The 457,489-nt window shown below is 71.2% G+C and carries 400 protein-coding genes, 7 tRNA genes, 1 other RNA gene, 10 pseudogenes and 1 riboswitch (2 of these 419 only partly in view); of the genes and pseudogenes, 192 read left to right on the top strand and 226 right to left on the bottom strand.

Features of this window, described 5'->3' with window-relative positions:
• The 7 genes in view from IE255_RS02250 to IE255_RS39860 are tightly spaced (at most 26 nt apart) and all read left to right on the top strand, a layout consistent with a single transcriptional unit that may run on beyond the window.
• Positions 1-654 carry the 3' portion of an ABC transporter ATP-binding protein gene (locus IE255_RS02250; RefSeq protein ID WP_190048383.1) on the top strand. Its footprint begins 438 nt before the window's first position, so 654 of the gene's 1,092 nt are visible here — the last part of the coding sequence; its start codon lies beyond the left edge, outside the window; it ends in the stop codon at positions 652-654.
• The gene (locus tag IE255_RS02245; protein ID WP_190048382.1) at positions 651-1,475 is read left to right on the top strand and encodes a DeoR/GlpR family DNA-binding transcription regulator; all 825 of its coding nucleotides are present in this window, start codon (positions 651-653) and stop codon (positions 1,473-1,475) included. Before IE255_RS02250 ends, IE255_RS02245 begins: the two co-directional genes overlap by 4 nt.
• Entirely contained in the window at positions 1,453-2,532 is a 1,080-nt protein-coding gene (locus tag IE255_RS02240) for an ABC transporter ATP-binding protein (RefSeq protein ID WP_190048381.1), read from the top strand. The genes IE255_RS02245 and IE255_RS02240 overlap by 23 nt, the downstream gene beginning before the upstream one ends.
• Positions 2,529-3,560, top strand: a complete 1,032-nt coding sequence (locus IE255_RS02235; protein ID WP_190048380.1) for a 2-hydroxyacid dehydrogenase — start codon at positions 2,529-2,531, stop codon at positions 3,558-3,560. The genes IE255_RS02240 and IE255_RS02235 overlap by 4 nt, the downstream gene beginning before the upstream one ends.
• Before the next feature lie 19 nt (positions 3,561-3,579).
• Positions 3,580-5,004 carry an FGGY-family carbohydrate kinase gene (locus IE255_RS02230; RefSeq protein WP_190048379.1) on the top strand — a complete coding sequence of 475 codons (1,425 nt, stop codon included), beginning with the start codon at positions 3,580-3,582 and terminating at the stop codon, positions 5,002-5,004.
• Positions 5,005-5,030: 26 nt separating this feature from the next.
• Positions 5,031-6,062, top strand: a complete 1,032-nt coding sequence (locus tag IE255_RS02225) for a glycerophosphodiester phosphodiesterase family protein (protein ID WP_190048378.1) — start codon at positions 5,031-5,033, stop codon at positions 6,060-6,062.
• Positions 6,063-6,076: 14 nt separating this feature from the next.
• Positions 6,077-6,199 carry a hypothetical protein gene (locus IE255_RS39860; protein ID WP_267975586.1) on the top strand — a complete coding sequence of 41 codons (123 nt, stop codon included), beginning with the start codon at positions 6,077-6,079 and terminating at the stop codon, positions 6,197-6,199.
• Between the two features lie 3 nt (positions 6,200-6,202).
• On the opposite strand, the gene IE255_RS02220 is transcribed toward IE255_RS39860, so the two are convergent.
• Positions 6,203-6,841: a mycothiol-dependent nitroreductase Rv2466c family protein gene (locus tag IE255_RS02220; protein WP_190048377.1), complete on the bottom strand. Its 639-nt coding sequence runs from the start codon at positions 6,839-6,841 to the stop codon at positions 6,203-6,205.
• Positions 6,842-6,978: 137 nt separating this feature from the next.
• Here IE255_RS02220 and pepN (IE255_RS02215) point away from each other — a divergent pair, with 137 nt between their 5' ends.
• Positions 6,979-9,558 carry an aminopeptidase N gene (gene pepN, locus IE255_RS02215; RefSeq protein WP_190048376.1) on the top strand — a complete coding sequence of 860 codons (2,580 nt, stop codon included), beginning with the start codon at positions 6,979-6,981 and terminating at the stop codon, positions 9,556-9,558.
• 195 nt (positions 9,559-9,753) lie between these two features.
• On the top strand, positions 9,754-10,794 hold the full coding sequence (locus tag IE255_RS02210) for a hypothetical protein (RefSeq protein WP_190048375.1): 1,041 nt from the start codon (positions 9,754-9,756) through the stop codon (positions 10,792-10,794).
• Positions 10,795-10,878: 84 nt separating this feature from the next.
• On the opposite strand, the gene IE255_RS02205 is transcribed toward IE255_RS02210, so the two are convergent.
• Positions 10,879-12,027, bottom strand: a complete 1,149-nt coding sequence (locus IE255_RS02205) for a serine hydrolase domain-containing protein (protein WP_190048374.1) — start codon at positions 12,025-12,027, stop codon at positions 10,879-10,881.
• Positions 12,028-12,135: 108 nt separating this feature from the next.
• Between IE255_RS02205 and IE255_RS02200 the strand changes: the two genes are divergently transcribed.
• Positions 12,136-12,642, top strand: a complete 507-nt coding sequence (locus IE255_RS02200; RefSeq protein WP_190048373.1) for an RDD family protein — start codon at positions 12,136-12,138, stop codon at positions 12,640-12,642.
• Between the two features lie 29 nt (positions 12,643-12,671).
• Here IE255_RS02200 and IE255_RS02195 read toward each other — a convergent pair whose 3' ends face one another.
• Together IE255_RS02195 and IE255_RS02190 are read right to left on the bottom strand one after the other, a co-directional pair.
• Positions 12,672-14,432: a TIGR03767 family metallophosphoesterase gene (locus IE255_RS02195; protein ID WP_190048372.1), complete on the bottom strand. Its 1,761-nt coding sequence runs from the start codon at positions 14,430-14,432 to the stop codon at positions 12,672-12,674.
• A gap of 231 nt (positions 14,433-14,663) precedes the next feature.
• Positions 14,664-15,122, bottom strand: coding sequence for an NUDIX hydrolase (locus tag IE255_RS02190; protein ID WP_229906255.1), 459 nt, complete (start codon positions 15,120-15,122; stop codon positions 14,664-14,666).
• 221 nt (positions 15,123-15,343) lie between these two features.
• Here IE255_RS02190 and IE255_RS02185 point away from each other — a divergent pair, with 221 nt between their 5' ends.
• Positions 15,344-18,637, top strand: a complete 3,294-nt coding sequence (locus IE255_RS02185) for a S8 family serine peptidase (protein WP_190048371.1) — start codon at positions 15,344-15,346, stop codon at positions 18,635-18,637.
• 53 nt (positions 18,638-18,690) lie between these two features.
• Here IE255_RS02185 and IE255_RS02180 read toward each other — a convergent pair whose 3' ends face one another.
• Complete coding sequence (locus IE255_RS02180) at positions 18,691-19,572, bottom strand: hypothetical protein (protein WP_229906254.1); 882 nt, start codon at positions 19,570-19,572, stop codon at positions 18,691-18,693.
• Between the two features lies 1 nt (position 19,573).
• Complete coding sequence (locus IE255_RS02175) at positions 19,574-20,149, bottom strand: RNA polymerase sigma factor (protein WP_372487633.1); 576 nt, start codon at positions 20,147-20,149, stop codon at positions 19,574-19,576.
• 348 nt (positions 20,150-20,497) lie between these two features.
• Here IE255_RS02175 and IE255_RS02170 point away from each other — a divergent pair, with 348 nt between their 5' ends.
• Positions 20,498-21,514: an aspartate-semialdehyde dehydrogenase gene (locus IE255_RS02170; RefSeq protein WP_190048370.1), complete on the top strand. Its 1,017-nt coding sequence runs from the start codon at positions 20,498-20,500 to the stop codon at positions 21,512-21,514.
• On the opposite strand, the gene IE255_RS02165 is transcribed toward IE255_RS02170, so the two are convergent.
• Entirely contained in the window at positions 21,511-21,999 is a 489-nt protein-coding gene (locus IE255_RS02165; protein ID WP_190048369.1) for a DUF1203 domain-containing protein, read from the bottom strand. The two genes, IE255_RS02170 and IE255_RS02165, sit on opposite strands and share 4 nt — an antisense overlap.
• Positions 21,999-23,231, bottom strand: a complete 1,233-nt coding sequence (locus tag IE255_RS02160; protein ID WP_190048368.1) for an MFS transporter — start codon at positions 23,229-23,231, stop codon at positions 21,999-22,001. Before IE255_RS02160 ends, IE255_RS02165 begins: the two co-directional genes overlap by 1 nt.
• Positions 23,232-23,326: 95 nt before the next feature.
• Here IE255_RS02160 and IE255_RS02155 point away from each other — a divergent pair, with 95 nt between their 5' ends.
• On the top strand, positions 23,327-24,223 hold the full coding sequence (locus IE255_RS02155; protein WP_190048367.1) for a LysR family transcriptional regulator: 897 nt from the start codon (positions 23,327-23,329) through the stop codon (positions 24,221-24,223).
• Positions 24,224-24,278: 55 nt separating this feature from the next.
• The gene (gene pepN, locus IE255_RS02150) at positions 24,279-26,858 is read left to right on the top strand and encodes an aminopeptidase N (RefSeq protein WP_190048366.1); all 2,580 of its coding nucleotides are present in this window, start codon (positions 24,279-24,281) and stop codon (positions 26,856-26,858) included.
• A 48-nt stretch (positions 26,859-26,906) separates the two neighbouring features.
• Here the strand turns inward: pepN (IE255_RS02150) and IE255_RS02145 are convergent, their stop codons facing one another.
• Positions 26,907-27,872: an EamA family transporter gene (locus IE255_RS02145; RefSeq protein WP_190048365.1), complete on the bottom strand. Its 966-nt coding sequence runs from the start codon at positions 27,870-27,872 to the stop codon at positions 26,907-26,909.
• Between the two features lie 105 nt (positions 27,873-27,977).
• On the opposite strand from IE255_RS02145, the gene IE255_RS02140 reads away from it, so the two are divergent.
• The gene (locus tag IE255_RS02140; RefSeq protein WP_190048364.1) at positions 27,978-28,487 is read left to right on the top strand and encodes a MarR family winged helix-turn-helix transcriptional regulator; all 510 of its coding nucleotides are present in this window, start codon (positions 27,978-27,980) and stop codon (positions 28,485-28,487) included.
• 92 nt (positions 28,488-28,579) lie between these two features.
• On the opposite strand, the gene IE255_RS02135 is transcribed toward IE255_RS02140, so the two are convergent.
• Complete coding sequence (locus tag IE255_RS02135) at positions 28,580-30,022, bottom strand: FAD-dependent monooxygenase (RefSeq protein ID WP_190048363.1); 1,443 nt, start codon at positions 30,020-30,022, stop codon at positions 28,580-28,582.
• 212 nt (positions 30,023-30,234) lie between these two features.
• Here IE255_RS02135 and IE255_RS02130 point away from each other — a divergent pair, with 212 nt between their 5' ends.
• Complete coding sequence (locus tag IE255_RS02130; RefSeq protein WP_190048362.1) at positions 30,235-30,834, top strand: TetR/AcrR family transcriptional regulator; 600 nt, start codon at positions 30,235-30,237, stop codon at positions 30,832-30,834.
• 177 nt (positions 30,835-31,011) lie between these two features.
• On the opposite strand, the gene IE255_RS02125 is transcribed toward IE255_RS02130, so the two are convergent.
• The 3 genes from IE255_RS02125 to IE255_RS02115 are packed head-to-tail and all read right to left on the bottom strand — an operon-like array spanning position 31,012 to position 33,749.
• On the bottom strand, positions 31,012-31,299 hold the full coding sequence (locus tag IE255_RS02125; RefSeq protein WP_190048361.1) for a hypothetical protein: 288 nt from the start codon (positions 31,297-31,299) through the stop codon (positions 31,012-31,014).
• Positions 31,300-31,358: 59 nt separating this feature from the next.
• Positions 31,359-33,491 (bottom strand): 4-alpha-glucanotransferase, encoded by a 2,133-nt coding sequence (gene malQ / locus IE255_RS02120; RefSeq protein WP_190048360.1) that lies wholly within the window; start codon positions 33,489-33,491, stop codon positions 31,359-31,361.
• Positions 33,492-33,749 (bottom strand): hypothetical protein, encoded by a 258-nt coding sequence (locus tag IE255_RS02115; RefSeq protein WP_190048359.1) that lies wholly within the window; start codon positions 33,747-33,749, stop codon positions 33,492-33,494.
• 224 nt (positions 33,750-33,973) lie between these two features.
• On the opposite strand from IE255_RS02115, the gene IE255_RS02110 reads away from it, so the two are divergent.
• The 4 genes from IE255_RS02110 (at position 33,974) to IE255_RS02095 (ending at position 39,492) form a co-directional block, all read left to right on the top strand.
• The gene (locus IE255_RS02110; RefSeq protein WP_190048358.1) at positions 33,974-36,838 is read left to right on the top strand and encodes a glycoside hydrolase family 84 protein; all 2,865 of its coding nucleotides are present in this window, start codon (positions 33,974-33,976) and stop codon (positions 36,836-36,838) included.
• Between the two features lie 85 nt (positions 36,839-36,923).
• On the top strand, positions 36,924-37,457 hold the full coding sequence (locus IE255_RS02105; protein WP_190048357.1) for a PadR family transcriptional regulator: 534 nt from the start codon (positions 36,924-36,926) through the stop codon (positions 37,455-37,457).
• Positions 37,454-38,140 (top strand): ABC transporter ATP-binding protein, encoded by a 687-nt coding sequence (locus IE255_RS02100; protein ID WP_190048356.1) that lies wholly within the window; start codon positions 37,454-37,456, stop codon positions 38,138-38,140. Before IE255_RS02105 ends, IE255_RS02100 begins: the two co-directional genes overlap by 4 nt.
• Positions 38,137-39,492, top strand: a complete 1,356-nt coding sequence (locus IE255_RS02095) for an FtsX-like permease family protein (RefSeq protein ID WP_190048355.1) — start codon at positions 38,137-38,139, stop codon at positions 39,490-39,492. The genes IE255_RS02100 and IE255_RS02095 overlap by 4 nt, the downstream gene beginning before the upstream one ends.
• Positions 39,493-39,600: 108 nt before the next feature.
• Here IE255_RS02095 and IE255_RS02090 read toward each other — a convergent pair whose 3' ends face one another.
• Positions 39,601-40,137: an HNH endonuclease gene (locus tag IE255_RS02090; protein WP_019760491.1), complete on the bottom strand. Its 537-nt coding sequence runs from the start codon at positions 40,135-40,137 to the stop codon at positions 39,601-39,603.
• A 313-nt stretch (positions 40,138-40,450) separates the two neighbouring features.
• Between IE255_RS02090 and IE255_RS02085 the strand changes: the two genes are divergently transcribed.
• From IE255_RS02085 to IE255_RS02050, 8 genes are all read left to right on the top strand, one after another.
• Positions 40,451-41,560 carry a mechanosensitive ion channel family protein gene (locus tag IE255_RS02085; protein ID WP_190048354.1) on the top strand — a complete coding sequence of 370 codons (1,110 nt, stop codon included), beginning with the start codon at positions 40,451-40,453 and terminating at the stop codon, positions 41,558-41,560.
• Positions 41,561-42,205: 645 nt separating this feature from the next.
• Entirely contained in the window at positions 42,206-43,654 is a 1,449-nt protein-coding gene (locus IE255_RS02080; protein WP_190048353.1) for a GlnX family signal transduction membrane protein, read from the top strand.
• Between the two features lie 29 nt (positions 43,655-43,683).
• Entirely contained in the window at positions 43,684-44,712 is a 1,029-nt protein-coding gene (locus IE255_RS02075; RefSeq protein ID WP_229906253.1) for a glutamate ABC transporter substrate-binding protein, read from the top strand.
• A gap of 115 nt (positions 44,713-44,827) precedes the next feature.
• The gene (locus tag IE255_RS02070; RefSeq protein WP_190048351.1) at positions 44,828-46,162 is read left to right on the top strand and encodes a hypothetical protein; all 1,335 of its coding nucleotides are present in this window, start codon (positions 44,828-44,830) and stop codon (positions 46,160-46,162) included.
• Between the two features lie 17 nt (positions 46,163-46,179).
• Entirely contained in the window at positions 46,180-48,729 is a 2,550-nt protein-coding gene (locus tag IE255_RS02065) for a serine/threonine-protein kinase (protein WP_190049316.1), read from the top strand.
• Between the two features lie 3 nt (positions 48,730-48,732).
• Positions 48,733-50,148, top strand: a complete 1,416-nt coding sequence (locus tag IE255_RS02060; protein ID WP_190048350.1) for a PP2C family protein-serine/threonine phosphatase — start codon at positions 48,733-48,735, stop codon at positions 50,146-50,148.
• A gap of 99 nt (positions 50,149-50,247) precedes the next feature.
• On the top strand, positions 50,248-51,594 hold the full coding sequence (locus IE255_RS02055) for a vWA domain-containing protein (protein WP_190048349.1): 1,347 nt from the start codon (positions 50,248-50,250) through the stop codon (positions 51,592-51,594).
• Between the two features lie 55 nt (positions 51,595-51,649).
• Entirely contained in the window at positions 51,650-53,017 is a 1,368-nt protein-coding gene (locus tag IE255_RS02050; protein WP_190048348.1) for an FHA domain-containing protein, read from the top strand.
• Between the two features lie 18 nt (positions 53,018-53,035).
• On the opposite strand, the gene IE255_RS02045 is transcribed toward IE255_RS02050, so the two are convergent.
• Positions 53,036-54,019 (bottom strand): methyltransferase domain-containing protein, encoded by a 984-nt coding sequence (locus tag IE255_RS02045; protein ID WP_190048347.1) that lies wholly within the window; start codon positions 54,017-54,019, stop codon positions 53,036-53,038.
• 66 nt (positions 54,020-54,085) lie between these two features.
• Here IE255_RS02045 and IE255_RS02040 point away from each other — a divergent pair, with 66 nt between their 5' ends.
• A complete protein-coding gene (locus tag IE255_RS02040) occupies positions 54,086-54,499 on the top strand; it encodes a globin (RefSeq protein WP_190048346.1) in 414 nt (137 codons plus the stop codon).
• 21 nt (positions 54,500-54,520) lie between these two features.
• On the opposite strand, the gene IE255_RS02035 is transcribed toward IE255_RS02040, so the two are convergent.
• The 4 genes and pseudogenes from IE255_RS02035 to IE255_RS02020 all read right to left on the bottom strand — a co-directional run.
• Positions 54,521-55,189, bottom strand: coding sequence for a DUF8185 domain-containing protein (locus tag IE255_RS02035; protein ID WP_190048345.1), 669 nt, complete (start codon positions 55,187-55,189; stop codon positions 54,521-54,523).
• Positions 55,186-55,599, bottom strand: a complete 414-nt coding sequence (locus IE255_RS02030; RefSeq protein ID WP_190048344.1) for an acyl-CoA thioesterase — start codon at positions 55,597-55,599, stop codon at positions 55,186-55,188. Before IE255_RS02030 ends, IE255_RS02035 begins: the two co-directional genes overlap by 4 nt.
• 2 nt (positions 55,600-55,601) lie before the next feature.
• Complete coding sequence (ettA, locus tag IE255_RS02025; RefSeq protein WP_190048343.1) at positions 55,602-57,266, bottom strand: energy-dependent translational throttle protein EttA; 1,665 nt, start codon at positions 57,264-57,266, stop codon at positions 55,602-55,604.
• 226 nt (positions 57,267-57,492) lie between these two features.
• A pseudogene (locus tag IE255_RS02020) lies at positions 57,493-57,579 on the bottom strand (GntR family transcriptional regulator); the annotation flags it as partial.
• 247 nt (positions 57,580-57,826) lie between these two features.
• Here IE255_RS02020 and IE255_RS02015 point away from each other — a divergent pair.
• A complete protein-coding gene (locus IE255_RS02015; RefSeq protein ID WP_372487635.1) occupies positions 57,827-58,294 on the top strand; it encodes an SPW repeat protein in 468 nt (155 codons plus the stop codon).
• Between the two features lie 4 nt (positions 58,295-58,298).
• Here IE255_RS02015 and IE255_RS02010 read toward each other — a convergent pair whose 3' ends face one another.
• The 6 genes from IE255_RS02010 to IE255_RS01985 all read right to left on the bottom strand — a co-directional run bounded on the left by IE255_RS02010 (position 58,299) and on the right by IE255_RS01985 (position 65,986).
• Complete coding sequence (locus IE255_RS02010; protein WP_229906252.1) at positions 58,299-59,594, bottom strand: MFS transporter; 1,296 nt, start codon at positions 59,592-59,594, stop codon at positions 58,299-58,301.
• Between the two features lie 86 nt (positions 59,595-59,680).
• On the bottom strand, positions 59,681-59,944 hold the full coding sequence (locus tag IE255_RS40290) for a hypothetical protein (protein ID WP_373309562.1): 264 nt from the start codon (positions 59,942-59,944) through the stop codon (positions 59,681-59,683).
• A gap of 70 nt (positions 59,945-60,014) precedes the next feature.
• Positions 60,015-61,427, bottom strand: coding sequence for a Cys-Gln thioester bond-forming surface protein (locus IE255_RS02000; RefSeq protein ID WP_190048341.1), 1,413 nt, complete (start codon positions 61,425-61,427; stop codon positions 60,015-60,017).
• 279 nt (positions 61,428-61,706) lie between these two features.
• Positions 61,707-62,183: a single-stranded DNA-binding protein gene (locus IE255_RS01995; RefSeq protein WP_190048340.1), complete on the bottom strand. Its 477-nt coding sequence runs from the start codon at positions 62,181-62,183 to the stop codon at positions 61,707-61,709.
• A 299-nt stretch (positions 62,184-62,482) separates the two neighbouring features.
• Positions 62,483-64,375: a YfjP family GTPase gene (locus tag IE255_RS01990; protein WP_190048339.1), complete on the bottom strand. Its 1,893-nt coding sequence runs from the start codon at positions 64,373-64,375 to the stop codon at positions 62,483-62,485.
• A gap of 3 nt (positions 64,376-64,378) precedes the next feature.
• Complete coding sequence (locus tag IE255_RS01985; protein WP_190048338.1) at positions 64,379-65,986, bottom strand: dynamin family protein; 1,608 nt, start codon at positions 65,984-65,986, stop codon at positions 64,379-64,381.
• Between the two features lie 321 nt (positions 65,987-66,307).
• Between IE255_RS01985 and IE255_RS01980 the strand changes: the two genes are divergently transcribed.
• Positions 66,308-66,380: transfer RNA gene (locus tag IE255_RS01980), tRNA-Arg, on the top strand.
• A 179-nt stretch (positions 66,381-66,559) separates the two neighbouring features.
• Here IE255_RS01980 and IE255_RS01975 read toward each other — a convergent pair.
• From IE255_RS01975 to IE255_RS01945, 7 genes are all read right to left on the bottom strand, one after another.
• Positions 66,560-67,954, bottom strand: a complete 1,395-nt coding sequence (locus IE255_RS01975; protein ID WP_190048337.1) for a tyrosine-type recombinase/integrase — start codon at positions 67,952-67,954, stop codon at positions 66,560-66,562.
• Entirely contained in the window at positions 67,954-68,151 is a 198-nt protein-coding gene (locus tag IE255_RS01970) for a helix-turn-helix transcriptional regulator (RefSeq protein WP_190048336.1), read from the bottom strand. The genes IE255_RS01975 and IE255_RS01970 overlap by 1 nt, the downstream gene beginning before the upstream one ends.
• Positions 68,148-69,515: a replication initiator protein RepSA gene (repSA, locus tag IE255_RS01965; RefSeq protein WP_190049313.1), complete on the bottom strand. Its 1,368-nt coding sequence runs from the start codon at positions 69,513-69,515 to the stop codon at positions 68,148-68,150. Before repSA ends, IE255_RS01970 begins: the two co-directional genes overlap by 4 nt.
• A gap of 128 nt (positions 69,516-69,643) precedes the next feature.
• On the bottom strand, positions 69,644-69,961 hold the full coding sequence (locus IE255_RS01960) for a SpdD-like protein (RefSeq protein WP_190048335.1): 318 nt from the start codon (positions 69,959-69,961) through the stop codon (positions 69,644-69,646).
• A 24-nt stretch (positions 69,962-69,985) separates the two neighbouring features.
• Positions 69,986-70,141: a hypothetical protein gene (locus IE255_RS01955; protein WP_190048334.1), complete on the bottom strand. Its 156-nt coding sequence runs from the start codon at positions 70,139-70,141 to the stop codon at positions 69,986-69,988.
• Positions 70,142-70,153: 12 nt separating this feature from the next.
• Complete coding sequence (locus IE255_RS01950; RefSeq protein ID WP_190048333.1) at positions 70,154-70,345, bottom strand: mobile element transfer protein; 192 nt, start codon at positions 70,343-70,345, stop codon at positions 70,154-70,156.
• Between the two features lie 63 nt (positions 70,346-70,408).
• Positions 70,409-70,960, bottom strand: coding sequence for a DUF2637 domain-containing protein (locus IE255_RS01945; RefSeq protein ID WP_372487636.1), 552 nt, complete (start codon positions 70,958-70,960; stop codon positions 70,409-70,411).
• Between the two features lie 119 nt (positions 70,961-71,079).
• On the opposite strand from IE255_RS01945, the gene IE255_RS01940 reads away from it, so the two are divergent.
• Positions 71,080-72,339 carry an ATP-binding protein gene (locus IE255_RS01940; protein ID WP_229906250.1) on the top strand — a complete coding sequence of 420 codons (1,260 nt, stop codon included), beginning with the start codon at positions 71,080-71,082 and terminating at the stop codon, positions 72,337-72,339.
• A gap of 489 nt (positions 72,340-72,828) precedes the next feature.
• On the opposite strand, the gene IE255_RS01935 is transcribed toward IE255_RS01940, so the two are convergent.
• Entirely contained in the window at positions 72,829-73,644 is an 816-nt protein-coding gene (locus IE255_RS01935) for a hypothetical protein (RefSeq protein WP_190048332.1), read from the bottom strand.
• A 241-nt stretch (positions 73,645-73,885) separates the two neighbouring features.
• Positions 73,886-74,290, bottom strand: coding sequence for a hypothetical protein (locus IE255_RS01930; protein WP_190048331.1), 405 nt, complete (start codon positions 74,288-74,290; stop codon positions 73,886-73,888).
• Between the two features lie 534 nt (positions 74,291-74,824).
• On the opposite strand from IE255_RS01930, the gene IE255_RS01925 reads away from it, so the two are divergent.
• Positions 74,825-76,426 carry a restriction endonuclease gene (locus tag IE255_RS01925; protein ID WP_229906249.1) on the top strand — a complete coding sequence of 534 codons (1,602 nt, stop codon included), beginning with the start codon at positions 74,825-74,827 and terminating at the stop codon, positions 76,424-76,426.
• A gap of 177 nt (positions 76,427-76,603) precedes the next feature.
• Here IE255_RS01925 and IE255_RS01920 read toward each other — a convergent pair whose 3' ends face one another.
• Positions 76,604-76,999: a DUF5958 family protein gene (locus IE255_RS01920; protein ID WP_190048330.1), complete on the bottom strand. Its 396-nt coding sequence runs from the start codon at positions 76,997-76,999 to the stop codon at positions 76,604-76,606.
• A 307-nt stretch (positions 77,000-77,306) separates the two neighbouring features.
• Between IE255_RS01920 and IE255_RS01915 the strand changes: the two genes are divergently transcribed.
• Positions 77,307-77,858 carry a hypothetical protein gene (locus tag IE255_RS01915; RefSeq protein ID WP_229906248.1) on the top strand — a complete coding sequence of 184 codons (552 nt, stop codon included), beginning with the start codon at positions 77,307-77,309 and terminating at the stop codon, positions 77,856-77,858.
• Positions 77,859-78,311: 453 nt separating this feature from the next.
• Here the strand turns inward: IE255_RS01915 and IE255_RS38990 are convergent.
• Together IE255_RS38990 and IE255_RS01910 are read right to left on the bottom strand one after the other, a co-directional pair.
• A pseudogene (locus IE255_RS38990) lies at positions 78,312-78,513 on the bottom strand (tyrosine-type recombinase/integrase); the annotation flags it as partial.
• A 123-nt stretch (positions 78,514-78,636) separates the two neighbouring features.
• A complete protein-coding gene (locus tag IE255_RS01910; protein ID WP_190048328.1) occupies positions 78,637-79,527 on the bottom strand; it encodes a LysR family transcriptional regulator in 891 nt (296 codons plus the stop codon).
• Positions 79,528-79,684: 157 nt separating this feature from the next.
• Here IE255_RS01910 and IE255_RS01905 point away from each other — a divergent pair, with 157 nt between their 5' ends.
• The 3 genes from IE255_RS01905 (at position 79,685) to IE255_RS01895 (ending at position 81,980) form a co-directional block, all read left to right on the top strand.
• On the top strand, positions 79,685-79,870 hold the full coding sequence (locus IE255_RS01905; RefSeq protein WP_190048327.1) for a hypothetical protein: 186 nt from the start codon (positions 79,685-79,687) through the stop codon (positions 79,868-79,870).
• Positions 79,867-80,508 (top strand): hemerythrin domain-containing protein, encoded by a 642-nt coding sequence (locus tag IE255_RS01900; protein WP_190048326.1) that lies wholly within the window; start codon positions 79,867-79,869, stop codon positions 80,506-80,508. The genes IE255_RS01905 and IE255_RS01900 overlap by 4 nt, the downstream gene beginning before the upstream one ends.
• Before the next feature lie 242 nt (positions 80,509-80,750).
• Positions 80,751-81,980 carry a serine hydrolase domain-containing protein gene (locus IE255_RS01895; RefSeq protein WP_190049310.1) on the top strand — a complete coding sequence of 410 codons (1,230 nt, stop codon included), beginning with the start codon at positions 80,751-80,753 and terminating at the stop codon, positions 81,978-81,980.
• A gap of 295 nt (positions 81,981-82,275) precedes the next feature.
• On the opposite strand, the gene IE255_RS01890 is transcribed toward IE255_RS01895, so the two are convergent.
• The 4 genes from IE255_RS01890 to IE255_RS38985 all read right to left on the bottom strand — a co-directional run bounded on the left by IE255_RS01890 (position 82,276) and on the right by IE255_RS38985 (position 84,314).
• Positions 82,276-82,551: a hypothetical protein gene (locus IE255_RS01890; protein WP_190048325.1), complete on the bottom strand. Its 276-nt coding sequence runs from the start codon at positions 82,549-82,551 to the stop codon at positions 82,276-82,278.
• Entirely contained in the window at positions 82,548-83,291 is a 744-nt protein-coding gene (locus tag IE255_RS01885; protein WP_190048324.1) for a GntR family transcriptional regulator, read from the bottom strand. The genes IE255_RS01890 and IE255_RS01885 overlap by 4 nt, the downstream gene beginning before the upstream one ends.
• Positions 83,288-83,512, bottom strand: a complete 225-nt coding sequence (locus IE255_RS01880) for a hypothetical protein (protein ID WP_190048323.1) — start codon at positions 83,510-83,512, stop codon at positions 83,288-83,290. Before IE255_RS01880 ends, IE255_RS01885 begins: the two co-directional genes overlap by 4 nt.
• 523 nt (positions 83,513-84,035) lie before the next feature.
• Positions 84,036-84,314: a hypothetical protein gene (locus tag IE255_RS38985; protein WP_229906305.1), complete on the bottom strand. Its 279-nt coding sequence runs from the start codon at positions 84,312-84,314 to the stop codon at positions 84,036-84,038.
• Between the two features lie 78 nt (positions 84,315-84,392).
• Here IE255_RS38985 and IE255_RS01875 point away from each other — a divergent pair, with 78 nt between their 5' ends.
• Positions 84,393-85,151 carry a GntR family transcriptional regulator gene (locus IE255_RS01875; protein ID WP_190048322.1) on the top strand — a complete coding sequence of 253 codons (759 nt, stop codon included), beginning with the start codon at positions 84,393-84,395 and terminating at the stop codon, positions 85,149-85,151.
• 65 nt (positions 85,152-85,216) lie between these two features.
• Positions 85,217-85,316: transfer RNA gene (locus IE255_RS01870), tRNA-Arg, on the top strand.
• Positions 85,317-85,506: 190 nt separating this feature from the next.
• On the opposite strand, the gene IE255_RS01865 is transcribed toward IE255_RS01870, so the two are convergent.
• From IE255_RS01865 to IE255_RS01855, 3 genes are read right to left on the bottom strand one after another with little or no spacing between them, the layout of a single operon-like run.
• The gene (locus tag IE255_RS01865) at positions 85,507-86,361 is read right to left on the bottom strand and encodes a helix-turn-helix domain-containing protein (RefSeq protein WP_190048321.1); all 855 of its coding nucleotides are present in this window, start codon (positions 86,359-86,361) and stop codon (positions 85,507-85,509) included.
• A gap of 26 nt (positions 86,362-86,387) precedes the next feature.
• Entirely contained in the window at positions 86,388-86,915 is a 528-nt protein-coding gene (locus IE255_RS01860; protein WP_190048320.1) for a DUF6879 family protein, read from the bottom strand.
• Positions 86,887-87,147, bottom strand: a complete 261-nt coding sequence (locus IE255_RS01855) for a hypothetical protein (RefSeq protein ID WP_190048319.1) — start codon at positions 87,145-87,147, stop codon at positions 86,887-86,889. The genes IE255_RS01860 and IE255_RS01855 overlap by 29 nt, the downstream gene beginning before the upstream one ends.
• 232 nt (positions 87,148-87,379) lie before the next feature.
• Between IE255_RS01855 and IE255_RS01850 the strand changes: the two genes are divergently transcribed.
• The 3 genes from IE255_RS01850 to IE255_RS01840 all read left to right on the top strand — a co-directional run bounded on the left by IE255_RS01850 (position 87,380) and on the right by IE255_RS01840 (position 90,719).
• Positions 87,380-87,937 (top strand): DUF6415 family natural product biosynthesis protein, encoded by a 558-nt coding sequence (locus tag IE255_RS01850; protein WP_190048318.1) that lies wholly within the window; start codon positions 87,380-87,382, stop codon positions 87,935-87,937.
• A complete protein-coding gene (locus IE255_RS01845; protein WP_190048317.1) occupies positions 87,934-88,341 on the top strand; it encodes a hypothetical protein in 408 nt (135 codons plus the stop codon). The genes IE255_RS01850 and IE255_RS01845 overlap by 4 nt, the downstream gene beginning before the upstream one ends.
• A 278-nt stretch (positions 88,342-88,619) precedes the next feature.
• Complete coding sequence (locus IE255_RS01840; RefSeq protein ID WP_229906247.1) at positions 88,620-90,719, top strand: ATP-binding protein; 2,100 nt, start codon at positions 88,620-88,622, stop codon at positions 90,717-90,719.
• On the opposite strand, the gene IE255_RS01835 is transcribed toward IE255_RS01840, so the two are convergent.
• Together IE255_RS01835 and IE255_RS01830 are read right to left on the bottom strand one after the other, a co-directional pair.
• The gene (locus IE255_RS01835; protein WP_190048315.1) at positions 90,629-91,120 is read right to left on the bottom strand and encodes a transcriptional regulator; all 492 of its coding nucleotides are present in this window, start codon (positions 91,118-91,120) and stop codon (positions 90,629-90,631) included. The two genes, IE255_RS01840 and IE255_RS01835, sit on opposite strands and share 91 nt — an antisense overlap.
• Before the next feature lie 212 nt (positions 91,121-91,332).
• Positions 91,333-92,589: a hypothetical protein gene (locus IE255_RS01830; RefSeq protein WP_190048314.1), complete on the bottom strand. Its 1,257-nt coding sequence runs from the start codon at positions 92,587-92,589 to the stop codon at positions 91,333-91,335.
• 267 nt (positions 92,590-92,856) lie between these two features.
• Between IE255_RS01830 and IE255_RS01825 the strand changes: the two genes are divergently transcribed.
• The 3 genes from IE255_RS01825 (at position 92,857) to IE255_RS01815 (ending at position 98,382) form a co-directional block, all read left to right on the top strand.
• On the top strand, positions 92,857-96,153 hold the full coding sequence (locus IE255_RS01825) for an AfsR/SARP family transcriptional regulator (RefSeq protein WP_190048313.1): 3,297 nt from the start codon (positions 92,857-92,859) through the stop codon (positions 96,151-96,153).
• Positions 96,154-96,234: 81 nt separating this feature from the next.
• Positions 96,235-97,194 (top strand): D-2-hydroxyacid dehydrogenase family protein, encoded by a 960-nt coding sequence (locus IE255_RS01820; RefSeq protein WP_190048312.1) that lies wholly within the window; start codon positions 96,235-96,237, stop codon positions 97,192-97,194.
• Between the two features lie 276 nt (positions 97,195-97,470).
• The gene (locus tag IE255_RS01815) at positions 97,471-98,382 is read left to right on the top strand and encodes an alpha/beta fold hydrolase (protein ID WP_229906246.1); all 912 of its coding nucleotides are present in this window, start codon (positions 97,471-97,473) and stop codon (positions 98,380-98,382) included.
• Between the two features lie 569 nt (positions 98,383-98,951).
• Here IE255_RS01815 and IE255_RS01810 read toward each other — a convergent pair.
• From IE255_RS01810 to IE255_RS01785, 6 genes are all read right to left on the bottom strand, one after another.
• Entirely contained in the window at positions 98,952-99,212 is a 261-nt protein-coding gene (locus IE255_RS01810; protein ID WP_190048310.1) for a hypothetical protein, read from the bottom strand.
• A 150-nt stretch (positions 99,213-99,362) separates the two neighbouring features.
• Entirely contained in the window at positions 99,363-99,647 is a 285-nt protein-coding gene (locus IE255_RS01805) for a hypothetical protein (RefSeq protein WP_190049371.1), read from the bottom strand.
• Between the two features lie 324 nt (positions 99,648-99,971).
• Positions 99,972-100,838, bottom strand: coding sequence for a tyrosinase family protein (locus IE255_RS01800; RefSeq protein ID WP_190048309.1), 867 nt, complete (start codon positions 100,836-100,838; stop codon positions 99,972-99,974).
• Entirely contained in the window at positions 100,822-101,325 is a 504-nt protein-coding gene (locus IE255_RS01795) for a tyrosinase family oxidase copper chaperone (RefSeq protein ID WP_190048308.1), read from the bottom strand. Before IE255_RS01795 ends, IE255_RS01800 begins: the two co-directional genes overlap by 17 nt.
• 229 nt (positions 101,326-101,554) lie before the next feature.
• Positions 101,555-101,830 (bottom strand): hypothetical protein, encoded by a 276-nt coding sequence (locus tag IE255_RS01790; protein WP_190048307.1) that lies wholly within the window; start codon positions 101,828-101,830, stop codon positions 101,555-101,557.
• Positions 101,831-102,020: 190 nt separating this feature from the next.
• Complete coding sequence (locus IE255_RS01785; protein ID WP_190048306.1) at positions 102,021-102,695, bottom strand: hypothetical protein; 675 nt, start codon at positions 102,693-102,695, stop codon at positions 102,021-102,023.
• A gap of 527 nt (positions 102,696-103,222) precedes the next feature.
• Between IE255_RS01785 and IE255_RS01780 the strand changes: the two genes are divergently transcribed.
• Genes IE255_RS01780 through IE255_RS01750 form a run of 7 tightly spaced genes read left to right on the top strand, consistent with a single transcriptional unit; the run spans position 103,223 to position 111,518 of the window.
• Positions 103,223-104,512, top strand: a complete 1,290-nt coding sequence (locus IE255_RS01780; protein WP_190048305.1) for a glycosyltransferase family 4 protein — start codon at positions 103,223-103,225, stop codon at positions 104,510-104,512.
• Positions 104,509-105,936, top strand: a complete 1,428-nt coding sequence (locus tag IE255_RS01775; protein ID WP_190048304.1) for an exopolysaccharide biosynthesis polyprenyl glycosylphosphotransferase — start codon at positions 104,509-104,511, stop codon at positions 105,934-105,936. The genes IE255_RS01780 and IE255_RS01775 overlap by 4 nt, the downstream gene beginning before the upstream one ends.
• Positions 105,937-105,941: 5 nt before the next feature.
• Positions 105,942-107,285 carry an O-antigen ligase family protein gene (locus IE255_RS01770; RefSeq protein ID WP_190048303.1) on the top strand — a complete coding sequence of 448 codons (1,344 nt, stop codon included), beginning with the start codon at positions 105,942-105,944 and terminating at the stop codon, positions 107,283-107,285.
• On the top strand, positions 107,282-108,970 hold the full coding sequence (murJ, locus tag IE255_RS01765) for a murein biosynthesis integral membrane protein MurJ (RefSeq protein ID WP_190048302.1): 1,689 nt from the start codon (positions 107,282-107,284) through the stop codon (positions 108,968-108,970). The genes IE255_RS01770 and murJ overlap by 4 nt, the downstream gene beginning before the upstream one ends.
• Entirely contained in the window at positions 108,954-109,718 is a 765-nt protein-coding gene (locus IE255_RS01760) for a polysaccharide deacetylase family protein (protein ID WP_190048301.1), read from the top strand. The genes murJ and IE255_RS01760 overlap by 17 nt, the downstream gene beginning before the upstream one ends.
• A 1-nt stretch (position 109,719) precedes the next feature.
• Positions 109,720-110,871, top strand: coding sequence for a glycosyltransferase (locus tag IE255_RS01755; protein WP_190048300.1), 1,152 nt, complete (start codon positions 109,720-109,722; stop codon positions 110,869-110,871).
• Positions 110,868-111,518: a YveK family protein gene (locus tag IE255_RS01750; protein ID WP_190048299.1), complete on the top strand. Its 651-nt coding sequence runs from the start codon at positions 110,868-110,870 to the stop codon at positions 111,516-111,518. The genes IE255_RS01755 and IE255_RS01750 overlap by 4 nt, the downstream gene beginning before the upstream one ends.
• Before the next feature lie 47 nt (positions 111,519-111,565).
• Here IE255_RS01750 and IE255_RS01745 read toward each other — a convergent pair whose 3' ends face one another.
• The gene (locus IE255_RS01745) at positions 111,566-112,741 is read right to left on the bottom strand and encodes a glycoside hydrolase family 26 protein (protein WP_190048298.1); all 1,176 of its coding nucleotides are present in this window, start codon (positions 112,739-112,741) and stop codon (positions 111,566-111,568) included.
• A 169-nt stretch (positions 112,742-112,910) separates the two neighbouring features.
• On the opposite strand from IE255_RS01745, the gene IE255_RS01740 reads away from it, so the two are divergent.
• The gene (locus tag IE255_RS01740) at positions 112,911-114,170 is read left to right on the top strand and encodes a carboxylate--amine ligase (RefSeq protein WP_190048297.1); all 1,260 of its coding nucleotides are present in this window, start codon (positions 112,911-112,913) and stop codon (positions 114,168-114,170) included.
• 2 nt (positions 114,171-114,172) lie between these two features.
• Positions 114,173-115,438 carry an NAD(P)-binding domain-containing protein gene (locus tag IE255_RS01735; RefSeq protein WP_190048296.1) on the top strand — a complete coding sequence of 422 codons (1,266 nt, stop codon included), beginning with the start codon at positions 114,173-114,175 and terminating at the stop codon, positions 115,436-115,438.
• Between the two features lie 126 nt (positions 115,439-115,564).
• On the opposite strand, the gene IE255_RS01730 is transcribed toward IE255_RS01735, so the two are convergent.
• The 9 genes from IE255_RS01730 to iolC all read right to left on the bottom strand — a co-directional run bounded on the left by IE255_RS01730 (position 115,565) and on the right by iolC (position 128,164).
• Positions 115,565-116,416 carry a chaplin gene (locus IE255_RS01730; protein WP_229906245.1) on the bottom strand — a complete coding sequence of 284 codons (852 nt, stop codon included), beginning with the start codon at positions 116,414-116,416 and terminating at the stop codon, positions 115,565-115,567.
• 323 nt (positions 116,417-116,739) lie between these two features.
• The gene (locus IE255_RS01725) at positions 116,740-118,257 is read right to left on the bottom strand and encodes a vWA domain-containing protein (RefSeq protein ID WP_190048295.1); all 1,518 of its coding nucleotides are present in this window, start codon (positions 118,255-118,257) and stop codon (positions 116,740-116,742) included.
• Between the two features lie 145 nt (positions 118,258-118,402).
• Entirely contained in the window at positions 118,403-119,269 is an 867-nt protein-coding gene (locus tag IE255_RS01720) for an ABC transporter permease (protein WP_190048294.1), read from the bottom strand.
• Complete coding sequence (locus IE255_RS01715; RefSeq protein ID WP_190048293.1) at positions 119,266-121,920, bottom strand: CocE/NonD family hydrolase; 2,655 nt, start codon at positions 121,918-121,920, stop codon at positions 119,266-119,268. Before IE255_RS01715 ends, IE255_RS01720 begins: the two co-directional genes overlap by 4 nt.
• A gap of 192 nt (positions 121,921-122,112) precedes the next feature.
• Positions 122,113-123,615 carry a CoA-acylating methylmalonate-semialdehyde dehydrogenase gene (gene mmsA / locus IE255_RS01710; protein ID WP_190048292.1) on the bottom strand — a complete coding sequence of 501 codons (1,503 nt, stop codon included), beginning with the start codon at positions 123,613-123,615 and terminating at the stop codon, positions 122,113-122,115.
• Positions 123,616-123,629: 14 nt separating this feature from the next.
• A complete protein-coding gene (iolD, locus tag IE255_RS01705; RefSeq protein ID WP_190048291.1) occupies positions 123,630-125,507 on the bottom strand; it encodes a 3D-(3,5/4)-trihydroxycyclohexane-1,2-dione acylhydrolase (decyclizing) in 1,878 nt (625 codons plus the stop codon).
• Complete coding sequence (iolB, locus tag IE255_RS01700) at positions 125,504-126,325, bottom strand: 5-deoxy-glucuronate isomerase (RefSeq protein ID WP_190048290.1); 822 nt, start codon at positions 126,323-126,325, stop codon at positions 125,504-125,506. Before iolB ends, iolD begins: the two co-directional genes overlap by 4 nt.
• A gap of 10 nt (positions 126,326-126,335) precedes the next feature.
• Entirely contained in the window at positions 126,336-127,217 is an 882-nt protein-coding gene (locus IE255_RS01695) for a Cgl0159 family (beta/alpha)8-fold protein (RefSeq protein ID WP_190048289.1), read from the bottom strand.
• Entirely contained in the window at positions 127,214-128,164 is a 951-nt protein-coding gene (iolC, locus tag IE255_RS01690; protein ID WP_190048288.1) for a 5-dehydro-2-deoxygluconokinase, read from the bottom strand. Before iolC ends, IE255_RS01695 begins: the two co-directional genes overlap by 4 nt.
• Before the next feature lie 367 nt (positions 128,165-128,531).
• Between iolC and IE255_RS01685 the strand changes: the two genes are divergently transcribed.
• On the top strand, positions 128,532-128,732 hold the full coding sequence (locus tag IE255_RS01685) for a helix-turn-helix transcriptional regulator (protein ID WP_086603695.1): 201 nt from the start codon (positions 128,532-128,534) through the stop codon (positions 128,730-128,732).
• A 58-nt stretch (positions 128,733-128,790) separates the two neighbouring features.
• On the opposite strand, the gene IE255_RS01680 is transcribed toward IE255_RS01685, so the two are convergent.
• Entirely contained in the window at positions 128,791-129,834 is a 1,044-nt protein-coding gene (locus tag IE255_RS01680; protein ID WP_190048287.1) for a zinc-dependent alcohol dehydrogenase family protein, read from the bottom strand.
• A 153-nt stretch (positions 129,835-129,987) separates the two neighbouring features.
• Between IE255_RS01680 and IE255_RS01675 the strand changes: the two genes are divergently transcribed.
• Both IE255_RS01675 and IE255_RS01670 read left to right on the top strand, forming a co-directional pair.
• A complete protein-coding gene (locus IE255_RS01675) occupies positions 129,988-130,227 on the top strand; it encodes a heavy-metal-associated domain-containing protein (RefSeq protein ID WP_190048286.1) in 240 nt (79 codons plus the stop codon).
• A gap of 142 nt (positions 130,228-130,369) precedes the next feature.
• A complete protein-coding gene (locus IE255_RS01670; protein ID WP_190048285.1) occupies positions 130,370-132,610 on the top strand; it encodes a heavy metal translocating P-type ATPase in 2,241 nt (746 codons plus the stop codon).
• 636 nt (positions 132,611-133,246) lie between these two features.
• On the opposite strand, the gene IE255_RS01665 is transcribed toward IE255_RS01670, so the two are convergent.
• Positions 133,247-134,536 (bottom strand): citrate synthase, encoded by a 1,290-nt coding sequence (locus IE255_RS01665; protein WP_190048284.1) that lies wholly within the window; start codon positions 134,534-134,536, stop codon positions 133,247-133,249.
• 179 nt (positions 134,537-134,715) lie between these two features.
• Positions 134,716-136,995, bottom strand: coding sequence for an SF1B family DNA helicase RecD2 (gene recD2, locus IE255_RS01660; RefSeq protein WP_190048283.1), 2,280 nt, complete (start codon positions 136,993-136,995; stop codon positions 134,716-134,718).
• A gap of 533 nt (positions 136,996-137,528) precedes the next feature.
• On the opposite strand from recD2, the gene IE255_RS01655 reads away from it, so the two are divergent.
• The gene (locus IE255_RS01655) at positions 137,529-137,699 is read left to right on the top strand and encodes a hypothetical protein (RefSeq protein WP_190048282.1); all 171 of its coding nucleotides are present in this window, start codon (positions 137,529-137,531) and stop codon (positions 137,697-137,699) included.
• Here the strand turns inward: IE255_RS01655 and IE255_RS01650 are convergent.
• Entirely contained in the window at positions 137,677-137,895 is a 219-nt protein-coding gene (locus tag IE255_RS01650) for a DUF397 domain-containing protein (RefSeq protein WP_190048281.1), read from the bottom strand. The two genes, IE255_RS01655 and IE255_RS01650, sit on opposite strands and share 23 nt — an antisense overlap.
• Entirely contained in the window at positions 137,882-138,598 is a 717-nt protein-coding gene (locus IE255_RS01645) for a helix-turn-helix domain-containing protein (RefSeq protein ID WP_190048280.1), read from the bottom strand. Before IE255_RS01645 ends, IE255_RS01650 begins: the two co-directional genes overlap by 14 nt.
• Here IE255_RS01645 and IE255_RS01640 point away from each other — a divergent pair.
• From IE255_RS01640 to IE255_RS01630, 3 genes are all read left to right on the top strand, one after another.
• On the top strand, positions 138,572-138,919 hold the full coding sequence (locus IE255_RS01640; RefSeq protein WP_229906244.1) for a hypothetical protein: 348 nt from the start codon (positions 138,572-138,574) through the stop codon (positions 138,917-138,919). The genes IE255_RS01645 and IE255_RS01640 overlap by 27 nt on opposite strands.
• A gap of 33 nt (positions 138,920-138,952) precedes the next feature.
• Complete coding sequence (locus IE255_RS01635; protein ID WP_190048279.1) at positions 138,953-139,321, top strand: DUF4345 domain-containing protein; 369 nt, start codon at positions 138,953-138,955, stop codon at positions 139,319-139,321.
• 87 nt (positions 139,322-139,408) lie between these two features.
• Positions 139,409-140,233, top strand: a complete 825-nt coding sequence (locus tag IE255_RS01630) for an alpha/beta hydrolase family protein (protein ID WP_190048278.1) — start codon at positions 139,409-139,411, stop codon at positions 140,231-140,233.
• A gap of 29 nt (positions 140,234-140,262) precedes the next feature.
• Here IE255_RS01630 and IE255_RS01625 read toward each other — a convergent pair whose 3' ends face one another.
• Entirely contained in the window at positions 140,263-140,856 is a 594-nt protein-coding gene (locus IE255_RS01625) for a CGNR zinc finger domain-containing protein (protein ID WP_190048277.1), read from the bottom strand.
• A gap of 91 nt (positions 140,857-140,947) precedes the next feature.
• Between IE255_RS01625 and IE255_RS01620 the strand changes: the two genes are divergently transcribed.
• Positions 140,948-141,751 (top strand): MBL fold metallo-hydrolase, encoded by an 804-nt coding sequence (locus tag IE255_RS01620; RefSeq protein ID WP_190048276.1) that lies wholly within the window; start codon positions 140,948-140,950, stop codon positions 141,749-141,751.
• 7 nt (positions 141,752-141,758) lie between these two features.
• Here IE255_RS01620 and IE255_RS01615 read toward each other — a convergent pair whose 3' ends face one another.
• Together IE255_RS01615 and IE255_RS01610 are read right to left on the bottom strand one after the other, a co-directional pair.
• Positions 141,759-142,406, bottom strand: a complete 648-nt coding sequence (locus IE255_RS01615) for a dihydrofolate reductase family protein (RefSeq protein WP_190048275.1) — start codon at positions 142,404-142,406, stop codon at positions 141,759-141,761.
• Between the two features lie 89 nt (positions 142,407-142,495).
• Positions 142,496-142,861, bottom strand: a complete 366-nt coding sequence (locus IE255_RS01610; RefSeq protein ID WP_190048274.1) for a cupin domain-containing protein — start codon at positions 142,859-142,861, stop codon at positions 142,496-142,498.
• A gap of 185 nt (positions 142,862-143,046) precedes the next feature.
• On the opposite strand from IE255_RS01610, the gene IE255_RS01605 reads away from it, so the two are divergent.
• The 5 genes from IE255_RS01605 to rbsD all read left to right on the top strand — a co-directional run bounded on the left by IE255_RS01605 (position 143,047) and on the right by rbsD (position 148,988).
• Complete coding sequence (locus tag IE255_RS01605) at positions 143,047-144,066, top strand: LacI family DNA-binding transcriptional regulator (protein ID WP_190048273.1); 1,020 nt, start codon at positions 143,047-143,049, stop codon at positions 144,064-144,066.
• Entirely contained in the window at positions 144,063-145,589 is a 1,527-nt protein-coding gene (locus IE255_RS01600) for a sugar ABC transporter ATP-binding protein (RefSeq protein WP_190048272.1), read from the top strand. Before IE255_RS01605 ends, IE255_RS01600 begins: the two co-directional genes overlap by 4 nt.
• Positions 145,579-147,537: an ABC transporter permease/substrate-binding protein gene (locus IE255_RS01595; RefSeq protein ID WP_190048271.1), complete on the top strand. Its 1,959-nt coding sequence runs from the start codon at positions 145,579-145,581 to the stop codon at positions 147,535-147,537. The genes IE255_RS01600 and IE255_RS01595 overlap by 11 nt, the downstream gene beginning before the upstream one ends.
• Before the next feature lie 75 nt (positions 147,538-147,612).
• A complete protein-coding gene (locus tag IE255_RS01590; RefSeq protein WP_190048270.1) occupies positions 147,613-148,602 on the top strand; it encodes a ribokinase in 990 nt (329 codons plus the stop codon).
• Entirely contained in the window at positions 148,599-148,988 is a 390-nt protein-coding gene (gene rbsD / locus IE255_RS01585; RefSeq protein ID WP_190048269.1) for a D-ribose pyranase, read from the top strand. Before IE255_RS01590 ends, rbsD begins: the two co-directional genes overlap by 4 nt.
• Before the next feature lie 151 nt (positions 148,989-149,139).
• On the opposite strand, the gene IE255_RS01580 is transcribed toward rbsD, so the two are convergent.
• Together IE255_RS01580 and IE255_RS01575 are read right to left on the bottom strand one after the other, a co-directional pair.
• Positions 149,140-149,670: a GNAT family N-acetyltransferase gene (locus IE255_RS01580; protein WP_190048268.1), complete on the bottom strand. Its 531-nt coding sequence runs from the start codon at positions 149,668-149,670 to the stop codon at positions 149,140-149,142.
• Between the two features lie 59 nt (positions 149,671-149,729).
• Positions 149,730-150,137 carry a MerR family transcriptional regulator gene (locus tag IE255_RS01575; RefSeq protein WP_190048267.1) on the bottom strand — a complete coding sequence of 136 codons (408 nt, stop codon included), beginning with the start codon at positions 150,135-150,137 and terminating at the stop codon, positions 149,730-149,732.
• Between the two features lie 48 nt (positions 150,138-150,185).
• Between IE255_RS01575 and IE255_RS01570 the strand changes: the two genes are divergently transcribed.
• Both IE255_RS01570 and IE255_RS38980 read left to right on the top strand, forming a co-directional pair.
• A complete protein-coding gene (locus IE255_RS01570) occupies positions 150,186-151,076 on the top strand; it encodes an NAD(P)-dependent oxidoreductase (protein ID WP_190048266.1) in 891 nt (296 codons plus the stop codon).
• Between the two features lie 4 nt (positions 151,077-151,080).
• A pseudogene (locus IE255_RS38980) lies at positions 151,081-151,419 on the top strand (hypothetical protein); the annotation flags it as partial.
• Here IE255_RS38980 and IE255_RS01565 read toward each other — a convergent pair.
• The 3 genes from IE255_RS01565 to IE255_RS01555 are packed head-to-tail and all read right to left on the bottom strand — an operon-like array spanning position 151,340 to position 154,475.
• Positions 151,340-152,137, bottom strand: a complete 798-nt coding sequence (locus IE255_RS01565) for a sugar phosphate isomerase/epimerase family protein (protein WP_190049307.1) — start codon at positions 152,135-152,137, stop codon at positions 151,340-151,342. The pseudogene IE255_RS38980 and the gene IE255_RS01565 sit on opposite strands and share 80 nt — an antisense overlap.
• Positions 152,138-152,172: 35 nt before the next feature.
• A complete protein-coding gene (locus IE255_RS01560) occupies positions 152,173-153,327 on the bottom strand; it encodes a dihydrodipicolinate synthase family protein (protein WP_190048265.1) in 1,155 nt (384 codons plus the stop codon).
• Positions 153,324-154,475, bottom strand: coding sequence for a Gfo/Idh/MocA family protein (locus IE255_RS01555; RefSeq protein WP_190048264.1), 1,152 nt, complete (start codon positions 154,473-154,475; stop codon positions 153,324-153,326). The genes IE255_RS01560 and IE255_RS01555 overlap by 4 nt, the downstream gene beginning before the upstream one ends.
• Positions 154,476-154,776: 301 nt before the next feature.
• On the opposite strand from IE255_RS01555, the gene IE255_RS01550 reads away from it, so the two are divergent.
• Positions 154,777-155,823, top strand: a complete 1,047-nt coding sequence (locus IE255_RS01550; RefSeq protein WP_190048263.1) for a LacI family DNA-binding transcriptional regulator — start codon at positions 154,777-154,779, stop codon at positions 155,821-155,823.
• Positions 155,824-155,885: 62 nt separating this feature from the next.
• Here IE255_RS01550 and IE255_RS01545 read toward each other — a convergent pair whose 3' ends face one another.
• Both IE255_RS01545 and IE255_RS01540 read right to left on the bottom strand, forming a co-directional pair.
• Positions 155,886-157,043 carry a serine/threonine-protein kinase gene (locus IE255_RS01545; RefSeq protein WP_190048262.1) on the bottom strand — a complete coding sequence of 386 codons (1,158 nt, stop codon included), beginning with the start codon at positions 157,041-157,043 and terminating at the stop codon, positions 155,886-155,888.
• Positions 157,043-158,854: a hypothetical protein gene (locus IE255_RS01540; RefSeq protein ID WP_190048261.1), complete on the bottom strand. Its 1,812-nt coding sequence runs from the start codon at positions 158,852-158,854 to the stop codon at positions 157,043-157,045. The genes IE255_RS01545 and IE255_RS01540 overlap by 1 nt, the downstream gene beginning before the upstream one ends.
• A gap of 116 nt (positions 158,855-158,970) precedes the next feature.
• Here IE255_RS01540 and IE255_RS01535 point away from each other — a divergent pair, with 116 nt between their 5' ends.
• The 11 genes from IE255_RS01535 (at position 158,971) to IE255_RS01490 (ending at position 171,291) form a co-directional block, all read left to right on the top strand.
• Entirely contained in the window at positions 158,971-160,881 is a 1,911-nt protein-coding gene (locus IE255_RS01535) for a P-loop ATPase, Sll1717 family (protein ID WP_190048260.1), read from the top strand.
• A gap of 115 nt (positions 160,882-160,996) precedes the next feature.
• Positions 160,997-161,596, top strand: coding sequence for a dihydrofolate reductase family protein (locus tag IE255_RS01530; protein ID WP_190048259.1), 600 nt, complete (start codon positions 160,997-160,999; stop codon positions 161,594-161,596).
• Between the two features lie 74 nt (positions 161,597-161,670).
• The gene (locus tag IE255_RS01525; protein ID WP_190048258.1) at positions 161,671-162,636 is read left to right on the top strand and encodes a bifunctional helix-turn-helix transcriptional regulator/GNAT family N-acetyltransferase; all 966 of its coding nucleotides are present in this window, start codon (positions 161,671-161,673) and stop codon (positions 162,634-162,636) included.
• Between the two features lie 11 nt (positions 162,637-162,647).
• Positions 162,648-163,451 carry a sugar phosphate isomerase/epimerase family protein gene (locus tag IE255_RS01520; protein WP_190048257.1) on the top strand — a complete coding sequence of 268 codons (804 nt, stop codon included), beginning with the start codon at positions 162,648-162,650 and terminating at the stop codon, positions 163,449-163,451.
• A gap of 112 nt (positions 163,452-163,563) precedes the next feature.
• Positions 163,564-163,722 carry a keywimysin-related RiPP gene (locus IE255_RS40285; RefSeq protein WP_372487561.1) on the top strand — a complete coding sequence of 53 codons (159 nt, stop codon included), beginning with the start codon at positions 163,564-163,566 and terminating at the stop codon, positions 163,720-163,722.
• Between the two features lie 77 nt (positions 163,723-163,799).
• The gene (locus IE255_RS01515; RefSeq protein ID WP_229906242.1) at positions 163,800-165,632 is read left to right on the top strand and encodes a lasso peptide isopeptide bond-forming cyclase; all 1,833 of its coding nucleotides are present in this window, start codon (positions 163,800-163,802) and stop codon (positions 165,630-165,632) included.
• A 16-nt stretch (positions 165,633-165,648) separates the two neighbouring features.
• Positions 165,649-165,939: a lasso peptide biosynthesis PqqD family chaperone gene (locus IE255_RS01510; RefSeq protein WP_190048256.1), complete on the top strand. Its 291-nt coding sequence runs from the start codon at positions 165,649-165,651 to the stop codon at positions 165,937-165,939.
• Positions 165,936-166,427, top strand: a complete 492-nt coding sequence (locus tag IE255_RS01505) for a lasso peptide biosynthesis B2 protein (RefSeq protein WP_190048255.1) — start codon at positions 165,936-165,938, stop codon at positions 166,425-166,427. Before IE255_RS01510 ends, IE255_RS01505 begins: the two co-directional genes overlap by 4 nt.
• 50 nt (positions 166,428-166,477) lie before the next feature.
• Positions 166,478-168,256 (top strand): ABC transporter ATP-binding protein, encoded by a 1,779-nt coding sequence (locus IE255_RS01500; RefSeq protein ID WP_190048254.1) that lies wholly within the window; start codon positions 166,478-166,480, stop codon positions 168,254-168,256.
• Between the two features lie 379 nt (positions 168,257-168,635).
• Positions 168,636-170,543, top strand: a complete 1,908-nt coding sequence (locus IE255_RS01495; protein ID WP_190048253.1) for a glycoside hydrolase family 3 protein — start codon at positions 168,636-168,638, stop codon at positions 170,541-170,543.
• 91 nt (positions 170,544-170,634) lie between these two features.
• Positions 170,635-171,291: a hypothetical protein gene (locus IE255_RS01490; protein WP_190048252.1), complete on the top strand. Its 657-nt coding sequence runs from the start codon at positions 170,635-170,637 to the stop codon at positions 171,289-171,291.
• 28 nt (positions 171,292-171,319) lie between these two features.
• Here IE255_RS01490 and IE255_RS01485 read toward each other — a convergent pair whose 3' ends face one another.
• The 5 genes from IE255_RS01485 to IE255_RS01465 all read right to left on the bottom strand — a co-directional run bounded on the left by IE255_RS01485 (position 171,320) and on the right by IE255_RS01465 (position 179,078).
• The gene (locus IE255_RS01485; protein WP_190048251.1) at positions 171,320-172,750 is read right to left on the bottom strand and encodes a S28 family serine protease; all 1,431 of its coding nucleotides are present in this window, start codon (positions 172,748-172,750) and stop codon (positions 171,320-171,322) included.
• 97 nt (positions 172,751-172,847) lie between these two features.
• Entirely contained in the window at positions 172,848-173,240 is a 393-nt protein-coding gene (locus IE255_RS01480; protein ID WP_190048250.1) for a hypothetical protein, read from the bottom strand.
• Positions 173,241-173,346: 106 nt separating this feature from the next.
• Positions 173,347-177,066, bottom strand: coding sequence for an ABC transporter ATP-binding protein (locus IE255_RS01475; protein ID WP_190048249.1), 3,720 nt, complete (start codon positions 177,064-177,066; stop codon positions 173,347-173,349).
• 135 nt (positions 177,067-177,201) lie between these two features.
• Entirely contained in the window at positions 177,202-178,173 is a 972-nt protein-coding gene (locus IE255_RS01470) for an esterase-like activity of phytase family protein (protein WP_190048248.1), read from the bottom strand.
• Between the two features lie 53 nt (positions 178,174-178,226).
• Positions 178,227-179,078, bottom strand: a complete 852-nt coding sequence (locus tag IE255_RS01465) for a serine hydrolase (RefSeq protein WP_190048247.1) — start codon at positions 179,076-179,078, stop codon at positions 178,227-178,229.
• Positions 179,079-179,223: 145 nt separating this feature from the next.
• Between IE255_RS01465 and IE255_RS01460 the strand changes: the two genes are divergently transcribed.
• The 4 genes from IE255_RS01460 to IE255_RS01445 all read left to right on the top strand — a co-directional run bounded on the left by IE255_RS01460 (position 179,224) and on the right by IE255_RS01445 (position 183,447).
• Positions 179,224-181,365, top strand: coding sequence for a mannosyltransferase YkcB-related protein (locus IE255_RS01460; protein ID WP_190048246.1), 2,142 nt, complete (start codon positions 179,224-179,226; stop codon positions 181,363-181,365).
• Positions 181,366-181,485: 120 nt separating this feature from the next.
• On the top strand, positions 181,486-182,106 hold the full coding sequence (locus tag IE255_RS01455; protein ID WP_443732520.1) for a DUF7691 family protein: 621 nt from the start codon (positions 181,486-181,488) through the stop codon (positions 182,104-182,106).
• Between the two features lie 194 nt (positions 182,107-182,300).
• Positions 182,301-182,915: a hypothetical protein gene (locus IE255_RS01450; RefSeq protein ID WP_190048244.1), complete on the top strand. Its 615-nt coding sequence runs from the start codon at positions 182,301-182,303 to the stop codon at positions 182,913-182,915.
• Between the two features lie 124 nt (positions 182,916-183,039).
• Complete coding sequence (locus IE255_RS01445) at positions 183,040-183,447, top strand: ATP-binding protein (RefSeq protein ID WP_190048243.1); 408 nt, start codon at positions 183,040-183,042, stop codon at positions 183,445-183,447.
• A 19-nt stretch (positions 183,448-183,466) separates the two neighbouring features.
• Here IE255_RS01445 and ppk2 read toward each other — a convergent pair whose 3' ends face one another.
• The 5 genes from ppk2 to IE255_RS01420 form a co-directional block, all read right to left on the bottom strand.
• On the bottom strand, positions 183,467-184,423 hold the full coding sequence (ppk2, locus tag IE255_RS01440) for a polyphosphate kinase 2 (RefSeq protein ID WP_190048242.1): 957 nt from the start codon (positions 184,421-184,423) through the stop codon (positions 183,467-183,469).
• Between the two features lie 32 nt (positions 184,424-184,455).
• Positions 184,456-184,698 carry a DUF6411 family protein gene (locus tag IE255_RS01435; protein ID WP_190048241.1) on the bottom strand — a complete coding sequence of 81 codons (243 nt, stop codon included), beginning with the start codon at positions 184,696-184,698 and terminating at the stop codon, positions 184,456-184,458.
• Positions 184,699-184,798: 100 nt separating this feature from the next.
• Positions 184,799-186,484 (bottom strand): thiamine pyrophosphate-binding protein, encoded by a 1,686-nt coding sequence (locus IE255_RS01430; protein ID WP_190048240.1) that lies wholly within the window; start codon positions 186,482-186,484, stop codon positions 184,799-184,801.
• Entirely contained in the window at positions 186,481-187,461 is a 981-nt protein-coding gene (speB, locus tag IE255_RS01425; RefSeq protein ID WP_190048239.1) for an agmatinase, read from the bottom strand. The genes IE255_RS01430 and speB overlap by 4 nt, the downstream gene beginning before the upstream one ends.
• A gap of 56 nt (positions 187,462-187,517) precedes the next feature.
• Positions 187,518-188,981 (bottom strand): sodium:solute symporter family protein, encoded by a 1,464-nt coding sequence (locus tag IE255_RS01420; protein ID WP_190048238.1) that lies wholly within the window; start codon positions 188,979-188,981, stop codon positions 187,518-187,520.
• A gap of 133 nt (positions 188,982-189,114) precedes the next feature.
• Between IE255_RS01420 and IE255_RS01415 the strand changes: the two genes are divergently transcribed.
• Positions 189,115-190,593: a PucR family transcriptional regulator gene (locus IE255_RS01415; RefSeq protein ID WP_190048237.1), complete on the top strand. Its 1,479-nt coding sequence runs from the start codon at positions 189,115-189,117 to the stop codon at positions 190,591-190,593.
• A gap of 116 nt (positions 190,594-190,709) precedes the next feature.
• Positions 190,710-191,498, top strand: a complete 789-nt coding sequence (locus tag IE255_RS01410) for a phosphatase (RefSeq protein ID WP_190048236.1) — start codon at positions 190,710-190,712, stop codon at positions 191,496-191,498.
• Here the strand turns inward: IE255_RS01410 and IE255_RS01405 are convergent.
• Entirely contained in the window at positions 191,491-192,372 is an 882-nt protein-coding gene (locus IE255_RS01405) for an acyl-CoA thioesterase (protein ID WP_190048235.1), read from the bottom strand. The two genes, IE255_RS01410 and IE255_RS01405, sit on opposite strands and share 8 nt — an antisense overlap.
• 34 nt (positions 192,373-192,406) lie before the next feature.
• The gene (locus IE255_RS01400; RefSeq protein ID WP_190048234.1) at positions 192,407-193,564 is read right to left on the bottom strand and encodes an acyl-CoA dehydrogenase family protein; all 1,158 of its coding nucleotides are present in this window, start codon (positions 193,562-193,564) and stop codon (positions 192,407-192,409) included.
• 157 nt (positions 193,565-193,721) lie between these two features.
• Between IE255_RS01400 and IE255_RS01395 the strand changes: the two genes are divergently transcribed.
• Complete coding sequence (locus tag IE255_RS01395) at positions 193,722-194,450, top strand: DUF2625 family protein (protein ID WP_190048233.1); 729 nt, start codon at positions 193,722-193,724, stop codon at positions 194,448-194,450.
• Positions 194,451-194,476: 26 nt separating this feature from the next.
• Here IE255_RS01395 and IE255_RS01390 read toward each other — a convergent pair.
• A pseudogene (locus IE255_RS01390) lies at positions 194,477-194,667 on the bottom strand (IS5/IS1182 family transposase); the annotation flags it as partial.
• 296 nt (positions 194,668-194,963) lie between these two features.
• Positions 194,964-195,992, bottom strand: a complete 1,029-nt coding sequence (locus IE255_RS01385) for a DMT family transporter (RefSeq protein ID WP_190048232.1) — start codon at positions 195,990-195,992, stop codon at positions 194,964-194,966.
• Between the two features lie 147 nt (positions 195,993-196,139).
• Between IE255_RS01385 and IE255_RS01380 the strand changes: the two genes are divergently transcribed.
• A complete protein-coding gene (locus IE255_RS01380; protein WP_190048231.1) occupies positions 196,140-196,592 on the top strand; it encodes an Lrp/AsnC family transcriptional regulator in 453 nt (150 codons plus the stop codon).
• A gap of 306 nt (positions 196,593-196,898) precedes the next feature.
• A complete protein-coding gene (locus IE255_RS01375) occupies positions 196,899-197,240 on the top strand; it encodes a DUF6234 family protein (RefSeq protein ID WP_190048230.1) in 342 nt (113 codons plus the stop codon).
• 194 nt (positions 197,241-197,434) lie between these two features.
• Here IE255_RS01375 and IE255_RS01370 read toward each other — a convergent pair whose 3' ends face one another.
• The gene (locus IE255_RS01370; RefSeq protein WP_190048229.1) at positions 197,435-198,031 is read right to left on the bottom strand and encodes an SACE_7040 family transcriptional regulator; all 597 of its coding nucleotides are present in this window, start codon (positions 198,029-198,031) and stop codon (positions 197,435-197,437) included.
• Positions 198,032-198,117: 86 nt separating this feature from the next.
• On the opposite strand from IE255_RS01370, the gene IE255_RS01365 reads away from it, so the two are divergent.
• From IE255_RS01365 to IE255_RS01350, 4 genes are read left to right on the top strand one after another with little or no spacing between them, the layout of a single operon-like run.
• Positions 198,118-199,734, top strand: a complete 1,617-nt coding sequence (locus IE255_RS01365; protein ID WP_190048228.1) for a carboxyl transferase domain-containing protein — start codon at positions 198,118-198,120, stop codon at positions 199,732-199,734.
• A 14-nt stretch (positions 199,735-199,748) separates the two neighbouring features.
• Positions 199,749-201,665, top strand: coding sequence for an acetyl/propionyl/methylcrotonyl-CoA carboxylase subunit alpha (locus tag IE255_RS01360; RefSeq protein WP_190048227.1), 1,917 nt, complete (start codon positions 199,749-199,751; stop codon positions 201,663-201,665).
• Positions 201,662-202,612 (top strand): hydroxymethylglutaryl-CoA lyase, encoded by a 951-nt coding sequence (locus IE255_RS01355; RefSeq protein ID WP_190048226.1) that lies wholly within the window; start codon positions 201,662-201,664, stop codon positions 202,610-202,612. The genes IE255_RS01360 and IE255_RS01355 overlap by 4 nt, the downstream gene beginning before the upstream one ends.
• Before the next feature lie 5 nt (positions 202,613-202,617).
• Positions 202,618-203,778 carry an acyl-CoA dehydrogenase family protein gene (locus tag IE255_RS01350; RefSeq protein ID WP_190048225.1) on the top strand — a complete coding sequence of 387 codons (1,161 nt, stop codon included), beginning with the start codon at positions 202,618-202,620 and terminating at the stop codon, positions 203,776-203,778.
• 558 nt (positions 203,779-204,336) lie between these two features.
• On the opposite strand, the gene IE255_RS01345 is transcribed toward IE255_RS01350, so the two are convergent.
• The 3 genes from IE255_RS01345 to IE255_RS01335 all read right to left on the bottom strand — a co-directional run bounded on the left by IE255_RS01345 (position 204,337) and on the right by IE255_RS01335 (position 216,327).
• Positions 204,337-211,188 carry a polymorphic toxin-type HINT domain-containing protein gene (locus IE255_RS01345; RefSeq protein WP_190048224.1) on the bottom strand — a complete coding sequence of 2,284 codons (6,852 nt, stop codon included), beginning with the start codon at positions 211,186-211,188 and terminating at the stop codon, positions 204,337-204,339.
• 97 nt (positions 211,189-211,285) lie between these two features.
• Positions 211,286-214,891: a LamG-like jellyroll fold domain-containing protein gene (locus IE255_RS01340; protein WP_190048223.1), complete on the bottom strand. Its 3,606-nt coding sequence runs from the start codon at positions 214,889-214,891 to the stop codon at positions 211,286-211,288.
• A gap of 32 nt (positions 214,892-214,923) precedes the next feature.
• Entirely contained in the window at positions 214,924-216,327 is a 1,404-nt protein-coding gene (locus IE255_RS01335; RefSeq protein ID WP_229906241.1) for an integrin alpha, read from the bottom strand.
• A 484-nt stretch (positions 216,328-216,811) separates the two neighbouring features.
• Between IE255_RS01335 and IE255_RS01330 the strand changes: the two genes are divergently transcribed.
• The 7 genes from IE255_RS01330 to IE255_RS01300 all read left to right on the top strand — a co-directional run bounded on the left by IE255_RS01330 (position 216,812) and on the right by IE255_RS01300 (position 226,214).
• Complete coding sequence (locus IE255_RS01330; protein WP_190048221.1) at positions 216,812-218,803, top strand: glycosyltransferase family 2 protein; 1,992 nt, start codon at positions 216,812-216,814, stop codon at positions 218,801-218,803.
• 201 nt (positions 218,804-219,004) lie between these two features.
• The gene (locus IE255_RS01325) at positions 219,005-220,048 is read left to right on the top strand and encodes an ABC transporter substrate-binding protein (RefSeq protein ID WP_190048220.1); all 1,044 of its coding nucleotides are present in this window, start codon (positions 219,005-219,007) and stop codon (positions 220,046-220,048) included.
• 139 nt (positions 220,049-220,187) lie between these two features.
• A complete protein-coding gene (locus tag IE255_RS01320; protein ID WP_190048219.1) occupies positions 220,188-221,042 on the top strand; it encodes a siderophore-interacting protein in 855 nt (284 codons plus the stop codon).
• Between the two features lie 154 nt (positions 221,043-221,196).
• The gene (gene desA / locus IE255_RS01315) at positions 221,197-222,639 is read left to right on the top strand and encodes a lysine decarboxylase DesA (RefSeq protein WP_190048218.1); all 1,443 of its coding nucleotides are present in this window, start codon (positions 221,197-221,199) and stop codon (positions 222,637-222,639) included.
• Positions 222,623-223,909, top strand: a complete 1,287-nt coding sequence (locus IE255_RS01310; RefSeq protein WP_190048217.1) for a lysine N(6)-hydroxylase/L-ornithine N(5)-oxygenase family protein — start codon at positions 222,623-222,625, stop codon at positions 223,907-223,909. Before desA ends, IE255_RS01310 begins: the two co-directional genes overlap by 17 nt.
• A complete protein-coding gene (locus IE255_RS01305) occupies positions 223,906-224,445 on the top strand; it encodes a GNAT family N-acetyltransferase (protein ID WP_190048216.1) in 540 nt (179 codons plus the stop codon). Before IE255_RS01310 ends, IE255_RS01305 begins: the two co-directional genes overlap by 4 nt.
• On the top strand, positions 224,442-226,214 hold the full coding sequence (locus tag IE255_RS01300; protein WP_190048215.1) for an IucA/IucC family protein: 1,773 nt from the start codon (positions 224,442-224,444) through the stop codon (positions 226,212-226,214). Before IE255_RS01305 ends, IE255_RS01300 begins: the two co-directional genes overlap by 4 nt.
• 213 nt (positions 226,215-226,427) lie before the next feature.
• Here the strand turns inward: IE255_RS01300 and IE255_RS01295 are convergent, their stop codons facing one another.
• On the bottom strand, positions 226,428-228,017 hold the full coding sequence (locus tag IE255_RS01295) for a beta-N-acetylhexosaminidase (protein ID WP_190048214.1): 1,590 nt from the start codon (positions 228,015-228,017) through the stop codon (positions 226,428-226,430).
• A 118-nt stretch (positions 228,018-228,135) separates the two neighbouring features.
• Entirely contained in the window at positions 228,136-229,695 is a 1,560-nt protein-coding gene (locus IE255_RS01290) for a purple acid phosphatase family protein (RefSeq protein ID WP_190048213.1), read from the bottom strand.
• A 186-nt stretch (positions 229,696-229,881) separates the two neighbouring features.
• Between IE255_RS01290 and IE255_RS01285 the strand changes: the two genes are divergently transcribed.
• Together IE255_RS01285 and glmS are read left to right on the top strand one after the other, a co-directional pair.
• Positions 229,882-230,139: a hypothetical protein gene (locus tag IE255_RS01285; RefSeq protein WP_190048212.1), complete on the top strand. Its 258-nt coding sequence runs from the start codon at positions 229,882-229,884 to the stop codon at positions 230,137-230,139.
• A 12-nt stretch (positions 230,140-230,151) separates the two neighbouring features.
• A complete protein-coding gene (gene glmS / locus IE255_RS01280; RefSeq protein WP_190048211.1) occupies positions 230,152-231,969 on the top strand; it encodes a glutamine--fructose-6-phosphate transaminase (isomerizing) in 1,818 nt (605 codons plus the stop codon).
• Positions 231,970-232,151: 182 nt separating this feature from the next.
• Here the strand turns inward: glmS and IE255_RS01275 are convergent, their stop codons facing one another.
• On the bottom strand, positions 232,152-232,712 hold the full coding sequence (locus IE255_RS01275) for a GPR1/FUN34/YaaH family transporter (protein WP_190048210.1): 561 nt from the start codon (positions 232,710-232,712) through the stop codon (positions 232,152-232,154).
• Positions 232,713-232,840: 128 nt separating this feature from the next.
• Positions 232,841-233,368, bottom strand: a complete 528-nt coding sequence (locus IE255_RS01270) for a universal stress protein (RefSeq protein ID WP_010047889.1) — start codon at positions 233,366-233,368, stop codon at positions 232,841-232,843.
• A gap of 332 nt (positions 233,369-233,700) precedes the next feature.
• On the opposite strand from IE255_RS01270, the gene IE255_RS01265 reads away from it, so the two are divergent.
• The 4 genes from IE255_RS01265 to IE255_RS01250 all read left to right on the top strand — a co-directional run bounded on the left by IE255_RS01265 (position 233,701) and on the right by IE255_RS01250 (position 236,711).
• On the top strand, positions 233,701-234,033 hold the full coding sequence (locus tag IE255_RS01265; protein WP_190048209.1) for a hypothetical protein: 333 nt from the start codon (positions 233,701-233,703) through the stop codon (positions 234,031-234,033).
• 377 nt (positions 234,034-234,410) lie between these two features.
• Positions 234,411-235,658, top strand: coding sequence for a helix-turn-helix domain-containing protein (locus tag IE255_RS01260; protein WP_190048208.1), 1,248 nt, complete (start codon positions 234,411-234,413; stop codon positions 235,656-235,658).
• Positions 235,659-235,920: 262 nt separating this feature from the next.
• Positions 235,921-236,523, top strand: a complete 603-nt coding sequence (gene orn / locus IE255_RS01255; RefSeq protein WP_190048207.1) for an oligoribonuclease — start codon at positions 235,921-235,923, stop codon at positions 236,521-236,523.
• 115 nt (positions 236,524-236,638) lie between these two features.
• Positions 236,639-236,711, top strand: a tRNA-His gene (locus tag IE255_RS01250).
• 181 nt (positions 236,712-236,892) lie between these two features.
• Here the strand turns inward: IE255_RS01250 and IE255_RS01245 are convergent.
• Both IE255_RS01245 and IE255_RS01240 read right to left on the bottom strand, forming a co-directional pair.
• Entirely contained in the window at positions 236,893-237,747 is an 855-nt protein-coding gene (locus tag IE255_RS01245) for a DUF5753 domain-containing protein (protein ID WP_190048206.1), read from the bottom strand.
• Between the two features lie 10 nt (positions 237,748-237,757).
• Positions 237,758-238,510, bottom strand: a pseudogene (locus IE255_RS01240) (DUF6879 family protein).
• A 173-nt stretch (positions 238,511-238,683) separates the two neighbouring features.
• Between IE255_RS01240 and IE255_RS01235 the strand changes: the two are divergent.
• The 4 genes and pseudogenes from IE255_RS01235 (at position 238,684) to IE255_RS01220 (ending at position 240,713) form a co-directional block, all read left to right on the top strand.
• Positions 238,684-238,890, top strand: coding sequence for a hypothetical protein (locus IE255_RS01235; protein WP_190048205.1), 207 nt, complete (start codon positions 238,684-238,686; stop codon positions 238,888-238,890).
• On the top strand, positions 238,887-239,477 hold the full coding sequence (locus IE255_RS01230) for a DUF6415 family natural product biosynthesis protein (RefSeq protein WP_190048204.1): 591 nt from the start codon (positions 238,887-238,889) through the stop codon (positions 239,475-239,477). The genes IE255_RS01235 and IE255_RS01230 overlap by 4 nt, the downstream gene beginning before the upstream one ends.
• Positions 239,474-239,773 (top strand): hypothetical protein, encoded by a 300-nt coding sequence (locus IE255_RS01225; protein WP_190048203.1) that lies wholly within the window; start codon positions 239,474-239,476, stop codon positions 239,771-239,773. Before IE255_RS01230 ends, IE255_RS01225 begins: the two co-directional genes overlap by 4 nt.
• A gap of 410 nt (positions 239,774-240,183) precedes the next feature.
• Positions 240,184-240,713 (top strand): annotated as a pseudogene (locus IE255_RS01220) (NUDIX hydrolase).
• Between the two features lie 172 nt (positions 240,714-240,885).
• Here IE255_RS01220 and IE255_RS01215 read toward each other — a convergent pair.
• Positions 240,886-241,941: a LacI family DNA-binding transcriptional regulator gene (locus tag IE255_RS01215; RefSeq protein WP_190048202.1), complete on the bottom strand. Its 1,056-nt coding sequence runs from the start codon at positions 241,939-241,941 to the stop codon at positions 240,886-240,888.
• Between the two features lie 411 nt (positions 241,942-242,352).
• Here IE255_RS01215 and IE255_RS01210 point away from each other — a divergent pair, with 411 nt between their 5' ends.
• From IE255_RS01210 to IE255_RS01195, 4 genes are all read left to right on the top strand, one after another.
• Positions 242,353-243,669 carry an ABC transporter substrate-binding protein gene (locus tag IE255_RS01210; protein ID WP_190048201.1) on the top strand — a complete coding sequence of 439 codons (1,317 nt, stop codon included), beginning with the start codon at positions 242,353-242,355 and terminating at the stop codon, positions 243,667-243,669.
• A 5-nt stretch (positions 243,670-243,674) separates the two neighbouring features.
• On the top strand, positions 243,675-244,691 hold the full coding sequence (locus tag IE255_RS01205; RefSeq protein ID WP_190048200.1) for a carbohydrate ABC transporter permease: 1,017 nt from the start codon (positions 243,675-243,677) through the stop codon (positions 244,689-244,691).
• Positions 244,692-244,702: 11 nt separating this feature from the next.
• Positions 244,703-245,611, top strand: a complete 909-nt coding sequence (locus tag IE255_RS01200; protein ID WP_190048199.1) for a carbohydrate ABC transporter permease — start codon at positions 244,703-244,705, stop codon at positions 245,609-245,611.
• A 115-nt stretch (positions 245,612-245,726) separates the two neighbouring features.
• Positions 245,727-247,163, top strand: a complete 1,437-nt coding sequence (locus IE255_RS01195) for a GH1 family beta-glucosidase (protein ID WP_190048198.1) — start codon at positions 245,727-245,729, stop codon at positions 247,161-247,163.
• Between the two features lie 103 nt (positions 247,164-247,266).
• Here the strand turns inward: IE255_RS01195 and IE255_RS01190 are convergent, their stop codons facing one another.
• The 8 genes from IE255_RS01190 to IE255_RS01155 form a co-directional block, all read right to left on the bottom strand.
• Positions 247,267-251,373 (bottom strand): trypsin-like peptidase domain-containing protein, encoded by a 4,107-nt coding sequence (locus tag IE255_RS01190; RefSeq protein ID WP_190048197.1) that lies wholly within the window; start codon positions 251,371-251,373, stop codon positions 247,267-247,269.
• A gap of 22 nt (positions 251,374-251,395) precedes the next feature.
• Positions 251,396-251,707, bottom strand: coding sequence for a trypco2 family protein (locus IE255_RS01185; RefSeq protein WP_190048196.1), 312 nt, complete (start codon positions 251,705-251,707; stop codon positions 251,396-251,398).
• 247 nt (positions 251,708-251,954) lie between these two features.
• Positions 251,955-253,268 carry a glycoside hydrolase family 36 protein gene (locus tag IE255_RS01180; protein WP_190048195.1) on the bottom strand — a complete coding sequence of 438 codons (1,314 nt, stop codon included), beginning with the start codon at positions 253,266-253,268 and terminating at the stop codon, positions 251,955-251,957.
• Positions 253,269-253,294: 26 nt separating this feature from the next.
• Positions 253,295-254,182 (bottom strand): carbohydrate ABC transporter permease, encoded by an 888-nt coding sequence (locus tag IE255_RS01175; RefSeq protein ID WP_190048194.1) that lies wholly within the window; start codon positions 254,180-254,182, stop codon positions 253,295-253,297.
• Positions 254,179-255,162: a carbohydrate ABC transporter permease gene (locus tag IE255_RS01170; protein ID WP_190048193.1), complete on the bottom strand. Its 984-nt coding sequence runs from the start codon at positions 255,160-255,162 to the stop codon at positions 254,179-254,181. Before IE255_RS01170 ends, IE255_RS01175 begins: the two co-directional genes overlap by 4 nt.
• A 33-nt stretch (positions 255,163-255,195) precedes the next feature.
• Entirely contained in the window at positions 255,196-256,509 is a 1,314-nt protein-coding gene (locus IE255_RS01165; protein WP_190048192.1) for an ABC transporter substrate-binding protein, read from the bottom strand.
• A 185-nt stretch (positions 256,510-256,694) separates the two neighbouring features.
• Positions 256,695-258,116, bottom strand: coding sequence for a sensor histidine kinase (locus IE255_RS01160; protein ID WP_190048191.1), 1,422 nt, complete (start codon positions 258,114-258,116; stop codon positions 256,695-256,697).
• Positions 258,113-258,817: a response regulator transcription factor gene (locus IE255_RS01155; protein ID WP_190048190.1), complete on the bottom strand. Its 705-nt coding sequence runs from the start codon at positions 258,815-258,817 to the stop codon at positions 258,113-258,115. The genes IE255_RS01160 and IE255_RS01155 overlap by 4 nt, the downstream gene beginning before the upstream one ends.
• Before the next feature lie 132 nt (positions 258,818-258,949).
• On the opposite strand from IE255_RS01155, the gene IE255_RS01150 reads away from it, so the two are divergent.
• Positions 258,950-259,462: a hypothetical protein gene (locus IE255_RS01150; RefSeq protein WP_190048189.1), complete on the top strand. Its 513-nt coding sequence runs from the start codon at positions 258,950-258,952 to the stop codon at positions 259,460-259,462.
• 48 nt (positions 259,463-259,510) lie between these two features.
• On the opposite strand, the gene IE255_RS01145 is transcribed toward IE255_RS01150, so the two are convergent.
• Both IE255_RS01145 and IE255_RS01140 read right to left on the bottom strand, forming a co-directional pair.
• The gene (locus IE255_RS01145) at positions 259,511-260,377 is read right to left on the bottom strand and encodes a spermidine synthase (RefSeq protein WP_190048188.1); all 867 of its coding nucleotides are present in this window, start codon (positions 260,375-260,377) and stop codon (positions 259,511-259,513) included.
• Positions 260,378-260,444: 67 nt separating this feature from the next.
• Positions 260,445-260,840: a hypothetical protein gene (locus IE255_RS01140; protein WP_190048187.1), complete on the bottom strand. Its 396-nt coding sequence runs from the start codon at positions 260,838-260,840 to the stop codon at positions 260,445-260,447.
• A gap of 298 nt (positions 260,841-261,138) precedes the next feature.
• On the opposite strand from IE255_RS01140, the gene IE255_RS01135 reads away from it, so the two are divergent.
• Entirely contained in the window at positions 261,139-262,590 is a 1,452-nt protein-coding gene (locus IE255_RS01135; protein WP_190048186.1) for an NsdA family TPR-like regulatory protein, read from the top strand.
• Here the strand turns inward: IE255_RS01135 and IE255_RS01130 are convergent.
• Positions 262,587-263,180, bottom strand: a complete 594-nt coding sequence (locus tag IE255_RS01130) for a histidine phosphatase family protein (RefSeq protein ID WP_190048185.1) — start codon at positions 263,178-263,180, stop codon at positions 262,587-262,589. The two genes, IE255_RS01135 and IE255_RS01130, sit on opposite strands and share 4 nt — an antisense overlap.
• Positions 263,181-263,372: 192 nt before the next feature.
• Between IE255_RS01130 and IE255_RS01125 the strand changes: the two genes are divergently transcribed.
• The 8 genes from IE255_RS01125 (at position 263,373) to IE255_RS01090 (ending at position 269,816) form a co-directional block, all read left to right on the top strand.
• Positions 263,373-264,326, top strand: coding sequence for a phosphatase PAP2 family protein (locus tag IE255_RS01125; protein WP_190048184.1), 954 nt, complete (start codon positions 263,373-263,375; stop codon positions 264,324-264,326).
• Complete coding sequence (locus tag IE255_RS01120; protein ID WP_190048183.1) at positions 264,277-265,410, top strand: hypothetical protein; 1,134 nt, start codon at positions 264,277-264,279, stop codon at positions 265,408-265,410. The genes IE255_RS01125 and IE255_RS01120 overlap by 50 nt, the downstream gene beginning before the upstream one ends.
• Positions 265,401-266,993: an amino acid adenylation domain-containing protein gene (locus IE255_RS01115; protein WP_190048182.1), complete on the top strand. Its 1,593-nt coding sequence runs from the start codon at positions 265,401-265,403 to the stop codon at positions 266,991-266,993. Before IE255_RS01120 ends, IE255_RS01115 begins: the two co-directional genes overlap by 10 nt.
• Positions 266,990-268,324 carry an AAA family ATPase gene (locus IE255_RS01110; protein ID WP_190048181.1) on the top strand — a complete coding sequence of 445 codons (1,335 nt, stop codon included), beginning with the start codon at positions 266,990-266,992 and terminating at the stop codon, positions 268,322-268,324. Before IE255_RS01115 ends, IE255_RS01110 begins: the two co-directional genes overlap by 4 nt.
• Positions 268,321-268,482, top strand: coding sequence for a hypothetical protein (locus tag IE255_RS01105; RefSeq protein WP_190048180.1), 162 nt, complete (start codon positions 268,321-268,323; stop codon positions 268,480-268,482). Before IE255_RS01110 ends, IE255_RS01105 begins: the two co-directional genes overlap by 4 nt.
• 120 nt (positions 268,483-268,602) lie before the next feature.
• A complete protein-coding gene (locus IE255_RS01100) occupies positions 268,603-268,971 on the top strand; it encodes a DUF8844 domain-containing protein (protein WP_190048179.1) in 369 nt (122 codons plus the stop codon).
• Positions 268,972-269,095: 124 nt separating this feature from the next.
• On the top strand, positions 269,096-269,752 hold the full coding sequence (locus tag IE255_RS01095) for a bifunctional DNA primase/polymerase (protein ID WP_190048178.1): 657 nt from the start codon (positions 269,096-269,098) through the stop codon (positions 269,750-269,752).
• Positions 269,743-269,816: transfer RNA gene (locus IE255_RS01090), tRNA-Lys, on the top strand. Before IE255_RS01095 ends, IE255_RS01090 begins: the two co-directional genes overlap by 10 nt.
• Positions 269,817-269,873: 57 nt before the next feature.
• Here the strand turns inward: IE255_RS01090 and IE255_RS01085 are convergent.
• The gene (locus IE255_RS01085; RefSeq protein ID WP_229906240.1) at positions 269,874-271,169 is read right to left on the bottom strand and encodes a M6 family metalloprotease domain-containing protein; all 1,296 of its coding nucleotides are present in this window, start codon (positions 271,167-271,169) and stop codon (positions 269,874-269,876) included.
• A gap of 277 nt (positions 271,170-271,446) precedes the next feature.
• Here IE255_RS01085 and IE255_RS01080 point away from each other — a divergent pair, with 277 nt between their 5' ends.
• Positions 271,447-273,306: a putative bifunctional diguanylate cyclase/phosphodiesterase gene (locus tag IE255_RS01080; RefSeq protein ID WP_190048177.1), complete on the top strand. Its 1,860-nt coding sequence runs from the start codon at positions 271,447-271,449 to the stop codon at positions 273,304-273,306.
• On the opposite strand, the gene IE255_RS01075 is transcribed toward IE255_RS01080, so the two are convergent.
• Together IE255_RS01075 and IE255_RS01070 are read right to left on the bottom strand one after the other, a co-directional pair.
• Positions 273,282-274,373, bottom strand: coding sequence for an LLM class flavin-dependent oxidoreductase (locus IE255_RS01075; protein ID WP_190048176.1), 1,092 nt, complete (start codon positions 274,371-274,373; stop codon positions 273,282-273,284). The two genes, IE255_RS01080 and IE255_RS01075, sit on opposite strands and share 25 nt — an antisense overlap.
• Positions 274,374-274,467: 94 nt before the next feature.
• Positions 274,468-274,737 carry a hypothetical protein gene (locus IE255_RS01070; protein ID WP_190048175.1) on the bottom strand — a complete coding sequence of 90 codons (270 nt, stop codon included), beginning with the start codon at positions 274,735-274,737 and terminating at the stop codon, positions 274,468-274,470.
• A 254-nt stretch (positions 274,738-274,991) separates the two neighbouring features.
• On the opposite strand from IE255_RS01070, the gene IE255_RS01065 reads away from it, so the two are divergent.
• Positions 274,992-275,165, top strand: coding sequence for a hypothetical protein (locus IE255_RS01065; RefSeq protein WP_190048174.1), 174 nt, complete (start codon positions 274,992-274,994; stop codon positions 275,163-275,165).
• Between the two features lie 42 nt (positions 275,166-275,207).
• On the opposite strand, the gene IE255_RS01060 is transcribed toward IE255_RS01065, so the two are convergent.
• Both IE255_RS01060 and IE255_RS01055 read right to left on the bottom strand, forming a co-directional pair.
• Positions 275,208-275,939, bottom strand: a complete 732-nt coding sequence (locus tag IE255_RS01060; protein ID WP_190048173.1) for a maleate cis-trans isomerase family protein — start codon at positions 275,937-275,939, stop codon at positions 275,208-275,210.
• Complete coding sequence (locus tag IE255_RS01055; protein ID WP_190048172.1) at positions 275,936-276,751, bottom strand: maleate cis-trans isomerase family protein; 816 nt, start codon at positions 276,749-276,751, stop codon at positions 275,936-275,938. Before IE255_RS01055 ends, IE255_RS01060 begins: the two co-directional genes overlap by 4 nt.
• 197 nt (positions 276,752-276,948) lie before the next feature.
• Here IE255_RS01055 and IE255_RS01050 point away from each other — a divergent pair, with 197 nt between their 5' ends.
• On the top strand, positions 276,949-277,896 hold the full coding sequence (locus tag IE255_RS01050; RefSeq protein ID WP_190048171.1) for a D-2-hydroxyacid dehydrogenase: 948 nt from the start codon (positions 276,949-276,951) through the stop codon (positions 277,894-277,896).
• Positions 277,897-277,913: 17 nt separating this feature from the next.
• Entirely contained in the window at positions 277,914-279,323 is a 1,410-nt protein-coding gene (locus tag IE255_RS01045) for an amidase (RefSeq protein WP_190048170.1), read from the top strand.
• On the opposite strand, the gene IE255_RS01040 is transcribed toward IE255_RS01045, so the two are convergent.
• On the bottom strand, positions 279,304-279,798 hold the full coding sequence (locus tag IE255_RS01040; RefSeq protein WP_190048169.1) for a DUF3830 family protein: 495 nt from the start codon (positions 279,796-279,798) through the stop codon (positions 279,304-279,306). The genes IE255_RS01045 and IE255_RS01040 overlap by 20 nt on opposite strands.
• A gap of 107 nt (positions 279,799-279,905) precedes the next feature.
• Between IE255_RS01040 and ehuB the strand changes: the two genes are divergently transcribed.
• The 6 genes from ehuB (at position 279,906) to IE255_RS01010 (ending at position 284,085) form a co-directional block, all read left to right on the top strand.
• Positions 279,906-280,835: an ectoine/hydroxyectoine ABC transporter substrate-binding protein EhuB gene (gene ehuB, locus IE255_RS01035; RefSeq protein ID WP_190048168.1), complete on the top strand. Its 930-nt coding sequence runs from the start codon at positions 279,906-279,908 to the stop codon at positions 280,833-280,835.
• On the top strand, positions 280,832-281,533 hold the full coding sequence (ehuC, locus tag IE255_RS01030; RefSeq protein ID WP_190048167.1) for an ectoine/hydroxyectoine ABC transporter permease subunit EhuC: 702 nt from the start codon (positions 280,832-280,834) through the stop codon (positions 281,531-281,533). Before ehuB ends, ehuC begins: the two co-directional genes overlap by 4 nt.
• A complete protein-coding gene (gene ehuD, locus IE255_RS01025; RefSeq protein ID WP_190048166.1) occupies positions 281,530-282,180 on the top strand; it encodes an ectoine/hydroxyectoine ABC transporter permease subunit EhuD in 651 nt (216 codons plus the stop codon). The genes ehuC and ehuD overlap by 4 nt, the downstream gene beginning before the upstream one ends.
• Entirely contained in the window at positions 282,170-282,955 is a 786-nt protein-coding gene (gene ehuA / locus IE255_RS01020) for an ectoine/hydroxyectoine ABC transporter ATP-binding protein EhuA (protein ID WP_190048165.1), read from the top strand. The genes ehuD and ehuA overlap by 11 nt, the downstream gene beginning before the upstream one ends.
• 197 nt (positions 282,956-283,152) lie before the next feature.
• Positions 283,153-283,914 carry an IclR family transcriptional regulator gene (locus tag IE255_RS01015; RefSeq protein ID WP_190048164.1) on the top strand — a complete coding sequence of 254 codons (762 nt, stop codon included), beginning with the start codon at positions 283,153-283,155 and terminating at the stop codon, positions 283,912-283,914.
• Positions 283,915-284,011: 97 nt separating this feature from the next.
• Positions 284,012-284,085: transfer RNA gene (locus IE255_RS01010), tRNA-Lys, on the top strand.
• On the opposite strand, the pseudogene IE255_RS01005 reads toward IE255_RS01010, so the two are convergent.
• The 5 genes and pseudogenes from IE255_RS01005 to IE255_RS00985 all read right to left on the bottom strand — a co-directional run bounded on the left by IE255_RS01005 (position 284,051) and on the right by IE255_RS00985 (position 289,577).
• Positions 284,051-285,719 (bottom strand): annotated as a pseudogene (locus IE255_RS01005) (AMP-binding protein). The gene IE255_RS01010 and the pseudogene IE255_RS01005 overlap by 35 nt on opposite strands.
• A 40-nt stretch (positions 285,720-285,759) precedes the next feature.
• Positions 285,760-286,254, bottom strand: coding sequence for a hypothetical protein (locus tag IE255_RS01000; protein ID WP_190048163.1), 495 nt, complete (start codon positions 286,252-286,254; stop codon positions 285,760-285,762).
• Positions 286,255-286,353: 99 nt separating this feature from the next.
• Positions 286,354-286,959, bottom strand: a complete 606-nt coding sequence (locus IE255_RS00995; protein WP_190048162.1) for a lytic polysaccharide monooxygenase auxiliary activity family 9 protein — start codon at positions 286,957-286,959, stop codon at positions 286,354-286,356.
• A gap of 101 nt (positions 286,960-287,060) precedes the next feature.
• The gene (locus IE255_RS00990; RefSeq protein ID WP_190048161.1) at positions 287,061-288,182 is read right to left on the bottom strand and encodes an SPFH domain-containing protein; all 1,122 of its coding nucleotides are present in this window, start codon (positions 288,180-288,182) and stop codon (positions 287,061-287,063) included.
• An 81-nt stretch (positions 288,183-288,263) separates the two neighbouring features.
• Positions 288,264-289,577: a peptidoglycan-binding protein gene (locus IE255_RS00985; RefSeq protein WP_190048160.1), complete on the bottom strand. Its 1,314-nt coding sequence runs from the start codon at positions 289,575-289,577 to the stop codon at positions 288,264-288,266.
• Between the two features lie 200 nt (positions 289,578-289,777).
• Here IE255_RS00985 and IE255_RS00980 point away from each other — a divergent pair.
• The 3 genes from IE255_RS00980 to IE255_RS00970 all read left to right on the top strand — a co-directional run bounded on the left by IE255_RS00980 (position 289,778) and on the right by IE255_RS00970 (position 293,169).
• Positions 289,778-289,851, top strand: a tRNA-Lys gene (locus IE255_RS00980).
• A 274-nt stretch (positions 289,852-290,125) separates the two neighbouring features.
• Positions 290,126-290,839, top strand: a complete 714-nt coding sequence (locus IE255_RS00975) for a FadR/GntR family transcriptional regulator (protein WP_190048159.1) — start codon at positions 290,126-290,128, stop codon at positions 290,837-290,839.
• Between the two features lie 326 nt (positions 290,840-291,165).
• A complete protein-coding gene (locus IE255_RS00970) occupies positions 291,166-293,169 on the top strand; it encodes a glycosyltransferase family 2 protein (protein ID WP_190048158.1) in 2,004 nt (667 codons plus the stop codon).
• Between the two features lie 29 nt (positions 293,170-293,198).
• Here the strand turns inward: IE255_RS00970 and IE255_RS00965 are convergent, their stop codons facing one another.
• The gene (locus IE255_RS00965; protein ID WP_505016478.1) at positions 293,199-294,401 is read right to left on the bottom strand and encodes an RNA-guided endonuclease InsQ/TnpB family protein; all 1,203 of its coding nucleotides are present in this window, start codon (positions 294,399-294,401) and stop codon (positions 293,199-293,201) included.
• A 141-nt stretch (positions 294,402-294,542) separates the two neighbouring features.
• Between IE255_RS00965 and glxA the strand changes: the two genes are divergently transcribed.
• Positions 294,543-296,483 carry a radical copper oxidase GlxA gene (glxA, locus tag IE255_RS00960; RefSeq protein WP_190048156.1) on the top strand — a complete coding sequence of 647 codons (1,941 nt, stop codon included), beginning with the start codon at positions 294,543-294,545 and terminating at the stop codon, positions 296,481-296,483.
• A 153-nt stretch (positions 296,484-296,636) separates the two neighbouring features.
• The gene (locus IE255_RS00955) at positions 296,637-300,836 is read left to right on the top strand and encodes an nSTAND1 domain-containing NTPase (protein ID WP_190048155.1); all 4,200 of its coding nucleotides are present in this window, start codon (positions 296,637-296,639) and stop codon (positions 300,834-300,836) included.
• Here the strand turns inward: IE255_RS00955 and IE255_RS00950 are convergent.
• The 6 genes from IE255_RS00950 to IE255_RS00925 form a co-directional block, all read right to left on the bottom strand.
• Entirely contained in the window at positions 300,833-301,870 is a 1,038-nt protein-coding gene (locus IE255_RS00950) for a glycoside hydrolase family 6 protein (RefSeq protein ID WP_190048154.1), read from the bottom strand. The genes IE255_RS00955 and IE255_RS00950 overlap by 4 nt on opposite strands.
• 325 nt (positions 301,871-302,195) lie before the next feature.
• A complete protein-coding gene (locus tag IE255_RS00945) occupies positions 302,196-302,867 on the bottom strand; it encodes a class F sortase (protein ID WP_190048153.1) in 672 nt (223 codons plus the stop codon).
• Between the two features lie 2 nt (positions 302,868-302,869).
• The gene (locus IE255_RS00940; RefSeq protein ID WP_190048152.1) at positions 302,870-303,559 is read right to left on the bottom strand and encodes a hypothetical protein; all 690 of its coding nucleotides are present in this window, start codon (positions 303,557-303,559) and stop codon (positions 302,870-302,872) included.
• A 120-nt stretch (positions 303,560-303,679) separates the two neighbouring features.
• Positions 303,680-304,459, bottom strand: a complete 780-nt coding sequence (locus IE255_RS00935) for an HAD-IIA family hydrolase (protein WP_190048151.1) — start codon at positions 304,457-304,459, stop codon at positions 303,680-303,682.
• A gap of 110 nt (positions 304,460-304,569) precedes the next feature.
• Positions 304,570-305,343, bottom strand: a complete 774-nt coding sequence (locus tag IE255_RS00930) for an LPXTG cell wall anchor domain-containing protein (protein WP_190048150.1) — start codon at positions 305,341-305,343, stop codon at positions 304,570-304,572.
• 122 nt (positions 305,344-305,465) lie between these two features.
• Positions 305,466-305,684: a hypothetical protein gene (locus IE255_RS00925; RefSeq protein WP_190048149.1), complete on the bottom strand. Its 219-nt coding sequence runs from the start codon at positions 305,682-305,684 to the stop codon at positions 305,466-305,468.
• A gap of 120 nt (positions 305,685-305,804) precedes the next feature.
• On the opposite strand from IE255_RS00925, the gene IE255_RS00920 reads away from it, so the two are divergent.
• Positions 305,805-306,575 carry a TetR/AcrR family transcriptional regulator gene (locus IE255_RS00920; protein ID WP_229906239.1) on the top strand — a complete coding sequence of 257 codons (771 nt, stop codon included), beginning with the start codon at positions 305,805-305,807 and terminating at the stop codon, positions 306,573-306,575.
• 398 nt (positions 306,576-306,973) lie between these two features.
• On the opposite strand, the gene IE255_RS00915 is transcribed toward IE255_RS00920, so the two are convergent.
• Entirely contained in the window at positions 306,974-308,083 is a 1,110-nt protein-coding gene (locus IE255_RS00915) for an ROK family transcriptional regulator (RefSeq protein WP_190049303.1), read from the bottom strand.
• A 95-nt stretch (positions 308,084-308,178) separates the two neighbouring features.
• On the opposite strand from IE255_RS00915, the gene IE255_RS00910 reads away from it, so the two are divergent.
• From IE255_RS00910 to IE255_RS00900, 3 genes are all read left to right on the top strand, one after another.
• Positions 308,179-309,270 (top strand): Gfo/Idh/MocA family oxidoreductase, encoded by a 1,092-nt coding sequence (locus IE255_RS00910; RefSeq protein ID WP_190048148.1) that lies wholly within the window; start codon positions 308,179-308,181, stop codon positions 309,268-309,270.
• Positions 309,267-309,794 (top strand): heme-degrading domain-containing protein, encoded by a 528-nt coding sequence (locus IE255_RS00905; protein WP_190048147.1) that lies wholly within the window; start codon positions 309,267-309,269, stop codon positions 309,792-309,794. The genes IE255_RS00910 and IE255_RS00905 overlap by 4 nt, the downstream gene beginning before the upstream one ends.
• A gap of 87 nt (positions 309,795-309,881) precedes the next feature.
• The gene (locus IE255_RS00900; RefSeq protein WP_190048146.1) at positions 309,882-310,748 is read left to right on the top strand and encodes an LLM class F420-dependent oxidoreductase; all 867 of its coding nucleotides are present in this window, start codon (positions 309,882-309,884) and stop codon (positions 310,746-310,748) included.
• A 78-nt stretch (positions 310,749-310,826) separates the two neighbouring features.
• Here the strand turns inward: IE255_RS00900 and IE255_RS00895 are convergent, their stop codons facing one another.
• The 3 genes from IE255_RS00895 to IE255_RS00885 all read right to left on the bottom strand — a co-directional run bounded on the left by IE255_RS00895 (position 310,827) and on the right by IE255_RS00885 (position 312,943).
• Positions 310,827-311,684 carry a fumarylacetoacetate hydrolase family protein gene (locus tag IE255_RS00895; protein WP_190048145.1) on the bottom strand — a complete coding sequence of 286 codons (858 nt, stop codon included), beginning with the start codon at positions 311,682-311,684 and terminating at the stop codon, positions 310,827-310,829.
• A 149-nt stretch (positions 311,685-311,833) separates the two neighbouring features.
• Entirely contained in the window at positions 311,834-312,544 is a 711-nt protein-coding gene (locus tag IE255_RS00890) for a YidC/Oxa1 family membrane protein insertase (RefSeq protein WP_190048144.1), read from the bottom strand.
• A gap of 87 nt (positions 312,545-312,631) precedes the next feature.
• The gene (locus IE255_RS00885; RefSeq protein WP_190048143.1) at positions 312,632-312,943 is read right to left on the bottom strand and encodes a DUF6412 domain-containing protein; all 312 of its coding nucleotides are present in this window, start codon (positions 312,941-312,943) and stop codon (positions 312,632-312,634) included.
• A gap of 238 nt (positions 312,944-313,181) precedes the next feature.
• Between IE255_RS00885 and IE255_RS00880 the strand changes: the two genes are divergently transcribed.
• The 6 genes from IE255_RS00880 to IE255_RS00855 all read left to right on the top strand — a co-directional run bounded on the left by IE255_RS00880 (position 313,182) and on the right by IE255_RS00855 (position 319,486).
• Positions 313,182-314,657: a glycoside hydrolase gene (locus IE255_RS00880; protein ID WP_190048142.1), complete on the top strand. Its 1,476-nt coding sequence runs from the start codon at positions 313,182-313,184 to the stop codon at positions 314,655-314,657.
• A 124-nt stretch (positions 314,658-314,781) separates the two neighbouring features.
• Positions 314,782-315,798 carry an SEC-C domain-containing protein gene (locus tag IE255_RS00875; protein ID WP_190048141.1) on the top strand — a complete coding sequence of 339 codons (1,017 nt, stop codon included), beginning with the start codon at positions 314,782-314,784 and terminating at the stop codon, positions 315,796-315,798.
• Between the two features lie 165 nt (positions 315,799-315,963).
• The gene (locus IE255_RS00870) at positions 315,964-316,422 is read left to right on the top strand and encodes a DUF3592 domain-containing protein (RefSeq protein WP_190048140.1); all 459 of its coding nucleotides are present in this window, start codon (positions 315,964-315,966) and stop codon (positions 316,420-316,422) included.
• 489 nt (positions 316,423-316,911) lie between these two features.
• On the top strand, positions 316,912-317,310 hold the full coding sequence (locus IE255_RS00865) for a very short patch repair endonuclease (RefSeq protein WP_190049302.1): 399 nt from the start codon (positions 316,912-316,914) through the stop codon (positions 317,308-317,310).
• A gap of 58 nt (positions 317,311-317,368) precedes the next feature.
• On the top strand, positions 317,369-318,262 hold the full coding sequence (locus tag IE255_RS38970) for an NgoMIV family type II restriction endonuclease (protein WP_229906238.1): 894 nt from the start codon (positions 317,369-317,371) through the stop codon (positions 318,260-318,262).
• A 105-nt stretch (positions 318,263-318,367) separates the two neighbouring features.
• Positions 318,368-319,486 (top strand): DNA cytosine methyltransferase, encoded by a 1,119-nt coding sequence (locus IE255_RS00855; RefSeq protein WP_190048139.1) that lies wholly within the window; start codon positions 318,368-318,370, stop codon positions 319,484-319,486.
• Here the strand turns inward: IE255_RS00855 and IE255_RS00850 are convergent.
• On the bottom strand, positions 319,480-320,445 hold the full coding sequence (locus IE255_RS00850; RefSeq protein WP_190048138.1) for a NaeI family type II restriction endonuclease: 966 nt from the start codon (positions 320,443-320,445) through the stop codon (positions 319,480-319,482). The two genes, IE255_RS00855 and IE255_RS00850, sit on opposite strands and share 7 nt — an antisense overlap.
• Before the next feature lie 478 nt (positions 320,446-320,923).
• Positions 320,924-321,574, bottom strand: a complete 651-nt coding sequence (locus IE255_RS00845) for an ATP-binding protein (protein WP_190048137.1) — start codon at positions 321,572-321,574, stop codon at positions 320,924-320,926.
• Positions 321,575-321,852: 278 nt separating this feature from the next.
• On the opposite strand from IE255_RS00845, the gene IE255_RS00840 reads away from it, so the two are divergent.
• Together IE255_RS00840 and IE255_RS38965 are read left to right on the top strand one after the other, a co-directional pair.
• Positions 321,853-322,704, top strand: coding sequence for a helix-turn-helix domain-containing protein (locus IE255_RS00840; protein WP_190048136.1), 852 nt, complete (start codon positions 321,853-321,855; stop codon positions 322,702-322,704).
• 9 nt (positions 322,705-322,713) lie between these two features.
• A complete protein-coding gene (locus IE255_RS38965) occupies positions 322,714-322,908 on the top strand; it encodes a hypothetical protein (protein ID WP_229906237.1) in 195 nt (64 codons plus the stop codon).
• 340 nt (positions 322,909-323,248) lie between these two features.
• Here IE255_RS38965 and IE255_RS00835 read toward each other — a convergent pair whose 3' ends face one another.
• From IE255_RS00835 to IE255_RS00810, 6 genes are all read right to left on the bottom strand, one after another.
• Positions 323,249-324,088, bottom strand: coding sequence for a hypothetical protein (locus IE255_RS00835; protein ID WP_229906236.1), 840 nt, complete (start codon positions 324,086-324,088; stop codon positions 323,249-323,251).
• A gap of 23 nt (positions 324,089-324,111) precedes the next feature.
• Positions 324,112-324,942 carry a glycosyltransferase gene (locus IE255_RS00830; RefSeq protein WP_229906235.1) on the bottom strand — a complete coding sequence of 277 codons (831 nt, stop codon included), beginning with the start codon at positions 324,940-324,942 and terminating at the stop codon, positions 324,112-324,114.
• Positions 324,943-325,133: 191 nt separating this feature from the next.
• The gene (gene serS / locus IE255_RS00825) at positions 325,134-326,426 is read right to left on the bottom strand and encodes a serine--tRNA ligase (protein ID WP_190048134.1); all 1,293 of its coding nucleotides are present in this window, start codon (positions 326,424-326,426) and stop codon (positions 325,134-325,136) included.
• A complete protein-coding gene (locus tag IE255_RS00820; protein ID WP_190048133.1) occupies positions 326,419-327,132 on the bottom strand; it encodes a histidine phosphatase family protein in 714 nt (237 codons plus the stop codon). The genes serS and IE255_RS00820 overlap by 8 nt, the downstream gene beginning before the upstream one ends.
• Complete coding sequence (locus IE255_RS00815; RefSeq protein ID WP_190048132.1) at positions 327,129-328,052, bottom strand: aminoglycoside phosphotransferase family protein; 924 nt, start codon at positions 328,050-328,052, stop codon at positions 327,129-327,131. The genes IE255_RS00820 and IE255_RS00815 overlap by 4 nt, the downstream gene beginning before the upstream one ends.
• Entirely contained in the window at positions 328,052-329,302 is a 1,251-nt protein-coding gene (locus IE255_RS00810) for a methionine adenosyltransferase (RefSeq protein WP_190048131.1), read from the bottom strand. Before IE255_RS00810 ends, IE255_RS00815 begins: the two co-directional genes overlap by 1 nt.
• 192 nt (positions 329,303-329,494) lie before the next feature.
• Between IE255_RS00810 and IE255_RS00805 the strand changes: the two genes are divergently transcribed.
• The 7 genes from IE255_RS00805 to IE255_RS00775 all read left to right on the top strand — a co-directional run bounded on the left by IE255_RS00805 (position 329,495) and on the right by IE255_RS00775 (position 336,460).
• Entirely contained in the window at positions 329,495-330,817 is a 1,323-nt protein-coding gene (locus IE255_RS00805; protein WP_190048130.1) for an NsdA family TPR-like regulatory protein, read from the top strand.
• A 57-nt stretch (positions 330,818-330,874) separates the two neighbouring features.
• Positions 330,875-332,053, top strand: a complete 1,179-nt coding sequence (locus tag IE255_RS00800; protein ID WP_190048129.1) for a serine hydrolase domain-containing protein — start codon at positions 330,875-330,877, stop codon at positions 332,051-332,053.
• 456 nt (positions 332,054-332,509) lie between these two features.
• Entirely contained in the window at positions 332,510-332,878 is a 369-nt protein-coding gene (locus IE255_RS00795; RefSeq protein WP_190048128.1) for a phosphotransferase, read from the top strand.
• On the top strand, positions 332,871-333,158 hold the full coding sequence (locus tag IE255_RS00790; RefSeq protein WP_190048127.1) for a hypothetical protein: 288 nt from the start codon (positions 332,871-332,873) through the stop codon (positions 333,156-333,158). Before IE255_RS00795 ends, IE255_RS00790 begins: the two co-directional genes overlap by 8 nt.
• Positions 333,159-333,256: 98 nt before the next feature.
• Positions 333,257-334,495 carry an argininosuccinate synthase-related protein gene (locus IE255_RS00785; RefSeq protein ID WP_229906234.1) on the top strand — a complete coding sequence of 413 codons (1,239 nt, stop codon included), beginning with the start codon at positions 333,257-333,259 and terminating at the stop codon, positions 334,493-334,495.
• A 57-nt stretch (positions 334,496-334,552) separates the two neighbouring features.
• Entirely contained in the window at positions 334,553-335,281 is a 729-nt protein-coding gene (locus IE255_RS00780) for a 2OG-Fe dioxygenase family protein (protein ID WP_190048125.1), read from the top strand.
• A gap of 159 nt (positions 335,282-335,440) precedes the next feature.
• The gene (locus IE255_RS00775; protein ID WP_229906233.1) at positions 335,441-336,460 is read left to right on the top strand and encodes a DMT family transporter; all 1,020 of its coding nucleotides are present in this window, start codon (positions 335,441-335,443) and stop codon (positions 336,458-336,460) included.
• A 10-nt stretch (positions 336,461-336,470) separates the two neighbouring features.
• On the opposite strand, the gene IE255_RS00770 is transcribed toward IE255_RS00775, so the two are convergent.
• A complete protein-coding gene (locus tag IE255_RS00770) occupies positions 336,471-337,466 on the bottom strand; it encodes a LuxR C-terminal-related transcriptional regulator (RefSeq protein ID WP_229906232.1) in 996 nt (331 codons plus the stop codon).
• A 258-nt stretch (positions 337,467-337,724) separates the two neighbouring features.
• On the opposite strand from IE255_RS00770, the gene IE255_RS00765 reads away from it, so the two are divergent.
• Both IE255_RS00765 and IE255_RS00760 read left to right on the top strand, forming a co-directional pair.
• On the top strand, positions 337,725-337,994 hold the full coding sequence (locus tag IE255_RS00765) for a hypothetical protein (protein WP_190048123.1): 270 nt from the start codon (positions 337,725-337,727) through the stop codon (positions 337,992-337,994).
• Between the two features lie 5 nt (positions 337,995-337,999).
• Positions 338,000-338,983 carry a hypothetical protein gene (locus IE255_RS00760; protein WP_190048122.1) on the top strand — a complete coding sequence of 328 codons (984 nt, stop codon included), beginning with the start codon at positions 338,000-338,002 and terminating at the stop codon, positions 338,981-338,983.
• Between the two features lie 16 nt (positions 338,984-338,999).
• On the opposite strand, the gene IE255_RS00755 is transcribed toward IE255_RS00760, so the two are convergent.
• The 5 genes and pseudogenes from IE255_RS00755 to IE255_RS00740 form a co-directional block, all read right to left on the bottom strand.
• The gene (locus tag IE255_RS00755; protein WP_190048121.1) at positions 339,000-339,476 is read right to left on the bottom strand and encodes a winged helix DNA-binding protein; all 477 of its coding nucleotides are present in this window, start codon (positions 339,474-339,476) and stop codon (positions 339,000-339,002) included.
• A gap of 64 nt (positions 339,477-339,540) precedes the next feature.
• Entirely contained in the window at positions 339,541-339,756 is a 216-nt protein-coding gene (locus IE255_RS38960; protein WP_229906303.1) for an alpha/beta fold hydrolase, read from the bottom strand.
• 112 nt (positions 339,757-339,868) lie between these two features.
• A pseudogene (locus IE255_RS38955) lies at positions 339,869-340,045 on the bottom strand (hypothetical protein); the annotation flags it as partial.
• Between the two features lie 81 nt (positions 340,046-340,126).
• Positions 340,127-340,594 carry a DUF2267 domain-containing protein gene (locus IE255_RS00745; protein ID WP_190049300.1) on the bottom strand — a complete coding sequence of 156 codons (468 nt, stop codon included), beginning with the start codon at positions 340,592-340,594 and terminating at the stop codon, positions 340,127-340,129.
• Between the two features lie 203 nt (positions 340,595-340,797).
• Positions 340,798-341,220 carry an Hsp20/alpha crystallin family protein gene (locus IE255_RS00740; RefSeq protein WP_190048120.1) on the bottom strand — a complete coding sequence of 141 codons (423 nt, stop codon included), beginning with the start codon at positions 341,218-341,220 and terminating at the stop codon, positions 340,798-340,800.
• Positions 341,221-341,319: 99 nt separating this feature from the next.
• Here IE255_RS00740 and IE255_RS00735 point away from each other — a divergent pair, with 99 nt between their 5' ends.
• Both IE255_RS00735 and IE255_RS00730 read left to right on the top strand, forming a co-directional pair.
• Positions 341,320-341,559 carry a hypothetical protein gene (locus tag IE255_RS00735; RefSeq protein WP_190048119.1) on the top strand — a complete coding sequence of 80 codons (240 nt, stop codon included), beginning with the start codon at positions 341,320-341,322 and terminating at the stop codon, positions 341,557-341,559.
• A gap of 342 nt (positions 341,560-341,901) precedes the next feature.
• Entirely contained in the window at positions 341,902-343,323 is a 1,422-nt protein-coding gene (locus IE255_RS00730) for an alginate lyase family protein (protein WP_190049299.1), read from the top strand.
• A 391-nt stretch (positions 343,324-343,714) separates the two neighbouring features.
• Here the strand turns inward: IE255_RS00730 and IE255_RS00725 are convergent, their stop codons facing one another.
• Together IE255_RS00725 and IE255_RS00720 are read right to left on the bottom strand one after the other, a co-directional pair.
• The gene (locus tag IE255_RS00725; RefSeq protein ID WP_190048118.1) at positions 343,715-345,205 is read right to left on the bottom strand and encodes an MFS transporter; all 1,491 of its coding nucleotides are present in this window, start codon (positions 345,203-345,205) and stop codon (positions 343,715-343,717) included.
• A 66-nt stretch (positions 345,206-345,271) separates the two neighbouring features.
• Positions 345,272-346,612 (bottom strand): DUF445 domain-containing protein, encoded by a 1,341-nt coding sequence (locus tag IE255_RS00720; RefSeq protein WP_229906231.1) that lies wholly within the window; start codon positions 346,610-346,612, stop codon positions 345,272-345,274.
• A 194-nt stretch (positions 346,613-346,806) separates the two neighbouring features.
• On the opposite strand from IE255_RS00720, the gene IE255_RS00715 reads away from it, so the two are divergent.
• Positions 346,807-348,141 carry an SGNH/GDSL hydrolase family protein gene (locus IE255_RS00715; protein ID WP_190048116.1) on the top strand — a complete coding sequence of 445 codons (1,335 nt, stop codon included), beginning with the start codon at positions 346,807-346,809 and terminating at the stop codon, positions 348,139-348,141.
• A gap of 122 nt (positions 348,142-348,263) precedes the next feature.
• Here IE255_RS00715 and IE255_RS00710 read toward each other — a convergent pair whose 3' ends face one another.
• The 4 genes from IE255_RS00710 to IE255_RS00695 are packed head-to-tail and all read right to left on the bottom strand — an operon-like array spanning position 348,264 to position 351,626.
• The gene (locus IE255_RS00710) at positions 348,264-348,956 is read right to left on the bottom strand and encodes a DUF1707 SHOCT-like domain-containing protein (RefSeq protein ID WP_190048115.1); all 693 of its coding nucleotides are present in this window, start codon (positions 348,954-348,956) and stop codon (positions 348,264-348,266) included.
• A gap of 33 nt (positions 348,957-348,989) precedes the next feature.
• Complete coding sequence (locus tag IE255_RS00705; RefSeq protein WP_229906302.1) at positions 348,990-349,976, bottom strand: ABC transporter ATP-binding protein; 987 nt, start codon at positions 349,974-349,976, stop codon at positions 348,990-348,992.
• Between the two features lie 11 nt (positions 349,977-349,987).
• Positions 349,988-350,827 (bottom strand): ABC transporter permease, encoded by an 840-nt coding sequence (locus IE255_RS00700; protein ID WP_229906230.1) that lies wholly within the window; start codon positions 350,825-350,827, stop codon positions 349,988-349,990.
• Positions 350,820-351,626: an ABC transporter permease gene (locus IE255_RS00695; protein ID WP_190048114.1), complete on the bottom strand. Its 807-nt coding sequence runs from the start codon at positions 351,624-351,626 to the stop codon at positions 350,820-350,822. The genes IE255_RS00700 and IE255_RS00695 overlap by 8 nt, the downstream gene beginning before the upstream one ends.
• 469 nt (positions 351,627-352,095) lie before the next feature.
• Between IE255_RS00695 and IE255_RS00690 the strand changes: the two genes are divergently transcribed.
• Entirely contained in the window at positions 352,096-354,498 is a 2,403-nt protein-coding gene (locus IE255_RS00690; RefSeq protein WP_190048113.1) for a transglycosylase domain-containing protein, read from the top strand.
• A 24-nt stretch (positions 354,499-354,522) separates the two neighbouring features.
• Here the strand turns inward: IE255_RS00690 and IE255_RS00685 are convergent.
• The 3 genes and pseudogenes from IE255_RS00685 to IE255_RS00675 all read right to left on the bottom strand — a co-directional run bounded on the left by IE255_RS00685 (position 354,523) and on the right by IE255_RS00675 (position 355,754).
• Positions 354,523-354,844 (bottom strand): annotated as a pseudogene (locus IE255_RS00685) (DMT family transporter).
• A 35-nt stretch (positions 354,845-354,879) separates the two neighbouring features.
• Positions 354,880-354,947: riboswitch (guanidine-III (ykkC-III) riboswitch) on the bottom strand.
• A 76-nt stretch (positions 354,948-355,023) separates the two neighbouring features.
• Positions 355,024-355,380, bottom strand: a complete 357-nt coding sequence (locus IE255_RS00680; RefSeq protein ID WP_094052261.1) for a GroES family chaperonin — start codon at positions 355,378-355,380, stop codon at positions 355,024-355,026.
• 44 nt (positions 355,381-355,424) lie between these two features.
• Positions 355,425-355,754, bottom strand: a complete 330-nt coding sequence (locus IE255_RS00675; RefSeq protein WP_190048112.1) for a DUF3618 domain-containing protein — start codon at positions 355,752-355,754, stop codon at positions 355,425-355,427.
• A 95-nt stretch (positions 355,755-355,849) separates the two neighbouring features.
• On the opposite strand from IE255_RS00675, the gene bcp reads away from it, so the two are divergent.
• Complete coding sequence (bcp, locus tag IE255_RS00670; RefSeq protein WP_190048111.1) at positions 355,850-356,317, top strand: thioredoxin-dependent thiol peroxidase; 468 nt, start codon at positions 355,850-355,852, stop codon at positions 356,315-356,317.
• Positions 356,318-356,378: 61 nt separating this feature from the next.
• Here the strand turns inward: bcp and IE255_RS00665 are convergent, their stop codons facing one another.
• A complete protein-coding gene (locus IE255_RS00665) occupies positions 356,379-357,425 on the bottom strand; it encodes a protein kinase family protein (protein WP_190048110.1) in 1,047 nt (348 codons plus the stop codon).
• A gap of 124 nt (positions 357,426-357,549) precedes the next feature.
• Here IE255_RS00665 and IE255_RS00660 point away from each other — a divergent pair.
• Positions 357,550-357,633: transfer RNA gene (locus IE255_RS00660), tRNA-Leu, on the top strand.
• A gap of 52 nt (positions 357,634-357,685) precedes the next feature.
• Here the strand turns inward: IE255_RS00660 and rdgB are convergent.
• The 4 genes from rdgB to IE255_RS00640 all read right to left on the bottom strand — a co-directional run bounded on the left by rdgB (position 357,686) and on the right by IE255_RS00640 (position 360,046).
• Positions 357,686-358,288 (bottom strand): RdgB/HAM1 family non-canonical purine NTP pyrophosphatase, encoded by a 603-nt coding sequence (gene rdgB, locus IE255_RS00655; RefSeq protein ID WP_190048109.1) that lies wholly within the window; start codon positions 358,286-358,288, stop codon positions 357,686-357,688.
• A gap of 132 nt (positions 358,289-358,420) precedes the next feature.
• Positions 358,421-358,819: a hypothetical protein gene (locus IE255_RS00650; RefSeq protein WP_190048108.1), complete on the bottom strand. Its 399-nt coding sequence runs from the start codon at positions 358,817-358,819 to the stop codon at positions 358,421-358,423.
• Between the two features lie 142 nt (positions 358,820-358,961).
• Positions 358,962-359,699, bottom strand: coding sequence for a ribonuclease PH (gene rph, locus IE255_RS00645; RefSeq protein WP_190048107.1), 738 nt, complete (start codon positions 359,697-359,699; stop codon positions 358,962-358,964).
• Positions 359,700-359,812: 113 nt separating this feature from the next.
• Positions 359,813-360,046 carry a PTS sugar transporter subunit IIB gene (locus IE255_RS00640; protein ID WP_086602225.1) on the bottom strand — a complete coding sequence of 78 codons (234 nt, stop codon included), beginning with the start codon at positions 360,044-360,046 and terminating at the stop codon, positions 359,813-359,815.
• A 179-nt stretch (positions 360,047-360,225) separates the two neighbouring features.
• On the opposite strand from IE255_RS00640, the gene IE255_RS00635 reads away from it, so the two are divergent.
• Both IE255_RS00635 and IE255_RS00630 read left to right on the top strand, forming a co-directional pair.
• Complete coding sequence (locus tag IE255_RS00635; protein ID WP_190049296.1) at positions 360,226-361,539, top strand: PTS transporter subunit EIIC; 1,314 nt, start codon at positions 360,226-360,228, stop codon at positions 361,537-361,539.
• Between the two features lie 176 nt (positions 361,540-361,715).
• Positions 361,716-362,978, top strand: coding sequence for a PTS transporter subunit EIIC (locus tag IE255_RS00630; RefSeq protein WP_190048106.1), 1,263 nt, complete (start codon positions 361,716-361,718; stop codon positions 362,976-362,978).
• 62 nt (positions 362,979-363,040) lie between these two features.
• Here IE255_RS00630 and IE255_RS00625 read toward each other — a convergent pair whose 3' ends face one another.
• The 4 genes and pseudogenes from IE255_RS00625 to IE255_RS00610 form a co-directional block, all read right to left on the bottom strand.
• Positions 363,041-363,793: an MBL fold metallo-hydrolase gene (locus IE255_RS00625; RefSeq protein WP_190048105.1), complete on the bottom strand. Its 753-nt coding sequence runs from the start codon at positions 363,791-363,793 to the stop codon at positions 363,041-363,043.
• 528 nt (positions 363,794-364,321) lie between these two features.
• Positions 364,322-364,468, bottom strand: coding sequence for a hypothetical protein (locus tag IE255_RS00620; RefSeq protein ID WP_190048104.1), 147 nt, complete (start codon positions 364,466-364,468; stop codon positions 364,322-364,324).
• An 848-nt stretch (positions 364,469-365,316) separates the two neighbouring features.
• Positions 365,317-366,074, bottom strand: a pseudogene (locus IE255_RS00615) (helix-turn-helix domain-containing protein).
• A 20-nt stretch (positions 366,075-366,094) separates the two neighbouring features.
• Positions 366,095-366,619: a DUF6879 family protein gene (locus IE255_RS00610; protein ID WP_190048103.1), complete on the bottom strand. Its 525-nt coding sequence runs from the start codon at positions 366,617-366,619 to the stop codon at positions 366,095-366,097.
• 726 nt (positions 366,620-367,345) lie between these two features.
• Between IE255_RS00610 and IE255_RS00605 the strand changes: the two genes are divergently transcribed.
• The gene (locus IE255_RS00605; protein ID WP_190048102.1) at positions 367,346-367,795 is read left to right on the top strand and encodes a type II toxin-antitoxin system PemK/MazF family toxin; all 450 of its coding nucleotides are present in this window, start codon (positions 367,346-367,348) and stop codon (positions 367,793-367,795) included.
• A gap of 84 nt (positions 367,796-367,879) precedes the next feature.
• On the opposite strand, the gene IE255_RS00600 is transcribed toward IE255_RS00605, so the two are convergent.
• The 7 genes from IE255_RS00600 to clpS all read right to left on the bottom strand — a co-directional run bounded on the left by IE255_RS00600 (position 367,880) and on the right by clpS (position 372,715).
• Positions 367,880-368,830, bottom strand: coding sequence for a PLP-dependent cysteine synthase family protein (locus IE255_RS00600; RefSeq protein ID WP_190048101.1), 951 nt, complete (start codon positions 368,828-368,830; stop codon positions 367,880-367,882).
• A 6-nt stretch (positions 368,831-368,836) separates the two neighbouring features.
• Positions 368,837-369,115: a MoaD/ThiS family protein gene (locus IE255_RS00595; protein WP_190048100.1), complete on the bottom strand. Its 279-nt coding sequence runs from the start codon at positions 369,113-369,115 to the stop codon at positions 368,837-368,839.
• A 123-nt stretch (positions 369,116-369,238) separates the two neighbouring features.
• Positions 369,239-369,334 carry a putative leader peptide gene (locus tag IE255_RS40280; protein WP_311688247.1) on the bottom strand — a complete coding sequence of 32 codons (96 nt, stop codon included), beginning with the start codon at positions 369,332-369,334 and terminating at the stop codon, positions 369,239-369,241.
• Between the two features lie 99 nt (positions 369,335-369,433).
• Positions 369,434-369,856, bottom strand: a complete 423-nt coding sequence (locus tag IE255_RS00590) for a M67 family metallopeptidase (RefSeq protein WP_190048099.1) — start codon at positions 369,854-369,856, stop codon at positions 369,434-369,436.
• A 132-nt stretch (positions 369,857-369,988) separates the two neighbouring features.
• Entirely contained in the window at positions 369,989-371,416 is a 1,428-nt protein-coding gene (locus IE255_RS00585) for an amino acid permease (RefSeq protein ID WP_190048098.1), read from the bottom strand.
• A gap of 342 nt (positions 371,417-371,758) precedes the next feature.
• Positions 371,759-372,367 carry a DUF2017 domain-containing protein gene (locus IE255_RS00580; protein WP_190048097.1) on the bottom strand — a complete coding sequence of 203 codons (609 nt, stop codon included), beginning with the start codon at positions 372,365-372,367 and terminating at the stop codon, positions 371,759-371,761.
• A 30-nt stretch (positions 372,368-372,397) separates the two neighbouring features.
• Positions 372,398-372,715, bottom strand: a complete 318-nt coding sequence (gene clpS / locus IE255_RS00575) for an ATP-dependent Clp protease adapter ClpS (protein ID WP_010039975.1) — start codon at positions 372,713-372,715, stop codon at positions 372,398-372,400.
• 107 nt (positions 372,716-372,822) lie between these two features.
• Between clpS and IE255_RS00570 the strand changes: the two genes are divergently transcribed.
• The gene (locus IE255_RS00570; RefSeq protein ID WP_190048096.1) at positions 372,823-374,169 is read left to right on the top strand and encodes a nicotinate phosphoribosyltransferase; all 1,347 of its coding nucleotides are present in this window, start codon (positions 372,823-372,825) and stop codon (positions 374,167-374,169) included.
• A 137-nt stretch (positions 374,170-374,306) separates the two neighbouring features.
• Entirely contained in the window at positions 374,307-374,897 is a 591-nt protein-coding gene (locus tag IE255_RS00565) for an isochorismatase family protein (RefSeq protein ID WP_190048095.1), read from the top strand.
• Positions 374,898-374,917: 20 nt separating this feature from the next.
• Here the strand turns inward: IE255_RS00565 and IE255_RS00560 are convergent, their stop codons facing one another.
• Both IE255_RS00560 and IE255_RS00555 read right to left on the bottom strand, forming a co-directional pair.
• Complete coding sequence (locus IE255_RS00560) at positions 374,918-375,262, bottom strand: hypothetical protein (protein ID WP_190048094.1); 345 nt, start codon at positions 375,260-375,262, stop codon at positions 374,918-374,920.
• Positions 375,263-375,384: 122 nt separating this feature from the next.
• A complete protein-coding gene (locus tag IE255_RS00555; protein WP_190048093.1) occupies positions 375,385-377,748 on the bottom strand; it encodes an immune inhibitor A domain-containing protein in 2,364 nt (787 codons plus the stop codon).
• 404 nt (positions 377,749-378,152) lie between these two features.
• Here IE255_RS00555 and IE255_RS00550 point away from each other — a divergent pair, with 404 nt between their 5' ends.
• Positions 378,153-378,428, top strand: coding sequence for a hypothetical protein (locus tag IE255_RS00550; RefSeq protein ID WP_190049295.1), 276 nt, complete (start codon positions 378,153-378,155; stop codon positions 378,426-378,428).
• Between the two features lie 24 nt (positions 378,429-378,452).
• Here IE255_RS00550 and IE255_RS00545 read toward each other — a convergent pair whose 3' ends face one another.
• Together IE255_RS00545 and IE255_RS00540 are read right to left on the bottom strand one after the other, a co-directional pair.
• Complete coding sequence (locus tag IE255_RS00545) at positions 378,453-379,121, bottom strand: RDD family protein (protein ID WP_190048092.1); 669 nt, start codon at positions 379,119-379,121, stop codon at positions 378,453-378,455.
• Positions 379,122-379,215: 94 nt separating this feature from the next.
• Entirely contained in the window at positions 379,216-381,105 is a 1,890-nt protein-coding gene (locus IE255_RS00540) for an RDD family protein (protein WP_190048091.1), read from the bottom strand.
• Positions 381,106-381,350: 245 nt separating this feature from the next.
• On the opposite strand from IE255_RS00540, the gene IE255_RS00535 reads away from it, so the two are divergent.
• The gene (locus tag IE255_RS00535) at positions 381,351-381,761 is read left to right on the top strand and encodes an SsgA family sporulation/cell division regulator (RefSeq protein WP_190048090.1); all 411 of its coding nucleotides are present in this window, start codon (positions 381,351-381,353) and stop codon (positions 381,759-381,761) included.
• Positions 381,762-381,772: 11 nt separating this feature from the next.
• Here IE255_RS00535 and IE255_RS00530 read toward each other — a convergent pair whose 3' ends face one another.
• Positions 381,773-383,188 carry an FAD-binding oxidoreductase gene (locus IE255_RS00530; RefSeq protein ID WP_190048089.1) on the bottom strand — a complete coding sequence of 472 codons (1,416 nt, stop codon included), beginning with the start codon at positions 383,186-383,188 and terminating at the stop codon, positions 381,773-381,775.
• Positions 383,189-383,279: 91 nt separating this feature from the next.
• Between IE255_RS00530 and IE255_RS00525 the strand changes: the two genes are divergently transcribed.
• Positions 383,280-384,716, top strand: a complete 1,437-nt coding sequence (locus tag IE255_RS00525) for a tetratricopeptide repeat protein (RefSeq protein WP_190048088.1) — start codon at positions 383,280-383,282, stop codon at positions 384,714-384,716.
• Between the two features lie 136 nt (positions 384,717-384,852).
• Here IE255_RS00525 and hppD read toward each other — a convergent pair whose 3' ends face one another.
• Positions 384,853-385,998 carry a 4-hydroxyphenylpyruvate dioxygenase gene (gene hppD / locus IE255_RS00520; protein WP_190048087.1) on the bottom strand — a complete coding sequence of 382 codons (1,146 nt, stop codon included), beginning with the start codon at positions 385,996-385,998 and terminating at the stop codon, positions 384,853-384,855.
• Positions 385,999-386,122: 124 nt separating this feature from the next.
• Here hppD and IE255_RS00515 point away from each other — a divergent pair, with 124 nt between their 5' ends.
• From IE255_RS00515 to IE255_RS00485, 7 genes are read left to right on the top strand one after another with little or no spacing between them, the layout of a single operon-like run.
• The gene (locus IE255_RS00515) at positions 386,123-386,593 is read left to right on the top strand and encodes an Lrp/AsnC family transcriptional regulator (RefSeq protein ID WP_031113178.1); all 471 of its coding nucleotides are present in this window, start codon (positions 386,123-386,125) and stop codon (positions 386,591-386,593) included.
• Between the two features lie 18 nt (positions 386,594-386,611).
• Positions 386,612-387,259: an ABC transporter permease gene (locus tag IE255_RS00510; protein WP_190048086.1), complete on the top strand. Its 648-nt coding sequence runs from the start codon at positions 386,612-386,614 to the stop codon at positions 387,257-387,259.
• Complete coding sequence (locus IE255_RS00505) at positions 387,252-388,508, top strand: betaine/proline/choline family ABC transporter ATP-binding protein (protein WP_190048085.1); 1,257 nt, start codon at positions 387,252-387,254, stop codon at positions 388,506-388,508. Before IE255_RS00510 ends, IE255_RS00505 begins: the two co-directional genes overlap by 8 nt.
• Positions 388,505-389,317: an ABC transporter permease gene (locus IE255_RS00500; RefSeq protein ID WP_190048084.1), complete on the top strand. Its 813-nt coding sequence runs from the start codon at positions 388,505-388,507 to the stop codon at positions 389,315-389,317. The genes IE255_RS00505 and IE255_RS00500 overlap by 4 nt, the downstream gene beginning before the upstream one ends.
• Positions 389,314-390,273: a glycine betaine ABC transporter substrate-binding protein gene (locus IE255_RS00495; RefSeq protein WP_190048083.1), complete on the top strand. Its 960-nt coding sequence runs from the start codon at positions 389,314-389,316 to the stop codon at positions 390,271-390,273. The genes IE255_RS00500 and IE255_RS00495 overlap by 4 nt, the downstream gene beginning before the upstream one ends.
• Positions 390,274-390,328: 55 nt before the next feature.
• On the top strand, positions 390,329-390,925 hold the full coding sequence (locus IE255_RS00490; RefSeq protein ID WP_190048082.1) for an ArsR/SmtB family transcription factor: 597 nt from the start codon (positions 390,329-390,331) through the stop codon (positions 390,923-390,925).
• Positions 390,915-391,085, top strand: coding sequence for a hypothetical protein (locus tag IE255_RS00485; protein WP_190048081.1), 171 nt, complete (start codon positions 390,915-390,917; stop codon positions 391,083-391,085). Before IE255_RS00490 ends, IE255_RS00485 begins: the two co-directional genes overlap by 11 nt.
• Here the strand turns inward: IE255_RS00485 and IE255_RS00480 are convergent.
• The 7 genes from IE255_RS00480 to IE255_RS00450 all read right to left on the bottom strand — a co-directional run bounded on the left by IE255_RS00480 (position 391,082) and on the right by IE255_RS00450 (position 398,302).
• Positions 391,082-391,873: a S16 family serine protease gene (locus tag IE255_RS00480; protein ID WP_190048080.1), complete on the bottom strand. Its 792-nt coding sequence runs from the start codon at positions 391,871-391,873 to the stop codon at positions 391,082-391,084. The two genes, IE255_RS00485 and IE255_RS00480, sit on opposite strands and share 4 nt — an antisense overlap.
• A 77-nt stretch (positions 391,874-391,950) precedes the next feature.
• Positions 391,951-392,592: an IclR family transcriptional regulator gene (locus IE255_RS00475; protein WP_190048079.1), complete on the bottom strand. Its 642-nt coding sequence runs from the start codon at positions 392,590-392,592 to the stop codon at positions 391,951-391,953.
• Positions 392,593-392,870: 278 nt separating this feature from the next.
• Positions 392,871-394,670: a DEAD/DEAH box helicase gene (locus IE255_RS00470; RefSeq protein WP_190048078.1), complete on the bottom strand. Its 1,800-nt coding sequence runs from the start codon at positions 394,668-394,670 to the stop codon at positions 392,871-392,873.
• A gap of 137 nt (positions 394,671-394,807) precedes the next feature.
• The gene (locus IE255_RS00465) at positions 394,808-395,191 is read right to left on the bottom strand and encodes a type II toxin-antitoxin system death-on-curing family toxin (protein WP_190048077.1); all 384 of its coding nucleotides are present in this window, start codon (positions 395,189-395,191) and stop codon (positions 394,808-394,810) included.
• Positions 395,188-395,388: a hypothetical protein gene (locus IE255_RS00460; protein ID WP_190048076.1), complete on the bottom strand. Its 201-nt coding sequence runs from the start codon at positions 395,386-395,388 to the stop codon at positions 395,188-395,190. Before IE255_RS00460 ends, IE255_RS00465 begins: the two co-directional genes overlap by 4 nt.
• A gap of 103 nt (positions 395,389-395,491) precedes the next feature.
• Entirely contained in the window at positions 395,492-396,958 is a 1,467-nt protein-coding gene (locus IE255_RS00455; RefSeq protein ID WP_190048075.1) for an MFS transporter, read from the bottom strand.
• A gap of 108 nt (positions 396,959-397,066) precedes the next feature.
• Complete coding sequence (locus IE255_RS00450; protein ID WP_190049294.1) at positions 397,067-398,302, bottom strand: MFS transporter; 1,236 nt, start codon at positions 398,300-398,302, stop codon at positions 397,067-397,069.
• Positions 398,303-398,790: 488 nt separating this feature from the next.
• Here IE255_RS00450 and IE255_RS00445 point away from each other — a divergent pair, with 488 nt between their 5' ends.
• Together IE255_RS00445 and IE255_RS00440 are read left to right on the top strand one after the other, a co-directional pair.
• The gene (locus IE255_RS00445) at positions 398,791-399,501 is read left to right on the top strand and encodes an alpha/beta fold hydrolase (RefSeq protein WP_229906228.1); all 711 of its coding nucleotides are present in this window, start codon (positions 398,791-398,793) and stop codon (positions 399,499-399,501) included.
• A gap of 23 nt (positions 399,502-399,524) precedes the next feature.
• Positions 399,525-400,298, top strand: coding sequence for a MerR family transcriptional regulator (locus IE255_RS00440; protein ID WP_190048073.1), 774 nt, complete (start codon positions 399,525-399,527; stop codon positions 400,296-400,298).
• A gap of 18 nt (positions 400,299-400,316) precedes the next feature.
• On the opposite strand, the gene IE255_RS00435 is transcribed toward IE255_RS00440, so the two are convergent.
• The 11 genes from IE255_RS00435 to IE255_RS00385 all read right to left on the bottom strand — a co-directional run bounded on the left by IE255_RS00435 (position 400,317) and on the right by IE255_RS00385 (position 414,422).
• On the bottom strand, positions 400,317-401,483 hold the full coding sequence (locus tag IE255_RS00435; protein ID WP_190048072.1) for an SUKH-4 family immunity protein: 1,167 nt from the start codon (positions 401,481-401,483) through the stop codon (positions 400,317-400,319).
• A gap of 170 nt (positions 401,484-401,653) precedes the next feature.
• Positions 401,654-402,184 carry an AAA family ATPase gene (locus IE255_RS00430; RefSeq protein ID WP_190048071.1) on the bottom strand — a complete coding sequence of 177 codons (531 nt, stop codon included), beginning with the start codon at positions 402,182-402,184 and terminating at the stop codon, positions 401,654-401,656.
• Positions 402,185-402,192: 8 nt separating this feature from the next.
• The gene (locus IE255_RS00425) at positions 402,193-404,502 is read right to left on the bottom strand and encodes a xanthine dehydrogenase family protein molybdopterin-binding subunit (RefSeq protein WP_190048070.1); all 2,310 of its coding nucleotides are present in this window, start codon (positions 404,500-404,502) and stop codon (positions 402,193-402,195) included.
• A complete protein-coding gene (locus IE255_RS00420; protein ID WP_190048069.1) occupies positions 404,499-406,976 on the bottom strand; it encodes a 2Fe-2S iron-sulfur cluster-binding protein in 2,478 nt (825 codons plus the stop codon). Before IE255_RS00420 ends, IE255_RS00425 begins: the two co-directional genes overlap by 4 nt.
• Complete coding sequence (locus tag IE255_RS00415; protein WP_190048068.1) at positions 406,973-407,866, bottom strand: FAD binding domain-containing protein; 894 nt, start codon at positions 407,864-407,866, stop codon at positions 406,973-406,975. Before IE255_RS00415 ends, IE255_RS00420 begins: the two co-directional genes overlap by 4 nt.
• A 260-nt stretch (positions 407,867-408,126) precedes the next feature.
• The gene (locus IE255_RS00410) at positions 408,127-409,752 is read right to left on the bottom strand and encodes a beta-N-acetylhexosaminidase (RefSeq protein WP_190048067.1); all 1,626 of its coding nucleotides are present in this window, start codon (positions 409,750-409,752) and stop codon (positions 408,127-408,129) included.
• Position 409,753: 1 nt separating this feature from the next.
• Positions 409,754-410,599: a carbohydrate ABC transporter permease gene (locus tag IE255_RS00405; protein WP_190048066.1), complete on the bottom strand. Its 846-nt coding sequence runs from the start codon at positions 410,597-410,599 to the stop codon at positions 409,754-409,756.
• Entirely contained in the window at positions 410,596-411,534 is a 939-nt protein-coding gene (locus IE255_RS00400) for a carbohydrate ABC transporter permease (protein WP_190048065.1), read from the bottom strand. The genes IE255_RS00405 and IE255_RS00400 overlap by 4 nt, the downstream gene beginning before the upstream one ends.
• Before the next feature lie 494 nt (positions 411,535-412,028).
• Entirely contained in the window at positions 412,029-413,327 is a 1,299-nt protein-coding gene (locus IE255_RS00395; protein ID WP_190048064.1) for an extracellular solute-binding protein, read from the bottom strand.
• Positions 413,328-413,538: 211 nt separating this feature from the next.
• A complete protein-coding gene (locus tag IE255_RS00390) occupies positions 413,539-413,820 on the bottom strand; it encodes a DUF3039 domain-containing protein (protein WP_030868565.1) in 282 nt (93 codons plus the stop codon).
• 29 nt (positions 413,821-413,849) lie between these two features.
• Positions 413,850-414,422: a YqgE/AlgH family protein gene (locus IE255_RS00385; protein ID WP_190048063.1), complete on the bottom strand. Its 573-nt coding sequence runs from the start codon at positions 414,420-414,422 to the stop codon at positions 413,850-413,852.
• 252 nt (positions 414,423-414,674) lie between these two features.
• Between IE255_RS00385 and murA the strand changes: the two genes are divergently transcribed.
• Positions 414,675-416,015 (top strand): UDP-N-acetylglucosamine 1-carboxyvinyltransferase, encoded by a 1,341-nt coding sequence (gene murA / locus IE255_RS00380; protein WP_190048062.1) that lies wholly within the window; start codon positions 414,675-414,677, stop codon positions 416,013-416,015.
• Positions 416,016-416,117: 102 nt separating this feature from the next.
• On the opposite strand, the gene IE255_RS00375 is transcribed toward murA, so the two are convergent.
• From IE255_RS00375 to IE255_RS00335, 9 genes are all read right to left on the bottom strand, one after another.
• Positions 416,118-416,399 (bottom strand): HU family DNA-binding protein, encoded by a 282-nt coding sequence (locus IE255_RS00375; protein WP_003990598.1) that lies wholly within the window; start codon positions 416,397-416,399, stop codon positions 416,118-416,120.
• 342 nt (positions 416,400-416,741) lie between these two features.
• A complete protein-coding gene (locus IE255_RS00370) occupies positions 416,742-418,175 on the bottom strand; it encodes an NAD-dependent malic enzyme (protein ID WP_190048061.1) in 1,434 nt (477 codons plus the stop codon).
• A 332-nt stretch (positions 418,176-418,507) separates the two neighbouring features.
• Positions 418,508-420,793, bottom strand: coding sequence for a HelD family protein (locus tag IE255_RS00365; RefSeq protein ID WP_190048060.1), 2,286 nt, complete (start codon positions 420,791-420,793; stop codon positions 418,508-418,510).
• Positions 420,794-420,853: 60 nt separating this feature from the next.
• Positions 420,854-421,681 carry an anti-sigma factor family protein gene (locus tag IE255_RS00360; protein WP_308280882.1) on the bottom strand — a complete coding sequence of 276 codons (828 nt, stop codon included), beginning with the start codon at positions 421,679-421,681 and terminating at the stop codon, positions 420,854-420,856.
• Entirely contained in the window at positions 421,681-422,202 is a 522-nt protein-coding gene (locus IE255_RS00355) for a sigma-70 family RNA polymerase sigma factor (protein WP_010039908.1), read from the bottom strand. Before IE255_RS00355 ends, IE255_RS00360 begins: the two co-directional genes overlap by 1 nt.
• A gap of 352 nt (positions 422,203-422,554) precedes the next feature.
• Positions 422,555-423,148 carry a CGNR zinc finger domain-containing protein gene (locus tag IE255_RS00350; RefSeq protein WP_190048058.1) on the bottom strand — a complete coding sequence of 198 codons (594 nt, stop codon included), beginning with the start codon at positions 423,146-423,148 and terminating at the stop codon, positions 422,555-422,557.
• Between the two features lie 184 nt (positions 423,149-423,332).
• Positions 423,333-424,484: a uroporphyrinogen-III synthase gene (locus tag IE255_RS00345; protein WP_190048057.1), complete on the bottom strand. Its 1,152-nt coding sequence runs from the start codon at positions 424,482-424,484 to the stop codon at positions 423,333-423,335.
• 195 nt (positions 424,485-424,679) lie between these two features.
• Positions 424,680-426,065, bottom strand: coding sequence for a nitrate/nitrite transporter (locus tag IE255_RS00340; RefSeq protein WP_190048056.1), 1,386 nt, complete (start codon positions 426,063-426,065; stop codon positions 424,680-424,682).
• 173 nt (positions 426,066-426,238) lie between these two features.
• Positions 426,239-427,246: a hypothetical protein gene (locus IE255_RS00335; RefSeq protein ID WP_190048055.1), complete on the bottom strand. Its 1,008-nt coding sequence runs from the start codon at positions 427,244-427,246 to the stop codon at positions 426,239-426,241.
• A 124-nt stretch (positions 427,247-427,370) separates the two neighbouring features.
• Between IE255_RS00335 and IE255_RS00330 the strand changes: the two genes are divergently transcribed.
• A complete protein-coding gene (locus IE255_RS00330; protein ID WP_190048054.1) occupies positions 427,371-427,913 on the top strand; it encodes a hypothetical protein in 543 nt (180 codons plus the stop codon).
• Here IE255_RS00330 and IE255_RS00325 read toward each other — a convergent pair.
• The 10 genes from IE255_RS00325 to IE255_RS00280 form a co-directional block, all read right to left on the bottom strand.
• Complete coding sequence (locus tag IE255_RS00325) at positions 427,896-428,486, bottom strand: hypothetical protein (protein WP_190048053.1); 591 nt, start codon at positions 428,484-428,486, stop codon at positions 427,896-427,898. The genes IE255_RS00330 and IE255_RS00325 overlap by 18 nt on opposite strands.
• Positions 428,487-428,494: 8 nt before the next feature.
• Positions 428,495-429,886, bottom strand: a complete 1,392-nt coding sequence (locus IE255_RS00320) for a putative T7SS-secreted protein (RefSeq protein ID WP_190048052.1) — start codon at positions 429,884-429,886, stop codon at positions 428,495-428,497.
• Complete coding sequence (locus IE255_RS00315; protein ID WP_190048051.1) at positions 429,883-430,185, bottom strand: DUF6317 family protein; 303 nt, start codon at positions 430,183-430,185, stop codon at positions 429,883-429,885. Before IE255_RS00315 ends, IE255_RS00320 begins: the two co-directional genes overlap by 4 nt.
• Positions 430,182-430,811 (bottom strand): hypothetical protein, encoded by a 630-nt coding sequence (locus tag IE255_RS00310; RefSeq protein WP_190048050.1) that lies wholly within the window; start codon positions 430,809-430,811, stop codon positions 430,182-430,184. The genes IE255_RS00315 and IE255_RS00310 overlap by 4 nt, the downstream gene beginning before the upstream one ends.
• Positions 430,812-430,892: 81 nt before the next feature.
• A complete protein-coding gene (locus IE255_RS00305; protein WP_190048049.1) occupies positions 430,893-432,098 on the bottom strand; it encodes an acyltransferase family protein in 1,206 nt (401 codons plus the stop codon).
• A complete protein-coding gene (locus tag IE255_RS00300; RefSeq protein WP_190048048.1) occupies positions 432,095-434,287 on the bottom strand; it encodes a bifunctional polysaccharide deacetylase/glycosyltransferase family 2 protein in 2,193 nt (730 codons plus the stop codon). Before IE255_RS00300 ends, IE255_RS00305 begins: the two co-directional genes overlap by 4 nt.
• Positions 434,288-434,485: 198 nt before the next feature.
• On the bottom strand, positions 434,486-435,472 hold the full coding sequence (locus IE255_RS00295) for a hypothetical protein (protein WP_229906227.1): 987 nt from the start codon (positions 435,470-435,472) through the stop codon (positions 434,486-434,488).
• A 166-nt stretch (positions 435,473-435,638) separates the two neighbouring features.
• On the bottom strand, positions 435,639-436,604 hold the full coding sequence (locus IE255_RS00290) for a LysR family transcriptional regulator (protein WP_190048047.1): 966 nt from the start codon (positions 436,602-436,604) through the stop codon (positions 435,639-435,641).
• Between the two features lie 78 nt (positions 436,605-436,682).
• Positions 436,683-437,501, bottom strand: a complete 819-nt coding sequence (locus IE255_RS00285; RefSeq protein WP_229906226.1) for a hypothetical protein — start codon at positions 437,499-437,501, stop codon at positions 436,683-436,685.
• 13 nt (positions 437,502-437,514) lie between these two features.
• Positions 437,515-437,760, bottom strand: coding sequence for a hypothetical protein (locus IE255_RS00280; protein WP_190048046.1), 246 nt, complete (start codon positions 437,758-437,760; stop codon positions 437,515-437,517).
• Positions 437,761-437,997: 237 nt separating this feature from the next.
• Between IE255_RS00280 and IE255_RS00275 the strand changes: the two genes are divergently transcribed.
• From IE255_RS00275 to IE255_RS00265, 3 genes are all read left to right on the top strand, one after another.
• The gene (locus IE255_RS00275; protein WP_190048045.1) at positions 437,998-439,206 is read left to right on the top strand and encodes an MFS transporter; all 1,209 of its coding nucleotides are present in this window, start codon (positions 437,998-438,000) and stop codon (positions 439,204-439,206) included.
• 77 nt (positions 439,207-439,283) lie between these two features.
• Positions 439,284-441,533, top strand: a complete 2,250-nt coding sequence (gene yicI / locus IE255_RS00270; RefSeq protein ID WP_190048044.1) for an alpha-xylosidase — start codon at positions 439,284-439,286, stop codon at positions 441,531-441,533.
• Positions 441,533-442,504, top strand: coding sequence for a LacI family DNA-binding transcriptional regulator (locus IE255_RS00265; protein WP_190048043.1), 972 nt, complete (start codon positions 441,533-441,535; stop codon positions 442,502-442,504). Before yicI ends, IE255_RS00265 begins: the two co-directional genes overlap by 1 nt.
• A gap of 64 nt (positions 442,505-442,568) precedes the next feature.
• Here IE255_RS00265 and ssrA read toward each other — a convergent pair.
• From ssrA to ftsE, 5 genes are all read right to left on the bottom strand, one after another.
• Positions 442,569-442,972: a transfer-messenger RNA gene (gene ssrA / locus IE255_RS00260) on the bottom strand.
• A gap of 126 nt (positions 442,973-443,098) precedes the next feature.
• Positions 443,099-443,578, bottom strand: a complete 480-nt coding sequence (gene smpB / locus IE255_RS00255) for an SsrA-binding protein SmpB (protein ID WP_190048042.1) — start codon at positions 443,576-443,578, stop codon at positions 443,099-443,101.
• Positions 443,579-443,624: 46 nt separating this feature from the next.
• Positions 443,625-444,794, bottom strand: a complete 1,170-nt coding sequence (locus IE255_RS00250) for a S41 family peptidase (RefSeq protein WP_190048041.1) — start codon at positions 444,792-444,794, stop codon at positions 443,625-443,627.
• Positions 444,795-444,862: 68 nt separating this feature from the next.
• Positions 444,863-445,780: a permease-like cell division protein FtsX gene (ftsX, locus tag IE255_RS00245; protein WP_190048040.1), complete on the bottom strand. Its 918-nt coding sequence runs from the start codon at positions 445,778-445,780 to the stop codon at positions 444,863-444,865.
• 40 nt (positions 445,781-445,820) lie between these two features.
• Positions 445,821-446,510: a cell division ATP-binding protein FtsE gene (ftsE, locus tag IE255_RS00240; protein ID WP_003990615.1), complete on the bottom strand. Its 690-nt coding sequence runs from the start codon at positions 446,508-446,510 to the stop codon at positions 445,821-445,823.
• A 291-nt stretch (positions 446,511-446,801) separates the two neighbouring features.
• On the opposite strand from ftsE, the gene IE255_RS00235 reads away from it, so the two are divergent.
• A complete protein-coding gene (locus tag IE255_RS00235) occupies positions 446,802-446,993 on the top strand; it encodes a hypothetical protein (protein ID WP_190048039.1) in 192 nt (63 codons plus the stop codon).
• A 103-nt stretch (positions 446,994-447,096) separates the two neighbouring features.
• Here the strand turns inward: IE255_RS00235 and IE255_RS00230 are convergent, their stop codons facing one another.
• The 4 genes from IE255_RS00230 to IE255_RS00215 all read right to left on the bottom strand — a co-directional run bounded on the left by IE255_RS00230 (position 447,097) and on the right by IE255_RS00215 (position 452,245).
• The gene (locus IE255_RS00230) at positions 447,097-447,720 is read right to left on the bottom strand and encodes an LPXTG cell wall anchor domain-containing protein (RefSeq protein ID WP_190048038.1); all 624 of its coding nucleotides are present in this window, start codon (positions 447,718-447,720) and stop codon (positions 447,097-447,099) included.
• Positions 447,721-448,011: 291 nt separating this feature from the next.
• Positions 448,012-449,118, bottom strand: a complete 1,107-nt coding sequence (gene prfB, locus IE255_RS00225; protein ID WP_190048037.1) for a peptide chain release factor 2 — start codon at positions 449,116-449,118, stop codon at positions 448,012-448,014.
• Between the two features lie 71 nt (positions 449,119-449,189).
• The gene (locus tag IE255_RS00220) at positions 449,190-450,437 is read right to left on the bottom strand and encodes a serine/threonine-protein kinase (protein WP_190048036.1); all 1,248 of its coding nucleotides are present in this window, start codon (positions 450,435-450,437) and stop codon (positions 449,190-449,192) included.
• Positions 450,438-450,559: 122 nt separating this feature from the next.
• Entirely contained in the window at positions 450,560-452,245 is a 1,686-nt protein-coding gene (locus tag IE255_RS00215) for a serine/threonine-protein kinase (RefSeq protein WP_190048035.1), read from the bottom strand.
• Between the two features lie 362 nt (positions 452,246-452,607).
• Here IE255_RS00215 and IE255_RS00210 point away from each other — a divergent pair, with 362 nt between their 5' ends.
• Positions 452,608-456,702 (top strand): FtsK/SpoIIIE domain-containing protein, encoded by a 4,095-nt coding sequence (locus IE255_RS00210; protein WP_190049292.1) that lies wholly within the window; start codon positions 452,608-452,610, stop codon positions 456,700-456,702.
• 177 nt (positions 456,703-456,879) lie between these two features.
• Positions 456,880-457,489 carry the 5' end (the start) of an ABC transporter substrate-binding protein gene (locus IE255_RS00205; protein WP_190048034.1) on the top strand. 803 nt of this gene lie beyond the right edge of the window, so only the first 610 of its 1,413 coding nucleotides appear in the window; its start codon is at positions 456,880-456,882; the stop codon falls past the right edge of the window.

The raw sequence follows: 457,489 nt of genomic DNA, 5'->3' as shown, positions 1-457,489 counted from the left end.
GTGCTGGTCCGCCCCGCCCGGGCCTTCCTGCTCGACGAGCCGCTCTCCCACCTCGACGCCAAGCTGCGCCAGCAGATGCGGGCGGAGCTGAAGGCGATCGGGGCCGTGCAGCACACCACCACCCTGTACGTCACCCACGACTCGGTCGAGGCGCTGGCGCTCGGCGACCGCATCGGGGTCGTCCGGGAGGGCCGGATCGTGCAGACGGGCACCCGGGAGGAGATCTGGTACCGGCCCCACGACACGGAGGTCGCGCGGGCCTTCGGGCGGCCCCGGATCAATCTGCTGCCGGGCGTGGTGACGGAGCGCGGGGTGCGGTCGGACGGCGGGGTCGAGCTGCCGGTCCGGTCACGGGCCGCGCCCGGCACGGACGTCCTCGTCGGCCTGCGCCCCCGGGACATCGTCCTGCACGGCGGGGAGGGGCACGAGCTGACCGGGACCGTGTACGTCACCGAGGTGCTCGGCCGGTCCGTCGAGGTCACCGTCCGGCTCGGGACCGGGGAGCAGCGGGTGTCGCTGGTGGCCCCTCGGGCGGACGCGGCTCGCCTTCGTCCGGACGATCCCGTACGGCTCGCGGTCCGGCCTGAGAACCTGCTGCTGTTCGAGGCCGACCGGCCGGAACGACCGGGACGACGGATAGAGACACAGCCATGAGCAGCAGCAGTGGTGGACAGCAGGGGCCCGCGGCGCGGCAGGCCGCCATGGCCGAGCAGGTGCTGGCCGACGGATCGGCGACGGCGGCGGAGCTCGCCGAGCGGTTCGGGGTGAGCCTGATGACCATCCACCGAGACCTCGACGAACTCGAACGGCAGGGCATCGTACGGAAGTTCCGGGGCGGGGTGACCGCGCAGCCGTCGGGGGTCTTCGAGTCGAACGTGCAGTACCGGCTGAAGACCATGCGGGCCGAGAAGGCAGCCGTCGCCGAGCACGCGCTGCGGAGGGTGGAGCCCGGCATGGCGATCCTGCTGGACGACTCCACGTCCACGCTGGAGATAGCCCGGCGGCTGCGCACGGGCGAGATAACACCGCTGACGGTCGTCACCAACTTCCTGGAGGCGATCAACCTCCTGGCCGACCAGCGGGGCATCCACCTGATGGCCCTCGGCGGCGACTACGACCCGCTGCACTCCTCGTTCCTCGGGGTGTCGTGCGTGGAGGCGGTCGAGCAGCTGCGGGTGGACGTGTGCTTCGCGTCCACGTCGGCCGTGCACGGGGGTTACGCCTACCACCAGGAACAGCACATCGTGTCCGTGAAGCGGGCGATGCTCGACGCGGCGGCACGGAACGTCCTGCTGATCGACCACACCAAGCTCGGCCGGGTCGCCCTGCACCGGGTCGTCCCGCTGTCCCGCTTCGACACGGTCCTCGTCGACGACGGGGCGTCGCCGGAGGCACTGCGGGATCTGGACGAGCACAAGGTCCGTTACGAGGTTTGCGCGACGAAGGGCGGCCATGACGGGACTGGAGCTACGTGAGCTGCGGAAGACCTACCGATCCCGGGGCCGGCCCTCGGTGGATGCCGTCCGCGGGATCGACCTGAATCTGCGGTCCGGGGAACTGCTCGGGCTGCTCGGTCCCTCCGGCTGCGGCAAGTCGACGACCCTGCGCATGATCGCCGGGCTGGAGTCCGTCACCGGCGGGGACATCCTGGTCGGCGGGGCGTCGGTGGTCGAACGGCCCGCGCAGCAGCGGAACATCGGGGTCGCGTTCGAGAACTACGCGCTGTATCCGCCGCTGTCGGTCGCGGAGAACCTGGCGTTCGGCCTGAAGGCCCGGAGAAAGGCCGCCCGCGGTGACGTCGACCGCAAGGTGAAGGAGATCGCCGAGCGGGTCGGCCTGACCGATCTCCTCGACGCCCGCCCGGCCGGGCTCTCCAGCGGCCAGAAGCAGCGCGTCTCCCTGGCCCGGGCCCTGATCCGCGAACCGGACGTCCTGCTCCTCGACGAGCCGCTCTCCCACCTGGACGCGGCCCAGCGCGACACCACCCGCCGCGAACTCAAGCGCATCCAGAAGGACCTGGGCCACACCACGATCCTGGTCACCCACGACCAGGAGGAGGCCCTCTCCCTCGCCGACCGGATCGCCGTGATGAAGGACGGCGTGATCCAGCAGCTCGGCACCCCCTACCAGATCTACGACAGCCCGGCCAGCGTCTTCGTCGCGGACTTCGTCGGCGAGCCCGCGATCACGCTGCTGCCCGGCATCGCCACCGGCGACGGCCACGCCCGTCTCTCCGACACGGTCCGTGTCGCGCTGCCCGTGCCGGTGGACGCGGGGCGTGAGGTGGTGGTCGGGATCCGCCCGGAGGACGTCCGGCTCACCGCCGAAGGCGGCCTGCCCGCCCGGGTCGTCGCCCACGAACCCCTGCTGGAGTCGGGCCTGGCGACCCTCGCCCTGGACGGGGTCGAACGGCATCTGGTCGTCCTCACCGACCCCGAGGTGCGGCTCGCCCACGACGAACGGGTCCGGGTCGCCGCCGACCCCGAGCACACCCATGTCTTCGACGCCGAGACGGGAGACTCCCTGCGATGACCTCCGGAAACAGTGTGCGTGTGGTGGCCGCCGGCGACCACTTCGTCCTGCCCTCGCTCATCACGCGGGCGGTGGAGCACGAGGTGGGGCGGGCCGACGTCAGGGAACTGCGGCTCGGCTGGCCGCTGGAGCCGTTCGGGCCGGTCGCCGAGGTGCAGGAGGCCAGTGACGCCGAGGACGAGATGATCGAGGCGCTGGCCGGGGCGGAGGTCCTGGTCACGCAGATGGGGCCGGTCACGGAGAGGGTCCTCGCCGCCTGCCCGGATCTGAGGCTGGTCGTGGTCTGCCGGGGCGGGCCGGTGAACGTCAACCTGGACGCGGCGAAGCAGCGGGACGTGCGGGTGTGCTTCGCGCCCGGCCGCAACGCCGCCGCCACCGCCGAGTTCACCGTCGGCATGATGCTGGCCGCCCTGCGCCGCATCCCCCAGGCCCATGTCCCGCTCGCCCGGCAGGGCAGCTGGGAGGGGGCGACGTACTACACGTACGAGCGGAGCGGGCTGGAGCTGGAGGACCTGCCCGTCGGGCTGGTCGGGTACGGGGCCGTCGGCAGCCGGGTCGCGCGGGTGCTGTGCGCGTTCGGGGCGCGGGTGATGGTGTACGACCCGTACGTGCACGGCGAGATCCACGGTCTGCGCGTGGCCTCCCTCGACGAACTCCTGCGCGCCTCCCAGGTGATCACCCTGCACGCCCGGCTCACCCCCGAGACCCGGGGTCTGATCGGAGCCCGGGAGCTGGGGCTGCTGCCGCCCGGGGCGGTGGTGGTGAACGTGGCCCGGGGCCCGCTGCTGGACGAGGCCGCGCTGTGCGACGCGCTGGAGAGCGGGCGGGTGTCGGCGGCGGCGCTCGACACCTACGAACGGGAGCCGCTGCCGGCGGAGTCCCGGCTGCTGGGGCTGGGCGACCGCGTGGTGCTGACGCCGCATTTGGGCGGCGCGTCCCGCGCGGTCGCCGAGAAGGCGGCGCGGATCGCCGCCGAAGAGGTGGGCCGCTGGGTGCGGGGAGAGCCGCTCGCGCACTGTCTGACCTGAGGACCCGGAGGAGAGCCGCATGTACGTCGGTATCGATGTGGGCACGTCCATGGTCAAGGCGGCGGCGTTCGACGGCACGGGCCGGCAACTGGCCGTGGAGTCCCGCCCGGTGGGCCTCTCCCTGCACGGCGGGGTCGTCGAGCAGGACATGGAGGGGGTGTACGGGGCGGTCGTCGCGGTGCTCGACGCGCTGACCTCCGCCGTGGCGGAACCGGTGGAACTGGCCGGACTCACCGGGCAGGGCGACGGGGTGTGGCTCGTGGACGGCGAGGGCCGGCCCGTGCGCCCCGCCGCCTCCTGGATGGACGGGCGGGCACACGAACTGGTCGACCTGTGGCTGGCGGACGGCACCTTCGAGACGGTGTTCCGGCGGACGGGCAGCGCGATGTTCCCCGGCTGCCCGGGGCCGCTGCTGGCCTGGCTGGACAGCCACGAGCCGAAGGCGCTGGACGCCGCGAAAGCCGCCCTGTACTGCAAGGACATGGTGTTCCAGCGGCTGACGGGGGCGGGTCCGACGACGGATGTGTCGGACGCGTCGATGCCATTCCTGGACCCGCGGACCCGGACGTACGACAACCGGGTCGTCGAGCTGCTGGGCCTCACCCACCGCCGGGGCCTGCTCGCCCCCGTCAGCGACCCGGTCGCGACGGCCGAGGCACGCGGCGAGGGCCTGCCGTCCGGCACCCGGATCGCGAACGGCCCGTACGATCTGCCGGCCTGCGCGCTGGGTGCCGGGGTGACGTCCCCAGGCGACGGTCTGCTGATCGTCGGCACCTGCCTGGCAAGCCTGGTCGCCACGACCGAGCTGGACCTGACCGGCGAACCGGCGGGGCTGTACATCTCCACGGACCGGCCCGGGCACTGGTTGCGCGCCATGCCCGCGATGGTCGGCACGGCCGCGCTGGACTGGGTGCTGTCCACGACGGGCGTGCGGCACGACGAGGTGGACGGCCTGCTGGCCGGGACCCCGCCGGGCGCGCACGGCGTGCGCGTGCTGCCGTACTTCGCGCCCTCCGGCGAACGCGCGCCCTTCGTCGAACCGCGCCTGCGCGCCGAACTCACCGGCGTCTCCCTGGAGTCGACCCGGGGCGATCTGGTCCGCGCCACCTGCGAGGGCATCGGGTACGCCGCCCGGCACTGCCTGGAGGCGGCGGGCCTCACCGGGAGCCTGGCCGTCTGCGGCGGCGGCACCCGCAGCCCCGCCTGGATGCGGCTGCTGGCCGACGTGCTCGGCCGGCCGCTGCGGGTCGTCGAGGGCGAGGTGGGCGCGCGGGGGGCGGTGCTGGCGGCGGCCGAGCGGTTGGGGGCCGGGCTGGACGCGCAGGAGTGGACGCGGCCGACGGCGGTCGTCGAGCCGGACCCGGGCCGGGCGGCCCTCTATACGAAGGGCTACCAGGAGCACCTGGACCGGCTGACGCAGGCGCGGGCCCGGGCACGTACGTGAATCTGCCTCCGGAGAAAGGGAGTTGTATGCAGCTCGGACGGAGATCCCTCCTGCTCGCGGCGGCCACGGGAACGGCCGCAGTGTCCGCGGGAACGGCCACGGCCGAACCCCGCACGGGCGGCCCGGTCGTCATCGGCCACCGCGGCGCGGCCGGCTGGCGCCCGGAGCACACGGCGGCCTCGTACACGTACGCCGTGCAGACGGGCGCCGACTGGATCGAACCGGACCTGGTGCCGACGAAGGACCATGTGCTGGTGGTCCGGCACGAGAACGAGATCTCCCAGACGACCGACGTGGCCCGCCGGCCGGAGTTCGCGGACCGCCGTACGACGAAGACGGTCGACGGCCGCTCGGTGACCAACTGGTTCACGGAGGACTTCACGCTGGCCGAGCTGAAGACGCTGCGGGCGGTGGAGCGGCTGCCCCTGGTCCGCGACCGCAACACCGTCTTCGACGGGCGCGAGGAGGTCATGACCTTCCAGGAGGTCGTGGACCTGGCCCGGCGGCTGTCGCGGACGCACGGCCGGACGATCGCCGTCTTCCCGGAGACCAAGCACCCGACGTACTTCCGGTCCATCGGGCTGCCCCTCGAACCGAAGCTGGCCTCCGCGATCCGCCGCAACCGGCTCGGGCGGCGCGAGTGCGTCGTGCAGTCCTTCGAACCGACGAGCCTCAAGCGCATGACGGATCTGAACGTGCCGCTGTGGCAGGCGCTGGGGACGACGGGCGGGCCGTACGACCTGCCCACGGTGACCTACCGGGACATGATGACGCCGGCGGGACTGGCGGAGATCGCGGAGTACGCGGACTGGATCGGGCCGGACAAGTCGTCGCTCGCCGGCACGTCCCTCGTCGCGGACGCGCACGCGGCGGGGCTGCGGATCGGGCCGTACACCTTCCGCGCGGAGAACCAGTTCCTGCCTGCGGACCTCCGGCGGGGAACCGGACCGAACGATTTCGGGGACGCGTTCGCCGAGTACGCGCTGTACTACCGCATGGGGGTCGATGCGGTCGTCACCGATTTCCCGGACCTGGCGGTGATGGCGAGGAGGGGCTGATTGACGGTCACTTCGTGGACGACTACTGGCGCTGCACCGCTGTCGGCTGCCGGTGGTACCAGCGCTACCTCAACCGCGGCGAGGACGGCCTGCTCCCGGAGGAACTCCGGATCCAGGCCGCCCCCGCCGCCGAGTGAGTCCTAGAGGTTGGAGAAGTCCGGGCCCTTGGTGCGGGTGCGCTTGATCTCGTAGAAGCCCGGCACCGAGGCCACGGCGAGGGTGCCGTCCCAGAGGCGGGCGGCCTCCTCGCCCTTGGGGGCCGGGGTGACGACCGGGCCGAAGAAGGCGAGCTGCTCGCCGTCGGCGCCGGGGACCGCGATGACCGGGGTGCCGACCTCCTGGCCGACCTTGTCGATGCCCTCCTTGTGGGAGGCGCGCAGCTGCGGCTCGTACGGGGTGGAGTCCCAGTGCTCCATGAGGGACTCGGGCAGGCCGGCGTCCTTCACGGCGGCGGCGACCGTCTCCTTGCCGAGGCCCTCGTCCTGGTTGTGGATGCGGGTGCCGAGCGCGGTGTAGAGGTCGCCGAGCACCTCGGCGCCGTGCTCCTGCTGCGCGGCTATGACGACCCGGACGGGGCCCCACGCCTTGGTCTGAAGCAGCTCGCGGTACTCCTCGGGCAGCTGGTCGAGCTTGTCCTCGTTGAGGACGGCGAGGCTCATGACGTGCCAGCGGACCTTGATGTCCCTGACCTTCTCCACCTCCAGCACCCAACGGGAGGTCATCCACGCCCAGGGGCACAGCGGGTCGAACCAGAAGTCGACGGGGGTCTTGTCCGACATGTCTCTCCTCACGAGGAATCCGTTTCTCCGGGAACGCCGGTGCTCGCTCCGGTCATTCCCGGCTGCCCGGCGTCAGGGGCACGTGGCAGGATCGGTGCTGTTCAGCCGTACCCCACGACGCTTGAGGAGTGCCGCCCGTGCCCGGTGAGAATCTGTCCCGCGACGAAGCCCGGGAGCGGGCCGCCCTGCTGCGCGTCGACGGGTACGAGGTGTCCCTCGACCTGCGGTCCGCGGTCGGTGCGGACGCCGGCGACGGGCCCCGCACGTTCCGCTCGGTCACGACGATCCGCTTCCGCTGCAACGAGCCCGGCGCGAGCAGCTTCGCCGACCTGATCGCGCCGAGTGTGACGGCCGTCTCACTCAACGGCCGTGATCTGGACCCGGGTGAGGTCTTCGACGGTTCCCGGATCACGCTGGAGGACCTGGCCGCGGACAACGAGCTGGTGGTCGACGCCCAGTGCGCCTACTCCCGGACCGGCGAGGGCCTGCACCGCTTCGTCGACCCGGAGGACGGCGAGGTGTACCTGTACACGCAGTACGAGCCGGCCGACTCGCGTCGCGTCTTCGCCAACTTCGAGCAGCCCGACCTCAAGGCCCCGTACCGCTTCGAGGTGCGGGCCCCGCAGGGCTGGACGGTGTGGAGCAACGGGGCCGGCGAACAGGCGGACGGGGTGTGGCGGTTCGCCGAGACCAAGCCGATCTCGACGTACATCACGTGTGTGGTGGCCGGGCCGTACCACTACGTGACGGACACGTACTCCCGTACGTTCCCGGACGGCACCACGCTGGAGATCCCGCTCGGCGCCCTGTGCCGCAAGGGCCTCGCGCCCTACTTCGACGCCGACGACGTCTTCCTGGTCACCAAGCAGGGCCTGGACTTCTTCCACGACCACTTCGACTACCCGTACCCGTTCGGGAAGTACGACCAGGCGTTCGTGCCCGAGTACAACCTGGGCGCGATGGAGAACCCGGGCCTGGTGACGTTCCGGGAGGAGTTCATCTTCCGCGGGAAGGTCACGCAGGCGTCCTACGAGGGCCGGGCCAATGTCGTGCTGCACGAGATGGCGCACATGTGGTTCGGCGACCTGGTCACCATGGAGTGGTGGGACGACCTGTGGCTGAAGGAGTCGTTCGCGGACTTCATGGGCGCGTTCTCACTGGTCGGCGCGACCCGCTTCACGAGCGGCTGGGTCACCTTCGCCAACCGCCGCAAGGCCTGGGCGTACCGCGCGGACCAGCTGCCCTCCACGCACCCGATCACGGCCGACATCCGCGACCTCCAGGACGCCAAGCTGAACTTCGACGGCATCACGTACGCCAAGGGCGCGTCGGTGCTGAAGCAGCTGGTGGCGTACGTCGGTGAGGACGCGTTCCTGGAGGGTGCCCGGCGCTACTTCAAGCGGCACGCGTACGGCAACACGCGCCTCGGCGATCTGCTGTCGGTGCTGGAGGAGACCAGCGGCCGGGACATGAGCGCGTGGTCGCGGTCCTGGCTCCAGACGGCCGGGGTGAACTCGCTGACGCCGCAGGTGCTGCTGGGCGCGGACGGCCGGGTCGAGGAGCTGGCGGTGGTGCAGGAAGCCGCCGAGTCACATCCGGAACTGCGGCCGCACCGGGTGGCGGTGGGCCTGTACCGGGTGGCGGACGGCGGGACGCTGGAGCGGTACGCGCGCGTGGAGACGGACGTCGACGGCCCGCGGACGGTCGTGGCGGAACTGGCCGGTGCCGACGCGCCCGACCTGGTGCTGGCCAACGACGACGACCTGACCTACTGCAAGATCCGCTTCGACGCGACCTCGCTGGCGACCCTGCGCGAGCACCTGGGCTCGGTGACCGACCCTCTGGCCCGCGCCCTGTGCTGGTCGGCGCTGTGGAACATGACGCGCGACGCGCTGCTGCCGGCCCGGGACTTCGTGGACCTGGTGCTGCGGTTCGCGGGGCGCGAGTCCGAGATCGGCGTCGTGCAGATGCTGCACGCCTGGGCCGAGTCGGCGGTCACGCACTACGCGGCGCCCGCCCGGCGGGAGACGACGGCCCGGCTGCTCGCCGAGGGCGCGCGGCGCGAGCTGTACGCGGCCGAGGCCGGCAGCGAGCACCAGCTCGCCTGGGCGCGCTTCTTCGCCCGGACGGCCACCGCCGAGGCCGACTTCGAGCTGCTGCGGGAGCTGCTGGACGGCACGGCGACGGTCGAGGGACTCGACCTGGACCAGGAGCTGCGCTGGGTGTTCCTGGAGCCGCTGGTGGCGCACGGGGCCGTGGACGAGAAGGCGCTGGCCGAGGAGCTGGCCCGGGACGACACCGCCTCCGGCAAGCGTCACCAGGTGCGCTGTCTGGCCGCCCGCCCGTCCGAGGCGGTCAAGGCGCAGGCGTGGGCGCAGGTCGTGGAGTCGGACGCGCTGTCCAACGCCATGGTGGAGGCGACCATCGCGGGCTTCTCCCAGGGTTCGCAGCGGGAGCTGCTCGCGCCGTACGCGGCGAAGTACTTCGCGGCGATCGAGCGGGTGTGGTCCGAGCGGTCGATCCAGATCGCGATGCACGTGGTGCAGGGACTGTTCCCCTCGCTCCAGCAGTCCCAGGAGACGCTGGCCGCCACGGACGCCTGGCTGGAGGCCCACCGGGAGGCCGCTCCGGCCCTGCGCCGGCTGGTCCTGGAGGCCCGGGACGATCTGGCGCGGGCGCTGCGCGGGCAGGCCTGCGACGAGGCCGCTGACCAGTAGCTTTGGCCTGAGATCCGGCGTTCCGCCTTCGTTACAAGACGCGTGCCCCGCGAGCCGTAACCCCTGGTCCGCACCCGAACGGACCAGGGGCTTTCGGCACCCGAACATCCGTCCTTTAGTGCCCTGTTGTCCGCATTTGTCGACGGACCTGTAACAGCGGTTCAAGGGCGCCTCGGACACGGGAAATTGCGGGGCATGACCCACAACACCCCGCTCTTCCCCCGCCCCCTGCACGACCTGTCAGGCCGTGGCCGCCCCCGTGTGATGACCACGGCCCAGCTTCGCTCGCACGGCGTCTCGACGGCCGAGACGAACGGGCAGTGCCGCCCCGGCGGGCCCTGGCAGCAGCTCCTCCCGGGCGTCGTCCTGCTCCACCCGGGCCCGCCGACCAGCGAGGAGCGGCTGCACGCGGTGCTGCTGTACGCGGCCCGGGAGCGCGGCGGCGGAGTGCCCGCCCAGCCCGGCGCCGGCCGGCCACCCGCCCCTGCCTACCCCGACGCGATGATCACGGGGCTGGCGGCGCTGACGCTGCACGGCTTCTCCTCCACTCCCCCGCTGCCGTCCCTGGACGCCATCGACGTCCTGGTCCCGCGGATGCGGCGGCTGCGCTCGACGGGTTGCGCGCGCATCGTCCGCGGCACCGCGCTGCCGGCCCCCGAGCAGGTCACGGGCGTCCCGGTGGCTCCGGTGGCCCGCGCGCTGGCCGATGCCGTCGCCGGGCTGGAGGACGCCGGCGTCGTGCGCCGGCTGATGACGGAGGCGGTGCGCGGCGCCCACTGCGACGCGACGTCCGTGGTCCGCGAGCTGAACCAGGCGCGGCTGCTGAGCCGCCCGCACGTGGTGGACGCGGTGGAGTCCCTGCTGGCCGAGGGCCGGGCGATCGCGGAGGACCGCCTCTACCGGATGGTCCGCGAGTACGGCCTGCCCGACCCGGTCTGGAACGTCGACCTGCGCCTGCCCGGCGGCCCCTACCTCGGCGGCCTGGACGCGTACTGGCCCGACCAGGCGGTGGCGGTGGAGCTGGACACCCGGGCGCCCCGGCAGGACGACGACGCCCTGTGGTCCGAGTACGCCCGCAAGCGCGAGCACCTGGAGCGCCTCGGCATCACGGTCGTCCACATCACGCCCAGGAAGCTCCGCGACTCCCTCGAGCAGCAGGCGACGGTGGTCCGCACGGCGCTGATGGCAGCGGCCGACCGCGAGCCGGCCGCGTACGTCGTGGTGCTGCCCCGGTAGTGACGGACCGGGCAGGACCAGGAGGGGAGGGGAGGGGCCGCCGGGTCTCGCCGGCGGCCCCTCTTCGGCGGGTGGCGGTAGGGCCTACTTGCCGCAGAACTCCGCCTCGACGATCGCGCCGGTGCTCCCCGACCAGTCGCCGTTGAAGTTGACGGCCAGGGAGTGCCGGCCGTCCTCGGTGGTCATCGCCATGGAGTTGGAGCCGGTGATGCCTCCGGCGTGGCCCCAGACGTGGACGCCGCAGCTGAGTTCGGCGTTCGCGATGCCCAGGCCGTAGCGGTAGGTGCCGTTGGTGTCGACCGTGGCCTTCATGGCCTTCAGCTGCTCGGGCGGGAGCAGCCGGCCGCGCAGGAGGGCCGAGTAGAAGCGGGTCAGGTCGGCCGAGTCGGAGACCATCTCGCCCGAGCCGTAGGCCAGGCTCGGGTTGAGCTCGGTGACGTCGTACGTCGGGCCCGTGGCCGTTCTGGCCAGCTTGGAGTAGGCGCGGCTGCTGGGCTTGGGAAGGGTGGTGCGGTTGCCGGGGACCGATGTGGAGGTCAGGTGCAGGGGGTCGATGATCCGGCGCCGGATCTCGTCGCCGTAGGCGTTGCCCGTGGCCTTCTCGATCACCTGCGCGGCCAGGACGTAGTTCGTGTTGGAGTACTCCCAGGATTCGCCCGGCGCGAAGTACGGCTTGTTCCGCAGGGCGAAGGCGAGCAGGTCCTCGGGGGTCGCCCGGTCGAAGCGGTGCTCTTGGAAGCCGTCGGCCGTCATGTACGTCTGCTGGAAGCCGCGGTCCTCGAGGTAGTCGAAGATGCCGCTGGTGTGGTCCAGGAGCTGGCGGAGGGTGATCTCGCGGCCGTCGTGGCCGTTGCCGCGGACCACGCCCGGCAGCCACCGCTCCACCGTGTCGTCGAGCGAGAGCTCGCCCTCCGCCTCCAGTTGCAGCAGGACCGTGGCCACGAACGTCTTCGAGATGCTGGCGGCCCGGTAGTGGTCGTGTGCCGAACGCGGCTTGCCCGTCTTCAGGTTGCCGACACCGGCCGTGTCCGCCCAGGTGCCGTGGCCCCGCCGTACGGTCACCGTCACGCCCGGCACGCCGTCCGCGACGGCGGCCCGTACCGCCCTCCGGGTCGCGTCGTGGTCGCCGTGCGCTCCGGCCGGAGTGGCCGCGAGCGCCGGGGTCACCAGGGCCGCCGACAGTGCCACTGCCGTCGCCGCCGTCAGGGTCGTCGTCCGTGCGCTTCTCTTCATGTGCGCAGAGACCCCGGCCGCCCGGCCCGGGTTGACCGGTACCGGGCGGTTGAGCGGGTTTCAGCCCTTCTCTTTCACCCGGACGTCCAGACTGCTGTACTCGTCGGCATGGAAGAGAAGGAGAGTTCCTCGGCGGAATCACAGCACGCGCCCGACAGTTGGCTCTACGGCCCCCAACAGCCCGGCGGGCCGCCCCAGCCGGTGCTGGCCAGCGCCTGGACGCGGGCTGCTGCCTTCATCAGCGACATCGTCATCTTCGGCGTGGCCTTGGGAGTCCTTGGCGCCGCAGTCACGTTCATCCTCGGCGGTTCCAGTGACCTGTACGGGTTTCCGACGTTTGTCGTGCTCCTCTTCTGCTACTCCCCCATCTGCACTGCCTGGTGGGGAGGAACCCCAGGGAAACTGGCCTTCGGAATCCGTGTGGTGCGTGCCCGAGACGGGCGTCGTCTCTCGTACGGCCGCGCACTGGGCCGCCACATGTCGCATGCCGGGATGCAGTTCGTGCCCTTCCTGAACGTGATCAACAATCTGTCCTGCGTGTGGGACAAGCCGCTGAAGCAGTGTTTTCACGACAAGATCGCGGCCAGCGTGGTGGTTGAGCGAGAGAGGTCCTGATCACGGCGCCGCCGAGTGCGCCGCTGCGATCAGCCCTTCTTGAGCACCAGCTCGGTGTTGCGGTCCTCCGGGTCGCCGCCGAGGGTCGTGCTCGCGCCGGGGGCGTTGAGGGACAGCTCGCGGTAGAGGGCCGCCAGGCCGGTCTGGGAGAGGTCGGAGAAGTCCGTGCGGTGCGGGGCCGAGGACTCCACCAGCGTGGTGAACAGCGAGATCGTGCCGTCCTTGTTGTCGGTCAGCTCGATCACCCGGGCCAGCTGCGGGAAGTCGACGTGGGAGGCGGTGGAGATCTCCCAGAACGAGCCGCCGCCGGACGTGGAGTGCGGGGTGATGACGTTCTTGTGGATGTGGCCGTTCACCCACGCGAGCACGTTGCGGTGGCCGCCGAGCAGGGCCAGGACCTCCTGGCCGGTGTGCCGGCGCTCGTAGGGGCGGGCCGGGTCGAGGCGGGTGTTCGTCATCGTCTTGCTGGTGTGGTGGCTGAAGACGACCGCGTAGGAGTCCTTGTTCGCCCGCAGGGTCCGCTCCAGCCACTTCAGCTGGCCGGTGCCGATGGACCCGTTGTAGTGGCCGCCCGCGTCGGTGGTGTCCAGGCTGATGCCGATGACGTCGTCGGAGATGCGGAAGGCGTAGTACTGGGTGCCCGCGTCCAGGTTGGCGGAGGAGTAGCCGTGGCCGGCCGGGCCGACGCCGCGGTAGGCCGGGTCCAGGTGCGCCTTGATGTAGTCGGCGGGCGTGAAGGGGGCGCGGCTCTCGTCGGGGGTGACCGAGCGCATCGCGCGGGCGTGGGACTTGAGGAAGTCGTGGTAGCGGACGCCCTCGGGGTCCCGGGCCTTCTTGATGAGGGTCTGCAGCTGCTGCGCCTCGGCCGCCGTCACGTTCATCAGCTTCTTGCCGCCGATGGCGAGTTCGGTGAGGTAGGAGTCGCCGTGCGAGGCGTAGCAGCCCATCGGCAGGGAGTCGTGGTTGCCGACAGTGGAGTACCAGGGCAGGTTGAGCCCGGGGCTCTGGACCTCGCGGATCGCGGCCTTCAGGAAGCCGTCCAGGTGCGGGAAACCGACCTGCTTGTCGGTGTCGCGGACCGCCGCGTCCGGCTGCCAGTACTGCTTGAGGCCGCTGTTCTGGACGCCCTCGTACTGGCGCGGGTCGCCGGTGTTGGGCGTGATGCGCCCACCGCTCATGATCTTCAGGAACCACTCCAGCTCGGACTTGGCGTTGTTGTCCGTGTTGTCGCCGGTGGTCATGGCGAAGTGCAGCGGGGCGCCGGTGACGGGGGCGCCGCGGAGCGCGTTGATCCGCTCCACCAGCGCGATCGCGCCCTGCACGGTCAGCGCCTCGTGCGGCCGCCAGGCGTGAATGTCGGCCGAGCGCAGGTACTCCAGGCGCAGCGGGTGCTGGGCGTCGATGATGTGCAGGTCGGTGAGCTGCACGAACGCCGCGAGCGCGGTACGGCGCCCGGCGCGGCCGGACTTGGGCGCGGCCAGCTCGGAGCGCACGACCCGCTGCCAGCCGGGGCCGTCGCCCAGGCGCCGGTATCCGGAGCCGGCGCGCGGGGTGGCGACGGACGCCACAGTGGTGCCCTTGGTGTACGGGGCCAGCGGCGCGGCCGGTGCCTGGCGCGAGGAGGCGGCGACAGCGGCCTCGGTGCTCTTCTTGGGCGTGGCCGCCTGGCTGTCGCTGGGCCGCAGCGCGTAGCCGGCGCCCGCGGAGAGGGCGACCGCTCCGGTGGCGGCGAGGACGGAACGGCGGTGGATGCCCTGGCCGGAGCCGGCGACTGAGCGTGTGCGCGACATGCGCTTCTCTCCCCGAGTGCGAACGCGTCGGCAGTGGTCGCGGGGCGTTCATGACGTGAACACCCCGCTCGTACTGGATCGTTGGCAGCGGGAGTGACCTGCGCGTAAACGCGGCGGCAACGGGCAGCGCCGATCACCGTACGTGGATCTTGGACTACCCTGCGCGTCGTCGGCCGCTCCGGATCCGGCCGGGAGCCGGTCACGCGGCGTTCATCTTCCGGGGTAGTGCACCTACTCCGGGGCGCGGGCCAGCCGTCCGGTGACCGGCCGCTCGCGCCACATCCGCAGCGCGATGTCGACCATCGAGATCCGGACCAGTCCGGGCACCGCGTCCAGGTCCTGCCAGGCGGCGAGGTCGGTGGATCCGTTCACCTCGTTGCGCAGTTCGCCGCCGGTGACGCGGCCCTCGTAGACGAACCGGACGGCGTGGTGGTCGACGGAGCGTCCGAAGCCGTCGCGGAAGACGCGGTGGGAGGAGTCCACGCCGAGCAGCCCCGTGACCTCGATGCGGTAGCCGGTCTCCTCCTCCACCTCGCGCCGCACGGTGTCGTAGGGGTCCTCGCCGTGCTCCATGCCGCCGCCGGGCACGACCCACTCGGGCGTTCCGTCCTCGGCGGGTGAGCGGGCGAGGAGGATCTGTCCGTCCCGGACGCATATGGCGTAGGCCGCCACCCTCAACTTCCGTCGCACTCCGGGACGTTAACCGATTTCGCCGCCTTCGGGGACTGATGCCCGCAAAACGCATCGGGGGTTTTCCCCATACATCCATTTCGATTCGGTCAACCCTCCCCAAAGAACTTCCCCTTGCGTAAAGCTGTGCGATCGTCCGGGCTTGCCGTTCCGGACCGTGACGACCAGGGCCGATCGGCCCCGGTCGTTCCCGCTCGTTCCTTTACCTACAAGGGATGCCGATGACCCTCACCCCCCAGCGTGACCCGATAGCGGGCCGGAGACGTGTGGCACGCATCGCCGTGGCCGCCGGTCTCGTCGCCGCGCTCTCCGCGGCCGGGCCGATCCCCCTGGCCTTCGCCGCCGACGGCCCCGGCGCCGCCGCGCCCGCCGACACCGACGTCAAGTCCGCGCACGACAAGCTCGGTTCCGACGACGCGGACCTGCTCGCCGAGGCCAAGGCCGACGGCGACAAGACCGTCACGATGATGATCGCCACCGCGCCCGGGAAGACCGAGCAGGTCGCCGGGCAGCTGGACGCGGTCGAGGGCGGCATGGTCGGCCGGGCCGACGACAAGCTGGGCTACGTCCGCGCCACCGTCCCGACGTCCCGGGCGGACTCGGCCATCACGGCCGCCACCAAGCTCTCCTCCGTGCACGGCATCGACCTGCGCGAGGAGATCCCGCTGGACGACCCGACGCCGAGCGCGGACGCGGCCAAGGGCGCCAAGGCCACGGGGACCTACCCGGCGCCGGACAAGAAGACCCCGGCCGAGAACCCGTACAACCCGTCCTTCGAGACGGGCGCGGTCGACTTCGTCGAGGACAATCCGAAGGCGGACGGCCGCGGCATCACCATCGGCGTCCTCGACACCGGTGTCGACCTGGCCCACCCGGCGCTGCAGAAGACCACCACGGGCGAGCGGAAGGTCGTCGACTGGGTGACGGCGACCGACCCGATCGTGGACGGCGACCAGACCTGGCGCCCGATGGTCACCTCCGTCTCCGGCACCGCCTTCACCTACGGCGGCGAGAGCTGGAAGGCCCCCGAGGGCTCCTACAGCGTCAGCGTCTTCCGCGAGTCCGCCACCAAGGGCGGCGACGCGAACGGGGACGTCAACCGGGACGGCGACACCACCGACGTCTGGGGCGTCCTGTACGACGCCGCAGCCGGGACCGTACGCGTCGACCTCAACGACAACAACGACTTCACCGACGACACCGCGATGAAGCCGTACAAGGACGGCTTCCAGATCGGGTACTTCGGCACCGACGACCCGAAGACCGATGTCGCCGAGCGGCAGCCGTTCGTCGTGGAGATCCGGAAGGACGTCGTGTACAACGGCGCCGGCGCCAAGGCCGACTTCGTCAACATCGGCATCATCGAGTCCGAGCACGGCACGCACGTCGCCGGCATCACCGCCGCCAACGGCCTGTTCGGCGGGAAGATGAACGGCGCCGCCCCCGGCGCCAAGGTCGTCTCCTCCCGCGCCTGCATCTTCGGCGCCGGCTGCACCAACGTCGCCCTGACCGAGGGCATGATCGACCTCGTCACCAAGCGCGGCGTCGACATCGTCAACATGTCCATCGGCGGCCTGCCGGCGCTGAACGACGGCAACAACGCGCGCGCCGAGCTGTACACCCGCCTCATCGACACCTACGGCGTCCAGCTGGTGATCTCCGCGGGCAACTCCGGCCCCGGCGCCAACACCATCGGCGACCCGTCCCTGGCCGACAAGGTCATCTCGGTCGGCGCGTCCGTCTCCAAGGAGACCTGGGCCGCCAACTACGGCTCGGTCGTGGAGAAGAAGTACGCGCTGATGCCGTTCTCCTCGCGCGGCCCGCGTGAGGACGGCGGCTTCACCCCGACGCTGGTCGCCCCGGGTGCCGCGATCAACACGATCCAGACCTGGATGCCGGGCCAGCCGGTCGCCGAGGCGGGCTACTCCCTGCCGGCCGGCTACGGCATGCTCCAGGGCACCTCGATGGCCTCCCCGCAGGCCGCCGGCGCCGCCGCCCTGCTGCTGTCGGCCGCGAAGCAGAAGAAGATCGACCTCACGCCGGCGACCCTGCGCACGGCCCTCACCTCGACCGCCGACCACATCAAGGGTGTGCAGGCGTACGAGGAGGGCGCGGGCCTGATGAACATCGAGGACGCCTGGGACGCCATCCGCGACGGCGCCACCTCGCACGCGTACACGGTCAAGGCGCCGGTCGACACCGCGATCGACCAGTTCCTGAAGACCCCGGGCTTCGGCACGGGCCTGTACGACCGTGAGGGCGGCCTGAAGGCCGGCCAGAAGAAGACGTACGAGATCACCCTCACCCGTACGTCCGGCGCCGACAAGGCGATCCGGCACGAGCTGCACTTCGAGAACAACGCCGGCGGCACCTTCCGGATCGTCGGCTCCGACGAGGTGAAGCTGCCGCTGAACCAGCCGGTGACCGTCAAGGTCCAGGCCGCTCCGAAGTCCGCGGGCCTCAAGAGCGCGATCCTGGAGGTCGACGACCCGAGGACCGAGGGCATCGACAAGCAGGTCCTGAGCACGGTCGTCGTCTCCGAGCCGCTGAAGTACACCTTCTCCGCCTCGGGTTCGGTGCAGCGCAACAGCACCCGGCACTACTTCGTCACCGTCCCCGAGGGCGCCAAGTCCCTCGAGGTCGCGATGGGCGGGCTGACGGACAAGAGCCAGACCCGGTTCATCTCCATCCACCCGTACGGCGTCCCGGCCGACCCGACGTCGACGATCAACTGCTACCCGAACTACCCGAACCCGGCCAACACCTGCCGCCCCGACCTGCGTTCCTACGCGAACCCGCAGCCGGGCGTCTGGGAGATCGAGGTCGAGTCGCGCCGTACCTCGCCGCTGCTCGACAACCCGTACAAGCTCGACGTCGCCGTTCTCGGCGCGGTCTTCGACCCGGAGACCGTGACCCTGCCCGAGGCGAAGGTCGGCACCCCGGCCGCCGCCTCCTGGAAGGTGACGAACGGCTTCGCCGCGCTCGACGGCAAGCTGGTCGGCGGCCCGCTCGGCTCGGCGAAGACGACCCGCCCGTCGATCAAGCAGGGCGAGACGCAGAAGACGACGGTCGAGGTGCCCGCGGGCGCGAAGTCGCTGGACGTCACCATCGGCGGCGTCTCGGACGCGGCGGCCGACCTGGACCTCGCGGTCTACGACGCCACCGGCAAGCAGGTCGGCAGCTCCGCCGACGGCGACTCGGAGGAGTCGGTCTCCGTTCCCTCCCCGGCCGCCGGCCGGTACACGATCGAGGTCGTCGGCTACTCGGTGCCGGCCGGCACCACCGCCTACGACTACCAGGACGTGTTCTTCGCTCCCACCCTGGGCAGCGTCAGCGTCGACGGGTCGGCGCCGGTGAAGCTCGGCACGGGCGCGTCGGCCACGGTCTCGGGCAACGTCACCGCCGCGGCGGCGGCGCCCGAGGGGCGTGAGTTCTTCGGCCAGGTCCAGCTGGTCAACGCGCGCGGCACGGTCGCGGGCCTGGGCAGCGTGAAGATCGAGAAGGTCGTGCCGTAACCGGTCACGGCATCCCTGAGGGCGGGCGTCCGTACGGGCGCCCGCCCTTCGTGCTACTCCTCACACGGATACGTGCGCGACTCGGCCAGGGCGGCGGTGATCCAGGCCCGTTCGCGGGCGATCTCCTTCTCGTCCGTCGTCCACAGGTCGGGCTCGGCGTGTCCCTGCCGGATGGCGACGAGGACGTGGTCGCCCGGCCGCGGCGGCGGGTCGATCCCGGCGTCCAGGGGGAAGACGACCTGGTCCTGGCCCTCGGCGGGCTTGTAGTGGCGGGCCACGTCGAGGGTGACGCGGTCCTGGCCGGTGCCGGGGACCGCTTCGACCTCGGCGACGGTGCCCTCCACGACGAGCCGCGCGCAGGCGAGGTAGCCGGGGTGGCTGAGCCGGGCGGGCCTGTCGCCGTGCTCCGCTCCGGCCGCGGTGTCGGCCGAGGAGCTGCCCGCCTCGTCGTTCCCCGTCCCGCCGCTCTGCACCACGAGCCAGCCCATGCCCACCACGACGGTGGCGGCCACGGCCGCGGCGAGGCCCCGGACGGCCACGACCACGGCCCGCGGCCGGCGCCGCCGCCCGGACAGCGGCGTCACCGCCGCGCCACCACCCGGCTCCGCCGACGGGCCGGCCTCCGCCTCAGCCTCGGCCTCGTGCGCCAGCGTGTCCCCGATCAGTCCCAGCTGCTGCCGCAGCAGCGCCACGTCCGCGGCGGCCGCGCGGTGGGCGGCCATGAAGTCCGCGTCCCGGCGGGCCGCCCGCGGCAGGGGTTCGCCGGCGACTACCGCCATCAGCGGATCCATGCCGTCGTACACGTCACCGTCGTAAACAGCACCGTCGTAAGCAGCACCGTCGTACGCGTCACCGTCATAGGCGTCACGGCCGCGTTCGTCGCCGGCGTCCCACGTTTCGTCGTGGCGCCGGTCGTCGTCGTTCCGGGCGGTCACGTCACACCACCTCGTCCTCGTGCAGGCGGGCGCGCAGGGCCCGTACCGCCGTGTGCAGCCGGCTCTTGACCGTGCCCTCCGGGACGCCGAGCTGCTCGGCGATGGAGCGGACCGGCAGGTCGGCGTAGAAGCGCAGGACGACGACCTGACGCTGGGCGTCGGGCAGCTCGTCCAGGCCCTGGGCGACGGCGAGGGACAGCACGCTGGTGTCCTCGCCGGAGGGGTGCTCCGGATGCCGCAGGGCGGCCAGCCGCTCCCCGAGCCGCTCCTGGCGGCGCCTGGCCCGGTGCCAGTCCATGGCGAGGTTGGAGGCCACGACCGCCGCCCACGCCGAGACGTCCCGCGGCGCCTCCCGGCCGCTCGCGGCCCGCTCCAGCAACCGCAGGCGGACCTGCTGTACCCCGTCCGGCAGGTCCGCCTGCGGCACCCCGCCCAGCGCGAGCACCGCCCGCACCCGGCGTTCCTGTGCCGCGTCCAGCGGATCGGCGTCGTCCAGCGGATCAGCGTCGCTCAGCGGACCGTCGCCGGTACCGGCGTGCGCCTCCTCCCGGGCGCGCCGGGCCCTTCCGCGCAGCAGCACAAGCCACCCCCCTCACCGTGTTTCTCCTACGACGCCGGCACGGCCCGGAACGTTCGGCCGACTTCGCGGCGAGTTCCGCCGAGCCGACCGAGGCGTACATCACACTTCCGTGTGGCCGAGACCGACAGGGGCAGGCGAGCTTGCGGCGCACGACCCCGGCCGGATGAATTCCTCCAGCTCAGCGGGGTCGACACCGCAGGTCCGCAACCATGGAACGGGACAGGTCGTCCCACTCTCCGGGCAGTCCGGGGAAAGAAGTGGACAGACGGCCCGTGGTCGGCCGCATGATGGAAAAGCCTCGGCCAAGCAACGAGCACGTGAAGAGACGCAGGAGAGGGAGTCACCGTGAGGGTCGGAATCGTCGGAGCCACCGGACAGGTGGGCACGGTCATGCGCAGGATCCTCAAGGAGCGGAACTTCCCGGTCACGGAGCTGCGCCTGTTCGCCTCGGCCCGCTCGGCGGGGACGGAGCTGGACGGCGTGACGGTGGAGGACGCGGCGGCCGCCGACTACACCGGCCTGGACATCGTGCTGTTCTCCGCGGGCGGTGCCACCTCCAGGGCGCTGGCCGAGAAGGTCGCCTCCCAGGGTGCCGTGGTGATCGACAACTCCTCCGCGTGGCGCAAGGACCCGGAGGTCCCCCTGGTCGTCTCCGAGGTGAACCCGCACGCGATCGCGAACCGCCCCAAGGGCATCATCGCCAACCCGAACTGCACGACCATGGCCGCGATGCCGGTCCTGCGTCCGCTGCACGCGGAGGCCGGCCTGGAGGCCCTGGTCGTCGCCACGTACCAGGCGGTCTCCGGCTCCGGCCTCGCGGGCGTCGCCGAGCTGCACGGCCAGGTGCAGAAGGTCGTCGACGAGGCGGACAAGCTCACGCACGACGGCGAGGCGGTCGACTTCCCCGAGCCGGGCGTCTACAAGCGGCCCATCGCCTTCAACGTACTGCCGCTGGCGGGCTCGATCGTCGACGACGGCCTGAACGAGACCGACGAGGAGCAGAAGCTCCGCAACGAGTCCCGCAAGATCCTGGAGATCCCCGAGCTGAAGGTCTCCGGCACCTGCGTGCGCGTCCCGGTCTTCTCCGGCCACTCCCTCCAGGTCAACGCCCGCTTCGCCCGCCCGATCTCCCCGGAGCGCGCGACGGAGCTGCTGAAGGACGCCCCGGGCGTCGAGCTCTCCGACATCCCGACCCCCCTCCAGGCCGCCGGCAAGGACCCGTCCTACGTCGGCCGCATCCGCCGCGACGAGACGGTGGACAACGGCCTGGCCCTGTTCGTCTCCAACGACAACCTCCGCAAGGGCGCGGCCCTGAACGCGGTGCAGATCGCGGAGCTGGTGGCGGCGGAGCTGAAGGACTAGCCCCTGCGCACCTCGTAGAGGAAACAGCCGTACTCGACGGCCCGGACGTGGACGAGCGCCACGGCCGGGTCGTCGAACGCTTCCGTGAGGGCCTGGTCGAAGGCCTCCGGTTCCCCGACCAGTCGGCCGCCCAGGATGTGGCCCTGGGCGGAGTAGCGGCGGAGCGTGCGATGGGTGTTGGTGAAGGGGAGCGCGGTGCCGGCCGGGCCGGGGCAGTCCTCGGCGTGGACGAAGACCGGGCCCTGCTCGTCGTAGGGGCCCGGGGTGGCGCCCGTTTCCGACGCCCAGCGGCGCAGGGGGGCGTAGGAGACCAGGGCGATGCGTTCGCCGGGGCGGCTGTGGCGGAGGCAGCAGCGCAGAGGCGCGCCGCCCTCGGTGTCGGTGAAGGGGACGGCGGGGCGGCCCGCGTCGTCCGTCGTGCGCAGCTCCTTCAGGGCCTGCGGGGTGATGGGTCGTGCGGTGTACGTCGTCGTCGGCATGCTCATCAGGGTCGCTCGCGCGGGGCCCGGGCACCGGCGGGATCCGGACGTCGTGTTCCCGCGCCCAGCACCGCCGGCAGGGCCAGCAGCGCCAGTCCGCCACCGGCCGCCAGCACGGCGCTCGGCCCCAGCGCGTCCGCCGTCCGGCCACCCATGAACGCCCCCAGCGCGATCGCCGTGTTGAAGACCCCGGCGAACAGCGCCGACCCCGCCTCACGTGCCTGGGGCGCCGCCGCCGACAGCCAGTTCTGGGCGGAGACCGAGACGCCCCCGTAGACCAGGCCCCACAGCACGAGCAGCCCCGTGGCGGCCGCCAGGGAGTCCGCCGCCGGGATCAGCAGCAGCACCACCGTGCCGAGTCCGGCCGCGATGACCAGCAGGGCCCTGCGGGGGTCGCGGGCCGCCAGCGCGCCGCCGGCGAAGGTGCCGGCGACTCCGGCCACGCCGTAGCCGAGGAGGAGGGTGCTGACCGTGCCCGCGTCCAGGCCGGGGACCCGGTCCAGCACCGGGCGGACGTACGTGTATGCGGCGAAGTGGCCCGTGACCAGGAGCACCACCGCCAGCAGGCCGCGCGCCACACACGCCGTGCGCAGCAGTCCCGCGAACGTGCCGAGGCGGACGGGGCGCTCGGGCGGCAGCGGGGGCAGCACGAGGAACAGGGCCGCCGCCACCGCCAGCGCCAGGCCCGCCAGCGCCGCGAAGGCCCAGCGCCAGCCCGCGAGGGAGCCGAGCAGCGTGCCCGCGGGGACGCCCAGCACCGAGGCGACCGCGATGCCGCTGAAGATCAGCGCGGTCGCCCGGCCCGCCCGGTCCGGGGGCAGCAGCCGCGGCCCCAGCCCGGCCGCGATCGCCCATACCCCGCCGATGCACACCCCGACCAGGGCCCGCGCGGCGAGGAGGACGGCGATGTGCGGGGCCAGGGCGGAGAGCAGGTCGGCGGCCGCGAGCAGGAGCAGCAGGGCGCACAGGACCGTGCGCCGGTCGGCGCGGCGGACCACCACCGGCAGCAGGAGTGCGCTCGCCGCGGCGACCAGGCCAGGAAGGGTGAGGGCGAGCCCGGCGGTGCCGGCGGAGACGTGCAGGCCGCTGCCGAGCGGGGTGAGCAGGCCGACGGGGAGCATCTCGGTGGTGACGACGGAGAACGTGGCGGCGGCGAGGGCGAGAACGGCCGGCCAGGGGCGGCCCGATGGGATGGATCCGGTCCCCTGCGGGACTGTCGCGGACGTCGTGGAAGGCATGCCTCCACCCTTTTGCGGCGCCCGCCCGGGAACAACGGCGAAGTCCTCACCCTTCCATGAGCGGGACTGATCGATCGGACCGGAGGGAAAGCGCCGTGGCGGGGCTGGAGTTGCGCGAGCTGGAGTGCTTCCTGGTGCTGGCCGATGAGTTGCACTTCGGGCGGACGGGCGAGCGGTTGTACGTATCGCAGAGCCGGGTGAGCCAGTTGGTGAGCGCGCTGGAGCGCCGGGTGGGCGGTCGTCTGGTGCACCGCACCAGCCGCCGGGTCGCCCTGACCCCGCTGGGCGAACGGTTCGTCCAGCGGCTGCGTCCGGCGTACGGCGGGCTGCGCGAGGCCGTGGAGGACGCCCGGGCCGCCGCCCGGGGTGTCGAGGGCGCCCTGCGGATCGGCTTCCAGGGGACGGCGGACACCCGGCTGGCGGCGGCGGTGCGGGCCTTCCGGTCCGCGCACCCGGAGTGCGCGACGGACCTGGTGGAGATCCCCCTCGCCGATCCCTTCGGCGGGGTGCGGGAGGGCGCGGTGGACGCGGCGGTCGTCCTGCTTCCGGTGCGGGAGCCGGATCTGGTGCTGGGGCCGGTGTTCTCGCGGCGGCCCCAGACGGTGGCGGTCGCCCGCGACCATCCCTTCGCGTCCCGTACGGCGGTGTCGGCGGCGGAGGTGGCGGAGACTCCGCTGGTCACGGCCGCGCCCCCGGCTCCGGCGTACTGGCGGGGCGCCCACGCCCCGTCCGCCGTCCCGGGCCCGGCGGTGAGCACCCTCCAGGAGGGGCTGACCCAGGTCGCCGCCGGGCGCGCGGGGATGCTGCTGTGCCGTCCCACGGCCGCGTACCACCGGCGTGCGGACGTGGTGTTCGTGCCGGTGGAAGGGGTGCCCGAGTCGGCGCTCGGCCTGGTGTGGCACCGGGACGGGGAGTCGGCGGCGGTGCGCGCGTTCGCCCGGACCCTCACCGCCCAAGGGGAATCCCTAGGAGACCCCCAGGTCGTCGCCTGACGTCCGGCCGCCGTGGAAAGATGGCGCAACCCACCCATAACGAGGAGATGACCGCGTGCCTGGCACAAACCTGACCCGCGAAGAGGCGCAGCAGCGGGCGAAGCTGCTCGCCGTTGACTCGTACGAGATCGAACTCGACCTCTCCGGCGCGCAGGAGGGCGGCACCTTCCGGTCCGTGACCACGGTGCGCTTCGACGTGACGGCGGACAACGGCGCCGAGTCGTTCATCGATCTGGTGGCTCCGACCGTGCACGAGGTGACGCTGAACGGCGACTCGCTCGATCCCGCCGAGGTCTTCGCGGACTCCCGGATCGCCCTGCCCGGCCTGCTGAAGGGCCGCAACATCCTCCGGGTGGTCGCCGAGTGCGCGTACACGAACACCGGTGAGGGCCTGCACCGTTTCGTCGACCCGGTCGACGACCAGGCCTACCTCTACACGCAGTTCGAGGTGCCGGACGCCCGCCGGGTGTTCGCGAGCTTCGAGCAGCCGGACCTGAAGGCGACCTTCCAGTTCACCGTGAAGGCGCCCGAGGGCTGGACCGTCATCTCCAACTCGCCGACGCCCGAGCCCCAGGGCAGCGTCTGGGTCTTCGAGCCGACGCCGCGGATCTCGACGTACATCACGGCGCTCATCGTCGGCCCGTACCACTCGGTGCACAGTGTGTACGAGAAGGATGGGCAGAGCGTGCCGCTGGGCATCTACTGCCGTCCCTCGCTCGCCGAGTACCTGGACTCGGACGCGATCTTCGAGGTGACCCGGCAGGGCTTCGCGTGGTTCCAGGAGAAGTTCGACTACGCCTACCCGTTCAAGAAGTACGACCAGCTGTTCGTGCCGGAGTTCAATGCGGGCGCGATGGAGAACGCGGGCGCGGTGACCATCCGCGACCAGTACGTGTTCCGGTCGAAGGTGACGGACGCGGCGTACGAGGTGCGCGCCGAGACCATCCTGCACGAGCTGGCCCACATGTGGTTCGGCGACCTCGTGACCATGGAGTGGTGGAACGACCTGTGGCTGAACGAGTCGTTCGCCACCTACACCTCCATCGCCTGCCAGGCCGCCGCGCCCGAGTCGCGCTGGCCGCACTCGTGGACGACGTTCGCGAACTCGATGAAGACCTGGGCGTACCGGCAGGACCAGCTGCCCTCCACGCACCCGATCATGGCGGAGATCCGCGACCTGGACGACGTGCTGGTCAACTTCGACGGCATCACGTACGCCAAGGGCGCCTCCGTGCTGAAGCAGCTCGTCGCCTATGTGGGCGAGGACGAGTTCTTCCGGGGCGTGCAGGCCTACTTCAAGGCCCACGCCTACGGCAACACGCGCCTGTCCGACCTGCTGGGCGCGCTGGAGGAGACCTCCGGCCGCGACCTGAAGACCTGGTCGAAGCAGTGGCTGGAGACGGCGGGCATCAACGTGCTGCGCCCGGAGATCGAGACGGACGCGAACGGCGTCGTCACCTCCTTCGCCATCCGCCAGGAGGCCCCGGCCCTGCCCGCCGGCGCCAAGGGCGAGCCCACGCTGCGCCCGCACCGGATCGCCGTCGGCCTGTACGAACTGGACGACGACAGTGGCAAGCTGCTCCGCGACGAGCGCGTCGAGCTGGACGTCGACGGTGAGCTGACGGCCGTCCCGCAGCTGGTCGGCAGGCGCCGCCCGGCGGTGGTCCTGCTCAACGACGACGACCTGTCGTACGCGAAGGTCCGCCTGGACGAGCAGTCCCTGGCGTTCGTCACGGAGCACCTCGGCGACTTCGAGTCCTCCCTGCCCCGCGCCCTGTGCTGGGCGTCGGCCTGGGACATGACCCGTGACGCCGAGCTCGCGACCCGCGACTACCTGTCGCTGGTGCTGTCCGGCATCGGCAAGGAGTCCGACATCGGTGTCGTGCAGTCGCTCCAGCGCCAGGTGAAGCTGGCGATCGACCTGTACGCCGACCCGGCCGCCCGCGAGGCGCTGCTGGCCCGCTGGACCGACGCCACGCTGGCCCACCTGCGGGCGGCGGCGCCGGGCAGCGACCACCAGCTGGCATGGGCCCGGGCGTTCGCCGCGACGGCCCGCACGCCCGAGCAGCTGGACCTGCTGGACGCGCTGCTGGAGGGCTCGCAGACCATCGAGGGCCTGGTCGTCGACACGGAGCTGCGGTGGGCGTTCGTGCAGCGGCTCGCGGCGGTCGGCCGGTTCGACGAGACGGAGATCGCGGGCGAGTACGACCGGGACCGCACGGCCGCCGGTGAGCGCCACGCGGCCACGGCCCGCGCGGCCCGTCCGACCCCGGAGGCCAAGGCGGAGGCGTGGGCGTCGGTCGTCGACTCCGACAAGCTCCCGAACGCCGTGCAGGAGGCGGTCATCGGCGGCTTCGTCCAGACCGACCAGCGCGAGCTGCTCGCCCCGTACGCGGACCGCTACTTCGAGGTGGTCAAGGACATCTGGGAGTCCCGCTCCCACGAGATGGCCCAGCAGATCGCCGTCGGCCTCTACCCGACCGTGCAGGTCTCCCAGGAGACCCTGGACAAGACGGACGCCTGGCTGGCCGCCGCCGAGCCGAACGCGGCCCTGCGGCGCCTGGTCTCGGAGTCGCGGGCCGGTGTGGAGCGCGCGCTGCGGGCGCAGCGGGCGGACGCGGCGGCCGGGCAGTAGTCCCGGCGGCTTTCCCAGGGCGCCCGGCACACCCGGGCGCCCCTTCGCCTACCGGCGCAGCGCCCCGTCCGTGACGTCCCTCGCGTCTTTGCGAGCGTCCCTTTCACGGAAACGGGAGGTTTCAGAGGTTTCTGGGAAACGGAGGGTGCGCCTCTCGCGCCGGGTGACGAACTGCCCCGCCACCGTCGCCCCGAGGGCCAGCCCCATGCCCACCAGCTGCACCGGCGTCAGCGCCTGCCCGAGCGCCGCCCAGCCGACGACGGCCGCGGTCAGCGGGGAGAGCGGGACGAGGAAGGTGACCTGGGTGGCGGTGAGGCGGCCGATGCCGCGGAACCACAGCCAGTACGCGGCCGCCGTGTTCGCGACGGCGAGATAGAGATAGCCGCCGGCCGCCCGGCCGTCCAGCGCGGGCGGCGCGCCCTCGGCCAGGAGGGCGAGGGGCGCGATGAGCAGGCCGCCCGCGGTCAGCTGCCAGCCGGCGAGGGCCAGCGGGCCGACGCCCTCGGGGCGCCCCCACCGCTGGGTGAGCACCGTGCCGGCCGACATCGACGCGGTGGAGGCGACGGCCGCCAGCAGTCCCAGCGTGTCCAGCGCCCCGGCCGCCCGCAGCACCACGAGGCTGACGCCGAACGCGGCCATGACCCCCGTGAGCAGCGTGCGCGCCGACGGCCGCTGCCCGAGCAGCAGCGCCGAGAGGCCGGCCACGAACAGCGGACCGGCCGAGCCCACGACCGCCGCCAGACCGCCGGGCAGCCGGTACGCGGAGAGGAACAGCAGCGGGAAGAAGGCGCCGATGTTCAGCGCCCCGAGCACCGCCGCCCTCCACCACCAGGCGCCGCGCGGCAGCACCCGGGCGAGGGCGAGGAGCAGCAGACCGGCGGGCAGGGCGCGCACGAGGGCGGTGAACAGGGGGCGGTCGGCCGGGAGGAACTCGGTGGTGACCGCGTAGGTCGTGCCCCAGGAGACGGGAGCGAGGGCGGTGAGGGCGATGAGAGCGGGGCGGGAAGCGGCCATGGGAGGCACCCTTCAAGTAGGTCAGCAGAAAGTAGCTTACTGCTAAGCAACTTTCAGTCGGGCTACTTTCTTGCGGCTGACCGGGAGGGCTCCGATACTCGTGCCATGAGCGAACGCCCGGAGCAGCGCAAGGACCCCGTCGACGCGATCATCGAGCAGTGGGCGAGGGTCCGGCCCGACCTGGACACCACCGCCATGGAGGTCTTCGGCCGGGTCAACCGCATCTCGCACGCGATGGCGGAACGGGTGACGAAGGCGTACGCGACGTTCGGGATCTCCCGTGGGGAGTTCGACGTGCTCGCCACCCTGCGCCGCTCCGGTGAGCCCTACACGCTTTCGCCCCGGCAGCTCTCCGCGACGCTGATGCTCACCACCGGCGGCATGACGGGGCGCCTCGACAAGCTGGAGCGCGCCGGTCTGCTGCGCCGCTCCCCCGACCCGCACGACCGCCGCGGCCTCCAGGTCACCCTCACGGACAAGGGCCTGGACCTGGTCGACGAGGCGGTCGGCGCGGGCCTCACGGCCCAGACGGAGGCGCTGTCGGGCCTGGACGCCGAACAGGCCGGCCACCTGGCCGGCCTGCTGCGCGAACTCCTCCGGTCCACCGAGAGGTAGCACCGCACGCGGCCCGGAAACCGCGCCGCCTCACCTCGAGTTGCTCCGGTCCACCGAGGCAGCGCCGCACGCGGCCCGGGAACCGAGCCGCCTCACCCCACGTGGGCGCCGAGGGCCGCCTCGATCGTCCGCTCGTCCGCCGACTCCGCCGCCCACGCCACGTACCCGTCCGGCCGCACCAGCACGGTCGTACGACGGTCACTCGCCCAGCGTTCGACGGCCAGCCGGTCCTTGCGCTCGGCCCGCGTCTCGAACTCCTCCGGGGCGATCAGCACGAACCGGCCGCCGCGCAGGGCCTCGTGCAGGCGCGTGCCGCCGGCCAGGGCGACGTCGGGCGCCCGCAGGCCCGTGAAGCGGTGGGAGCCACGGGGCGCGGGGTAGCGGTAGCCGATGCCGGTGACCTGGCCGAGCGCCTTGCGCCGCACCGGGCCGACGGTGTCGACCACGGAGGCGACGGCGGTGCGCAGGGCGATCGCCCAGGGCCGCTCGGCCATGGCGGCACGCACGATGCCGCCGCTGCTGAGCAGCACCGTCCGGCCGACGGGGTGGCGCTCGGCCTGGTAGGTGTCGAGGAGGGCGTCGTCCGCGTGCCCCTTGAGGACGGCGGCCAGCTTCCAGCTCAGGTTGGCGGCGTCCTGGAGGCCGGTGTTCATGCCCTGGCCGCCGGCCGGGGTGTGGACGTGCGCGGCGTCCCCGGCGAGGAAGACCCGGCCCGCGCGGTAGGCGGGCGCCTGGCGCTCGTCGCTGTGGAAGCGGGACATCCAGCGGGGGTCGTGCATGCCGAAGTCCCGGCCGAGGGCGCGCCGGGTGGCCGCCCTGACCTCGTCGAGGCCGACGGGCGCGTCGTCGGGCAGCTCACGGCTCCGGTCCCAGCAGATGACACGGTGGTAATCGTCGCCGAAGGGGACGATTAAGGCGAAGGCGTCGCCGACGGCGTTGAAGGTGATCAGTTCGCCGGGCTGCTCGGTGACCCGTACGTCCGCGAGCATGAGGGAGCGGATCACCGAGCGACCCGGGAAGGGCAGCCCGACCGCGTTCCGCACCGTGCTGCGCATCCCGTCCGCGCCGACGACGTACGCCGCGCGCAGCGACTCCGCGCCGCCCCCGGGCCCGCGGACCTCGACCGTCACCCCCTCGGCGTCCTGCGTCAGCCCGGTCACCTCGGTCTCGTGGCGGAACCGCGCCCCGGCCTCGGCCGCCCGCCGCTCCAGGACCTTCTCCACCTCGTACTGCGGGAGGACCAGGATGTGGTTGAACCGGGAGGGGAGCGCCGTCAGGTCGAGCGAGAGGCGGCCGTAGAGGCGGAACCGGGCGAGCCGCCGGCCCACCCGCTCCACCTCGTCGGCGACCCCTCGGGCGTCGAACTGCTCCAGGGTGCGGGCGTGCAGGACGAATGCGCGGGAGAGGTTGCTGATCCGGTGCGGGCGCTTCTCGACGACGGTGACGGGGACGCCGGCGGTGGCGAGGTCACCGGCGAGGAGCAGACCGGTCGGGCCGGAGCCGACGACGATCACGGAGCGGGCGGTGCCGTTCATCAGGGCCTCCCTGGGGCCAACGTACGTTGGTCAACGCGCGTGGGCCAACAGCCGGTTGCCAACGGCCGTGCGCGAACGGTTGGTTGCCCACGATCGACTGCCAACGGTCGGTGGCCAACAACTGTTTGCCAACGCTCGTTGACCAACGTACGGCGCCGATCGGGAGACGTCAACGGTTGTTGGCCCACAGGTGTTGGCCTACGCTCGTCGGCATGCCCGACAGCACGTCCGAAACCAGCCCCTCCGCTCCCGCCGCCCCCGCCAGGCGCTCCGACTCCACCCGCGCCGCCATCCTCGACGCCGCCCGCGAGCGTTTCGCGGCCGACGGTTACGAGCGGGCCACCATCCGCGCCATCGCCCGGGACGCGAAGATCGACCCGTCGATGGTGATGCGCTACTTCGGCAGCAAGGACGGCCTGTTCGCGGCGGCCGTCGCCGTCGACATCAGGCTGCCCGACCTGAGCGCGCTGCCCCGGCACGAGGTCGGCCACACCCTCGTGGCGCACTTCCTCGACCACTGGGAGGAGAACGAGGTGCTCACCGCCCTGCTCCGGGTCGGCGCCGGCAGCCAGGCCGGGGCCGAGCGCATGCAGGGCGTCTTCCGCGACCAGGTGCTGCCGGCCGCCCGCCGGGTCTGCCCCGATCCCGAGCAGGCCGCGACGCGCGCCGCGCTCATCGCCGCGCAACTGCTGGGGCTGTCCCTGACCCGGTACGTGCTGCGCTTCCCGCCGGCCGTGGCGCTGACCCGCCAGGAGATCGTGGCGTGGCTGGGCCCCACCGTGCAGCGCTACCTGACGGCCCCGCATCCGTAGGGGCGAATCGGTAGGAGCGAATCCGTAGGGCCGAATCCGCAGGAGCGAATCCGCCGCGAATCCGTCGGGGCGAACGGCGAAGGCGCCGTCTGCGGCGCGCGTACGGCGGGATCGCGCGTACGTACGCCGCGGACGGCGCCCTCGGAAAACCGTGCGGCGGCTCGGCGGAGGCCCGCGTCAGGCCTTCGCGTCGGCCTTGTCGGCGGACTTGGTCCTGATGTTGGAGCTGGTCGGGTCCTTCTGCTTGTGCGACTTGTCGCCGATCATCACCAGTCCATGGATGACCAGGTACAGCACGATCGGGGCCACGACGAAGAGGCCCAGCGTCTCGATGACGCTCAGGCCCGGGCCGGGGTCGTCACCGTCGTCGCGGGTGAGCGCGCTCGCGGGGGACGACATGAGCAGCATCATCAGCGTCGTACCGGCTGCCAGGGCGCCGGCGCGCAGGGCGTTCTTCTTGTCCACGGTGTCAAAGTATCCAACGCCGACTGGGCGTGCGCGGCCGGGGGTGCGATTGAGCGCCCTCAGGCGCCGGACGGGCCGGGCGGGCCGGGCGGTGCCGGGCCGGGCGACGGCTCGCCGCCCTCTCTCAGCACCTCGATCAGGGCGTGCAGCCGCGGTGAGGCGGCCAGGTCCTCCAGCGTCACGGGGCGGCCCTCCGCGTCGGCGATCGGCAGGCGCCAGTTCGGGTACTGGTCCCAGGTGCCCGGGAGGTTCTGCGGGCGGCGGTCGCCGACGCCGTCGGGGAGCCAGACGCCGACCATGCGGGCCGGGGTGCGCAGCAGGAAGCGGTGGACGGCCTGGATCTCGGCCTCCTCCGAGGAGGCGTCGGTGCCGCCGCCGGTGCCGGGCAGCATGCCGAGTTCCGAGAGCAGGGCCAGCCACTCCGCCGTGTCGGCGGCGGCCTCGGCGCGCTCCTCCGCCAGCGGGCGGGTCAGCAGGCCCAGGCTGTCGCGGAGCTCGACGTGCTCGCCGGTGAGGCGGGCGGCGGTGGAGGGCAGGTCGTGGGTGGTGGCGGTGGCGAGGCAGTCGGCCCGCCAGCGGTCGGGCGGCAGGGGGCGGCCGTCGCCCTCCCAGTCGCGCTCGAACCACAGGACGGACGTGCCGAGCACCCCGCGCTCGCGCAGCGCCTCGCGCACGCCGGGCTCGACCGTGCCGAGGTCCTCGCCGATGACCAGCGCCCCGGCCCGGGAGGCCTCCAGGACGAGGACGGCGAGCATGGCCTCGGCGTCGTAGCGGACGTACGTGCCCTCGGTGGGCGGATGGCCCTGGGGGACCCACCAGAGGCGGAACAGGCCCATGACGTGGTCGATGCGCAGGGCTCCGGCGTAGCGGAACAGGGCCCGCAGCAGCTCGCGGAAGGGGGCGTAGCCGGACTCCGCGAGGCGGTCGGGGCGCCAGGGGGGCAGGCCCCAGTCCTGGCCGCGGGCGTTGAAGGCGTCCGGCGGTGCGCCGACCGACATGCCGGCGGCGAAGTACTCCTGCTGCGCCCAGGCGTCGGCGCCGCCGGGATGGACGCCGACCGCGAGGTCGTGCACGATCCCGACCGGCATCCCGGCCTCGCGCCCGGCGCGCTGCGCGGCGGTCAGCTGGCTGTCGGTGAGCCAGGCGAGCCGGGACCAGAAGTCGACCCGGTCCAGCAGGCCGTTGCGGGCGCGGGTCGTGTCGGCCGAGCGGGGGTCGCGCAGGCCGGTCGGCCAGCGGTGCCAGTCGGAGCCGTGCACCTCGGCGAGCGCGCACCAGGTGGCGTGGTCCTCCAGGGCCTGGCCCTGCTCGGCGAGGAAGTCGCAGTAGGCGGCGCGTCTGCCGGGGCCGAGGGGGACCGCGCAGAGCAGCTCCAGCGCCTCCCGCTTGAGCTCCCACACGGCGTCCCGGTCGATCAGGGCGCCCTCCTCCAGCACGGCCGCGCGCAGCCGGCCGGATCTCTCCAGCAGGGCGCGCAGCCGCTCGCGGTCCTCGACGTAGGCGGTCTCGGGGACGTCCTCGATCCGCAGGTGCACGGGGTCGGGGAAGCGGCGGGAGGAGGGGCGGTACGGGGAGGGGTCGGTGGGGGCGCCGGGCACGGCCGCGTGCAGCGGGTTGACCTGGACGAAGCCGGCGCCGAGGGAGCGCCCGGCCCAGCCGGCCAGTTCGGCGAGGTCGCCGAGGTCGCCCATGCCCCAGGAGCGGCGCGACAGCAGGGAGTAGAGCTGGACGAGGAGGCCGTAGGAGCGTCCGGTGGGGGTGGGCAGGCGGGGCGGGGCGACGATCAGGTGGGCGTCCGCGGTGCGGCCGTCGGGCGCGGTGGCGGTCAGCCGGTGGACGCCGGGCGGGAGTTGCTCCGCCGAGGCGCGCGTCTCGCCCTGCTCGGTCTGGATGCGCAGCCGGCTCCCCTCGGGGAGCGCGGCCACGGCGGCCGGGGGGCCGGCACCCCAGCCGACCACGGTCGGCGGCAGCAGCCGCTCGCCCCGGTCCCGCTCGCGGGCGGCGAGCGCGGCGCGGACGGCGCCGGGCGTGCTCGCGTCCACGCCGAGGGCGGCCAGGGTCAGGGTGACCGCCGTGGCCGAGGCCGCGACCGTGCGGTCCGGGGACGGGCTGTACGAGGTGGCCACGCCGTGCAGGGCGGCGAGGCGGGACAGGTCCTCGGAGGGTGCGTCGGCCGGCCGGGGTGCGGTCATCTACAGCCTCGTGAAGTCCGGGACGAAGGCCGGGGGCTCGCTGGTCAGGGGGGCGGCTTCGGCGAGCGGCGGCTCGCTGGTGAGGGGCTCGGCGTCGGGCAGCGGGGGCTCGCTGGTCAGCGGGGGCTCGGTGCAGGTGCTCTCGGAGCTGAAGATGCAGTAATGGGGGTCGTCGTAGTGGGGGTCGTCGAGGTCGGCGGACGAGTCCGCCACGGGTTTGGACTGGGCCGGGAGCGGAAGGAAAGTCATCGCAGCCACGGGGGCCTCCTTGTCGGGTACGGCATTCGACGGGTTATCGCAGCCCTACCCAGTCGACGCGAAGGCAGACGCCCCGGGCCGAAGATCGTGCTTCTGCTCACATCCCGCTCCCCTCCACTCTGACCATATTCCGTCAAATCCGGTCACAGCGGCCACTCTCGTTGACACCTTCACCGGCCGGGTGGTGGGCTCGTTCTCCTGGTCGAACAACTTGGAGGGGGCCTGTGGGACTGCGGCGTGGGAAGCGGGCAGCGGCCCTCGCGGTCGCCGTCGTCGCCGGGAGCCTCGGCGCCCCGCCCGCCGCGGTGGCGGCCGCGCCCACCCCCGGCACGACCACCGCACCGGCCGCCGACACGGCCGGGGCGGACCTCTCGGTCTGGCCGCGCCCGCAGTCCCTGCGCGCGAACGGCGCACCGGTCGCGGTGCCGGACGAGGTCGCCCTGATCACCGACGCCCAGGCCGATCGCCCTGCCGTCGAGGCTCTGCGCGACCTGCTGCGGCAGGCCGGGGCCCGCCGGATCACGGACACCGCCGGGCCCGGCGCCCTGGTCGTCCGCGCCCGGACGGAACCCGTGCGCCCGGGCGACCGCCACGCCCTCCCCTCCGGCGGGTACGAGCTGTCCGTGGGCCCGGGCGGCGTCGCCCTCACCGGCACGGGCGAGGACGGCCTGTTCCACGCCGTGCAGACGCTGCGGCAGTTGCTGCGCCCCGACGGCACGATCGCGGCGGCCGCCGTACGCGACTGGCCCGGCACCGCCGTACGCGGTATCACCGAGGGCTTCTACGGCACCGCCTGGACGCACCGGCAGCGGCTGGCGCAGCTCGACTTCATGGGGCGCACCAAGCAGAACCGTTACCTGTACGCCCCCGGGGACGACCTCTACCGGCAGGCCCGCTGGCGCGAGCCGTACCCGGCGGAGCGGCGGGCCCGGTTCCGGGAGCTGGCCGAGCGGGCAGGCCGCAACCACGTCACGCTCGGCTGGGCGGTGGCCCCGGGGCAGGCGATGTGCTTCGCCTCGGACGCCGACGTGCGGGCGCTGACGCGCAAGCTCGACGCGATGTGGGCGCTGGGGTTCCGGGCCTTCCAGCTCCAGTTCCAGGACGTCAGCTACAGCGAGTGGCACTGCGAGGCGGACGCCGAGCGGTTCGGCTCCGGCCCCGAGGCGGCCGCGCGGGCCCAGGCCCGGGTCGCGAACGCGGTGGCCCGGCACCTGGCGGAACGGCACCCCGGGGCGGCCGGGCTGTCCCTGATGCCGACCGAGTACTACGAGGACGGCACGACCGAGTACCGGCGGGCGCTGGCGGAGGCACTGGGCGCGCGGGTCGAGGTGGCGTGGACGGGCGTCGGGGTGGTGCCCCGCACCATCACGGGCCGTGAACTGGCCGACGCGCGGGAGGCGTTCGGGCATCCGCTGGTCACGATGGACAACTACCCGGTCAACGACTACGACCCGGGCCGCATCTTCCTCGGCCCGTACCGGGGCCGGGAGCCGGCCGTCGCGACCGGCTCGGCCGCCCTGCTCGCCAACGCGATGCAGCAGCCGGAGGCGTCCCGGATCCCGCTGTTCACCGCCGCCGACTTCGCCTGGAACCCGCGCGCCTACCGGCCGGGCGCGTCCTGGCGGGCCGCGATCGCCGACCTCGCGGGCGGGGACCGGCGCCGCGAGCAGGCCCTGGCCGCGCTCGCCGGGAACGACGCGGCGTCGGTGCTGGACGGGGAGGAGTCGGCGTATCTGCGCCCGCTGACCGAGGCGTACTGGCAGGCCCGGACGGCGGCCGGCACCGGCACGGGCGACGCCGCCGCCGCGCGCCGGCTGCGCGAGGCCTTCACGGTGCTGCGCGAGCTGCCCCGGCGGCTGTCGGGCACGGGTCTCGCCAAGGAGGTCGCCCCCTGGGCGGAGCAGCTGGCGCGGTACGGCGAGGCGAGCACGACCGCGCTCGGCATGCTGGACGCGCAGCGCGCCGGGGACGCGGCGGCGGCCTGGACGGCGTACCGCAGGCTCGGGGATCTGCGGGCCCGGCTGGAGTCGGCCCGGGTCGAGGTCGGCACGGACGTGCTGGACCCGTTCCTGCGGCGGGCGCAGAAGTCGTACGCGGCCTGGGCGGGCATCGACCACGAGCCGCCCCGCAACCCCGGCGACGGCCGCACCCTGCGCTTCCCGCACCCCCGCTCCCTGACAGCCGTGACGGTCCTGACCGACCCCGGCACCGAGGGCACCGTCGAGGTACACGCACCCGGCCAGGGCTGGCGGAGCGCCGGCCGACTGACCACGTCGGGCGCGACCGAGGTGCCCGTGCCGGCTGCGGCCGGGCGGGTGGACGCCGTGCGGGTCGTCGGTGCCGCGCCGGCGCGCGTGCGCCATCTGGTGCCGTGGTTCGCGGACTCCCCGGCCACCTCCCTCGAGCTGACGCGTGACCGCCTGGACGCCGAGACCGGGCGGACCCAGCGGCTGACGGCCGGGCTCGGCTCGCTGCGCCGCGGCGACGCCCGCGGCCGGCTCACCGTCGAGGCGCCCGAGGGCGTCCGGGTCCGGGTGCCGGGCACCGAACTGACCGTGCCGCGCGGCACGACCGTGGCGGTCCCGGTCGAGGTGACCGTGGAGCGGGGCACGCCGATGCGGTCGTACGAGGTCCGGCTGCGCTTCGCGGGGGCGCCCCGGACGCTCACCGTCCGCGCCGTCCCGCCCACCGGCGGCCCCGACCTGGCCCGCACCGGCACGGCCCGTTCCTCGGGCGACGAGACGCCCGACTTCCCGGCGTCGGCGGCGAACGACGGCGACCCGGACACACGCTGGTCCTCCCCGGCCGACGACGGCGCCTGGTGGCAGGTCGAGCTGCCCCGCCCGGCCCGCCTCGGGCACGTCGTGCTGCGCTGGCAGGACGCCCACCCCTCGGCGTACCGCGTCCAGGTCTCGCCGGACGGCCGCCGCTGGCGTACGGCGGCGGCCGTACGGGACGGCCGGGGCGGTCGCGAGAGCGTCCGCATGGACGAGCGGGACGTGCGCTTCCTGCGGGTGCAGGGCGAGAAGCGGGCCACGCCGTACGGGTACTCGCTGTGGTCGGCGGAGGCGTACGCCGTCACGGAGTGACCCCCCGCCCCCGGAACCCGGATCGGCGAACTTCTTCGGCTCCCACTATTCACTCAGTACATGTACTGAGTACATAATGATCGCCATGAGCACCCGCCACGTCCTGCTGGGCCTGCTCGCCACGGGTCCCAGCCACGGCTACGACCTCAAGCGACGCCACGACGAACGCTTCCCGCAGGCCCGCCCGCTGGCCTACGGGCAGGTCTACACGACCCTCCAACGCCTCGTCCGGGACGGCCTCGCCGAGGTCGAGGGCACCGACTCGGACGGCGGCCCGGAGCGGACGATGTACCGCTCGACGGACCAGGGGGCGGACGAACTGTCCCGCTGGGCCGGGGAGATCGCGCCGCCCGCGCCCTTCGTGACGAACGAGATCTTCGCCAAGGTCGTCGTCGCGATCCTCGCCGGCGGCGACCCGGCCGCGTACCTGAACGCCCAGCGCGCCGCCCACATGGAGCGGATGCGGGAGCTCACAGCGGTCAAGGCCGCCCAGGGCGCCGACCTGGCGACCGTGCTCTCGGCGGACTACGCCCTCAACCACCTCGACGCCGACCTCCGCTGGATGAGCACCACAGCGGCCCGGCTCACCACCCTGACCGCGGAGGTCGACGCAGCATGACCAGACCCGTGCCTGTTCTCACGGCCACAGGCCTCACCAAGGCGCACGGCAGGACACCCGCCCTGCGCGGCGCGTCGATCGAGCTGGGTACGGGCGAGATCCTCGCCGTGACCGGCGCGAGCGGCAGCGGGAAGTCGACGCTGCTGCACTGCCTGGCCGGGATCGTCCGGCCCGACGAGGGCTCGGTGACGTACGACGGCCGGCGCCTGGAGGACCTGCCCGAGAAGCGGCTGAGCGAGCTGCGCCGCACCGAGTTCGGCGTGGTGTTCCAGTTCGGGCAGCTCATCCCCGAGCTGACGGCCCTGGACAACGTCGCCCTGCCGCTGCTGCTGGCCGGCACCGACCGGGCCCGCGCCCGGGCCCGGGCCGGCGAGTGGCTGGAGCGGTTCGGCGTGCACGGCCAGCAGGACCTGCGGCCGGGCGAGATGAGCGGCGGGCAGGCCCAGCGGGCCGCGCTGGCCCGGGCCCTGGTCACCGGTCCGAAGGTCGTCTTCGCCGACGAGCCGACGGGAGCACTGGACTCCCTGGCCGGCGAGCAGGTGATGACGGCCCTCGTGCACACGGCCCGCGAGTCGGGCACGGCGGTCCTGCTGATCACGCACGACGCCCAGGTGGCGGCGTACGCGGACCGCGAGGTCCAGCTGCGGGACGGCGTCGTGACGGCGCTGGGGGTGACGGCATGAGAGCCCTGCGCTCCGATCTGCGCCTGGCCTGGGAGCTCACCCGCGGTTCCGATCGAGGCGAGTGGTGGCGGGTCGCGCTGACGGCGACGGGCGCCGCGCTCGCGACGGGGTTCGCGCTGGCCGCCGTCGCCCTGGCCACGCTGCGGGGCAGCTACCGGGTGCCGGTCGCCGCGGGCCTGCTGGACGAGCCCGGCACCCGGTCCGGCGTGATCGTCGGCCTGCTGCTCCTGCTCGTGCCCGTGCTCGGCTTCCTCGGCCAGTGCGCCCGGATCGGCGCGGCGCACCGCGACCGGCGGCTGGCCGGGCTGCGGCTGGCCGGGGCGACGCCCTGGCAGGTGCGGCGGATCGCCGGGCTGGAGACCGGGCTGGCCTGTCTGCTGGGCTCGGCGGTCGCCACCGTCTTCTCTGTGCTGCTCCTGCTGCGCCTGTGGGACCGGCCGACCGCCCTGGCCTGGGCCGGGATCGCCCTGGTCGCCGTCGCCGTACCGGTGCTGGGCGCGGCCGCGGGCGCACTGGCGCTGCGCCGGGTCGTGGCCTCCCCGCTCGGCTGGGTGCGCCGGGTCGGGCCGCGCACCGGACGGGGGCCGGGGCTGCTGTTCCTGGCCGGGGTCCTGCTCGTCGCGGTGCTGGCGCTGCTGACCGTGGCCACCACGTCGACGGCCGCCCCCGACCGGCCGACCGGCGAGCTGCCGCTGCAACTGATGGGCGTGGTTCTCGCGGTCGGCGCGGGCGCGGTGTGGCTCTCCGGGGCCACCGCGAAGGCGACCGGGCGGATCCTCGCGGCCCGGGCCCGGTCGGCGGCGACGCTGATCGCGGCGGAACGGCTGCGCGACGACCCCTGGGCGGCCGCCCGCACCCACGCGGCGGTGCTGCTGGTGACGGTCGTCGGGACCGGCTTCGCGGGCATCCGGCAGGTGCTGAGCGACGTGGTGCACACCGAGCGGAACCTCGCCGAGAGCGCCTCCTACTACACCACCGGCCTCGACCTCACCGGCGCCGCCATCGTCGTCGCCTTCGCGATCACCCTGTCCGGCCTCGCCGTCGGCACCGCCGAGTCCCTGGCCGCCCGCCGCCGGGGCCTGGCCGCACAGGTCGCCGCCGGGGTGCCGCGCACGGTGCTCGGCCGCGCCCTGCTGCTGGAGACCGCGCTGCCGCTGGCGCCCGCGGTGCTGCTCGCGGGCCTGGGCGGCATGGCGATCGGCACCTGGTACGCCACGCTCAGTGGCCGCCCGGTGCCCTGGGTGACGTCCCTGGTGCCCGTCGCCGTCTACGCCGCCTGCCTGCTGGCCGCGGCCACCTCACTGCCGCTGCTGCGCCGCTCGGTGCGCCCCGGGGAGCTGCGGTACGCCTGAGCCGCGCGGACGCTGCGGCCGGGCCCGCCGCAACGGGTCGGCCCCGGGGGAACGGGGGTTCCCCGGGGCCGGGGGCCGCACGCGGCAATACGAAGGCCCGGATCGTCGTCAGGCGGAAATGCCGTCGATCCGGGCCAAGGCGTCGTCCGCGCCGTACGGCTGCAAGTACGGCAGCCAGCGCGGGTCCCTATGGCCGGTCCCGATGATGCGCCAGGCCAGGCCGGTGGGCGGGGCGGGTTTGTGGCGCAGCCGCCAGCCGATCTCGAAGAGGTGACGGTCGGCCTTCACGTGGTTGCAGCGGCGGCAGGACGCCACCACGTTGTCCCAGACGTGCTTGCCCCCGCGGCTGCGCGGGATGACGTGGTCGACGCTGGTTGCGACGCCACCGCAGTACATGCACCGGCCCCCGTCGCGGGCGAACAGCGCCCGGCGGGTCAGAGGAACGGGCCCCCGATAGGGAACCCGGACGAATCGCTTGAGCCGGACCACGCTGGGTGCGGGGACTGTGACGGTCGCGCTGTGCAGATAGGCGCCGGACTCCTCGAGGCATACGGCCTTGTTCTCGAGGACGAGGACGAGCGCGCGGCGGAGCGGTACGACGCCTAGCGGCTCGTACGACGCGTTGAGGACCAGGACATGCGGCACGGATGCCTCCTTGGACGCCGGCGGCGCGTGGCTCGCGCCGGGACGATTCGTAGCCAGTCTCCCCTCAGGCCTGGTGGAAGCGCCACCATGTCCCCGTAACGGGCTGGGAGTGTTTTCGACCACATCTGATTCATCCCCCGGACCATGGCCTGTTCAAGCCCAGGTGAGGACGGTCTCTCCTTCACACATTCTTCGGGAGCACACACAATGCCCCGTTAGTGTGGTGGTTCTGCCCCTTCGGTGACCCAACCGTGACCTTGACCCCCCAGGACCACCGCACCGGGGCAGACCGCTGCACCTGGAGGTACCTGCCGTGTCCTTGTCCATTGCGGACGCCGTCCTGCTCGCCGCCGGCCCGTCGCCGTCGCCGACCCCCTCGGACACAGAGACCCCGAGAGTGCCCTCGCTCCAGGACGCCCAGGAGAGCGCGACGAACGCCGCCGGCTGGGTCGAGCAGAACTGGTCGACGTGGCTCGCGATCGGCCTGCGCGTCCTGCTGATCGTGGTGATAGCGGCGGTGCTGCGGGTCGTCGTACGCCGGGCGATCACCAAGCTGATAGACCGCATGAACCGCACCGTCCAGGCCGTGGACGGCACCGCGCTCGGCGGGCTGCTCGTCAACGTCGAACGCCGCCGCCAGCGCTCGCAGGCCATCGGCTCGGTGCTGCGCTCGGTGGCGTCCTTCCTGATCATCGGCACGGCCGCGCTGATGATCCTGGGCACGTTCCAGATCAACCTCGCCCCGCTGCTGGCCTCGGCCGGTGTCGCCGGCGTGGCGATCGGCTTCGGCGCCCGCAACCTGGTCACGGACTTCCTCTCCGGCGTCTTCATGATCCTGGAGGACCAGTACGGCGTCGGCGACACGATCGACGCGGGCGTCGCCTCCGGCGAGGTGATCGAGGTGGGCCTGCGCGTGACCAAGCTGCGCGGCGACAACGGCGAGATCTGGTACGTCCGCAACGGCGAGGTCAAGCGCATCGGCAACCTCTCGCAGGGCTGGGCGACGGCCAACGTCGACGTCACGGTCCACTCCGGCGAGGACCTGGACAAGGTGAAGGCCACCCTCGACGAGGTCGCCGAGAAGATGGGCGCCGAGGAGCCCTGGAACGAGCTGCTGTGGGGCCCGATCGAGGTGCTCGGCCTCGACAGCGTCCTGCTGGACTCCATGGTCGTGCGCGTCTCGGCCAAGACGATGCCCGGCAAGTCCCTGACCGTGGAGCGCGAGCTGCGCTGGCGCGTCAAGCGGGCCTTCGACGCGGCGGACATCCGGATCGTCGGCGGCGCCACGGCCCCGGTGGAGGAGGCGCCCGCCGACCCGACGGCGGGGATGGCGGCCCCGTCGGCGTACGCGAACGCCACGTCCCCGCAGTCGGCGGCGGCGTCCCCGCTCGCTCCGCCGGCACCCACGAGCACCACGAAGTAGCCGCTCACGGAGAGGGCGGCACCCGGGCCTTGCGGGTGCCGCCCTCAACAGGAAACTTTGAACCACCGGCACGCCGGGCACCCCGCGCGTCCTGCGCGGCATGAACGACCGGGCCGCCCTGGACCTGCTCCTGGAACACGGCCGACTGTCCCGCACCCGCGAGGCACTTCGGCGTCCAGGACACACTCGGCGGCGTTGCTCCGCAGCCCGGCGGAGCGGGGTGCCGCTGCGCCCACCCGTGCCGCCCCAGCGGCACGACTGCCCGCAGCTAGGGCAACGATCACGCGCCCGCACCCGCGTACGGCGAGAAGGGGCCGTGTCGGGGGGTGTCCGCCCGCAGCGGTTGGCGCGTCAACGCCAGTGAGTCGGTACGACACCCCATCGCGCCGTTCCGAGGACGGACACCCCCCGACGCGGCCCCGACCCACCCCCGACGCGAAGGCGCAACGCGCACCCCCACCCCACCCGCGCAGGCCGCCGCAGGCACTCCGCACCCCCCACGGGAACCGAACCACCTCCCCCGACGTGTTCCTACAAGCGGTGGTGCTTCACGCTGCGATCCCATCAAGATCGAGGCAAGGCCGGTGCGGATGTCAGTCCCGGCAGCGATACTTGCGGCGACGGATGACCATGGGGGAGGTCACAGTGACATACGCGCCGAAGAGCAGCACACCACCACCGGGCCCCAGCCTGCCCACCCTCCCGGCCGTACCCGCACAACCCGCACCACCGTCCCGACCCCCCAGCGGCACCAGCACACCACCCCCACCCCCGGCCCCCCGCCGCACCGCCTTCGCCGAGGGCCTGGACCAACTCCGCGCCGCCGCCACCACGGAACCCGGCCGCCTCCGCATCATCGGCGCCCTCCTGGCCCTCCTCGTCATCGCCTTCGGCACCGTCACCGCCTGGCAGATGACGGACCGCGCGGCCGCCGCCGACGACGTCCTCACCAGCAGCCAGCCCCTCAGCTCGGACGCGGCCGACATCTACCGCTCCCTCGCGGACGCCAACACCGCCGCCTCCAGCGGCTTCCTCGCCGGCGGCCAGGAAACGGCCGCCACCCGCGACCGCTACGAGAAAGACATCCGCACGGCCGCCGAGAAACTCGTCAACGCCGCCGCCAACGCGGACCCGGACTCCCCGTCCACCGCGACGATCGCCAAGCTCAACAGACTCCTCCCGGAGTACAAGGGCCTGGTCGAACGCGCCCGCACCTACAACCGCCAGGGCTTCCCCGTCGGCGGCGCCTACCTCCGCTACGCCAACGAGAAGATGCAGCAGCAGATGCTCCCGGCGGCGGAGGACCTGTACAAGAAGGAGAACCAGCGCCTCCAGGGGGACTACGCGGACGCCACGCCCTACCCCTGGGCGGCCATCGCCCTCGGCATCGCCGCCCTCGCCGCCCTCGCCTGGGCCCAACACCGCACGTACCAGCGGACGAACAGGGTCCTGAACCACGGCCTGGTCGCGGCCACGGCGACAGCGACCGTCGTCCTGCTGTGGCTGATCGTCGGCCACAGCGTCGCCCGCGCGGGCCTGAACGACTCCTACGACCACGGCGTCCGCTCCCTGAACGTCCTGCACGACGCCCGCATCGCCTCCCTCAAGGCCCGCGGCAACGAGAACCTGACACTGGTGGCCCGCGGCGCCGAGACGAAGAAGGTCGGCGACGAGACGTACGACGCCTACGACCACGACTTCGGCACGGACATCAAGGCCCTCGGCCGGCACCTGGCGGAAGCCGGGAACCTCGCCGACGACCCCTCAGGCGAACAGCCGGTCACCGCCGCCGTGGGCAACATGAAGGAGTGGCAGAAGCGCCACTCCGCGGCCCGCGAGCAGGACGAGAACGGCAACTACCAGCAGGCACTGGACATGGTCATCGGCACCAAGGGCACGACCGGCGAGTGCTTCGACAGCGTCGACGCGAACCTGCGCACGGCCCTCGCGCACGAGGAGGCCGAGTTCAAGCGCGCGGCCGGCGACGGCCGGGACGCCCTGACGGGCCTGTCGGCAGGCGCCGCCGTCCTCGCCGTCCTGGGCGCCGCGGGCGCGGTCCTGGGCATCGGCCGCAGGCTCTCGGAGTACCGATGAACGGGCCACGGACGAGAGGAGGCACGACGATGCGAAGCACCCTCAAGGGCTGGGGCGGAGTGATCACGATGGCGATCGCCTGCGCCCTGGTGGCACTCATCGCCCTGTGCCTGCCCCGAACGACGGCCGCCACCAAAACCCAATCCGCCACCCACACCACACACACCGCCGAAACCGCCGAAACCAAAGCGGACGAAGACTGCGACTCCCCGGAGAAGCAGACCCTCGCCCCCTCCCCCACGGACGGCGACACCATCCGGGCGATCAAGAACCGCAAGGGCGAGAAGCGCAAGCTCGTCGTCGGCGTCGACCAGAACAGCTACCGATGGGGATACCGCAACCCCAACAGCGGCAAGACCGCGGAGCTCGAAGGCTTCGACATCGACCTGGTCCACCGCATCGCCGAGGACATCCTCGGCGACCCGAACGCCGTCCAGTTCAAGGCGATCCCGACCGACCAGCGCATCCCGGCGATCAAGGACGGCCGCGTGGACATGGTCGTCCGCACCATGACGATCAACTGCGAACGCATCAAGGACGTCGCCTTCTCCGCGCCCTACTTCAAGACGGGCCAGCAGGTCCTGGCCCCCAAGTCCTCACCCGTCAAGGGCTACGACGACACGCTCGCGGACCGCAGGATCTGCACGGCGGCCGGCTCCACGGCGTACTCCACGCTGGAGGCGGACCAGAAGGACGGCAAGCTCCCCGCCGGCACCGACATCTCCACCACCGTCCCCAACCAACTCGACTGCCTGGTACGGCTCCAGCTCGGCGAGGTCGACGCGGTGGTGACCGACGGCGCGCTCGCCGCGAGCCAGGCGGCACAGGATCCGACGGTCCAGCTCAAGGGTGACGCCTTCACTGCCGAGTACTACGGCGTGGCGATGAAGAAGGACGCGGACGATCTGGTACGCCGGGTCAACCAGATTCTGGTGGACTACCGCAGGGACACGGCGAACGGCTGGCAGGCGTCGTACGACAAATGGCTGTCGGCAACACTGGGCAGGGATGCGAAGAAGTCGGAACCCCCGGCACCGAAGTACCTCCGCACCACCTGACAACGGACTCACCCCCAACCGGCACAAGGGCACAACGAGCAAACCGACACAACGGACACACGGGCACAACGGGCACAACGGGCACAACGGGCACAACCGCAGCGAGAGGTGATCGATGGGCGTCACGGGATCCACCGGGCCGGTGATGGACCGGGACGAGGTGGACCGTGCGCTGGCGCGGCTCGGCTCGGAGCACGAGGCGATAGAGACCTCGCTCCTCGCGCTTCAGGACCACGCGGGCCGCAGACTCCTGGAGGGCGCCGAGCTCACCGGCGTCACCCAGGAGCGCTGGACGTCCACAGAGGCGTCGATCACGCTGCTGTGGACGTACTTCGACGCGTACACGGACGCGCTGCGCACCGCCCGCGAGATCCGGTCCCGCCGCCGCTGGTCCAGCCGCGAGGATCTGGTGGAGCTGACGGAGCTCCTGAACGGCGAGTCCGTCACGGTCGCGGGCAGCGCCACGGCGACGGCCAACGCCCCCACCCCGAACGGCAGTCCGAGCAAGCTCAGCGAACGCTATTCGCTCGCCACGCTCGTCGACCGGATGAACGAGCTGTACGCGACGAGCCTGGACATGGTGGTCGCCGCCGACGCGGTCTGGTCGGCGCTGCCGGCCCGGATCGATCTGCTGGCCGCCGAACTCCAGCGCACCCGCCGGCTCGCGCACTCGGTGGGCGTACGCCCCGGCGAGCACCCGGCGGGCGACGACCTGGAGCGCATCACGCGCACGCTGACGAAGCTGCGCGAGCAGGTGGTCTCGGACCCGCTGGCGTTCTGGGTGGCCGCGGAGGGCAGTTCGGCGCCGGGCGGCGGCAGGCCGGACACGACGGTGTACGACCGCGAGGCACGCGCCCTGGAGGACGTACGCCGGGAGATCGACGCGGTGTTGACGGTGCGTCAGGACGCCGAGAAGCGGATCGTCAGGCTGCGGGACATCCTCAGCCGCGCGGACCGCACGCTCGCCGAGGCGCGCACCGCCCGGGGCGAGGTCCTCGCGAAGATCGCCGCGACGGAGGTGCCGGTCGTCAGCGGACCGCCGACCGCGTTGCAGGAGCAGCTGGCGGCGGCCGCGGAGTACCGCCGGCAGGCGCAGTGGCACCGGCTGTCCCCGCTGCTGGAGTCGCTGGAGCAGAAGGCGGAGGACGAACTGCTGCGCGCCCGCGAGTCGTTGACCGCGGTCACCGCGCCGCTGGCGGTCCGCGCCGAGCTGCGCGGCCGTCTCGACGCGTACAAGGCGAAGGTCGCCCGGCACGGCTTCGCCGAGGACACACTGCTGGTGGAGCGCTACGAGAAGGCGCGCCGCATGCTGTGGAGCGCCCCCTGCGACCTGCGCGCCGCCGAACAGGCCGTGCTGCGCTACCAGCACGCGGCGGCCGAACTGCTCGGCGGCCCGCGGGTGCCGGACCAGGGCGTTGCCGAGGACGACCGGAGGGGGCCGGGCGCATGAGCGACGAGGGGGAGTCGATGAGTCAGGCACCGCAGCAACCACCCACCGCGCCTCCACGCACCTGCCAGCGCCCCGGCTGCGAGGGCGCCTACGAGGACGTGGGCGGCGGCGAGCTCTACTGCGACACCTGCGGCCTCGCCCCGGTCGTCGCGCCGAACGGCATGGTCGGCTCACCCCCCACCGGCATCACCGCCGGGGGCAGGGGCGGCTCCCACGGGTCCGCCGGCAGCGGCAGCTCCCGCTCCAGCAGCCGCGGTTCCTCCCGTACGTCGTCCCAGTCGTCGAAGTCGCGCCGCTCGGTGTCGGGACGCCTCTCGCGCTCCCTGTCGGGCAAGTCGACGGGCCGCTCGGTGTCGGTGCGCAGTTCCGGTTCCGCCGCCGGTTCCTCGTCCCGGGGCCGGCTGGGCGCCGGGCTGGTCCAGGTGCCGCCGATCCCGCGGCCCGACCCGCGCGCGATGGTGCTGGACAACCCTGAGGTGCCCGAGCGGAAGCGGTTCTGCTCGCGCTCGGACTGCGGCGCCCCGGTGGGCCGGGCGCGCGGCGACCGGCCGGGCCGTACGGAGGGCTTCTGCACCAAGTGCGGGCACCCGTACTCGTTCGTGCCGAAGCTGAAGGCCGGGGACGTGGTGCACGGCCAGTACGAGGTGGTCGGCTGCCTCGCGCACGGCGGGCTGGGCTGGATCTACCTCGCCGTCGACCGGGCGGTCTCGGACCGCTGGGTGGTCCTCAAGGGCCTGCTGGACACGGGCGACCAGGACGCGATGGCGGCGGCGATCTCGGAGCGGCGCTTCCTCGCGGAGATCGAGCACGCCAACATCGTACGGATCTACAACTTCGTGGAGCACCTGGACCAGCGCACGGGCTCGCTCGACGGCTACATCGTCATGGAGTACGTCGGCGGCAAGTCGCTGAAGGAGATCGCCAACGCCCGCCGCACCCCGCAGGGCCGGCGCGACCCGCTGCCGGTGGAGCAGGCCTGCGCGTACGGCATCGAGGCGCTGGAGGCGCTCGGCCATCTGCACAGCCGGAACCTGCTGTACTGCGACTTCAAGGTCGACAACGCGATCCAGACCGAGGACCAGCTGAAGCTGATCGACATGGGCGCGGTGCGCCGGATGGACGACGAGGAGTCGGCCATCTACGGCACGGTCGGCTACCAGGCGCCGGAGGTCGCGGAGGCCGGCCCGTCGGTGGCGAGCGACCTCTACACCGTCGCCCGCACCCTCGCCGTCCTGACCTTCGACTTCCAGGGCTACACGAACGTCTACGCGGACTCCCTGCCCGACCCGGACCACATCGAGGTCTTCCGGCAGTACGAGTCGTTCTACCGCCTCCTGGTCCGCGCCACCGACCCCGACCCGGCCCGCCGCTTCGCCTCCGCGCAGGAGATGACGGAGCAACTGACGGGCGTCCTGCGCGAGGTCGTCTCCCTCCAGACGGGCCGCGCCCGCCCGGCCCTGTCCACCCTGTTCGGCCCGGAACTGGGGGTGACGGACACGGAGTTGTTCCCGAAGCCGGACGGGGACGTGTCGCGGCTGGGAGCCAGGGTCGTCCGCACCCGGCGCCGCGCCGCCCTGCCCGCCGCCCCGGCTCACCCTCCGAACCCCGCCACCGCCCACGGCCTCGTCAAGCCCGTCGACACCCCGGCCGCCGCCCTCGCCCTGCCCGTCCCCCGGGTCGACCCGACCGACCCCAACGCCGGTTTCCTCGCGGGCCTGATGACCTCGGCGCCGGCCGAGCTGCTCGGCGCGCTCGCGGCGGCTCCGGCCCCGTCGATCGAGACGCGGCTGCGGCAGATCCGGGCCTGGCTGGAGACGGGCGATCCGGCCGCCGCGCTGAGCGCCCTGGTCGCGCTGGAGGGCGAGCGGCCCGACGACTGGCGGGTGGTCTGGTATCGGGGCGTGGCCGCGCTGGTGACCGGCGACGACGAGGGCGCCGCCCTCGCCTTCGACGCGATCTACGACGCCTTCCCCGGCGAGATCGCGCCCAAGCTGGCGCTGGGCCTGTGCGCGGAGGTGCTGGGCCAGCTCGACAACGCCGCCGAGTACTACCGGCTGGTGTGGTCGACCGACCCGAGCTATGTGAGCGCCGCGTTCGGGCTGGCCCGCGTACAGCTGGCGACCGGTGACCGGCGCGGTGCCGTACGGACTTTGGAGTCGGTCCCGGAGTCCTCCATCCACTACACGGCCGCCCGGGTGGCGGCCGTCCGGGCCCGGCTGCGGCAGCGCACGGCGACGGCTTCCGACGTACCGTTCCTGGAGGACCTGACGGCCGCCGCGGCGCAGGTCGAGGCGCTGGAGGCGTACGGTCTGGATCCGGCGCGCCGGGAGCGGTTGTCGGCCGAAGTCCTCGGCTGCGCGCTGGACTGGGTACTCTCCGGGGGCCAGGGTTCCGCCCTTCCCGCCGCCGGGGGACGGACGCTGCTCGGCAGCGGCCTGGACGAGCGGGGCCTGCGCTTCGGCCTGGAGCGTTCGTACCGCACGCTGGCCCGGCTGGCGCGGGGCGGCGAGGAGAGGATCGACCTGGTGGAACGTGCCAATCGTTACCGCCCCCGGACGTGGGTGTAGTTGATGTCGCAGATGCCCCAGTTGTCCGCCTGCCCGAGCTGCGAGGAACCCCTCGAGTCGGGTGACCGTTTCTGCGGCGCGTGCGGATACGACCTGTCCGCCGTGCCGGCACGGCCGGAGGACAACCCGACCATCACCATGAACGGCTCGGTGCCCGTGCAGGGCGCTCCGGCCGGTGCGTACCCCGAGCCCCCGTCGGCGCCCCCCGCCGGCGTGGCCTGGCCCGCCCCCGGGCCGGACGGCCCGGGCGCCCCGGGCGCGGTGCACCTGCCGACGGACCTGCCGGGCACGGACTCGGGCGGTTCCGCCCTGCCGCCGAACACGCCCCCGCCCCCGGCCGCCCCGCCGGCCCCGGCCGCGGGCGTGCGGTTCGACCGGCCGCCGCAGCCCGACGGATACGCGGCGCCGGCCGACGTGTACCGCACCCAGCCCGACGAGTACCTCCTCCAGGCACCGGACCCACGGGTGTCCGCCGAGTCGGCGGCCCCGGCCGCGGGCGCCGGCGGCAAGGTCTGCGTGGCCTGCCGAGCCGGCCGCGTGGACGACGACGGCTACTGCGAGAACTGCGGCCACGCCCAGCCGCGCGAACGGGACCACATGGAGCAGGAGTCCGGCCCGGTGGCCGCGGTCAGCGACCGCGGCCTGCGCCACCACCGCAACGAGGACGCGTTCGCCATCGGCACCACCGCGCTGCCCGACGGCTCCCCCGCCTCCGTGGCGATCGTCTGCGACGGCGTCTCCTCGGCGACCCGCCCCGACGACGCCTCCGCGGCGGCGGCGAAGGCGGCGAGCGAGACCCTGCTGGCCGCGCTGCCGCGCGGCGCGCACCCGCAGCAGGCGATGCACGACGCGATCGTCGCCGCCTCACGCGCCGTCAACTCGCTCGCCGAGGAGCCCGCCACGGCCCGCGAGCACGCCCCCCACCAGAACGCCCCCGCGTGCACGATCGTCGGCGCCGTGGTGACGTCGGGCCTGCTGATCGTCGGCTGGGTCGGCGACAGCCGCGCCTACTGGGTGCCGGTCGACCGCAGCGCTCCCCCGGCCCGGCTCACCGAGGACGACTCGTGGGCCGCGCAGATGGTCGCCGCGGGCCTGATGAGCGAGGCCGAGGCCTACGCCGACGAGCGCGCCCACGCGATCACCGGCTGGCTCGGCGCGGACGCCTACGAACTGGAGCCGCACACCGCCGCGTTCAAGCCGGACCGGCCGGGCCTGGTGGTGGTCTGCACGGACGGCCTGTGGAACTACGCGGAGGCGGCCGAGGAGATGGCCCGGGTCGTCCCGCTCGACGCCGCCGCGCACCCGCTGCACAGCGCCCGGGTGCTCGTCGGCCACGCCCTGGACGGCGGGGGCCACGACAACGTAACAGTGGCGCTCGTGCCGTTCCCGGCCGTGCCCCAGGGGGCAGGATCGGCCTGAGGCCGCGTACGGGGACGCCTCGGCGGACCGGAGGGGACCGGTCCGCCTACCGTCATCACCCCGCCTCGGTGGGGGCTTTCGAGGGGGATCGAAGCAGGCATGGCCAATTTCTCGAAGTCGAACGTGCCCCAGTTCTCGGTGGACGTCTACCAGAACGAGTACCTGCCGGAGGGCGCCGGCGAGGTCAACGCCATCGTCACGGTGACGGCGACCGGCGGCGGCACGATCGGCAGCGCGGTCACGGCGCCCCACCTCTACTCGCCCGGCCAGGGCCCGTCCGCGGCCGTGGCGCTCATGGTCGACTGCTCGGGATCGATGGACTACCCGCCGACGAAGATGCGCAACGCCCGGGACGCCACGGCCGCGGCGATCGACACCCTGCGCGACGGCGTGCACTTCGCGGTGATCGGCGGGACGCACGTGGCCAAGGAGGTCTACCCGGGCGGCGGGCGCCTCGCGGTCGCCGACGCCACCACCCGCGAGCAGGCCAAGCGGGCGCTGCGCTCGCTCAGCGCGGGCGGCGGCACGGCCATCGGGACCTGGCTGAAACTGGCCGACCGCCTGCTGTCCTCCGCGAACGTCGCCATCCGGCACGGCATCCTGCTCACCGACGGCCGCAACGAGCACGAGTCGCCCCAGGACCTCAAAGCCGCGCTCGACGCGTGCGCCGGGCGCTTCACCTGTGACGCACGCGGCGTGGGCACCGACTGGGAAGTGAAAGAAGTCACAGGGATCGCCTCCGCCCTGCTCGGCACGGCCGACATCGTCGCCGATCCGGCCGGACTCGCCGCCGACTTCACGCAGATGATGGAGACGGCGATGGGCAAGGAGGTCGCGGACGTCTCCCTGCGCCTGTGGACCCCGGTCGACACGACGGTGAAGTTCGTCAAGCAGGTCGCGCCCACGGTCGAGGACCTGACCGGCCGGCGCACCGAGGCGGGCCCCCGGGCCGGCGACTACCCCCTGGGTTCCTGGGGAGACGAGTCCCGTGACTACCACGTCTGCGTCGAGGTCCCGGCCGCGAACATCGGCCAGGAGATGCTGGCGGCCCGGATCTCGCTGGTCATTCCGCAGCCCGACGGCAGCGTCCAGAACCTCGGCGCGCAGGGTCTGGTGCGGGCCGTGTGGACGGACGACATGGTGGCCTCGACGTCGATCAACCCTCAGGTCGCCCACTACACCGGGCAGGCCGAACTGGCGCAAGTCATCCAACAAGGGCTGGATCTCCGTAAGTCGGGAGATATGGATGGAGCAACGGCCAAACTGGGCCGGGCCGTTCAGCTCGCGAGTGCGTCCGGGAACGCCGATACTGCGAAACTGCTTGCGAAGGTGGTGGACGTGGTCGACGCCGCGACCGGTACTGTGCGACTGAAGGCGAAGGTCGAGGAGGCCGACGAGATGACGCTCGAGACCCGGTCCACCAAGACTGTTCGCGTGAAGAAGTGACCCAGAAGCCCGATTCGAGACTGGCCTAGAAGGAACGAAGGAGGGACGCGCCGACATGCCGACCTGCCCGAACGGACACCAGTCGGGTTCCGACGACTGGTGCGAGGTCTGCGGTCACCGCATGGCGGGTGCCGTGCCTCCGCCTCCTCCCCCGCCGCCCCCGCCCGGCGGCGGCTACGGCTTCCCACCCCCCGCCGGCCCGGGCGGCCCCGGAGGCCCTCCCGGCGGCCCCGGCGGTCGCCCGCCGCACCTGTCCGCCGTGCCGAACGCCGAGCCGGAGCTCTGCCCGCAGTGCCGCACGCCCCGTGAGGGCGGCGCCCCGTTCTGCGAGGAGTGCCGGTGGAACTTCCTGACGAACACGGCGACCTCGTACACCCCCGCCGCCCCGCCGGCGCCCGGCCCGGGCGTGCGCTTCCAGCCACCGGGCCAGCCCGGCCCGTCGTACGGCGGCGGTGACTCGTACGAGTACCAGAGCTCCCGTCCGTCGCAGATGAACCGCCCGGCCGAGCCCATCCCGCCGTACGGCGGAGACCCCTCGGGCCGCCCCGGCCCCGGCGGCCCCGGCCCTGGTGCCCCGGGTGGTCCCGGCCCCGGCGGTCCTGGTGGCCCTGGTGGTCCCGGCGGTTTCGGTCGCCCGGGTGGTCCCGGCGGCCCCGGCCAGGGCGGCGGCTACGGCTACCCGCAGCCCGGTCCGCCCCAGGCCCCGCCCGGCCCGGGCGGCCCCAACGGCCCGGGTGGGCCCGGCGGCGGTCCGCAGGGCTTCCAGCAGTCCGGCCCGCCGGCCCCGCCCGGATTCCCGCAGGAGACCCAGCGGCCGCCGCAGCAGGGCGGTCCCTTCGGCGGCGGTGACGACGACTGGGTGATCTCCCCGCCGTCGAACCCCGGCCCGGGCGGCCATGGCGGTCCTGGCGGCCCCGGCGGCGGTCAGGGCGGCTACGGCTACCCGCAGCCCGGCGCGACCCAGGCCCCGCCCGGCCCCGGCGGCTTCCCGCAGCAGCCCCAGGCGCCCCAGGGACCGGCGACCTGGACCGCGACCATCGGCCCGGACCGCGAGTACTTCATGGCGATGATGCAGCGCTCCGGCCCCGAGGCCGCGGGCCTGAACCTGCCCGCGTACTCGCCCGAGCAGCAGCGCACGCTCACCGGCAACCAGATCACGATCGGCCGCCGTCGGCACTCCACCGGCGACACCCCCGACATCGACCTGTCGGTGCCGCCGGAGGACCCGGGCGTCTCGCACCAGCACGCCGTGCTGGTCCAGCAGCCGGACGGCAGTTGGGCGGTCGTCGACCAGAACTCGACGAACGGCACGACGGTCAACGGCTCGGAGGACCCGATCCAGCCGTTCGTCCCCGTACCGCTCCAGGACGGCGACCGAGTGCACGTCGGCGCCTGGACGACGATCACGATCCGCCGGGGCTGAGCCGGGTCAGGAGCCTCGTCAGGACGGGAGGGGCCAGGCGTACGGCCCCTCCGGGTCGTCCAGCCAGGCCCACTCCCGCTCGCCGCTGACCGTGATGCCGAAGCGCTCGCGCTGCGGCCTGCCCTCCTGCTCCCACAGCGCGTGCGCCTCCTGCGGGTCGAGGCTGCCGCGGGTCAGGGCCAGCAGGAAGCGGAACAGGTCGTCCTCCCTGGCCCGGCGCGGCACCCCGCCCAGCTGGACCGGCTCGCCCCCGGGCCGGCTCACGCCGCGCAGCGGGACGAAGTAGGCGGGCGTGTGCAGGAAGCGCCCCTCGGCGTGCTCGGCGTCGCTCACCGTGAGCAGGACCAGGCCGGTGGCGAGCGGGATGAGGATCCGGCCGCCGGGGCGGCTCTGCGCGAGCCAGGCGCGCGGCACGGTGTTCAGGGCGCAGGTGGCGATGATCCGGTCGAACGGGGCGCGCTCGGGCACGCCCCGGGCGCCGTCGCCGGTGACGACGACCGGGTGGTATCCGGCCGCGGCCAGGTGCCGGCGGGCCGACTCGGTGATCTCCGGGTCGAGATCGACGGTGGTGACCTTGTCGTCGCCCAGCCGGTGGGAGAGCAGCGCGGCGTTGTAGCCGGTGCCGGCGCCGATCTCCAGGACCGTGTTCCCGTCCTCCACGCCCAGTGCGGCCAGCATGTCCGCCATCAGCGACGGCTGGCTGCTGGAGGACAGCAGCTCGCCGTCGCGCAGCCGGGTCGCCAGCGGGGTGTCCTCGTAGGCGCCGCGCACCCACCGCTCGCGTGCCTCGCGCTCGGGGCTCTCGCCCCAGCGGCGTTCGTAGCCGCCGACGACACCGACGTAGTAGTACGGCACGAAGAGGTGGCGCGGGACCGCCGCGAACGCCTCCCGCCACACCGGGTCGTCCGCCCAGGCCCCGCTCGCCTCGATCCGGCGCACCAGTGCCGCCCGCGCGGAGGCGGCGAGACCGTCCAGTTCCCTGTCGGGAGCATGCCCGCCCATACCCCCACACTAAGGGCACCGGGGCCGGTCCTAGGTCTTGAGTCCTATGTCCCGGCGTCTGAGAGCATGGAGGGCGTGAAAGAGATTCGGCGCGGCACGCTTCAGGAGCAGACCTTCTACGAGCAGGTCGGCGGGGAGGAGACCTTCCGTCGGCTCGTCCACCGTTTCTACGAGGGAGTCGCCGAGGACCCGCTGCTGCGGCCCATGTACCCGGAGGAGGACCTCGGCCCGGCCGAGGAGCGCCTCACGCTCTTCCTCATCCAGTACTGGGGCGGCCCCACGACGTACAGCGACAACCGCGGTCACCCCCGCCTGCGGATGCGGCACGCGCCCTTCACGGTCGACCGTGCGGCGCACGACGCCTGGCTGAAGCACATGCGGGTCGCCGTCGAGGAGCTCGGGCTGTCCGAGGAGCACGAGCACACGCTGTGGAACTACCTGACGTACGCGGCGGCGTCGATGGTGAACGCCCCGGGCTGACACACGGGGGCGTGGCGAGGGTCAGCGGACGCTGACGTCCAGCGCCCCGAGCCCGGCCCGCCGTACGGCGATCGACCCGTAGGGGGTGCGCAGCCGGAGCCACGCGCCCGACGAGAACAGCGCCGGCGCCGCCCCGGGCCGCAGGAAGCCGAGCGACTGCGCCGCGTGCACGGCCCGGACGGGGAGCCGGGTCTCGCCGACCGTACGGGACCAGATGTCCCGGCCGATCCGGTCCAGCTCCGCCCTGGTCCGCCGCTCGGAGGGCAACTCCTGCGTACGGGAGCGGAACTCGGCGACCCCGGCGGCCACCAGGGACCGCAGCGCGTCCGGCGCGGGCAGCCCCGGCTCGGGCCGCCAGCCGCCGCGCGGCGGCAGCACGCCCGCCCACGGCGGCCCGGTCACCGCCCCCGGCACCACGGCCGTGGCACCCGCCTCGTCCACCGACTCCAGCAGCTCACCGGCGGACACGGTCACGTCCAAGGTGACCTCGATGCCGCTCTCGTACGGCTTCGCCAGCCGCACCGCCCGCACGGCCAGCACCTCGAAGGACGGCGGCCGCCCGAAGACGGCCAGTGCGGTGCCCGCCGCCTGGAGGCGCACCGCGGCCCCACGGTCGTAGTGGAGCAGCCGGGAGAGGAAGGCGGCGAGATCCGCCGCCTCCCCCTCGTCGGCGAGGTGGAGCACCGTCATGCGGCGACGGCCTCCCCCTCGTCGTCATCCGTGTACTCCTGGAGGAACTCCCGCTCCTCGGAGGTGATCCGGCGCGGGCGCTGGGCCTCGAAGTCGAACGGCACTATCACCGTCGAGGCCCGGACGTAGACGACGTCGCCGTCCTTCACCTCGTAGGTGAGGGTGAAGGACGCCGCCCTGATCTCCGTGACCCACAGCTCGATGTCCACCGGCTCGTGCCGGTGGACCAGCTGCCGCTTGTAGTCGATCTCATGGCGAGCCACCACGGACCCCTGCTTGAAGTCCTTCTCCGGGCGGAACAGGAAGTCGATACGGGCCTCCTCCAGGTAGCGGAGGAACACCACGTTGTTGACGTGGCCGTACGCGTCCATGTCCGCCCAGCGCAGCGGGCAGCGGTAGATGTGCCGCAAGATCAGCCCCGGGTCAGCTTCTTGTAGGTGGCGCGGTGCGGACGGGCGGCGTCCGGGCCGAGCCGCTCGACCTTGTTCTTCTCGTACGACTCGAAGTTGCCCTCGAACCAGAACCACTTGGAGTCGCCCTCGTAGGCGAGGATGTGCGTGGCGATGCGGTCCAGGAACCACCGGTCGTGGGAGACGACCACGGCGCAGCCGGGGAACTCCAGCAGCGCGTTCTCCAGGCTGGAGAGGGTCTCGACGTCGAGGTCGTTGGTCGGCTCGTCGAGGAGCAGCAGGTTGCCGCCCTGCTTGAGGGTGAGCGCGAGGTTCAGCCGGTTGCGCTCACCGCCGGAGAGCACGCCGGCCGGCTTCTGCTGGTCCGGACCCTTGAACCCGAAGGCGGAGACGTAGGCGCGCGACGGCATCTCGACCTGGCCCACGTTGATGTAGTCCAGCTCGTCGCTCACGACGGCCCACAGGGTCTTCTTCGGGTCGATGTTCTCGCGGCTCTGGTCGACGTAGGAGATCTTGACGGTGTCGCCGACCTTGATGGAGCCGGAGTCCGGCTGCTCGAAGCCCTGGATCATCTTGAACAGGGTGGTCTTACCGGCACCGTTCGGCCCGATGATGCCGACGATCCCGTTCCGCGGCAGCGTGAAGGAGAGGTCGTCGATGAGGACCTTGTCGCCGAAGGCCTTGCTGATGCCGTCGACCTCGACGACGACGTTGCCCAGGCGCGGGCCCGGCGGGATCTGGATCTCCTCGAAGTCCAGCTTCCGCATCTTGTCGGCCTCGGCGGCCATCTCCTCGTACCGGGCCAGACGCGCCTTGGACTTGGCCTGCCGCCCCTTGGCGTTGGAGCGAACCCATTCGAGCTCCTCCTTCAGCCGCTTCTGCCGCTTGGCGTCCTTCTGCCCCTCGACCTTCAGACGGGCGGCCTTGGTCTCCAGGTACTTGGAGTAGTTGCCCTCGTAGGGGTAGAGGCGACCGCGGTCGACCTCGCAGATCCACTGAGCGACGTTGTCCAGGAAGTACCGGTCGTGGGTGACCGCGACGACGGTGCCCGGGTACTTGGCCAGGTGCTGCTCCAGCCAGTTCACCGACTCGGCGTCGAGGTGGTTGGTGGGCTCGTCGAGCAGCAGCAGGTCGGGCTGCTCCAGCAGCAGCTTGCACAGCGCGACGCGGCGGCGCTCACCGCCGGACAGGTTGGTGACGGCCCAGTCGCCGGGCGGGCAGCCCAGGGCGTCCATGGCCTGCTCCAGCTGAGCGTCCAGGTCCCACGCGTTGGCGTGGTCGAGGTCCTCCTGGAGCTTGCCCATCTCGTCCATGAGCTCGTCGGTGTAGTCGGTCGCCATCTGCTCGGCGATCTCGTTGAACCGGTCGAGCTTGCCCTTGATCCCGGCGACACCCTCCTGGACGTTCTCCAGGACGGTCTTGTCCTCGGTCAGCGGGGGCTCCTGGAGCAGGATGCCGACCGTGTAGCCAGGGGTGAGGAAGGCGTCACCGTTGGACGGCTGCTCGATCCCGGCCATGATCTTCAGGATCGTCGACTTTCCGGCGCCGTTCGGGCCGACGACGCCGATCTTCGCCCCCGGCAGGAAGCTCGTCGTCACGTCGTCGAGGATCACCTTGTCGCCGTGCGCTTTGCGCGCCTTGCGCATGGTGTAAATGAACTCAGCCAAGAGAAACCGTCCGGCAGCTTGAATCTGACAGTGGGCAGATACACCCCATCTTGCCGTACCGCTACCCCTGGGTGGAAACGCGTATCGTGTGGGGCCTCTGACCTGGAAGTTTGTGTCGGACGGCTGAGACTCGCCTGTCACTGTCGGTCGCCTTTGGTCGACCTCGGGCGCCCTCGCACGGCCCAGGGTGATCACTCGACAGCCCATGCCGGGGGGAGTTCCGCTGCTACCGCTTGATCGGGATCTCGTAGACGATCTCGCAGTGAGCCGCGGGCACCACGATGTCCGCCGTCTCCACGGGCCGCCCGTCGTCTCGTGGATGTCAGTTCGCCTTGTCCGCTGGCGGGTTCTCCTGGCGATCAGTGGCGGTGAACTCCATCCACTCGATGCCGGCGACACTGAAACGGGCACCAACGTCAGAAGACGCGATGCCCTCGAACTCATGATGTGCGCCTGGCTCTGGACTGCCGGACTCAGGCGGTTCCGCGATGGTTATCCCGTGCCAGGGGGGTACTCGCTCCGACATAAGGGACATAACTGGGCAATTAGGAGGTAGCGGAATGGCGACCCAACCCCGGCCGGGCATGGAAACGCATCCCGACATCATCGCAATGCGCAGCAGGCATGAGATGGCCGAGCGCGTCGCGACGACCCCGAGGGCGCAAGCCGTCGAGACCCTGGCCCTGCTCACAGGCCTCTACCTGGCGGCCTCACCGTGGATCGCGGGTTTCAACGAATTCTCCACCCTGACGGTCAACAACCTGATCGTCGGCATCGCCTACGCTCTGATCATGAGCGGGGGCTTCGGCCGGGCATACGAGCGCTCACACAGCATGGCGTGGGCCGCTTGTGCGCTCAGCGTGTGGACGATCGTCGCGCCCTGGGTCGTGGCAGGTGACGTCAGCACCACCCGGACCATCACCAACAACATCATCGTGGGCGCGATAGCGCTGATGCTGGCCCTCGCTGCCGCCGCAGCCGCCCGCCCGGTGGACAAGTCAGCCACCGATCGCTCATCCCGTGCGTAGATGATCAACCCTTGGCGTGCACCTGCTCGTGCCCACGGGCCTGCGGAAGGTCGCGCTCGCGGCGCATGGGGCTCAGGGCGAGGATCAGCCAACAGGGCGCCACGGCACCCGTCATGATCCACATGGCGGACCGGTATCCGACGGCGTCGCCGAGCACGCCGCCGAGCAGCGATCCGACCGGAATGGTGCCGTGGTTGATCACCATGGCCGTCGCCACGACCCGGCCGAGCATCTGCGGTGGGCAGTAGGTCTGCCGGAAGCTGCCGACCACGATGTTGGCCACGGAGATGCCGATCCCGACAACAAAAGCGCCCGTCGCGAACAGCAGCAGTCCCGGCCCTGCCGTGGTCATGGGCATGAGCAGCGCGAACGGCGAGGTGGCGGCCTGGAGGAGAAGCAGCCCGCGCGCGGAGCCGAACCGCCGGGTGACCCTGGTGGCCAGCAGGGCGCCCACGACGCCGCCGGCGCTGCCGCCGGCCAGCAGCAGCCCGGCCGTGGCCGGGTTCAGCCCGACGGTACGGATGAGGAACACGACTTGCACCGCCTGGTAGCCCATCAGCGCCATGTTGATCACGGCACCCCAGGTGACCATGGGCCGCAGGTAGCGGTCCCGGCTGACGAAGCGGAGCCCTTCGGCGATCTGCCGTCGGAGGGAGTCGCGCTCCTCGTCGGGAGCGCGGTCGGGTTCGGCCACCCTGATCGACTTCAGGCAGACGGCAGAGACAAGGAATGTCACCGCGTCGGCGAGGAGCGCGGCGACCGCGCCGAACGCCTGGGCGAGCAGCCCCGCCACCCCTGGCCCGGCGACGTGGGTGACCGCCTCGCTGCCCTGGAGCTTGGCGTTGCCCTCCAGGAGGTTGCGGCCGTCGAGCACGATCCGGATGTACGAGTGATAGGCGGTGTTGAAGCACACTGCCGCGGTGCCGCAGATCAACGCGACGACGACCATGTGCGGAAAGGTGAGCGTGTCCAGCCATGCCGCCAGTGGAACGCTCACCAACGCGGCGGCGGACACCAGATCGCACACGAGCATCAGGTGCCGTTTGCGCATCCGGTCCACCCATGCGCCCACCGGCAGACCGACCAGCAGCCAGGGGAGCCACACCGCTGCGGTGATCAGGCCGATGCCAGTGGAGTCGGCGTCCAGCACCACGACCGCGGTCAGTGGCAGCGCCACGCCGGTGACACTGTTGCCCAGACCACTCACGGTCTCGCCCACCCAGAGCAGGCGGAAATCCCTCAGGGCGAAAACTCCCCAGCGTCTTCGGGGCTGGTGCGGTGTGCCATGTGTCGGGTCCACCGGAGCCATCATGCCGTGAGCTCCAGTAACCCGCCGTAGATGCTGAGCAGTTGTGCGGAGCACAGACCGTCAGCCCGGGCCGACCCTCACCCAGGGTCCACGGGGCCCTCTGGACCGGGGCCGGGCAGCGGGCTGGTGGAGACCCTGTCCACTCGTCCTCGTCTGAAGTGGATGAACGTCGCGAGCCCCGTGTGCGGGGTGTCCGCGTACACCCAGGCCTCGGACCGGTTCCGGCGCGGCCAGATCCTCAGGTCCAGGGAGGACCTCGTCGAGTACCGGGCCAGGAACTGCCTGTCGTTGATGGACTGCGTGGGGCTTCCCAGCAGGCGCCTGACCTGCCTGCGCGTCATGCCCGGCTCGACCTCCGTCATGGGCGCACGGTAGGCGGAGCCTGCCGGGACCGGTCCCCGAAGCCGTCGGTCAGTCCCCCGCCGCCGGCTCCCGGCGCCGCAGCACGACCAGGGTCGCCCCGCCGATCACGACCAGGCCGATGGCGATGCCCGCGATCAGGGGCGTGACGCCGGAGCCGCCGGTTTCGGCGAGGTTGGTGTCGGTGGCCGAGCCGCCCGGTGCGACCGGGGTCGGTTCGCTGAGGGTCTGTGTGGTGGTGCCCGTCTCGGGGCCCTGGATCCGGCAGTCCAGCATGCCGGTGAAGCGCTTCTCGAAGCCGCCGGGGCCGTGGATCGTGAAGTCGTACGCCTGGTCCTCCTGGAGCGGGACCGTCACCGTGCGGGTCTCGCCCGCGGCGACGGTGTGCTCGAGTCCGGCCAGTTCGAAGGTGAACGGCTCGTCGCCCTTGTTGGACGCGATGATGTCGACGCCGCCCTCGGCGCAGTTCTTCGCCGCCGTCAGTGCCGGGATCGGCCCCTGCTTCGCCCAGGTCGCCCCGGCCGTCGCCGACACCGTCGACTCGCTGGACCCGGCCAGGATCTGCGTCTGGCTCCGGCTCTCGGAGGCGAAGGCGCGGCCGACCGGCACGGTGGTGGAGGCCTGCACGGTCAGCTCCGCCGTGCCGGCCGCCGCGTCCTCCGGCACCTCGAAGAACACCTGTCCGCCGTCGGTCGTGGAGGTGACGGGCTTGCCCTGCTTGTCGACGATCCGGACTCCGCTCGTGGCGGCGTCCGCGGGCGGGGTGACCGTCGCGCTGCCGGCGTTGGTGCGCACCGTCACCGGGCCGAGCCGCTCCCCCGGGCGGCCGGAGACGGCGGACGGGTCGAGGGTGAGTGAGGCCCGGGGCTCGGGCAGGTTGCGGGCGCTCTTCTCCAGGTAGTCCGCGAGCTGCTCGGCCTGCGGGTCGAGGGCGTCGACGGCCACGTCGTCCGAGTAGCGCCAGATCGCCACCTGCGTACCGGAGGCCGCGTCCTGCTCGGTCAGCACGCCGCGGACACCCGCCTTGCGGGCGAGCGCCGCGAGGTCGTTCACCTGCGGGTAGGAGTTCTGCAGGATCCAGCGGATCTTGCCGGCGTCCTTGTTGGTGCCCAGGGACGTGCCGCTCCAGGGCGTCTCGTGGTACTTGGCGTCCCGCTGCGTGGGGTTGTGGAGGTCGACGCAGTACGTCTGCAGCATGCCGCCGCCCTCGACGGACATCTCGAACAGGCCCGCCGACACGTGCTGGTCCCCCGCGCCGCCGTGTATGACGGCGGTCCCGTACGTCTTGAGTCCGGCTATCGTCGCGGTCGCTCCGCCCTGGCTCCGTGCCGTCTCGTCGGCGGCCGACGCCTGGCGCGCACCGGCCAGCCCGCCCGCGGCGACGAGCCCGGACACCACCGTCGCGGCGGCGAGACGGGCTGCCCCTCGCCTGCGTACGAACAGCTCAGAGAACGAAGCAAACACCAAATTCCCCTTCGAGCAGGACCCGTTGACGTGGGGGGACGGTCCCACCAGCAGAATCAGAAGCCTCACAGGCCGCAAGAGCCCCGAGAGCCATGCTCGGCATCCTAGGGACGCGGCGGGCCGTGCTTGCCGGTGAGACGGTCGGACGAGTGATCCGACTCGGAATCGTTATCGCCAAGATCCCTTGTGAGCAGGGCTTATCGGCAAGTGATCCCTGGCTGTACGGTGCGCACTCGCCGATAAGCCGCAGTTCGGGCAGCAGGTGGATGGTGATTGACGTCACGTCAACGCCGGTGTGTCCACAGGCTGTTGAGGAGGTACGTCCGTGGCCGACCCGGAACCCTCGGGCGGTGTCTCCCAGTTGGGCTCCGGCTGCGTCGGCGGCGTCGCCGTCTCCGGCCTTCCTGCGCGCCGGAAGGCCGAGGTGCCCCAGGCGAGGTCGTGGCCGATCGCGACCGCGTCGATGTCCGCCGAGGTCCAGTTCTGCCCCTCGCGCACGTCGGTGCGCACCTTCAGCCTGCCCTGCACGATCACGGGCTCTCCCACCGTCAGCGACGCCGCCGTGTTCGTGGCGAGCTGGCGGTTGGCCCAGACCGTGAAGAAGTTGGTGTGCCCGTCCGTCCAGGTGCTCTTCTCGCGGTCCCAGTAGCGCGCGGTGACCGCGAGCCGGAACCTCGCCGACGGGCCGGACGCCATCTCCCGGTACACCGGCTGCGTCGCCACCCTGCCGACCGCGCAGACCATCGTCTCGTTCATCGCGAACCCCTCCCTCGCCCGGACTCGGACACCGGGCCGACACGCGTACGGGCCCGTCCCGTACGGCTGTGTCGCCAGAGTGCCGCCGCCGGGCCGGGCCCGCTGAGCGCTGTGGACCACCGCCCACCTGTGGACAACGCCGTCACCGGAACGGGTGACGCCGAGTGGCGTCAGCGGTCCGTCACCACCGCGTACGCCGAGCGGCGCCGCGGCCGTCACCACCCCATACACCGAACGGCGCGGCGGCCGTCACAACCGCCGCGCCCTCACAGCCGGGTCCGGGCTACGCCCCTACGCCCCTACGCCCCCACCACCCTCCCGTACTGCTCCCGCACCTCCCGGTACCGCAGCAACTCCGCCGCCACCGGATCCAGCACCCGCGCCCTCCCGCACCCGGCCGCCGCCTCCCGCAGCCGGCGTTCCGCCTCCAGGCCGTAGCGCCGGGCCGGGCCGCGGGCCGCCAGCCGGCAGCTCCACTCGATGAGCGGACCGCCGACGATGCCGATCACCATCAGCAGCACCGGCACCCCCAGGTTCGGCGCCATGACCCCGACGATCTGGCCCAGCAGCCACAGCCCGCCCAGGAACTGCAGGATCGTCATGGAGGCCTGCGACAGCACGGCCACCGGCCACCACCCCGGCCGGGGCGGCCGCCCCGTCGGGACGCCCGCGCGCACGGACAGCTCGTCCAGCGCCTCGGGCAGCCCCTGCGAGCCGCGGGCGGCCGCCTCGCGCACCGCCTGTGCCCAGGGCGCGGGCAGCCCGGCCGAGGCCCGGTCGGCGACCGTCCGCACCGCCTGCTCGACCCGCTGTCGGGCGGTGGCCTCCTCGTCGGCCTGCGTGCGCGAGGGCAGCCGCCCCGTGGCGGGCTCGCCGCGGTCCTGGTACCAGCGCCACAGCCGCAGCCAGGGCGTGCCGCAGGCGCGGTTGGCGTTGCGCAGCCAGGCGCGTTCGGCCGCCTCGCCCGCCGCCGTGGCACCCACCGCGTCCGCGAGCCGGTCCGCGAACTCCTCCCGGGCCTGTTCGCTGAGCCCGGTCCGCCGCCGGGTGGCGTAGACGGGCCACAGCCGCGCCGCGGCGATGTCCACGTCGGCCGAGATACGGCGGGCCGGTGCCCCACGCTCCGCGACGAACTGGCCGAGCGCCTCGCGCAGCTCGCCGACGCCGTCCCCGGTGAGCGCGGACAGCGCGAGCACGGTCGTACCCGGTTCGCCGTACTCCCCGAGGGCGATGCCGTCCTCGTCCAGCAGCCGTCGCAGGTCGTCGAGGACCTGCTCGGCGGCCTCCCCGGGCAACCGGTCGATCTGGTTGAGGACGACGAACATGACCTCCGCGTGGGCCGCCATCGGCCGCAGATAGCGCTCGTGCAGGACGGCGTCGGCGTACTTCTCCGGGTCGACGACCCAGATGACGGCGTCCACGAGCCCCAGGATGCGGTCGACGTGCTCGCGGTGCTGTACGGCCGCCGAGTCGTGGTCGGGCAGGTCGATCAGGACGAGCCCGCGCAGCTGGGACTCCGCGTCCCCGGTCGGCAGCGGACGGCGGCGCAGCCGGGGCGGGATGCCGAGCCGTTCGATGAGGCTCGCCGCCCCGTCGCTCCAACTGCACGCGATGGGTGCCGCGGTGGTGGGGCGGCGTACTCCGGTCTCCGAGATGGTCACCCCGGCGAGCGCGTTGAACAGCTGCGACTTGCCGCTGCCGGTGGCGCCCGCGATGGCGACGACGGTGTGCTGCCCGGAGAGCCTGCGGCGCGCGGACGCCTCGTCGAGCACCCGGCCGGCGCCCGCGAGCGTCCGGCTGTCGAGCCGGGTGCGGGAGAGCCCGACGAGTTCGCGCAGCGCTTCGAGTCGGGAGCGCAGCACCCCGTCGTACACCAGCGGGGTCACCGCGGGCGGGGTGGCGGACCGGCTGTCCGCGGTGGGGAACCGGTTTCCCTCGGTCGTCTCGTTGACCCGCCGTGCGATGAGACCGTCGTCCCAGGCGTCGGTGGCGTCCGTACGGCCGTCCCGCACGCGCGCGTGGGGGTCGTGGTCGGAGTGCTCCTGGGAACGCCCCCCGGAGGTGTCCTGGGAAGCCTCCGCCGAAGAAGCCCCTGCGGAACTCTCGGCGGAACTCCCGTCGGATCCCGCCTGATCCGCGTCGTCCGGCTGATCGGCGTGCTCGGTGTGGTCCTGGTCAGTGACGGCGGTCACCGGTCACCTCTCCTTCTGCAGTACGGACAGCGCGGCGATGAGTTCGGCCTGGGGCTCGGGGTGGATGTCGAGCGCGTCGAGCGGGGCGAGCCGGCGCTCGCGTTCGGCGTGCAGCACCCGCTCCACGTGCTCGGTGAGCAGCCGTCCGGCCCGGTCGCGCAGCCGCAGCGCGCCGTGTGCGCCGATCCGCTCGGCAAGGCTCTCCCCGGCCATCCGTCCCCGGCGGCCGCCCAGCAGGGAGGTGGCGACCAGGGCGGCGACCAGCTCGGGGTCGGGCGCGAGGGCGCGGTCGAGCTCGCGCACCTCGTCCTCGGCGTACTCCTCGAGCTCGCGCCGCCAGCGCCGTACGGCGAGTCCGATCCGGTGCTCGGCGCTGTCCGCCGCGGAGTCGCGCACCGCGAGTTCCGGAGCGGCCGCCGCCGGTTCACGCCGCCAGGCGTCGTCGACCCGTTCGTCGGCGGCGGTGACGGCGCACAGCAGCAGGGCGCTGAGGCTCTCCACGAGCGCGTCGAGCAGTTCGCCGGCGGTGCAGTCCAGGGGGAAGGCGCGCCACCGCTTGAGCGCGTCCCCGGCGAGCACGGCCCCGGACTGCAACCGGCCCCGCACGCGCGTGTGCTCGCTGTCGTACGCCCCCTCGACGGCGGCGGTGAGCCGTAGCGCGGCGGCGTACTGCGCGGCGGCGGCACCGGCCAGCGCGGGCATCCGGGACTTGAGGGAGTCGAGGACGCCGTATGCCGTGCGGGCCAGGACCTCCTGCCGGGCGGCCGGGTCCTGGGCCTGGTGGACGAGCCAGGTGCGCAGCTGGGCCACGGCGCTGGCCGGCAGGAGCCCGCCGCCCCAGGCCGACTCGGGCAGTTCAGGGACGGTGAACCGGGGCACGTGCCCGAGGCCGGCCTTGGTGAGCAGGGCCGCGTACTGCCGGGACACCTCGTTGACCACCTGGTGGGGCACCCGGTCGAGCACGGTGACGAGGGTGACGTCGTACTCCTTGGCGGTGCGCAGCATGTGCCAGGGCACGGCGTCGGCGTAGCGGGCGGCCGTGGTGACCATGACCCAGATGTCGGCGGCGCAGATCAGCTCGGCGGCCAGGACGCGGTTGTCGGAGACCAGGGAGTCGATGTCGGGCGCGTCGAGCAGGGCGAGGCCGGGCGGCAGCGTCTCGACGGTCTCGACGCGCAGCACGCGCGCGGGGTTCTCGCCGGGCAGGAGCAGGTCGTCCGTGGGGTCCTGCTGGGGGACCCACACGCGCGTGAGGTCGGGCAGCACCCTCATGCCGCTGAACCAGTGATGATCCTCCGGATGGCAGACCAGCACGGGGGTCCGTGTCGTCGGCCGCAGCACACCCGCCTCGCTGACCCGCCGCCCGACGAGGGAGTTCACCAGCGTGGACTTCCCGGCGCCGGTGGAGCCGCCCACGACGGCCAGAAGCGGCGCTTCGGGGTCCCGCAACCGGGGCACCAAGTAGTCGTCGAGCTGCGCGAGCAGTTCGTCGCGGTTGGCACGCGCGCGTGGGGCCCCCGCCAGGGGCAGCGGGAAGCGTGCGGCGGCGACACGGTCGCGCAGGGCGGAGAGTGCGTCGAGCAGCTGAGGCCGTACGTCCAAGGTCACCACATGCGAAGAATGCCCAATTTTAGGGGAATTCTGAAGCATATGAGCATGTCTGCGCGCCGACGGAACACAAGGGACGGAAGGGATATCTGGGACACAGGCACACTCCAGGCATAACGAGTGCACAACACCCGATGCGTCAGACGCCAAAAGCGATGCACGATTCGTACCTGCCTGCGATTATCAGGACCGCTTCACCGAACCTCCACATCGAGCCACGGAGGCGAAGCAACAGGGACAAGGACGCGGGAGCCCTATCCTTGTCCCCGGCAACGTCACGGATCAGCCCACACCAGGGCACCACGACAGAGGCCACCACACCCGGCCCCCGTAGCTCAGTGGATAGAGCAGGCGCCTTCTAAGCGCTTGGCCGCAGGTTCGAGTCCTGCCGGGGGCGCAAGTCTCCGCCCTCCCGTTCGGGAGGGCTTTTTGCTGGTCAGAGTGGGTGACGCTGGACACAGCGAGGCCCCGGACACCTTCTTGATGATCAAGGGAAGGTGCCGGGGCTGTCCGGCTGTCACCGGGTTTTTGCGGGTGGCCGTGTCGAATACGTGTCGAAGTTTTCGGGCCGCGAGGTCAACCGGCGGACGGCGGCTCGGGGAGATCTCCGGCAGCTTCGAGTCGCCGCTTCAGGTCGGGTAGCTGGCCCTCGACGCATCGAGCGTAGGTCGCCAGGAGCACGGCAACGCTGTTCCCGGCCCACTCCGCCACCTGGGCGGGTGGGATTCCGTCGTTGAGCCACTTGGTCAGGCGCGTGTTCCGGTTGTCGTAGACGCGCCGTCCGGTGGGCGACTCGAAGACGTGCGGGGGCAGGACGGCCTTACGGGCGTTGCGCCACGCTCGACGGATGACGGACCCGGCGAGGATGCCTCCCGACTCGCCTTGGAACAACAGGTCACCGGGCTTGAGCTGTTCGTCCTCGATGTGCTGACGCAGGATGCGTGTCAGGGCGGGATGCCCCGGGACGGTGCGGGTCTCGCCCTCTGCGCGGCCCTTGAGGTCCCGCTGCTCGTGGATCTCCCCTGTGTCTGTCCACTGCTTTCCGACCTCGGGGGTCGCCGTGTGGAACAGCAGCTCACACCACTGGTCGACGGCGTCGGGATCGGGCAGCGTGACGTCCTCCACCCGCATGGCAACGGCTTCCTCGGGCCGTGGGCCGCAGTAGTACAGCGTGGAGAAGAAGGCGTGAAGTCGCTCGCCACCGCGCGGCCGGCGCCGGATTTGGTCGAGGATGGCCGCCGCCTGCTCGGGGTTCAGCAAGGACCGCTTGTCCACGGCGTTCGTGGTCTTGGTGGCGGCCGTCGACTCCTTTCCCTTGGGGAGGGGGTTGGCCCGGAGGATGCGCCGGCGGATCGCGTGCTTCATGACGACGTTGAGGATCCGCCGGTTGCGCTTGCGAGACCAGGCCGCCGCTTGCTTGCCGTCGAGGCGGGTGTCGATGGCGCGCAGGACCTGGTCCACCTTTTCCGGGTCCTCCCAGGCCGAGACGGGCAGAGAGTTCCGCTCGACCCATCGGAGGACGGCCACCACGTCTCGGGGCGCGTCGGGGCGCCGGTTCGTGTTGAACGCCCACTCACGCAGAGCGGTGCGCACGGCGGCGGGTGCGAACTGGGTGGGCTTGGCCCGCAGCAGCGCGATGGTGGTCGCGGTCAGGGTCTTGGCGATGTTCTTACGGCTGTTGCCGCCAAGCTGAGACCAGCGGGCATCCACGTACTCGACGGCGAACTTGTACCAGCTCATGGCAGCCGACTTGGAGCGGTGGGACACCGGGAGTCCGGTGGCGATGACGAACGCCTCGCCCTTGCCAGTGGCCCGGATGAGGTCGGAGCGGAAGCCTTCGGCGAGCGCGATGGTGTCGAAGGGCTCACGCCAGCGCTTCCCCGCGACCACCCAGCGCACTGTGTATGTGGTCTTCCGGGCTCCCTTATAGGTGAGGATCTTGTAGACCTTCACGTCGTACGTCGTCTCCATCAGGCGGCGTCCTCGCGGTCGTCGAGCCAGTGGTCGAGGTCGCTCCGCCGGATCCGGAGGTCGCCGTTCGGGAGCTTGATGCAGCGCGGTGCACGGCGCTTGGCTCGCCAGTCGTAGAAGGTCGAGCGCGAGATGGCCAGTTCCTCGCAGACCTCCGTGAGGGTGAGCATGGTGCGTGACCGGATGGCCGTGGTCATTCCGTACTCCCTTCGGCCAGGAGGGCGTCGCGGGCTGTCTCGCGGTTGGTCTGGAGGTCGCGGGCGATGGTCGCGGCAAGGGCGGCTTCGCCCGGTGTGTGGCCGTGGCCGGCGTATTGCCAGTCCGTGAGGACGAGGACGGTGTCCGGCTCGCGGTCGTCGAGTCCGAGGACGGATGCCTCCTGGGCAGCGCGGAAGTCGGCGCGTTCCTGGCGGAGGGCGCCGAGGGTGGTGGAGTAGGTACGCGACTTGGACGAGAAGTGCCCGCGGAAGCCGAGCATGTGGGCCCAAGCCCATAGGCGCCGGTCCGGGTAGAGCGGGTCGAGCTGCTTGCAGGCTTCGATGAGCCGCCGGGTGTGGTCGGGAACCTGGTGTCGGTCGAGTTCGGAGAGTTCGCCGATGCGGCGGTCGAGGGTGCCGGTGTTCTCGGCGGCTTTGGTCGCGTACTTGGCCACGTATGAGGCGACGGCCTGTTCGGTGATGTCAGAGCCGTCACCGAAGGCCCTGACCGGCCGGACGTCGAGTTGCCGACCCCAGCGGAAGGTCCGAGTCGGCTGGTCCTCCGCAGCCGGGACCGAGACCGACGTGTACGAATGCGCGGCGGCGGCGTGTAGCGCGTCCGTGAGGAGGCCGACCGTGGCCCAGGCGGGCGGTGGCGTCCCGAGCCCCTCCGGGCCGTCGAGCCGTACGACGGCATGGAAGTGCAGGGCCCCGCGCTTCTGGAATTCGGCGACCTTGCCGTACGAGACGCGAAGGTGGTCGGCAAGTTCCCGGCGGGGCAGGCCGGCGCGGGCGGCGAGTTCGCGGCGGAGCCGGGTGGTGAAGCGCTGCCAGAGCTGTCCGGCGTGGTTGTTGAACAGTACGGAGCCCGCGTAGTCGTAGGAGTCCGGGTCGAGGGCAGTGCCCAGCTCTGGGGCGTCGGACGCGTGTGGGGTGCCGCAGCGGCAGGTGCCGTGATCGGGACGGTTGTGGACCGGGCCGAACGACGGAGCCGTCAGGGTGGCGAAGACGCGCGGGTGGTCGCGGACCCTGGCGGGGATGTCGCGTCGGTCGTCTCCAGCGAGTCCGGCGCGGATGAGGTGGTAGGTGTCCCCCGCGTACGTCCAGGCGCAGGCCGGGCAGCGGGATGCGCGGCGGTTGCCGCAGGCGAGGCGGAGGCGTCCGCCCGGCTCGTTCGCGGTGGAGTAGCGGTGCAGGGTCTCGCCGGTGGTCTTGTCCTTCTGGAGGACCCAGCCGGTGAGGTGGATGGGGTCGGAGCAGCCGCCAGTGCGGCGGATCTGGTCTTCCCAGCGGGTGTAGTCGGAGGCCGAGGCGACTCGGAGTACGTCGCCGAGAGTGATCGGGTCGAGCAATGTGTCTGGCAGGGGCGCACTCGGTGTCGCGGGTGAGGCGCGGTGGGCCATGCTGGGTGTTCCTTCCGGTTCATCGGATCGGACAGGGACGGCGCCCGGGCGGCGGATGCTTGGCGGTATCGAGGCCGCCCGGGGGCCGGTCAGCGTCGCTTGGCTTCAGAGGCGAGCAGGGAGCGCAGGACGACCGCGCAGACGGCGACCGAGGCTCCGGTGATGGCGACCGCCAGGAGCAGCGAGACCAGGACGGCACCGAGGACCAGGACGACGGCCGTGCCACCGCCGACGAGGGCGAGCGCGGTGCCGGGGGTGAGCTGGACCGTGGGCCGGGACGGCGCCGGAGTCGCAGGGACGGCCGGCGGGGCCCCTACGTTCGGGCTGACGGTGGTCGGCTCGACGACGGCGGGCCGGGTGTTAAGGCCTGTCGGCGTCGGCATGGTGGGGATCTTCGGGCGGAACATCGGTGATCTCCTCTCGCGGGCGAGTTACTTGACGAGGGCGTTGATGGCCGGGGCGAGGACGCTGTCGGCGAGGAGGAATCCGCCGAGCAGGACTACGGCGATGAGCCAGACGGGCGGGCGGATGAGCTTGACGCCGAGGTAGCCGACGACGAGCAGCGCGAGCCAGAGCGGGACCTGCATGGCGATGACCTCCTAGCGGATGCGGCAGCGGTGGGTGCGGGCAGCGAGCTGGGCGGCGGACTGACTGGAGTAGTCGGAGGACCAGCCGCAGCGGTCGGCGGTGCACACGGCGGCGTGCTTGGTCTGGCCGTGGCGGTCGCGGTGGGTGCCGATCTGCACCGGGCCGATGCGCATCACGGAGTGGAAGTGGTCGCGGGCGGGCATGTCAGTGAGTCCCCTTTCGGGCCGTTGGTCAGGTGGGAAAGCCGGAGCGAACACCGGCGACGTTCAGCCGAGTTGGGCGGCGATGGCGTCGGCGAGCTGGGGCGGGACGCCGAGGCGTGAGCGCAAGGTGTCGTGATCGATCGGGGCGCCGGTGCGGGCTCGGTACTCGTCGGCGACCTTGCGGGCGTGGTCGAGCAGGACGGCAGGGACCTGAGGAGTCGGGGCCGGAGCGGGATCCGGAGCCGGAGAAGCGGGGACCGTGGCGAGGCCGGGGGCCATGTCAGGCTCGGGCGTGGCCTCCGTGACCGAACGGCGTCGGGCGTCCGGCACCGGCTCCTCGGCCGAGGGCTCGGCATCCGACGGGTCCGCCGCGACGGGTGCCGGCGGAACCGGCTCCGACTCCGCAGCCGCCGAGTGGGCAAGGAGCGTTCCGCCGAGGAAGGCGACCGCAGGCCACCCGGCGATGCCAAGGCGGAGGAGGGCGGGCGGGTCGTTCAGGTCGAGGAACCCGGCAGTGGCCACGTTGGCGCCGAGTGAGGCGAACAGTGCGACGAGGAACCAGCACCAAGCCAGCCGGGATGGTCCCTCACTGCGCAGGCGCCGCCAGGCGGCCACCAGAAGCAGGTCAACACTGACCGGGTAGGCCCACGCCTGAACCCGTTTAACCACGCGCGGACTCGGCACATTGCCACCACCGGACCTAACGACCTCAAGGCGATCTTTAAGGGGCCCAAATGACTGTCTCTGGTGCAGAAGTTGTCGGCGTTTACCCGGACCGCATCAAGATTTCAGTGAGCGATATCACTGCCCTCTCTGAAGGTGACCCGCTAAAGGTTGGATCTTATTTGCGCGTCTTCGATAGCGCAAGCTGTTCGATTATCGCGATCATCGAAAACTTTTCGATCGAGTTGAAGCCGGCACCATCAGGCGGAACGGGCGCAACCGAGTACCAACGAGTCTATATCCTGGAAGCAGTCCCGCTAGGTTTCATTGACGCCGACGGAAACTTCGAACGAGGTGGGGGGAGTATTGCCATTCCTCCCAAGTCGGTGGCCGTAGCCTCTCGCAGCGAAGTGCAGAAGGTCTACGAAGGTATTCCCAAGGATAAGAGTTTTCTTTTTGCTCGGCTTGCCAGAGAGCGCCACGTCGATGTCCCTGTAGATGGCGATAAATTCTTCAACCGGCATCTCGCTATCGTAGGGTCTACTGGATCAGGTAAGTCCCACGCAATTGCGAGGGTAATTCAGACAGCAATCGGCATGCGAGACAGCCGTCACGGCGAGTATCGCCTGAACAACACTCACATCGTCATCTTTGATATCCATAGCGAGTACCGCACCGCATTTCCAGGAGCCAACCGCCTCAGCGTCGAGGAGCTAACACTTCCCTACTGGATGCTCAACTCGGAAGAACTACAGGATCTCCTTATCGAAAGCAGAGAGGAACAGTCACATAACCAGGTTGCTGTCTTGAAGCGAGCAGTAACCGAAAGCAGGAAGTCTCATTTCACCGGAGACGAGGGTCTGCGCTCACGAATCCACTATGACTCGCCGATTTACTTCGACATCGAAGATGTCCTGACTGCGGCTCGGGATAAGAACGAAGAAATGGTCGAAGGATCCCGAGGAAAGAGGCAGGGATCTCTGCACGGCAAGTTGGATAACTTCATCACACGTCTAGAGAACCGATGTCACGATCGGCGCCTTGACTTTCTAATGGGAGAAAGGACGAAGAACACGACACTAGAGGAGACTTTGCGGCAATTCACGGGCTACACGAAGGAGGCATCGTCGAACGTAACAGTTATCGATCTCAGCGGTGTCCCCTTCGAAGTTCTGAGCATCACCGTCTCCCTGATCTCTAGGCTGCTCTTTGACTATGCCTACTATTACAAGCTATTACAAGAAAACGCATCCCGAGATGCGCACAGAAACACCGCTTTTGGTGGTGTACGAAGAGGCGCACAAATACGTTCCGAAGGGCGGACCAGCTAAATACAACGCCGCGCGAACCGCGATCGAACGTATCGCCAAGGAAGGTCGGAAATACGGAATCACGGCAGCGATCGTGAGCCAGAGGCCGTCAGAGATCTCTGAGACCATTTTCTCGCAGTGCAGCAACTTTCTCGCTATGCGCCTAACAAATCCTGAGGATCAGAATTACGTCAAGCGACTCATTCCGGATTCGCTTGGTCCACTTACGGAGTCCCTCCCGATGCTTTCCTCAGGAGAAGCACTGCTTCTTGGGGATGCAGCAGTCATGCCATCTCTGGTCCTCCTAGATGAAGCTTCTCCTGTACCTTCGTCCACCGACGTTCAGTATCTACAGGAGTGGGTCAGGCCATGGCACGACGTTCATTTTGAACCCATCGTTGAAGACTGGGAGCGGTAGTCGGAACGCCGATCCTGGGCAGCTGCCATATACCACCTCCGCGCCCGACAGGGCTTACGCTGCAGTTCCAGGCCTGCAGCGCTCACTCTGGCTTAGCTCCCTTGTTGGCGCTCAAGTTTGTAGTCATAACTGCGACTCAACTTCTGAAGCCATTTGGATTTACGAAATATCCAACTATCACAATCGAGTTCCACGATTACGTCACCCGCAGCGCTTGGTCCTGCAGCGGTCAGCCAAATTACGCCAAGGCAATCGTAAACGGACGCAAGCTGATTATTTATTGCAGTCAAATCTTTCGCCGTTTCAAAGCCGCTGAAGGATCCCCTTCGGGCCCGTGCTGCGCGCTCGTCTATCTGCTCCTTGGACGGATGAACGACTCCAGAAAGGGAGGACCACCTTCCCTTGACATCGTTACGGAAGGCTTGCACGTCCTGGGATGGCAACAAAGGCTGAATGTCGAAGACAGGTTGAATACTAGATCGTGGAACGCTTGCCTTAAGGTATTCAACCCGATGGTCCCTTGTCGCGCTAAGGCTGGGTAGTTGCTGATCGACATACAAGTACTTCACGGCTTGCTCAAGCAAGTACCTGCATTCTCGTCGCGCTACATTGTGTACACCCTGCTCAACAAGCGCTTTAATCGCAACAAGACATTCAAGCGAATCGTCCGTTCCAGCGTACATAAGGTACGTATCCGTCGCATTGGGCATCCGGCTCATGGCCACATGCGACATATGAAGAAGATCAATCGCACCTTGCGTCAGACGTACCAGGCGTTGCAATTGCCCAACATACTCTGGGGATCGGCGATGCTCTTCATGCTCTTGTTTCCTCCTTTTGCGTTCCGCCTGCTTATTTTCCCACCATTCCGCCAGGGCGTTTAGATTGAGGTGCTCATCCAGGGGCATGGTTTTGTCTCCTTGGTTTGACTCGAATGCGATAGGTAACGTCGGTCACACGTCACTTCGTTCGCGGGTACGGCGGAGACGCGCACGTCTGACTCTGGCGGGGAGAGCGAAGATCGCTGATAACCCGCCAACGCCGCTGGGCGTTTGCAGCACATGGACGCAGCACGGCCTGCCGGCTGAGCTCTCGATCAGCGCTGGCATCCCGACTTTGAGGCACGCTGGCCCCAACGCTACTTTCGGGTCAGGCGGTTGACTTCCTGCGGATCACAACGCGACGCCTTCCCGACTCTGCCGCGGCAGGTGTGAGGCGGTTTACGAGTTGCTCCACCATCTTGAAGTCAGCGTCTTCGAGGGCATCGACCTGAGGCATGATTCGTTTCACGCGACTGGACACCTTCTCTGGTGCGACACCAAGCCACTCCTCGGCGATCATCGCCCGCACCTGTTCGCGAGTCGTGCCGAACAGTTTGGCGATTCCGGCGATCTCCTCGTCGTACACAGGAGGTTGAACGCTTTCATCGAAACGGGTGATGCGGCTCCACCACGAAGCCTTGCGCACATGATCGCAACCCGCCTCCATCTCGGCGAGTGTCATGTAGGAGGCCAGGGTGCGCGCCCTCTCAGTGAAGGCGTAACGGTTGGTCATGCCGTGGAGCATACTTCAGAAAACACAGTCTGTGCTTGCAGAAATACGAAGCCACTCAATCGAGGACAACACCCACGGTGTCCATAGGGCCGACTGTCGCCTTCGGCCACCAGCGCCGCACCACAGGTGCACCAGATCGACCGGGGAGCAGCGGGGATTACGGTGCAAGCAGCTGAGGACGACGAAACGACGGTCCATCCGTTCGCCCAGGTCAGTGGCGCAGTAGGCCCCAGAGAGCCGCAGCAAGCTGATGGCTCAGGCAGTGGGCTCACGGGCCGGGTGTCCTAGCTTCCTCTGGTCGAGACACCTCAAAGGCGTGGCTGAGGGCAGTAGGGGTGCAGCGAGGCACACGCGCGCCTGATCGGTCGGCAAACCCGCCATCGTGGCTGGCTGTCGTGGGTTGAGGTGCAGACGACTGGAGCCAACGATGCACCGTGCGGTCCGGCTGAGGTGACGTCCCTGCTGGGCGTGATTCTGCGATGTGGAAGGGGAATGCAGCCCTATGGCGGAGTAAGGCCAGGGAGGGGCAAACAGGTGGCGCAACGGGGCAGTGGCCGAGGCAACGGCTATCAGCGGCAGCAGCAAGCCTTACGGCGTGCCCAGGAGCAACGGGCACGACAAGCGGAGCGGGAACGCAAGGCTGCTGAGACGGCCAGCAAGCGGCAGGAGCGCGAGCGGAAGGCCGCGTATCAGGAGCAGCAGGCCGAGCAGGCGCGGGTTCGCACAATTGGGGTCGAGCACGAGGTCGAGCAACTCGGGCAGTTGCTCCGTGACGCGTTGGTTGGCGATCCGCCGACGACCTTCGAGCGCCGGCGGAGGACTCACACGCCGAGAGCGTTAGACGAGCGTCCTTGGTCTCGTCCGGAGCCTTCCCCGCGCTGGGAAGAGTTCGCACCACCGGAACCCGGCGCTCTGGCTGCTGTCCTGGGTCTTGGCAGGAAGCGCTATGAAGCTGAGGTTGCTGAGGCGCGTGTGCGGTTCGGCGAGGCACAGGATCGCCACAGGCGGGCCGAAGAGAAGCGGCTGGCAACGCTGGAGCGGAAGCGTTCCGAGCACCGTCAGTCTGAAGCGCAAGCCCTTGACGAGGTGGCGACCTTCAACGCGAAGTTGGATGAGGAGCGCGAGGCGTACAGGGCCGGGGAGCCCGCGGCAGTCGAGGCTCATCTAGGGGCTGTTCTGGATGCGTCGGTGTATCCAGTGGGCTTCCCGCACGAGCATCGAATTGCCTTTCGCCCTGCCACCGGTGACGTACTCGTTGAGATCCATCTGCCTCCTGAGGCGATCGTTCCGACCGCGCGGGGCTACCGGTACGTGAAGAACCGAGACGAGATGACCGTGCTGCCTCGTCCGGAGAAGGAGCGCAAGGAGATCTACGCCTCCGTCCTGGCACAAGTCGCTCTGAGGACAGTCCACGAGGTCCTGACGAGCGATCCGGACCGGATCGTCAATGGCGTGATCCTGAACGGCCATGTGAGAACCGTCGACCGGGCCACCGGTCAGGAGGTCTCACCTTGTCTAGTGACGCTCAGCGCCAGCAGGGAGCAGTTCGGAAAGCTCCGTCTCAGCCAGGTTGATCCAGCGCAGTGCCTCAGGGGACTCAACGCTCTGGTATCGCCCAACCCCTACGATCTCGAACCGATCCGCCCCATCGTCGAGTTCGACCTATCGAAGTACCGGCTCATGGACAGCATGGATGTAGTCGCCGGCCTGGACAGCAGGCCCGTGCTGGTGAAGCTGACGCCCACCGAGTTCGAGCACCTGATTCGCCAACTGTTTGAGGCGATCGGCATGGAGGCCTGGAACACCCAGGCGTCCAAAGACGAGGGCGTTGACGCGGTGGCCGTCAGCAAGGACCCCGTCTTCAACGGTGAGTGCATCATTCAGGCGAAGCGCTACAGCAAGCTCGTAGGTGTTGAGTCCGTCCAGGCGCTCGCCGGAGTGGTCGAGCACAAGCGTGCCGCCAAGGGGGTCCTGATCACCACATCCTGGTTCGGCAGGGCCAGCCACGACTTTGCCCGCCAACATGGCCGGCTCCAGCTCATCGAAGGGCCGGAACTCAAGTACCTGATCAAGGAACACTTTGGCAAGGACGTGATCCCGGGCCCAGTCCCCCCGAAGAGGCGCCCCTCGCGCTGAGGTCGGCGGCCCGCCCAGTCAGACCGAGGAGCTGGGCCGTCCCTCGGCCGTCCGAGGCCGCTCGACAGTGGTCAATGACGACCAACGACGACCACCAGGATCACGATCCCACCGCCCCCGACCAGCAAAAATCCAGCTCACTAAGATCCCCGACAACACCCAGGGCAAGAAGACACCTCAGGTTGCGTCCCGTGGCGGGGCTGGCAGGTTGTGCCAGGCGTGACTACATCCCCCGGCGCAGTACAACGTCCGCCTCCGGGTGTCCGCGATGCCGAAGAGGGCGATGAGTAGGCGGAAGGACTTACTAAGTTCGTAGGCCGGAAGGTCCTCCATGCCAAAGCGCCACTTCGTAAGCATCACCGCTGGCGTGTGAGTGGGGCGGATGCCGGAACGCGCGATGCTCTCCGGCACGTCCTCCTCGCGGGCGCGGGCCTGCCCGCAGAACAGCACCAGTGTGTGCAGGACCTTGCGTTGGTCGTCCTCCGGGAGGCCCTCGAACCACTCGACGCCCTCAGCCGTCGGTCTGAGCTCCTGTGTGAGTTCGTTCAGGATTACGTCGTGTGCGTACAGCACAGGCTTCCACCCCCATGGTCCAGATCGACGGTACGCCCACGACAGCCCGTGAGCAGCACGGTTTCACGACCAGGGCCTGCCCGCATCTTCTAAGTGCCCGCCACGCTGAGCTAGCTTGGGCACGCCTGACCGTGGCCTGGCATCGCGTCTGGCTGTGGGCCGAGGTTGGCCTGTGTTAACCGACAGCGGCAGCCGACGCGACGCGGGATGCCCGAGCCCAGGTCAAGGCGTGAGTTTGCTTGAAGCCCTTCATCTGTGAAAGGCAGGGATTGTGGGCGGTGGTTGGGCGGGGTTACTGGTTGCCGTCGTGGGCGTAGCGGGCACGCTAGGAGCGGCACTGCTGACGCAGAACCGCGCAGACCGTACAAAACGCCTGGAATTGCAGGTTGCTGCGGAGCAGCGACGAGAAGAACGCCAGCACGCCGAAGCGCTGCTGCAGGCGGAGCAGGCTCAAGCACGCCAGCGCGAGAGCCTTGAGTTGAGGCGCAAGTGTTACATCGACCTGAACACCGCTTCCCGTCAATTTCTGACGGCGATGACCAACTACCTGCATGCACTGCGGCACAACGTTGACGTTGACGCATCGCTGGCACAACTGGAGACCAGCCGATCGGCCTATCGGGACAGCTATGCGGAAGCCCAGATGATTGCCCCGCGCCCGGTGCTACATGCATCCAGCGTTGCCAAGACCCGGTTGAACACCGCATACGGAAAGATCAAGCAGCTCGGGCCATCCCTGTCCGGATGTGCGGCCGAGCTGCAGGCTTTAGAAGACGAACTGCATCAAGAGGTCTGGCCATACGTGGGGGAGCAGAAAGTGGCCATGCGAGCCGACTTGGGCATCGAAGCCGCCGAATAGCGCAATGTTGATCGAGCGATCCCAGCCCAAGGTCACCTACTTGCCTACCCTCCAAGCAGCCGAGTACGACCAGGCGGAGGGATTGCAGTGAAGTACAGCAACCACCGCAACCGCAGGCGACCGCCAAGGCCCGTCAGCGACCGACTGACCAGTCCTCCGGTCCGCAATGACCACCCAGCCGAAAGTTCGGGACGGGGAGGTCGTGCCAGGACCGTGCCAGATTGTGTGGGGAACCACGGGGAATGGCGGGGAGCAAGTCGCTGGCCAGTCGGGCCCCGTAACGGTCAGCCGCAGGTCAGTGCAGGCATCGCCCCCAGAGAACCCGAGCTTCCCAAGCTCAGAGCGCGGGTTCGATTCCCGTCTCCGCTCTTCAAAGAAGGCCCAGGTCAGCGACCTGGGCCTTCGTCGCTGTCTAGACCGATTCAGGCGCCCCGCACCACTTGGCTCCTGCGCGGGCTGCTCAGCGGCCTTTTCGCGGGCGACGCGCACCATCTCGTCCAGCCCGTCGGCGACCTCCCGCCTTCTCTGAGGACTGGCCGATCCCCACCATCGTGTCCTTCAGCGTCGCTCCGGCCCGCGTCGACAGGGTGTGCCCTTTATGGCGAAGGTCGTAGAACCTGAACGACTTCGGCAGGCCGACCCTCAGCCGGGGTCGTAAGACGCACGTCGAAGCGCTCGGGACGAGGCGGCACGACGACGGCGAGTCGGCCCCGGCGTCACGCGCCCGCGACCCTGCGCGCTGGCGGAATTCGGACCTCGCTCCTCTGTACCCGGCCATTCACAGACGAGACGTACCGAGGCTGCGCACCACCTCCGCGAGGGCGCGAATGAGGTCGTTTTCGGTCTCGCTGCGCCACACCAGGGCGTACGGCAGGGCCGGCATGTCGGGGAGCGGCAGCCACCGGATGTGGGACAAGGCCCAGTACTTGGTGACGTGGGCAGGGAACGTGTGGACGATCTCGCCGGTGCCGACGAGATTGATCAGGGCGTCGGGGGTGGTGACGGTGTCGACGCGTTCGATGGATCTGCCTTGGGGGGTCTGGAAGGGCAGGTACGCGTCCTCCCAGTAGTCCAGCATCTGGGGGGCTGTGGCATGCGGGAAGTCGGCGACCGCCTCCAGCGATACGGAGGATCGTTCCGCCAACTCGTGGTCGCTGGAGACGGCGAGCACGCGCGGGTCGCGGAACAGGATCGGGCCCACGGTGAGGTCGGGTTCCTCCACGGGCAGCCAGGCGACCAGGACGTCCATCTCCCCGGCGCGGAGCCGGCCGAACGGATCGACGTAGGAGGCTTGGCGCACCTGAAGCTGCCATTGGGGGTGGCGAGCCCGGAAGACTCGCCAATGGGGGTGCAGATCAGGCAGGTTGAAGGGCATCATGCCGATGCGCAGCGTGGCGGTGACGCCCTGAGCTGCGAGCCGGGCCCGTTCCAAGCTCGCCAGCAGATTCGCGTACACCGGCTGCAGATCGTCTCGCAGGAGTTGGCCCAGCGGTGTCAATCGGATGTCGCGACGGCTGGAGCGGTCGAACAGCTCGCCGCCGAGGCGGCGTTCCTGCTGCTTGATCGCCTGACTCACACGCGCCTGACTCACGTGCAGCCGCGCGGCGGTACGCCCGAAGTGCAGCTCCTCTGTGAGCGTCAGAAAGATCTCGATGTCCCGTACTTCCACGATGCCCCCGCCCCGCGTCCTCACGTTCCCCGACATAACCCTCCGGTTATCGGGGCCATTCCAGATCCGGCGTTGATCACGTCCACCGCCCCGAGGGAGCCTTGAAGCCACCGGAGAGCGACACGTCGAACGGCGCCTGCTCACAGGAGATTTCACCATGCAGACACGTATGAAGGACCTGGCTGTCGTGCTCCCGGCCGGCAAGGCGCCCTTCTTCACCGACGCCGAGCGGGCGGCGATGCGTCTGGCGGAAGCGGTCACCCGCCCCGCGGGCACCACCTGGGGGCTGAGCTGGCCGGCGGGACACGGGCGCGGTCACGAGCAAGGAACGAGGACACGATGAACGACCAGCTCGACATGACCGTGATGTACGCGATGCACCACGCGCTTCGGCGCGACCTCCAGCACGTCGCCCGCATCACCTCGCGCGCCGATCGCCACCCGGGCGAGGCCCTGCGCGCCGCCGCGGGCTGGGACCTTCTCAAGGTGGCTCTGCACGTCCACCACCGCGCCGAGGACGACGCCCTGTGGCCGGCCCTGCGCGGCAACCTCACCGGGAGGCCCGACGACCTCGCCCTCCTGGAGGCGATGGAGGCCGAGCACGCGGCCCTCGATCCGCTGGTCGAAGCGCTCGACAAGGCCCTGGCGGACCCGGGAACGACGCCTAACCTGGTCGGCGACCTCGCGGACTCCCTCGTCACGGGCCTGACCGGGCACCTCGCCCACGAGGAGGAAGCCGCGCTTCCGCTCGTCCAAGAGGTCGTCACGCCGGTGCAGTGGGCCCACTTCGGCCAGGTCCACGCCCAGCGGATCGGCCCCGACGCGCCCCGGCTCCTGCCCTGGCTCCTGGACGACGCCGACGAGAGGACGATCACGAAGATGCTGGCCCCCCTGCCCGGGCCGGCACGCCATGCCTACGAGCACCGGTGGCGGCCGGCCTACACGGCGCTCGACCCGTGGGCCGGAACCCCTGTGGCCTGACCCGGCCCTGTGGAACATCAGCACCGCCCAGGCGGCGGACGCGAACTCGGCGGGTTCTGTCCCTTCCAGCGCTGACTCGCGGATGTTCTCCCGCTTGGTCTCCCTTTGTCTCCGCCATCGCGGCGAAGAACGCGGGCAGCAGCTTCCCGGGGCCGGTGGGGTCGTAGATGCCGGGCAAGGGACGGCGGCGCCACGCCGGGGCGGGTCTTGAAGATCGAACACTGTACGCAAGGAGATTCATCATGAGACAAGGCAACAGCGGCTTCTCCGAAGCAGGGCTGCGCAGGATGCGCGACGTGCTGGCGCGGTATGTCGAGTCCGGGAAGATTCCGGGGCTGGTCGCGCTGGTCAGCCGGGGCGAGGATACGCACGCCGAAGCGCTCGGGACGATGCGCCACGACGGCGGCCCGCCGATGCGCCGGGACACGATCTTCCGGATGGCCTCGACGTCCAAGCCGGTCGGGATGTCGGCGGCGATGATCCTTCTCGACGAGTGCAGGCTGCGGCTGGACGACCTGGTGGATCCGTGGCTGCCCGAACTCGCCGACCGTCAGGTGCTGAAGCGGATCGACGGCCCGCTGGACGACACCGTGCCAGCGCGGCGGCCCATCACCGTACGGGACGTGCTGACCTCCACGTTCGGGCTCGGCATGGATATGACGTCGCTGGGAACTCCGATCATGAACGCGGTCTTCGAGCAGGGGCTCACGCCCAATCTGCCGACGCCGATGCCCGAGCCGGACGAGTGGATGCGCCGCCTCGGCGCGCTGCCGCTGATGCACCAGCCCGGAGAGCGCTGGCAGTACCACATCGCCAGCGATCTCCTCGGCGTGCTCGTCGCCAGGGTCACCGGCCAGTCGTACGAGACGTTCCTGCGCGAACGCATCTTCGACCCCCTGGGCATGAAGGACACCGGTTTCCACGTGCCCGCCGACAAGATCGACCGGCTGCCGCCCCTCTACGCCCCCGACCCGCAGAGCGGAGAGTTCCACGTGTGGGACGAGGCGGAGGGGGGCCGCCACAGCGCGCCTCCGGCGTTCCAGGGCGGGGGCGGCGGACTGAACTCCACGGCCGACGACTACCACGCCTATTTCCGGATGCTGCTCAACGGCGGGATGCACGGGAGCGAACGGATTCTGTCCCGGGCCGCCGTCGAGCTGATGACCACCAACCGCCTCGCGCCCGAGCAGCAAGCCGCCCGACACGCCATGGCCGTCAACAATGTCCATGTGTCGTTCGGCCAAGGGCAGCATGGCGGATGGGGCTTCGGAATGGCGGTGCGCACCTACCGCGGCGACTACGCGCCCATCGGCCAGTTCGGTTGGGACGGCGGAAGCGGCACCTCGACCTACGCCGACCCGGAAACCCAGATCACCGGAATCCTGCTCACCCAGGTCGGGACGTCCGTCCCGGACCCGGCGCGGCTCTTCCACGATTTCTGGACCACGGTCTACCAGGCGATCGACGACTGACACGGAGCCGGCGTCCCAGTCCCGGTAGGCCCGAGGGTGAGAGGTCCCCTCGGGCGTGGACTACCTGCGGACTGGGCCAGGTCGACCGAACGTCTGCAGGTCCTCAGCCAGCGGCGTTGCCCGGGAGTCAAGGGGCCTCCGGAGCCGTGTGTCACCGATTCTGGTCCGCATGACGCAATGGGGAGGTAAACCCGGGTGGATGACCGGACTTCTCTCCCCATTGACGTGTACGGAAGGTTGTTTCGGCAGGCGCGGTTTGCGGCAGCTGCCTAGGAGCGGCGAGGTGCGCTCCCCGCTAGGGGTGACCGCGGCTGGTCGCGACGCGGAGCACGTCCCGCAAAGCCCCCGTCAGTTCCTTCGCCAACCGTCGCAGGTCTTCCGGGCCCGCCTCCTGGTCGACGAGGGTGTCTGAGGCCTCCTCCAGCAGCTCGACTGCCGTACCCAGTTGTGCCGCTTCGATGTTGTCCGCCAGGCGGGACATGTAGCCGCCGCTAGCGTCGGTGCTCAGGTAGCAGGGCTTGCCCTCCGGTCCCGACCACGGGAGGAGCCGTAGTTCGTTCGGTGCCGTCATCCTTGCTTCTGCCTCTCGTCGGTCACGTGGTGGGTGGTGAAGACGGCGTCCACACGGTCCCCCGGGAACACCAGAAGCGCGGCCTCGACGATTCGCCCGGTCGTGTCGGTCGCGATGCGTGTGACGGCGACGACTGCCACGGCGGAGCCGATCCGTAGGGCCGATGCTTCGTCCGGCGACGGTGGGCGGGCAGATACCGTTTCGCGGACAACCGCCGGCGGCGAGCTCAGAACGGCAAAGCGCGTGGCCGACTCCCGCCACGAGGATTTGTCGTCCAGCACTGCGGCCGGCGCCAGGTCGCGCGGGATGTAGATGCGGGCCAAGCCGTGCGGTGACTCTCCCTCGTGGCTAATGCAGAAGAACTCGGCGAGAGGACTGCCCGTCGGCACTGCCAGCAGGGTCGTCAGGTGCCCCTTTGCCGGAACCGTGTTGGTGCGAACTGTGACGCTCAGGGCCGTTTCAGCGGCGGTCCACGGGTCCAGCGTCCCCCATCCTCCGACGTAGAGGAGCTTGCGGGGTGGGCGACGAGCGAAGTTCCCTCTGCCGTGGATCTTCTCGACGAGGCCTTCTCCTTGGAGCACGGCGAGGGCTCTCCGCAGTGTCACCGTGCTGACCTTGTACCGGTCGGCCAGGCCTGCCTCAGATGGAAGGCGCTCGCCGGGCTTGATGCGGCCGGTCGTGATCTGGTGCCGCAGATCCTCGGCGATTTCATGATGGCGTGAAGGCACGGACCCGATCACCGCCTTCTCTGCAAACGAACGGCGGCGAGCCGGGTTCGCGCGTGTATGGTCAGCAGCTCGCCCGACTCGAAGAGGAGTTGCTTGCCGCCTTGGGGGAGCTGGAAGAGGTCGCTCACCTGGCAGGCTGTCCCACCGAGTTGGATGACGTCGCCGCGCTGCACGGTGGTCGCGGTGACCTCGACGTTAGATGCCAGCGCGCCGCTGGGTGCCCAGCTGCTCACCGCTCCGTCTCCCCCAGCGTGAAGTGGTGGGACGCCGAGTGGCATGGGCAGGCGCATGTCTCGACAACCACTGGCAGGTCGATCGGTGCGGAGGCCGGGGAGGACTCCGTGCAAGCAAGATGCGTGCCGATGCGGCAGGCAGTCGACCGGTAGGGAACGACCGAAGCCTCGGTGATGCGGGGCTGTTGGCGAGGAGTCATTAGCTGACTCCCGCGAGGGACGACCAGGCTTCAGCGGGCAGGTGCGAAGCGACGACCACCTCGCGCGGCCGTACTCGCCTCTCCCAAGCCAGCATGTACGGGCGGACAAGCGCGTTGTCCTCCCCCGCGAGAGGGTGACGGTGGCTCGCGGTGTCCGGAGACCGGTCCAGGACGACCGTCGACGCGTCAGCGGACGCAGGGAGCACGGGGGCCGCCAGCGGCCGGGACGGCCATAAGGGACGGCGGTGCCTGCCCTTGGGGAAGTACCGCGCTCTGGTGAGCGAGGCGGCACGGCGGATACGGTTGAGCACGCTGCTCAGCTCCTATCGCTGATGGCTCGGTCCCCCGACATCGCCCGTCGTGGGGACCGCTTTGTTTACAACCGCCCAGAGAGTGCGGTCGTTCAAGCTGGTGGCGAGGAGCCCGAACCGATCGGCCTCGGCCACCACTTCCAGGACCTCCCGCCATAAGTCGTCTGAGAGCGACTCCGGCACCTCCGCTTGGACCGACGCGTACCGGTCGTGCTCCTCCACGCGTGCGGGAAGCCCGATGTCGGACAGTCGGGCAGCGATGGCTACCGCGCGAACTCCCGAAGCGGGCACAGGGCAGCCTCCGTCACCGGCGATCACTTTCAGTGAAGCTAGTTAACTAGATTAGAGCTAGTGGACTAGATTTTCCATATGTCTGAGCAGCCGCCCTACCTCCGCATCGCCGACGAACTTCGGCGACGGATCGCGGAGCACGTATGGGAGCCCGGGGATCGCCTGCCGTCCCGCGCCCAGATCGGCCAGGAGTGCGGAGTTGGCGAGAACGTCGTCCGCCGGGCTCAGGAGCTGCTGATTTCCCAGGGTGTGCTTGAGGGGCGCGCCGGGTCGGGCACGTACGTCGCCGAACCCCGGCAGCGGGTGCGGGTCGTCCGGTCATCAGCCCGGGAGCAGCCCAGCGGATCGCCCTTCCGGGCAGACATGAAGGCCGTGGGCAGGCAAGGGGATTGGGAGAGCCGGACCGAGGCCAAGGTGCCAGCTCCGGCTGACATCGCGGCGCGGCTCGGTATTGCCGAGGGGGACCTGTGCGTCCGGACCGCGTATGAGTTCCTGGCCGATGGCAGGCCGGTGCAGCTGTCCACGAGTTGGGAGCCGTACGACCTCACCGCCGGCACGCTCGTCGTCCTTCCCGAGGGAGGGCCACACGCCGGTGCAGGAGTCGTGAACCGCATGGCCGCGATCGGCGTCACCGTCAGCCACGCCGTGGAGCAGCCGGAGCCGAGGCAGGCGACTGCCGAGGAGGCGTCACTTCTCGGTATCCAGAAGGCCGCACTCGTGACGCACATCCGGCGGACGTACTACAGCGACGACGGGCGGCCCGTGGAAACGGCGGACATCGTGGTGCCCGCCGCTCATTGCGAGATCGTCTACGAGATCCCGATCAACCGTCACTAGACCGGCCCCTGCCCCGTGTCGAACCGCTGCCCGTGTCGAATGCGTGCCGAAGGCCGATCGACGAGGCACCCGGTGCGGGAGAAGAACCAGGTCAGCAAGGGTGCGACAAGAGATACACCAGCGCCTTCTAAGCGCTTGGCCGCAGGTTCGATTCCTGCCGGGGCTCAAATACCCCCCGACCAGCGGAAACGCTGGTCTATCTGCCTTCTGATTCCATGCACATCGCACGAGGGCCGCCACAGCGGGCTGGCTTCCTCGTCGACCGTGCCCCCTGGGCACCAAAGGCTGAGCTACCGAACACGCACTCCCTCTCTCACCCCTCCGGGCTTGAGAGAGGGATCTTCGTCCTTCCGGCTCAGCGCAAGGCTTCGATCGCCCGGAGGATCAGCGCCCGGGCCTCTGCCCCGTACACGGCCATACCGCGCAGTTGCTCGAACGTCTTCAAATACAGGGCCACCTCGGAGGGCTGCGTCACCTTCACCTCGGCGGAGACCAACTCGACCGAAACCAGCTTGTCGTCGTACACCTGGAACGTCTCTTCGGGCCACTGTCTACGCTCGGGTGTCGCCATGGGGATGATGCCGAGCGATACCGCCGGCAGGGCCCCGGCGGAGAGCAGATTGCCCAGTTGGGCCGCCATGGCGTCGGCGTCCGCCATCTGGCAGTGAAGGACGGACTCTTCGAGCACGATCACGAAACGGTGGCCCTGCTCGTGGATCACGCGAGATCGCTCGACGCGGGCCCGGGCCGCCTCGTCACTGTCGTCGATGGGCAGATCCCTGAAGCGGGCGGCCGTACGCAGTACCGCGGCCGCGTATCCCTCAGTCTGGAGCAGTCCCGGCACGATCGTGGAGGAGTACACCCGAAACAGCTGAGTGTCTCGGTAGAACTGGGCCACCGACTCTTGCAGGTGCTTCAGACCAGCGCGCACCTGATGGCGCCACTCCCTGTACATGGACTCGGCGTTGAGGGACTGCACGATGAGGTCTTGCGCCTGGTCGGCGGCGCCGGCAGCGGTGCACCACAGGCGGATGTCTGTGGTCGTAGGCGTCTGGTGCGCGTTCTCGATCCTCGACGTCTTGGAGTGGTGCCAGCGGCACGCGGTGGCCAGCTGGACGATCGTCAGCCCCGCCTCCTTCCTGAGCTCACGGAGTCGCCTGGCGACGGCCTCGCGGGCTGCCTGAGCGGAGGAGGAGGGGGAGACGGACATAAAGCTGGCCTACCGGTGCTTCCCTGTCAGTGAATCTCGTACTGGTCGTGCGGAACAGCGCGTGCCCACACGGCCTCGAACGCCTCGGCGCAGAGCTTGGCCGCCAACGGCTCTTCGGAGATCTCCTGGCGGACCCAGGCCCCGTTGCCCGCGAAGTGGTGCCAGCGGATCAGATGGTCGTCGAACAGCCAGAAGTCATTGCCGGGCAGCGCGAGGTCGGAGGCGTGGCAGCGTGGCAGCCACCGCACCTGTTCCCCAGCCCTGACGTTGACGTCCGTTGCGGCGTGCTCGTAGCGGATGTAGTCGGAGACGGGTTCGGACACGATGCGCGCACGCCGCACTGTGACGCCACGGGCAACGGTGCTGGAGATCAGGTCGACCCAGGGTGCCCAGTACTCCGAGGCCGGGTCGGTGTCCCTCTGGCCCGTGCGGATCCAGGTCTCGAAGTCGTCCGCCTCGTTGTCCACGGCGTAAGCGTCACGCATCTCCAGGTGGACGGCTGAGCGGGTGCAGGCGGCGAGGAGTTCAGCGAACTTCGGCTCGTTCGACGACACTGCATGCCTCCCTGATCATCGATGCCATCCTGGCCGGGATTCGGATCACTGCCTCGTCGTCCGGGATGCCCTTCGCGTGGCCCGGCACTTCGAAGGCGGCGCACTGCGCCTCAAGTTCAGGGCCGGGGCGATATCCCTGGAGCACGATTTCGTTCTTCTCCGGGTCGACCCAGACGGTGGGACTCTTGTCCTGGCCGGTCTCCGGATCGATCCCGATGAACAGTAGCGGCACGGCAATCACCCTCCACGCGGTGTGCGGTCTTCTGCTCCACCGTCAGGTCTGCGGGAATGTCGGTCAAGGGCATGAGGCGGCCATCGCCCCATCTAGCTACTGCTGCGCGCACAGATTCGCACACTGCTGGATGTGGCGCCAACCACGTCTCTAGCGTCGGGAGTTACGAAAGAACCCCGGCGAGGTGGAGGCCTCCCGGGGCGTGGCCAACGCTGCGAGGAGCGTCGACATCATGAACGCCACAGCCCCGCCAGACCTCAAGACGATGCGCGCCACAGCGATAGAGCTGCTGCGCCCGGACGACGCGCCGGACATGCTGCCAGCGGCCGGTGAGGAACTGGCGACGCTCACCGACACGCTGCGCGGCCACCTCGAACTGCTCATCCCCGAGGTCGAGCAGGCGGCCGGGCGTCTGCCGGAGAACAGCGTCACCCGCTCCGGCGCGATGTACTGCGTCGGCGAGGCCCGCGGAAAGCTCCGCGCACCCGAGCTGAGCTTCGCCCCGTTGGCCGGCAGCGTCCTGTACGCCCGCAGGCTCGCCCGCGTCCTGGCCGCCCTGTGCGACCACTACGAGACCGTCACCAGTGGCGTGGTCGAGACGCACTGGCGGACCGCGTTCGTGCGCCTGGCGGACCACTGCCTGACGTGCCCGACCTGCCGGGCCATGGACGACGAGGGCGCGAACCTCGGCCTCCCCTGCGAGACCCACGACCGGCTCTACGACGAGTACCGGGAAGCTTGGGCTCGGGCGCGTGACGGCCACCGACGCTCTGCGGAGGCATCAGCGTGACCACTCCCGAAGCTGAGCCCAGCACGCCCGACGCCGAAGACGAGTTCCAGAGACTGGGTGAGCAGCTGCTGCGCACGGCGAAGTCGTCCCGCACCCGCGCGGCTGTCCAGGCCTTGGTCGAGGAGCGGACGATCCTGTCGGTGCCGGCCGTACGCCACGCCCTGATCGTCGACACCGACGACGGCGAGATGGCCCACTTCGAGGGCCTGTCGGGGCGCCAGCACGGGCCGGACCTGGATGAGGGGCAACGTGCCTTCCTCCACCTGGTCCTGTCCATGGTCGGCATCGGAATCACCACCCTCACCTCCGTGCAGGACCTGAACGACCGTCGACTCCAGATCATGCTGCGGGCGATCCTGCGGCTCGCGGGCAACGACAAGCTCGCCGTCGGTCGGCGCTTGTGAGGACTTCAGGCGAAGCGCCTTTCCTCAGTTCGCTCCCAGCGACCTCAAAGACGCAGGTGAGGACATCGCTCATGCACGCACACACCTTGTAAGCGCTTGACCGCAGGTTCGAGTCCGGCCGGGCCCCCGACACCCACCACCCCGAACCCAATTCCCCGCCCCATGGATATCGATCGCATGTACGGAAAGGATCTATCCGAGCAGTCGGTGCTTACACGCGGTGGGGGGCCCAGGTGGGGAGTCACGAGCTCAGATCTCAGAACGAGCTGAGTGGCACGGTGCACGGCGCGACCATCCAGGCAGGAGCCGTGCACGGCGGCATCCACTTCGGGGCGGGCGAGGCGAAAGGCGTCGCGCGGACGCCCTGGCAGCTGCCGCCGGCCGTGCATGTGATCGACCGATTACCGGAGCTGGCGGCCCTGGAGCAGCACCGCACGCGCGCGATGCGGGAGGAACGCCCGGCGCTGGCCGCCGTGAGCGGACTGGGCGGGATCGGGAAGACCACCCTCGCACTGCGGTGGCTGCACGCCCTGCGCCCGCATTTCCCGGACGGCCAGCTGTACGCGGACCTCGGCGCCCAGTCCCCCGGTGGCGGGGTCCTCCCGGAAGAGGTGCTCGGGCGCTTCCTGCGGGCCCTGGGGGTCCCCGCGCCGGACGTACCCGCGACCCTCGCCGAACGGACGGCGCTGTACCGGTCCCTGACCGCCGACCGGCGTCTGGTCGTGCTGCTCGACGACGCCGCGACGGCGGCGCAGGTGCGGCCGCTGCTGCCCGCGGGCCGGAGCGTGACGGCGGTGACCAGCCGCGGGCGGATGCCGGGGCTGACGGTCGACGGCTGCTATCCCGTCCATCTGGAGCCGCTCGGCCCGGAGGCGGCGATGGAACTGCTCGCGGACACCCTGTCCGACGACCGGGTCGCGGCGCAGCCCGATGCCGCCCGCCTCCTGGTCGAACTGTGCGCCGGGCTGCCCCTGGCCGTCCGTGTCGCCGGCGCCCGGCTCGCGGCGCGGCCGGAACGCCGTATCACCACGATGGTGCGCGCGCTGACCGAGGAACGTGACCGGCTGGAGGTGCTGGCCATCGACGGCGACCACAATGTGCGGGCCACGCTGGACCTGTCGTACCGGACGCTGCCCCCTCGGGCCGCCCGCCTCTACCGGCTGCTGGGGCTGCATCCCGGCCCGGAGTTCGGCAGCGCGGTGGCGGCGGCCGTACTCGCCCCTGAAGGGAAAGCGACGGAACTGCTGGAGAAGCTGCACGACGCCAGCCTGCTCCTCGACCGCGGCGAAGAGCGCCACCGCTTCCACGACCTGGTGCGGCTGCACGCCGCCGGGAAGGCGCTGGAGGACGAGTCGCCGCAGGAGCGTGAGCGGGCCGTGCGCCGGATCGCCGATCACTATCTGGCGAGCGCCACGAAGGCCGAGGAGATCATCGACCCTCAGCACCGCACCATGGCCCGGGACTACGGCCCCGGCCCGGTGGTCGTCGCCGACGTCGGGGACGACGCCGAAGCGGCCCTGGACTGGCTGGAACGGGAGTTGCCCAATCTGATGGCCGTGCTGCGGCAGGCGCGTCCCGCCGGGTTCCCGACCGTCTGCTGGCAGCTCGCCGACGCCCTGTGGCCCCTCTTCCTGCGACGCAAGTTCTACGACGACTGGCACGCCGCCCATGAGGAAGGGCTGGCGGCCGCCGTGGAGTTGCGGGACGCGGCGGCGGAGTGCCGGATGCTCACCTCCGGCGGGGTGGGGCGGCTCGGTTCCGGGCACCACGACCGGGCCCTGGCGATGTTCGAGCGCGCGGCGCGGCTCTTCCTGGAGCGCGACGACCGGCTCGGGCACGCCCGCACCCTCAACTACCGGGGCCTGGCCCTCCAGCGGCTCGGACGTCCGGACGAAGCCGCCGACCTCTTCCGGCAGGCCGCGGCGGAGCTGCCGTCGCGCGGAGACCGCCGGGCCGGTGCCCTGGCCCGGCTGAACCTCGCCGACCTCTCGCTCACCGCAGGCCACGCCGAAGAGGCGATCCGCCACGCCGGTGCCGCTCACACCTCGCTGCGCGAGGCGGGCGACCTGTACAACGCCGCCCGCGCGACCAGGGTCCTGGGCCGCGCCCACCTCGCCGTGGACCGGCTCGACCAGGCCGAGGAGCAGCTGTCGTCCGCCCTGGCGACGCTGCGCGGCATGGCCGCGCACTACGAGATGGCCCACGCCGTCGGAGGCCTGGCGGAAGTCTCCGAACGGCGCGGGCACACTGATGTCGCCCGGGAGCGGTACCGGGAGGCGCTGGAGCTCTACGCCTCCGCGGGCCGGTCGGGATCGGACGAGGCCGAGACCGCGCGGCACCGGCTGCGGCGGTTGGATCCCGGCGAGTCGGGGAGCTGAGCCCGGCGGGCGTACGGCGTCGGTCGCCGACGGCCCTCGGCGACCAGCCCGAGAACGGCCTCCCCGACGCCGAACGCCTCGGCGGGCAGCCCGGCCACCAGCCAGGCGTGAGCCAATGAGGCGAGGATCTCCCACCGTTCCTCAAGGTGCCCCGGCCCCGCGGCCTCGAAGGCGAGGACGGCCGGGACACCGGCGCCGAGCCGCAGCCAGCAGCGGGAGCCGTGGTGCACCGCCACCACCAGGGCGCCCGGATGGGCCACCGCCGTCTCCGCCGCCTCCGTCGCTCCCGTGCCGGGCCCGATCAGCACGTCGCCGAGCCGAGACCAGCGTGTCCCTGCCGGAAGCCGGACGCTGACGTGCTCGTCCAGGATCGGGGCCCGGGAGACCGGATGCAGCAGCACCGCACGGACCCGATGCGCCGGACCGTCCGACGCCGCCCCACCCATCGAACCGTGCGACGCCGTCCCCTCCATCGGCCCCTGTGACGCCGTCCAGCGCCCCGGACCGTCCGACGCCCTCCCGTCCACCGGACCGTCCGACGCCGTCCACTGCACCGGACCGGCTGACCCCCCGCCCGGGGCCAGCGCCGTCCGGGACACCACAGCGACCAGCGTCACGGCGCAGTCACGCTCCCCGGTTCCCCATAGCGCACCGTCAGCGGCAGCCGTGCCGGTTCCGTCGTCGTCCGTGCGCTGGGGGCCCGCAGGCGCAGCTTGCGGTAGAGCAGCGCGCGCATCTTGCGGGAGAACTGCCCCGGCTCCGAGGAGATACGCGCCGCGACCCGCTCGTAGCGATGCGAACGCCAGGCCGCCGAACTCCGCTTGAGCTGGGCGCGCAGCGACCGGTTCTCGCGCAGGCGCGGCGCGAAGGACATCAGCTCGGCCAGCGGCGAGCCTGGATCCACCTCGGCGTCGGCCCGGCCCGCCATGAGGACGGGTACGCCGGTCATCGCGCCGTACAGCGAGACGGAACCGTGGTCGCCCACGATGTAGTCGGCGGCGACGACCGCCCCGGTCCAGTCACCGTACGGGCTGACCAGGGTCAGGCCGGAGCGCGCCAGCCCGGCGAGCCAGGCGCGGACCTGCCAGTCGCCGTGGGCGTTCCAGACGTGCGGGTGCAGCAGGGCGGCGATGCTGAACTCGTCCCGTGGCAGCTCGCCGACGAGTCGCTCCAGAACCTCCCAGCCCTGCCCCAGGAGCGAGTCCGGCCCCCAGGTGGAACAGACGAGGACCAGGCGCTGGCCGGGCTTGGCGCCCAGGGCGTCCCGGTACAGCGCCCGGGACGGCAGGCTGGCGGCGATGCGGTCGAAGCACGGGTCGCCCACGACTTCCGCGGCGGGCACGGCTTCGGGACACTCACGGCCGAGCCTGGTCAGCTCCTCGTGGTGGGCGAGCACGATCACCTCGGGCACCACCGCACCGTCCCGGACCAGGCGCTGCCTGCTCAGTCCGTACACCCCGCGCGGTGCCGTCAGGCGGCCGTGCCGCCCGGCGGGGGTGATCTTGTTGTGGCCTGCCCCGTGCGGCAGCACGATCACAGGCGTCTGCAGCTCGTGGAGGCTGCCGTGGCCGGCGGCCAGCGCGAGGTCGAAGCTGGTCTGGACGGCCTGGCTCCATGGCATCACCAGGCCCCCCAGCTGTTCCAGGAACTCGGACACGCCGTTGCCGAACACGTCCGGTGCCTGGGTGAAGATGGTCTGCACCCTGACATCGCCTTCGAGCAGGCGGATCGCGTCGAGCAACCGCTGCCCGGCTATCACCGTGTGCACCACGACCAGGACGCGCCTGCGCGTCCGTCGGGTGGCCCAGCGCTCGACGTCCAGCCGCACCGGCACATGGCGCCAGTGGGGTTCGGGCACTGTCACACTCATCGTTGTTGTCCCCCGGATTCTCGTACATGCCTTCCCGACCGCGACCCCGCGCGATCGATGACAAGGGCGTGCCCCGGGGTCTGGATGACCGGCTTGCAGGAATCCTGCACTCCTGTGGAACGCCGCTTCACACCGGTTCCGTGCGCCCGTCGTTGCTCCAGTGCGCCCCTGTCTCCCCCCGGGCACCCCGCAGAACAGTGAATCGTGTGCCGCACAAACGGGCGGGCACTGCCGACACGGCAGGAAGAAGCACACCCGCCGGGGGTGATGGTGGAACTTCTTGCTCTGGGACCTCTCGAACTGTGGCACGGTCCGCAGCAGTACGAGCTGGGATCCGTGAAGGAACGCTGCCTGCTGGCCGCGCTGGTGCACGCCCGGGGCGAACCGGTCTCCGTGGACACGCTGATGGAACGGGTCTGGAACGGCGATCCGCCGCCCACCGCCACGGAGACGCTGCACAGCTACCTCTCCCGGCTGCGCAGACGATTACGCAGGACCGTGGGCGACGAACAGGCCGAGGTGGTCCGGGCCTCGCCCCGGCTGTACCAGCTGCGGGCCGCCGACCCGGAGGACATCGACCTGCTGCGCTTCCAGCGGCTGCGGACGGACGCGGCGAGTGCGGCGGCGCGGGGGGACCAGGAACTGGCGATCGGGCTGCTGCGCACCACCGAGGCGCTGTGGCGCGGCGAGCCCCTGACCGAGTTCGCGGGCAACGCCTGGGCGCTGTCGGCACGCGCCCGGCTGACCGAGGAGCACCGCCGGGTCCGCGAGGAACGGATCGCCTTGGAACTGGAGTTGGGTCGCCACGCGGACCTCGTCGGCGAACTCCAGGAGCTCGCGTCGCAGAACCCCTTCGCCCAGCAGGTGATCGGCTCGCTGATGCTGGCCCTGTACCGCTCCGGGCGCCACGACGAGGCGCTCGCCGTCTTCCGCACCACCCGCGAGAGGCTGCACGAGAGCCAGGGGATCGAGCCGGGCGCGGAGCTCCAGGAACTCCATCTCCGCATGCTCGAACAGGACCACACCCTCCTGCGCACCCGGCCCGCGCCCGTCGCCGCCGCTCCCGCGCCGCAGCCGCGCAACTGCCTGCCCCGGGACACCCGGGACTTCACCGGACGGGCCGCCGAACTGCGCATCCTGCTCGACACCTCGGACGCCGGCGACGGCGCGGCGAACGCCCTGCCGGTCACGGTCGTCCACGGCATGCCGGGCATTGGCAAGACGGCACTGGCCGTGCACGCGGCGCACCTCCTGGGCGCGTCGTACCCGGACGGCCAGTTCTACGTCGACCTGCGCGGTTACAGCAGCGAGCAGCCGCTCGACCCGGCCGAGGCCCTGGCCGTCCTGCTGCACTCGGCGGGCTGGTCCGGTGAGCTGCCGGCCACGCCGGCCGAGCGGGCGGCCAGGTGGCGGGAGTGGATGGCGCGGCATCGCGCGCTCGTGGTGCTCGACAACGCCCGGGACGCCGGCCAGGTCGAGCCGCTGCTGCCGGGCAACCCGGCCTGCCGTGCCCTCGTGACCACCCGGAGCCGGCTGACCCGTCTGGAAGGCGCCTCGTCCCTGCGCGTGGAGGCGCTGTCCCGGGCGGAGGCGGTGGCGCTGTTCACCCGTGTCGTCGGTGCCTCCCGTGCCGCGGCGGAGCCCGAAGCCCTGGAGCAGGTCGTGGAGGCGTGCGGCTGCCACCCCCTGGCCGTGCAGCTGCTGGCGAGCCGTCTCCGCTACCGGGACGCGTGGGCCGTTCAGGACCTGCTCGACCGGCTGACCCGCGCGGCCGATCCCCTCAAGGAGTTCGACGGCCTGATCACGGCGGTCTTCCAGCTCTCGTACGCCGAACTCAGCGGCCCCGCCCAGCAGTTGTTCCGCCGTCTCGCCCTGCACACCGGCTCCGACATCACCCTCCGCGCGGCGGCCGCCCTGGCCGGGCCGGCCTTCGGACGGGAGACGGAGCCGCTGGAGCGGTGCGTCGAGGAGCTGCTCGACGCCAGTCTCCTGGAGGAACCGGTACGCGGCCGCTACCGGCTGCACGACCTGACCCGGGCCTTCAGCGCCCGGCTCGGCGCACACACCGATCCCGAACCGGTCCGGCGCGCGGCGGTCGGCCGTCTCATCGCCTACCACCTCACCACCGCCCACCGCACCGACCGTCTGGCCCACCCCCACCGCCGGACGATCCGGCTGAGCCCGGACCGGGAATCCCCCTACGCGCCGGAGTTCTCCGGCGTGGACGAGGCGTCCGTGTGGCTGACGGTGGAGCGCGCCAACCTCCTGGGGGCCGCGCGGGCGGCCGCGGCCGGGTACCCGGAGTACGCGGCGCTGTTCCCGAGTGTCCTGGCGAGGTCCCTCAAGCTCTGGGGGACCTGGGACGTGGCGGCCGAGCTCTTCGACGCGGCCGTCCCCGTCCTGCGCGCCCAGGGCGACCGTGCCGCACTCGCCCGCACCCTGACCGACCGCGCGGATCTGCTGGCGCAGCTGAACCACGCCGAGGCCCTGCGCTGCGCGACCGAGGCCCGGTCGCTCTACGAGGACCTCGGCGACACGAATGGCCGCGCCGACGCGCTGCTCCAGTCGGGCCGCGCCCATCTCGCGGCCGGCCACGGCGGGACGGCCATGCGCGTCCTCGAACAGTCACTGGCGCTGTACCGGGAGGTCGGCGACCGCGCGGGGGAAGCCGACTGCCTCAATGTGCAGGGTGCCGCGCTGCACTACGCGGGGCAGTACGACGAAGCCCTCCGCCGGGTCCAGCTCATGCAGGCCATCTACGAGGCGCTGCCCGACCCTTACGGCCTGGCCCAGGCGCTCAACAACCGCGGCGAGCTCCACTACCTCCAGGGACGCCACGACGACGCCCGCCAGTGCTACGAGCGGTCGCTGGCCCTGATGCGGCAGCACGGCGGCCGGCAGGAGCTGGCCATCCTCGACACCAATCTCGGCGCCGTCCACCAGGCGACCGGGCAGACGGAGCGCGCACTGGCCTGCTACCGGCGGGCCCTCGCCGCCCACCGGGCCGGCGGCGACGCCCTGGGCGAGGCCGACGTGCTGATCAGCATGGGGAGGGCCCACGCCCAGTCCGGGCGCAGGGACGAGGCGCTGCTGCACTTCACCATGGCGGAACAGGTCGCCACCAGCATCGACAACCCGTACGAGAAGCTGCGCGCGCTGATCGGCGCGGCCGACGTCCAGCGTGAGTCGGGCCGCCTCGACATCGCGCGCAGGGGATACGAGCGCGCCCTCGAGGCGGCTGCGAGCACCGACTTCCCTCTGGGCTGCGCCCACGCGCTCGCGGGACTCGCCCGGACGGCGGCCCTGCACCCGCGCGGCGCCCGGCAGGCCCGCGAGTACGGCGAGCAGGCGGTGGCCCTCTACCGACGTCTCGGCGCCGTCACGGAGGCGGAGAAACTGCTCCGGGACCTGCCGGTGTCACCACATCCAGCGGGACACGACGAGTACGGAGAAGGCGGCGCCCATGAGGTGAACGGAGGCGTGCAGAAGCTTCACAGGTCCCTCTTGCATCACTTGTCTGATAAAGATCGGCACGACGGTAGCGGAGACCAGAGAGGTACGTGAACGCGTTTGATAAAGGAACGTGCATCCGGTAAAGGTGCGTTCCTGAGTCGGTGCCCGACCGGCCCGTGAAACGGAGACGACGTGCGGTTGCGCTGTGCTGTGCTGGACGACTTTCAGCGAGTGGCGACGGAGGTCGCCGACTGGTCGGCGGTCGCGGACGAGGTGGAGGTCGTCTCCTTCGACCGCCACATCGACGGCGAGGACGCCCTCGCCGCGGCCCTGGCCGACGTCGACATCGTGGTGACGGTGCGCGAGCGGGTGCCGTTCCCCGGGTCGCTGATCGCCCGGCTGCCCCGGCTGAAACTGATCGTCGCCTCCGGCATGCGCAACTCGGTCATCGACTACGCGGCCGCCGAGGCGCACGGCGTCACGGTGTGCGGCACGGCCAGTTCCTCCACCCCGCCGGTCGAACTGACCTGGGCGCTGCTGCTCGGCCTCGCCCGCGGCATCGTCGAGGAGAGCACCGCCCTGCGCTCCGGCGGCCCCTGGCAGAGCACCGTCGGTGCCGACCTGCACGGCCGCCGCCTCGGCCTCCTCGGCTTGGGGAAGATCGGCAGCCGCGTCGCCCAGGTCGGCCTGGCCTTCGGCATGCGGGTGACCGCCTGGAGCCAGAACCTCACCCGGGAGCGCGCCGACGAGGTCGGCGTGGAACTCGCCGGCTCCAAGGAGGAACTGCTCGCGCAGAGCGACTTCGTCTCCGTCCACCTGGCCCTCAGCGACCGTACCCGCGGCCTGCTCGGCCCCGCCGAACTCGCCCTGCTCAAGCCGACCGCCTACCTGGTCAACACCTCGCGCGCGGCAATCGTCGACCAGGACGCCCTCCTCGACGCCCTGCACGCGGGCCGGATCGCCGGCGCCGGCGTCGACGTCTTCGACATCGAGCCCCTGCCCGCCGATCACCCGATGCGCACGGCTCCCCGCCTCCTCGCCACCCCGCACCTCGGCTATGTGTCCCGCGCCAACTACGCGACGTACTACGGCCAGGCGGTCGAGAACATCCGCGCGTTCCTCTCGGGTTCGCCTGTACGACAACTCCCCTGACGCCCGCCCGGCGCCGCACCCCCGACTCTCAACACCCGCCTGACCGCAGGCATGCGCGACGTCCTGGAAAGGCCCGCCCCACCATGACGACATCACATGCGCTCAAATCGCCCTCACATGAGTGATTTACGCTGAAATGGCAGCAGTTCTGGTAGCTATGAATGGTTCGCCGTTGTTCCGTCTCTCCCGGAGCCGTTCATGCGCACTGCCCTCACCACCGCCCAGGACTCACCCGACGCAGGTTGCCCCGGGCCTGTCCCTCCAGCATCGGAGCAGGTGGAGGAGCGGATCCTGGCCTTCGAGGGTTTCGCGTACGGGTGCCGCGTCGTCCATCAAAGCGCCCCACAGACGGCGCCGTTGCTGTTGCTCGGAGGCTCGTCCCAGAACAAATACTCATGGCAGCGGCACGAGAAGTGGCTGGCACCGCTGTGCACGTTGATCACCGTGGATCTTCCCGGTTACGGCGCCTCGGACTTCCTGCCCTCCCGATACGGCATCGACTTCCTTGCTGCTGCGGTCAAGCACATGCTGGTGGAGATCGAGATGCCGCGAGTGAATCTCTTCGGCGGCTGCTTCGGACAAGTCGTCGGCCTCCGCTTCGCACAGCTCTATCCCGAGTTCGTCAGTCGCATCGTCTTCGGCGGCGCGGCGAGGCGCCTCCCCGAGAGCTACACCGACGCCGTACCGCGCCTGTCGCGCGCGCTCGAACGTGGCGAGCTCGCAGACGCCGCCAGCGGACTGGTGCAGCTGTTCATGTCGAACCCTGGCGCCAGTCAGGTTCGCAAGCACACGGCCGTGGCGCGCCTCCTCCACCGGCAGTTCATGAACCAGACGCCGGACGAAATCAAGAAGGCGGTCGAGCACAACACAAGGCTGCTGACGCACGGCTGCTACCGGCCCCTGCCCATTCCGGACGTACCGTCCCTGGTGTTCACAGGAGAGTACGACACCCTGTGCACTCCCCAGATGGGCCGTGAGGTCGCCGCGACGATGCCCGCCGCGCGGTTCACGACCATCAAGGAGGCCGACCACCTGGTCACTGTGGAACGCATGCAGGAGGCCTCGGACCTGATCGGCCGGTTCTGCACCGACCGCCCCATCGACGACTTGCCGTACTGCAACCCCGTCGAGTCGCTGCGTGCCGACCGTGATTCCGCGACGGGCTGCCGGGGCGCGCTGCCAGTGTAGCTGAGGAAGTGGCGCGTACCCGCCCCGCAGGATCTGGAATGAGTCGGACACCAGGGGCCGCAGCTCCTGGCCCGACCAGGCGGCCTGGGCGAGGCGAAGGGCGTCCGCGGCGTCGGTCTCGCACCTCCGCCGGAAGCCGGCACCCGGCCCCTGGCCGACAGGGTGGAGGGCACGACGCCCACGTTCTCGCTTGCGGCCAACCGCTGGGCGGGTGCGCGGCCCGGGCCGCGAGCACCTTCGGCGGCGAAGCGGCGCGAAGGAAGAGTACGACACTCCCACCCTTGAATACGTCGCCCGACGCAATGCCGAAGGTATGATCAAGAAGAACATCACCTGATGCCTGAAATGATTCGCCGCCCGCGCGATCTACCGCCGCTCACGGAAGTCCACATCCACTCCTGCGTGGTGCGAAATTCGCGAGTTTTACACGCCGGATGGCCGGACCCGGGTATTCGGGTCCGGCCATCTGTCGTTCGGGCAGCCGCTGCTCATTGCGCTGGGGCCTGGGCCACGCGCAGCTCAGCGGGAATCAAGGCCGCTTCGGATGAGCGTCGATGTCCCTGGCCGAGTCAGGGGTGACGAAGGGAGCAGTCCACGGTGCTGCTGCCCTTGATCGCGCAACCTTCTCGCCTGACCACGACGTGGACGTTCCTGCCGTCTTCGGTGGTGTACCGGTACTCGCGCTTCTGCCCGCAGTGGTTGTCACTGGCCTTCTGGTCACACTTGGGGAGGTTGATGCCGCCCTCATGAGCCTGGGCAGTGCCGAGCGCCATCAGAGCGGAGCTTCCCACCATTCCCGCTACCACTGCCATCTTCTTCAAATTGCGCATCCGCCATGTCCTTTGCGGTAGATCCCCCCAGGCGCTGTACGTCTCGAACCATGCGGCCACTGCGTGTGCCCCCGGAAGAGGTTGTGAAGAGTGTGGGAGAGGTCCCGGGGCTGGCGCCCCGGGACCTGTCCTCAGTTGCCTACTCGGTGATCAGCCCGTGAACCCGCGGGTGGAGCAGTCGACCTTGTGGCCCTGCTGCAGGCTCGGGTTGCCGTTCGAGTTCTCGTTGTCGCCCAGCTGGACGATGCCCTGCAGAACGCCGTTCAGGGCGCTGATGTTGCTGAGGACGGCGATCGAGTCACCCTCCACCGAGCAGCGGCCGCCCGAGACGTCGAAGCTCGCGTCCTTCTCACCCGCGAACGCGGTCGGAGCGCCGAGGACGCCGACGCTACCGAGCATCGCGACGACGACAGCGGCCTTCTGGAACTTGCGCATTACTGCTCCGTTCTTCTACGAGTCGACACAGCCCGTGATGGGCTGGTCACTGACAGTCGCTACCTTACGCGACGTTTCCGTGTTTTTCGCGAACGAAACGCCCAAATGCGTAAATCCCGTGAGAACCCCACCACGGTCGCGCGGCAGACCGAGGACGGCGTCCCCACCGCACCCCGGCGGTCATCCCTGCCGTCAGGCTTCAAGAGGCTCGCGCGGATGCCGGCGGACGTCAGCGCAGGTCCGGCGAAGTGCCTCTCCGAAAAGGGTGCACCGCAATGTGATCCAGGTCCCGGTCCCCGTGCCCATCAAGGTGTGGGGAAACACCTACGCGTACCGATAGATCCGGCCGACGTCCTCCAGCTCGTTCGGCGTCACGTCCCACGGCGGCAGCTTCTCGTGCCGTGCCACGATGCGGCCGTGCTGCTTGTCGGCGGGCCCCGGCGGTGTCGCGGGGAGGTAGCGGGCCCCGCGGTGCCGACGCTGCCAGCGGTACCACTGCAGGTCGACGAAGGCGTGGTGCAGCCAGAAAACGGGGTCGTTGACGGAGGCGCTGCTCACCATGGCACCGCCGACCCAGCGGTGCACCCGGTTGTGGTTCCGCCAGGACGTGCTGCCCCGGCCGGTACCCCAGCCCTCCAGCTTGTTGCGGAAACCTCGCGTGACGGTCGAGTCCCAGGGCGCCACGTCGTAGGCCCTGTCCTTCAGTGCCCACTTCAGCTCGCTCTTGGTGGGCAGGGCGATCGGGTCGCGGTGCCGGCCGAGGTCCCGGGTGAGGAACGCTCCTTCGGTCACGCCCTCCTTGATGGTCCAGTTGCCCTCCCGATAGGCGAACGGCCCCGTCATCACCTGGCGGTCGGAGCGCCGCCCGTTGCCGCCGAGGAGGTCCGCCGTCCACGGTACGGAGCTGGACGTGCGGTCCCGCGTCCAGTCCCAGTACGGAACGGTCACCGAGGAGTCCACCCGGCGCAGCGCCGTCTCCAGCTCGAGCACGAACCGGCGGTGCCAGGGCAGGAAGGAGGGCGCCATGTGCGCGGCACGCAGTCCGGCCTCGCCGTCAGAGGGGAAGTAGGCCATGTGCATCCGCACGAACTCGTCGTACTCACCGCGCCGTTTGACCTCCAGCAGCGCCGCTACGAACCGCCGCTTCTCGGCCGCCGTAAGGGTGCCGGCGTCCTTACGCACGTACGCCATGCCGGTCCCCCATGTGCACGTGTCCCGCGCCCGCCGGTCCCGGAACCCGGTCCCGCAGCCGCTGGCCGGGGCCGAGTTCGTCGACGGCGGCGCGGGCGGCCTCGAGCGGTGTCCCGTACGAGCAGTAGTGGTCGACCATGCTCAGCCAGGTGCCGTCGGCGCGGCGCATCAGATGCAGCGGGCGGCCGTCCACGGTGACGTGCCACCGGCCGTCCTCGGCTGCGCTGCGTGCGGGCGTCCACACACCACGGATGCGGCGGCCCCGGTAGGTCTGGTCGAAAGCGGTGTCGCCCTCGGCCTTCCCGGGTGGGGATCCGGGGCCCAAAGGCCGGAAGGCGGCAACCACCGGGGCCAGGGCCGCGGCGAGCGCACAGGCGAACAGAGCGCGCGCCAGATCCCGCCGTGTTTCGCCCGCCGGTCCGGGCCGCGCCAGGTCCGGCGCTCCGTCCTCGGCACCCACCGGTACTCCGTCGTTGCTGACGCACATGGTCACTCCTCGTCCGGTTCGGTTGTCCGTAGCCGTAACCGCCGGACGTCCCGCGCGGTCACCGCCGCGGGCCCAGGACAGCTGTCAACGGCGGCCATATCGGTGACCACCGGTCTGCGTTGTCCGGTCGCAGACGGGGACGCGTGCGGGAAACGAGGACCGCGCAGCACACGCGAAGGGACGGCCCCTCGGACTCGGCCGAGGGGCCGTCCCTCCGTACAGCGTGATGTCAGCCCTGCAGCGGCAGACCGCGCAGTTGCCTGGCGTCGTTCAGTGCGGTCGTGACTTCCTGCACCGTGTGGAGCAACGAGTTCTTGTTCTCAGGGTCGAGCTGGTCCGTCGGGTGCGGCACCGGCACGTCGGCAACGGTCACCTTCTCGAGCACGTGCAGGCCATTGAGGTTGGCGGGCGCCAGGTCGGCGGCGTTGTGGGCGAAAGCCGGCGTGGCGGCAGCGGAGGCGATCAAGGACCCGGCAATGACGGCGGCAGCCTTCAGGGACTTCATCGTGTTCCTTTCTTCGGCACCACAGGCGCCGGAGGGGAATTCTGTCGCCGTGCCTAACGAGCTCTCGCCGGAGCGGAAACCGGGGGTGCCGATGATTGACGAGTCCTCATATGAGATCCCTGAAAGGCCGGTCCTCTGGACGGTAAATGCCCGGAAGAACGTCGCCGGCCGGGTGGGAAAAACAGAACGCTCACGAGGCCGGCAGCAGCACCGACAGCAGTGGCGTGATCACGGGGAGAGTGACGGCCGGCACGGGAGGCACCGACGTCGGCGCCGATGTGCTGGAGGTCGTCTCAGTGAGCAGGTTCTGCTCCAGCAGGTCGACGCCGATGAGCGCGTCGATGAGGTCCTTCACCAAGTCCAGCAGGTCGTCGACCGACGGAGGCACCGCGTCGACCTCATCGGCGGTGATCGACTCCACCAGGCTGTCGACGGCCTCTGCCACGGCGTCCAGGCCGTCGTCCGTGAGGTCGGCGGGGCGCTGGGCTGGAGCCGGCAGCAGCACGCCCGTCGCCGGGGCCGACGCTGTCGGCGTGGCCGAGGTCGCCGAAGCCTTGGCGACCGCCTTGGACACGGCGATCTTCGCGGCCGCTCCCAGTTTCTCGGCCTTGGCCTCGGGCAGTTGGCCGTTGTCCGCCTCGATCACGGCGGTCAGCAGGTCGGCGACGGGGGTGAGCTCGCCCCCACTGTAGGTCCTGACCTGCATGAGAAGCGCTTCCGCACCGCGGAGTCGCGCGTCGTGCGACGTCGCGTGACTGCGCTCGCGGGTCCAGTCGGCCGCCATGGCGGCGGGGCCGGCGATCCCGACCAGTAGGGCGGCACACAGTGCGCTGGATGCAATGCGCCGTGCGGGCAGAGCGCGCATGAGGGTTCCTTTCGACGGGCGTCGGGTCTTGAGCCCACCGTGAGAGTGCTCATGGCTTCCCGCAACCGATCATGCGCTTTCCGTGATCCCGCGCTTCCCTCCTTTGCCCTGTCCTGCCTGATGAGGCGGCACATCAGGCCGACCGCGACCCGGCCCCGTTCGGGGGTGCTCGCCACCGGGATGACCAGGGAGGTGGCTGATTGCATTGTTTCGACACATTCGTCGTACTTCATCGAATTTCACCGTATTTGTTCGGTTGATGACTAGGGTTGCGAACCTCCCGACGCAACCCCTCCGGGCGGACGCATCGCACTCATGCCGCTGCCTGCCACCGCCACCTGTTCCGAAAGGGCACCGACGGTCATGCGCCATTCCCTGGGTCCGCTGCTTCCGGCCGCCATGCCGACCGAACCGCCGACTCGCTCAGACGCGGCGTGGGTCGGCGTGCTCCGCGTCACCGTCGACGCCCAGCAGTGAGCCCGTTGCCACCCGTCCCGAGCGCCTTCGTGAGCGAGGAAACCGCACATATGCACCTGTCACCCACCAACTCTCGGCCGCGGGTCCTGCACCTCACCCAACCGGTGGACGGCGGGGTCGCCCGCGTCGTGACGGACCTGGTCCGGGCACAGCTGGCGGATGGCCTGGACGTCACCGTGGCCTGCCCGGACAGCCCACTCACCGCGGAACTGCGGGCACTCGGCGCGAACGTACGGCACTGGCACGCGACGCGGTCGCCAGGCCCGTCGCTCGTGCGCGAGGTACGGCACCTCGCCCGGGTGATCGACGAGGTACGCCCCGATCTGGTGCACGCGCACAGCGCGAAGGCCGGGCTCGCCGGGCGGCTCGCGGTGCGGGGCCGGATCCCCACCGTCTTCCAGCCCCACGCCTGGTCGTTCGAGGCGGTCGGCGGGGGCACCGCGGCCCTCGCGCTCATGTGGGAGCGATGGGGGGCGCGTTGGGCCGCGCGGGTGGTGTGTGTGAGTGAGGCGGAGCGCGCGACCGGTGTGCGGGCCAGGATCACCGGCCGGTGGACCGTCGCCCCCAACGGCATCGATCCCGAGTGCTTCCACCCGGCCGCCGCAGGCACCGTGCGGGCCGGGCTCGCACCGCTCGCCGGCCTCGACCCGGCAGCGCCGCTCGCCGTCTGCGTGGGGCGGCTGTGCCGGCAGAAGGGGCAGGACGTCCTGCTGCGGGCGTGGGACGCCGTCGTGCACAGGGTGCCCGACGCCCGCCTCGTCCTGGTCGGCGACGGGCCGGACCGCGACCGGCTTCGCGCAGACGCCCCGGAGTCCGTGCTGTTCGCGGGAGCCGTCACCGATGCCTCCCCCTGGTACCAGGCCGCTGATCTCGTCGTCCTGCCGTCCCGCTGGGAGGGCATGGCGCTGGCCCCGCTGGAGGCGATGGCCTGCGGGCGGCCCGTGGTGGTCACGGACGTCGACGGTGCCCGCGAGAGCCTGCCGCCCCCCTTCACCGCCCGGTGCCTGGTGCCACCGGAGAACCCGGTGGTACTGGCCGGGGCCGTCACCGAGCTACTGCTCGACCCGCTGCTGCGCGAGTCGCTCGGCAACCGGGGGCGCCGCCACGTGCTGTCCCACCACGACGTGCGACTTACCGCCGAGGCGGTCGCGGGCGTCTACCGCGACCTGCTCGGCACGTGGCCCGCCACCGAAGGGGCGCGCCCGTCCCGAGCGGTCGAGCGCGCCAAGGCCCGCACCACTGAGCACGTTCCGCCGCTCGACACAGGCTGTGGCGCCGACCCGAACCAGACAACACAGCGCGTCGAACCCACCGAGCACAGGGAGACCATCCACTCGTGACCGCCGAACGTACCGTGCCCTCCCCCGGCGTACCGCCACGGGACCACGGAGTCTCACCAGTCTCGGTCATGCCGCCGCGCGGCACCGCCACCGGCTTTCGCCTCCCCGGCACCCGGCACCCGGCCCGGCCGGCTTCACCCGTCTGGCTGCTCGTCGCGGACGGCGTCGCCGCCCTGTCGGGCACGCTCGCGCTCGCCGGGGCCCAGCGGCACCCGCTGTGCATCGCCCTGCTGATCGTCGCATCGCTGCTGCTGCGCCCCCGCGACGGCCTACCGCCAGTGCCGAGGCTGCTGGAGGAACTGCCCGCCGTGTGCGGCCGTATCGCGGTGGCGTGGCTGGCGCTCGCGGCGCTCTTGGCGGCGTACCGGCCGGAGCACGCGCTGTCCCTCCGTACCGTGCTGACGGGACTCGCCCTGCAGGCGGCGACGGCGTGTGCGCTGCGCGGCGCCGTGCACGGGCGGCGGCGCGCCGCACTGCTGCGCCGCCCGCACACCGCGCTCGTCGTCGGCCCGGTGGCGACCGCGCAGCGCGTGGCCGCCGCCGTGCTGCGCCACCCGCGGTGCGGCGTGCGGCCGGTGGGGATCGTCGCCGATCAGCCGGACGGCACCGAGGGCCTGCCGGTGCTGACGAGCGGCGAGGAGGTCGAGCGTGCGGTCATCCAGAACGGGGTGCGGGCGGTTCTGGCCGTTCACCCCTCCGCACGCGCCGAACAGGGGTCGCTGCTGCGAGCGCTGGCCGATTCGGGCTGCGTGGTCTGGGAGGTCGACGTCGATTCCCCGTCGTACGCGACGAAGGAGCGCCTGGCCGGGTTCTCCTGCCGGCGTCTGGACATGTCCGCGGCGCGCCGCGGCAGCGTGGGCAAGCGGGCGCTCGACATTCTCGTGTCGGGGACGCTGTTGCTGCTGGTCAGCCCGCTGCTCCTGGCGTGCGCGGTGGCGCTGCGGGTCAGCGACGGGCCGGGGGTGGTGTTCCGGCAGGAGCGCATCGGCAAGAACGGAAAGCCGTTCACACTGCTGAAGTTCCGTACGCACCGCCCGGTCGACGAGCACGAGTCGGCGACCCGGTGGAGCGTGGCGAACGAGAACGAGATGCGCTGGTTCTGCCGTATGTTGCGGCGCACCTCGCTCGACGAGTTGCTCCAACTGTGGAACGTGCTCCGGGGCGACATGAGCCTGGTCGGGCCTCGCCCCGAACGGCCCTACTTCGTACGGCAGTTCAGCCAGACCTACCCCGGTTACGCGGCCCGTCACCGCATGCAGACCGGCATCACCGGCCTCGCCCAGATCCACGGGCTGCGCGGCGACACCTCGATCGAGGACCGCTGCCGGTTCGACAACGCCTACATCGACGACTGGTCGCTGTGGCAGGACATCTGCGTCCTGCTGCGCACCGCGGCCACGGTGGTACGTCCGACGGGGAGCTGACAGCCGTGAGTCACGCCCTGCCATCGCTCCCGCGCCGGACCGCCGCACTGGCGCCGGTCCTGCCCGTGGTGGCCATGCCCGTCCTGCTGGCCCTCCCGCTGACGCCGGACGGCGCGGGTCCCGCCGACGTGGTCTCAGGGCTGGCGGTGGTGTACTGCGTCATCCTCCTCCTGCGCGAACGGCGAGGCCCGCTGTCGCCCGCCGCGGCCGTGGTGCTGGGCCTGCCGGTGGTGGGGCTCGCGCTCGCCGCCGTGGGGGCCTCCTCGCCGGAGGCCGGGCTCACCGGCTTCGGCCGTTATCTGCAGGTCTTCGTGCTCGTCCCGGCGGCCGTGCTGCTGCTCCTCCGCGACCGGGCCGACTTCCGTCTGCTGGCCTGGTCGTTCGTGGGACTCGCACTGTGCCAGGGAGCTGTCGGCGTTCACCAGTACGTCACCCGGACCGGCGCCTCCTACCAGGGGGAGGACATCCGGGCGGTCGGCACCTTCGGGGCGCATGACGTGATGGGGATGGCGACGGCGGTCTCTCTCGGCCTGGTGTGCGCGGTCGGTATCGCACTGGGCCCGACGTCGGCACGGCAGCGGGCAACCGCCGCCGGGTGCGCTCTGGCGCTGCTGGCGCCGCTCGCGCTCTCCTTCAGCCGGGGCGCCTGGATCGCGACCGCGGTGGCGTGCGCTGTGCAGCTGGCGCTGGCCGGGCTGCGGCGTGCGCTGAAGGTGGCCGCGGCCGTTGCCGCCGTGGGCGTGATCCTGGTGGGCGGGTTCGGCGGCGGCACCGCGCCGCTGCAGCAGCGGATCGGCAGCATCACGCAGGTCACCGACGCCCCCGACCAGTCCGTCGTCGACCGGTACACCCTGTGGGCGGCCGCCACCGACATCTGGCGCCAACACCCCCTGACCGGTGTCGGGTTGAAGGGGTTTCCCGAGTACCGGGACGGGCACGCCACCCTGGCGCTGTCGTCGGGCAGCGAGACCGGCGGCGCGGGAGCGGGGTACCAGAGGCAGCCACTGCTGTCGCCGCACAACATGTACCTGCTGGTGCTGAGCGAGCAGGGCCTGATCGGGCTGCTCGGGCTCGCCGGGAGCTGGCTGGCCCTGCTGGTGTGCGGGCTGCGGAGGCTGCTGCGCGTCCGCACCCGGGGACCGGGACTCGACTGCGCGCTCATCTCCTGCGGGCTGCTGGTCTGGCTGCTGACCGATTTCGTGTACGGAGACATCGGCGGCCCCTCGACGTTGCTGACCGCCTTGGGTCTGGGGCTCGTGGCGTGGTGGGCGCTGGCCGGCGAAGAGCGGGGGGACGTCGTGCCGAGGCGCGGAGTGCGCGAGCCCGTCGAGAAGGCCGTGGGGCGATGACGGTGGTGCCTTCGCGAACACCCGGATCCCGCAGCGACGGCGCGGCGACCGTACCCGCGGCGCGTGCCGCCACCATGGCCGGGGACGGCGGCGACCCGGCCTCGGCATCCGGGAGGTTCCTCGCCAGGGCTGCGCTCGTCACGGCGTCGCTGTCCATCGCCGGCTCACTGCTCGGCCTGGTGCGCGACCAGTCGCTGGCGCGGCTGTTCGGTGCGAGGAGCGACACGGACGCGTTCCTGGTCGCGTGGACCGTGCCGGAGTTCGCCGCCACGCTGCTCATCGAGGACGGACTGGCGTTGGTGCTGATCCCGGCGTTCAGCATGGCGCTGGGCCGCCGCGCCCGGGGCGCCCCGGGCGATCCGGTCCGGGCCCTGGTCGTCGCCACCCTGCCCCGCCTCTGCCTCGCCTTCGCCGCGGTGGGCGCGCTGGTCGCCGGCACGGCTCCCTACCTGGTCCGGGCCCTCGCGCCCGGCTTGCCCGACCCCCGGCTCGCCGCCGAGTGCACCCGGCTCACAGCGACCTGCGTGCTGGCCTTCGGGCTCGCCGGGTACTGCAGCGCCGCCCTGCGGGCACACCGTCGCTTCCTTGCGCCCGCGGCGATCTACGTCGCCTACAACACCGGCATCATCGCCGCGATGTTCCTGTTCGGCGATCGCTGGGGCGTGCGCTCCGCCGCGGTCGGGGTCGCGGCGGGCGGCTGTCTGATGGTGGTGGTGCAACTGCCGTCGCTATGGCGGCAACTGGTGTCGCGCAGACCGGCCCTCGGCGCAGCCGGGGCCGAGGTCCAGGAGCGGACGATGCAACTCGGCCTGGTCGCCGCCGTACTCCTCTTCGCGCTGTCCCGCCAGTCGCAAGTCCTCGTCGAACGCTTCCTCGCCTCCTCCCTCCCCGCCGGGGCCATCTCGCACCTGAACTACGCGCAGAAGGTCGCGCAGATCCCGATGACACTGTCGCTGATGGTGTGCACAGTCACCTTCCCCGTGGTGGCGCGGGCGATCGCGGACGGCGACACGGAACGCGCGCGCAGCCGTGTGGAGCGAGATCTGGCGCTGGCCTCCTGTCTGGTGCTGCTGGGCATGTGCGCGGTGATCGCCGCTGCCCCGCAGATGATCGAACTGCTCTTTCAGCGAGGGGCGTTCACCGCGAGCGACACCGCGGCGACGGCGGGCGTCATGCGCGTGTACGCCCTCGGGCTGCTGGGCCAGACCCTGGTGGGCGCCCTGGTCCGTTCCTACTTCTCGGCGGGCCTGCCCAGCTGGTATCCCGCCGGCGTGATGACCGCAGGCATCGCGGTGACGTCCTTGCTCGGCGCCGCAACCGTGAGCGTCTGGGGTGTGGCGGGAATCGCCGCCGCCAACGCCTTCGGCATCACCGTCACGGCCGCCCTGCTGCTCGCCGGCTTGCGAACGGCGCGGCAGAACAGCCCCTGCGGCGTCTCGATCCGCATCCGGCAGGTACTGGCCGAGCTCAGCAGGCTCGTCGGCGCCGCGGTCGTCGCCACCGGCGCAGGAGCGATCGCCGCCGGCCTTGCGGAGTCCCCGGTGGCGGGTCTCGCGCTCGGCTGCCTGACCGTCATGGCCGTCTTCCTTCCGCTCACCTGGGCCCTGGGCGCCCAGGGCTCCGCATCCGCACTGCGTTCCGTACGCACCGTCACACGAAGGCTCACACATGGCCGCTCCCGTTGATTCCGTCGACACCGGCAGACTCCCCGCCCCGCGCCCGGGCCCGGCCCCCTGGGTGGCGATGTACCACTCGGTGGGCGACTGCTCGGACGACCCGTACCGCATCACGGTCACACCCGCGCGGCTCGGCCGGCAGCTGGCCTGGCTGCGCCGGCGCGGGCTGCGGGGCGTGTCGGTCGCCGAGCTGCTCGCCGCCCGCGCCCGAGGCGAGGGGCGGAACCTGGTAGGGCTCACCTTCGACGACGGGTACGCCGACTTCGTCACCCACGCCCTGCCGCTGCTGCGCCGTTGGGACTGCGGCGCCACCCTCTTCGTGCTGCCCGGACGGCTCGGCGGTGACAACGCCTGGGACCCGCGCGGCCCGCGCAAGCCGCTGCTGACCGCGGACGGCATCCGGCACGCGGCCGCCGAGGGCGTGGAGATCGGCTCGCACGGGCTGACGCACGTCGACCTCACCAAGGCGGACGACCTCACGCTCACATCGGAGGTCGCGGACAGCCGCGCGCTGCTCACGGAGCTGACCGGCGCCCCGGTCGACGGTTTCTGCTACCCGTACGGCACGATCGACGCCCGCGCCGTGGAGGCCGTACGGGAGGCGGGGTACACCTACGCCTGCGCCATCGACCCCGGCCCGTTGGCGGGGCCGCACGCCCTGCCGCGCGTGTACGTCGGCCAGAACGACACGTCCTGGCGCCTGCACCTCAAGCACCGCCTGCACCGGCTGCGGCGGTGCCCGGTGGAGGGCCTGTGAGATGAAAGCTCTGCACATCATCACCGGCCTCGGCGTCGGCGGGGCCGAGCAGCAGTTGCGCCTGCTGCTGCGCCACCTGCCCGTCGACTGCGACGTCGTGACGCTCACCAATCCCGGTGCGGTCGCCGAGGGCCTCGCCGCCGACGGCGTCCGCGTCGTGCACCTCGGCATGGGCGGCAACCGCGACGTGGCCGCGCTCCCGCGCCTGGTCCGGTTGATCCGCGCCGGGGGCTACGACCTGGTGCACACGCACTTGTACCGGGCCTGCGTCTACGGCCGGCTCGCCGCACGCATCGCCGGAGTCCGCGCGGTCGTCGCCACCGAACACTCCCTGGGCGACTCGCAGATGGAGGGCCGCAGGCTGACGGCCGGGGTCCGCGCGCTGTACCTCGCCAGCGAGCGGCTCGGTTCGGCGACGGTCGCCGTCTCATCGGCGGTGGCCGAACGCCTGAAGCACTGGGGTGTGCCCGCGCCCCGCATCGAGGTCGTCCCGAACGGCATCGACGTGGACCGCTTCCGCTTCGACCCGGAGCGGCGCGAGCGCACCCGTCGGCGCCTCGGCCTGCCGGACGACGCGTGGGTCATCGGGGGCGTCGGCCGTCTCGCACGGGGCAAGCGGTTCGACATCCTCGTCCACGCGCTCACCCGGCTCCCGGACGACCACTGGCTGCTGCTGGTGGGCGGCGGCCCCGAGGAGCGCGTCCTGCGCCGCACGGCGTACGAGGCCGGGGTGGCCGACCGCGTCCTGTTCGCCGGCGAACGCCCCTATGTCCCCGACGGGTCCCCCGGCCCCGACCTGCCCTCGCTCACCTCCGCGATGGACCTGCTCGCGTCCCCGTCCCCGGAGGAGTCCTTCGGCCTGGCGGCCGTGGAGGGACTCGCTTCCGGCCTGCCCGTGCTCTACGCCTCCTGCCCAGCGATCGAGGACGTGCCACCGGCTGCCGCCGGCGCCCTGCGCGTGCGCGGCGGCCCCGAGGCGTACGCCCGCGCGATCGCCGAGGTCCGCGCGATGGGCCCCCGGCCGCGCACGGCACCGGAGGTCGCGCACCGCCACAGCATCACCCGCAGCGCAGAGCGCCTCATGGACGTGTATGCGGCAGCGGTCTCCCGTTCGTCTTCGCCCGTCTCACCCCTGGGAGCCAGCCCGTCATGACCGACACTCCGACCCGTCAGCGCCGCCTGTCCCTGGCCCGTTTCAGGAGGCTGCCGTCCTGGTCCGTGCTCGCGGCCGGCACCCTCGTCGGGGGCCTGCTCGGCGGCGCGTACGGCGTGCTCACACCCCCGACGTACACGGCCACCAGCTACGTCATCGCCGTACCGGCGACGAAATCTCCTAATCCGGACTCCGCCCTGGGTTTCGCGCAGGCCTACGGCCGGGTCGCCAAGCAGCTCGCGGTGCTCGGGGACGCGCAAGTGTGGGCGGGCGTACCGGTGCGGACGCTGCAGCACAGCGTGCGCACGGCGACCTCGCCGGACGCGCCGATGGTCGCCGTCTCGGCCACCTCCTCGCGCCCCGACCTCGCCGTTGACATGGCCAACGGGGTCACGCGTGCGCTGACCCGGCACGCGGACGACGCCAGGGACAGCACCCAGGTCCGGCTCGTGCGGTTCTCGCGGGCGGTGAAGCCGACCGAGCCGACGTCCGCGTCAACGGCGGTGACCACTCTGGTGGGCGCGAGCGCGGGCGGACTGCTGTGCGGCCTGGCCCTGTTGGTGCGGCCGAGGAGGGCCGGCGAGGACGACGACCCTGCCCCGGCCGCCTCGGTGCCCGGCCCAACCGCCGCCGCCGATGCGCGGTGACAGCGGTGACGACGGTGGACCCGACCGCATTCGGCACCGAGGACGCGCTACCACCAGTCGAAACGGACGCAGAGCTTCCCACCGAGCCAGTACTCCACCCAGCTGCCCAGGTCAAGCGGCGTGCAGTCCTTCGGGAGCGGCGGTGTGGTGGGCGTGGGCGGCACCGGCGTGGGGACGGGGGCCGGCTCTTCGGTACGGCTCGAGAGGACGGACCGGTAGACGTCGGACGATCTCGGGTTGTCCCTGCACTGCCACACACCGTGCGGGCAGTAGTCGGTCAGCGTGTTGTAGAGCGGCCTGTGCTCCTCCATCCACGCGAGCATGCGCCGCATGTACTCGGGATTGTCACCGTTACGGAAGAGTCCCCATTCCGGGTACGAAATGGGTTTGCCGTGGGCCTTCGCGAAATCCACATGTGCCTGAAGACCGTACGGCTCGTTCACCTGCTCGTCGAACGACATCCCGTTCGGCTGGTCGTAGGAATCCATGCCGATGATGTCGACCGTGTCGTCCCCCGGATAGCACATCGTCCAGGGAACGGCGTCCCGGCCGCGGGTCGGCGTGAAATCGAACCGGAATTTCTGGCCCGGCACCGAACGCATGGTGGTGACGATCCTGTTCCAGTACTTCTTCCAGGCCTCCGGGTCCGGCCCGCAGCGATGGGTGTACGTGGTGCCGTTCATCTCCCAGCCGAGCACCAGGACCGTGTCAGGCACCTCCAGTTCGACCAGCCGCTCGGCGAGGGCCCGGAAGTGGTGATCGAACTCCCCGGCCGCGCCCTGCCGCAGCAGCTGCCGGACCTCGTCGTCGGAGAGGCCCTCCTCGTTGCGCTCCTGCATGGGGACGTTGACGACGAGGATGCGGTCGGCCTTCTCGTTGCGCCAGTGCGCCCACACGTCGAGGAAGCCGGGGGTCCCCTCGATGTCCCGCCAGTGGTGGCCGGGCAGATAGGTGTGGCCCACGCGGAGCTCGGCACCGCCGAGCCAGTGGCTGAACAACGGCATACGGGCCACGCCACGGGCATCGGACTTGAGGAAGGCACCGAAGGCCGGGACCTCCTTGCCCGGTGCTGGGCCGGCCGTCGGGGCCGGCGCCGGAGGGCGGGGGTCGTCGGGTCGCACCACCGCCGCCGGGGGACCGGACGCCAGGGCGGCGGAAGCGGCGACCGCCACCGCACCTGCGGCCAGCCAGCGGACCCGGATCCGCCTGTGCTGTGGGGCCATGCCTGCTCCTTTCTACGCTCTCGGCCCGCCTTGTTCCTCACTTTTCCTTGCTGACGAGCTGTCATATGAAGTCAGTCACAGAAAAGCCGATGGCGCCATTGCCGCTGGAGCTTTCGAGTGCCGCGCTCGCCCGTGCGGGTGAGCCGATCCCAAAAGAAAGAGAGAGTTCGTGTCGCTTCTCGACACCCGCGTCCCCGCCGTACTACTGCGGATCGACCGGAATCCCTTTCACCACGGAACGCTGGGGGCCGTGCGTTCGCTCGGCAGGGCGGGAGTGGAGGTGCATGTCGTCGCCGATGCGGCGGGAAGTCCCGTCCACCGGTCGCGTTACGTACGTGAGATGCATCCCCCGCCGCTCCCGGGAGCGTCCCCGGACGAAATCCTCGGCGTGCTGCGCCGGGTGGCCGACCGGGTCGCGCGTCCCGCGGTCCTGGTCCCCATGGACGACGCGAGCGCCATCGCCGTGGGGCGGATGCGGGACGATCTCGCCCCCTCCTACCTGCTGCCGACGTCGCCGTGCACGCTGCCCGAACGGGTCGCCGACAAGGCGGAACTGGCCGCGTTGTGCGCGTCCGCGGGCGTCCCGCACCCGCTGACTCTCGTCCCGGACAGCCCGGCCCGGGTCGCCGACGCCGCGCGGCAGCTCGGGCTGCCGCTGGTGGGGAAGTGGAGCCGGCCCTGGCTGGTGCCTGCCGGCAGCGGGCTGCGCAGCACCGTCCTGGTGCGCTCCGTACAGCAGGCCCGGGAGCTGTACCTGCGTACCGACGAGGCGGGAAGCCGGCTGCTGCTCCAGGCGTACCTGCCACCGGGACCGGACCGTGACTGGTTCTTCCACGGCTATGCCGACCACTCGGGCACCGTGCGCGCGGGCGGGCAGGGCCGCAAGCAGCTGGCCCGGCCGCGTGGAGCGGGGTCGACCGCGGTGGGCTGCTGGACGCCCAACGCTCAGGTGCACGCGCTGGCCGAGCGGCTCATCGGCGTACTCGGCTACCGCGGCATCTTCGACCTCGACTTCCGCCGCTGCGGCACGACGGGCCGCTATCACCTGCTCGACTTCAACCCGCGCCCCGGCGCCCAGTTCCGGCTCTTCGCGAACAGCGCGGGACTGGACGTCGTACGCGCCTTGCACCTGGACCTGACGGGCCGTCCACTGCCGGACGGGGTTCCGGTGGTCGGGCGGGCGTTCGTGGTGGAGAACTACGCCCCGCTCGCCGCGCTGCGAGCGGCGCCGGGCGGGCGCGAACTGGCCTGGTACGCCCGGGACGACCGCGTTCCTGGATGGGCCATGTGGGCCCTGTGGTGCCGTCATGTCTCCCGTCGGCTGCGGGAGCGGCTGGGTGCGACGGCGACGGCACCGGCGCCACGGCTGATCCCCCGGGCGGCCTCGGCCTCGCCCTCCCTGACCGACAATGAGAAAGCGAGCATGTGATGATGTACGACCTTCTGGTGGTGGGCGCCGGACCGTACGGTCTGTCGATCGCGTCCCACGCCGCGGCCGCCGGGCTGAACCTGCGCGTGTTCGGCCGGCCCATGGCGTCCTGGCGGGACAACATGCCCCGCGGGATGTTCCTGAAGTCGGAGCCGTGGGCATCCAACCTCTCCGATCCTGCCGGGCGGTGGCGCCTGGACGCATACTGTGCCGAGCAGGGGCTGACGGCACGTCACGCGGAGCCGATTCCGGTCGAGGCGTTCGCGGCGTACGGCCTGTGGTTCGCGCGCCATGCCGTGCCGGAGGTGGACGAGCGCACGGTGGCCCACGTGGCACCCGGCCCCGGTGGCTTCACGGCGGTCACCGAGGACGGGGAGGAGCTGCACGCGCGGACGGTGGCACTGGCCGTCGGCGTGATGCCGTTCGTGGAGGTACCGCCGGCACTGCGGGGACTGCACCCCGCGCTGGTGACGCACAGCAGCCACCACAGCGACCTCGACTGCTTCCGCGGCAAGGACGTCACGGTCATCGGCGGCGGCCAGGCGGCCCTGGAGACCGCGGCGCTGCTCGCCGAGCAGGGCACGCGCGTACGGGTGCTGGCGCGGGCGGAGCGGCTGCGGTGGAACGATGTGCCGCCGCCGTGGGAGCGCCCCTGGTGGCAGTCGGTTCGCTCCCCGCACAGCGGCCTCGGTCCCGGCTGGCGGAACTGGTTCTACTCCGAGCGCCCCGGCCTTTTCCGGCGTCTGCCGGAGCCGTCCCGGGCACGCATCGCGACCACGGCGCTGGGGCCGGCGGGCGCGTGGTGGGTACGGGACCGGGTGGAGGGCGTGGTGGAGCTGCTGCCGGGGCACGAGGTAGCCGCGGCCTGTGCGGTGCCGGGCGGAGTGCGGCTGGACACGGTGAGCCGCGAGGGCGCCCTGCGCGCCCTGGAGACCGAGCACGTCATCGCCGCCACGGGGTTCCGGGCGCGCTGCGACCGGATGCGGCTGCTCTCCTCCGAGCTGCGCGGGACGCTGACGACCCTGCCCGACGGCTCCCCTGCGGTCGGGCGGACCTTCGAGTCCTCCCACCCCGGCCTGTTCCTCGCGGGCCTGGTGACCGCCTCCGGCTTCGGCCCGGCCATGCGCTTCGTCCAGGGCGCCGGCTTCACGGCGGCGACACTCGTCCGAGGGGTACGACGACGACTCGGGACGCCCCCGGCGCGCGGGACGGTCCCCGCACCGGTGGGCAGCAGCCGGAACGACTCGCCGGCACCGGTACGCCGCTGACGGAGAAGCGCGCGACCGCCTCGGATCGCGGACGGGCGGACCGCTGGCCAGAGTCGTCAGCGGCCCGCCCGTCTGCCACTGGGCCGGTGTGGTGCCGGGCGGGTCGCATCCGGCACCAGGGAACGGCTACCTGGAGGAGGTGGCGCGGCCGCGGCGGTGCATCAACACCCCGCCCGCGATCAGTGCGGCACTGGCGGCCGAGGCAGCCAGCAGGCCCTCACTGCCGGTCTCGGCCAGCTGGGGTGCCTCCTCCCGCGCCTTGCCGACCGGAGGCGGCGTCTCGCTGCTCCGCGTGGGAGGCGGGGTGTGCCTGCTGACGGGCGGAGGAGTCGCGTGGTCGTCGGCGGGCGGCGGCGTCTTCTTCCCACCGGGCGACGCAGGCGTGTCGTCCTCGACGCCGTAGCCGGAGTCGCCGTACGAGGGCTTGGTCGACCGGTCGTCCGTCCCGTACGAGTCGCCGTCGCCGCAGACGTTGCCGTACGCGCGGCTGATCGCCGCGACCGCATCGATGCCGTTGCCGCACACGTTCACCGGGACCCGGACCGGCATGACCACGGTGTTGTCGGACAGCACATCGGGAGAGTCCTTGCCGGCTCCAGCCGCGTGCGTGTCAGCGTGGCCAGCGCTACCGGACGAGGGGCTGGCAGTCCGGTCGTGCGTCCCGTACGCGTGCTTGGCAGTCCGGTCGTGCGTCCCGTACGCGTGCTTGGTCGACCGGTCGTGCGTCCCGTGCGAGTCGCCGTCGCCGCAGGAGTTGCCGTACGCGCGGCTGATCGCCGCGACCGCGTCCAGGGCGTTGCCGCACACGTTCACCGGCACATCGACCGGCACGGCGACGGTGTTGTCGGACAGCAGATCGGGAGAGTCCTTGGTGGCTGCAGCCGCTTGCGTGTCAGCGAGGACGGGGCTACCGGACAGGGACAGAATGCCCGTGGCGGCGGCCGCCGCGAACACTGCCCTGCTCAGGGTCTGTCGCAATGTCGTTGTCTTCCTGCTCGAAGAATCCGGAAAGCCGACCTTGGAACGAGATCGACATCCAAGGCCGGCCATGCCACAGCCGGAAGGCTGGGAGAGGCGTAGGGAACCCACGACTCACAGACGAGAACGGCTGCGCCAAGAAGCCCGTGTGACCGCGGGCGAAGCAGCGGACGACCCGGGCTGAGGAGTCGGGTTGAGCACTGCGCGTTCCTTTCTCGTAGCGCCGCATGCTCTACTGCTTCATCAACACGGCGCTTGGGAATTGGTTGCGCAGGTTCACCCGGTTGGACCGGGCCGCATGAGGAAAGGCCGGGGCACCCTTCTCAGCCTCGGTGGCGGTCCGCCTGCTCGATGGCCTCGGCGAGTTCGCGTACTGCCTTGTCCTCCGTGGTGTCCGCCAGATCGCGGGCGTGGCCGGCGAGCTCGCCGAGGGTCGGGGCGCCCGGCAGGCGGCTGTAGCGGTCCTCACCCGAGCGGAGGGCGTCTGCGAAGTAGCCTGCCACCGCTGTGAGCCGGAAGCGGCTGGGGGCACTGCGCACCGAGTCGTGCAAGGCGTCGGTCTCCAGGTCGCCGGTCTCCTCGTGCGGGTCGCGGGTGTCCGGGTCGAGCCAGCGGACGGTGGCGGTGGCGAGGTGGCCCTCAGCGCCCGGTTCGGTGCGGACGGCGTACAGGGCGGTGACGGTGTGGCCCGGGCCGACCTCGCCGCCGTCGACGCGGTCGTCGCGGAAGTCCTCGTCGGCGACGCGGCGGTTGTCGTAGCCGATCAGCCGGTACTCCTCCACCGTCTGGGGGTCGAAGGCGACCTGGGCCTTGGCGTCGCGGGCGGTGAGGTCGATGTGGCGCGGGAGTTCCTCGCAGAAGACCTTGCGGGCCTCGTCCTCGTCGGACACGTAGACGGTGTGGCCGTCGCCCTTGTCGGCGAGGGTCTCCATGAGTGCGTCGCCGTAGTCGCTGCCGACGCCGACGCCGAAGAGGGTGATGCCGTGCTCGCGGCGTTCGCCGGAGATCTTCTCCAGGATCGTGTCCGCGTCGGTGTCGCCGGTGTTGGCGAGGGCGTCGGAGACCAGGACGACCCGGTTGGTGGCGCCCTCGCGCAGGCCCTCGACGGCGGTCTCGTAGCCGGTCTCGACACCGGCGCCGAGGTTGGTGGAGTCCTGGGTGTCCAGATCGGAGATGACGTCCTGGATCTCGTCGCGGTTGCCGTCGAGGCGGGTCATGGGCAGGACGGTCTCGGCCTCGTCGCTGAAGGTGACGAGCGCGACCGAGTCGTCGTCGCGCAGCCGGTCCGTCATCACCGACAGGGACTCCTTCGCGAGGTCCAGGCGGCCCGGTTCGGCCATGGAGCCGGAGACGTCGAGGACGAAGGTCAGGGCGGCGGGCGGGCGTTCGCCGGTGCGCTCCGTGGTACGGGTGGCGAGGCCGACGCGGACCAGGGACCAGTCCTCGTCGTCGGTGCGGGCGCCGTCGACGGTGACCGAGAAGCCGTCGCCGTCGGGGCGTTCGTAGTCCTGGCGGAAGCTGTTGACGAACTCCTCGGGACGGACCGTCGACGGGTCGGGCAGCCGGCCGTCGGCGAGGGCGCGCCGGGTGTAGTCGTAGGAGGCGGTGTCGACGTCCAGGGCGAAGGTGGAGAGGTGGTCGGGCGCCTCCCGGCGGTCCTCCCGCTCGCTGGTGCCCTGGCTCTCGGCGGGCGCGGGCCAGCCCGAGCTGTGGTCCTCGCGGTCGGCGGTGCTGCTGCCGTCGCTGGTGTCGCCGCCGCCGCACGCGGTGAGCAGCAGGCCGCCCGCCGCCGTGAGTGCGAGCAGCAACTTGCGTGTCCGGTACCGCTCGTACGGCTTCATCGTCCGTGCCCCCTTGGTCCGTCGGCATCTTCTTGCGACTGTGACGGCGCGGGGGGCCGGAACGTGCGGTACGGAGCGTTGCGGAAGCGTCTCGAAGCGGCCACGGAGGCGGCCCGTCGAGACCGGTGGGTGATCCTCCGTTGACCTACGAGACGACGTCCTTGCGGGCGAAACCCCGGAAGGCCAGGGCGAACAGCACCAGCGCGTACGTTACGGAGATGGAGGCGCCCTGGATCATGTCCGTCCACTGCAACTGGGGCTGGACGGCGTCGAGCCAGGCGTACTGCCAGTGCGCGGGCAGGAAGTCGCGCCAGTCACCGAGGGCCGTGACCTCGTCCAGGACGCTGCCGATGATGGTGAGGAACACCGCGCCGCCGACCGCGCCGAGCGGGGCGTCCGTCCGGGTCGACAGCCAGAACGCCAGGGCGGCGGTGACCAGTTGGGACACCATGATGTACACCACGACGATCAGCAGGCGCTGCGCGGCGGTGCCGGTGGGCAGGGTGCCGCCGGTGGGCAGCTGGAGCGGGCCCCAGCCGTAGGCGGCCGTGCCGACGATCAGGGCGACGACCGGCAGCAGGACGAGCGCGGCCAGGCTGAGGGACAGTCCGACGGCGAGCTTGGACCACAGCAGCCGGGCCCGGGGCACGGGCGCCGCGAGCAGATAGCGCAGGGAGGACCAGCTCGCCTCCGAGGCGACCGTGTCGCCGCAGAACAGCGCGACGGGGATGACGAGCAGGAAGCCGGCGGAGGCGAAGAGGTTGACCGCGGCGAAGTTGGCTCCGGACGCGGTGGCCGTGTCCATGAGGTTCACGCGCTGGTTGCCGCCGCCCGGCTCGCCGCCGACCTGGAAGGCGACGAGCAGGATGATCGGCAGGGCGAGCAGGACGCCGCCCATGACCTGGGTGCGGCGCCGCTTCAGCTGCCGGACCAGCTCGACGCGGAAGGGCAGGGTGCGGCCCGCGCGGTAGCCGTCGGCGACCTCGACGGGCGGCTCGGCGAGCTTGCTCATGCTTCGGCTCCGATCAGGGTGAGGAAGGCGTCCTCCAGGCGGCGGTGGGGGCCGACCGAGCGCACCGCCACGTCCAGCCGTACGAGGTCGGCGACCAGGCGCTGCGGGGTGCCGTCGGCGTCGAGCTGGACGAGGAGGCCCTCGTCGGCGCGTACGGCCGAGGCGACGCCCGGCAGGGCGGCGACCTTCTCGACGATCGGCTCCTCCACGGGCGTGGCCGTGCCCACCAGGAGCGTGTCGCCCGAGCCGACGATGTCCTCGACCGGGCCCGCCTGCACGAGCTGTCCGTGGTCCATCACGACCAGGTGGGTGCAGGTCTGCTCCACCTCCGCGAGGAGATGGCTGGAGACGATGACCGTGCGGCCGGCGGCGGCGTAGCGGATCATCACCTCGCGCATCTCGCGGATCTGGGGCGGGTCCAGGCCGTTGGTCGGTTCGTCGAGGATGAGCAGGTCCGGCAGGCCGAGCATGGCCTGGGCGATGGCGAGGCGCTGGCGCATGCCCTGGGAGTAGGTGCGCACGGCGCGGGCGAGCGCGTCGCCCAGGCCCGCGATCTCCAGGGCCTCCTCCATGTGCGCGTCCTCGGCGGGGCGGCCGGTGGCGCGCCAGTACAGCTCCAGGTTCTCCCGGCCGGACAGGTGCGGCAGGAAGCCCGCGCCCTCGACGAAGGCGCCGACGCGGGAGAGCACCGGGGCGCCCGCGCTGATCGCGTGGCCGAAGACGCGGATCTCGCCGCCGTCGGGCTTGATGAGGCCCATCAGCATGCGCAGGGTGGTCGTCTTCCCCGCTCCGTTGGGGCCGAGGAGGCCCAGGACCTGGCCCTTCTCCACGCGGAACGACAGGTCCTTGACGGCGTACCGGTCGGACGACTTGGCGTACCGCTTGGTCAGGTCCGTGATCTGGAGGGGGACTTCGGCGAGCGCGGGGTCGGGCGGGGCGGGGGCGGCCGTGCGGCGGCGGCCCGTGAGGACCAGCGCCAGTGCGATGCCGGCGCCGGTGAGCGGCAGCCACCACACCCACGCGGGCAGCGGGCCCTGGGTGTTGCTCTGGCCGAGGCCCGAGGGGACCTTCAGGTCGCCCTTGAGGGAGACGGTGTACGTCGCCGGGGCCGTCGGGGAGGCGTAGCCGAGGTCCGTCGAGGCGAGGACCAGGCGCAGCCGGTGGCCGTCGTCGATCTCGTGGTCGATCGCCGGGAGGGTGAAGGTGACGTCCTTGCCCGCCTTGGCGCCCTCGACCCTGATGGGCGTGACGAGCTGGGAGGGCAGGACCGGCTGGGTGCGGCCCGGGCCGACGTCGTAGAGCTTGGCGAAGAGCACGGCGTCGTCGCTGGTGGACTTGACGTGGACCGTGGCGGTGGGAGAGCCGGTGATCTGGAGGTCGTCGTGGAACGGCGCGGACTCGAACGCGGCGAACTGGCCGGGGAAGTCGAGGGAGACGCCGATGCCGAGCGTGGACAGCTGGCTCAGTCCGCCGGCGCCGCCGAGGCCGGGCAGGGCGGAGACGCCGGGCGGACTGGCGCCGGGCGGATTGTCGAAGCTCTGCTCGCGGCCGGCCAGGGCGAGGGAGCGCCGCTCGCTCTCCAGGCCCGGGTAGCGGTCCGAGGTCACGCCGGTGAGGCGGGGTTCGCCGTCGCCGGAGCCCAGGCCCAGGGTGCGGGTGACGCGGAAGGCGGGGCCGGTGTCGGTGCCCTTGTCGTCCTTCAGGTAGCGGTCGAACCAGGACGTCACGCGGCCCTGGACGCGGCTGGTCTCCATGTCGCCGCCGTCGTGGCCGCCGGCGATCCAGTCGACGTCGACGGGGGCGCCGCCCGCGCGGATCGCCTTCGCCGCCTGGTCGGCCTGGCCGAGCGGGAAGAGGGAGTCGGACTGGCCCTGCACCAGCAGCGTCGGCACCTTGATGTTCTTGCCGACCGCGGAGGGCGAGCGCTCCTCCAGCAGCTTGCGTGCCTCGGCGTCCGGTGTGCCCGACTCGGCGACCCGCTCGTACATCCGGCACAGCGCGGGTTCGAACCGCTCGCAGCCGCCGCCGGAGTTGACGAAGATGCCGGCCCACAGCTTCTTGAACACGCCGTTCGGGAACAGCGCGTCGGCGAGGTTCCAGTACGTGATCGCCGGGGCGATGGCGTCCACGCGCTGGTCGTGGCCCGCGGTGAGCAGGGCGATGGCGCCGCCGTAGGAGCCACCGGCCATGCCGACGCGGGGGTCGCCCTTCTTGTCGAGCTCGACCTGCGGCTGCTCGGCCAGCCAGTCGATGAGCTTCGAGACGTCGGCGACCTCGCCCTTCGGGTCGTTCAGCCCGATCTTCCCGGTCGACTTGCCGAAGCCGCGGGCCGACCAGGTCAGGACCGCGTAGCCGTCCCGGGCGAGGTCCTCGGCCTGCTGCCGTACGTCGTTCTTGCTGCCGCCGAAGCCGTGCCCGAGCAGGACGGCGGGGCGCCGGCCGGCTCCTGTGGAGGTGAAGAACGAGGTGTCTATGCGCACGCCGTCCTGGGTGTTCAGGAGCCGGTCGGTGCGGTGGACCGGGGGCGTCTCGTCGTTCGCGACGGCCGTCCATGTGCCCGCGCCGGCGAGCACGACGACGGCGGCCCCGGCGGCGAGCAGCCTCCGGGGCCTCCGAAGCAGCCCGCGGAGATCGGGCAGTCGAAGATCCATGCGTCAACGGTACGGGGTGAACCTGTCGATGAGTTGTCGACCGGAGACCGAAGTGCGGGGCCTTCCAGGGGTGTACACGGAGTTTGTGGCGTACTGCGGGTGGTGTACGGGGTCGAGCTCGGGTGGTGCTGTGGTCTGCCGGGTGCGGGTGCGTTGTGGTTGGTCGCGCAGTTCCCCGCGCCCCTGAGGCCCTCAGTGGTTGCGCGGGAAGCCCAGGTCCACGCCCGCCGGGGCGTCGGCCGGGTCCGGCCAGCGGGTGGTGACGACCTTGCCGCGGGTGTAGAAGTGCGTGCCGTCGTTGCCGTAGATGTGGTGGTCGCCGAAGAGCGAGTCCTTCCAGCCGCCGAAGCTGTGGTAGCCGACGGGGACCGGGATCGGGACGTTCACGCCGACCATGCCGGCCTCGACCTCCAGCTGGAAGCGGCGGGCCGCGCCGCCGTCCCGGGTGAAGATCGCGGTGCCGTTGCCGAAGGGCGAGTTGTTGACGAGGTCCAGGGCCTCCTCGTAGGTCTCCGTGCGCAGGACGCACAGGACCGGGCCGAAGATCTCGTCCTGGTAGGCCTTGGCGCTGGTCGGCACCTTGTCGAGCAGCGAGATGCCGATCCAGTGGCCGTCCTCGAAGCCGTCGACCGTGTAGCCGGTGCCGTCCAGGACGACCTCGCAGCCCTCGGCCGCCGCGCCCTCGACGTAGGAGGCCACCTTGTCGCGGTGGACCTTGGTGATCAGCGGGCCCATCTCGGAGGCCGGGTCGTCGCCGGGGCCGATCTTGATCTTCTCGGCGCGCTCGCGGATCTTCTCCACCAGCTCGTCGCCGATGGCGCCGACCGCGACGACCGCGGAGATGGCCATGCAGCGCTCGCCCGCGGAGCCGTAGGCCGCCGAGACGGCTGCGTCGGCCGCCGCGTCCAAGTCGGCGTCGGGCAGGACCAGCATGTGGTTCTTGGCGCCGCCGAGCGCCTGGACGCGCTTGCCGTTGGCGGAGGCGGTGGTGTGGATGTAGCGGGCGATCGGGGTCGAGCCGACGAACGAGACGGCCTTGACGTCCGGGTGCTCCAGGAGGCGGTCGACGGCCACCTTGTCGCCGTGGACGACGTTGAAGACGCCGTCGGGCAGGCCCGCCTCGGCGAGCAGCTCGGCGAGCTTGATGGACGCCGACGGGTCCTTCTCCGACGGCTTCAGCACGAACGTGTTGCCGCAGGCGATGGCGAGGGGGAACATCCACATCGGCACCATCGCCGGGAAGTTGAACGGCGTGATGCCCGCGACGACGCCGAGCGGCTGGCGGAGGGAGGAGACGTCGACGCGGCTCGCCACCTGCGTGGACAGCTCGCCCTTCAGCTGCACGTTGATGCCGCAGGCCAGGTCGACGATCTCCAGGCCGCGGGCGACCTCGCCGAGGGCGTCGGAGTGCACCTTGCCGTGCTCGGCGGTGATCAGCTCGGCGATCTCGTCGCGGTGGGCGTCGAGCAGCGCCCGGAACTTGAAGAGGATGGACGTGCGCTGGGCCAGGGAGGACTGGCCCCAGGTCGTGAAGGCCTGCTTGGCGGCTGCCACCGCCGCGTCCACCTCGTCGACCGAGGCGAACGCGACCTTCGTCGTGACCTCGCCGGTCGCCGGGTTGGTCACCGGCCCGTGCGTGCCCGAGGCGCCTTCGACGGTCTTGCCGCCGATCCAGTGGTTGACGATCTTCGTCATGGCCGGGAACTCCTTCACAGATGGCGGCGTCGGGTGGAGACGTGCCGTTCGTACAGCTCACGTGCCTTGACCGCGGACGGCCGTGTCGCGGTCTCGGCCACGGGTACATCCCACCAGGCCTGGGCGGGAGGCGCGCCCGACACTGTGTCTGCCGTTTGGGTCTCCACGTAGACACATGTGGGAGTGTCGGCGGCCCGGGCCTCGGCGAGGGCCTCCCGCAGGTCCCGTACGGTCTTCGCGCGCAGGACGCGCATGCCGAGGCTGGCCGCGTTGGCGGCGAGGTCGACGGGCAGCGGCGGGCCGGTGTACGAGCCGTCCTCGGAGGGGTAGCGGTACGCCGTGCCGAAGCGCTCGCCGCCCACCGACTCGGACAGGCCGCCGATCGACGCGTAGCCGTGGTTCTGGATGATCAGGACCTTGATCGCGATGCCCTCCTGGACGGCCGTCACGATCTCCGTCGGCATCATCAGATACGTGCCGTCGCCGACCAGCGCCCACACGGGCCGGTCCGGGGCGGCCATCTTCACGCCGATCGCGGCCGGGATCTCGTAGCCCATGCAGGAGTAGCCGTACTCCAGGTGGTACTGGTCGCGGGACCGGGTCCGCCACAGCTTGTGCAGGTCGCCGGGGAGGGAACCGGCCGCGTTGATGAGAATGTCCGACTCGTCGACGAGGGCGTCCAGGACGCCGAGGACCTGCGGCTGGGTCGGGCGGATGTCCGGCTCGTCCACCTCGTAGCAGGCGTCGACGCGCTGCTCCCAGCGCTCCTTGTCCTCGGTGTACTCGGTGGCGTAGGACGGCGCGACCCGGTGGCCGTGCATCTCCAGCCGCTCGGTCAGCTCCTCCAGACCGGTGCGGGCGTCCGCGATCAGGGGCTGTCCGGCGAGCTTGTGGCCGTCGAAGGGGGCGACGTTGAGGTTGAGAAACCGCACGTCCGGGTTGGCGAAGAGCGTGCCGGAGGCGGTGGTGAAGTCGGTGTAGCGGGTGCCGACGCCGATCACCAGGTCGGCGGTGCGGGCGAGTTCGTCGGCCGTCGCCGTGCCGGTGTGGCCGATGCCGCCGACGTCCTGGGGGTGGTCGTGCCGCAGGGAGCCCTTGCCGGCCTGGGTGGAGGCGACCGGGATGCCGGTGGTCCCGGCGAACTCGGCGAGGGCCTCCTCTGCGCGGCTGTGGTGGACGCCGCCGCCCGCGACGACCAGGGGCCTCTTCGCCGCGCGGATGATCCGTACCGCCTCGGCGAGTTCCGTCGGGTCGGCACCGGGTCGCCGTACGGTCCAGACGCGCTCGGTGAAGAACTCCTCGGGCCAGTCGTACGCCTCCGCCTGCACGTCCTGGGGCAGGGCGAGGGTGACGGCGCCGGTCTCGACGGGGTCGGTGAGCACGCGCATCGCGTTCAGCGCCGACGGGATCAGGGCCTCGGGGCGGGTGATCCGGTCGAAGTACTTCGACACCGGGCGCAGGCAGTCGTTGACCGACACGTCGCCCGCATACGGCACTTCGAGCTGCTGGAGGACCGGGTCGGCGGGGCGGGTGGCGAAGATGTCGCCGGGCAGGAGCAGCACCGGGAGGTGGTTGATCGTCGCCAGGGCCGCGCCGGTGACGAGGTTGGTGGCGCCCGGGCCGATGGAGGTCGTCACCGCGTGCGTGGACAGGCGGCCCGACTGGCGGGCGTAGCCGACCGCCGCGTGCACCATGGCCTGCTCGTTGCGGCCCTGGTGGTACGGCATCGCGTCGGTGTGCTCCAGGAGCGCCTGGCCGAGGCCGGCGACGTTGCCGTGGCCGAAGATGCCCCAGGTGGCGCCGATGAGCCGCTGCCGTACGCCGTCGCGTTCGGTGTACTGGGCGGCGAGGAAACGGACCAGCGCTTGCGCGACGGTCAGCCGGGTCGTCATCGGTAACCCCCTGTGCTCTCTGCGTGGTCCGGGTGGAAGCAGATCCGCCACTCCCTCGTCTCCCCCGGGCCGGCCATGACATTGAGGTAGTACATGTCGTGGCCGGGCTGGGCGATCGACGGGCCGTGCCAGCCGTCGGGGACGAGGACGGCGTCGCCGGAGCGGACCTCCGTGAGGACGTCGGATCCGCCCTCACGCGAGGGGAATACGCGCTGGTAGCCGAAACCGTTCGGGCCGTCGATCTCGAAGTAGTAGATCTCCTCCAGCTCCGACTCCTCGCCGGGCCGGTGCTCGTCGTGCTTGTGCGGCGGGTACGAGGACCAGTTGCCGCCGGGGGTGATCACCTCGACCGCGATGAGCTTGTCGCACTCGAAGGCGTCGGCGGAGGCGAAGTTGCGGACGTGGCGTGTGCAGGTGCCGGTGCCGCGCTGTTCGACGGGGACCTCCGGCGCGGGGCCGTAGCGGGCGGGGAGTTGTCGCTCGCACTTCGCTCCTGCCAAAGCAAAGCGGCCTCCCGCGCCGGAGGCGATCTGGACCCGGGCGTCACGGGGCGCGTACGCGAAGTCGGTGACCGACGCGAACACGCTCTCCCGGCCCGAGAGGGGGAACTCCTCGTCTTCGACGCGCACGGTGCACGCGCCCGTCAGGGGCAGCACGATCCACTCGCTGTCCCCGGTGGTGAAGGTGTGCGTGCCGTCGGGCGCCAGCTCCACGATCCGCAGACTGCTGTGCGTCCAGCCGGCCCGCTTGGGGTCGATGTCCAGGACGTAGTTCACGTCGGCGGTGGTGCCCTTGGGGACGTACAGCTCACTGGTCATGAAACGGCCCTCACAGCAGTCCTACGGCGGTGTCCACGGCGGCGGCGACGTCACCGTCCGCCGGGTACAGCAGCGAACGGCCGACCACCAGCCCGCGCACGGTGGGCAGTTGGAGGGCGCCGCGCCATTTCTCGTACGCCCCGTCCTGGTCGTCTCCCACCTCGCCGCCGAGCAGTACGGCGGGCAGGGTGGAGGCGGCCATGACCTCGGCCATGTCGTCGGGGTCGGCGGTGACCGGCACCTTCAGCCAGGTGTAGGCGGAACTGCCGCCGAGTCCCGAGGCGATGGCGATCGACCTGGTCACGGCCTCGGCGGACAGGTCGTTGCGCAACCGGCCAGTCTCGTCCCGGCGGGAGATGAACGGCTCGACGAAGACGGGGAGCTTGCGGGCGGCCATGGCGTCGACGGCCCGGGCGGTGGACTCCAGCGTGGTCAGCGAGCCCGGGTCGTCGTAGTCGATCCGCAGGAGCAGCTTGCCCGCGTCGAAGCCCAGGCGCTCGATGTCCTCGGGGCGGTGGCCGGTGAAGCGGTCGTCGAGTTCGAAGCTGGCGCCCTGGAGGCCGCCGCGGTTCATGGAGCCCATGACGACCTTGTGGTCCAGGGCGCCGAGCAGCAGCAGGTCGTCCAGGATGTCGGCGGTGGCGAGGACGCCGTCCACGCCGGGGCGGGACAGGGCGAGGCAGAGGCGTTCGAGGAGGTCCGCGCGGTTGGCCATGGCCATGCTGCGGCCGCCGACGCCGAGGGCGCCGCGGGCCGGGTGGTCGGCGGCGACGATCATCAGCCGGCCGTTGTCGTTGAGCAGCGGCCGGCGGGGGCGGCGGGCGGCGGCCTCGGCGATCGCCTCCGGGCGGTGGCTGCGCAGGCGGACGAGTTCGCAGACGTCGACGGTCACTTGACGGCCCCCGCGGTGACGGCCGCCTCGATCTCGCCCGGGGTGGGCATCGCGGAGGAGCACTCCAGGCGGGAGGCGACGATGGCGCCGGCGGCGTTGGCGTGCCGCATGGTCTTCTCCAGGTCCCAGCCGGACAGGAGGCCGTGGACCAGGGAGCCGCCGAAGGCGTCGCCGGCGCCGAGGCCGTTGAGGACGTTCACGGGCAGCGGCGGCACCTCGGCGCTCTCGCCGTCGCTGTTCACGGCCAGGACGCCCTTCGGGCCCTGCTTGACGACGGCCAACTCGACACCGGCGTCCAGGAGGGCGCGGGCGGCGGCGTGGGGTTCGCGCACGCCCGTGGCGACCTCCACCTCGTCGAGGTTGCCGACCGCGACGGTGGTGTGGCGCAGGGCCTCCTCGTAGAAGGGGCGGGCCGCGTCGGGGTCGGTCCAGAACATCGGGCGCCAGTCGAGGTCGAAGACCGTCGTGCCGGCCTTGGCGCGGTGGGCGAGGGCCGCGAGGGTCGCCGTCCGGCTCGGTTCCTCGCTCAGGCCCGTGCCCGTGACCCAGAAGACGCGGGCGTCGCGGATGGCGTCGAGGTCGAGCTCGTGGGCGTCGATCTCCAGGTCGGGGGCCTTGGGCTGCCGGTAGAAGTACAGCGGGAAGTCGTCCGGCGGGAAGACCTCGCAGAAGGTGACCGGGGTGGGCAGGCCCGGGACCGGGGTCACCCAGCGGTCGTCGACGCCGAAGTCCTTCAGGGCCTCGTGGAGGTAGGTGCCGAAGGGGTCGTCGCCGGTACGGGTGATCACCGCGGTGCGCCGTCCCAGGCGGGCCGCGGCGACCGCGACGTTGCTCGCCGAGCCGCCGAGGAACTTGCCGAAGGACGTGACCTGCGGCAGCGGGACGCCCGTCTGGAGCGGATACAGGTCCACTCCGATCCGCCCCATGGTGATCAGGTCGTACGCCATCGGTGTCCCCTCGGTGTCGGCTCTCCCCGGCTTTGTAGCCCCCTTCACGAAGCCCTGTCAATGTTTTGTCCGGACATTCGGACCAGATCATGACAGCGCTTTCGGCGCGACGGCCCGGGCGCCGCGTCAAGGCGCCCCGCCGACACTCCGGCGTACGCCTTTGCCCCGGGTGTGTCACAAACACCCCCTTCCTGTCACGCATGTCGCGTGTACGCGGACCTTCCGTCACACCCGGCGCACAGGCCCTGCCCCGGGTCACCGAGCGTCGTTGACCGGACACAGGCCTGTTGATCGCCAGCGCAGCGCCCGGCTCCCCCGGACGGCCGTTCCCGGCCGCCGCCGTGGCGCGCGCGGGGAGGTGCACGTCATGACCGACCGAAGACTCTGGTCCTACAAGGAGATCGCGGCACACATCCGGGTGCAGCCGGACACCGTGCGGTCCTACCGCAAGCACGGGCTGCTGCCCCCGCCGGACCACGTCGAGAGCGGCAAGCCCTACTGGTACGCCGACACCGTCCGGGCCTGGGTCGCCTCCCGGCCCGGCAACCGGGCCCGAAGAGCCGACTGATCCGCCCGGCCCCGACCGTGCCCCACCACCGCGTGGGGCACGCGCGTCTGCGGGTGCCTCAGCTCCACGGCTCGATGACCGTCGCCCCCGCTCCCGGCGCCGTCCCCATCGCGGCCAGCGCGGACGGGGCCTCGGCCAGCGGGATCGTGGACGTCACGAGCAGGTCGGGGCGGAGTACGCCGCTGCGGACCAGCTCCAGCATCGGCGGGTAGCCGTGCGCGGCCATGCCGTGGCTGCCGAGCAGTTCGAGCTCCAGGGCGATCGCGCGGGCCATCGGCACGGGTGTCGTGCCGTCCGGCGAGGGCAGCAGGCCGACCTGGACGTGCCGGCCGCGGCGGCGCAGGCCGTTCACGGAGGCGGCGCAGGTGACGGGCGAGCCGAGGGCGTCGAGGGAGAGGTGGGCGCCGCCGCCGGTGAGGTCGCGGACCGCCGCCGCGGTGTCCGTCACGGCTGCCGCGTCCACGCACTGCGCCGCGCCGAACTTCCGCGCCAGATCCAGCGCCCCGGCCGACACGTCCACGGCCACCACCCGCGCGCCCGACGCCGCCGCGATCATCACCGCCGACAGCCCGACCCCGCCGCAGCCGTGCACCGCCACCCACTCCCCCGCCGCGACCCTGCCCTGCCGCACCACCGCCCGGTACGCCGTGGCGAACCGGCAGCCGAGCGAGGCCGCCGTCGTGAAGGACATGTCCCCCGGGAGCGCCACCAGGTTCACGTCGGCGTGGTCCAGCGCCACGTACTGGGCGAAGGAACCCCAATGTGTGAAGCCGGGCTGGGTCTGGCGTTCGCACACCTGGTGGTCGCCCGCCGCGCAGGACGGACAGGTGCCGCAGGCGCAGATGAACGGCACGGTGACCCGGTCCCCGGGCCGCCACCGGCTCACCCGGTCGCCCACCGCCTCGACGACTCCGGCGAGTTCATGCCCGGGCACGTGCGGCAGGACGATGTCGGGGTCGTGGCCCTGCCAGCCGTGCCAGTCGCTGCGGCACAGCCCGGTGGCCTCGACCCGCACGACGACCCCGTGCTCCGCCGGCGCCGGATCCGCGACCTCCCGCACCTCGGCCGTCTCCCCGTACCGCTCGAACACGACGGCCCGCATGGACCCACCCGCCTTTCGTTCGTGACTGGCCAGGGCAGGAACGCTATCCGTCGCCGGGCGCCGAGCGTGAACTCATACCCCCTAGGGGTACAGTGGGGTGTAAGTCCCTCAGAGGACCCCTCAGCCCCACACGCCTCGACGAGGAGTAACGACATGACCGCCCAGACCGACACCACGGGCTCCGTCACCACCGTCTACAAGGTGAGCGGCATGAGCTGCGGCCACTGCGAGGGCGCCGTGTCCGGCGAGCTCTCGCAGCTCTCCGGCGTCAGTTCGGTGACGGCCGTCGCCTCGACCGGCGAGGTCACCGTCGTCTCGACGGCCCCGCTCGACGACGAAACCGTACGCGCCGCCGTCGACGAGGCCGGCTTCGAACTGGCCGGCCGGGCCTGAGCCGGCCGGGTCCGGCGACCAGCCAGGTCTGAGGGCCACCAGTCCTGGCACTCGTACCCGGGTACGGGCCGTACACGCCGCCGCCCCGGCCCGTACGGCCCGTTCCGCTTCCCGGGCGCCCCGCACCTCCTGGAGTACGGACATGACCAGCACCACCGCCCAGGCGCCGACGGACCGCGAGCCCGCCCTCGCGGAGGTCGAGCTGCTCATCGGCGGGATGACCTGCGCCTCCTGCGCGGCCCGCGTCGAGAAGAAGCTCAACCGCATGGACGGCGTCACGGCCACGGTGAACTACGCGACCGAGAAGGCCCGGGTCACCTACCCCGCGGGCACGGAGGTCGCCGATCTGATCGCCACCGTGGTGAAGACCGGGTACACCGCCGAGGAGCCCGCGCCCCCACGGGAGGAGTCGCCCGCGGCCGAGGAGGCGGATCCCGAGCTGTCGGCGCTGCGCCGGCGTCTCGTCGTCTCCGCCGCCCTCGCCGTCCCGGTGGTGCTGCTGGCGATGGTCCCGGCCCTCCAGTTCGACAACTGGCAGTGGCTCTCGCTGACCCTGGCCGCACCGGTCGTCGTCTGGGGCGGGCTGCCCTTCCACCGCGCGGCCTGGACGAACGCCCGGCACGGCGCCGCCACCATGGACACGCTGGTCTCCCTCGGCACGCTGGCCGCGTTCGGCTGGTCCCTGCGGGCGCTGTTCCTCGGCGACGCGGGCATGCCGGGCATGCGGCACCCCTTCGAACTCACCGTCTCGCGCGGGGACGGCGCCTCCTCGATCTACCTGGAGGTCGCCTCCGGCGTCACCGCCTTCATCCTGCTGGGCCGCTACCTGGAGGCCCGCTCCAAGCGCCGCGCGGGAGCGGCCCTCAAGGCACTCATGGAACTGGGCGCCAAGGAGGTGGCCGTGTTGCGGGACGGCCGCGAGGTGCGGATCCCGGCGCAGCGCCTGGCCGTCGGCGACCGGTTCGTCGTACGGCCCGGCGAGAAGATCGCCACCGACGGCACGGTCGTCGAGGGGGCCTCCGCGGTGGACGCCTCGATGCTGACCGGCGAGTCGGTGCCGGTGGACGTGGCGGCCGGGGACACGGTCACGGGCGCGACGGTCAACGCGGGCGGCCGGCTCGTCGTCGAGGCCACCCGGGTCGGTGCCGACACGCAGCTCGCGCGGATGGCGAAGCTGGTGGAGGACGCGCAGAACGGCAAGGCCGATGTGCAGCGGCTCGCCGACCGGATCTCCGGGATCTTCGTGCCGGTCGTGCTGCTGATCGCCGCCGCCACGGCCGGGGCGTGGCTCGGGCTGACCGGCGACGGCGTCGCCGCGTTCACCGCGGCCGTCGCGGTGCTGATCATCGCCTGCCCGTGCGCGCTGGGCCTGGCCACGCCGACCGCGCTGATGGTCGGCACGGGCCGGGGCGCCCAGCTCGGCATCCTCATCAAGGGCCCGGAGGTCCTGGAGTCCACGCGCCGGATCGACACGGTCGTCCTGGACAAGACCGGCACGGTCACCACCGGCCGGATGACCCTCCAGGAGGTGCACACCGCCGAGGGCGTCGACGAGAAGGAGGCGCTGCGGCTCGCGGGCGCCGTCGAGCACGCCTCCGAGCACCCCGTGGCCCGTGCGATCGCCCTGGGCGCCGCGGAGAGGGCCGGACAGCTCCCGGAGGCCGCGGAGTTCCGGAACGTCCCCGGGCGGGGCGTACGCGGCCGTGTGGAGGGCCGGGAGGTCGCCGTGGGGCGGCTCTTCGACGACGTACCGCCGGAGCTGGCCCGCGCGCGGGACGAGGCCGAGCGGGCCGGGCGGACGGCCGTCCTGGCCGGCTGGGACGGGACGGCGCGGGCCGTGCTGGCCGTGGCGGACGCGGTCAAGGAGACCAGCGCCGAGGCGGTGCGCGAACTGCGCGCGCTGGGCCTCACACCGGTGCTGCTGACCGGCGACAACCGGGCGGTGGCCGAGGCGGTGGCCGCCTCCGTCGGGATCGACCGGGTGGTGGCCGAGGTCCTGCCCGAGGACAAGGTGGACGCCGTACGGCGGCTCCAGGCCGAGGGGCGGGTCGTGGCCATGGTGGGCGACGGCGTCAACGACGCGGCGGCGCTCGCCACCGCCGATCTGGGCCTGGCCCTGGGCACGGGCACGGACGCGGCGATCGAGGCGGGCGATCTGACGCTGGTCCGCGGCGATCTGCGGGTCGCCGCGGACGCGATCCGGCTCTCCCGCCGGACGCTGGCCACGATCAAGGGCAACCTCGTGTGGGCCTTCGGCTACAACGTGGCCGCGCTGCCGCTGGCCGCCGCGGGGCTGCTCAACCCGATGATCGCGGGGGCCGCGATGGCCTTCTCGTCCGTCTTCGTCGTCACGAACAGTCTGCGACTGCGGACATTCCGGTGAAGTGCCCCTAATTCGCCCTAAGTTCACGGCGAACGTCATATGAGCCCCTCTGGAGTCCCGGGCCCGGCTCACATAAGCTCTTCACAAGGCTCGCGCATCATCCTTACGCTTGAGCCCCGGGCGGCATATCCGGGCTCTTGCGTACCTAAAGGACATACGCAAGAGACGCAGATCACAGTGATGTGAACGTAACCATCTAAGGGGTTCGAAGGTCTAAGTTGACGATGTCAGGGAGCGTCTTGGGGGGCGCGATCTGGCATCTGGGGATGTCTTGGGGGACTTCTCCAGAGATGCGTTGCCGGGGCACGTACACCGGGAAGCTTTGAGCGGCCCTCCCGGGCGTGCGCTGTCCCGGCAGATCGCACACCACAGCAGTACGGCGGGTTTTGCTCGTTGTGCTCACACAGCGATTCAGGCGCTGTCCTCACAGACGCCCGGCCGGATCCCGTGGGGGGAATCCGTACCGGGACTGGGAAGGCGCCCTGGTCGTCGGCCCGTGGGGGGACCGGCGCTCCGGGGCGCCTTCTTTTTGACCTTCCGCCGCCGCTCCCGTTCGGCCTTCCGCCGCCGCTCCCGCGCACGCGAAAGCCCCCGCACCCGGCGAGCGGATACGGGGGCCCGAAGCGGTACTGCGGCTCAGCGCTCCTCGACGGGAACGAAGTCCCGCTGGACCACGCCCGTGTAGATCTGGCGCGGGCGGCCGATGCGGGAGCCCGGCTCCTTGATCATCTCGTGCCACTGGGCGATCCAGCCCGGCAGTCGGCCGAGGGCGAACAGGACCGTGAACATCTCGGTCGGGAAGCCCATGGCCCGGTAGATCAGGCCCGTGTAGAAGTCGACGTTCGGGTAGAGGCTGCGCGAGACGAAGTAGTCGTCGGAGAGCGCGTGCTCCTCCAGCTTCAGGGCGATGTCCAGCAGCTCGTCGGACTTGCCGAGGGCGGACAGCACGTCGTGCGCCGCCGACTTGATGATCTTGGCGCGCGGGTCGAAGCTCTTGTAGACCCGGTGGCCGAAGCCCATCAGGCGGACGCCGTCCTCCTTGTTCTTCACCTTGCGGATGAAGGAGTCGACGTCACCGCCCGCGTCGCGGATGCCCTCCAGCATCTCCAGCACGGACTGGTTGGCGCCGCCGTGCAGCGGGCCCCACAGGGCGTTGATGCCGGCGGAGATCGAGGCGAACATGTTCGCCTGCGAGGAGCCGACCAGGCGGACCGTGGAGGTCGAGCAGTTCTGCTCGTGGTCCGCGTGCAGGATCAGCAGCTTGTCGAGCGCGGAGACCACGATCGGGTCCAGCTCGTACTCCTGCGCGGGGACCGAGAAGGTCATGCGCAGGAAGTTCTCGACGTAACCGAGGTCGTTGCGCGGGTAGACGAACGGGTGGCCGATCGACTTCTTGTACGCGTACGCCGCGATCGTCGGGAGCTTGGCGAGCAGGCGGATGGTGGAGAGGTTGCGCTGCCGCTCGTCGAACGGGTTGTGGCTGTCCTGGTAGAACGTCGACAGCGCCGAGACGACCGACGACAGCATGGCCATCGGGTGGGCGTCGCGCGGGAAGCCCCGGTAGAAGTTCTTGACGTCCTCGTGCAGCAGGGTGTGCTGCGTGATGTCGTTCTTGAACGCGGCGAGCTGGTCGACGGTCGGCAGCTCACCGTTGATCAGCAGGTAGGCCACCTCCAGGAAGGTGGAGCGCTCGGCCAGCTGCTCGATCGGGTAACCCCGGTGCCGCAGGATGCCCTGCTCGCCGTCGAGGTAGGTGATGGCGGATTTGTAGGCAGCCGTGTTGCCGTATCCGCTGTCCAGGGTCACGAGACCGGTCTGGGCTCGGAGCTTGCCGATGTCGAAGCCCTTGTCACCGACGGTGCCGTCGATCACCGGGTAGGTGTACTCGTTGCCGTCGTACCGCAGTACTACAGAGTTGTCGCTCACGTCTTCCCTCACCGACGTTGTGCCTCATCTTCGAGGTGCCCTGACTGTCTCTACCTTCCCCCACTCGGCTCAGGAGAGTGCACTCGGGGTCGACCATCGGGCCTACTGACGGCACTGAGTGCCGTCAACTTGCTCATCCTGCCCCCTGTGTTCCCCCTTCTGGAAGTGCCTTGTGACCTTCACGACTCATTTGATCGATCATTTTTCGTGGAACCGAGCCGGAAGTCGAGTGCCGTGCACCGCCGGCCCGCCGAAACCGTGCGCACCGCCTGGCCGATCGCCTTGCGCGAACCGACGAGGACGACCAGCTGCTTGGCCCGGGTGACCGCCGTGTAGAGCAGGTTCCGCTGGAGCATCATCCAGGCGCCCGTGGTGACCGGGATGACCACCGCCGGGTACTCGCTGCCCTGGGAGCGGTGGATCGTCACGGCGTACGCGTGAGCCAGCTCGTCGAGCTCGTCGAACTCGTACGGAACCTCCTCGTCCTCGTCCGTCAGTACCGTCAGCCGCTGCTCGACCGGGTCGAGCGAGGTCACCACACCCACGGTGCCGTTGAAGACCCCGTTCTCGCCCTTCTCGTAATTGTTGCGAATCTGGGTGACCTTGTCGCCGACGCGGAACACCCGTCCGCCGAATCTCTTCTCGGGCAGGTCGGGGCGGCCCGGGGTGACGGCCTGCTGGAGCAGACCGTTCAGGGTGCCCGCGCCCGCCGGGCCGCGGTGCATGGGGGCGAGCACCTGGACGTCCCGGCGCGGGTCCAGGCCGAACTTGGCGGGGATGCGGCGGGCCGCCACGTCCACGGTGAGCCGCCCGGCGGCCTCCGTGTCGTCCTCGACGAAGAGGAAGAAGTCCTTCATACCGTCGGTGACGGGATGTTGGCCGGCGTTGATCCGGTGCGCGTTCGTCACCACGCCGGACTGCTGGGCCTGCCGGAAGACCCGGGTGAGGCGGACCGCCGGGATCGGGCTGCCGTCGGCCAGGAGGTCCCTGAGGACCTCGCCCGCGCCCACGCTGGGCAGCTGGTCGACGTCCCCGACGAAGAGCAGGTGGGCTCCCGGCGGGACGGCCTTGACCAGCTTGTTGGCGAGGAGCAGGTCCAGCATGGACGCCTCGTCGACCACCACGAGGTCGGCGTCGAGCGGGCGCTCCCGGTCGTAGGCCGCGTCGCCGCCGGGCTTCAGCTCCAGCAGGCGGTGGACCGTGGAGGCCTCGGCGCCGGTGAGCTCGGACAGGCGCTTGGCGGCCCGGCCGGTCGGGGCGGCGAGCACGACCTTCGCCTTCTTGGCGCGGGCCAGCTCCACGATCGAGCGGACCGTGAAGGACTTGCCGCAGCCGGGGCCGCCGGTGAGCACGGCGACCTTCTCGGTCAGCGCGAGCTTGACGGCGGCCTCCTGCTCGGGCGCGAGGTCGGTGCCGGTGCGTGTTTTCAGCCAGCCGAGGGCCATGTCCCAGGCCACCGCCCGGAATCCCGGCATCCGGTCCTCCTCCGTGCGCAGCAGGCGCAGCAGCTGGGCGGCGAGGGAGAGTTCGGCGCGGTGGAAGGGCACGAGGTAGATCGCGGTGACGGGCTCACCACCGTCCGGGCCGGGCACCTTCTCCCGTACGACGCCGGGGTCCCCGCCGTCCTCCGGGATCTCGGCCAGCTCGGCGAGGCACTCGATGACCAGGCCCGTGTCGACCTGGAGGAGCTTGACCGCGTCCTTGATCAGCTGCTCCTCCGGGAGGTAGCAGTTGCCCTGGTCGGTGGCCTGCGACAGCGCGTACTGGAGGCCCGCTTTCACGCGCTCCGGGCTGTCGTGCGGGATGCCGACGGACTGGGCGATCTTGTCGGCGGTGAGGAAGCCGATGCCCCAGACGTCGGCGGCGAGCCGGTAGGGCTGGTTCTTCACCACGGAGATGGAGGCGTCGCCGTACTTCTTGTAGATGCGCACGGCGATGGACGTGGACACCTCGACCGTCTGGAGGAAGAGCATGACCTCCTTGATGGCCTTCTGCTCCTCCCAGGCGTCGGCGATCTTCTTCGTCCGCTTGGGCCCGAGCCCGGGGACCTCGATCAGCCGCTTGGGCTCCTCCTCGATGATCCGGAGGGTGTCCATGCCGAAGTGCTGCGTGATCCGGTCGGCGAAGACCGGGCCGATGCCCTTGACCAGCCCTGAGCCGAGGTAGCGGCGGATGCCCTGGACGGTGGCCGGCAGGACCGTCGTGTAGTTCTCCACGTGGAACTGCTTGCCGTACTGCGGGTGGGAGCCCCAGCGGCCCTCCATGCGCAGGGACTCGCCGACCTGGGCGCCGAGCAGCGCGCCGACGACCGTGAGGAGGTCGCCGCCGCCTCTGCCGGTGTCGACCCGGGCGACCGTGTAGCCGTTCTCCTCGTTGGCGTACGTGATGCGCTCCAGCACGCCTTCCAGCGTGGCCGGCCGCCGCTCGCCCGCCGGGGAGGCCCCCGCCTGATCGGTCATGATCCGACCGTACCGCCCGGGTACGACAGCGAGGCGGGCTCGGGCCGGAAACGCCCCGCGGCCCCCCGCATAAAGCGACCGATCAGTATGCGGACAACGGCTCAGCTTTCACGCTGAATTCACAGGAAAGCCGGAAGCTTTACAGTTCAAGAATACGGGACGCCCCTTTTGCGCTCCTTTCCCGTGGGAGAATCCAGGGGTTCAACAAAGGGGGGCGGACTCGATTCCGGAGCGACCGTGATGCCGATGCCTTCCCCCGGCCCGAACGCCCCTCGGCGCGCGCACACCGCGGGAGCACTGCTCGTCGGCCTGTGCGCCGTCAGCACGTTGACGCTGCTCGTGATGGCTCCGGCGCTGTCCGGGGACCATTCCGTCGTGGCCCCGGGTCCTTCCGCGCCGGACGAGAACACCCCCGGCACTCCCGCTGTGAACCGGATGCCCCTGCCGGAATTCCGCCCCCTTCCGAGTCCGGGGCCGAGCTGAATCCACTCCGCCCGTTCCCTTCTCCCCGGACCGAATGACGACGAGGAACGATGTCACCCCAGGCCCAGAGCGTCGCCCTGTGGATCTTGTCCCTGGCCATCAACATCACGGCGGCGTGCGCGGGGATCGTGTGGGGCTGGGAGGCCTTCGCGCAGTTTCTGCTGCCGGCGTTCGGGTCGGTGGTGGGGGCGTCGCTGGTCAGCTACGGCTTGCGGCGGTGAGGTTCCCGTCCTTGACGGCGGTGACGAAGGCCGCCCAGCTGCTGGGCGAGAGTAGCAGGGCCGGGCTGTTGGGGGTCTTGCTGTCGCGGATGGGTATGTCGGGGTGGCCGGGGGCGACTTCGAGGCATTCGCCCTGAGGTGTCTCGCCTCCGCTGTAGCTGGACTTGTACCACCCGGTGATTTCAGTGCCGGCCATGCGCGTGTTCCTCCGCTGCCGCCCTGACGAGGGCGAGTGAATCCTGCTGCGACAACGCGTCGCTCAGTGCAAGAGCGTAGGCCGACTGCGCGGCGCTCACCAGGGCCGGATCGTCCATCAAGTTGCCGGTCTTGAATGCTTCGGCGTAGGCCACGGGTGCGGAGTCTTCGAAGCTCATGAGTATGAGCAGGCTCTCCAGGAGTGCGTGCGCGCCCACGCCGTACGGAACCACATGCAGACGCAGCCGTCCTGACTCGGCCAGGTCCCCGATCTTCTGCAACTGTTCGGCCATGACCCGGGGGCCGCCGACTCGCCGCCTGAGGACGGCTTCGTCGAGGAGTGTCCAGACGACCGGCCTCGACGGATTGTCCAGCAGTCGGCCCCGCCGCGTTCTGATGACAACGGCCTCGTCAAGTTCCTTTGCGGTGTGGTTCGGCCGATAGGCGCCGAACACGGCTCGCGCGTACTCGGGAGTCTGGAGCACGCCTGGGACCAGCGTGAGCGCGAACTGCTGGATCAACGTTGCCTGTTGCTCCAGCTCAGCCACAGCCGCGAAGTCGTCGCGGAAGTCCGAGTCGAGGTCCTCCAGCCACCGCGCGAAGAACCCGTCCGTCCCCAGCGCCCGGTCGATCCGCTGGGCGTCATCGGGGTTGGGTAGTCGCCGCCCGGCCTCGAAATGGCTGATCAGCGTGGGCGAGCACATGAGCCACGGAGAACACCACCCCACCCTGGCCGGCCGCCTGCTGCGTGGACCAGCCCCGAGGGCAGACCCTGCTACCTCCTGGGCGACGGGACCGGCTACGTCTCGCGGCTCGCCGACGAGATCGAGGACGTGCAGCTCGGCATGGCGGGCGAGTTGCTGGGCCATGCCTCCGAACTCCTCGCGGAGCGCCGGGTGACGAGCGCGGAGCTGCACTATCTGGCCCGGCGGCTGACCGAGTCACTGCGGGACGTCAAGCGGATCGCGGAGAGCAGAGGGGGGCGGCTCGTCCGCAGTCCCGGGCATGACCTGGGAGGTAATTGAGGGGCGGTGCACAGCGGCGGCACCCTCGCCACCATGTCCTCCCTCTGCATAAGTGCCGTCGCCCTGTTCTTCCTGGGCATGGGCCTCTACGGCCTGGTCGCTCCCGGCGCGCTCGTCCGCCCCTTCGGTATCGAACTGTCCGTCCCGGAGGCACGCTCCGAAGTCCGGGCCGTCTACGGGGGGTTCGGTGTCGCTGTCGGTGCCCTCCTCTCGTGGGCGGCACTCGATGCCACCGGCAATCTGCGGGCGGGGGTGGTGCTCACCGTGGCGGTGTCGCTCGCGGGGATGGCGTTCGGGCGGCTGGTGGCCCGTGCGGTGGAGCGCCCGGCGGCGTTCTATCCAGGCTGGTTCTACTTCTGGGTCGAGACGCTGGGAGCCGCTCTGCTGATCAGCTGTGCGTAGGCCCGTCACCGCTCTGCCCTCGGCAGAAGCACCTCCCCCGGCCCCCGCCGGACTGCCTACCCTCGCACTCGGGACGAAGGGAGCGGCATGGAGACGATCACGGGTACCGCGGCCGGCGTACCGTTCACCGCGCTGCCGCCGGCCGGAGTCGCCGACGGCCCCGCGCCGTTGATCGTGACCTGGCACATGCTCGACGCCCCGCGCACGGACGCGGCGTTCGCTGCCGCGCTGCCCATGAACGCCCTGCCTGCCTGGCGGGTGCACCTGGGGATGCCGATGTGCGGGGCGCGGATGGTGGACAGCCGGGTCGACGCCGCCGTCCAACTCGCCCGGGAGGACGCGCTGCTGGCCTTCCTGGCCCCGATCGCCCAGCAGGCCGCCGACGAGTTCCCGGCCGCGCTCGCCGCCTTGCGCGATCAGCTACCGGTCGACGACGAGCCGGTCGGGATGCTCGGGGCCTCGCTCGGCGGGGCCGTGGCCCTGCGCGTCCTGACCACGCGGCGGATTCCCGTCCGTGCGGTCGCTCTGGTCAACCCGGCCGTGCGGATCCGGTCCGCCGTCGAGCGCGTCGGGGACTTCACCGGGCAGCCGTACCGGTGGACCGCCCGGGCCCGCGAGGCCGCCGGCGCATGGGACTTCGTCGCCCGGGCCCATGAGTTCACGGCACAGCCGCCGCTGCTGCTCGTCAGCGGGGAGCGGGACCACCCGGAGTTCCGCGCGGACGCGGCCGAGCTGGTCGGCGCCCTGCGCGAGCGGTACGCGCGCCCGGACGAGGTCGAGCTGGTCGCCGTGCCGGACCTGGCGCACCCGCTGGCCGACGAGCCGGGACTGGAACCGGCTCCCCAACTGCCCACGGCCCGGGCGGTCGACGGGGTCCTGACGCGGTGGTTCCGCGGGCGGCTCACCGACTGAGAGCGAACCGTCCCGGCTGCGGGCGGGAGTCAGGCCCCTTTGCTGCGACGGGCATACGCGCGAGCCGCCCGCGCCCGGTCCCCGCAACGGGTCGAGCACCAGTGGCGGCGGCCGTGCCGGAGCAGGAAGCGATTGCAGGGCGGGGAGCCGCAGGCGGTGAGGCGTTCGGCGTCGGGTGAGGTGAGCAGGTCGGCGGCGTCGGCGGCGAGGGTGGCCAGGGCCAGGTCGACGATCGCGGTGGTGGGGTGGGGGGCGGTGCGGTAGGGGCCGGTCTTGTCGTCCCACCGCAGCAGCGGGGCGGTGGGGACTCGGGTCATCGCGTCGTTGATGGCCGTCACGGCCGCGGGCAGGGCGGGCACGCCCTCGGCGCGCGCGGCGAACAGCGACCTGATCTGTTCACGCAGCGAGCGCAGTTGGGCCGCACACATCTCCCGCATACCCGCGTCGACCGGGGCGAGGCCGCGCTGCGTCAGCCAGTGGTTCGTCTGCGCGGGGGTGCCCAGGAGGTCGAGCGCGTGCCCGCCGGGCAGCGTCATCGCGCTGTTGGCGAGGGCGAGGGAGGGGTGCTCCTCCTCGCCCTGGGCGGGCGTCGGGGCGGGCTGCTCGATCACGGACTCCTCCATGCTTCTCATGGTACGGGTTGCCTCTATCCGTGAGGAGCGGCTACGGTCTTCTCACGGTTCAACCGCTTCTATCCGTGAGGTATTGCTTCTCATGTCGTCCCTTCCCGTGGCCACCGACCGCTTTCCCGTCCGCGCCCTCGGCGGCCCGACCGCCTTCTTCGAGTACGGCGGTCTGCGCTTCCTGACCGACCCGACCTTCGACGCTCCCGGCGACTACTTCCGCGACGGCGAGCGGATCGTGACCAAGACCGCGCCCTCCGCCGCTACCCCCGCCGACCTCGGCCCCGTCGACGTCGCGCTGGTCTCCCACGACGAGCACCCCGACAACCTCGACACCTCCGGCCGGGCCCTCCTCGCCGGCATACCCCTGACCCTGACGACGCCCGGCGGCGGCAAGCGCCTGGGCGAGAGCCTGGGCGACCGGGCCAGGGGGCTGGCCGACTGGGAGTCCGTCGAGCTGGACCGGCCCGACGGCGGCACGGTCACCGTGACCGGCGTCCCCGCCCTGCACGGTCCCGGTGCCCGGGAGGAGGTCGAGTCGGCGCTCGGCCAGGTCGTCGGGTTCGTCCTGACCGGCGAGGGCCTGCCCACCGTCTACGTCAGCGGCGACAACGCCTCCCTGGCAGCGGTCCGGGAGATCGCCGACCGCTTCGCCCCCGTCGACACCGCCGTCCTCTTCGCCGGCGCTCCCCGCTTCCCCGTCCTCTTCGACAACCAGGTCATCGTCCTGGACAGCGCGATGGCCGCCGAGGCCACCCGGATCCTCGGCGCCCGCCGCGTCGTCCCCGTCCACTACGACAGCTGGGCCCACTTCACCGAGGGCCGCGACGAGCTGGCGGCCGCCTTCGCCGCCGCCGGGCTCGCCGACCGGCTGGACTGGGGCAAGGACGCCTGAGCTGCCGCTACTTCCTCCAGAACAAGTGATGGACCACCCCACTGGGGCTCGGCACCACATCGCAGTGGAAGCGGTCGAACAGTTCCTCGGGGGATTCCCAGAGCCGTGAGCCGGACCCGATCACCACGCCGGGCGAGACCGTCACATGCAGCGTGTCCACCAGGTCGGCGTCGAGGAACTCCCGGATGGTGGCCGCCCCGCCACCGAGCCGGACGTCCTTGCCGCCGGCCGCCTTGCGCGCCTGCTCCAGGACCTCGGCCGGGTCGCCGCCGACGAAGTGGAACGTGGTGTCGGAGAGGGTGAACGAGGGACGCTCGTAGTGGGTCATGACGAACACCGGCGTGTGGAACGGGGGTTCGTCGCCCCACCAGCCCTTCCACTCGTGGTCCTGCCAGGGGCCGCGGTGGGGGCTGAACTTGTTGCGGCCCATGATCTCGGCGCCGATGTTGTTCGCGAAGTCTCGCGTGAAGTAGTCGTCGAGGCCGCGGCTGCCGCCGGGGTCGGTGCGGTTGGGCCAGCTCGCCGTGGCGCCGGCCCAGGCGAACATCTGCCCGGGGTCGGCGTGGCCGAAGGGCCTTTCCAGGCTCTGGTGCTCACCGGCACCGAATCCGTCACTCGAGACGTTGAAGTTCTGCACGCGCAGCAGCTGGGACAAGGCGCTCCTCCTGTGGTCGATGATCGCCGGGAGAGTAGACCGCCCGGGCCGGCGAAACTCATCGGCACCGGCCCGGCGGTCTCACCGGCTCACCCGGCCTGCGCCACCACGTGGTCGATCACCCGCTGGAAGTCCTCGCTCGGGGAGAACTCCACGAACTCGCTGTCCTCCAGGGCCACCGGCACATGGCCGGGGCCCCAGTAGTACGCCTGACCCGCCTCGTACTCCTCCTCGCCCGCGGCCGTGCGCATCCTGATCCGGCCCTTCAGCAGGTAGCCCCAGTGCGGGCACTGGCACGCGTCGTCGGGCATGCCCTTGAGCGCCGGGCCCATGTCCGTGCCCCGGGGCAGGCTGACGTAGCCCACCGACAGGCCGCCGCCGATCGGCATGATGCGCAGTTCCACTCCGTCGCCTTCGAGGGCGACGGGTACGTCGTTCCGGGTCGCCGCCGTCATGACTCCTCCGCTCCGGCCCGACCGGGCCTCGGGAAAACGGGCCTCCTGTCTCCACCCTGGACCGCCGGGAGACCCGCCGCGACATCACGATCCGGTCAAGAGGTGCCCGCGGGGGCTTGATTTACCGGCGTGTAATCGATTCCATCCAGTCGATGTAATCGATTCCACGAGGAGGTGGAGCGGCGGTGGCCAGCATCAAGGACGTCGCTGCCGAGGCCGGCGTCTCCGTCGCCACGGTCTCGCGCGTCCTGAACGACCACCCGTCGGTCAGCGCCGACGCACGCACCCGCGTGCTGGCCGCCGTCGAGGCCCTGGGCTACCGCCCGAACGCCGTCGCCCGCTCCCTGCGCACCGACCAGACCCACACCCTCGGCCTGGTCATCAGCGACGTACTGAACCCGTACTTCACCGAACTGGCCCGCTCCGTCGAGGAGGAGGCCCGCGCGCTCGGCTACAGCGTCATCATCGGCAACGCCGACGAGCGGCCCGACCTCCAGGACCACCACGTGCGGAACCTCCTGGACCGCCGGATCGACGGCCTGCTCGTCTCCCCCACGGACGGCGGCTCGCCGCTGATGCTGGACGCCGCGCGGGCCGGGACGCCCATGGTGTTCGTGGACCGGTGGATCCCGGGCGTGGACGTGCCGGTCGTCCGGGCGGACGGGCGGGCCGCCGTACGGGACCTCGTGGCGCATCTGCACGGGCTCGGGCACCGGCGGCTCGCGATCATCGCGGGTCCCGCGGCGACCACGACCGGCCGGGAGCGCGTGGAGGCCTTCCGGGAGGCCCTCGCCGCGTGCGGGCTCGACCTCCCCGACGCCTACATAGGGCAGGGCGACTTCCAGGCCGAGAGCGGCCGCCGGGTCACCGAGGGCTTCCTCGACCTGGCCGAGCCGCCCGAGGTCGTGTTCGCGGCCGACAACCTGATGGCGCTCGGCGCGCTGGACGCCGTACGCGCGCGTGGCCTGCGCGTGCCGGACGACCTGGCCCTGGCCGCTTTCGACGACATCCCGTGGTTCGTGCACACCGATCCGCCGATCACGGCGATCGCGCAGCCCACGGGCGAGCTGGGCCGGGCCGCCGTACGGGCCCTGGTCGAGCGGATCGAGGGACGGCCCGGCGAGTCCGTCACCCTCCCCGCCCGGCTCGTCGTACGCCGCTCGTGCGGCGAGAACCCCACCCCAGTGCAAAGGAGCACGTCGTGAGCGACGCGGACGAGTTGCTGCGCATCGAGGGCATACGGAAGACCTTCCCGGGCGTGGTCGCGCTGGACGGCGTCGACTTCTCCTTGCGCCGGGGCGAGGTGCATGTGCTGCTCGGTGAGAACGGCGCCGGCAAGAGCACCCTGATCAAGATGCTCTCCGGCGCCTACACGCCCGACGCCGGGCGGATCCTGGTCGGCGGCGAGGAGACGCGCATCCAGAGCGCGCAGGACTCCGAGCGGCTCGGGATCGCCACCATCTACCAGGAGTTCAACCTCGTACCCGATCTGACGGTCGCCGAGAACATCTTCCTGGGGCGGCAGCCGCGCCGCTTCGGCGTGATCGACCGGAAGCGGATGGAGGCGGACGCCGAGGTCCTGCTGAAGCGGGTCGGCGTCAACGTGTCGCCCCGCGCGCGGGTCCGGGAACTCGGCATCGCGCGCCTGCAGATGGTCGAGATCGCCAAGGCGCTCAGCCTGGACGCGCGCGTGCTGATCATGGACGAGCCGACCGCCGTGCTCACCTCCGAGGAGGTCGAGAAGCTCTTCGCGATCGTGCGCACGCTGCGCGAGGACGGCGTCGGGATCGTGTTCATCACGCACCACCTGGAGGAGATCGCCGCCCTCGGAGACCGGGTGACGGTCATCCGGGACGGCAGGAGTGTCGGGCAGGTGCCCGCCGCCACCCCCGAGGACGAGCTCGTACGGCTCATGGTGGGGCGGTCGATCGAGCAGCAGTACCCGCGCGAACGGCCCGACAAGGGGGCCGCGTTGCTCACCGTCGAGGGGCTCACGCGCGACGGTGTCTTCCACGACGTCAGCTTCGAGGTGCACGCCGGCGAGGTCGTCGGCATCGCGGGCCTGGTCGGGGCCGGCCGTACGGAGGTCGTGCGGGCCGTGTTCGGGGCCGACCCGTACGACAAGGGCACCGTGAAGGTCTCCGGCAGCTCGGTCGCCAAGCACGACGTCAACGCGGCGATGACCGCGGGCATCGGGCTCGTCCCCGAGGACCGCAAGGGCCAGGGCCTGGTGCTGGACGCGTCGGTGGAGGAGAACCTCGGGCTGGTGACGCTGCGGTCGGCCACGCGCGCGGGGCTCGTCGACCTCAAGGGGCAGCGCGAGGCCGCCGAGCGGATCGCGGGGCAGCTCGGCGTGCGGATGGCCGGACTCGGCCAGCACGTGCGCACGCTGTCCGGCGGCAACCAGCAGAAGGTCGTCATCGGCAAGTGGCTCCTCGCCGACACCAAGGTGCTGATCCTCGACGAGCCGACGCGCGGCATCGACGTCGGCGCCAAGGTCGAGATCTACCAGCTCGTCAACGAACTCACCGCCGCCGGCGCGGCCGTCCTGATGATCTCCAGCGACCTGCCCGAGGTGCTCGGCATGAGCGACCGGGTGCTGGTGATGGCCCAGGGGCGGATCGCCGGAGAACTCTCCGCCGACGAGGCGACCCAGGACGCCGTGATGACCCTCGCCGTCAGCACCCCCACGACCACGACCGGAACGGAGGCCTCCCGTGGCCACTGACACGCTCAAGAGCACGACGGGCGCGGGTGGCGCCTCATCCTCGGGCGGCCTGCGCCGCCTCCTGCTCGACAACGGCGCGCTCACCGCGCTGATCGTCCTCGTCATCGCGATGTCGGCGCTGTCCGGCGACTTCCTGACGACGGACAACCTCCTCAACGTCGGCGTCCAGGCGGCCGTCACCGCCATCCTCGCCTTCGGCGTCACCTTCGTGATCGTCTCGGCGGGCATCGACCTGTCGGTCGGCTCGGTCGCCGCGCTGTCGGCCACGGTGCTCGCGTGGAGCGCCACCTCGGCGGGCGTCCCGGTGTTCGTCGCCGTCCTGCTGGCCATAGCGACCGGCATCGTCTGCGGCCTGGTCAACGGCATCCTGATCTCCTACGGCAAGCTGCCGCCGTTCATCGCCACGCTGGCCATGCTGTCCGTGGCCCGCGGCCTGTCCCTCGTCATCTCCGAGGGCTCCCCGATCCCCTTCCCCGACTCGGTCTCCCACCTCGCCGACGTGCTCGGCGGCTGGCTGCCGGTGCCGGTCCTCGTGATGATCGCGATGGGGCTCATCGCCGCCTTCGTGCTCGGCCGGACCTACATCGGCCGCTCCATGTACGCGATCGGCGGCAACGAGGAGGCCGCGCGGCTGTCCGGGCTGCGCGTGAAGAGGCAGAAGCTCGCGATCTACGCCTTCTCGGGCGTCTTCGCCGCCGTCGCCGGTGTCGTCCTCGCCGCCCGTCTCTCCTCCGCGCAGCCGCAGGCCGCCGACGGTTACGAGCTGGACGCGATCGCCGCGGTCGTCATCGGCGGGGCGTCGTTGGCGGGTGGTACGGGCAAGGCGTCCGGCACGCTGATCGGCGCGCTGATCCTGGCGGTGCTGCGCAACGGGCTGAACCTGCTGAACGTCTCCGCGTTCTGGCAGCAGGTCGTCATCGGCGTGGTGATCGCGCTGGCGGTGCTGTTCGACACGCTGCGGCGCAAGGCGGGCGCGACCCCGGCGGCGTCCGGTGCTTCCCAAGGCGGCAGGGGCAAGCAGGCGGCGACGTACGCGCTCGCGGCCGTCGTCACCGTCGCGATCGTCGGCGCCACGTCGTTCCTGCACAACGGCACCTCCTCGGCGAGCACTCCGAAGATGGGCCTGTCGCTGTCCACCCTCAACAACCCCTTCTTCGTGCAGATCCGGGCGGGCGCCCAGGCCGAGGCGAAGAGGCTGGGCGTGGACCTGACCGTCACGGACGCCCAGAACGACGCCTCCCAGCAGGCCAACCAGCTCCAGAACTTCACCAGTTCCGGCCTGGGCGCGATCATCGTCAACCCGGTGGACTCGGACGCCGCGAGCAACTCGGTGAAGGCCGCCGACAAGGCGAAGATCCCGGTCATCGCGGTGGACCGGGGCGTCAACAAGGCCCCGGTGGACGCTCTCGTCGCCTCCGACAACGTGGCCGGCGGTGAACTCGCCGCCAAGACCATCGCCGACAAGCTGGGCGGCAAGGGCAAGATCGTGATCCTCCAGGGCCAGGCGGGCACGTCCGCGGCCCGGGAGCGCGCCGAGGGATTCGCCAAGGGGCTGAAGGCCTACCCGGGCATCCAGGTCGTGGCCCAGCAGCCCGCCGACTTCGACCGCACCAAGGGCCTCGACGTGATGTCGAACCTGCTCCAGGCCCACCCGGACGTCCAGGGCGTCATCGCCGCCAACGACGAGATGGCGCTCGGCGCGATCAAGGCGCTGGGCTCCAAGGCCGGCAAGTCGGTCCAGGTCGTCGGCTTCGACGGCACGCCTGACGGGCTGAAGGCGGTGCAGGGCGGCACGCTGTACGCGTCCGTGGCGCAGCAGCCGTCCCAGCTCGGGAAGATCGCCGTGGACAACGCCCTGCGGGCCCTTCAGGGCAAGAAGGTCGAGGAGACGGTGAAGGTGCCGGTGAAGGTCGTCACGAAGGAGAACGTGGCCGGGTTCAGCGGCTGACATCGGGGAACGGCCGGGCGGTCGCGCACCGCGTGGGGACCGCCCGGCCATGTCACTCACGTGGGGAGACAACTCATGTACGACTACGACCTCCTGGTCGTGGGGTCGGCCAACGCCGACCTGGTGATCGGAGTCGAGCGCCGGCCCGGTGCCGGCGAGACCGTGCTCGGCTCCGACCTGGCCGTCCACCCGGGCGGCAAGGGCGCGAACCAGGCGGTCGCCGCCGCCCGGCTCGGTGCCCGTACGGCGCTGCTGGCCCGGGTCGGTGACGACGCGTACGGCCGGCTGCTGCTGGACTCGCAGCACGAGGCCGGCGTCGACACGGTGGGTGTCCTGGTGGGCGGTGCGCCGACCGGGGTCGCGCTGATCACGGTCGACCCGTCCGGGGACAACAGCATCGTCGTCTCGCCGGGCGCGAACGGCCGGCTGGCCCCGGAGGACGTGAGCGCCGCGGCGTGTCTCTTCCAGGGCTCCCGGGTGGTGTCGGCCCAGTTGGAGATCCCGCTGGAGGCGGTGGTGGAGGTCGTGCGGAACCTGGCGCCGGGCAGCCGTTTCGTGCTGAACCCGTCGCCGCCGCGCCCGCTGCCGCCGGAAGTGCTGGCGGCCTGCGACCCGCTGATCGTCAACGAGCACGAGGCGAAGGTGATCCTGGGCGGGTCGGCCGTCGGGGACAGCCCCGAGGACTGGGCGCGGATCCTGCTCGCGAAGGGCCCGCGGTCGGTGGTCGTGACGCTGGGCTCGGAGGGCGCGCTGGTGGCGTCGGCGGAGGGTGTCTCCCGTGTCGCGTCGGTGAAGGTGCACGCGGTGGACACCACGGGCGCGGGCGACGCGTTCACCGCCGCGCTGGCCTACCGGCTGGGGGCGGGCGAGTCCCTGGCGGAGGCGGCGGCGTACGCGGCGCGGGTCGGGGCGGCGACCGTGACGAAGGAGGGCGCGCAGGCGTCCTTCCCGACGGCGGAGGAGGTCGCCCAGCTGTGCTGTGCTGACCCGGGGGACAACCCCCGGACCCCCGGCCGCGGGTCGGGCAGCGACTCGGCATCGGGGGAGCAAGGTGGGGCGGCGTGAAGAAGGCCGGAATACTGAACCGTCACCTCGCCGGTGCGCTGGCCGAGCTCGGCCACGGTGACGGGGTGCTGGTGTGCGACGCGGGCATGCCCATACCCGACGGGCCCCGGGTGGTGGATCTCGCGTTCCGGGCCGGGGTGCCGGCGTTCGCGGAGGTGCTGGACGGGCTGCTGGCCGAGCTGGTGATCGAGGGGGCGACGGCGGCCGAGGAGGTACGGCGGGCGAATCCGCGGACCTCGAAGCTGCTGGACGGGTACTTCCCCGCGCTGGACCTCGTCCCGCACGAGCGGCTCAAGGAACTGTCGGCGGGCGCCCGGCTGATCGTGCGCACGGGCGAGGCACGGCCGTACGCGAACGTGCTGCTGCGCTGCGGCGTCTTCTTCTGACACCCGGGTTCTGACACCCCGGTTCTGACACCCCGGAAGGTTTCGAGGGGCCCGGTCCGTCGACCGGGCCCCTCGGCTTTTCCCCTCCCGTCAGGAACCCCCGCGATCCCCCCGGATCCCCCTCCAGAAGTCCTGACACCAAGTACGACCCTCAAAGTGCGGGAAGGGTTGCGCCGTCGGGTAAGAATTTCTTACTCAATACGCGAGTGAGGCCGCCGTCGTCCTCCTCGATGTCCCTGACGTGCGTGAATCCGTTCCTGGCCAGCAGGCGCAGTGAGGCCTCGTTCTCCGCGGCGACCGTGGCGTGCACCTCGGTGAGCCCGAGGGTCCCGAAGCCGTACGTCACGAGCGCCTCGGCCAGTTCCGTCCCGAGCCCGCTGCCCCAGGCCTCCGGGGACAGGGCGTAGATGATCTCGTGTCCCCGGACTTCTTCTGTCCGCTTGATCTCCGCGTGCCCGATCAGCCGCCCGTCGCGCCGGACCGCCCACACGTCGAACAGGTCCTGCGCGTACACCTTGCTGAAGATCCGCCCGAACAGGGCCCGGTCGTCGGCCTCGGAAACAGGGCCGTCCCCCATCCACCGGGAGACCCGGGTGTCCTGGAACAGGGCGACGAAGTCGTCCTCGTCGTCCGGGGTGTAGGGGGTCAGGAGGAGGCGGGGGGTGCGCAGGGTCGGGGACATGGTGGGGACGGTAGTCAGACGGGACATGGGGCGGCAACGGAGTTAGGGCCGCGGCTCGCTCACGCGGAGACGGCCTCCACGCCGGCGTCGTCGAAGGGCGGATACCTCTCGTCACCCATGCGCTGCGCCGCCTCGATGTATCCGGCGAGAGCGTCGCGGGACCGGGCGAGCCGTTGTATCTGGTCGTCCAGCCGCCGCAGCCGTGACTGCATCGCGTCGAGCAGTTCCGGGCAGCCGAGCAGGGTCGGGGCCTCCCCGTCCGCGCAGGGCAGCAGGTACGCGATGTCCTCGGAGGACAGGCCGGCGCCGAGGAGGTGCCGGATCTGCTTCACCCGGAGCACGGCCGTCTCGTCGTACTCGCGGTAGCCGTTCGCGCCGCGGTCCGCCTCCAGCAGCCCCTGGGCCTCGTAGTAGCGCAGCTGGTGGGCGTTGACGCCCGTCCGCCGGCTCAGTTCCCCGATCCGCATCGAATCCCCCTTGACCTTCACACCGGTATCAACGTTGACGATGCTGCCATGGAAGAGGACAACACACCCCGAACACCCGTTTCTGTCATCGGACTTGGGCTGATGGGCCAGGCACTCGCCGGTGCGTTCCTGAAGGCCGGGCACCCGACGACCGTGTGGAACCGGACGGCGTCCAAGGCCGACCGGCTGGTGGCCGAGGGCGCGCGGCGCGCGCGCTCGGTCGGCGACGCGATCGGGGCGGGCTCCCTGACCGTCGTCTGCCTCACCGACTACCCGGCCGTGCGCGAACTGCTCGACGCGGACGGTGTCGACCTCGACGGCGCGATGCTGGTCAACCTGACCTCGGGCGACTCCGCCCAGGCCCGGGAGGCCGCCCGCTGGGCCGAGCGGCGAGGCGCCCGGTACCTGGACGGCGCCATCATGGCCGTCCCGCCGGCGATCGGGACCGCCGAGGCGATGATCCTGCACAGCGGGGCGCAGGCGGACTTCGAGGCGCACGCGTCCGCGCTCGGCGCGCTCGGCACCGTCACCTACCTCGGCGCGGACCACGGGCTCGCGTCCCTCTACGACGTCGCCGGTCTGGCCATGATGTGGAGCGTCCTGAACGCCTGGCTCCAGGGCACCGCACTGCTCAGGACGGCCGGTGTCGACGCCGGGACCTTCGCGCCGTTCGCCCGGCAGATCGCCGCCGGGGTGGCCGAGTGGCTGCCGGGTTACGCCGAGCAGATCGACAGCGGCTCCTTCCCGGCCGAGGTGTCGGCCCTGGAGACCGACGCGCGCGCGATGGCACACCTGATCGAGGAGAGCGAGGCGGTGGGGGTCAACGCCGAACTGCCGAGGCTGATCAAGGCGATGGCCGACCGCGCGATCGCCGCCGGGCACGGCAAGGAGCAGTACCCGGTGCTGATCGAGGAGTTCGGCAAGCCCGCCGGCGACTGACCGCGCCTCGACGGTGGCCCCCTTCTCCCTCCTGGTGCCGGTCTTCGGGATGTCGTCGGCGGCGCTGTTCCTGGACGAGCCGGTGGGTCCGCTGCGGTGGTGCGCGGCGGCGCTGCTGGTGGGCGGGGTCGCGCTGACGTCCCTGGCGCCGGTGCCGCGCCTCGGGGGCACCCGCGTCCGGAGCAGCGTGGGCGCGGTCCCGGAGACGGCCGCTGCCCCGCCCCCGTTCCGGGGCGGGGCAGCGGGCGTGGTTCAGCGCCGGATCACCGGGTGTGCTCGACGAACCTGGCCGCCGTCTCGGCCAGGACCTCCTGGCCGTCCCGGGCCCACAACCCGTCGTTGAACAGTTCGACCTCGATGGCGCCGGTGTAGCCGGCCGCCTCCACGTAGCCCTGCCACTCCCGCATGTCGATCGCGCCGTCGCCGATCTGGCCGCGGCCGGTCAGCACGCCCTCCGGGAGGGGCGTCGTCCAGTCGGCGAGCTGGAAGGTGTGGATGCGGCCGCCCTCGCCCGCCCGGGCGATCTGCGCGGGGGCCGTGTCGTCCCACCAGATGTGGTACGTGTCGACCGTGACGCCGACCTGGTGCGCCGGGAAGCGTTCCGCCAGGTCGAGGGCCTGGGCCAGTGTCGACACCACGCAGCGGTCCGAGGCGTACATGGGGTGCAGCGGCTCGATCGCGAGGCGCACGCCGTGCCGCTCCGCGTACGGGCCCAGCTCCGCCAGCGCGTCGGCGATGCGCTCCCGCGCCCCGTGCAGGTCCTTGGAGCCCGCCGGAAGGCCGCCCGAGACCAGGACCAGGGTGTCCGTGCCGAGCGTCGCCGCCTCGTCGATCGCCCGGCGGTTGTCGGCCAGGGCCGCGGCCCGCTCCTTCGGCTCGATCGCCGTGAAGAAGCCGCCCCGGCACAACGTCGTCACTGTCAGACCCGCGTCCCGGACCAGCTTCGCCGTGGCCTCCAGGCCGTAGGACTGCACAGGTTCGCGCCACAGGCCGACGTTGCGGATGCCCAGCCGGCCGCAGCCGTCCACCAGGTCCGGCATCGACAGCTGCTTCACCGTCATCTGGTTGATGGAGAAACGGTCCAGCCCGGACGTGCTCACTGGTTCACCCCGTACAGGCTCAGCAGGGTCTTCATGCGCTCCTCCGCCAGCTTCGGGTCGGGGAACAGGCCGAGGCCGTCGGCGAGTTCGTAGGCCTTCGCGAAGTGCGGGAGGGAGCGGGCCGACTGGAGGCCGCCGACCATCGTGAAGTGGGACTGGTGGCCCGCGAGCCAGGCGAGGAAGACCACGCCCGTCTTGTAGAAGCGGGTGGGGGTCTGGAAGAGGTGGCGGGAGAGTTCGACCGTGGGGTCCAGCAGGTCCCGGAAGCCCTGCACATTCCCGGTGTCCAGGACCCGGACGGCCTCCGCCGCCAGCGGGCCCAGCGGGTCGAAGATGCCGAGCAGGGCGTGGCTGAAGCCCTTCTCGTCGCCCGCGATCAGCTCCGGGTAGTTGAAGTCGTCGCCCGTGTAGCAGCGCACGCCCTGCGGCAGCCGGCGGCGAAGGTCGATCTCGCGCTGGGCGTCCAGGAGGGAGATCTTGATGCCGTCGACCTTGTCCGGGTGCGCCGAGATCACCTCCAGGAAGGTGTCCGTCGCCGCGTCCAGGTCGGACGAGCCCCAGTAGCCCTCCAGCGCCGGGTCGAACATCGGGCCGAGCCAGTGCAGGATGACCGGCTCGGTGGACTGGCGCAGCAGCCTGCCGTAGATCTCCAGATACTCCTCCGGGCCCCTGGCGGCGGCCGCGAGCGCCCGGGAGGCCATGAGGATGGGCTGGACGCCGTGCTCCTCCGCCAGCGCGAGCTGCTCCTCGTACGCCGACGCGACCTCCTCCAGGGAGGCGGGACCGAGGAGCTGGTCGGTGCCGACACCGCACGCGATACGGCCGCCGACCGCCTTCGCCTCCCTTGCCGAACGACCGATCAGCTCCGCCGCGCCCGCCCAGTCCAGGCCCATGCCGCGCTGGGCGGTGTCCATGGCCTCGGCGACACCCAGCCCGTGCGACCACAGGTGGCGGCGGAAGGCGAGGGTGGCGTCCCAGTCGACGGCGGCGGGCGAGTCGGGGGACACGTCCGCGTACGGGTCGGCGACGACGTGCGCCGCCGAGAAGACCGTGCGGGAGGTGAAGGGCGTGCCGGGCGTCATGGCGAGGGGCTCGGTGCGGGGCTCGTAGGTCCGCAGCGCCCCGCCGCTGTCCGGGAGTCGGATGGTCATAGCGAGATCTCCGGTACGTCGAGGCGGCGGCCCTCGGCCGAGGACTTCAGGCCCAGCTCGGCGAGCTGGACGCCGCGGGCACCGGCCAGCAGGTCCCAGTGGTAGGGGGCGTCGGCGTAGACGTGCTTGAGGAACAGCTCCCACTGGGCCTTGAAGCCGTTGTCGAACTCGGCGTTGTCCGGCACCTCCTGCCACTGGTCGCGGAAGACCTCCGTGGCGGGGATGTCCGGGTTCCAGACCGGCTTGGGGGTGGCGCTGCGGTGCTGCACGCGGCAGTTCCTGAGCCCCGCGACCGCGGAGCCCTCGGTGCCGTCGACCTGGAACTCCACCAGCTCGTCGCGGTTGACGCGGACCGCCCAGGAGGAGTTGATCTGGGCGATGGCGCCGCCGTCGAGCTCGAAGATGCCGTAGGCGGCGTCGTCGGCCGTCGCGTCGTACGGCTTGCCGTTCTCGTCCCAGCGCTGCGGGATGTGGGTGGTGGCGATGGCCTGGACGGACTTCACCCGGCCGAACAGCTCGTGCAGCACGTACTCCCAGTGCGGGAACATGTCGACGACGATGCCGCCGCCGTCCTCGGCCCGGTAGTTCCAGGACGGGCGCTGGGCGGCCTGCCAGTCGCCCTCGAAGACCCAGTAGCCGAACTCGCCGCGCACGGACAGGATCCGGCCGAAGAAGCCGCCGTCGATGAGGCGCTTGAGCTTGAGCAGGCCGGGGAGGAAGAGCTTGTCCTGGACGACGCCGTGCTTGATGCCGGCCTCGTTCGCCAGGCGGGCCAGGTCGAGTGCGCCGTCCAGGCCCGTCGCCGTCGGCTTCTCGGTGTAGATGTGCTTGCCTGCGGCGATGGCCCTCTTCAGCGCCTCCTCGCGGGCGGAGGTGACCTGCGCGTCGAAGTAGATGTCCACCGACTCGTCGGCGAGGACCGCGTCCAGGTCGGTCGAGACGTGCTCCAGGCCGTGCTGCTCGGCCAGGGCCTTGAGCGCGTGCTCGCGGCGGCCGACCAGGATCGGCTCGGGCCACAGCACGGTGCCGTCGCCGAGGTCGAGGCCGCCCTGCTCACGGAGGGCGAGGATGGAGCGGACCAGGTGCTGGCGATAGCCCATGCGCCCGGTCACGCCGTTCATGGCGATACGCACCGTCTTGCGTGTCACGTCGTTCCCTTCGTACGCGGTCGTCGCGCCGCGTACGCCCCACCCGTCACCGGTGAGCCGGTGAGCCACCCATGGACTGGTGAGCGTTACAGCAAGCGCTTTCTATATACGGAGAAGCTAGCCTCTGAACCGCGGTCCGGACAAGACCGTGACCAGGACGAGTTGTTCGAGGGGGCGAACAACCGGGGGTCGGGGGCTTAAGGTCTGCTCAAACCATGGCCATAGGTCCGTCGGAACCATGGTCATAGGTATGGGTGTGTAGGAGGGCGGACGACGAGATGCGCGACCGGAGGACGACGAGATGACGGTGACCCTGGCGGACGTGGCGGCCCGCGCACAGGTCTCCCCCGCGACGGTGTCGCGCGTGCTGAACGGGAACTACCCCGTGGCCGCCTCCACCCGCGAGCGGGTGCTGAAGGCCGTGGACGAGCTGGACTACGTGCTCAACGGGCCCGCGAGCGCCCTGGCCGCCGCCACGTCCGACCTGGTCGGGATCCTGGTGAACGACATCGCCGACCCGTTCTTCGGGATCATGGCGAGCGCGATCCAGGCCGAGATCGGGGGGCCGGGCGGCCGTGCGGGCGGGGAGAGACTCGCGGTGGTCTGCAACACGGGCGGGTCGCCGGAGCGGGAGCTGACGTATCTGACGCTGCTGCAGCGGCAGCGGGCGGCGGCCGTGGTGCTGACCGGCGGGGCGATCGAGGACGCGGCGCACCAGGCGGCGATGGACGCGAAGGTGCGGAAGCTGGCGGACGCCGGGACGCGGGTGGTGCTGTGCGGGCGGCCGCCGGCGCCGGATACCGGGGCGATCGCGCTGACCTTCGACAACCGCGGGGGCGGGCAGGAGCTGACCGAGCACCTGATCGGGCTCGGGCACCGGCGGCTCGGGTACATCGCGGGTCCCGAGGAGCGGACCACCACCCGGCACCGGCTGGAGGGACACCGGGCCGCGCTGGCCGCGCACGGCATCGAGGAGGACCCCCGCTGGACGGTGCACGGGCGCTACGACCGCCGCTCCGGCTACGAGGCGACGCTGGAACTGCTGCGACGGGACCCGTCGCTGACGGCGGTCGTCGCGGCGAACGACTCCGTCGCGCTGGGGGCGTGCGCGGCGCTCCGGGACTCCGGGCTGCGGATTCCGGAGGATGTGTCGGTGGCGGGGTTCGACGATCTGCCGTTCAGCATCGACGCGGTGCCTTCGCTGACGACGGTGCGGTTGCCGTTGGCGGAGGCCGGGGCCCGGGCCGGGCGGATCGCCATGGGGCGGGAGGAGGCGCCGCCCGGGGGGATCGCGTCGGTGCGGGGGGAGTTGATGGTGCGGGGGTCCTCCGGGGTGCCGCGGAGTTGAGGCTTGCCTCGCCCTCACGCGCCCGAACGCCTCGTGCCACGGGCGACGAAAGGGCCCGTCGGTCAAGAAGGTGATGCGATCCACCGGGCCATGGCGTCGAAGGCGTCCAAGGCCCGGCGGTCGGTCGGGCCGAAGATGCGCTTGCAGTCCTCGCCGAGGCTTTCGAAGCGGTCGGCCGCACCGCGGGAGTCCCCGGACTCCCCCGTCAGTTCGGCCAGCTCGAAGCGCGCTTCAATGACCACCGGATGGCTTTCATCGTGCTGCGTCCGGAGTATACGGATGCGCCGCTCCAGCTCCTGAATACGCTCGACGTAGTCCGTGTTCACGTGAAACGCGTCCAGCGGCACGAGCTGCCCAGAGCCGTCCGCGCCGGCATCGGGCGTGTGCTCGGCCTGCCGGATGCGGCGAATGACCGCTCGTGCGTGTTGCGGCCGCTGCTCGGGGTTCTTGGCCAAGAGGTGCATGACCAGCTCGCTCAGCGTCTCCGGGATGCCCCGGCGAACTCTGAGGGGCGGTACGGGAGTCTGGCGCAGGTGCATGAAGCCGACGGACATGATGTCACCGTCACGGGTGTCGAACGGCGGGCTCCCGGTCAGCATCTCGTACATGACACAGCCGAGCGAATAAAGATCGCTGAGGTGGTCGCCGGGCTGGCCGTCCCACCGTTCCGGCGCCGCGTACTGCCACGTGGCACCGGCGCCGCGTGTTTCGGACATGTCGAGCAGACGCGCCAGCCCGAAGTCGACGATCTTCACGTGGCCGCGTTCGTTGATCATGATGTTGGCCGGCTTGACGTCTCGGTGCACGACCTCGACCTCGGTCGCGTCCGAGAGTCCCTCACAGATCTGTACGGACCAACGCACCGTCTGTTCCAGGGTCAGGGAGACGCCATGACCCATGTACATGTCGAGGGACTTCCCGTCGACGTAGTCCATCACGAGATAGACCTGTCCGTCCTCCTCTCCCCGGTCACGGAGGGCGACGACGTAGGGACTTTCGATCCGCGCCATCGACTGCCACTCCTTCTCGAATCGCGCCCGCATCTCCACGGTGAGCGCCGTCCTGCGATGGCGTTGTCGTATGCGGTCCATGTCGAGCAATTTGATCGCGACGGGTTTGTCGAGCTTCCGGTCGAGGGCCAGCCACACGTGGCCCATGCCACCCTTGCCGAGACGACGGTCCAGGCTGTAGCGGCCATCGCCGAGGATGCGCCCGCCCATCACGCCTCCACCTCCCGCTCCCGGCCCGGGTGCCACTCGTCCAGAAGGTCCGCAGACCGTAGCCCATGCCGCCAGTCGTCAAGCAGGTTCTCCAATTCCCCGACCGCCCGCGTGAGCGCGTACGCCGCGTTCGCCCGCTGACGCTCGCCCGCCTCCCGCAGACTGCGTCTGCGCAGCGGTGCGTGCGCCACGCCTCCCAGGGCCGCCAGGCTGCACACCACTGTCAGAACGACGAGCACGACAGAGAAAGGCCCTGTGACCGCATACCAGGTGTGGGCACCCATGCAGACCGCGGCGAGTGCGGCGGCTGTCGCCGTCATGGTCCAGGCCGGTCCGATCGACTCGATCTGCCTGCGCGTCCGGCGCTCCACGTGCCGGACCAGGTGGTCCGCGGCCGCGATCGCGTCGAAGGACGAGGAAGAGTCCGTGGGGTACGCGCACGACCAGCCCTCCACCGAGAGTGTGATCTCAGGGGGAATCAGCGCGCGTGATGTCCGGGCCATCGACGCGGCCGACGCCCGGACGCTCTCCCAGACGCTGATGAGAGCCAGCTTCCGTGCCGCGGTCCCCAGCCCTAGGAACTCGGGTTCGAAGACCGCCCGCGCCAGGAGGGTGACGAAGTCCAGTCGCTCCTTGTCCTGCCCGCCCTCATCGACCGCTGCCGCAGCGGCCTCGGCATCACCGTCGTGCTTGATCAGCGCACGCAACCGGATCATACGCTCGCGGTGTTCCGCCTCGTCCGGTTCGAGCTGGTCGATCAGGTGGTCCAGGGCGCTGTCCGTGTAGCGGCCCTTGCCCGCCGGCAGGTCAACGACCTTCGGGAAGGACCTCAGATAGTCCAGTGTGCCGTCGAGTGCCGTGGCGGTCCGCCAGCCGTTCTCCAGTGCGGGCCACTCCAACCCCGTCAGTTCCCGCAGGGCCGCGAAGCGGCCGGGGGACGGATCCTCACCGAACTCCATCAGGCGGCCGGCCCAGGGGGCGAGGTGAGGGCTCGTCGCGGGCCCCGGTACGGCTTGGAACGCTGTCCGGTCCTCGCGGAACCAGCGTGCCATGGCCTCACGGGCGTAGGTGTAGGCCTCATGGCCGAGTTCGGCGTTGGCGACGGCCTCGAGCACTACCCCGAACTCCGGACCCAGTTCGTCGCGGTTGAGTGAGTTCAGATAGCGGTCCATCCAAGCCGCGGCTTCACTCTGCCGGCCGAGACTCGAACAGGTGAGGGCAAAGAACAGTTGCGACTTGGCCGAGTCGAGAAAGAACGCGTGTGCGGTCGCTCTGGAGGCTCTCACGGTGTCACCGGTGTGCCGGGCCGCCAGCGCCATGATCGCCGGAGCCAGCCAGAATGTCGGCTCGACGAGGAACTGCTCACGGACACATGCCTCGATGGTGTCCTTGTCGACCAGCCCACTGTCCACCGCCTGAAACGTCATGGTGCGGGTGAGGCCACGCGCCAGACCGCGCACCCGCTCGCGCTGAGCAAAGTCCGCCTTCCATTCGACGGTCAACCGAGTCAGTTCGGCGTGCGCGTTGACAACGACCTGGTCCCTGCCGTACCGCTCCACAAAGTCGTTCAGCACATCCTGACTTGCCGTCACGGCGTTCTGCACTGTGTGAACCGCGTCGCCCACCGCCGACAGCGCCTGAACCATCTGGTCGTGCTTGCCTCGCAGCGTCGTCAACGCGACATGCAGCGCCGTGATGTCAGCACGCGCGGCCGACACATCGGCGCGCAGGGAGGACAGATCAGTAGTCGCGGTGGTCAGGTCGGTGCGCAGCGGCTCCAGTAACGCATCTATGTCCCACTGTTCGCCCATGGTGCCCCCCGAGGTCCTACGGCCCGAACGTGGCCGATCCGAGGACAGGCCACCACCAATTCCCCTACTCTTCCTGCCTGGTCGGCAATCTATGCATCGCCAAGGGGGAGGGCGTCATGGCGCAGGGGACAAGTGCGGTGAGCCGACTGTTCTTCGGCCGGGACGATGCTGAGCACGACATGGCGGACGGGCGTCTGGCCGGGGTCTTCCTGCACACCTACGCCTACCGAGAGGCCCTCTCCGGGCGCAAGTCCCTGATCATCGGCCGCAAGGGAGCGGGCAAGAGCGCGATCTGCCGGCAGTTGGGGACCGCGGACGGCCACTCCGGCACAACGGTCCTCATCACTCCGGACGATGCCGCCGGCGATGAGATCCGGCGATTCGAGCTCCAGGGCGTCTCCAGTGATACCGCCAAGTCGCTGATCTGGCGTTACGTGTTCGCCGTGCATGCGGCTCGGCATCTGTGCGAGCACGCGCGTACGGCCCACGGCTGGCGCGCTCGCTCCTCTGTCAAAGCGCTGCGCAACTTCCTGGAGGCCAACGACGAGACGGGCGAGGAGCACCTCTACGACAGGCTCCGCCGCGGGACTCGACGCCTCCAGTCGGCAGACCTTTCGCTCAAGGCGTTCGGCATCGAGGCCGGAGTGGGCCTGAACGGGGCCTCGGAAGGCGCTCGCGCCAGTCGGCAGCTGGAAGTCCTGGAGAGCGGTGTGGCCGCGGCCTTGGGCGACCTGGGATGCGCAGCAGCGCATCCTCCGCTGCTCTTCCTGGTGGATCAGCTCGAACAGGTATGGACGGTGGATCCCGACAGCCATGCCCTGGTCGCCGGCTTGCTGCTGGCGAGCAAGCAGGTCACGGGACAGTACGGCGGCGCCGTGCGCTGCACGGTCTTCATCCGGGCGGACATTTACGACACGCTCAACTTCGGTGAGGCAGACAAGTTCCGCAGCGACGAGTTGCGCATCGCCTGGAACCCGGAGGAACTGGCTGATCTCGCCCTGACCAGGGCAGCGGCCGCACTGGGCACGGCCGAGCTCGCTCCCGAGCAGTTGTGGGGAGAGGTCTTCCCCCGGACGGTGTCCGGCGAGCCGACGGTCGAGTACCTGTTCCGGCGTGCGCTTCCCCGCCCCAGAGACCTGATCCAGTTCCTCAATGCCTGCCGGGACGCCGCTGACCAGCGAGGCAACCAGCGGATCGCCGAGGAGGACGTGCTCCTCGCCACCGAGCAGTTCTCCCGCTGGAAGCTCACTGACCTGGCGAGGGAGTACGCGGTGACGCACCCCTTCCTGAGTCAGCTGTTCCTGCTGTTCGACAACCACGGCTACGTCGTGATGCTGCCGGCACTCGAGACGCGGTTCGAGCCCCACCGTGAACGACTGCACCAAGAGTTCACCGACTACGCCGATCGTCTCACCGTCCAGGGAGTGGTCGACGTCCTGTTCGGCATCGGCTTCCTCGGTGTCAAGCGAGGCCACAAGGTCGTTTACTCGGACAGTGCGCAGATGCCTCCACAACTCGGTGAGGAAGAGTTCCATGTGCACCCGTGCTTCAGGCCGGCGCTGGGCAACATCGGTCCGGTGGATCTGACCGCGTACAGCCCGCACAGGGTTCGAGCGATCAGCGGCGGCAGCAATCAACTCGTGATCCAGGCGGGCGGGGACATCTCGTTGGGTGTGAGTCGCGACTCACGCCTGCTGGACGATGTCACCCGGGCATGTGAGAGGCTGCTCCGCCAGTTGATGCGGGCGGAGCTGCAGGACGACATGCGGAACGAGGTGGAGGCACAGATCGGCCGTGTTCTGGACGACACCCGCCGCGCCCGAGAGGACTTGCGGGGCGGACGTGCCATAGAGGTGACTCGTCACGTGCTCAGCGCCTCGGGCTACTTCGGTCGCCTGGCCGTGCAACTCGGTGACCACGTCAGGGACGAGCCGATCACCCGTCGCCTGGAGGACGAGGCCCGGGCCCTGATCCGGTCGGCCGGTGGTGCCGTCGGTGGTGGCAGCGGATCGGATTCGGCTCCCTGACATCAGTCCGTCCCTGCGTGGCTCCCCGGGGGGCGATGACTTTCGCGTCGTACGCCGGTCTGTAGTGGCGAATCGAGTGTCCTCATCGCCCGAGCGAGAAAGCGGAGTGAGTCCCATGCGCATCGTCATCACCGAGTTCATCAGCCTGGACGGCGTCGTGCAGGCCCCGGGCGGGCCGCAGGAGGACACCGACGGGGGGTTCGCGCACGGCGGCTGGTCGCACCCGTACTTCGACGAGGAGGTGCTGGGCGGCGCCTTCGACGCGGGGCTGGACAGAGCCGGGGCGCTGCTGTTCGGGCGGCGGACGTGGCAGACCATGGCGGCGGCCTGGCCGGAGCGGGACGGGGACCCGTTCGCGGACCGGATGAACTCGCTGAAGAAGTACGTCGTCTCCAGCACGCTCGGCGAGTCCGACCTGACCTGGAACAACTCCTCGCTCATCCCCGGCGACCAGGCCGTCGCCCGGATCCGGGAGCTGCGTGAGAGCGAGGGCGGCGACCTCGCGATGATGGGCAGCCCGACGCTCGCGCGGACGCTGCTGTCCGAGGGCCTGGTCGACGAGCTCCAGCTCATCGTCATGCCGGTGCTCCTCGGCGGCGGCAAGACGATCTTCCCCCGGGACGGGGCGCAGCGTCCGATGGAGCTGGTCTCGACGACCACCGCCAAGACCGGCGCGCAGGTGTGCGTGTACCGGCCGGCGGCGACGGAGGGCTAGCACCGGCGTCCTGGGCGGCATACGCTCGACCCATCGGCATCTCTGACTGAGTCAGGTATCGGAGGTCGAGGGCCATGACCGTCCAGGACATCCGCTCCTTCAACCGCTTCTACACGAACGTCATCGGCGCCCTCGACTACGGGCGGCAGCTCTACGCCCCGTACACCCTCACCGAGTCCCGGGTGATCTACGAGCTGGCCCACGCGCCGCGTACCGACGCCGCCGACCTGCGGGCCCAACTGCACCTGGACGCCGGGTACCTGAGCCGCATCCTGAACAGGTTCGAGGAGGACGGGCTGGTCGAGCGCGGGCCGTCCGAGACGGACCCGCGCCGCCGCCGTATCACGCTCACCGCACGCGGCCGGGAGGCCGCCGCGCTCCTCGACGAGCGGGCGCGGGAGTCGGTCGCGGCGCTGCTGGACACGGTGCGGGCGGAGGACCGGCCGCGGCTCGCGGAGGCGATGCGGACCGTCCGGGAGATCCTGGACGCCGGCCGCGCCCCGCGCCCGGAGGACGTCGTCCTGCGCGAGCCCGCCCCGGGCGACCTCGGCTGGATCGTGCAGCGCAACGCCGCGCTGTACGCCGCCGAGTACGGCTGGAACGCCGACTACGAGGGCCTGGTCGCGAGGATCGTCGCCGACTACGCCGAGGACCACGATCCGCACCTGGAGCGGACGTGGATCGCCGAGCTGGACGGGCGGCCGGTGGGGTGCGTGATGTGCGTACGGGACGACGCGCCGGGGGCCGCCCGGCTCCGGCTGCTGCTCGTCGAGCCGGACGCGCGCGGGCTCGGCATCGGCGACCGGCTGGTGAAGGCCGTCGTCGGCTTCGCCCGTGACGTCGGCTACCGCGAGGTCGTCCTGTGGACCAACGACGTCCTCACGGCGGCCCGCCGCATCTACCAGCGCCACGGTTTCGTGCTGGTCGCGGAGAAGCCCCACCGTTCCTTCGGACAGGACCTGACCGGCCAGGACTGGCGACTGGATCTTCACGCAACACCCGACCGACGAAAGGGAGTCGCGGGCGGGGGTGCCGGGTAGGGTCCGTCCACATGAAGCTCGCGTTCTCCACCCTCGGTGTCCCCGGCCTGCCCCTGCCCGACGTGCTGCGGCTCGCGAGCGCGCACGGCTATCACGGCGTCGAGTTGCGCACCCACCCCGAGGAACCGGTCCACACCGACCTCGACCCGGCTCAGCGGGCCGAGGTGGCGGCCGAGTTCAAGGGGGCGGGCGTAGAGATCCTGGGCCTGGCGGGCTACGCGCGGGTCGCCGCGCCGGGCGACGACGAACCCGTCCTGGCCGAGATCCGCGCCCTCCTCGACCTGGCCCACGACCTCGGCGCCCCGTACATCCGGGTCTTCCCCGGCGGCGACCTGGACGTCCAGACCCCGCAGGAGGCCGACGCGACGGCCGCCCGCCGGCTGGGCACGGCCGCCGAACACGCCACCGACCTCGGCGTGCGCATCCTCCTCGAAACCCACGACTCGCACCGCACGGCCGCCGACGCGATGCGCGTCCTCGGCCTGGTCGGCCACCGCCAGGTCGGCGCCCTCTGGGACGTCATGCACACCTGGCTGGGCGGCGAGCAGCCGTCGGAGACCTACGCGGCCCTCTCTCCCCACCTCGGCTACGTCCAGATCAAGGACATCGCCTCCGCCGAGGACACCACCCCGCTGCCCCTCGGCGCGGGCGTCCTGCCGCTGGCCGAGTGCGTGGAGGTCCTCTCCCGGCACGGCTGGGACGGCTGGCTGTGCTGGGAGTACGAGAAGCGGTGGTACGAGTCCGCGGCCCCGCTGCCGGACCTGCTCGGGGCGGGGCGGGAGCACTTGAGCAGGCTGCTGAACGAATCGGCGTGAAAAGCATTCCGTCTGCTGCCGCCGTCAACAATTGAACAGGAACGGCAGTTCTCGGCTCAAGTGGGCAATTCGGCCGTCAAAGTCTAGGCTGGGAAGAGAAGTTGGAACGTGAATGCCGCGTTTCATCGGCACCCGAAAACACCGGAGGACCGAATACGGAAAGGGGGTGCATGAAATGCGTGCGTACGAGCGTCCGACGCTGACCGCGGTCGGCACTTTCCGCGCCACCGGCCTGGCACCAACAGAGGGCCCGAACGGATCATCCGTCTGAGGTTCAGCCTGTGACGCATCGGTTGTTCCCCTAGCTTCCCCCAGGGGAACGGGCCCGGGAGCGAGGAGGGCGTCCGCGTGGACCGTTTCGCCGACTCCGACGCACTCCCGGGCTGGTTCGTGGTTCTACCGGACTGCGCCGACGCCGCCCCGGTCGGCGCCGCCCTGCGCCGCTGCGCCGTGCGGGAGGTGAGCCATTCCTCGGGGCGACCCTGGCTGCTCGGCCGCTGGGACGACGGGGCCCTGACCGTCGGTGCGGCCGGGCCCTCCCGCGTCGCGGTGCTCGGTGAGCACGCCGTCGCCGCCGGGGAACTGAGCGCGGTCGCCGGGCGGTTGCGGTCCGTCGCCGACTGCGACGGACCGGCCGGCTCGTTCGCCGGGAGTTTCCATCTGGTCGCCTCCGTCGGCGGCCGCGTTCGTGTGCAGGGCAGCGTCACGGGGCTGCGGCCCGTCTTCCACGCCCGTGTCGGGGACGCGGTGGTGGCCGGTGATCGGGCCGATGTCCTCGCCCGGCTGCTCGGGGCGCGGATCGACGAGCGGCAACTGGCGGTCCGGCTGCTGAACTCGTTCGCGCTGCATCCGGTGGCGGGACAGCCCGTGTGGCACGGCGTACAGGTGCTGCCGGGCGGCCACTTCCTGCTGCTCGACGGGGACGGCCGGGAGCGGCAGGCCCCGTTCTGGAGCCCGCCCGAGCCGGTCGTGCCGATGGCCGAGGGCGCCGCGAGACTGCGGGAGGCGCTGGGCGCCGCCGTGGCGGCCCGGGTCCGGGGCCGCCGGCTGGTGAGCTGTGACCTGGGCGGGCTGGACTCGACCTCCGTGTGCTGTCTGGCGGCCGGCGGGAGCGCGCGGGTCGTCGCCTACACCGCCGACGGCCGCGACCCCATGAGCGACGACGCGACCTGGGCCCGCCGCACCGTGGCCGGGCTGGACGGCGTCGAGCACCATGTCCTCGCCGGGGACGAGGTGCCGTTGGTGTACGACGGCCTGGGCGAGGCGGACGACCTGTTCGACGAGCCGTGTCCGGCCGTCGTCCACCGCGGCGGATGGCTGGTGATCCCGCGGTCCGCGGCGGCGCGCGGCTCACGGCTGCATCTGACCGGGTTCGGCGGGGACGAGCTGCTCGCCGGTTCGCCGGCGCATCTGCACGCGCTGCTGCGCAGCCGTCCACGGGTGGCGTGGCAGCGGGTGCGGGGGTTCGCCGCCCAGCGCCCGTGGTCGTACCGGCAGACGCTGCGGCAGCTGCGGGACGGCAGCCCCTACCGGGCCTGGCTCGCCCGCGTCGCCGAGCAGCTCACCGCCGTACCGCCCCCGGAGGACACCCCGACCCTGGACTGGGGGATGCCGCCGCGGCTGCCCCCGTGGGCGTCGCCGGACGCCGTCGCGGCCGTGCGGGACGTGATCCGCGACGCGGCCCGGACGGCGGAGCCGCTGGCCGCCACGCGCGGGCAGCACGTCGAGCTGGAGGCGATGCGGAGCACCTCCCGGATGGTCCGGCAGCTGGGGCAGATGGCCGCGCGGTTCGGGGTGTCCCTCGCCGCCCCGTACTACGACGACCGGGTCGTCGAGGCGGGCCTGGCGGTGCGGCCGCAGGACCGGGTCACGCCCTGGCGGTACAAGCCGCTGATCGTCGAGGCCATGCGGGGCGTGGTGCCCGAGGAGAGCCTGGCCCGCCACACCAAGGACGAGGGCTCGCACGACGTGGAGGCCGGGCTGCGGGAGAACCGGGCCGAGCTGCTCGCGCTGTGCGAGGACTCGCGGCTGGCCCGGCTGGGCCTGGTCGACGCCGACGCCCTGCGCGAGGTCTGCCGCCGTCCGCTGCCCCCGTCGCTCCAGTTCGACGCCCTGTACCGGACGGTGGCGTGCGAGCTCTGGCTGCGCACGCTCCGGGGCGCAGCGGCCGTACCGTCCTGAGCCCGAGGGAGACGTCATGACGCTGAAGCTGCGTGCGGGTGTGTACACCGCCGAGACCGACTACGGGATCGCGCTGCTGGACGAGGACCGCGACCAGTACTGGACCCTCAATCCCACCGCCGCCGTGGTCGTCCGGGCGCTGCTGGACGGCAGGGGCGCCGAGGAGGCCGTGCGGGAGCTCACCGCCGAGTACGAGGTGGACGCCGACAGCGCCGGGCGGGACGTCCGGGAGCTGATCGGCGAGCTGCGGGCGGCGGGCCTGGTGGAGGAGGACACGCGGCACGGGGTGCGCGGGCGGTCGTCATGAGCTCGCCGGAGGTCGTCGCGCACGATCCGCGCTCGGTGCCGCTGCGGCGGCGGCTGGTTGTACGACTGGTGGTGGCTGCCGCGCGGCTGCTGGCCACCCGGCGGCCCCGGCGCGTGCGGACCGTGCTGGACCGGCTCAGCCGGGGTGCCCGCCCGGCCACCGTCGAGCAGACGCGGGCGGCCCGGGACGCCGTGGTCGCCGTCAGCCTGGCGTGCGCGGGGCGGGAGGGCTGCCTGCCCCGGTCCCTGGCCACGGCCCTGCTGTGCCGCCTGCACGGCCGGTGGCCCACCTGGTGCGTGGGGGCCCGGCGCCTGCCGCCCTTCGGCGCGCACGCCTGGGTGGAGGCGGAGGGGGTGCCGGTGGGCGAGGAGTACCCGCCCGGCTACTTCCGGCCGCTGTTCACCGTGCCGTGCGCGGGGGACGGGGGGCGGGACGGGTCGGCGGTGCGTGCCGGACGGGCGGCGGACGCCGGGTCCGGTCAGCCGTGAGGGCCGGACATGAAGCGGACGCCGGGTCCGGTAAGGACTGAGTGCCCGACATGAAGCGGCAAACCGCGGGTGACCGGGTGGGCCCCCGGGCCGTGCTGCGCCTGCTGCGCGGGCACCGCAGGCGGGTCGCCCTCGCGGTGCTGCTGACGCTGGGCGCGTCGGCGCTCGGTCTCGCCCAGCCGCTGCTGGTGCGACGGGTGATCGAGTCGGCCGCGTCCGGGAGCACGATCGGGCCGGTCGTCGTCCTCCTCGTGGTGTTCTTCCTGGCCCAGGCGCTGGTGCAGGGCCTCGCCCAGTACGTGCTGGCCCGCACCGGCGAGGGTGTCGTGCTGGGCATCCGGCTGGGGCTGATCCGGCATGTGCTGCGGCTGCCCATGGCCTCCTACGACCGGCACCGCGTCGGCGACCTGATCTCCCGCGTCAGCACCGACAGCACCACGCTGCGGCTGCTGGTCGCCGAGGGGTTCACGGACGCGGTGACCGGGGGGATCGGGCTGGCCGGGGTCGTGGCGCTGATGATCTGGCTGGACTGGACGCTGTTCCTCGTCGTACTGGCGGTGGTGACGCTGGGCACGGTGCTGGTCGCCTCGGTGCTGCGCGGCATCGCGTCCGCGTCCCTGGCCACCCAGCAGGCCACGGGTGCGATGACCGCCGACCTGGAACGGGCGCTCGGCGCCATCCGCACCGTCCGGGCCAGCCGCGCCGAGCAGCGCGAGTCGGAGCGCATCGGCGGCGGGGCCAGGTCGGCGTACGCGGGCAGCGTGCGGATGGCGAAGCTGGACGCGGTGGTGGCACCCGCCGTCGAACTGGCCGTGAAGGGGTCGTTCGTCGTCGTGCTGCTGATCGGCGGTCTGCGGGTCGCCGACCGGCAGGGATCGCTGGCGGACCTGGCCGCCTTCCTGCTGTACATGATCTATCTGGTGGGCCCGATCGGGACCGTGTTCCAGTCCGTCAGCACCATGCAACAGGGCGTGGGCGCCTACCGCCGGATCACGGAGGTGCTGTCCCTGCCCACCGAGCGGGACACGGCGCCCCGGCGGCCGGCGCCCTCTCGCGACGGCGCCGCCCGGCCTCCCCTGCTGGCCTTCCGGGACGTCTGGTTCGGCTACGAACCGGCCCGGCCCGTCCTGCGCGGGGTGTCCTTCGAGGTGCCCGAGCACGCCCATGTCGCCCTGATCGGCAGCTCCGGCGTCGGCAAGTCCACCGTCTTCGCGCTCGTCGAGCGGTTCTACGACCCCGACCGCGGCCGGATCGAGTTCGACGGCCGGGACGTACGGGCGGTGGGCCGCGCGGCGCACCGGGCCCGGGTCGGCCTGGTGGAGCAGCAGGCTCCGGTGCTGTACGGCACGCTGCGGGAGAACCTGACGTACGCCGTCCCCGACGCCACGCCCGAGGAGGTGGAGCGGGTCGTCGGCATGGTGCACCTCACGGATCTGGTGGCCCGGCTGCCGCACGGCCTGGAGACCGACGCCGGGGAGCACGGCACGGCGCTGTCCGGCGGGGAGCGCCAGCGGATCGCCATCGCCCGCTCCCTGCTGGCCCGGCCCCGGCTGCTGCTGCTGGACGAGCCGACCGCGCACCTGGACGCCGTCAGCGAGGCGGCGCTGCGCCGGTCGATCCGCGACGCCTCGGCGGAGTGCACGCTGCTGGTGATCGCCCACCGCATGTCGACGATCCGCGCCGCGGACCTGGTCCTCGTCCTCGACGAGGGCCGGATCGTCGCCACCGGCAGCCACGCCCGGCTGGCCGCCACCAGCGAGCACTACCGGCGCCTCGTCCACACCCAGCAGCCCGGGGACGCCGACGCGTCCCGCGCGGGGGCCGGGTGAGCGGTGGCCGAAATCAGCGGCTCGGCAACCCCGTTGAGCCCCTGGCGCATCGCGCGTACCGATTTCCGTGAATCCGGGCCGAGTCGGGAACCCGTGCCGGACCCGGATCGTCCAATCCGAGGCCGCCGGGGAGTCACCTCGGTGCGGTGTCGGCCCTCGCTGCTGGCTGCGATCGCTGACCACCCTCTCCGCCGTACCGCGGCCGGCGGCACCACCGCCATCGGCGCGCCCCCCTCCAACCGCGCCGGTGGCGGCCACTCGTTGGTTACTGTGCATTCCCTTGACTGGCAGAAACTTCCCGGTTATTGGTGACCTCCTGGAAGTTTCCTTCAGATTTCCTTCAGCGGATCCGAGCGGATCACCTCCGGAAGGAGCCCACGTGCACGACACCGGCACGGGAAGCACGGAAAGCACGGGAAGCACGGGAAGCACCGCACAGCCCTCCAGACGTACCGTCCTCGCCGCCACCGCGGGCGTCACCGCCGCCCTGGCCGCCGCCGGGCCCGCGTACGCCGCCGACGCCCCGGACGACCGCCTGCTCCGCGGCCTCGTCTCCCGCATGACGCTGGAGGAGAAGGTCGGGCAGCTCTTCGTGATGCGGGTCTACGGCCACTCCGCCACCGCCCCCGACCAGGCCGACATCGACGCCAACCTCAAGGAGATCGGGGTCCGTACGGCCGCCGAGCTGGTCGCGAAGTACCGGGTCGGCGGCATCATCTACTTCGCCTGGGCGCACAACACCCGCGAGCCGCACCAGATCGCGGCCCTGTCCGACGGCATCCAGCAGGCCTCTCTCGACCTGCCGCGCGGGCTGCCCGTGCTGATCTCCACCGACCAGGAGCACGGGATCGTGGCGCGGGTGGGCAGGCCCGCGACGCTGTTCCCGGGCGCCATGGCGATCGGGGCGGGCGGGTCGCGGTCCGACGCGCGCGCCCTCGGCCGCATCGCCGGGCGCGAGTTGCGGGCGATGGGGATCCGGCAGGACTACTCCCCCGTGGCCGACGTGAACGTCAACCCGGCCAACCCGGTCATCGGCGTCCGCTCCTTCGGCGCCGACCCGCGGGCGGTGGCCGCGCTGGTGGCCGCCGAGGTCGCCGGGTACCAGGGGTCCGGGGTCGCCGCGACCGCCAAGCACTTCCCCGGGCACGGGGACACCAACGTCGACAGCCACACCGGCTTCCCCACCATCACGCACAGCCGGGAGCTGTGGGAGAAGCTGGACGCACCGCCGTTCCGGGCCGCGATCGCCGCCGGCATCGACTCCATCATGACCGCGCACCTGATGGTCCCGGCCCTGGACGACTCCGGCGACCCGGCCACCCTCTCCCGCCCCATCCTCACCGGCATCCTGCGCGAGCAGCTCGGCTACGACGGGGTCGTGGTCACCGACTCCCTCGGCATGGAGGGCGTACGCACCAAGTACGGCGACGACCGGGTGCCGGTGCTCGCCCTGAAGGCGGGCGTGGACCAGCTCCTCAACCCGCCCGACCTGGACCTCGCCTGGAACGCCGTCCTGACCGCCGTGCGCGGCGGTGAGCTGACCGAGGCCCGGCTCGACGCGTCGGTCCTGCGGATCCTGCGGCTCAAGGCGAAGCTCGGGCTGTTCCGCTCGCCGTACGTCGGCCAGGACGGCGTCGACCGGAACGTCGGGACCCGGGCGCATCTGGCGGCGGCCGACCGGATCGCCGAGCGGACGACCACGCTGCTCGTCAACGAGGGGCGGCTGCTGCCGCTGTCCCGGCGGCGGTACCCCAAGGTGCTCGTGGTCGGGGCCGATCCGGCCTCGCCGTCGGGGACGACCGGGCCGCCCACGGGCGTGCTCGCGGGCGCGCTGACCGAACTGGGCTTCACCGCCACCGCCCTGCCGACGGGCACGGCACCCTCCGCCGCGACCATCGCCCGGGCCGTCGCGGCGGCGCGGGACGCGGACGCGGTCGTGGCCGCCACCTACAACGTCACGGCGAGCAGCAGCCAGAAGGCACTGGTCGAGCAGCTCGCGGCGACCGGGAGGCCGGTCGTGGCGGTCGCGATCCGCAACCCGTACGACGTGGCCCAGCTGCCGTCCGCCGCGGCCTGCCTGGCCGCCTACTCCTGGACCGACGTCGAACTGCGGGCCGCCGCACGGGTGATCGCGGGACGGGTGGAGCCACGCGGGAAGCTGCCGGTGGCGGTGCGGCGGGCGGATGATCCGGAGCAGGTGCTGTACCCCATCGGCTACGGACTGTCGTACCAGCCGTACGCCAGGGACCGGGCGCACCACCCCCAAGGTGCGCAAACCGCCCCGTGACCCTGGCGTGCGCCCCTCCGGAGAGTCACGCTGGGCCCGGGCCTGTCGTTTGTGATCTGAACGACGGGCCTGGGCACTCGGGGGGATGGCGATGCGCGAGAGAAGTTCGGCGGGGGTGGTGTGCGGGCTGCTGGTGCTGCTCGGAGCGCTGCTGACCGGATGTCAGAGCCCCTCGGCGGGCGCGACGGAGGACGGCCGGCTGGGCGGGCCGGCCTCGGGGACGACCGGTGCGGCCTCGCCGTCGGCGACCCTGCCGTCCGGGTACGGGGCGGTGTTCCTCGCGGTCGACGAGTGCAGCTCGTTCGGTACGACGAGCTTCACCGAGGTGCCGTGTTCCGGGGAGCGGGCGGCGGCGCGGGTCGTGGCGCGGCACGACGGCGCGGTGCGGGACGGGCCGCGCTGCCCCGGGACCACCGACTTCGTGCTGCACATCAGCGAGCAGCGGCCCGCGTCCGACGAGGACGGCGACGGGGCGGTGCCCCAGGGATACGCCTGCATGCGCAACCTCCAGCCGCCGCACCCGGGCGACCCGGGCGGCGGGGGCGGGCCCCGCACCATCGTCGGCGACTGCGTCTACAGCTCCGGCGACGGCCAGGTCCGCGAGACCGCCTGCGACGGCGAGGGCGAGCAGAAGCCGGAGTACAAGGTGACCCGGGCCGTGGCCGAGCGGGCCGACTGCCCCGTCTCGACCGCCCTGTACGTGCGGCTCGGCGGGGACCGGCCCGTGGGGTGCGCCCGGCCGCTGTGAGCGGCGGCCGGGCGCGGGGACTACGGGCTTACGGACGCAGCGTCATCTCCCGCTGCACGTCCCGCTTGTCCAGCTTGGCGTCGAACTTCGCCAGCGGCTTGGCCGTCTGCGGGTCGGCCTGCACCGCGCCGGGGGCGACACCGGCCCAGTCGAGGATGCGGGCCGTGGCGAGGGCCTTCTGCTCCGGCACGAGGCTCGCGACGTTGGCGCCGTGGTTCATGCCGGGGGCGGTGAAGACGTAGGAGTCCTTCGCGCCCTTGCCGAGGCGGAACGGCTCCGCGCTCCACGGGTCGTTCTGGCCGTTGACGAAGAGCATGTGGCGGGCGTTGTGCCTCACCCAGCTGTCGACGTCCCGCATCGCCTGCGGCTGGAACCGCATGGGGATGTCACGCGGGACGAAGTTCCGGGGCGGCTGGTAGCCGTAGCGGATGTACTGCTTCTCGATGTGCGGGAAGCCGATCGTCGGCGCGCCGAGCTGCGTGCCGGCCTGGTAGTAGTACGGCGTGTACGGCTCCAGGCCCTGGTCGGCGTAGGCGGAGAAGCCGGCGATCGTGTCGACGGAGTCCCAGATCTCGTCGTCGGTGGCGTTCTTGGCGTCGGCCGGGATCTGGTCGCAGTCGGACAGCAGGCTGTACTGCCAGAAGCCCCACACGTAGTCGAGGACGGTGGCCTCGTAGGCCTTGTCCAGGCTGCCGATGGTGGTGAAGGTGAGGCCGTTGTCCTGCGCGTAGGCCGCGTACTTCTTCTCCAGCGGCTCGCGGCGCACCAGCGCCTCGCGCTGCACGCCGTTCAGCCGGTCGCGGCACTCCTCGGTGCCGACGCGGGCGAAGAAGCGGTCGTAGGCCGAGTCCTCCTTGTTGACCACGTCGTTGGGGGCGACGTAAGCGACGACGCCGTCCATGTCCCGCGGGTAGAAGCGCTCGTAGTAGGTGGCGGTCATGCCGCCCTTCGAACCACCCGTGGAGATCCACTTCTTGCCGTAGATGCCCTTCAGGGCCTTGAAGACCCGGTGCTGGTCGCTGGCGGCCTGCCAGATGTCCAGCTTGGACCAGTCGGCCGGCTGGGGCCGGGACGGGGTGAAGAAGCGGTACTCCAGGGAGACCTGGTTGCCGTCCACGATCTGGGTCGGCTCGCTGCGGCGGGGCGTCGTGGAGACGTTGTAGCCGCTGGTGAAGAAGACCGTCGGGCGGGAGACGTCCTTGTGCAGCACGGTGATGCGCTGCTGGAACGTGCCCTTGGAGGGCTTCCGGTGGTCGACCGGCTGGGTGTAGTTCAGGACGAAGAAGCGGTAGCCGGTGTACGGCTTCTCCTCGACCAGGCTCATGCCCGGTACGGAGAGCAGCCTCTCCTTGATGTCGGTGGTGCCGGCCGCCGGCTCGGCGGCGGTGGCCGCTCCGGCCGTGCTCAACGTGCCTATGAGCACCGTGAGCGCCAGCAGCCATCTGAGCGCCTTGCGCATGCGCACTCCCCTGTGAGACAGATGTGCGCCGGAAGCTAGCGGATCAACTCGCCCCAGCACCAGGGGACATAGGGGAAACCCTGTGCGCCGCCGAGGGTCAGCACAGGATCCAGCCGGAGCTGAACGTGCCCCGGCCCACCTTGCCCTTGACCCATACGCAGCGGCGCCCGGCGTGCACGGTCACCGGGCCGGCGTGGTAGGAGTAGCGGCCTTCGTCGACGACCGGGCGGTTGCCGCGTGCCTGCACGCTCACCTTCATCGTCCGCTGCACGCCGGGCCTCTTGGCGAGGGTCACGGCGCAGACGTAGCCGCCGCGCTTGTAGACGAGCACGGTCCCGGAGGAGAACGGCAGGGTGCGGACCTTGCGGCCGGGGCAGTGGGCGGAGGCGGCGGCCTGCGCCTCGCCCGGCGCCGCGACGGCGAGCAGGCCGGAGGCGGTCAGCACGGCCAGGCCGAGCGCGAGCCGCCGGCGTATCGCTCCACTGTCCACTGTCGTCCTCCCGTACCGCGTCGTCCGCGACCATCGACGTACAGGTGTACGGACGCATGACGTATGTCGGACGGTTGCACGAGCGTCATCAAGACGCTGGACGCCGTCAGCGGGACGCGCCGACCGGCTCCTCGGGCTCCGCGGCGCCGATGAAGGTCCGCCACAGCTCGGCGTACCGGCCGCCGCGCGCGAGCAGCTCCTCGTGGGTGCCGTCCTCGGCGACCCGGCCGTGGTCCATGACGACGACCCGGTCGGCGCGGGCGGCGGTGGTGAGGCGGTGGGCCACGACGAGGGTGGTGCGGCGGCCCGCGAGGCGGTCGGTGGCCTGGTTGACCTGGGCCTCCGTGGCCAGGTCCAGCGCGGCCGTCGCCTCGTCGAGCAGCAGCACGTCCGGGTCGACCAGCTCGGCACGGGCCAGGGCGATCAGCTGGCGCTGCCCGGCGGAGAGGTTGCGGCCGCGCTCGGCGACCTCGTGGAGGTAGCCGCCCTCCAGAGTGGCGATCATGTCGTGCGCCCCGACCGCGCGGGCGGCTGCCTCCACCTCGGCGTCGGTGGCGTCGGGCCGGCCGTAGGCGATGGCGTCGCGGACGGTGCCCTGGAAGAGGTACGCCTCCTGCGGGACGACCCCCAGACGGTGCCGGTACGAGGTGAGGTCCAGGGCCCGCAGATCGGTGCCGTCGACGGTGACCCGGCCGGAGGTGGGGTCGTAGAAGCGGGCGACGAGCTTGACGAGGGTCGACTTGCCGGCGCCGGTCTCGCCGACGAACGCGACGGTCTGCCCGGCCGGGATGCGCAGGTCGACGCCGCCGAGGGCCTCTTCGTCGTCGCCGTACGCGAAGTGCACGTCCTCGAAGGCGATCTCGCCCCGCAGGGACAGGACCTCGCGGGGTTCGTCGGCGGGCTTCGTCGACGTCGGCTCCCGGAGCAGTTCCTGGATGCGGCCGAGCGAGACGGTCGCCTGCTGGTAGCCGTCGAAGACCTGAGAGAGCTGCTGCACGGGCGCGAAGAACAGGTCGATGTAGAGCAGGTACGCCACCAGCGAGCCGATCGCCAGCGTCCCGTCGTCGACCCGCGCGCCGCCCACGATCAGCACGGCCGCGGCCGCCACCGACGACAGGAACTGTACGAACGGAAAGTACACGGAGATCAGCCACTGGCCCCGGATGCGCGCCCGGCGGTAGCTGTCGCTGCGCTCGGCGAACCGCCGCCCGCCGTCCCGCTCGCGCCGGAACGCCTGCACGATCCGCAGCCCGGACACCGACTCCTGGAGGTCGGCGTTGACCACGGACACCCGCTCGCGGGCCAGTTCGTACGCCTTCACGCTCGCCCGGCGGAAGAAGAACGTGGCGATGATCAGCGGCGGCAGCGTCGCGAAGACGACCAGGGCTAGTTCGAGGTCGATCACCAGCAGGGCGATCATGATGCCGAAGAAGGTGACGACCGAGACGAAGGCGGTGACGAGGCCCGTCTGGAGGAACGTCGACAGCGCGTCGACGTCGGTCGTCATGCGAGTCATGATCCGGCCGGTCAGCTCCCGCTCGTAGTAGTCGAGCCCGAGGCGCTGGAGCTGGGCGAAGATCTTCAGCCGGAGCGAGTACAGCACCCTCTCGCCGGTGCGTCCCGTCATCCGGATCTCGCCGACCTGGGCCGCCCACTGCACGACCACCGTCAGCAGCGCGAGCAGGGACGCCGCCCACACGGCGCCGAGCGCGGCCTGTGTGACGCCGGAGTCGATGCCGTGCCGGATCAGCACGGGCAGCAACAGGCCCATGCCCGCGTCGGTGGCGACCAGGGCGAGGCTGACCAGCAGCGGCAGCCCGAAGCCGCGCAGCAGCCGGCGCAGGCCGTAGGACTCCTCCGGCTGGACGGCCCGGGACTCGTCGACGTCGGGCAGGTCGGTGGCCGGGGGCAGCGCCTCGACCTGGGCGAGCAGCTCGGGCGTGGCGGGGCTCTCGGCGAGGGCGAGGTCCTTGCGCTCGCGGTCCCCGGTCCACAGCCTCGGGGTGACCCCGCGCTCGGCGTCGAACTCCGCGTCCAGCTCGTCCCGTACGGAGGTGTCCTCCTGGGGGACGGCCGGCTGGGTGTGGCCCGGGGAGACCGCGCCCAGCTCGTCCGGGTCGGTGAGCAGGCGCCGGTAGAGCGCCGAGCGCTCCTGGAGCTCCTCGTGGGTGCCGATGTCGGCGAGCCGGCCGCCGTCCAGGACGGCGATGCGGTCGGCGAGGTTCAGGGTGGAGCGGCGGTGCGCGATCAGCAGGGTGGTGCGGCCCCGCATGACGCCCTTCAGGGCCTCGTGGATCTCGTGCTCGACGCGGGCGTCCACGGCGGAGGTGGCGTCGTCCAGGACCAGCAGGCGCGGGTCGCTGAGGATCGCGCGGGCCAGGGCGACGCGCTGGCGCTGGCCGCCGGAGAGGGTGAGGCCGTGCTCGCCGACGGTGGTGTCGTAGCCGTCGGGGAGTTCCGCGATGAAGCGGTCCGCCTGGGCGGCGCGGGCGGCCTGCTCGATCTCCTCCTGGGTGGCGTCCGGGCGGCCGTAGGCGATGTTGTTGCGGACCGTGTCGGAGAAGAGGAACGAGTCCTCCGGGACCAGCCCGATCGCGGCCCGCAGCGACTGGAGGGTCAGTTCGCGCACGTCGTGCCCGCCGACCAGGACGGCACCGCGGGTGACGTCGTAGAAGCGCGGCAGGAGCAGGGAGACGGTGGACTTGCCGGAGCCGGAGGAGCCGACGACGGCCAGGGTCTCGCCCGGGCGGATGTCGAAGGAGAGCCCGTCGAGGACGGGGCGGCCGTCCTCGTAGCCGAAGGAGACGTCGTCGAACTCGACGGTCGCGGGCGCGTCGGCGGGCAGTTCCTTGGTGCCGTCGGTCAGGGACGGCTCGGTGTCGATCAGCTCCAGGACGCGTTCGGTGCCGGCGCGGGCCTGCTGGCCGACCGTGAGGACCATGGCGAGCATGCGGACCGGGCCGACGAGCTGGGCGAGGTAGGTGGAGAAGGCGACGAACGTGCCGAGCGTGATGTGCCCGCGCACCGCCAGCCAGCCGCCGAGCGCCAGCATCGCGACCTGGCCGAGGGCCGGGACGGACTGCAGGGCCGGGGTGTAGACCGAGTTCAGGCGGATGGTGCGCAGCCGGCCCGCGAAGAGCCTGCGGCCGACCTCCCGGAGCTTGCCGGTCTCCTGCTCCTCCTGCCCGAAGCCCTTCACCACGCGTACGCCGCTGACGGCGCCGTCGACCACGCCGGCGACGGCGGCGGCCTGGGCCTGGGCGTACCAGGTGGAGGGGTGCAGCCGGGTGCGGCTGCGCTTGGCGATCCACCACAGGGCGGGGGCGACGGCCAGGGCGACCAGGGTGAGCGGCAGCGACAGCCACGCCATGATCACCAGGGAGATCAGGAACAGCAGGAAGTTCCCGATGGTCATCGGGAGCATGAAGAGCAGGCTCTGGATCAGCTGGAGGTCGCTGGTGGCCCGGCCGACGACCTGGCCGGTGGACAGCTCGTCCTGGCGGCGGCCGTCGAGCCGGGTGATCGTGCCGAACATCTCCGTCCGCAGGTCGTGCTGGACGTCGAGGGCGAGGCGGCCGCCGTAGTAGCGGCGGATGTAGGTGAGGACGTAGACGACCAGGGCGGCGGCGACGAGGAGGCCGGCCCAGGTGGTCATGGAGCGGGTGTGGTCGCTGATGACGTCGTCGATGATCACCTTGGTGATCAGCGGGACGAGGGCCATGACGGCCATGCCGGCGAGCGAGGAGCCGAGGGCGAGTACGACGTCCTTCGGGTGGCGCCACGCGTAGGCCCACAGTCGTCGTGCCCATCCCCGTTTCGGTGTCACGCCGGTGCCTTCCAGTCGTCCTGAGCTGCCGGAAGGCACCAACGCCGTCGGGGGCCGTTTTCATCCCGCCGTAACAGTTTCCGTTCGTTTCCGGGTGCGGCGGTCCTGTGGCTGGTCGCGCAGTTCCCCGCGCCCCTAGGCAGATGCCCGTACGCGCAAGGAGTAGAAGCGGGTCGTCTGGGCCGGGTTCTGGTTGTCGTCGCTGACCAGCAGGACCTTGAGGCGGTCCTTCGCCCTGCCTGTGATCGTCATGCCCTCGATGTTGTCGAGGAGGGGGTTCGGCTGGGGCTGCTTGGCCGTGGCTCCCAGGGTCGGGCAGGTCACGAGGTCCGTGAGCAGGGTCTTCCTCATGCCGTGGCGGGGGTCGGCCAGGTAGAGGCGGACGGTGTTGCCCACGCCGGCCGTGAAGCCGCGTTCCAGGACCAGGAGGCGGCCGTCCGGGGTGGCCTGGATCTCGGGGACGCCGAGGCCCGGGTCGGTGCGGTAGGTGTACTGGGCGGCGAGCCGGAAGTGGGCCCCGTGGCGCTTCCAGGTCTGGAGTCGGACGGTGTCGGCGGGGTCGCCGGAGAGGGCGTACTCCATGGACGCGACCAGGGTGCGGCCGTCGGGGAGGAGGGTCAGGCCCTCGAAGGTGCCGTTGGGCCGGCCACGGCCCGCGGGGCTCACGCGCAGGTCGTCCGGGACCGGGAGGCGGTCCAGGATCGCGCCCGTGCGGGAGTAGCGGCGTACCGACGGCTCGGTCTCGGAGGAGACGAGATACGTGCCGTCCCGGTCCACGACCAGGCCCTCGGAGTCGAGCTCGGCTCCGGTCTCGTCGGTGAGCGGCGTGACGGACCGGGGCTTCAGCGTCGTCGCGTCCAGGCGGAACAGCGACGAGCGGTCGGAGAGGGCGGCCAGGGAGCCGTCCCGGTCCACGGCCAGCGCGGAGAAGTTGCCGACGAAGGTGTTGTCGTACGTCGTCTTGTCGAGCGCGTCGGAGAAGCGGTCGAGGGAGACGGACGGCGAGCAGGCGTGCTGTGCCCGCGCCTGGGCGGGCCCCGCGGCGGTCAGGCACGTGGCCGCCGCCAGGCCTGCGGTCAGGAGGGCGAGGTGGGTTCTCAGGGGCATGGGCGTCACCGTAGGACGCGCCGGTGACGCCGGGTGGGCCGCGCGGTGAAGGGTCAGCTCGCCGCCAGGTCCCTGTGGATGACCTTGGCCACGGCCTGGATGGTGGCGATGCCGTAGTTCATGGTGCTGTTGCCGTGGGTGAGCACGGTGATCATGTAGTCGTGGCCGCCGCCCTTGAACGCGCCGACGCTGTGCACCCGCCAGCCGTACGTGGAGCGCTGGAGCCAGCCGTTCTTGACGGCCACGGTGACGCCGGAGGGCACCCCGTACGGCGTGCCCCAGCGCTGGGACGAGACGACCTGGCCCATCAGCTTGAGGATGTAGGCGCGGGAGTTGTCGCTCAGGACCGCGTTCGTGCCGGTGATGAGCTTCAGCAGCTTCTGCTCGTCGGTGACGGTGATCTGGGTCAGGCCCCAGTAGCCGTTCGCACCGGGCTTGGTCTGGGTCATGCCGGCCGCGGTGAGGAAGCCCTTGATCTTCGTCAGGCCGAGCTGCTTCCACAGGGTGGAGGTCGCGGCGTTGTCCGACTTGGTGATCATGGCCTTGGCGAGCGTGTTCTCGCGGTCGGTGAGGTACCGGCCGGTCTTCTTCGCATCCCACAGCAGCGTGGCGAGGACGGTGACCTTGACCACACTCGCCGAGTCGTAGGCGGAGCCCGCGCGCAGGGTGCAGGTGGTGTTGGTGCTGCGGTCGTAGAGGCCGACGGCGACGGTGCCCTTGCGGGTGGCGAGCGCGGCGGTGATGTCGTTCTTCAGTTTGGTGGCCAGGCCGGCCTTGGCCGAGGTGCAGGTCACGGCCGGGGTGGCAGCGGCGGCGGGTGTGGCGGCGGCGACGAGCGGCACGAGCACGCCCGTACCCACGGCCACCGCCAGCACTCTCGCGCGGCGGGATATCCCAGAAGTCATGCACCCCATGACTCCTCGGGACGAGGGAAAGGTTGTGCGGTTCGGCGAAGGCTTGTGCGAGTCGTTATCGGGCGCTGTGCGGTTTCACAGGAAGGGGCCAGCTTCGGCACAGCGGCCACACACCAGGGCCGCCCACGCTGCTGGGGTGACATCTGCCACCGAAACCCAGCCCCGCACCGCGGAGCCCGCCGCGTCCCCGCCCCGGGACACCGCCGCCCCGCGCTGGTCGCTCCCCGCGCTGCTCGCGATCCTCGCCCTGGCCGCGGTGCTCTACTCCTGGAACCTGTCCGGCTCCGGCCTCAACAGCTTCTACAGTGCCGCCGTGCTGAGCGGCACCGAGAGCTGGAAGGCGTGGTTCTTCGGCTCGTTGGACGCCGGGAACTTCCTCACCGTCGACAAGCCGCCGCTCGCGCTGATGGTGATGGGCCTGTCCTGCCGGGTCCTCGGCTACGGCACCTGGCAGATGATGGCGCCGATGGTCGTCGCTGCGCTGGCCACCATCTGGATCCTGCACTCCTGCGTGAAGCGGGTGTTCGGGCACGCGGCGGCGGCCGTGGCGGCCCTCGTCCTGGCCCTCACCCCGATCACGGTCGCCATCAACCGGGACAACAACCCCGACACCCTGCTGGTCTTCCTGATGGTGTCCGGCGCGGCCCTCGCCCTGCGCGCGACCCGCGACGGGCGGCTGCTGCCGCTGCTCGGCTCGGCGGCCTGCTTCGGGCTCGCCTTCAACACCAAGATGCTCCAGGGGTACATCGCGCTGCCCGCCGTGTTCGTGGTCTACCTGTACGCGGCCCGGCCCGCGCTCGCGAAGCGGATCGTGAACCTGCTGCTCGCCGGTGTCGTGCTGGCGGTGTCCAGTTTCTGGTGGGCGGCGGCCGTGTCGCTGGTGCCGGCCTCCGAGCGGCCGTACATCGGCGGTTCGACGGACGGTTCGGCCTCGAATCTGATCATGGGCTACAACGGCCTCGGCCGGATCTTCGGCGGTGACGGCAACGGCGGAGGGGGCGGGGGCGGCGGCTTCTCCGGCACCGCGGGCCTCGGCCGGATGTTCAACGACATCCTCGGCGGCCAGATCTCCTGGCTGATCCCCTTCGCCGGGATCGCCCTCGTCGGCGGCCTCGTGCTGTGCGGCCGCGCCCCGCGCACCGACCTCACCCGGGCCGCGCTCGTGCTGTGGGGCGGCTGGACCGCCCTGCACTACCTGACCTTCGCGCTGGCCGAGGGCACCATGCACCCGTACTACACGACCGCGCTCGCGCCGGGCATCGCGGCCCTGTGCGGGGGCGGCGGTGTGATGCTGCTGCGGGCCTTCCGCGCGGACCGGCGGTGGGTCTGGGTGCTGCCCCTCGGGCTGGGCGTCACGGCCGTCTGGGCCGCGGTGCTGCTGCGGCGGGCCTCCGGCTGGAACACCTGGCTGTGGCCTGCCGTCCTGGTCGTGATGGCGCTGGCGATCGCGGGCCTGTTCGTCTTCCGCTCCGGCGCCTCGGGCCTGCGGCTGCGGTTGCTGGCGGTGTCGGTGGCGGCCGCGATCGCCGCGGCGGTGGCGGGACCGGCCGCGTACGCCTGGTCGGTGCCGTCGTCCGGAGCCGGCGGCGGCATGGGCGGTACGAACCCGACGGCCGGGCCGTCGACGGGCGGTGGCTTCGGCGGGCCCGGGGGCGGGAGCGGCGGCGGCCGGGGGTTCCCGGGCGGCGGGATGCCGCCCGGCGGTCAGAACGGACAGAACGGGCAGGGCGCGCAGAGCGGTCAGGCTCCCGGAGGGGCGGGCGGCATGCCCCCGAACGGCACCGGCGGCACGGCGTCCGACGACGCCTCCGGCACCCGGCAGTCCGGCCGCATGGGCGGCGGCATGGGCGGCGGCGCGAGCAGCGAGCTGATCTCGTACCTGAAGAAGCACCAGGACGGCGCCACCTGGCTGCTGGCGGTGTCCAGTTCGCAGGGCGCGGCCCAGCTCATCCTGAGCAGCGGCGAGCCCGTCATCTCCATGTGGGGCTGGTCCGGCAGCGACAAGGCGATGACCCTCGCCAGGCTCAAGGAGCTGGTGAAGAACGGCGAGCTGCACTACGTCCAGCTCGGCGGCGGCATGGGCGGCGGTCCGGGGGGCGGCGGCTCCACCGTCAGCTCCGAGGTCACGGCGTGGGTGCAGAAGCACGGCACGGCGGTCAAGGAGAGCGACTACAGCAAGAGCACGAATTCGGCGACGAGTTCGGGATCGTCCTCCGGGTCCTCGGCGCAGTCGGACCAGTCGGCGATCTACCGCCTGGACCCGTCCGACGTGAGCTGACGCCGCGTCACCCCGGTGCGTACGCAGGCTCGAACGGCCCCGACCCCTCGGTCCGGGGCCGTTCCCGCGTCCCCGATCATGGACACCGGTGTCCGGTGAACGGGTGAAGGGAAACGAACGGTGGGCTACTGCCTCGAGATGAGCACCGGCGACATGCGGACAGTGGTGCGGCTGCTCACCGCGGTGGAGCGGACCGAGCAGCAGGAGCGCACGCTCGCCCGGGTGCGCACGGAGTGCGAGCGCACCGACGCCCGGTTCCGGGAACAGGGCATCGACCTCGACATCTCCATCCGCCGGGCCCTGGACGAGCTGATCGACGGCACCCCGAGCACCGACCTCTGCCCCTCGTACAGCTACGCCTTCTACCAGGTCGTCGCGGCGCACTTCTCCGACCCCACCGACCTCGGCGCCTGGCGGCGTCCGGCGTGGTTCTACGCCATGGACGACGAACTGGCCCGGCACGGCGTCCCGTCGGACCTGCTCCCCGGCACGTTCCTGTTCAGCGGCCCGCCCCTGCGCCTGCCCCACCCCGGCGACGCCGTGCCCGCCATCGGCACCCTGCCGGCCCAGCGGGCCGCCGCCCTCGCCGACGCCTACGCGTCCGTACTGGACCGTCTCACTCCCGAATTCCGCGACGCGGCCCGCCGGTTCGCCGAGGTCATGCGGTTCGAGGCGGAGGAGTGGGAGAGCGCGCGGACGCTCGGGATGAATCCGGACACGCTGCTCTTCTGGTTCCACTGACCTCTGCGGGAACTCTTGACGCCACCTTTCCCACCGGGATACTTGCGGTCGACAGCGCGCCAACTGCCGTGTCGGTGAAGGGCTTTCACCTTCCTCCTCTGATGTCGACAGCGGCGCCGTTTGTACGAGATCCCGAACACCGTGCGAAGTTTCGCAAACATCGTGACGGCCACCCCCCACAGGAGGATCCGCACATGAGCCCACGCAAGGCGTCCCGCAAGGCGCTCATAGCCGCCGTGACCGCCGCGCTGCTGGCCGGCCCGGGCGTCGCCCAGGCCGCCACCCCCCACACCCCGCCCGCCCCGGCCCGGGAACGCGCCGCGGCGGCCACCATCACCTGGTCCCTCGTCCGCGCGAGCAACCCCACCGCGGACCAGCGCTCCGCCTACGACCTCATCACGAAGGCCATGAACGCGGCGGTGGCCCGCTACAACAACCTCAGCGACCTGGGCAAGACCATCACCGTCCGCTACGAGCCGGGCGTCCCCACCGCCGACGGCAGCATGAACGGCACGATCCGCTTCGGCAGCAACCGCAGCTACATGAACGAGCGGACGGCCCTGCACGAGATCTCCCACACCATCGGCGTGGGATTGAGCGGCGGCTGGTCGCGCCTCGGCGGCAGCGGCACCTGGACCGGCGCGCAGGCCACCGCGCTCGTCAGGCAGTACGACGGCTCCGGCGCCAAGATCTCCACCGGCGGCGGGCACTTCTGGCCCTACGGCCTGAACTACGACAACGAGTGGTCGAACACGGCGGCCGACCGCCACGTCCACATCGTCGCCGCGATGGTCCGCGACGGCCTCTAGGAACCGGTGCGCGTGGGCCGCCCGGTGAGTCGCGGGTGGCCCACCGTCCTCATGTCTGGTGGTGCGGGTGCCGGGTACCCGTACCAGGCACCGAAGAGTGGCCGAGGCAGATGGGGGCGGGACGGTGGCGGTGAAGGCTATGGGATGGGCGCATTCGTTCCCCATGTCCGAGGGGGTACGGTCCGGGCGGGAGTGGACGCGCGAGCGTCTCGCGTCCCTGCCGTGGGCCGCCACGGAGCCGGACACGGTGGACGCCGTCGTGCTGACCGTCTCCGAGCTGATCACCAACGCGCACGTCCACGCGCACAGCGACGCCCATCTGGTCCTCACGTGGGACGGCGACTGTCTCCATGTGAGCGTCCATGACGAGGACCCGACGCTGCCCCGCCCGCGCCGGGCGGAGCCGGGGGACGTCGGCGGCCGCGGCGTGGCGATCGTGCAGGAGCTCGCCGACGAGTGGGGGATGCGCTGCCAGCGGCACGGCAAGTCGGTGACCGCGTGCTTCCGCCCCGCCGAGACCGCTGCCGAGTGACACCCACCGACGGGGAGCGTCAGTCGGTCTCGGGGTGCCGGCCGGGCCCGTCGGCGCCGTAGGACAACGGGGTGGGTGACAGCGCGGTGTCCTCCTCACCGGGCTCCAGGAGGGTGTCGGCGGCGCCGACGATGAGGGGGTCGGGGGTGCCGACCGCCTCACGGTCCTTGCTGGCGTAGTCGATGCGCGACAGCAGACTGCGCATGGTCTCCAGCCGGGCGCGCCGCTTGTCGTTGCTCTTGACGACGGTCCAGGGGGCGTGCGCGGTGTCCGTGGCGCGGAACATGTCGACCTTCGCCTCGGTGTAGTCGTCCCAGAGGTCCAGCGAGGCCAGGTCGGTCGGGGAGAGCTTCCACTGGCGCACCGGATCGACCTGCCGGATCGCGAAGCGGGTGCGCTGCTCCGCGCGGGAGACGGAGAACCAGAACTTGACCAGCAGGACGCCGTCGTCGACCAGCATCCGCTCGAAGGCGGGGCACTGGTCGAGGAACAGCTCGTACTCGTCCTTGGAGCAGAAGCCCATCACCCGCTCCACGCCGGCCCGGTTGTACCAGGAGCGGTCGAAGAAGACGATCTCCCCGGCCGTCGGCAGCTGCGCGATGTACCGCTGGAAGTACCACTGGCCGGCCTCGCGCTCGGTGGGCTTGTCCAGGGCGACCACCCGTGCGCCGCGCGGGTTGAGCCGCTCGGTGAACCGCTGGATCGTGCCGCCCTTGCCCGCCGCGTCACGCCCCTCGCACACGACGACGAGGCGCGCGCCGGTGTCCTTGACCCACCGCTGGAGCTTGAGCAGCTCGATCTGCAGGATGCGCTTGGTCCGCTCGTACTCCTTGCGGCCCACCTTGCGGTCGTACGGATAGTTCTCCCGCCAGGTGCGGACGGGACGCCCGTCGGCGTCCAGGACGACCGGTTGCTCGCGTCTGCTGGCATCGACGGTGAGCCCGTCGAGCAGCTTGTCCGCGTCTTCGGCGTTCATTCATCACGCTCCCCGCTCATCCCGCGCGTCGGTCAGAAGGGCAGGCGGCCGCGGGTGCGGCGGCCTGCCGAACCGCTGCGGCTCACCGCGCGCGAGCTGCTGTGGAAGGGCTTGCTGAAGATCCGGCCCAGAAAGCCGGGCGCCTTGCCGCCGGCCCGGGCCCCGGCACCGAGCGTGCGCTGCGTGCCGCGTTCGGGGTGGCGGGAGAGGCGGGGGACGAGGAAGGCCAGGACGGCCAGGACGACACAGACGGCGATGACGGCGGCGATTGCCATGATCAGCTCCCCTTCGCTGGTGGACGGATACACAGGTGCCCCGCCCTGGCCCTCCCATGTGAGAAGCGGGAAAACTCCGTCCGGCCGGTCCGGCCGGCGCTCACCCCAGGTGCGTCGGCGCGAACATCCGCAACACGGCGGGAAGCAGGACCACCGACGGCCCGGGCGACGCCAGCGCCTTCGCGAGGTCCTGCTCCAGGCTCTCCGGGGTCGTCCGGACCCCGGGGACGCCGAAGGACTCCGCCAGGGCCACGTAGTCCGGCCGGGTCAGTTCCGTCGCGGTCGCCGTACCGAACGCGTCGGTCATGTACTCACGCAGGATGCCGTAGCCGCCGTCGTCGACGACGAGCCAGGTGACGTTCAGGTCGTACTGGCGGGCCGTCGCCAGCTCGGCGATCGAGTACAGGGCGCCGCCGTCACCGGAGACCGCGAGGACCGGCCGGGTCGGGTCGGCCACCGCCGCGCCGAGTGCCGCCGGGAAGGCGTAGCCGAGGCCGCCCGCGCCCTGGGCGGAGTGCATGTGGTTGGGGCCCTTGGCGTCGAAGGCCGACCAGGCCCAGTAGGCCAGGATGGTCATGTCCCAGAAGGACGGGGAGCCGGCCGGGAGGGCGCGGCGCACGGACGCCAGCACCTCCTGCTCCAGGGTGAGTTCCTGGGCGGCGATACGGTCGGCGACCTTCGCGAGCAGCTCCCGGACCCGGTCGGGGGCCGTCGCGTCCTCGCGGGGCGACACCGTCTCCAGCAGGGCCTGGAGGGCCAGTCGCGCGTCGGCGTGGATGCCGAGCGCCGGGTGGTTGGACTCCAGCTTGCCGAGGTCGGCCTCGATCTGGACGACCCGGCCGCGCGGCCTGAACGTGTGGTAGTTGGAGGAGAGTTCACCGAGGCCCGAGCCGACCACGAGCAGGACGTCCGCGTCCTCCAGGAAGTCCGTGGTGTGCCGGTCCTCGATCCAGGACTGGAGGGACAGGGGGTGCGTCCAGGGGAACGCGCCCTTGCCGCCGGGGGTCGTGACGACCGGCGCCCGGAGCCGCTCGGCCAGCTGCTTCAGCTTGCCGGAGGCGTCCGCGCGTACCACTCCCCCGCCCGCGATGATCGCCGGGCGGACGGCCCTGGACAGCAGGTCGGCGGCCACGGCGGTCAGTTCGGGGCGCGGCGGCAGCTCCTCGGGGAAGGCGTCGCCGCCCGTCACCACCGGGATCGCCGTCTGCGCGAGCAGCACGTCCTGCGGGATCTCCACCCACACCGGGCCGTGCGGGGCGGTCAGCGCCGACTTCCAGGCCGCCTCGATCGCGGAGGGGATCTGGGACTGGGTGCGGACCGTGTGGACGGACTTCACCACGCCCCGGAACGAGGCCGCCTGGTCGGGCAGTTCATGGAGATAGCCGTGCCGACCGCCGCCGAGGCCCGCCGTCGGGACCTGGCTGCTGATCGCCAGCACGGGGGCGCTCGCCGCGGCGGCCTCCTGGAGCGCGGCCAGGGAGGTCAGGGCGCCCGGCCCCGTCGACAGCAGCAGCGGCGCCGCCTCGCCGGTGATCCGGCCGTACGCGTCCGCCGCGAACCCGGCGTTGTTCTCCACCCGCAGGCCGATGTACCTCAGGTCCGAGCGGCGCAGCGCGTCGAACATGCCGAGCGCGTGCTGGCCGGGCAGCCCGAACACGGTCGTCGCGCCCAGCCCGGCCAGCGTCTCCACGACCAGGTCTCCGCCGGTGCGGCCGGGAGGAGGGTTCAGGGCAGCCTCCGTCTGGGCGGGCGTCGGGCGGAGCACCAGGTCGTGGTCGTGGGTCACTTGGCTTCCGAGTCCTTCCGGGCCGCGGCGATCTGGCGGGACATGATCGTGGTCAGTTCGTACGCCGTGTGGGACGCGGCCACCGACGTGATCTCCGCGTGATCGTACGCGGGGGCCACCTCGACGACGTCCGCGGAGACCAGGTTGCAGGACGCCAGCCCGCGCAGGATCTCCAGCAGCTCGCGCGAGGTCATGCCGCCGGCCTCGGGCGTGCCCGTGCCGGGGGCGTGGGCCGGGTCGAGGCAGTCGATGTCGATGGAGATGTACAGCGGCCGGTCGCCGATGCGCTGGCGGAGCTGGTCGGCGACCTCGTCGGCGCCGCGCCGGTAGACGTCCGCCGAGGTGACGATGCCGAAGCCCATCTTCTCGTCGTCGGTCAGATCCTGCTTGCCGTAGAGCGGGCCCCGGATGCCGACGTGCGAGAGCGCCTCGGTGTCGAGGATGCCCTCCTCGACCGCGCGGCGGAACGGGGTGCCGTGCGTGTACTCGGCGCCGAAGTACGTGTCCCAGGTGTCCAGGTGGGCGTCGAAGTGCAGCAGGGCCACCGGGCCGTGCTTCTTCGCCACCGAGCGCAGCAGGGGCAGCGCGATGGTGTGGTCGCCGCCGAGGGTCATCAGGCGGGCGCCGGTGCCGAGCAGGTCGTCCGCCGCCGCCTCGACGGTCTCCACGGCCTCGTTGATGTTGAACGGGTTCACGGCGATGTCGCCGCCGTCCGCGACCTGCGCGAGGGCGAACGGGGAGGCGTCCTGCGCCGGGTTGTACGGGCGCAGCAGCCGGGACGCCTCGCGGATCGCGTTGCCACCGAAGCGGGCGCCCGGCCGGTACGAGACACCCGAGTCGAACGGCACGCCCACCACGGCGACGTCGGCGCGGCCGACCTCGTCCAGCCGGGGCAGCCGGGCGAAGGTGGCGGGACCGGCGTACCGGGGCACGCGGGAGGAGTCGACGGGCCCGCGGGGAGTCTCGTTGCTGCTCATGAAGAAATGCCTTCTTTCCTACGCTTCATCGCGTATGTACTGCTTGCTCTACGACTCTACTGGGGAGCCGTGACCGGTTCGGACACGAGTTCGGGAGACCGCCCGGCGAGCCGCTCGCGCCAGGCGGCCAGGACGGCGGCGTCCGTGGCCGGGGTGGCCAGGGAGACGACCACATAGGCGGCGAGGGAGGCGAGCAGGCCGTAGTAGACGGGCTCGTTGGCGAGGATGCCGTGGGTCGCCATCAGCACGACGACCGCGACTCCGCCGACCACGACGGAGGCCAGGGCGCCGTACACCGTGCCGCGCTTCCACACCAGGCCGCCGAGGATCGGCACGAGCAGGCCGCCGACGAGGAGGTTGTAGGCGACGGTCAGGGCCTCCACGACGTTGTCGATCGCGACGGCCGTGGCGATCACCGCGAGCCCCATGAGCAGGATGAACGCGCGGTTGCCCCGCACCTCGTCGTGGTCGCCGGCCGGTGCGCTCCTGCCGATCCCCCGCAGCCGGGACCAGATGTCGTTGTTGGCGACGGTGGCGCAGGCGATCAGCGCGCCGGAGGAGGTCGACATCACGGCGGCCAGCGCGGCGGCGAGCACCAACCCGCGCACGCCGACGGGCAGTTCGTCCTTCACGATGGTCGCGAAGGCGTCGTCCGGGCTGCCCAGCTTCGGGTAGAGCACCTTGGCGGCCGTCCCGATGACGGCACCGGCGAGGGCGTAGGCGAGGCAGTACGTGCCGGCGATGGTGCCGCCCCACTTGGCGGTGCGGTCGCTGCGGGCGGTGAACACGCGCTGCCAGATGTCCTGCCCGATGAGCATGCCGAAGGTGTAGATCAGCACGTAGGTGAAGATCGTCTCGCCGCCGATGCCCAGCGGGTCGAAGTAGGAGGTCGGCAGCTCGGCCCTCATCGCGCCGAACCCGCCGGCCTTGACGACGGCGATCGGCAGCAGCAGGAGCAGCACGCCGATCGTCTTGACCACGAACTGCACCATGTCGGTCAGCGTGATCGACCACATGCCGCCGAGGGTGGAGTACGCGACGACGATCGAGCCGCCGAGGACGATCGCGAGCGTGCGGTTGATGTCGAACAGGACGTCGAAGATCGTGGCGTAGGCGATGGTCGAGGTGACCGCGAGCATGAGGGTGTACGCCCACATGACCACGCCGGAGATGACCCCCGCACGGCCGCCGTACCTGAGATCCAGCATCTCGGAGACGGTGTAGACCTTCAGACGCGCTATGCGGGCGGAGAAGAACACGGACAGGGCGAGCAGGCCGAGGCCGATGGTGAACACCATCCAGGCGCCGGAGAGGCCGTACTGGTAGCCCAGCCCCACACCGCCGATGGTGGAGGCGCCGCCGAGGACGATCGCCGCCATGGTGCCGGAGTACATGGCCGGGCCGAGCCGGCGGCCGGCCACCAGGAACTCGCTCTTGGACCGGGCGCGGCGCATGCCCCACCAGCCCATGGCCAGCATTCCGGCCAGGTAGACGACGATCACGAGGTAGTCGACGGCCATGGGGCCTCCTTCGCACGCGCTCGGTCGTGGGGGACGACGAGGTGGACGAGGTCTGACCCTAGGTGGCCGGAAAGCGACCGCGAAGTGTACGTTTCATCCATCGGAGCGGCACTGGCTGGAGGGAACGCACACCATGCCGGAGGCGGCTGTCCCACCCACCCCACCGGTACGGCTGTCCGCCCTGCTGGCCCGCGAGGACCTGGCGCTGCGGCGGATCGCTGGTCCCGCCGGCCCGGACACGGTCGTGCACTGGGTGCACACCTCGGAGATGGCGGACCCGTACCCCTATCTGCTGGGCGGAGAACTGCTGCTCACGGCGGGCGTGCACATCCCCGAGGCGGCGGGCACGGGGACCTACTTCGACGACTACGTCTCCCGGATCGTGGCCGCGGGCGGCGCGGCCCTGGGGTTCGGGGTGGCGCCGGTGCACGACACGGTGCCCAGGGCGCTGGTCGAGGCCTGCGACCGGCGCGGCCTGCCGCTGCTGGAGGTGCCGCCGCAGACCACGTTCTCGGGTGTGGCCCGCGCGGTCTGGCAGCTGATGGCCCAGGCCCGCCTGGCCGAACTCCGCCGCGTGACCGAGGCCCAGCAGAGCCTGGCCGCCGCCGCGTCCCGCCCCGACCCGGTCCCGTCGGTCCTCCGCCGGCTCGCCCAGCGGCTGGGCGGCCGGGCCGTGCTGTACGGGCCGGAGGGGGCGGAGGTCGCGGGGGCCGGGCGGGAGCCGGGGAGTGCGGTGACATCGGCGCTGGCAGGGCTCGCGGGAGTGGTCCGGCCGGCCGAGGGCCCGGGCGAGCGCCCCGCCCCCACCTCCGCCACCGACACCGTCTCCGGCACCCACCTCGCGGTCTACGCGCTCGGCGCCGGGCACGGCTTCGTGCTCGGGGTCGCCACCGCGCACCGCGCCCCCGGTGACCACACCATCGCCTCCGTCGCCGCCGTGCTGCTCTCCCTCCTCACCGGCGAGCAGCACAGCGGCAGCGGTGCGGCCCGTTCCGCCGCCCTGGTGCGGCTGCTGCTGGGCGCGCCGCCCGAGGAGGTCGCGTCGCTGCTGGGCGGTGAGCGGTGGCTCGTCGTGCACGCCCGGCCGGACGGGGACGCCGCCCCCGACCCCGTCGCGGCCTCCGCGCTGGGTGCCGCGCTCGGTTCCGCCCTGGTCGACCCGGCGGGCGACACCGTACGCGTTCTGGTCCCGGCCGACCGGGCACCGGCCCCGCTGCCCGGCTGGACCCTGGGCGTCAGCGCCGCCGTCGCGCCGCCCGACTGGCCCGTAGCCGACACCCAGGCGGCCCGCGCCCTGGCCCGGGCCCGCGCCACCCGGGCCCCGCTGCTCCGGCACAGCGCCCGCCCCGCCCTCGCCGACCTGGTCCCGGCCGACGAGGCGGCGGCCCACGCCCGCACGCTCCTCGCCCCGGTCACTGCCCACCCCGCGCTCACCGAGACCCTGCGCGCCTGGCTCTCCCTGCACGGCAGTTGGGACCGCACGGCGGTCGCCCTGTCCGTGCACCGCAACACCGTCCGGCAGCGCATCGCCCGCTGCGCGGCCCTGCTGGAGACGGACCTCGACGACCCGGACACCCGCATGGAACTCTGGTTCGCGCTGCGCCACGTCTGATGACGTCACCGGGTCCCTCTGAGTACGTCACGGGGGTCCCCTCTGAGTACGTGACGCACGTCCCAGCGTGCGATACGCCAGGGACGCCCACAGGAGGCTGCCTCACAATGGGAGCCATGCCGATACCCGGGACACCCAGCCGCGCCGAACTCGTCGAGCACCTCGTCAGGACGCGCATCGCGGGCGACGTCGCCACCCCGCGCGAGAACAACCTCTCCCACTACCGCAAGCTGGCGAACGGCGACCGCCACTACTGGCTCGGCCTGGAACTCGGCGACCGCTGGAGCGACGAGCAGGACGTCCTCGCGGTGATGGCGGAGCGGGTCGGCGTGAACGACGACCCCGAGCACCGGTACGGCCAGGACACCATCGACCCGGAGCTGACCGTCGCCGGTCTGGAGCGGATGGCCGGGCGGCTGCGCAAGGCGGCGGACGGGCAGCAGCGGGTCCTCTTCGCCACCGGCCACCCCGGCGGCCTGCTCGACGTGCACCGCGCGACCGCGGCGGCCCTGCGCGCGGCCGGCTGCGAGATCGTCGTCATCCCGGAGGGGCTGACGACGGAGGAGGGCTACGTCATGCAGTTCGCGGACGTGGCGGTGCTGGAGCACGGCGCCACCCTGTGGCACACCCACTCGGGCGAGCCGATGAAGGCCATCCTGACCGCCATGGAGCGCGAGGGCCGCCCGCTGCCCGACCTGGTCGTCGCCGACCACGGCTGGGCGGGCTACGCGGGACAGCACGGCGTGGACTCCGTCGGCTACGCCGACTCCAACGACCCGGCCCTCTTCCTCGCCGAGGCCGAGGGCACCGTGCAGGTGACGGTGCCCCTCGACGACCACGTGGTCAGCCCCCGCCACTACGACCCGATGACGGCCTACCTGCTGGCGGAGGCGGGCCTCAGCTAGCTCCCGGCTCGCGCGGGACGCGGACCACGCCCTCCTGGATCACCGTGATGGCCAGCCGCCCGTCCTGCGTGTAGATCCGGGCCTGTCCCAGTCCCCGGCCGCCGTACGCGGACGGGGACTCCTGGTCGTACAGCAGCCACTCGTCCGCGCGGAACGGCCGGTGGAACCACATCGCGTGATCCAGCGAGGCCCCCACGACATCCCCGACGGCCCATCCGCCGCGCCCGTGCGCGAGCAGCACGGAGTCGAGCAGCGTCATGTCGGAGACGTAGGTGGCGAGGACGACGTGCAGCAGCGGGTCGTCGGCCAGCTTGCCGTTGGTGCGGAACCACACCTGCGAGTGCGGCTCGCGCGGCTCGCCGAACTTCCCGTACGGCGGCTCGTCGACGTACCGCAGATCGACGGCGGCCCGCACCTCCAGGAACTTCTCCACCACGACCGGGTCGAGATGCCCGTACCCGCGCAGCCGTTCCTCGCCGGTCGGCAGCGTGGCGGGATCGGGCGAGGCGGGCATCGGCTTCTGGTGATCCAGCCCGTCCTCGTCCACCTGGAAGGAAGCCGACAGATGGAAGATCGGCTTCCCGTGCTGGACGGCGACCACCCGGCGGGTGGTGAAGGAGCGGCCGTCGCGTATGCGGTCGACGGTGTAGACGATGGGCGCGCCGGGGTCGCCCGGGCGCAGGAAGTACGCGTGCAGCGAGTGCGCGGGCCGGTCCTCGGGGACCGTCCGCCCGGCGGCGACGAGCGCCTGGGCCGCGACCTGCCCGCCGAAGACCCGGGGGACGACGGCGGACCGGGACCGGCCGCGGAAGATGTCCTCCTCGATCTGCTCCAGGTCGAGCAGATCGAGGAGGTCCTGAAGTGCCTGACTCATGGGCCAGTTGTATAGGGCAGGGATTTCGTGGACCTTACAGCCCCATGTCCTTCGCGATGATCGACTTCATGATCTCGCTGGTGCCGCCGTAGATGCGGTTGACGCGGTTGTCCGCGTACAGGCGGGCGATCGGGTACTCGTTCATGTAGCCGTAGCCGCCGTGCAGCTGGAGGCAGCGGTCGATGACGCGGTGGGCGACCTCGGTGCAGAACAGCTTCGCGGAGGCGGCCTCGGCGGGGGTGAGCTCACCGGCGTCGAGGGCCTCGGTCGCGCGGTCCGCGACGGCCTCGGCGGCGTCCACCTCGGCCTGGCAGGCGGCCAGCTCGAACTTGGTGTTCTGGAAGTGCGCGACCGGCTTGCCGAAGACCGTGCGCTCCTGCACGTACTGCTTGGCGAACCGGACGGCGGCCTTGGCCTGGGCGTAGGCGCCGAAGGCGATGCCCCAGCGCTCGGAGGCCAGGTTGTGGCCGAGGTAGTAGAAGCCCTTGTTCTCCTCGCCGAGGAGGTCCTCGACGGGCACCTTGACGTCGACGAACGCCAGCTCGGCGGTGTCGGAGGTCTTCAGGCCGAGCTTGTCGAGCTTGCGGCCGACGGAGTAGCCCTCGGACTTGGTGTCCACGGCGAACAGGGAGATGCCGTGGCGGCGGTCCTCGGCGGTGGGCGCGGAGGTGCGAGCGCAGACGATCACGCGGTCGGCGTGCACGCCACCCGTGATGAAGGTCTTGGCGCCGTTGAGGACGTAGTGCGTCCCGTCCTCGCTCAGCTTGGCGGTGGACTTCATCCCCGCGAGGTCGGAACCGGTGCCCGGCTCCGTCATCGCGATGGCCCACATCTCCTCGCCGGTGACGAACTTCGGCAGGTACCGCTTCTTCTGCTCGTCCGTCGCCAGCATCTTGATGTAGGGCAGGGCCAGCAGCACGTGCACGCCGGAGCCGCCGAACTGCACGCCGGCGCGGGCGGTCTCCTCGTACAGCACGGCCTCGAACTTGTGGCTGTCCAGGCCCGCGCCGCCGTACTCCTCCGGCACGTTGATCCCGAAGATGCCCAGCTCACCGAGCTTGTAGTAGAAGTCGCGGGGCGCCTGGCCCGCCGCGAACCACTCGTCGTACACGGGTACGACCTCGGCCTCGATGAAGGCGCGAAGGGTCTCCCGGAACGCCTCGTGATCCTCATTGAACACCGTACGGCGCACGCCGCCACCTCCACGGACCTCAGCTGTCTAAGCGCTTGCTCATATCAAGATACCGGCGAGTATCAAGGAGCGTCCAGGGTGGGGGTGGGGTAATGCTCGTCACGGTGGCGAAGTGCCCTGCGGGTCGGGACGCACGGTGCGGTGCGACGATGCGGGCATGCGTGAGTTGAGCCAGCTGATCGACGTCGAGGAACCGGCCTGGCCGGAACTCAGGGAGACACTCGATGCGAGTCCGGTGTCTGTCGAGGTGCTGCCATCCGACAGCGAGCTGGGTAGGGCGTCGGTTCTTCAGCTGCAGGCCACGGCCAGGTCATACCTGGGCGCGGTGGTGCTGCACTGCGGCGGGCTACTGGTGGACGACGGATGGCTGCGGGTCTTCGGCAGCCCCGTGAGTGGAGCGGCGCATGGGGTGCCGGGTCTGGCTCACGTGAATCAGTTCCCCGGAACGTTCGACCCAGCGTGGCGACCGGAGACCGGCTTGGTGGTGGCACACGACGTGCTGGGCGGCACTTTCGCTCTCAATGCCGCCGCTCCCGCCGGCGCCGACCGTCCCGGCGCCCCTGGCGAGGTTGTCTACTTTGCCCCGGATTCCCTTCGTTGGGAGGCTCTGGGGCTCGGTCACTCCACGTGGCTGGCCTGGCTGGTGTCCGGGGCACTCGATGAGTTCTATGCCGATCTGCGCTGGCCTGGCTGGAAGGCGGAGGTCCGGGCGCTGAACGGTGCTGAGGGCCTGTCATTGTTCCCGCCGTTGTGGTCTGCCGAAGCGCGCCAGGACATCTCCGCGACCAGCCGTCGAGCCGTACCCATGAGAGAGCTGCTTGGCGTCGCCCGCGACTCATGCCGACAGTTCGATGGAGTTGATCCGGGCTTTCTCGGCGCCGTGTGAATCGGTCGCCCCGTCCAGTGGGCGGCAGCCCGCCAGGCCACCGTCCAACGGTGACGGCCCAGCCGCCGGGAGGACTCGATGCCCTTGCGGGCAATGCGCGGGGTGATGCTCCGGGACCGAAGCCATCGGCGCAGGTGGTCGTAGTCGTAGCCCTTGTCCCCTGGAACTTGGCCGGCCGTCGCCGCCGGCGCCCGCGTCGGGAGCGGATGGGCGGGATGCCCCGCACGAGGGGCTTGCGAGGCGCGTCACAGGATGGGTGCAGCGTCCGGACGCTCGTCATGAGAACACAAGGACGCGCTACAGAGGGCACTAGAGGCAGCCGGAATCCCTGAGGACAGTTTGGCGCGCACTGCGGGTCCGTACTCGTTGGTGAGCGTCAGGCCACCCGCATGGAAACTGATTGCCGCTGACGGGGTGTCGGCGACGGACGTGGCCCAGAGTCCGTCGCGTCCGCCCATCACCTAGGGCGCCGCCTGCACCACCGGAGACTGTCGCCGCGACACCCCCTGGCGGCTACCGGGCCCCGTCGATCACTCCACGCGCGGTCGGTACAGCCGCTTCGGGCTCGTCCGGCACGGGCCCCGCCTCTGCCGTAGTCCGAGCGGCCGCAGTCCCGGAAGGCTCGCTTCCCCTCGCGCCCGGATTCGCCGTGGCTTCCTGTCCCCGCTCGATCATGCCCAGCGCCACCCCGGCGATGATGATCAGGCCGCCCGTCACCTGGGCGAGCCGGATCGACTCCCCGTTGATCACGACGGCGCCGATGACGCCGAAGACCGGTACCAGGTTGAGGATGTTGACCGCGACGCTCGACGCCATCCTGCGCAGGCCGTAGTTGTAGAGCAGGAAGCCGCCGACCGAGCACGCCACGGCCAGATAGACCAGCAGTGATGAGGCGGCCGCGCCCGGCACCCGCCAGTCGTCGGCCTCCAGCAGGGACGCGAGCAGGAAGCCGGCCGCGCCCGCCAGGGTCTGGTAGTAGGTGACGCTCGCGGCGTCCTGGCCGGCGCTCGCGCGCTTGCCGAGCACGTTGTAGCCGGCCCAGGCCAGCCCGCCGAGCAGCAGCAGGATGTCCCCCAGCCAGCGCGAACTGCCGCCGACCTCGGCCCCGTTGCGTACGACGAGGAAGGCGCCGACGGTGGCCAGCAGCACGCCCGTCACACGCGGCAGCGGCATCCGGGTGCGGAAGACGACCAGTTCCACCAGCATCGTCATCAGCGGGTACGTGGCCACGATCAGCGACGCGTCGGATGCCGTGGACAGGTCGACGCCGACGTTCTCGAGGATGAAGTACACAGTGATGCCGAGGAACCCGCTCAGGTAGAGCTGCCGCCGCTGCCGGGGGTCCGGACGGGCCGGGCGGTGCCTGCTCAGCCGTACCATCACGCCCAGGAGTAACGCCGCGAGGGTGAACCTGATGGCGCCGATACTGAGCGGGCCGACATCCTCCAGCACCTGCTTGGTCACCGCGTACGAACTGCTCCAGAACAGCGCGGCCGCCATGACCGCACACACCGCCCACACCGTGGGTCCTCGTTCACGCATAGCAACTCGCCCCTCTCCACTACCCACTGCCGCCCACCGCACTGTGACCGAACAAACATCGGTCAACTAGGCTGGAGGTTAACAAGATCATCGAAGGTAATGCGAAGGGTCCGAATTACCTTCGGAATCCGGCGGAGTGAGGCAAGCGTGGACGAACTTGATTCGGCGTTGGTGCGGATGCTCCAGGAGGACGGTCGGCGCACCAACCGGGACATGGCCCAGGAACTCGGTATCGCCCCGTCCACGTGTCTGGAGCGCATCCGGTCGCTGCGCAAGAGCGGCATCCTGACGGGATTTCATGCGGAGGCAGACCTCGCGGCGATCGGCCGCGGGTTGCAGGCGGTGATCGCCGTACGGGTCCGCCCGCCGACACGTGCCGTGATCGAGGCCTTCCAGACCTTCTTGGAGGGGATGCCCGAGGTCATCTCGATCTTCGTCCTCACCGGGAACGACGACTTCCTCGTGCACGTCGCCGTCCGGGACACCGACCATCTGCACGCAGTGGTCCTGGAGAAGCTGGCGAAGCGCCCGGAGCTCGCCGACGTACGGACGTCGGTGGTTTATGGGCACATGCGCAGGAAGGTCATCGATCCGGCGTGACACCGGCACGGACCCCGCTCGCGACGGGCCACCGGGCCCGCGGTGCGGTCTCCTTGGCCGCCACAACCAGCAGATCGTTCGCCTCAGGGCGGCCCATGGTCCGCCGCAGGCCGCTGCGTGATACGGCCACGACTCGGTCTCGGCCTGGTGAACCGTGATGCAGTGCACGGCTTCATGTACGAGCGTGTGACCATGCGCTTCGAGCGGAGTACGCGTGTACGGCGCTTGCCGGAGAACGATGACCGCCCCGGGAAGCCTTCGAACGTGCGAGGCGACGGGTTCGCAGGTGGCTGCATAAGCCTGATCGTGCTGCTCATCGAAATCCCGGTCGCTTTTCTGCTGGGGTTGACGTCGGTCATCCGTGGATGGGGCAGTGCGGACGAGCAAACCGTGGCACCCGCGATGGACTGGGTTCCGATCCTCTGGTTCGGCGGGTTCACGTTGGGCGTGCTCGTGATCGCCGTGATCTTCCTGCACTCGGCACATCCGTTCGCAGGTGCGGTCCAACTGCTTTTGGCAGCCGCTGCACTGTTCTTCACCATCGCTGCTTGGCACGACCAGTACGAGCGTGCCCACCCGCCTCCGCTACCAGCGGGGGTCGGGATGCCGCACGCTGCTGCGCCAAATTTGTCGTCGTGCTGCTCGTGACGGAGCGCTGATGTCCAGAGCTGTCCTGCGACACACGCAGGTACTCACGGCCCGTGAGCATGTCCAGGGCGGCGGATGCAGTGGTTGGTGGCCTTTTCGCTGGTGAAAGGCATGTCGGGTCTGGGGCGGAGCCCCGGGCGAGGCCGGCCCCCTGGCCAACCGTGTCGGGCGGGCGGGTGGGCAAAACCCCCCGGTCAACCCCCCGCCGCCGCGAACGCCCCCCGAGCCATCCGATGCAACAACTCCGCCGTGGCCCCCCGCCCGGGCAACGACCCGCCCCTACCCAAGTGCGGCGTCGAGTTCAGCAAGCCGAACACCGAGTGCACGGCAGACCGAGCCGCAGGCTCACCCAGCCCCGGGTACACCTCCCGGACCACCCCCACCCACAGCTCCACGTACTGCCGCTGCAGCTGCCGCACCATCTTCCGGTCGCTGTCCCGGAGGCGATCCAGCTCCCGGTCGTGCAGGGTGATCAGAGGCCGGTCATCGAGCGCGAAGTCGATATGCCCCTCGATCAGCGAGTCGAGGACCGCCTCCGCCCCCGCACCCCCGTCCGCCTCCGCAACCCTCCGCTTCGCCCCGGTCAGCAGCTGCCCGCTGATCCCCACCAGCAGCTCCGCGAGCATCGCGTCCTTGCCCGCGAAGTGCCGGTACAGCCCGGGTCCGCTGATCCCGACCGCGGCGCCTATCTCGTCGACTCCGACCCCGTGGAAGCCCCGCTCGGCGAAGAGCCGCGCGGCCTCCTTGAGGATCTGCTCACGGCGGGTGGGGGCGTCGGTTCTGGTGGCCATGGAATCAATTCTAGACAGGGAGGTTAGCGCTCGTTAACCTGAAGGAAATGCGTTAACGCTCATTAACAAGGTGAGGGGACCGCAGGATGCACGAGGCACCGGAGCTCACGAGCGCGGCAGACCCCGCGTCGGAGGCCTTTCGGGCCAACGAGGAGGCGCACCGCACCCTCGTGGAGGAGCTGCGCGCCAAGCTGGCCAGGGCGGCCCAGGGCGGCGGCGAGAAGGCCCGCGCCCGCCACACGGCGCGCGGCAAGCTGCTCCCCCGCGACCGCGTCGACACCCTCCTCGACCCGGGCTCGCCCTTCCTGGAGCTGGCCCCGCTCGCGGCCGACGGGATGTACGAGGACCAGGCCCCGGCCGCAGGCGTCATCGCGGGCATCGGCCGGGTCAGCGGCCGCGAGACGGTGATCATCGCCAACGACGCCACGGTCAAGGGCGGCACGTACTACCCGATGACGGTCAAGAAGCACCTCCGCGCCCAGGAGGTCGCCCTCGACAACCGCCTCCCCTGCGTCTACCTGGTGGACTCCGGCGGCGCGTTCCTGCCCATGCAGGACGAGGTCTTCCCGGACCGCGACCACTTCGGCCGGATCTTCTACAACCAGGCCCGCATGTCCGGCGCCGGCATCCCCCAGATCGCCGCGGTCCTCGGCTCCTGCACGGCCGGCGGGGCGTACGTCCCGGCGATGAGCGACGAGGCGGTGATCGTCCGCAACCAGGGCACGATCTTCCTGGGCGGCCCGCCCCTGGTGAAGGCGGCCACGGGCGAGGTCGTCACGGCGGAGGAGCTGGGCGGCGGCGAGGTCCACTCCCGCGTCTCAGGCGTCACGGACCACCTCGCGGAGAACGACGCGCACGCCCTGCGCATCGTCCGCACGATCGTCTCCACCCTCCCCGCCCGGGGCCCCCTCCCCTGGGAGGTCACCGATCCCACAGAGCCCAAGGTCGACCCCCACAGCCTCTACGGCGCCGTCCCGGTCGACTCCCGCACCCCGTACGACGTACGCGAGATCATCGCCCGCGTCGTCGACGGCTCCCGTTTCGCCGAGTTCAAGTCCGAGTTCGGCCAGACCCTGGTCACCGGCTTCGCCCGGATCCACGGCCACCCGGTGGGCATCGTCGCCAACAACGGCATCCTGTTCTCCGAGTCCGCCCAGAAGGGCGCCCACTTCATCGAGCTGTGCGACCAGCGCGGCATCCCGCTGGTGTTCCTGCAGAACATCTCCGGCTTCATGGTCGGCAAGGACTACGAGGCGGGCGGCATCGCCAAGCACGGCGCCAAGATGGTCACGGCCGTGGCCTGCACACGCGTACCGAAGCTCACGGTCGTGGTCGGCGGCTCGTACGGCGCGGGCAACTACTCCATGTGCGGCAGGGCGTACTCCCCCCGCTTCCTGTGGATGTGGCCGAACGCCAAGATCTCGGTCATGGGCGGCGAGCAGGCCGCCTCGGTCCTCGCCACGGTCAAGCGGGACCAGCTGGAGGCGCGCGGCGAGTCCTGGCCCGCGGAGGACGAGGAGGCCTTCAAGGCCCCGATCCGCGCCCAGTACGAGCAGCAGGGGAATGCCTACTACGCGACGGCCCGCCTCTGGGACGACGGTGTGATCGACCCGCTGGACACCCGCCAGGTCCTGGGCCTGGCCCTGACCGCGTGCGCCAACGCGCCCCTGGGTGACCCCCAGTTCGGCGTCTTCCGGATGTGAGGGGACGGACGACGATGTTCGAGACAGTGCTGGTGGCCAACCGGGGCGAGATCGCCGTACGGGTGATCCGTACGCTGCGGTCGATGGGCGTGCGCTCGGTGGCGGTCTTCTCCGACGCGGACGCCGACGCCCGGCATGTCCGGGAGGCGGACACGGCGGTGCGGATCGGACCGCCCCCGGCGTCCGAGAGCTACCTCTCGGTGGAGCGCCTGCTTCAGGCCGCGGCGCGTACGGGCGCCCAGGCCGTCCACCCCGGGTACGGCTTCCTCGCGGAGAACGCCGCCTTCGCGCGCGCGTGCGCCGAGGCCGGCCTGGTCTTCATCGGCCCCCCGGCGGACGCGATCGCGCTCATGGGCGACAAGATCCGCGCCAAGGAGACGGTCCGGGACGCCGGTGTGCCGGTCGTGCCCGGCGGCCGCGACCCGGAGCTGGCCGAGGCGGCCCGCGAGCTGGGCGCGCCGGTGCTGCTGAAGCCGAGCGCGGGCGGCGGCGGCAAGGGCATGCGCCTGGTGCGGGACCTGACCCGGCTGGAGGAGGAGATCGCCGCGGCCCGCCGCGAGGCCCGCGCCTCCTTCGGTGACGACACGCTCCTCGTCGAGCGCTGGATCGACCGCCCCCGCCACATCGAGATCCAGGTCCTGGCGGACGGCCATGGGAACGTGGTCCACCTCGGGGAGCGCGAGTGCTCCCTCCAGCGCCGCCACCAGAAGATCATCGAGGAGGCGCCGAGCGTCCTGCTCGACGAGGAGACGCGTGCCGCGATGGGCGAGGCGGCGGTCCAGGCGGCCCGCTCCTGCGGCTACCGGGGCGCGGGCACGGTGGAGTTCATCGTCCCCGGCAACGACCCGTCGTCGTACTACTTCATGGAGATGAACACCCGCCTCCAGGTGGAGCACCCGGTGACGGAGCTCATCACCGGCCTCGACCTGGTCGAGTGGCAGCTGCGGGTGGCGGCCGGGGAACCCCTCGGCTTCGCGCAGGAGGACGTACGGCTGACCGGCCACGCGGTGGAGGCCCGCATCTGCGCCGAGGACCCGGCCCGCGGCTTCCTCCCCTCCGGCGGCACGGTCCTGCGGCTGCGCGAGCCGCAGGGCGACGGCGTCCGCACCGACTCGGGCCTCACGGAGGGCACGGAGGTCGGCAGCCTCTACGACCCGATGCTCTCCAAGGTCATCGCGTACGGCCCCGACCGCGCGACCGCCCTGCGCAAGCTCCGCGCGGCCCTGGCGGAGACGGTCACGCTCGGGGTGCAGACGAACGCCGGCTTCCTGCGCCGCCTGCTCGCGCACCCGGCGGTGGTCTCCGGCGACCTGGACACCGGCCTGGTGGAGCGCGAGGTGGAGGATCTGGTCTCCACGGACGTGCCGGAGGAGGTCTACGAGGCGGCGGCGGCCGTCCGCCTGGAGGCCCTGAAGCCCGAGCCGGGCGGCTGGACGGACCCCTTCTCGGTCCCGAGCGGCTGGCGGCTCGGCGGGGACCGGAAGCCGCCCGCCTTCCACCTGCGGGTGCAGGACCCGCTGGAGTACACCCCGCGCGGCACCGCCACGGTCACCGGCGACCGGGTCTCGGTGACGCTGGACGGCGTCCGGCACACCTTCCACCGCGCCGCCGACTGGCTCGGCCGCGACGGCGACGCCTGGCACGTCCGCGACCACGACCCGGTCGCCGCGTCCCTGACCCGCGCGGCCCACGCGGGCGCTGATTCCCTCACGGCGCCCATGCCCGGCACGGTGACCGTCGTCAAGGTCGCCGTCGGCGACGAGGTGGCCGCGGGGCAGAGCCTGCTGGTGGTGGAGGCGATGAAGATGGAGCACGTCATCTCCGCCCCGCACGCCGGCAAGGTCACCGAGCTGGACGTGTCGCCCGGCACCACGGTCGCCATGGACCAGATCCTGGCGGTCATCGCACCCCACGAGGAGGCGGCGGAATGACAGTCCCAGGACTCCCGATGGCCGTCCCGGCCGGGGGCCTCCCCGCCCGGGTCCGCATCCACGAGGTGGGAGCGCGCGACGGCCTGCAGAACGAGAAGGCGACGGTCCCCACGGAGATCAAGGCGGAGTTCATCCGCCGCCTGGCCGACGCGGGCCTGACGACGATCGAGGCGACGAGCTTCGTCCACCCCAAGTGGGTCCCCCAACTGGCGGACGCGGAGCAGCTGTTCCCTCTCGTCGACGACCTCCCGGTGGCCCTCCCGGTCCTCGTCCCGAACGAACGCGGCCTGGACCGCGCCCTGGCCCTGGGCGCCCGGCGGGTGGCGGTCTTCGCCAGCGCCACGGAGTCCTTCGCCAAGGCCAACCTCAACCGCACGGTCGACGAGGCGCTGGCGATGTTCGAGCCGGTGGTGCGGCGCGCGAAGGCCCAGGAGGTCCATGTCCGCGGCTACCTCTCCATGTGCTTCGGCGACCCGTGGGAGGGCGCGGTCCCGATCCCCCAGGTGGTGAAGGTGTGCAGGGCCCTGCTGGACATGGGCTGCGACGAACTGAGCCTGGGCGACACGATCGGCGTGGCGACACCGGGCCACGTGGCCGCGCTCCTCACGGCCCTGGAGGAGGCGGGAATCCCGCCGTCCGCCCTCGGCGTCCACTTCCACGACACGTACGGCCAGGCCCTCGCCAACACCCTCGCGGCGCTCCAGCGGGGCGTCACGACGGTCGACGCCTCGGCGGGCGGCCTGGGCGGCTGCCCGTACGCGAAGTCGGCGACGGGCAACCTGGCCACCGAAGACCTCGTGTGGATGCTGCGGGGCCTCGGCATCGACACCGGCATCGACCTCGGCCGCCTCGTCGCCACGAGCACGTGGATGGCCGCCCACCTGGGCCGACCCAGCCCGTCCCGCACCGTCCGAGCTCTGTCCCACGAGGACACCGAGGAGCAGTGATCACCATGGACTACCGTCTCTCCCCCGAACTGGAGGAACTCCGCCGCACGGTCGAGGAGTTCGCGCACGAGGTGGTGGCGCCGAAGATCGGCGACTTCTACGAGCGGCACGAGTTCCCGTACGAGATCGTCCGCGAGATGGGCCGCATGGGCCTGTTCGGCCTGCCGTTCCCCGAGGAGTACGGCGGCATGGGCGGCGACTACCTGGCACTGGGCGTGGCCCTGGAGGAACTGGCGCGGGTCGACTCCTCGGTGGCCATCACCCTGGAAGCCGGCGTCTCGCTCGGCGCGATGCCCGTCTACCGCTACGGCACGGAGGCCCAGAAGCGGGAGTGGCTCCCGCGCCTCTGCTCGGGCGAACTGCTGGGCGCGTTCGGCCTGACGGAACCGGACGGCGGCAGCGACGCGGGCGCGACCCGTACGACGGCCCGGCTGGACGAGTCGGCGAACGAGTGGGTCATCAACGGCACGAAGTGCTTCATCACCAACTCGGGCACGGACATCACGGGATTGGTGACGGTCACGGCGGTCACCGGCCGCACCCCGGACGGCAAACCGCAGATCTCCTCGTTCATCGTCCCGTCCGGCACGCCCGGCTTCACGGTCGCGGCCCCGTACTCCAAGGTCGGCTGGAACGCCTCGGACACCCGCGAACTGTCCTTCTCCGACGTCCGGGTCCCGGCGGCGAACCTCCTGGGCGAGGAGGGCCGCGGCTACGCCCAGTTCCTGCGCATCCTCGACGAGGGCCGCATCGCGATCGCCGCCCTGGCGACGGGCCTGGCCCAGGGCTGCGTCGACGAGTCGGTCAAGTACGCCAAGGAGCGCCACGCGTTCGGCAAGCCGATCGCCGCGAACCAGGCCATCCAGTTCAAGATCGCGGACATGGAGATGAAGGCCCACACGGCCCGCCTCGCCTGGCGCGACGCGGCGGCCCGCCTGGTGGCCGGAGACCCCTTCAAGAAGGAAGCGGCCCTGGCCAAGCTCTACTCCTCCACCATCGCCGTGGACAACGCCCGCGAAGCCACGCAGATCCACGGCGGCTACGGCTTCATGAACGAGTACCCGGTCGCCCGCATGTGGCGAGACTCCAAGATCCTGGAAATCGGCGAGGGCACGAGCGAGGTCCAGCGCATGCTGATCGCGCGGGAGTTGGGGCTGGTGGGCTGACGCAGCACAGCGATCACTGAAAACCCCACCAGTTTCGGACCGGTGGGGTTTTCGACACTCCCAAACGCATGAGGCCCCACAGCGAAGCAACGCGCTCGTGCCGCATGCGAGGAATTGGCGAGGCTCCCGAATGGAGCCTCGCCCGTTCCACCAATCGTCAAGAGGTCACTTGCCCCTCTCCCCTCAGCAAGATCTGCACTTTCGACGGAAATTGCAGATCATCCACCATCACCGAGCAGAGCACAGAGTTGCGAAAACCCGAGAACTGCATTCGAGCATGCTCATTCGGGTCATGCAGAACGAGCCAACCAGATGGACATGGAAGCGACTCCTCGAAGAGGTTCGCCGGAAGCGTCGCAGGAGGAGCCGACTTCCACACCTCGCACTCGACAGGGCCGTCAACACTGGCCTGAACGCCGAAGATGAGGGAACTGCCCTCCCTGTGCCAGCTGCTCGATGTGGGGTCCCAGTCGCTGACGTCATCGTCACTCCCCGCATCCCGCAAGATCAGGCATCCGTGCTCGATCTTCGCCAGGAATGCAACCACAGGGCTATTAGCTACCATTCCTTCTTGCTCTTTCCTTGTGACAATTGCGAGACGACTCCGCCCTGCCTCCTGGCACAGGGCAGACAGTGAGGGTACGCCGTCTGAGGAGATCCCGGGGGGACGAGACTGGATGGCGGCTGGTGATCTGGAATCCAGTCCCCGTTCCTGGTACCAGGGACCTTGACACCGCAAGTATGGCAGCCGTGCGCATCTCCCGACTCATTGATCAAATCTCGAACGCCATCCGCTTCGATATCACCGTTCTCCAGGCCTACTCCCTCTCGGGCATTCGGACCGGCGCCCAGCGTCAGGTCGCACTTCTGACCTGGTGATGCATTGTGGACGAGTACCGCAGTCTCATCCGCCAGCACATAGTACGTGTGGAGATCGCTGACCGTGAGGTTGTAAACCGTGGCCGAGCCGACCGTCCTTCGCTCCACCGAAGTGACTTGGACCCGCGTCCCTGCTCCGGTGTGCAGCCATGCGTCAACCTGCACATCGGTGGCGTCGACCCACTCCCCGAGCTCAGGCACCCAGAACGGATGACCATCGGTCGCCGTGACCGAGGCCGTCTTGGAGCCCTCCTCGCCGTCGATGTCCACCGTGATCTTGACGAGGTGCTTGAGGCCCTTGCCCTTGATCTCGGCTGTGACCGTCTCGACCTTGGTCTCGCCCGTCTTCGGGTCGGTCGCCACGACCTTGTCGCCGATGTCGACGTCCTTGATCCTTTTGGCAGAACCGTCGGCCATCAACACCTTGGTATGAGGCGTGAAGCTGTTGCAGCCCACGACCTCCGTCGCCTCGTCCGCCGCCTTGCTGCTCCTGCGCCAGTCCTGGAAGTTCTCCCACAGCCTGCGGCTCAGGGCACCGATGCGTTTGATCAGGGCCCAGGCCTTGTCCATCTTGTTCCAGTACTTCGCGGCCAGCCGCGCCAGCGGCCCGCCGGCCACGAGTGACGACACCACGTTGAGTGCCGTGGCCCCGCAGGAGCCCAACGCCCCTGTGGTGAAGCAGTCCAGCGCGTCCGTGATGCCCAGCTCGTCCGCGACGATCTGCGCCAGTTCCTTGGCGACGGCGATCGCCCGCTGCTTGGCCGCGTCCGCCTGGGCCTTCTGCTGGCGCGCCCGGTGCTGCGCCGGCGACTCCTTCGGCTTCTTGACGCCGTAGTACGTGTAGTAGGTGTCGGTCGCCTTGACGTCCCACCCGCCATCGCGGTTCAGGCTGCACGTGATCCCGACGTTCACGCAGTCGTCGGGCTTCAGGCCGCTCGGGTCCGAGAAGGTGACCGGGTTGTTGTTGCTGTACGAGTAGCCGTTGATCTGCTGCGGATCGGTGTAGTCGATGATCGGGTCCGCCGAGATGAAGCGGCCCGTGTCGGAGTCGTAGTCGCGGGCCCCGAGCGTGGTCAGGCCCGTGGTTTTCTGGACCGTGCCACCGACGAAGCCCTTGTCGTCGACCCACGCGGGAGACGAGGCAGACGACGTGGACTCGTCGCGGGGGTTCCCGAAGGGGTCCGTGCGGCGGCGCGTGGTCTCGCCCGTCTTGGCGTCGATCGCCAGTTGGGCCGTTCCCTGGTGGTCCGACGCCAGGAAGTGGACACCGGACGCGTCCCGCATGGCGATCCGCATGGCGCCGAACGCGTAGTAGCGCGTCGTCGTCACCTTCGACGTCGACTTGTCCAGGTGCAGTTCCATGCCCGGGAGGTAGAACGTCTTCTCCTTGGGGGTGTCCCGGAGGATCCGCTCGCCCGACGCGTCGTGGGTGTACTGCGTCACCGTGCCGTCGGCGTTGGTGACCTTGGTCAGTTCACCCTGCTTGTCCCAGTCCAGGGACTGGGTGTCCCCGTTGAGGACACGGGTCTTGGTATTGCCCGTGACGTCGTAGGTGTAGGTGTCCTGAGAGGTGACCTCGGGCGTCGTACTCGTCGCCGTGGTCTTCTCCACGACCGAAGACACCGCGTGCGGACCGGAGTTCGTGCCGTTGGGGCCGGACTTCTCCCCGTACGTGTACGTCCGGGTCGAGGTCGGGGACCCGTTCAGGCCGTGCCGCGTCTCGCTCTTCCGGTTGCCGATCGCGTCGTAGCCGTACTCCGTCCAGTACGGCGACACACCGCCGACCGTCGAAGAGGAGGCCGCCGACGCGCAGGCCGCATCGGCACTGCCCGTGCCCCGGGCCCCGTCGGACGCCACCGACGAGGTCCACGCGTCGGTCAGTCGCCGCAGGCCGTCGTACCGGAAGCACTGCACGTCGCTCGCGCCGCCGCTGGGCGTGTCCGCGATCGAGAGGACGTCACCGACGGAGTTGTACGTGAAGTCCGCGTCGTAGGCCGCGCTCGACGCGCCCTCGACCCTGACACTCGCGTTGGCCAGGCGGTGCGTGCCCGCCTCGAACGTGTTGTTGAGCCAGGTCTTCTTGGCGGTGGACTCGCCCGTGAACAGTTCCACCTGCTCAAGGTCGGAAGTCGGCGAGTACGACACTCCGGTGACGTACTTGAGGCCGCCCAGCGAGGTGTTGAGTCCCGTCGGCCGCTGCAGTTCGTCGTACGTGTAGCCGAGGGCCTCGGCGGGCAGGTCGCCGGCCGCGGGCAGGCCCTGTCCCTGCACCGTCCCGTCGTCGTTGTACTGGGCGGTGAATTCGTACGTTCCGCCCAGCTGCGGCTCGGCCGTCTTCGACAGGAAGTACTTCGTCGAGACCGGCTTGTAGTCGTTGTTCGCGTCGAGGGTCGGATAGGTGACCGACGAGTGGACCGCGCCGTCCTTGTAGCTGTAGACGCCGTAGAGCTCGCCCTTGGCCACGGTGTCGTACTTCGTCAGCGACAGCCTGGTGCCGGTGTCCGGCTCTCCCTGCCAGGTGGACTCGGGGCGACCCAGCACGTCGTACTTGGTGGACGTCTTGGTGCCGTTGACCGTCACCGACGTCTGGCGGTCCAGGGCGTCGTAGGTGAACTCCGCCGTGCCCGTGTCCGGGTCGACCGCCTTCTTCTTACGGCCCAGTTGGTCATAGGTGTAGGTCCACGCGTTCCCGGCGTCGTCCGTCACCTTCTGCAGCTGACCGGCCGGGGTGTAGCCGTAGGACGTGGTGACCGCGTCCCCGCCCTGCGGGTACTGGATCTGGGTCGTGGTGTGCTCGCGGGCGTCCTTCACGACCGTCGTCTTCGTGCCGCCCGCCGGCGGGGTCGTGGTGACACGGTCCCCACCGTGGACGTAGGACGTGCGGTACTTCTCCTCTCCCTGCACGCGGAAGATCGAGGCGACGACTCTTCCGGCTCCGTCGTACTCGGTCACCGTCTGACCGGTGAGGTCGGCGTCGACCGGTTCGAAGAGCTGGGAGGACGGGGCACCGGCGGCGTAGTAGGTGTCGTTGACCTGCACCACGCGGTTGGAGCCGTCGTAGAGGGTGTCGGCGACCATGCGGCCGCCTCCGGGCCCCTCGGTCTGCTCCTGCCGGGGCCGCAGCAGACCGTCGTACAGCGTCCATTCACTGCCGTACGACTGGCCGCCCTTCTCGATCTTCTGGGTGTGCACGGCGGTGGGACCGGTGCTCCCGCGCACCACGTACGCGTACTTGATCGACGCACTCGCACCGATGCGGTCCGGGAGCCAGACCGAGGTCAGACGGCCCAGCCCGTCGTAGGCCAGCTCGGTGCGGCGGTTGTTCTGGTCGGTCTTGACGGAGGGCACGCCCCAGTGCGGCTTGTACTCGGTCGTGGCCGTCCAGCCCGCTCTGTTGGTCACCACGGACTTGGTGGCGAGACCGTACGTGTCCGTGTACGTGGTCGACGAGGCGTACTCCGTCGGGGACGAGGCCGTCTGCGCGTCCTTCACCACCAGCGGGCGGCCGAAGTCGTCGTACGTCGTGACGGCGGTCGTCCGGTAGGTCGCCGTCGTCCCGCTGTGCGACTCCAGGCGCTTGATCGTGGTCACGTCGCCCTTGGTGGGAGCCGTGCCCAGGGTGGTGGAGCCGTCGTAGAAGGTCAGGTCGTCGGAGATGACCTGGGTGCTCCGGTCGGGAGTCGCGGCGCACTCGACGCTGACCTTCTCCACCCGCGACACGTACGCGTACATGTGCCGGCTCTCGCTGTCCGCGTACTCGGTGCGGACGCACTGGTTGTCCGCGACGCCGACCTCGCCGTAGTCGTCGACCTGGCGGACCCGTCCGGTCTTCGAGTCGTACTGGGTGGTGGCCCTGGTGCGACGCCAGCCGCCGCCGGCGAGAGCGACGTAGGTGTCGGTCGCGCCGTTCGCGACGTAGCGAGCCCTGCGCGTGCCCCAGTCCTTGACGCTCGTGGCCGTCACCGCGGTCCACGGCACCGCCACCGACTTCTCGGTGACGGCGGCACCGTCGTAGGTAAGGGTCTCGAGCTCCTGGCCGGCCTTCCACTCCGTGTCCTCGTACGAGGTTCCGTTCGAGTCGGTGACCGAGGCGGAGCGCGTGGCGCCGCTCGCGTTCACGTCACCGTGGAGGCCGCGGAAGAAGACATGCTCGGTCTTGGTGTTGGACGGCGAGTTGGTGCCCTGTGAGGTGACGACGCGCACCTTGCCGTAACCGCGCCAGTCCCCCCAGGTGCGGTACTCCGCCTTGGTGATGCCGTCGGCCCTGCTCTTGCGCCAGCCCGCGTCTCCGACGTACGTGTAGGACGTGATCTGGTCGGGGTTGCCGCCGGTCAGGTCGGTCTCGGTGACGGACTCGACGACGTACTTGTGGAACCAGTCGAGGATCGGGTCCTCTTCGCCCGGGGGATTCCATTTCACCGGGAAGCAGCGCTTGGTCGAGGAGTCCTCGGCGGGCAGGCTCGTCGGCGTGCACTCGTTTGGCGCGTAACTGACGCTGAGCGCCCCGCCCGTTTCGTTCTCCACGCCGGACAGGCGGAAACGATGGAAGGGCTGGATGTTGTCGCCGGTCTTGTCGACGCGGTTGGGCAGCTGCTTGCCGTAGAGCTTGACGGACGGGACGGAGGCGTCCGTGCCGACCTTGCCGGTGTGGTCGATGCCGTCGAGCCACAGCGACTTGGACCCGTCACCGTTGTCGGTGAAGATCTGGGCGAGGCTCCACTCGTCGACCGGGCTGTACGTCGCGTCACCGGTGCGGATCTGCGTGGTGATCTTCGTCAGCTTCTTGCGGGTCCAGAAGGTGGGAGAGTTCTGGCCCTCGCACTTGGTGCTCGCCTTGCAGTTCTGGTCCCAGGGCACATCCGGCCACCGAGTGGCCGTGGTGTCCGTCAGGTCTCCGGGCTCGCAGTCGGCCGCCGCGCCGATGCAACGTTCCGCCGTGGTGAAGACGACCTGCGCCGCGGGCTTGGTCGAGTACACCTTGTCCTTGCGCTGGCCGTAGTCGATCCGCTTGAGGTAACCACCGCGGATGTACGGCTTGCCGTTCTCGGCCGTCTTCAGACCCTGCGTGTAGTAGTTCGTCTCCTTGCCGTAGAAGAACGACATGACGTTGCCGTGCGGGTCGATGACGTGGTCGAGGTTCCAGCGCCAGGCCTGGGAGCAGTAGGCGTCGGCGAAGGCAGCCTGGTAGCAGGGCTCGCCGGAGTCGTCGCCGTACACCGGGAGGGTCCAGGCGGAGCCCGTCTCCTCATGGCCCGTGGCGAAGCCCGGCAGTCGGTTCTGGCCGAAGAAGTACTGGGTGCCGTCGGTGGTGGTGAGCTTCCAGTACTCGCCGTTGTCGTCGCCGTTGGTGGCGCCGGTCAGGCGCTCGATCTTGGAGTTGTCGTCGTTGGCGAGTCGCCACTGGCCCGTGGCGTCGTCCTTCACGAGTTCGCCGGACGTGCCGCCGGCCAGGGCGAGGGTGGCGTTGTCGTACGCCCAGCACTGGTCGCCGTAGGTGTCGTCGTGACCGTCGTCGGCACACGGCTTGTACCGGCGCTCGATGTAACCGGGCTCGTAGGAGAAGCCCTGTCCGACCCACGAACCCTGGTTGTTCGTCGTCGCCGTCTGCCCGTCGATGGACTGGGAGTTGTAGCCCAGTCCGACACTCGGCCGCAGCCCGCCGGGCACCGGCGGCGTGGTCAACGGGTAGGTCCAGGTGAAGGCACCCGACCTGGTGTCGACACCCCACTCGGACGACGCGGAGAGGCCGGTCGCCTTGTAGTCGCCCCCGTCGCCCCCGCTGCTCGCGACGGCCGCCAGTACGGTGCCGGAAGAAGCGGCCGACGGTGCCTGGAGGAGCTGGGGAGCGGCACCGGAGGTGTCGCCCGCCGCGGTCACGGTCGCCGTCAGCGTTTCCCGCGCCGCGTTGTTGTCGCTCTCCAGGTGGATCGGTGTCGAGCAGTCCTTCCGCTCCGGGGTCGTCAGCACGCACGCCGGGTACTGGACGAGGCGGAGGCGGGAGCCGTAGCCACCGCCGTAAGCCTGCGAGAAGTCCGAGTAGTCCAGCGTGATGTGAGCGGTGCCCTTGGCTGCTTCACCGTCGGTGCGGGCCACGGTGAACACGACGCCGTCGATACCGGCGGCCTTGGACACCTTGTGGTCGAGCACCTCGACGCGTATGGCCTCCGCGGCCTTCGTGCCCTCGGCCGCCTCGGCCTTCAACGGCAGCCCCGCGGCCTTGGCCGCCTTGGCGGACAGCTGCACGTCGGCGCTGCCGGCCTTGGGCCAGCGGACGTTGCCGGGGCGTCTGACCGCCGCCTTCTCGGCCTGGTCGGTCTTCTTGAAGGCTTTCGGCTCGGCGTTCTTCCCGCGAACCGGATCGTCCAGGTCCGTCTGCGCCTTGGGCCTCTTCATGCCCTCGTCGGCCACGGCTTCGGGGGCGTAGTGCGGAAGCAGGCCTATCGACAACGCCAGGCCGAGCAGCACCGCCGCACCGCGACGGCCGCTGCGCCAGGCCGGTCTCGCGGACCGGAACCATGGGGGCGAGGACATGACATCTCCAGGAGTGATCGGGGGATGCGGGGAGCAGGAGCGCAGGGTCCGGAGGGCGGGCGGCCACTGAGCCGCCCGCCTCACGGGGTGAGAGGTGTCAGGCCGGCGATTCCTCGATGCTGGCGCCGGCCGGCAGGACCGACACCACCGCCATCAGCGCGGCATCGATCGGACCCTGGTACACCCGGACTTCGTCGACGGCGCCGGAGAGGTACTCGCCGGCCGTGGCTCCGGTCAGTGCCCGGCCGACCTGGAGACTCGTAGTGCTGAAGTCCCAGGCGTTGTCCCAGGCAGCCTTGCCCGCCGCCGTGCCGTTGACATAGAGGACCACCTCACCGAAGACCGCGTTGTAGACCAGCGCGAGGTGGTCTCCGGCCCCCTGCGAGCTCGGCACACGGTTCGGGTCGAGCACCGTCACCGGAGTGGGGGAACCGGTGCCCGTCGCCACCAGCTGCCACCGGGCTGCCGCGGCGCTGTACTTCACCCTGATCGCGCTGCCGTTGCCCGCGGACAGGGCGAGCACCGTCTGGTCCGTCGCGGGCTTCGCCGAGGCGAGCCGGGCTCGAGCGGTGAGGGTGAAGCTGTCCTCCCGGGAAAGCAGCCCGGCGGGTCGCGTCGCGTAGGCGCCTGTGCCGTTCAGCGCCAGGTGACCGTCACCCCACAGCGGTGCGGCGGGTGGCGTGCACTCGGGATCCGCCGCAGGGTCGCAGGAGTCGTCCGGCACGTAGACGGAGGCACCTCCGCCAAGGGTCAGACCGGTACCGCCCGCCGCTTCCGGGGACAGACCGCCCGCCGCCTCGTCCAGCTGCCAGTAGGCGAGCTGATGGGGCTGGATGCCGCCGAGCTGCTGGCCCTCGGTGGGCGGGATGACGCGGTCGTGCAGCTTGACGTCGGCCACACTGCCCTTGAGGTGGTTGGTGTACCCGCCGAGATCGATCTTGCGGCCTATCTGAAGCGCTCCGGCGGCGTTCCATGCCGTGTGGCGCGCCTGGACGTCGTCGTCGACGAGCACACCGTTGACGTAGAGCATCATCTTGCCGGGTTCGGCGTCGTACACACCGATGAGATGTGTCCAGCTACCGGCCACGGCCGCCGCACCGGAGACCTTCCACGAGCCGAGCGACTCGATGTCGCTCACCGGGGTGCGGAACGTCCACGAGGCGGTGTCGACGTCGTACCCCAGCTCGAAGCCGGGCTGTGCGGTGCCGTCCTGGCTGACGACGGTGACGTTCTGGGTGGGCAGCGAGGGCAGCATGACCCAGGCGCTCACGGAGAAGGTGTCACTGGTGTCGACGGCGGATGCGCCGGCGTCGAGGTAGGCGTTCTCGGTTCCGTCCAGCGAGGCTGCGGTATCGGTGGAGCCCAGAGGACCGGCCGCTTCGAACGTCACTCCTGAGCCGGCGGCGGCGTCCGGCGCCCCACTGCTGCCCGCGGCTTTCGCGGAGTTCTTGGCGTCACCGAGCGTCCAGGCGGCCACCGGGGCCCGCCCGTCGCTGACCAGGAAGACATGACTCGTGGGTGTCTTCTGCGGATTGCCCGCGCCGTCCACAGCGGTGACGTGCAGGGTGTACGAGCCCTCGGCCGGCGGCATCCAGCGGATGGAGGCCGGTCCGCCGGCGGACCGGGGTTCCGCCGTCTTCCGTACGGTGTCCGCCTGAGGGCCCGTGAAGTAGTACCTGTACTCCGTCACATCGGCGGCCGGGGAGTCCATGGTGAAGTCGCCGTAGTCGCCCACACCGGCGTGCCACTCGTCGTCGCTCGGGTACTGGGGCGACGTGACCGCGGCCGCCTGGGGCTTGGTGTCGTCGAAGATGAACTCGCAGCGGGTCTGGTCACCGTCGCTGGACCAAGGCCCGGATGCCTTCTGGTCGAAGCCACGGACCGCCCAGCCGATGACGGTGTTCTTGGGCAGGGAGAAGCCCGCGTGCTCGTCGCTCGACAGGTCGGACCCGACGAGGTACTTGAAGGTCGCCTGGCCGGTCTGCCCGTCCTTGCTCGCGTCGACCGTGCTCTTCTTGCCCGTCTTCGCATAGCGGACGACCTCCGTCCCGGAGCTGTTGGTCCACCACACCTTGAACTCGGCCTGCAACTCTTCCGAGTTGGACCCCAGGTCACCGTGGTCGTAGTCCTTGATGACGGCGTACAGGGTCGGCGCCTTGGTCACGTAGTGCTCGGTGGCACGCCCGTACTCGCAGGTGTCGCCGGGCGTCATGTTCAGGTCGTCCTGGTCCGGCCGGAGCGGTGGCCGGTTGTAGGTCACGGAGAGATGTGCGTTGCCGCAGAAGCGCTTCCAGTACGAGGTGTCGGATTCGCTGCCGGCCTTGAGACGGAACGTTGTGGTGTCCCAGCCGTTGTCGGCGGCCTTCTGGACGGTGCCCGTCACACCGAAGCGCACGTTCTGGTTGGTCGAGGTGCACGATCCCGCCGGGTTCGTCGGCGACTTGGAGGCGACCGTCTCCTTGGAGGAAGGCTGGTTGGACCAGTTCGTCGACGAGTTGATCGCGCTCGCGCCCGTGCTGTTGACCCGGGCGAGCTGCACCTCGCGCCCGGTGTCGCTGTAGGTGTGCACCATGGTGACGGCGAACTCGGCGCTGACGATGTCCTTGCCCTTGAAACCGCCGGTCGGTATCGCGAAGAACTGGCGCTTGACGTCGCTGTTGCTGGAGCAGCGGTACGACACGTCGGAGGGGCATCGCCCCACACCCTCGTCGTCCCCGAACTTCCAGAACTCGGCGGTCGAGTAGTGCGACGACACCATGGTCCAGCCGCTGCGGTTCGCCGTCTTGACCACGGGGTCGATGTAGACCGGGTAGACGGTGTCCGCGTCGGCGAGCATGTTCGCGTCGGGAGTGAGGGTCATGGTGCCGGGCTCGAGGTCCACGGCGACATCGGCCACTTGGGCGCCGTCCGGCGGGGTAATCGTTTCTCCGTCGGCCGTTCCAGGGGCGGCGGGCTCTGGAGCCGCACCGTTGCCGGAATCCCACATCACAGGCTGTGGTGCCTCGAAGACGTCTCCCCCTGCCCCGCTGTCGGTGGCGGTGAGTCCGCCGCCCGCCGTCTCCGACAGCTCGAGCGAGGACGTGTCGACCGGCAGTTCCAGGCTGGCCAGCTCCGGGTTGGCTGCGGCCTCGGCGTTCTTGACGACCAGTACGTGCGAGAAGCCCTCGGCGCTCGCCGTCACCTTGAGGTCGACGCCCGGAAGGACATCGGTGTACGTGGCGGTCGAACCGTCCGTCTCGGGCTTGGGCAGCTTGTCCGGCCAGTTCAGGGCGAGCGTGCGCCCGTCCTTCTCGATCTCGGCGAAGGTGGTGTCGCCGCCCCCGGAGAAGGACATCGCGGTCAGCGCGGCCCTCGGCGCGAAGGTGCCGTTCTTCTGCTTGACCAGCGTGGTGTCGATCTCCGTCCATGCGCCGTTCTGCCGGACACGGACGGGCTGCACGTACTCGGTGCTGGTGAACGTCCCGTCCGGGTTGGCGACGGTGGTGCTGTGCTCATCCCGCAGGCTCAGGATCTCGACCGGCTTGCCCGACTTCGCGGCCTTGGTCCGGGCGTCGGTCATGCTCAGAGCCGGGGCGTCGTCGTTCTTGCCGGTGGCCGTGCCGGAGGCGACTGCCTTCCCGGCGGCCGGCACCCCGCTCATGCCGGCCGCGAGCAGGGCGACGAGCGTGGCGGCCACAGTGGCCGTACGGCGTCGGGTGATCATCGTGACGCGCTTTCCTCTTCCCGATCCGCGGCTCATCCGACTGTTCCGAACGCCACGCCCTCGTTGGGCAGCCCGTCCGAGCCGGGCAGGTAGGTCGTCGTGCCGAGCTTGGTCGTGCCGTCGATGTCCGTCCAAGGCAGGACGTGGAGCACTCCCTTGGGGGAGTCGGCAGCCTTGCTGTGGGGCACTCCGAGGTAGAGGTAGGTGGATCCCGAAGTCAGGGCGGTGCCGGTGTAGTCGCGGGCGGCAGCGGTCCCGGGCAGCCCCGAGCCACGTACGAGTGTCTTGTCGGCCGCGCCGACAGCCGTGTCCAGCGGCCGGAGAACGCGCACTGCCCCCGCGTCCTTGGCGGAGGCGGTGTCCCTGCCGGGCACGCCGACGGCGAGCCGGACGGTCGCGGACGTCGTGACGACGGCGGTGTCGGTGTTGGCGATCGTCACGCGCTGCCCCATGAAGTCCCCGGCAGCCGGGGTCTCTCCGAGATCCACGGCGTCGATCGCCGCCACCTCCGTGTACGTGCCGGACGGCTGGATCCGGAACACCGCGGCGCTGCCCGCGTCGGCGGTCTCGCCGATGTCCTCGCCCGGCGTCCCGACCGCCAGGAGAACCTCCGAGTTGTACGTCTGGTCGCCGGGCCGGTACCCCGTCATGGAGAGCGAGGTACCGAACCCGTCACCGGCCTCGGCCACGCCGTCGATTCCGGAGCCGTCCTGGTCGAGCCCGACCAGGGGCGTGGGCAGTCCGCCGGCCATCGTGTGACTGAAGACGCTCACGCCGCCGGCGAACCCGGCGTCCCCGATGGCCTCACCCGGAGCACCGACGGCGAAGAACCGATTCGTCCCCGTCACCGAGTAACCGAATCGGTCATGCGCCTCGACGTCGCCGGGGACACCGGGGTCCTTCTGGCTGACCGACACCTTCGTCGCGCCCTGGACGTACGTGACGCAGCCGGCATCGCCGTACGTCGTCCCGTCCACGGTGACGTTCTCACCCGGTACGCCGACGACCAGATACGGCGTGCTGTTCGCCGTCCCCCCGGCCCTCAGCGCGTAACCGAACCAGTCGTACGCCTCGGTGGAGGTGCTGGAGTCGAGCTCCGACTGGGTGTAGCCCTCGATCTTCGAGCCTGCGCCGATGCCGGTCGGCGTGCCGTGGATGACGTACACGGCTCCCGCGTCGACCAGTTGCCCGCCGTCCTTGGCGACGTCCTCGTACGGGGCGCCCACCACCAGGTCGGTGCATCCGTCCCCGTCGGCGTCGTACGAACTGCGGGAGAAGCCGAACTGATCACCGGCCTCGGGGGTCGCACCCATGCCGCTCGTCGCCTGGGAGATCTCCGCCACACCTTTACCGCCGCCCAGTACGACGCGGACCAGGCCCGCGGCCTTGGCTCCGTTCACCGTGGCATGCGGATCGGCGACAACCGTGTCGGCCACACCGTCGCCATTGAAGTCACTCGTCGTTCCTGCTGTGCAGGCGGCTGCCGCGGCCTGCGGAGAACTCACCGACAGACCGCTTACAGCCATGGCAAAGGCACCTGCTGTCGCAGCCCATACCCAGCCCGGACGCATACGCGTACGCACACCCCACCCCTTGGGCTCATCCGGGCAGACCCACCCCCGCCCGCTATGAAAGTTGTAAGCGCAGACTAAATATGGCGCGGCTGAAGCGTGTCAACCCTCTGCCGCGACGAACAGGGAACGACGATTCCCGCCGAGAAGTACATAAATCGCCCATCAAGTCACCCGGTCGGAAGCCGCTCCGACCTGGCGCTTCCCCAAGCAGCCACTTCGCAGACACGCCTACTTCATGGTACCTTCACGGTGCATATGGCACTTTCCCCTGCGCCCGGACCGATCACCCGTGTATTCCGACCGAGCCAATCCAGGGGACGTGCCTCATTTCCCTGGGGGAGCTACGATGGCCGGCCCTGCCGTTTCCGTGGTGATCGCTGCGTACAATGCGATGCCTTATCTCACGCGTTGCATCACTTCCGTCGCCGAGCAAAGCATCGGCCAGGACGCGTTGGAAATCCTCGCCATCAATGATGGTTCCACCGACGGTACAGGCGAGGAACTCGACCGGCTCGCGTCGGAATATCCGGCACTGTTGCGCGTCTTTCACCAGGAGAATTCCGGAGGGCCGTCGGCCCCGCGGAACAAAGGGCTCGACCACGCCCGGGGGACGTTCGTCTTCTTCCTGGACGCCGACGACTACCTGGGCCCCGAGGCGCTGGAACGCATGGTGGCCATGGCCGAGACGAACGGCACCGACATCGTGCTCGGCAAGATGGTCGGGGTCGGCGGACGCGGGGCGCCCACCTCCATGTTCCGGCGCAACGAGCCGCGCACGGACGTCTTCTCGTCCCGCGTGTACTGGACCCTCAACCCCATGAAGCTGTTCCGCCGCGAGCTGCTGGAGCGGCTGGAGCTGCGGTTCCCGACGGACCTGAAGATCGGCGAGGACCAGCTGTTCGTCGGCCCCGCCTATGTGCACGCGGACGGAATCTCCGTACTCGCCGACTACGACTGCCTGTTCTGGGTCGAGCGCGAGGACAGCGGCAACATCACGCTGCGGACCGGCGGCTGCGAGCCCCGGCTGCGCTTTCTGCCCCGCGTCGTCGACATGCTCCTGGAGCAGGTGCCGCCCGGCCCCGGCCGTGACCACCTGGCCCACCGACATCTGACCGTCGAGGTGCAGCAGCTCCTCGGCCACCTGGTGCACGAGCCCCGCGCCGAGCAGGAGAAGTCCCTGGCCCGGCTCGCCGAGATCATCACCCCGCTGTGGCACGAGGGGCTGAACGACCGGCTGTCGGCGATGGCCCGGCTGCGTCTGCACCTCGTACGGCACACCATGCTGGACGAACTGCTCGAACTGGTCCGGTTCGAGGGCGAGCTGGCCAAGACCAGTGTCGCGACGCCCCTCCTCATCGACGGCGGCCGCGCCTACGCCCGCTACCCGTACCTCCGCGACCCGTCCCGCGGCATCCCCGACTCCTGTTACGACGTGACCCGCCAGCTCGGCGTGCGTCACCACGTCACCCGCGCCGAACTGCGCGGCACCGTGCTGCACCTGGCCGGACACGGCTATCTGCACCGGGTCGCCACCGACGACGTCTCCACCGAACTCGTCCTGCGCGAGCGCGACAGCGGCACCGAACACCGGCTGCCCGTCACCCCTACCGCGACACCGGGCCTCGGCGAGGAGGAGGACGAGGGGCGGTATCGCTACGACCAGGCCGGCTTCGAGGCCTCCGTCGACATCACGACCGCCGGCGGCGGCGCACCCCTTCCCGACGGGCTCTGGGACATCTTCCTGGCGATCGGCGCCCAGGGCATCTCCCGCGAGGTGCGCATCGGCAGCAAGCGGGACGCCGGGATCTCCGGGGCGGCGGCGACGCACGTCGTGGGCCATGGCGACGAGACCCGCGCGGTCACGCTCTACACCACCAAACCCCACGGCAACCTCACGCTCGACATCGGCGAGCGGAAGCATGCGGTGCTTCCCCGACTGGGCGTCCCCATGGTGCGTTGGGCGCCCGGCGCGTCCACGGAGCTGGAGTTCGCCGGCCGCTGCACGCTCGCCTCCTTCCCGGACGGCGCTCTCGCCGTCCATCTGGAGGACGGCCGGGGCGGCACCGCCGTCTTCCCGGCCCGCACCGCCTCGCGCTCCGGCGGCGACTTCGTCGTCCGGGTGCCGGTCACCGAGCTGCCGGCCGGGCTGTGGACGGGCCGGCTGCGGCTCGGGCCCTGGTCGTGGGACCTGCCGCCGATCCCCGCGGGCCTCGCGCCCGCCAAGTGGCGCCGCCGGGGCCTCCCTTGGTACGCGAAGCCCGGACGGGACCAGGAGTTCGCGCTTCAGGTCGCCCGGACCGATCTGGTCCGGGCCGTGAAGCGCCGCCTCACGTCGTAGACGGGCCTGCCGCCGAGAGATCTCGGCGCGCTCGTGATCCGGATCACTGCCGCGGCGGGCATCCCCGCCCCGTCCCCCGGGCACAGGTACCAGTGCCCCTCTGGACATGATCTGAGGTTAGGCTAACCTAAGCCTGATCCCAGCCAAGCGGCCATTCGCCGCGCCCGCAGTGGCTCCGTACGCACGAAAGCAGACCCACTCATGTCGAACGCCAGAACCGCCCGCTTCTCCCGCCGCGGCATCCTCGCCGCCGGCGGTGCCCTCGGACTCGGCGCCCTCGTGACCGCGTGTGGCAGCGAAGACTCCAAGGACGGCGGCTCGGAGTCGAAGGCGTCCGCCAAGTCCGGCCCGTGGTCCTTCAAGGACGACCGCGGCAAGACCGTGCAGCTCGACAAGGCCCCCGCGAACATCGTCGCGTTCACCGGCGTCGCCGCCGCCCTCCACGACTACGGCGTCTCCGTCAAGGGCGTCTTCGGCCCCACCAGGACCCAGGACGGCAAGCCCGACGTCCAGGCCGGCGACATGGACATCAGCAAGGTGACCATCCTCGGCAACACCTGGGACCAGTTCAGCGTCGAGAAGTACGCCGCGCTCGCCCCCGACGTGCTGATCTCCACGATGTTCGACGCCGCCGGCACCCTCTGGTACGTCCCCGAGGCCTCGAAGGACAAGATCGCCAAGCTCGCCCCGAGCGTCGGCATCTCCGTCTACGACCGTCAGCTCACCGCCCCGCTCCAGCGCATGTGGGAACTGGCCGAGTCCCTCGGCGGCGACCTGAAGGCCGCGAAGGTCACCGACGCCAAGAAGCGGTTCGAGGAGGCCTCCGAGCGACTGCGCAAGGCCGCCAAGGCACACCCCGACATCAAGGTGATGGCCGGTTCCGCCAGCCAGGAGCTCTTCTACGTCTCCGGCACCAACTTCTCCGTGGACCTGGAGTACTTCAAGGCCCTCGGCGTGAACTTCGTCGAGCCGCCGGAGAAGGCCAAGGCCAAGACGGGCGGCTGGTTCGAGAGCCTGAGCTGGGAGAACGTCGACAAGTACCCGGCGGACATCATCATGATGGACGACCGTTCCTCGACCATCCAGCCGGCGGACATCACCGAGGCGACGTGGAAGAAGCTGCCCGCCGTCAAGGCCGGGCAGGTCATCTCGCGTTCCCCCGAGCCGATTCTGTCGTACGACAAGTGCGTGCCGCTGGTGGAGAACCTGGCGAAGGCCATCGAGACGGCGAAGAAGGTCGCCTGACCAGGTTGCCAGTGAGCCTGAGTGGCGGGTGCGGGCCCCATGTGGCTGGGCGCGCCCACGCGGCGGAGCCGCATATCGGCACAGCCCCGCGCCCCTCAGGTGCCTCCACTCACTGCCTGACAACACATCAGGAGCTCTCATGACCACCGCCGTAGCCGCCCCGTTCCGTTTCTTCTCGCTTCAGGTCGTGCGGACGAGGCGGCTCGGGCCGTCCCTGGTCCGTGTCACCTTCGGCGGGCCCGATCTGCACGGCTTCCACTCCGACGGGCGTGACCAGTCCCTGTCCCTGTTCCTGCCGCACCCCGGGCAGTCCGAGCCGGTCGTCCCGCTGGAGCTGGGCGACGGCTGGTGGCAGGGCTGGCGGGAACTCCCGGACGACGTACGGGCCGTGATGCGCTCGTACACCCTGCGCGCCCTGCGCCGCGACCCGGACGAGATCGACATCGACTTCGCCCTGCACGGCATCGAGCCGGGCGCCTCGGTCCAGGCCGGTCCCGCCTCCCGGTGGGCCGCCCGGGCCGCCGCCGGAGACCGGGTCCTGCTGCTGGGACCGGCCGTCGCCGACAACCGGGCGATCCGCTTCAGGCCGCCCGAGGACGCTGACCTCGTGGTCGTCTGGGGCGACGAGACCGCCGTACCGGCCGCCTCGGCCATCGTCGAGTCGCTGCCGGCCGGCACCCGCGCCCGGGTCTGGCTGGAGGTGCCCCACGCCGGGGACATACAGGACCTGGTGACCGAGGCCGACGCCGAGATCACCTGGCTCGTCCGGGAAGGGGAGGGCGCCGAGGGGTCCCCCATGGCCCTCGACGCCCTCCGCGCCGCCCGACTCCCGTCCGCCGAGCGCCCGTACGTCTGGATCGCCGGCGAGTCCGGGTGCGTGAAGGAGCTGCGCCGGCACTTCGTGCGCGAGCGCGGGATCGACCGCCGCCGGGTCACGTTCGTCGGCTACTGGCGCCGCGGCGTGAGCGAGGAGCAGCTGCGCGCCGAGGGATGACCGCAGGCCTCGTCCTGACCAAGTGACACGAGTGACCACGGTCACGGCAGGGGCCGGTTGCCTGTCGATCAAGTTAGGTTAGGCTTACCTAAGTAAGATCGGCGGGTCCGCCCGCCCTGTCCCGCACCGGACTGTCCCCACCGGAGGACCCCCCATGCGCTCGCACCTGCTCAACGACACCACCGCGGAGCAGTACCGCCGCTCCGTGACCGACGGAGTCGAGCGGGTGGCCGCCAAACTCGCCGCCACCGAAAGGCCGTTCACCGGCGTCACCGTCGACGCCCTCGCTCCCCGCATCGACGGGATCGACCTCGACCAGCCGCTGCACGACACCACCGCGGTGCTCGACGAACTGGAGGAGGTCTACCTCCGGGACGCGATCTACTTCCACCACCCCCGCTACCTGGCCCACCTCAACTGCCCGGTCGTCATCCCGGCCGTGCTCGGCGAGGCCGTCCTGTCCGCCGTCAACTCCTCCCTGGACACCTGGGACCAGTCGGCCGGCGGCACGCTCATCGAGCGCAAGCTCATCGACTGGACGACGGCCCGCATAGGCCTGGGCGAGAACGCCGACGGCGTGTTCACCTCCGGCGGCACTCAGTCCAACCTCCAGGCGCTGCTGCTCGCCCGCGAGGAGGCCAAGACCGACACGCTCGCGAAACTGCGCATCTTCGCCTCCGAGGTCAGCCACTTCAGCGTGAAGAAGTCCGCGAAGCTCCTCGGGCTCGGCCAGGACGCCGTGGTCTCCATCCCCGTCGACCACGACAAGCGCATGCAGACGGTCGCCCTCGCCCGCGAGCTGGAGCGCTGCGCGCAGGACGGCCTCGTCCCCATGGCCGTCGTCGCCACCGCCGGCACCACCGACTTCGGCTCCATCGACCCGCTGCCGGAGATCGCCGAGCTGTGCGAGCAGTTCGGCACGTGGATGCACGTCGACGCCGCCTACGGCTGCGGCCTGCTCGCCTCCCTGAAGCACCGGGACCGCATCAACGGCATCGAGCGGGCCGACTCGGTCACCGTCGACTACCACAAGTCGTTCTTCCAGCCGGTGAGTTCCTCGGCCGTGCTCGTGCGGGACGCCGCGACGCTGCGCCACGCCACCTACCACGCCGAGTACCTCAACCCGCGCCGTATGGTGCAGGAACGTATCCCCAACCAGGTGGACAAGTCCCTGCAGACCACCCGCCGCTTCGACGCCCTCAAGCTGTGGATGACGCTGCGGACCATGGGCGCCGACGGCATCGGGCAGCTCTTCGACGAGGTGTGCGCGCTGGCCCGGGAGGGCTGGAAGCTGCTCGCCGCCGACCCGCGCTTCGACGTGGTCGTCGAGCCGAGCCTGTCCACCCTCGTCTTCCGCTACATCCCGGCCGACGTCACGGACCCCGCCGAGATCGACCGCGCCAACCTCTACGCCCGCAAGGCCCTGTTCGCCTCCGGTGACGCCATCGTCGCGGGCACCAAGGTGAGCGGCCGCCACTACCTGAAGTTCACCCTGCTCAACCCCGAGACGCAGGCGTCCGACATCGCCGCCGTCCTCGACCTGATCGCCGGCCACGCCGAGCAGTACCTGGGAGAATCCCTTGACCGCGCGTCCTGACAACCCGGCCCCCGTTCCTGCGACTCATGACTTCGTGGGCATCGGGCTCGGCCCCTTCAACCTCGGCCTGGCCTGCCTGACCGAGCCCATCGCCGAACTCGACGGCGTCTTCCTGGAGTCGAAGCCCGACTTCGAGTGGCACGCGGGGATGTTCCTCGACGGCGCCCACCTCCAGACCCCGTTCATGTCGGACCTGGTCACCCTCGCCGACCCGACCTCCCCGTACTCCTTCCTGAACTACCTGAAGGAGAAGGGCCGGCTGTACTCGTTCTACATCCGCGAGAACTTCTACCCGCTGCGGGTCGAGTACGACGACTACTGCCGCTGGGCCGCGAACAAGCTGAGCAGCATCCGCTTCGGCACGACGGTGTCGGAGGTGACGTACGAGGACGACGTCTACGTCGTGAGGACCACCGCCGGCGACACCTACCGCGCCCGCCACCTGGTCCTCGGCACCGGCACCCCGCCCTACATCCCCGAGGCCTGCCAGGGCCTGGGCGGCGACTTCATCCACAACTCCCGCTACCTGAGCCACAAGGCGGAGCTGCAGAAGAAGGACTCGATCACGCTGGTCGGCTCGGGCCAGTCGGCCGCCGAGATCTACTACGACCTGCTCAGCGAGATCGACGTCCACGGCTACCGGCTGAACTGGGTCACCCGCTCCCCGCGCTTCTTCCCGCTGGAGTACACCAAGCTCACGCTGGAGATGACCTCGCCGGAGTATGTCGACTACTTCCGCGAGCTGCCCGAGGCCACCCGCTACCGTCTCACGGCCGAGCAGAAGGGCCTGTTCAAGGGCATCGACGGCGACCTGATCAACGAGATCTTCGACCTGCTCTACCAGAAGAACCTCGGCGGCCCGGTCCCCACCCGGCTGCTCACCAACTCCTCGCTGCACAGCGCCCGGTACGAGAACGGCACGTACACGCTCGGCTTCCGGCAGGAGGAGCAGGAGAAGGACTTCGAGCTGACCTCCGAGGGCCTGGTCCTGGCCACGGGCTACCGGTACGCCGAGCCGGAGTTCCTCAAGCCGGTGCGCGACCGCCTGCGCTACGACTCCCGGGGCAACTTCGACGTCGCCCGCAACTACGCCATCGACGTCACCGGCCGGGGGATCTTCCTCCAGAACGCCGGCGTCCACACCCACAGCATCACCAGCCCCGACCTGGGCATGGGCCCGTACCGGAACGCGTACATCATCCGCGAGCTGCTCGGCAGCGAGTATTACCCGGTCGAGAAGAGCATCGCGTTCCAGGAGTTCGCCGTATGAGCATCGGTACGTTCGCCATCCGCCCCCTGGATCCCCTGAAGGACGCGGACCTGCTGCACTCCTGGGTCACCCACCCCAAGGCGGCCTTCTGGATGATGCAGGACGCGAAACTCCAGGACGTCGAGCGCGAGTACATGCGGATCGCGGCCCACGAGCACCACCACGCCTACATCGGCCTCCACGACGGCGTGCCCGCCTTCCTCATGGAGAAGTACGACCCCCGGTACGTCGAGCTGGTCGGGCTGTACGAACCGGAGCCCGGCGACGTCGGCATGCACTTCCTGGTCGCGCCGACCGACCGGCCCGTGCACGGCTTCACCAAGGCCGTCATCACCGCCGTGATGGACGAGCTGTTCGCCGATCCGCGCACCCGCCGGGTCGTGGTGGAGCCCGACGTGGACAACAAGGCAGTACACGCGCTCAACGAGGCCGTCGGCTTCGTCCCCGAGCGCGAGATCGACAAGCCGGAGAAGCGCGCGCTGCTGAGCTTCTGCACGCGCGAGCAGTTCCTGGCCGCCCGAGGAGTAGCCGTATGACCCTGTCCGACGCCGTGGCGCATCTGTCCCCCCACCGCTGGGCGCGGGCCAACCGCCTCCTGATCCGCAAGGCGCTCGCCGAGTTCGCGCACGAGCGCCTCATCACGCCGGAGGCCACCGCCGAGGGCACGTACGCCGTCCGCAGCGACGACGGCCTGACCCGGTACACCTTCGCGGCGACGGTCCGCGCCCTCGACCACTGGCAGGTCGACGCCGAGTCGATCACCCGCCACCGGGACGGCGCCGAACTCCCCCTCGCGGCCCTGGACTTCTTCATCGAGCTGAAGGACCAGCTGGGCCTGAGCGACAGCATCCTGCCGGTCTACCTGGAGGAGATCTCCTCCACTCTCTCCGGCACCTGCTACAAGCTCACCAAGCCGAAGACCACGGCGGCCGAGCTGGCGCGCGGCGGCTTCCAGACCATCGAGACGTCGATGACCGAGGGCCACCCCTGCTTCGTGGCCAACAACGGGCGGCTCGGCTTCGGCATCCACGAGTACCTGTCGTACGCCCCGGAGACGGCGAGCCCGGTCCGGCTCGTCTGGCTGGCGGCACACCGCTCGCGGGCGGCGTTCACGGCCGGCGTCGGCATCGAGTACGAGTCGTTCCTGCGCGAGGAGCTGGGCGCGGAGACGGTCGAGCGCTTCCACGCCGTCCTGCGCGACCAGGACCTGGACCCCGCCGACTACCTGCTCATCCCGGTCCACCCCTGGCAGTGGTGGAACAAGCTCACCGTCACCTTCGCGGCCGAGGTCGCCCGGAAACACCTGGTGTGCCTGGGCGAGGGCGACGACGAGTACCTGGCCCAGCAGTCCATCCGCACCTTCTTCAACAGGACGAGCCCCGAGAAGCACTACGTGAAGACGGCCCTGTCCGTCATCAACATGGGCTTCATGCGCGGCCTGTCGGCGGCCTACATGGAGGCCACGCCGGCGATCAACGACTGGCTGGCCCAGCTGATCGAGGGCGACCCGGTGCTGAAGTCCACGGGCCTGTCGATCATCCGGGAGCGGGCCGCCGTCGGCTACCGGCACCTGGAGTACGAGAAGGCGACGGACCGCTACTCGCCGTACCGCAAGATGCTCGCCGCGCTGTGGCGGGAGAGCCCGGTGCCGTCCCTCCAGGAGGGCGAGCAGCTGGCCACCATGGCCTCGCTGGTCCACGTCGACCACGAGGGGGCGTCCGTCGCGGGCGCGCTGATCGAGCAGTCGGGCCTCGCCCCGAAGGAGTGGCTGCGCCACTACCTCCAGGCCTACTTCACGCCCCTGCTCCACAGCTTCTACGCCTACGACCTGGTGTTCATGCCGCACGGCGAGAACGTCATCCTCGTGCTGAAGGACGGGGTCGTGCAGCGCGCGATCTACAAGGACATCGCCGAGGAGATCGCCGTCATGGACCCGGACGCGGTGCTACCGCCGACGGTCGAGCGGCTGCGTGTGGAGGTCCCGGAGGACAAGAAACTCCTGTCGATCTTCACGGACGTCTTCGACTGCTTCTTCCGCTTCCTCGCGGCGAACCTCGCCACCGAGGGGATCCTGGAGGAGGACGACTTCTGGCGCACGGTCGCGGACGTCACGCGCGCCTACCAGGAGTCGATGCCCGAACTCGCCGACAAGTTCAAGCAGTACGACATGTTCGCCCCCGAGTTCGCCCTCTCCTGCCTCAACCGCCTCCAGCTCCGCAACAACGAACAGATGGTCGACCTCGCGGACCCGTCCGGCGCCCTCCAACTGGTAGGCACCCTGAAAAACCCCATCGCCCAGTTCTGACCCCCAGACAGGCGGGCACCCCCGGTGTACGGTCCACCGGGGGTGCCCGTCCTTTTCAGGGGCACATTCTTGGGGGCGCATTCTTGGGGCGCGGGGAACTGCGCATTCTTCTAGGGCCGCGGGGAGCGGCGCATTCTTGGGGGCGCGGGGAACGGCGCAATCTTTTAGGGGCGCGGGGAACTGCGCGACCAGCCCCACCCACCCGCAGACGAATCACCGACCCCCGGCCCCCCACGGCACCTGCGGCGACCGATACCACTCAATCCCCAGGGCATCCCACCGCTCAGCCTGCGCAGCAAGCCGCACCTTGTACCGCTCCCAGTCATGAGAAGCCCCCGAAGACCACCCCAACTCCGCAACCCCCGGCAACCGCGGAAACGCCATGTACTCGACATGCTCGGAGTTCTCGACCGTCTCGGTCCACAACGGCGCCTCAACCCCCCGCACCGCACCGGCCGGCACCCCCGGCAGATACGCCCCCGGATCCCAGTCGTAGGACCGCTTCACCTCGACGTACCCCGCCCAGTCCAACCCCAGCGGCGTCTCCTCCGTGTACTTCATGTCGAGATACACCCGGTCCGCCGGGGACAGCACCAGCCCCGTCCCGCTCTGCGCGGCCTTCACCACCCGCGCCTTCTCCTCCGCACTCGTACTGTCCAGCCCCCAGTACTGCGCGAGAGCCCCCTTCGCCGGGCTCGCCCCGGTCAGCTGGTGCCAGCCGATCACCGTCTTGCCGTACTCCGCGACGACCGGCTGCACCCGGTCCATGAACTTCACGTAGTCCTCATGGCTGGTGGAGTGCGCCTCGTCGCCCCCGATGTGGAGGTACTCGCCCGGCGTGAGCGCGGCCAGCTCCCGGATCACGTCGTCGACGAAGTCGTACGTGATCTCCTTGTCGACGCACAGCGAGCTGAAGCCGACCTCGGTGCCGGTGTACAGCGGCGGTGCCACGCCGTCGCAGTTCAGCTCGGCGTAGGAGGCGAGGGCCGCGTTGGTGTGGCCGGGCATGTCGATCTCGGGGACGACCTCCAGGTAGCGGGAGGCGGCGTACCGCACGATCTCCTGGTAGTCGGCCTTGGTGTAGAAGCCGCCGGGACCTCCGCCGACCTCCGTCGAACCGCCGTAGGTCGCCAGGCGCGGCCAGGAGTCGATGGCGATGCGCCAGCCCTGGTCGTCGCTGAGATGCAGATGCAGCTTGTTGATCTTGTAGAGGGCGAGCTGGTCGATGAAGCGCTTGACCTGGTCGACGGTGAAGAAGTGCCGGGAGACGTCGAGCATGGCGCCGCGCCAGCCGTAGCGCGGGCTGTCCTCGATGGTGCCGCCGGCGACCGGCCACGGGCCGGGCTGGACGGTGTCCTTCTCGACCGCCGCGGGGAGGAGCTGGCGGAGGGTCTGCACGCCGTGGAAGAGGCCGGCGGGGGTCCTGGCGGTGATCGTGAGGGCGCGCGGGGTGCTGCTCAGGCGGTAGCCCTCGGGGCCGAAGTCGCCGTCGGCGAGCCTGAGGTGTATGCCGCCCCGGCCGTGTGTGGTGACCGGGAGGGGGTAGCCGGTCGCGGGCCGCAGGAGGTCCGCGAGGTACTCGGCGACGCGACGCGCCTCCCGCGAGCCTTCGACACGGATGTGCGTGCCGCGCGTGATGCGGTACGGGGCGCCGCCGGGGGCGACCGAGGCGGGGGCCGGTATGACCCGGTCGAGCGGCGTGGTGGCCGCCGCCTGCGCCGGGGCGGACTTGGTGACGCTGACGCCCACCGCGACCAGCAGCAGGGATCCGAGCAGGCGAAGCGTTCCGAGGTGCTGTCTCACGCAAGCGTCCTTTCCATGAGCCGTCGAGCTCCGATAGGTCTGGACCACTCTCTCGTGAGACGAGCGGAACAATCCACCCCCCGGGCGGAAATCACCCGAGGGTCGGAGCCCTCGGCCGCTACTTCGCGCGGCGCGCCACCGTGAAGTGGTCCACCTGCTCACCGCTCTCGGCGATGCCGCGCACCGTCAGCGTGGCGAGCCGCCCCTTCGGCGCGGGGGTGACGTCCACGCGCAGGAAGGAGTAGTCGAGGTAGCGCACCCGGGACCAGGCGACGGTCTCGTCCTGCTTGCCTCCCTTGAGGTTGACGAACGACGCCACGGACTCCACGTCGTGCTCGTTGCCCTCGTACGACAGCGGGGCGCTGAACGTGTAGAGGCTGCGGCCCGCCGCACCGGCCGTCACGTAGACCACGCCGTCGGTCTCGGGGTAGGCGGTGCCGCCGATCGGGAGTTTCCTGGTGACCTGGTCGCCCTTGATCACGTCGGTGCGCTCGTACTGGTGGTTGTGGCCGTTGATGACCAGGTCCACCGTGTACTTCTCGAACAGCGGCACCCACTCCTGCCGGACCCCGCCCTCGGAGGCGTGGGAGGTGGAGGTGCAGTAGGCGCAGTGGTGGAAGAAAACGACGATGAAGTCGATGCCGTGCGCGGCCCGGTACTTCTTGAGCTGCGCCTCCAGCCACCTGGTCTGGGTGCCGCCCGAGATGCCGAGGTTGGCCGGGATCTCGAAGGAGACGTCGTTGGCGTCGAGCGAGATGACGGCCGTGTTGCCGTACACGAACGAGTAGACGCCCGGGAGGTTCTTCCGGTCGGGGCCGTTGTCCGGGAGGCTCCAGCGGGCCTCCTCGCCGCCGTAGCCGCTGGGCGAGTACCAAGCCTCCATGTCGTGGTTGCCGTAGGCGGGCATCCACGGCACGGACTTGGCGACGGACTCGGTCTGGGCGAGGAACTGGTCCCAGATCCGCGAGTCGAAGCCCGTGTCGGACGTCTTGCCCTGGCCGGCCGGGTCGCCGTACGCGATGTCGCCGGCGTGCAGATGGAAGGCCGGGTTCTGGCCGAGGATCAGGCTGTCGTTGGCCAGCGCGTGGTAGCTGACGCCCTGGTCGCCGAAGGCCGTGAAGGTGAACGGCTCCTTGTGCGCGGGGGCGGTGGTGAAGGTGCCGAGGGTGCCCAGCAGGTGCGGCTCGGCCGGGTCGAAGCCCTGGTGGCCGACGCCGTAGTAGTACGTCCGGCCCGGGCGCAGGTGGGTCAGCCTGGCGTGGACGTAGTACTGCGTGTGGTTGCCGCTGGCGCCGACACCGGCCGGTGTGAAGAGGGTGCGGACCTCGGCGTCGATCTTGCGGGAGAGGTCCCAGGGGTGGGCGCCGATCCGGATGAACGGCTTCTCGACGGCGACCGGGACCTGCCAGGAGACGGTCATCTCCGTGCGCGGGTCGGTGCCGTAGGCGAGGTGGCGGCCGAAGGGGGCGACATGGGCACCGTCGACGGTCTCGGTGCCGGGCCGCCCGCTCGGAACGGCGGCCTGGGCGGTGGCGCCCGGTACGAACGCGCCACCCGCGACGGCGCCGAGCGTCACGGCACCGCCTCTGATCATCGTGCGCCGGGAGAACCTGGCGCGCAGGTACTCGTGCTGCTCGGCCATGCTCATGCGTGCGGCGAGCCGCTCGGGTACACCCATACGAGGAATGTCCATGGCGTCCAAAAATCGACGCCTCGGGCAACGGGCTGCCGGATGCCCGGTGGCCGCCTCACGAACAAGCGCTCATGACTGGTTCAACGTTCCCCCAAGGGACTCCCACAGACACCTGCCCGAAACCGGGCAGAATTCTTGCGAAAGCCGCGCCCGTACCCCAGGATCTAGCGAGTGCACGACGAACTCGTTGATCACCTGACGCGGTCCACCCCCCTGAGCCGGGGCGAGGCGCTGCGCGTGGTCCAGGACGTGCTCGCCTACTTCGACGAGACGACCGAGGAGTACGTCCGTCGCCGCCACCGCGAGCTCCAGGCCCAGGGCCTGGTGAACGCGGCGATCTTCGAACGGATCGAGGCGGACCTCAAGTATCGCGCGGTGGCACCGCCGGAGCTCTCGCTCCGGCAGCTGCGGCGCATCGTCTACGGCTAGGAATACGTATCTATGTGCGGAATCGTCGGTTACATCGGGAAGCGTGACGTCGCGCCCCTGCTCCTGGAGGGCCTGCAGCGCCTGGAGTACCGCGGCTACGACTCCGCGGGCATCGTCGTCACGTCCCCGAAGACGTCCGGCCTGAAGATGGTCAAGGCCAAGGGCCGCGTCCGCGACCTGGAGGCCAAGGTCCCGGCCCGCTTCAAGGGCACGACCGGCATCGCCCACACCCGCTGGGCCACCCACGGCGCCCCCTCCGACGTCAACGCCCACCCGCACCTGGACGCCGAGGGCAAGGTCGCCGTCGTCCACAACGGCATCATCGACAACGCCTCCGACCTGCGCCGCAAGCTGGAGGCGGACGGCGTCGAGTTCCTCTCCGAGACCGACACCGAGGTCCTCGTCCACCTCATCGCCCGCTCGCAGGCCGGCAAGCTGGAGGACAAGGTCCGCGAGACCCTCCGGCTCATCGAGGGCACGTACGGCATCGCCGTCATGCACGCCGACTTCCCCGACCGCATCGTCGTCGCCCGCAACGGCTCCCCGGTCGTCCTCGGCATCGGCGAGAAGGAGATGTTCGTCGCCTCGGACATCGCCGCGCTGGTCACCCACACGCGCCAGATAGTCACGCTGGACGACGGCGAGATGGCGACGCTGAAGGCCGACGACTTCCGCACGTACACGACGGAGGGCACGCGGACGACGGCCGAGCCGACCACGGTGGAGTGGGAGGCCGCCTCGTACGACATGGGCGGCCACGACACCTACATGCACAAGGAGATCCACGAGCAGGCCGACGCCGTGGACCGCGTGCTGCGCGGCCGCATCGACGACCGCTTCTCCACCGTGCACCTGGGCGGCCTGAACCTGGACGCCCGCGAGGCCCGGCGCATCCGCCGCGTGAAGATCCTCGGCTGCGGCACCTCGTACCACGCGGGCATGATCGGCGCCCAGATGATCGAGGAGCTGGCCCGCATCCCCGCCGACGCCGAGCCGGCCTCGGAGTTCCGCTACCGCAACGCGGTCGTCGACCCCGACACCCTCTACGTCGCGGTCTCCCAGTCCGGCGAGACGTACGACGTGCTGGCCGCCGTGCAGGAGCTGAAGCGCAAGGGCGCGCGGGTCCTGGGCGTGGTGAACGTGGTCGGCTCCGCGATCGCCCGCGAGGCGGACGGCGGCATCTACGTGCACGCGGGCCCCGAGGTCTGCGTCGTCTCCACCAAGTGCTTCACCAACACCACGGTCGCCTTCGCCCTCCTGGCCCTCCACCTGGGCCGCACCCGTGACCTCTCGGTCCGCGACGGCAAGCGGATCATCGAGGGCCTGCGCAAGCTGCCCGCCCAGATCGCCGAGATCATGGAGCACGAGGAGGACGTCAAGAAGCTGGCCCTCCAGTTCGCCGAGGCCCGCTCGATGCTCTTCATCGGCCGCGTCCGGGGCTACCCGGTGGCCCGCGAGGCCTCCCTGAAGCTCAAGGAGGTCTCCTACATCCACGCCGAGGCCTACCCCGCCTCCGAGCTCAAGCACGGCCCGCTGGCCCTGATCGAGCCGGCCCTCCCCACGGTCGCGATCGTCCCCGACGACGACCTCCTGGAGAAGAACCGCGCCGCCATGGAGGAGATCAAGGCCCGCAGCGGCAGGATCCTCGCGGTCGCCCACCAGCACGAGGAGAAGGCCGACGACACGATCGTCGTCCCGAAGAACGAGGACGAACTCGACCCGATCCTGATGGGCATCCCGCTCCAGCTCCTGGCGTACCACACGGCCTTGGCACTGGGCAGGGACATCGACAAGCCGAGGAACCTGGCCAAGTCGGTGACGGTGGAGTAACTCACCCTCTTTTTTTAGGGGCGCGGGGCTGTATCGATTTGCGGCTCCGCCGCGTGGGCGCGAACAACCCCAACGCACCTGCACAGGCCAAACAATGAGGACGGACCCCCACGTGCTGCCACCATGCACGGGGGGGTCCGTTTTCATCGCCGGGAAGCCGCCCAACTCCCCGGCCCGCGCAGCTAACCGGTGGCCGTCACCCCCCGGCCGGCAGCACGCCTCGGAAGAACGGTCGGCCAGTGCGCCAGCGCCGCCGTCGCGGCATACCAGGCCACGGCCCCCGCGGCCACGGCGAACCACCCACCCACCTTGGCGAGCCCGTCGTTACCGGCGAACTCGGCGATCGCCATGAGCACCAGGGCGACGAAGAACAGCCCGTACAACGCCTGGCCGAGCTGATCCCCACCGGCCAGCGTGAGCGACAGCGCCACCAGGGCGAACAACAGCAGGAACAGCCCTGCCTCGTTACCGGCGGCACCCTCGGTCACGGCCCAGGTGAACCACAGGGCCCCGAGCACCGAGAACGCCGTACCACCGACGGAGTCACCCTCGCGCAGGGCCACCAGCCCGGCGACGAAGAGCGCGATGCCGCCCACGTACTGGGCGACGGACACGGCGTCAGCGGCTGACACACCGTTCATCACAGCGGTGTGCCCCAGGCCGAAGGCCAACAGGGTGATTCCGAGGGCGAGTCGACCGGCCACGGTCGTGATTCCGCTTCCCGCGGAGACGTCTTTGTCCACGGCGGGCTCCCTTCGTGCAGGTGCAGTTGTGCGGTGTCCCGTATATGCCCTTCACAAGGGCACAAACACCTCTACGCGCGAGTAGATTTACGCGTCGCACCAAGGGAGTTGGGCGCTCAGGGAAGCGCTCAGGGAATGACGATCACAGGCCGCTGCGCCCGCTTGGCGAGCCGCCCGGCGACGGAGCCGAAGATGCGGCCCACGATGCCGTGCGTGGACCCGACGACGATCGCGTCGGCCTCGTACTCCCGGCCGACCTCTTCGAGTTCGTGGCAGATGTCGCCGCCGCGCTCGACCAGGATCCAGGGCACCTCGGCGAGGTAGTCCGCACAGGCCAGCTCCAGACCCAGCACCTCGGTGCGGTGGTCCGGCACGTCCACGAACACGGGCGGCTCGCAGCCGGCCCACACCGTGGTCGGCAGCCGGTTGGCCACATGGACGATGATCAGGCCCGACCCGGAGCGATGGGCCATGCCGATCGCGTACGCCAGGGCGCGCTCACTGGACGTGGAGCCGTCGAAGCCGACGACGACCCCGTGCTTGAAAGCGGGGTCGCAAGAATGGCGTGGCTCTTCCGCCGCCAGGGGCTCGGCCGCCGTGGGATCGGCGACGGGCCGCTTGCGGTCCGCGGGTTCGAAGAATTCGTGACCGGCCATGGCTGTCTCGGCGTTGTGATCCTTTATGGGTGGGCCCGCGAGCGGGGCTCGCTGACAGATCCAGCACTGTGCGGCGGAGCTGTGTCCGGGAATGGTCTTCCCAACCCCATACCCCCAAGGGTACGGCGGCACGCCTCCTTAGCCCAGATCCCGCCCGCCGTGCGTGCGGGTTCCAGGGAGCATGCACGAGGCGACGCCCGTAACGCAATGGTTGCTGCGCTGTACAGGCGGTTTGCACAGGATTCACTTACCCGTGGGGGTGATCCGCCCGCACAGTGACCGACGCCCGGGCCGTGCGTTGAACCCCGTGAGTCACGCCACAGGGAGCACGCATGTCCGGACCTCGCCCCGCCTCGGAGGCGGACCGCGCGACCCCGCCGCCGCGGGACACCGCGACGGACGTGGTCCGCTGGGCGGCCTTCAGCTGCCTGCTCGTCCCGGTCGTGCTCCTGGCCTACGGCAGCTCCCTCGCCGGCGCCGCCGGCACGGCCCTCGGGCTCGCGGCCGTCACGGGCGCCTGCCGGGTCCTGCTGCGCCAGTCGGAGCGCGGCGCGGCCCGCCTCGCGGCCGAGGACCGGGCGCCCCACCGGGGCCGGCACCACCGCACCGGAACGGGGTCCCACCGTGGCGGACGGCACACCGGAGGAGATACACCGGTCGGCTGACCGGTTTCCGCGCACACGCACGCTGCTTTTCAGCCAACTTCGCGCCCCTGTGCAACACCCCGCCGAACCACCCCCCAACCCCCGTTCGACCTGCACGGAAAGGGCCTCAGGGGCACTGCGCACCCTACGTGGATTGGCCACTGCGACAAGGCGCACTTCCCTGCACGCCCCACGAGTGCAACCCTTCGTGATCGAATGCTTCACGCCAAGTTGCCAAGTCGACAATGTGCCGAGTGCCGAACCGGCCACCTCGGCACGACGGGACACAGTAGATTCGATCTTGACTGTCTACGGCGGGGGACTCGTGCAGGACCGAGGGGAAACGTGCAGGAGCGACACAACCGAGGAGCCGCGACCACCGAGGGGGGCTTAGCAGTATGAGCCACGACTCCACTGCCGCGCCGGAAGCCGCGGCCCGGAAGCTTTCCGGGCGACGTCGCAAGGAGATCGTCGCGGTGCTGCTGTTCAGCGGCGGCCCCATCTTCGAGAGTTCCATACCGTTGTCGGTGTTCGGGATCGACCGCCAGGACGCCGGCGTGCCGCGCTACCGACTGCTGGTGTGCGGCGGCGAGGACGGCCCACTGCGGACCACAGGGGGCCTGGAACTCAGCGCACCGCATGGCCTGGAAGCGATCTCGCGCGCGGGCACGGTCGTCGTACCGGCCTGGCGTTCGATCACTTCTCCGCCACCGGACGAGGCGCTCGACGCGTTGCGCCGCGCCCATGAGGAGGGCGCCCGCATCGTCGGGCTGTGCACCGGCGCCTTCGTCCTCGCGGCGGCGGGCCTGCTGGACGGCCGCCCCGCGACGACACACTGGATGTACGCGCCGACGCTGGCCAAGCGCTACCCGTCGGTCCACGTGGACCCACGGGAGCTGTTCGTCGACGACGGCGACGTGCTGACGTCGGCCGGCACGGCGGCCGGAATCGATCTGTGCCTGCACATCGTGCGCACGGACCACGGCAACGAGGCGGCAGGGGCCCTGGCCCGGCGCCTCGTCGTACCCCCGCGCCGAAGCGGCGGCCAGGAGCGCTACCTCGACAGGTCTTTACCAGAGGAGATCGGCGCCGACCCGCTCGCCGAGGTCGTCGCCTGGGCGCTGGAGCACCTCCACGAGCAGTTCGACGTGGAGACGCTGGCGGCACGCGCGTACATGAGCCGGCGTACGTTCGACCGCCGCTTCCGCTCGCTGACCGGGAGCGCGCCGCTCCAGTGGCTGATCACGCAGCGGGTGCTCCAGGCGCAGCGCCTACTGGAGACGTCGGACTACTCGGTGGACGAGGTGGCGGGGCGCTGCGGCTTCCGGTCGCCGGTCGCCCTGCGCGGGCACTTCCGCCGCCAGCTGGGCTCGTCCCCGGCCGCGTACCGGGCGGCGTACCGCGCCCGGCGCCCGCAGGGCGAGCGGCCCCAGGACACCGACGGCGGCCCGGGCGGCCCCGGCTCCGGCGGCATGCCGGGCCACGCGGGGCACGCGGGACATCCCGGCCAGCAGGGCCAGTCCCCCGCCGCCATGCACCCGGACCACCCGGTCCCGCTCCAGTCCCGCCGCACGGCGGCCGCGAGCGCGGCCGGCCCGTCCCCGGCCCTGTCGGCGAGCCTGCCGGGCCAGCGCAGCGGAACATGACGTGACCTCGAAACGCCGGGCGGACTGACCTGACCACTCGCTCCGCCCGGCGTCCGAGCGCGGCACACGAGGACGACGCGCAGCCACACCACTCAGGTTTCTCAGCCCGTCCGGCGCTTGAGGACGAGGCCGTTCAGGCCGAAGCGGGGGCCTGGGGGCGGCAGCCCCCCAGCAGACCCGGGCACCGACGCCCAGCGCCCGGCAAAACAACCGCACCCGCACACACGGCCGACTCGCGCAGCGACGCCGTAAGGTTAGACACATGAACGATCGCATGGTGTGGATCGACTGCGAGATGACCGGCCTCTCGCTGTCGGACGACGCGCTCATCGAGGTGGCCGCCCTCGTCACCGACTCCGAGCTGAACGTGCTCGGCGACGGCGTGGACATCGTCATCCGGCCGCCGGAGCGGGCGCTGGAGACGATGCCGGAGGTGGTGCGTCAGATGCACACCGCGTCCGGACTCCTCGCCGAGCTGGAGAACGGCACGACGCTCAAGGACGCCGAGGAGCAGGTCCTGACGTACGTGAGGGAGTTCGTCAAGGAGCCGGGCAAGGCCCCGCTGTGCGGCAACTCCGTCGGCACGGACCGCGGCTTCCTGCTGCGCGACATGCCGACGCTGGAGGACTACCTGCACTACCGGATCGTCGACGTGTCGTCGATCAAGGAGCTGGCCCGCCGCTGGTACCCGCGGGCCTACTTCAACAGCCCGCAGAAGAACGGCAACCACCGCGCCCTCGCCGACATCCGCGAGTCCATCGCGGAGCTGCGCTACTACCGCGAGGCCGTCTTCGTTCCCCAGCCCGGGCCCGACTCGGAGACCGCGAAGAAGATCGCGGCGAAGCACGTCCTGCCTGCTCAGTAGGCGGGACAGGGCCCCGTCGAGGGGCGCCGCGAAAGCCGTGCGCGAGCACCCCTTCGGACCCTGTACACTTTTTCTCGGCCGGTCGGGGACATCACTGACCTCCAAGCCGGTCATGGTGGGTGTAGCTCAGCTGGTAGAGCACCTGGTTGTGGTCCAGGATGCCGCGGGTTCGAGTCCCGTCACTCACCCTTTATGACAAAGGGCTGGCCCGGTGAAACGGGTCAGCCCTTTGTCATGCCTGAGGTCAGCAGAGCGAGCGCTTCGAAGAGAAGCCGACAGTCGGCATCATCCCCCTTGCCGACTGCGCCACTCGGTATGTGAACCGGCTCACCGGAGTCGACGACCGGACCCGCGACGAGTACCTGCGGTTCATGCCCGGACGTCGAGCCCACGCCGGACCCGGCTGATCACGTTCTGCACATCCGCGCCGTAGACCGCGGACTCGCTCAAGGCGTCCCAGACGCGCCGGTAGGAGGCCACCGTCTCATCGTCGTCGAGCCACAGCTCGGCGTGCCAGTCCTCAGCGATGACGAGGTTGTCGTCGAGGATCCAGAACCCGTTCGCGGCGGGGACCCGCAAGGACGCGCCCAGGGGAATGATCCCGAGCTCGATCGTGTCCATCCCGACCTGTCCTGCGAGCCGGTCCAGCTGTGCGGCAAGGACCGACGGCGGGCACACGAGCGCGTGGAGCGCGGCCTCCCACACGAGCGCGTGGAACCGCCGGCCGCCCTGGTACAGCCATGCCTGCCGTTCCATCCGGGAGCGGACGGCCTCCTCCGTGTCCCGCACCGTGCCCTGTAAATCGGCGTACCGCAGGAAGATGTGCCGGGCGTAGTCGGCGGTCTGAAGCATGCCCGGGATGACCGCTTCTTCCCACGCGCGGATGACGCGGGCTCGGTCGACAGCAACGTTCCAGGTGTCCTGTACGGGGCGGTGCCCGGCGGCGAGCTGGCGGCGCCACGACCGAATGTGGGATTCGAACCCCTTGAGGCGGGCGTCCAGTTCATCAACCACTTCGGGCTGCCCGACAGCGTGACCCCATGCGTGGAGGTCCTCGCTCGTCGCGGTCTGCCGACCGCCCTCCAACTTGTACACCTTGGAGTGCGGCCAGCCGAGCCGCTGCGCGAGCTGTGTCCCGGTGAGGCGGCCCTCAGGGGCGGACAGGCGTAACTCCCTCAGTCGACGACCGAGGGCCTCCCGAGCCTGCTGGTAGTCCGTGCTCACCGGGGGAGTTCTACTCCTTCGCGCCGAGCTGCGCCGCGAACTGGTCGTAGGGCACGGACGCGTGGACTGCGGCGTCGCGGACCTGGCAGTACCGCAGCACCTCGGCGGGCTCGGTGATGATCTCGACGTCGTGGAAGACGTCCTGGTCGTCGAAGCGGAGGATCGCCACGAGGCGGCTGTCGAAGACCCAGAAGTCCTCGGCGGGCAGGTGCGCCCGCTCCGCGTCCTGCCGCCAAAGGTTCTGAACGTCCTCGCCGGTGGCCGCGTTGCAGCGGGCGTAGGAGAGGAGGAACCGCTGCCCCTCAGTCGGCGGATTGTCGACGACGCGCACGCGACCGACCTACTTGCCCGCCTGCGTCTGGCGAAGGATGTTCCGGCACCAGTCGCTGTCGAGGTCCATCGGCGCGCGGCCGGTGGCGAGGAACTCGGCGTATCCCGCGTCTTCACGGTCGGAGGCGTAGCCGCGCCGGGTCTCCAGGTGCCACGCCGAATGCTCGAAGTGGTGGAAGAGCCGGCCGAACTCCTCCATGCCGATCAGCTTGGGCACTCGGTCGACCTCCTTCGGGCCGTGGTTGACGAGCAGCTCGCGAGGGACGACGACCGCGGCGTCGTCCAGCCCGAAGTGCTGCAACTGCCGCAGGTCCGCAGGGTCGGTGAGAGGCCGCCCTTGGACGATGATCTCACCGCTGTCGATGTCCTCGTGCACCGCGGGGCACGCGCCGTTCTTGCTGTCCGTGCCGTTGAATCGCAGCCGTCGCGCCATGGTTGTCTCCCTCGTGCCGGGTCGTGGCGTCTTCAGCATCACCAGGCTCCAAGCCTCTTGCTACCGTGCACGCCCCCCTTCGTGAGACCACACGAGAACATTCCGTCAGGCTGCGAGAACATTCGAGAACATCACATGGCGAGTGACAAAGCCGCCTCTCTATGGTCCTGTTCATGGCCGAAGCAACCGCACAGAACCTCGATCCTTTCACCGCCGTGGAATCCCTCCGGGAGGCGCTCCACCAAGTCGGCATCGTTCTGCCGTCGCTGGCGGTGGACCCGGCATCGCCGAGCCTGCGCCTCGTGGAGCTGGGGCGCGTACGCGCGGACGTGGCCATGCGGCTGGCACGCGCACTCCAGCAAGGGAGTCCGACGACATGAGCACCAAGCGACAGATCACTCAGGGCACCACCATGACAGGCACGCCCCCGCCCGACCTCGCGGTCATGCGCGAGACCACGCAGATGGTGCTCGCGTCCGGCTCGGGACCGCACCCGCTGCTGCGAGACGACGAACCGGCCACGCTCACCGACACGCTGCGCGGCCACCTCGAACTGCTCATCCCCGAGGTCGAGCAGGCAGCCGGGCGTCTGCCGGAGAACAGCGTCACCCGCTCCGGCGCGATGTACTGCGTCGGCGAGGCCCGCGGAAAGCTCCGCGCGCCCGAGCTGAGCTTCGCCCCGTTGGCCGGCAGCGTGATGTACGCCCGCCGGCTCGCCCGCGTCCTGGTCGCCCTGTGCGACTACTACGAGACCGTCACCAGTGGCCTGGTCGAGACGCACTGGCGGACCGCGTTCGTGCGCCTGGCGGACCACTGCCTGACGTGCCCGACCTGCCTGGCCATGGACGATCAAGGCGCACGCCTCGGCCTCCCCTGCGAGACCCACGACCGGCTCTACGACGAGTACCGGGAAGCCTGGGCTCGGGCTCGTGACGGCCACCGACGCCCTGCGGAGACATCGGCGTGACCACTCCCGGAGCTGAGCCCAGGACGCCCGACGCCGAAGACGAGTTCCAGAGACTGGGCGCGCAGCTGGTGCGCACGGCGAAGTCGTCCCGCAGCCGGGCGGCCGTCCAGGCCCTGGTCGAGGAGCGGACGATCCTGTCGGTGCCGGCCGTACGCCACGCCCTGATCGTCGACACCGACGACAGCGAGATGGCCCACTTCGAGGGCCTGGCAGGTCACCAGTACAACCTCGGCCTCGACAAGGGGCAGCGATGCTTTCTTGAGCTGGTGCTGTCGATGGTGGGCACGCGCCTGTGACCCCTTGCGCCGAGGGCGACGAACTCTGCGACAAGTACCAGCAGGCACGCCGCGACCTCACACGCGCGTAGGACCCCACAGCCCCGCCCCCCTCTTCGCCCAGTACTGATGCCGCGGCCGGCTTCGATGCGCTGGATCGTCGACCGCCCCCAACTCTGTTCCTCCTGGCTCAGGTTGCGTGCTCGCGGGAGTCTCGGACGTGCTCGCCCTGCTGCGGGCAGGCTTCGCGGATCCATTCAGGCTGGTCATCGGCACTCGTCCAAGCTGGAGTCCCGTTGACCTTCTGTCAGCATCACTTCTGAGGCATTGTGTGATCTCGCAGTGGTCGGGGCGCTCTACTACCTGGTCCGGCGACCGTCACCGGCGAGAACGTGAGCGCCCGCCCGTACGCCCATGGCACCGTGGCGGACATGGGCGAGTTGGTGGAGCGGGTCGACGAACAGGACCGGGTGGTCGGGGTCGTCGATCGGGACGAGGCGATCCGGAACCGGTGGCCGCACCGGGTCGCGACAACGGTGTGCCGTGATTCGCGGGGCCGCGTGCTGGTGTATCGGAGGCCGGAGCACGTGTCCCGGTTTCCGGGGCTCTACGACTGGCTGATCGGCGGGGCCGTCGGGGTCGGCGAGCCGTACGAGGAGGCGGCGGCCCGGGAGCTGGCCGAGGAGCTGGGAGTGCGGGCGCCGGTGCGGCCCGTTCTGAAGTTCCTGTGCCGCGGGGCGATCAGCCCGTACTGGCTCGCTGTGCACGAGGCCGTCGTCACCGGGCCTCTGACCCCCGACCCGTCCGAGATCGCCTGGCAGGGCTGGCTCAGCGAGCGGGAGCTGCGCGAGGCTCTCGGCAGATGGGCGTTCGTGCCCGACGTGTGGACGCCCTGCGCCGCTACCTGGCCCTCAGGGAACCGACCGCCGCCGCGCCGTCACCAACTCCCCCACCCGCGTGAACCGTTCGGCCTGATCGGGGCGCATGGCCCGCTCCACGACCGCCAGTTGGGCCGCCGTGCCACGACGCGCAGCCCGCCTCCTGGTCGCGGAAGGGGCGGAAGACCTCCCCCACCGTGTGCAGATAGGGCTCGGTCCGGGCGACCTCCGTAACGTCCAGCAGAGGATGGCCCGTCACGAGGACGACCGGGACACCAGCTCCGTGGCCAGGACCATCTGCCGTCGCTCCAGCCCGCGGGACGCGAGGGGGCGGCGGTCGGCGACCTCCGTGAGGAGGAGGTCGATCATCCGGCGGCCCATCTCCTCGATGGGCTGGCGGACGCTGGTGAGGGGCGGGTCCATGTGGCGGGCGATGGCGGAGTCGTCGTAGCCGACGAGCGCCACGTCGTCGGGGATGCGGCGGCCCGCCTCGCGCAGGGCCTGGCGGGCGCCGGCCGCGGTGACGTCGGAGGCGGCGAAGACCGCGTCCAGGTAGGGATGGCGCTCCAGCAGCGCCGCCATGGCGCGGCGGCCGCCCTCCTCCGTGAAGTCGCCCGGCTCGATCAGCGTCTCGTCCGCCCCGTGGCCCGCGTCGCTCAGGGCCGCGCGGTAGCCGTCGATACGGCGCTGGGCACCGTACACGTCGAGGCGGCCGGTGATGTGGGCCACCCGGCGGCGGCCCCGGGACAGCAGGTGCTCGACGGCCTGCCGGGCGCCGCCGTAGTTGTCCGAGTCGACCGACGGCAGGGTCTCCGCCGACGAGCGCGGGCCGCTGATCACCGCCGGTATCTCCAGCTGGGCGAGGAGGTCCGGCAGCGGGTCGTCGGCGTGCACCGAGACCAGCAGGACGCCGTCCACCCGGTGGGCCGCCAGGTACTGGGCGAGGCGGCGGCGCTCGCGGTCGCCGCCCGCGAAGATCAGCAGCAGCTGCATCTCCGTGTCGGACAGCGCGGCCCCGACGCCCTTCAGCATGTCCGAGAAGTACGGCTCCGAGAAGAACCGGGTCTCCGGCTCGGGCACGACCAGTGCGATCGCGTCCGTGCGGTTGGCGGCCAGCGCGCGGGCCGCGGTGTTCGGCACGTAGCCGAGCTCCGCGACCGCCGCCTCGACGGCCGCGCGCGTCGCGTCACTGACCCGGGGCGAGCCGTTGATCACCCGGGAGACCGTGCCGCGGCCGACACCGGCGCGCGCCGCCACCTCTTCGAGGGTGGGCCGGCCACCGCTTCGGCCCCGCGCTCCGTGGCTTGCCATGGGCTCCGCCTTCCCGTCCACACCCGCACATCTGCGGCTGGCCTGGAATTTAACAGGCTCGTCAGCTGTAGTGACCGCCACCGGCCGCCTGCCGCCACCGCCTTCCGCTTCGGCCCGACGAGCCGGTTCGGCCGACGCTTCGACTGGCCGGATACCGCCGACCGCGGCCGCAACGGGGTCCGTCCCGTGTCCAGTTAACGTCCCGATAACTGAACGCGTCTCTCCCTGTCCGGTCCCTTGACACCCCCGCCACTACCGGGGACTCTTCAACACATCACCGGTGGGAGCGCTCCCACAGTACCTGACACATACACAACCCGCACGTTCCCCGCCCGAGCCGCAGCGAGTGAAAACGGGCCCAACCATGCAGTTGGCCGGGGGGTCGGCACGTCAGGGCAACAGGAGGACGACATGCGAGCACGCATCCGAACCGCCCGCAAGGCGATGGTCCTCGCGGCCGTCGCGTCGCTGGGCGCCGGGCTGCTGGCCGGCTGTGCCGACGACGGCAAGGACGAGGAGAGCTCGTCCCAGGGCGGCAACGGCGGCAAGACCAAGATCACCCTGGGGTTGTTCGGCAGCTTCGGCTTCGAGGAGGCCGGCCTCTACGCGGAGTACGAGAAGCTCCACCCGGACATCGACGTCCAGCAGACCGTGATCGAGCGGAACGAGAACTACTATCCGCCGCTGGTCAACCACCTCACCACCAACAGTGGCCTCCAGGACATCCAGGGCATCGAAGTCGGCAACATCAACGAGGTCGCGAACAACTACGCGGACAAGCTGGTGGACCTGTCCAAGTACGGCAAGGAGAGCGACTACCTGCCCTGGAAGTGGCAGCAGGCGACCACCAAGAGCGGCCAGACGATCGGCCTCGGCACCGACGTCGGCCCGATGGCCATCTGCTACCGCAAGGACCTGTTCGAGGCGGCCGGCCTGCCCACCGACCGCGAGGAGGTCGGGAAGCTGTGGGCCGGCGACTGGACCAAGCTCGTCGAGGTGGGCAAGCGGTTCAAGGCGAAGGCCCCCGAGGGCACCACCTTCCTGGACTCCCCCGGCGGTCTGCTCAACGCGATCATCGGCAGTGAGAAGGAGCGCTTCTACGACGCCTCCGGCAAGGTCATCTACAAGTCGAACCCGGCCGTCAAGGCCGCCTTCGACCTGACGGCCGAGGCCGGCGAGGAGGGCCTGGTCGGCAACCAGACGCAGTTCCAGCCCGCCTGGGACACCACGATCGCCAACAGCAAGTTCGCCGCGATGTCCTGCCCGCCGTGGATGCTCGGTTACATCGAGAGCAAGTCCAAGCCCGAGAACGCCGGCAAGTGGGACGTGGCCGCACCGCCGAAGGCCGGCAACTGGGGCGGTTCCTTCCTGGCCGTGCCCAAGTCGGGCAAGAACGCCGAGGAGGCCGCGAAGCTCGCCGCCTGGCTGACCGCGCCCGAGCAGCAGGCCAAGCTGTTCTCCAAGCGCGGCAGCTTCCCGAGCGCGCAGGCGGCGTACGACCTGCCGCTGGTGACGGACGCGAAGAACAAGATGACCGGTGACGCCCCGATCGGTCAGATCTTCGCGCCGCTCGCCAAGGAGAGCCCGATCCAGGTGATCGGCCCGAAGGACCAGATCATCCAGCAGGGCCTGACGGACAACGGCGTGGTTCTGGTGACCCAGGGCAAGTCGCCCAAGGAGGCCTGGGACAACGCCGTCAAGACCATCGACAACAACCTGGAGAAGTGACCGGTATGGCCACCCGGCACGACACCGCCGCCGCGCCCCCCGGCAAGGAGGGGGGCGCGGCCCCGGCCCGTCCGCCCGTCGAGGCGGTGCCCCCGGAGGTCGCGAAGAAGCGGGCCCGGCTCTCCCGCCGCTGGCAGCGGGACGTGCGCTGGAGCCCGTACGCCTTCGTGTCGCCGTTCTTCCTGCTCTTCGCCGCGTTCGGCCTGTTTCCGCTGATCTACACGGCGTGGGCCTCGCTGCACACGGTGGAGCTGACGGCGCCCACCGACATGGAGTGGGCGGGCCTGCGCAACTACACCCGGATCTTCGACGACGACTTCTACTGGAACGCGGCGAAGAACACCCTGACCATCGGGATCATCTCCACCGTCCCGCAGTTGATGATGGCGCTGGGCATCGCCCACATCCTCAACTACCGGCTGCGCGCCTCGACCTTCTACCGGGTCGCGATGCTCGCGCCGTACGCGACCTCGATCGCCGCGGCCTCCCTGGTCTTCGTGCTGCTCTTCGGCCGCGACTACGGCATGATCAACTGGGCGCTCGACCTGGTCGGCATCGACAGGATCGACTGGCAGAACGAGAAGTGGCCCTCGCAGATCGCCGTCTCCTCGATCGTGATCTGGCGGTGGACCGGCTACAACGCGCTGATCTATCTGGCCGCGATGCAGGCGATCCCGCAGGATCTGTACGAGTCGGCGGCCCTGGACGGGGCCAACCGCTGGCAGCAGTTCCTCCACGTGACGCTGCCCTCGCTGCGTCCGACGATCCTGTTCACCGTGGTCGTCTCGACCATCGGCGCGTCCCAGCTCTTCGGTGAGCCGCTGCTGTTCGACGCCAACAAGGGCGCTTCCGGCGGTGCCCAGCACCAGTTCCAGACGCTCGGCCTGTACATGTACGAGCAGGGCTGGGTGAACCAGCACCTGGGCCGCGCCTCCGCGATCGCCTGGACGATGTTCCTGATCCTGATCGTGATCGGCATCGTCAACTACGTCATCTCGCGCCGGCTGCGCGCCAGTAGTTAGGAGAACCGGCCGTGACGACGACCCTGACGAAACCCCCGGCGGACGCGGAGCCCAAGCCTCCCAAGCGTTCGCGCGGGCTGAAGGCGGCGCGGGCGGGCGGGCAGATGCACGCCGGTCCGGTGGCGTACCTCATCCTCGCCGTGTTCACCGTCGTATCGCTGTTCCCCCTGGTGTGGACGGCGATCGCCGCCTCGCGCGACAACCAGCGGCTGGCGCAGACACCGCCGCCGTTCTGGTTCGGCTCCGGGCTGTTCGACAAGCTCGAACTGGCCTGGACGGACGCCAACCTGGGCGAGGCGTTCCTCAACACCACGATCGTGGCGGGCGTTTCGGCGCTGACCATCGTCTTCCTGTCGACGATCGCCGGATTCGCCTTCGCCAAGCTGAAGTTCCGGGGCCGGGGCGCCCTGATGCTGATCGTGATCGGCACGATGATGGTGCCGCCGCAGCTCCAGGTGATCCCGCTGTACATGATGGTCGCGAAGCTGGACTGGACCGACCAGCTCCAGGCGGTGATCCTGCCGTCGCTGGTGAGCGCGTTCGGCGTGTTCTTCATGCGGCAGTACCTGCTCCAGGCCCTGCCGGACGAGATCATCGAGGCGGCCCGGGTGGACGGCGCGAACAGCTGGCGTGTGGTCTGGCACGTGGTGTTCCCGACCGCGCGTCCCGCCATGGCCGTCCTGGGCATGCTGATGTTCGTCCAGACCTGGAACGACTTCCTCTGGCCGTTCCTGGTGCTGACCCAGACCGGCAACCCGACCGTGCAGGTCGCCGTCGCCGGACTCGGCCGCGGCTACACCCCCGACCAGTCCCTGATCATGGCGGGCGCGCTGCTGGGCACGCTGCCGCTGCTGCTGGTCTTCGCGATCTTCGGCAAGCAGATCGTGGGCGGCATCATGCAGGGCGCCGTCAAGGGCTGACGCCCTCGCCCCGTTCTTCCAGGGGGCCGGGTCAGCGCCGCCCCGGCCCCTGCTCCTCCCCCCTCTCCTCCCCCTCCACCCGTCGGTCTCCACGACCTCCAATGGGAGCGCTTCCATGCCTGACTCCGAGAACCCGGCCACCCCGGTGACCTTCCCTCCCGCCTTCCTCTGGGGCGCGGCGACCTCCGCGTACCAGATCGAGGGTGCGGTGCGGGAGGACGGCCGTACGCCGTCGATCTGGGACACCTTCAGCCATACGCCGGGCAAGACGGCCGGCGGCGACCACGGTGACACCGCTGTCGACCACTACCACCGCTACCGCGAGGACGTGGCGCTGATGGCGGAGCTGGGCCTGGGCGCCTACCGCTTCTCCGTCTCGTGGTCGCGGGTGCAGCCGACCGGGCGGGGCCCGGCCGTGCAGAAGGGCCTGGACTTCTACCGCCGGCTGGTCGACGAGCTGCTGTCCAGGGGCATCAAGCCGGCCGTCACGCTCTACCACTGGGACCTGCCGCAGGAGCTGGAGGACGCGGGCGGCTGGCCCGAGCGCGACACGGCGTACCGGTTCGCGGAGTATGCGCAGATCGTCGGCGAGGCGCTGGGCGACCGCGTGGAGCAGTGGATGACGCTCAACGAGCCGTGGTGCAGCGCGTTCCTGGGCTACGCCTCCGGGGTGCACGCCCCGGGCCGTACGGATCCGGCGGCCTCGCTGCGTGCCGCGCACCATCTGAACCTGGCTCACGGGCTGGGCGCGTCCGCGCTGCGGTCGGTGATGCCGGCCCGCAACACGGTCGCGGTGAGCCTCAACTCCGCGGTGGTCAGGCCGCTTTCGCAGGACCCGGCGGACCTGGCGGCGGCCCGGAAGATCGACGACCTGGCCAACGGTGTCTTCCACGGGCCGATGCTGCACGGCGCCTACCCGGAGTCGCTGTACGTGGCGACGGCGAGCCTCACGGACTGGGACTACGTCCTCGACGGCGACCTGGCGCTGATCAACCAGCCGCTGGACGCGCTCGGCCTCAACTACTACACGCCCGCGCTGGTCTCGGCGGCGGACACCTCGGCGAAGGCGCCGCGCGCCGACGGCCACGGCTCGAGCGACCACTCGCCGTGGCCGGCCGCGGACGACGTCGCCTTCCACCAGACGCCGGGCGACCGCACGGAGATGGGCTGGACGATCGACCCGACCGGCCTGCACGAGCTGATCATGCGCTACACCCGGGAGGCGCCGGGCCTGCCGCTGTACATCACGGAGAACGGCGCGGCCTACGACGACAAGATGGACTCCGACGGCCGGGTGCACGACCCGGAGCGCGTCGCCTACCTCCACGGCCACCTGTCGGCGGTCCGCCGCGCGATCACCGACGGCGCGGACGTCCGCGGCTACTTCCTGTGGTCCCTGCTGGACAACTTCGAGTGGGCGTACGGCTACGGCAAGCGTTTCGGCGCGGTGTACGTGGACTACGCGACGCTGGCGCGCACGCCGAAGACGAGCGCCCACTGGTACGGACGGGCGGCCCGGACGGGGACGCTGCCCGAGGTCTCGGCGGTCTGACCGCCGAGGGGGGGACGGGGCGCGGCACGATTAGGGGAGTGCCGCGCCCCGGCATGAGCGGGCCGCCGTCCGGGATGCGGCCACACCGTTGCGGCCGGAGGGCTCAGGCGCTGAGCCCCAGGTGCGCGAAAACGACGTCCCCCACACGGAGTACGGCGTCGGGTTCGACGAGGGCCAGCACCGGCAGGGCGTGGTGCCAGCCGTCCGGGGTGAGGGCTTCCGCGAGGAGCGACTTCGCCAGGGAGAGGTCCGGGCCACAGGCCAGCGGGACGTAGTGCGCGGCGAGGCGCCGGGCTGTCGTCTCGTGCGTTCTGCCTGCTCCGTCGAGTGGGCTGCCCACCGGGTCGACGGGTACGCCGGCGGCGTGTGCGGCGAGGGCGGCGAAGACCCTTGAGCGCTGCTCCTCCGCTGTGATGCGGAGCGCTACGGTCCGGGCCGCCTCGTGCTCACCGAGCACGGCCCATCCGAGTGCTTCCGCGGTGCCCGGTTGGGAGAGCAGCGACGACGGCGGGTGCTCCGCCGCCAGTCGGTCGAGGCGGCCCCGGGCGGCTGCGGGGTCGGCGGCCGCGGTCAGCAGGGCGAGCAGCGCTTCCTCGTGGTAGTCGTGGGCCGGGAGGTCCTGTCTGTCGGTCTCGTGCAGGAGTTCCAGGATCCGATCAGCGCGCCCGTCGTCGTGCGGGGCCACGGTGGCGAGGAGCCGTCCGAGCTCCGGCACGGAACCGGAGGGTGCTTCCACCAGCACGGCGTCGGCCATGCGTTCCGCCTCTTGCGGGTAGTGCCGCCACAGGCATCCGGCCACCTCCGTGTGGGCGGTCCTGATGGGGCGGTCGCCCATCCGGCCGGTCCCCAGCTCTTTCACGAGCCGCTCCATGTCCTCCATGGCCCGCTCCACCGCACCGGCACACGCCAAGGCCTGGACGACGGCCGTCAGCATCTCGGCCCGCATGACCCAGTCGCAGTAGTCGTCGACCGCGGGCACCGCGAGGGCCGCCTGTTCCGCGAGACGCAGCGCCCGGAGAGCGTCCCCGTGCCCGACGGCCACGGACACCATGGCGTACGCCCAGGCACGCACGTCAGGTGTGCCGATCGCCTCGACGAGACGCTCGGCCTGGTCGGGCCGGCCCACGACCGCCAGTGCTCGCGCGAGCGCGGCGAGACACCCGTCCTGAGTGGAATCGTCTGCTCCGACCGTCAGGTGCCGCGCACGCTCCGCCTGACGCAGCAGCCGCACCGAGCGGTCGGGGTCGCTGCCGGCGAAGTGACCGGCGAGTGCGGCGAGCGCCACGGCGACACCCCGCCACCACCAGGTGTCCGTGCCCGTGAGCAGCACGGTCTCCAACTCGTCGGCGGCCCCGGCCTCGGCGAGCAGCAGGACGACGCGCGCGGCGAAGTCGTCCTCCTCCGCCGGCGCCTCCGTGTCCCAGGCGGCCTCGAGTTCCGCCCAAGCCTCGGCGGCCCGGCCCTGACGGGCCCGCGCCGCGGCGAGAGCGAGCCCGGCACTCGGCGGCGGCAGGACCTTCTCACTCAGCAAGTCCCTGAGCTGGTCGGCTTCGTCCGCGCGGCCGGTCGCGGCGAGGGCGCACACGGCGCCGAACGCCGCCTCCGAGTCGTCGGACAGGTTGAAGGAGTGCAGGTACCACTCCGCATGCTCCTGGGCCAGCCGGACCATGCGCTCCGCCGTCTGCGGCCGGACGAGGTGCAGGACCTCCGCAGCCACCGCGGGAACGTTCTCGGGATCTTCCACGTGCTCCTCGGCGAGGGCGACCACCTCGTCGTACAGGTGTGCCGCCCGGTCGGTCCCGCCGACGGCCGCCCATGCCCCGGCGACGGCCGCCAGGGCGCGGACGCGGTCGGGCACGGACAGGATCCGCCCTGCCAGTTCCTCCGCCCTGCCCAGCAGGTCGGTCACGAACTCCGGGTCCCGGGCCGCCCTGGCCGTCGCGACGAACGCCTCCACGCCCGGGCCGGTGTCCGGTTGCCACAACTCGCCGAGCCTGCGCAGCGCCTCGCGCTCGTTCCCCGTCGCGGCCAGAACGACGGCCAGTGTGCCCAGCATGGCGTTGGTCTCCTCGTCGCCGCCCAGCCACGGGCGATCCTCCGCCGCCTCTCGCGTCAGGGCCAGCGCCTCCTCCACCAGCCCCACCGCGCGCTGGTCCCCCGCGCGGGCCAGGACGCGCCCCACCGCCGCCAGCGCCCAGGCGCGGTCGATCGGACGGAAGACGCTGCGGGCGAGGCCGATGGCATGGCGGACGCGGCCGGCGCGGGCGTAGCCGGCGGGAACGTCCGGATGCAGCGATCTGTTGCGGCGGGCCACGAGGGCGGCGAGAGCCGCGAGGGCCGCCGACGCGCCCAGGTCGCCGGGGGTGTCCCGGGTGACGAGCCGGCGCGCCGCCGCGATCTCCGTGAGGCACGCGGCATCGCTGCCGGTCATCTCGCGCAGCCGGTCGTGCCGCCGGGCGTCCGTGGCGAGGGCGACGGCGCGGCGCGTGCAGCCGCGGCGGGCAAGCAGACTTCCGTACGGCTGGAGCAGGTAGGGCGGGGTGTCCTCCAGCCAGCCCCGCCGCTCGTACGACTCGGCCCAGGCGTACAGCCGTTCCAGGTAGCCGTCCACGTCCGCGCCGAGTTCCTCCTGGGCCGCGGTGAGGAGGGTGTCGTGTGCGAAGAGGTAGCCGCGGCTGCTCATGTACAGCGTCAGGTCGCCGTCGGCGGAACTCTCGAAGCCGCCGCCGCGCAGTCGCAGGATGCGCCCGAAGGCGCTGCCGAGCCGCCGGCGCAGCTCGTAGCTCGACGCACCGGTGAGTTCACGCAGGTCGTCGTCCGTGAGGGTGCCGCGTGCGGCGGTGAGCAGGCCGACCACGTCCCGCGGCAACCGGTCGCCGGACAGAGCCTGCTGGAGGTCGTACCTGGCCTCGTACTCGGTGTGCCTTGCCGCCTCGGTGGCGGACAGCTTCACGACCGGGCAGCTGCGCAGCGGGTGGTCTCCCCTGACGTCCGTCGGGAGGCCGGGGCTCGGTCGGCTGGTCACCAGCACCCGGACGTTCGGCGGCAGCCGCTCCGGAAGCAGTGAGGCGATGCTCGTGCCGCTGCCGCCGGGCTCCAGGGACTGGTCCTCGTCGAGTCCGTCCACGACGAGGACGAGGGTGCCGCCGTCGCGTGCGACGCGCTCGGCGGCTTCGCGCAGGAGCAGCCGGCGTTCCCCGTCGCGGGCGGTCGGCGAGCCGTTGCCGGTCGGTTCGCGTCCGGCGATCGTGGCGAGCTGGTCGATGACCGCCGCGGTGTAGGCGTCGCTGTCCGACTGGCTTGCGTAGCGGGCGGTGATGAAGAACCAGACGGGAACCACGCCGCGGGGCGGGTGGAGGGCGAACCAGGCCACGAGGGCCGTCTTGCCGGCCCAGGGCGGCCCCTGGAACCAGAGGTACGGGTCGGGGCCGCCGCAGAAGGACACCAGGTCGCGGAGTTCGGACTCCCGGTCTTCCAGTGACTCCGGTGCGATGTCGGCCAGTTGTGCGCGGTAGGCCTCCTGGGTGAGATCGGGTCCGGCGAACGGAGCGGCGGAGGGCAGCGCGGCAAGGCGCAGACTGCGGGCCAGGAGATGTTCGAGTTCCGCCAGTTCCGCGTCGTCCAGTGCCTCGGCCCACCGGTCGACCCGGCGCGCGGCGATGCGGCCGGGGCCGTCCGCGCGGTGGTGGTGGGTGACGAGCCCGACGAGACGGCCGTTGCTGAACACCACCGCGCCGGACATCCCCTCCCAGGCGTCCCGTTCGGGGTCCGGGTCCTCCGGGGGCGGCGATGCCACCCTGAGGTCGAGTGTGCCCTCCCGTCGGTTGGAGAGCACGGCGCACGTCGCGTCCACGTGCTCGGCGTCCCGGAAGCGTGAACCGTCCTCGTCCGTGCGGAGTTTGAAGCGGGGAAAACCGAGCGCGGTGCAGTGCAGCACCGTGTCCTGCTCGCCGACCCGGCCGAAGGAGACGGGCGGGACGTCCGTGTCGGCCCCATGAGTGAGGACGGCCACGTCGATGCCCGCGTGCCGCCACACAACCTTCGCCTCGACGACCCGCTCGCCCGGGCGGTCCGCCTGGAACCGGACCCGGACGTCGGCCGCGCCCCGCACGACATGCGCGGCGGTCAGCACCTTGCCCGGCGAGACCAGATATCCCGATCCTCGTCGCCCGGCACCCTCGCCCGGAAGGTCGACGATGACTTCCGCCACCCGCTCCGGTCGCAGTCCCCGCTCAGCGCTCGCCGTCAACCTCGCCGCCCGTGATCAGCGCTGTCCGCACCGCGGCCCCCTCCGCCGGAACCACTCTGGGCGTCAGGGTGACCGTGATCCGCTGTGTCCGGTCCTGCGCGTACCTGCCGTTCGCCCCGGCGTCCACGACCCACAGCCGCACCTTGGCGTCCGCTCCCGCCTCCCGGCTGACGGCGACGGTCGCCTCGATCTCCACGGGCCCGAGCTCGAACCGCACGGCCTCGCCCTCGCCGTCCACCAGGGCAGCGGTCAGCTGCTGCCTCAACTCGCGGATCATGTCGGACAGTTCGATCACGGTTTCCCCCTTGTGCCGCGGTGCTCAGATGTTACAAGTCACCGCATCGCACTCCGGTACCGAGCGTCGGCTGCACAGCGACCAGGCGCACCCTGTCCGCGCAGAGCTTGGCCATGGCGTCGATGCCGGAGGTGAGGATGACCACCGCCATGCCCCGCCTGCGTGCTTCGGCGACGAGAGCGTCGACAGGCTCGTGGTCATCAACGAGCGGAGATTACGCCATGCCGGGCAGGGGCAGTCCCCGGCCTCACCCCGTCGCTGCCGACAACAGGCGGCGGGTCGTCGCCACTCCCCACGTGTCCAAGGACAGCAGGCGGTCGCTGGAGGCCATCAGGCCGCCGGTGGACTCCACGTGGGCCGCCCACTGTTCGCGGGTCTCGACGGCCGGGCGGGCCATCAGGCAGTCGGGGTCGTTGGTCCAGAGGCGGCCGTGCTGCCACTGGCGGGCCGCGCCGGTGAACTCGGCGGGGTCCTGGCCGGGCTGGGAGTAGTCGTCGGCCTCGGGGCGGCGGTGCGGGGCCGTGTCCGGGCTGACGCGCATCGCGTCGAACAGGCCGAGGGAGGGGAGGATGGGTGCCCCGCAGCCCAGGAGGTAGGACTCGGCGCCGATCGCCTCGCGGATCAGGCCGATGCCGGAGCGGTAGGCCGTGAGCGCGTCGACGTCCGCGTGGCGTACGCCGTCCAGGGCGCCCGCGTAGAGGAAGTCGACCTTGAAGTAGTCGTAGCCCTCCGCGCGCAGGGTCGTGAAGACCTCGGTCAGGTACGCGGCGGCGTCGGGGTGGGTGGTGTCCAGGACGCGCAGGTCGTGGCCCCAGTTGCGGCCGGCGTGCGCGAAGCCGCCGGCGGTGTCCCGGACCAGCCAGTCGGGGTGCTCGGCGGCCAGGTCGCTCGCCGGGTCCACGAGGAACGGTGCCGTCCAGATGCCGGCGCGGCGGCCGCGCGAGCGGATCTTCTCGGCGATCCCGGCGCGGGAGCGGAAGCGGCCGGAGAGGGTGAGCCAGTCGCCGAGGGCCCGCTGGTAGCCGTCGTCGATCTGGACGACGTCGACGGGCAGGTCGAGGGTGTCCATCGCACGCAGGTTCTCGTGGATGTCGTCCTCGGTGACGGCCGTGAAGTACTCGTACCAGGAGCACCAGACGGTCGGTGCCGGGCGGGGAGCCTCCAGTCCGAGACCGGAGGCCCACTCGCCCAGCACCGACTGGATGTCCGGGCCCGTCCACTCCTTCACCAGGCCGTCCGCGCCGACCTCCGCGACTCCGTCCCGTACGGCGACGCGGATCGACGGCACCTCACGGGTCGGCTCGGCCGCCGCCCACAGCCGGACCGGTGAGCCGTCGCCGGGGTCGAGCGCGAGCAGGCCCTCGCCCTGGAAGGTGCCGGCGGGGACGGTGACGCCGGGGCGGTAGCAGACCGTGGCCCAGTTGGTGTTGGTCGGGCGGTACGGGGTCGCGCCGAGGGCGTAGGCGCCGCTGGGGCTCCAGGACTGCCAGCCCTCCTCGTGGACCCGGGCGTTGCGGGGGTCCACGGGCACGGCGGCGACGGGGGTGAAGGGGTGGTGCACGGTGGTCTCTTTCGAAGGGAAGGGGGTCAGCCCTTGTTGGCGCCCAGGGTCAGGCCGCTGACGAACTGGCGCTGGAGCAGGAAGTACACGATCAGGACCGGGATCGCGGTCAGCAGGGCACCGGCGGCGACCAGGTTGGGATCGGTGAAGTACTGCCCGGAGAGGTTGTTCAGCGCCGAGGTGATCGGCATGTTCTCCCCGGTGGAGATCAGCACCAGAGCCCAGAAGAAGTCGTTGTAGATCCAGATCGACAACAGCGTCGCCAGAGCCGCCATCGCCGGCTTGCACAGCGGCAGGGTGATCTGCCAGTACAGCCGCCACACCGACGCCCCGTCGACCAGCGCCGCCTCGGTCAGCTCATGCGGCAGCGAGCGCATGTAGTTGCTCAGCACGAACGCGCAGAAACCCGACTGGAACGCCACATGGATGAGGACGAGTCCGAGCGCGGAGTCGTAGAGCTTGCCGCTCATGGTGATGCCGGGCAGGTCGACCAGCAGGTACAGCCGGTACAGGGGGGTGATGATGACCTGCTGCGGCAGCAGGTTGCCCGCGGTGAACAGCAGCAGCAGCGCCAGGTTGAGACGGAAGTCGAAGCGGCTGACGTAGAAGGCCACCATCGACGACAGCAGCAGCGTCAGCAGCACCGCCGGCACCGCGATGAGCAGCGTGTTGCCGAAGTAGTGCAGCATGTCCGACTGCTCGAAGGCGTTGGTGAAGTTGTCGAAGGTCAGCTTGTCCGGCCAGGACACATAACCCTTGGCGCTGGTCTCCGCATACGGCCGCATGGCTGCCAGCAGCGCCCACAGCAGCGGCGCCAGCCAGGCCAGCGACGTGACGACGAGGAAGGTGTGCAGCAGGATGCGGGCCGGGCGGATCGGGGTGCGCCGGCGGTGAGCGCCGGTGACGGTGCTCATGCGCGCCGCTCCTTTTTGAACGTGGCGATCAGGTACGGGATGATCACCGCGAGGGAGATCACCAGCAGGACGACGGCGATCGCGGAGCCGTATCCGATGCGGCTGGACTCGCCGATGATGTTGTTGGTCACCAGGATCGAGAGCAGTTCGGTGCCCTGGGCGCCCTTGTTGAAGACGAAGACCAGGTCGAAGGCGCGCAGCGCCTCGATGATCGTGACGACCAGGACGACGGTGTTGGTGGGGCGCAGGGTGGGGAAGATGACGTTCTTGAACGTCTGCCACTCGTTCGCCCCGTCCAGGGCGGAGGCCTCGCGCAGGGCGGGGTCGACGCTCTTCAGGCCGGCCAGGTACAGGATCATCATGTAGCCGGCGTGGCGCCAGGAGGCGGCGATGAGGATGGCCCAGAGGTTGAGGTCCGGGTCGCCGATCCAGTCGATGTAGTGGCCGGGCTTGTTGGCCCCGATGAGGCTGTTGATCAGGCCGGTGTCGGGGTTGTAGACGAGCTGCCAGACGAAGCCGATGACCGCCATCGACATCACGACCGGCAGGAAGAACGCGGTCTGGTAGACGCGGCTGAAGCGGATCCGCTTGTCCAGCTGCACGGCGAGGAACAGCCCGAACGGCGTGGGCAGCAGGATCAGCACCACGAACCAGACGACGTTGTGCTCGACGGCCGGCCAGAACTGCGGGTTGTTCGTGAACAGCTCACGGAAGTTGTCCAGCCCGACCCACTGGATCGAGTCGAAGCCGATGCCGTTCCAGGTCGTGAACGCCAACGCGATCGAAGCCAGGGCCGTCAGCCACACGAGGGCGACGTGCAGGAGTGTCGGCAGGCCCGCCATCAGACCGAGCGTGAGCCGGTCGCGCCGGGTGAGCAGGCGCCGGTGACCCTGGGACACCTTCCCGGTCTCGGGCGTGGGGGCGGGCCCCGGAGTCGGCGTGGTGGCCGGCTCCGGAGCCTTTGCGGGGGTGGCAGTCATGTCAGATCCGAGTCGTCGATTCTCCGTTTCGGGTCAGGAGGAGGCGAAGATCGTCTTCTTCTGGCGCTCGATCGACGAGAGGATGCTGTCGACGTTCTTGGGGTTGCGGACGAAGTTCTGGAGCGACGGCTGCATCACCGTGGAGGTGAAGTCCGGCCGGGAGTCGCGGTCCATGAACTGGGTGAGGTTCTTGGCGCCGCTGATCATCTCGTACGCCTTCTTCTGCAGCGGCGTGTACGCGGAGGTGTCGGCCTTGGTGGAGGCGGCCACGACGTTCGGGTCGGACTTGAGGTAGATCTCCTCGGCCTCCGGGGTGCCCAGGTACTCCAGCAGCTTGACCGCACCGGCCTTGTTCTTCGGGGCCTTGCTGAGCATGAAGCCGTCGGTCGGCGCCTCGACCGTGTCCTGCCCGTACGCCGGGTCGATCTCCGGGAAGGGGAAGAAGTCCAGGTCGTCCAGGTCCGCCTTGTTCGTGAACTGCTGTCCCACGAACGAGCCCAGCAGGTACATGCCCGCCTTCTTCGACACCAGGGTCTGCGCCGCGTCCTGCCAGGTGCGGCCGACCGCGCCCTCCTGGTGGAAGGGGAGGATCTCCGTCCACAGGTCGAAGACCTTGCGCACCTTGGCGTCCGTCCAGGAGGCCTTGCCGGCCATCAGCTCCACGTGGAAGTCGTAGCCGTTGGCGCGGAAGTTGATCTGGTCGAACGTGCCGAGCGCGGGCCAGGCGTCCTTGTCGCCGAAGGCGATCGGCACCAGGCCGTCCTTCTGCATCCGCTTGCACAGGGCGACGAAGTCGTCCCACTTGGTGGGGACCTCGTAGCCCTTCTCCTGGAAGACGCTCTTCCGGTAGAAGACCGCCCAGGGGTAGGTGTACAGCGGCACGAAGTAGTACTTGCCGTCCTCGCCCTTGGAGAGCTTCTGCATCGCCTCCGGGAAGTTCCCCCCGATCTTCTGCCACACGTCGTCGATCGGCGTGGCCAGCCCCTTGGCCGCGAAGAACTGCATCCGGTAGCCGGCGAACCAGGTGAACACGTCGTCGGGCGTGCCCTGGAGGTAGGAGTTGATCTGCTCCTGGAAGGTGTTGTGGTCCTTGGTGTTGACGTCGACCTTGATCCCGGACTGCTTGGTGAAAGCCGCGTAGATCTCGGCGAAGGCCTTCTTCGGCACCGCGTCCGACGCGTTGGAGCCCAGGCTGACGGTCTTCGGGTCGGCGGCCGTGCCGCTGCCGCCGCAGGCGCTCAGCAGGGGTATGCCGGCGCCGAGCAGGGCGGCGCCACCGACGCCGCGCAGCAGGCTGCGGCGGCTGGGAGCGGGGAGAGCGAGTCCGGAGGGGGAGTGGTGGTGCATGAACGGCTCCTGAGGGCAGGGGATCGGCCACGAGGGTGTGCGAAATCCGAGTGCAATCGACCAGAAATCAACTTGACCGAACACAGTGGCGCCATGACAGCTGTATGTCAGGTCATGCGTCAAGAGCAGTCGGCTTCATTTGTCGAAACGTGACCGACCCGTGAACGCAATCGCTCCCGGAGCGGTCAGTGGGGCCGGGACCGGCTGTATCGGGACCGGGACCGGTTGTATGCGTCAGCCGGCCGGCTCCGGCGGCGGCGCCGCACCGGCCCGCGGTGTCCTCTGCCCGCCGGTGCCCGCCCGGCCGGCTGGATCCAGATCCGCACCTCGGTCCCCCCGAGGACCGAGGAGCCGATACGGACGTCCCCGCCGGTCGACTCCGCGAGCCGGCGCACGATGTCCAGGCCGAGCCCGGTCGAGCCGTCGCTCCCGGAGCCGCGGCCCCGCGCCATCGCGGCCTCCGGGTCGGGTATGCCCGGACCCGCGTCGGACACCAGGACGATCACCGCGTCGTCGCCGTTGTGCACGTCGACCGCGAAGGCGGTGCCCTCCGGGGTGTGCCGGAAGACGTTGCCGAGCAGCGCGTCGAGCGCGGCGGCCAGATCGGCGCGGGCCACGGGTATGCGCACCGGCCGGTCGGCCCCGGCCACCCGCCACTTGCGGCCCTCGTCCTCCGCGAGCGCCGACCAGAACGCCATCCGCTCCCGGACCACCTCGGCGGCGTCGCACCCGGCGCCCGGACCGGCCGCGGCCGTCTGCGGCTTGGCCTCCCGGGCCGTACGGATGATGGTGTCGACCTCGCGCTCCAGCTGCTCGACCGCGGTCCTGGTCTGGTCGGCGGCCGGGCCCTCGCCGAGCGAGGCGGTGTTGAGCCGCAGCACGGTCAGCGGGGTGCGCAGCCGGTGGGAGAGGTCGGCCGCCAGCTCCCGCTCGTTCGCCAGAAGCTGGACGACCTGGTCGGCCATCGAGTTGAAGGCGACCGCCGCCAGGCGCAGTTCGGTCGGGCCCTCCTCGGGCACGCGGGCGCCGAGCTTGCCCTCCCCCAGCTCGCGCGCCCCCTCGACCAGGCGCTGGGCGGGCCGGACCATCCGCACGCCCAGCCGGTCGGCGACCGCGACCGAGCCGAGGACCAGCGCGACACCGACCCCGGCGAGCACCGCCCAGGCCGTGCCCACGCCGTTGGTGACCTCGGCCTCGGGCACGTACACCTCGACCACCGCGATCTCGCCGGTGCTGAGCGCGACCGGCGCGAGCAGCGTCGAGCCGCCGGCGACGCCGGTGGTGGAGGCGCGGCCCAGCTTCCGCACGGCCGCGATGTCCTCGGCGGCGGCGCGCTGCCGCCCGAGCTCCAGGGCCTCCCGGCCGTCGCCCGCCGGTATGTGCACGGCCATGCCGGCGTCCGAACCGGCGGAGGCGACGACCCGTTCCAGCTGGTCGCGGTCGGTGGTGATGGACAGGGCGGGGGCGATGGCCGCGGCCTCCCTCTCGGCATTGGAGAAGGCGCGGTCCCGGGCCATCTCGCGGATGACGAGTCCGAGCGGCACCGCGAAGGCGAGCACGACCATGGTGGTCACCGCCAGCGACACCTTCACCAGGGCCCACCTCATCGCGGCGCCTCCGCCCCCGGCGGTTCGAGCTTCACGCCGACGCCCCTGAGGGTGTGCAGATAGCGCGGGTTCGCTGCCGTTTCGCCCAGTTTCCGCCGCAACCAGGACAGATGGACGTCGATGGTCTGGTCGTCGCCGTACGACTGCTGCCACACCTCGGCGAGCAGCTCCTTGCGGGGGACGACGACTCCGGGCCGGCGGGCAAGGAAGGCGAGCAGGTCGAACTCGCGGCGGGTGAGGTCGAGCCGGGCGCCGTCCAGCTCGGCCTGGCGGCGCAGCGGGTCGACGGTGAGGCCGCCGACCCGGATCGCCGGGGACGGCTCCCCTTCTCCCGAGCCGGAGCGGGCGCGGCGCAGCACGGCCGCCATGCGGGCCGACAGGTGCTCTACGGAGAAGGGCTTGGTCAGGTAGTCGTCCGCTCCGGCGTTCAGCAGCCGGACGATCTCCGCCTCGCCGTCCCGGGCGGTGGCGACGATCACCGGCACGTCCGTGATGCCGCGCAGCATCTTCAGGGCCTCGGAGCCGTCGAGATCGGGCAGTCCGAGATCCAGGATCACCACGTCGAAGCGGACATGGGCGACCTCGCGCAGCGCCTCCAGTGCCGTCCCGACGCTGCGCACGGTGTGTGAGGCGTCGGTCAGGTGCCGGATGAGCGCCGAGCGTACGAACTGGTCGTCCTCGACCACGAGCACACTTGCCATGCGCCGCACCGTACGCCATCTCGAACAGCCGGGTGCGGGCCTGTGGACAACTCCCCGGTTGGGGACAACGAGCCCCTGCGCGGCTCCCGTTCATGGACAAGGCGTGGGGCGGGTGAGGCAGGATGGCCCGCGATGCGCAGAGGACTCGTACACCTGCTGGCCTGGCTGCTCGCCACGGGCGCGGCGGTCACGCTGTCGTGGTGGGGTGTCCACACGGTGATGGCGGGCACGGCCTACGACCCGCCGCGCGCCCTGCCCATCAAGGCCGCCGACGCGGCCACGCCGGAGTCGCAGGCGTCCGCGACACCGTCGGAACGGACCCCTCCGCCGAAGCGGCGGAAGCCGAGCCCACCGCCCACGGCCGGCAAGCAGAGCCCCGCCCCCACGAAACCGGCCGGCCCCTCCCCCACCCCCGCGGGCTCCGGCCGGGTCGAGAGCTACGACACCGACGGCGGCCGGGCGGTCTTCGATCTGGGGCGGACCTCCGCCTCCCTCGTCTCGGCGACTCCGGGCGCGGGCTGGTCGATGCAGGTGTGGAAGACGGAGGCGTGGATCCGCGTGGAGTTCTCCTCGGGCGCGGACCGGGTGTCGGTCTTCTGCACCTGGCACGACGGTCCGCCGCGCGTGGAGATCGGGAACTACTGAGCGCCGTACGGGAACTACTGAGCGCCTTACGGGATCAGCCGTACGGGATCACTTGAACACCGACGCGGGCGGCGCCGGGGACGCCACCGCCGCGAGGTCCGTCACGGGCAGGGCCCCGCCGGTGAAGTCGGTGAGCGTCCTGCCGTGCTCGACCCGGCCGGGGTGCGGGTCGGAGGCGGCGCGGCGGGTCAGTTCGGCGACGGGCAGCGGGTGGTCGGAGGCGACCAGGACGGCGTTGCCGAAGCGCTTGCCGCGCAGCACCGTCGGGTCGGCGACCAGCGCGAGCTGCTCGAAACGCGCGGCGGCGGTGGCGATCTGGCCGCGCAGGTGGACGAGCGGCGGCCCGTCGGCGAGGTTGGCGGCGTGGACACCGCCGGGCTTGAGGGCCCTGCGGACGTCGTCGAGGAACTCGGTCGAGGTCAGGTGGGCCGGTGTCCGGGCGCCGCTGAACACGTCGGTGATGACGAGGTCGGCCCAGCCGTCCGGCACCTTGGCGAGCCCCTCGCGGGCGTCGACGGACCGCACCCGGATCCGCGCGTTCGGATCCAACGGCAGCTCGCGGCGGACGAGTTGCACGAGGGCGGCGTCCCGTTCGACGACCTGCTGGGTGGAGCGGGGCCGGGTGGCGGCGACGTACCGGGCGAGGGTGAACGCGCCGCCGCCGAGGTGCACGGCGTGCACGGGGCGGCCCGGTGGGGCGGCGAGGTCGATCACGTGCCCGAGCCGGCGCTGGTACTCGAAGGACAGGTACGCCGGGTCGTCCAGGTCGACGTGCGACTGCGGGGCCCCGTCGATCACCAGCGTCCAGGCCCGGGCCCGCTCGCGGTCGGGGACCAGCTCGGCGAGCCCGCCGTCGACGCGCTCGACGACGGCCTCCGCACCGGCCCTGCGCCGCCCGCTCCTGGACTTTCCCATGGGGTCATTATCGGGGCTGCTGTGTTAGGCGGGACCGCACGGCCCGTGCACCCGGAGCCCTGCCGCCTCAGCGGCAGCTGTCCGCCGCCTTGATCATCCGGGCCGCCTCCCCGAGGGCCCTGCGCAGCACCGCGGGGTCGGTCGCCAGGTCGGCCTCACCGGGCGGGAGCAGCCAGTCCGAGCCCTCCACGGGAGGTCGGGGCGCCAGGGTCAGTCCGCGTCCGTCGGTCCCCGTGCAGGTGCTCCCCGGCAGGTCCCACGCCGCGGCCGTCCCCGGCGGTACCAGGAAGCCCAGGGTGCCGCCGCCGTCGTCGTGCAGGACGGGTCCCACCGCCTCGGCCGTCCCGCGTCGCAGGATGTCCACCGCCTCCAGCCCCTGCCGCGCCGGCACCGTCACCACATCGCAGCCGGCCGCCGGCGTGCTCGGCGGCGTACGAGGATCGTTGATCCGGCTGGTCTCCACTCCCGGCCTCCACCACGAAAACCCCTGCTTGGACGAGCGGTCGGGAGTCGGGGGCCTCCCGGTCCGCAGGGTTCAACGCGGGAGGGCGTCAACGGCTACGGCGGAAGTCAGCCGCAAAGGATGGCACTTCATGGCAGATCACGGATGAGATATCCGGTTTGTAGTCAAACCCAGCGTGACGGCTCCGGCACAGCAGGTACGTTCTTGCTCGCCGGAAACAGGGCAGACCTTACGGACAACACGTACAAGTCGCCCTGAAACCGGCATGGTTCGTCGGTTCGCACGAGAGGACCCGGCCATGGCGTCGTCAACAGTGACCCCATCCCAACCCGACCGGCCGGCACGGCCGAACCTCGCCTTCCGGCAGCTGCGCGGACAGCGCTCGCCGGCCGAGTTCGCCGCGGCGATCCGCCGGGCCGCCCTCGAGATCGGCGAGCAGGTCAGCTGTGACGCGCGGTACATCGGCCGGGTCGAGGCGGGTGAGATCCGCTGCCCCAACTACGCATACGAACGGGTGTTCCTGCACATGTTCCCGGGCCGCACGCTCACCGACCTGGGGTTCGCGCCCCGCTCGTCGGTACGCGGGCGCCGGGCGCGCGACACCGAGGACGCGCCCCTGACGCGCACGACGAACCTCGCGAACGCCACGAGTGAGACCAGTGGGGCGTCCGAGCCGTATGACACGCAGAACCCGTACGACCCGTACCACCCGCACGACACCTACGAGGAGAGCGACGTGCTGCGTCGCGCATTCATGACCGGCGGGGGCGCCACGGTGGCCGCCGCCTCGCTGGGGCCCGTCGGCCTCGCCCTCGACGCCGCGGCGGCACAGCGCCCCGTGCGCCGCGCCGGGGCGAGTGACGCGGGTGCCCTGGAAGAAGCCGTCCGCCGGATCCGGCTGCTCGACGACCGGCACGGCGCCGACGGCCTCTACCGCCGCGCGGCGGCCCCGCTGAGGGCCGCCTACGCCCTGCTGGACGCCGGCACGACCCGGCAGACGACGGCGGACCGGCTCTACTCGGGCGCCGGTGAACTGGCCATCTCCGTGGGCTGGCTGGCCCATGACTCGGGGCGCTTCGACGACGCCCGCTCCCACTACGCGGAGGCGCTGGCGACCGCCCGGATGACCGGCGACCCGGGCCTGGAGGCGCACGCCTTCTGCAATACGGCGTTCCTCGCGCGCGACGCGGGCCGCCCGCGCGAGGCCGTCCGGGCGGCCCAGGCCGCGCAGCGCGTCGCCCGGCCCGTGGGCTCGGCCCGGCTGATGTCGCTGCTCGCGCTGCGCGAGGCGGGCGGCTGGGCGGGGCTCGCCGACCGCGTCGGCTGCGAGCAGGCACTGGCCCGGGCGCACGCCCTGTTCGAGCGGGGCCCCTCGGACGCCGACCCGGAGTGGATGAGCTTCTACGGAGAGGCCGAACTGGAGGGCCTGGAGGCGCAGTGCTGGTCCACGCTGGGCGACTGGCCCCGGGCGGCCCGGCACGCGCGGCGGGCGGCGGAGCTTCAGGATCCGCACTTCACGCGGAACATCGCGCTGTACACGGCGGAGCTGGCGGACGACCTCGCGCGGGGCGGACGCCCGGACGAGGCCGCGGTGGCGGGGATGCGGGTGCTGGACCTGCTGGAGGAGGTCCAGTCGTCCCGGATCCAGACGATGCTGGCGGCCACGGCCCGGGTGCTGCTGCCGCACCGGAGGGCTTCGGGGGTGTCGGCGTTCCTGGAGAGGCACGCGTCCCTGCCGCGGATCACCTAGGCAAGGTGCCCGAGGTCGTTCCAGCTCTCGATGGCCGGCTCTCCGTACGCCCAGCCCAGCACCGACAACGACGTCGGGTTCAGCCGTATCCGGGCCGCGAAGTCGAGCGGCAGGCCCAGCCAGCGCGCCCCGATGGAGCGCAGGATGTGCCCGTGGGCGAAGACCAGGACGTCGCGGTCCTCGGAGCGGGCCCAGGACACCACCTCGTCCGCCCGGGCCGTCATCTCGGCGAGCGTCTCGCCCTCGGGGACGCCGTCGCGCCAGATGAACCAGCCGGGCCGGACGGCCTGGATGTCCGCCGGGGTCATGCCCTCGTACGCCCCGTAGTCCCACTCCAGCAACGCGTCCCAGGCACGCGCGCGGTCCCCGAACCCGGCCAGTTCGCACGTCTCACGCGCGCGTGCCAGCGGGCTGGTGCGCACCTCGACACCGGGCAGGCCGTCGTACGGCGCCCGGTGCAGGCGTTCGCCGAGCAGCTTGGCGCCGCGCCGGCCCTCCTCCAGGAGCGGCACGTCGGTCCTGCCCGTGTGCTTGCCGGACAGTGACCACTCGGTCTGTCCGTGCCGGGCCAGCAGGATGCGCGCGGGCATGGGGAACCTTTCAGGAAGAGAAACGCAGGCGGAACTCCTCCATCATCGCGCACCCTGGTCACGGGCAACCCGGGGGGCGATCTCTGCGTCTTTGAGGTCCGGGGGGCGCCCCCTGGGCGCGTACGGACGCCGTAAAGTGGCACGGCCGGACGGCCGGGGCGCCGCGTGACGACGAAGGGGGAGGGCGATCGGATGCCGCACACCGAGACACCGGGCACCGAGGCGGCCCCCGCGCGCAGGCTGCGCTGGTGGACCGAGCTGCCGCTGATCCTGCTGGTGTACGCGTGCTACTCGGCGGGCCGGCTCCTCGCCCGGGGCGACGTCTCCGGTGCGGTCGACCACGGTCTGGCGCTCCTGCGCTTCGAGCAGGCGCTCCACATCAACTTCGAGCATCCGCTGAACCGTCTCTTCACGCGCGAGGCATGGATAGGCATACCGGCGGACTTCTGGTACGCGTCACTGCACTACCTGGTCACGCCGGTGATCCTCGTGTGGCTCTTCCGCTCCCGGGCCGTGCGCTACCGCGCCGCACGCACCTGGCTGATGACGTCCACCCTCATAGGCCTGATCGGTTTCGCACTGCTGCCGACCTGCCCGCCCCGGCTCCTCGACGCGAGCCACGGCTTCGTGGACACGATGGCCCAGTACAGCTCCTACGGCTGGTGGGGCGGCGCGGCGAGCGCACCGCGCGGTATGGGGGGCATGACCAACCAGTACGCGGCCATGCCGAGTCTGCACGTGGGCTGGTCCCTGTGGTGCGGAGTGATGCTGTGGCGCTACGGCGGCACGCGTACGGCGAAGGCGGCCGGTGTCGCCTACCCGCTGATCACGACGATCGTGGTCATGGGCACCGCCAACCACTACTTCCTCGACGCGCTCGCCGGCGCGGCCGTCATGGGCGTCGGGCTGTTGCTGGCACCGGTCGTGATGCGGAACGCGGACCGGGTCAGGGCACAGTTCGCGCCGCGTGTCGCGCCGGTCGCGGCGGCCTCTTCGGCCGCAGGTTCCTCAATTGTCAGTGCCGGATGCCAGACTTCCGCGGGTGAGCGAATTCCACGGCAGCGCGAGTCGCGGTTCGGAGCGGGAGCCGAGCCGAGTGCCTCCCCCAAGGACGCGGGGGACGGCGCTCCGGCACCGGCTCGCTGAGCTGCGCGGCCCCGACGTCCCCGCGAAGGCACTGGACGCGCGGGCTCTGGCGGCCCTGGCCGCCAACCCCGGTTGCGCGCGGCGCGCGATCCTCGACGGCGCCGGGGTGAACAAGACGGCGCTGGCGAGCGCGCTGGGCTCGCCGTCGGCCTTCGGGCAGTCGCAGTTCGCGCTCACGCGGGGCAACGCGTTCGAGGCGAAGGTCAAGGCCGACGGCGGCGCGGAGCTGCTGCGGCTGGTGCACGAGAAGCTGGACCGCTCCGCCGAGCCGCCCGCCGACGCGCGCGTGCCCGACCTGACGGCGACCGGCCCCCAGGGGCGTACGGCCCGTACGGCGCTGGAGCTGCGGGAGGCCGCCGCGCACCCGGGCGCCTGGACGCTGCTCGACCATCCGATGCTCGCGCTGGACGTCGCGGGCTCCCCCGCGTTCCTGGAGCCGGACGCGGTGGTGGTGCATCCGGACGGCAGCTGGACGGTCGTCGAGATCAAGTCCTTCCCGCTGCTGGACGGTTCGGCGGACCCGGCGAAGGTCGGGGCGGCGGCCCGGCAGGCGGCGGTGTACGTGCTGGCGCTGGAGGAGGTCGCGGTCCGGCTCGCCCATGAGACGGCCCCGGCCCCGCGGGTGCGGCACCGGATCCTGCTCGTCTGCCCGAAGGACTTCTCCAACCTGCCGGCCGCGTCCGCGGTCGACATCCGCAAGCAGCGCGCGGTGACGGCCCGCCAGCTGGCCCGGCTGACCCGCATCGAGGACATCGCCGACACGCTCCCCGAGGGCACGTGCTTCTCGCCCGAGCTGCCCGCCGAGGAGCTGACGGCCGCCGTGGAGTCGGTCCCGGCGACGTACGCGCCCGAGTGCCTGTCCGCGTGCGAGCTGGCCTTCCACTGCCGGGCCCGGTCCCGCGAGACGGGCGCGGTGACCTCGCTCGGCCGCCCGGTGCGGGCGGAGCTGGGCGGCCTCGCGACCGTCGAGGACGTCCTCGCGGCCGCCCGCGGTGAGGCGGGCGACCCCGACGACCCGGCCGTGGCGGCGCTGCGGCGCGCGGCCGTGTTGCGCGCCGAGGCTCTGGAGGCGGCATGTCGCTGATCTCCACCCTGGCCCGCCTCGAAGCGGTCAGCACGGGCCGCGCCCAGCCGGCTGCCACCGTCCGGCACCGGCATCTCGGCGACCACCCGCTGGTGTTCGTGCCGCTCACCACCGCCGGTGAGGCCGGCGCCCCGCTCGGCGCGCTGGTCGGCACCGACCGGGACGCGCCGCGCCTGCTGGTCGTCCCGCAGCCCCGCGATCGCGACCTGAGGTTCGCGTTCCTGGCCGAACTGGCCGATGTGGTGCTGCCGTACATCGACGGATACGCCGAGGCCGTGGAGGCTGCCGAGCGCACCGAGACCGACCCGGAGACCGGCAAGCGGGTCAAGGTCGAGGTCGAGCTGTGCGCGGACGCGCCGCAGCTGATCGTGCCGAGCCGGGCGGGCATCGACCTGGTGCGGCTGCTCGGGCGGTCCATGCGGTTCCGGCGTACGGCCGAGCAGGATCCGGAGGCGCCCTACCCGGCACCGCCGCGGGTGCCGCTGCTCGGGCGGTGGCTGACGCACTTCGGGGAGCGGGCCCGGGTGCCCGGCTCCTCCCTGCTGCTGGCGATGACCGACGTCCTGGGCCGGCACTGGGCGATCGGGCAGTCCACGCTGGAGGACCAGCACCTGGGGGCGCTGCTCGCCTGGATCGACCCGCCCGAGGGTGTCACCGGCGCCGAGGCGGCGCTGCGGGCCGAGCTGGAGCGGGACGAGCGCGGCCAGCTGACGTGTCCCCCGGCCGGTCCGGCCACCGACCCGGCGTTCGACAACAAGCTGCTCGCCCCGGCCATCGAGCGCTACGACCGCGCCCGCACCGCCCTCGCCGCCGCCGAGGACGGCCTGGAGGCCGACGACCGGCTCGGGGCCCTGACCGCCGCCGAGCGGGAGATCCGCGACCTGCTGCTCAGCCGCACCCGCCCCACCTGGGACGCGGTGTGGCGGGGGCTGGACCTGCTGCGGGAGCTGCCCGAGGGGGCGCATGTCGAGGAGCGGTGGACGCGCGACCGCTGGTCGTTCACCGGCCACCGCGACCGGGTGCTGGCGGGCGAGCCCCCGCAGCCGCGCCGCGACGACGCGGTCACCGCGGCGAACAAGCTCGCCACGCGCGAGCGCGAGCAGGCCCGGCTGGAGGCGCAGGAGGCCCTCGACGACCCGCTGGTGATGGCGGGCCGGCGACTGGCCGGGGAGGCCTTCGCGGGCGAGGTCACCGACGTCGTGATGGCGTACAGCGACGGCAAGCGGCCCAGCCCCCGCCCCCTGGTCACGGTCCGCACGGACGACCGGCCGCAACTCGGCGAGCGGACGAAGGTGTACCGCTCGCTGGGCGGGAAGCCGCAGTCGGCGGAGTTCGTCGCGGCCGAGGAGGACGGGGCCTGTGTCGTGCTGCGGATCCTCGACAAGATGGGCCGCGGCAAGGAGCCCGAGCCGGGGTCGGTGCCGGAGAAGGGCGACCGGGTCTGCTTCACGCTCTTCGAGCACGAGCAGCGGGGCGGCGCGAAGCTGCCCGACCCGGAGGAGACGCCGTGGACGCACGGCGGGCCGCCCGGCGAGGCGCTCCCGGAGGCCGCCGACCCGGTGACCGAGGAGGATGTGCTGTGACCACGGTGTTCGACCCCTCGGCCGCGGCGGCGCAGGCCACGGACGCGATCCTCCACGACACGCTGCACGGCACCGCGCGCGGTGTCGTGGTCGACTCCCCGCCCGGCGCGGGCAAGTCCACGCTCGTGGTCCGCGCGGCCCTCGAACTGGCCGAGGCGGGCCGGCCCCTGATGGTGGTCGCGCAGACCAACGCCCAGGTCGACGACCTCGTCCTGCGGCTCGCCGAGAAGAACCCCGAGCTGCCGGTGGGCCGACTGCACAGCAGCGACGCCGACCCGTACGACAAGGCGCTCGACGGCCTGGAGAACGTACGTAAATCGGCCAAGGCGGCGGAACTCGCCGGGCTGGCCGTGGTGATCTCGACCGCCGCGAAGTGGGCGCACGTGAAGGTCGACGAGCCGTGGCGGCACGCGATCGTCGACGAGGCGTACCAGATGCGCTCGGACGCGCTGCTCGCGGTGGCCGGGCTGTTCGAGCGGGCGCTGTTCGTGGGCGACCCGGGGCAGCTCGACCCGTTCGCGATCGTGGGCAGCGAGCAGTGGGCGGGCCTCGCCTACGACCCGTCGGCCTCGGCGGTGACGACGCTGCTCGCGCACAACCCGGACCTGCCCCAGCACCGCCTGCCGGTGTCCTGGCGGCTCCCGGCCTCGGCGGCGCCCCTGGTCTCCGCCGCCTTCTACCCCTACACGCCGTTCCGCAGCGGCACCGGCCACGGCGACCGGGGCCTGTCCTTCGCCGTGCCGTCGGACGGCTCGGGCCCCGACCGGGTGATCGACGAGGCGGCCGCATCGGGCTGGGGCCTGCTGGAACTGCCCGCCCGGCACACCCCGCGCACGGACCCGGAGGCGGTACAGGCGGTGGCGGCGGTCGTACGGCGCCTGCTGGACCGCGGCGGCGCGGCGACCTCGGAACGGTCGGCCGCGCCCTCCCCCCTCACGGCCGACCGGATCGCCGTGGGCACGGCCCACCGGGACCAGGCGGCGGCGGTCCGCGCGGCCCTCGCCGGCCTCGGCGTCCCCGATGTGGTCGTGGACACGGCGAACCGGCTCCAGGGCCGCGAGTACGACGTCACGGTGGTCCTCCACCCCCTCTCCGGCCGCCCCGACGCCACCGCCTTCCACCTGGAGACGGGCCGCCTCTGCGTCCTGGCCTCCCGCCACCGGCACGCCTGCATCGTGGTGTGCCGGGCGGGCGTGAGCGACCTGCTGGACGACTATCCGTCGACGGAGCCGGTGCAACTGGGGACGGTGGTGAAGTTTCCTGATGGATGGGAGGCGAATCACGCGGTGCTGGCGCATCTGGCCGAACACCGGGTGGTGTGGCGCCCGTGACCCGCACCACCGGGCATCCCCCGGCCCACTCGACCCTCCGCCGGCCGGAGGCCGGCACGCCGCCGGAGGCGGCCGATGAACACAGCCCTGATGGATGGGAGGCCAATCACGCGGTGCTGGCGCATCTGGCCGAACATCGCGTGTCCTGGAAGCCGTGACGAACAGCGGGTGGTGTGGCAGCCGTACCCACTCCCGCGATGCCCACTTGCGCGCCCGCGAGACAATGGACGGTGGCCCACTCCCCACGGGTCATGCGCGACGTACGAGGAGGAGAAGACATGGCGGAGCCCACGCCGCGTCGGAACGAACCGCGGCTACGCCCCGCGCCCCTGCTCTTCGAGCCCGCGGAGGCGGCCTCCGACCCTGAGCACTTCTTCGACCTCGAGTCGATCGACGACCCGCGGGCGCTGCTGGCCAGGGCGACCGAGCTGACGCTCGCGTTCCGGGCCGCGGCGGACCGGGCCGTGGAGTTCCAGGCGATCGCGGCGGCCCAGCTGGCCGATCCGCGGCGGTTCGACCGGCTGACGACGGCGGACATCGCCGAGCGGGCCGAGTGGACCGAGGACTACGCCAAGAAGATGGTCGAGTTCGGGCGGGACCTGATGCGGGGCGGCGCCGAGGGCCGGGGGCCCGGCGACCCCGTCTGAAACGGGCCCTTCCCGATCACCTGGCATATGCCAGGCGGGCAAGATACTCCCTCCCACCCCCTCCTGTCCCGATTTCCCGCAACCCTCGGGAACCGGGCGGTCACGACCGGTAGACCTGGATGCCATGACCAGCGCATGGAACGCCTCCCACGTCACCCCGGACGGAGCCACCTGGCTCGCCTCGGCAGGAACGTATCCGCGAAGCACGCTCGCCCTCTGGGAGGAGCGGCCGGACGCGCCGGTCGTGCTGCCCTGCGGCTCGGTCTTCGACGTGGTCAGCGCGCCGGCGCTGTTCGGGCGCCGGATGCTGGACCGGCTGTGGGACGACGGGCCCGGCTCGGGCCCGGTCGCGGAGTACCGCGGCAGGATGCTGCTGTTCGCCGCCCCGGGCACGGCCCAGCGGCTGCCGGCGCTGCTGGAGTGGGAGGAGTGGGGCACCCACGGCCGGGACACCCGGGGCGGCCGGGAGAGCTGCCGCACGGACGCCGTACCGCCGCTGCTGTGCCACGGCACCGGCGACGCGGTGACCGTCCCGGCCCCGACGGAGAGCGCCTCCCTCACCGACCCTGCCCCGACGGGAAGCGCCTCCCCCACCGGCCCTGCCCCGGCCCGCTCCGCCGCCCGCTGGCTCGTCGCCCCCGACACCCGTCAGCCCTGGCTGCCGGGCCCCGAGGTCCTGCTGTGGGCGGCCGTCCGGGCGGCCCGCTCGGCCGTGCGGATATCGATTTTTCCTCCCGCCGACCAGGGTGCTAAGGTCTACGACGTCAGCAGGCGCCGCTAGCTCAGTTGGTTAGAGCAGCTGACTCTTAATCAGCGGGTCCGGGGTTCGAGTCCCTGGCGGCGCACAGACGGTGAAGGGCCCCTCGCGAGAGCGAGGGGCCTTTTGCGTACCCGGAAGCTCTTCAGCGGCCCACCATGATCTTGATCGTCCAGGCCCCCGAAGCCGTGCGCCCCTCCACCTCCACCCGTACGCCCTCCCCCGGCACCGTGAAGCTCTCCCCGAGGGCGATCGGCGCGTCCGCGAGGGGTGGGTAGACGGAGTCCTCCCAGCAGGCCTCGGTGCGCGGATGGGCGTCGATCACCTCGATCGGCCCGCCCCCGGACTGGGCCCCGCCCCGTACTCGGTACACAAGCACCCCCTGCCGGCACGCGGCCGCGTCGTTGCCCACCGGCCCCCGGGCCTCGAAGGCGAGCACGCTGTCGCGCCCCGTCCGCACCACCGCGAGCTTGGTGCCCCGCCCGAGCCCGAAGGCCGGCGCCCCGGCGGCGCCCGCCACCGGCACCCCGGGCCCGGCCGCCAGCGGCTCCAGCGTCAGCCGGGCGGGCCCGGCGTTCTGCACGCACCGCACCTGCCGCGGATCCAGCCAGCCCAGCTTCCACTTGTGCCAGCCGAACAGATCGGGGGCCAGCCCGAACTGGCTGCCCATCAGGTCCCAGTCGCCGACGTGCGTGTCCCAGTCGCCCTTGCCGTCGGCGGGCCGGTGGTAGAGGTCGGGAAGATCGAAGACGTGCCCGGTCTCGTGGGCGAGGACGAGCCGGTCCGGCGGATGCTGCTCGAACACCGTGACGACCCGGCGCAGGTCGGTGCCGTCGGCCCGCATCGGGCTCGTGAGGTTCACGACCTTGGTCGCGTCGGAGTCCACGCCGGGCGCGTCCGGGTCGGCGACGAAGTACACGACGTCGTAGCGCGAGAAGTCCACCTGCGGGTCGGCCACGGCGAGCGCGTCGCGCAGGTAGGCGGCCCGGTGCTCGGGGCTCCAGTCACGCTGTATGGCGTACGCGGTGGACGGCTGCGGCATCCGGATCCAGTGCTTCAGCGGGTGCGGGCGCAGGGTGAAGCGGCCGTAGGACGCGCGTTCGAAGAAGCGGGTGGTGGCCGGGAAGTGGTCGGCGGTCAGGTCCTGCGGCGTGGTCAGCGGGTGGGCGTCCGGGAAGGACAGGAAGACCATGACCGCGTCCAGGGACCGGGCCGGACGCGGATAGGCGGCGTTCCAGGTGTCCAGGCCCTCCGAGTGGTGGGCGTCGGTGCGAGTCAGGGCGCAGGGCGCGGCCGAGTCGGGCTCGGCTGCCGAGGGGCCGGTGCCGAGAGAGGTGGCGGCGAGCGCCGACATGGTGGTGAACAGGGCCGCGGTGCTGCGCAGTCGGGCGCGCGGGAACTGACGCGGCACGGGTACCTCCGGGTACGGTTCGCGGGACACCGCACCCAGCCTCTGGCGATTTGTCGTACTGCGCCCTGTTTGCCTGCACCAGTCGGGTGAGAGGGCCGAAAATTCGCGGAAGCCGACACCCCCGAAGCACTCACGGAACGTCACAACTGGTCGGGGGCCTGAAGAAGGGGTCCAGGCGTGCGCAGAAACGATCTGGCGGAAGCGCGGACTGGCCGGGAAGACTGGACACCGGCTGGAAGCCCCTCGGGCCAGCCTCTATGATCGGCACACTTTCCTGACCTTTCCTGCACGGACAGAGATCGAATACATGCGGGAGCGAGCGGTGAGCGGAACCTCCGAAGGGCCGGCGCCCGCGGCAGACCTCGACCGGCCGGTCGTCACAGAGAGTGAGATCGATGCGCCTCCCCGTACCGAGCCCTGGCCGCGGCTGCCCTACCGCTCCGTCTTCGCGGCCGCTCCGCTCGCCATGGCCGTCGTCGACCGCGAGGGCATGGTCGTCGGCGCCAACGACGCGCTCGCCGCCCTGCTCGGCAGCTCTCCGGACGAGCTCACCGGGTCCGTCGCCGCGGATCTGGTCGACCTCACGTCCGACGCCCGCAGCTGGCACGCCTACCGCGAGGTGCTGCGCGGGCGGCAGTCCCGGCTGCGCTGCACGCGCCGCCTGAAGCACCCGGACGGGCGCTCGCTGTGGGTGCAGGTGACGGTCGCCCCGCTGCCCGACGAGGACCGGGGCGTGCTGTTGTCGGTCGCCGACATCAGCGCCCGCCGCGAACTCCAGGCCCGGCTGCGGCACTTGCAGATGCACGACCCGGTGACCCGGCTGCCCAACCGCACGCTGTTCTTCGAGCGCCTGTCGGCCGCACTGGAGGCGGAGTCGTACGAGGAGAGCGGCACGGGCCGGATCGGGCTGTGCTACCTGGACCTGGACGGCTTCAAGGCCATCAACGACACCCTCGGCCACCGCGTGGGCGACCGGCTGCTGGCCGCCGTCGCCGAGCGCCTGACGCGCTGCGCGGACGAGGCCGGGCACTCCCGGACCAGCATCCCGCTGGTGGCCCGGCTCGGCGGTGACGAGTTCGCGCTGCTCGTCGAGGACTCCACGGGCACCGAACAGCTGGCCGAACTGGCCGAGTCGGTGCTGCGGGCGATCCAGGACCCGTTCGACATCCTGAGCCAGCGGCTGTCGGTGTCGGCGTCGATCGGCGTGGTCGAGCGGCACGCGGCCGGGACGACCCCGACCGCCCTGATGCAGGCGGCGGACACGACGCTGTACTGGGCGAAGGCCGACGGCAAGGCCCGCTGGACGCTGTTCGACCCGGAGCGCAACGCCCACCGCATGACCCGCCAGGCCCTCGCCTCCACGCTCCGCCCGGCCATCGACCGGGGCGAGTTCCAGCTGGAGTACCAGCCGCTGGTCGGCATGGAGGACGACCGGCTGCACGGGGTCGAGGCGCTCATCCGCTGGAATCATCCTCAGTTCGGCGTACTGACGCCGAATCGGTTCATCGGACTTGCGGAGGAGGACGGTTCGATCGTTCCGCTGGGCCGCTGGGTGCTGCGCACGGCCTGCCGGCAGGCCCGGCGCTGGCAGCTGGACCACCCCGACGAGCCGCCGATCTTCGTCAGCGTGAACGTGGCGGTGCGTCAGGTCTGGGACTCGGACCTGGTGGCGGACGTGGCCGAGACCCTGGCCGAGACGGGTCTCGCGCCGCATCTGCTCCAACTGGAGCTGACGGAGTCGGCGGTGATGGGCTCGGCGGGCCGGCCGTTGCAGGCGCTCAAGGCCCTCAGCGACATGGGCGTCCGCATCGCCATCGACGACTTCGGCACGGGCTATTCGAACCTGGCCTACCTGAGCCGGCTGCCGGTGTCGGTGCTGAAACTGGACGGGTCCTTCGTACGGGGCTTCCAGTACGACGACCGGGACGCGGCCGCCCGGGCGAACCCGGCCGACGAGGTCGTCGTCGAGGCGATGATCCAGCTGGCGCACCGGCTGGGCCTGACGGTCACCGCGGAGTGCGTGGAGACCTCGGCGCAGGCCACGCGGCTGCGGAGCATCGGCTGCGACACCGGACAGGGCTGGCTGTACTCCCGTCCGGTGCCGCCGGATCGTATCTCCGAGCTGCTGGGCACGCCGGGTGTTCAGGCGGGCGTCGGCAACCCGTAGGCGTCGGCGATGAGTTCGTAGGAGCGTACGCGGACGTCTCCGCCGTGCGCGTTGGCCGTGATCATCAGCTCGTCGGCGCCGGTGCGCTTGGCGAGGTCGTCCAGGCCGGAGCGGACCTCGTCCGGGGTGCCGTGGATGACGCCCGCGTTCCAGGAGTCGACGAAGTCGCGCTCCATGGGGCTGAACTCGTAGGCCTCGGCCTCTTCGGGGGTGGGCACGAGGCCGGGGCGGCCGGTGCGCAGCCGGACCATGCTGAGGGCGGCGGCCAACACCTGCCTGCGGGCCTCCTGCTCCTCGTCGGCGGCGAGCGCGGAGACGCCGATGAGGGCGTACGGCGCGTCGAGCACGGCGGACGGCTGGAAGGACTCGCGGTACAGGTCCAGGGCCGGGATGGTGTTCCGCGCCGAGAAGTGGTGGGCGAAGGCGAACGGCAGCCCCAGGGCGCCGGCGAGGCGGGCGCTGAAGCCGGAGGAGCCGAGCAGCCAGACGGGCGGGCGGTGCGGGGACTGGACGCCGCCGGGGCTGGTCGCCTGGATCGGGCCCGGTACGGCGTGGATGCGGCGGTAGGGGTGCCCGTCGGGGAAGTCGTCGTCGAGGAAGCGGATCAGCTCGGCGAGCTGCTGCGGGAAGTCGTCGGCGCCCTCGCCCAGCCGGTCGGTGCGGCGCAGGGCGGCGGCCGTGGCACCGTCCGTGCCGGGGGCCCGGCCGAGGCCGAGGTCGATCCGGCCCGGGGCCATCGCCTCCAGCGTCCCGAACTGCTCGGCGATCACGAGCGGGGCGTGGTTGGGCAGCATCACGCCGCCCGAGCCGAGCCGGATGCGGTCGGTGTGGGCGGCGAGGTGGGCCAGGATCACGGCCGGGGACGAGGAGGCCACGCCCGGCATGGAGTGGTGCTCGGCGACCCAGTAGCGGTGGAAGCCGCGGTGCTCCGCGAGGCGGGCCAGGTCGACGCTGGTGCGCAGCGCGCCGGAGGCGGTGCGGCCGGCCCCCACGGTGACCAGGTCCAGTACGGAGAGGGGGACGGGGGCGCTGCCCTGTGCTGCGCCGCGTATCTCGTCTGCCGCCACGGTGGGGTGCCTCCTGCTGTGGGCCGTGTGCTGTCGTCCCGGCTCTAACAGGGGACTGTCTCCGGTTATTCCCGGGCAGCTGCGACCGGGGCCGTCAGGCGGCCTGCTCCCAGTCGCTCCGGGCGATGCCGTGCGGGGGCGGGCGGTCGGCCTTCTCGCGGGCCCGGAGGACGGTCCAGGCGAGGGCGGCCGCGCCGAAGAGCCACCAGGGCAGGGGCCACACGACACCCCACCAATCGGCCCGCGGATCGAGGAAGGCGTCCGCAGCGGCGCTGATCATGGCCGCGGCCAGGCTCCAGCACAGCAGACGGGCGGAGAGCTGGACAGCGCTTACGGGGGATCTGAACGGGCGCGGTTCGGCCATCGGGGAGTCCTTCACGGCACGACTGGCTGCGGATGTGGCCAGTGTGCACGGGATGGACAACAGAAGGGGAACGCGCTTTCGGTCAACCCAAGGGCTGCGTGGGGCGGCGGAGTTGAGCGTTCCTCAGCTCCGGGCGGGGCGGGAGAGGGGTTGCGTCCCGATTTGCCCCGGATAAGTGGTAGGACCGATTCCGGCCCCCATGGAAGGCACGTTCGAGGGCACTGCGTTTTTTCACCGGTTCTCCGGAGGGCACCTTGGAGTCGCCGCAGGAACTGTTCGACTCCGGCGTCGGCTGGGACCTTCCGCTGGTCACGCTGGTCGGGGCCGTCGCAGGCGGAGTCTTCGGCTTCGCCTTCCCCTCCGTCCTGTACCGGCCGCGCCGGGAACGGCCCGCCGTCCCGCCGCCGCCGCCCGAACGCAGGGCATGAGGCCCGCCGAGCCGGTGCCACGCCGGCCCGGACGGGCCCGGCTCACACCTGGACGATCGGCTCCCTCGTGAACAGCGCCCCTAGCTCCGGTGCGTTCACCCGGCGGTCCGCCAGGCGCAGGGCCTCCCAGACCGTGACCTGGTTGGCCGTGAGGATCGGCTTGCCGAGTTCCTTCTCCAGCGTCGGGATGTGGGCCGCCGTGTGCAGGGCCGTGTCGGGCAGGAGGAGCGCCTGGGCGTCGGGGTGGTCGGAGTTCCGGGCCAGGGCGAGGAGTTCCGCCTCGCCCCACGTGCCGACCTCGGCCGCCGTGATGATGCCGGAGCTCTTGACCGACACGACCTCGACGCCGTCCGAGCGCAGGAACTCCGCGAAGAGCCGCGCCACGTCCTCCGGGTACGTGGCGCCGATCGCGACGCGCCGCACGCCCAGCTCCCGTACCGCGTGCACGAACGCGAAGGACGTGGAGGAGGCCGGCATGCCGGCCGTCTGCGCCAGCGTGCGGACCTGCTCCTGCGCGCCGTCCCAGCCGTAGACGAAGCTGCCGCTCGTGCAGGCCCAGACGACCGCCTCCGCGCCGGCGTGCCGCAGTTCCTGGACGCCCGCCGCGAGCCGCCCGGCCGAGCCCATCTCCAGCAGCGCGTCCACCCGGTGCGCGTCCTCACCGATGTCGGTGTGCACCAGGTCCACCCGGATGTCGCTGCCCAGCAACTGCTCGATGCGCGGATAGTCGTCCTCGGCGGAGTGTCCCGGGTAGAGGAATCCCAGTGCTGTCATGTCCAGCCTTCCTGCTGCTGCTCTTCTTCCGGCACGACGGGACCGGGGTCCGCCCCCGGCGGTACGGGACCGGACCGCGCCGCCGGATTGATCAGCGCTTGATACGGTCCCACCGCACGGGTACCCAGTCGGCGCAGCGCAGCCCACATCGTCACTTGGTTGGCCGAGATCACCGGGATGCGCAGCTCCGCCTCCAGCTGGGGGATCACGTCGTAGGTGGGCAGGTTGGTGCAGCTGATGAACAGCGCGTCGGCGTCCCCGCGGACGGCCTGGCGCGCCATGTCCACGACCTCCCGGTAGGGCACCTTCCAGATGTGCCGGGTCAGGCCCATGAAGGCGCACCCGGAGATCGTGACGCCCGCCTGGGCCACATAGGCCTCCAGCGCCTGCGTGACCGAGACCGTGTACGGCGTCACCAGCGCGACCCGCCGTACGTCCAGCTCCACCAGGGCCTCCAGCAGCGCGCCCGAGGTGGTGATCGCCGGTACGGCACCGGCCCGGCTCATCGCCTCGCACATCGCGCGCTCGCCCATGACACCGCCGACGAAGCTGCCCGACGTACAGGCGTAGGCGATGACCTCGGGGGCGATCGCGTTGAGCGTGCGGACCGCCTCGCTCAGCGTCTCGTGCTCGCTGACCAGCCGGGCGAGATCGAGGCTCACCTCGACCGGCACATACGGCGTTCGCGTCATGTGCAGGGAGACCCCGTCCGGCACCCAGCGCCACAGTTCGCGGTCGAGTGCGAAGTCGAAGGGGGCGACGACGCCGACCCCGCGCTGCGGGCTGGGCCCGCCGAGAAATGAGACGTCCATGGCAGGCACCGGCCTCACGTTGGGCAACGAGTGTGCAACGGATCGTGGGAACGCCCGTGTTGACGACGGTAGGTTCGGGTGCGAGCGTGGTCAATCCGCCCGGATCATTCCTTGGTCAACACCGTGTTAACTCGTCGTCACCGGCCGCCTCCCCACGGCAGGCCGGCCCCGCCGATCGGCTGGAGAAACGGCTGCTCATGCCCACCCCCACCCTGCTCGTCCTGGACGCCGAACCCCTCCCCCGCCTCGGCCGCCTCACCGGCCGCGTCCGTATCGAACACACCGACGCGGCGGGGCTCGCCGAGCGCCTCCCGCGTGCGGATGTACTGCTGGTGTGGGACTTCACCTCGCGCGCCGTGCGGGACGCCTGGCCGGGCGAGGGGCCCCGGCCCCGCTGGGTGCACACGGCGAGCGCCGGTGTGGATCACCTGATGTGCCCGGAACTGGCCGCCTCCGACACGGTGGTGACGAACGCGCGCGGCATCTTCGACCAGCCGATCGCCGAGTACGTCGCCGCGCTCGTGCTTGCCATGGCCAAGGACCTGCCGCGGACGCTGGAGCTCCAGCGGGAGCGGACCTGGCTCCACCGCGAGTCGCACAAGGTCGCCGGGAGCCGGGCCGTCGTGGTCGGCTCCGGGCCCATCGGCCGGGCGATCGCCCGCACGCTGGGGGCGCTGGGCATCACCACCGCGCTGGTCGGCCGCGCCCCGCGCGCCGGCGTGCACGGCCCGGAGGACCTCGACCGGCTGCTGTCCCGCGCCGACTGGGTGATCGCCGCCGCACCGCTCACGGAGCAGACGCACGGCATGTTCGACGCCCGCCGCTTCGGCGTGATGCAGCCGTCCGCCCGGTTCGTCAACATCGGACGCGGCCGGCTCGTCGTCGAGGACGCCCTCGCCGAGGCCCTGGCCGGGCACGGGATCGCGGGCGCCGCGCTGGACGTCTTCGAGACCGAGCCCCTGACCCCCGACAGCCCGCTGTGGCAGGTCCCGGGCCTGATCGTGTCGCCCCACATGAGCGGCGACACGATCGGCTGGCGGGACGACCTCGGCGCCCAGTTCGTGGAGCTGTACGAGCTGTGGGAGGCCGGCAAGCCGCTGGTGAACGTGGTCGACAAGCAGCGTGGGTATGTACCGGGCCACTGACGTTCCTGGGAGGGTGGATGACCGAGCTCACCGAGCTGACCGCCGTACGGCTCCTCGACAGTTACCGCAAGGGCGAGTGGAGCCCCGTGGAGGCGACGCGGGCGGCGCTGGAGCGGGCCGAGGCGATCCAGCCGGAGGTGAACGCCTTCGTCCGGCTGACCGCCGAGGACGCGCTGGAGCGGGCCCGGGCGTCTGAGGAGCGATGGCGGCGCGGTGAGCCACTCGGGCTGCTGGACGGGGTGCCGGTCACCGTCAAGGACATCCTGCTGCTGCGCGGGGCGCCGACCCTGCGCGGCTCGAAGGCCGTGGACCCGGCGGGGCGCTGGGACGAGGACGCCCCGTCCGTGGCCCGGCTGCGGGAGCACGGGGCGGTCTTCATCGGCAAGACGACGACCCCCGAGTACGGCTGGAAGGGCGTGACGGACTCGCCGCTCAGCGGCGTGACCCGCAACCCGTGGGACCCGTCGCGCACCGCGGGCGGGTCGAGCGGGGGCGGCGCGGCGGCCGTGGCGCTCGGCGCGGGACCGCTGTCGCTGGGCACGGACGGCGGCGGCAGTGTGCGTATCCCTGCGTCGTTCTGCGGCATCTTCGCGCTGAAGCCGACGTACGGGCGGGTGCCGCTCTACCCGGCGAGCGCGTTCGGCACGCTGGCGCATGTCGGGCCGATGACGCGGGACGCGGCGGACGCGGCGCTGCTGATGGACGTCATCGGCCACCCGGACTCGCGCGACTGGTCGGCGCTCGCCCCGCCGCCCGGGGCGTACGCGGAGGGCCTGGCGGGCGGGGTGCGCGGCCTGCGGGTGGCGTACTCGCCGTCGCTGGGCGGGCAGGTGGCGGTGCAGCCGGCGGTGGCGACGGCGGTACGGCGGGCGGTGGAGCGGCTGGCGGAACTCGGCGCGTACGTCACGGAGACCGACCCGGATCTCACCGACCCGGTGGAGGCCTTCCACACCCTGTGGTTCAGCGGGGCGGCGCGGGTGACCCAGCATCTGGGACCGAAGCAGCGGGAACTGCTGGACCCGGGCCTGCGCGAGATCTGCACACAAGGCGCCCGCTACTCGGCGCTGGACTATCTGGCCGCGGTGGACGTCCGGATGGACCTGGGGCGCCGGATGGGCCGCTTCCACGACACGTACGACCTGCTCGTCACGCCGACCCTGCCGATCACGGCGTTCGAGGCGGGCGCCGAGGTGCCGAAGGGATCCGGCCATCGGCGCTGGACGGGCTGGACCCCGTTCACGTACCCGTTCAACATGACGCAGCAGCCCGCGGCGAGTGTGCCGGTCGGCGCCGACGGGGACGGGCTGCCGGTCGGTCTCCAGCTCGTGGCCGCCCGGCACCGGGACGATCTGGTGCTGCGGGCGGCGCACGCGCTGTACGAGGCCGGGGTGGCGACGGCCGGCCGGCCTACGCCCGCCGGAAGCTGAGCGTCTCCCCCGCCGCTCCCGACCGCCACAGGTCGTTGCACGCCTCCGCCATGGCGTCCAGGCCCTCGACGACCTGGCCCCAGACGATGCCGGGGACCCAGCCGACATCGCCGTTCAGCAGCAGGTTGTTGCGCTCGTAGAACAGGGCCAGGTCGACGAGGGTGGTCCCGGCGCGGACCTCGCGGTCGTAGCCGTACGCCTTGGTTCCCAACTCCGCCCCGGCGAAGGTGAAATAACACAGATCGCCGGGGATGGGGGTGATGGTCGGGTTTTCCAGGGGTGGTTCGGTTTCGGCGAAGGGCGGGAAAAGGGCGTAGATCTCGTTGCGTGCGTACTTCGCGTGGTAGACGTCACCGGCCAGCGGAAGGGAGTCCCAGACGGCCGCGCAGGTGATCGGCGCGCGGTCGTCCAGCAGCCTGGCCTTACAGGTCACGTCGCGCTTGACCAGCGAGACTTCGATATAGCGATCACTCATGCCCTCCATGGGAGTGCCCGCCGCCCCCGCGGTCAAGGGCGCAGGGGGAGAGTGCGGGGCTTGAAAAGATCGGCATAACTCGCATGCGGTCGGGTAGCCGCGCGCCCATGGCTCCACCACGCAGAAGCCCATCGAGAAAACCCGAACCCCTACCCCAGGCCATATCCGGGCCCACACGCCGGTCGCTGCTCGCGGGGGTCGCGGCGCTCGGCGCAGTGGGCGCCGCCGGATGCAGCCGGGTCGCCACCGCCTCGGACGTCAAGGGCGGCGACCTCCTCGACCGGCTCCGGGCGGCGGGCGTCGTCCGGCTCGGCATCGCCGGCGAGATCCCGTTCGGCTTCATCGACAAGAACGGCGAGCTGACCGGTGAGGCACCGGAGCTGGCCAAGGTGATCTTCAAGCGCCTCGGCGTCGACCGGGTGCAGCCCGTGCCGACCGAGTTCGGCTCGCTCATCCCGGGCCTGAACTCCCAGCAGTTCGACGTCGTGGCCGCCGGGATGTACGTCAACCCCGAGCGCTGCGAGCAGGTCATCTTCTCCGACCCGGACTACCAGATGCTCGACTCGTTCATCGTCCGCAAGGGCAACCCGAAGGGGCTGCGCGACTACCGGGACGTCGTCGAGAAGAAGGCGAAGTTCGCCACCGGGACCGGATACGCCGAGATCCAGTACGCCGTCGAGGCGGGGTACAAGGAGAGCGACATCCTCATCGTCCCGGACCAGGTGGCGGGGCTGAACGCCGTGGAGGCGGGGCGCGTCGACGTGTTCGCCGGTACGGCGCTCACCGTGCGCGAGGTGGTGAAGAAGTCCGCCCAGGCGGAGGCCACCGAGCCGTTCAAGCCGCTCGTGGACGGCAAACCGCACGTCGACGGCGGCGCCTTCGCGTTCCGGCCGACCGAGACGAACCTGCGGGACGCCTTCAACGTGGAGCTGCGGGGGCTCAAGAAGAGCGGCGAACTCTTCCGCATCCTCAAGCCGTTCGGTTTCACCGAGGCCGAGATGACGGATCTGACCGCGAAGGAGCTCTGCGGCGGATGACCTCGGGACTCTGGGAACTGGTACTCAAGGGCGTCTGGGTCACGATCCAGCTGCTCGTGTGCAGCTCGCTGCTGGCCGCGGCGGTCTCCTTCGTCGTCGGCGTCGCGCGCACCCACCGGTTGTGGATCGTCCGCTTCCTCGCGGGCCTCTACACCGAGGTGTTCCGCGGGACCTCGGCGCTGGTGATGATCTTCTGGGTGTTCTTCGTGCTGCCCCCGGCCTTCGGCTGGCAGCTGGTGCCGCTGTGGGCGGGCACGCTGGCGCTGGGCCTGACCTACGGGGCGTACGGCTCCGAGATCGTGCGCGGCGCGCTGAACGCGGTCGACCCGGCGCAGAAGGAGGGCGGGATCGCCCTCAGCTTCACGCCCTGGCAGCGGATGAAGCTGATCCTGCTGCCGCAGGCCGTGCCGGAGATGATCCCGCCGTTCTCCAACCTGCTGATCGAACTGCTCAAGGGCACCGCCCTGGTGTCGATCATGGGCATGGGCGACCTGGCGTTCAGCGGCAACCTCGTACGGCTGGCGCTCCAGGAGAGCGCGGAGATCTACACGTACATCCTGATCGTCTACTTCGTGATCGCCTTCCTGCTCACCCGGGTCATGCGCGGTCTGGAGAAGAAGCTCAAGGCGGGGGTCGGCAAGAAGCCCGCCGACAAGACCCGGGCGCCTGAGCCGGTCGTGGTGGAGGCGGTCCGATGAACTGGGACTGGAGCGCGGTCTCCGACTTCATGCCGGACTTCTGGGAGGGCCTGCTGGTCACCCTCCAGATCCTGGTGCTCGGCTCGCTGATCTCCTTCGTGCTGGGACTGGTGTGGGCGCTGCTGATGCGGTCGCCGTCCCGGTGGGTGACCTGGCCGGTCGGCGCCGTCACGGAGTTCGTCCGCAACACCCCGCTGCTCGTGCAGCTGTTCTTCCTCTACTACGTGCTGCCCGAGTGGGGCCTGACCTTCTCGGCGCTCGCCACGGGCGTCTTCGCGATCGGGCTGCACTACTCGACCTACACGATGCAGGTCTACCGCGCCGGCATCGAGGCCGTGCCGGCCGGCCAGTGGGAGGCGGCGACGGCGCTGAACCTGCCGCTGCGCCGGACGTGGTCCGCGGTGATCCTGCCGCAGGCGGTGCGCCGGGTGGTGCCCGCGCTCGGCAACTACGTCATCGCGATGCTCAAGGACACGCCGATGCTGATGGCGATCTCCGTGCTGGAGATGCTCGGCCACGCGCGCCTGTTCTCGCAGGAGCACTTCCAGTTCACCGAGCCGCTGACGGTGATCGGCGTGGCCTTCATCGTCATTTCCTATCTGGCCTCCCTTGCCCTGCGAGCCCTGGAGCGACGCCTTGCCCACTGACACTCTCCCCAACCCCGAGAAGAACCCCACCAGGAGCAGCGGCGAGCTGATCCGGCTGGAGCAGGTCACCAAGCGGTTCGGGGACCACACGGTCCTGGACCACCTGGACTTCTCCGTGGACGCCGGCAAGCACGTCACGCTGATCGGCCCGTCCGGATCCGGCAAGACCACGATCCTCCGGCTGCTGATGACGCTGACCAAGCCCGACGAGGGCACGATCACCGTGGACGGGGAGCGGCTGTTCCCGGCGCCCGAGAAGCAGGTGCGCGAGGTCCGCAAGAAGATCGGGATGGTGTTCCAGCAGTTCAACCTGTTCCCGAACATGACGGTCCTGCGCAACATCACCGAGGCCCCGGTCACGGTCCTCGGCATGTCCAAGGACGCCGCCGAGGAGCGGGCGCGCGAGCTGCTGGAGCTGGTCGGGCTGACCGACCACCTCGACAAGCACCCGGCGCAGCTGTCCGGCGGGCAGCAGCAGCGGGTGGCGATCGCCCGGGCCCTGGCGATGCGGCCGCAGGTGCTGCTCCTGGACGAGGTGACCTCCGCGCTCGACCCGGAGCTGGTCGCGGGCGTCCTCGATGTGCTCAGGGACATCGCCCGCTCCACCGACATCACCATGCTCTGCGTGACCCACGAGATGAACTTCGCCCGGGACATCTCCGACCAGGTACTGATGTTCGACTCGGGGCGGATCATCGAGGCGGGCCCGCCGGAGAAGATCTTCAGCGAGCCGGAGAAGGACCGGACCCGGGAGTTTCTCAGCGCGGTCCTCTGATTACGGGACGTGACCAGGCGGAATGTCGGGTCGTCGGACTGGGGCATGCTTCTGGCATATGCCAGAGGGTCAATGCCCCAGTCCGGGAGACCGGGAATCTTGTCAACCCCCGCTCCCTGCGGGCCCTTTGACGGTTAACCTGAGAAAGGTTCACTGACCGGATTACGGCCCTCAGAGCAAGCGCAGGGGAGACCACCGTGGCGCTGAAGCACGAGCCGCCCATCACCCCGCACCACTCGGCCCAGGAAGCCCTGCGCGTCCTGGAGACGGTGGCGCGAGACAGTTCCGGCATCACCGACGCCGAGCTCGCCCGGCGCACCGGCATCGGACCGGAGCGGCTGACCGCACTGCTGCGCATGCTGCGCCGCGAGGGCTACGTCGAGCAGATCGCCGACGGCGCGTACGTCGCGGGCGAGACCCTGGCCCGCCTCGGCTCCGCCCACCACCGCGAGCAGGCCCTGCGCGACAAGCTCCAGCACACCCTCGAGGCGCTGCGCGACTCGGTCGGCGCCGCCGTCTATATGAGCCGCTACGTCGACGGCGAGATCAGCGTCACCCAGTACGCGGACAGCCCGGCCACCCCCAAGGTCAACGAGTGGGTCGACTTCCGCTCCTCGGCCCACGCGACCGCCATCGGCAAGAGCCTGCTCACCCAGCTCGACCACGCCGGCCGCCGCGACCACCTCGCCCGGCACAAGATGGCCCGCCTCACCTCGCGCACCATCACCAGCGACCGGCTGCTGCTCTCCCGCCTGGAGGCCCAGCCGCCCACCGTGCCCGTCCTGGACCTCCAGGAGTACGCGGTCGGCACGGTCTGCGCGGCCGTCCCCATCACGGCCGGCTCCTCCGTCGGCTGCCTGGCCCTGTCCCTCCCGGTCGAGCACGCCCACCGCCTGCGCCAGGCCGCGGACGCCCTCAACCGCAACGCGGCACCGGTCCTGCTGTCCATGGCGATCTAGCGCACTTCCGGGTGGTCCGGAGCACCCCTCGGCACCAGGTATTATTTTCTGCGTCGCCCACCGCGGAACACGGTTCTCGGCGGTCGGCGGGAGTCATGCGCCGCTAGCTCAGTTGGTTAGAGCAGCTGACTCTTAATCAGCGGGTCCGGGGTTCGAGTCCCTGGCGGCGCACCTTTGAAGGGCCTCTTGTGGGAGCAAGGGGCCCTTCGACGTCTTCCCTGGTCAGCGGCCGGTACGCGGCCGCGCCCGGCGGTCGCCACCACACCGGGTCCGCGCACCGGAAACCCTGCCTCCGTAAGGCCGCCCGGTGGATCTTGTTCGTCGCGGTGACCGGCATCCGGTCCACCACCCGCACGAAGCGGGGCGCCATCTTCGTCCCCAGGTCGGGCTGCGCGAGCAGGAACGCCGCGAAGTCCTCCGGATCGAACGATCCGGCGATCGTGGCCATGACCTGGTCACCGGTCACGGGGTCCGGCACCGCGTAAACGGCGACGGCCGCGGCTCCCTCGTAGCGGGCGAGGATGTTCTCGATCATCGCGGCGGCCAGGTTCTCGCCGTCGACGCGGAGGCGGTCGTCGGTGCGGCCGGCGAAGTAGAGGTAGCCGTCGGTGTCCCGGTAGAAGAGGTCGCCCGTCCAGTACCAGCCGTCCTTGCGCCGCTCCGCCTCCGCCGCCGGATTGCGCCAGTAGCCCTCGAAGGGGCTGGGGCCCTGGTTGACCAGCTCGCCGATCGCCTCGTCCCCGTTGAGCAGCCGCCCCGCCCCGTCGAAACGGGCCGGCGGACACTCCTCGCGGGTCTCCGGGTCGAGGACGACCAGCCCGGGCGCCGCCCGGCCGACCGCCCCCGGCGGCGTACCCGGCGACCACTGGACGGCCGCCCCGCCCTCCGACGATCCGTACCCCTCCACCAGCCGCACCCCGAAGCGGCGCTCGAAGGCCACCGCGTCCACCGCACCCGCCTCCGTCCCGAAACCCAGACGGAGAGGGTTGTCCCGGTCGTCGGGGCCCGGCTCGGTGGCCAGGACGTACTGGATCGCCCGGCCGACGTAGGTGAAGTACGTAGGTGAAGTACGTCGCCCCGTACCGGCGCACGTCCGGCAGGAAACGGGACGCCGAGAAGCGGCGGCGCTGCGCCACGGGCGCGCCCGTCACCAGCGCGGGCGCCCAGTCGGCGATCACCGCGTTGCCGTGGAACATCGGCATGCACAGGTAGTGGACGTCGTCCGGGCCCAGGGAGAACTGCCCGGCCAGCGCGTGCCCGGCCGCGGCCAGTCGCCCCTGGGAGCAGAGCGCGGCCTTGGGAGCGCCGGTCGAGCCGGAGGTGAAGTAGAGCAGGAAGCGGTCGCGCGGGGTGGCGCGGGAGCCGTCCGGCCGGGCGTCCGCGTAGGGGGCGAGGAGGTCGGCGTACTCCGCCGCGTCCGTCACCAGCAGGCGTACGCCGGGCAGGTCCAGGCCCTTGAGCAACGGCAGGTGGGCCCGCTCGGTGACCAGGATCCGGCACTCGGTGTGCAGGATGTCGCGGGCGAGTTCGGCACCACGGCGAGTGGGGTTGATGCCGGCGACCGCCGCCCCGGCCAGGGCCGCCGCGCCCAACCAAAGGGGGAACTCGGGCGTGTTGTCGAGCAGGACGCCGAGGTGCGGTTCGGCGGCCGGGGGCAGCAGGTCGGCCAGTAGTGCCGCCCGGGCCGCCGCGCCCGCCGCCACCTCGTGGTGGGTCAGCACCAGCTCCTCGCACCACAGCCCCGGCCGGTGGTCGCCCCACCGGGCGGCTACGAGTTCCGCGACCGTGCTCGCCCTGGAGTCCATGGGCGCGCACGCTAGTTGACATGCCGTCAGGTAGGGAGGGTCACGGCGCCGCGGACGTCCCGCTGTCGACACTGAAGACGAAGTCGTCGTACGGCCCGAAGGTCTGGCCGTACGCGGCGACGAAGCCGGCGCAGAAGACGACGACCACGCCGAGGAAGGCCAGGATGCCGACGGTGGTCATGGCCTGCTTCACCCGGCTCGGCGGCTGGGCCGTGGCCACGACCTGGCGGCCGTCGGTGTAGTGGACCGTGACGTAGTCGCCCTCCACGGTCGTCGCGGGACCGCCGTCCTCCTCGAAGCGGATGACCCGGCCGTCGTGGGCGATGAACTCGTAGACGTGGTGGAGCGTGGTCCGCACGGACGTGTCGCCGTGTCCGCCGCTCACCGTCGTGAACGCCCGCAGGCACCGGGCCTCGGCCGTCAGGCCGCTGTTCCAGGCGCCCCGGATCTGCAGCCAGCGGCGGACCACGCGGTAGGCCATGAAGACCGCCAGGGCCATGATCAGGCCGGGCACGACGTAGAAGATCACATCCATCGCGCATCCCCCGAAGTCGATGCGCCGGCCCGGTGCGGCCAGCGTGGGAGGAACCTACCCACGCCGGCCGCACCGGTGACTCAAGAGAACCTCAGAGGTTCAGAAGGTGACGTCCGAGCAGGCGTAGAACGCGTTGGCCGTGTCGGCGATCGTCCACACCGCGACGATGACGTGCCGGCCGCTGAGCCCGGACGGCAGCCTGCCGGTGTGGGAGAGGGTCGACGGCGGGCGCTGCCCGTTGTACGGCACCGTGAAGAACGGCGTGAGGTTGAGGTCGGACCGGGACAGGTTGTGGTTCTGGTTCCAGCCCGGCTTGGTGACGTAGTACTTGAAGTCGGTCGTGGCGTGCATGGCCGTGAACTGCCAGCGGAAGGTGTAGTTCTGGCCACCCGTCACCTTGGTGGCGGGCCAGGCGCCGCCGGACGGGGTGCGCGGTGCGCTGAGCTGGCTGAACTGGCCGAGTCCGGCGTTGCATATCTGCCCGTCGGCCGGGCCGGAGGCGGGGAAGCCCTTCGGGCCCTCGACGCTCTGCGGCTCCCATTGGATCTGGCCGCAGTTGGTCACGGTGCCGTTCTGGCAGAGCTTCTGCCGGCTGATGGGGAGGTCGGTGTAGCCGTGGCCGCTGGCGCCGCCGGAGGAGAGTACGAGGGCTCCGGTCGTGGCCAGTCCCACCGCGGCTGCGGACAACTTGGTCCTTGTGCGCATGCTGCCGCTCCTGGAGAACGTGGGGGAGGTTCAGTGAGCTGTACAGGTAGGTCTAGACCAAGTCTGAGAGTAGGAGCGTTAGTTGAACATGTCCATACCAATCACGGAGCTGTTTCTCCCCGGCCGGCGCAGAACGCCACCGTCAGGTCCTTCACCAGCACCTTCCGCTCGTAGTCGTCGAGCTCGACCAGCCCCCGCATGGTCAGCCGGGTCACCGTGTCCTCCACCGAGTCCACGACCGAGGTGAGCACGCTCGCCCGGTGCTGGGCGTCCAGCGCGGCGATCCGGCGGCGGTGCATCGCGGCGGCGACCTCGGGCGCGTACTCCACCCGGACCGGCTGCACCGAGAACACCTCCAGGCCGACCGGTGCAGCGTCAGCCGCCACCAGCCGGGTCAGCGCCTCGGCCGCCGCGTCCCCGGCGCCCTTCGCCCCGCCCGGCATCTCCACCGGCACCCGGGCCAGTGCCGCCTCGACGCACTCACGCAGATACGTCTCGTGGTCCTCCACCCCCAGCGTGGCCCGCGCGGTGTCCCGCACCCGCCACACCACCAGGACGACCACCCGCAGCGCGACCCCGCCTCCGTCGGCCGCGGGCACGGGCTCGCTGCGCCAGTGCCGCAGCCGCACGTCCACCCGGCGCCGCAGCAGCAGCGGGTTGACCCACAGCAGGCCGGAGCGCCGGACGGTGCCCCGGTAGCGGCCGAAGAGGTCCAGCACCCAGGCCCGCCCGGTCCGGCCCCGGGCCAGCCCGCCGAACCCGAACAGACCGAGCGCCCCGGCCCCCGCGTACGCCGCCCACTGCGCGGGACCGAGCCCGGCCCCGGCCTGGGCGGGCAGCCGCAGCGCCTCCAGCACGAGCGGCGGCAGCACCCCGGCCCACCACGAGGTGGCCAGGCAGCCGGCCGCCCCGCACGCCCCGGCCAGCACACCCGCCGCTCCGGGCAGCACCCGCGCGGGCCGCTCCACCAGCTCGGGGTCGACCTGCGGCACCGGGCGCGGCGCCCCGGCCGCCGGGCGCCTGAGGCGCGGCTGCTCCCCCGTGCCGTGCCGGCGGCCCACCACCGCGGGTTTCAGCGGTACCGGCGCCGGGTCCGGGTCGTCGCGGAACAGCAGGTGGACGGGGATCTCGGTGGTGGCCTCGTTCTGGATGAGCCGGGCGGGCCGGGCCGGCCCCTCGGCCGGTCCGTCGGGCTCGGACGTGTGGGAAGTGGTCGTACTCATGCGTGCCTCCAGCCTCCGCGCCAGATGCGTCACAACGGTGGTCCCCGGTACCGGGGTGGTGCAGGGCCCTGGGGAAGGGCCTCACGAGAAGAGCCGGCGCCAGGTCTCCGGCCCCGGGTAGCCGTCGGCCGCGCCGCCCCGCCAGCCCTGGGTGCGCTGGAACGCCTCGACGGCCCGCCGGTCCGCCTCGCCCCAGCGCGGCCCCGGCCCGACGGTGTAGAACCGGCCGAACCCCTTGCGCACCAGCTGCCTCCCGAGCTGGGTGACGTACGTGTTGCGGGCGCCGGGCCGGAACATCGCCCGGCCCGGGTAGCCGGGCACGCCGTGCGAGGCGGGCGGGGGTCCGACCACCCCGTCCTTCACGTCCTTGCCCTTGCCGGTGACGAGCAGCTCCCAGGTGCGCGGTCCGGGCAGGCCGTCCGCGTCCGCGCCCGTCCAGCCCTGGGCCAGCTGGAAGGCCTGGGTCGCCCGCCGGTCCGCGTCCGTCCAGCGCGGGCCCGGGCCGGAGGCGTAGGAGGCGCCGGCCCCGCGCGCGACGAGCATGCGGCCGAGCAGCGTGACGTACTTGTTGTGCGCCCCGGGGCCGAAATACGCCGCTCCCGGGTACGGCGTGGCGGCCGGGGCGCCCGGCTTCCCGCTGTCCGGTCCGGGTTCCGGCTCCTCCGGGCTGACGCCCTTGTAGCGGTAGGGGACGTACTGGTCGGAGTCGCTCCAGTAGGCGTACGGGGTCGACTGGCGGCGGGTGTGCGGGCGGGTCTGCTCGTAGGCGATGTAGTAGCTGTGCGTGTAGTCCGTCCAGCCGCCGAAAAGGGTGACGTGCGAGCCTTTCTCGGGGTCGGCCTCATTGTGGAACAGCAGAATGTCGCCCGGCTGGAGTTCCTCCTTGGAAATCCGCTCCGCGTACTGGGCGAGCGTGCCCGTCCATTCGTTCCGGGGCAGCTGCCAGGCCATCGAGACATAGCCGGAGCAGTCCTGCCGGTAACCGTCGGACCAGTACGCGGTCATGCTGTACGGCACTTTCGCGGCGACCCAGGTCTTGGCCCGGTTGATGATCTCCGCGCGAGTGATCGCGGTGGGTTTGAGAGCGGTGGAGGGCCTTGCCGGACGGCCGCCGGGGCCGTGCAGCGGGGCCTTGCTGCCCTGTGGGGTGTCGGGCTCCTCACCTGCGGAAACGCCCTGGCGGTGAGGTGCGTGCGGGGTGGCGGCGGCCGGTGCGGCATGGCTCGCGCCGAGTGCGGTGGAGGCCACCGCGGCCAGGGCGAGGGCCCGGTGGGCGGCCGGGTGGGCGGTGGTGCGGCCGGCCGGGGAATGCGGCAGGACGCGGCGCCAGTGGACGCAGCCGGGGCAGTCGCAGCCGCTCGCGGGGTCGAATTCCTCGAATACCGGAGACTCCATGCGATTCCCCTCACACTTCCGGCGGAAAATGCGCTGCCCGTGCACGTCCGGGCGCGCGTCGTCAGTTTCGCAACTGTCTTCGGGACGCGCATGCTGACGGTCCGAATGATGTACGCGGGGGTCCTACAGTGGGGTCGCCCGGGCCCTGGCCGGTGGTCGGGAGCACCTCCGCACGTCCTGTAGAGTTACGACGTCAGCGCGCGCCGCTAGCTCAGTTGGTTAGAGCAGCTGACTCTTAATCAGCGGGTCCGGGGTTCGAGTCCCTGGCGGCGCACGATGCCGGTGGCGGCTTGTGTTCGCAGAAAACGCGAACCGAGCCGCCATCGTCGTTCCTGCGCGGCTCCGCCGCGCGTTGTGGGGGCTCCGCCACCCACACCCCCTTTACTCGGCGTCACGGCGGCCCGGGACCAGAAGCCCGGCGCGGCGCAATCGCACCGACCGGAAGGCCTCTCGCGGAAGCGAGGGGCCTTCTGTGCTGCCCGGGGATCCCCGGGCCCTCTCTGGCCGGAACCCGGCCCACCGCGTGATTGGCCGGATACCCTCTCGCCATGGCAGCGCGAGACCTCCAGGAGCGGATCAAGAAGCTCATCATCGACCGCCGGCTGGCCTCCGGGGCCCCGCTGCCGACCGAGCCCGAGCTGATGGAGTACCTCGGCGCGAGCCGGAACTCGGTGCGGGAGGCGCTGAAGGCGCTCCAGGCGATGGGCATCGTCGAGATCCGGCACGGCTTCGGGACGTACGTCGGCCCGATGTCGCTCGCGCCGATGATCGAGGGCCTCGCCTTCCGCACGGTCGCCGGGCACTACCGGGGCGAGGACTCCCTGCTCCAGCTGCTCGAACTCAGGGAGGCCGTGGAGACGGGGCTCGTCTCCCGGCTCGCGGGGCGGATACCGCGGGCGGACCTCGTTGAACTGGACGGGCTCGTGGACCGTATGGAAGAGCAGGCCGCCCGGGGAGCCGGTCTCGCCGAGACCGACCGGGCCTTCCACGCCACCCTCTACCGGGGGCTGGACAACGTGCTGCTGAGCGAGGTCCTGGAGGCCTTCTGGGACGCCTTCCACCGGGTCCGCACGGACCTCGGGGGCGAGCCGCAGGACCCGAAGGTGACCTGCCGGCAGCACCGGGAGATCCTCGACGCGGTGCGGTCCGGCGACTCGATGCGGGCGGAGGAGGCCATAAGAGAGCACTTCGGCAACATCCGCGCCCGCCTGTCCACAACGGCTCCACAGGGTCCCCACACCCGCCACAATGAACGCGTATGACCGGTAAACACCGCGTTTCGCATCTTGCGATCATGATGAAAGCCGTAGAACCCTGGTTTTCTGGTTTTTCAAGATGCTGCGGTTTCGCGGCAGTTGGGGGGATTCAGAGCCGGTTGCGGGCTGGGCGGGGGTAGGGGCCTCGTTCATGAAGCGATGCCGTGGGGGGCATCATGCAACCGGAAGGTCGCGTTGCCGTGTCTATAAGGTGTGGATGACGTGGTGACAGCGACCCACCACTGATACGTCTGTGAAGGTCGAGGGGGACCTGTCGCAGGCGGTAGGAAGCGACGAAACACGCGGCTGTTCCGCGTGTGGGGGGATGACTCATGACGTCGAGGCCGACGGGCGCCCGGCAGCAGGACCACGACCCGTCCCAGACCACCCAGCTCAGAGTGCCGGCGCATCGGATGAGCACCACGGGGGCATTCCGGCGGATCAAGAAGACGCTGCCGAGATACGACTACGAGCACTACAGCCGGCTCGCGGGCCCCCTCACCCAGCCCGATCCGGGCAAGCCGTACCGGGTGCAGTACCGCTCGCTCATCTCGCAGGAGCCGCACCGCATCAGGGTCGCCCTGATGCTGGCCGCCGCGCCGGTGCTCTCGCTGGTGCTGCTGTTCTGGCTGCTCCAGCCCGAGCACTGGACCGAGCGCGACTACCCGGCCTTCGACTGGCTGCCCGCGCTCGACGTGGTGATGCTCGTCTCGATCGGCCTGATCGAGTTCTTCCGCTGCATGAACGTGCTGTCGAACGCGCACGCCACGCTGGTCGCCCGCGACCCGATCCCGGTGGTGCCCGAGACCGGCACGAGAGTGGCCTTCCTCACCTCCTTCGTGCCCGGCAAGGAGCCGCTGGAGATGGTGACGAAGACGCTGGAGGCCGCGGTGAAGATCCGCCACCGGGGCCTCATGCACGTGTGGCTGCTCGACGAGGGCGACGACCCCGAGGTGAAGGCGGTCTGCGAGCGCCTCGGCGTGCACCACTTCTCCCGCAAGGGCGTCGCGAAGTGGAACCAGGCCAAGGGCCCGCACCGCGCCAAGACCAAGCACGGCAACTACAACGCCTGGCTCGAAGCCCACGGCGACGACTACGACTTCTTCGCCTCGGTCGACACCGACCACGTGCCGCTGCCCAACTACCTGGAGCGGATGCTCGGCTTCTTCCGCGACCCGGACGTCGGCTTCGTCATCGGCCCGCAGGTCTACGGCAACTACGACAACCCCATCACCAAGGCCGCCGAATCGCAGCAGTTCCTGTTCCACGCGCTGATCCAGCGCGCGGGCAACCGCTACGGCTCCCCGATGTTCGTCGGCACCTCCAACGCCGTGCGCATCAAGGCGCTGAAGCAGATCGGCGGCCTGTACGACTCGATCACCGAGGACATGGCGACCGGCTTCGAGATGCACCGCCACAAGAACCCGGCCACGGGCCGCAAGTGGCGCTCGGTGTACACGCCGGACGTGCTCGCCGTCGGTGAGGGCCCGAGCGCCTGGACGGACTTCTTCACCCAGCAGATGCGCTGGTCGCGAGGGACGTACGAGACGATCATCGGGCAGTACTGGAAGGGCTGGTACTCGCTGCCGCCGAGCAAGCTCTTCAACTACACGATGATGATCATCTTCTACCCGATGTCGGCCCTGAACTGGATCCTGGCGGCGCTGAGTTGTGCGCTGTTCCTGGGCCTGGGCGCCTCGGGTGTGAACATCGACCCGGCGGTCTGGCTGATGCTCTACGGCAACGCCTCCGCCCTCCAGATCGGCCTGTACGTCTGGAACCGCCGGCACAACGTCTCGCCGCACGAGCCGGAGGGCTCCGGCGGTGTGGCCGGCATGGTGATGTCCGCGCTGTCGGCGCCGCTGTACGCCAAGGCGCTGATCGACTCCGTGCTGCGGCGCAAGAGCAAGTTCGTGGTCACCCCCAAGGGCGACTCCGCGAGCCCGGACCGCTGGTTCGGGACCTTCCGGTACCACTGGTACTTCATCCTGATCTTCGCTGCCTCGATCACGGCCGGTTTCGTCTTCGGGAACTCCCACCCCGCGATGATCATCTGGGCCACGTTCGCGCTGCTGATCACCGCCTCGCCGATCTTCGCCTGGCGCTGGCAGCTGCGGCAGGACGCGAAGAAGCCCGCCACGCCTGCCGTGGAGCAGCCTCAGGACCCCGCGGGGCCGCACCGGACGCAGCCGCTGCCGATCCCGCAGCAGCAGGCGCCGCACGCCCCGCAGAGCAAGCCCAGTTGGGCCGCCGCCCCTGGCGGCGACGGGGAGGTCGGGGGAACCGACCAGACCATGCAGATCGCCCTTGGTGGACTTGGGGGACGTAAGGATTGACTTCTCCCCCTCCTGAAGGAGGGGGATTCTCACGGCTTGCGCTGTGAGGGTTTCTGCTTCGTCGCCGACTGCCCGCCCGGAGTGCTCCGTTGAGGTCTTACACCGGCTCCACAGACTGTCACCGCCAGCCCGGCGGCCAGAAGGTTCTTCGCCGCGTTCACGTCCCGGTCGTGGGTCGTACCACAGCTGCCGCACGTCCAGGTACGGACGTGCAGCGGCATCTTGTCCTGCAAGACACCGCAGTGGGAGCACAGCCTGGACGAGGGGAAGAAGCGGTCTACCGCGATCACTTCCCGCCCGTACCAGGCGGCCTTGTACTCCAGAAGGCTTCGGAACTCGGCCCAGGCGGCATCCGAGATGGCGCGGGCCAGGCTCCGGTTCCTGACCATGGTGCGCACGGTCAGGTCCTCGATCACGAGCGTTTGGTTTTCACGCACGAGCCGGGTGGTCAGTTTGTGCAGGTGGTCACGGCGCCGGCCGGCGATCCTCGCGTGGATCTTCGCGACCTTCCTGCGGGCCTTGGCCCGGTTGTTGGACCCCTTGGTCTTGCGGGACAGTTCCCGCTGGGCTTTGGCCAGGCGGGCGCGGTCGCGGCGCTCGTGCCGGGGGTTTGTGATCTTCTCACCGGTGGAGAGGGTCAGCAGGTGGTCCAGGCCGACATCCACGCCGATGGCCGTATCGGCGGCCGGGAGCGGCTTGACACCGGGGTCCTCCACCAGGAGGGAGACGAACCAGCGTCCGGCCGCGTCCTGGGAGACGGTCACCGTGGACGGCGTCGCCCCCTGGGGGAGCGGACGCGACCACACGATGTCCAGCGGTTCCGTCATCTTCGCCAGGGTCAGCTTCCCCTCGCGGAAGCGGAAACCGGACGTGGTGTACTCGGCGGACCTGCGCGACTTCTTCCGCGACTTGAAGCGCGGGTACTTCGCCCGCTTGCCGAAGAAGTTCGTGAACGCCGTCTGCAGGTGCCGCAGGCACTGCTGCAACGGCACCGACGACACATCGTTGAGGTAGGCCAGTTCCTCGGTCTTCTTCCACGCCGTCAGCAGGGCCGAGGTCTGGTTGTAGTTCACCCGTTCCTGACGCGCCCACGCTTCGGTGCGGGCCGCGAGCGCCATGTTGTAGACCTTCCGCACGCAGCCGAACGTGCGCGACAGCTCGGCTGCCTGCACATCGGTCGGATAGAAGCGGTACTTGAACGCCCGCTTCACGCACGTCGTGGACACGCTCACAAACTAGCGTTCTCACAGGTAAAAACCTGCGAGTCAGAGCACTGCGATTCGCCCTGGCGGCGAATCACAGCACCCTGCCCTGCTCCGCAGGAGTCCGATTCCTCCCCCGCCTGAAGGCGGGGGTCTCCTCGGAGGCAACTGATGAACGACCGTGCAGGCCGCCGCCGGGCCCGTCGACTCGCGATCGGCACGGCGGTGGTACTCGCGCTGGCCGGGATGAACGGGCCGTGGCTCTACCGCTTCAGCACCGAGAAATACCACCAGTACAAGATCAACCAGCCGGAGTACAAGGCCGCCAACGGCAAGTGGGAGATCATCGAGTTTCCCGAGGAGTACCGGCAGAACACGATCCACGCGGCGCTGCTGCGCACCGGCAAGGTGCTGCTCGTCGCGGGGTCGGGCAACAACCAGGACAACTTCGACGCGAAGAGGTTCGACACCCGGATCTGGGACCCGGTCAAGGGCACCATCAAGAAGGTCCCCACGCCCAGCGACCTGTTCTGCACCGGCCACACGCAGCTCGCCAACGGCAACCTGCTGATCGCGGGCGGCACCAAGCGGTACGAGAAGCTCAAGGGTGACGTCACCAAGGCCGGCGGCCTGATGATCGTCCACAACGAGAACCCGGACAAGCCGATCACGCTGCCCGCGGGCACCAAGTTCACCGGCAAGGAGAACGGCAAGACCTTCGTCTCGAAGGACCCGGTGCTCGTGCCGCGCGCCAAGAAGGTCTTCGACAAGGCGACCGGCAAGTTCCTGCGCAACGACCCCGGGCTCGGCCGTATCTACGTCGAGGCGCAGAAGCGGGGCCAGAAGTACGAGACGGGCACGCAGGACAACTACCGCGTGCACGGCCTGGAGGGCGCCGACGCCCGCAACACCTACGGCATCGCGCAGAAGCTTGCCCTCGACAAGAAGGACTTCCAGGGGATCCGGGACGCCTTCGAGTTCGATCCCGTGGCCGAGAAGTACATCAAGGTCGACCCGATGAAGGAGGCCCGCTGGTACCCGACGCTCACCACCCTGAGCGACGGGAAGATCCTCAGCGTCTCCGGCCTCGACGACATCGGCCAGCTCGTCCCGGGCAAGAACGAGGTCTTCGACCCGAAGACCAAGAAGTGGACCTACACCGACAAGGTCCGGCAGTTCCCGACCTACCCGGCGCTGTTCCTCATGCAGAACGGCAAGATCTTCTACTCGGGCTCCAACGCGGGCTACGGGCCGGACGACGTGGGCCGTGACCCGGGCGTCTGGGACGTGGACTCCAACAAGTTCACCAAGGTCCCCGGCCTGAGCGACCCCACGCTGATGGAGACGTCCGGCACGGTGCTGCTGCCGCCGGCGCAGGACGAGAAGTACATGGTGATCGGCGGCGGTGGCGTCGGCGAGTCCAAGGAGTCCAGCGAGAAGACCCGGATCGTCGACCTGAAGAAACCGGACCCGCGCTTCGTGGACGGCCCGTCCCTGGACAAGGGCACGCGCTACCCGAACGCCTCGATCCTGCCCGACGACAGCGTGCTGATCTCCGGCGGCTCGGAGGACTACCGGGGCCGCAGCGACTCCAACATCTTCGAAGCGCGCCTCTACGACACGGAGAAGAACGAGCTCCGGCGGGTCGCCGACCCACTGGTGGGCCGCAACTACCACTCCGGGTCGATCCTGCTGCCCGACGGCCGCGTGATGTTCTTCGGCTCGGACTCGCTGTACGGCGACAAGGCCAACACCAAGCCGGGCAAGTTCGAGCAGCGCATCGAGATCTACACGCCGCCGTACCTCTACGGCGACGGGGACCAGCCCTCGCTGTCCGGTGGGCCGCAGACCATCGAGCGCGGCGGGACGGGGACCTTCACCTCGTCGGACGCGGCGAAGATCCAGAAGGTCCGGCTGATCCGCCCGAGCGCCGCCACGCACGTCACGGACGTCGACCAGCGGTCCATCGCGCTGGACTTCAAGGCGTCCGGCGACAAGCTGACGGTGACCATGCCCAAGAACCGGAACCTGGTCCAGGCGGGCTGGTACATGGTGTTCGTGACGGACGACCGGGGCACGCCGAGCAAGGCGCAGTGGGTCAAGGTGCCGTAGCAACCGGCCGTTTGGGGCGCTCTCCGGTGCGGAGGGCGCCCTTTTCGCATGCCCGGGTGACGAGAAACCGGCTTGACCTGCACACGGCATCTGGTGTGCTCTCGGTACGAGATCGGCAACGTGTGTGGTCAACGGTGGCGGGGGAAACGGGAGATGACCGAGTCGACCACGTCGGGTCCGGTGGCGGAGGAGGTCCTGGCCGCCGCGACCGTCCAGGTCACGGGCGCGGACGGGCACATCGGCGGCCTGGGGGTGGTCATCGCGCCCACCCTGGTGCTGACCTGCGCCCATGTCGTGCTGGACGCGCTGGGCCTGCCGGAGCGGCAGCAGGAGCCGCCCGAGGGGGCGGCGCGGGTCCGGCTGGTGCTGGCGGAGGGCGGCGAGACCGAGGCCGTCGTACGCGACTGGGTGCCCGTGCGCGCGAACGGCACCGGGGACGTGGCCGTCCTGTCCCTGACCCGCCCCCTGCCGGAAGCCCGGCCCGTGGTCATGGTGGCGCCCCGGGACGTCTGGGACCACCCGGCCATCGTTTTCGGACTGCCCAGGGACGACACGGGCGGCGGCTGGCACACCGCCCGGCTCCGCGCCCGTACCAGCACGGGCCGCCTGCAGATGTCCCCGCTCGACGGCCAGACGGACCCGATCCAGCCCGGCTTCAGCGGCTCTGCCGTCTGGGACGACGACCTCGGTGCCGTCGTCGGCATCGTCGCCTCGATCTCACCAGCGCACCGGGGGCAGAGCTTCTGCATCCCGACCCGCACGATCCTCGACGAACTGCCCGGCCTGGCCCAGCTGCTCGCGCCCTCCTCCCCCTTCCCCGGGCTGCGCCCGTACACGGAGGAGCACAGCGCGCACTTCTTCGGCCGGGACGAGGACGTCGACGCCGTCACCGCCCTGCTGTGCCCGCACGGCACACCCGAGGGCTGCGTGACCCTGACCGGCCCGTCCGGCTCCGGCAAGTCCTCCCTCCTCATGGCGGGAGTGCTGCCCCGCCTGAAGGAGCGGGACGTGGAGGTCGTCACCCTGCGCGCGGAGGGCCGTCTGCCGGACGCCGCCTCGGTCGGGGAGGCCCTGCGGGAGCACCGGTCCGCTCGCGGGCTCGTGCTGGCCGTCGACCAGGCGGAGGCGCTGCTGCTGCGCCCCGAGGAGGAGTTGCGCGCCCTGGTGGACGCGCTCCTCGACGCAGGCCGCCACCCCGGAGTGGCGGTCCTGGTGGCGCTGCGGACCGACTTCCAGGACGCGGCCCTGCGCCACCCGGAGCTGAGCCGCCTGGTCGGCGGGGCGCCCGCGCACCAGCTGGGCCTGATGACCCGTGAGCAGCTCACCGAGGTGGTCAGGCTGCCGCTGCGGGCCTTCCCGGGCGTGGAGTACGACAGCGGCCTGGCCGACCGGCTGATCGAGGACGCGGCGGGTCGCCCCGGCGCCCTGCCCCTGCTCGGCTTCGTCCTGACCACCCTGTGGGACCGGCAGGTCGGCGGCCGGCTCCGCCTCGACACCTACCGCGAACTGGGCGGCCTGGGCGGGGTGTTGAGCAGCCAGGCCGACTCGGCGTGGCGGCAGGCGCTGCGCGGTGCGACGCCGGAGGCCGCGACCGGGCTGCTGCGCGCGCTGATCCAGGTCCCGCCGGGCAGCGGCACGGCCCTGCGCGCCCGGCTCGCCCGCCGCGACGCGGGCGAGGAGCGGTGGGCCATCGCCCGCCGGCTCGCCGAGGCCCGGGTCCTTGTCGTCGGCGCGGATCCCGAGCGGGGCGAGACGGTCGAGCTGGCGCACGAGGCCCTGATCGAACACTGGCAGCCCCTGGCCGAGCAGGTGAGGAACGACCGCACGTTCCTCACCTGGCGCGGCGAACTCCGCTACGACCAGGCCCGCTGGTGGCGGGCCGGGCGGCCGGACGGACTGCTGCTGGAGGATCCGGCGCTGTCGGCGGCGGAGCGGTGGCTGGCCGACCGCCCTGGCGAACTGACCGGCGAGGACCGGGAGTTCATCGAGGAAAGTGTCCGGCTGCGGGACCGTAAGCGGGCCGAGGCCGCGAGATCCGAGCGCCGGAAGCGGTATCTGCGGGTTCTGTGGGCCGTCGTCACCGTGCTGGCCGTGGTGGCGGCGGCCGTGGTGTCCGTGCTGTACCTGAACCTGCTGACGGAGCAGCGGCGGCTGGCCTCGGACCGGTTGGCGCAGCAGGCCGCGAGTCTCGACAGCACGTCTCTGACCGCCTCCTCGCTGTACACCGTCGGCGCGTATCGGGCGGAGGCCCGGCCTGATGCCCGTTCCGCGCTGCTGGCGCAGTATCTGCGATATCAGGATGTCGAGCGGGTGGTGATGGAGGGGCGTAACGACGTCGAGGACGTTGCGCTCACGGACGACGGCTCGTTCGCATACGCCGTGCTGGCCAACGGCGCCTTCGTGCGGCTGAACCTGCGAGGGGAGAAGTTTCCCGAACCCTACCTTTTCTCCACACGGCTGGACACCGAGCGGATCGCCGTATCGGCCGACGGGCGGAGGGCGGCCCGGGCGAGCGGCTGGGGCCTGATCACCCTCGGTGTACCGGTCTCCTCCGACTCGGACAAGTTCCGGACCATCGCCCTGCGCAAGGGCGAGGCCGTGGAGAAGAACCCGCGTGCCCCCAACGACCTGCGTTTCGACGGGGACAGGAAGCGGATCCTCGCCGCGATCCCCCGCGAGGGCGTGCTCGTGTGGAACGCGGACGACGGCCGCCGCACCGGCCGTACCCTCGTCCCGCCGACCGGCTGGGACGCGGCACAGGCCTGGTTCGCCGCGGACGACACGATCGTGGCGCGGATCGTGCCCTCCGGAGCGGAGGCGGACGACGTACGGGGACGGCTGGTCTCCTGGGACCTGAACCGGGGTTCGCTGCGCCGCCCCTGGGACGAGCGCGCCACCGCCTCCGCGACGGTCAGCGGCAACGGCCGTGTCCTGGTCACCTGCACCGAGGAGGGCTCGCTCGAAGCGTGGCGGCTGGGCTCCACGCCCCGGCGCTTCCAGAACTGGAGCAACAGCAGCTTCCAGGGACTGTGCCCGCTCTACACGCCCCGGCTCGACGCCACGGGCCGCTACCTGGTCAACCCCACCGGGCGCATCGGCAGCGACCTGGGACGGATGCGCTTCCTCGTCATCGATCTGGAGAAGGGCTGGCCGGCCACCTTCGACACGCCCGCCGCAGCTCCCGAGGACCAGAACATCACCGGCCGCTCGTTCGCTCCGGCGGTCGCGCTCGCCGGACCTCCGGACGACCTGCGCGCCGCCGTCTCGGTCGGCGGCAGCGTCGTCACCGTACGCGTCAAGCAGCCCACGTCCTTCGATTCCAGCTCCCTGGTCCATCGCATCCGCACACCGGACGGACAGAGCGGCAGAATGGCGGTCGTCGACACCAGCGGCAGCGGACTGCAACTGTGGGACCTGGCCGGCCACCGGCTCCTCGCGACCGCCCGGTCGTCCCGGCCGCTGGCCAGTATGTACGCCGCCTTCAGCCCGGACGGGCGACGGATGCTGACCATCGCCGAGGACCAGCGGACGGTCCTCGCCTGGCGGATCGACAACGGCTCCCTCAGGGAGGAGCACGTCCTTGAGCTGCCCGCCCCTCCCGGCATCACGGCTGCCGGAGCGGACCCCCAGACGGGGCTCGTCCCGTCCTGGATCAACCTGAGCTTCTCCGACGACGATCACGCCGTGATCTCGGGGCTGTCGTACGTCTCCCGCTGGAATCTCGACACCGGCAAGCCGGACGGCGAGGTCTACCGGCCGCCCGTCCAGGAGCGTGCCCAGCTCGCCAACGAGGCGGCCGGCACCTTCGCCACCGCCATACCCGGCAAACCGCAGGCGATGGTTCGGACGGTGGCCGAGATCGGCACCTGGGACTTCACCACCGGCGAGTTCAAGAGGTGGATCAAGAGGGAGGACAGGGACCGGTCGGTCCGGTCGTTCGCCCTCTCCCCCGACGGCAAGGTCCTCGCTGTGCAATACGCGGGCGGTCGGGTGCGGTTGTGGGACGTCGAGAAGAAGCGAGACCTCCCGGCCCTCACCTACAACGGCGTCTACTACCTCGGCCGCTTCTTGAGCGACCGCCTCCTCCACACCACCACGGCCGCCGGTGAACAAGTCGTCTGGGACATCGAGAACCGCCAGGACACCTACCGCTACTACGTCGGGTATGGCTCGGTCCTCTCACCGAGCACCGACGGCAAGGCCCTCACGCTCGTCGACGGCTCCCGCACCTCCGTGATCCCTCTCGAACCCGAGCGGTGGATGGACCGGCTGTGCGCCCTCGCGGAGCGCGAGTTGACCGAGAGGGAGAAGGAACTGGCGGTCGATCCGGACCAGGTCGAGGACGTCTGCTAGGAACTGGCCTTCGCCAGCTTCAGCGCGTAGTCCGCCCACCACTGGCCCGCCTTGGGTCCGCCCTTGCACTCGCCGTCCGACTCGCCGGGCCGCTTGACCCACAGGTAGGCGTCGACCAGCGGGTCGGCCGTCTTCGTCGTCGGGGTCTCGCCGAGGGCGCGGCCGGGTGGGTTGCACCAGCGCTCGTCCGGGTTGCCCTCGGTGTACGGGCCCTTGCCGTTGCGGCTGGTGTCGATGACGAAGTGCTTGTCGCCGACCTTGGCCGAGAGCTGCTTGCCGTAGGCGATGGAGTCCTCGGTGGAGTAGAAGTTGGAGACGTTGACCGAGAAGCCGTCGGCCTGGGCGATGCCCGCGCGGTTCAGCGGCTCGAAGATCTGGTCGGGGTTCTGCCAGCCGGCGTTGCCCGCGTCGAGGTAGACCTTCGTGTTCTTCAGGGACTTCAGCTTCGCGACGGCGCCCTTGAGGAGGTCGTAGCGCTCCTCGTGGAACTGCTCCGGGGTGCAGCCGTCGACGAGGTGGAGCAGGGCGTCCGGTTCGAGGATGACCGTGGCGGGCCGGTCGCCGATGCCCGCGGCCACGCCGTCGACCCAGTCGCGGTAGGCGTTGCCGTCGGCGGCGCCGCCCTGGGAGTACTGGCCGCAGTCGCGGTGCGGGATGTTGTAGAGGACGAGCAGTGCCGTACGGCCGGCCTTGTCGGCGGCCTCGGTGAAGCCCCGGGTCTGCTCCTGGGGGTTGTCCGGGCCGATCCACTCGGCGACCGGCTGCTCGGCGATCTTGCGGATCTGCTCGGCTTCCCGCTTCTTGCCGGACTTCTCCAGGGCCGCGACCTGCCGGGCCGCGGTGCCGTCCGGGTTGACCCAGAACGGGGCGGTCTCCTTGGGCTGTTGGGTGATCCCGGCGCCCGCTTCGGCGCCCTGGTCCGGTTCCTCTCCCCCGTCGCTCGAGGAACATCCCGCCATCAGCAGTGCCGCCCCCAGCACCACTGCGGACATCCGCCTCCCCGCGGACGCCCCGACCCCCCTGCTGCCGTACATCCAACTCCCCCTTGGGTGCAGCGTTCCAAGTCTCAATCCTGACATACGTCCCGCGACACCCACGAGGTCGAACCCTACCTGCGCGGATGACGCAGAGCCACCGTATCGAGACTTGGCGTTAATCGACCTCTAGGCCGGGCGGCCCTTTGGTTCTAGAGTCGACTGAGCCGGGCCCGGCCTTCGGCCAGAGATTCACCCACCGTGGCCCCCGTTGCCTCCCGCGCAGCTCGCCGGGTTACTCCCGCGGCCCGTGCGCGCGCGGTCGAGGACCGGCCCGGTCGGCGGCTTCAGGGGGAGCGGGTCGTCGACCGGGCTGGGTGGCGCGTCACAGGCCGGTTCCCGTCAGGTACGCCGAGACCACCACGTTCGCCGTGTAGCTGCGGGTCGTACGGTCGAAGCTGCCGCCGCAGGTGACGAGCCGCAGCTCGGCCCGGCCCGACTGCCGGGGGCCGTAGGCCTGGTGGGCGTCGAAGCGGTCGCGGGTGAGCACCTGGACGGACTCGACCGTGAACTCGGCGACCTTGGCGTCGGCCCGGATCACCCGGATCGTCTGGCCCGGCCGCATGGCACTGACCTTGTAGAAGACGGCGGGCCGGGTGTCGGTGTCGACGTGGCCGACCATGAGCGCGGTGCCGGGCGCCCCGGGCGCCACGCCGCCCGCGTACCAGCCGACCACGCCCGGCTGGTCGTAGGGCGGCGGGTCGAGCGCCCCGCGCGCGTCCAGGCCGCGCGCAACCACGGGTGCCTGGACGCCGAGCCCGGGGATGTCGACGCGCTGCGGCAGCGCGTCGGTGAGGGGGCGGTGGGCGGGGGGCAGCTTCACGTCCGGGGGCCGGCCGGCCGCCGCCATGTCGCCCGTGGTGGGGGCCGATATGCCGTGCCGTACGTCGGTGACCTCGCGCCCCCACAGCCACAGCCCGAGCAGCAGCACCACCCAGGCCACGCCGGTCAGCAGGCGGCCGGTGCCCGAGGAGAACCTCTGTTCCTGGTCGGACATGGTCAGTCCGTTCCGCGGCTCCGGCGGACACCGCCGAGCGCGACGACCACCGCGGCCACCCCCGCGAGCACCAGGCCGGTCACGCCCTGGGCCGTGCCCGGACCGGTCCCGCGGTCCTCGGCGGCGACGAGGTCGGCGGCACCGCCGCCGCCCGCCTGGACGGGGGCGACGGGTGAGGCGTGCGGGCCCGGCCGCCGGGACGCCTCGGGCTGCTCCTCGGCGCCGAGGCCACCGTCACGGGCGGCGGCGGCTCCGCCGAAGGGCGCCACGGACCCGGGCGCGGGCGGCCGGCCACCGCTTCCGTCCGCGGACGATTCACCACCGGCCCCGGCCCCCGGCATGGCCCGTTTCTGGTCGCCGTCCCGGACGGTGAGCGTGCCGGTCCGTTCGGCGTCGCCGCAGGTGACCTTCACGGCGTACGTCCCCGCCCGGAGCGTGGAGCGGACACGTGTCTCGCCGGCCAGCTCGCGCTCGCCGCCGGTGACGGTGAGCCGGGCGTCCGCGACGAACGCCGCCGAGGAGGCGACGGCCGTCCGCTGCGCGCAGCCGGTCACGCGGAGCGTGAGGTCACCGCCGGGCGCGGGGGTCGCCGGGATCACCGAGACGCCCCCCGAGTCCGCCGCGTACGCCGCCGGGGTCAGGGCGGCCGCGGCCAGGACGATCGTGCAGAGAGTGACTCTCAGGGAACCCATCGTGAACCTCCAGACGCCTGGAGCCTCCCCCGCGCGGTCGCCCGCCGCATCCTCAGGGACGCGGCGGCTGCTCCGTACGGGTGACGACGGGTTTGAGTCCCGGGACCCCGCCTCTCGGCGTCAGACCCGGTCGACCAGGTCCGCGATCGAGTCGACGACCTGCGACGGCCGGTACGGGAAGCCGTCGACCTGGTCGGGCGTGGTCAGGCCGGTGAGCACCAGGAACGTCTGCATCCCGGCCTCCATGCCGGCCAGCACGTCGGTGTCCATGCGGTCGCCGATCATCGCGCTGCTCTCGGAGTGCGCCCCGATGGCGTTCAGCCCGGTCCGCATCATCAGCGGGTTCGGCTTGCCCGCGAAGTACGGCTTTTTGCCGGTCGCCTGGGTGATCAGCGCGGCCACGGCACCGGTGGCGGGCAGCGGGCCCTCGGTGGAGGGGCCCGTCTCGTCGGGGTTGGTGCAGATGAAACGGGCGCCGCCGAGGATGAGCCGGACCGCCTTCGTCATGGCCTCGAAGGAGTACGTGCGGGTCTCGCCGAGGACGACGTAGTCCGGCTCGTGGTCGGTGAGGATGTAGCCGATGTCGTGCAGCGCGGTGGTCAGTCCGGCCTCGCCGATGACGTACGCCGAGCCGCCCGGCCGCTGGTCGTCCAGGAACTGGGCCGTGGCCAGGGCCGAGGTCCAGATGCTCTCGATCGGCACCTCCAGGCCCATGCGGCGCAGCCGGGCGTGCAGGTCGCGCGGGGTGTACATCGAGTTGTTGGTGAGGACCAGGAAGGGCTTCCCGGACTCGCGCAGCTTCTTCAGGAAGGCGTCGGCGCCGGGGATCGGTACGCCCTCGTGGATGAGCACCCCGTCCATGTCGGTGAGCCACGATTCGATGGGCTTGCGGTCTGCCATGTGCGGGATCTCCTGCCGTACGCCGCGGTCCTGCGTCGACCCAGCCTAAACAGTGGCGGGATCTTGCGGAATGGGCGGCTCATGGCATCCCGACAGGCGGGACGGCGGGTTCAGCGGCGGCGGCGTGCGAGGAGACGGCGGCGTGCGAGGAGCAGCGCCCCGCCCCCGGCGAGCAGCAGGGCCGCGGCGGCCGCCGCGATCTGGCCGCCGGTTCCGGTGCGGGCCAGTTCCTCGGCGAAGGGGAACCGGTCCTCGCGGGGCGCGGCGGTGGCGTCGCCCTCCGGCAGGGAGTCGGTGCCGCCGTCGTCTCCCGCCCCGCGGCCCTCGATGCCGAACCGGTAGTCGTTCGACTGCCCCACCCAGTCGCCGTCGTCGTCGTGCCGCTGTACGACGGCCGCGTTGGCGGTGACGTCGTTGGCCACGGCGTCCGAGGTGACCGCGAGCCGCACCTTCACGGTGACGGTCTTCCCGGGGCCGACGGTGAACCCGCCGAAGCCGCCCTCGTCGTCGGCGAACGCCCCGACGAGTTCGTCCTCGCCGGTCTTCTCGAACCGCACGGGATGGGCCCGCGCCCCCTCGAAGAACTCCAGCCGCGGCTGGGACGGCTCCATGGCCCGCCGGTCGTCGACGAGCACGACGACGGGGTGGATGCCCGCGCAGGTCCGGTCGGTCGTGTTGGTCAGGTCGAGGTACCAGGTCCCGAACCCGCCCCCGGCCGTGTAGGAGTCCGGCCCGCCGTGGATGCGGGTGGTGAGCGGGAAGGTGTGGTCGTCGGGCGCGGCACAGGCGGGCGCGGGGTCGTCCGCGTACGCCGGGTGGGCACCGGGGAGCAGGACGGCGGCTGCCGCCGCCAGGCAGAGGTGAGCGGGCGTGCAGAGTCGCATGGACTTATGACCTTGCCGGTTCGCGAGCACCGAGCGCCGATGTCGCCGGAAACGGGCCCGAACGGCGGCACGCATCCGCCCGGTCGGCGGACAGCCGCCCAGGGCCCGGGCGACCGGAAGGCCTAGCGACGCCCGAGGGCCTTGGCGCGCGCGTGGGCCCAGCCGGTCAGGAGGACACCGGCGGCGGTGAGGGCCGCGTAGGTCAGCAGCAGCGGGACGAAGCCGCCGGGCAGGTCCCCGAGCACTCCCCGCTCCCCGTGGTCGACGAGGAGCCGGACGAGTGCCTGGGCGGACACGACCAGCACCACCATGCCGAGGACCTGTAGGACGTCGTACTTCATGTGCCTCCCTTTCCCGAGGGGTGAGGTTACGAACGTATCAATCGACGGAGGCCTATTGGCCCCATCTGGCCCACGATCTCCGATTTACGTCACACTTTTTGGGCGCGCTATCGTGAGATCGTGCGTGACGAAAAGAAGTGCCCGGTGTGCGGCGGGCCCCTGGCCCGTCCGGAGCGGGGCCGGCCGCCCGTCTACTGCTCCCGGAGCTGCCAGGCCCGGGCCTACCGCCGGCGCCGGCGGCCGCTGCCCGAGCCGGGCACGCCGCCCGTGTCCCGGCCGACGGACGTCCGCGCGCGGCAGCGGCTGCGGATCGCCGAGGCGGTGTGGCGCATCGCGGCCGGGCAGGGCCTGGAGGCGGCGAGCATGCGCAGGATCGCGGCCGAGGCGCGGGTGTCGCTGCGGGTCGTGCAGTACCACTTCGACTCCAAGCACACCCTCCTGGTCGACGCGCTGCGCCTGCTGCACGAGGAGAACGAGCGGCTGGCCCGGGCGCGCATCCCGTACGACATGACGGACCCGTGCGCGCTGCTGCGGGCGGTGCTGGACGAGTTCCTGCCGCTGGACGACCAGCGCGCCTTCGCCCTGCGCGTGTTCACGGCGTACTACGCGCGCAGCCTGACCGATCCCGCGCTCGCGGCGGTCTTCCTGGCCGCCGAGCAGCCGCTGGAGGGGCTCGTCGCGGACATCATCGGGGCGGCCGAGGCAGCCGGCCGGACGGCGCCGGGCATCGACCGGGCGCACGAGGCGGACCTGCTGGTGGCGGGAGCCGTCGGGCTGGGCCTGGACGTCCTGCACGAACGCCGCTCCCTGGCGGACGTACGGAGGGTGCTGGACTACCACCTGGCCCGGATCTTCCCCGCCGGGGCGGCCGGGGGGCCGACGCCGGCCTAGGGCCCTGTCGGGCAGCGGTATGGCGGCGGCACGAGTACCGCTCGACGGCCCGGGCGCCGGCCCCAGGGCCCTGTCGGGCAGCAGCACGGCGGCGCGGGTCCCGCTCAGCGGCCGGGACGCCGACCCAGGGCCCTGCCGAGCAGCAGCACGGCGGCACGAGCCCCGCTCAACGGCCCGGACGCCGACCCAGGACCCTGCCGAGCAGCAGCACGGCGGCACGAGCCCCGCTCAACGGCCCGGACGCCGACCCAGGACCCTGCCGAGCAGCAGCACGGCGGCGCGGGTGCCGCTCGGCGATCGCTCGGGCCCGGGCCCGCGTCGCCGCGAGCAACGCGCACGACGCGCCCCCGTAGCTCAGGGGATAGAGCAACGGCCTCCGGAGGGCCCCGCCAAGAGCCTCAGCCGTCCCCCCGTCCGAACACCGGCCCCAGCACCAGCTGCGCCGCCCCCACCGCCACGGCCCGCCCGCCCCCGGCCGCGACCCGCACGGGCACGGCGTCCTGCCCCGTCCGCCGGGCCCGCTCTTCCAGCACCGCCGCGACCCCGTGCACGAACGCGTCGGGGGCCGCGGCCACCGTGCGGCCGCCCAGCAGGACGACGTCGATGTCGAGCAGGCCGACCAGGTTCGCCGCCCCGGTGCCCAGCACCCGCGCCGCCTCCTCGACATCGCCGCGCGCCACCGCACCGAGGCACAGCGCCTCGACGCAGCCCCGGTCGCCGCAGGTGCACGGGGGGCCGTCCAGCTGGATCACCTGGTGACCGAACTCCTCCGCCCCGGTCCTGGCCCCCCGGTGCACGCTGCCGCCGATCACCAGACCGGCCCCCAGCCCCGTCCCGAGGTGCAGGTAGGCGAAGGAGCCGCCCTCGCCTCCGGCGGCCAGGCCCAGGGCCGCCGCGTTGGTGTCCTTGTCGACCACCACCGGCACCCCCAGCCGCTCCGCCAGCGCCTCCCGCAGCGGAAAGCCGTCCCACTCGGGGAATCCGGTCACCCGGTGCAGCACGCCCCGGGCGTGGTCGAGCGGCCCGGGCAGTGCGACGCCCGCCCCCAGCAGGGCCCGGTCGAACCCGGCCGGCGGCACCGCGGCCACCGCCTCCCGCACCGCGGCCACCGCTTCCCGCACCGCTCCCAGCACGGCCTCCGCCCCGGCGCCCAGGTCCAGCGCGGCCCGCCGCTCCCCCACCACGGCTCCCCGCAGGTCCACGAGGACGACCCGCACCTCGTCCCGGTCCAGATGGACCCCGACCGCATGCCCCGCCTCGGGCACCAGCCGCAGCACCGTGCGCGGCTTGCCCCCCGTGGAGGCCCGCCGGCCCGCCTGCGCCGCGAGCCCGTCCGCCCGCAGCCGGGCCGTGATCTTGCTGACCGCCTGCGGGGTGAGCCCGGTGCGCTCGGCCAGTTCGAGCCGGCTGATGCCGTCGGCTCCGGCCGTCCGCAGCAGGTCGAGCACCAGCGCGGTGTTGTGGCTGCGCAGGGCGAGCAGGTTCGCCCCGCCCCCGGTGCCGCGCATGCCGCCCACCCCGCCCGTCCGGTCGTCCGCCCTGTTCACGCCACCCATTGTCCCCGGCGCTTGCACTTTGGCAACAGCGTTGCGAAAGTGGTGGCATGACTGGCACACCCCTCGGCACAGCCCCCGGCTCGCCCCTCCGCGTCGGCCTCGTCGGCTACGGCCTCGCCGGCTCCGTCTTCCACGCCCCGCTGATCGCCGCCACCGAGGGCCTCACCCTCGACACGGTGGTCACCTCGAACCCGGAACGGCAGCAGCAGGCCCGTGCCGAGTTCCCGGACGTGCGCCTCGCGGCCGGGCCGGACGAGCTGTTCGACCGGGCCGCCGAGCTGGACCTGATCGTCGTCGCGTCCCCGAACAAGACGCATGTGCCGCTCGCGACCGCCGCCCTCAAGGCCGGCCTGCCGGTCGTGGTCGACAAGCCCGTCGCGGGCACCGCGGCCGAGGCCCGCGAGCTCGCCGCCCTGGCCGAGCAGCGCGGCCTGCTCCTCTCCGTCTTCCAGAACCGCCGCTGGGACAACGACTTCCTCACCCTGCGCAAGCTGCTGGACGAGGGCGAGCTGGGCGACGTCTGGCGGTTCGAATCCCGCTTCGAGCGCTGGCGCCCGCAGCTCAAGGGCGGCTGGCGCGAGTCCGGCGACCCCGCAGAGATCGGAGGTCTGCTCTACGACCTCGGCAGCCATGTCGTCGACCAGGCCCTGGTCCTCTTCGGCCCGGCGGCCACCGTGTACGCCGAGTCGGACATCCGCCGCCCGGGCGCCGAGACGGACGACGACACGTTCATCGCGATCACGCACACGAGCGGCGTCCGCTCCCACCTCCACGTCTCCGCGACGACCGCCCAACTCGGCCCGCGGTTCCGCGTACTGGGCTCGCGGGCGGGTTACGTGAAGTACGGCCTGGATCCCCAGGAGGCGGCCCTGCGGGAGGGACAGCGCCCCGGCCCGGACTGGGGCGTGGAGCCCGAGTCGCTGTGGGGCCGCGTGGGCTCCGGAGAGTCCCCGGTGACCGGCGGCGGCCGCCCCGAACCGACCCTCCCGGGCGACTACCCCGCCTACTATGCGGCCGTGGCGAAGGCCCTTCGGGAGGGCGCCCCGAACCCGGTGACCGCCCTGGAGGCGGCCGCCGCCCTGGACGTACTGGAGGCCGCCCGTCGTTCGGCCCGCGAGAAGGTGACGGTGACCCTGTGACCCACAAGAGCAACCCCTCCCACAGCCAGGAGCTCACCCCGAAGTTCCACCCGGAGCTCACCCCGAGCCTGGAGGAGCTGGAGAAGCAGGAACGCCGCCTGGTGTTCCGCCAGTTCACGTACGACGACGCCTGGGCGCTCGGCTCGCTCCTCGTCGAGCTGGCCCGGGAGCGGCAGGCCCCGGTCGCCATCGACATCCACCGCGCCGGCCAGCAGCTCTTCCACGCGGCGCTGCCCGGCTCCACCCCGGACAACGACGCCTGGATCGCCCGCAAGCGCCGGGTGGTCGAGCGCTACGGCTCCGCCTCCTACCTGGTCGGCGCCCGCTTCCGCGCCAAGGGCACGACGTTCGAGGAGTCCTCGCGCCTCGACCCCGACACCTACGCGGCCCACGGCGGCTCCTTCCCGATCACCGTCGAGGGCGTGGGCGTGATCGGCGCGGTGACGGTGTCCGGGCTGCCGCAACTCCAGGACCACCGCCTCGTGGTGGAGGCGCTGGAGCGGTTCCTGGGCGACGACCGGTAGCGGGACGGAATGCGTGCCGGATCCCTCCGGTTGGCACCTGCCGTACGCGTGATCAAGTACGGCACCCAATCGGAGGGATCGCACCCCATGACCACAGCCCTGAAGGAGACCGTCGGCCGGTACGGCATCTGGAGCGTGGGCCTGCGCTCGGAGGACCCGGACCGACGCGGCGAACTCGCCGAGGCGGCCGCCGAACTGGAGGAACTCGGCTACGGGGCCGTCTGGCTGGGCGGCAACACCTCCGCCGCCCACGCCGCCCCGCTGATCGAGGCGACCTCCCGGCTCACCGTCGGCACCAGCATCCAGAGCATCTGGCAGCACGAGGCGGACGCGACCGCCGCGGCCTTCGCCGAGCTGGAAGCCGCCCACCCCGGCCGTTTCCTGCTCGGCCTCGGCGTCAGCCACGCCAGGCTCGCGGAGCAGTACCGCCGCCCGTACTCGGCCCTCGTCGACTACCTGGACCGACTGGACGCCGCCGGGATGCCCGCGGACCGCCGGGTGCTGGCCGCCCTCGGCCCGAAGAGCCTGAAGCTGACGCGCGACCGTTCGGCGGGGGCGATCCCCTACCTGGTCACCCCGGAGCACACCGCCCACGCCCGCGAAGCCCTGGGCGAAGGCCCCCTGCTGGCCCCCGAACTCGCGGTGGTCCCGGAGACGGACCCGACCCGGGCCCGCGCCCTCGCCCGCGAGTTCCTGGACACCTACCTCCCCCTGCCGAACTACACCAACAACTTCCTCCGGCACGGCTTCACCGAGGACGACCTGACGGACGGCGGCAGCGACCGCCTGGTCGACGCCCTGTTCGCCTGGGGCGACGACACGGCGATCCGCGCCAGGATCGACTCGTTCTTCGAGGCGGGCGCGGACCACGTGGCCCTCCAGGTGGTGAACGAGGAGCCGAGGGACGCCCTCCCCCGGAAGACGTGGCGCGACCTGGCAGCGCTGCTGGACTGACCCTGTCAGGGGCGCGGGGAACTGCGCGACCGGCCACGACGGACCCGCAGTCGCCAACGATCCGCAGCTCCCCGCCCCTCAGGCGTCCTTGAACTCCTGCCGCTGCCGCCCGAGCCCCTCGATCTCCAGCTCCACGACATCCCCGGCCCGAAGGAACGGCTTCGGCTCGGGCGCCCCCATCGCCACCCCCGCCGGCGTCCCGGTATTGATCACGTCCCCCGGGTACAGCGTCATGAACTGACTGAGATACCGCACGACCTCCCCCACCGGGAAGATCTGCTCCGCCGTCGTCCCGTCCTGCTTCAACTCCCCGTTGACCCACAGCTTCAGGGACAGGTCCTGCGGATCCGGCACCTCGTCCGCCGTCACCAGCCACGGCCCCAGCGGATTGAACGTCTCGCAGTTCTTGCCCTTGTCCCAGGTCCCGCCCCGCTCGATCTGGAACTCCCGCTCGGACACGTCATGTGCCACGGCGTACCCGGCGACCTGCGCGAGCCCCTCCTCCGCGGAGCCCAGATACCTGGCCGTACGTCCGATGACGACGGCCAGTTCGACCTCCCAGTCGGTCTTGGCGGAGCCGCGCGGCACGAGCACCGTGTCGTGCGGCCCGACGACCGTGTCCGGCGCCTTCATGAAGACGACCGGCTCGGCGGGCGGCTCGGCGCCCGTCTCGCGCGCGTGGTCGTGGTAGTTCAGCCCGATGCAGACGATCTTGCCGATCCGCCCCAGCGGCGGTCCGATCCGCAGCCCGGTGGCGTCCAGGACGGGCAGCTCGCCGGCGTCCGCGGCGGCCCGCACCCGGCCGAGCGCGGCCCCGTCGGCGAGCAGCGCGCCGTCCACGTCCGCGACGACGCCCGACAGGTCCCGCAGGGTCCCCTCGGCGTCGAGCAGCGCGGGCCGCTCCGCCCCCGCCGTACCGACTCGCAGCAGCTTCATGATCACGTCTCCCTCGATCGCGGGCGCCCGCCCGACGCGCGTGACCCGGATGCGGCGGGGCAGCCATCGGAGGACTGGTCGATCCTCCAAGGTGGCAGTGCGCTCCGCAATACCCCGTTCACGTACTGGACCGTCACCTCACCGACCGGCTAGCGGTACAGCACGGCCCGCTCGACGGCACTCCAGGTCGTACTGGTCACCACGTACAGCGCGGCGGCCAGCGGCACCACGGCCACGGTGACGAGCGTGAAGAACGACATGAACGGCATGACCTTGGTCATCGCCCCCAGCCCGGGCACCTGCTCGCCCGCACCGGCCGGGACGACCGGGTTCGCGGCCATCATGCGCTTGCTGAGGCGGTAGCTGAACGCGGCGACGCAGGCGACGACCACGAACAGCCCGGCGTAGACGAGTCCCGCCCCGCCGAGGAGACCACCGTCGAGGGCGTCCACCCACCGCTCCCCCAGCGGCGCGGCGAACAGCTGATGGCCGAGCAGCTCGTTGGCCTGCCCGCCGATCGTGTCGCTGGAGAACAGGTGGTAGAGCAGGAAGAACGCGGGGATCTGGAGCAGCCCGGGCAGGCAGCCGGCCAGCGGCGACACCTTCTCCGCGGCGTGCAGCTCCAGTACGGCCTTCTGGAACTTCTCGGGGTTCTTCCCGTGCTTCCTGCGCAGCTCGGCGATCTTCGGCTGGAGCGCGGTCCGCGCCTTCTGGCCGCGCGCGGCGGCCCGGGACAGGGGGTGGACGAGGAGTCGTACGAGCGCGGTGAACAGGACGATCGCGGCGGCGGCCGCGGAGGCGCCGAACAGCGGCTGGAGCAGGTCGGCGAGTCGCTCGACCAGGCTGGCGAAGACGGACATGGGTGAGCCCTCCGGGGGTCTCGTCGTGCCGGAACGGAACAGGGCGGCATAACGACCCGCGCGGGTCAGCTCGAAGAAGGAGGTGCCCTACGCGACGGTCGCCCGGAGGGCGTGTCCGGGTGCTCGGGGGCGGGTGCGCCCCCGGGCGTCGGGATCGCGTTGCGGCAGGAAGGCCGTACGGAGGGCACGGTCGCGGATGGCCGTACGCACCCGCGTGCGCGGCACGCTGGGCGCGCAGCGCGAGGCGACGACGGCGCAGACCGCGAGGGCGGCCGAGGCCGCGGCGGTCGCGGCGAGCGCGACGGTGGCGGAGAGGCTGCCGGTGTCGAGCAGCGCCACCTCGACGATCAGGAAGAGCAGCGCGAGGGCGGGACGCAGCGTCGCCCAACTGCGGTTCATCGGCTGCCCCTCCCCTCGCACGTGTGTATGCCCTGCTGTTCGTTATACAGGATCGCCCTCGCGAGCGGATCCACGACTTCGTACACGGGTTTGAGAAAGGTTCGCCAGAACTCTCGACAACCCACCGGTCACACCCGATGCTTCTCGATGCCATGAACCCGTTGCCATGAACGGGACAACCACCCGCGACGCCGGGCCGGGGACCGGCGCCTGCCCCGAATTCCTTTACGGAGGAGCCGTGATCCGACGCAGATCCCTGCTGGCCGCAGCAGGGGGTACGTTCCTCGGCAGCGCCCTGGCGACGGGCACCGCGCACGCGGACGCCACGATCGCCGTCAACCCGTCGACGACGTACGGCACCTGGGAGGGCTGGGGCACCTCCCTCGCCTGGTGGGCCAACGTCTTCGGCGCCCGGGACGACTTCGCCGACCTCTTCTTCACCACCAAGTCGGTGACGTACAACGGCCGGTCGCTGCCCGGCCTGGGCATGAACATCGCCCGCTACAACCTCGGCGCGTGCAGCTGGAACAGCGTCGGCGGCGAGACGATGGTGAAGTCGCCCAACATCCCCGCCTTCAAGCAGATCGAGGGCTTCTGGCAGGACTGGAACAACGAGGACCCCACCTCCTCGGCCTGGAAGTGGTCGGCGGACGCCAACCAGCGCGCGATGCTGGTGAAGGCCACCCAGCGCGGCGCGATCACCGAGCTGTTCGCGAACTCCCCGATGTGGTGGATGTGCAGCAACCACAACCCCTCGGGCGCCGCGGACGGCGGCAACAACCTCCAGACCTGGAACTACCGCCAGCACGCCTCCCACCTGGCGGCGACGGCCCTGTACGCGCGCAACAACTGGGGCGTGAACTTCGCGACGGTCGACCCCTTCAACGAGCCGGCCTCCACCTGGTGGACCGCGACCGGCACCCAGGAGGGCTGCCACATGGACCCCGCGGTCCAGGCCGCCGTCCTCCCCTACATGCGCAGCGAGCTGGACAAGCGCGGCCTGACGGGCATCCGCATCGCCGCCTCGGACGAGACGAACTACGACACGGCCCGCTCCACGTGGGCGTCCTTCAACTCGTCCACCAAGTCCCTGGTCTCCCAGGTCAACGTGCACGGCTACCAGGGCTCGGGCGGTCGCCGCGACCTCCTCTACACGGACGTCGTGACGACGTCCCGCAAGAAGCTGTGGAACTCCGAGACGGGCGACAGCGACGGCACGGGCCTGACCATGGCGTCGAACCTCTGCTACGACTTCCGCTGGCTGCACCCCACGGCTTGGTGCTACTGGCAGGTCATGGACCCGTCGGCGGGCTGGGCGATGATCGCCTACGACGCGAACACCCTCCAGCCGACCACCGTCCAGACCAAGCACTACGTGATGGCCCAGTTCAGCCGCCACATCCGCCCCGGCATGACGATCCTGGACACGGGCGTCAGCTACGCGGTGGCGGCCTACGGCGCGACGTCCCGCCGCCTGGTGATCGTGGCGGTCAACACCTCCACCTCCGCCCAGACCCTCACCTTCGACCTCTCTCGCTTCTCGACGGTGACGGGCGGTTCCGGTGGCCTGGTCCCCCGCTGGAACACGGTGACGACGGGCGGCGGCGACCTCTACACACCCCGCTCGGACATCCGCCTGAACGGCAAGTCGGTCAGCGTCCCGTTCGCCGCGAAGTCGGTCCAAACGCTCCACATAGACGGAGTGACGCTGTAAGTCCGTGACGGCGGTTCGGGGCGAACCGTGAAGCCTGGGTGGCGAGCATGGGAAGTCGGGAGGCCGGGTGGTCTGGCCTGCGCATCTCTCACGCTCGTCACCTCCCGGCAGTACGGTGTCCCCCATGCGCCCCGACACGCCTGCCGAAAACGTCGACCACACCGCCGAGGCGGCACGCCTGGAGCGGACCGCCGGCCTGTACCCCGAGGACGCCGAGGCCCTGCTGCTGCGGGCCGCGGCCCACCTGGAACTCTCCGGCGACCGCCCCACCGCGTCCACGCTCTACGACCGCCTGCTGTCCTCCCCCGACGGCCTGGAGAACCCCCACCTGGTCCGGGCGCTCAAGGCCTCGAACCTCTGGGAGTACGGCCACGAGGCCGAGGCCCGGGCGATCATCGAGGGAGTCCGGACGGCGTCCCCGAAGGACCCGGCCCCCTGGGTGATCGTCGCCGAGGCCCTGGAGTCCCACGACGAGCTGGAAGCAGCGCACGACACCTTCACGCAGGCCGTGCACCTCCTCCTGACGGACGTACCGCAGCCCCCGCAGCCGACGCACCCCCTCCTCTTCGGCCGCCACCGCGTCCGCCGCATGCTGGGCAAGTCCCACGACGAGTGGGACGCACTGGCCGACTCGGTCCACTCCCTCCCGATCTCCCTGGACGAACTCCACGACCCCAAGCGCGTCTGGTCCCTCGGCTCGGAGAACCCGGCGGAACTGGAAGCGGAGATCCTCCGCCTCCGCGCGGAACTGGGCGCCTACCGGGCAGCCCTCTCCCGCCCGTTCCCGGTGGCGATCCTGCACTGGCCGACGGAGGAACTGACGGAACTCCTGGAGGCGTACCCGGCGCTGGCCACGGAGTACCCGTCCCACGCGGACCACCTCTCCTCGATAGAGCGCTCCCTCCGCGAACTCTCCACCTCCGGCACCCCGAACCTGGGCATCGTCACGGGCACGGTCCCGTCCTACGAGGCCTTCGCGGCGTCGGAGGGCTCGTCCCCCGCCGACCCGACGCTGCTCCCGCAGTACGCGACGACCCTGGCCGCCCGCGGCCGAGCGGTGGCCTGGCCCCCACAGAGCACCGCGGCCTGCTGGTGCGGCTCGGGACGACCGTACGGCGCCTGCCACGGACACACGGCCTGACACGGGCACCGGGTCCTCCGGCCCACCACCCCAAGATGCCGCAAGCCCTCAGAGGGCAAAACTGACCCGGGCCGGCCCGCCAGCCGGCCCCACGGAACTGCCACGACACGCCCCCCGTCTTCCCGGACGACAGACGACTGACGACTGCTCCGGGGGGAACGTCACATGGACCAGCCCTGGCTCACGATCACGCTCATCATGGCCGCCGCCATGACGGCCTTCGGCATCTGGAACCTACGCATAGCCCAACGCCAGAGCCGAGCCCTCTCCCGCCTCGGCGTCCGGGGCATCCGCACCAGGGGCGAGGTGGCCCGGGGCCCCCGCCGAGAGGGCCCCACCCTCCACCCACCCCAGGTCCGCTACAAAGCCCCACCGCTCAACCGCCCCGAGGCCCCGCCCGACCAGACGTACCGCCGCACCCCCCTCAACCACGAGCAGCACCCTCTCCACGCCGGCGTCCCGGTCGTCCTCCGCTACGACCCGAGGGACCCACGCCGGGTGGTGGTCGTACACCAGAAGGACGGAAGGCCGGCGAATGTGTCGTACTCGGCGGGGGCGCACTTGGCTTGGGGGGTTTCTTGCGTGCTGCTCGGCGTGGGGATGGGAGCGGGCGCGTTCTGGTAGTGCCACTCCGGACGCCCCTCCGTACGTCTTGCCCCACCGACTGCTCGCCGCCGAACCGGCCCGGCGTGCGCCGAGCTGCGGACGCGTTCCCGCCCACGCCGGGCGACCGGACAGCCAACCAGTTGCGCTCCCCACCTGTGGCCCCCGCTTCCCCGGGCCGCCCGCTCGCTTCTCTCCCGTGATTCCGCGGCCCGGGTCAAGGGTGGCCCACAGGGCCATCGCCGCAGGCGACGCGGAACGCAGCGCAGCGGAGTGGAGCGCCCTTGAGGCGGGGTGTGGAAGCACGACACTGGCAAAGAAGCGGGCGGCCCCGAGAGCACGGATGAACTCCGTGCAGGCACCGCGCTGGTCAATCGCGTCGAGTCCGCTCAGCTCGCACCCATGACCGAGAAGGCAGGCTCAAGCACCGGTGCCCAAATGGATAGGTGGCGCTGGCAGAATTCACCTGTGTCTGGTGCCGTTCCATCCTCCCCGGGCGTCTCCGCCCGCATGAGTCGCCAAGGTTCTCGCGACACGGCCCCTGAGGTGGCCGTCCGCCGACTCCTGCACGCCGCAGGTCTGCGGTACCGAGTGAACGTGCCGGTGCCCGGTATGCCACGACGCACGATCGACATCGTCTTCACCAAGGCCAAGATCGCCATCTTCATGGATGGCTGCTTCTGGCACGGCTGCCCCCAACACGCAACGCAGCCCAAGGCGAACGCGGGATGGTGGCGAGCCAAGCTCGACAAGAACATGGCCCGGGACCGCGAGACGACGGAGCATCTCGAATCGCAAGGATGGACCGTGTTGCGATTTTGGGAACACGAATCGCCAGGCATGGTCACCAAAACCATTTCCCACACATTGATTCATAAACAGGGACCGCCGCAAGCAAATAACCCATAGAGCACCGCACTCCGAAATCACTCTACAGATTTAATTCGCAATCCACCAGGAGACTCGCATGCCTGCTCCTTTCGCCTCATCACTCTGCGGCTACCGAGATGGGCGACCCAACACATCGGACAAAGGTGACGCAGGATCGGTCGCGCTGGGGAAAGTGTTTTTTGAGGCGATGGGCATACCAGCCGATGTGACTCCCCCCAACGAGGCCGTAGGAAACCTGATGGCAAGCCTGATGTCCTCCGACCTCGAAAAGGCGATCAAGGAGGAAGCACCACACCTCACCGTGGAGCCCGAGAAGCCGTTCCCCAGTTTTGAGCAATTTTCACACCTCAATGCTGCCCGAGAATTGCGAGGCGACATGGCCAAGGAGGTTGCAAAGGCCATTGACGACCTGCGTAAGTTTTCCAGCAAGGCTGCCATGGATAAAGATATACGAGAGAAGTTGACTGCACACCTGGATAAGATTCACGACGAGATTGCATCGACAGAGTCCCGCCGCCGCGAGCTCCTGAACATCCTGGGCGAGGAGTCGTTGCTCAAGTTGGACATCACCGTCTCGCGCGAGCTGGCCAACCCCATCGACCCGAGCGCCCCCCTGCAGCACCTCGTCGCCGGGTTCTCCCTGAAGTGGACACTCCGCACCGACCGAGCCCAGGACTGCAGAAGCCAGGGTGCAAAGATGGCAGCACTGCGTCGAGGCCGCATGCCGCACTTTGCAGCAGTCACCATGGAGCCACGGCCGGCCATGCTGGCGCTACTGGGCCGAGGGTCCGGTGACGTCGACTGCGTGTACCACCTCCACCTTCCCGCCCTCTCGGCGGCAATCGACGACTACTGCTCCGGGACAAGGCACAAGGCCCGGCTCGCCATCCGTGACAACTTCAGGCGTCTGCGCGACCAGCGAAGGATCCGCGACTACGACGAGCTGCGCAGCTACGTAACGACCCTTTGACGACACTCCACCCTCGCGCTCCAACTCGCTGCACGGGACGGCCGCACCGGGCCGCCTCAAGGCCATCAGGGACAACTGTCAGTCCCTCCGATTAACCTGTCCTGCATGGCTAAGCGCATCTCCATGATCGACCTGTTCGCAGGCTGCGGCGGCATGACCTCCGGCTTCGTCGCCGCAAAGGGTTACAAACCGGTCATGGCGGTCGAATGGGACCTGCATGCCGCAGCCACGTACGCCGCCAACTTCGGCGAGTCGCACACCCATTGGGGTGACATCTCGGACATCGAGGACCGTGAGATCCCCAATGCAGACGTCATCATCGGCGGCCCACCATGCCAGGGCTTCTCAAACCTGGGCACACGCGATGTGAACGACCCGCGCAACAAGCTGTGGAAGGAATACATTCGGTTCGTCAGACACGCGCGCCCCATGGTCTTCGTCATCGAGAACGTCGACCGTTTCCTGAAATCTTCGGAATTCTCCTTGCTTCAGGCCGAGGTGCGCCCTGGCGGCTTGCTTGAGGGCTACGAGTTGACCTACGGCCTCCTTATGGCCGCAGACTACGGCGCACCTCAGCGCCGCAAGCGAACGATCGTGATCGGCTCACGCATCGGCAAGATTCCGCTGCCTGAGCCAACTCACGGGCAGGGCAACCCTCTTGGACTGAAGAGCTGGCGAACGGTCCGTGATGCCTTCCACGGAAAGCAACTCCTTGACGTACCCGCCGTAAAAAGCCTGCCCGACTCGACGGTCTCCGTCTTCGGTAAGACAGTACCGGGCATCTACAAGAGCGAGGACCTGCACATCGGGCGCACGCCTACGGAGATCTCACTTCTTCGGTATGCACACATTCCACCCGGTGGGGGCCGGTTCGACCTTCCCGAAGAGCTGTTGCCCAACTGCTGGAAGAACAAGCCGTCCGGAACCACGGACGTCATGGGAAGGATGCGGTGGGACGAACCATCGCTCACCATCCGGACCGAGTTCTACAAGCCGGAGAAGGGGCAGTATCTGCACCCTCAGTGGGAACCCGGCCAGGAGGGCTATCGAGTGGATCGGCCCATCACTCACCGCGAAGCGGCGCTGCTCCAGACCTTCCCCGACACCTATCTGTGGTGCGGCACGAAGATTCAGATCGCAAAGCAGATCGGCAACGCCGTCCCTACGGTCCTCGCCGAGGCCATCGCCCGCCACCTCAAGCCATACCTCTTGAGTGCTCAGTAGTCGATGACGGGAGCCGGATGAGGCGACTCGTCCGGTCTCGCAACCGCATACGGAGCGCCCGCAATAAAGGCCACCGGCCGACCGTCTCCTGGCGCGGGAGCGGGCACGACTCGCGTTGCCACCCAAGTCCCCTTGTCCGGAATCGGCAGCCCAAGGGCTTTGGCAACCAGCGGGCTCTCCTTCTGGTGGCCGAGAATGATCACGCCTTCCCGCGCGAGTCTCTGTCGGGCATCACGTACGCGCTTCGGCGCATCCAGTTGCTTCGCGACTGTCACGACTGCGTTTCTGTCCACGATGCAACCGTGAACGTATCGGAACAGTTGATCCACTCGGTTCTGCCCGACCGGAACGCGCTCCAACGCTTCACGCGTGGCTGGATCGAGCCCCAGCAGGAGATTCCTCCTCAACCTCCCCTGCTGATAAAGCCACTTGATATGGCTACGCCCAGAAAGTGATATTGAGCGCTTCCCGTCCTGATTGCCTCCCCTGGTCAAGACTTCCTCCGATATGCGAACCAGTCCGACCTTAAAGGTCGACAGCCTGTCGTTCGCAGACATGAGGAGACAGAGGTGCCCCATTGCTTCCCGCGGGATCATCCACTGCCCGCCGAGCGAGAACTTTGCATCCACCTCGTGGCCGCAGACCACATAGTCCATGTCCTCGCCGCGCGGCAGATTGAACGCTGCACGGCAGACAATCTCGACCTTCGTGCCCAAGTAGGTCTTCTCGGTCTTCTCAAGTTTGTCGACGTCGTACCGACCCGTTCTCTGACCGTCGAGTACCTCGTCCAGCGACTGTCGGAACACGGATGAGAAGCGGTTCTCCAGATCAGCGTGATTCTTGAACCACCGCATCACACGCTCGACGCCACTGTCATCGGGTTCCTTCGGAGCGTCATCGTCCTGGCCGGCTCTGAGTTCATCCGGGTCGTCGAACAGCGTGCTCTCATCCATCGGCATGCCGACACCTTAGATCGCCGGCACGCCGTTCTCCAGATCAATAAGGGACCTGACGACAGCCCTCAGCCAGTAACGGCTCAGCCGGGAGAGGCCTGTTCGATAATCCTGCGCACCTGTCGCAGCTCGGTCGCCACACGCAGCCATGCGTACTCGTCAAGCCCTGCCCGCGTCCGCTGCGCGATTCGGTCAATATGTTGCAACACGTAGTGCGCAGCGTCCGTGCTCGTCAGTCCGCGCGGAGGCCTCACCTCGTGCCACTTGAATCTGGCCGAAGCCAGCACGACCTCATCAGTAACTCGGACCGTCAGCATGAAGTCGTCCCCTCTGCCCTCAGCAGCGAGGGACATCAACTCGACATCTTCCAGAAGTCCGGCCCTTCTCGCCGCTGAGCAGAGCAACCCAAGCGTGGTCGGGGCACGCCAGTCGAAGTGGCTCACATCCGATGGATCGAATTCTCCCGGTGCCCTCATGTCTGCTCTCACCTCCGCGCCGCAGACACTGCCTCAAAAGACGCCAGTGCCCTGTCCAACTCGGCCTCGGGGTCAAGCCCATGAGCTTCGAGCCAGTGAAGAAGGTCGGCGATCAGGTTCACTGCTCCCTCGGTCGCCTGGGCAACGAGCGAGTCGCCTGCTCCGGTGAACCGGGCGACCTCAGTGCTGTAGGAGACGAGTAGCGCGTCTGCACGTTGAACGCGGTGATCCCGAACGTGGCCGTGCGGAGATGTCAAGGCTGTAGCCAGTTCGCACCACGTCGTCTTGCCTGATGAGGTAAGGCAGACACCCCAACTCTCGGCCACCGCGTCGATAATGGCGATGCCCCGCCCCCATTCGGCTTCGGCTGCGACGGGCACAACTGTGGGGAGTTCATCCGCGGCAGGATCGCGCACCTCCAGGCGGAGGTTCGTACCGTTCATCGAGACGGCGAGAGTGGTGGGCGCACCCACTCCTACGTGCCTGATGACGTTCGAGACCAGCTCGCTGACACAGAGTTGAGCGGTCTCGATCACGTTGGGCAGACCCCAGTGCAGAAGGTGAAGGCGCATGATCCGGCGCAGCGCCGACACTTCCCGTGGTTCTGCAGCAAAGGAGACGTCCCATTCCGTGCGCGGCAGGCAGTTGTCATGTGACATGTGCAGCCCCCTTGAGTCCAGCCGGCTCTGATCGATTCACCTGCGAATACGCGACGGTCAGTGGCTTGTCTCCCTGACGCGGGCCCACCCCTCCCAGGGCAGGAGAAGTCGGGCAGGCCTGCGCGATGCACTTCTGCTCGCCGCGCGTGAGCAGTGCGATGTTCAAGCTAAGGGAGCGTCAGGTAAATTTGCCAGCCTCCTCGGCAAATTAACTCGAACGTGGCTCGCGTCGTGATCACACGGCAGACTGCGGTCTGAGCACAGACGGAAGGATCGGCATGCCCCCGAAGGCAGTTCCCACTCAGCGGCAGAAGCGCCTGGGCAGCGAGTTGCGCAGGATGCGCGTCTCCGCAGGCATGTCCGCGGAACAGGCGGCCAACCTCCTTGGTGTCGACCGCGGAAAGATCTCGTACATGGAATCCGGGGTTCGAACCATCAGCGAGGAGCGACTGCGCACGCTGGCCCACCACTGCGGCTGCCAGAACGCGAAGTACGTCGACGCGCTGGTCGAAATGGCGCAGACGAGTGGGCAGGGCTGGTGGGAGCAGTATCGGGGAGTTCTCCCCCAGGGGCTACTGGACATCGCCGAGTTGGAAGCACGGACAACACGCATGCGTACGGCCTGCACAGCACACATCCCAGGCCTCCTGCAGACGGCTGAGTACGCTCTGGCCGTCTTCCGTGCCGTCATCCCACGCCTCCATGAGCACGAAGTGGCCACGCGGCTGGCCCACCGCACCCATCGTCAGCGAGTCTTGAACGGCGAGACACCGACTCCTTTCATCGGCATCGTGCACGAGGCCGCGCTGCGAATGCAGTTCGGTGGCCGTCAAGTTGCCCGCGCCCAGCTCGAACACCTGCTGGAGGAGTCCGAGAAGGACAACGTGACCGTGCTGGCGATCCCCTTCTCCCAAGGGGCGTTCCCCGGCGCTGGGCAGACCGTCCTGTACGCCGAAGGAGTAACAGCAGAGCTGGACACAGTGCAGATCGACAACTCCCACGGACCCGACTTCTTGCATGGGACCGGTGAATTGGCCAAGTACCGCGCCCACTTGGACCGGATGGTTGATCTCGCGCTGCCCGAGGACGACTCGCGGAGCTTCATCCACGCCATCGCACAAGATCTTTGAGGAGGCGGCATGTCTGAAATTCACTGGGAAGAGCCCTTCTGCGGGGAAGGGAACTCTTGCTTCCGCATAGGTACGGACCAAGAAGGCAACGCGTACATAGCAGTGCGTGGACAGGAGGACCGTTTCATCGTGGACAGTCGAGACGCCCTTCGGACCATGATTCGTGACATCAAGGCAGGAAAGGCTGATCACCTGCTCCAGTAAGGCGCCGGCGTCGCCGGAGGCTCCGCACTACCCCAGGCTGCGGCAAGTCGGCGGACCACAGTTCATTCGCCGAGCGCCAATGGGCTCTCCTCCGCTCTCGTCGTGATCAGTAAGGCACGTCAGCGACGACACCCTGCCCACGTGCTTCAACTTGGCAGACCGTGCACGGTGGCGCGGCAGCAAGTACAGGCCCACCAGCACGCCGCTTTCGGCCTCCGCCATGACCGAGACGGCTACTGACGGGTGAGCTCCTGCTCGATGCCGCTGGCAATGACGGGCCATGGAGTGGGAAGTGCTGCAATCGACGACCAATACCGATGGAATGCTCGAACTGCAGCGCTCACCCCAAGCCCCACAGACGCAGGCCCAAGCGTGCCAAGCACCCGCCGGGTGATGCCACCGGCGCCTCGCGCCGCGGGTGTGATGCCGTTGCCGAGTAGCAGCGTGGCCGTCCGGATGGCGTCCAAGGCGGAACCCGGGGCCGTTCCGGCCAGGGGCCCGAACACGAGGTCGTCCAGTTTTGATGCGTCCGGGCCCAAGCAAGGCGTTCGAGTCCGGTACCGAGATCAACAGCCATTCGCCGGGGGTTCTCGACGTTCCACAGGAGCACGATGTCACCCAGCGTGAGGTCCAGATGGCGGAACATCAGGGTCACCCCGGCCACCTGTCGGCGCTGCCACGTCCTGAGCTCCCCGTAGAGGCTTATGTGCCGGGCGTGGAAGCCGAGTCTGGAGAGGACGTAGAGCCAGTCGTCCAGGACGCCGGCGTACTCGTCGATGCCCTGGATTGGCTGGACTCGTGACACGTTGACGAAGGACGTCAGGTAACCGTCGAGGAGCCCCCCGTCCCGGTCACGCTCGCCGGTGAAGCGCACCACTGGTTGGGGCAGAAACCCGCTCCGGTAAGTCACCGGGCGTCCGTGCTTGAGGAGCGGATCGAGAGCCTGAACCGCCGAGACGGCCAGTTCGGTTTCGCGCCCCCAGCGCAGCGGAATGCAGGCGTCGCGCGGAACGCCGCGATCAGCGAAGGCATCCTCCAGCGTCCGCAGGAGCTCAGCCCACGAAGGTGGTCGGCGTGGTGGTGCGTATGGCGAGCCCCAGTGACGGTGACGGATCTCCAGATGTGCGCCCTCGATCGTGAACTCCCAACTGTTCCCGAGAACTTGGCGGAGCGCGGTCACTGCCTGAAGCGCGGGGGCTCTTGTCAACATGAAGCAGCCGCCATTGCTTTGAAGTGCCGCATCGGGTGAAAGCGCTGCTGCCCAATCGCTTGGACCTCGGTGTGATCCAGATCAGCAGCTCGCTCGATCGCTTCCGCGAGAGCCCGCGCTGCGGTCTCGTCGTCCGCCTCAGGCGGCACGGCGGTCGTCACGCCCGTACGGTCACAGAGTGCGGCTTGGGCGCACGTGCCTTCACGCCAGGTCAGCGCAGCCATGGGCGTTCCCGCTCGTAAGGACTCCCCGAAGACGGCGGCACCGGCCTCCACGTAGGTACGCGCGTACGTGTAGACGAACACCGAGGCATCCCGGATGGCACCTGTCTTGCTCGGGCCACCGAGTTCACCGATCCACTCCACGTTGTCGGCGGACAGCAGCTTTTCGTGGCTCCGTACGTAGTCCTCACTGAAGACGGGGCCGACGATGCGAATGCGGCGACCGAGGAGTTGAGCCGCTCTTACCGCAAGGTGGGGAGCTTTTTCCTCATCTATTCGTCCCAGCCACACCAGGTCGCGGCCCTGGGTGGCCGGGGGCTCTTCCTCGTTGACGCCGAGGTGTACAGCCAGTTCCTGAACGGGCAGGTGAACTGCATAACGCTCGATCATCTCGGGCGAGTAGCAGTAGAGCCGTGACCGCGTGCCGTCGAATGCGGTGGCGGCATGCTGGAACACCGGGGAGTGCTGGAACGTGGCCACCTCACACTCCAGCTGGCTCCAGGTCCGTACCCAGGCGGGTAGCGACGGGTACTCGTGGCCGACAACCAAGAGGTCGTAGCCTGCGGCTTTGAGCTCGCGTTCGGTCAGCGATCCCGCCGTCACATCTTCGAGACGGATCGGCTTGCGGACCCAGTCTGGTTCCAGAGCCGGGAGCCACCCCGGCCCCAGGAGGTGTACGTCGGCGCCTGCGGCTCGGGCGCCTACCGCGACCGCCCAAAGCCATCGTTCGATCCCTCCGTATCCAGCAGGGGGGAAGGCGTAGCCCCCGGGAAAGTCGCAGACGCCGACGAGCACTATGCCTCCGGTGTTCCGTCCGCCGCGATACGGCGGAAGCCGAGATAGGGGACGAGTGATTCAGGCAGGACGATTGAGCCGTCCTCCTGCTGGCCCTGTTCGAGCAGTGCGGCCAGGGTGCGGCCGACCGGGAGACCCGAGCCATTGAGCGTGGCGACCAGCTTTGGCCTTCCGTCCGCACCCCGGGTGCGGATATTCGCGCGCCGTGCCTGGAAAGTGCCGAAATTGGAGACCGAGGAGATCTCGCGGTAAGTGCTCTGGCTCGGGAACCACACCTCCAGGTCGTAGGTGAGCTGGGCGGAAAAGCCCGTGTCCCCTGCTGCGAGGGTGATCACGCGATAGGCGAGGCCCAGCTCCTTCAGGCAGGCTTCGGCGTGGCCGAGCATCTTCTCAAGCTCGGCGTCGGCGTCCTCCGGGTCGCAGATCCGCACCATCTCCACCTTGGTGAACTGGTGCTGGCGGATCAGGCCCCGGGTGTCGCGACCGTACGAGCCCGCCTCCGAGCGGAAGCACGGAGTCTGGGCGGTGAGAGCGATCGGCAGCTCCGCCGGCGGGATGATCTCGTCGGCGTACAGGTTGGTGAGCGGTACTTCGGCCGTCGGGATCATGAACAGCTCGCGGTCAGCGACGCCGGTCTTGAACAGGTCCTCCTCGAACTTCGGCAGCTGCCCCGTGCCGGTCATCGTCTTTCGGGTGACCAGGAACGGCACAGAGTGCTCGACGTAGTCGTGCCGGCGCGTGTGAAGGTCGAGGAAGAGCGTGGTGAGCGCACGCTCAAGCGCGGCCCCCGCTCCTCGCGAGACGGCGAAGCGAGGTCCCGACAGCTTCGTGGCACGAGCGAAGTCGAGGATGCCGGTGGCCTCGCCGAGATCGACATGGTCTTTCGGAGTGAAGGAGAACGGCGGCGGGGTGCCTACCCGGCGGACCTCGACCGCGAACTCCTCGGAGTCGCCGTCGGGTGCCCTGTCGTCGGGGAGGTTCGGGATGGTGAGCAGGAGCGCGCGGAGGTCCTCCTGCACTCGCTCCTGATCGGCCTCGATCTCGCGGATCTGTTCCTTGACCTCGCGGGCTCGCTCCTTCAGCTTGGAGATGTCACCGCCCTGCTTCGCGGTCTGCTGGACCTCGCTTGCCACCCGCTTGGACTCTGCCCGCAGCTCGTCGGCCGAGCGAATGTTCTGGTTGCGCCGCGACTGGAGACTCTCCAGCGCGGACAGGTCCAGCGAGTATCCGCGGCGCGCGAGGCGACGAACTGCTTCGGCACCCATTTCGAGAAGGGCGCGGGCATCATGCATGAGGAGGTTCCTTTTTCTCCGGCGAGTTGTCTACAGCGTCGAAGGTAGCAACCGCCGAACCTCGTTCGATCCGCAATTCCGCAGCAATGCCGGGCGCATCTGGTTCTTGTGGTTCCTCACCGTCGAGATCGGCCAGAAGGGCCACGATCCAGTCGTGCAGCACCTCGTCGTCGACAACGAGTGGCTCGACGTACGGGGCCTCCGGGAAGAAGACCGGCACGGCCTGGCCCGGCGACCGGTCCCGGTGCCAGCGCAGAACCGACACCAGCAAGCCATGGCAGACGAGTACCCGGGGCCCTGGGTACTCCAGAGCCGCGCGCACGCCGGAGAGCATCCTCCGCATGCCTTCGCGCTGAGCCTCTCGGCCGCCTGGCGGGCGCTGTACGCCGCCGTGCCGGTCAAGCCAGGCGCCGTACTCCAGGAACGGACCGCCTTCGAACTTGCCGTAGTCCAGCTCGTTGAGCCGGGCGTCCACGATCAGCTCCGGCGCCGAGACTCTCATCAGAAGGGAAGCCGTCTGTTGAACTCGGGGGAACTCGCTCGCCAGCCAGGTGCGTACCGTGTGGAGCGGGAGCATGGACGACGCCTGTCCGCACGCGCTCACGCCCTCGTCGTTGAGCCGGATGTCGCGAGTGGGATCTCCGTTGACGAGGTACTGATCGCTGTAGTCGGTCCGGCCGTGACGGAGAAGGTACGTCGTCGTCATCGCCCTGCCTCCGGGTCGGAAGCCATGAACGAGGACAACACCTTCGCGATCTTCGGCAGTGCAGGGTCGTCGATCTCCCAGTAGTAGAGGAAGCCGTCGAGAGCCAGCGCCCTGCACCACGGCGAGATCTCCGGGACAGGGACGCGGGAGATGCGAGCAGCTGTGGCCAGGCGGTCGGCCACCTCGTGTTCGAGGTCGTAGTAGACCGTCCAGAAGGCCCAGTCGAACGCCGCGTCCCCCACTAGGGGATGCGGATCGATCAGGCGCGGGTGCCCTCCGCGGTCGAAGATCACGTTCTCTCGGTACAGGTCAGCGTGGAGGACTGTCATACGGTTGGGGTCTTCGCGCAGGGCGGGGAGCTCTTCGCATGCCTCCTCCACAAGCGTCTTCCAGGAGCCGAGATCGAGGCCGTGCAGCCGTTGACGGATGCGAGGTACGACCACCTCTTGGCGGAAGTGCGCCAAGCTGGGCACATCCGGCCGCGGCCTCAGTCGACCGAGAGAATGCAGTCCCTGTATCGCGGCGGCCACCATCTGCCTCTCGCGACCGATAGGCCCCGCGCCGCCGGGCCGGCCGCCCACCAGCGCAAGGGCCGCCACCGACAGGTCGTCCGCCGCTTCGATGACGTCTACGGTCGGCCCGCCGGCCCACACGGTCAGCGCTGCGATCTCGTGGCGGTAGCGGAGAGGCTCGAACCACGCCTTGAGGATCACCGGGGTCCCGTCGACCGTGGTGGCAAGCGCAACGGCGGAGGAGTGTCCTGCGTCGTGGTATTCCTTCAGCGAGAGATGCCAACGCTCCGCCGCCTCTGCCAGGAGGCGCGGGGCGGCCCGCAGCCATCCTTCCGCCGCCGGGCCGTAGTGGTCGATAAGGCGCCGCCGACAGCCCGACGGCACTTCGCCGAGGTTCTGGGCAGTCATCAGCTCAGCACAATCCCGTCCGAGACAAGCTCGTCCGTGAGGGCCGGGAAGCCGTCGAGTGCCTCGGCCACGAGGGCCTGGACCTTGTCGGTCTCCACGTCCGGTGAGGACAGCCGGACAAGAATCCGCCAGGGCTGGTCGAGCCGTTGTCCCGTGGTACTTACGAGATGGACCTCCGCGTGCCCGTCGGTCGCCTCGTGCAGGCGGTGCGCGAGACGCTGGGCGGTGATGTTGTAGAGCTTGCCGACGTGGTAGACGGGGTTCTTCCCATTGGCGCCCTCCAGGTTCATCGGGCGCAGAGGGGTGATGAGGCCGTTGACGCGGTTGCCCCGGCCCACGACCCCCTCGTCGCCCGACTCGATGGAGCTGCCTGTGTACGTGAGGTAGAGCTCGTCCTTCTCCGGTATGTCGCGGGCGTTGAGCCGGAATCTGGCCTTGGCCCCGGGAAGCCGCAGGTCGGCGAGCCGGTGGCACTCGGCGAGGACCGTCTCCGAGTTGCGGACGTAGTCCGCCCTGGTGCCGACGTGACGCGACTTCTGCGGCACGCACAGCACGATGTCGGCGCTCTCGCCGTCCCAGTACCCCATGAGCTTGACGTCCGAGCCGCACCAGACGTGGGACTGGGTGAACTCGCTCTGTCCCGAAAGGTGGTTCACCAGGTCGCGCACGAAGGACTCGAAGGGATTCTCAGGTGCCCAGCCGGTTCCGAGTGACGTGTCGTTCGAGAGACGCACACGCCGTTCCCGGAGGTCATCGACGGACCGAGGGGTGAACCAACGGGTCCGGTCCGGAACCACGTCGCTGGTCAGCACAGCTCCGGGGCTGGAATTGCTCGTGATGTTGAACGAGATGTCGAGGTGGCCCAGGACCTCGGGAAGACGCTCGGCGAAGAACTCCCGAACCTCCGCCTCGACGATCTCCAGGACAGGTATGTCCTCTCCGCCGCAGCCAGGGGCGGCCCGCCCGTTGACCAGGACGCGCACTGGCGCTGTCATCCTGCCGCCGCCGTAGCGGACTTCGCTTGCCCCGCCCAGCACAGCGAGCTTGTCGAAGTTGTGGTGCAGCACGGCGCCGAACTGCTCAACGGTGTACCGGCTGTACGCTCGCGACAGCCGTTCGGCGAGGTGGTCAGCGAGGGTGTCGGGGTGGCCAAGTCCCTTGCGCTCCACGATCGTCGTGCCACAGGGGTGCGGGGTGCCGGTCTCGATCACCAGGTGGCTGTTGCCGAAGGTGGTGTTCGTGCGGGGCATGGGTGTGCTCCCATCTCAAGGTCGGTGGCTGAGCGGCTGGTCACGAGTGAAGCCACCCGGCGACCGGGCTGGAACGTTTCTCGGGGGTTTCTCTCGGTCCTGAGAACTCTCATGTGCACGTCAGCCTGGGTAATCTCCCGATTGTCGACCGGGGTTGACGGGAGGAATGACGTGACTGGTGAGTCGTTAGCAATGCACCCGCTGACCTTCGTCCGTCAGTCGAGCGGATGGGGGAAGGCCGAGCTCGCCCGGCTCATGCAGGCACGGGGGAAGTCGCTCGGCATCCCCTTGGCGACCAACCGCACAACCGTGTGGAAGTGGGAGCAGGGCCAGGAGCCTGACGCCGACGCGCAGCGCGTCCTCGCTGACCTCCTGTGCGTCCCCTACGAGCAGGTTCTGGCGGATGGATGGCCGCGGTGGCTCCCCGTCTGGGAAGTCACTGGACTCACCGCTCCCTGGACCGAGGCCGGTACCGTTGAGGCACTGGCTGATCTGGTTGGGAGTGGCCGCATGGACCGTCGGGGGTTCCTCACCATAACGGGCACCGCCCTTACGGGACTTGCGGCGAGCTGGGCGGAGGCGCCCTCAGCCTTCGCCTCCGCGCTCAACGGAGATCGGGTCACCGACACGATGGTCTCCACGATCGAGCAACGCATCAGCACACTCCGCAGGCTCGATGATCAACTGGGGGGCGCTCGGCTCCTGGAGCAGGCACGCGGTGATCTCGCCTTGATCACTGGTCTGCTGAGTGCCGGCCGGTACACCGACAAGATCCGCGTCCGCCTGTACGCCCTGGCAGCCCGCGTATCTCACCTGACCGGCTGGATGGCCTACGACGCAGGGCTTCGGTCCGCGGGACAGCGGTACTACGTCGGGGCCCTGCGCAGTGCCCGTACCGCTGGAGACGACGCTTTCGGAGCCTTCGTCCTGGCGGAAATGGGAGTTCACGTCTCCGAGGCCGGACGGACCGCAGAGCGGGTCGGCCTCATTGCCACCGCTATTGACAATGCTCCTCGAACTCTGTCGACCTGCACCCAGTCCTTCCTCTACCTGCACAAAGCGGAGGCGCTGTCCCGCGACGGAGATCACCAGAGGGCCGGCACAGCGCTGAACCGTGCCGCAGCCCTCTGGGAGCGTCGCACGGTGGCGGAGAATCCCGACTGGCTCGACTGGTTCGGTGAAGCGCAGCTGAAGTCCACTGAGGGCAAGGTCCTACTGCGGGCCGGCCAGGTGGAGCGGGCGACGAGCTCGCTGGAGACCTCCGTCAAGAAGGCCGCACCCCGGGACAAGGCCGTAAGGTCCAGCCGTCTGGCCGAAGCCAGGCTCACCGGAAACGACCTGGACGGAGCGCTCGACGCCGCAAACTACGGCGCCGAGCTCCTCGAGGACAAGGTCAGCTCCGTGCGCGCGCTGGACCGCCTGAAGGAGTTCTCCGAGCGGCTCGAACCGCACAGGTCGATCCCGGCCGTCCGCGAGTTCCGCGAGCGTCTCAAGGCGCTGCTCATTGCGGCCTGAGTCTCACCGCCGCTCCGTCCTCTCGGAGCAGGCAGCTCAAATGCCAGGATGGGCGGCATGACGACGATGGACGGTGAGGTCGCGGCCGGGTTCGAGCCGGTACGCGACGCGTTCGCGGCAAACTTCGCCCAGCACGGGGACATCGGCGCGGCGGTCTGTGTGTACCAGGATGGCCGGCCGGTGGTGGACCTGTGGGGTGGAGTCGCCGACCCCGACACCGGTCGTCCGTGGACGCGGGACACGCTGCAACTGGTCTACTCGGCGACCAAGGGAGCGACCGCGACCTCGGCGCATCTGCTGGCCCAGCGGGGCGCGCTGGACCTGGACGCGCCGGTGGCCACTTACTGGCCGGAGTTCGCTGCGAACGGCAAGGCGGAAATCCCGGTGCGCTGGCTGCTGTCCCATCAGGCCGGTCTGGTGTCGGTGGACCAACCGGTCCCGCTGGCAGAGGCGCTGGCCTGGCATCCGATGGCGGCAGCACTGGCAGCTCAGCGTCCCCTGTGGGCTCCGGGCACCGCCCACGGATACCACGGCCGAACCTGGGGCTGGCTGGTCGGCGAGGTGATACGTCGGGTGTCCGGTCGCTCGCCAGGCCGTTTCTTCGCCGAGGAGATCGCCACCCCACTCGGGCTGGACTTCTTCATCGGGTTGCCGACGAGCGAACGCGACCGGCTCAGCCGCATGGTGTACAAGCAGCCGGACGTCGACCTCACCGCCGTACCTCCGGAGTCGATCCCCGAAGAGCTCCGCGATCTGGTCGCCGCCTGGCGCGACCCGAACTCGCTCAGCAACAGGGCCTTCGCCGTCACCGACCCGGCCGAGATCGACTTCAACTCGCCCGAGGTACAGGCCGCGGAGCTCCCCGCCTCCAACGGCATCGGCACCGCGCGCGGACTGGCGCGCATGTATGCCGCGTTGATCGACGAGGTGGACGGGGTACGACTGTTCACTCCGGCGACCCTCGCGTCGGCGACCGAGGAGCAGGCCAGCGGGGCGGACCAGGTGATGGTGGTGCCGAGCCGCTTCAGCTCCGGATACATGCTGCCCACCGAGACGAACTCCATGACCGGGCCGAACTCCTTCGGCCACACCGGTCGAGGGGGATCGCTCGGTTTCGCCGACCCGGAGCACGGCATCGCCTTCGGCTACGTGATGAACCACATCATCGGCGGGCCGGACGACATGCGCGCGGCATCGTTGGTTGACGCAGTGCGAAAGTCGCTGGGCAGCATCTGATCAGGAAAGCGCAGAATCTCGGAAACGGCGCTGTTTCCAGGGCGCTGCACCGCTCGTTGGCCAAGAGGTTCTCACGGCCGCCCGGTTTATCTGAGGGTGGCGGTTCCGGGGCGAGTGTCAAGAGCGCCCTTTGGGCGTCGGCTTCGCCGATTTCGCTTCGCTCACTCTTGACACTCGCCCCGGAGCCGCAGGGATTTAACGGGCCGGGCGGCCCAGGGGTGGGGCGGCGGGGGCTGTTGGGTGGGGGTGGCGGTTCGTGGCCGGGCATGGGTGGTGGGGAAATCGGCTTGTGGCTGTCGGCCCTATAGCCAAGGCTGCTCGCGATGATGCCCTTGACAGAGATCGATCGACTGAAGCAGACCGTCTCCGAGCATTGGGACAGCCCGGTCGCCGACCAGGTCGCCGCCCAGTGGCGGTACCCGGCCGGTACCGCCAGGTGGTGGCTCATGCACGCCAATGGTGGAGCCGGCGCCCGGGGAGGAGGTCGACGCCAGCGAGCTCAGTGAGTCGCAGGCGTGGCGGTGGGGGGAGGCGCTGGCCTTGGTGCACCACGATGCCGCCGGGCTCGATGCCGGGCTTCCGGAGTCGTTCGGTGAACTGGGTGGTGTCGGCGAGCTGTTCGCCGATGACACCGCGCTGGTCGAGGCGACGGGGAGGCTCGTCGGTTTGATGGGTGAGCTGCCGCGTGGGCAGGGCCGCTGGGGTGTGGTGCATGGTGACTTCGAGTTGGACAACATGGCCTGGGAGGGCGGCCGGCCGGTCGCGTACGACTTCGACGAGGCCGCCCTCTCCTGGTACCGCCGATGTCGCCTATGCCGTGCGTGAACTGACCGATCGCAGCGGGCGGCCCGCGAGCGAGCATCGGGGGCGGCTTGATGCCTTTGTCGCCGGATACCGCAGTGTGCGGCCTCTCCGCGACGAGGAGCTGGGGCAGCTGCCGTTGTTCGCGGGGCTGCATGCCGCGGCCTCCCTCGTGCGCATCACCCGCGCGCTGGGTGCACGCGGCCAGGACGAAGCGCCGTGGCTGGCCCACCTCCGCAAGGACCTGACCGGCATGGCCCGCGCTCACCGGCAGCTGGCGATCGACACCGGGCGAGACCTCTAAGGCCCGGCCGGGGCCCGCGTCCGGGTCCGGACATGGCCGGGCTCGGCAGGGGGGAAGGCATTGCCGGGGCCTGGCTCAGGGCGGGAACGTGCTCTCCCGTGACCACAACACAGGCTGTGCAGACCGCACCCTCCGAGATCGTCCGTTCCTTCTCCCAACTCGACGGGCTGGACCCGGACCGGCCCGTCGTGACCCTGTTCAGCGGAGGGCTGGACAGCACGTACCTGCTGCTCCGGCTGCGCCGGATGGGGCTGCGTGAGGTGCACGCCGTGAGCGTGGACATCGGTGAGGACGAGTCCGGGCCCTACAAACGCCAGGTGGCCGAGGCGCTCGGGGCGCGGCTGCATCTGCTGGACCGGCGTACGGAGTTCGCCGAGCGGCACGTGGCGCCCGCGATCGCCGCGCAGGCCGTCTACCTCGGCATCCACCCGGTGAGTTCCACGCTCAGCCGCCCGCTCATCGCACGGAGCGCGGTGGAGCTGGCCCGGTCGCTGGGCGCCCAGGCCGTGCTGCACACGGCCAACCGCTCGCAGAACACCCTGCGCCGGCTCAACGGCGCGCTGCGGCTGCTCGGTTACGAGGGCGCGTACGGCAGCCCGTACGACCTCGACCCCGTCACCCGGGACGACAAGCTCGCCGCGCTGCGCGCCGCGGGCGTGGACCTGCTCGCGGGGCGGATCGTCAGCGGCGACTCCAACCTGTGGTGCCGCGAATTCGAGTCGGGCATCCTCGACGACCCCGAACGGCACGAGGTGCCCGAGGAGATGTACACGTGGAGCCGGCCCACCGCCGCCCCGGGCTCCTCCGAGCTGCTGACCGTCACCGTCGAGCGGGGGCGGCCCGTCGCGCTGGACGGCGAGCCGCTGCCGCTGACCGAGCTGATCGACCGCCTCAACCGGCGCGTCGGCGCGTACGGGCTGGGCCGCTACTCGGGCCTGGAGCACCTGGACCACGGCGAGAAGGTCCTGGAGATCCGGGAGATGCCGGCGGCCTGGCTGCTGCTGGCGAGCCACCGGCACGTCGAGAGCGCCTGCCTGGACGCCGAGCTCGTGCGGGAGAAACGGCATCTGGAGCAGGTGTGGGTGCGGGAGGCCCTGGAGGGGCGGTGGTTCGGTGAACTGCGGCTCGCCGTGCAGTCGTTCGTCGACTCCTGCGCCGTCCGCACCAGCGGCAGTGTGACCTGGCGGCTGCGCACCGGCGGCGCCGACACCCGGTCCATCACGGCGGACCGGCCGCTGTACCTGCGGGACCGGGAGGCGTGGGAGGAGCGGGCGATCAGCGCCGAGTCGGCGGCCTTCGCGCCCAGCGCCGGTTCCCTGCTCCCGGCCGCAGCGTAATCCCCCGCGCTTTCACCCTTTTTCGCCCTTTGGGCTTTCCATGAACTGGAGCCACTGATGACCACCGCCCTCACCCACCCCGCCGCCGCCGACGCCGTCACCGCCCTGTCCGGTCCCGGCGGGCACCTGATGCCGTCGGCCGCGCTGTCCTCCCTCATCGGCGTGGACGGCGCCGACTGGGCGCGGTTCGCCGCGCACTGGGACGAGCTCACCCTGGACACCTACATGGCCGACGGCGGCACCTACCGCTTCCGCCGCTACGGCCAGTTCGACCTGGACCCGGCCTCCGGCGAGCTGACGCTGCTGCCGCACGAGCCGTACCGGCAGGAGACCGAGGTCAACCCGCTCAACGGCGGCATCGAGCGGACCTTCGACCCGCTGACGGAGTCGTTCGCCGCCGACCCGCTGCTGCGCTCCACGCTGGTGGCGCTCGGCCGGATCTTCACCGAGGTCGACGGCACCCGCCGGTGGAACATCAAGCTCCACCCGTACCGGATCAGCGCATCCACCGAACAGGCGGGCCGGCCCGCGCCGGAGGGCCGGCACCGCGACGGCGTCACCTTCATCACCTCGCTGCTGATCGGCCGTACCAACGTCAGTGGCGGCGAGAGCGGTGTCTATTCCGACTCCGGTGAGCACCTGCTGACGACTACGCTGTCCGAGCCCGGCGATCTGCTGCTGGGCGACGACCGCCGCACGCTGCACTCGGTGACGCCGGTACGCCCGGTGGACACCGAGCTGCCCGCCCACCGCGACGTGCTGGTGATCGCGTACACCGCGCGCTGAACGCCCGCGGCCCGGACACCGTCGTCCACGGCCGCCTCCCCCTCCGTCGACGTCCGTCGACGTCCGTGTCTGTAGACGTCCGTGTCTGTAGACGTCCGTGTCTGTAGACGTCCGTGGACGTCCGTGGACGCGTATGCCCAGCCCCGTAGAGGAGTCCCCATGACCGCGACCGCGGCCCGCGCAGGCCGGCTGATCGATCTTCCCGTCCTGCTGGTCGCGGTGGTCTGGGGCTCCAGCTACCTCGCCGCCAAGGGCGTCACCACGACACAGACCGTGCTGGCGGTGCTGGTGCTGCGGTTCGCCGTGGTGCTGCCGGTCCTGGTGGTCGCGGGGTGGCGGCGGCTGCGGGCGCTGAGTGCCTCCCAGGTGCGGGGGGCCGGGCTGCTGGGGCTGATCCTCGCCGGGATCTTCCTGCTGGAGACGTACGGCGTCGTGCACACCTCCGCGACGAACGCCGGGCTGATCATCAGCCTCACCATGGTGTTCACGCCGCTCGCGGAGAGCCGGGTGCGCGGGACGCGGCTGCCGGGCTCCTTCATGGCAGCGGCCGGGCTGTCGGTGCTGGGGGTGGCGCTGCTGACGCAGGGCGCCGGGTTCAGTGCCCCGTCCGGGGGCGACCTGCTGATGCTGGGGGCCGCCGTCGTCCGTACCGTGCACGTGCTCGCCATGGCGCGCATGGAGTCGGTGCGCGACGCGGACGCGCTGTCGCTGACGACCGTGCAGCTGGGCAGTGCGGTGGTGGTGTTCGCCGTGCTGTCGGCGGTGCCGGGGACCGGGGCGTCGCCGTGGGCGGCCGCGGCGGACTTCGGGGCCGGGGACTGGGCTGGGCTGCTGTACCTGTCGGTGTTCTGCACGCTGTTCGCGTTCTTCGTGCAGATGTGGGCGGTTCGCCGTACCTCTCCCTCGCGCGTCAGCCTGCTGCTCGGTACGGAGCCGGTGTGGGCCGCGGCCGTCGGCATCGCCCTGGCGGGGGACCGGCCGGGCTGGCTGGGCCTGGTGGGCGCGGTGCTGGTCCTCGTGGGCACGGCTTGGGGGCGGGCGATGGCGGACCGGGGGCGCGAGGAGCGGGGGCGCGAGAAGCGGGGTTCGGCGACCGTCCCGGGCGCGATGCCCTTGCGCGACAAGGAAGTCGAGCCCGGCAAGGCAGTCGAGCTCGACAAGGAGGCCGAGCCGGCCTGATCCCCGTACGTCAGGCGTCCAGCCAGCCCAGGCGTACCGCGCAGGCGCCGGCCTGGAAGCGGCTGGCCGCGCCGAGACGTTCGGTGAGTTCGGAGACGAGGCGGCGGACCGTGCGCTCGGAGATGCCGAGCTTGCGGGCCATCGCCTCGTCGGTCAGTCCGCCTTCGAGCATGCGCAGCAACTCCCGGTACCGGCCCTCGGGACGCCACGCGCCGTCACAGTCCTCCGCTTCCCCGGGGGCCGTGTCGGCCAGGACGCTCGCCGCCGCCCAGCAGTGCTCGAAGATCTCCCGGAACACGCCGACGAGGGTCTCCCCGCGCAGGATCACGGCCGCCATCTCGTCGTTGCCGGAGGGCGGGGCGGGCACGATGGCCGTCGCCCGGTCCACGACGATCAGCCGCAGCGGCAGCGTGTGCGCGACGCGCACCTGCGCTCCGGCCGCGTTCAGCCGGCGCAGGTACGACGTCATGTGCGGTACGGCCGCCGCGGAGCCGAGGTGGACCGTACGGACGCGCACTCCGCGCCGGAGGGCGGCAAGGTCCCGTTCCAGGCCCGCCTCCACCATGCCGACGGGCAGGGCGCGTCCGGGGTGCAGCGACAGCACCTCTTCCTCGACGCCCCGCGACACGTCCTCCAGCGCGGCCGACACGTTCGCTCCGCCGGTGACGACCTCCATCCGTACGGACAGCAGGTCCTGGGCGTGCACGGGCTGGAAGTCGGCGAGGACCCGGGCCAGCGCGGAGCGGGTCTGCTGGACGTGGCTCAGCAGCGATGACACGTGCCGCTCCTCCTCGCCGAGGAGGTTGCGCAGCGCCGTGTCGGGCGTCAGCGCCGTCCAGCCGTTGGCGTTGTCCGGTGCCGGTACGAACAGCCGCAGCCGGGTGAGGAGTTGCAGGGCATCGGCGAACTCGCCGTCGCTCCAGCCGTGTTGCCCGGTGACCGTCTCCGGATGCCAGGCCGCGTCGTCCAGTGCGACGCGGTACAACTCCTGGGCACGCTCGCGCACATCCACCAGGCTCCCCCGATCCAAGTCCCCCCGGGCCGCCACCACCCGGACGACCGTCGGACGGATATTAGGAACGACCTGCTGTAATCGGCCAGACGCGGTCCGCCATACGGACGGGCGGGAGGCGCGTTCCGGGGTCGCGGCGGTACGTCCGGGCCTGGCCATGGCCGGTCCCGGAACCGGCGGTGGCGTAGCCGGGGGTGATCGTCCCGGCACATGCTGGCCGCACACCCCACGCCGAACGCCAGGAGGCCCAGCATGCCCACCACCGCCCCGAACACGCCGCTCACGACGTCCCCGTCCCCCGCCCTCGTCGCCCTCGCCGCCGGGTCCGGGGAGCTTCCCGTACGGGGCAGTCGTGCGGCTCGTCCCATGCGCGGCGCCCGTACGGCCCTCCGTACGGCCCTGTCGGCGGCCCTCGCCGCGGCCTTGGCCACCGCCGCCCTGCTGCTCGGCGCGGCGGCCCCGGTCGCGCCGGGGAGCGGGACGGTGGCCGCCGACGCGAACGACTCCTTCATCTGGGGCTGACCGCCGTGCCCGCACCGGCCGTCGCAGTCGTCGCACCGCTGACCGGGCCGCGCACGGCGTCGGGGGCGGTCCTCCTCGCGGAGGTGGACCGCATCCGTGCCGTCGCCCCGGGAGCGGCCGACTGGCATGTGCACCACGAGGCCCGGGGCGTCGCCGACGCCGTCACCGCCGAGGGCTACGCGGCGGTCGTCGGCCACGCCGACCCCACCGTGGCCGACGGTGCGATCGCGGCCTATGAGGAGGCCCGGCTCGCCTGCCTGCTGCCCTTCGTACGGGGCCGTCCGCCCGCGGCGAGCTGGGCGGCCGACGACAGCCGGCTCGCGCGGACGCTGGCCGAGGGTGCCGTGGCCCTGGGCGCGAGCCTCCTGCACGTGGTGGCCGCCACGGCGGGGCCGCCCTCGCCCGGCACCGCAGGCGACAGCGACTCCCTCGCCGAACGCGTCGCCGACGCGGCCCGTGCGGTGGGGCTGGCGGTGGAGGTGCGGGACGCGGACATCCTGGCCACAGACGCGGACATCCTGGTGCCAGACGCGGACATCCTCATGTCAGGGGCCGTGCGGACCGCCGCGCACCGCCCGCGGACGCCCGAGCGCGGGCACGGCACCGGCGCCACCGCCACCGCCACCGCCCTGGCCCTGCTCGCCCCGCAGGAACGGCTCCCCCCTCTCCTGCGCGCGCTGCCCGGCGCGGACCGGTACGAAGCGGTGCTCGTGCCCGCCGAGTGCGGGCTGCCGTCCTTCCCCGCCCTGGCCGGGGCGGCGCGGGGGCTGCCCGTGTGGGCCGTCCACCCGGAGCTGTGCCTGGTCCGCCGGGCCCGGGTGGCGCTCACCGCGCTGGCCACCGCGCTCGCCGAGGATCCCGCGCTGCGCGGACCCCGGCTGACCGCGGACGTCGTGACCCGCTCGGCCCACCTGCTCGGCCCGGCCGGCGGAGTCCTCGGCGAGGGCACGCGCGTGTCACGCCTGCCCGCGATGTGCCCGGGTTGCTGAGGCTCGAGTCGAGTGACTAGTCGGGCAGGTTCCCGTTGCCGCCGAGGTTGGCGACGATCCGGCGCAGGACGTTGATGGTGGTGACGAAGTCGGCCGTGTCGATGCCCTCGTGGGCCTGGTGGTGGACCTGGAGGTTGCGGTCGCGGGCGCGGAGGCGGCCCGCCTCGCCCTGGTCGGTGAGGGTCATGGCGCCCGTCGCGTCCTCCGTGAGCCAGCCTCGGGTGATCAGGTCGTCGTAGACCTGGTCGAAGTCGGTGTTCTGGTCGTCGTAGGGGGTGAGGCGGTCGGTCAGCGTGGTGCGGGTCCAGGTGCCGGGGGCGCCGGCGACGTGGTTGAGGGTCCACCAGTGGGGCTGGGTGAGGTTCTCGACCGCGAGTTGGGCTCGTAGGGCTCCTACCACCCTCCGGAAGGCCTCGCCGGTCCATGCGCCGATGGGCTGTGCGGCCAGTTCCTCGTCGGGGTATTCCTTCAGGGTTTCGGCCTCTGTGGTCATGCGAGCAACGTAGGACCTCAAGTTTGGTTGAGGTCAAGGACGGGGGCGGGGCGGGGGCGGGGGCTCACGCCAGGAAGGTTCTGATCGCCTCGTAGAGGCCGTCCGGCTGGTCCAGGTGGACGTCGTGGCCGGCGTTCGGGATGCGGGTGAGGCGGGTGGCCGGGCGGTGGGTGAGCATCGTGGCCGGTTCGTCCGGGGGCATCGTGCCGTGTTCGCCCTGGATGAGGAGGGTCGGGCAGGTGATGCGGGACCACTCGGGCCAGTAGGCCGTGGTGGCCAGTTCGGCGACCGTGGCGATGATCGTGGAGCGGTCGAACGCCGGGTGCCAGCCGTCCTCTCGTTGCTCCAGGGCGGGTGCTGGCGCCGTGGCCCCGGGCGTCGTACGTCACCACGCGGTGGCCGTCGGCGGACAGGCGGGCGGCGACCCCGTCCCACTCGCCCTGGTGGCCTGCCAGGCCGTGCAGGAGGAGGACGGGGTCGCGGGCGGGCTCCGGCGTGGATCGGTGATCGCGGTAGGCGATGCGGATGCCGTCCGCAGTCGTGAGGACGGTCGGGTCAGGGGCGTTCAACTGGCCTTCTTCCGGTGGGTGATCCGGCCCGATTCTCCCCTCACCGCCCGCCTCGGATCACGGCGTCACGGCGTCACGGCGTCACGCCGTCGGGCACAGGTCCGCGCGGCCGAACAGCAGGGCGTATCCCGGCGGGAGTTGGGCCAGGACGCGGGTGACCAGGTCGTCGCCGACCAGGTCCGGCAGCACGCTGAGGACGGAGCTGACGTCCCAGCGGGCCGTGGCGGGGGTGGCTCCCTCGATGCGGGCCGCGACCGATTCGACGAACTCCGCCGCCGTGAGCCGGCGCGTCACCGGGATCTGGGCGGCGACCACTCTGGCGGCCTCTTCGGGCAGGGCGCGGGCGAGGTCGACCCGTTCGTCGCCGATCACGTGGCCGCCGAGGGCTGACAGGACGATACGGGTGACCCGCTCCGCCTCCGACCTGGTGGTGTACTGGCCCGACTCCCGCACCGCCTCGATCAGTTCGGTCCAGGCGTCGTCGCCGCCGCGGGGGCGGGGGTGGTGCGGCGGGGCGGGGATCAGGGTCGTCGGGGTCGTGGGTGACATCGTCACGCTGGGCACCGTCGTCACACTGTGCACCGTCGTCGCGCTCATGTGCGGGTCTTCCTCCGGATGCTGTCCTGCCCCGTGCCGCCGGGCTCCGACGCCGGCGGCGCGGGGTGGGGGTGGGGTGCTGGGCTGTCCCGGGGGTGGGACGTCCTCGGGACAGCCCGGGACAGCCCTCTGGGTGCGTGGGTACGGGGCCGCGGTCAGCCGCTGAGCTGCTTGCGGCTGTCGCCGCCCGTGATCTGGATGCGGCGGGGCTTGGCCTGCTCGGCCACCGGGATGCGCAGGGTCAGGACGCCCGCCTCGTACGAGGCGTCGATGCGGTCCGTGTCCAGCGTGTCGCCGAGGAAGAGCTGGCGGGTGAAGCTGCCGGTGGGACGCTCGGCGACCAGCAGCTCCGCGCCCTCGGGGGCGGGGGACCTGCGCTCCGCTCGCACGTTCAGGACGTTGCGCTCGACGTCCAGCTCGATCGACTCGGGGTCGATCCCGGGGAGGTCGAAGTGGACGAGGAACTCGTCCCCGGAGCGGTAGGCGTCCATCGCCATGGCCGACGCGCGGGTGGCCGGGCCGAAGACCTGCTGGGTGAGTCGGTCGAGTTCACGGAAGGGGTCCGTGCGCATGAGCATCACTGGTCACTCCTCTCTTCAGGCGCTGCCTGTGCGATGCCCTTACGTTCTGCGTCTTCTTATATAGCTCGGAGGAGGAAACTTGACAAGCCTCGACTCATGCCGAGCAGGAAGCGGCAGCTCGGCGGGGTCGTGCTCGCCGTCGCCGGGGCGGCGGCCGCGCGGCAGTGGCGGCAGCAGGCCGGCGGGGTGGCCGCGGGGGCGTTGTCGGCCGCGTATGTCGCCGCGTTCGCCGGGTCGCATCCGCTGGCCAAGAAGGTCGGGGCCTGGCCTGCCGTGTTCGGGGTGGCGGGGGCTGTGGGGCTGGCGTCGTGGGTGGTGGCGGACCGGCGCGGCTGAGCGGCCGGCGGTCAGTCACTACGGGCGCACCGACCGGCCGCCCCCCAGCCAGTACACCGAGCGCACAGCAAAGAACCCGGCCCTGAAACCCAGGGCCGGGTTCTTGTCGGAGCGCCGGGCAGGCCTTGCACCTGCATCTCCCCACAGGAAGTGGGGCGTCTTTCCTTGGACCACCAACGCACTGTCCGTCTGCCGGAGTTCCGGCGACCGGATGCAGATCAACTATAGCGCAGTTTTTGTTATCGCCTGCACGGTCCGGCCGTCTCCTCACCGTCCCCCGCAGGTACGCGACTTACGACGCTGAGGTACGACGACGTGACACGACAGATCAGCCGCCGGAGCATGCTGAAGGCCGCGGGCGCGGCAGCCGGAGCCGTCGGTATCGGCGCCGGTGTGGGTACGGCCGTGCCCGCCACCGCCGCCGACGGCCCCTTCGCCCACCCCGGCCTGCTGCACACCCGTACCGATCTGGACCGTATGGCGGCCAAGGTGAAGGCGGGCGCGAGACCCTACACGGCCGGGTTCGCCAAGCTCACCGCCAACCGGCACGCGCAGAGCGGCTGGCAGGCGAATCCGCAGGCCACCGTGTACCGAGGGTCGGGTACGCCGGAGAACTACCGGATCCTCTACAACGACATCCACGCCGCCTACCAGAACGCCCTGCGGTACCACGTCAGTGGCGAGGAGGCGCACGCCGACACCGCCGTGGCGATCCTCAACGCCTGGTCGGGGAAGCTGACCGCGCTGGAGGGCAGTGCCGACCGGTTCCTGGCGGCGGGGTTGTACGGCTACCAGTTCGCCAATGCGGCGGAACTCGTGCGGGAGCACGGGGACTTCCGGCTCGGGCGCGCCCAGGAGCTGCTGATGGACGTCTTCCATCCGCTCAGCGACGACTTCCTGACCCGTCACAACAACGCCGTCGTCACCAACTACTGGCCCAACTGGGACCTGACGGCGATCGCCTGTGTGCTCGCCACCGGGATCTTCTGCGACGAACGGGCCATCGTCGACCGGGCCGTGGAGTACTTCAAGCACGGGGACGGCATGGGGTCGGTCAAGCACGCGATCCCGGTCGTGCACGAGGACGGGCTCGGCGAGTGGGTCGAGGCCGGGCGGGACCAGGGGCACGCGCTGCTCGGGGTCGGGCTGATGGGCACGGTGTGCGAGATGGCGTGGAACCAGGGCGTCGATCTGTACGGCTACGACGACAGCCGGTTCCTCAAGGGTGCGCAGTACGTGGCCAAGTGGAGCCTGGGCGGGGATGTGCCGTATACCGCCAACACGCGGAAGAAGGGGGCGATCGGCGGGTGGTCGGGCAGTGAGACCGCCTCCGATGTCGCGGCGGCGGATCCGGCCATGACCCGTCCCATCTGGGCGATGATCGCCAACCACTACACCAAGCGGCGGGGGCTGTCGGCCTCGTACGTCACGCGTGCCGCCGCCAAGACCGCGCCGGAGGGCGGGGGCGGCGACTACGGGCCGAACAGCGGGGGCTACGACCAGCTGGGCTTCGGCACGTTGGCGTTCACGCGGGACAAGGCGGCGGATCCGGCGGCGACGCCGAGCCCGTCCGGTGACCCGTCCGGTGGGGCCGGTGATGTTCGGCCGCAGGGGACGGCGACGAGTGCCTCGGCGTCCCCCGCCGCGGGCCGTGACCTCGCCGCCACCGGGTCGGAGGAGGCCGTGGGCTGGGCCGCCGCCGCGGGCATCACCGCTGTCGCGGGCGGGTTGCTGCTGCTGCGACGACGGGGTGGGACCCAGTAACACCTGGGCGCTCCCGCGGTAGCCCGGGGTCCCATGGGGGCTGTAGCCCTTGGCCAGCTTGAGTCCGAGCTCTTGGGACCCGTGGGCCGCAGCCTCTGGCCCCCTGGGCCGCAGCCCCTGGCCCGCGTGAGTCCGGTCCTCTGGGCCCAGTGGGGCCGTAGCCCCTGGCCCGCGTGAGCCCGAGCTCTTGGGCCCGTGGGCCGCAGCCCCTGGCCCGGTCGGGCCGCAGCCCCTGACCCGCGTAAGTCCGAGCCCCTCACCCCCGAGCCCCGCAACCCCTGGCCCCCGTAGGCCCCAGCCCAATGAGCCCGGTGGCCGCAGCCCTGCTCCCTCATCGCCGTAGCCCCTGGACTCCGTCGCCCAGCGGCCGCACCGCCGCCCGCGGCGCGGCTCAGGTCGTCGTCCTCGACCTCGGGCGCGCTTTGTCCGCCGACGTCGCCGTCAGGGGCTTGGCGATGTCCTCCAGGGAGCGGCGTTCCGCCCGGACCGCGAGGATCGCCGCCGCGATGCCCGCCAGGCACATCAGCGCCGCGCCGATCTGGAACGCGAGGACCGTGTCGCCGACCTGGCCCGTGCCGGTGAGGTCGGCGAAGAGGAGCGGGCCGCTGATGCCGCCGGCCGCCGTGCCGATGGCGTAGAAGAAGGCGATGGACATGGCGCGGGTCTCCATCGGGAAGACCTCGGAGACCGTCAGGTAGGCGCTGGACGCGCCGGCCGAGGCGAAGAACAGCACCGCGCACCAGCAGGCCGTCAGCGTGCCCGCGCTCAGCGCGCCCTGGTCGAAGAGCCAGGCCGTGCCGAAGAGGAGCAGGCCGGAGAGCAGGTAGGTGCCGGAGATCATCACGCGGCGGCCGACCGTGTCGAAGAGCTTGCCGAGGAGCAGCGGGCCGAAGAAGTTGCCGAGGGCGATGACCGCGAAGTAGTAACCGGTGCTGCCGGTCGGGACGTCGTAGAACGTCGTCAGGATGGCGCCGAAGCCGAAGGTGATCGCGTTGTAGAGGAAGGCCTGGCCGATGAAGAGGGAGAAGCCGAGGATCGCGCGGCGGCGGTAGTCGGAGAACACCGTGCGGCCGATCTCCAGGAAGGAGACGCTGCGGCGCTGGTGGATGGTGATCTCGCCGTCCGGCCGCGGCAGCGGCTCGCCCCGCTCCTCCTCGATCTTCCGTTCGATGGAGGAGACGATGCGTTCCGCCTCGCCGTCACGGCCGTGGATGAGCAGCCAGCGGGGGCTCTCCGGGACGTGCCGGCGGACCAGGAGGATGACCAGGGCCAGGACCGCGCCGAGTGCGAACGTGAGGCGCCAGCCGACGTTCGCCGCGAAGAGGTCCGTGTCCAGCGCGACGATCGACAGCAGCGATCCGAAGACCGCGCCCAGCCAGAAGCTGCCGTTGATCATCAGGTCGACGCGGCCCCGGTACTCCTTGGGGATCAGTTCGTCGATCGCGGAGTTGATCGCCGCGTACTCGCCGCCGATGCCGAAGCCGGTGAGGAAGCGGAAGAGGAAGAACCACCAGGTGTCGAAGGCGATCGCGGTGAGGGCGGTGGCGCCGAGGTAGACCGCCAGGGTGATCATGAAGAGTTTTTTACGGCCCCACTTGTCCGTCAGGCGGCCCCAGAACAGGGCGCCCGAGCAGGCTCCCGCCACGTACAGGGCGGCGGCGAGGCCGGTGACCTCGCCGGAGGTGATGGGCAGGCCGCTGCCGGGTTCCGACAGGCGGCCGGCGATGTTGCCCACGACGGTGACTTCGAGGCCGTCGAGGATCCACACGGTGCCGAGGCCGATGACGATCGTCCAGTGCCAGCGCGACCACGGGAGGCGGTCGAGGCGGGCGGGTATGTCGGTGGTGACGGTTCGGCCGGTCCCGGCCTGCGCGGTGGTCATGGGCTCCCTCCTCATCGAGAAGAACCCGGGTCGAGTGCCCTGAGCGCCTTTTCCTACGCCCCGGCCTCACGCCCCCAGCGCGTGCGACACCGTGTAGATCAACAGGCCGGCCAGTGAGCCGACCACCGTGCCGTTGATGCGGATGAACTGCAGGTCGCGGCCGATGTTGGCCTCGATCTTCTTCGTGGTGTGCTCGGCGTCCCAGCCGGCCACGGTGTCGGTGATCAGGGAGGTGATCTCCTTGCGGTAGGTGGTGACGACGTACACGGCCGCGTCCTCGACCCACTTGTCGACCTTGTCCTGCACCTTGCGCTCGGCCGCCATCCGGGAGCCCAGCGACAGCAGCGAGGCCCGCACGCGCAGCCGCAGCTCGCTGCGCTCGTCCTCCGCCGCCGCGACGATCATGGACCGTACGGCCGTCCAGGCGCTGGCGATGAGGTCCTGGACCTCGCCGCGGCCGAGCACCTCGCTCTTGAGCCGCTCGACGCGGGTGCGGGTGTCGGTGTCGGACTGGAGGTCGCCCGCGAAATCGGTGAGGAAGCGGTCCAGGGCGCCGCGCGCGGGGTGGGCGGGCATGTCGCGCATCTCGGTGGCGAAACGCAGCAGTTCCTTGTAGACGCGCTCGCCGACCTTCCTGTCGACGAACTTCGGCGTCCAGCCGGGGGCGCCGCCCTCCACGGCGTCCATGACCTCGTCGCGGTGCAGGACCAGCCAGTCGTGGGCGCGGTTGACGATCAGGTCCACGACCCGTTTGTGGCCGCCGTCGGCGACGACCTTCTCCAGCATCTTGCCGATGCCGGGCCCGATCTCCTGGGCATTGGCCCGGCGCGTGATGGCCTCGCCGACGACGGCCTGGACGTCGGAGTCGCGCAGGACCGTCAGGGCGCCGCGCAGGGCGGTGGACAGCTCGGCCGTGACCCGGTCGGCGTGCTCGGGGACCGCGAGCCAGGCGCCGAGGCGGCTGCCGATGCCGACGGCGCGCAGCCGCTGCCGTACGACGTCCTCGGAGAGGAAGTTCTCCCCGACGAACTCGCCGAGGGAGACGCCGAGCTGGTCCTTCTTGGTGGGGATGATCGCGGTGTGCGGGATGGGGATGCCGAGGGGGTGGCGGAAGAGGGCGGTGACGGCGAACCAGTCGGCGAGGGCGCCGACCATGCCCGCCTCGGAGGCCGCGGCGACATAGCCCGCCCAGGGGCCGGCGCCCGAGTTCTGCGCCCACTTGGCGAGGACGTAGACCACGGCGACGAACAGCAGGAGCCCGGTGGCGGTGAGTTTCATGCGGCGCACGCCGCGCTGTTTCTCCTCATCCGCCGGGCTGAAGCTCGTCATCGCACGGTTCACGACGGGGCCGGGGCGGGCATGCTGCCCCGCGATGCCGCCTTTTTCTTCCACTTTTGTCCGTTCCATCCGCTCCACCCGCTTGGTGATCCCGCACACATTGTCCCTTCCTGACCGACTCCTGGAACGGAACAGGAGTTCCCGGCGTCTGTCGGGAGGGGGTAATGCCACGGGGTCCTGTGAGTTCCCCCCTGCCCATGACGCATCATGGGAACATCAGATCGGAGCCTGAGGCTCCCATCGCCCGAGGAGAACTACAGAGCATGACCCGGGGTCGTGGTTACGCCCTCCTGGCCGTGGTCGTCGCAGCGATCGTGGCCCTTTCCACCGCCATATACGTCGGAGTGGCGTCCGACGACGGCACCCGCAACCGGAACGCCCTGGCCGACGGCCGCGTCCCGAACAACTCCGCCGCCCCCGCCTCCACCGGCACCTGGGTCGGCACCTGGTCCACCTCCCCGGCCGGCGCCGAGCCCGGCACGGAGAGGACCGGCATGGCGAACCGCTCGGTGCGCAACGTCGTCCACACCAGCGTCGGTGGTACGAGTGCCCGTGTGACGCTGTCCAATCTCTACGGCCAGTCGCCGCTGAACATCACGCAGGCCTCGATCGCCGTCGCCGCGGGCAGCGGCACGCCCGCCGCGCTCCCGGACACCATGCGGCAGCTGACCTTCAACGGCGTCCCCGCGGTCGTCGTCCCGCCCGGCGGGCAGGTGATGAGCGACGCCGTGCGCATCGTCGTCCCGCACGACGCGGACGTCCTGATCACCACGTACACGCCGACCAGCGCCGGCCCGGTGACGTACCACCCGCACGCCCGGCAGACCTCCTACGTCGCCCAGGGCGACCAGGCGCGGGACGTGACGGGCACGCCGTACACCGAGCAGAGCGGGTACTGGCGCTATCTGACCGCGCTGGACGTGCTGAGCAACGAGTCCGAGGGGACGGTGGTCGTCCTCGGCGACTCGCTGACGGACGGCATCACCTCCACCTCGGGCGCCAACAACCGGTGGACCGACGTTCTCTCCGACCGGCTACGCGCGGAGATCCAGGCCGGGCGGGACCTGCCGCGCTACAGCGTCGTCAACCAGGGCATCAGCGGGAACCGGATCCTCACCGACGGACTGGGCCGCCCCGCGGACAATCCCAGCGGGCTGAACCGCTTCTCGCGGGACGTGCTGGAGCGGACGAACGTCAAGGTCGTCGTCATCGACCTCGGCGTCAACGACATCCTGCGCAATCCGCGGCTCGCCGACCCGGACGCGATCCTCGACGGGCTGCGCACGATGGTGGGGCAGGCGCACGCCCGTGGACTGAAGGTGGTCGGGGCGACACTGATGCCGTTCTACGGGCACCGGGGGTACACGGACGCGCGTGAGGCGGTGCGGCAGAGCATCAACGCCGAGATCCGGGCGGGGCGGGTGTTCGACGCGGTCGTCGACTTCGACAGGGCACTGCGGGATCCGTACGACCCTCGGCGGCTGCGGCCGGTGTACGACTCGGGGGATCATCTGCACCCCAGCGACAAGGGGTATACGCGGATGGCTGAGGCGTTCGATCTGGAGTCGCTGAAGGGGTCGGCGCCGGCGGAGCTGTAGTTCCGGCTGCCGTCACTCGGTGCTGAGGCCGGGTGGGTGCGCAACCCTGCGCAATGGGGTGCCGTCTGCGCCCACCCGTGCCGCCCTTAGCGGCACGCCTGCCCGCAGTCAGCAGCGGCGTCTCAGTCCAGCTCCCCCCGGGACGCCCTCCCCTCCAGCTTCTCCCGACGCCGTTCCTCCCGGATCCGCTGCTTCTCCGCCCGTGTCAGCTTCCGCTGGACCCCTACGCTGCCCCAGAAGGCGAAGCCGGTGACGATCACGCGCGGGGCGCCGGGCGCACCGGGCACGCCCTCCTCGCGGTGGTCGAAGCCGCCCATGATCCCGACGCCGCGCACGACGACCTCGACCCCGGGCGGCACGATGACGTCCACCCCGCCCATGATCGCGACCACGTTGATCTCGACCTCGCGGTCCGCGAAGTTCGCCTCGCGCAGGTCGAGCTCCCCGCCGCCCCAGAAGGCGACGGCGGTGAACCGCCGGGGCACCGTCCAGGACCCCTTGCGCTGGAACGCGGACATCACGGCTGCGGCCCAGGTCGAGGTGCCCCCACCGCCGACGATCCGCCGGGACCAGTCCGGACCGGCGGCGGGCTCCTTGGCCAGTGACACGGAGGGCACGGCGACGCCCGTGGCCGGCAGGTCCCGGGTGATCGGCGCCAGCTCCCCGTACGTCCGCGCCCGGTACGTCGCGTCCAGCCGCTCCTCGAACTCCTCCATGTCGAGACGGCCCTCCGCGAGGGCGTCCCGCAGGATGCCGGCGACCCGTTCACGGTCGGCGTCGGAGGCGCGGAGGTCCGGGACTGCGTCGTCGGTCATACACAGCAGCCTACGAGTTCACCCCGCCGGGGGCTACGAGACCGCTCGCCCGGCCTGTTCCGCGTACATCTTGGCGATCACGGCCTCGATGTCCGGCTCCCGCACCGACAGGTCGACCAGCGGATACTCCGCCGCGATCCGCGCCACCAGCGGAGCCGCCGACTCCGCCGCCGGGAACGCCAGCCACTGCCGCGGCCCCTCCACCCGGACGACCCGCGCGGGTGCCGGAGCCTCGATCGGCGGCAGTTCACGCTCCAGGTCCACGACCAGCGTCCGCTCGCTCTCCCCCGCCTCGTGCAGCCCGGCGAGCGGCCCGTCGTACATCAGGCGCCCGTGGTCGATGACCATCACCCGCTTGCACAACTGCTCGATGTCCTGGAGGTCGTGCGTGGTCAGCAGCACCGTCGTACGGCGCTCGGCGTTCAACTCCCGCAGGAACTCCCGTACCCTGGCCTTGGACACGACGTCGAGCCCGATGGTCGGCTCGTCCAGGTACAGCACCTCCGGGTCGTGCAGCAGCGCCGCCGCGATGTCGCCGCGCATCCGCTGGCCGAGCGAGAGCTGCCGCACCGGCACGTCCAGCAGGTCGGCCAGGTCGAGGAGTTCGACCAGCCGGTCGAGGTTTTCGCGGTAACGGGCGTCGGGAATCCGGTACATGCGGTGCATCAGCCGGTAGGAGTCGACCAGCGGCAGGTCCCACCACAGCGTCGTGCGCTGCCCGAACACCACGCCGATGCGGTGAGCCAGGCGCGTGCGCTCGCGGGAGGGGTCGATGCCGGCCACCCGGAGCCGGCCCGCGCTCGGTGTGAGGATGCCGGTCAGCATCTTGATCGTGGTCGACTTGCCGGCGCCGTTCGGGCCGATGTAGCCGACCATCTCGCCGCGCTCCACACGGAAGGAGATCGAGTCGACGGCCCGCACCTGCCGCCGCTCCCGCTTCAGGAAGCCGGTCTTCCTGCGCACCTCGAAGACCTTCTCCACACCGTCGAGTTCGATAAAAGCGTCATCCACGCCGTCCACCCGGTCCACGGTCAACTCCCTGTACTGCGGTACGAACGAAGCCCCGTCCGCCACGCCACCCCGGCCAGCGCGCAGCAGACCCCCGCCACCAGCGGCGACGCGAACGCCACCCACGTGGGCAGGTCCAGCGGATACGGCCGCCCCAGCACATAGGACGCGGGCAGCCAGTTGACGAAGGCCAGCGGCAGCACGAAGGTCACCCCGCGCACCAGATCCTGCGCGAACACCACCGGCGGGTACTGCAACAGCGTCGCCCCGCCGTACGTGAACGCGTTCTGTACCTCCGAGGCGTCCTGCGCCACGAACTGGAAGGCCGCGCCCGCCACGAACACCGAGCAGAAGATCGCCCCGCCGCTGACCACCATCACCGGCATCAGCAGCAGCTTCAGCGGCGTCCAGTCGATGTCCAGCGCCGTCAGGGCGTAGCCCAGCACGAGCGCGCCCTGTGTGACCCGGCCCAGGCGGCGCAGCGCGAAACGGTCGGCGGCCACCTGCGCCAGCACCGGCGCGGGCCGCACCAGCAGCGTGTCCAGCGTGCCGTCGCGCACCCGGCGCCCCAGCCGCTCCATCGACCCGATCAGCAGGTCGGCGAGCCCGAAGGCCAGGCTGGACAGGCCGTAGAGGAAGGCGATCTCGGGCAGGGAGAAGCCGCCGAGCGCGTCGACGCTGGAGAACATCAGCAGGATCGCGACGAAGTCGAGCCCGGTCACCGCGAAGTTCGTGAACGTCGTCAGGGCGAAGGAGGTGCGGTAGGCCATGGTGGAGCGGATCCACATCGCGGCGATCAGCCCGTAGGCGCGCAGCCCCTCCCGGACCCGCGCGGGCGTACGCTCCCCGACCGTCTCAGCCACCCTGGACCACCACCCGGCGCGTCGCCATCGACTGCAGCAGCCGCCCGGCCGCCAGCAGCGCCACCGCCCAGGCCGCCTGGAAGGCGTACGTGCCGAGCGGGTCGGCCTCGCCGAGCAGGACGTCGGCCGGCGCCTGGAGGACCGACGACCAGGGCAGCATCCGCACGATGTCGCCGAACACGCCCGGGAAGACGTTCAGCGGCAGCATCATCCCCGAGCAGAACCACCCGACGAACCACGACATCTGGACCACCCCGGTGCCGTCGACCAGCCAGAACGCCGACAGCGCCACCAGGTACCGGAGGGCGAAGCCGACCACCCAGGCCAGCGCCACGGCCAGCAGGAACGCCAGCCAGGCCATCACGTCCCCGGGCAGCGCCAGCGGGAAGAGCAGCGCCCCGATGACGAAGGGCGGCACCCCGCGCGCGAACAGCTCGAACAGCGCCCGGCCGCCGTCGGCCGCCATCCACCACAGCTGGAGGTCGGCGGGCCGGTACAGGTCGACGGCGACGTCCCCCGTGCGGATGCGCTCCATCAGCTCGTCCTCGAAGCCGCCGCCGCTGATGCCGAGCGTCTTGAACAGTGCCTGGCCGATCCACACATAGGTGATGGCCTGCGCCTGGTCGTACCCCCCGAGGTGGGGTCGCTCGTCCCACAGCGCGAGGTATGTGTAGACCAGGATCAGACCGAAGACGGTGTTGGTGAAGATCCCGGCCAGCATGGCCGCCCGATAGGTCGCGTACCGCCTGAAGCCGCCCGCCGCGACGGCCGCGTACAACCGCCCCGAGCCCACATCCACAGCCCTCCTCGCGCCCGGCACCGAAGCGCAGGAGCCTAGTGGGCCTACGATCAGGCGTGCCACGGGTTTTCGGGGCGCCGGGGGCGGCGCGGGGCGAGTGCGCACCGGCCCAGACGGTACGATCCGTTCCGTCCGCGTGGGCCGAGGCGCCCGTGGCCAGGGCGAGCAGCGTGGCGGCGGTGCCGGCCAGGGCGGAGCGTGCGAGCAGTCGCATCTTCGGTCGTGTCCCCCCTTCGGGCGGATCTCGCGCAAGCAGGATCACGAAACGAACAGGCGTGCAGACAGCGCGGTTCCCTCCGCGTTCGGCTGCGTGCTCGCTCGCGCGCCGCCCGCCTCGCCCCACGGCTGACGACACGGCCCTCGATCAGGGAACTGATCGCCGGATGGGACAGTCTTCATCACAGGGGCGCAAGAGCGAGCAGAGACGTACGGGAACGACGTACGACGCGAAACGGAGTCCGTGCACGACATGAGTGACGAGCCTCAGCAGCCGAACCCGGGCTGGGCACCGAGAGAGCCGCAGGCGGACGGCGACCCCGGCGCGCCTCAGGGCCAGGCGGCCGGGAAACCGAAGCGGACCGGCTGGCGCCGGATGATCCCGACCTGGCGCATGACGCTGGGCGGCTTCATCATCGTCGTCATGCTGCTGGTCGGCGGCTTCTTCCTCGGCTACTCGCTGGTGAAGATCCCGCCCGCCAACGCGCTCGCCACCAAGCAGGCCAACGTGTACCTGTACGCGGACGGCTCCGTGATCGCCCGCGACGGCGAGGTCAACCGGGAGAACGTCACCCTCGCGCAGATCTCCAAGGACGCCCAGCACGCGATCCTGGCCGCCGAGGACCGCGACTTCTACACCGAGTCCGCCGTCGACCCCAAGGCCATGGTCCGCGCCGCCTGGAACACCGCCCTCGGCAAGGGCAAGCAGTCCGGCTCCACGATCACGCAGCAGTACGTGAAGAACTACTACCTGCGCCAGGAGCAGACGGTCACGCGCAAGGCCAAGGAGTTCTTCATCGCGATCAAGCTGGACCGCGAGGTGAGCAAGGACCACATCCTCGAGGGCTACCTCAACACCAGCTTCTTCGGCCGCAACGCCTACGGTATCCAGGCCGCCGCCCAGGCCTACTACGGCATGGACGCCAAGGACCTCGACCCGGCCCGCGCCGCCTACCTCGCCGCGCTCGTCAACGCCCCCAGCCAGTACGACGTCGTCGCCCACCCCGAGAACCGCAAGGCCGCCGAGTCCCGCTGGAACTACGTCCTGGACGGCATGGTCAAGAAGGGCTGGCTCAGCGAGTCGGAGCGGGCCGGCATGAAGTTCCCGGTGCCGAAGGAGTCCACCCTCTCCACCGGCATGTCCGGGCAGCGCGGCTACATCGTCCGGATCGTCAAGGACTACCTCGTCCAGAACAAGATCGTCGAAGAGAGCAAGCTCGACGCCGGCGGCTACCGCATCACCACGACCCTGCAGAAGCCCAGGCAGGACGCCTTCGTGAAGGCCGTCAACGACAAGCTGATGTCCAAGCTGGACAAGAAGAACAACAAGGTCGACACCTACGTCCGCGCGGGCGGCGCCGCCGTCGACCCGAAGACCGGCAAGGTCGTGGCGATGTACAACGGCATCGACTACGTCAAGCAGTACACCCCGAACGCCACCCGCAGGGACTTCCAGGTCGGCTCCACCTTCAAGCCGTTCGTGTTCACCTCGGCCGTCGAGAACCACTCCGAGACCCAGGACGGCCGCGTCATCACCCCGAACACGATCTACGACGGCACCAACAAGCGCCCCGTCCAGGGCTGGACCGGCGACCCGTACGCCCCCGAGAACGAGGACCAGGTCTCCTACGGCGACATCACCGTCACCGAGGCCACCGACAAGTCCGTGAACTCGGTCTACGCCCAGATGGCCGCCGACGTCGGCCCCCAGAAGGTCAAGCAGACCGCGATCGACCTCGGCGTCCCCGCGACCACCCCCGACCTCGCCGACGGCCCCGCCATCGCGCTCGGCACGGCCACCGCCAGCGTCCTGGACATGGCGGAGGCGTACGCCACGCTCGCCAACCACGGCCGGCACGGCACGTACACGATGGTCGAGAAGGTCGCCAAGGAGGGCACGCCGATCGAGCTGCCCGAGCGGCGCACCCGGCAGGCCGTGAGCCGCGAGGCCGCCGACACCACCACCTCCGTCCTCCGGAGCGTCGTCCAGAACGGCACGGCCGCCGCCGCCCAGGCCGCCGGCCGCCCCGCCGCCGGCAAGACCGGCACCGCCGAGGAGGACACCGCGGCCTGGTTCGCGGGCTACACCCCCGACCTCGCCACGGTCGTCTCCGTCATGGGCCAGGACCCCGTCACCGCCGCCCACAAGTCGCTGTACGGCGCGATGGGCCTGGACCGCGTCAACGGCGGCGGGCCGCCTGCGGAGATCTGGGCCCAGTTCACCCGGGACGCGCTCAAGGGCAAGCCGGTCAAGGACTTCGACCTGAGGCTCCAGCCCGGCTCGGACGTCTCCCAGGCCCCCGGCACCGAGCCCCCGGCCGACCCCACCACCGGCACCACCGACGGCGGCGGCACCACCACCGGCGGCCAGGACACCGGCACCCAGACGCCCGGCCAGACCCCGAGCGCGCCCGCGGGACAGACCGAGGGCCAGACCGGCGGCGGCACCACCGACGGCGGCACGGGCGGCGAGTCGCCGACCGGCGGCGGCACCGCGGACGGCGGCACCGGCGACGGGGGCACCGCCTCCGACGGCGGCACCACCGACGGCGGCACCACGGAGGGCGGCGGCGGAGACGCGAGCGACGGCGGCGCCACCGGAGACCCGACGGGCCCCGGCTGGGGCGCGGTCCCGCAGACCATGCGCCGCGAATAGGTCAGTGCACGCGCCGCGAACAGTTCAGTGACCGCTGGTCGCCTTCAGCCCCACCACGGCGACCAGCAGCAGGCACACGAAGAAGATCCGGGCGGCGGTGGCCGGCTCCCCCAGCACCACCATGCCGAACACCGCCGCCCCGGCCGCCCCGATGCCCACCCACACGCCGTAGGCGGTACCGATGGGCAGGGTCCGGGCGGCCTGCGACAGCAACAGCATGCTGGGCGACGATGCCGGCGCCGGTGAGAACACTGGGGAGCGGGCGCGTGAACCCGTCGGTGTACTTCATGCCGACGGACCACCCCACCTCGAGCAGACCGGCGACGACGAGCAGAACCCAGGCCATGACGGGCACCTCCGGGAAAACGGGCTGACGGTGTCGGTGCGTCGTCTTTGCCTTGATCCCGGTACGGCGCGTCTCGTCGGGTGTCGCTCCAACGTAGCAAAGTCATACCGAAGGGGCCGGTGACCCAGGTCACCGGCCCCTTCACGCGTGCCGCCCGCTCTACAGGTACAGGCCCGTCTCTACAGGTACAGGCCCGTCGAGTCCTCCGACCCCTCGAACCGGTCCGCGGCCACGGCGTGCAGGTCGCGCTCGCGCATGAGCACGTACGCGATGCCCCGCACCTCGACCTCGGCACGGTCCTCCGGGTCGAACAGAACCCGGTCGCCCGGCTCCACGGTCCGCACGTTCTGCCCCACCGCGACGACCTCGGCCCAGGCCAGCCGCCGGCCGACCGCCGCCGTGGCGGGGATCAGGATGCCGCCGCCGGAACGCCGCTCGCCCTCGCTGGTGTCCTGCCGCACGAGTACGCGGTCGTGCAGCATCCGGATGGGCAGCTTGTCGGGATGGGTGCTGTGCTCGTTTCTGTTGGCGCTCACGCCCTGAAACCTACCTGTCTTCCCGGCGAACGTACGCAGTCGGGTCAGCCCTTGCGCCGCCGCGTGCCGACGGCGAGCAGCCCGACCACGCCTACGACGACGAGCGCGACCGGCACGACGCGCTCCAGCCGCGGCGCCCCGTCCTCGTCCACGAACCGGGCCTTCACATCGCTGACGGCCCGGTTGACCCCCACATACGCCCGCCCGAGGGTGTGATCGATATTGGACGCGACCTTGGCCTTGGCATCCCCGACGATGGTCTTCGGGTGCACCCGCACCCCGATCTCGTCGAGGGTCTCGGCCAGGGTCTCGCGGCGGCGCCTGATGTCCGCCTCGATCTGCGCCGGGGTCCTGGTGTCCGCCGTGTCCGCCACCGTGTCGCCTCCGAAGTCGGTGTGAAGCCTGTGCCGGACAGTCTGTCAGCTCCACGGCTCATCGCACTGCCTCGACCCCCGGTTACCCTGGCCTGATGAGCGAGCGACTCCAGCCGGGGGACGTGGCCCCCGCCTTCACCCTGCCCGACGCCGACGGCACCGAGGTGTCCCTGTCGGACCACAAGGGCCGCAAGGTCATCGTCTACTTCTACCCGGCCGCCCTCACCCCCGGCTGCACGAAGCAGGCCTGCGACTTCACGGACAACCTCGACGTGCTCGCCGGCGCTGGCTACGAGGTCATCGGCATCTCCCCCGACAAGCCGGAGAAGCTGGCCAAGTTCCGCGACAAGGAGTCCCTGAAGGTCACCCTGCTCGCCGACCCGGACAAGCAGGTCCTGGAGTCCTACGGCGCCTTCGGCGAGAAGAAGCTGTACGGCAAGACGGTCGTCGGCGTCATCCGCTCCACGGTGATCGTGGACGAGGAGGGCAAGGTCGAACGGGCCCTGTACAACGTCAAGGCGACGGGCCACGTCGCCAAGATCATCAAGGACCTGGGGATCTGAGGCCCAGCTCCACTTCCTGACACGGCTCGTACCGGGAACGTCCGGTACGAGCCGTTCGGCGTCACCTCTCCGTGCGAAGGAGCCTGCTGAGCGCCTTCGCCGGGTACGGGGCCTCCCTGCTCTCGTCCTGGATCCTGCAGTAGAAGTCCGTCAGCACCGCGGCGAGCGGTGCGTGGCGGGTGAGGATCGCCCTGGCCTCCTGCGGCCCGTCCGGCGGGGCCTCGCCTTCCGCGCAGGCGCGAATGAGAGCCAGGCGTTCTTCCCGCTCGTAGCCGTACAGAGCCGTGATCAGCCAGTTCACCAGCCAACTGCGCGTGTAGCAGCGGTCGTAGGAGCTGTGCAGGTCGAAGAAGCGGGTCTCGGACGGTGACAGATCGAACCGGGAGGAGAGGGCGAGGCCGTAGTCCGCGAAGTAGAGGCGCCGGCCGTCGACCAGGATGTTCCGGAAATGGGCGTCGAAGTGCAGAACCCCGCGAGCGTTCATGAAGGACGTGCCGGCCTCCAGCTCGCGCTCCACCAGGGAACAGGCCCGGTCGGCGGACTCGTCACCAGCCTGTATCCGCTCGGTGAGCCACTCGTGGAGCGTCTGGGGGATGTACTCCAGGAACAGCGCGATGCTCGCGGAGGACCGCCGAAGGGCCTCGATACGACGGCGTACCTCCGGACTGCCTCCCCAGTAGGCCACGACCCGCTCGACGTCGGCGAGTTCCTCGGCAAGCGCGGCCGTGTCCGGCAGCACGCGCCAGTGGTACATCATCGGGAACCCCTGGTACTGCCCTGCGAGCACCCAGTTCGTCGTCATGGTGTGCACGGCGAGCTCCCGCCACGCCCCGAAGCCGGGCCCGCCGACGCCGTACTGGCAGAAGGCGGGGAGCCCGAACAGGTTGGCCGTGGACCGGACATGCTCCGGCAGCCGCTCCAGATCCGTGAGCGGCACCCGCTTCACGAAGACCGGCCTCCCGTCGACCTCCAGCAGCGCCGATCTCCCGCCGATACCGGAGCCGAGCGATGTGGCCGCGTCCACCAGTTCGCTCAGCCGGCGATCACTTCGAAGGGCGAGCGACGTGGAGACAGCGCTGTAGGCGGCCAGGCGCGCGCCTTCCGACATATCGGGACGTTCAACCGCTAACCGCATCGGAGATACCGAGTTCGTTCCCACCATGCCCGCAAGTGTCCACCGACTGGGGAGGCGGCAGACGGTGAGCGGCTCCCGGTACGATGTCAGGCGGCTGGCGGCGGTGGCGCAATGGCGACGCAGCAGGTTTAGGTCCTGTGGCCCCTGACCGGGCTTGAGGGTTCGAATCCCTTCCGCCGCACGAGTACGGCCTGCGAATCGAAGGATCGAAACGCAGGCCGTTTCTCTTGGGATCAGCCCAGCAGCTCCCGAACCACCGGCACCAATGACCGAAACGCCTTCCCCCGGTGGCTGATCGCGTTCTTCTCCTGCGGGGTCAGTTCCGCGCAGGTCCGCGACTCCCCCTCCGGCTGGAGGATCGGGTCGTAGCCGAAGCCCCCCGAACCCACCGGCTCATGGCGCAGCACGCCCCGTAGCCGCCCCTCCACCACCCGCTCCGTGCCGTCCGGCAGGGCCAGTGCCGCCGCGCAGGCGAAGTGGGCGCCCCGGTGTTCGTCGGCGATGTCCGACAGCTGCGCGAGGAGGAGGTCGAGGTTGGCCTTGTCGTCGCCGTGGCGGCCGGACCAGCGGGCGGAGAAGATACCGGGCGCGCCGTTCAGGACGTCGACGCAGAGCCCGGAGTCGTCGGCGACGGCCGGGAGGCCCGTCGCCCGGGCCAGGGCGTGGGCCTTGAGCAGCGCGTTCTCCGCGAAGGTGACGCCGGTTTCCTTGACGTCGGGGATGTCGGGGTAGGCGTCCGCCCCGACGAGTTCGTGCGGCAGCCCGGCTTCGGCCAGGATGGCCCTGAGTTCGGTGATCTTCCCGGCGTTACGGGTGGCAAGGATCAAGCGGGTCATGACCCCAGTATCGCCGGGCGGGATCACGCCCCTTCAGGGGCGCGGGGAACTGCGCGACCAGCCCCCACGGACCCGCACAAACCCACCGGCGGAAACCCGGCACACGAGAAGCCCGGCCCAGCCAGCGCAGCGTTACGGCGTGCAGACCTTCGTCAGCTCGCCCGCCGCGTCCGTGACCGGGCTGATGTCGGGCGTCTCGTCGCCGTTCTTGATCGCCGTGCGGACGTTGTCCACGGCCTTGTTCAGGTCGTCCACGGCCTTGTTGACGTCCGCGTTGTCGGTCTTGTCGCCGATCTCGCCGAGGTTCTTGTCGATGGAGTCGAGGGACTCGTCGAGCTGCGTCGGGTCGTTGGCCGCGTTGTCCACGGCCTGCTGGAGATCCGTGACGCTGTCGGCGATGGCGTCGGCGGTCTGGACGCAGTCCAGAGCCTTGTCGACGGCGGCGCAGCCGGTGGTGAGTCCGGCGGTCAGCGCGACGGCCGCCAGGGTGGCGGCGACGGCTGCGGTGCGGCGTCGGCGGCTCGCGGCCATGGATCGGTCCCTCTCGTTCGGTCGGGCCCTCGGCCCGTGTGACTGGCCGGGCGCACAGGGAAGAGCCGTGCGCCCGTACTCCTTCAGACGCGCCTGTGCTCGCCGCGGTTGCCCGGGCCGAGCACCCGTCTTGGTGCGCCCTTTACTTTTCGAGGACGGTATCAAGCGCGGTGCGCTGGTGGGCGGCGAGTTCGGCGCAGCCCGCGACGGCGAGGTCGAGGAGGGCGTCGAGTTCGTCGCGGGCGAAGGGTTCGGCCTCGGCGGTGCCCTGGACCTCGACGAAGCGGCCGTCGCCGGTGCAGACGACGTTCATGTCGGTGTCGGCCTTGACGTCCTCCTCGTAGCAGAGGTCGAGGAGGGGGACGCCGCCGACGATGCCGACGGAGACGGCCGAGACGGTGCCGGTCAGGGGCTGGCGGCCGGCCTTGATGAGCTTCTTGCGCTGGGCCCAGGCGACGGCGTCGGCCAGTGCCACGTAGGCGCCGGTGATGGCGGCCGTGCGGGTGCCGCCGTCGGCCTGCAACACATCGCAGTCGAGGACGATCGTGTTCTCGCCGAGGGCCTTGTAGTCGATGACGGCGCGGAGCGAGCGGCCGATGAGCCGGGAGATCTCGTGGGTGCGGCCGCCGATCCGGCCCTTGACGGACTCGCGGTCGCCGCGGGTGTTGGTGGAGCGGGGCAGCATGGAGTACTCGGCGGTGACCCAGCCTTCGCCGCTGCCCTTGCGCCAGCGCGGGACGCCTTCGGTGACGGAGGCGGTGCAGAAGACCTTGGTGTCGCCGAAGGAGACGAGGACGGAGCCTTCGGCGTGCTTGCTCCAGCCGCGTTCGATGGTGATGGGGCGGAGCTGCTGGGGGGTGCGGCCGTCGATTCGAGACATGTCGCTGAGCCTATCCGTACCTGTGGAAGGGGCCCCTCCCGCGGTGGGAAGGGGCCCTCACAGCCGACCTCGGGGGTCTGTCAGGGGGTGAAGCCCGGGACGATCCCCGCGCTTCACATCATGTCTTCGATCTCCGCGGCGATGGGGTCGGCGTCGGTGCCGATGACGACCTGGATCGCGGTGCCCATCTTGACGACGCCGTGGGCGCCGGCGGCCTTCAGGGCGGTCTCGTCGACCTTGGCGGGGTCCACGACCTCGGTGCGCAGGCGGGTGATGCAGCCTTCGACCTCTTCGATGTTGTCGATGCCGCCGAGCCCGGCAACGATCTTCTCAGCCTTGGTGGCCATGTTCGTTCTCCCTGATCCGAACCGCTTTGTCGCAGTAACCCACAGTTGGCCCATCTTTGCGAGCGGTCATGTCGCGCGTGCCGAAGGATGGCGTCACGTCAGTGTGCGACCGTCCGTTCGACTGGTCTACACCACGAGCCCGCCTCTCGACAAAAGTCTCTCGACAAGAGGGGACCGGAATGAGTGCCGACAGCCCCGCCGGCGCCGAGGCCGCCGCAAGCCCTGCCCGCGCTCGCTGGAACCGGCTGTTCCAGGGGCTTCAGAAGATGGGGCGCAGCCTTCAGTTGCCGATCGCGGTGCTGCCGGCGGCGGGCATCCTCAACCGGCTGGGGCAGCCGGATGTGTTCGGGGACGACGGGCTGGGCTGGACGAACGTCTCCAAGGTGATGGTGGGGGCGGGCGGCGCGCTGCTGGACAGTTCGCTGGGGCTGCCGCTGCTGTTCTGCGTGGGCGTTGCGATCGGGATGGCGCGGAAGGCGGACGGGTCGACGGCGCTGGCGGCGGTGGCCGGGTTCCTCGTGTACTTCACGGTGCTGCGGCAGTTCCCGGAGGACTGCCCCGAGGGGTCGGTGGCGGTGCCGAACGTCGGGTGCCAGGTGACCGAGGGCGCGCGGACGGTGACGGCGTTCACGTTCCAGAATCCGGGGGTGTTCGGCGGGATCGTGATGGGGCTGCTGACGGCCTTCTTCTGGGCGCGCTTCCACCGCACGCGGCTGGTGGACTGGCTGGGTTTCTTCAACGGCCGGCGGCTGGTGCCGATCATCATGGCGTTCGTGGCGATCGCGTTCGCGGCGCTGTGTCTGTGGGTGTGGCCGCCGATCGGTGACGCGCTGGAGAACTTCAGCGACTGGATGAGCGATCTCGGCGCGTGGGGCGCGGGCGTGTTCGGGGTGGCGAACCGGGCGCTGCTGGTGGTGGGGCTGCACCAGTTCCTGAACGTGCCCATCTGGTTCCAGTTCGGCACGTACACCAAGCCGGACGGCACGGTGGTGCACGGTGACATCAACATGTTCCTGGCGGGGGATCCGGAGGCCGGTCAGTTCCTCTCGGGCTTCTTCCCGATCATGATGTTCGCGCTGCCGGCGGCGGCCCTGGCGATCACGCACTGTGCGCGGCCGGACCGGCGCAAGGAGGTCGGCGGCCTGATGCTGTCGGTGGCGCTGACGTCGATCGTCACGGGCATCACCGAGCCGATCGAGTACTCGTTCCTGTTCATCGCGCCGGTGCCGTACGCGGTGCACGCGCTGCTGACGGGTGTGTCGATGGCCGTGACGTGGGCGCTGGGCGTGAAGGACGGGTTCAGCTTCTCGGCGGGGCTGATCGACTACGTCATCAACTGGAACCTGGCGACCAGACCATGGCTGATCATCCCGATCGGGCTGTGCTTCGCGCTCCTCTACTACGTGATCTTCCGGTTCGCGATCACGAAGTTCGACCTGAAGACTCCGGGGCGGGAGCCCGAGGAGGACGTGGAGGACAGCGCCAAGGCGTGATCGCCGCAGGGGGCGGAATTGGCGGGTTCCACTCGTTCGGCCTACCGTGCTACAACTGGTCTACACCACTCACCGGTGGAGGTCGCGCGGTGGAGACCGCGTTCCCCTTTCTTTGAGACGCCGCCGTCCCCCGTCGAATTCTTCCTGGGCGGCGCCGTGCCCCCTGGAGGAAGTTCATGTCCACAGACACAGCCGCGCCCGCGAGCCCGAGCAAGGGGTCGGCCGTGATGGCCGTCATGCAGCGGATCGGCCGCAGCCTGATGCTGCCCGTCGCCGTGCTGCCCGCCGCCGCCCTGCTGGTCCGCCTCGGCAACACCGACATGCTCGGGCGCGAGTCGTTCCCCGCCTTCATCACGAAGATCGCGGGCTTCATGGCGGCCGGTGGCAACGCGATCCTCGACAACATGGCGCTGCTGTTCGCCGTGGGCATCGCGATCGGCTTCGCCAAGAAGTCGGACGGCACCACCGCCCTGGCGGCCGTGGTCGGCTACCTCGTCTTCAAGAACGTGCTGGCCACGTTCACCGACAAGAACCTGCCGCAGGTGGCGAAGGTCGTCGACGGCAAGATCGTCATGACGGACGCGCCGGTGGACGCCAAGGTGCTCGGCGGCGTGGTGATGGGCCTCGTCGTCGCCCTGCTCTTCCAGCGCTTCTACCGCACCAAGCTGCCCGACTGGGCGGGCTTCTTCGGCGGCCGCCGTCTGGTGCCGATCCTGTCCGCCTTCGCGGGCCTGGTCATCGGCATCGTCTTCGGCTACATCTGGCCGGTCCTCGGCACGGCCCTGCACAACTTCGGCGAGTGGCTGGTCGGCTCCGGGGCGGTCGGCGCGGGCATCTTCGGTGTGGCCAACCGTGCGCTGATCCCGATCGGCATGCACCACCTGCTGAACTCCTTCCCCTGGTTCCAGGCCGGCACCTACGAGGGCAAGAGCGGCGACATCGCCCGGTTCCTGGCGGGCGACCCGAGCGCCGGGCAGTTCATGACCGGCTTCTTCCCGATCATGATGTTCGCCCTGCCGGCCGCCTGCCTGGCGATCGTGCACTGCGCCCGGCCCGAGCGCCGCAAGGTCGTCGGCGGCATGATGTTCTCCCTCGCGCTGACCTCGTTCGTCACGGGCGTCACCGAGCCGATCGAGTTCACCTTCATGTTCATCGCCCCGGTGCTGTACGCGATCCACGCCGTGCTCACCGGTGTCTCGATGGCGCTGACCTGGGCCCTGGGGATGAAGGACGGCTTCGGCTTCTCGGCCGGCGCGGTGGACTTCTTCCTGAACCTGGGCATCGCGACCAACCCGTGGGGTCTGGCCCTGGTGGGCCTGTGCTTCGCGGCGGTCTACTACGCGGTCTTCCGCTTCGCGATCACCAAGTTCAACCTGCCGACGCCCGGCCGCGAGTCCGACGAGGAACTCGCCGAGCTGCAGAAGGCGGAGGCGAAGTAGGTCCGCGTACGCCGAAGGCCCCGAAACCGCTCGGTTCCGGGGCCTTCGCGCGCTTGGACCGTTCAGATCTCGTACGTCTGCCGGGGTACGGCGAGCTCCACGGGACCGTCGTAGACCTCGCGGGCGTCGGCCAGGTTGACCTGCGGGTCCGTCCACGGCGGGATGTGCGTGAGGACCAGCCGCCGGGCACCTGCCCGAACCGCCGTCTCGCCCGCCTCGCGGCCGTTGAGGTGCAGGTCGGGGATGTTCTCCTTGCCGTGCGTGAACGCCGCCTCGCACAGGAACAGGTCAGCGTCCCGGGCGAGTTCCTCCAGGGCGGGGCTCACGCCGCTGTCGCCGGAGTACGTCAGGACCTTGCCGTCGTGCTCGACGCGGATGCCGTACGCCTCGACGGGGTGGGCCACCCGCTCGGTGTGCACCGTGAACGGGCCGATCTCGAAGGTGGACGGCTTGACCGTGTGGAAGTCGAAGACCTCGCTCATGGACGAGGCGGAGGGGGTGTCCGCGTAGGCGGTGGTCAGCCGGTGTTCCGTGCCCTCGGGGCCGAAGACGGGGAGCGGATCGCAGCGGCCGCCGTCGTGGCGGTAGTAGCGCGCGACGAAGTACGCGCACATGTCGATGCAGTGGTCGGCGTGCAGATGGCTGAGGAAGATCGCGTCGAGGTCGTAGAGACCGCAGTGGCGCTGCAGCTCGCCCAGGGCGCCGTTGCCCATGTCGAGAAGCAGCCGGAAGCCGTCGGCCTCGACGAGGTAGCTCGAGCAGGCCGATTCCGCGGACGGGAACGACCCCGAGCAGCCGACGACGGTGAGCTTCATGAAGCAGAAACCTCCGCTGGCGGGAAAGTCTGAGAGGGGCGTCGGGGGTCGTGCGGTTCGTCGAGCGTAAGGCGCAAAACCTCCGGTAGCTCCTCCGCCAGGGGCTGTTGTGGGCGAACTCACCTGAGCGGCTCTGCCATCCGGACTACCTGGCGTTCAGCTGTTCGGCCAAGATCCGAGGGCACTTCGAGGGCACATCAGGCAGCCTCGCGCAGGAACTCCTCAACGGCCTCGCGGGTGTCCTCGTCCTCATCCGGGAACGGGTGCGCGTAGATCGTCATCGACAGGGCCGCCGTGTCGCCCAGCCGCGCCGCCACGGTCTTCGGCCCCTTTCCGTGCTTGATCAGGACGCTTGTGTCCGTGTGCCTCAGGGCGTGCTACCGAGTGCCCTTCGGGAGCCCGGCCGCCTTGGCCGCCGGACGCCACACGGTGTCGGCGAAGTGGTCCGCGTTGCGGTACGGGCAACGTCGTCCAGGAACGCTTCGTCTTGGGCGGGCATACGACCACGCCGGGATACGCCCGCTGAACCTACTGCTCGACCTTCACCGTACGACGGAGGAAGTCGATGTGCCTGACCTGGAGGCCGAAGAGTTCTCCGGCTCGCAGCCCGCTTCCGGCCGCGAGGATGACCAGCGCCCGTACCGGTCCGGCATAGCTCGACCCCGCAACCTCCACCGAATGCCTATACACCATTACTGACAGACACAAGTTGTTTACCAAAGCAAATCAAAATGACGTCTAAAAAGGCCGGTGCGCTGCGCCGGGTGCTGTACACCGGTCCCCTCGACGTCCGACTTCCAGACGACTGATCAGCCGTCGGAACCACCTGTTGCTGTGGGCGGAACTGCGGGAGGGCTATCGGAGGACGAGTCATCATCACGGCGCTCATCGCGGCGACCATCCCGATATTTGATCCACATCAGCGCCGTACCGCTCACGGCGCCCACCCCTGTGAGAAGGCCCCCCAATGCGGTAATCACCGCGGCTGCATCAGTTGCCGCGCTGGCCGACGGCCCCAGTGGCTCCGGAATAGTCGTCGGCAACGGCCTCCGATAATCCGGTGGCTGCGGATCCGAGGAAAGCCTCGGCGACGGACTCACCATCGGTCGTGAGGGCGGCGGAGGATCCTGTTCAGCCGGTTCTGTATGAAAAGGACTCGGGACGGTGCCAGTGCCAGCCGCAACAGCAACGCCGCCCAGAGCTGCCGCAGCCAAGGCCGCAGCAAACCCGCGCCACAGGCTCCTGGAGATGGGCGCTGCATGTGTGCTGCCAGTCCGCTCTTGTTGATAGGCGTCGAGCTCCGCCGCTTCCTGTGCCTCGTCCACAGCTTCCGGACACAGAACTGTCAAAGACTCATCAACCCTCGACACCCAGCCTCACTCCCGTGACAGCCCGACAGAGTCCTGGGCGGCACGATAGCCATGCTGCTGGGGCCGGTCGTTGGGGTTGAGCGATTTACCGCTCGCAAGAGTTACGGCACGGCGCCACGCCTGGACGGCCTGGCTTCGAGCGATGTACGGCCGTCACCCGTGCGCCTCGATGGCCTTGATGATCAGCAGGCGGGACTCGCGGCCGTGCACTGCGATCCGGGATAGTTCAGCGAACGCCTTGAGGTATGTGCGGATCTCGCCGGGAGCCGTGATGTTGACCTCGGCCGTCAGCGTCTCGACCGCCACCTGGGCGTCATCGAAGGCGTAGAAGGCTTCCAGCGGCCACACGGTGCGACGGGCTGTGAAGGGGATGATCCCGAGGGACACATTCGGCCGCGACATGATCTCCAGCAGGTTCCGGAGTTGCCCGGCCATCGCTGTGTCGTCACAGACCCGGTAGTAAAGCACCGCCTCCTCGAGTAGCAGGGCGAACCGGTGGTTGCCCTCGTGAACGACGCGGGAGCGGTTCAGGCGCGCCTGTACGGCGTCGGCCACGTCGTCGGGGGTGTTCTGGAAGTCCGTGATGGACCTCAGAAGCCCCGTCGCGTAGTCGGCGGTCTGAAGCATGCCGGGGACCAGGTTCGAGGCATAGACGCGGAAATGAGCCGTGCGCTCGTACAGCGGGACGGTCTTCTCTGGTCCTCGGCGCCGCACGCCCGGCACCATGCTCGTACGTCATCGTCAGACGGTACGGTCTTGGCACGTGCGATGCGGGAAGCCTTCGACTTGTGCCAGCCGCACCGCTGCGCCAGCTCATGCCCGGTGAGCCCGGCGTCCTTCCTGATCTCGTCCAGGCGGGTGGCGACGGCCGCGCGGGCAGCCTGGGCGGTGGACAGCGGGGACGTGGACATGAACTGGCGTACCGGGCTTCTCAGATGACGTACTTCTCGTGCGGGATGGCCCGCTCCCAGACGGCGTCGAACGCGGTCGAGCACAACTGGGCGACCGCCGGCTCGTCGGTCTGGTCGGTGTGCACCCAACGACCGTCGCCGTCAAAGACGTTGAACTGCACCACGCGGCCGTCGAAGAGCCAGAAGTCGTTGCCCGGAAGTGCGAGATCGGAAGCCTGCCGCCTCGGAAGCCAGCGGATCTCCTCGCCAGCGGCGATGTTGGTGAACGTGAACGAGTGCTCGTACCTGATGTACTCGCTCTGCGGCTCGGAGACGATTCGTGCCCGACGCATCACGACACCCTTGGCGGTGACCTCGTGGACCAGGTCGAGCCAGGGGCGCCACCACGACTCGCGGTCGTCGGGATTGAGTCGGTGACCCCGCTTCCAAGCCGCGAACCCCTCGTCCTCGTTGGGGACCGCGTACACGTCTCGCATCTCCAGGTGGACGGCGGAGTGCTCTACAGACCGGATCAGGTCGGCAAAGCTGCTAAGGCTTTGCACCATCAAGTGCCTCCCTCAGCAGCGGGATCATGCGCTGCGGTAGCCGGATCACGCCCTCATGATCCGGGAGCGGGCTGTCCTGGACGGTCCGGGCCACGGTGTCGGCGTCGGCCGTTGTGCCCTGGATGACGAGATCCTGCGTGTCTTCGTCCACCCACACGGCCGGGCAGCCGTGATCTTCCGGACTCTGGATCTTTCCCGGTGCCGTGACCAGGGCGTCAAGGCAGCCCAGGGACCTGTGCAACCGCGTGCAACTTCGTGGACCAGCCCGCTCACGGTTTCCTACGGTCGTCACCGATCACAAAGAGTCGGGGAGCCTCCATGTCATCCATTACCAGGCATAAGACCACACAGGAACCACCCATCGACCTTCCCATGGGGTTCAACGCCTGGCTCCTCGATTGCGCGCCGGTCACCGACTGCGCGACCTGCCGGCCGAGGACGCGGCAGACGCTCTCCGGAAGGCCCTGGCCGACCTCGGTCTGCCCGAGAACGTCTGGGACGGCATCCGGCCGATGGTGACCCAGAGGGGCACGCCATACGTCCATCTGGGTATGGTCCGCGCGGACGTAGCCGAGAAGATGGCCGAGGCCATGCGGACTCCGGCCGAGGCCGTTGTCATGAGTTGTGGGCGAACTCACCTGTGCTGTCACCGGTTCGGCTGGCAGAGCCGGGCGTGATCCTTGCGAGGAGGGCGCGCAGGAGGGATGGCGCCGGTAACGTCTCAGTATGGACACGTCCTGGTGGCTGGCGCTCGCCGCGGTGGTGCTGCTCGCGCTCGTCGCCACGCTCGTCGACGGCTGGGGGCGGGGCCGGCGGTGGCGGGAGCGGCGGGCCGGAGCGGCGGCACCGGTCGGCGTGATCACGGGCCGGCCGCAGCCGGCGGAGATCTGGTGGGCGGACGTGCCCTACGAGGACCAGACCCGGACCAAGGACCGGCCCTGCCTGGTGCTGGCGGTGCGCGGGGAACGCGCCACCGTCGCGAAGATCACCACCCGCTTCCGCGACGAGCGCACCGGCGTGATCCCGCTCCCCCCGGGCTCGGTCGGCGACACCCAGGGCCGGGCGAGCTTCCTGGAGACGGACGAGCTGCGCGAGGTCCCGGTGTGGGGCTTCCGGCGGCGGGTCGGGGTGGTGGATCCGGCCCTGTGGGACCAGGTTCGGTACCTGGCGGGGTGAGAAGCACGGGACGGCAGCCAAAGGGCTGAACAAAGAAGGGCCGGGGTCGCGGCCCCAGCCCTTCTTGTCTGTGCTCGCCCTCGGCTACGCCCAGAGCTGCCCCTGGAGCGTCTCGATGGCCTCCTCCGTCGTGGCCGCCGTGTAGACGCCCGTCGAGAGGTACTTCCAGCCGCCGTCGGCGACGACGAACACGATGTCGGCCTGCTCACCGGCCTTCACGGCCTTCTTGCCCACGCCGATCGCGGCGTGCAGCGCGGCGCCCGTGGAGACACCGGCGAAGATCCCCTCCTGCTGGAGCAGTTCGCGGGTGCGGGTGACCGCGTCGGCCGAGCCGACGGAGAAGCGGCTGGTGAGGACGGACGCGTCGTACAGCTCGGGCACGAAGCCCTCGTCCAGGTTGCGCAGGCCGTAGACCAGGTCGTCGTAGCGCGGTTCCGCGGCGACGATCTGGACGTCCGGCTTGTGCTCGCGCAGGAAGCGGCCCACGCCCATGAGCGTGCCGGTGGTGCCGAGGCCCGCCACGAAGTGCGTGACGGAGGGCAGGTCCGCGAGGATCTCGGGGCCCGTGGTCGCGTAGTGGGCGCCCGCGTTGTCCGGGTTGCCGTACTGGTACAGCATCACCCAGTCCGGGTGCTCGGCCGAGAGTTCCTTGGCGACGCGGACGGCCGTGTTGGAGCCGCCCGCTGCCGGGGAGGAGATGATCTCGGCGCCCCACATGGCCAGCAGGTCCCGGCGCTCCTGCGAGGTGTTCTCGGGCATCACGCAGACGATGCGGTAGCCCTTGAGCTTCGCCGCCATGGCCAGGGAGATGCCTGTGTTGCCCGACGTGGGCTCGAGGATCGTGCAGCCCGGGGTCAGGCGGCCGTCCTTCTCCGCCTGTTCGATCATGTGCAGGGCCGGGCGGTCCTTGACCGACCCGGTCGGGTTGCGGTCCTCCAGCTTCGCCCAGAGGCGGACGTCCGCGGACGGCGACAGCCGCGGCAGGCGCACCAGGGGGGTGTTGCCGACCGCGGCCAGGGGTGAGTCGTAGCGCATGGGTGATCAGACCATGCCGCCGGCCACGGCCGGCAGGATCGTGACGTTGTCGCCGTCCGACAGCTTGGTGTTGATGCCGTCGAGGAAGCGCACGTCCTCGTCGTTCAGGTACACGTTGACGAAGCGGCGCAGCTGGTCGCCGTCCACGATGCGGGCCTGGATGCCCGTATGCCGGGTCTCGAGGTCGGTGAACAGCTCGGCGAGGGTGTCCCCGGTGCCCTCCACCGCCTTCTGGCCGTCGGTGTACTGGCGGAGGATGGTCGGGATGCGGACCTCGATGGCCATGGCTCAGGGCTCCTGTCGGATGGTGTCGTCGGGTGGTGGCGCGCGGCGGCGCGGGATTGCGTGGTCGTACGCAGATGGAGCGTTTCGCCGCGGCTCACGGCCGTACGGCGGCAGGGTGCTGCGTCAACAGATGGCGCTGGCGAGCCTGCACAGGTCGACGTGCAGCCGCGCCACGAGCAGATCGCCCGGCGTCTTTTCGCTCACGTCATGGAAAACCATGGGCTCATCGTATCGATTCCCGACCCGGCCCCCGGAGTGTGATCCCACACTTCGGACGGAATTCATCCGCATGTCGAGATTCCCGGGTTCAGGGCGAGCTCAGTAGGCCTCCACGATCTTGACCTCCTCCTCCGTGACCTCGCCCTCGACGATCCGGAAGGAGCGGAACTGGAACTCGCCGGCCCCGTCGGTGTCGGCGGTGGAGACGAGGACGTAGTGCGCGCCCGGCTCGTTCGCGTAGGAGATGTCGGTGCGGGAGGGGTAGGCCTCGGTCGCCGTGTGGGAGTGGTAGATGACCACCGGCTCCTCGTCACGGTCGTCCATCTCGCGGTAGAGCTTGAGGAGGTCGCCGGAGTCGAACTCGTAGAACGTGGGCGACATGGCCGCGTTCAGCATGGGGATGAAGCGCTCGGGGCGGTCCGAGCCCGCCGGACCCGCGACGACGCCGCACGCCTCGTCGGGGTGGTCCTTGCGCGCGTGGGCGACGATCCGGTCGACGAGGGACTGGGTGATGGTCAGCATGTTCGTCAGGATAAGCAGACGGGCCGTTCCGTACCGAGGAATGGTACGGAACGGCCCATATGCCGGACGCCCTGAGCGGCAGCCGCAGGGGGTGCCACGAGAACTCCCTGCGGCGGACGTCCCGCGGGTTGGTCAGCCGACCTTCTCGAACTCCGCGTCGCCGCGGCGCTCGGCGATCTGCGGGTTGCGGCGCTTGAGGACCGCCCAGCCGATGCCGAGGGCGACGGCCCAGCCGGCCGCGACGTACAGGCAGATCCGCGCGTCCTTGTCGTACGCGATCATGCAGGTCACGCCGATGAGGAAGAGGAGCGCGACCCAGCTGAAGAGCGCTCCGCCGGGGGCGGGGAAGGACGAGGCGCGCAACCGGCCCGCGTCGACCGCGGCGCGGTAGCGGATGTGGCTGACGAGGATCATCATCCAGGTCCAGATGCCGGCCGCGGTGGCGACGGAGGTGACATAGAGGAACGCCTTCTCCGGGACGACGTAGTTCAGGACGACGCCGATGCCCATGAGCGCCACGGAGACCGCGATGCCGACGGCGGGCGTCTTGCGGACGTTGAGCTTGCCGAACGCCTGCGGTGCCTCGCTGTTGGCCGCCAGGTCGCGCAGCATCCGGCCGGTGGAGTACATGCCCGAGTTGCAGGACGACAGGGCCGCGGTGAGCACCACGAAGTTGACGATGCCCGCGGCGAGCGGGATGCCGATCTCACCGAAGGCGTGGACGAACGGGCTCTCGCCGGCGGAGAACTCGGTCCACTTGACCACGGAGAGGATCACCAGCAGCGAGCCGACGTAGAAGACGATGATGCGCCAGGGCAGGGTGTTGATGGCCTTGGGCAGGGTCTTCTCGGGGTTCTCGGACTCGCCCGCGGTGACGCCGACGAGCTCGACTGCGAGGTAGGCGAACATGACGCCCTGGAGCGTCATCAGGCTGGAGCCGATGCCGTTCGGGAAGAAGCCGTCGTGCGCCCAGAGGTTGGAGACGGTGGCGGTGTCACCGGCGTCGGAGAAGCCGAGGGTGAGCACGCCGAGGCCGATGACGATCATGCCGATGATGGCCGTGACCTTGATCATCGAGAACCAGAACTCGACCTCGCCGAAGATCTTGACGGAGATCAGGTTGACGCCGAAGAGCACCACCAGGAACACCAGGGCGCTGACCCACTGCGGGATCTCCGGGAACCAGAAGTGGATGTAGATCGCGGCGGCCGTGAGCTCGGCCATGCCGGTGACCACCCACATGAGCCAGTACGTCCAGCCCGTGACGAACCCGAAGAACGGGCCGAGGAACTCGCGGGCGTACTCGGCGAAGGAGCCGGAGACGGGCCGGTAGAGGAGCAGTTCGCCCAGCGCCCGCATGATGAAGAAGATGACGACGCCCGCGAGGGCGTACATGAGGATGATGCTGGGGCCGGCCTTGGCGATGTTCGCTCCGGCGCCCATGAAGAGGCCGACGCCGATGGCGCCGCCGATCGCGATCATCTGGACCTGGCGGCTGCCGAGTCCGCGCTCGTACCCCTCTTCGGGCACGGTGTCCGTGTCGACCTGCGCAGAGGTCATGTGTGGTGCGCCTTTCTCCATGCCGACCCGGGCCTCTCGTCGGCCTCGGATCGGGTCTCGATCCCCCCGGATAAATGGAGCGGTGCCTGGCCGGCGGTTACCGGCTCGGTGGCGCACCCGGCCGGACATTCGGGTGGTGTCAGCCGGGCGGTCGTGAAGATTTATCACGGCCGCCATACTGATCACAGGGGCGCCCTGTGACGCACCACACAGGGAAAACCGGACAAAGCGCACCCGAAGAGGCCATAGAAGGCGGGTGCGGTGACGGGATCGTTATCCGGATTTGAGTGTCCTCTGAGCGAACACCGGGCGGTCACCCGTCGGTCACGGAACCTGCACAGATCAGGGCATAAGCGTTCCGACCAGCGTCTCCTGGAGTCCACCCAGCCACAGATAGGCCATCACCATCGGCTTGCGCGGGTCCTCGTCCGGGAGGCGGTAGAGCAGGTCGGTGTCCTCCTCCTCGGTGATCTCCAGCCGCGAGCCGATCGCGAGGCGCAGATCGTTCAGGGCGCCGAGCCACTGCTGGGACTCCGCCGCCGACAGCTTCAGCACCGCGCCGCCCTCGCCGGCCGAGGCCGCGGCGAGCGCGTCCAGGGAGCGGATCACCGCGAGGGCGTTGTCCCGCTTGCCGGCCCGCAGGTCGTTCTCCGTGTAGCGGCGGAACTCGGCGGAGTAGACCCGCTGCTCCTCGGCGTCCCGGGGCGAGGCGGGCTGCTCGGGGTCGCTGTAGGCGTCCGGGAAGAGGCGCTTGAGCACCGGGTCGGCGGGCGGCTCGCTCGGGCCCTCCGCGAACAGCTCGGCGAGCGGGTCGTCGGGGGCGTCCTCGGCGGGGCCGGGGCCGATGAGCTCCAGGAGCTGGACGGCCAGCGACCGGATGATGGAGATCTCGACGTCGTCGAGGGCGACGGCCGCGCCGCCGCCGGGAAGCGGTTCGAAGGTTCCGGGCATGAACGCCTTCACTGCTGGGCGGGCTGCTGGCTACTTGCGGTCCTGCTGGAGGGTGGCCCACAGGCCGTAGCCGTGCATGGCCTGCACATCGCGTTCCATCTCCTCGCGGCTGCCGCTGGAGACGACCGCCCGGCCCTTGTGGTGGACGTCGAGCATGAGCTTGGTGGCCTTGTCCTTGGAGTAGCCGAAGTACGTCTGGAAGACGTACGTCACATAGCTCATGAGGTTGACCGGGTCGTTGTGGACGATGGTGACCCAGGGGACGTCCGGCTCGGGTACGGCGAAGACCTCCTCCGCCGACTCGGTGCGTTCGATCTCCAGGGGCGCGGGTGACGTCACACTGCCCATGCTGCCACCCGAGGGGGGTAGTCGCACAAACGGGCCTGGACGTACGGCGATCGCGTCGCCCGGAGACGCAATCGTCAGATTGACGAGATGGGGGTACGCTCCTCTCCATGAACACAGCGGACCTTGGGCTGCCGGTGGATGTTCCCTCGACGGCGCTCTTCACGGACCAGTACGAGCTGACGATGCTGCGGGCCGCCCTCACGGCGGGCACGGCCGAGCGGCGGAGCGTGTTCGAGGTCTTCACCCGGCGGCTGCCGAACGGGCGCCGCTACGGCGTCGTGGCGGGCACCGGGCGGGTGCTGGACGCGGTGGAGAACTTCCGCTTCGACGCGGGCGTCCTCGGCTTCCTGCGCGAGCGGGAGATCGTCGACGAGAAGACCCTGGAGTGGCTCGCCGGCTACCGCTTCGGCGGGGACATCTGGGGCTACCCCGAGGGCGAGGTGTACTTCCCGGGCTCGCCGATCATGCGGGTCGAGGGCACCTTCGCCGAGTGCGTGCTGCTGGAGACCGTGATCCTGTCGATCCTCAACCACGACTCGGCGATCGCGGCGGCGGCCTCGCGCATGGCGTCGGCCGCCGGTGACCGGCCGCTGATCGAGATGGGCGCCCGGCGCACCCACGAGCTGGCGGCGGTGGCGGCCTCCCGGGCCGCGTACGTCGGCGGCTTCGCGACCACCTCGGACCTGGCCGCCGGGTTCCGCTACGGCATCCCCACCGTGGGCACCTCCGCGCACGCCTTCACGCTCCTGCACGACAGCGAGCGGGACGCTTTCCGGGCCCAGGTGGACACGCTGGGTCGGGGCACGACGCTGCTGGTGGACACCTACGACGTCGCCGAGGCGGTCCGGACGGCCGTCGAGGTCGCCGGAACCGGGCTCGGGGCCGTGCGGATCGACTCCGGTGACCTGCTGCTGGTGGCGCACCGGGTGCGGCAGCAGCTGGACGAGCTGGGGGCGACGGACACGAAGATCATCGTGACCTCGGACCTGGACGAGTACGCGATCGCCTCGCTGGCGGCGGCCCCCGTGGACGCGTACGGCGTCGGCACGCAGCTGGTGACCGGCTCCGGTCACCCCACCTCCTCGATGGTCTACAAGCTGGTCGCGCGGGCCGAGTCGACGGGGCCGAACGCGCCGCTGGTGCCGGTGGCGAAGAAGTCCAGCGGTGGCAAGACGTCCGTGGGCGGGCGCAAGTGGGCCGCGCGGCGGCTGGACGCCCACGGGGTCGCCGAGGCGGAGGTGATCGGCACCGGGCCGGTGCCGTCCGAGCTCGCGGACCGGCAGCTGCTGGTGGAGCTGGTCAAGGGCGGCGAGGTCGTGGCGCGCGAGCCGCTGGACGCGGCGCGGGAGAGGCACACGGCGGCGCGCGCGGGGCTCCCGATGTCGGCGACGCAGCTCTCGCGCGGGGAGCCGGTCATTCCCACGGAGTACGTCCACGGGCCTTCGGGTAGTTAGAGCCTGTCAGACAGCCCCTTGCCCGCGGGTGTGCGGCGATGCGCCGACCCGTGCCCCTCCCGTCCCCTCCCCCAAGTCAATAGGCTCGGAAGTTCACCGGCCGGGCTTGCCGACCTCATAGCCGAAGGACACCGACCATGCGCCGCGCCTTGATCGTCGTAGACGTGCAGAACGACTTCTGCGAGGGGGGCAGCCTCGCGGTGGCCGGCGGTGCCGATGTGGCCGCCGCCGTCACCGAGCTGATCGGGCAGGCCGGCGGGACCGGCTACCAGCACGTGGTGGCCACCCGCGACCACCACATCGCCCCCGGCGGCCACTTCTCCACCAACCCCGACTACGTCCGCTCCTGGCCCGCGCACTGCGTCGCCGGCACGGAGGGCGTGGGCTTCCACCCCAACTTCGCCCCCGCGGTCGCCTCCGGGTCGATCGACGCCGTGTTCGACAAGGGGGCGTACGCGGCGGCGTACAGCGGCTTCGAGGGCACCGACGAGAACGGCACGAAGCTGGCCGAGTGGCTCCGCTCCCGCCACGTCACCGAGGTCGACGTGGTCGGCATCGCCACGGACCACTGCGTACGCGCCACCGCCCTGGACGCCGCACGCGAGGGCTTCCGCACGCACGTCCTGCTCGACCTCACGGCCGGGGTGGCCCAGGAGACCACCGAGCGGGCCCTGGAGGAGCTGCGGGAAGCGGGCGTGGAGCTTTCGGGGAAGCCGGTCGTCCAGTAGCCGGGGCGGGCTGCCGGCGGTCAGGTCTGGGCCGTAGGGCGTCTCAGGAGGGATCTGATCGGGCGCCACAGCTCCTGGACCAGGTCCGGGCTGCTCACGACACCGTTGTCGGGGGCCGTGCGCCATATGAGGCCGTCGGGGTGGTGGAGGACCGCGGTGATCTCGTCGGGGGTCGGCGGGGCCGCGTTGCCTCGCAGGTAGACCGAGCGCAAACCGAGGTTGCGGAGCCTGGTCAGGGCTCGGGCGCGGTTCGCGGAGTGGACCAGGACGCGGACGGCGCCGGGGCCGTCGGCGGCGGGGCTGGGCAGATTCAGTGCCACCACCACCATGCCGTTCGGCAGCTTGCAGAAACCTCCTGCGGCCATGTGGTCATACCCCCGTGTCGGTCGGTGTCAATAAGAGAGCCACAGGACGCACCTAAACACGGATCGGCGGCGACCCGCCAGTGGGTCACCGCCGATCACGCTCTGACCTGCTGAAACGCTGGTTACTTCACCGCGGGGCCGACCTCGAGCTCGATCGTCGAGCCGTCCTTCGCCTCCTTGATGATCTTGATCTTGGTGTTGGTGTCAGTGATCTTGACGCCGCCGTTCCTGTTCGTCTCGTCGTAGTAGGTGTTCATCCGGTCGTTGAACACCGGCACCCCCTTCGACGACGGGATGCGCGTCTCGACGTCCGCGTTGTGCAGCGTGATGCCGTCCGTGCGGTACAGGCTGAAGGGCGAGTCGTAGGCCTGGATGCGGTTGCGCATCAGCGTGCCGTCGGACCACTTCATCGCCTGCGGGTGCGAGTCGACCGGCAGCAGCAGGCCCGTACCCGGGTGGACGCTGGTGTTGTTGTCCGGCTGGGAGGTGTCCCACTTCCAGATCAGCAGGCCGTTCTGGTACGGGTAGTGCTCCACCCAGTCCGGACGGGTCCTGGAGAAGCCGAAGTTGTACGGGCCGACCTTGAGGGTCCTGTCGTACGACACGTACTGGCGGTTCTCCGCGATGTAGTACTGCGCGTAGTCCTTGGTGAAGGACGCGCCCATGCGGGAGAAGCCGTTCGCCGTCCAGGCCGCGTCCGCGGACTCGGCGTCGTCGGAGAAGACGGTGGCGCCGTCGGCGGTCACGGCGATCCGGTCGGCCGCGAAGCCCTTCATCGCCAGTCCGCCGTCGGTCTGGTAGCGGAAGCGCAGGTCGATCTTCTTGCCCGCGTAGGCGTCCAGGGAGTACGCCAGCTTCTTGTAGCCGTCGACCGCCCCGTGCAGGGCCGGCTTGTCGCTGCCGTCCCGGGGGATCGGCTTGCCGTCCACCGTGCCGTCCAGGGCGGTCCAGTCGGCGCCGCCGTCGGTCGAGACCTCGGCGTAGAGGTAGTCGTAGTTGGCCTCGATCTCGTACCAGCCGTCGAGGGTCAGCGACGCCGACTTCTTCCCGGTCAGGTCGACGGAACGGGTCAGCGTGTTCTTCAGGTTGTTGCCGCTGCCGCTCCACCACTGGGTGGCGCCCTGGGCCGGGGTGACGAGCTCGGTGGTGACGGCCTTCTTCGGCAGCTCCACCACGAGGGCCTGCTTGTGCTTGGTGTTGTACTCGGCGAGGCCCAGCTTGTGCCACGAGTCGACGCCGGCCTTGGCGCGGTCGTAGTTCAGCCAGCCCAGCTGGAGCTTGTCCCAGGCGGTCATGTCGCCGGGCAGGTCACCGATCTCGTTCTTGCCGGTGCCGAGCCAGGAGCCGGAGGACATCAGGGTCCAGAAGCCGGTGGAGTTCTCGCCGCCGCCGGTGGTGTCGTAGTGGTCCGGCAGGCCGAGGTCGTGGCCGTACTCGTGGGCGTAGACGCCGAGTCCGCCGTTCTCCGGCTGGACGGTGTAGTCGCCGACCCAGATGCCGGTGTCGCCGATCTTCGCGCCGCCGAGCTTGTTGTTCTCGGGGCCGGTCGCGCCGGCGTCGGTGCCGAAGGCGTACCAGCGGTGGGCCCAGATCGCGTCCTCGCCCTGGGCGCCGCCGCCCGCGGACTCGTCCTCACCGGCGTGCACGACCTGGAAGTGGTCGATGTAGCCGTCGGACTCGTTGAAGTCGCCGTCGCCGTCGAAGTCGTAGCGGTCCCACTGGTCGTAACTCTTCACGACCGCCTTGATCTCGGCGTCGGTCTTCCCAGCTGCCTTCTGCTGGGAGACCCACGCGTTCAGACCGTCGCTGACGACGTTCCACACGCTCGGGCAGTTGGTGTCACCGCAGGCGTTGTTGCCGTAACGGGCCTCGTTGTAGGGGACCTTGACCCAGTCCGAGACCGTGCCCTCGACCGAGTAGCGGCCGGAGGACTGCTTCTCGTAGTACTTCTTCACCGACTCGGTGTTCTTGCCCGTGCCGAAGTAGAGGTCCTCGAAGTACTTCTGGTCGTAGTCCGCGCGCCAGGCCGTGGAGTTGTCCTTCTTGCGGTCCGGCTTGGGTATCTGGTTGTGCAGCGGGCCCGGGGTGCCGCCGTAGCGGCTGTCGATCTGGTCGCCGAACTCCACCAGGATCGTGAAGATCTTGTCGGTCTTCTCGCGGCCGAGCTCGACGTACTTGCTGTCGCCCTTCTTGCTCTTGAGCTGGACGACCTTCGAGCCCTCACGGTTCTTGACCGTGGCCTTGCCGGATATGACCTGGTTCAGGGCCTCCTGGCGCTGCGCCTCCTGGGTCTTGCTGAGCGGGCCTTCGAGGTCGTGCTCGTCGTGCTGGTGATCCGCCGGGTCGCGCCGGTCCACGGTGGTGGACCGGGGAGCGGAGGTGTCGTCGTCCGCCTGGGCCACGCCGTACGCCGAGACGGTGGCGGTGGCCGCCGCGAGCGCCACACCGATGGCGGCCGCTCTGAACGTCCAGGGTCTACTGGTCACTTGAGTTCCTCCCCCGCGTCCGAGCGCGCGGAAGGAAGGGGTCCCAGTCGTGGAAGGTCCGCGCGCGCATGATCAACGCGTGTAGTCAAGTGACGACATTTGACTAGAGGTTTAACGGAAAAGACAGACCTTGACTTGAACAGGACAAGTGCACTATGCGGAGCCGACGTTCGTTTTACGGACAACCAGTCGGGCCGGCCCCTCGCCCTGCGGGCGCGTGCAGCTGTCCACCAGGTGGACGCCATGACTCCGTGCGCCCCCTGTGCACCGCCCTTGTTGATTAGGTCACGCTTACCGCTCGTTCCGCTCGGGCAGCCTGCCGAATAGAGTCGCTTGGCGGAACGCCCGGAAGCCGGCGGAATGCCAGGCCGACGCCCCCGTGGACCCCCACTTTCGAGGACATGATGGCCATGCCCCGTCCGACCGCCGCACAGCTCGCCTACGGTTCGTGCACCGTGCTCCTGTCGACCCTCGCCATGCTGCTGCTGTCACAGACGAGTTCGGGCGTGGGGATCGCGATCATCGCCGTCGCGTCGCTCGCCCTCGGGCTGCTGGTCGCCATGACGGTGCCGTCCGGCAAGCGCCCGGCCGCCGTGGAGCAGCCCGCGCCCCGGGAGCCGGTACGGGCCTCGGTCGCCGCGCAGGCCCCGGAGCCGGTGCGCGAGCGGGCGGCCTCCTGACCGTCCGTCGACCCGCCGCCGTCTTCAGGTGGTGCTGACCACAACCGTCTTGGCCGCCTTGTCGTGCAGGCCCTGCTTGTAGGGCCGGTCGAAGAAGCTCCAGCCGCCGGAGATCGCGGTCCAGACGCAGGCGCAGCAGAAGGCGAACGGGAGCCACAGCACGGCCGCGCGCATCAGCGCGTTCTGCGCGGAGGGCGTGGCGCCGTTGTCGAGGTTGGCCACGCGCAGGTGCAGCAGCTTCTTGCCGAGGGTCTGGCCCGTCCTGGCGGTCAGGACGGTGTCGTAGGCGATGTAGAGGACGGCGGCGACCGCCGACTGCCAGAAGGACCTGCCGACCTCGATGCGGTCGCTGTCCACGTCGTACTCGTTGACGTCGAAGCCCCACGTGAGCAGCCAGACGACGGCACCGACCAGGATCATGTCGATGAGGCGGGCGAGGACGCGCTTGCCGCTGTCGGCGAGCGGGGGCATGCCCGCGAGCGGGTCGGTGGGGTAGGGACCGCCCCCGTACGGGCCGCCGCCGTACGGGCCGCCGCCCTGGCCCTCACCTGTGCCGCCGCCCGGATACGGCGGGGGTTCGCCGTCGTAGGGCGAGCCCGCGCCTGCGCCGGGAGGCTCGCTCGGTGGTCGCTTCCTGAACGGGTCGTCCTCGGGAGGCTGCTGACCCGAGCCGGGGGGCGGTTCGCTGCTCATGGCCCGAGTCGACCGCGAACCCCGCGGCTCCGCATCCGGCGGACAGCCGTACGGGGTACGGATTCCTCGGATCGGATTCCCCGGGTGCCGCCGCTCAGCCCGCCACGAACGTGTGCGCGGCCTTGTCGTGCCAGCCCTGGCGCCACGGCTTGTCGAAGAGGCACCAGGCGATGCCGACGAGGCCGACGACGAGGAGGCCGGGCACGCTGAGGACCAGCCAGCGGCGCAGGGCCGCGCCGAACTCCGGGGCCTCGTGGCCCTCGATGTCCCGCACGTCGAGGCCCATCAGCTTCTTGCCGAGGGTGCGGCCCCACTTGGCGGTGGGCAGCACCTCGGAGACGACGCCGGCGAGCAGCAGGACCGCCAGGACGATGCCGAGGTACAGGGACGTGGTGCCGTCGAGCAGCCAGACCGTGACCGTCTCGCCGGAGAGCTTCGCCGCGTCGATCTTCTCGTTGACGTGGTCGATCGCCTTGCTGCCGAGGGGGACGGCGGCCACGGCGGTGAGGCCGGCGAGGACGACGGTGTCCAGCAGCCGGGCCGCCAGCCGCTTGCCGAGCCCCGCGGGGCGGGCGGCCGCCTGGCGCCGGGCGACTGCCTGGAACGGGTCGTCGACCGGTGGCTTCCAGGGCGCGACGGGCTGCTCGTCGCCACCGCCGGCGCCGGCGAGCCGGTGCACCTGCTGCGCCCAGGAGGACTGACCGCCGCCGGGGCCGGGGCTGAGGGGGGTGGCGGAGGCGGCGGCCTGCGGCCCACCGGACTGCGGAGGAACGGCCGGGGCCGCCTGGGGCCCGGAGAGCGCCGTCGGGGCGGCCGCGCCGGCCTGCGCGGCGGTGGCCCGGGCGGCTGCCGCCTTGCCGGCGCCGAAGCCGGGGCGGTCCGGGGCTCCGCCGGGGGCGGCGCCGCCCTGCGCGCCGAAGGCGGGCCCCGCCGGGTTGCCACCCGAGCCGGCCGAGCCGGCGGCCTGCGCGCCGAAGGCGGGTCCCGCCGAGCCACTTCCCGAGCCGCCCGAGCCCGCCGGTCCGAAGCCGGAGGCCCCGGCGCTGCCGCCCGGGCCTGCTGCCCCGGCCTGCGCGCCGAAGCCCGACCCGGCGGAACCGCTGCCCGAGCCGCCTGCGCCGCCCTGCCCGCCGAAACCGGACCGCGCCGCACCACTGCCTGAACCACCCGAGCCGGAGGCCTGCGGGCCGAAACCGGACCCGGCCGCACCACTGCCCGAGCCACCTGCGCCGCCCTGCGCGCCGAATCCGGTCCCAGCCCCACCGCGAGCCGGGCCGCCCGAGCCCGCCGCACCCGCTGGGCCCGCCGAACCGAAGCCCCCGGAGCCCGAGTTGCCGCCGGGGCCCGCCGGCTGCGCGTCGCCGCCGGACGCGGAGGCCCCCGGGCCCGTGCGCGGCGAGACCGCGCGGAACGTCATCGTGCCCTCGTCGGGACGGTCGGCGGAGGGCGCTGCCCCTCCCCCGGACTTCCCCGCCGGCCGGCGGAAGACGAACGTGCTGCCGGCCGCCGCGGCGCTCGCCTCCTGGTCGGTGGGCCGGATCGTGGCCGTACCGTCGGTGCGGGCGGACTCGCCGTCGGGCTGCCGGTCCGTCTGCGCCACCCTCGGGTCCGCGCCCTGGGCGCCCTGCGGTGCGCCCCACGAGACGCGGCGGTCCTGGTCGCCGCCGAAGCCGGACTGGCGGGAGCGGTCCGCGCCCCAGGCGGACGCGGGTTCGGGACGGCTGCCGTGCTGGGCGTCGGCGGCGGACGACTCCTCGACCGGGTCCTCGTCGAAGAAGTGCGGGCCGGTCTCCTCGACAGCGGCGGCCGGCGCCCCCGCACCCGGCGGCGGCGCGAGCGACTCGCCGTCCTTGGGCGCCGGACGGCTGGTGCCCGGTACCCAGGAGGCACCGTTCCAGTACCGGACATATCCAGGAATGGACGGGTCCGGGTAATACCCTTCGCGGGGCCTGTCGTCACCGGGGGCCGGGGTTGGGGCGCTCATGTCCGTCGTCCCGTATCTGCTCGGGGGCCAAATGGGGGCCTCCACATCTATCAGACGAGCGCAAGCCCCACCGCCGCTCCCACCGGACCCACCCCTTTCGAGCACCGATGTGCTACGCACCGCGCGGCCCCGGGGCGTCCCCCTGCGAAAAAACTTCCGGCAACGCGCGTAATGGCCCGGCCCCCGTCCGCTCTCTCCTCCTGACCGGCCCTCGCGGGCAGCCGTCAGGAGAAGGGAACACCGCCGTGCACCACGTGGTGGAGCGGGAACTGGAGCTGAAACTCGTCCTGTCGCCGGAGCGCAGGATCCCGGTGCCGGCCCGGCTCGGGTACCTCACCGGCGATCCGTACGCCGTCCACGTCACCTTCCACATCACCTCCGAGCACCCCGTGCACTGGACGTTCGCCCGGGACCTGCTGGTGGAGGGCGTGTTCCGGCCCTGCGGGCAGGGGGACGTGCGGGTGTGGCCGACCAAGAGCGAGGGGCGCGGCGTCGTGCTTATGGCGCTGAGTTCGCCCGACGGGGACGCCCTGCTGGAGGCCCCGGCGGCACAGGTGTCGGCGTGGCTGGAGCGCACGCTGCGGGTGGTCCCGCCGGGGACGGAGGGCGAGCGGCTCGGGCTCGACGACGAGCTGGCCGAACTCCTCGCCCAGTGAGTGCGCCGGCCTCAGAACAGCTTGCCCGGGTTGAGGATGTTCAGCGGGTCGAAGGCCTGCTTGACGGCCCGCTGCAGCTCCATCCCGACGGGGCCGATCTCGCGCGCCAGCCACTCCTTCTTCAGGACGCCGACGCCGTGTTCGCCGGTGATGGTGCCGCCGAGTTCCAGGCCGAGGGCCATGATCTCGTCGAAGGACTCACGGGCGCGCCGGGACTCGTCGGGGTCCGCCGGGTCGAAGCAGACCGTCGGGTGGGTGTTGCCGTCCCCCGCATGAGCGACGACCCCGATGGTGAGCCGGTACTTCTCGGCGATCCGGTCGACCCCGTCGAGCATCGCGGCGAGCCGGGAGCGTGGTACGCACACGTCGTCGATCATCGTCACGCCCTTGACCGCTTCGAGCGCGGTGAGCGACAACCGCCGCGCCTGGAGGAGCAGTTCGGACTCGGCCGCGTCGTCGGCGGGGACGACCTGGGTGGCGCCGGCGGCCTCGCACAGCGCGCCGACGGCGGCCAGGTCGGCGGCCGGGGCGGTGGTGTCGAAGGCGGCCAGGAGCAGGGCCTCGGTGGTCTCGGGCAGGCCCATCTGCGCCATGGCGTTGACGGCCTTGACCGTCGTACGGTCCATGAGTTCGAGGAGTGACGGGACGTGGCCGCCCTCCATGATGCGGCACACGGCGTCGCAGGCGGCGGCCGAGGAGGCGAACTCGGCGGCCAGCACCAGCTGCTCGGGCGGCTTGGGCCGCAGGCCGAGCACGGCCCGTACGACGATGCCGAGCGAGCCCTCGGAGCCGACGAACAGCCGGGTCAGGTCGTAGCCGGCGACGCCCTTGGCGGTGCGGCGGCCGGTGGACATGAGCCGCCCGTCGGCCAGTACGACCTCCAGTCCGAGGACGTACTCGGCGGTGACCCCGTACTTCACGCAGCACAGGCCGCCCGAGGCCGTGCCGATGTTGCCGCCGATGGTGCACATCTCCCAGCTGGAGGGGTCCGGCGGGTAGTACAGGCCGTGTTCGCCTACGGCCCTCGACAGGGCGGCGTTGACGACGCCGGGCTCGACGACGGCGATGCGGTCGACCGGGTTGATCTCCAGGATCCGGTCCATCCTGGTCAGGGAGAGCACGATGCAGCCGTCGGAGGCGTTGGCGGCGCCGGACAGGCCCGTGCGGGCGCCCTGCGGGACGACCGGGACGCGCAGGGCGGTGGCGGTGCGCATCACGTGCTGGACCTGTTCGGTGGTGCGGGGGAGCACGACGACGGCCGGGCTGCCGGCCGGGCAGAAGCTCGCCATGTCGTTGGCGTAGGAGGCCGTGACGTCGGGGTCGGTGAGGACCGCTTCGGCGGGGAGGCCGCTGAGCAGCAGGTCGACGAGGTCGCCGGTCGCCGCGGTGTCGTCGGAGCTGGGCGCTTCGATACGGCTCATGATCACAGGTTCGCACCCGGGGCCATCGGTGTGAACCCCGTCGGCGGCAGCCTTCACCTGCCCGGGTGGGGTCGTCGTACTGACGCACAGTGAGCGCATGGAGAACCAGCAGGAGGGTCCGGAGCGGCGGGAGGGCGGCCCGGGGCGCCGCGTGCGCACGCGGCGGGTGCTGATCGCCTCCGTGGCGGGGTGTGCCGTGCTCGGCGGGGTGCTGGTGCTGCTGCCCTGGGAGCGGCGGGCCGAGCCCGCTCCGCCGTCGCCGGGGGCGCAGGCCCTCGCGGCGGTCAGCGCCGGGGTGCCGGCCGCGCTGCCCGACCTGGCGGAGCTGATCGCCGAGCGGGAGAAGCGGGTGCGGGCGCACCCGAAGGACGCGGCGTCCTGGGCGGTGCTCGGGGCGGCCTATGTGGAGCAGGGGCGGCGGCTCGCGGACCCGGCGTACTACCCGCGGGCGGAGAGGGCGCTGCGGACGTCGCTGGCGGTGCGGCCCGAGCGGAACACCCGGGCGCTGGCCGGGCTGGCCGCGCTGGCCAACGTCCGCCGGGACTTCCCCGCCGCGCGCCGGTGGGGCGAGGCGGCGCTGAAGCTCCAGCCGCGGCGGTGGACGACATATCCGCTGCTCATCGACGCCTATACCGGGCTCGGCGAGCACCAGACGGCCGAGCGGATGCTGGACCGGCTGACGGAGCTGCGCTCCGGTCCGGCCGTGCTGGCGCGGGCCGCGGCCGTCTACCGGGACCGGGGCTGGCGGGAGGACGCGGCGGCCTCGCTGGCGGACGCGGCGGCGGGCGCGCGGGCCCCGGCCGAGCGGGCGTCCTACCTGGAGCGGGCCGGGCAGCTGGCCTGGGAGCGCGGGGACCTTCAGGACGCGCTGCGGCACTTCCAGGAGGCGGTGCGCCTCGACCCGGACCAGCGGGCCGCGCAGGCCGGGCAGGGCAGGGCGCTGGCGGCCCTGGGCCGGACGACGGAGGCGCTGAACGCGTACCGGGTGGCTCTCGCCCGGCAGCCGTCGCCCCAGTACGCCCTGGAGCTGGGCGAGTTGTACGAGTCGCTGGGCATGCCGGAGGCGGCGCGGGTGCAGTACGACCTGCTGCGGGAGCGGGTGCGGGACGCCGCCGCGGGCGGGGCGGACGAGGAGCTGGTGCTCGGGCGGTTCGAGGCGGACCACGGCGATCCGGGGGCGGCAGTACGGCGGTTGCGGGCGGAGTGGCGGCGCCAGCCGGGCACGGAGGTCGCCGACGCCCTGGGCTGGGCCCTGCACCGGGCCGGGCGGTCCGAGGAGGGCCTGCGCTACGCGGTGCGGGCGACGGAGGGGGAGCACGGGGGCGGGGTGCGCAGCGCGGTGTACGCGTATCACCGCGGCGTGATCGAACGGGAGCTGGAGCGGTACGGCGCCGCCCGGCGGCACCTCGCGGAGGCACTGCGGATCAACCCGTACTTCTCGCCGCTGCACGCGCCTGCGGCCCGGGCGGCGGCGGAGGCGCTGGGTGAGCCGCCGGATGAAGGGGTGCCGGAGATGGACGAGGAGCCGGGGTAGTTCGGCACCGCCGGGCCACGCCGTCGTGGCTGATCGCCGTTGCGGCGGCCACGAGGCTGCCGTCCGGAACAAAGGACATGCCCCGGGTCGTGCGGGTGCCCCGTGACACCCGCACGACCCGGAACGCGCCGCCGGGCTACAGGTTGCCGCGGCGGGCCTGCTCGCGTTCGATCGCTTCGAACAGGGCCTTGAAGTTGCCCTTGCCGAAACCCATCGAGCCGTGGCGTTCGATGATCTCGAAGAAGACGGTCGGCCGGTCCTGGACCGGCTTGGTGAAGATCTGCAGCAGATAGCCGTCCTCGTCGCGGTCGGCGAGGATCTTCAGTTCGCGCAGGGTGTCGATCGGGACCCGCGTCTCGCCGACCCACTCCCCCAGCGTGTCGTAGTAGGAGTCGGGCGTGTTGAGGAACTCGACGCCGGCCGCGCGCATCGTGCGGACCGTCTGCACGATGTCGTTGGTGTTGAGCGCGATGTGCTGCACGCCCGCGCCGCCGTAGAACTCCAGGTACTCGTCGATCTGGGACTTCTTCTTGGCGATGGCCGGCTCGTTGATCGGGAACTTGACCTTGAGCGTGCCGTCCGCGACGACCTTGGACATCAGCGCGCTGTACTCGGTGGCGATGTCGTCGCCCACGAACTCCTTCATGTTCGTGAAGCCCATGACCTTGTTGTAGAAGCCGACCCACTCGTTCATCCGGCCGAGCTCGACGTTGCCGACGCAGTGGTCGATCGCCTGGAAGGTGCGCCGCGCGGGCGGTTCGACGATCGGCTGGGCGGCGACGTAGCCGGGCAGGTAGGGGCCGTCGTAGCCGGAGCGCTCGACGAGGGTGTGGCGGGTCTCGCCGTAGGTGGCGATGGCGGCCAGGACGACCGTGCCGTGCTCGTCCTTGAGCTCGTACGGCTCGGCCACCGAGCGGGCACCGTGTTCGAGGGCGTAGGCATACGCGGCGCGTGCGTCCGGCACCTCGATGGCGAGGTCGACGACGCCGTCGCCGTGCTCGGCCACGTGCCGGGCGAGGAAGTGGCCCCAGTCGGTGGACGGCTTGATGACCGAGGTGAGGACGAAGCGGGCGGAGCCGTTCTCCAGCACGTAAGCAGCGGTCTCGCGGTTGCCGTTCTCCGGTCCGGAGTAGGCGACCAGTTGCATGCCGAAGGCGGTGGAGTAGTAGTGCGCCGCCTGCTTGGCGTTGCCCACGGCGAAGACGACCGCGTCCATTCCCTTGACCGGGAAGGGGTCGGCCTGCCGGGCGGTGTCGGGAGTGTGGTGTGTGGTCTGCGTCATAGCCGCAGGGTCTCCCCGCTCGGCAAGGTGCGCAATAGTTTGCGTTTCCGCTGGGCAATCTGTTGAGCAATACGGCCGAAGAATCGGTCCTTCTGTACAGGATGACCAACCCCGGGAGGCTGCTGTGTCGATCGATCGTCTGGACGGCCGGATCATCCTGCTGCTCGCCCGGGAGCCGCGGATCGGGGTGCTGGAGATGTCGCGGCGGCTGGGGGTGGCCCGGGGCACCGTGCAGGCGCGGCTGGACCGGCTTCAGTCGAACGGAGTCATCCGCGGATTCGGCCCGGAGGTGGATCCGGCCGCGCTCGGTTACCCGGTCACCGCCTTCGCCACGCTCCAGATCCGGCAGGGGCAAGGAGCCGATGTACGGGCCCACTTGGCGTCCGTGCCCGAGGTGCTGGAGCTGCACACCACCACCGGCAGCGGGGACATGCTGTGCCGGCTGGTGGCCCGCTCGAACGCCGATCTCCAGCGTGTGATCGACCGGGTCGTCGGTTTTGATGGCATCGTCCGGGCCTCCACGGCGATCGTCATGGAGAACCCCGTCCCGCCGCGGATCATCCCGCTGGTGGAGCAGGCCGCGGAGGAGACCTGAGTCGTGGGGTGAGCGCGTGTGAGCTTCTGGGAGTACCTGGCCGACCGGCACCAGCAGCTGCTCGCGGACGCCTACCAGCACGCGAGCGCCGTCTTCCAGTGCATGGTCGTGGCGACCCTGCTCGGGGTGCTGATCGGCGTGGCCGCCTACCGCAGCGAGTGGGCCGGGAACCTCGCGACCACGGCCACCGCCACCGTCCTGACCGTGCCGGCGCTCGCCCTGATCGGCCTGCTCGTCCCGGTCGTGGGGCTCGGGGTGGCGCCCACGGTGGTCGCGCTGACCCTGTACGGGCTGCTGCCGGTCGTGCGCAACGCGATCGTCGGGCTGCGCGGGGTCGACCCGGCGCTGGTGGACGCTGCGACGGGCATCGGGATGTCCCGTCCGGCCCGGCTGCTGCGGGTCGAGCTGCCGCTGGCCTGGCCGCCGATCCTGACCGGGATCCGGGTGTCGACGCAGATGCTGATGGGCATCGCGGCCATCGCGGCGTACGCCTCGGGACCCGGCCTCGGCAACGTCATCTTCCGCGGCCTGGCCTCGCTGGGCAGCGCCAACGCGCTCAACCAGGTCCTCGCGGGCACGCTCGGCATCATCATGCTGGCGCTGCTGTTCGACGCCGCGTACGTGCTGATCGGGCGGCTGACCATTCCCAGGGGGATCCGTGCCTGAGACCGACGGCCACGGGGCCTCCATCGAGCTGGAGAACCTGACCAAGCGGTTCCCCGGCGGTGCGCAGCCGGCCGTGGACAACGTGAGCATGGAGATCAAGGCGGGCGAGGTCGTCGTCCTCGTCGGGCCCTCGGGCTGCGGGAAGTCGACCACGCTCAAGATGATCAACCGGCTGATCGAGCCGACCGGCGGCCGGATCCGCATGGGCGGCGAGGACGTCACCGACATCGACCCGGTCGGGCTGCGCCGCAAGGTCGGCTACGCGATCCAGTCCGCCGGTCTGTTCCCGCACATGACGGTCGCGCAGAACATCGGCCTCGTCCCGAGGATGATCGGCTGGCCGAAGGCCCGGATCAGGGAGCGGACCGAGGAGCTGCTCGACCTCGTCGGCCTCGACCCCGGCGAGTTCCACGGCCGCTACCCGCGCCAGCTCTCCGGCGGCCAGCAGCAGCGCGTGGGCGTGGCCCGGGCGCTGGCGGCCGACCCGCCGGTGCTGCTGATGGACGAGCCGTTCGGGGCGGTCGACCCGATCACCCGGGACCATCTCCAGGACGAGTTGATCCGCCTCCAGCACGAGCTGCACAAGACGATCGTCTTCGTCACCCACGACTTCGACGAGGCGATCAAGCTCGGCGACCGGATCGCCGTGCTGCGCGAGCGGTCGCACATCGCCCAGTTCGACACGCCCGAGGCGATCCTGACCAACCCGGCGGACGACTTCGTGTCCGGCTTCGTCGGCGCCGGTGCGGCGCTGAAGCGGCTGAACCTGACCCGCGTACGGGACGTGGAGATCACCGACTGTCCGACGGTCACGGTCGACGACCCGCTCCAGCAGATCTTCAACCGGCTGCGGGCCGCCGGCACCAGCGAGATCCTGCTGCTCGACCGGCGCGGCCGCCCCTACAAGTGGCTGCGGCGCGGTGACCTGATGCGGGCGAGGGGCTCCCTGGCCCGGGCCGGAACCCTGGTGCACGGCACGGTCACCCGGGACGCGACCCTGCGGGACGCGCTGGAGGCGGTGCTCACCGACAGCGCGGGCCGGGTGGCGGTGACCGGGCGGCACGGCGAGTACACGGGCGTCGTCGACATGGAGACGCTCCTCAACTCCGTGCACGACATGCTGGAGGCCGACCGGCTCGACGCGCTGGAGCACCAGCACGAGCTGGAGGAACTGCGGGCCGCGCGGACGCACGCGGAGCAGGAGGGGGCCGAGGGTGTGACGGGCGTGGGCCTCGGGGGGCGGCGGTGACGGCCACGGAGGTCGAGGACGCCCCCGAGCCGCTCGGCGAGGCACCCCGGCGGCAGCCCCTGCGGCGGCCCCGTCCGGCCCGCCTCAGCTGGCAAAAGCTGACCCTCCTGCCCGTCACCCTGATCGCCGTGCTGCTCGCCACCTGGCTCTGGTTCGAGCAGGCCGACCTGGACGCGCTGTCCCGGAACGCCCTGTCCGGCGGCCAGGTCTCCAAGGCCCTGTGGCAGCACATCCAACTGACCGTGATCTCCACGTTCTTCGTGCTGGTCATCGCGATTCCGCTGGGCATCCTGCTGACCCGCGGGCCGTTCGGCAGGGCCACGCCGGTGGTGATGGCGTTCGCCAACATGGGCCAGGCGACCCCCGCGATCGGCCTGCTGGCCCTGCTGGTGATCTGGCTCGGCATCGGCCGCCGGGCCGCCCTGATCGGCATGATCGCCTACGCCGTCCTGCCGGTGCTGTCGAACACGATCACCGGCCTGAAGGCGAACGACCCCACCCTGCTGGAGGCGGCACGCGGCATCGGCATGTCCCCCCTGGGGGTGCTGACCCGGGTCGAACTCCCCCTGGCCGTCCCGCTGATCCTGGCGGGCGTGCGGACGGCCCTCGTCCTGAACGTGGGGACGGCGACCCTGGCGGTCTTCGGCGGGGGCGGCGGCCTCGGCGTGCTGATCACGACCGGGATCACCAACCAGCGGATGCCGGTACTGGTCCTGGGCTCGGTCCTCACGGTGGTGCTGGCACTGCTGGTGGACTGGCTGGCGTCACTGGCGGAACTGCTGCTGCGGCCGCGGGGGTTGCGGGCATGAGGCGCCGGGCGTGCCTCGTCATGGGGTTGCTGATGGCCGCCGGCTGCGGCCTGACCAGCGGCTCCCCCATGGCCGACGACGTGCGGCCCGGGTCGGTCGGGCGGGGCGAGCCGCTGACGGGCGCGAGGCTGACGGTGACCTCGAAGTCGTTCACCGAGGGGCTGATCCTCGGCGCGATCATGGGCATCGCCCTGGAGGCGGCCGGGGCGGAGGTGCTCGACCGCACGGGCATCCAGGGCTCCGTCGGCAGCCGGGAGGCGGTGCGCAAGGGCGACGCGGACGCCGGGTACGAGTACACGGGCACGGCCTGGATCACGTACCTGGGGCACAGCAGGCCGATCACCGATCCGCGCGAACAGTGGGAGGCCGTACGGAAGGCCGACGCGGCCAACGGGCTGAGCTGGCTGCGGCCGTCGTCGCTGAACAACACGTACGCGCTCGCGATGAACCGGGAGAACGCGAAGAAGTACGGCACGAAGACCCTGTCGGACGTGGCGAGGCTGGCGAAGTCCGACCCGGGCGCGGTGAGGCTGTGCGTGGAGGTCGAGTTCGCGAACCGGGCGGACGGGTTGCCGGGCATGCAGAAGGCGTACGGGATGACGTTGCCGGCGCGGAACGTGACCCAGATGGACACGGGGATCATCTACACCCAGGCGGCGAAGGGGAGTTGTACGTACGGGGAGGTGTTCACCACGGACGGGCGCATCAAGTCGATGAACCTGGTGGTGATGGGCGACGACAGGAAGTTCTTCCCCCACTACAACGCCGCGCCGATGATCAACGCGAAGACGCTGAGGGAGTGGCCGGCGATCGCGGACGTCCTGGACCCGGTGACGGCGCGGCTGAGCAACGCGGTGGCGCGGGACCTGAACGCGAAGGTGGATGTGGAGGGCGAGGATCCGCATCAGGTGGCGCTGGACTGGATGGTGGAGGAGGGGTTGGTCAGGGAGGGGTAGAGAGAGTTGCAAAGAAATCCTTGCAAGGATTCCTTTGCAAGGATAGCTTTGCATCGTGACCGAATCCCAGAACCCGCAGGTACGGCAGCTCGACGCCCGATCCCTGCGCGGACTCGCGCACCCCCTGCGGATGCAGCTCCTGGACGCCCTGCGCTTCGGCGGCCCGGCCACCGCCTCGCAGCTGGCGGCGAAGCTCGGCGAGTCCAGCGGCGTCACCAGCTACCACCTGCGCCAACTCGCGGAGTACGGCTTCGTCGAGGACGCCCCAGAGCGGGGCAAGGGGCGCGAGCGGTGGTGGAAGGCGGTGCACCGCGGCCTGCGTTTCGACGAAACCTTGCTCAACGACTCGGACCCGGTCGTACGCGGGGCGGCGGACCTGTACCTCCACGAGGTCGCCACCACGCAGACCCGGGACCTGTCGACCTGGCTGGGCAACCGTGCCTCATGGTCCGAAGAGTGGCGCCACGTCGGGGACATGAGCAGCTTCACGCTGCGACTGACGCCCGACCTGACGCGAGAGCTCGTCGAGAAGATGCACACACTGGTCGAGTCATACCGCGACCGCGCGACCGACGAGGACACCCCGGGCGCCGAGCAGGTCCGCTTCCACACCCACGCCTTCCCGATCAGGACGGACCGAGATGCACCCTGACATCCACCTCGCCCTGCACCACGCCCGCGCCGCGGAACTCCGTGCCGAGACCGGCCCCTGCCCAGCGCGCCGGCAGGACCTCCGCGCGCGCCTCGGCTGGACCCTCATAGAGGTCGGCCTGAAGCTCGCCACCCGGCCCCGGCCCGTCCCCGCCCACTAACAGCTCGGCACGGAACCCTTGCCCGTCTCCAGGGCCACCAGTGAACTCACCGTGCTCTTCAGCGTGGTCACGGGGATCAGCCGCAGCCCCTCGGGCAGTTCGGCCCGCGCGTCCGCGCACTCCGCCTTCGGCACCAGGAACACCGTCGCCCCGTCGCGCTTGGCGGCCTGCGTCTTGAGGGCGACGCCGCCCACCGCGCCGACCGTGCCGTCCGCGGCGATCGTGCCGGTGCCAGCGATGACACGCCCCCCGGTGAGATCCCCGCCGGTGCCGTCGCCGTCGAGCTTGTCGATGATCCCCAGGGAGAACAGCAGCCCCGCGCTGGGCCCGACCACGTCCGCGAGCTTCAGGCTGACCTTGATGTCCTTGTCGTCGAGGCCGAGGTAGCCCAGCGCGGCCTGCGTCGCCGCGTCCTGGGACTCCTTCATCTGCTTCTCGTTGTGCCGCTCGATTTCCTTGACGCTGTCCCCGCTCGGGTAGAGGGCGTCGCGCGGCATGACGGCCTCGTCGGTGCGGAACCAGCTGTCGAGGACGTCGGGGAGCGACACGCGCTTGTCCGGTGAGGTCGCCACGATGGTCGTCATCCGCAGCTGCCCACGGGTGTCCCGGGTCGGCGCCCCCGAGATGGTGATCACCGGCGTGCCCTTGTGCTCGCCGAGCACGTTCGCCGTCTCCCCCGGCTGCGCCACCGAGAACGGCAGCGGCGCGAACACCGCCGTGGCGAGCAGGGCCACGACGGGCAGGGCGCAGACGGCGATGGCCTGGGGGCGCGTGAGGCGAGAGAACACGGGATCAATCTAACTCGGAGGCGGGACCGGGCCGGGGCCAGGTCGTCCGGGGCCCTGACCAGGCGACACGGCGGACCTCAGCGCAGCGCCTCCGCGACCTCCCGCGCCGCGTCGACGACCCGCGGCCCCACCCGCTCCGGCACCCCGTCGGCCAGCATCACCACGCCGACGCTGCCCTCGACGCCCGTCACGCCCATCAGCGGGGCCGCGGCCCCGCACGCCCCGGCCTCCAGCTCGCCGTGCGTCAGGATGTAGCCCGGGTCCGCCATCGGGTGCTGCCGGGCCGCGAGTATCGCCTTGCCGGCGGCGCCGCGGTCCAAGGAGTGCCGGAATCCGGCGCGGTAGGCGACGTGGTAGTCCGTCCACGTCGGCTCGACGACGGCCACGGCGAGCGCGTCCGCCCCGTCCACCAGGGTCAGGTGCGCCGTCGCGCCGATGTCCTCGGCCAGCGACCGCAGCGCCGGCATCGCGGCCTCCCGTACCAGCGGATGAACCTGTCGCCCCAGACGCAGCACGCCCAGCCCGACCCGGGCACGTCCGCCCAGGTCACGGCGTATGAGGGCGTGCTGTTCCAGCGTGGCGAGCAACCGGTACACCACGGTCCGGTTCACGCCCAGTTTGAGGGAGAGCTCGGTCACGGTCAGCCCGTGGTCCGTGTCGGCGAGCAGCTTGAGGACACGCAGTCCCCTGTCGAGCGTCTGGGAGGTCTCCGCGGTCACGACGCCCACTCCTTAGTGGTGAGGTCGGCGGCCCCCCGGTCGGCGGATGCGTCACCGAGTCCCGGCGGCAACGCGCTTCGGTGGCCGCCGATCGGCCGGCGGCCCGGACTGTCCGGACCGCGTCGCTTCACGGCTGCGCTCCGCGGCGGCGTTGCCACGGGGCGTGTGCGTAGCGGGACAGTAGCGAAGGGGGTTCGCTGAGCGGAAGGCTCCGTCCAGAATCCGGGCACGGACCAGGAGCGACTGGCCCCCTTTGCCCGCATACGTACATTCCGGGGTCACTTCATCCGCGTAGCCCACTCCTGCACCTTGGCGATCCGCTGTCGCAACTGCCCCGCCGTCGCCTCAGCCGCCGGAGGCCCCCCGCACACGCGCCGCAGCTCCGTGTGGATCACCCCGTGCGGCTTGCCGCTCTGGTGGACGTACGCGCCGACCATCGTGTTGAGCTGCCGCCGCAGCTCCATCATCTCCTTGTGGGAGACCACCGGCCGCCGCTCGGCGGGCAGTTCGAGCAGGTCGGCCTCCTCGTCCGGCTTCTTGCGGCTGTGCGCGATCTGCCGGGCCTGCCGCTTCTGGAGCAGCAGCTGCACCTGGTCGGGTTCCAGGAGTCCCGGGATGCCGAGGTAGTCCTGCTCCTCCTCGCTCCCCGGGTGGGCCTGCATGCCGAACTCGGCGCCGTTGTACATGACCCGGTCGAAGACGGCGTCGGACTCCAGCGCCTCGAAGGGCAGCATGTCCTGCTCGCCCGTGTCCTCGTCCTGCTCCTTGTTCGCCTCGTCCATCTCCTTCTCGGACTCGGCGTACGGGTCCTCCTCGCCCTCCTTCTTGGGCTTGTCGAGGACGTGGTCGCGCTCGCGCTCCATCTCGTTGGCGAAGGAGAGCAGGTCGGGCACGGTCGGCAGGAACACCGAGGCGGTCTCGCCGCGGCGCCGCGACCGTACGAAACGGCCGACGGCCTGGGCGAAGAAGAGGGGCGTGGAGATGGTGGTGGCGTACACGCCGACCGCGAGGCGCGGCACGTCGACGCCCTCGGACACCATCCGCACGGCGACCATCCACCGGTCGGTGTTCTGGCTGAACTCGTCGATCCGCTCGGAGGCGCCGGAGTCGTCGGACAGCACGAGGGTCGCCTTGCTGCCGGTGATCTCCCGGATCAGCTTGGCGTAGGCGCGGGCCGAGTCCTGGTCGGAGGCGATGACGAGCGCGCCCGCGTCCGGGATGGCCTTCCGTACCTCGGTCAGCCGCTGGTCGGCGGCGCGCAGCACGGCCGGCATCCACTCACCGCGCGGGTCGAGCGCGGTCCGCCAGGCCTGGCTGATGGCGTCCTTGGTCATGGGTTCGCCGAGCCGGGCGGCGACCTCGTCACCGGCCTTGGTGCGCCAGCGCATGTTGCCGCTGTAGGAGAGGAAGATGACGGGCCGGACGACGTTGTCGGCGAGGGCGTTGCCGTAGCCGTAGGTGTAGTCGGCCGCCGACCGCCGGATGCCGTCGTTGCCCTCCTCGTACGTCACGAAGGGGATGGGGTTGGTGTCGGACCGGAAGGGCGTACCGGTCAGGGCGAGGCGGCGGGTGGCGGGCTCGAAGGCCTCCAGGCAGGCCTCGCCCCAGGACTTGCTGTCACCGGCGTGGTGGATCTCGTCGAGGATGACCAGCGTCTTGCGCTGCTCCACACGGTTGCGGTGCAGCATGGGCCGGACGCCGACACCGGCGTACGTCACGGCGACGCCGTGGTACTCCCGGCCGAGCGGCCCGGCGCTGTACTCGGGATCCAGCTTGATGCCTATCCGCGCCGCGGCCTCCGCCCACTGCTTCTTCAGGTGCTCGGTCGGGGCCACGACGGTCACCTGCTGCACGACGTGGTGGTGCAGCAGCCAGGACGCCAGTGTCAGCGCGAAGGTCGTCTTGCCGGCGCCGGGTGTGGCGACCGCCAGGAAGTCCCGCGGCTGCTCCTGGATGTACTTCTCCATCGCGCCCTGCTGCCAGGCGCGCAGCTTGCTGGCGGTACCCCAGGGGGCGCGGCCGGGGAACGCCGGGGACAGGTGGTGCGAGGCAGAGCTGGTGCCGGCGGTGGTAGTCACGGTCTCCGTTGGGGGTCGGGCGGCTCGTTCGAGGGAGCCTGACGGCTCGGCTACGTATGACAACCGGGCCACCCTACCGGCGCCCCCCACCGCTCAACGCGCGGACCGGGCCGCGTCCCCTCCGGGTGGGACCGACGTCACAGCGCCCTCAGCCGCCCCGCGATCCCCCCGACCTCCGCCTCCGCCCCCGAGGCCACGTCGACGACCAGCGCGTACGCCATGTCCTGGTCCACGCCGGACAGGTCGACGCCGTTGAGGGCGAGGAACGTGGCGGCGGACAGCCAGGCGGTGCGCTTGTTGCCGTCGACCAGGGGGTGGTTGGCGGCGATGGCGTGGAGGAGGGCGGCGGCCTGCTCGTACAGGTCCTCGTAGGCGGACGTACCGAACATCCGGGCGCGGGGCCGGTGCACGGCGGAGGCGAGCAGTCCGGGGGCGCGCGCCTCGGGCGGCCGCCCGCCGAAGGCGATCTCGGCGATGGCGGTGACCTCGTCGACGGTCAGGTACCGGGTCTCCCGTTTCATTCGCCGAGCCTCCGCAACAGGTCGGCGTGCTCCCGCGCGAGCCCTTCGGCGACGCCACGCACGCGTCCGCCCTCCTGGCGCAGGTATCCGCGTACGGCTTCCAGCACCACCTCTTCCGGGGTGCGGCTCTGCGCGTCGGCGAGGTCGTCGAGGGCCTGCCGGAGGGCGGGGCCGAGGGGCAGCAGGAGGTCGGACATGGGCAGAGGCTACGGCCGGGGGCCGCGGCGTGACGACCTCTTTATGGCCGACGGGCGGTCGGCTGACGGTCGGCTGAGGTCGGCGCCTCAACGACCAGCCCGGCTACGGCCGTCGCTCCCGCAGTCGTGTCGACACCCACGCCCCTACCAGCGCCACCGCCGCCATCGGCAGGAACACCGCGGCGAAGGCGGCCGGGTGGGAGCCGGAGGTGTGGGTGGTCGTATGGGTGACCGTGCCGCCGCCCAGGGCGGCGAAGGCGGCGCCGCCCGCGGAGAGCAGGAGGACGTTGGAGAGGCCGTCGGAGATCTGGAGGGCGGCGGAGTTGGTGCCGGCCTCCTCGGGGGCGGAGAGCTTGAGCAGGAGCACGCTGGTGGAGGAGATGACGAGCCCCATGCCGAAGCAGCCGAAGGCCCAGGCGACGGCCAGGGTCCAGACGGGCACGGAGTCGATCAGCACACTCGGCGCCGCGGCGACGGCCGCCGCCACCAGCAGCATCCCGACGGTCGTCAACCGCTCCCGGTACGGCTCCAGCCGCGACCGCGACTGCACCCACGAGCCCAGCGCCCACGTCCCGCCGCCCGCGGCGAGGGAGAACCCGGCCAGCGTCGGACTGAGCCCGCGCTGGGTGACCAGCATCAGCGGCACGAAGGACTCCGCGGCGATGAAGGACCCCGCGGCGACGCCGCGCAGCAGCACCACCGACGGCAGCCCGCGGGCGGCCCGGTAGGTCCCGCGCGGGAGCAGCCCCAGCACGGCCGGCACGAGCAGGGCGACGCCCACCGCGCCGGGCAGGAGGGAGAGCCGGCGCAGATCCTGGGCGGCGTACTGGAGCAGTCCGGCCCCGAGGGAGATGGCGAGGGCGAGACGGATGCGGCGGCGGTCGAGGGAGGCCTTCGCGCCGGCGTCGGCCTGCTCCCCCACCGGCCCGGACGCCCGGCTCCGTATCTGCGGCAGCGCGAGCGCGAGCGGAAGCACGACCAGGACGGGTATCCCCACGAACACCCACCGCCAGCCGAGCCGCTCGGTCACCGTGCCGGCGGCGAGCGGGCCGACGATCGACGGCACGATCCAGGCCGCCGCGAACGCCGCCATGATGGCCGGCCGCAGCCGTTCCGGATAGGCCCGCCCGACGACCACGTACAGCGCGACGATCACCAGCCCGCCGCCGAGTCCCTGTACGGCCCGCCCCAGGATGAACACCCACATCGCCCCGGCCGTCCCCGACAGCAGCAGCCCGGCCCCGAAGGAGGCGATGCCCGTCGACAACGGCCCGAGCGGCCCGCGCAGGTCCGACCACTGCCCCGCGAGCACCATCCCGAACAAGCTGGTCGTGAAGTACCCGGAGAACGCGAAGGCGTACAGCGACACCCCGTCCAACTCCCGCGCGGCGACCGGCATCGCCGTACCGACGGCCGTCGCCTCGAAGGCGATGAGCAGCACGACGGAGACGATCCCGACACTCAACGCCCGGTACGTCCGCCCCAGCACGCTCTCGTCCCCCACCTCGGCGCGGGAGGGCGGGGCAGCGGCATCTACGACATCGGCGTCACGCGGCTCCGGGGCGGTCATGACCGCCAGCGTAAGGTCCACGCGGCACTTTGACCCCTGTCGCGAGACGGTCCCCTTCTGGGACCTTGGTCGTACGTCCCTCCTTTCGGACGACCCTCCCGGCAGCCGTCAGGGGGCTCCGCTCGGGGGGAGTTTCCGTCCCAGCCGTGCGAGTGGGGACAGGGCCATCACCACCGGGGACAGCAGCATGCCCGCGGCCGTCACCAGGAGGCTGGTGCGCAGCCCCCACTCCGCCGCGAGGAAGCCGCCGGCCAGGGAACCGAGCGGGGTCATCCCCATGCCGGCGAACGTGATGGTCGCGGCCACGCGGCCCTGCATCCCGTCCGGAGTGACGGCCTGCCGGACGGCCATGACCGTGACGTTCACCAACTGGCCACCGAACCCGAACACGAAGCCGACCGCGAGGAGCGCGGCGACCGTCACCGCGGAGGAGCCGTGCAGCGCGGGCACGCACAGAAACACGCCGTCGCCGAGTGCCGCCGCGCACACGAGCACCGTGCCGTAACCGAACCGGCCCGGCAGGCGGGCGGCCAGCAGCGAGCCCAGGAGCGCGCCCGGCCCCACCGCCGTGAGCGCCAGCCCGACGACGGTGCCCGACAGGTGCAGTTCCCGGGGCAGGAAGAGGAGATAGACGGTCATCACGGCCGCGAAGGTGAACTGGAAGGCGGCCGAGGCCAGGCACACGGTCCGAAGCACGGCGTCGCGGGCGACGAAACGCAGGCCCTCGTGAATCCGCCGCCAGACCCGAGGGGGCCCTTCCGGAGGCACTGGCATCGCTTCGGCTCGGCGGATCCGCCGGATCGACAGGAACGACAGCGCGAAGAACAGCGCGCCGGAGGCGGCGGCGATCGGCGCCGACAGCAGGGACACCAGCGCACCGCCGAGGGCGGGACCGCCGATCTGCGCCGCGGACCGGCTGCCTTCCAGCGCGCTGTTGCCCTGCACCAGTTGGTCGCGTTCCACCAGCCGTACGAGAGACGCCTGGTAGGCCACGTCGAAGAACACGGACAGGGCCCCGACGGCGAAGGCGAGCGCGAGCAGGCCGGGCAGGCCGAGCCAGCCGAGGAGGCCGGCCACGGCTGCGGCGCCCAGGGCCATGGCCCGCCCGGCGTCGGTGAGCACCATCGTCGTGCGGGTCCGCCACCTGTCCACCCACGCACCGGCGAAGAGCGAGAGCAACAGGATCGGCGCCTGCCCCACCGCGCGGAGGACGCCCAGCTCGCCGGCACTGGCGTGGAGCGTCAGGACGGCGAAGAGCGGCAGAACCACCAGAGTCGCGTGTTCGCCGAGTTGGGAGGCCGTCTGCCCCATCCAGAGCCGGCGGAAGTCGGCGTCCCGCCACAGGCTTGACGGAGCAGGTCGACCGGAATCGGATACAGCGGAGGAAACGGACGGCACGGGAATCCCTTGTGTTGCCGGCAACGAGGCCCGCCATCGCGCACACGAAAGGCGCGTCGACGGTTCGGGCAGGGGAAGGCTCGCTGTGCCGCAACATCAGAGGCAGCACGCGATGACAGGCCGGTCAACGGCCTACGACGTCAACGCGCGCTCGGGTAACCGACCATCTCTCAGCTCCTCATGGACCACTCGCTGCGCCCGAACCCTAGCCGCCGGCGGCTTGACGGGAAAGCGAAAATTCGGCGGCCCGACGCGAAAACGCGGCCGCTCTCCACGTGGCAGCGGGACCGCTTCCGTGCTTGACCCTGACGCAGGGGCAGCCTCCCAGCATGGGCGGCATGACTGCGAGAAGCGCGAAAGCCCTACGGCGGTTTACCGTGCGGCACGACGGCGTCACTCTCCCGGTGTCCCGTGGGGGCAGGGGGCGGCCCCTCGTGCTGTGTCCGGGGCTGAATTCGACCCAGGCCGACCTGTCCGAGCTCATCGATCTGCTGCGGCGGGACCACGACGTCGTGACCTTCGACCTCAGGGGGCACGGCCTCGCCTCGGCCGCCGAGCGGTACTCCTTCGACGCCTTCCTGGGCGACCTCTTCGCCGTGCTGGCGGAGGTCCGGCTGCCCTCGGCGCCCCTGCTCGTGGGGTACTCGCTCGGCGCCGACCTGGCCGTGCACTACGCCGCCGAGTGTCCTGACGCCGTCGCCGGGCTCGTGCTCATCGACGGCGCGAACCCGCTGCCCGAGCCGTTCATCACCGACACCGATCTGGCGGAGTTCCGGGCGATGGCACGGGACGAGGCCGAACGGGACAGGGACCGCGCGCGTCAGGTGGCACTCAGCGCCGAGGACATCCTCGAACTGGGGCTGGAGATGGACGTCGTCCGGGCCCGGATCCTCGACCGGTACGGGAAGATCGAGCAGCCCGTGCGGATGATCATGTCCAGTGCGATCGCCGGCGGCACCGGCGGGGACCGTGCCCCGCGGCACAACCGGCTCTGGCGCGCGGGTGTCGAGCGACTCCTCCGTGTGCGGCCGGACATCGCCACGTTCTGGCTCGAAGCCGACCATCGGCTGGTCTTCACCCACGCCCCGGACATCGCCGAGATCATCCGCGGCGGAGGCGGGCCGGTCGGCAGGCCGGCCTCCTGAAGCGGCTGCGCAAGACTGGTCCCATGCTGACCATCGGCCAGTTGGCGCGGTACACGGGAGTGACCGTGCGCGCGGTGCGGCACTATCACGCCAAGGGACTGCTCCCGGAGCCGGAGCGGGATCACTCCGGGTATCGGCGCTACGACGCCGGCGCCGTCGTCGAGCTGATCAGGATCCGGACCCTCGCCGAGGCGGGGGTCCCGCTGGCGCGGGTGCGGGAGTTGCTCCAGGCCGGTGAGGCGGAGTTCGCCGCGGCGGTCGCGGACATCGACAGGCGGCTGGAGGCGGAGATCCAGGCACGGCAGCGGCACCGGGAGAGAATCGCCCGTCTCGTCTCCGGGGACAGTCTGGCGCTGCCCCCGGAAGTGGTCGGGTTCCTGGAGCGGCTTCGGGCGCTCGGCGTCGACGAGCGGATCGTCCGGGCCGAACGCGACGGGTGGATCCCGCTGGCCGCACGCTCACCCGAGCGCGTCGGGGAGTGGATCGCGCGCAAGCAGGAGCAGATCGCCGACCCGGCGTTCCTCGACTTCTATCTGACGTTGGGCGAGGCTCTCGACCGGGACGACGACGACCCGCGGCTGGTCGAGCTGGCCGACAGGGTGGCCGCCTACCTCACCAGGCTGGCCGACGAGCGGGGTGAGGAGTACGTGGGCGACGCCGCCATCGAGCCGGTGCTCGCCGAGCTGATGGACACGCTGGCGTTCGACACCGTGTCCTCGGCCCGCCGGCTCATCGAGCTGCTCAGGCAGCGGGGGTGGGCGGGATGGACCCGGCTTGAGCGCGTGGACCCGACGTGACCAGGGCCCGGGGGCGGCTTACAGCACCCCACCCGCCTCGTCCTGGAACGCGTCCGTCCAGTAGTGGCGTCTGGCGCCGCCCGCGGTGACGCCCGTCGGGTCGACCGCCGACAGGACCTGGAGCATCGTCATGGCCAACTGGTCGTAGGTGTCGGTCGTCAGCTCGTGGTCCGACTGGGCGTCGATCGCGCGCTCGCGGTGCAGCAGCCAGAGGGTGAACGCCAGAGTCGACACGTCCGTGTTCAGCGGGTACAGCGTCGCCTCGGGCTCGCTCCAGTTGAGGACCGCACCCGTCTCGCCGTCGATGACCAGGCTGTTGTCCTCGATCAGGTGGCCGAGGCGTATCAGGCGGTGGGCGCCGGAGGGGAGTTCCGTCGGCGCGCCCGTCTCGGCGTAGTACTCGGCGAGTGTCGCCAGCGGTACGTCCGTGTCCAGGGAGAAGACGTGGGCGTCCTCCGGCAGGCCCACCTCGCGCAGGAAGCGGCGGGTCGGCTCGTGCGTGAGGGTCGAGGGGAAGTCGACGTCCTCGAAGCGGGCCACCTTGCCGGGGCCGAACTCCTGGTCCAGGAGGCGGTGCGGGAGGTCCAGGGAGAGCCCGGACGTGCCGCCCCGGCCCGCCACCAGGGACAGCGGGCGGATCAGCGCCGCCATCTTCCAGAACGGGGCCGGTTCGCCGTCCGTCCCGTCCCGGAAGACGGCCAGGAGGTGCTGGGACGCCTCCGCCACCGCCTTCAGGCCGTAGCGGCCCGCGTAGGAGGCGAACTGGCCGCGCAGGCCCGCCAGTTCGTCGGTCGCCTCGGCGAAGCGGACCAGCGTCCGCAGGGAGGGGGCCAGGGGGCGGCGGTCCATGAGGTCGGGGCGGTCGTGCAGGAAGTGCGTCGTCGAGATCTCGCCCGTCGCGCCGTCCAGCAGGACCGACTCCGTCTCCAGGCCCGCGGGGCCCAGCAGACCGCCTATCACCAGCTGCTCGCGCAGCTCCGCCGAGAGCCGGTCGTCCGGATCGCCCGTCGAGTCCCCCACCGTGCGCAGACCCTCCCGGCGCAGCCCGGCGAAGGTCAGCACGCCGCTGTCGGACGGCAGTCCGGGGCCGGTCAGCCAGTGCCGCGTCGACGCGTGCGTCACCCACGGGTCCAGCTCGGCCTCGGTCAGGGTGATCACCGCGGTACCGGCGTCGGTCGTACTCATGGGCTCCCCCGCATGTGCTTGCTCACCATCCCCTGGCGGAGCACGGCAGACCGCCCGGCCAGGCCCGGCAGCCGTCTCCCACTGCCCAGAACACTACGCCCCACCACTGACAACGCCCCGGAACAGCGACGCGTGCCCAGCGACCACAACGCGTCCACCCCACATGACGCTCAGACGACCCTCGCGCGTTCCCTTCCCGCCACAATCGCCTCGACCGTCTGCCCCACCGTCAGCTCCGAGGTGTCCAGCCACAGCCCGATGCGCGGGGTCCGGGCACGCAGCGCTTCGTCCAGCAGGCCGACCGTCCAGCCGGCGCCGTACCCGGTCTTCGCCCGTCCCGCCTCCCGTGCGGCCACCGCCTCGGGGCGCGGCGCGAGGACGACCACGTACAGCGGGCGGGTGCGCACCAGGTCGGCGTACGTCCTCAAGTCCTCGCCCAGCACCACGTCCTGGACGACCGCCGTGAACCCGGCCCCGGCGTAGGCGTCCGCCGTCGCGGCCGACAGCCGGTAGCGCAGGAGCAGTTGGGCCCGGGCCTCGCCGTCCGCACCGGGGACGTACTCCTCGCGCCCGGACACGATCATGCGCCGGAACACGTCCCCGCGGACGTGCGCCGCCCTCGGCAGCGTCTCCGCCAGCGCCTGCGCGACCGTCGACTTGCCGGCCGCCATGACGCCGGTGAGCAGGACGACCCCGTCCATGCGGGCGGTCAGGACCGTTCGGTGACGACCGCGGCCTGCGGGCGGATCGGCAGCCGGTTCACGGGGCGGCCCGTCGCGGCCCGCACGGCGGACGCGACGGCCGCCGGGGACGCCACCACCGGCACCGCGCTGACCGCCTTCGCCCCGAACGGCGCGACCACGTCCCGCTCCTCGACCAGCCGGACGATGCGGATGTCGGGCGCGTCGAGGGCCGTCGGGAGGGCGTAGCCGGTGAGGTCCGGGTGGCGGATCAGGCCGCGCGGCGTGCGCAGGTTCTCCGTGAGCGCGATGCCCACGCCCTGGGTCACGCCCGCCTCGATCCGGGCGGCCAGCTGGGCCGGGTTCAGGACCCGGCCCACGTCCTGGGCGACGGCCAGTTCCACGACCCGTACGGAACCGAGCTCGATGTCGACGTCCACCACCGCGCGGATCGCGCAGAAGGCCATGCCCACGAAGGCGTCGCCCTGGCCGGCCTCGTTCAGCGGCTCGGTCGGGTGCGGGCGGCACTGGGCGGTGGCCCACAGTTCCTTGCCGTCCAGCGCCTCGGTGACGGTCGTCGAGAGGACCCCGTCGTACGACGTGATCTTGCCGTCGATGATCTGGAGCAGCTCCGTGGACATGCCGAACTTGTGCGCGAGCGGCTGGAGGAGCTGCGTGCGGACCATCTTGGCCGCGCGCTCGACGGCGCCGCCCGACACCCAGGTGTGCCGGCCGCGGCAGCCCGCGCCCGCCGGGGGCTGGTCGGTGTCGACGGGCGCCACGTGTACCTCGTCGACGCCGAGAGTTTCCTGCACGATCTGCCGGGCCAGGGTCGTGAAGCCCTGGCCGGTCTCGACGGCCGCGCACAGCACCGTCGCCACGCCGTCGTGGACCTTGACGGTCGCCGTGGAGACCTCGTCCGCGCCCTCCGCGCCGAGCATGTGCACCATGCCCACGCCGTAGCCCACGCCCCGGCGCACCGCGCCCGGTTCGCCCGCGCCCTCGGGGCCGCCGGGCAGCAGCCACTCGTCCTCGGGCGTGTCCTTGGGCAGCGGCGGCAGCGGGAAGTCCCGTACGGCCTGGAGCAGTTCGGCGACCGGGGCCGGGCAGGTCACGGTCTGGCCGGTCGGGAGCACGTCGCCGGTCGCCATGGCGTTGCGCAGCCGCACCTCGGCCGGGTCGAGGCCGAGCTTCTTGGCGATCTTGTCCATCTGTGCCTCGTAGGCGGCGCAGACCTGCATGGCCCCTTCGCCGCGTACGTGGCCGGACGGGGGGTTGTTGGTGCGGACGGCCCAGCCCTCGATGAAGGCGTTCGGGACGACGTACGGGCCGCAGGCGAAGGCGACGGCGGCGGCCAGGGCGTCGGCGGAGGTGTCGGCGTAGGCGCCCGCGTCGAGCAGGATCTGCGCCTCGACCTTGACGAGTCTGCCCTCGCCGTCGGCGTGGTGGCGGTAGCGCAGCAGGGTGGGGTGCCGGTGGGCATGGCCGAGGAAGGACTCCTCGCGCGTGGCGGTGAGTTTCACCGGGCAGCCGGTGCGCAGCGCCAGCAGGCCGAGCGGCAGCTGGAAGCCCTGGTCCTCGCGGTCGGCCGTGGCGCCGGGGACGCCGGTGACGACGACCTTGACCCGCTCGGGTTCCAGGCCGAAGGCGGCGGCGGCCGTGTCGCGGTCGGCGTGCGGGTCGGTGGAGGCGAGGTACAGCTCCACGCCGCCGTCCGGGCGCGGTACGGCCAGGCCCGCCTCGGCGCCGATGGGAGCGGGGTCCGCGCGGCCGATGCGGTACAGCCCCTCGACGACGATCTCGCCGGCCGCCTCCGGGTCGCCGTGGCGCAGCGGGATGTGCCGGATCAGGTTGCCGTCCGGGTGCAGCGGCTCGGCCTCGAAGGCCTGCTCCGGGTCGGTCACCGGGTCGAGCACCTCGTACTCGACGATGACGGCGGCGGCGGCCATGCGCGCGGTGTCCGGGTGGTCGGCGGCGACGGCGGCGATGGGCTCGCCGTGGTGGCGTACGACCTCGGAGGCGAAGACCGGGCGGTCGGCCTTGCCTCGGCCGTGCAGCGGGCTGCCGGGGACGTCCTCGTGGGTGACGACGGCGCGTACGCCGGGCATCTCGCGCGCGTGGGAGGTGTCGATGGACACGATGCGCGCGTGCGGGTGCGGTGAGCGCAGCACGGCCGCCCACAGCAGGCCCTCGGCCCACAGGTCGGCGGCGTACGGGAAGGTGCCCTCCGTCTTGGCGCGGGCGTCGGCGGCAGGGAGGGAGGCGCCGAGGCCGTGCGGCAGTGGTTCGGGGGCGGGGGCGGCCTCCGCGGCCTGCGCGGTGGCTGCTTCGTTGCTCACGCCTGGCCTCCGTCCTGGCCGTAGGGCTGGTCATGCGGTTCTGGGGAGTGCGGATCCGGGGCGTGCGGTTCCGGGGCCACTCCGAAGGCCGACGCGTTCACGCCACCGGCGCCCGGGCCCGCCTGGTGCGGGATACGGGGCTCGTCGCCGTCGGCGGGCGCGGCGTGGGCCTCGCGCTCGGCGACGACCTCCTTGACGGCGTCCACCACGCCCCGGTAGCCGGAGCAGCGGCACAGGTTGCCGCACAGCGCCTGGCGGGTCTCCAGCTCGGTGGGCGCGGGGTTGCCCTCCAGCAGGTCGTGCACGGTCATCGCCATGCCGGGGACGCAGAAGCCGCACTGCACGGCGCCGCAGCGCGCGAGTGCCCGCTGCACGTCGGAGGGCTGCCCGTCCTCGGCCAGGCCCTCCACGGTGCGGACCTCACTCCCGGCCGCCGTCACGGCCGGGACCAGGCAGGAGGCGACGAGCCGCCCGTCGACCTGGACGTTGCACGCCCCGCACTCGCCCTGCGAGCAGCCGTCCTTGGCCCCGGCGAGCCCGAGCCGCTCGCGCAGCACGTACAGCAGGGACTCGCCGATCCACGCGTCGCTGACGGGGCGGTCGGTGCCGTTGACCCGCAGGACGTAGGAGGCGAGGGGGTGCTCCTCCTGCGGGGCCGTGGCGGGTGCGTCGTGGGGGGCGGCGGCCGGGTCGTCCGGGCCGTCGGCCCCGTCCTGCGAGGCGGCGGGGTCCTCCGGCGCCGGGTCGTCGGTCGCCTCGCCGTCGGCGGCCGGGTCGGGGGCGTCGGCCGGCTCCGCCCCGCCCTCCGCGTCCGCCAGGGCCGGGAGGGGCCCGGGAGCGGCCTCGGCGGGGCTGTCAGCGCCCTCTGGGGCGCCTGGGGCGTCCGCGGGCTCACCGGGCTCGGAAGCAGGCTGTGAGGCCTCGTGAGCGGCGTGTGGCGGCGCACCGGCTTCCGCGTCCGCCTCGGGCTCGGGCTCGGGGTTCTCCCCGGGGGTGTCGGCGTACGGCTGCTCGGGGCCGTGGCCGTGGCCGGCGGTGTCGGTGTGCTCCGGGGCGTGTGCGGCGGCCCCGAGGTGCTCAGGCGCGTGCGCATCTGGCCCGGGGTGCTCCGGGGCGTGTCCAGCGGGCGCGGGGTGCTCGGCCAGGTGACCGGCGGGGTCGGACGGGTCGGGTACGCCCGACTGCTCCGGTCCGTGGCCGGGTACGCCCGACTGCTCCGGACCGTGGCCGTGGAAACCGGAGGCCTCCGAGGCGTGGTCGGGGAAGTCCGGCTGCTCCGGCCCGTGGCCGGCGAAATCCGGCTGTTCCGGCCCGTGGCCGGCGAAGCCCGGCTGTTCGGACCTGTGGTCGGCGAAGCCGGAGGGCTCCGGCGCGTGGCCGACCCCGCCAGACGGCCCCGCCCCACCGTCGGCGAAACCCGAGCCTTCCGGCCCGTGGTCGGCGAAGCCGGACGGCTCCGTCCCCTGGTCGGCGAATCCGGACGGCTCCGGCGCGTGGCCGGCCGTCGGCTGCCCGTGCGCGGGCTCGACGGACCCCACCTCGTGCGGCAGGTGCGTGGCGGGCGGCTGGTCCGGTGCGTATCCGGAGGCCGGTCCGGCAGCCTCTGGCTGCTCGTGCCCCTCGACGTAGCCACCATGCCCGTGGCCCTGCTCGGCCCCGTGCCCATGACCCTGCTCGTGGCCATGACCGTGGCCCTGCTCGTACGCCTGGCCCTGCTCGGGCCCGTGGCCATGGCCCTGGTCGTATCCCCGGCCCTGCTCGGGCCCGTGCGGGTAACCCGCCCCGGGCTGGTCCTGCCCCGCCGGCTCCTGCGGAGGCTGCCCCCACGGCTGGCCCGCGGCCTGGGTGGCCCACGGCGCCGGCGCGCCGCCCGGGAGCGTGGCCGGTGGGGTGCCGCCCCACTGCTCGACCAGGGCGGACGTGGTGAACTCGCCCGACTCGTCCGGAAGGTCGCCCCCGGCGACGGGGATGGACCACTGCCCGGTCACGTCATGGCCGGGTGCGGCCTCCGCCGCCGTGGGCTCCTCGAAGTTCCACTGCCCGGTGGCACCGGGGTTGTACGTGAAGCGGTCGTTCCCGCCGTGCTGCCCCGCCCCCGTGTCGGAGCCGTACGGCGTGCCGTAGGGCGCCTCGGAGGTGCCGTACGGCTGCTCCCCGGCGTCGTGGCCCTGCTGCTGGTGCGCCGCGTGCGGGTCGTGCCACTGGGCGCCGTCGACGGGCGCGCCGGGCACCGGCCACGCGCCCGTGGCGGCCGGGTCGGTGCCGGCGGTCGTCGCGGGGCTGACCGTTATCTGCGGCGGTACGTAGCCGTGGCCGGGCGCGGCGAGGGGACTGTCGGCGGCCAGCAGGGCGTCGACGCCCCCCTCGGGCAGTTCGACGAAGGCGGTGGCGCCGTCGTCGTACTCGCCCTGGGGCAGCGGGTCCCAGCGGCTGCCACCCCGGGGCGTGCCCTCTCCGTGCTGGTCGTCGGTCACGACAGCGCCCTCCCCAGTGCTCGTCGGGCCAGCGCGGCGACGGTGCGCCGCAGGTGCAGTACGGCGGGCGGGAGCTGCGGTACGGAGCCGTCCTCGCCCGGGGCCGCGTCGGGGATGCAGGCCGCGGCGACGTACTCCCCGAAGGCGCTCAGGGCCTCGGGGACGAGCGCGCGGTTGTTGTCCCAGTCGATGAGCCGGCCGACCCACTGCTCGGCCTCCAGGGGCCGCAGCGGCATCGGCGCTATGGCGCCCACCGCGCAGCGCACGCCCCGGCGCGCGGGGTCCAGGACCAGGGCGACGGATGCGACCGCGCGCCCCGGGCCCGTGCGGCCGGTCGCCTTCAGGAAGACCTGCGGGGCGTGCAGCAGCGGCACGCGCACGTAGCCGATGAGTTCACCGGCGCGCAGCATCTCCATCCCGGCGAGCAGGTGCGACACCGGGATCTCCCGGCGGGCTCCGCCCGGGCCCGCGATGATCAGGGTCGCCTCCAGGGCGGCCAGCACCGGCAGCGCGTCCCCGGTGGGGGCGGCCGAGGCGATGTTGCCGCCCAGGGTGCCCGCGTTGCGGATGTGCGGCGGGCCCGCGGCGCGCGCGGCGGCGGCGAGCGCCGGGATGAGGGCCGCGAAGTCGGGGCGGCCCATACGCGCGTGCGTGAGGCCGGCGCCGAGCAGCGCGTGGCCGTCCTGGTACTGCCAGCCGCGGATCTCGCTGATCCGGCCGAGTCCCACCAGCGCGGCGGGCCTGAGCTGCCCGGAGTTGACGGCGGCCATCAGGTCGGTGCCGCCCGCGACGGGCACGGCGGCGGGCACGGCGGTGAGTGCCGCGACGGCCTCGTCCAGCGTCGTGGGCAGCGTGACGGCCTGCGCCGCCTGCGGTGCGTGCGTGGTCAAACCGGCTGCCCCTTCCCGCTGCCCCACCTGGTCCCACCTGTGCTGCCGTACGGTACGTGCTGACAGGGCGGACGTGGCAACTCTGGCACATCTTGGCGAGAGCCGAAGACACGGGTCCGCTAGGAGGCATTCGCCCACCTCACCGGGGAGATGGTCCGTTTTCGCACAGGTTCGCCAGTGCGTGCCGATTGGCACTTTCGGTGACCCTTGTGCGCTTTTTCCGTGGCCTGTTCGAGCTGTTCGGGAGCAGCGGCCGGGTGCTACCGGTTCGGGGGCGGGCCGTCGATCGGGCGGCCCAGCACCCCGGGGCGCCGCTGCCAGGGCAGCGGGCCGGCGGGCGGCCGGTAGGCGACGCCCAGGGCGTCGAGCCGCCGGTAGTGGGCGGCCATACGGTGCTCGAAGCCGGCGGAGTCCCGTTCCGCCGGGGCGGGCAGGGCGCTCCAGGCGACCTCGGCGAAGGCCGCGAGCCGGGGGAACGCCTGGTAGTCCACGCGCGCGTGGTCCTCCATCACCTCGGTCCACAGGTTGGCCTGGCTGCCCAGCACGTGCCGGGCCTCCTCGGGCGTCAACTCCGGCGGCACCGGCTCGAACCGGTAGACGTCCTCCAGGGTGCGCACCCACCCGATCGGTACCGGCTCCTCGGGGCCCGGGGCCTGACGGTGGTCCAGATACACCTGCTGCTCGGGGCACATGACGACGTCGTGGCCGGCCCGGGCGGCGGCGATGCCTCCCGCGTAGCCGCGCCAGGAGGAGACGGCCGCGCCCTCGGCGAGCCCGCCCTCCAGGATCTCGTCCCAGCCGATGAGCCGGCGCCCGCGCGCGGTGAGCCACGCGTCGAAGTGCCCGATGAACCAGGACTGGAGCCCGTCCTCGTCGGCGAGCCCGAGTTCCCGGATGCGCGCCTGGGCGGTCGCCGACCGCCGCCACTGGTCCTTGGGGCATTCGTCGCCGCCGACGTGGACGAACTCCGACGGGAACAGCTCCAGCACTTCCTCGAAGACGCCCTCGTAGAAGCGCAGGGTGTTGTCAGTGGGGGCGAGTACGTTCGGGTTGATTCCCCAGGTGTCCCAGACGGAGAGGGCGGTCGTGTCGATGACGTCGGTGTTGCCGAGTTCCGGGTACGCGGCGATGGCGGCCTGCGAGTGGCCGGGTACGTCGATTTCGGGGACGACGGTGATATGCCGCTCGGCGGCGTAGGAGACGATCTCGCGGATGTCGTCCTGGGTGTAGTAGCCCCCGTGCGGCTTCTCCTCCCACAGCGGTGAGGCCCGGTGGCCGGTTTTCGTGCGGGCGCGCCAGGAGCCGATCTCGGTGAGCCGCGGATGCCGCTTGATCTCGATGCGCCAGCCCTGGTCGTCCGTCAGATGGAAGTGGAAGACGTTGAGTTTGTGCGCCGCCATCAGATCGAGGTAACGCAGCACGCCTTCCTTGGGCATGAAGTGCCGGGCGACGTCGAGCATGAGGCCGCGCCAGCGGAATCGGGGGGCGTCCTCGATCGTGAGGTACGGCACGGCCCAGGCGCGGTCGCGGCGGAGCGGGGCCCTGCGGAACGCGTCGGGGCCGAGGAGCTGGCGCAGCGTCTGGGCGCCCCAGAAGACACCGGCCGGGCCGCCGCCCTCGATGAGGATGCCGTCCCCGTTGCTGACGAGGCGGTATTCCTCGGGGCCGAGTTCGGGGTCGATCCGGAGCCCGACGCCGTCGCCGCCGGCGTCTTCGAGTTCCCGCCCCTCGCGCAACGGCAGGCCGGTGCCCTGCCGGAGGACGGTGCGCAGCCAGTGGCCGACGCCCTCCGTCGCGGTGTCGGCGTAGAGCCGCGAGTGCTCCGTCAGCCGCACCTCGCCCGGACCGGCGACGACGCTGCGGGGAGCCGGGATCAGTTCGGTCATGTCAGTCCTTTACCGCCCCGCCCAGCCCCGACACCAGCCGTCGCTGCACGAGTACGAAGAAGATCAGCACCGGGATCGTCATCACCGTCGACGCCGCCATCACCCCGCCCCAGTCCGGGTCGTCGGGCTTGTAGAAGACCAGCAGCGCCATGGGCAGCGTGGACTGGGAGGTGTCACTGATGATGAACGACTTGGCGAACAGGAAGTCGTTCCAGGCGGAGATGAAGGAAAACACGCTGGTGGCCACGAGGCCCGGCAGGACGAGCGGGAAAAGGATCTGCCAGAGGAATCGCGCCCGGCTCGCCCCGTCGATGTACGCGGCCTCCTCCAGCGCCTCCGGAACGGCTTTCACGAACCCCCTCAGCATCCAGATCGCGAAGGGCAGCGAGAAGGCGATGTGGGGCAGGATCAGCGAGCCCAGCGTGTTCAGCTGACCGGCGTCCCGCATGAGGAAGAAGAGGGGGATCGTGAGGGCTTCCACGGGCACCATCTGGGCCACCAGAAACATGATCAACAGGGTGGTCCGGAGGCGGAAGCGGAATCGTGTCACGGCGGTCGCGGCGAGAAACGCGATCAGCGCGGAGGCGATCACCACACTGCCCGCGACGACAAGGCTGTTGAGGAAGTAGCGGCCGAATTCCTGCTGTCCGAAGACGCGTTGGAAGGAATCCAGGGACGGTGCGAGAGTCCACGGCCTGGGCTCGCTCGACTCGATCTCCCCGGCCGGTTTGAAGGCGCTGAGCACCATCCAGTACAGGGGAAAGGCGACGACGACCGCGATCAGCAGGGCCGAGGCCTCGGCGGCCGGCCGGCCCGGGCGGCGCACACGGGCGCGTGGCAGATTCACAGTTCCTCCCCCTGCCGCCGCAGCAGCCGCAGGTACACCAGCGTGACGGCGAGCAGGATCAGCAGCATCACGACGCCGATCGCCGAGCCGAGGCTGTACTGCGAGGACGCGAAGGCCTGCTGGTAGGCGTAGACGTTCAGGACCAGGTTCTGGCCGGCGATGCCGCCGCCGTTCGTCATGACGTAGATCTGGGTGAAGACCTTGAAGTCCCAGATGACCGACTGGATGGTGACGACGACCAGGATCGGCCGGAGTATCGGGGCGAGGACGGAGCGCCAGATGCGCCACTGCGAGGCGCCGTCGAGGGAGGCGGCCTCCAGCACCTCGGCCGGGACGGCGCGGATACCCGCGTAGACGGTCACCATCACGAACGGGAAGGAGCACCACACCACTTCGAGCAGGACGAGGAAGAAGGCGCTGAGACGGCCGTACGTCCACGAATGGTCGCCGATGCCGAGGATCCGGTTCACCGGGCCGAAGTCCGGGTCGAAGAGGAACAGCCAGACCGTGGAGCCGGTCACGGCCGGGGTCGCCCACGCGCCCATCGCGGCCAGCATCAGAGCGAGCCGCGGTACCGCCCGTACGCGGGTGAGCAGTACGGCCAGGGCGCATCCGACCGCGAGCGTGGAGACGACGCAGGCCGCCGCGAACAGCACGGTGGCGAGCAGCACTTGCCAGAACCGCGGGTCCCCGAACAGCTCGGCGTAGTTCCCGAACCCCTCGAAGGTCGTCGGCTCCCCGCCGCTGACCTGTGCCTGCGTGTACCGGAAGAAGGAGATCAGACCGAGCTGGTAGATCGGGTAGACGAGCAGTCCCCCGAGCACGACGAGCGCGGGGGCGAGGTAGAGCCAGGGCGTCCAGCCGCCCGATACGAGCGGGGACGTGCGGGTCGGACTCCGGCGCGCCCCGCGCGACCCGCGGGCCGCCGGCCGCACCGCCGGACCACCGCGCCGCGCGGCGCGGGGCTCGACGGATCCGCCGGCGGCGGCCGCCGCAGAGCGCCCCGGCGCTGGTCCAGCAGGCTCCGCAGAGCACCCCGGCCGTGGTCCAGCAGGCTCCGCAGAGCACCCCGGCCGTGGTCCGGCGGGCGCCTCGAGCGGTGCGGCGACGGCCACCGGAGGCGCCGCGGAGCGACCGGGGACCACGCCGCGCGCGCCTCCGGCCGGGACGGCTCCCGGGCGGCCCACCTCCTCGCGGCCCACCGGACCGGCTCCCGCCCCAGGCCCACTCCCGGCCGAATCCACCGCCCCACTCCCGGCCTGGCCGGCCCCCGGCCGAACCGGACCCGCCCGCCCGGCCGGCTCGCCCCCGGCCGCGGCGGCTCCGGCCGCGGCGGCTCCGGCCGTCTCGGTCACAGTGGCGTCGGTGCCCGCCGGGTCGGCGTCGGCCGAGTCGGCCGCCACCGGTTCCGTACGGTCGTCCATCCCGCTCACCCCGCGGAGCCGAACGCGGTGTTCATCTTCTGCGCGGCGTCCTCGGAGGCCTGGGCGACGCCCTTCTTGCCGCTGATGACCTCCTGGAACATGGTCGGCAGGACGAGCTGGGAGTCGATCTGGGCCCACGCCGGGGACGCGGGGACGAACTTGGTGCCGGCCGAGAGGGTCTGCACGAAGGGCTTCACGAACGGCTCCTCCTGCGCGACCTGCCGGCGGACGTCCGTGAAGGTCGGCAGGAAGCCCATCGCGTCGAAGAGTTCGGTCTGCGTCTTCTTCGAGGCGAGCTGTTCCATCAGGTCGACGGCGAGCGTGCGGTGGGACGTGCTCTTCAGGACGCCGATGTTGTTGCCGCCCGCGAAGGCGGGTGCGATCGAGCCGGGCTTCACCCCCGGCAGCGGGACGACGGCGTACTTGCCCTTGACCTTCCCGGCCTCGACGGCGGTGTGGCTGAAGTCGCCGCCGATCGCCATGCCCGCCTTCCCCGCGGCGAACGCGGAGATCGTGTCGTTGCCGCCCATCCCCGCGCACTTGGCGGCCGGGCAGTTGTCGTCACCGAAGAGGGACGTGTACGCCTCGATGCCCTTGCGGGCCTCCGGGCTGTCGATGCCGGAGGCGTACGACCCGCCCTTGCCGCTGGCGAGTTCACCGCCGTTGGCCCAGACGAACGGCATCGCGCCGTAGGTGTAGGCGCCGCCGACGACGAGCCCGTAGAGCTCGGGCTTCGCGGCACGTATCTTCCGGGCGGTGGAGGCCAGTTCGTCCATCGTCTTCGGGACGGACAGGCCGAGTTCCCCGAACACGTCCGTGCGGTAGTACAGCGCGCGGACGCCGACGTAGAAGGGGGCGCCGTAGACCTTGCCGTCGACCGTCACCGACTGCTTCGCGGTCGGGTCGGTGTCCTTCGCCTCGCTCCAGTCGCCGAACTCCTCGGTGACGTCGAGGAGTCCGCCGTCCTTCACATAGCCGGCCGTGTCGGTGTTGCCGTACTCCATGACGTCGGGAGCGGAGGCGGGGTCGTTGAAGGCGGCCTTGACGCGCTGGGCGCGGGTGTCGACGGGGATGTACTCGACGTCGACCTCGGTGCCCTCGTGGGCCTTCTCGAAGGCGGCGACGACCGAGTCGACGACCTTCTCCTTGGGAGCGTTGCCGACCTCCTGGAAGAGCCACACGCGCAGCGTGCCGGTCTGCTCGTCCTTGCCGGAGGAGGAGTTCGAGGAGGTCTGGGGCGCGCAGGCGGTGGCCAGGAGGGCGGCGAGGGCGGTGAGGCCGGCACATCGGACGGACAGCTTCATGGAGTGCTCCTCCGAGGGAGTGTTGCAACATGCGCAATGAATGTTTCGCTGTGCACAACACTCCGGAGGCTAGGGACTGCATGAACAGCCCCACAAGAGGTCTCAACCACTCTGTGACCGGCAGACGCACCCCCTGCAACGCCCGGACAGCACAAAAGCCCCCAGGGCGCGCAAAACGCACCCTGGAGGCTTTACGCCGCGCGGGTCGGGACTACTTGTCGCCCTTGCCCTTGCCGTCGTCGCCGGCGCCCATGGACTCGTAGATCTCCTTGCACATGGGGCACACGGGGTACTTCTTCGGGTCGCGGCCCGGCACCCAGACCTTGCCGCACAGCGCCACGACGGGGGTGCCGTCGAGGGCGCTCGCCATGATCTTGTCCTTCTGGACGTAGTGGGCGAAGCGCTCGTGGTCACCGTCACCGTGGGAGGTCTGCGGCGTCGGCTCTACGAGGGTCCCCGTACCAGTCCCGCGCTCGGGCTCGAGAGTGCTCATAGGCCCAAGGGTACTGAAGGTCACAGACATCAGTTGAGCGAAGGGTCGTCCGGATACGTCGCCACCATCGCCAGCTCGTTGCGCTGGCGCCGCAGGACCTCGCGCCACAGCCGCTCCGGGGACGGGGACGAGACGTCGCCGGGCTCCGACTCGACGACGTACCAGGCGCCGTCCACCAGCTCGTCCTCCAGCTGGCCCGGGCCCCAGCCGGCGTATCCGGCGAAGATCCGCAGGGAGCCGAGGGCGGAGGCCAGCAGCTCCGGCGGGGCCTCCAGGTCGACCAGTCCGATCGCGCCGTGCACCCGGCGCCAGCCCAGCGGCGCCGCCTCGCCGGACGCGCCGCCGGGGACGACGGCGACCCCGAGGGCCGAGTCCAGCGACACCGGGCCGCCCTGGAACACGACGCCGGGCTCGCCGGCGAGGTCCCCCCAGCCCTCCAGGATGTCCCCCACGCCCACCGGGGTGGGGCGGTTGAGGACGACACCGAGGGAGCCCTCCTCGTCGTGGTCGAGGAGCAGCACCACCGCGCGGTCGAAGTTGGGGTCCGCCAGGGCGGGCGTGGCCACGAGCAACCGCCCTGTGAGCGAGGACACCTCGGTCATGCCAGACATGATCCCGCATCTTCCCTCCGTGTGGGGAGGCAATGCGGGGACCGGAGTGAACGCAGCTCAGGGCGCACTGATGCGTCCCACGCGCACGGATGTGACCGTGACCCCATGTGCCCGGCACGGAACGGTTCGTGTTGTGACAGAGCTATGACGTGGCTGGGTCTGACTCAGGCTTACAGAAGGGGGGTGGAGGGCGATTACCCTTTCCCTCCTGGCCCCTGCCCGACTCCACGGAACGCGAGATTCATGACCGTCAACGACGATGTCCTGCTTGTCCACGGCGGAACCCCGCTGGAGGGCGAGATCCGTGTCCGCGGTGCGAAGAACCTCGTACCGAAGGCCATGGTGGCAGCGCTGCTGGGCAGCGCTCCGAGCCGGCTGCGCAATGTTCCGGACATCCGCGACGTCCGGGTCGTACGGGGTCTGCTCCAGCTGCACGGTGTGACGGTCCGTCCGGGTGACGAGCCCGGCGAACTCGTGATGGACCCGACGCGCGTGGAGAGCGCGAACGTCGCCGACATCGATGCCCACGCCGGTTCCAGCCGTATCCCGATCCTGTTCTGCGGGCCGCTGCTGCACCGTCTCGGCCACGCCTTCATCCCCGGCCTCGGCGGCTGCGACATCGGCGGCCGGCCCATCGACTTCCACTTCGAGGTGCTGCGGCAGTTCGGCGCGAAGATCGAGAAGCGGGCGGACGGCCAGTACCTGGAGGCGCCGCGGCGGCTGCGCGGCACGAAGATCCGGCTGCCCTACCCGTCGGTCGGCGCGACCGAGCAGGTGCTGCTGACGGCCGTCCTCGCGGAGGGCGTCACCGAGCTGTCCAACGCGGCCGTCGAGCCGGAGATCGAAGACCTGATCTGCGTCCTGCAGAAGATGGGCGCGATCATCGCGATGGACACCGACCGGACGATCCGGGTCACGGGTGTGGACCAGCTCGGCGGCTACAACCACCGCGCCCTGCCGGACCGGCTGGAGGCCGCGTCCTGGGCGTCGGCGGCGCTGGCGACCGAGGGCGACATCCGCGTCCGCGGGGCGCAGCAGCGCTCGATGATGACGTTCCTGAACACCTACCGGAAGGTGGGCGGTGCCTTCGAGATCGACGACGAGGGCATCCGCTTCTGGCACCCCGGCGGCCAGCTGAAGTCCATCGCGCTGGAGACGGACGTCCACCCCGGCTTCCAGACCGACTGGCAGCAGCCGCTGGTGGTGGCCCTCACCCAGGCCACGGGCCTGTCCATCATCCACGAGACGGTGTACGAGTCCCGCCTCGGCTTCACGTCCGCGCTGAACCAGATGGGCGCGCACATCCAGCTCTACCGCGAGTGCCTGGGCGGCTCGGACTGCCGCTTCGGCCAGCGCAACTTCCTCCACTCGGCCGTCGTCTCGGGCCCGACCAAGCTCCAGGGCGCCGATCTGGTCATCCCCGACCTCCGCGGCGGCTTCTCGTACCTCATCGCGGCCCTGGCGGCCCAGGGCACGTCCCGCGTCCACGGCATCGGCCTCATCAACCGCGGCTACGAGAACTTCATGGAGAAGCTCGTGGAACTGGGCGCGAAGGTGGAGCTGCCGGGCAAGGCGCTCGGGTAGCACGCGCAGTGACGTCAAAGGGGCGGCCACCCGGTTTCGGGTGGCCGCCCCTTTGATGTCACTCACTGTGGTTCGTACACCGCCGGCGTACGGACGACAGGGTTACTTGCCCTTCGCGGCTTCCTTGAGCTTCGAGCCCGCGGAGACCTTCACGCTGTAGCCGGCCGGGATCTGGATCGGCTCGCCGGTCTGCGGGTTGCGGGCGGTGCGAGCGGCACGGTGGGTGCGCTCGAAGGTCAGGAAGCCGGGGATGGTGACCTTCTCGTCGCCCTTGGAGACGATGTCGCCGACGACGTCGGCGAACGCGGCCAGCACGGCGTCGGCGTCCTTGCGGGTCACCTCGGCGCGGTCGGCCAGCGCGGCCACCAGCTCACTGCGGTTCATGTTGTTACTCCCGTGTTCATCTTGCCGTTGAGGCGTCAGATCGAAGCCGATGCTGCCAGGGTCCTCCATGAGTCCCCGGACCCGGGTCCGTCGTCAGACCCTCGCGCCCAGGGACGCATCCTGCCTCTACCTGCGGCGGGAAAGCCAATCCGGCACCCGCAGGAGTCGTGGGAACACCCTTGGGGAGTCACACGAAAAGAGGGCCTGAGCCTGGCCGACACGATAGAGCGCCGCTGCTGACAGGTGTTCTCCGACGCGCCGGTTTCAGGATGCCGTGGGGATGCTCACAGTCCGGGGGCTGCCGCCCCCGGACCCCGGAACCGCGGCCCGAACGGCCTCGCCTCAGACGACGGACGGGCTGCTCGCGGCCGCCCCCACCGCCTTGGCGGCCTCCCGCACGGCCCCGGCGACCGCGCCGGCGACCTTGTCGTTGAAGACGCTCGGGATGATGTAGTTCGGGTTCAGCTCGTCCTCGGTCACCACGTCCGCGAGGGCCTTCGCGGCGGCCAGCATCATCTCGGTGTTGACCGTGCGCGACTGCGCGTCCAGCAGGCCGCGGAAGACGCCCGGGAAGACCAGCACGTTGTTGATCTGGTTCGGGAAGTCGGAACGGCCCGTGGCGACGACGGCCGCGGTCTGGCGCGCGATCGCCGGGTCGACCTCGGGGTCGGGGTTCGCAAGCGCGAACACGATGGCCTCGTCGGCCATGGCGGCCACGTCGTCGCCGTCGAGGACGTTCGGGGCCGAGACGCCGATGAAGACGTCGGCGCCGCGCACGGCCTCCTTGAGCGTGCCGGTGAGGCCCTCGGGGTTGGTGTTGTCGGCGATCCAGCGCAGCGCCGAGTCCGGGGCGGCGTCCACCAGGTCCTCGCGGCCGGCGTGCACGACGCCGTGGATGTCGGCGACGACGGCGTTCTTGACGCCCGCGGCGATCAGCAGCTTCAGGATGGCCGTACCGGCCGCGCCGGCGCCGGACATGACGACCCGGATGTTCTCGATCGCCTTGCCCGCGACGCGAAGTGCGTTCGTGAGCGCGGCGAGGACGACGATCGCGGTGCCGTGCTGGTCGTCGTGGAAGACGGGGATGTCGAGGGCCTCGCGCAGCCGGGCCTCGATCTCGAAGCAGCGGGGGGCGGAGATGTCCTCCAGGTTGATGCCCGCGAAGCCCGGGGCGATCGCCTTGACGATCTCGACGATCGCGTCGGTGTCCTGGGTGTCGAGGCAGATCGGCCAGGCGTCGATGCCGGCGAACCGCTTGAAGAGGGCCGCCTTGCCCTCCATGACGGGCAGCGCGGCCTTCGGGCCGATGTTGCCCAGGCCGAGCACGGCGGAGCCGTCCGTCACGACCGCAACGGAGTTGCGCTTGATGGTGAGGCGGCGGGCGTCCTCGGGGTTCTCGGCGATCGCCATGCAGACGCGGGCCACGCCGGGCGTGTAGACCATGGACAGGTCGTCACGGTTGCGGATGGGGTGCTTCGACGCCATCTCGATCTTGCCGCCGAGGTGCATGAGGAAGGTCCGGTCCGAGACCTTGCCCAGCGTGACGCCCTCGATGCCGCGGAGCTTCTCGACGATCTCGTCCGCGTGCGCGGTCGACGTCGCCGCGATGGTGACGTCGATACGGAGCTTCTCGTGACCGGATGCCGTGACGTCGAGGCCGGTCACCGAGCCTCCGGAGGACTCCACGGCGGTGGTGAGCTGCGAGACGGCGGTTCCGCTCGCGGGCACCTCCAGCCGGACCGTCATCGAGTAGGAGACGCTGGGCGCCGTTGCCATGGCCGACTTCCTCTGCTTTCACCTGACGCTGAGTTGTGCCGTCCGATCGTCGCACCTACCGCTGAGTAGCGGGTAGCCGCCCTCTATTGCGAACGTTTTGTTCGCGGAACAGGCCAGCAAAAAGAGACCCACGTCACGTCCGACGTGGGTCTCTCGCGAAGTAGGTGGCACCGACCCGCCATGCTCGCCTCGCGGCAAGTGGTCGCTCGTAGCGACGAAGGTTGGGCCCGGGGGCTTGGATCGGGCCGGTGCCACATCCAGGCTAACAAACAGATCCCGTAAGGCCATTCCCGTACCGGGAGTTCATTTTCCCGGCATCTGGGTATCGCCGGTCAGTCCCTGAGGAGGTCCGGGACGCCCGCCGTGTCGGGCTCGTCCCGCTCGGCCGAGACGACCGTGAGCTGCTGGGTGGCCCGGGTCAGCGCGACGTAGAGCACCCGCAGGCCGGCCGGGGACTCGTCGGCGATCTCCGCCGGGGAGACCACGACCGTCGCGTCGTACTCCAGGCCCTTCGCCTCCAGGCTGCCGAGCGCCACCACCCGGTCGCCGAGCCCGGCGAGCCAGCGGCGGGCCTCCTCGCGGCGCTGCATGGGGACGACCACGCCGACCGTGCCGTCGACGCGCTCCAGCAGCCGGGCCGCCTCGGCGCGGACGGTTTCGGCCAAGGTGTCGTCCACGACCGTGAAGCGCGGCTCGACGCCGGTGGAGCGGACCGCCTTCGGTGCCGCCGAGCCGGGCATCGCCAGGGCGAGGACCTTCGCGGCCAGCTCGGCGATCTCGGCCGGGTTGCGGTAGTTCACGGTGAGCTCGAAGCGGCGGCGGGGGCGGCTGCCGAGGGCCTCGTCGCGGGCCTCGGCGGCCTCGTCCGGGTCGGACCAGGAGGACTGGGCCGGGTCGCCGACGACCGTCCAGGTGGCGTGCCGGCCGCGGCGGCCGATCATGCGCCACTGCATCGGGGTGAGGTCCTGGGCCTCGTCGACGATGACGTGGGCGTACTCGGTGCGCTCCTGGGCGAGGCGCTCGGCCCGCTCGCGCTGCGACTCCTCGCGCACCGGCATCAGCTCCTCCAGGCCGGTGAGCTGGTCGAGCGGGTCCAGCTCGCGCTTCTTCCGGGGCCGGGCGGGGGCGCCCAGGACGGCCTGGAGCTCGTCGAGCATCGCGATGTCGTGCACGGAGCGGCCGTCGCGCCTGAGGGAGCGGGCGACCTTGCGGACCTCGCCGGGGTTGAGGATCCGCCGGGCCCAGCGGCCGAGGCGCCGCTCGTCGGCCATGGCGTCCAGGACGGCCGCCGGGGTCAGCTCGGGCCACCAGGCGTCGAGGAAGTCGATGAAGGCGTCCTCGGAGGTGATGTCCTCGTCGAAGGAGGAGCGCAGCTCGGCGGCGAGCTCCGGGTCGGTGTGCCGGCCTGCCGCGCCGGACTGCTCCCACAGGGCGTCCAGGAGGAGCTTGCGGGCGCGGGGGCGCAGCAGGTTCACGGGGGCGGTGCCGCCGAGGGCGGCGCGGCGGATGCCCGCCAGCTGCTCGGCCTCCAGCTCCAGGCGGCGGCCGAAGGCGACCACGCGCAGCCGGGCCGGTGAATCGTTCAGCTCCAGGGCTCCGCGCGCGGCCTTGCGCAACACCTTGAGCATGCGCGAGGAGCCCTTGGCGCGGGCCACTGCCGGGGAGTCGTAGAGGGTGGCCTCGGCGCCGTCCACGAGGGAGCCGATGGCGCGGATGGCGACCTGGCCCTCCTCGCCGAGGGAGGGCAGCACGCCCTCGGTGTAGGCGACGAGCAGCGGGGTCGGGGAGACGATCAGGATGCCGCCCGCGTACCGGCGCCGGTCCTGGTAGAGGAGGTAGGCCGCGCGGTGCAGGGCGACGGCGGTCTTGCCGGTGCCGGGGCCGCCCTCGACGTACGTCACGGAGGCGGCGGGAGCGCGGATGACCAGGTCCTGCTCGGCCTGGATGGAGGCGACGATGTCGCGCATGGTGTGGCTGCGGGCCTGGCCGAGCGCGGCCATCAGGGCGCCGTCGCCGATGACGGGCAGCTGATCCCCGTCGAGGAAGGCCGTCAGCTCGGGGCGCATCAGGTCGTCCTCCACGCCGAGCACCTTGCGGCCCTTGGAGCGGATGACCCGGCGGCGGACGACGCGGCCGGGGTCCACGGGCGTCGAGCGGTAGAAGGGAGCGGCGGCCGGGGCCCGCCAGTCGATCACCAGCGGGGCGTAGTCCGCGTCGAGGACGCCGATGCGGCCGATGTGCAGGGTCTCGGCGATGTCGGCGGTGTTGTCCTCCCGGACGGCGCCCTCGGCGGGCTCGACGGCGGTGTACGCGCCGTCGGGGCCCTTCTTGCCGTCCTTGCCGAGCAGCAGGTCGATGCGGCCGAAGAGGAAGTCCTCGAACTCGTTGTTCAGCCGGTTGAGGTGGATGCCGGCGCGGAAGACCTGGGCGTCCCGCTCGGCGAGCGCGCCGGGCGTGCCGACCTGGCCGCGCCGGGCCGCGTCGTTCATGAGGAACTCCGCCTCGTGGATCTTCTCCTCGAGGCGCCGGTACACCCGGTCCAGGTGTTCCTGTTCGACGCCGATCTCTCTGTCTCTCAGGGAGTCGAGCGCGGTTTCCTGTTGAGCCTGAGCGGCCACCGGGTCCCCTTCTGACGTGCTGGGCAGCCGTCCACCGTACGCGAAGGGGACCCGGTAAGGCTACGCGTCGACCTCGACCAGGCGCTTGCCGCCGAACTCCACGACCTCGAAGTGGTCGATCTCGTTCGGGTCGAACGCGGCACCGCCCTGGACGTACAGGGGCTCCTTGGCCTTCTCCGACTTGGCGTCGGGCAGGCCGTAGCCCCACTCCGGGACGGACCAGGAGGCCAGGGTCTCGCGCTCGCCGTTCTTGCCGACCGCGACGAGGGCGCACTTGAGCGGGCCCTTGACGTTCTTCAGCTCCAGGACCGTGCCCGTGCCCCAGTCCTTCTTCTGGAGGGCGACGGTCGCGGAGACCTTGGTGTTCGGGTCAGTGGCCGTGATCTTGTCGGAGATGCCGTCGAAGGCCGCCTTGGCGGGGCTCGCCGCGAGCGGGCGGTTCTCCGCGCCGCCGCCGTCACCGCCGCCGTTCGTCGCGACCGCGACGAAGGGACCGCCGATGATCAGCGCGCCGGCCGCGGCCACCATGTAGAAGCTGCGGCGACGCTTCCGGGCGCGCCGTTCCGCGACCTCGTCGACGAGCTTCTCCACCAGGCGGGGCCTGGGCTTCGCGGACAGCGACTCGCCGATCGCGGGCGTGCCGGAGCCGGGCAGGTCGGCGAGGGCGGCGAGCATCGGCTCCATGCCGGCCAGCTCGTCGAGCTGCTGGGCGCACCACTCGCAGGTCGCGAGGTGGGCCTCGAAGGCGGTCGCTTCGGCGTCGTCGAGGATGCCGAGGGCGTAGGCGCCGACGGTCTCGTGCTCGTTCGGCACCGGAGATCCCTGCATGGGTCCAGACATACCCATGCCTCCCGTACCGAATCCCTGATTACCCCCGTAAACACTCATCACGCCGTCACCCCCCGCTCCTCCAGTGCCAGCTTCATCGAACGCAGGGCGTAGAACACCCTGGAGCGGACGGTTCCGCTGGGTATGCCCAGGGTTTCGGCCGCCTCATTGACCGTACGTCCCTTGAAGTACGTCTCGACGAGCACCTCCCGGTGAGCGGGGGTCAGGTCGTCGAGTGCGTCCGAGAGAGTCATCAGCCACAGCGCCTTGTCGATCTCGTCCTCCGCGGGGATGACCTCCAGCGGCGACGGGTCGACCTCCTGCGGCCGGGCCTGCCGGCTGCGGTGGCCGTCGATGACGATGCGCCGGGCGACCGTCACCAGCCAGGGGCGTACCGATCCGGTCGCTCGATTGAGCTGTCCGGCGTTCTTCCAGGCACGGATGAGCGTCTCCTGTACGACGTCCTCGGCGCGCTGCCGGTCTCCGGCGACCAGGCGCAGGACATACGCCAGCAGGGGTCCGGCGTGTTCTCGGTAGAGCGCACGCATCAACTCCTCGTCGGGTTCCGAGGGCTGGGACATGCGATGTCGGGCCCTCGGTGCACGTTCATTGGCCACGACGGAATCCTTGCGCACGCCCACCTCCGATGTCCGGGGGTTCCCCCAGTCGGTCGCTCGACATGCCGTACGGATGCGAGCTGTTGGGCGTTCAAAGAGACGTGACAGATTTCTTCGGAGTGACGTGACGAGCGGGACATGGGGTCACATTCCCACCCCGCATTCTTTACATTTCCGCCACATCGACCAGTTCAAGCCACGCCTCCCCTACGGGACCGTAGGTAAACGGCATGTAATCGAAATCACTTCGACAGTGGGGGCACAGAAGTCGCAATTAGGACAGGGAATTTGAATGCCATTGACACTCAAATGCCTTTCAGGCGCGGGCGAGTGCCGCGCGGCGGCGGTGCCGGGCGACCCGTTCGCGGTTTCCGCAGACCTCGCTGGAGCACCAGCGCCTTCTGCGTCCCCGGGAGGTGTCGAGGTACACGATCGGGCAGTTGTCGCCCTCGCACTCGCGCAGGGCCGCCCGGGCGACGGGGTCGGTGAGCAGGTCGACGGCGTCCCGGGCGACGGCCGCGAGCAGGGCGGCGCGGCCGGGCGGGCCGTCCAACTGCCGTACGAGCTCGCCGTCTTCGCCGCGGACCGCGCGCGGCGCCGGGGGCGCGGTGCGGGCGAGGTCGTTGACGCGCGCCAGGGCGAGGTCGTACGCGGCGACGCCGGGCCGCGGCCAGCCGCGCACCAACCGGTCGATCTGGGCGCGCAGTTCGCGGAATGCGGTCGGCCAGGTGGCGTCGGTGTGGGCGAGGGACGTTCCCGCCGGGACGAGCCCGGAGCCGGTGATCCAGGCGCGCAGCACGTGCACGGAGTCGAGCCGCTCCTCCGGATGCGTGGTGGAGAGCAGATCCAGGCAGATCCGCCCGGCATCGAACCGCAGCTCGTACGGGGCCGTGGCCGTACCCAGTGCCATGTGCCTGTCACCGCCTAGGGTCGGTGAGACGCCAGTGAGAGGGCTGGGAAACCGTTCCCTCTTACAGTGCCTGCCCAGCGGCGCGCGGGAAACCCCTCGCGCGGCGGGCGGTCACGGGCGTCCGCGGCGCGTGCGGCGGCCCCGCGGGAGCGACGGCGCGATCCCGCTCAACCCCGGCGCAGGACTATGCGTCCCCGTACTTCGTCTCCGCCGCCGGGTCCAGGGCCAGGCGGTAGCCGCGCTTGACCACCGTCTGGATCAGCTTCGGTGTGCCGAGGGCCGTGCGGAGGCGGGCCATCGCCGTCTCGACCGCGTGCTCGTCGCGGCCGGAGCCGGGCAGGGCGCGCAGCAGGTCGGCACGGGCGACGACCCAGCCGGGGCGGCGGGAGAGGGCGCGCAGCAGGGACATGCCCGCGGGCGGCACCGGCTTGAGGTCGCCGTCGACCAGGACGGCGTGGCCGCGGATCTCCACCCGGTGCCCGGCGATCGGCAGCGAGCGCGCCCGGGCGGGCAGTTCCTGGCAGAGCAGCTGGACGAGGGGCCCGAGCCGGAAGCGCTCGGGCTGGATCGTGTCGATGCCGCGGGACTGGAGCGGCAGGGCCGTGACCGGGCCGACGCAGGCCGGCAGGACGTCGTGGCCCAGAGCGGCCAGCACCTCGGGGAGCAGCCCGCGTTCCTCCGCCCGGGAGAGGAAGGAGGCCGCGGCCGGGGCGCTGGTGAAGGTGAGGGCGTCCACGCCGCGGGACACCGTCGCGTCCAGGAGCCGGTCGACCGGGGCGAGGTCCTCCGGCGGCATCCACCGGTAGACGGGCACGCCGACGACCTCGGCGCCGCCCTCCCGCAGCGCCTCCACGAACCCGGGCAGCGGCTCGCCGTGCAGCTGGATGGCGATGCGCAGGCCCTCGACGCCCTCCTCCAGCAGCCGGTCGAGCACCTCGGCCATGGACTCCGACGACGGCGACCACTCCTCCGTCAGACCGGCGGCCCGGACCGCGCCCTTCACCTTCGGCCCGCGCGCCAGGATCCGCACGCCGGCCAGCCGCGACAGCAGGTCCTCGCCCAGGCCCCAGCCGTCCGCGGCCTCGACCCAGCCCCGGAACCCGATCGCGGTCGTGGCCACGACGATGTCCGGCACCTGCTCGATGATCTCCTTGGTGGCGGCCAGCAGCTCGCTGTCGTCGGCGAGCGGCACGATCCGCAGGGCGGGGGCATGCAGGACGGCGGCACCGCGCCGCTGAAGCAGCACGCCCAGCTCGTCGGCCCGGCGCGCGGCCGTCACACCCACGGTGAAACCCGCCAGGGGTCCGTGGTCCGGTCGCTGTTCTTCCTCGTACATGGCTCTCGTCCCGCACTCGAGTCGTCGTACTGCGTGGGTACGGCGTACCTACATGCCGATCGAGCCTGTCAACGGCTCGTGACAGGCTCGGATCGGCTTGATGTCGCTGGTGTTACCGATGCCGCGTTCCGCCGAAATCGACGGCTGCGGGCTTCGGCCGGGGGCCCGGGGGTTGCCCCCCGGATGAGCACAGCGTCACACCCTGGCGTAGCTGAGCTGCGGCTTCGCCTCCGAGGTCGCCGACGTCTCGGGTACCCGGGGAGCCGTGCGGCGAAGGTATACGGCCCAGGTGACCGCGAAGCACACCGCGTAGAAGGCGAGGAAGGCGACGAACGCGCCGGTGCCGGAGCCGTAGGAGAGGAAGGACTGGCGGAAGGCGAGGTTGATGGCGACGCCGCCGAGCGCGCCCACCGCGCCGATCAGGCCCATCGAGGCACCGGAGAGCCGGCGCCCGTAGGCCGCGGCCTCCTCGCCCTTCAGCCCCATGGCGAGGGCCTTGTTCTGGAAGATGCCCGGGATCATCTTGAACGTCGAGCCGTTGCCGAGCCCGCTGAGCACGAACAGCACCACGAACGCCACGGTGAACAGCGCCAGCGACTTCTCCATGGAGGCACCGATGAGGATCGCCGTCGCGACGCCCATGGCGACGTAGTTCCACAGGCTGATCTTCGCGCCGCCGTACTTGTCGGCCAGCCAGCCGCCCAGGGGCCGGATCAGCGAGCCGAGGAGCGGACCGATGAAGGTGACGTACGCCGCCTCCAGCGGGGTGCGTCCGAACTGGTTCTGGAGCACCTGGCCGAAGGCGAAGCTGTAGCCGATGAAGGAGCCGAAGGTGCCGATGTAGAGGAGGGACATGATCCAGGTGTGGGCGTCCCGCGCGGCGTCCTTGGCGGCGCCGGTGTCGTTCTTGACGTTCTCGAGGTTGTCCATGAAGAGCGCGGCCATGACGGCGGCGACCACGATCAGCGGGATGTAGACGCCGAGCAGCACCCGCGGCCCGCCGCCGGCGCCGATGATCGCGAGCGCGGCCAGCTGGATCACCGGGACGCCGATGTTGCCGCCGCCCGCGTTCAGGCCGAGGGCCCAGCCCTTCTTCCGCAGCGGGAAGAAGGCGTTGATGTTGGTCATGGAGGAGGCGAAGTTGCCGCCGCCGACGCCGGCGAGCAGGCCGACGAGCAGGAAGGTGGAGAAGGAGGTGCCCGGCTCCATCACGGTGAACGCGGCGACGGTCGGGATCAGCAGCATGGCTGCGGAGATGATCGTCCAGTTGCGGCCGCCGAAGATCGCCACGGCGAAGGTGTAGGGGACGCGGACGACGGCGCCGACCAGCGTGACCATCGAGGTCAGCATGAACTTGTCGGCCGGGGTCAGTCCGTACTCCGGGCCCATGAAGAGCACCAGCACGGACCACAGGGTCCAGATCGAGAAGCCGATGTGCTCGGAGAGGACGGAGAAGAAAAGGTTGCGGCGGGCGATCTTCTCCCCGGTCTCCTGCCAGAAGGTCTCGTTCTCGGGATCCCAGTGCTGGATCCAGCGTCCGCCCCTGCTCGGGGGTGCGGGTGCCGTGCCAGGGCCTGTCATGACGCCTCCACTTGCTCCGGGACTCGTTCGTACTTCGAGTGGCTGACCCCGAAGGTAGGGAGGGCGCGTTTCCTGGCTGTGCCGACGAGTGACCGTCAGGGAACTTTGCTCTCACCCCGCGCCCGGGCGGGATGAGAGGTTCCGGGGGATTCGGGCGGGGAGACGGGGTCGTCTCAGTGCTGCGGGGGCTGCCAGTGGGGGTTCTGCTGCGGGTACGGCTGACTGTAGGGGCCGGGCGCGGGCTGAGCACCGTAGGGGCCGGGCGCGGGCTGGCCTCCATGCGGACCGGGCGCCGGGTGACCTCCGTACGGACCAGGCGCCGGCTGGCCTCCGTACGGACCAGGCGCCGGCTGGCCTCCGTACGGACCGGGTGCCGGCTGGCCTCCGTACGGACCGGGTGCCGGCTGAGCACCGTACGGGCCGGGCGCGGGCGCGGCGTACGGACCGGGCGCGGGCTGCGCGGCGTGCGGCGCCGGCTGGGCGTACGGTCCGGGCATCCCGGGCGCCTGCCCCGGCGCCCCGGCCTGCGGAGCGCCGTACGGTCCGCCGTAGGGCCCGCCCGCGAACGGATTCGCCTGTCCCGGTATCTGCGCCCCCGGCGGCAGGTACCGCGTCCGCCCGTTCCCGTCCGTCACCGGCGTGAAGTCGGCCGCCTGCAACCGGGCCGCGAACTTGGCGTTGCGCCTGCGGGTGACCAGCAGGCCGATGCCGAAGACCGCCATGAACAGCAGCCACACCGCACCGGCCGCGAGGAAGTCGGACGACTCGCCCCCGAAGCGGAAGGCGAGGATCACGCAGCCGACGGTGACGCCGATGGCCCCGTACCCCATGCGCTTCTCGGCGTTCTTGCCGGTGAGGTCGAAGTTGATGCGGGCCTTGAGGAGCTCGAACGCGTCGGGCACGAGCGGCGGCAGGGAGACGCCGTCGGCGGCGCCCGGGTACTGCGCCCAGTTCTGCGCGGCCCGGGCCCGGGCCTGTGGGCTGGGGTCGGGCAGGATCAGCATGGTGAGCGCGCCGCTGCGGCCGCTGCTCTGCCGGACGTCGGCGTACTCGTACCCGAACTGCTGGGCGATGAAGGCCAGCCGGGCGAGTTTCTTCACGGACGCCATCGGGCTGGTGAGCTCGACCGGTTCCCCGCTCGCCATCAGCCGCAGCATCTTCCGTGTCTGCCGCTTACTCATCCCACCGCTCCCGCCGCCCACGTCGTTCACAAGCGCAACCGGGGCAGTTTTCCACACCGGCACACCCCCGGGGAACGGGGCCCCGTTATCCTCTAGCGGACCCCACACGGGAAGGGGAGAGTCCATGTCCGCTGAGTCGGGGGCCGAACGGCCGAAGGCGCCGCGCCCGCAGCGCTCCGCCGCCGGAAACGTCGCCTTCGGAGCGGGAGTGCTCCTCGTGCTGGCGACGGCGACGCTCGGCGCGTTCGCGGCCGTGGCCCTGCTGGGCCGGGCGGTGGACCCGGGCCCCCTGTCGAACATGGTCCCCGACGACGGGCACAACGCGCTGATCGTCGGAGGCATCGCGGCCGGCGGGCTGACCGGGCTGATGCTGCCGGTGATCCTCTTCGGCATGGTGCGGGGGAACGAGGACACGCCCCGCGTCGGTCCCGCGGCCGCCGCCCGCAAGGTGCTGGCGGTGCTGGTCTTCGACGTCCTCCTGCTGGTCGTGTCGCTCCTGGCCGCCCAGCTGGGGTGGTTTCTCCCGGGGCAGCTCACCACGGTCGTCGCCGTCTTCGCCGTCGGGTTCAGCTGGATGCCGCTCGCGATGGTGCCCTGGGAGCGGCTCGGCCTGGGCGACGGGTTCGGCAAGCTCCGCGGGCCGTCCGCGTCACGCCAGGCGCAGTGAGTCCGCCAGCTCGTCGGCGACCTTGACGAGCTCCGCGCCGAGCCCCAGCGACGTCCACAGCAGCCGGCACTCCAGTGCCGTGGGGTACCGGCTCGGCAGGACGTAGTGAGCGATGCCCTCCACCACCGTCCCGCTGTCCGCCTCCGGGTCCGTCGGCTCCTGGCGGTGCACGCGCAGGGCCGGTCCCAGGGGCAGCTCGACCTCGGTGAGGACCTGGCCGTCGCCGAAGTACGGGCCCGGCGCGCACTCCGCCTCGGCCCGGAACGCGGCCACCGTGCGGGATTCCGGCGGGACGGTCAGCTCGCGCACCGTGTAACTCGCCACGACGGGCCCGTCCTGGGGTGCCAGGACCGCCGCGCACAGGGCGCCCTGCCGGACCGCCGCGCCCCAGTACCAGAGCAGGTCCGTCGCGAACGCCTCGCGCCACTGCTCGGGTACGTCACCGCCGAGGTGCTGCTCGGCGAGGGTGCGCGCCCACGCCTCGGGGTCCTCGCTCGGCAGGTCCAGGACCAGCCAGTTGTGGTGGGCGGGCAGCGCCACCCGGCACTCCCGCCACTCCGCCGGATCCGTCATGGCCGCGCTCACACCCCGGCCAGCGAGGCGTCGGACCCGGTGACGTCGATCTCCGGGTCGCCGCCGAACAGGCCGACGAAGCTGTTGGTGTCGGAGGCCGCGCCCGTCCCGGTGCCGCCGAGGCCCACCGCGTTGTACGCCATGGCCTGCTTGAACGCGTCGGGTGTGCCGATGAAGGCCAGGTCCGCCGGGTCGATGTTCTTGATGCGCGAGAGTTCGTCGACCATGCCCGGCCCCGCGTACATGCTGGCCAGGCCGCGCGGACCGGCGGCGGTGTAGGCGTCGCGGGCCGCCGAGAGGTTGTCGCCGACTTTGAACAGGTCCCGCCAGTTGCCACGGATGGTGGCCAGGTCGTCCGCGAAGGAGCTCGGCAGGCCCCGGAAGGCCGCCCTGAGACCCACGTCGGGCAGGGCCGCCCCGGGGCGCGCTCCGGCCCGGGCCCCGACCATGGACTCGACGAGCGCGCGGCGCGCGGCCGAGTTCATGCCCGGGTTCCAGCCGCGCACGTACTGCGTGGCCGCCGTCCAGACGCGGCTGCGGCCGACGGTGGCGGCGGCCTTGGCGCCCGCGGAGAAGACGCGGCCGATGCCGAACGTGGCGAGGCCGAGCACGTCGATCGCCACGTCGCCCCAGGAGCCGTCGCCGTTGATGGCGAGCAGCACATGGCAGACCAGTGAGATCGCCGTCATCACCAGGGCGATGGTGCCGAGCACACCGGCCAGGGCCTGCCCGATGACGGGGATCCAGCCGACGAGCAGGGACAGCACCCCGCAGACGGCGGCGATCGCTCCCGTGATCTCGCTGACGATCTTCAGGGTGTCGCGCAGGTCGTCCAGCCAGCCGTCGTTGAGGCCGTCGCCCTCGGTGGTGTCGTGAATGCGCTTGGCCGCCTTGTCGCCGGCCTCCTTGTGACGGGTCTTCAGCTTGTCGAGCTGGCCGCGCAGCCCGTCCAGGCCCTCCTGGAGGTCGGTGACCGCCTTGTCGAGCTTGTCCTGTCCGGCGTCGTCGGTGCCCTTGGGCGGGTTCTCGGCCTTGCTCTTGGCCGTGGTCAGGCTGTTCTGTTTCGTCTCGGCCTGAGTGAGGAGCTTGTCGGCCTCGCCCTGGATCGTCTCCAGGTCGGTGGAGTAGTCCTTGAGGGCGACCCCGGCGTCCGCGTAGCGGTCGTGGGCCTTGCTCACCGTCTTGGCCGTCTCGTTCGCCTTCTCGGCGAAGGCGCGTCCGGCCTCGGAGTCCCAGCTCTCCAGGTTGCCGATCCGGCGCAGCGCTTCGGCGGTCTTGGTGATGGTCTCGGCCGTGGCCGTGAACCGGCGGGCCAGGGCCTTCATGTCGTGGACGTCGCCGGGCACGGGATCGCTGCTCTCCCCCAGCACCTCCCACCGGTGGTCGGCGGGGCGGGTCACTTCTTCTTCCCCTTGCCCGTGAGCGCGTTGTACAGCGCGGTGTCGAGCTCGGTGTAGGCCTTCCCGGCCTCCTTGGCGATGGTGCCGAGCCCCTTGATCTCCTCGATCATCTTCTTGCGGTTGTCGTCCCAGCCGTCGGAGAACTCCTGGAGCCGGTCGTGCAGCGTCTGGTGGCCGACGGTCCGGCGGTCGTAGGCGTCCATGAGCTTGTCGAGCCCTTCCAGCTCGGTCGCCACCGTCCGCAGGCCGGTTCCGGCCGTCTCGAGATCCTGCGTCGAGACCCTGAGCTTCTTGCTCACTCGGGTTCCTCCCCCGTCCGCTCCTCGTCGCGGTGCTGCCAGCGCAAGGTTCCGGCCACCGCGTCGAACAACTCCACCATGGCGTCCGCGATCGGCTCCAGCGGGGTGCTGAACGTCAGCATCAGCACCTCGTCGCGGCCTGGGACCGGCACGAAGTACTCGACGACGGTGTCCTCGAACTCGGAGCCCAGCTTGCGCGACTGCTTCGTCCGCTCCTGCCGCCGGAGCCGGGCCACGCGTCCCACGGCGGGCAGCGTCTCCAGCGTGACCTCGCCGGAGCCGGCCAGAGCGGCGACGGCGTCCAGGCCGTCGAACCTCTCGTACAGGCGGGAGATGAGCAGAGAGGCCGACAGCGGGATGCCGCCCGCCTCCAGGAACGACAGGTACAGCACCACGCCGCCCTGCTCGACCGCCGCCTCGGCCGTGCCGAGCAGCTGCTCCTCGGCCTTCCGGCGCAGCACGGGCTGGTCGTCGACGCCCGCGAACTGCCGCCGGATCAGCGCGCTCACGGACGCCTCGCGGCGGTCGGCGGGCAGCAGCGGGACGCGGAACCAGTCCTCGGGCGTGATCAGCCCGAAGACCGGCGCGCGCGGTCCGGCCGGTTGTGCTGTCGGTGCTTGTCTCACGTGTCGTTCTCTCACCTGCGACCGAAAAGGGACCCTCGTCAAGGGCCGCTCATCGCCCGCCCCCGTCGATGCCGGCCCAGCTTAGCCGCCAGGTGCCCGACCCCTCCGGCTCCCCCGAACCCTCACCCGAGGCTCACTTTTCGGCCACAACCGGGGTTTCCGCTTCGCCGCCAGGTCCTCCACCCAGCCGAACGCCAGGACGCAGCCGCCGATCAGCAGCCAGACCAGGACCAGCACCGGCCAGGGGCTCTCCAGCAGCCCGGGGACGTTCTGCTCCAGCACGGGGAAGCCCCACAGCCGGTCCCACAGCGTGGCGGCGACCAGGATGCAGGTGTTGTGCCACAGGTAGACGGTCACGGCCCGGGAGTTGAGCAGACCGATCGGCCCGGCCCAGCGGCGCAGCCGGCGCGGCCACTCGGACCAGGACGGGCTGATGTGCAGCAGCAACAGCACCGTGCCGAAGGACCACAGGGCCTGGGCCAGGGGCATGCTGTCCAGGTCGTGGCCGGTGCCGAAGTCGTGGCGCAGGGCCTGCCAGAGGCCCACCAGGGCGATCAGGGGTGCCACGGACGGGACGACGTAGCGCGGCAGCCGCCGCAGGATGCCCTCCTGGTGGGCCATGCCGAGGATCCAGCAGGCGCCGAAGGTGGAGAGGTCCGTGAGCGCCGAGGGGATCCGCTCGCCGGGCAGCGCGAGCCAGCTCTGCTCGAAGGCGACCGCCAGGGCGATCGGCGCGAGGAGCGTGACGGCCGGCAGGGCGCGCAGGGCCTTCAGCAGCAGCGGGGAGAGCAGGAGGAACCAGAGGTAGGCGCGGATGTACCACAGCGGGCCCGCGAGTTCGGCGGCCCAGTCCTCGCCGAGGAAGCCGTGCACAGCGGGCAGTCCCTGGGCGTACGGCGGGTCGCTGAACGGGACGATCCAGAAGGCGAGGTGGAGCCACCACCAGCCGGGGTGCCCGTCCGCGTCCGGTCCCCAGCCCTGGAGGACCATGCCGGTGACGCCGACGACGCCCAGCACCCACAGCGGGGGCAGCAGCCGCCGCATCCGGCCGCGGATCACCTGGCCGGGCGGGCGCTTGAGCGACCGGGCCATGAGGTTGCCGGCGAGGGCGAACATCACGCCCATGGACGGGAACACCAGCGGCAGCCAGGCCCAGCCCGTCAGGTGGTAGAGCACGACACGGAACAGGGCGAGGGCCCGCAGCAGGTCGAAGTACCGGTCGCGTCCGGGCCGTGTGGCCGGGGCCTGCTCCTGCTGCGGAGCCTCGGCCACGGGTGCCGTGGTCATGCGACCGGCCGCCCGTCCACCCGCTGCTGGGGTGCGCCGGTTCCGCCCCCGGGCAGGCCCACCGCGCCCGTGCGCCGCAGTTTCTGCCAGCGCAGCCGGCCGCCGGTGAGAGCGGTGATCCAGGACTGGAGCAGGACGACGTACATGAGCTGGCGGTACAGGAGCTGCTGGAGCGGGAGCGAGATCAGGTGGGTCATGCGTTCCTTGTCGAGGTGGAACGCGTAGGCCGCGCACACCCCTTGCACCGCGAGAACGCCCAGCCAGGCGCCGATGGTCTTCTCGGTCGGGCCGAACACGAGCCCGTAGAGGAGGAACACGTCGATCAGCGGGGCCAGCAGCGGGGCCACGACCATGAACATGGAGACCAGCGGCAGTCCGACGCGGCCGAAGCGGCCCGAGGGTCCGCGGTCGACGAGGGCCCGGCGGTGCTTCCAGATGGCCTGCATCGTGCCGTACGACCAGCGGTAGCGCTGGGACCACAGCTGCTGGACGGACTCCGGGGCCTCGGTCCAGGCGATGGCCTTCTCCGCGTAGACCACGTGCCAGCCGTCGCGGTGCAGGGCCATGGTGATGTCGGTGTCCTCGGCGAGCGTGTCGTCGCTCATGCCGCCGACGCGTTCCAGGGCGCTGCGCCGGAACGCGCCGACCGCGCCGGGGATGGTGGGCATGCAGCGCAGCACGTCGTACATGCGGCGGTCGAGGTTGAAGCCCATCACGTACTCGATGTGCTGCCAGGCACCGATGAGCGAGTTCCGGTTGCCGACCTTGGCGTTGCCCGCGACGGCGCCCACCCGCGGGTCGCCGAAGGGCTGGACGAGTTCGCGGACGGTGGTCGTCTCGAAGACGGTGTCGCCGTCCATCATCACGATGATGTCGTGGCGGGCGTTGGCGATCCCGCGGTTGAGGGCGGCGGGCTTGCCCGCGTTGAGCTGGCGGACGACCCGTACGCCGGGCAGGCCGAGGTTCTCGACGATGCGGGCGGTGCCGTCGCTGGAGCCGTCGTCGATGACCAGCACCTCGATGGGATGGTCGCTGGCGACCAGCGAACGGACCGTCTGCTCGATGCACTTGGCCTCGTTGTAGGCGGGCACGAGGACGGACACCGGTTCCGTGACGGGCGTGCCCCAGCTGAAGTTCCGGCGGCGGACGCGGCGGGCGTGCGCGACGGAGAGGATCAGCATCAGTCCCAGACGCCCGAAGACCAGCACGCCGACCACGGCGAGGCCGGCGACGAGGAACCCGGTGGTCTTCTCGGAGGCCTGCACGAGGAAGACCCAGGCCTCGCCCTTGAGCGACTCCACTCCCGCGACCGGGGTGTGCGCGCTGGGGGCGTCCAGGGCGGCGGTGAGGGTGTCGAAGCGGTAGCCCTGGTCCTGCAGCCCGGTGATGAACCGGTCGAGGGCGGCCACGGTCTGGGAGCGGTCGCCGCCGGAGTCGTGCATCAGCACGATGGCGCCCTCGCCGTTCTTCGGCGTGGCGTTGCTGATGATCTTCTCGACCCCGGGCCGGCGCCAGTCCTCGCTGTCGGTGTCGTTGACGATGGTGATGTAGCCCTTGCTGCCGATGTACTCGGTCACCGGCCACGACTTGTTGTCCATGTTCTGGGCGAACGACGAGTAGGGCGGGCGGAACAGCGAGGTGCGGATGCCCGCGGCGCCGGCCAGCGCGAGCTGGTTCTGCGACAGCTCCCAGTCGACGCGGTTCCTGCTCTGGAGCGACAGGTCCGGGTGGTTGAAGGTGTGCAGCCCGATCTCGTGGCCCTCGTCGACCATGCGCTGGACGAGGCCCGGGTAGCGGGACGCCATGGTGCCGGTGATGAAGAAGACGGCCCGGGCGTCGTGCTTCTTCAGCACGTCGAGGACCTTGGGCGTCCACATCGGGTCCGGCCCGTCGTCGAAGGTCAGGACCAGCTCGCGGTCCGGCAGTCCGAGACTCTTCGGGCGCCCGTCCCGGGTGTCGATGACCGGGCCGCCCTCCAGGATGTCCTTCGGCACGCGGTCGTTCGCCGCGGGCGGTCCGACGCGGTGGTCGGCGAGGATCTCGCTGTGCACGTAGCCGCGCAGCATGAGCATCGCCATCAGCGCGACGAGGAGGAGCAGGGGCAGCAGCAGGCGCATGGGCAGGCGGCGCCGCCGGGAGCCGCCACGGGCTCGGGGCGCCGGCCCGGGACGGCTGGTACGGGATGCCATGGGTGGTGGTACTCCGAGGTGGTGCGGGGAGGGGTGGTGCGGGGACGGTTCTGCGGCGTGCCGGGCACATCCGGGCAGGCGACTGGTGCGGGAGGCGCGGCCGGGGCCGGCCTCCGGCTGATGCGGGGAGGCTCGGCCTGGGGGCCGGGCTTCCGGCTGGTGCGGGAGGGGGGCCAGAGGTCGGGCTTTCGGGAGGCCCTAGGCGGCGGGCTGCGCGGGGCCGGGCCGGGGCTCGGCCGGACCGTCGGCGACCGTGCCGGTGCCGCCGTCGTCGCCAGTGCCGGTGGTCTCGGTCGGCGGTTCGGGCGTGGTGCCGCCGGTCGGCGTCGGGTCCGGCACAGGCGTGCTCGGCGGGTTCGCCGGCTTGCTCGGGGCTGGTTCGGTCACGCCGGTGCCCGGGGCCGGTGTGGTCCGGGTCGCGGTCGGCGAGGGGTCGGCGGTCGTGTCGGGACGGCCGGGCCCTGCGGTGGCGACGGGTTCCAGGGCGCTGGGGCCGGGCGAGGGGGCCGTGACCTCGTCGGCCGTTGGCGTGCCGCCCGGGGCGGTGGCGCCGGTGCCGCCGGTCGGTGCCGGCTCCGCGGGCAGCGGCGGGGTGTCGACCTGCCCGGCCGGCGGGCCCTCCTTCTTGCTCGGCACGGGCAGCCAGGGCGCGTTGGAGTTGCCCGACAGCAGCGTGGCGACGATGACGACGGCGTAGACCCCGCACGCCAGGGCGACGACCATGCCGATCCGGCGCAGGCGGCGGCTGCGGCGCCCGGACTCGTCGACGAAGACGGGCCGGTCGGCGGCCGCCTCGGCGCCGGTGCCCTCCTTGACCTGCCGTACGAACCCGTCCCCGAGCTGGACGGCGTCGAGCTGGACGGTGACCTCGTGCGGATCGTGGGTGTGCCCGGCGCGGCCGTGCCCGGCACGGTCGGCCGCCTCCTGCTCCTGCCAGGGGTCGCGGACGGCGGGCCGGGCGCCGGTGCCCGGGGCGAGCGAGTCGGCCTCGCCCTCGCTCTGCCGCGGAATCCCGCGCAGTATCTCCGTCGCGTCGGGCCGCCGGCGCTCGGTCACCCGGACGTCGCCGCCGGCGAAGACCTGCGTGACTCTCCGGTCCCGGGCTATGCCGTCCGCGGAGACCTCACCGGTGGCCGCCGCGGCCTCGGGCCACTCGGACGGGGCGTCTTCTCGCCACTGTGTCACGCGTACGCACTTCCCCCCACGGGATGGTTCAGGTGCGCGTACGACCTGAGCACCCGTCGTCGGACCGGGCCCCCACCCGGCCGAGCGCCCCCCTATTACCACACCGTGCTCAGGCGTCGAATGTAGCGCACGCGGAGGTTGTGTGTGGGCGGCGTGTCGAATCGTGTCAGCCGTGAGACGTCATGAGGACATCGTCACCGGCCGGAACCCATCCCCCCGCGGGCCGCCGCAGCCATCCCTCCTCCGCCGCCAGCAGGGCCGCGGCCCGGCGCAGCGCGTCGAACGCGGGGTGGGTCAGGCCCCGGCGCCACACCAGCGAGACGGGGGACAGCGGAACGGGGTCGACCAGGGGCCGCGACACCGTCGACGGCATGGCCGGGAAGCCCACAACGGCCAGGACAGGATGGCGCGTTCGGGCCATGACCCGCTGGAACTCCTCCTCGCCGACGGCCAGCGGAGCGGGTGGCGCGATCTCGATGCCCCGCCCCTCGAACAGCAGCCGCGCGAGGCCGGTCCACTCCGGTGTGCGCGGGTTGCCGGCGCCCGCGTAGACGGTCTCGCCGGCCAGTTCGGCGAGCGGCACCTCCGCCAGCGCGGCCAGCCGGTGGTCCTCGGGCAGTACGACCGCCATCGGCTCGTACCGCACGGGCTGGTGGTCGAGGCCGGCCCGCAGCGCCGGGTCCAGCCCGGCGAACCGTCCGAACGACGCGTCCAGCCGGCCCGCGAGCAGCTCACCGGCGGCTCCGGTCAGGCCGCTCTCGTAGCGGGCCATCAGCTCGTGCCCCGGGGCGAGTTCACGCGCCCGGTGCAGCACGCGGCGCGGCGTGACCAGGCCCGGGGAGTTGAGGTCCACCAGCAGGGGGCGGGCCTGATCGAAGGCGGCGAGCAGCTCGTCCTGCGCCCGGAGCACACGGCGGGCGTACGGCAGCAGCCGCTCCCCGTCGGGCGTGAGGGTCACCTGCCGGGTGGTCCGCACGAACAGCTCGGCGCCCAACTCCCGCTCCAGCCGCCGCACATCCCGGCTGAGCGCCTGCTGGGCCAGGTGGAGACGGACCGCGGCGCGCGTGAAGTGCAGCTCCTCCGCGACGGTGACGAAGGCACGCAGGAGGCGGGGGTCGAGGTGGGCAGGCATGCGCCGAAACTACAGCGGACGACGCCCCGGGGGCTTGGACGCCTGCGCCCTACCGGGAAGCCTCGCCCAGGCCACGCCTCAGGACTCGCCGCCCTGCCCGAGAACCTCGGCCTCGGCGGTCACCTCTCCGCCGGTCGCCGCCTCCGCCCCGGGAACCTCCTTCGGCAACCCCTGCCCCACGCGGTGCCGCGGCACCGACCGCAGCGGCGGACGCGTCAGGGTGATCTGCCGGACGACCTGCTGGAAGCACGCCAGCGCGGCGAGCCCGGGCAGCGCCGCCGCCGCGATGCCGAGGACGGTCCTGGGCGCCTGGGCGACGCACAGCAGAACCGCGACACAGGAGAAGACCAGGACCACACACCAGGAGTGCACGGCACGGCGCTGGTGCAGCGCGGCCCGCAGGACCGACAGGGAGCCCACCACCCAGGGCCCGTAGACGAGGAGCGGCCACCAAGTGCGCAGGTTCCGCTCCGCGGGGGACATCGCGACCAGGCGCAGGGGGTCGTAGGCGACCATGCCGCTCAGGAGGCTCACCGCGGAGGCGATGACGGCCGCCAGGGCGGCGACGAGGAAGCTGGTGGTGCGGAGCAGCCCCGGGGCTCTGCGGGTGCGGACCTTGCGGTGGCGGCGGGGTACGTCCCGGACGGGCGGCAGCTCCTCGGTGATGTCCTGGAGCCGTTTCATGTGCGCGCTCGGCGCGGGGGCCGGTTCCGGGGCCACGGCCGGTTCCTGGTCCCGAGGGCCGGGAATCCTCGTCTGCTCCCCGAGGGCCTCCTCGAGGATGAACGCCAGTTCCTCGGCCGGGTCCCAGGTCGGGTCCGGCGGCGTCAGGGGGGTGACGAAATCCCGGGCCGGAGCCCGGTGCCGGCCGGTTCCCTCGATTCCTTTGTCGTACATGGCGGTGGCCCGACTATTCCGCAAGCGCAAAAGCGGGCCATTCCGTCGCACTGATCCACCGTCGGGCGAGGTCCTTTTCCAGCGCGCTCATGGCGTCGATGAAATCGCGCAGCACCGGCTCGGTCACCTGGAGCGTGACCGGGCAACCGGCCTTGGTGAGCGTGCCGTTGACGGTGGCCGACGAGTGCGCTGGAGCCGGAATGTAGGTGTATGGGCCGAGCGTTACCGCCCAACCGTCTTTCCTGGTCGCCTCGGTCATGTACCGACTAACCGTCGGCCCGCTTCGGCGGATGCGCGGCAAACGAGTGAAGGATTTTCCCGAATGAGCATCTTTTCCATGCACCATGAGGAGCATCAGTAATTTCCATATCCCTGTATGAAGAACGGCCGGCGAACATTTCCCGCCACTTGCTTTCGGCCGCTTACAACCCAGGTGCGTGATTCCGCGCGGAACAGGTGTTGGACCACTTGATCTCCCCCGGGCGACGGTGGGCGCATGCCGCCACTCTCCCCGTACCGCCGCCTGTTCCGGCTGCCGGGCGCCCGCGCCTTCACCGCCGGGAACCTGATCGCCCGGCTGCCGATGGGCATGTTCAGCGTCAGCGCCGTCGTCATGATCGCCGGGACGCGGGGCTCGTACGCCCTGGCCGGTGCGGTCACCGCGACGGGGCTCGCGGCGACCGCGGTGGTCGCGCCCTGGACCGCGCGGCTCGTCGACCGGTACGGCCAGGCGCGGGTGGCCCTGCCCGCCACGGTGATCGCCGTCCTCGGCTCCCTCGCGCTGCTGCTCTGCGTCCGCCACGACGCCCCGGACTGGACCCTGTTCGCCTCCTACGCCGCCACCGCCACAACCCCCAACACCGGCGGCATGTCCCGGGCCCGCTGGGCCCATCTCCTGGGCGGTGACGCGAAGGCCCTGCACACCGCCAACTCCTTCGAGCAGGCCGCGGACGAGCTGTGCTTCATGCTGGGCCCGGTGCTCGCGGCGTTCCTGTGCGGGGCGTTCTTCCCGGAGGCGGGCACGCTCGTCGGCGCGGTGCTGCTGCTGACCGGCATGCTGCTGTTCACGACGCGGCGTGCGACGGAGCCGCCGGTCCGCGCGCGGACACCCGCGAAGGCGCCGCTCCGCGCCGCCGGCATGCCCCCGTTGCTCGCGGTCTGCCTGGCGTTGGGCGGGATCTTCGGCTCGACGGAGGTCGTCACGCTCGCGTTCGCGGACGAGCGGGGGCACCGGTCGGCGGCGGGCGTCGTGCTGGCGCTCCAGGCGGCGGGCTCCTGCGCGGCGGGCCTGCTGTACGGGTCCGTGAAGCCCGCGGGACCGGCCGCGACCCGTCTGTCGTGGTGCGTGGCCGCGATGGGCGCGCTGCTGACCCTGCCGCTGCTCGCCGCCGCGCTCACCGGCTCGCTCCCGCTGCTGGCGGGCGCCCTGCTGGTCGCCGGGATGGCGACGGCCCCGACGATGGTCACCACCATGACGCTGGTCCAGCAGCGCACGCCCGAGGGCCGGCTGAACGAGGGCATGACCCTTGCGGTGACCGGGCTGCTCGGGGGCATCGCCGGCGGCAGCGCGGTCGGCGGCTGGACGGTGGAGCACGTCTCGGCGACGGCCGGATACGGCATACCGGTGACGGCGGCGGCCCTGGCCCTGGTGTTGTCCCTGGTCGGTGCGTCGAATCGCTTCACCCATCCCCGCCCAACCCATTGACGGCCTCGCGCACCCCACATACGTTCGACTGTCGAAGCGCTTCGACATCATGCGCCGGGAAGTTAGGGACCCCCCACATGAAGTTCACCGACGGCTACTGGCTCCTGCGCGAGGGCGTCACCGCGGCCTATCCGGCCGAAGTGCTCGACGTCACCGAGTCGGACGGCGCGCTGGAGATCCACGCGCCGACCCGGCCCATCCGCTCCCGCGGCGACCTGATGACGGGCCCCGTCCTGACGGTCAGCGCCCACACGCCCATGCCCGACGTCATCGGCCTGACGCTGACGCATTTCACGGGCGGCCGCCCCCAGGCCCCCGCGTTCGGGCTCACAGAGTCCGAAACCGCCCCGCAGCTCTCGTACGACGACGACCACGCGACCCTCACCTCGGGCGACCTCTCGGTCCGGGTCGCCCGCGGCGGCCCCTGGCACGTCGAGTTCCTCGCGCACGGCCGCCCGCTCACCAGCAGCGGTCACAAGAGCACGGGCATCATGCGGGACCCGGCCGGCGCCCACCACCTGCGCGAACAGCTGGTCCTGAAGGTCGGCACGTCCGTCTACGGCCTCGGGGAGCGCTTCGGCCCGCTGGTGAAGAACGGGCAGGTCGTCGACATCTGGCAGGCCGACGGCGGCACGTGCAGCGAGCAGGCCTACAAGAACGTGCCCTTCTACCTCACGGACGCGGGCTACGGCGTCTTCGTCGACCACCCCGGCAAGGTGTCCTTCGAGGTCGCCTCGGAGGTCGTGTCCCGCGTGCAGTTCAGCGCGGAGACCCAGGAGCTGACGTACTACGTCATCTACGGCCCGACCCCGAAGGACATCCTGCGCAAGTACACGGCCCTGACCGGCCGCCCGGCCCTGCCGCCCGCCTGGTCCTTCGGCCTGTGGCTGTCGACGTCCTTCACGACCTCGTACGACGAGGAGACGGTGACGTCCTTTATCGACGGCATGCGGGAGCGAGAACTCCCGCTGTCCGTCTTCCACTTCGACTGCTTCTGGATGCGCGAGTACCACTGGTGCGACTTCCGGTGGGACGCGCGGGTCTTCCCCGACCCGGAGGGCATGCTCGCCCGTCTGAAGGACCGTGACCTGCGGATCTCCGTCTGGATCAACCCGTACATCGCCCAGCGCTCCCCGCTGTTCGCCGAGGGGAAGGCGCTCGGGCACCTGCTGAGACGCCCGGACGGCAGCGTCTGGCAGTGGGACATGTGGCAGCCGGGCATGGCCCTGGTCGACTTCACCTCGCCGGCCGCCCGCGACTGGTACGCGTCGAAGCTGGAGGCGCTGCTCGATCAGGGCGTCGACTGCTTCAAGACGGACTTCGGGGAACGGGTGCCGGTCGACGTGGTCTGGTCCGACGGCTCGGACCCGGAGCGGATGCACAACTACTACACGTACCTGTACAACCGCACGGTCTTCGAGGTGCTGCGCAAGCACCGCGGCGAGGCGGAGGCCGTCCTCTTCGCCCGCTCGGCGACGACGGGGAGCCAGCAGTTCCCCGTGCACTGGGGCGGCGACTGCGAGGCCACCTACGAGTCGATGGCGGAGTCGCTGCGCGGCGGCCTGTCCCTCGGCCTGTCCGGCTTCGGCTTCTGGAGCCACGACATCGGCGGCTTCGAGGGCACCCCGACCCCGGCCCTGTTCAAGCGGTGGCTGGCCTTCGGCCTGCTCTCCTCCCACAGCCGCCTGCACGGCAGCAACTCCTACCGGGTCCCCTGGCTCTTCGACGAGGAGTCCGTCGAGGTGGCCCGCCACTTCACCCGGCTGAAGCTGAGCCTCATGCCCTACCTGTACGAGGCGGCCCGCACCGCCCACACCGAGGGCGTGCCGATGATGCGGGCGATGGTGCTGGAGTTCCCGGACGACCCGGGGTGCGCGCACCTGGAACGGCAGTACATGCTCGGCCCGGACCTGCTGGTGGCACCGGTCTTCAGCGACGAGGGCGACGTCTCGTACTACGTCCCCGAGGGCACCTGGACGCACTTCCTCTCCGGCGAGACGGTGACCGGCCCGCGCTGGGTGCGCGAGCGGCACGACGCCCTGAGCGTGCCGCTGCTGGTCCGGCCCGGAGCGGTGATCCCGGTGGGCGCGAGGGACGACCGCCCGGACTACGACCACGCCGACGGGGTGACCCTCCGGGCGTACGGCCTGCGGGACGGGGACCGGGTGACCGTACGGGTCGGGGAGGCGACCTTCACGGTCGTGTGCGGCGGGGGCACCCTGCGGGCGTCGTGCAGCGACCCGTCGGCCCCCTGGGCTCTGGCCACCGGCCACCGCCAGGTGCGGGCAGCGGCCGGGACCGGCGCCCTGACGCTGGAGCCGGCCTGATGGTCAGGATCACGGACGTGGCCCGCCGGGCCGGGGTCTCCCCCAGCACCGTCTCCTACGCGCTGAGCGGCAAGCGCCCGATCTCCGCGGAGACCCGGCGACGCGTAGAGGCGGCGGCCCGGGAGCTGGGCTACCGGCCGCAATCGGGCGCGCGGGCGCACGGCGGGGTGAAGATCCTCGCCGTGGCGGCTCCGCTGCACGGCGGCGTCCACGGACCGGCGATGATGCGGCTGACCCAATCGGTGGTGACGGCGGCACGCGGGTACGACCACGACGTCCTGCTCCTCACCCATGAGGAGGGCCTGACCCGGGTCGAGGGGTCGGCCCTGGTGGACGCGTTACTGGTCACGGACATCGGCCTCCACGACCCGCGCCTGCCCCTGGTCCGCTCCCTGGACCACCCCGTGGTGCTGCTCGGCCTCCCCGCCGACCCGCGCGGTCTGACCTGCGTCGACCTGGACTATCGGGCGGCGGGCGAGGTGTGCGTGCACCACCTGGCCCGCCTCGGCCACCGCACCGTGGCCCTGGCCGGCTCGCCACCGGCGGTCTACCTCCGCGAGACCGCCTCGGCCCGCCGCCTGGTCGAGGGCTTCACGGCCGCGGCCCATCAGCACGGGCTGGCCTCGTCGGTGCACCCCGCCGAGCCGTCCCCGGCCGCGGCCCGCACCCTCGCCGACCGGCTGCTGCGCGCCCGCCCCGCCCCGACGGCCGTGGTCGTCCAGAACGATCCCCTCGTGGAACCCCTGGTCACGGCCTTCCGGCAGCTCGGCATGCGCATCCCCGAGGATCTGTCGATCATGGCCGTCGGCGCCGACGCCCCCACGGCGATCACGTCGGTCACCGTGCCGTCCGCGGAACTGGGCACCCGCACGGTGGATCTGCTGATGCGGAAACGCACCGGCACACCCGTGCCGGACACCACACTGCTGCCGCCGCACCTGACGGAGCGGGCCAGTACGGGACCCGCATGACACAGGCCACGCATGACAAAGGCCCCGCCGCTCGCAAGCGACGGGGCCTGTGCCCACATGGGATGAGTGGAGATGGCGGGAATCGAACCCGCGTCCAACGGTGTGGAACCAGGGCTTCTCCGTGTGCAGTCGGCTGTGCTTTTCTCGGCCCCGGAGATCACGCCGACAAGTCTCCGACGGGCCCAGTCACTGTGTGGTTTCCCTCTTCACCCCGTGACCGGGATCAAGGTTTAGTTCCCTAGATGATGCCAGGATCCGGGTCGGGAACACCCCCGGGCTGACACTCCCTTAAGTAGGGGAGCCGCTGCTCGCTACCTGAAGATCAGGCAGCGAGGGCGAGCTCGCCCTGGGAGATGGATCGCTTGGAATTGGCGATTATTTTTTTCGGCCTGTGGTTTACGAGATCATGGCCGCTTCCTCGACACGCTTCCCCTGCTTCGACATCCGCTGTCGAAACCGATCATCCCCATGTTGATTTTTCAATCCGCCCCCGCGAGAGGGCCCGCACCCGCTGTGAGGTGCAGGTGCCATCGTACGTGACCAACGCCCGACGATGCCACCGTATTGCCGGCGGCGGGCCGGACGGCCGGACCCTTACGCCCGTTCCTTCCGGCGCACCGCCGAGATCACCCGCTCCGCCTCGCGGCGGTCCTGCTTCTCGCGGAGCGTCTGCCGCTTGTCGTACTCCTTCTTGCCCTTCGCCAGCGCGATCTCGACCTTGGCGCGGCCGTCCTTGAAGTACAGCGCGAGGGGCACGATGGTGTGACCCGACTCGCCCGACTTCGACTCCAGCTTGTCGATCTCGGCGCGGTGCAGCAGCAGCTTCCGCTTGCGGCGGGCGCTGTGGTTGGTCCACGTGCCCTGGCTGTACTCCGGTACGTGCACGTTGTACAGCCACGCCTCGTGCCCGTCCATCTGCACGAAGCCGTCGACCAGCGACGCCCGTCCCTGGCGCAGCGACTTCACCTCGGTCCCGGTGAGGACCAGACCGGCCTCGTAGGTGTCGATGATGTGGTAGTCGTGCCGCGCCTTCTTGTTCTGCGCGATCAGCTTGCGCCCTTTTTCCTTAGCCATAGTGCCGACCATTTTCGCACTACGGAGGGGGCCCTGGGGAAGTCGATTACGAGGGGCCCGCGAGGCCGCGCAGTACGGTCTCGGCCCGCTGGAGGGATCCTTCGTCGGCCTCCAGGTCGGGCGTGATGCCCCGGCCGTCGACCGCGCGGCCGGAGGGGGTGCGGTAGTGCCCGACGGTCAGCTCCGCGACGGAGCCGTCGGGCAGCCGGCTCGGCATCTGGACCGAGCCCTTGCCGAAGGTGCGGGAGCCCACGACGAGCGCGCGTCCGCGGTCCTGGAGGGCGCCGGTGAGGAGCTCGGCCGCGCTCATCGTCCCGCCGTCGACGAGCGCGACCAGGGGTCTCGTCGTGTCGCCGCCGGGCTCGGCGTGCAGCGCCTGCTGCTCGCCGTCGACGTCGTACGTGGCGACCAGGCCGCCGTCGAGGAAGGCGGAGGCGGCGGTGACGGCCTCGGTGACCAGGCCGCCGGAGTTGCCGCGCAGGTCGAGGATGACGCCGGCGCCGGGCGGGGCCTGCTCGACGGCCTCGCGGACCTGGTCGCCGGAGCCCTTGGTGAAGGTGTCGACCCTGATGACGGTGACCGGGCCGGCGACCTGTCGAACGGTGACCGAGTCGGTGGACAGCTGGGCGCGGCGCAGGGTCTCGGTCCACGCGCGCGTGCCGCGCTCCAGGCCGAGGCGGACGGTGGTGCCGGCGGGGGCGTCGGTGGCGTCCCCGCGCAGTAACGAGACGACCTCCGTGACGGGCCGGCCGTCGGTCTTCCGGCCGTCGACGCTGCGCAGCAGGTCTCCGGGGCGGATCCCGGCGGCGGCCGCGGGCGAGCCGGCGCGCACCTTCGTCACCGCGATACGGCCGTCCCGCTCGCTGCGGGCCCACAGGCCGACGCCGGTGTACTGGCCGTCGAGGGCCTCGGCGAACTCCTCGTACTCGCCCTCGGAGTAGACGGCGCCCCAGCGGTCCCCGCTGCGGCTGACGGCGCGCTTGGCGGCCTCCATCGGGGACTTGCCGTCGGCCAGGGCCTCCTCGGCCGCCCTGGTCACCGCCGCGTGGCGGCCGGCCAGGGTGGCCGAACCGGCCTCGTCCGGCGCGGACTTCCGGTCGCCCTGGGGCAACGCCCCGGTGGCCGCACCGGCGACGAGCACGCTCGCGAACAGCAAGGTCAGGGCGGCCCCGCGGCGGATGCGGCGGGGCTGACAGAACGGGTCACGACCTGACATGCCGGTGAGTCTAGGACAAGGGGAAGGGCCGTACGGCCGGTTGACCGCACGGCCCCTCTTGGCATGTGTCACACCTTCAAGTACTTGCGCAGCGCGAAGAACGCGGCCAACGCGGGCATCAGCAGGCTCGTGGCGAGGATGAGCGGCAGCTTCGTGAGGACGGCGTCCCAGCCGATGAAGTTGATGAGGTTCAGCTTCTCGGACAGCGCCAGACCGTGGTCGATGATGAAGTACCGGGCGATCAGCAGGAAGGCGCACGCGAGCGTGCCGCCGATGAGCCCGGCGACCGCGGCCTCCATGATGAACGGCGCCTGGATGTAGAAGCCCGAGGCGCCGACCAGGCGCATGATGCCGGTCTCGCGCCGCCGGCTGAACGCCGAGACGCGCACGGTGTTGACGATCAGCATCAGCGCGACGACGAGCATGAGCGCCATCACCGCCCGCGCGGCCCAGTTCATGCCGTTGAGCAGCCCGAACAGGTTGTCCAGAATGCCCTTTTGGTCCTGCACGGACTGCACGCCGTCCCGCCCGTCGAAGGCGGTCGCGATGACCTGGTACTTCTGCGGGTCCTTCAGCTTGATGCGGTACGACTCCTGCATCTGGTCCGGCGTGAGGGAGCTGGCCAGCGGGGAGTCGCCGAACTGCTCCTTGTAGTGCTTGTACGCCTGGTCCTGCGACTCGTACGTGACCTTCTGGACGACGTCCATCTTGTCGAGGTCGGCCTTGATCTGCTTCTTCTGGTCGTCGGTCACCGCGCCCTTGGCGCAGTTGGGGTCCGACTCCGCGTCGCTCTTGTTGCAGAGGAAGATCGAGACGTTGACCTTGTCGTACCAGTAGCCCTTCATCGTGTTGACCTGGTCGCTCATCAGGAGCGACCCGCCGAACAGGGCGAGCGACAGGGCGACGGAGACGATGACCGCGAAGGTCATCGTCAGGTTGCGGCGGAGACCGACGCCGATCTCCGACAGGACGAACTGGGCGCGCATGGCGGCTGGTTATGCCTTTCCGTGGATCTCGGGTGCGGTCTCAGTGCTGGTAGCCGTAGACGCCGCGGGCCTGGTCGCGGACGAGGCGGCCCTTCTCCAGCTCGATGACGCGCTTGCGCATCTGGTCCACGATGTTCTGGTCGTGCGTGGCCATCACCACGGTCGTGCCCGTCCGGTTGATGCGGTCGAGCAGCTTCATGATGCCGACGGAGGTCTGCGGGTCGAGGTTGCCGGTGGGCTCGTCGGCGATGAGCAGCTTGGGCCGGTTGACGAAGGCCCGCGCGATGGCGACGCGCTGCTGCTCACCACCGGACAGCTCGCCGGGCATCCGGTCCTCCTTGCCGCCGAGCCCGACGAGGTCGAGCACCTGCGGCACGGACTTGCGGATCTCACCGCGCGACTTGCCGATGACCTCCTGCGCGAAGGCGACGTTCTCGCCGACCGTCTTGTTCGGCAGCAGCCGGAAGTCCTGGAAGACCGTCCCCAGCTGGCGCCGCATCTGCGGCACCTTCCAGTTGGAGAGGCGGGCGAGGTCCTTGCCCAGCACGTGCACCTGTCCGTGGCTGCACCGCTCCTCGCGGAGGATCAGCCGCAGGAAGGTGGACTTTCCGGAGCCGGAGGACCCCACGAGGAACACGAACTCGCCCTTCTCGACCTCCAGGGAGACATCCCTGAGGGCGGGGCGGGTCTGCTTGGGGTAGACCTTGGAGACATTGTCGAATCGGATCACGGATGCACCACGGGTCGCCGGGGGTAGATGAGCGTGACCATACGCGAACCGGATAGGTGACCGCAGTCACCGGTCACGGTTAAACATTGGATGTGCCGTTTTGTACGCCCCTCGGGGGCGCGGGGAACTGCGCGAGCAACCACACACGGCCCGCAGCCGCGCAACAATGCACAACCACCCCTCTGGAAGCGAACCGCGCACCCTCCGGAGGAACCTGGCACAGTGGAGGGGGGAACATTCCCGTCCCCACACACGTTGGGTACGTGGAACCGGCGCAAGGAGGGCAAGCGCATGACGTACGACCGGCTGGTGTGCGCGAACTGCGCGTCCCCTGTGAGCGAGGGCCGCTGCCCCGTGTGCCGCGCGAACCGCGAGCGGCTCCAGCAGGAGAACTTCTTCGCCAATCTGAACCCGATGGCGCTGATCGCCCTGCTGACGGTGCTGATCGCGGCGGTGGCCCTGCTGGCGCACCAGACCACGTAAGGGCGTCCACAGCCCTCCACGGACACGGCCGAGGGCCCGGAGCGTTTCGCTCCGGGCCCTCGGCGTCGCACTGTGCCTACTGTCCGTACGGACGCGGCTACCGTCAGGCGGCAGCGCCGCCCCGGCCGCCCATCAGGCGCGGCAGGACGCGGAAGCCGACACCGCCGGCGATCATCGTGGCGGCGCCGATCACCAGGAAGGTGGTCTGCGCGGCACCCGTCTCGGCGAGCTCCGGGCCGCCGGCCTGGGCCTGCTGCGGGGCCGGGGTGTTGTCCGAGCCGGTGTCGGTGAGGGACGAGGAGCCCTCCTCCTGCGGGGAGGTGCCGCCGTCGGGGTCGGTGTTGTTGCCGCCGCCGTTGTTGCCGCCGTTGTTGCCGCCGTTGCCGTTGCCGCCGCCGTTGCCGTTCCCGTTGCCCGGGTCGGTGGGCTGGCTCGTCGGGTCCTCGGTCGGCTCGGTGGGCTCGTCCGTGGGGTCGGTCGGCTCGTCGGTGGGCTCCTCGGTCGACGGCGGGTCGGTCGGGAGGCCGGTCGGCGGGTCGGTGGGGAGCTCGGTGGGAACCGGCGGCGTCGGGGTCGGGGCGGGCGACTCGTCGGCGCACAGGATGCCGAGCAGGCAGTCCTCGGTCTCCGCGGCGGATGCGGCACCGGCGGCGGTCAGCGAGGCTCCGGCGGCGATCACGGCACCGGCCGCGATCCGCGCGACACGGATCCGCGTCTTCTTCGTCATGTGGTTGCTACCCCCAGTAGCTCATCGTCATTAGGCAGCGTTTGGAGCTGTGCTCGACGGGGGTAGCTGCGGTGAAGAGCCCCCCGGTTCACATGCGCCCCAGTAGACACGCATGCCGCGCTTTACCCTTCCCATTTTTCAAAGACACGTCAAGGGCGTTTGCGGGTGCCATGTCCGAGTACGGGGGCTATGCCGGGAGTCTGAGTCTGTAAGTGTGATGCAAAACCCAGACATGCGGGCACAGAAAAGGCAACCGCCGCCCTGACGTCGGCAGTTGCCTTGTCGACAAACTTACTTCTCCCGCTGCTTGCGCCAGCGAATTCCGGCCTCCAGGAATCCGTCGATCTCGCCGTTGAACACGGCCTCGGGATTGCCGACCTCGAATTCGGTGCGCAGGTCCTTGACCATCTGGTACGGGTGCAGCACGTACGAACGCATCTGGTTGCCCCAGGAGTTGCCGCCGTCGCCCTTGAGGGCGTCCATCTTGGCCTGCTCCTCCTGGCGGCGCCGCTCCAGCAGCTTGGCCTGGAGCACGTTCATGGCCGTCGCCCGGTTCTGGATCTGCGAGCGCTCGTTCTGGCAGGAGACGACGATGCCGGTGGGGAGGTGGGTGATGCGCACCGCGGAGTCCGTGGTGTTCACGCCCTGGCCGCCGGGGCCCGAGGACCGGTAGACGTCGACGCGCAGCTCGCTCTCGTCGATGTCGACGTGGTCGGACCGCTCGACGACGGGCAGGACCTCCACGCCCGCGAAGGAGGTCTGCCGCCGGCCCTGGTTGTCGAAGGGCGAGATGCGCACGAGCCGGTGCGTGCCCTGCTCGACGGAGAGCGTGCCGTACGCGTAGGGCGCCTGGACGGCGAAGGTGGTCGACTTGATGCCGGCCTCCTCCGCGTACGAGGTCTCGATCAGCTCCGTCTTGTAGCCGCGCTGCTCGGCCCAGCGCAGGTACATGCGCTGGAGCTTCTCCGCGAAGTCGGCGGCGTCCACGCCGCCGGCCTCGGCGCGGATGTTCACCAGGGCCTCGCGGGAGTCGTACTCGCCGGAGAGGAGGGTGCGGACCTCCATCTCGTCCAGCGCCTTCTTCACGGCGGCGAGCTCGGACTCGGCCTCGGCGCGGGTGTCCGGGTCGTCCTCCTCCTCGGCCATCTCGAAGAGGACGGCGAGGTCGTCGATACGACCGCGCAGGGCCTCGGCCTTCCGCACCTCCGCCTGGAGGTGGGACAGCTTGCTGGTGATCTTCTGCGCCTCATCGGGGTTGTCCCACAGGGACGGCGCGGCCGCCTGCTCCTCGAGCACGGCGATGTCTGCCCTCAGCTTGTCGAGGTCCAGAACGGCCTCGATCGACTCCATGGTCGAGGAGAGGGACTTGAGCTCTTCGGATACGTCGACGACTGCCACGCCCTCCAGCGTAACGGCTCCGCCCGGCGGCCATCGCCGGGCGGCCGGAGCGGACGGCTGCCGCCCGGGGGTCAGGGGGAGTGGGGCGCCGAGTTCTTCGTGTCCTGGGGCGGCGTGCTCGCGTCGTCGCCCGACGTGGACAGCCAGGCCCCGACGCCGACCGCCGCGGCCAGGGCGACCGCGCCCGCGCCCAGGGCCGCCCGGCGGCGCCGGGTCGCGGCGCGGTTGCGGGCGGAGCCGGGGCGGGGGGCGCCCGGGGTGCGGGGGGCCCGGGCCGTGCCGTGGGCGCCGCCGGCCAGCTCGTCGGGGGCCGGGACGCGCATCGAGGTGTGGGTGTCCCGGTTGGAGTCGGCCGGCTTCGCGCCCGGCACCAGGGGGACCGCGCCGCGCCGCCGGACCCGCTCCCCGGCCGGTGCCGGTCCGGCCGGCTGCTCCTCCCGGTCGGCCTCCTCGGCCTGCTCCGTGTCCGGCTCGTCGACCTCCAGCGGGGGCATGCCCGCCAGCATCGGCAGCAGCTCCCGCAGCCGCGCCCCGAGCTCCGAGGCCCGCAGCCGGGAGGCCGGGGCCTTGGCCAGGCACTGCACGAGCAGCTGCCACAGCTCGTCGGGGATGCCGGGCAGCGGGACGACCGTCTCGGTGACGTGCCGGCGCAGGACCGCGCCGGGGTGGCCGCCGCCGAACGGCGTGAAGCCCGCCAGCAGCTCGTAGAGGACCGTGGCGAGCGCGTAGATGTCGACGGAGGCGCGGGGCGGCAGGCCCTCGACGATCTCCGGGGCGAGGTAGTCCGGGGTGCCGATGATCTTCGTGGCCTTGGTGCGGCGCGGGGTGTCGATGAGTTTCGCCACGCCGAAGTCGGTCAGCAGCGCGCGGTGGGAGCCACCGGGGCCGAGCGGGCCCTGCATGTCCAGCAGGACGTTCTCCGGCTTCACGTCCCGGTGCACGACGCCCGCGGCGTGCGCGGCGGCCAGCCCGTCGGCGATGTCGGCCGCGATCGCGACGGCCGCCTCGGGCGCCAGGCGCCGGTCCCGCTCCAGCCGGGTGCGCAGGTCCGTGCCCCGGACGAGGTCCATGACGAGGGCCAGGTCGTTGCCGTCCACGACCAGGTCGCGCACCGACACCACGTGCGGGTGCTCCAGGCCGAGCAGGGCGGTCCGCTCCTGCACGAAGCGTCCGACGAGTTCCTGGTCGGACGCGAGGTCCTCGCGCAGCAGCTTGATGGCGACGGGGCCCTCGGGGCCCTCGCCCAGCCACACCGTGCCGGCGCTGCCCCGCCCGAGGATCTGGTGGGCGGTGTACCGGCTGCCGATCTTCCGTGCCAAGGCTGCTCCTACCGACGCGTGTTGTCGCTAAAACTACGCGTCCGAGGAGCCAACCTTCACCGCCCGGGCGGAAATCACCCGCCCGGTGTCGACAAATCACCAACACCGCAGGGCGGTTCGGGTCAGTTCGTGCCCGAACCGCTCCCGCCGAGCTTCTCGAACCAGCCGGTCACCGTGCTGAACCAGTCGGTGAGCTGCTCCCAGTAGCCCTTGCCGGTGCCGATCCACTCCTGGAGCGGGCTCAGCTCCCAGATCAGCCAGCCGGCGACGAACAGGATGACGATCGTGAAGAGGCAGCCCTTCAGGCAGCCGAGCCCGGGGATCCGCATCGGGTTGGCGCTGCGCTGCCGCGGCTGCCGGGGCTCGCGCTGGGGCCGCTGCGGCTGCTGGGGCTGGGCCGGCGGCGGCGCGGGCGGGGCGTAGCGCTGCGGCGGCTGGGGCCGCTGGGGCTGCGGGGCGTACTGCTGGGGCTGCTGCTGCGGATGGCCGTAGCCGGGCCCGGGCGGGGGCGCCTGGCGCCGCGGGGGCTGCTGCTGCGGCCGGGCGACCTGGCGCTGGGGGCGGCGGCGCAGCGGGTCCTGGCCGGGGTCGACGTACTGGACCTGCGTCTGCTCGTTGCGGTCACGGGCGGCCCGCAGCTGGTTCTGCCAGGGGTGCGGGTCCTCGGGCCCGCCCTGGCCCTGCTGGCCGGGCGCGCCGGGCGGGACCGGCGGCATGACGGCGGTCGGGTCGGCCGCGCCGCGGTTGGGCAGCACGGCGGTGGGGTCGGCGGCGCCGGCCGGGCCGCCGGTGTGCGGCATGACGCTGGTCGCGGCGTTCGGGTCGTACGAGCCCGCGCCCTGCGGCAGGACCTGGGTGGGGTCGGCCGCGCCGGGCGTGTCCGGTACGGGCGCGGGGGCCGGGTCGGGCACCAGGAGCGCGCCGACGCCCTCGGCGGCGGCGATCTGCGCGGAGTTCGCGTGCACGCCGATGCCCTCGGCGACGACGCGCAGGCCGCGGGCGAGGTTCTCGGCGCTGGGCCGCTCGTCCGGGTTCTTGCGCAGGCAGCGCTCGATGACCGTCCACAGCGGGTCGGGGACGGTGGAGGGGCGGCGCGGCTCGGCGCTCAGGTGCTGGTGCAGCACCTCCAGGGCGGAGCCGCCGGAGAACGGCGGGCGGCCGGTGACCAGCTCGTACAGCAGGATGCCGGCGCCGTAGATGTCGACGGCGGACGTCTGCGGGCGGCCCTCGGCGGACTCGGGCGCGACGTACGCGGGCGTGCCGACGAACTCCTGGGTGCGGGTCAGGCCCGGGGAGTCGGCCAGGCGGGCGATGCCGAAGTCGGTCAGCAGCGGGTGCATCCGCCCGTCGTACTGCTGGAGCAGCACGTTCGCCGGCTTCAGGTCGCGGTGGACGACGCCGTCGGCGTGGCTGGCGGCGAGCGCGTCGGCGATCTGGGCGGTGAGCAGCGCCGCCGCGACGGGTGTGAAGGGCCCGTTCTCGCGCAGGTAGCGGTGCAGGTCGGGGCCCTCGACGAGGTCCATGACCAGGGCCAGCAGGTCGCCCTCGACGACCAGGTCGCGGACCCGGACGATGTTCGGGTGGGTCAGCCGGAGCAGGACGGAGCGCTCCCGGAGGAACCGCATCACGACGTCCGCGTCGCTGGCCAGCTCCTCCTTGAGGACCTTGATCGCGACGGTCTCGCCGGGCTGTCCGGGCACGGCCGCCTCGGCGCCCGCGGTCTCGCGCTGGCGGGCTCGCCAGACGGTGCCCGTGGCGCCGCGTCCGAGCGGCTCCTCGAGCAGGTACTTGCTGCCTACCGGCCGCACGTCATGCGCTCCCTGGTGCTTGCCTTGCCTGCTGGCCTGTCCGCCCCACTGTAGTGCCGGGGGGCCGAGTACCGGAGTGTCGTCTTTCTGTGGGTCTTACGTAGCCGTTCCCCCACCCGTTCGAAGGAAAGACGCTCACCTCGGTCTTGTGGTTGCCGGTAACGAACGTGACTGATCTCAACCGGTCGCCTGTGGGTCATCTCTCAGGCACTTTTGCGGGCAGAGCCGACCAATCAAGATCACTTGTCGCGGAGCGAGGGGCGCGGTGTCAGTGGCAGGTGCGAGGATGCGTGCAGTACTGGCCGACGTGCTGGGGCGGGGCGGGGGACTCCGCGCCCGGGCAGAAGGGACCGCTGACGGCGATGCAGATCCGGCTGACCGTCGTAGATCCGCTGGGCGCATCGGCTCCGGGGCGGGACCGCGCCCCACACAGCGACGTCCTGGTCACGGCACCGGCCGGTACGGCGCTCGCGGCGGTGGCCTCGGCCCTCGCCCAGGTGGTCTCCGGCGGCGACGGCTCGGGCACGCCGGTGCTGTACGCCGGTGAGCAGCGGCTCGACGCCCAGCGCTGCACGCTCGGCGAGCCCCCGCTGACCGACGGCGCCGTGCTCTCCGTGGGCGCGCCCGGGGAGCCGGAGCCGCATCCGGAGTGGGACGACGCCCCGGCCCAGCTCCAGGTGGTCGCGGGCCCCGACGCCGGCGGCGTCCACCTCCTGCACGGCGGCGAGATCCGCATCGGCCGCTCCGCCGACGCCGACGTCCCCCTCGACGACCCGGACGTCTCCCGGCTGCACTGCGCGGTGACGGTGAGCGCGGACGGCCGCGTCTCGGTCGCCGACCTGGACTCGACGAACGGCACGACGCTGGACGGCGCGCGCGTGGGCAGCCGTGCGGTCCGGTTCGCCCCGGGGGCGCTGCTGCGGATCGGCGAGTCCGCCCTGCGGCTGGCTCCCGCCGGGGGGCCGGGGGGCCGGGTGGAGACGACGCCGGACGGGGAGGGGCACGTGCGCGTGCCCGGGCCTGCCGACGGCTCGCCCTCGCACGCACGTGTGGCGGCCCCGACGCCGGCCGCCCCTTCCGGCCCCACCCATCACGCCCAGGGCTCGGCGGCCTGGGGCACGCCGGCTACCGGGCCGCAGGGCTCCGGTGAGGCCGTGGTGCCGGGGCAGGGCGGGGCGCCGCGGATCGAGGGCGGGGGTGCGGGGTCCGGAGCGCCGCGGGGGCGGGGTCCTGGCAGCGGGGGCGAGGTTCATCCGGGGGGCAACCGGAGCGTGGTGCCGCCCCGGGGGGCCGGGGGCGAGGCCCACGCGGGAGGCGGTCGGAGCGAGGTGCCCTCCCCGGGCACCGGCGGAGATGCGCGTGCGCAGGCAGCCGGGGACGGGCCGCAGTCCGGGGCCGCCGGGGCTGCGCGCACCTCCCCTGAGGCGCGAGGAACGCGCCCGGGTTCGCCGGAGGTCTGGCTCCGGGCTCCCCAGCAGCGAGGTGCGGCCCCGTCGGGCAGCGGTGCCGGGGACACGCACGCGGGGCGTTCCGGGGCCGGGGCGTACGGCCCCGCGCCCTCGGACAGCGCCGGTGCGCACGCCGGCAGGGCGTACGACACCGAGCGTCCGCGCCCCGGAGCCACGGACGACACCGGACCTCGCCCCCGGGGCGCGGACGGCTCGGCCGCGGCCTCTCCCACGGACCCGGTCTATCCGGCCGAACGCACCGGCCGCGAGCACAAGGGCGCTCCGCCCCGGGGAACCCACGGGCCGGCCGCCCCGAACACGGCCTCCCCCACCGCCCCGGACGAGCGCACCGGCCGCGAACGCAAAGGCACTCCCCTCCGGGGAACCCACGGGCCGGCCACCCCCGACACGGCCTCCCCCACCGACCCGACCCACCCGGACGAACGCACCGGCCGCGAACGCAAAGGCACCCCCCTCCGGGGCACCCACAGGCCGGCCACCCCCGGCACGGCCTCCCCCACCGACCCGACCCACCCGGACGAACGCACCGGCCGCGAGCACAAGGGCACCCCGCCCCAGGGAACCCACGGGACGGCCGCCCCGAACACGGCCTCCCCCACCGACCCGGCCCACCCGGACGAGCGCACCGGCCGCGGACGCAAAGGCACCCCCCTCCGGGGCACCGACGTGCCGCCCGGGACGCGTAGACGTGGTGGGCTCGGGGCGTGGGCCCGGCGGTTGGCCGGAGGGCGTGGTGAGCAGGCGGCGGACGCGCGTGCGGCGTACGCGGACGAGCCGGCCGAAGCGGCGGTGGAGCGCTCGGTGCTCGTGCCGTCCGTGCCGGAGACCTGGCCGGACCCGGCCGCGCTGCTGCTGACGGCGCTGGGCCCGGGCCCCCGGCTTTGGGAGCGCGGGCCGGGTCACCCCGAGGCGCTCGCGGTGCGGCTCGGCACGGCCGACCGGGCCGCGCCGGACGGCTCGGGCCTGCTGCCCGCCGTGCCGGTGACGGCCGGGCTGCGCGAGGTCGGCGCGCTGGGGCTGGCGGGGCCGCGGGCGCGGCTGTCCGGGCTGGCCCGTGCCGTGCTGGCCCAGCTCGCCGCGCTGCACTCCCCGGACACGCTGGAGATCGTCCTGATCGCCGCGGACCGCTCCCGCCCCCTGGAGGAGCGCACCGCCGAGTGGTCCTGGCTCGGCTGGCTGCCGCATGTCCGCCCGGGGCACGGCCAGGACTGCCGTCTGCTCCTCGCCCACGACCGCGAACAGGCCGCGGCCCGCGCCGACGAGCTGCTGCGCCGCCTGGAGGACCAGCTGGCCGAGTCGGGAACGGGAAGCGCCGGCCCGGTCCCCCAGCCCGACGCCCCGCGCGCCCACCGCCCCTCCTGGTCCCGGGACGACGCCCCTCATACCGACGCGACGGCCGGCTTCCCCGGCCCCTACACCGTCCTCGTCGTGGACGGCGACCCCGGCGGAGCCGACCTGCGGGAAGCCGTCGCGCGGCTCGCGCTGGAGGGTCCCCGGGCCGGGATCCACGTCGTCTGCCTGGCCGAGACCCCCGCCGCCTCCCCGGCCTCCCCCGTGACGGAGACGTACGAGGCGGCCTGCTCCGTGACGCCCACCTTCCGGCAGTGCGGTGCCGTCGCGCTGCTCAGCGGGGACGTGGCGACGGCCCTGCGGCTGATGCGCGTGGCCCGGGTCGCCGGCGACGGTTCACCGGCCGGCCCGGTCGGCCACGGCACCATCGCCACCGTCGACGCCGTCTCCCCCGCCTGGGCGGAGCGGTTCGCCCGGGCGCTGGCGCCGCTGCGCCCGGAGGGCGCGGGGAGCGAACGGCAGCCGCGCGTCTCCGCCCCGCTGCCCCAGGCGGCCCGCCTGCTGGACGAGCTGGGCCTGGCCCGGGCCACCCCGGCGTCGCTGATGGCGCGCTGGGCGGACGCCGCCGACGACACCGACGCGCTGGGCGGGCGCGTGCGCGCGGTGCTGGGCGCCGGGCCGCGCGGCCCGGTCTGCGCGGACCTCGCGGTGCAGGGACCGCACCTGCTCATCGAGGGCCCGCCGGGCAGCGGCCGTACCGAGCTGCTGCGGGCGGTCGTCGCGTCCCTGGCCGCCGCCGAGCGGCCGGACCGCCTGGGCATCGTGCTGGTCGACGGCCGGGGCGGCCCGGGCGCGGGCGGCGGCACCGGCGAGGGGCTGCGGGTCTGTACGGACGTACCGCATGTCACCACGTATCTCACGGCGCACGACCCGGTCCGGATGCGGGAGTTCGCGCAGTCCCTGACCGCGGAGCTGAAGCGGCGCGCCGAGCTGCTGGGGCGCTCCGACTTCGCCGAGTGGCACACCGGACGCGAGCTGTCCGGCCGTATGGTCGCCCAGCGCACGGCCACGGCCCGGGGCGGCGCGCAGGCCGAGGCCGGGGCCGGGGACCTCGACACCCCGCCCAGTTCCACCCTGCGGCTGCGGCCCGGCGGGGCCCGGCGGCAGACGGAGGCGGCGGCGCCCCCGCTCCCCCGGCTCGTCGTGGTCGTCGACGACCTGGACGCCCTGGTCTCCCCCGCCCTCGGCTCGACCGGCCGGCCCGCCGCCGGGTCCGTGATGCGCGCCCTGGAGGCCGTGGCCCGGGAGGGCGAGCGGCTCGGCGTGCACCTGGTGGCGGCCACCGGCCCGTGCGCCCGTACGGCGGAGACGGAACCGGCGCGCCGGGCCACCCTGCGCGTGACCCTCGACGCCCCGGCCCCCGGGCCGGAGGAGCCCGCGCCCGGCCGGGGAAGCCTGACGTGCGCGGACGGGCGGACGACCCCGTTCCAGGGCGGCCGGGTCACCGGCCGCATCCCCCGGACGGCGACGCTGCGCCCCACGGTCGTCCCCCTGGAATGGCACCGCATGGGTGACCCTCCGGCCCGGCGCCCGGTGCGGGAGCTCGGAAACGGCCCGACCGACCTGGCACTGTTGGCCAGCGCGCTGGAAAGGGCGGCGCGGGAGGTCTCGGCGGCGAAGGTGCCGTCCCTTCTGTGACCCGGGACGGCCACCTGGCCGCACCCCGCGTCACAGGGCCGCGTCCCTGGTCACGAGGGAGTCACGATCCCCCGCTTGACAGCCGACGCCATCTTGCCGCCCCCGCACACCCGGGCGTAGACCAGATCGCACGGGAGCGCGCTCGACGTTCGACGAGGAACGAAGAACGGGGCAGTCATGCGCATGACGAGCAGCACCATCCGGACACGCTGGTCGCCCAAGCGGGACAAGGCGACCCCCCAGCACCGCAGAGCCGCCAAGGCCGCGGCGGCCGTCGCCGCGGGAGCGCTCGCGCTCTCGCTCACCGCCTGCGGAGGCGGCGACGACGGAAACACCGGAACCCAGGGCAACACCGAGGAGACCGCCAACAACGTCACCCTTCCCAAGCTGGACGGGACGAGCCTGGAGATCGCCGCCGTGTGGACCGGCGCGGAACAGGCCAACTTCAAGAAGGTCCTGGCCGAGTTCGAAAAGCGCACGGGCGCCAGGGTCACGTTCATCCCCGCCCAGGACCCGATCATCAACTTCATCGGCTCGAAGGTGGCCGGCGGGCAGCCGCCGGACATCGTGATGCTGCCGCAGCCGGGCGCCATCAAGCAGGCCGTCGACCGCGGCTGGGCCAAGCCGCTCGGCGCCGAGGCCCTCAAGGAGCTCGGCGAGAACTACTCGCAGGGCTGGCAGGACATCGGCAAGGTCGGCGACAAGCAGTACGGCGTCTACTACAAGGCCGCCAACAAGTCCCTGATCTGGTACAACAACCAGGTCTTCGAGAACGCCGGGGCGACCG

It is taken from the genome of Streptomyces lomondensis (assembly GCF_014651035.1).
GTDB lineage: Bacteria > Actinomycetota > Actinomycetes > Streptomycetales > Streptomycetaceae > Streptomyces > Streptomyces lomondensis.
The sequence above is the reverse complement of the archived record's forward strand: the minus strand, read 5'-3'. Positions and strand labels throughout refer to the sequence as shown.

What these genes read in the sequence shown, in the direction of transcription:
- IE255_RS00465 (WP_190048077.1), bottom strand. Translation starts at nt 395,191, where the DNA reads ATGAAACGGGAGACCCGGTACCTGACCGTCGACGAGGTCACCGCCATC.
- IE255_RS00870 (WP_190048140.1), top strand. Translation starts at nt 315,964, where the DNA reads ATGGACCAGCCCTGGCTCACGATCACGCTCATCATGGCCGCCGCCATG.
- IE255_RS00435 (WP_190048072.1), bottom strand. Translation starts at nt 401,483, where the DNA reads ATGAGTACGACCGACGCCGGTACCGCGGTGATCACCCTGACCGAGGCC.
- IE255_RS01420 (WP_190048238.1), bottom strand. Translation starts at nt 188,981, where the DNA reads ATGGCCGTCGACTACCTCGTGATCGTCGTCTACCTGGCCGGAATGCTG.
- IE255_RS01055 (WP_190048172.1), bottom strand. Translation starts at nt 276,751, where the DNA reads ATGGACGTCTCATTTCTCGGCGGGCCCAGCCCGCAGCGCGGGGTCGGC.
- IE255_RS02200 (WP_190048373.1), top strand. Translation starts at nt 12,136, where the DNA reads ATGGAAGAGAAGGAGAGTTCCTCGGCGGAATCACAGCACGCGCCCGAC.
- IE255_RS01505 (WP_190048255.1), top strand. Translation starts at nt 165,936, where the DNA reads ATGAGCTCGCCGGAGGTCGTCGCGCACGATCCGCGCTCGGTGCCGCTG.
- ppk2 (WP_190048242.1), bottom strand. Translation starts at nt 184,423, where the DNA reads ATGAACGCCGAAGACGCGGACAAGCTGCTCGACGGGCTCACCGTCGAT.
- IE255_RS00370 (WP_190048061.1), bottom strand. Translation starts at nt 418,175, where the DNA reads ATGGCAACGGCGCCCAGCGTCTCCTACTCGATGACGGTCCGGCTGGAG.
- IE255_RS01405 (WP_190048235.1), bottom strand. Translation starts at nt 192,372, where the DNA reads ATGAGTCAGGCACTTCAGGACCTCCTCGATCTGCTCGACCTGGAGCAG.
- IE255_RS00970 (WP_190048158.1), top strand. Translation starts at nt 291,166, where the DNA reads ATGACGTCGAGGCCGACGGGCGCCCGGCAGCAGGACCACGACCCGTCC.
- rph (WP_190048107.1), bottom strand. Translation starts at nt 359,699, where the DNA reads ATGTCTCGAATCGACGGCCGCACCCCCCAGCAGCTCCGCCCCATCACC.
- IE255_RS01040 (WP_190048169.1), bottom strand. Translation starts at nt 279,798, where the DNA reads ATGAGTGATCGCTATATCGAAGTCTCGCTGGTCAAGCGCGACGTGACC.
- IE255_RS01290 (WP_190048213.1), bottom strand. Translation starts at nt 229,695, where the DNA reads ATGGGTGTACCCGAGCGGCTCGCCGCACGCATGAGCATGGCCGAGCAG.
- IE255_RS00410 (WP_190048067.1), bottom strand. Translation starts at nt 409,752, where the DNA reads ATGACCGAACTGATCCCGGCTCCCCGCAGCGTCGTCGCCGGTCCGGGC.
- IE255_RS01800 (WP_190048309.1), bottom strand. Translation starts at nt 100,838, where the DNA reads ATGGCGTACGTGCGTAAGGACGCCGGCACCCTTACGGCGGCCGAGAAG.
- IE255_RS01900 (WP_190048326.1), top strand. Translation starts at nt 79,867, where the DNA reads ATGAACGACCAGCTCGACATGACCGTGATGTACGCGATGCACCACGCG.
- IE255_RS00275 (WP_190048045.1), top strand. Translation starts at nt 437,998, where the DNA reads ATGCCGCCACTCTCCCCGTACCGCCGCCTGTTCCGGCTGCCGGGCGCC.
- IE255_RS38965 (WP_229906237.1), top strand. Translation starts at nt 322,714, where the DNA reads ATGTCTGAAATTCACTGGGAAGAGCCCTTCTGCGGGGAAGGGAACTCT.
- IE255_RS01785 (WP_190048306.1), bottom strand. Translation starts at nt 102,695, where the DNA reads ATGCGCGCTCTGCCCGCACGGCGCATTGCATCCAGCGCACTGTGTGCC.
- IE255_RS01115 (WP_190048182.1), top strand. Translation starts at nt 265,401, where the DNA reads ATGTCGCTGATCTCCACCCTGGCCCGCCTCGAAGCGGTCAGCACGGGC.
- IE255_RS00570 (WP_190048096.1), top strand. Translation starts at nt 372,823, where the DNA reads ATGAACACAGCGGACCTTGGGCTGCCGGTGGATGTTCCCTCGACGGCG.
- IE255_RS01365 (WP_190048228.1), top strand. Translation starts at nt 198,118, where the DNA reads ATGCACGAGGCACCGGAGCTCACGAGCGCGGCAGACCCCGCGTCGGAG.
- IE255_RS01070 (WP_190048175.1), bottom strand. Translation starts at nt 274,737, where the DNA reads ATGGCCGAACCGCGCCCGTTCAGATCCCCCGTAAGCGCTGTCCAGCTC.
- IE255_RS01000 (WP_190048163.1), bottom strand. Translation starts at nt 286,254, where the DNA reads ATGGATGTGATCTTCTACGTCGTGCCCGGCCTGATCATGGCCCTGGCG.
- IE255_RS01130 (WP_190048185.1), bottom strand. Translation starts at nt 263,180, where the DNA reads ATGCCCGCGCGCATCCTGCTGGCCCGGCACGGACAGACCGAGTGGTCA.
- IE255_RS01795 (WP_190048308.1), bottom strand. Translation starts at nt 101,325, where the DNA reads ATGTGCGTCAGCAACGACGGAGTACCGGTGGGTGCCGAGGACGGAGCG.
- hppD (WP_190048087.1), bottom strand. Translation starts at nt 385,998, where the DNA reads ATGACGCAGACCACACACCACACTCCCGACACCGCCCGGCAGGCCGAC.
- IE255_RS00635 (WP_190049296.1), top strand. Translation starts at nt 360,226, where the DNA reads ATGAGTGCCGACAGCCCCGCCGGCGCCGAGGCCGCCGCAAGCCCTGCC.
- IE255_RS01125 (WP_190048184.1), top strand. Translation starts at nt 263,373, where the DNA reads ATGCCGCACACCGAGACACCGGGCACCGAGGCGGCCCCCGCGCGCAGG.
- IE255_RS01330 (WP_190048221.1), top strand. Translation starts at nt 216,812, where the DNA reads ATGGCCGGCCCTGCCGTTTCCGTGGTGATCGCTGCGTACAATGCGATG.
- rdgB (WP_190048109.1), bottom strand. Translation starts at nt 358,288, where the DNA reads ATGACCCGCTTGATCCTTGCCACCCGTAACGCCGGGAAGATCACCGAA.
- recD2 (WP_190048283.1), bottom strand. Translation starts at nt 136,995, where the DNA reads ATGACCGATCAGGCGGGGGCCTCCCCGGCGGGCGAGCGGCGGCCGGCC.
- IE255_RS02060 (WP_190048350.1), top strand. Translation starts at nt 48,733, where the DNA reads ATGTCGCAGATGCCCCAGTTGTCCGCCTGCCCGAGCTGCGAGGAACCC.
- IE255_RS01545 (WP_190048262.1), bottom strand. Translation starts at nt 157,043, where the DNA reads ATGGGCGGGCGCATCCTCGGCGATGGCCGCTACAGCCTGGACCGTCGT.
- IE255_RS00800 (WP_190048129.1), top strand. Translation starts at nt 330,875, where the DNA reads ATGACGACGATGGACGGTGAGGTCGCGGCCGGGTTCGAGCCGGTACGC.
- IE255_RS01525 (WP_190048258.1), top strand. Translation starts at nt 161,671, where the DNA reads ATGACCGTCCAGGACATCCGCTCCTTCAACCGCTTCTACACGAACGTC.
- IE255_RS00600 (WP_190048101.1), bottom strand. Translation starts at nt 368,830, where the DNA reads ATGCGCTACGACTCACCCCTGGCCGCGGTCGGCAACACCCCCCTGGTG.
- IE255_RS00630 (WP_190048106.1), top strand. Translation starts at nt 361,716, where the DNA reads ATGTCCACAGACACAGCCGCGCCCGCGAGCCCGAGCAAGGGGTCGGCC.
- IE255_RS00590 (WP_190048099.1), bottom strand. Translation starts at nt 369,856, where the DNA reads ATGCTGACCATCACCCAGTCCCTCGTCGACCGGATCGTCGCCCACGCG.
- IE255_RS01485 (WP_190048251.1), bottom strand. Translation starts at nt 172,750, where the DNA reads ATGCGCAAGGCGCTCAGATGGCTGCTGGCGCTCACGGTGCTCATAGGC.
- glxA (WP_190048156.1), top strand. Translation starts at nt 294,543, where the DNA reads ATGAACGACCGTGCAGGCCGCCGCCGGGCCCGTCGACTCGCGATCGGC.
- IE255_RS01640 (WP_229906244.1), top strand. Translation starts at nt 138,572, where the DNA reads ATGGCTGATCAGCGTGGGCGAGCACATGAGCCACGGAGAACACCACCC.
- IE255_RS01195 (WP_190048198.1), top strand. Translation starts at nt 245,727, where the DNA reads ATGCCTGACTCCGAGAACCCGGCCACCCCGGTGACCTTCCCTCCCGCC.
- IE255_RS01685 (WP_086603695.1), top strand. Translation starts at nt 128,532, where the DNA reads ATGACCGACCGAAGACTCTGGTCCTACAAGGAGATCGCGGCACACATC.
- IE255_RS01950 (WP_190048333.1), bottom strand. Translation starts at nt 70,345, where the DNA reads ATGCCCGCCCGCGACCACTTCCACTCCGTGATGCGCATCGGCCCGGTG.
- IE255_RS01385 (WP_190048232.1), bottom strand. Translation starts at nt 195,992, where the DNA reads ATGCGTGAACGAGGACCCACGGTGTGGGCGGTGTGTGCGGTCATGGCG.
- ehuB (WP_190048168.1), top strand. Translation starts at nt 279,906, where the DNA reads ATGGCTCCACCACGCAGAAGCCCATCGAGAAAACCCGAACCCCTACCC.
- IE255_RS01435 (WP_190048241.1), bottom strand. Translation starts at nt 184,698, where the DNA reads ATGGCAATCGCCGCCGTCATCGCCGTCTGTGTCGTCCTGGCCGTCCTG.
- murA (WP_190048062.1), top strand. Translation starts at nt 414,675, where the DNA reads ATGACCGTCAACGACGATGTCCTGCTTGTCCACGGCGGAACCCCGCTG.
- IE255_RS02035 (WP_190048345.1), bottom strand. Translation starts at nt 55,189, where the DNA reads ATGACGGTGCTCCACCTCGCCGACGAGGGGGAGGCGGCGGATCTCGCC.
- IE255_RS00735 (WP_190048119.1), top strand. Translation starts at nt 341,320, where the DNA reads ATGCCGAGCAGGAAGCGGCAGCTCGGCGGGGTCGTGCTCGCCGTCGCC.
- glmS (WP_190048211.1), top strand. Translation starts at nt 230,152, where the DNA reads ATGTGCGGAATCGTCGGTTACATCGGGAAGCGTGACGTCGCGCCCCTG.
- IE255_RS02195 (WP_190048372.1), bottom strand. Translation starts at nt 14,432, where the DNA reads ATGTCGCGCACACGCTCAGTCGCCGGCTCCGGCCAGGGCATCCACCGC.
- IE255_RS01350 (WP_190048225.1), top strand. Translation starts at nt 202,618, where the DNA reads ATGGACTACCGTCTCTCCCCCGAACTGGAGGAACTCCGCCGCACGGTC.
- IE255_RS01305 (WP_190048216.1), top strand. Translation starts at nt 223,906, where the DNA reads ATGAGCATCGGTACGTTCGCCATCCGCCCCCTGGATCCCCTGAAGGAC.
- IE255_RS01470 (WP_190048248.1), bottom strand. Translation starts at nt 178,173, where the DNA reads ATGCCCCTGAGAACCCACCTCGCCCTCCTGACCGCAGGCCTGGCGGCG.
- ehuC (WP_190048167.1), top strand. Translation starts at nt 280,832, where the DNA reads ATGACCTCGGGACTCTGGGAACTGGTACTCAAGGGCGTCTGGGTCACG.
- IE255_RS01825 (WP_190048313.1), top strand. Translation starts at nt 92,857, where the DNA reads ATGGTGGAACTTCTTGCTCTGGGACCTCTCGAACTGTGGCACGGTCCG.
- IE255_RS00545 (WP_190048092.1), bottom strand. Translation starts at nt 379,121, where the DNA reads ATGAGCAGCGAACCGCCCCCCGGCTCGGGTCAGCAGCCTCCCGAGGAC.
- IE255_RS00720 (WP_229906231.1), bottom strand. Translation starts at nt 346,612, where the DNA reads ATGGAACGGACAAAAGTGGAAGAAAAAGGCGGCATCGCGGGGCAGCAT.
- IE255_RS00305 (WP_190048049.1), bottom strand. Translation starts at nt 432,098, where the DNA reads ATGACCACGGCACCCGTGGCCGAGGCTCCGCAGCAGGAGCAGGCCCCG.
- IE255_RS01715 (WP_190048293.1), bottom strand. Translation starts at nt 121,920, where the DNA reads ATGGATCTTCGACTGCCCGATCTCCGCGGGCTGCTTCGGAGGCCCCGG.
- IE255_RS02075 (WP_229906253.1), top strand. Translation starts at nt 43,684, where the DNA reads ATGCGAAGCACCCTCAAGGGCTGGGGCGGAGTGATCACGATGGCGATC.
- IE255_RS00585 (WP_190048098.1), bottom strand. Translation starts at nt 371,416, where the DNA reads ATGACCTCTGCGCAGGTCGACACGGACACCGTGCCCGAAGAGGGGTAC.
- IE255_RS00945 (WP_190048153.1), bottom strand. Translation starts at nt 302,867, where the DNA reads ATGTCCGACCAGGAACAGAGGTTCTCCTCGGGCACCGGCCGCCTGCTG.
- IE255_RS00350 (WP_190048058.1), bottom strand. Translation starts at nt 423,148, where the DNA reads ATGGCACTGGGTACGGCCACGGCCCCGTACGAGCTGCGGTTCGATGCC.
- IE255_RS01725 (WP_190048295.1), bottom strand. Translation starts at nt 118,257, where the DNA reads ATGAAGCCGTACGAGCGGTACCGGACACGCAAGTTGCTGCTCGCACTC.
- IE255_RS01620 (WP_190048276.1), top strand. Translation starts at nt 140,948, where the DNA reads ATGTCGTCCCTTCCCGTGGCCACCGACCGCTTTCCCGTCCGCGCCCTC.
- IE255_RS01340 (WP_190048223.1), bottom strand. Translation starts at nt 214,891, where the DNA reads ATGATCACCCGACGCCGTACGGCCACTGTGGCCGCCACGCTCGTCGCC.
- IE255_RS00710 (WP_190048115.1), bottom strand. Translation starts at nt 348,956, where the DNA reads ATGACCGACGACGCAGTCCCGGACCTCCGCGCCTCCGACGCCGACCGT.
- IE255_RS00850 (WP_190048138.1), bottom strand. Translation starts at nt 320,445, where the DNA reads ATGCCGATGGATGAGAGCACGCTGTTCGACGACCCGGATGAACTCAGA.
- smpB (WP_190048042.1), bottom strand. Translation starts at nt 443,578, where the DNA reads ATGGCTAAGGAAAAAGGGCGCAAGCTGATCGCGCAGAACAAGAAGGCG.
- IE255_RS01570 (WP_190048266.1), top strand. Translation starts at nt 150,186, where the DNA reads ATGGAAGAGGACAACACACCCCGAACACCCGTTTCTGTCATCGGACTT.
- IE255_RS00280 (WP_190048046.1), bottom strand. Translation starts at nt 437,760, where the DNA reads ATGACCGAGGCGACCAGGAAAGACGGTTGGGCGGTAACGCTCGGCCCA.
- IE255_RS02095 (WP_190048355.1), top strand. Translation starts at nt 38,137, where the DNA reads ATGAGAGCCCTGCGCTCCGATCTGCGCCTGGCCTGGGAGCTCACCCGC.
- IE255_RS01145 (WP_190048188.1), bottom strand. Translation starts at nt 260,377, where the DNA reads ATGGGAAAGTCCAGGAGCGGGCGGCGCAGGGCCGGTGCGGAGGCCGTC.
- IE255_RS02100 (WP_190048356.1), top strand. Translation starts at nt 37,454, where the DNA reads ATGACCAGACCCGTGCCTGTTCTCACGGCCACAGGCCTCACCAAGGCG.
- bcp (WP_190048111.1), top strand. Translation starts at nt 355,850, where the DNA reads ATGAGCGAGCGACTCCAGCCGGGGGACGTGGCCCCCGCCTTCACCCTG.
- IE255_RS00725 (WP_190048118.1), bottom strand. Translation starts at nt 345,205, where the DNA reads ATGACCACCGCGCAGGCCGGGACCGGCCGAACCGTCACCACCGACATA.
- IE255_RS01960 (WP_190048335.1), bottom strand. Translation starts at nt 69,961, where the DNA reads ATGTTCCGCCCGAAGATCCCCACCATGCCGACGCCGACAGGCCTTAAC.
- IE255_RS00565 (WP_190048095.1), top strand. Translation starts at nt 374,307, where the DNA reads ATGCGCCGCGCCTTGATCGTCGTAGACGTGCAGAACGACTTCTGCGAG.
- mmsA (WP_190048292.1), bottom strand. Translation starts at nt 123,615, where the DNA reads ATGACGAAGATCGTCAACCACTGGATCGGCGGCAAGACCGTCGAAGGC.
- IE255_RS00580 (WP_190048097.1), bottom strand. Translation starts at nt 372,367, where the DNA reads ATGCCCGGAACCTTCGAACCGCTTCCCGGCGGCGGCGCGGCCGTCGCC.
- IE255_RS01210 (WP_190048201.1), top strand. Translation starts at nt 242,353, where the DNA reads ATGCGAGCACGCATCCGAACCGCCCGCAAGGCGATGGTCCTCGCGGCC.
- IE255_RS00755 (WP_190048121.1), bottom strand. Translation starts at nt 339,476, where the DNA reads ATGACCACAGAGGCCGAAACCCTGAAGGAATACCCCGACGAGGAACTG.
- IE255_RS00360 (WP_308280882.1), bottom strand. Translation starts at nt 421,681, where the DNA reads ATGAGTGTTTACGGGGGTAATCAGGGATTCGGTACGGGAGGCATGGGT.
- IE255_RS01060 (WP_190048173.1), bottom strand. Translation starts at nt 275,939, where the DNA reads ATGACAGCACTGGGATTCCTCTACCCGGGACACTCCGCCGAGGACGAC.
- serS (WP_190048134.1), bottom strand. Translation starts at nt 326,426, where the DNA reads ATGCATGATGCCCGCGCCCTTCTCGAAATGGGTGCCGAAGCAGTTCGT.
- IE255_RS00775 (WP_229906233.1), top strand. Translation starts at nt 335,441, where the DNA reads ATGACCGCGACCGCGGCCCGCGCAGGCCGGCTGATCGATCTTCCCGTC.
- IE255_RS01395 (WP_190048233.1), top strand. Translation starts at nt 193,722, where the DNA reads ATGCGTGAGTTGAGCCAGCTGATCGACGTCGAGGAACCGGCCTGGCCG.
- IE255_RS01680 (WP_190048287.1), bottom strand. Translation starts at nt 129,834, where the DNA reads ATGCGGGCCGTCGTGTTCGAGCGGTACGGGGAGACGGCCGAGGTGCGG.
- IE255_RS00910 (WP_190048148.1), top strand. Translation starts at nt 308,179, where the DNA reads ATGACTGGCACACCCCTCGGCACAGCCCCCGGCTCGCCCCTCCGCGTC.
- IE255_RS00460 (WP_190048076.1), bottom strand. Translation starts at nt 395,388, where the DNA reads ATGTCCGACCTCCTGCTGCCCCTCGGCCCCGCCCTCCGGCAGGCCCTC.
- IE255_RS00230 (WP_190048038.1), bottom strand. Translation starts at nt 447,720, where the DNA reads ATGACGAAGAAGACGCGGATCCGTGTCGCGCGGATCGCGGCCGGTGCC.
- IE255_RS40290 (WP_373309562.1), bottom strand. Translation starts at nt 59,944, where the DNA reads ATGACGCGCAGGCAGGTCAGGCGCCTGCTGGGAAGCCCCACGCAGTCC.
- IE255_RS01410 (WP_190048236.1), top strand. Translation starts at nt 190,710, where the DNA reads ATGCCGATACCCGGGACACCCAGCCGCGCCGAACTCGTCGAGCACCTC.
- orn (WP_190048207.1), top strand. Translation starts at nt 235,921, where the DNA reads ATGAACGATCGCATGGTGTGGATCGACTGCGAGATGACCGGCCTCTCG.
- IE255_RS02050 (WP_190048348.1), top strand. Translation starts at nt 51,650, where the DNA reads ATGCCGACCTGCCCGAACGGACACCAGTCGGGTTCCGACGACTGGTGC.
- IE255_RS02240 (WP_190048381.1), top strand. Translation starts at nt 1,453, where the DNA reads ATGACGGGACTGGAGCTACGTGAGCTGCGGAAGACCTACCGATCCCGG.
- IE255_RS01975 (WP_190048337.1), bottom strand. Translation starts at nt 67,954, where the DNA reads ATGGAGACGACGTACGACGTGAAGGTCTACAAGATCCTCACCTATAAG.
- IE255_RS01355 (WP_190048226.1), top strand. Translation starts at nt 201,662, where the DNA reads ATGACAGTCCCAGGACTCCCGATGGCCGTCCCGGCCGGGGGCCTCCCC.
- IE255_RS02140 (WP_190048364.1), top strand. Translation starts at nt 27,978, where the DNA reads ATGAGCGAACGCCCGGAGCAGCGCAAGGACCCCGTCGACGCGATCATC.
- IE255_RS01260 (WP_190048208.1), top strand. Translation starts at nt 234,411, where the DNA reads ATGAGCCACGACTCCACTGCCGCGCCGGAAGCCGCGGCCCGGAAGCTT.
- IE255_RS01735 (WP_190048296.1), top strand. Translation starts at nt 114,173, where the DNA reads ATGTACGACCTTCTGGTGGTGGGCGCCGGACCGTACGGTCTGTCGATC.
- IE255_RS01565 (WP_190049307.1), bottom strand. Translation starts at nt 152,137, where the DNA reads ATGACGGTGAAGCAGCTGTCGATGCCGGACCTGGTGGACGGCTGCGGC.
- IE255_RS01235 (WP_190048205.1), top strand. Translation starts at nt 238,684, where the DNA reads ATGGCCGAAGCAACCGCACAGAACCTCGATCCTTTCACCGCCGTGGAA.
- IE255_RS00330 (WP_190048054.1), top strand. Translation starts at nt 427,371, where the DNA reads ATGTCCGCTGAGTCGGGGGCCGAACGGCCGAAGGCGCCGCGCCCGCAG.
- IE255_RS00395 (WP_190048064.1), bottom strand. Translation starts at nt 413,327, where the DNA reads ATGAAGCTGTCCGTCCGATGTGCCGGCCTCACCGCCCTCGCCGCCCTC.
- IE255_RS02245 (WP_190048382.1), top strand. Translation starts at nt 651, where the DNA reads ATGAGCAGCAGCAGTGGTGGACAGCAGGGGCCCGCGGCGCGGCAGGCC.
- IE255_RS00990 (WP_190048161.1), bottom strand. Translation starts at nt 288,182, where the DNA reads ATGAGTACGACCACTTCCCACACGTCCGAGCCCGACGGACCGGCCGAG.
- IE255_RS02070 (WP_190048351.1), top strand. Translation starts at nt 44,828, where the DNA reads ATGGGCGTCACGGGATCCACCGGGCCGGTGATGGACCGGGACGAGGTG.
- IE255_RS01780 (WP_190048305.1), top strand. Translation starts at nt 103,223, where the DNA reads ATGCACCTGTCACCCACCAACTCTCGGCCGCGGGTCCTGCACCTCACC.
- IE255_RS01575 (WP_190048267.1), bottom strand. Translation starts at nt 150,137, where the DNA reads ATGCGGATCGGGGAACTGAGCCGGCGGACGGGCGTCAACGCCCACCAG.
- IE255_RS00940 (WP_190048152.1), bottom strand. Translation starts at nt 303,559, where the DNA reads ATGGGTTCCCTGAGAGTCACTCTCTGCACGATCGTCCTGGCCGCGGCC.
- IE255_RS00300 (WP_190048048.1), bottom strand. Translation starts at nt 434,287, where the DNA reads ATGGCATCCCGTACCAGCCGTCCCGGGCCGGCGCCCCGAGCCCGTGGC.
- IE255_RS00915 (WP_190049303.1), bottom strand. Translation starts at nt 308,083, where the DNA reads ATGCGCGGCACCGGGGGCGGGGCGAACCTGCTCGCCCTGCGCAGCCAC.
- IE255_RS01230 (WP_190048204.1), top strand. Translation starts at nt 238,887, where the DNA reads ATGAGCACCAAGCGACAGATCACTCAGGGCACCACCATGACAGGCACG.
- IE255_RS02130 (WP_190048362.1), top strand. Translation starts at nt 30,235, where the DNA reads ATGCCCGACAGCACGTCCGAAACCAGCCCCTCCGCTCCCGCCGCCCCC.
- IE255_RS00390 (WP_030868565.1), bottom strand. Translation starts at nt 413,820, where the DNA reads ATGAGCACTCTCGAGCCCGAGCGCGGGACTGGTACGGGGACCCTCGTA.
- IE255_RS01450 (WP_190048244.1), top strand. Translation starts at nt 182,301, where the DNA reads ATGAGCCCACGCAAGGCGTCCCGCAAGGCGCTCATAGCCGCCGTGACC.
- IE255_RS00995 (WP_190048162.1), bottom strand. Translation starts at nt 286,959, where the DNA reads ATGCGCACAAGGACCAAGTTGTCCGCAGCCGCGGTGGGACTGGCCACG.
- IE255_RS02065 (WP_190049316.1), top strand. Translation starts at nt 46,180, where the DNA reads ATGAGTCAGGCACCGCAGCAACCACCCACCGCGCCTCCACGCACCTGC.
- IE255_RS01930 (WP_190048331.1), bottom strand. Translation starts at nt 74,290, where the DNA reads ATGACCAACCGTTACGCCTTCACTGAGAGGGCGCGCACCCTGGCCTCC.
- IE255_RS01810 (WP_190048310.1), bottom strand. Translation starts at nt 99,212, where the DNA reads ATGCGCAATTTGAAGAAGATGGCAGTGGTAGCGGGAATGGTGGGAAGC.
- IE255_RS01175 (WP_190048194.1), bottom strand. Translation starts at nt 254,182, where the DNA reads ATGAGCACCGTCACCGGCGCTCACCGCCGGCGCACCCCGATCCGCCCG.
- IE255_RS02235 (WP_190048380.1), top strand. Translation starts at nt 2,529, where the DNA reads ATGACCTCCGGAAACAGTGTGCGTGTGGTGGCCGCCGGCGACCACTTC.
- IE255_RS01520 (WP_190048257.1), top strand. Translation starts at nt 162,648, where the DNA reads ATGAAGCTCGCGTTCTCCACCCTCGGTGTCCCCGGCCTGCCCCTGCCC.
- IE255_RS40285 (WP_372487561.1), top strand. Translation starts at nt 163,564, where the DNA reads ATGCCGCGTTTCATCGGCACCCGAAAACACCGGAGGACCGAATACGGA.
- IE255_RS01650 (WP_190048281.1), bottom strand. Translation starts at nt 137,895, where the DNA reads ATGGCCGGCACTGAAATCACCGGGTGGTACAAGTCCAGCTACAGCGGA.
- IE255_RS00925 (WP_190048149.1), bottom strand. Translation starts at nt 305,684, where the DNA reads ATGAAGTACGACGTCCTACAGGTCCTCGGCATGGTGGTGCTGGTCGTG.
- IE255_RS00985 (WP_190048160.1), bottom strand. Translation starts at nt 289,577, where the DNA reads ATGGAGTCTCCGGTATTCGAGGAATTCGACCCCGCGAGCGGCTGCGAC.
- IE255_RS02160 (WP_190048368.1), bottom strand. Translation starts at nt 23,231, where the DNA reads ATGCCTTCCACGACGTCCGCGACAGTCCCGCAGGGGACCGGATCCATC.
- IE255_RS01755 (WP_190048300.1), top strand. Translation starts at nt 109,720, where the DNA reads ATGAAAGCTCTGCACATCATCACCGGCCTCGGCGTCGGCGGGGCCGAG.
- IE255_RS01655 (WP_190048282.1), top strand. Translation starts at nt 137,529, where the DNA reads ATGTCACCCCAGGCCCAGAGCGTCGCCCTGTGGATCTTGTCCCTGGCC.
- IE255_RS01360 (WP_190048227.1), top strand. Translation starts at nt 199,749, where the DNA reads ATGTTCGAGACAGTGCTGGTGGCCAACCGGGGCGAGATCGCCGTACGG.
- IE255_RS00805 (WP_190048130.1), top strand. Translation starts at nt 329,495, where the DNA reads ATGCACCCGCTGACCTTCGTCCGTCAGTCGAGCGGATGGGGGAAGGCC.
- IE255_RS00650 (WP_190048108.1), bottom strand. Translation starts at nt 358,819, where the DNA reads ATGGCCGCGAGCCGCCGACGCCGCACCGCAGCCGTCGCCGCCACCCTG.
- IE255_RS01150 (WP_190048189.1), top strand. Translation starts at nt 258,950, where the DNA reads ATGCGCAGAGGACTCGTACACCTGCTGGCCTGGCTGCTCGCCACGGGC.
- desA (WP_190048218.1), top strand. Translation starts at nt 221,197, where the DNA reads ATGCGCTCGCACCTGCTCAACGACACCACCGCGGAGCAGTACCGCCGC.
- IE255_RS01625 (WP_190048277.1), bottom strand. Translation starts at nt 140,856, where the DNA reads ATGGAGGAGTCCGTGATCGAGCAGCCCGCCCCGACGCCCGCCCAGGGC.
- malQ (WP_190048360.1), bottom strand. Translation starts at nt 33,491, where the DNA reads ATGACCGCACCCCGGCCGGCCGACGCACCCTCCGAGGACCTGTCCCGC.
- IE255_RS01045 (WP_190048170.1), top strand. Translation starts at nt 277,914, where the DNA reads ATGACCGAGCTCACCGAGCTGACCGCCGTACGGCTCCTCGACAGTTAC.
- IE255_RS00595 (WP_190048100.1), bottom strand. Translation starts at nt 369,115, where the DNA reads ATGGCCATCGAGGTCCGCATCCCGACCATCCTCCGCCAGTACACCGAC.
- IE255_RS01325 (WP_190048220.1), top strand. Translation starts at nt 219,005, where the DNA reads ATGTCGAACGCCAGAACCGCCCGCTTCTCCCGCCGCGGCATCCTCGCC.
- IE255_RS01805 (WP_190049371.1), bottom strand. Translation starts at nt 99,647, where the DNA reads ATGCGCAAGTTCCAGAAGGCCGCTGTCGTCGTCGCGATGCTCGGTAGC.
- IE255_RS01955 (WP_190048334.1), bottom strand. Translation starts at nt 70,141, where the DNA reads ATGCAGGTCCCGCTCTGGCTCGCGCTGCTCGTCGTCGGCTACCTCGGC.
- IE255_RS00440 (WP_190048073.1), top strand. Translation starts at nt 399,525, where the DNA reads ATGCTGACCATCGGCCAGTTGGCGCGGTACACGGGAGTGACCGTGCGC.
- IE255_RS01080 (WP_190048177.1), top strand. Translation starts at nt 271,447, where the DNA reads ATGCGGGAGCGAGCGGTGAGCGGAACCTCCGAAGGGCCGGCGCCCGCG.
- IE255_RS01215 (WP_190048202.1), bottom strand. Translation starts at nt 241,941, where the DNA reads ATGGCAAGCCACGGAGCGCGGGGCCGAAGCGGTGGCCGGCCCACCCTC.
- iolD (WP_190048291.1), bottom strand. Translation starts at nt 125,507, where the DNA reads ATGACGACCCGGCTGACCGTCGCGCAAGCGCTGGTCCGTTTCCTCGCC.
- IE255_RS00665 (WP_190048110.1), bottom strand. Translation starts at nt 357,425, where the DNA reads ATGTCGGAAGGCGCGCGCCTGGCCGCCTACAGCGCTGTCTCCACGTCG.
- IE255_RS02185 (WP_190048371.1), top strand. Translation starts at nt 15,344, where the DNA reads ATGACCCTCACCCCCCAGCGTGACCCGATAGCGGGCCGGAGACGTGTG.
- IE255_RS00625 (WP_190048105.1), bottom strand. Translation starts at nt 363,793, where the DNA reads ATGAAGCTCACCGTCGTCGGCTGCTCGGGGTCGTTCCCGTCCGCGGAA.
- IE255_RS00210 (WP_190049292.1), top strand. Translation starts at nt 452,608, where the DNA reads ATGCAGATCCGGCTGACCGTCGTAGATCCGCTGGGCGCATCGGCTCCG.
- IE255_RS00955 (WP_190048155.1), top strand. Translation starts at nt 296,637, where the DNA reads ATGACCGAGTCGACCACGTCGGGTCCGGTGGCGGAGGAGGTCCTGGCC.
- IE255_RS01790 (WP_190048307.1), bottom strand. Translation starts at nt 101,830, where the DNA reads ATGAAGTCCCTGAAGGCTGCCGCCGTCATTGCCGGGTCCTTGATCGCC.
- IE255_RS00730 (WP_190049299.1), top strand. Translation starts at nt 341,902, where the DNA reads ATGCTGAAGGCCGCGGGCGCGGCAGCCGGAGCCGTCGGTATCGGCGCC.
- IE255_RS01670 (WP_190048285.1), top strand. Translation starts at nt 130,370, where the DNA reads ATGACCAGCACCACCGCCCAGGCGCCGACGGACCGCGAGCCCGCCCTC.
- IE255_RS00250 (WP_190048041.1), bottom strand. Translation starts at nt 444,794, where the DNA reads ATGTCAGGTCGTGACCCGTTCTGTCAGCCCCGCCGCATCCGCCGCGGG.
- IE255_RS40280 (WP_311688247.1), bottom strand. Translation starts at nt 369,334, where the DNA reads ATGGTTTTCCATGACGTGAGCGAAAAGACGCCGGGCGATCTGCTCGTG.
- IE255_RS02220 (WP_190048377.1), bottom strand. Translation starts at nt 6,841, where the DNA reads ATGTCGGACAAGACCCCCGTCGACTTCTGGTTCGACCCGCTGTGCCCC.
- IE255_RS01940 (WP_229906250.1), top strand. Translation starts at nt 71,080, where the DNA reads ATGACTGTCTCTGGTGCAGAAGTTGTCGGCGTTTACCCGGACCGCATC.
- IE255_RS01760 (WP_190048301.1), top strand. Translation starts at nt 108,954, where the DNA reads ATGGCCGCTCCCGTTGATTCCGTCGACACCGGCAGACTCCCCGCCCCG.
- IE255_RS38970 (WP_229906238.1), top strand. Translation starts at nt 317,369, where the DNA reads ATGCCTGCTCCTTTCGCCTCATCACTCTGCGGCTACCGAGATGGGCGA.
- IE255_RS00495 (WP_190048083.1), top strand. Translation starts at nt 389,314, where the DNA reads ATGAGGCGCCGGGCGTGCCTCGTCATGGGGTTGCTGATGGCCGCCGGC.
- murJ (WP_190048302.1), top strand. Translation starts at nt 107,282, where the DNA reads ATGACGGTGGTGCCTTCGCGAACACCCGGATCCCGCAGCGACGGCGCG.
- IE255_RS00815 (WP_190048132.1), bottom strand. Translation starts at nt 328,052, where the DNA reads ATGACTGCCCAGAACCTCGGCGAAGTGCCGTCGGGCTGTCGGCGGCGC.
- IE255_RS01270 (WP_010047889.1), bottom strand. Translation starts at nt 233,368, where the DNA reads ATGGCCGGTCACGAATTCTTCGAACCCGCGGACCGCAAGCGGCCCGTC.
- IE255_RS00885 (WP_190048143.1), bottom strand. Translation starts at nt 312,943, where the DNA reads ATGAACCGCAGTTGGGCGACGCTGCGTCCCGCCCTCGCGCTGCTCTTC.
- IE255_RS01550 (WP_190048263.1), top strand. Translation starts at nt 154,777, where the DNA reads ATGACGGTGACCCTGGCGGACGTGGCGGCCCGCGCACAGGTCTCCCCC.
- IE255_RS01675 (WP_190048286.1), top strand. Translation starts at nt 129,988, where the DNA reads ATGACCGCCCAGACCGACACCACGGGCTCCGTCACCACCGTCTACAAG.
- IE255_RS01265 (WP_190048209.1), top strand. Translation starts at nt 233,701, where the DNA reads ATGTCCGGACCTCGCCCCGCCTCGGAGGCGGACCGCGCGACCCCGCCG.
- IE255_RS00485 (WP_190048081.1), top strand. Translation starts at nt 390,915, where the DNA reads ATGCACCCTGACATCCACCTCGCCCTGCACCACGCCCGCGCCGCGGAA.
- IE255_RS00935 (WP_190048151.1), bottom strand. Translation starts at nt 304,459, where the DNA reads ATGGCAGACCGCAAGCCCATCGAATCGTGGCTCACCGACATGGACGGG.
- IE255_RS00455 (WP_190048075.1), bottom strand. Translation starts at nt 396,958, where the DNA reads ATGACCGCCCCGGAGCCGCGTGACGCCGATGTCGTAGATGCCGCTGCC.
- IE255_RS00820 (WP_190048133.1), bottom strand. Translation starts at nt 327,132, where the DNA reads ATGACGACGACGTACCTTCTCCGTCACGGCCGGACCGACTACAGCGAT.
- IE255_RS00385 (WP_190048063.1), bottom strand. Translation starts at nt 414,422, where the DNA reads ATGACCGAGGTGTCCTCGCTCACAGGGCGGTTGCTCGTGGCCACGCCC.
- IE255_RS01095 (WP_190048178.1), top strand. Translation starts at nt 269,096, where the DNA reads ATGACCAGCGCATGGAACGCCTCCCACGTCACCCCGGACGGAGCCACC.
- IE255_RS02230 (WP_190048379.1), top strand. Translation starts at nt 3,580, where the DNA reads ATGTACGTCGGTATCGATGTGGGCACGTCCATGGTCAAGGCGGCGGCG.
- speB (WP_190048239.1), bottom strand. Translation starts at nt 187,461, where the DNA reads ATGAGCAGCAACGAGACTCCCCGCGGGCCCGTCGACTCCTCCCGCGTG.
- IE255_RS01155 (WP_190048190.1), bottom strand. Translation starts at nt 258,817, where the DNA reads ATGGCAAGTGTGCTCGTGGTCGAGGACGACCAGTTCGTACGCTCGGCG.
- IE255_RS01160 (WP_190048191.1), bottom strand. Translation starts at nt 258,116, where the DNA reads ATGAGGTGGGCCCTGGTGAAGGTGTCGCTGGCGGTGACCACCATGGTC.
- IE255_RS01345 (WP_190048224.1), bottom strand. Translation starts at nt 211,188, where the DNA reads ATGTCCTCGCCCCCATGGTTCCGGTCCGCGAGACCGGCCTGGCGCAGC.
- IE255_RS01830 (WP_190048314.1), bottom strand. Translation starts at nt 92,589, where the DNA reads ATGAGTGTGACAGTGCCCGAACCCCACTGGCGCCATGTGCCGGTGCGG.
- IE255_RS00335 (WP_190048055.1), bottom strand. Translation starts at nt 427,246, where the DNA reads ATGAGTAAGCGGCAGACACGGAAGATGCTGCGGCTGATGGCGAGCGGG.
- IE255_RS01645 (WP_190048280.1), bottom strand. Translation starts at nt 138,598, where the DNA reads ATGTGCTCGCCCACGCTGATCAGCCATTTCGAGGCCGGGCGGCGACTA.
- IE255_RS01530 (WP_190048259.1), top strand. Translation starts at nt 160,997, where the DNA reads ATGCGCATCGTCATCACCGAGTTCATCAGCCTGGACGGCGTCGTGCAG.
- IE255_RS00890 (WP_190048144.1), bottom strand. Translation starts at nt 312,544, where the DNA reads ATGTCCGTCTTCGCCAGCCTGGTCGAGCGACTCGCCGACCTGCTCCAG.
- IE255_RS01560 (WP_190048265.1), bottom strand. Translation starts at nt 153,327, where the DNA reads ATGACCATCCGACTCCCGGACAGCGGCGGGGCGCTGCGGACCTACGAG.
- IE255_RS02105 (WP_190048357.1), top strand. Translation starts at nt 36,924, where the DNA reads ATGAGCACCCGCCACGTCCTGCTGGGCCTGCTCGCCACGGGTCCCAGC.
- IE255_RS00745 (WP_190049300.1), bottom strand. Translation starts at nt 340,594, where the DNA reads ATGTCACCCACGACCCCGACGACCCTGATCCCCGCCCCGCCGCACCAC.
- IE255_RS00340 (WP_190048056.1), bottom strand. Translation starts at nt 426,065, where the DNA reads ATGACAGGCCCTGGCACGGCACCCGCACCCCCGAGCAGGGGCGGACGC.
- IE255_RS00740 (WP_190048120.1), bottom strand. Translation starts at nt 341,220, where the DNA reads ATGCTCATGCGCACGGACCCCTTCCGTGAACTCGACCGACTCACCCAG.
- ftsX (WP_190048040.1), bottom strand. Translation starts at nt 445,780, where the DNA reads ATGCGCGCCCAGTTCGTCCTGTCGGAGATCGGCGTCGGTCTCCGCCGC.
- IE255_RS00265 (WP_190048043.1), top strand. Translation starts at nt 441,533, where the DNA reads ATGGTCAGGATCACGGACGTGGCCCGCCGGGCCGGGGTCTCCCCCAGC.
- IE255_RS01100 (WP_190048179.1), top strand. Translation starts at nt 268,603, where the DNA reads ATGGCGGAGCCCACGCCGCGTCGGAACGAACCGCGGCTACGCCCCGCG.
- IE255_RS01865 (WP_190048321.1), bottom strand. Translation starts at nt 86,361, where the DNA reads ATGTCCGTCTCCCCCTCCTCCTCCGCTCAGGCAGCCCGCGAGGCCGTC.
- IE255_RS00865 (WP_190049302.1), top strand. Translation starts at nt 316,912, where the DNA reads ATGAGTCGCCAAGGTTCTCGCGACACGGCCCCTGAGGTGGCCGTCCGC.
- IE255_RS02210 (WP_190048375.1), top strand. Translation starts at nt 9,754, where the DNA reads ATGACCCACAACACCCCGCTCTTCCCCCGCCCCCTGCACGACCTGTCA.
- IE255_RS01465 (WP_190048247.1), bottom strand. Translation starts at nt 179,078, where the DNA reads ATGACTTCTGGGATATCCCGCCGCGCGAGAGTGCTGGCGGTGGCCGTG.
- IE255_RS02040 (WP_190048346.1), top strand. Translation starts at nt 54,086, where the DNA reads ATGGAGGGCGTGAAAGAGATTCGGCGCGGCACGCTTCAGGAGCAGACC.
- IE255_RS01320 (WP_190048219.1), top strand. Translation starts at nt 220,188, where the DNA reads ATGACCACCGCCGTAGCCGCCCCGTTCCGTTTCTTCTCGCTTCAGGTC.
- clpS (WP_010039975.1), bottom strand. Translation starts at nt 372,715, where the DNA reads ATGGGCAGTGTGACGTCACCCGCGCCCCTGGAGATCGAACGCACCGAG.
- IE255_RS00875 (WP_190048141.1), top strand. Translation starts at nt 314,782, where the DNA reads ATGCGCCCCGACACGCCTGCCGAAAACGTCGACCACACCGCCGAGGCG.
- IE255_RS02135 (WP_190048363.1), bottom strand. Translation starts at nt 30,022, where the DNA reads ATGAACGGCACCGCCCGCTCCGTGATCGTCGTCGGCTCCGGCCCGACC.
- IE255_RS00715 (WP_190048116.1), top strand. Translation starts at nt 346,807, where the DNA reads ATGACCCGGGGTCGTGGTTACGCCCTCCTGGCCGTGGTCGTCGCAGCG.
- IE255_RS02225 (WP_190048378.1), top strand. Translation starts at nt 5,031, where the DNA reads ATGCAGCTCGGACGGAGATCCCTCCTGCTCGCGGCGGCCACGGGAACG.
- IE255_RS01970 (WP_190048336.1), bottom strand. Translation starts at nt 68,151, where the DNA reads ATGACCACGGCCATCCGGTCACGCACCATGCTCACCCTCACGGAGGTC.
- IE255_RS01135 (WP_190048186.1), top strand. Translation starts at nt 261,139, where the DNA reads ATGGCGTCGTCAACAGTGACCCCATCCCAACCCGACCGGCCGGCACGG.
- iolB (WP_190048290.1), bottom strand. Translation starts at nt 126,325, where the DNA reads ATGACCAGTGAGCTGTACGTCCCCAAGGGCACCACCGCCGACGTGAAC.
- IE255_RS01050 (WP_190048171.1), top strand. Translation starts at nt 276,949, where the DNA reads ATGCCCACCCCCACCCTGCTCGTCCTGGACGCCGAACCCCTCCCCCGC.
- IE255_RS01720 (WP_190048294.1), bottom strand. Translation starts at nt 119,269, where the DNA reads ATGAGCAAGCTCGCCGAGCCGCCCGTCGAGGTCGCCGACGGCTACCGC.
- IE255_RS01635 (WP_190048279.1), top strand. Translation starts at nt 138,953, where the DNA reads ATGTCCTCCCTCTGCATAAGTGCCGTCGCCCTGTTCTTCCTGGGCATG.
- IE255_RS02015 (WP_372487635.1), top strand. Translation starts at nt 57,827, where the DNA reads ATGGCGACCCAACCCCGGCCGGGCATGGAAACGCATCCCGACATCATC.
- IE255_RS01850 (WP_190048318.1), top strand. Translation starts at nt 87,380, where the DNA reads ATGAACGCCACAGCCCCGCCAGACCTCAAGACGATGCGCGCCACAGCG.
- IE255_RS00795 (WP_190048128.1), top strand. Translation starts at nt 332,510, where the DNA reads ATGGTGGAGCCGGCGCCCGGGGAGGAGGTCGACGCCAGCGAGCTCAGT.
- IE255_RS01995 (WP_190048340.1), bottom strand. Translation starts at nt 62,183, where the DNA reads ATGAACGAGACGATGGTCTGCGCGGTCGGCAGGGTGGCGACGCAGCCG.
- IE255_RS01300 (WP_190048215.1), top strand. Translation starts at nt 224,442, where the DNA reads ATGACCCTGTCCGACGCCGTGGCGCATCTGTCCCCCCACCGCTGGGCG.
- IE255_RS00325 (WP_190048053.1), bottom strand. Translation starts at nt 428,486, where the DNA reads ATGACGGATCCGGCGGAGTGGCGGGAGTGCCGGGTGGCGCTGCCCGCC.
- IE255_RS00375 (WP_003990598.1), bottom strand. Translation starts at nt 416,399, where the DNA reads ATGAACCGCAGTGAGCTGGTGGCCGCGCTGGCCGACCGCGCCGAGGTG.
- IE255_RS01370 (WP_190048229.1), bottom strand. Translation starts at nt 198,031, where the DNA reads ATGGCCACCAGAACCGACGCCCCCACCCGCCGTGAGCAGATCCTCAAG.
- IE255_RS01630 (WP_190048278.1), top strand. Translation starts at nt 139,409, where the DNA reads ATGGAGACGATCACGGGTACCGCGGCCGGCGTACCGTTCACCGCGCTG.
- IE255_RS00780 (WP_190048125.1), top strand. Translation starts at nt 334,553, where the DNA reads ATGACCACCGCCCTCACCCACCCCGCCGCCGCCGACGCCGTCACCGCC.
- IE255_RS00900 (WP_190048146.1), top strand. Translation starts at nt 309,882, where the DNA reads ATGACCACAGCCCTGAAGGAGACCGTCGGCCGGTACGGCATCTGGAGC.
- IE255_RS02165 (WP_190048369.1), bottom strand. Translation starts at nt 21,999, where the DNA reads ATGAGCATGCCGACGACGACGTACACCGCACGACCCATCACCCCGCAG.
- IE255_RS02055 (WP_190048349.1), top strand. Translation starts at nt 50,248, where the DNA reads ATGGCCAATTTCTCGAAGTCGAACGTGCCCCAGTTCTCGGTGGACGTC.
- IE255_RS00285 (WP_229906226.1), bottom strand. Translation starts at nt 437,501, where the DNA reads ATGTACGACAAAGGAATCGAGGGAACCGGCCGGCACCGGGCTCCGGCC.
- IE255_RS00540 (WP_190048091.1), bottom strand. Translation starts at nt 381,105, where the DNA reads ATGAGCGCCCCAACCCCGGCCCCCGGTGACGACAGGCCCCGCGAAGGG.
- IE255_RS01890 (WP_190048325.1), bottom strand. Translation starts at nt 82,551, where the DNA reads ATGACGGCACCGAACGAACTACGGCTCCTCCCGTGGTCGGGACCGGAG.
- IE255_RS00235 (WP_190048039.1), top strand. Translation starts at nt 446,802, where the DNA reads ATGACGTACGACCGGCTGGTGTGCGCGAACTGCGCGTCCCCTGTGAGC.
- IE255_RS01580 (WP_190048268.1), bottom strand. Translation starts at nt 149,670, where the DNA reads ATGTCCCCGACCCTGCGCACCCCCCGCCTCCTCCTGACCCCCTACACC.
- IE255_RS00640 (WP_086602225.1), bottom strand. Translation starts at nt 360,046, where the DNA reads ATGGCCACCAAGGCTGAGAAGATCGTTGCCGGGCTCGGCGGCATCGAC.
- IE255_RS00840 (WP_190048136.1), top strand. Translation starts at nt 321,853, where the DNA reads ATGCCCCCGAAGGCAGTTCCCACTCAGCGGCAGAAGCGCCTGGGCAGC.
- IE255_RS00690 (WP_190048113.1), top strand. Translation starts at nt 352,096, where the DNA reads ATGAGTGACGAGCCTCAGCAGCCGAACCCGGGCTGGGCACCGAGAGAG.
- IE255_RS01170 (WP_190048193.1), bottom strand. Translation starts at nt 255,162, where the DNA reads ATGACTGCCACCCCCGCAAAGGCTCCGGAGCCGGCCACCACGCCGACT.
- IE255_RS00355 (WP_010039908.1), bottom strand. Translation starts at nt 422,202, where the DNA reads ATGTCCCAGCCCTCGGAACCCGACGAGGAGTTGATGCGTGCGCTCTAC.
- IE255_RS00550 (WP_190049295.1), top strand. Translation starts at nt 378,153, where the DNA reads ATGGCCATGCCCCGTCCGACCGCCGCACAGCTCGCCTACGGTTCGTGC.
- IE255_RS01540 (WP_190048261.1), bottom strand. Translation starts at nt 158,854, where the DNA reads ATGGGCGAACAGTGGGACATAGATGCGTTACTGGAGCCGCTGCGCACC.
- IE255_RS01590 (WP_190048270.1), top strand. Translation starts at nt 147,613, where the DNA reads ATGTACGACTACGACCTCCTGGTCGTGGGGTCGGCCAACGCCGACCTG.
- IE255_RS01895 (WP_190049310.1), top strand. Translation starts at nt 80,751, where the DNA reads ATGAGACAAGGCAACAGCGGCTTCTCCGAAGCAGGGCTGCGCAGGATG.
- IE255_RS00975 (WP_190048159.1), top strand. Translation starts at nt 290,126, where the DNA reads ATGGCAGCGCGAGACCTCCAGGAGCGGATCAAGAAGCTCATCATCGAC.
- IE255_RS01490 (WP_190048252.1), top strand. Translation starts at nt 170,635, where the DNA reads ATGCGCGAGAGAAGTTCGGCGGGGGTGGTGTGCGGGCTGCTGGTGCTG.
- IE255_RS02145 (WP_190048365.1), bottom strand. Translation starts at nt 27,872, where the DNA reads ATGGCCGCTTCCCGCCCCGCTCTCATCGCCCTCACCGCCCTCGCTCCC.
- IE255_RS00950 (WP_190048154.1), bottom strand. Translation starts at nt 301,870, where the DNA reads ATGTACGGCAGCAGGGGGGTCGGGGCGTCCGCGGGGAGGCGGATGTCC.
- IE255_RS00430 (WP_190048071.1), bottom strand. Translation starts at nt 402,184, where the DNA reads ATGGACGGGGTCGTCCTGCTCACCGGCGTCATGGCGGCCGGCAAGTCG.
- IE255_RS00765 (WP_190048123.1), top strand. Translation starts at nt 337,725, where the DNA reads ATGCCCACCACCGCCCCGAACACGCCGCTCACGACGTCCCCGTCCCCC.
- IE255_RS00845 (WP_190048137.1), bottom strand. Translation starts at nt 321,574, where the DNA reads ATGTCACATGACAACTGCCTGCCGCGCACGGAATGGGACGTCTCCTTT.
- IE255_RS00605 (WP_190048102.1), top strand. Translation starts at nt 367,346, where the DNA reads ATGGACACGTCCTGGTGGCTGGCGCTCGCCGCGGTGGTGCTGCTCGCG.
- IE255_RS00855 (WP_190048139.1), top strand. Translation starts at nt 318,368, where the DNA reads ATGGCTAAGCGCATCTCCATGATCGACCTGTTCGCAGGCTGCGGCGGC.
- IE255_RS01610 (WP_190048274.1), bottom strand. Translation starts at nt 142,861, where the DNA reads ATGACGGCGGCGACCCGGAACGACGTACCCGTCGCCCTCGAAGGCGAC.
- IE255_RS01535 (WP_190048260.1), top strand. Translation starts at nt 158,971, where the DNA reads ATGGCGCAGGGGACAAGTGCGGTGAGCCGACTGTTCTTCGGCCGGGAC.
- IE255_RS01875 (WP_190048322.1), top strand. Translation starts at nt 84,393, where the DNA reads ATGTCTGAGCAGCCGCCCTACCTCCGCATCGCCGACGAACTTCGGCGA.
- IE255_RS02205 (WP_190048374.1), bottom strand. Translation starts at nt 12,027, where the DNA reads ATGAAGAGAAGCGCACGGACGACGACCCTGACGGCGGCGACGGCAGTG.
- IE255_RS01905 (WP_190048327.1), top strand. Translation starts at nt 79,685, where the DNA reads ATGCAGACACGTATGAAGGACCTGGCTGTCGTGCTCCCGGCCGGCAAG.
- IE255_RS00895 (WP_190048145.1), bottom strand. Translation starts at nt 311,684, where the DNA reads ATGAAGCTGCTGCGAGTCGGTACGGCGGGGGCGGAGCGGCCCGCGCTG.
- IE255_RS02045 (WP_190048347.1), bottom strand. Translation starts at nt 54,019, where the DNA reads ATGGGCGGGCATGCTCCCGACAGGGAACTGGACGGTCTCGCCGCCTCC.
- IE255_RS00810 (WP_190048131.1), bottom strand. Translation starts at nt 329,302, where the DNA reads ATGCCCCGCACGAACACCACCTTCGGCAACAGCCACCTGGTGATCGAG.
- IE255_RS01935 (WP_190048332.1), bottom strand. Translation starts at nt 73,644, where the DNA reads ATGCCCCTGGATGAGCACCTCAATCTAAACGCCCTGGCGGAATGGTGG.
- ehuD (WP_190048166.1), top strand. Translation starts at nt 281,530, where the DNA reads ATGAACTGGGACTGGAGCGCGGTCTCCGACTTCATGCCGGACTTCTGG.
- IE255_RS01500 (WP_190048254.1), top strand. Translation starts at nt 166,478, where the DNA reads ATGAAGCGGCAAACCGCGGGTGACCGGGTGGGCCCCCGGGCCGTGCTG.
- IE255_RS00525 (WP_190048088.1), top strand. Translation starts at nt 383,280, where the DNA reads ATGGAGAACCAGCAGGAGGGTCCGGAGCGGCGGGAGGGCGGCCCGGGG.
- IE255_RS01750 (WP_190048299.1), top strand. Translation starts at nt 110,868, where the DNA reads ATGACCGACACTCCGACCCGTCAGCGCCGCCTGTCCCTGGCCCGTTTC.
- yicI (WP_190048044.1), top strand. Translation starts at nt 439,284, where the DNA reads ATGAAGTTCACCGACGGCTACTGGCTCCTGCGCGAGGGCGTCACCGCG.
- IE255_RS01165 (WP_190048192.1), bottom strand. Translation starts at nt 256,509, where the DNA reads ATGCACCACCACTCCCCCTCCGGACTCGCTCTCCCCGCTCCCAGCCGC.
- IE255_RS00290 (WP_190048047.1), bottom strand. Translation starts at nt 436,604, where the DNA reads ATGCCTGCCCACCTCGACCCCCGCCTCCTGCGTGCCTTCGTCACCGTC.
- iolC (WP_190048288.1), bottom strand. Translation starts at nt 128,164, where the DNA reads ATGGCGTACGACCTGATCACCATGGGGCGGATCGGAGTGGACCTGTAT.
- IE255_RS00560 (WP_190048094.1), bottom strand. Translation starts at nt 375,262, where the DNA reads ATGGCCGCAGGAGGTTTCTGCAAGCTGCCGAACGGCATGGTGGTGGTG.
- IE255_RS00345 (WP_190048057.1), bottom strand. Translation starts at nt 424,484, where the DNA reads ATGTACGAGGAAGAACAGCGACCGGACCACGGACCCCTGGCGGGTTTC.
- IE255_RS00930 (WP_190048150.1), bottom strand. Translation starts at nt 305,343, where the DNA reads ATGCGACTCTGCACGCCCGCTCACCTCTGCCTGGCGGCGGCAGCCGCC.
- IE255_RS01510 (WP_190048256.1), top strand. Translation starts at nt 165,649, where the DNA reads ATGACGCTGAAGCTGCGTGCGGGTGTGTACACCGCCGAGACCGACTAC.
- IE255_RS01205 (WP_190048200.1), top strand. Translation starts at nt 243,675, where the DNA reads ATGGCCACCCGGCACGACACCGCCGCCGCGCCCCCCGGCAAGGAGGGG.
- IE255_RS00610 (WP_190048103.1), bottom strand. Translation starts at nt 366,619, where the DNA reads ATGGTGCAAAGCCTTAGCAGCTTTGCCGACCTGATCCGGTCTGTAGAG.
- IE255_RS01415 (WP_190048237.1), top strand. Translation starts at nt 189,115, where the DNA reads ATGCCGGAGGCGGCTGTCCCACCCACCCCACCGGTACGGCTGTCCGCC.
- IE255_RS01745 (WP_190048298.1), bottom strand. Translation starts at nt 112,741, where the DNA reads ATGGCCCCACAGCACAGGCGGATCCGGGTCCGCTGGCTGGCCGCAGGT.